Source organism: Methylomagnum ishizawai (genome assembly GCF_019670005.1).
GTDB lineage: Bacteria > Pseudomonadota > Gammaproteobacteria > Methylococcales > Methylococcaceae > Methylomagnum > Methylomagnum ishizawai.
This window is the reverse complement of the sequence record NZ_AP019783.1, coordinates 4,171,628-4,607,412: the sequence shown is the minus strand read 5'-3', so window position 1 is coordinate 4,607,412 and position 435,785 is coordinate 4,171,628. Positions and strand designations below refer to the sequence as shown.

At 64.4% G+C, this 435,785-nt stretch carries 400 protein-coding genes, 2 tRNA genes and 6 pseudogenes (1 of these 408 cut by a window edge); 196 read left to right on the top strand and 212 right to left on the bottom strand.

Annotated elements, in window-relative coordinates; genetic code table 11:
• The first annotated feature begins 186 nt into the window (after window positions 1–186).
• The 5 genes from rpmH to mnmE are packed head-to-tail and all read left to right on the top strand — an operon-like array spanning window position 187 to window position 3,926.
• Window positions 187–321, top strand: coding sequence for a 50S ribosomal protein L34 (rpmH, locus tag K5658_RS20825; protein WP_085210500.1), 135 nt, complete (start codon window positions 187–189; stop codon window positions 319–321).
• Between the two features lie 3 nt (window positions 322–324).
• Window positions 325–720: a ribonuclease P protein component gene (gene rnpA, locus K5658_RS20820; RefSeq protein WP_221064954.1), complete on the top strand. Its 396-nt coding sequence runs from the start codon at window positions 325–327 to the stop codon at window positions 718–720.
• On the top strand, window positions 675–899 hold the full coding sequence (yidD, locus tag K5658_RS20815; protein WP_085210503.1) for a membrane protein insertion efficiency factor YidD: 225 nt from the start codon (window positions 675–677) through the stop codon (window positions 897–899). The genes rnpA and yidD overlap by 46 nt, the downstream gene beginning before the upstream one ends.
• A gap of 2 nt (window positions 900–901) precedes the next feature.
• On the top strand, window positions 902–2,542 hold the full coding sequence (yidC, locus tag K5658_RS20810; RefSeq protein ID WP_221064953.1) for a membrane protein insertase YidC: 1,641 nt from the start codon (window positions 902–904) through the stop codon (window positions 2,540–2,542).
• A 37-nt stretch (window positions 2,543–2,579) separates the two neighbouring features.
• Entirely contained in the window at window positions 2,580–3,926 is a 1,347-nt protein-coding gene (mnmE, locus tag K5658_RS20805) for a tRNA uridine-5-carboxymethylaminomethyl(34) synthesis GTPase MnmE (protein WP_221064952.1), read from the top strand.
• Between the two features lie 172 nt (window positions 3,927–4,098).
• On the opposite strand, the gene K5658_RS20800 is transcribed toward mnmE, so the two are convergent.
• Window positions 4,099–4,407, bottom strand: a complete 309-nt coding sequence (locus K5658_RS20800; RefSeq protein ID WP_221064951.1) for a hypothetical protein — start codon at window positions 4,405–4,407, stop codon at window positions 4,099–4,101.
• A 621-nt stretch (window positions 4,408–5,028) separates the two neighbouring features.
• Between K5658_RS20800 and K5658_RS20795 the strand changes: the two genes are divergently transcribed.
• Window positions 5,029–5,802, top strand: coding sequence for a dienelactone hydrolase family protein (locus K5658_RS20795; RefSeq protein WP_221064950.1), 774 nt, complete (start codon window positions 5,029–5,031; stop codon window positions 5,800–5,802).
• 101 nt (window positions 5,803–5,903) lie between these two features.
• Here the strand turns inward: K5658_RS20795 and K5658_RS20790 are convergent, their stop codons facing one another.
• From K5658_RS20790 to K5658_RS20780, 3 genes are all read right to left on the bottom strand, one after another.
• Window positions 5,904–6,248, bottom strand: coding sequence for a zinc ribbon domain-containing protein YjdM (locus tag K5658_RS20790; protein WP_221064949.1), 345 nt, complete (start codon window positions 6,246–6,248; stop codon window positions 5,904–5,906).
• Between the two features lie 75 nt (window positions 6,249–6,323).
• The gene (locus K5658_RS20785; protein WP_221064948.1) at window positions 6,324–8,648 is read right to left on the bottom strand and encodes a hybrid sensor histidine kinase/response regulator; all 2,325 of its coding nucleotides are present in this window, start codon (window positions 8,646–8,648) and stop codon (window positions 6,324–6,326) included.
• A 77-nt stretch (window positions 8,649–8,725) separates the two neighbouring features.
• Window positions 8,726–10,501, bottom strand: coding sequence for an SLC13 family permease (locus tag K5658_RS20780; RefSeq protein WP_221064947.1), 1,776 nt, complete (start codon window positions 10,499–10,501; stop codon window positions 8,726–8,728).
• 159 nt (window positions 10,502–10,660) lie between these two features.
• On the opposite strand from K5658_RS20780, the gene K5658_RS20775 reads away from it, so the two are divergent.
• Window positions 10,661–11,569: a DNA/RNA non-specific endonuclease gene (locus K5658_RS20775; protein WP_221064946.1), complete on the top strand. Its 909-nt coding sequence runs from the start codon at window positions 10,661–10,663 to the stop codon at window positions 11,567–11,569.
• Between the two features lie 34 nt (window positions 11,570–11,603).
• Here the strand turns inward: K5658_RS20775 and smbP (K5658_RS20770) are convergent, their stop codons facing one another.
• The 4 genes from smbP (K5658_RS20770) to K5658_RS20755 form a co-directional block, all read right to left on the bottom strand.
• Entirely contained in the window at window positions 11,604–11,942 is a 339-nt protein-coding gene (gene smbP, locus K5658_RS20770) for a small metal-binding protein SmbP (protein WP_221064945.1), read from the bottom strand.
• Between the two features lie 192 nt (window positions 11,943–12,134).
• Window positions 12,135–12,518 carry a small metal-binding protein SmbP gene (gene smbP, locus K5658_RS20765; protein ID WP_221064944.1) on the bottom strand — a complete coding sequence of 128 codons (384 nt, stop codon included), beginning with the start codon at window positions 12,516–12,518 and terminating at the stop codon, window positions 12,135–12,137.
• Between the two features lie 80 nt (window positions 12,519–12,598).
• Complete coding sequence (locus tag K5658_RS20760) at window positions 12,599–12,976, bottom strand: CoA-binding protein (protein WP_221064943.1); 378 nt, start codon at window positions 12,974–12,976, stop codon at window positions 12,599–12,601.
• 17 nt (window positions 12,977–12,993) lie between these two features.
• On the bottom strand, window positions 12,994–13,605 hold the full coding sequence (locus K5658_RS20755; protein ID WP_246628527.1) for an IMPACT family protein: 612 nt from the start codon (window positions 13,603–13,605) through the stop codon (window positions 12,994–12,996).
• 71 nt (window positions 13,606–13,676) lie between these two features.
• Here K5658_RS20755 and K5658_RS20750 point away from each other — a divergent pair, with 71 nt between their 5' ends.
• Window positions 13,677–14,432 (top strand): sensor domain-containing diguanylate cyclase, encoded by a 756-nt coding sequence (locus tag K5658_RS20750; RefSeq protein ID WP_221064942.1) that lies wholly within the window; start codon window positions 13,677–13,679, stop codon window positions 14,430–14,432.
• Between the two features lie 9 nt (window positions 14,433–14,441).
• A complete protein-coding gene (locus K5658_RS20745; protein WP_221064941.1) occupies window positions 14,442–17,255 on the top strand; it encodes a class I adenylate cyclase in 2,814 nt (937 codons plus the stop codon).
• Window positions 17,256–17,313: 58 nt separating this feature from the next.
• Here K5658_RS20745 and K5658_RS20740 read toward each other — a convergent pair whose 3' ends face one another.
• From K5658_RS20740 to K5658_RS20730, 3 genes are all read right to left on the bottom strand, one after another.
• On the bottom strand, window positions 17,314–19,176 hold the full coding sequence (locus tag K5658_RS20740) for a Kelch repeat-containing protein (RefSeq protein ID WP_221064940.1): 1,863 nt from the start codon (window positions 19,174–19,176) through the stop codon (window positions 17,314–17,316).
• A 264-nt stretch (window positions 19,177–19,440) separates the two neighbouring features.
• Complete coding sequence (locus K5658_RS20735; protein ID WP_221064939.1) at window positions 19,441–20,097, bottom strand: hypothetical protein; 657 nt, start codon at window positions 20,095–20,097, stop codon at window positions 19,441–19,443.
• A gap of 327 nt (window positions 20,098–20,424) precedes the next feature.
• Window positions 20,425–21,639, bottom strand: a complete 1,215-nt coding sequence (locus tag K5658_RS20730) for an NAD(P)/FAD-dependent oxidoreductase (RefSeq protein WP_221064938.1) — start codon at window positions 21,637–21,639, stop codon at window positions 20,425–20,427.
• Between the two features lie 277 nt (window positions 21,640–21,916).
• Between K5658_RS20730 and K5658_RS20725 the strand changes: the two genes are divergently transcribed.
• The 6 genes from K5658_RS20725 (at window position 21,917) to K5658_RS20700 (ending at window position 25,911) form a co-directional block, all read left to right on the top strand.
• Window positions 21,917–22,552, top strand: a complete 636-nt coding sequence (locus K5658_RS20725; RefSeq protein WP_221064937.1) for a flagellar basal body-associated FliL family protein — start codon at window positions 21,917–21,919, stop codon at window positions 22,550–22,552.
• 8 nt (window positions 22,553–22,560) lie between these two features.
• Window positions 22,561–23,568: a flagellar motor switch protein FliM gene (gene fliM / locus K5658_RS20720; RefSeq protein ID WP_221064936.1), complete on the top strand. Its 1,008-nt coding sequence runs from the start codon at window positions 22,561–22,563 to the stop codon at window positions 23,566–23,568.
• 189 nt (window positions 23,569–23,757) lie between these two features.
• The gene (fliN, locus tag K5658_RS20715; protein ID WP_246628668.1) at window positions 23,758–24,075 is read left to right on the top strand and encodes a flagellar motor switch protein FliN; all 318 of its coding nucleotides are present in this window, start codon (window positions 23,758–23,760) and stop codon (window positions 24,073–24,075) included.
• Window positions 24,072–24,488 carry a flagellar biosynthetic protein FliO gene (gene fliO / locus K5658_RS20710; RefSeq protein ID WP_221064935.1) on the top strand — a complete coding sequence of 139 codons (417 nt, stop codon included), beginning with the start codon at window positions 24,072–24,074 and terminating at the stop codon, window positions 24,486–24,488. The genes fliN and fliO overlap by 4 nt, the downstream gene beginning before the upstream one ends.
• Window positions 24,485–25,249 (top strand): flagellar type III secretion system pore protein FliP, encoded by a 765-nt coding sequence (fliP, locus tag K5658_RS20705; RefSeq protein WP_425515890.1) that lies wholly within the window; start codon window positions 24,485–24,487, stop codon window positions 25,247–25,249. Before fliO ends, fliP begins: the two co-directional genes overlap by 4 nt.
• A 23-nt stretch (window positions 25,250–25,272) precedes the next feature.
• Window positions 25,273–25,911, top strand: coding sequence for a DUF4241 domain-containing protein (locus K5658_RS20700; RefSeq protein WP_221064934.1), 639 nt, complete (start codon window positions 25,273–25,275; stop codon window positions 25,909–25,911).
• A gap of 4 nt (window positions 25,912–25,915) precedes the next feature.
• On the opposite strand, the gene K5658_RS20695 is transcribed toward K5658_RS20700, so the two are convergent.
• The 5 genes from K5658_RS20695 to pcnB all read right to left on the bottom strand — a co-directional run bounded on the left by K5658_RS20695 (window position 25,916) and on the right by pcnB (window position 31,539).
• Window positions 25,916–27,316 (bottom strand): efflux RND transporter periplasmic adaptor subunit, encoded by a 1,401-nt coding sequence (locus K5658_RS20695; protein ID WP_221064933.1) that lies wholly within the window; start codon window positions 27,314–27,316, stop codon window positions 25,916–25,918.
• Complete coding sequence (locus tag K5658_RS20690; protein WP_221064932.1) at window positions 27,313–28,608, bottom strand: TolC family protein; 1,296 nt, start codon at window positions 28,606–28,608, stop codon at window positions 27,313–27,315. Before K5658_RS20690 ends, K5658_RS20695 begins: the two co-directional genes overlap by 4 nt.
• 199 nt (window positions 28,609–28,807) lie before the next feature.
• Window positions 28,808–29,605: a 3-methyl-2-oxobutanoate hydroxymethyltransferase gene (gene panB / locus K5658_RS20685; protein ID WP_221064931.1), complete on the bottom strand. Its 798-nt coding sequence runs from the start codon at window positions 29,603–29,605 to the stop codon at window positions 28,808–28,810.
• Window positions 29,598–30,122, bottom strand: a complete 525-nt coding sequence (folK, locus tag K5658_RS20680) for a 2-amino-4-hydroxy-6-hydroxymethyldihydropteridine diphosphokinase (protein WP_221064930.1) — start codon at window positions 30,120–30,122, stop codon at window positions 29,598–29,600. Before folK (K5658_RS20680) ends, panB begins: the two co-directional genes overlap by 8 nt.
• Window positions 30,100–31,539 (bottom strand): polynucleotide adenylyltransferase PcnB, encoded by a 1,440-nt coding sequence (pcnB, locus tag K5658_RS20675; RefSeq protein ID WP_221064929.1) that lies wholly within the window; start codon window positions 31,537–31,539, stop codon window positions 30,100–30,102. Before pcnB ends, folK (K5658_RS20680) begins: the two co-directional genes overlap by 23 nt.
• Before the next feature lie 126 nt (window positions 31,540–31,665).
• Between pcnB and K5658_RS20670 the strand changes: the two genes are divergently transcribed.
• Together K5658_RS20670 and K5658_RS20665 are read left to right on the top strand one after the other, a co-directional pair.
• On the top strand, window positions 31,666–31,866 hold the full coding sequence (locus K5658_RS20670; RefSeq protein WP_221064928.1) for a hypothetical protein: 201 nt from the start codon (window positions 31,666–31,668) through the stop codon (window positions 31,864–31,866).
• Between the two features lie 88 nt (window positions 31,867–31,954).
• Window positions 31,955–32,437: an FKBP-type peptidyl-prolyl cis-trans isomerase gene (locus K5658_RS20665; protein ID WP_221064927.1), complete on the top strand. Its 483-nt coding sequence runs from the start codon at window positions 31,955–31,957 to the stop codon at window positions 32,435–32,437.
• A gap of 41 nt (window positions 32,438–32,478) precedes the next feature.
• Here the strand turns inward: K5658_RS20665 and rimO are convergent, their stop codons facing one another.
• Together rimO and msrP are read right to left on the bottom strand one after the other, a co-directional pair.
• Window positions 32,479–33,792 (bottom strand): 30S ribosomal protein S12 methylthiotransferase RimO, encoded by a 1,314-nt coding sequence (gene rimO, locus K5658_RS20660; protein WP_221064926.1) that lies wholly within the window; start codon window positions 33,790–33,792, stop codon window positions 32,479–32,481.
• A gap of 146 nt (window positions 33,793–33,938) precedes the next feature.
• The gene (gene msrP, locus K5658_RS20655; protein ID WP_221064925.1) at window positions 33,939–34,871 is read right to left on the bottom strand and encodes a protein-methionine-sulfoxide reductase catalytic subunit MsrP; all 933 of its coding nucleotides are present in this window, start codon (window positions 34,869–34,871) and stop codon (window positions 33,939–33,941) included.
• 231 nt (window positions 34,872–35,102) lie between these two features.
• On the opposite strand from msrP, the gene K5658_RS20650 reads away from it, so the two are divergent.
• The 4 genes from K5658_RS20650 (at window position 35,103) to K5658_RS20635 (ending at window position 40,166) form a co-directional block, all read left to right on the top strand.
• A complete protein-coding gene (locus tag K5658_RS20650) occupies window positions 35,103–36,260 on the top strand; it encodes a lytic transglycosylase domain-containing protein (RefSeq protein WP_246628525.1) in 1,158 nt (385 codons plus the stop codon).
• A gap of 294 nt (window positions 36,261–36,554) precedes the next feature.
• Window positions 36,555–38,852, top strand: coding sequence for a glycoside hydrolase family 15 protein (locus K5658_RS20645; RefSeq protein WP_221064924.1), 2,298 nt, complete (start codon window positions 36,555–36,557; stop codon window positions 38,850–38,852).
• 133 nt (window positions 38,853–38,985) lie between these two features.
• The gene (locus tag K5658_RS20640) at window positions 38,986–39,564 is read left to right on the top strand and encodes a sigma-70 family RNA polymerase sigma factor (protein WP_221064923.1); all 579 of its coding nucleotides are present in this window, start codon (window positions 38,986–38,988) and stop codon (window positions 39,562–39,564) included.
• Window positions 39,561–40,166 (top strand): cupin domain-containing protein, encoded by a 606-nt coding sequence (locus K5658_RS20635; protein WP_221064922.1) that lies wholly within the window; start codon window positions 39,561–39,563, stop codon window positions 40,164–40,166. The genes K5658_RS20640 and K5658_RS20635 overlap by 4 nt, the downstream gene beginning before the upstream one ends.
• Before the next feature lie 75 nt (window positions 40,167–40,241).
• Here K5658_RS20635 and K5658_RS20630 read toward each other — a convergent pair whose 3' ends face one another.
• The 4 genes from K5658_RS20630 to K5658_RS20615 form a co-directional block, all read right to left on the bottom strand.
• Complete coding sequence (locus tag K5658_RS20630) at window positions 40,242–41,372, bottom strand: HupE/UreJ family protein (protein WP_221064921.1); 1,131 nt, start codon at window positions 41,370–41,372, stop codon at window positions 40,242–40,244.
• Entirely contained in the window at window positions 41,369–42,538 is a 1,170-nt protein-coding gene (locus K5658_RS20625; RefSeq protein WP_221064920.1) for a hypothetical protein, read from the bottom strand. Before K5658_RS20625 ends, K5658_RS20630 begins: the two co-directional genes overlap by 4 nt.
• A 62-nt stretch (window positions 42,539–42,600) precedes the next feature.
• Window positions 42,601–44,040 (bottom strand): DUF4331 domain-containing protein, encoded by a 1,440-nt coding sequence (locus tag K5658_RS20620; protein ID WP_221064919.1) that lies wholly within the window; start codon window positions 44,038–44,040, stop codon window positions 42,601–42,603.
• Between the two features lie 111 nt (window positions 44,041–44,151).
• Window positions 44,152–44,877 (bottom strand): class II aldolase/adducin family protein, encoded by a 726-nt coding sequence (locus tag K5658_RS20615; protein ID WP_246628524.1) that lies wholly within the window; start codon window positions 44,875–44,877, stop codon window positions 44,152–44,154.
• 101 nt (window positions 44,878–44,978) lie between these two features.
• Here K5658_RS20615 and alaC point away from each other — a divergent pair, with 101 nt between their 5' ends.
• Window positions 44,979–46,163: an alanine transaminase gene (gene alaC / locus K5658_RS20610; RefSeq protein WP_221064918.1), complete on the top strand. Its 1,185-nt coding sequence runs from the start codon at window positions 44,979–44,981 to the stop codon at window positions 46,161–46,163.
• Window positions 46,164–46,200: 37 nt separating this feature from the next.
• Window positions 46,201–47,511, top strand: coding sequence for a homoserine dehydrogenase (locus tag K5658_RS20605; RefSeq protein WP_221064917.1), 1,311 nt, complete (start codon window positions 46,201–46,203; stop codon window positions 47,509–47,511).
• A gap of 172 nt (window positions 47,512–47,683) precedes the next feature.
• Here K5658_RS20605 and K5658_RS20600 read toward each other — a convergent pair whose 3' ends face one another.
• On the bottom strand, window positions 47,684–48,865 hold the full coding sequence (locus tag K5658_RS20600) for a VWA domain-containing protein (protein WP_221064916.1): 1,182 nt from the start codon (window positions 48,863–48,865) through the stop codon (window positions 47,684–47,686).
• Window positions 48,862–51,156 carry a DUF5682 family protein gene (locus K5658_RS20595; RefSeq protein WP_221064915.1) on the bottom strand — a complete coding sequence of 765 codons (2,295 nt, stop codon included), beginning with the start codon at window positions 51,154–51,156 and terminating at the stop codon, window positions 48,862–48,864. The genes K5658_RS20600 and K5658_RS20595 overlap by 4 nt, the downstream gene beginning before the upstream one ends.
• 406 nt (window positions 51,157–51,562) lie before the next feature.
• On the opposite strand from K5658_RS20595, the gene gcvPB reads away from it, so the two are divergent.
• The 4 genes from gcvPB (at window position 51,563) to K5658_RS20575 (ending at window position 55,329) form a co-directional block, all read left to right on the top strand.
• Window positions 51,563–53,020 (top strand): aminomethyl-transferring glycine dehydrogenase subunit GcvPB, encoded by a 1,458-nt coding sequence (gcvPB, locus tag K5658_RS20590; protein ID WP_221064914.1) that lies wholly within the window; start codon window positions 51,563–51,565, stop codon window positions 53,018–53,020.
• 126 nt (window positions 53,021–53,146) lie between these two features.
• Window positions 53,147–53,839 (top strand): methyltransferase, encoded by a 693-nt coding sequence (locus tag K5658_RS20585; protein WP_221064913.1) that lies wholly within the window; start codon window positions 53,147–53,149, stop codon window positions 53,837–53,839.
• 128 nt (window positions 53,840–53,967) lie between these two features.
• The gene (locus K5658_RS20580) at window positions 53,968–54,330 is read left to right on the top strand and encodes a diacylglycerol kinase (protein ID WP_221064912.1); all 363 of its coding nucleotides are present in this window, start codon (window positions 53,968–53,970) and stop codon (window positions 54,328–54,330) included.
• 66 nt (window positions 54,331–54,396) lie between these two features.
• The gene (locus K5658_RS20575) at window positions 54,397–55,329 is read left to right on the top strand and encodes a carbohydrate kinase family protein (RefSeq protein WP_221064911.1); all 933 of its coding nucleotides are present in this window, start codon (window positions 54,397–54,399) and stop codon (window positions 55,327–55,329) included.
• Here the strand turns inward: K5658_RS20575 and K5658_RS20570 are convergent.
• From K5658_RS20570 to K5658_RS20505, 14 genes are all read right to left on the bottom strand, one after another.
• On the bottom strand, window positions 55,289–56,269 hold the full coding sequence (locus K5658_RS20570; protein ID WP_343223280.1) for a DMT family transporter: 981 nt from the start codon (window positions 56,267–56,269) through the stop codon (window positions 55,289–55,291). The genes K5658_RS20575 and K5658_RS20570 overlap by 41 nt on opposite strands.
• 1 nt (window position 56,270) lies before the next feature.
• Window positions 56,271–56,729 (bottom strand): hypothetical protein, encoded by a 459-nt coding sequence (locus K5658_RS20565; protein ID WP_221064910.1) that lies wholly within the window; start codon window positions 56,727–56,729, stop codon window positions 56,271–56,273.
• Between the two features lie 82 nt (window positions 56,730–56,811).
• A complete protein-coding gene (locus tag K5658_RS20560; RefSeq protein ID WP_221064909.1) occupies window positions 56,812–57,894 on the bottom strand; it encodes an ATP-binding protein in 1,083 nt (360 codons plus the stop codon).
• Window positions 57,891–59,441, bottom strand: coding sequence for a DUF5691 domain-containing protein (locus K5658_RS20555; protein WP_221064908.1), 1,551 nt, complete (start codon window positions 59,439–59,441; stop codon window positions 57,891–57,893). The genes K5658_RS20560 and K5658_RS20555 overlap by 4 nt, the downstream gene beginning before the upstream one ends.
• Entirely contained in the window at window positions 59,441–60,769 is a 1,329-nt protein-coding gene (locus tag K5658_RS20550; protein WP_221064907.1) for an SWIM zinc finger family protein, read from the bottom strand. Before K5658_RS20550 ends, K5658_RS20555 begins: the two co-directional genes overlap by 1 nt.
• Window positions 60,770–60,879: 110 nt before the next feature.
• Window positions 60,880–62,094, bottom strand: a complete 1,215-nt coding sequence (gene ccmI / locus K5658_RS20545; protein WP_221064906.1) for a c-type cytochrome biogenesis protein CcmI — start codon at window positions 62,092–62,094, stop codon at window positions 60,880–60,882.
• 40 nt (window positions 62,095–62,134) lie between these two features.
• Complete coding sequence (locus tag K5658_RS20540) at window positions 62,135–62,644, bottom strand: cytochrome c-type biogenesis protein (RefSeq protein WP_246628523.1); 510 nt, start codon at window positions 62,642–62,644, stop codon at window positions 62,135–62,137.
• Entirely contained in the window at window positions 62,641–63,171 is a 531-nt protein-coding gene (locus K5658_RS20535) for a DsbE family thiol:disulfide interchange protein (RefSeq protein WP_221064905.1), read from the bottom strand. Before K5658_RS20535 ends, K5658_RS20540 begins: the two co-directional genes overlap by 4 nt.
• Window positions 63,172–63,242: 71 nt before the next feature.
• Window positions 63,243–63,686 (bottom strand): flagellar assembly protein FliW, encoded by a 444-nt coding sequence (gene fliW, locus K5658_RS20530; protein WP_221064904.1) that lies wholly within the window; start codon window positions 63,684–63,686, stop codon window positions 63,243–63,245.
• A gap of 436 nt (window positions 63,687–64,122) precedes the next feature.
• Window positions 64,123–64,428, bottom strand: coding sequence for a heme-degrading protein HmuQ (hmuQ, locus tag K5658_RS20525; protein WP_221064903.1), 306 nt, complete (start codon window positions 64,426–64,428; stop codon window positions 64,123–64,125).
• Between the two features lie 17 nt (window positions 64,429–64,445).
• On the bottom strand, window positions 64,446–64,907 hold the full coding sequence (locus tag K5658_RS20520) for a type II toxin-antitoxin system RatA family toxin (RefSeq protein ID WP_221064902.1): 462 nt from the start codon (window positions 64,905–64,907) through the stop codon (window positions 64,446–64,448).
• A gap of 118 nt (window positions 64,908–65,025) precedes the next feature.
• The gene (locus K5658_RS20515; RefSeq protein WP_221064901.1) at window positions 65,026–65,484 is read right to left on the bottom strand and encodes a PAS domain-containing protein; all 459 of its coding nucleotides are present in this window, start codon (window positions 65,482–65,484) and stop codon (window positions 65,026–65,028) included.
• A 58-nt stretch (window positions 65,485–65,542) separates the two neighbouring features.
• Window positions 65,543–66,010: an SRPBCC family protein gene (locus K5658_RS20510; protein WP_221064900.1), complete on the bottom strand. Its 468-nt coding sequence runs from the start codon at window positions 66,008–66,010 to the stop codon at window positions 65,543–65,545.
• A gap of 138 nt (window positions 66,011–66,148) precedes the next feature.
• Entirely contained in the window at window positions 66,149–67,303 is a 1,155-nt protein-coding gene (locus K5658_RS20505) for an NAD(P)/FAD-dependent oxidoreductase (RefSeq protein ID WP_221064899.1), read from the bottom strand.
• A gap of 145 nt (window positions 67,304–67,448) precedes the next feature.
• Here K5658_RS20505 and ccmA point away from each other — a divergent pair, with 145 nt between their 5' ends.
• From ccmA to K5658_RS20490, 3 genes are read left to right on the top strand one after another with little or no spacing between them, the layout of a single operon-like run.
• A complete protein-coding gene (ccmA, locus tag K5658_RS20500; RefSeq protein WP_221064898.1) occupies window positions 67,449–68,078 on the top strand; it encodes a cytochrome c biogenesis heme-transporting ATPase CcmA in 630 nt (209 codons plus the stop codon).
• On the top strand, window positions 68,075–68,752 hold the full coding sequence (gene ccmB / locus K5658_RS20495; protein WP_221064897.1) for a heme exporter protein CcmB: 678 nt from the start codon (window positions 68,075–68,077) through the stop codon (window positions 68,750–68,752). Before ccmA ends, ccmB begins: the two co-directional genes overlap by 4 nt.
• A gap of 4 nt (window positions 68,753–68,756) precedes the next feature.
• Complete coding sequence (locus K5658_RS20490; protein WP_281425918.1) at window positions 68,757–69,506, top strand: heme ABC transporter permease; 750 nt, start codon at window positions 68,757–68,759, stop codon at window positions 69,504–69,506.
• Window positions 69,507–69,566: 60 nt separating this feature from the next.
• On the opposite strand, the gene K5658_RS20485 is transcribed toward K5658_RS20490, so the two are convergent.
• Window positions 69,567–69,836, bottom strand: coding sequence for an Lpp/OprI family alanine-zipper lipoprotein (locus K5658_RS20485; RefSeq protein ID WP_085216086.1), 270 nt, complete (start codon window positions 69,834–69,836; stop codon window positions 69,567–69,569).
• A 474-nt stretch (window positions 69,837–70,310) separates the two neighbouring features.
• Between K5658_RS20485 and K5658_RS20480 the strand changes: the two genes are divergently transcribed.
• A complete protein-coding gene (locus K5658_RS20480) occupies window positions 70,311–71,945 on the top strand; it encodes an alpha-D-glucose phosphate-specific phosphoglucomutase (protein ID WP_221064896.1) in 1,635 nt (544 codons plus the stop codon).
• Between the two features lie 77 nt (window positions 71,946–72,022).
• Here K5658_RS20480 and rsmA read toward each other — a convergent pair whose 3' ends face one another.
• The 4 genes from rsmA to K5658_RS20460 are packed head-to-tail and all read right to left on the bottom strand — an operon-like array spanning window position 72,023 to window position 78,263.
• Complete coding sequence (gene rsmA, locus K5658_RS20475; protein WP_221064895.1) at window positions 72,023–72,808, bottom strand: 16S rRNA (adenine(1518)-N(6)/adenine(1519)-N(6))-dimethyltransferase RsmA; 786 nt, start codon at window positions 72,806–72,808, stop codon at window positions 72,023–72,025.
• A gap of 31 nt (window positions 72,809–72,839) precedes the next feature.
• Complete coding sequence (gene pdxA, locus K5658_RS20470; RefSeq protein ID WP_221064894.1) at window positions 72,840–73,820, bottom strand: 4-hydroxythreonine-4-phosphate dehydrogenase PdxA; 981 nt, start codon at window positions 73,818–73,820, stop codon at window positions 72,840–72,842.
• Entirely contained in the window at window positions 73,817–75,172 is a 1,356-nt protein-coding gene (locus tag K5658_RS20465) for a peptidylprolyl isomerase (protein WP_221064893.1), read from the bottom strand. The genes pdxA and K5658_RS20465 overlap by 4 nt, the downstream gene beginning before the upstream one ends.
• 28 nt (window positions 75,173–75,200) lie before the next feature.
• Window positions 75,201–78,263: an LPS assembly protein LptD gene (locus K5658_RS20460; RefSeq protein ID WP_221064892.1), complete on the bottom strand. Its 3,063-nt coding sequence runs from the start codon at window positions 78,261–78,263 to the stop codon at window positions 75,201–75,203.
• Between the two features lie 238 nt (window positions 78,264–78,501).
• Between K5658_RS20460 and K5658_RS20455 the strand changes: the two genes are divergently transcribed.
• Complete coding sequence (locus tag K5658_RS20455) at window positions 78,502–79,515, top strand: aminoglycoside phosphotransferase family protein (RefSeq protein ID WP_221064891.1); 1,014 nt, start codon at window positions 78,502–78,504, stop codon at window positions 79,513–79,515.
• Window positions 79,512–80,189 carry an N-acetylmuramate alpha-1-phosphate uridylyltransferase MurU gene (gene murU / locus K5658_RS20450; protein WP_221064890.1) on the top strand — a complete coding sequence of 226 codons (678 nt, stop codon included), beginning with the start codon at window positions 79,512–79,514 and terminating at the stop codon, window positions 80,187–80,189. The genes K5658_RS20455 and murU overlap by 4 nt, the downstream gene beginning before the upstream one ends.
• 129 nt (window positions 80,190–80,318) lie before the next feature.
• On the opposite strand, the gene fusA (K5658_RS20445) is transcribed toward murU, so the two are convergent.
• Entirely contained in the window at window positions 80,319–82,412 is a 2,094-nt protein-coding gene (gene fusA, locus K5658_RS20445; protein ID WP_221064889.1) for an elongation factor G, read from the bottom strand.
• A 388-nt stretch (window positions 82,413–82,800) separates the two neighbouring features.
• Between fusA (K5658_RS20445) and K5658_RS20440 the strand changes: the two genes are divergently transcribed.
• Entirely contained in the window at window positions 82,801–83,415 is a 615-nt protein-coding gene (locus K5658_RS20440; RefSeq protein ID WP_246628522.1) for a YqgE/AlgH family protein, read from the top strand.
• 17 nt (window positions 83,416–83,432) lie between these two features.
• Here K5658_RS20440 and K5658_RS20435 read toward each other — a convergent pair whose 3' ends face one another.
• Both K5658_RS20435 and K5658_RS20430 read right to left on the bottom strand, forming a co-directional pair.
• Window positions 83,433–84,443 (bottom strand): FAD:protein FMN transferase, encoded by a 1,011-nt coding sequence (locus K5658_RS20435; RefSeq protein ID WP_221064888.1) that lies wholly within the window; start codon window positions 84,441–84,443, stop codon window positions 83,433–83,435.
• Window positions 84,444–84,478: 35 nt separating this feature from the next.
• Window positions 84,479–85,267, bottom strand: a complete 789-nt coding sequence (locus K5658_RS20430) for a TylF/MycF family methyltransferase (protein ID WP_221064887.1) — start codon at window positions 85,265–85,267, stop codon at window positions 84,479–84,481.
• Between the two features lie 161 nt (window positions 85,268–85,428).
• On the opposite strand from K5658_RS20430, the gene K5658_RS20425 reads away from it, so the two are divergent.
• Entirely contained in the window at window positions 85,429–85,836 is a 408-nt protein-coding gene (locus K5658_RS20425; protein WP_221064886.1) for a bacteriohemerythrin, read from the top strand.
• Between the two features lie 18 nt (window positions 85,837–85,854).
• A complete protein-coding gene (locus K5658_RS20420) occupies window positions 85,855–86,640 on the top strand; it encodes a response regulator (protein WP_246628521.1) in 786 nt (261 codons plus the stop codon).
• A gap of 23 nt (window positions 86,641–86,663) precedes the next feature.
• Here the strand turns inward: K5658_RS20420 and K5658_RS20415 are convergent, their stop codons facing one another.
• On the bottom strand, window positions 86,664–87,224 hold the full coding sequence (locus K5658_RS20415; RefSeq protein WP_221064884.1) for a DUF2058 domain-containing protein: 561 nt from the start codon (window positions 87,222–87,224) through the stop codon (window positions 86,664–86,666).
• A 74-nt stretch (window positions 87,225–87,298) separates the two neighbouring features.
• Window positions 87,299–87,724: a DUF4389 domain-containing protein gene (locus tag K5658_RS20410; protein ID WP_221064883.1), complete on the bottom strand. Its 426-nt coding sequence runs from the start codon at window positions 87,722–87,724 to the stop codon at window positions 87,299–87,301.
• Between the two features lie 232 nt (window positions 87,725–87,956).
• Between K5658_RS20410 and amoC the strand changes: the two genes are divergently transcribed.
• From amoC to amoB, 3 genes are all read left to right on the top strand, one after another.
• Entirely contained in the window at window positions 87,957–88,736 is a 780-nt protein-coding gene (gene amoC / locus K5658_RS20405) for a bacterial ammonia monooxygenase, subunit AmoC (protein ID WP_085214207.1), read from the top strand.
• 135 nt (window positions 88,737–88,871) lie between these two features.
• Window positions 88,872–89,615: a bacterial ammonia monooxygenase, subunit AmoA gene (amoA, locus tag K5658_RS20400; RefSeq protein ID WP_221063106.1), complete on the top strand. Its 744-nt coding sequence runs from the start codon at window positions 88,872–88,874 to the stop codon at window positions 89,613–89,615.
• Between the two features lie 119 nt (window positions 89,616–89,734).
• Window positions 89,735–90,979 carry a bacterial ammonia monooxygenase, subunit AmoB gene (amoB, locus tag K5658_RS20395; protein ID WP_221063107.1) on the top strand — a complete coding sequence of 415 codons (1,245 nt, stop codon included), beginning with the start codon at window positions 89,735–89,737 and terminating at the stop codon, window positions 90,977–90,979.
• A gap of 187 nt (window positions 90,980–91,166) precedes the next feature.
• Here amoB and K5658_RS20390 read toward each other — a convergent pair whose 3' ends face one another.
• The 5 genes from K5658_RS20390 to hemW form a co-directional block, all read right to left on the bottom strand.
• Window positions 91,167–92,063, bottom strand: a complete 897-nt coding sequence (locus K5658_RS20390) for a transposase (protein WP_221064882.1) — start codon at window positions 92,061–92,063, stop codon at window positions 91,167–91,169.
• A gap of 224 nt (window positions 92,064–92,287) precedes the next feature.
• Complete coding sequence (locus K5658_RS20385) at window positions 92,288–93,277, bottom strand: vWA domain-containing protein (protein ID WP_221064881.1); 990 nt, start codon at window positions 93,275–93,277, stop codon at window positions 92,288–92,290.
• On the bottom strand, window positions 93,274–93,780 hold the full coding sequence (locus K5658_RS20380) for a DUF4381 domain-containing protein (RefSeq protein ID WP_221064880.1): 507 nt from the start codon (window positions 93,778–93,780) through the stop codon (window positions 93,274–93,276). Before K5658_RS20380 ends, K5658_RS20385 begins: the two co-directional genes overlap by 4 nt.
• Before the next feature lie 5 nt (window positions 93,781–93,785).
• Window positions 93,786–94,700 (bottom strand): DUF58 domain-containing protein, encoded by a 915-nt coding sequence (locus tag K5658_RS20375; RefSeq protein WP_221064879.1) that lies wholly within the window; start codon window positions 94,698–94,700, stop codon window positions 93,786–93,788.
• On the bottom strand, window positions 94,693–95,844 hold the full coding sequence (hemW, locus tag K5658_RS20370) for a radical SAM family heme chaperone HemW (RefSeq protein ID WP_221064878.1): 1,152 nt from the start codon (window positions 95,842–95,844) through the stop codon (window positions 94,693–94,695). Before hemW ends, K5658_RS20375 begins: the two co-directional genes overlap by 8 nt.
• 343 nt (window positions 95,845–96,187) lie before the next feature.
• On the opposite strand from hemW, the gene hemC reads away from it, so the two are divergent.
• The 5 genes from hemC to K5658_RS20345 all read left to right on the top strand — a co-directional run bounded on the left by hemC (window position 96,188) and on the right by K5658_RS20345 (window position 101,801).
• Window positions 96,188–97,111: a hydroxymethylbilane synthase gene (gene hemC / locus K5658_RS20365; protein WP_221064877.1), complete on the top strand. Its 924-nt coding sequence runs from the start codon at window positions 96,188–96,190 to the stop codon at window positions 97,109–97,111.
• A gap of 3 nt (window positions 97,112–97,114) precedes the next feature.
• Window positions 97,115–97,921, top strand: a complete 807-nt coding sequence (locus K5658_RS20360) for a uroporphyrinogen-III synthase (RefSeq protein WP_221064876.1) — start codon at window positions 97,115–97,117, stop codon at window positions 97,919–97,921.
• 69 nt (window positions 97,922–97,990) lie between these two features.
• Window positions 97,991–99,226 carry a uroporphyrinogen-III C-methyltransferase gene (locus K5658_RS20355; protein ID WP_221064875.1) on the top strand — a complete coding sequence of 412 codons (1,236 nt, stop codon included), beginning with the start codon at window positions 97,991–97,993 and terminating at the stop codon, window positions 99,224–99,226.
• Window positions 99,223–100,509 carry a heme biosynthesis HemY N-terminal domain-containing protein gene (locus K5658_RS20350; protein WP_246628520.1) on the top strand — a complete coding sequence of 429 codons (1,287 nt, stop codon included), beginning with the start codon at window positions 99,223–99,225 and terminating at the stop codon, window positions 100,507–100,509. Before K5658_RS20355 ends, K5658_RS20350 begins: the two co-directional genes overlap by 4 nt.
• A gap of 71 nt (window positions 100,510–100,580) precedes the next feature.
• Window positions 100,581–101,801 (top strand): ABC transporter ATP-binding protein, encoded by a 1,221-nt coding sequence (locus tag K5658_RS20345; RefSeq protein ID WP_221064874.1) that lies wholly within the window; start codon window positions 100,581–100,583, stop codon window positions 101,799–101,801.
• Here the strand turns inward: K5658_RS20345 and K5658_RS20340 are convergent.
• From K5658_RS20340 to tkt, 3 genes are all read right to left on the bottom strand, one after another.
• Window positions 101,798–102,685, bottom strand: coding sequence for a phosphoribulokinase (locus K5658_RS20340; protein ID WP_221064873.1), 888 nt, complete (start codon window positions 102,683–102,685; stop codon window positions 101,798–101,800). The genes K5658_RS20345 and K5658_RS20340 overlap by 4 nt on opposite strands.
• A 249-nt stretch (window positions 102,686–102,934) precedes the next feature.
• Window positions 102,935–103,972, bottom strand: coding sequence for a class II fructose-bisphosphate aldolase (fba, locus tag K5658_RS20335; protein WP_221064872.1), 1,038 nt, complete (start codon window positions 103,970–103,972; stop codon window positions 102,935–102,937).
• 81 nt (window positions 103,973–104,053) lie between these two features.
• A complete protein-coding gene (tkt, locus tag K5658_RS20330; protein ID WP_221064871.1) occupies window positions 104,054–106,069 on the bottom strand; it encodes a transketolase in 2,016 nt (671 codons plus the stop codon).
• A gap of 282 nt (window positions 106,070–106,351) precedes the next feature.
• On the opposite strand from tkt, the gene K5658_RS20325 reads away from it, so the two are divergent.
• Window positions 106,352–107,308, top strand: coding sequence for a LysR family transcriptional regulator (locus K5658_RS20325; protein WP_221064870.1), 957 nt, complete (start codon window positions 106,352–106,354; stop codon window positions 107,306–107,308).
• Here K5658_RS20325 and hemN read toward each other — a convergent pair.
• The 15 genes from hemN to K5658_RS20250 all read right to left on the bottom strand — a co-directional run bounded on the left by hemN (window position 107,305) and on the right by K5658_RS20250 (window position 120,559).
• On the bottom strand, window positions 107,305–108,672 hold the full coding sequence (gene hemN, locus K5658_RS20320; protein ID WP_221064869.1) for an oxygen-independent coproporphyrinogen III oxidase: 1,368 nt from the start codon (window positions 108,670–108,672) through the stop codon (window positions 107,305–107,307). The two genes, K5658_RS20325 and hemN, sit on opposite strands and share 4 nt — an antisense overlap.
• A 30-nt stretch (window positions 108,673–108,702) precedes the next feature.
• Window positions 108,703–109,242, bottom strand: coding sequence for a 1,6-anhydro-N-acetylmuramyl-L-alanine amidase AmpD (gene ampD / locus K5658_RS20315; RefSeq protein ID WP_221064868.1), 540 nt, complete (start codon window positions 109,240–109,242; stop codon window positions 108,703–108,705).
• A gap of 5 nt (window positions 109,243–109,247) precedes the next feature.
• Window positions 109,248–110,087 carry a carboxylating nicotinate-nucleotide diphosphorylase gene (gene nadC / locus K5658_RS20310; protein ID WP_221064867.1) on the bottom strand — a complete coding sequence of 280 codons (840 nt, stop codon included), beginning with the start codon at window positions 110,085–110,087 and terminating at the stop codon, window positions 109,248–109,250.
• Window positions 110,088–110,148: 61 nt separating this feature from the next.
• Window positions 110,149–111,321, bottom strand: coding sequence for a substrate-binding domain-containing protein (locus K5658_RS20305; protein WP_221064866.1), 1,173 nt, complete (start codon window positions 111,319–111,321; stop codon window positions 110,149–110,151).
• Window positions 111,322–111,516: 195 nt separating this feature from the next.
• Window positions 111,517–112,671, bottom strand: coding sequence for an OmpA family protein (locus tag K5658_RS20300; RefSeq protein WP_221064865.1), 1,155 nt, complete (start codon window positions 112,669–112,671; stop codon window positions 111,517–111,519).
• A gap of 172 nt (window positions 112,672–112,843) precedes the next feature.
• On the bottom strand, window positions 112,844–114,154 hold the full coding sequence (gene phoR / locus K5658_RS20295; RefSeq protein WP_221064864.1) for a phosphate regulon sensor histidine kinase PhoR: 1,311 nt from the start codon (window positions 114,152–114,154) through the stop codon (window positions 112,844–112,846).
• 10 nt (window positions 114,155–114,164) lie between these two features.
• Window positions 114,165–114,857, bottom strand: coding sequence for a phosphate regulon transcriptional regulator PhoB (phoB, locus tag K5658_RS20290; RefSeq protein ID WP_085215966.1), 693 nt, complete (start codon window positions 114,855–114,857; stop codon window positions 114,165–114,167).
• 158 nt (window positions 114,858–115,015) lie between these two features.
• Window positions 115,016–115,555: a disulfide bond formation protein B gene (locus tag K5658_RS20285; RefSeq protein WP_221064863.1), complete on the bottom strand. Its 540-nt coding sequence runs from the start codon at window positions 115,553–115,555 to the stop codon at window positions 115,016–115,018.
• A 3-nt stretch (window positions 115,556–115,558) separates the two neighbouring features.
• Window positions 115,559–115,768 carry a dodecin gene (locus K5658_RS20280; protein ID WP_221064862.1) on the bottom strand — a complete coding sequence of 70 codons (210 nt, stop codon included), beginning with the start codon at window positions 115,766–115,768 and terminating at the stop codon, window positions 115,559–115,561.
• A gap of 43 nt (window positions 115,769–115,811) precedes the next feature.
• On the bottom strand, window positions 115,812–116,249 hold the full coding sequence (locus K5658_RS20275) for a molybdenum cofactor biosynthesis protein MoaE (protein WP_221064861.1): 438 nt from the start codon (window positions 116,247–116,249) through the stop codon (window positions 115,812–115,814).
• Window position 116,250: 1 nt separating this feature from the next.
• Window positions 116,251–116,484 carry a MoaD/ThiS family protein gene (locus tag K5658_RS20270; RefSeq protein WP_221064860.1) on the bottom strand — a complete coding sequence of 78 codons (234 nt, stop codon included), beginning with the start codon at window positions 116,482–116,484 and terminating at the stop codon, window positions 116,251–116,253.
• On the bottom strand, window positions 116,447–117,127 hold the full coding sequence (locus K5658_RS20265; protein ID WP_221064859.1) for an amino acid kinase family protein: 681 nt from the start codon (window positions 117,125–117,127) through the stop codon (window positions 116,447–116,449). Before K5658_RS20265 ends, K5658_RS20270 begins: the two co-directional genes overlap by 38 nt.
• On the bottom strand, window positions 117,105–118,511 hold the full coding sequence (gene pabB, locus K5658_RS20260; RefSeq protein ID WP_221064858.1) for an aminodeoxychorismate synthase component I: 1,407 nt from the start codon (window positions 118,509–118,511) through the stop codon (window positions 117,105–117,107). The genes K5658_RS20265 and pabB overlap by 23 nt, the downstream gene beginning before the upstream one ends.
• Window positions 118,495–119,559 carry a hydantoinase/oxoprolinase family protein gene (locus K5658_RS20255; RefSeq protein WP_221064857.1) on the bottom strand — a complete coding sequence of 355 codons (1,065 nt, stop codon included), beginning with the start codon at window positions 119,557–119,559 and terminating at the stop codon, window positions 118,495–118,497. The genes pabB and K5658_RS20255 overlap by 17 nt, the downstream gene beginning before the upstream one ends.
• Window positions 119,549–120,559 (bottom strand): ATP-grasp domain-containing protein, encoded by a 1,011-nt coding sequence (locus tag K5658_RS20250; RefSeq protein ID WP_221064856.1) that lies wholly within the window; start codon window positions 120,557–120,559, stop codon window positions 119,549–119,551. Before K5658_RS20250 ends, K5658_RS20255 begins: the two co-directional genes overlap by 11 nt.
• A gap of 12 nt (window positions 120,560–120,571) precedes the next feature.
• Here K5658_RS20250 and K5658_RS20245 point away from each other — a divergent pair, with 12 nt between their 5' ends.
• Window positions 120,572–121,258 carry a HisA/HisF-related TIM barrel protein gene (locus K5658_RS20245; protein ID WP_221064855.1) on the top strand — a complete coding sequence of 229 codons (687 nt, stop codon included), beginning with the start codon at window positions 120,572–120,574 and terminating at the stop codon, window positions 121,256–121,258.
• Between the two features lie 66 nt (window positions 121,259–121,324).
• Here the strand turns inward: K5658_RS20245 and fae are convergent, their stop codons facing one another.
• From fae to K5658_RS24240, 8 genes and pseudogenes are all read right to left on the bottom strand, one after another.
• Window positions 121,325–121,846 (bottom strand): formaldehyde-activating enzyme, encoded by a 522-nt coding sequence (gene fae / locus K5658_RS20240; protein WP_085215957.1) that lies wholly within the window; start codon window positions 121,844–121,846, stop codon window positions 121,325–121,327.
• Window positions 121,847–122,010: 164 nt separating this feature from the next.
• On the bottom strand, window positions 122,011–122,868 hold the full coding sequence (locus K5658_RS20235; RefSeq protein ID WP_221064854.1) for a triphosphoribosyl-dephospho-CoA synthase: 858 nt from the start codon (window positions 122,866–122,868) through the stop codon (window positions 122,011–122,013).
• The gene (locus tag K5658_RS20230; protein ID WP_221064853.1) at window positions 122,865–123,800 is read right to left on the bottom strand and encodes an ATP-grasp domain-containing protein; all 936 of its coding nucleotides are present in this window, start codon (window positions 123,798–123,800) and stop codon (window positions 122,865–122,867) included. Before K5658_RS20230 ends, K5658_RS20235 begins: the two co-directional genes overlap by 4 nt.
• A gap of 31 nt (window positions 123,801–123,831) precedes the next feature.
• Window positions 123,832–124,248, bottom strand: coding sequence for a type II toxin-antitoxin system VapC family toxin (locus tag K5658_RS20225; RefSeq protein WP_221064852.1), 417 nt, complete (start codon window positions 124,246–124,248; stop codon window positions 123,832–123,834).
• Window positions 124,248–124,487: an antitoxin gene (locus K5658_RS20220; RefSeq protein ID WP_221064851.1), complete on the bottom strand. Its 240-nt coding sequence runs from the start codon at window positions 124,485–124,487 to the stop codon at window positions 124,248–124,250. The genes K5658_RS20225 and K5658_RS20220 overlap by 1 nt, the downstream gene beginning before the upstream one ends.
• A gap of 210 nt (window positions 124,488–124,697) precedes the next feature.
• Window positions 124,698–125,210, bottom strand: coding sequence for a GNAT family N-acetyltransferase (locus tag K5658_RS20215; protein ID WP_221064850.1), 513 nt, complete (start codon window positions 125,208–125,210; stop codon window positions 124,698–124,700).
• Window positions 125,203–125,490, bottom strand: coding sequence for a type II toxin -antitoxin system TacA 1-like antitoxin (locus K5658_RS20210; protein ID WP_221064849.1), 288 nt, complete (start codon window positions 125,488–125,490; stop codon window positions 125,203–125,205). The genes K5658_RS20215 and K5658_RS20210 overlap by 8 nt, the downstream gene beginning before the upstream one ends.
• 154 nt (window positions 125,491–125,644) lie before the next feature.
• A pseudogene (locus K5658_RS24240) lies at window positions 125,645–125,911 on the bottom strand (Lcl C-terminal domain-containing protein); the annotation flags it as partial.
• Between the two features lie 73 nt (window positions 125,912–125,984).
• Here K5658_RS24240 and K5658_RS20200 point away from each other — a divergent pair.
• Window positions 125,985–126,533: a helix-turn-helix domain-containing protein gene (locus tag K5658_RS20200; protein WP_221064013.1), complete on the top strand. Its 549-nt coding sequence runs from the start codon at window positions 125,985–125,987 to the stop codon at window positions 126,531–126,533.
• A gap of 17 nt (window positions 126,534–126,550) precedes the next feature.
• Window positions 126,551–127,099: a transposase gene (locus K5658_RS20195; protein ID WP_246628667.1), complete on the top strand. Its 549-nt coding sequence runs from the start codon at window positions 126,551–126,553 to the stop codon at window positions 127,097–127,099.
• A 27-nt stretch (window positions 127,100–127,126) separates the two neighbouring features.
• Here the strand turns inward: K5658_RS20195 and K5658_RS20190 are convergent, their stop codons facing one another.
• From K5658_RS20190 to K5658_RS20175, 4 genes are all read right to left on the bottom strand, one after another.
• A complete protein-coding gene (locus tag K5658_RS20190) occupies window positions 127,127–127,822 on the bottom strand; it encodes a hypothetical protein (RefSeq protein ID WP_221064848.1) in 696 nt (231 codons plus the stop codon).
• Between the two features lie 57 nt (window positions 127,823–127,879).
• On the bottom strand, window positions 127,880–128,875 hold the full coding sequence (mch, locus tag K5658_RS20185; protein WP_221064847.1) for a methenyltetrahydromethanopterin cyclohydrolase: 996 nt from the start codon (window positions 128,873–128,875) through the stop codon (window positions 127,880–127,882).
• 142 nt (window positions 128,876–129,017) lie between these two features.
• Complete coding sequence (locus K5658_RS20180) at window positions 129,018–130,151, bottom strand: ATP-grasp domain-containing protein (protein WP_221064846.1); 1,134 nt, start codon at window positions 130,149–130,151, stop codon at window positions 129,018–129,020.
• A gap of 9 nt (window positions 130,152–130,160) precedes the next feature.
• Window positions 130,161–131,153, bottom strand: coding sequence for a beta-ribofuranosylaminobenzene 5'-phosphate synthase family protein (locus K5658_RS20175; RefSeq protein ID WP_221064845.1), 993 nt, complete (start codon window positions 131,151–131,153; stop codon window positions 130,161–130,163).
• Window positions 131,154–131,406: 253 nt separating this feature from the next.
• Here K5658_RS20175 and K5658_RS20170 point away from each other — a divergent pair, with 253 nt between their 5' ends.
• The 4 genes and pseudogenes from K5658_RS20170 (at window position 131,407) to K5658_RS20160 (ending at window position 135,878) form a co-directional block, all read left to right on the top strand.
• Window positions 131,407–132,684: a formylmethanofuran dehydrogenase subunit B gene (locus K5658_RS20170; protein ID WP_221064844.1), complete on the top strand. Its 1,278-nt coding sequence runs from the start codon at window positions 131,407–131,409 to the stop codon at window positions 132,682–132,684.
• A 51-nt stretch (window positions 132,685–132,735) separates the two neighbouring features.
• Window positions 132,736–133,029: pseudogene (locus K5658_RS24090) on the top strand (Uma2 family endonuclease); the annotation flags it as partial.
• 43 nt (window positions 133,030–133,072) lie between these two features.
• The gene (locus tag K5658_RS24085; protein WP_343223323.1) at window positions 133,073–133,306 is read left to right on the top strand and encodes a hypothetical protein; all 234 of its coding nucleotides are present in this window, start codon (window positions 133,073–133,075) and stop codon (window positions 133,304–133,306) included.
• Between the two features lie 22 nt (window positions 133,307–133,328).
• Window positions 133,329–135,878, top strand: coding sequence for an arylsulfatase (locus K5658_RS20160; RefSeq protein ID WP_221064843.1), 2,550 nt, complete (start codon window positions 133,329–133,331; stop codon window positions 135,876–135,878).
• Here the strand turns inward: K5658_RS20160 and lipA are convergent.
• The 7 genes from lipA to mltB form a co-directional block, all read right to left on the bottom strand.
• Complete coding sequence (lipA, locus tag K5658_RS20155) at window positions 135,868–136,863, bottom strand: lipoyl synthase (protein WP_246628519.1); 996 nt, start codon at window positions 136,861–136,863, stop codon at window positions 135,868–135,870. The genes K5658_RS20160 and lipA overlap by 11 nt on opposite strands.
• Before the next feature lie 86 nt (window positions 136,864–136,949).
• Window positions 136,950–137,564, bottom strand: coding sequence for a lipoyl(octanoyl) transferase LipB (gene lipB, locus K5658_RS20150; protein ID WP_221064841.1), 615 nt, complete (start codon window positions 137,562–137,564; stop codon window positions 136,950–136,952).
• Window positions 137,561–139,003, bottom strand: a complete 1,443-nt coding sequence (mgtE, locus tag K5658_RS20145) for a magnesium transporter (protein ID WP_221064840.1) — start codon at window positions 139,001–139,003, stop codon at window positions 137,561–137,563. The genes lipB and mgtE overlap by 4 nt, the downstream gene beginning before the upstream one ends.
• Window positions 139,004–139,069: 66 nt before the next feature.
• Window positions 139,070–139,333 (bottom strand): YbeD family protein, encoded by a 264-nt coding sequence (locus tag K5658_RS20140; protein WP_221064839.1) that lies wholly within the window; start codon window positions 139,331–139,333, stop codon window positions 139,070–139,072.
• 143 nt (window positions 139,334–139,476) lie between these two features.
• On the bottom strand, window positions 139,477–140,325 hold the full coding sequence (locus tag K5658_RS20135; RefSeq protein WP_221064838.1) for a D-amino acid aminotransferase: 849 nt from the start codon (window positions 140,323–140,325) through the stop codon (window positions 139,477–139,479).
• Window positions 140,326–140,336: 11 nt separating this feature from the next.
• Window positions 140,337–141,503, bottom strand: coding sequence for a D-alanyl-D-alanine carboxypeptidase family protein (locus K5658_RS20130; protein ID WP_221064837.1), 1,167 nt, complete (start codon window positions 141,501–141,503; stop codon window positions 140,337–140,339).
• Window positions 141,504–141,713: 210 nt separating this feature from the next.
• A complete protein-coding gene (mltB, locus tag K5658_RS20125; RefSeq protein WP_221064836.1) occupies window positions 141,714–142,931 on the bottom strand; it encodes a lytic murein transglycosylase B in 1,218 nt (405 codons plus the stop codon).
• 201 nt (window positions 142,932–143,132) lie between these two features.
• On the opposite strand from mltB, the gene mmoX reads away from it, so the two are divergent.
• The 15 genes from mmoX to K5658_RS20050 all read left to right on the top strand — a co-directional run bounded on the left by mmoX (window position 143,133) and on the right by K5658_RS20050 (window position 157,895).
• Window positions 143,133–144,719, top strand: a complete 1,587-nt coding sequence (gene mmoX / locus K5658_RS20120) for an aromatic/alkene monooxygenase hydroxylase subunit alpha (RefSeq protein ID WP_221064835.1) — start codon at window positions 143,133–143,135, stop codon at window positions 144,717–144,719.
• Between the two features lie 172 nt (window positions 144,720–144,891).
• Window positions 144,892–146,061 carry an aromatic/alkene monooxygenase hydroxylase subunit beta gene (gene mmoY, locus K5658_RS20115; protein WP_221064834.1) on the top strand — a complete coding sequence of 390 codons (1,170 nt, stop codon included), beginning with the start codon at window positions 144,892–144,894 and terminating at the stop codon, window positions 146,059–146,061.
• 25 nt (window positions 146,062–146,086) lie between these two features.
• Entirely contained in the window at window positions 146,087–146,512 is a 426-nt protein-coding gene (gene mmoB / locus K5658_RS20110) for a methane monooxygenase regulator MmoB (RefSeq protein ID WP_221064833.1), read from the top strand.
• 11 nt (window positions 146,513–146,523) lie between these two features.
• Window positions 146,524–147,030 carry an aromatic/alkene monooxygenase hydroxylase subunit gamma gene (mmoZ, locus tag K5658_RS20105; RefSeq protein WP_221064832.1) on the top strand — a complete coding sequence of 169 codons (507 nt, stop codon included), beginning with the start codon at window positions 146,524–146,526 and terminating at the stop codon, window positions 147,028–147,030.
• Between the two features lie 207 nt (window positions 147,031–147,237).
• Window positions 147,238–147,519, top strand: coding sequence for a hypothetical protein (locus K5658_RS20100; protein ID WP_221064831.1), 282 nt, complete (start codon window positions 147,238–147,240; stop codon window positions 147,517–147,519).
• Between the two features lie 47 nt (window positions 147,520–147,566).
• Complete coding sequence (gene mmoC / locus K5658_RS20095) at window positions 147,567–148,670, top strand: aromatic/alkene monooxygenase hydroxylase FAD-binding subunit MmoC (RefSeq protein WP_221064830.1); 1,104 nt, start codon at window positions 147,567–147,569, stop codon at window positions 148,668–148,670.
• 14 nt (window positions 148,671–148,684) lie between these two features.
• Window positions 148,685–148,993 carry a hypothetical protein gene (locus tag K5658_RS20090; RefSeq protein ID WP_085215937.1) on the top strand — a complete coding sequence of 103 codons (309 nt, stop codon included), beginning with the start codon at window positions 148,685–148,687 and terminating at the stop codon, window positions 148,991–148,993.
• A gap of 96 nt (window positions 148,994–149,089) precedes the next feature.
• The gene (gene groEL, locus K5658_RS20085) at window positions 149,090–150,772 is read left to right on the top strand and encodes a chaperonin GroEL (RefSeq protein WP_221064829.1); all 1,683 of its coding nucleotides are present in this window, start codon (window positions 149,090–149,092) and stop codon (window positions 150,770–150,772) included.
• A gap of 364 nt (window positions 150,773–151,136) precedes the next feature.
• Window positions 151,137–152,933 (top strand): sigma-54-dependent Fis family transcriptional regulator, encoded by a 1,797-nt coding sequence (locus K5658_RS20080; protein ID WP_221064828.1) that lies wholly within the window; start codon window positions 151,137–151,139, stop codon window positions 152,931–152,933.
• On the top strand, window positions 152,930–153,325 hold the full coding sequence (locus K5658_RS20075; RefSeq protein ID WP_221064827.1) for a hypothetical protein: 396 nt from the start codon (window positions 152,930–152,932) through the stop codon (window positions 153,323–153,325). The genes K5658_RS20080 and K5658_RS20075 overlap by 4 nt, the downstream gene beginning before the upstream one ends.
• Window positions 153,326–153,896: 571 nt before the next feature.
• Window positions 153,897–155,162: an ATP-dependent Clp protease ATP-binding subunit ClpX gene (clpX, locus tag K5658_RS20070; RefSeq protein ID WP_221064826.1), complete on the top strand. Its 1,266-nt coding sequence runs from the start codon at window positions 153,897–153,899 to the stop codon at window positions 155,160–155,162.
• Between the two features lie 9 nt (window positions 155,163–155,171).
• The gene (locus K5658_RS20065) at window positions 155,172–155,498 is read left to right on the top strand and encodes a hypothetical protein (RefSeq protein WP_221064825.1); all 327 of its coding nucleotides are present in this window, start codon (window positions 155,172–155,174) and stop codon (window positions 155,496–155,498) included.
• Window positions 155,495–155,929 (top strand): FixH family protein, encoded by a 435-nt coding sequence (locus K5658_RS20060; protein WP_221064824.1) that lies wholly within the window; start codon window positions 155,495–155,497, stop codon window positions 155,927–155,929. Before K5658_RS20065 ends, K5658_RS20060 begins: the two co-directional genes overlap by 4 nt.
• A 4-nt stretch (window positions 155,930–155,933) precedes the next feature.
• Entirely contained in the window at window positions 155,934–157,274 is a 1,341-nt protein-coding gene (locus tag K5658_RS20055) for a multiheme c-type cytochrome (protein WP_221064823.1), read from the top strand.
• A gap of 3 nt (window positions 157,275–157,277) precedes the next feature.
• Window positions 157,278–157,895 carry an SCO family protein gene (locus K5658_RS20050; RefSeq protein WP_221064822.1) on the top strand — a complete coding sequence of 206 codons (618 nt, stop codon included), beginning with the start codon at window positions 157,278–157,280 and terminating at the stop codon, window positions 157,893–157,895.
• Between the two features lie 72 nt (window positions 157,896–157,967).
• Here the strand turns inward: K5658_RS20050 and tig are convergent, their stop codons facing one another.
• Genes tig through K5658_RS20025 form a run of 5 tightly spaced genes read right to left on the bottom strand, consistent with a single transcriptional unit; the run spans window position 157,968 to window position 162,271 of the window.
• A complete protein-coding gene (gene tig / locus K5658_RS20045; RefSeq protein WP_221064821.1) occupies window positions 157,968–159,323 on the bottom strand; it encodes a trigger factor in 1,356 nt (451 codons plus the stop codon).
• A gap of 24 nt (window positions 159,324–159,347) precedes the next feature.
• Window positions 159,348–159,944, bottom strand: coding sequence for a CBS domain-containing protein (locus K5658_RS20040; protein WP_221064820.1), 597 nt, complete (start codon window positions 159,942–159,944; stop codon window positions 159,348–159,350).
• A 28-nt stretch (window positions 159,945–159,972) separates the two neighbouring features.
• Window positions 159,973–160,605 (bottom strand): c-type cytochrome, encoded by a 633-nt coding sequence (locus K5658_RS20035; RefSeq protein WP_246628665.1) that lies wholly within the window; start codon window positions 160,603–160,605, stop codon window positions 159,973–159,975.
• A 9-nt stretch (window positions 160,606–160,614) separates the two neighbouring features.
• Window positions 160,615–161,331, bottom strand: a complete 717-nt coding sequence (locus K5658_RS20030) for a hypothetical protein (RefSeq protein ID WP_221064818.1) — start codon at window positions 161,329–161,331, stop codon at window positions 160,615–160,617.
• Entirely contained in the window at window positions 161,309–162,271 is a 963-nt protein-coding gene (locus K5658_RS20025) for a hypothetical protein (protein ID WP_246628517.1), read from the bottom strand. The genes K5658_RS20030 and K5658_RS20025 overlap by 23 nt, the downstream gene beginning before the upstream one ends.
• A 509-nt stretch (window positions 162,272–162,780) precedes the next feature.
• On the opposite strand from K5658_RS20025, the gene K5658_RS20020 reads away from it, so the two are divergent.
• The 3 genes and pseudogenes from K5658_RS20020 to K5658_RS24235 all read left to right on the top strand — a co-directional run.
• The gene (locus K5658_RS20020; protein ID WP_221064817.1) at window positions 162,781–163,035 is read left to right on the top strand and encodes a hypothetical protein; all 255 of its coding nucleotides are present in this window, start codon (window positions 162,781–162,783) and stop codon (window positions 163,033–163,035) included.
• Between the two features lie 48 nt (window positions 163,036–163,083).
• On the top strand, window positions 163,084–163,746 hold the full coding sequence (locus K5658_RS20015; protein ID WP_221064816.1) for a sodium/proton-translocating pyrophosphatase: 663 nt from the start codon (window positions 163,084–163,086) through the stop codon (window positions 163,744–163,746).
• A pseudogene (locus K5658_RS24235) lies at window positions 163,719–164,279 on the top strand (sodium/proton-translocating pyrophosphatase); the annotation flags it as partial. The gene K5658_RS20015 and the pseudogene K5658_RS24235, both read left to right, overlap by 28 nt.
• Window positions 164,280–164,374: 95 nt before the next feature.
• On the opposite strand, the pseudogene K5658_RS24230 reads toward K5658_RS24235, so the two are convergent.
• The 8 genes and pseudogenes from K5658_RS24230 to K5658_RS19975 form a co-directional block, all read right to left on the bottom strand.
• A pseudogene (locus tag K5658_RS24230) lies at window positions 164,375–165,016 on the bottom strand (dynamin family protein); the annotation flags it as partial.
• Between the two features lie 389 nt (window positions 165,017–165,405).
• A complete protein-coding gene (locus K5658_RS20005; protein WP_221064814.1) occupies window positions 165,406–166,860 on the bottom strand; it encodes an efflux transporter outer membrane subunit in 1,455 nt (484 codons plus the stop codon).
• Complete coding sequence (locus K5658_RS20000) at window positions 166,857–167,828, bottom strand: efflux RND transporter periplasmic adaptor subunit (RefSeq protein WP_221064813.1); 972 nt, start codon at window positions 167,826–167,828, stop codon at window positions 166,857–166,859. Before K5658_RS20000 ends, K5658_RS20005 begins: the two co-directional genes overlap by 4 nt.
• A gap of 31 nt (window positions 167,829–167,859) precedes the next feature.
• Entirely contained in the window at window positions 167,860–168,588 is a 729-nt protein-coding gene (locus K5658_RS19995) for an ABC transporter ATP-binding protein (protein WP_221064812.1), read from the bottom strand.
• Window positions 168,589–168,592: 4 nt separating this feature from the next.
• Entirely contained in the window at window positions 168,593–169,753 is a 1,161-nt protein-coding gene (locus K5658_RS19990; RefSeq protein ID WP_221064811.1) for an ABC transporter permease, read from the bottom strand.
• Window positions 169,750–170,394 carry a DUF1956 domain-containing protein gene (locus tag K5658_RS19985; protein WP_221064810.1) on the bottom strand — a complete coding sequence of 215 codons (645 nt, stop codon included), beginning with the start codon at window positions 170,392–170,394 and terminating at the stop codon, window positions 169,750–169,752. The genes K5658_RS19990 and K5658_RS19985 overlap by 4 nt, the downstream gene beginning before the upstream one ends.
• Window positions 170,395–170,501: 107 nt before the next feature.
• Window positions 170,502–173,300, bottom strand: a complete 2,799-nt coding sequence (locus K5658_RS19980; RefSeq protein ID WP_221064809.1) for an alkaline phosphatase family protein — start codon at window positions 173,298–173,300, stop codon at window positions 170,502–170,504.
• Window positions 173,301–173,349: 49 nt separating this feature from the next.
• Window positions 173,350–174,075: a PEP-CTERM sorting domain-containing protein gene (locus K5658_RS19975; RefSeq protein WP_221064808.1), complete on the bottom strand. Its 726-nt coding sequence runs from the start codon at window positions 174,073–174,075 to the stop codon at window positions 173,350–173,352.
• Window positions 174,076–174,316: 241 nt separating this feature from the next.
• Here K5658_RS19975 and K5658_RS19970 point away from each other — a divergent pair, with 241 nt between their 5' ends.
• The 4 genes from K5658_RS19970 (at window position 174,317) to K5658_RS19955 (ending at window position 179,511) form a co-directional block, all read left to right on the top strand.
• Window positions 174,317–175,036, top strand: coding sequence for a 4'-phosphopantetheinyl transferase family protein (locus K5658_RS19970; RefSeq protein WP_221064807.1), 720 nt, complete (start codon window positions 174,317–174,319; stop codon window positions 175,034–175,036).
• A 63-nt stretch (window positions 175,037–175,099) separates the two neighbouring features.
• The gene (locus K5658_RS19965; protein ID WP_221064806.1) at window positions 175,100–177,058 is read left to right on the top strand and encodes a GumC family protein; all 1,959 of its coding nucleotides are present in this window, start codon (window positions 175,100–175,102) and stop codon (window positions 177,056–177,058) included.
• Window positions 177,059–177,163: 105 nt separating this feature from the next.
• Complete coding sequence (locus tag K5658_RS19960; RefSeq protein WP_221064805.1) at window positions 177,164–178,975, top strand: ABC transporter ATP-binding protein; 1,812 nt, start codon at window positions 177,164–177,166, stop codon at window positions 178,973–178,975.
• A gap of 248 nt (window positions 178,976–179,223) precedes the next feature.
• Window positions 179,224–179,511, top strand: coding sequence for a hypothetical protein (locus K5658_RS19955; protein ID WP_221064804.1), 288 nt, complete (start codon window positions 179,224–179,226; stop codon window positions 179,509–179,511).
• 88 nt (window positions 179,512–179,599) lie between these two features.
• Here the strand turns inward: K5658_RS19955 and K5658_RS19950 are convergent, their stop codons facing one another.
• The 6 genes from K5658_RS19950 to K5658_RS19925 all read right to left on the bottom strand — a co-directional run bounded on the left by K5658_RS19950 (window position 179,600) and on the right by K5658_RS19925 (window position 184,388).
• On the bottom strand, window positions 179,600–180,124 hold the full coding sequence (locus K5658_RS19950; RefSeq protein ID WP_085215911.1) for a LabA-like NYN domain-containing protein: 525 nt from the start codon (window positions 180,122–180,124) through the stop codon (window positions 179,600–179,602).
• 6 nt (window positions 180,125–180,130) lie between these two features.
• Complete coding sequence (locus tag K5658_RS19945) at window positions 180,131–182,602, bottom strand: heavy metal translocating P-type ATPase (protein WP_221064803.1); 2,472 nt, start codon at window positions 182,600–182,602, stop codon at window positions 180,131–180,133.
• Window positions 182,603–182,620: 18 nt separating this feature from the next.
• Window positions 182,621–183,226: a cation transporter gene (locus K5658_RS19940; protein WP_221064802.1), complete on the bottom strand. Its 606-nt coding sequence runs from the start codon at window positions 183,224–183,226 to the stop codon at window positions 182,621–182,623.
• A 46-nt stretch (window positions 183,227–183,272) separates the two neighbouring features.
• Window positions 183,273–183,719, bottom strand: a complete 447-nt coding sequence (locus tag K5658_RS23710; protein ID WP_246628516.1) for a hypothetical protein — start codon at window positions 183,717–183,719, stop codon at window positions 183,273–183,275.
• A 107-nt stretch (window positions 183,720–183,826) separates the two neighbouring features.
• On the bottom strand, window positions 183,827–184,003 hold the full coding sequence (locus K5658_RS19930) for a heavy metal translocating P-type ATPase metal-binding domain-containing protein (RefSeq protein WP_085215908.1): 177 nt from the start codon (window positions 184,001–184,003) through the stop codon (window positions 183,827–183,829).
• Between the two features lie 151 nt (window positions 184,004–184,154).
• Entirely contained in the window at window positions 184,155–184,388 is a 234-nt protein-coding gene (locus K5658_RS19925) for a hypothetical protein (RefSeq protein ID WP_221064801.1), read from the bottom strand.
• 436 nt (window positions 184,389–184,824) lie between these two features.
• Between K5658_RS19925 and K5658_RS19920 the strand changes: the two genes are divergently transcribed.
• On the top strand, window positions 184,825–186,240 hold the full coding sequence (locus tag K5658_RS19920; RefSeq protein WP_221064800.1) for a sulfite exporter TauE/SafE family protein: 1,416 nt from the start codon (window positions 184,825–184,827) through the stop codon (window positions 186,238–186,240).
• Between the two features lie 11 nt (window positions 186,241–186,251).
• Here the strand turns inward: K5658_RS19920 and K5658_RS19915 are convergent, their stop codons facing one another.
• Genes K5658_RS19915 through K5658_RS19895 form a run of 5 tightly spaced genes read right to left on the bottom strand, consistent with a single transcriptional unit; the run spans window position 186,252 to window position 190,574 of the window.
• On the bottom strand, window positions 186,252–187,490 hold the full coding sequence (locus K5658_RS19915; protein WP_221064799.1) for a tetratricopeptide repeat protein: 1,239 nt from the start codon (window positions 187,488–187,490) through the stop codon (window positions 186,252–186,254).
• 1 nt (window position 187,491) lies between these two features.
• Window positions 187,492–188,196 carry an energy transducer TonB gene (locus K5658_RS19910; RefSeq protein WP_221064798.1) on the bottom strand — a complete coding sequence of 235 codons (705 nt, stop codon included), beginning with the start codon at window positions 188,194–188,196 and terminating at the stop codon, window positions 187,492–187,494.
• Window positions 188,193–188,585, bottom strand: coding sequence for a biopolymer transporter ExbD (locus K5658_RS19905; protein WP_221064797.1), 393 nt, complete (start codon window positions 188,583–188,585; stop codon window positions 188,193–188,195). The genes K5658_RS19910 and K5658_RS19905 overlap by 4 nt, the downstream gene beginning before the upstream one ends.
• Window positions 188,578–189,804, bottom strand: a complete 1,227-nt coding sequence (gene exbB / locus K5658_RS19900; RefSeq protein ID WP_221064796.1) for a TonB-system energizer ExbB — start codon at window positions 189,802–189,804, stop codon at window positions 188,578–188,580. Before exbB ends, K5658_RS19905 begins: the two co-directional genes overlap by 8 nt.
• The gene (locus K5658_RS19895) at window positions 189,801–190,574 is read right to left on the bottom strand and encodes a DUF3450 domain-containing protein (RefSeq protein WP_221064795.1); all 774 of its coding nucleotides are present in this window, start codon (window positions 190,572–190,574) and stop codon (window positions 189,801–189,803) included. The genes exbB and K5658_RS19895 overlap by 4 nt, the downstream gene beginning before the upstream one ends.
• Before the next feature lie 344 nt (window positions 190,575–190,918).
• On the opposite strand from K5658_RS19895, the gene K5658_RS19890 reads away from it, so the two are divergent.
• Together K5658_RS19890 and K5658_RS19885 are read left to right on the top strand one after the other, a co-directional pair.
• Window positions 190,919–193,132 (top strand): TonB-dependent receptor, encoded by a 2,214-nt coding sequence (locus K5658_RS19890; RefSeq protein ID WP_221064794.1) that lies wholly within the window; start codon window positions 190,919–190,921, stop codon window positions 193,130–193,132.
• 214 nt (window positions 193,133–193,346) lie between these two features.
• The gene (locus K5658_RS19885) at window positions 193,347–194,357 is read left to right on the top strand and encodes a hypothetical protein (RefSeq protein ID WP_221064793.1); all 1,011 of its coding nucleotides are present in this window, start codon (window positions 193,347–193,349) and stop codon (window positions 194,355–194,357) included.
• 55 nt (window positions 194,358–194,412) lie between these two features.
• Here the strand turns inward: K5658_RS19885 and K5658_RS19880 are convergent, their stop codons facing one another.
• Both K5658_RS19880 and K5658_RS19875 read right to left on the bottom strand, forming a co-directional pair.
• Window positions 194,413–195,789, bottom strand: a complete 1,377-nt coding sequence (locus K5658_RS19880; RefSeq protein WP_221064792.1) for a L,D-transpeptidase family protein — start codon at window positions 195,787–195,789, stop codon at window positions 194,413–194,415.
• 88 nt (window positions 195,790–195,877) lie between these two features.
• Window positions 195,878–196,651 (bottom strand): hypothetical protein, encoded by a 774-nt coding sequence (locus K5658_RS19875; protein ID WP_221064791.1) that lies wholly within the window; start codon window positions 196,649–196,651, stop codon window positions 195,878–195,880.
• Window positions 196,652–196,710: 59 nt separating this feature from the next.
• On the opposite strand from K5658_RS19875, the gene K5658_RS19870 reads away from it, so the two are divergent.
• The 4 genes from K5658_RS19870 to K5658_RS24025 all read left to right on the top strand — a co-directional run bounded on the left by K5658_RS19870 (window position 196,711) and on the right by K5658_RS24025 (window position 198,189).
• Window positions 196,711–196,786, top strand: a tRNA-Lys gene (locus K5658_RS19870).
• A 289-nt stretch (window positions 196,787–197,075) separates the two neighbouring features.
• Window positions 197,076–197,624: a helix-turn-helix domain-containing protein gene (locus K5658_RS19865; RefSeq protein WP_221063835.1), complete on the top strand. Its 549-nt coding sequence runs from the start codon at window positions 197,076–197,078 to the stop codon at window positions 197,622–197,624.
• Window positions 197,625–197,641: 17 nt separating this feature from the next.
• Entirely contained in the window at window positions 197,642–198,067 is a 426-nt protein-coding gene (locus K5658_RS19860; protein ID WP_246628664.1) for a hypothetical protein, read from the top strand.
• Window positions 198,064–198,189, top strand: coding sequence for a hypothetical protein (locus K5658_RS24025; RefSeq protein ID WP_281425917.1), 126 nt, complete (start codon window positions 198,064–198,066; stop codon window positions 198,187–198,189). The genes K5658_RS19860 and K5658_RS24025 overlap by 4 nt, the downstream gene beginning before the upstream one ends.
• A gap of 164 nt (window positions 198,190–198,353) precedes the next feature.
• On the opposite strand, the gene K5658_RS19855 is transcribed toward K5658_RS24025, so the two are convergent.
• Window positions 198,354–199,571 (bottom strand): ISAzo13 family transposase, encoded by a 1,218-nt coding sequence (locus tag K5658_RS19855; protein ID WP_246628515.1) that lies wholly within the window; start codon window positions 199,569–199,571, stop codon window positions 198,354–198,356.
• A gap of 370 nt (window positions 199,572–199,941) precedes the next feature.
• Here K5658_RS19855 and K5658_RS19850 point away from each other — a divergent pair, with 370 nt between their 5' ends.
• From K5658_RS19850 to K5658_RS19805, 10 genes are all read left to right on the top strand, one after another.
• The gene (locus tag K5658_RS19850) at window positions 199,942–203,682 is read left to right on the top strand and encodes a WGR and DUF4132 domain-containing protein (RefSeq protein ID WP_221064790.1); all 3,741 of its coding nucleotides are present in this window, start codon (window positions 199,942–199,944) and stop codon (window positions 203,680–203,682) included.
• A gap of 80 nt (window positions 203,683–203,762) precedes the next feature.
• Window positions 203,763–207,236, top strand: a complete 3,474-nt coding sequence (locus K5658_RS19845) for a DUF4132 domain-containing protein (protein ID WP_221064789.1) — start codon at window positions 203,763–203,765, stop codon at window positions 207,234–207,236.
• Window positions 207,237–207,278: 42 nt separating this feature from the next.
• A complete protein-coding gene (locus K5658_RS19840; RefSeq protein WP_221064788.1) occupies window positions 207,279–210,659 on the top strand; it encodes a DUF4132 domain-containing protein in 3,381 nt (1,126 codons plus the stop codon).
• A gap of 108 nt (window positions 210,660–210,767) precedes the next feature.
• Window positions 210,768–211,913, top strand: coding sequence for an AAA family ATPase (locus K5658_RS19835; protein WP_221064787.1), 1,146 nt, complete (start codon window positions 210,768–210,770; stop codon window positions 211,911–211,913).
• A gap of 6 nt (window positions 211,914–211,919) precedes the next feature.
• Entirely contained in the window at window positions 211,920–212,711 is a 792-nt protein-coding gene (locus tag K5658_RS19830) for a DUF3226 domain-containing protein (protein ID WP_221064786.1), read from the top strand.
• Entirely contained in the window at window positions 212,708–213,793 is a 1,086-nt protein-coding gene (locus K5658_RS19825) for an ATP-binding protein (RefSeq protein WP_221064785.1), read from the top strand. Before K5658_RS19830 ends, K5658_RS19825 begins: the two co-directional genes overlap by 4 nt.
• Window positions 213,790–216,102 (top strand): DUF5682 family protein, encoded by a 2,313-nt coding sequence (locus tag K5658_RS19820; protein ID WP_221064784.1) that lies wholly within the window; start codon window positions 213,790–213,792, stop codon window positions 216,100–216,102. Before K5658_RS19825 ends, K5658_RS19820 begins: the two co-directional genes overlap by 4 nt.
• Before the next feature lie 173 nt (window positions 216,103–216,275).
• On the top strand, window positions 216,276–218,465 hold the full coding sequence (gene dnaK, locus K5658_RS19815; RefSeq protein ID WP_221064783.1) for a molecular chaperone DnaK: 2,190 nt from the start codon (window positions 216,276–216,278) through the stop codon (window positions 218,463–218,465).
• Window positions 218,466–218,854: 389 nt separating this feature from the next.
• Entirely contained in the window at window positions 218,855–219,982 is a 1,128-nt protein-coding gene (locus K5658_RS19810) for a VWA domain-containing protein (protein ID WP_221064782.1), read from the top strand.
• On the top strand, window positions 219,979–221,940 hold the full coding sequence (locus tag K5658_RS19805) for a hypothetical protein (RefSeq protein ID WP_221064781.1): 1,962 nt from the start codon (window positions 219,979–219,981) through the stop codon (window positions 221,938–221,940). The genes K5658_RS19810 and K5658_RS19805 overlap by 4 nt, the downstream gene beginning before the upstream one ends.
• 410 nt (window positions 221,941–222,350) lie before the next feature.
• Here K5658_RS19805 and K5658_RS19800 read toward each other — a convergent pair whose 3' ends face one another.
• Complete coding sequence (locus K5658_RS19800) at window positions 222,351–222,656, bottom strand: hypothetical protein (RefSeq protein ID WP_221064780.1); 306 nt, start codon at window positions 222,654–222,656, stop codon at window positions 222,351–222,353.
• 264 nt (window positions 222,657–222,920) lie between these two features.
• Between K5658_RS19800 and K5658_RS19795 the strand changes: the two genes are divergently transcribed.
• Window positions 222,921–224,165, top strand: a complete 1,245-nt coding sequence (locus tag K5658_RS19795) for an anion transporter (protein WP_221064779.1) — start codon at window positions 222,921–222,923, stop codon at window positions 224,163–224,165.
• Between the two features lie 11 nt (window positions 224,166–224,176).
• On the opposite strand, the gene K5658_RS19790 is transcribed toward K5658_RS19795, so the two are convergent.
• The 4 genes from K5658_RS19790 to fusA (K5658_RS19775) all read right to left on the bottom strand — a co-directional run bounded on the left by K5658_RS19790 (window position 224,177) and on the right by fusA (K5658_RS19775) (window position 229,896).
• Window positions 224,177–225,889, bottom strand: coding sequence for a hypothetical protein (locus K5658_RS19790; protein WP_221064778.1), 1,713 nt, complete (start codon window positions 225,887–225,889; stop codon window positions 224,177–224,179).
• Between the two features lie 2 nt (window positions 225,890–225,891).
• Entirely contained in the window at window positions 225,892–226,143 is a 252-nt protein-coding gene (locus tag K5658_RS19785) for an acyl carrier protein (protein ID WP_221064777.1), read from the bottom strand.
• A gap of 114 nt (window positions 226,144–226,257) precedes the next feature.
• On the bottom strand, window positions 226,258–227,763 hold the full coding sequence (locus K5658_RS19780) for an amino acid adenylation domain-containing protein (RefSeq protein WP_221064776.1): 1,506 nt from the start codon (window positions 227,761–227,763) through the stop codon (window positions 226,258–226,260).
• 69 nt (window positions 227,764–227,832) lie between these two features.
• Window positions 227,833–229,896, bottom strand: a complete 2,064-nt coding sequence (fusA, locus tag K5658_RS19775) for an elongation factor G (RefSeq protein WP_221064775.1) — start codon at window positions 229,894–229,896, stop codon at window positions 227,833–227,835.
• A gap of 302 nt (window positions 229,897–230,198) precedes the next feature.
• Here fusA (K5658_RS19775) and K5658_RS19770 point away from each other — a divergent pair, with 302 nt between their 5' ends.
• The 3 genes from K5658_RS19770 to yjgA all read left to right on the top strand — a co-directional run bounded on the left by K5658_RS19770 (window position 230,199) and on the right by yjgA (window position 236,449).
• Complete coding sequence (locus tag K5658_RS19770; protein ID WP_221064774.1) at window positions 230,199–230,873, top strand: PEP-CTERM sorting domain-containing protein; 675 nt, start codon at window positions 230,199–230,201, stop codon at window positions 230,871–230,873.
• Between the two features lie 588 nt (window positions 230,874–231,461).
• Window positions 231,462–235,736 carry an SdrD B-like domain-containing protein gene (locus K5658_RS19765; RefSeq protein ID WP_221064773.1) on the top strand — a complete coding sequence of 1,425 codons (4,275 nt, stop codon included), beginning with the start codon at window positions 231,462–231,464 and terminating at the stop codon, window positions 235,734–235,736.
• Window positions 235,737–235,891: 155 nt separating this feature from the next.
• Window positions 235,892–236,449, top strand: a complete 558-nt coding sequence (yjgA, locus tag K5658_RS19760) for a ribosome biogenesis factor YjgA (protein ID WP_221064772.1) — start codon at window positions 235,892–235,894, stop codon at window positions 236,447–236,449.
• Between the two features lie 11 nt (window positions 236,450–236,460).
• Here yjgA and K5658_RS19755 read toward each other — a convergent pair whose 3' ends face one another.
• Window positions 236,461–237,270: a class II glutamine amidotransferase gene (locus K5658_RS19755; RefSeq protein ID WP_246628514.1), complete on the bottom strand. Its 810-nt coding sequence runs from the start codon at window positions 237,268–237,270 to the stop codon at window positions 236,461–236,463.
• Window positions 237,271–237,403: 133 nt separating this feature from the next.
• Between K5658_RS19755 and K5658_RS19750 the strand changes: the two genes are divergently transcribed.
• Window positions 237,404–237,754, top strand: coding sequence for a cyclic nucleotide-binding domain-containing protein (locus K5658_RS19750; RefSeq protein WP_221064771.1), 351 nt, complete (start codon window positions 237,404–237,406; stop codon window positions 237,752–237,754).
• Here K5658_RS19750 and K5658_RS19745 read toward each other — a convergent pair.
• From K5658_RS19745 to K5658_RS19730, 4 genes are all read right to left on the bottom strand, one after another.
• Window positions 237,751–240,882, bottom strand: a complete 3,132-nt coding sequence (locus K5658_RS19745) for an efflux RND transporter permease subunit (RefSeq protein WP_221064770.1) — start codon at window positions 240,880–240,882, stop codon at window positions 237,751–237,753. The two genes, K5658_RS19750 and K5658_RS19745, sit on opposite strands and share 4 nt — an antisense overlap.
• A gap of 143 nt (window positions 240,883–241,025) precedes the next feature.
• Window positions 241,026–242,585 carry a CARDB domain-containing protein gene (locus tag K5658_RS19740; protein WP_221064769.1) on the bottom strand — a complete coding sequence of 520 codons (1,560 nt, stop codon included), beginning with the start codon at window positions 242,583–242,585 and terminating at the stop codon, window positions 241,026–241,028.
• A gap of 27 nt (window positions 242,586–242,612) precedes the next feature.
• The gene (locus K5658_RS19735; RefSeq protein ID WP_221064768.1) at window positions 242,613–243,635 is read right to left on the bottom strand and encodes a DUF5123 domain-containing protein; all 1,023 of its coding nucleotides are present in this window, start codon (window positions 243,633–243,635) and stop codon (window positions 242,613–242,615) included.
• A gap of 294 nt (window positions 243,636–243,929) precedes the next feature.
• Entirely contained in the window at window positions 243,930–244,154 is a 225-nt protein-coding gene (locus K5658_RS19730) for a hypothetical protein (RefSeq protein WP_221064767.1), read from the bottom strand.
• A 220-nt stretch (window positions 244,155–244,374) separates the two neighbouring features.
• Between K5658_RS19730 and K5658_RS19725 the strand changes: the two genes are divergently transcribed.
• On the top strand, window positions 244,375–245,121 hold the full coding sequence (locus K5658_RS19725) for an SHOCT domain-containing protein (protein WP_221064766.1): 747 nt from the start codon (window positions 244,375–244,377) through the stop codon (window positions 245,119–245,121).
• Window positions 245,122–246,052: 931 nt separating this feature from the next.
• Here K5658_RS19725 and K5658_RS19720 read toward each other — a convergent pair.
• From K5658_RS19720 to K5658_RS19710, 3 genes are all read right to left on the bottom strand, one after another.
• Complete coding sequence (locus K5658_RS19720) at window positions 246,053–247,012, bottom strand: TrmH family RNA methyltransferase (protein WP_246628513.1); 960 nt, start codon at window positions 247,010–247,012, stop codon at window positions 246,053–246,055.
• Between the two features lie 86 nt (window positions 247,013–247,098).
• Complete coding sequence (locus K5658_RS24295) at window positions 247,099–247,473, bottom strand: hypothetical protein (protein ID WP_221064765.1); 375 nt, start codon at window positions 247,471–247,473, stop codon at window positions 247,099–247,101.
• 115 nt (window positions 247,474–247,588) lie between these two features.
• Entirely contained in the window at window positions 247,589–247,825 is a 237-nt protein-coding gene (locus K5658_RS19710) for a DUF3568 domain-containing protein (RefSeq protein ID WP_221064764.1), read from the bottom strand.
• Between the two features lie 137 nt (window positions 247,826–247,962).
• Between K5658_RS19710 and K5658_RS23705 the strand changes: the two are divergent.
• Window positions 247,963–248,115 (top strand): annotated as a pseudogene (locus K5658_RS23705) (transposase); the annotation flags it as partial.
• A 50-nt stretch (window positions 248,116–248,165) separates the two neighbouring features.
• Window positions 248,166–248,648: a transposase gene (locus K5658_RS19705; protein WP_246628512.1), complete on the top strand. Its 483-nt coding sequence runs from the start codon at window positions 248,166–248,168 to the stop codon at window positions 248,646–248,648.
• A 327-nt stretch (window positions 248,649–248,975) separates the two neighbouring features.
• On the opposite strand, the gene K5658_RS19700 is transcribed toward K5658_RS19705, so the two are convergent.
• The 5 genes from K5658_RS19700 to K5658_RS19680 form a co-directional block, all read right to left on the bottom strand.
• The gene (locus K5658_RS19700) at window positions 248,976–250,223 is read right to left on the bottom strand and encodes an SBBP repeat-containing protein (RefSeq protein ID WP_221064763.1); all 1,248 of its coding nucleotides are present in this window, start codon (window positions 250,221–250,223) and stop codon (window positions 248,976–248,978) included.
• Window positions 250,224–250,355: 132 nt separating this feature from the next.
• Window positions 250,356–251,219 (bottom strand): transglutaminase family protein, encoded by an 864-nt coding sequence (locus K5658_RS19695; protein ID WP_221064762.1) that lies wholly within the window; start codon window positions 251,217–251,219, stop codon window positions 250,356–250,358.
• Window positions 251,220–251,379: 160 nt separating this feature from the next.
• The gene (locus K5658_RS19690; protein ID WP_221064761.1) at window positions 251,380–251,682 is read right to left on the bottom strand and encodes an RNA-binding regulator; all 303 of its coding nucleotides are present in this window, start codon (window positions 251,680–251,682) and stop codon (window positions 251,380–251,382) included.
• Between the two features lie 75 nt (window positions 251,683–251,757).
• Window positions 251,758–252,027, bottom strand: coding sequence for an RNA recognition motif domain-containing protein (locus K5658_RS19685; protein WP_221064760.1), 270 nt, complete (start codon window positions 252,025–252,027; stop codon window positions 251,758–251,760).
• Between the two features lie 31 nt (window positions 252,028–252,058).
• Window positions 252,059–253,309: a DEAD/DEAH box helicase gene (locus tag K5658_RS19680; protein WP_221064759.1), complete on the bottom strand. Its 1,251-nt coding sequence runs from the start codon at window positions 253,307–253,309 to the stop codon at window positions 252,059–252,061.
• A gap of 382 nt (window positions 253,310–253,691) precedes the next feature.
• On the opposite strand from K5658_RS19680, the gene K5658_RS19675 reads away from it, so the two are divergent.
• From K5658_RS19675 to K5658_RS19655, 6 genes are all read left to right on the top strand, one after another.
• Window positions 253,692–253,955 carry a hypothetical protein gene (locus tag K5658_RS19675; protein ID WP_221064758.1) on the top strand — a complete coding sequence of 88 codons (264 nt, stop codon included), beginning with the start codon at window positions 253,692–253,694 and terminating at the stop codon, window positions 253,953–253,955.
• Window positions 253,956–254,030: 75 nt separating this feature from the next.
• On the top strand, window positions 254,031–255,401 hold the full coding sequence (locus K5658_RS19670) for an O-linked N-acetylglucosamine transferase, SPINDLY family protein (RefSeq protein ID WP_221064757.1): 1,371 nt from the start codon (window positions 254,031–254,033) through the stop codon (window positions 255,399–255,401).
• 78 nt (window positions 255,402–255,479) lie between these two features.
• Window positions 255,480–255,641: a hypothetical protein gene (locus tag K5658_RS19665; protein WP_221064756.1), complete on the top strand. Its 162-nt coding sequence runs from the start codon at window positions 255,480–255,482 to the stop codon at window positions 255,639–255,641.
• A gap of 50 nt (window positions 255,642–255,691) precedes the next feature.
• Window positions 255,692–255,826 (top strand): hypothetical protein, encoded by a 135-nt coding sequence (locus K5658_RS24020; RefSeq protein WP_281425914.1) that lies wholly within the window; start codon window positions 255,692–255,694, stop codon window positions 255,824–255,826.
• 11 nt (window positions 255,827–255,837) lie between these two features.
• Window positions 255,838–256,095 (top strand): hypothetical protein, encoded by a 258-nt coding sequence (locus tag K5658_RS19660; RefSeq protein WP_221064755.1) that lies wholly within the window; start codon window positions 255,838–255,840, stop codon window positions 256,093–256,095.
• Window positions 256,096–256,298: 203 nt separating this feature from the next.
• Window positions 256,299–256,505 (top strand): Arm DNA-binding domain-containing protein, encoded by a 207-nt coding sequence (locus K5658_RS19655; RefSeq protein ID WP_221064754.1) that lies wholly within the window; start codon window positions 256,299–256,301, stop codon window positions 256,503–256,505.
• 24 nt (window positions 256,506–256,529) lie between these two features.
• Here K5658_RS19655 and K5658_RS19650 read toward each other — a convergent pair whose 3' ends face one another.
• Complete coding sequence (locus tag K5658_RS19650) at window positions 256,530–257,900, bottom strand: transposase (RefSeq protein ID WP_221064753.1); 1,371 nt, start codon at window positions 257,898–257,900, stop codon at window positions 256,530–256,532.
• A 219-nt stretch (window positions 257,901–258,119) separates the two neighbouring features.
• Between K5658_RS19650 and xth the strand changes: the two genes are divergently transcribed.
• A complete protein-coding gene (gene xth / locus K5658_RS19645; protein ID WP_221064752.1) occupies window positions 258,120–258,884 on the top strand; it encodes an exodeoxyribonuclease III in 765 nt (254 codons plus the stop codon).
• A gap of 45 nt (window positions 258,885–258,929) precedes the next feature.
• Here the strand turns inward: xth and lpxD are convergent, their stop codons facing one another.
• Window positions 258,930–259,991, bottom strand: a complete 1,062-nt coding sequence (gene lpxD, locus K5658_RS19640) for a UDP-3-O-(3-hydroxymyristoyl)glucosamine N-acyltransferase (RefSeq protein WP_221064751.1) — start codon at window positions 259,989–259,991, stop codon at window positions 258,930–258,932.
• A 297-nt stretch (window positions 259,992–260,288) separates the two neighbouring features.
• Between lpxD and gspE the strand changes: the two genes are divergently transcribed.
• The 14 genes from gspE (at window position 260,289) to K5658_RS19570 (ending at window position 274,271) form a co-directional block, all read left to right on the top strand.
• Window positions 260,289–262,022 (top strand): type II secretion system ATPase GspE, encoded by a 1,734-nt coding sequence (gene gspE / locus K5658_RS19635; RefSeq protein WP_221067050.1) that lies wholly within the window; start codon window positions 260,289–260,291, stop codon window positions 262,020–262,022.
• 16 nt (window positions 262,023–262,038) lie between these two features.
• A complete protein-coding gene (locus K5658_RS19630; RefSeq protein ID WP_221064750.1) occupies window positions 262,039–263,220 on the top strand; it encodes an AAA family ATPase in 1,182 nt (393 codons plus the stop codon).
• Window positions 263,195–263,734: a hypothetical protein gene (locus K5658_RS19625; protein ID WP_221064749.1), complete on the top strand. Its 540-nt coding sequence runs from the start codon at window positions 263,195–263,197 to the stop codon at window positions 263,732–263,734. The genes K5658_RS19630 and K5658_RS19625 overlap by 26 nt, the downstream gene beginning before the upstream one ends.
• A 27-nt stretch (window positions 263,735–263,761) precedes the next feature.
• Complete coding sequence (locus tag K5658_RS19620) at window positions 263,762–264,979, top strand: type II secretion system F family protein (RefSeq protein WP_221064748.1); 1,218 nt, start codon at window positions 263,762–263,764, stop codon at window positions 264,977–264,979.
• 181 nt (window positions 264,980–265,160) lie between these two features.
• Window positions 265,161–265,595: a type II secretion system major pseudopilin GspG gene (gene gspG / locus K5658_RS19615; RefSeq protein ID WP_281425913.1), complete on the top strand. Its 435-nt coding sequence runs from the start codon at window positions 265,161–265,163 to the stop codon at window positions 265,593–265,595.
• Window positions 265,596–265,678: 83 nt separating this feature from the next.
• Window positions 265,679–266,158, top strand: a complete 480-nt coding sequence (locus K5658_RS19610; RefSeq protein WP_246628511.1) for a GspH/FimT family pseudopilin — start codon at window positions 265,679–265,681, stop codon at window positions 266,156–266,158.
• Window positions 266,148–266,558 carry a type IV pilus modification PilV family protein gene (locus tag K5658_RS19605; RefSeq protein WP_221064747.1) on the top strand — a complete coding sequence of 137 codons (411 nt, stop codon included), beginning with the start codon at window positions 266,148–266,150 and terminating at the stop codon, window positions 266,556–266,558. Before K5658_RS19610 ends, K5658_RS19605 begins: the two co-directional genes overlap by 11 nt.
• Window positions 266,555–267,196: a prepilin-type N-terminal cleavage/methylation domain-containing protein gene (locus tag K5658_RS19600; RefSeq protein ID WP_221064746.1), complete on the top strand. Its 642-nt coding sequence runs from the start codon at window positions 266,555–266,557 to the stop codon at window positions 267,194–267,196. The genes K5658_RS19605 and K5658_RS19600 overlap by 4 nt, the downstream gene beginning before the upstream one ends.
• A 4-nt stretch (window positions 267,197–267,200) precedes the next feature.
• Entirely contained in the window at window positions 267,201–268,139 is a 939-nt protein-coding gene (locus K5658_RS19595; RefSeq protein ID WP_221064745.1) for a type II secretion system minor pseudopilin, read from the top strand.
• Window positions 268,140–268,230: 91 nt separating this feature from the next.
• Window positions 268,231–269,397: a PilN domain-containing protein gene (locus tag K5658_RS19590; protein WP_221064744.1), complete on the top strand. Its 1,167-nt coding sequence runs from the start codon at window positions 268,231–268,233 to the stop codon at window positions 269,395–269,397.
• Window positions 269,300–269,956 carry a type II secretion system protein GspM gene (gspM, locus tag K5658_RS19585; RefSeq protein ID WP_221064743.1) on the top strand — a complete coding sequence of 219 codons (657 nt, stop codon included), beginning with the start codon at window positions 269,300–269,302 and terminating at the stop codon, window positions 269,954–269,956. The genes K5658_RS19590 and gspM overlap by 98 nt, the downstream gene beginning before the upstream one ends.
• A gap of 2 nt (window positions 269,957–269,958) precedes the next feature.
• Window positions 269,959–270,651 carry a hypothetical protein gene (locus tag K5658_RS19580; protein WP_221064742.1) on the top strand — a complete coding sequence of 231 codons (693 nt, stop codon included), beginning with the start codon at window positions 269,959–269,961 and terminating at the stop codon, window positions 270,649–270,651.
• 46 nt (window positions 270,652–270,697) lie between these two features.
• Window positions 270,698–273,202, top strand: a complete 2,505-nt coding sequence (gene gspD, locus K5658_RS19575; RefSeq protein ID WP_221064741.1) for a type II secretion system secretin GspD — start codon at window positions 270,698–270,700, stop codon at window positions 273,200–273,202.
• A 298-nt stretch (window positions 273,203–273,500) separates the two neighbouring features.
• Window positions 273,501–274,271: an elongation factor-1 alpha gene (locus K5658_RS19570; protein WP_221064740.1), complete on the top strand. Its 771-nt coding sequence runs from the start codon at window positions 273,501–273,503 to the stop codon at window positions 274,269–274,271.
• Here K5658_RS19570 and K5658_RS19565 read toward each other — a convergent pair.
• On the bottom strand, window positions 274,268–275,581 hold the full coding sequence (locus tag K5658_RS19565) for a YhjD/YihY/BrkB family envelope integrity protein (RefSeq protein WP_221064739.1): 1,314 nt from the start codon (window positions 275,579–275,581) through the stop codon (window positions 274,268–274,270). The two genes, K5658_RS19570 and K5658_RS19565, sit on opposite strands and share 4 nt — an antisense overlap.
• Before the next feature lie 235 nt (window positions 275,582–275,816).
• Between K5658_RS19565 and K5658_RS19560 the strand changes: the two genes are divergently transcribed.
• Entirely contained in the window at window positions 275,817–276,758 is a 942-nt protein-coding gene (locus tag K5658_RS19560; protein ID WP_221064738.1) for a hypothetical protein, read from the top strand.
• 34 nt (window positions 276,759–276,792) lie between these two features.
• Here K5658_RS19560 and K5658_RS19555 read toward each other — a convergent pair whose 3' ends face one another.
• The 3 genes from K5658_RS19555 to K5658_RS19545 are packed head-to-tail and all read right to left on the bottom strand — an operon-like array spanning window position 276,793 to window position 281,402.
• Window positions 276,793–278,157 carry a TldD/PmbA family protein gene (locus tag K5658_RS19555; RefSeq protein WP_221064737.1) on the bottom strand — a complete coding sequence of 455 codons (1,365 nt, stop codon included), beginning with the start codon at window positions 278,155–278,157 and terminating at the stop codon, window positions 276,793–276,795.
• A complete protein-coding gene (locus K5658_RS19550; RefSeq protein WP_221064736.1) occupies window positions 278,154–279,626 on the bottom strand; it encodes a TldD/PmbA family protein in 1,473 nt (490 codons plus the stop codon). Before K5658_RS19550 ends, K5658_RS19555 begins: the two co-directional genes overlap by 4 nt.
• A 60-nt stretch (window positions 279,627–279,686) precedes the next feature.
• Window positions 279,687–281,402 carry an ABC transporter ATP-binding protein/permease gene (locus tag K5658_RS19545; protein ID WP_221064735.1) on the bottom strand — a complete coding sequence of 572 codons (1,716 nt, stop codon included), beginning with the start codon at window positions 281,400–281,402 and terminating at the stop codon, window positions 279,687–279,689.
• 353 nt (window positions 281,403–281,755) lie between these two features.
• Here K5658_RS19545 and K5658_RS19540 point away from each other — a divergent pair, with 353 nt between their 5' ends.
• Complete coding sequence (locus tag K5658_RS19540; protein WP_221064734.1) at window positions 281,756–281,983, top strand: hypothetical protein; 228 nt, start codon at window positions 281,756–281,758, stop codon at window positions 281,981–281,983.
• 74 nt (window positions 281,984–282,057) lie between these two features.
• Here K5658_RS19540 and K5658_RS19535 read toward each other — a convergent pair whose 3' ends face one another.
• Entirely contained in the window at window positions 282,058–282,939 is an 882-nt protein-coding gene (locus K5658_RS19535) for a L,D-transpeptidase family protein (protein ID WP_246628510.1), read from the bottom strand.
• 377 nt (window positions 282,940–283,316) lie between these two features.
• On the opposite strand from K5658_RS19535, the gene K5658_RS19530 reads away from it, so the two are divergent.
• The 4 genes from K5658_RS19530 to K5658_RS19515 all read left to right on the top strand — a co-directional run bounded on the left by K5658_RS19530 (window position 283,317) and on the right by K5658_RS19515 (window position 286,001).
• Window positions 283,317–283,661, top strand: a complete 345-nt coding sequence (locus K5658_RS19530; RefSeq protein WP_246628509.1) for a c-type cytochrome — start codon at window positions 283,317–283,319, stop codon at window positions 283,659–283,661.
• Window positions 283,662–283,787: 126 nt separating this feature from the next.
• A complete protein-coding gene (locus K5658_RS19525; RefSeq protein WP_221064733.1) occupies window positions 283,788–285,224 on the top strand; it encodes a transglycosylase SLT domain-containing protein in 1,437 nt (478 codons plus the stop codon).
• A 121-nt stretch (window positions 285,225–285,345) separates the two neighbouring features.
• Window positions 285,346–285,618: a hypothetical protein gene (locus K5658_RS19520; RefSeq protein WP_221064732.1), complete on the top strand. Its 273-nt coding sequence runs from the start codon at window positions 285,346–285,348 to the stop codon at window positions 285,616–285,618.
• Window positions 285,615–286,001, top strand: a complete 387-nt coding sequence (locus K5658_RS19515; RefSeq protein WP_221064731.1) for a type II toxin-antitoxin system VapC family toxin — start codon at window positions 285,615–285,617, stop codon at window positions 285,999–286,001. The genes K5658_RS19520 and K5658_RS19515 overlap by 4 nt, the downstream gene beginning before the upstream one ends.
• 312 nt (window positions 286,002–286,313) lie before the next feature.
• Here K5658_RS19515 and K5658_RS19510 read toward each other — a convergent pair whose 3' ends face one another.
• A complete protein-coding gene (locus tag K5658_RS19510; protein WP_425515886.1) occupies window positions 286,314–287,357 on the bottom strand; it encodes an IS1595 family transposase in 1,044 nt (347 codons plus the stop codon).
• A gap of 540 nt (window positions 287,358–287,897) precedes the next feature.
• Here K5658_RS19510 and K5658_RS19500 point away from each other — a divergent pair.
• Entirely contained in the window at window positions 287,898–288,941 is a 1,044-nt protein-coding gene (locus K5658_RS19500) for an IS1595 family transposase (RefSeq protein WP_425515886.1), read from the top strand.
• Window positions 288,942–289,319: 378 nt separating this feature from the next.
• Here K5658_RS19500 and K5658_RS19495 read toward each other — a convergent pair whose 3' ends face one another.
• Entirely contained in the window at window positions 289,320–290,378 is a 1,059-nt protein-coding gene (locus K5658_RS19495) for an IS630 family transposase (RefSeq protein ID WP_221064729.1), read from the bottom strand.
• 140 nt (window positions 290,379–290,518) lie between these two features.
• On the opposite strand from K5658_RS19495, the gene K5658_RS19490 reads away from it, so the two are divergent.
• From K5658_RS19490 to K5658_RS19475, 4 genes are all read left to right on the top strand, one after another.
• Window positions 290,519–291,004, top strand: coding sequence for a helix-turn-helix domain-containing protein (locus K5658_RS19490; RefSeq protein ID WP_221064728.1), 486 nt, complete (start codon window positions 290,519–290,521; stop codon window positions 291,002–291,004).
• A 29-nt stretch (window positions 291,005–291,033) separates the two neighbouring features.
• The gene (locus K5658_RS19485) at window positions 291,034–291,414 is read left to right on the top strand and encodes a transposase family protein (RefSeq protein ID WP_221063574.1); all 381 of its coding nucleotides are present in this window, start codon (window positions 291,034–291,036) and stop codon (window positions 291,412–291,414) included.
• Between the two features lie 212 nt (window positions 291,415–291,626).
• Window positions 291,627–292,157, top strand: a complete 531-nt coding sequence (locus tag K5658_RS19480; RefSeq protein ID WP_221064727.1) for an REP-associated tyrosine transposase — start codon at window positions 291,627–291,629, stop codon at window positions 292,155–292,157.
• A 46-nt stretch (window positions 292,158–292,203) separates the two neighbouring features.
• Entirely contained in the window at window positions 292,204–292,497 is a 294-nt protein-coding gene (locus K5658_RS19475) for a hypothetical protein (protein ID WP_221064726.1), read from the top strand.
• A gap of 110 nt (window positions 292,498–292,607) precedes the next feature.
• On the opposite strand, the gene K5658_RS19470 is transcribed toward K5658_RS19475, so the two are convergent.
• The 12 genes from K5658_RS19470 to K5658_RS19415 form a co-directional block, all read right to left on the bottom strand.
• Window positions 292,608–292,883: a cupin domain-containing protein gene (locus K5658_RS19470; RefSeq protein WP_221064725.1), complete on the bottom strand. Its 276-nt coding sequence runs from the start codon at window positions 292,881–292,883 to the stop codon at window positions 292,608–292,610.
• 59 nt (window positions 292,884–292,942) lie between these two features.
• Entirely contained in the window at window positions 292,943–294,031 is a 1,089-nt protein-coding gene (locus K5658_RS19465) for a sulfate/molybdate ABC transporter ATP-binding protein (RefSeq protein WP_221064724.1), read from the bottom strand.
• A 35-nt stretch (window positions 294,032–294,066) separates the two neighbouring features.
• Window positions 294,067–294,936, bottom strand: a complete 870-nt coding sequence (gene cysW / locus K5658_RS19460; RefSeq protein ID WP_221064723.1) for a sulfate ABC transporter permease subunit CysW — start codon at window positions 294,934–294,936, stop codon at window positions 294,067–294,069.
• 26 nt (window positions 294,937–294,962) lie between these two features.
• Entirely contained in the window at window positions 294,963–295,781 is an 819-nt protein-coding gene (gene cysT / locus K5658_RS19455; protein ID WP_221067045.1) for a sulfate ABC transporter permease subunit CysT, read from the bottom strand.
• A 232-nt stretch (window positions 295,782–296,013) separates the two neighbouring features.
• Entirely contained in the window at window positions 296,014–296,391 is a 378-nt protein-coding gene (locus tag K5658_RS19450) for a roadblock/LC7 domain-containing protein (protein WP_221064722.1), read from the bottom strand.
• A gap of 303 nt (window positions 296,392–296,694) precedes the next feature.
• Window positions 296,695–297,252, bottom strand: a complete 558-nt coding sequence (locus K5658_RS19445) for an RBBP9/YdeN family alpha/beta hydrolase (RefSeq protein ID WP_221064721.1) — start codon at window positions 297,250–297,252, stop codon at window positions 296,695–296,697.
• Between the two features lie 9 nt (window positions 297,253–297,261).
• A complete protein-coding gene (locus tag K5658_RS19440; protein ID WP_221064720.1) occupies window positions 297,262–298,269 on the bottom strand; it encodes a sulfate ABC transporter substrate-binding protein in 1,008 nt (335 codons plus the stop codon).
• A gap of 33 nt (window positions 298,270–298,302) precedes the next feature.
• Window positions 298,303–300,177, bottom strand: coding sequence for an OprO/OprP family phosphate-selective porin (locus K5658_RS19435; protein WP_221064719.1), 1,875 nt, complete (start codon window positions 300,175–300,177; stop codon window positions 298,303–298,305).
• Window positions 300,178–300,285: 108 nt separating this feature from the next.
• Window positions 300,286–300,561 (bottom strand): YezD family protein, encoded by a 276-nt coding sequence (locus K5658_RS19430; RefSeq protein WP_425515884.1) that lies wholly within the window; start codon window positions 300,559–300,561, stop codon window positions 300,286–300,288.
• A gap of 279 nt (window positions 300,562–300,840) precedes the next feature.
• Entirely contained in the window at window positions 300,841–301,827 is a 987-nt protein-coding gene (locus tag K5658_RS19425; RefSeq protein ID WP_221064718.1) for a hypothetical protein, read from the bottom strand.
• The gene (locus K5658_RS19420) at window positions 301,824–302,471 is read right to left on the bottom strand and encodes a hypothetical protein (RefSeq protein ID WP_221064717.1); all 648 of its coding nucleotides are present in this window, start codon (window positions 302,469–302,471) and stop codon (window positions 301,824–301,826) included. Before K5658_RS19420 ends, K5658_RS19425 begins: the two co-directional genes overlap by 4 nt.
• 28 nt (window positions 302,472–302,499) lie before the next feature.
• Entirely contained in the window at window positions 302,500–304,419 is a 1,920-nt protein-coding gene (locus K5658_RS19415; protein ID WP_221064716.1) for a VWA domain-containing protein, read from the bottom strand.
• Window positions 304,420–304,628: 209 nt separating this feature from the next.
• On the opposite strand from K5658_RS19415, the gene folP reads away from it, so the two are divergent.
• On the top strand, window positions 304,629–305,423 hold the full coding sequence (folP, locus tag K5658_RS19410; protein ID WP_221064715.1) for a dihydropteroate synthase: 795 nt from the start codon (window positions 304,629–304,631) through the stop codon (window positions 305,421–305,423).
• A 28-nt stretch (window positions 305,424–305,451) separates the two neighbouring features.
• Here the strand turns inward: folP and panD are convergent, their stop codons facing one another.
• Window positions 305,452–305,832 carry an aspartate 1-decarboxylase gene (panD, locus tag K5658_RS19405; RefSeq protein ID WP_221064714.1) on the bottom strand — a complete coding sequence of 127 codons (381 nt, stop codon included), beginning with the start codon at window positions 305,830–305,832 and terminating at the stop codon, window positions 305,452–305,454.
• Between the two features lie 430 nt (window positions 305,833–306,262).
• Between panD and tatA the strand changes: the two genes are divergently transcribed.
• Genes tatA through K5658_RS19385 form a run of 4 tightly spaced genes read left to right on the top strand, consistent with a single transcriptional unit; the run spans window position 306,263 to window position 308,309 of the window.
• Entirely contained in the window at window positions 306,263–306,463 is a 201-nt protein-coding gene (gene tatA, locus K5658_RS19400) for a twin-arginine translocase TatA/TatE family subunit (protein WP_085215767.1), read from the top strand.
• 13 nt (window positions 306,464–306,476) lie between these two features.
• The gene (gene tatB, locus K5658_RS19395; protein WP_221064713.1) at window positions 306,477–306,815 is read left to right on the top strand and encodes a Sec-independent protein translocase protein TatB; all 339 of its coding nucleotides are present in this window, start codon (window positions 306,477–306,479) and stop codon (window positions 306,813–306,815) included.
• Window positions 306,802–307,584: a twin-arginine translocase subunit TatC gene (gene tatC / locus K5658_RS19390; RefSeq protein WP_221064712.1), complete on the top strand. Its 783-nt coding sequence runs from the start codon at window positions 306,802–306,804 to the stop codon at window positions 307,582–307,584. The genes tatB and tatC overlap by 14 nt, the downstream gene beginning before the upstream one ends.
• Window positions 307,581–308,309, top strand: coding sequence for an SAM hydrolase/SAM-dependent halogenase family protein (locus K5658_RS19385; protein ID WP_221064711.1), 729 nt, complete (start codon window positions 307,581–307,583; stop codon window positions 308,307–308,309). Before tatC ends, K5658_RS19385 begins: the two co-directional genes overlap by 4 nt.
• A 45-nt stretch (window positions 308,310–308,354) precedes the next feature.
• Here the strand turns inward: K5658_RS19385 and K5658_RS19380 are convergent, their stop codons facing one another.
• The 5 genes from K5658_RS19380 to dapC all read right to left on the bottom strand — a co-directional run bounded on the left by K5658_RS19380 (window position 308,355) and on the right by dapC (window position 312,699).
• Window positions 308,355–308,756, bottom strand: coding sequence for a hypothetical protein (locus K5658_RS19380; protein ID WP_221064710.1), 402 nt, complete (start codon window positions 308,754–308,756; stop codon window positions 308,355–308,357).
• Window positions 308,757–308,818: 62 nt separating this feature from the next.
• On the bottom strand, window positions 308,819–309,637 hold the full coding sequence (gene dapD, locus K5658_RS19375) for a 2,3,4,5-tetrahydropyridine-2,6-dicarboxylate N-succinyltransferase (protein ID WP_221064709.1): 819 nt from the start codon (window positions 309,635–309,637) through the stop codon (window positions 308,819–308,821).
• 14 nt (window positions 309,638–309,651) lie between these two features.
• Entirely contained in the window at window positions 309,652–310,305 is a 654-nt protein-coding gene (locus K5658_RS19370) for a DUF3226 domain-containing protein (protein ID WP_221064708.1), read from the bottom strand.
• Window positions 310,305–311,489: an AAA family ATPase gene (locus K5658_RS19365; protein ID WP_221064707.1), complete on the bottom strand. Its 1,185-nt coding sequence runs from the start codon at window positions 311,487–311,489 to the stop codon at window positions 310,305–310,307. Before K5658_RS19365 ends, K5658_RS19370 begins: the two co-directional genes overlap by 1 nt.
• Window positions 311,490–311,499: 10 nt before the next feature.
• A complete protein-coding gene (gene dapC / locus K5658_RS19360) occupies window positions 311,500–312,699 on the bottom strand; it encodes a succinyldiaminopimelate transaminase (protein WP_221064706.1) in 1,200 nt (399 codons plus the stop codon).
• 355 nt (window positions 312,700–313,054) lie between these two features.
• On the opposite strand from dapC, the gene K5658_RS19355 reads away from it, so the two are divergent.
• Window positions 313,055–313,417 carry a hypothetical protein gene (locus K5658_RS19355; RefSeq protein WP_221064705.1) on the top strand — a complete coding sequence of 121 codons (363 nt, stop codon included), beginning with the start codon at window positions 313,055–313,057 and terminating at the stop codon, window positions 313,415–313,417.
• Between the two features lie 60 nt (window positions 313,418–313,477).
• Here K5658_RS19355 and K5658_RS19350 read toward each other — a convergent pair whose 3' ends face one another.
• On the bottom strand, window positions 313,478–315,184 hold the full coding sequence (locus tag K5658_RS19350; RefSeq protein WP_221064704.1) for a proline--tRNA ligase: 1,707 nt from the start codon (window positions 315,182–315,184) through the stop codon (window positions 313,478–313,480).
• Between the two features lie 204 nt (window positions 315,185–315,388).
• Here K5658_RS19350 and K5658_RS19345 point away from each other — a divergent pair, with 204 nt between their 5' ends.
• The 3 genes from K5658_RS19345 (at window position 315,389) to glk (ending at window position 317,360) form a co-directional block, all read left to right on the top strand.
• Entirely contained in the window at window positions 315,389–315,814 is a 426-nt protein-coding gene (locus K5658_RS19345) for a secondary thiamine-phosphate synthase enzyme YjbQ (protein WP_221064703.1), read from the top strand.
• A 13-nt stretch (window positions 315,815–315,827) separates the two neighbouring features.
• The gene (locus K5658_RS19340) at window positions 315,828–316,283 is read left to right on the top strand and encodes a DUF411 domain-containing protein (RefSeq protein WP_221064702.1); all 456 of its coding nucleotides are present in this window, start codon (window positions 315,828–315,830) and stop codon (window positions 316,281–316,283) included.
• 90 nt (window positions 316,284–316,373) lie between these two features.
• The gene (glk, locus tag K5658_RS19335) at window positions 316,374–317,360 is read left to right on the top strand and encodes a glucokinase (protein WP_221064701.1); all 987 of its coding nucleotides are present in this window, start codon (window positions 316,374–316,376) and stop codon (window positions 317,358–317,360) included.
• 76 nt (window positions 317,361–317,436) lie between these two features.
• Here the strand turns inward: glk and K5658_RS19330 are convergent, their stop codons facing one another.
• The 3 genes from K5658_RS19330 to map form a co-directional block, all read right to left on the bottom strand.
• Window positions 317,437–317,745: a DUF6763 family protein gene (locus tag K5658_RS19330; RefSeq protein ID WP_221064700.1), complete on the bottom strand. Its 309-nt coding sequence runs from the start codon at window positions 317,743–317,745 to the stop codon at window positions 317,437–317,439.
• A 92-nt stretch (window positions 317,746–317,837) separates the two neighbouring features.
• Window positions 317,838–320,441, bottom strand: coding sequence for a [protein-PII] uridylyltransferase (glnD, locus tag K5658_RS19325; RefSeq protein WP_221067043.1), 2,604 nt, complete (start codon window positions 320,439–320,441; stop codon window positions 317,838–317,840).
• Between the two features lie 10 nt (window positions 320,442–320,451).
• Complete coding sequence (map, locus tag K5658_RS19320; RefSeq protein ID WP_221064699.1) at window positions 320,452–321,255, bottom strand: type I methionyl aminopeptidase; 804 nt, start codon at window positions 321,253–321,255, stop codon at window positions 320,452–320,454.
• A gap of 235 nt (window positions 321,256–321,490) precedes the next feature.
• Between map and rpsB the strand changes: the two genes are divergently transcribed.
• From rpsB to K5658_RS19275, 9 genes are all read left to right on the top strand, one after another.
• Window positions 321,491–322,261, top strand: coding sequence for a 30S ribosomal protein S2 (gene rpsB, locus K5658_RS19315; RefSeq protein WP_221064698.1), 771 nt, complete (start codon window positions 321,491–321,493; stop codon window positions 322,259–322,261).
• Window positions 322,262–322,376: 115 nt separating this feature from the next.
• A complete protein-coding gene (tsf, locus tag K5658_RS19310; protein WP_221064697.1) occupies window positions 322,377–323,264 on the top strand; it encodes a translation elongation factor Ts in 888 nt (295 codons plus the stop codon).
• Between the two features lie 90 nt (window positions 323,265–323,354).
• Window positions 323,355–324,083 carry a UMP kinase gene (gene pyrH / locus K5658_RS19305; protein WP_221064696.1) on the top strand — a complete coding sequence of 243 codons (729 nt, stop codon included), beginning with the start codon at window positions 323,355–323,357 and terminating at the stop codon, window positions 324,081–324,083.
• Entirely contained in the window at window positions 324,080–324,637 is a 558-nt protein-coding gene (gene frr, locus K5658_RS19300) for a ribosome recycling factor (RefSeq protein WP_221064695.1), read from the top strand. The genes pyrH and frr overlap by 4 nt, the downstream gene beginning before the upstream one ends.
• Before the next feature lie 165 nt (window positions 324,638–324,802).
• Window positions 324,803–325,561 (top strand): polyprenyl diphosphate synthase, encoded by a 759-nt coding sequence (gene uppS, locus K5658_RS19295; RefSeq protein WP_221064694.1) that lies wholly within the window; start codon window positions 324,803–324,805, stop codon window positions 325,559–325,561.
• Between the two features lie 55 nt (window positions 325,562–325,616).
• Window positions 325,617–326,666: a phosphatidate cytidylyltransferase gene (locus K5658_RS19290; RefSeq protein ID WP_221064693.1), complete on the top strand. Its 1,050-nt coding sequence runs from the start codon at window positions 325,617–325,619 to the stop codon at window positions 326,664–326,666.
• A 12-nt stretch (window positions 326,667–326,678) separates the two neighbouring features.
• Window positions 326,679–327,857: a 1-deoxy-D-xylulose-5-phosphate reductoisomerase gene (gene ispC / locus K5658_RS19285; RefSeq protein WP_221064692.1), complete on the top strand. Its 1,179-nt coding sequence runs from the start codon at window positions 326,679–326,681 to the stop codon at window positions 327,855–327,857.
• 11 nt (window positions 327,858–327,868) lie between these two features.
• Window positions 327,869–329,230, top strand: coding sequence for an RIP metalloprotease RseP (gene rseP, locus K5658_RS19280; protein WP_221064691.1), 1,362 nt, complete (start codon window positions 327,869–327,871; stop codon window positions 329,228–329,230).
• Window positions 329,231–329,259: 29 nt separating this feature from the next.
• Complete coding sequence (locus K5658_RS19275) at window positions 329,260–330,009, top strand: DsbC family protein (RefSeq protein WP_221064690.1); 750 nt, start codon at window positions 329,260–329,262, stop codon at window positions 330,007–330,009.
• A gap of 80 nt (window positions 330,010–330,089) precedes the next feature.
• Here the strand turns inward: K5658_RS19275 and mutS are convergent, their stop codons facing one another.
• On the bottom strand, window positions 330,090–332,669 hold the full coding sequence (gene mutS / locus K5658_RS19270) for a DNA mismatch repair protein MutS (RefSeq protein WP_246628508.1): 2,580 nt from the start codon (window positions 332,667–332,669) through the stop codon (window positions 330,090–330,092).
• A 142-nt stretch (window positions 332,670–332,811) separates the two neighbouring features.
• On the opposite strand from mutS, the gene K5658_RS19265 reads away from it, so the two are divergent.
• Together K5658_RS19265 and K5658_RS19260 are read left to right on the top strand one after the other, a co-directional pair.
• Window positions 332,812–333,063 carry a hypothetical protein gene (locus K5658_RS19265; protein ID WP_221064689.1) on the top strand — a complete coding sequence of 84 codons (252 nt, stop codon included), beginning with the start codon at window positions 332,812–332,814 and terminating at the stop codon, window positions 333,061–333,063.
• Window positions 333,060–333,293 (top strand): PIN domain-containing protein, encoded by a 234-nt coding sequence (locus K5658_RS19260; RefSeq protein WP_221064688.1) that lies wholly within the window; start codon window positions 333,060–333,062, stop codon window positions 333,291–333,293. The genes K5658_RS19265 and K5658_RS19260 overlap by 4 nt, the downstream gene beginning before the upstream one ends.
• A gap of 41 nt (window positions 333,294–333,334) precedes the next feature.
• Here the strand turns inward: K5658_RS19260 and K5658_RS19255 are convergent, their stop codons facing one another.
• The 13 genes and pseudogenes from K5658_RS19255 to K5658_RS19195 form a co-directional block, all read right to left on the bottom strand.
• A complete protein-coding gene (locus tag K5658_RS19255; RefSeq protein WP_221064687.1) occupies window positions 333,335–334,534 on the bottom strand; it encodes an HNH endonuclease in 1,200 nt (399 codons plus the stop codon).
• Window positions 334,535–334,539: 5 nt separating this feature from the next.
• Window positions 334,540–335,481 (bottom strand): DNA cytosine methyltransferase, encoded by a 942-nt coding sequence (locus tag K5658_RS19250; RefSeq protein WP_221064686.1) that lies wholly within the window; start codon window positions 335,479–335,481, stop codon window positions 334,540–334,542.
• Between the two features lie 296 nt (window positions 335,482–335,777).
• Entirely contained in the window at window positions 335,778–336,980 is a 1,203-nt protein-coding gene (locus K5658_RS19245) for an autotransporter outer membrane beta-barrel domain-containing protein (RefSeq protein WP_221064685.1), read from the bottom strand.
• Window positions 336,981–337,117: 137 nt separating this feature from the next.
• The gene (gene recJ / locus K5658_RS19240) at window positions 337,118–338,860 is read right to left on the bottom strand and encodes a single-stranded-DNA-specific exonuclease RecJ (RefSeq protein ID WP_221064684.1); all 1,743 of its coding nucleotides are present in this window, start codon (window positions 338,858–338,860) and stop codon (window positions 337,118–337,120) included.
• Window positions 338,861–338,928: 68 nt separating this feature from the next.
• Window positions 338,929–339,573, bottom strand: a complete 645-nt coding sequence (locus K5658_RS19235; RefSeq protein ID WP_221064683.1) for a hypothetical protein — start codon at window positions 339,571–339,573, stop codon at window positions 338,929–338,931.
• A gap of 131 nt (window positions 339,574–339,704) precedes the next feature.
• Window positions 339,705–339,965: pseudogene (locus K5658_RS19230) on the bottom strand (Txe/YoeB family addiction module toxin).
• Window positions 339,962–340,216, bottom strand: a complete 255-nt coding sequence (locus tag K5658_RS19225; protein WP_221064682.1) for a type II toxin-antitoxin system Phd/YefM family antitoxin — start codon at window positions 340,214–340,216, stop codon at window positions 339,962–339,964. The pseudogene K5658_RS19230 and the gene K5658_RS19225 overlap by 4 nt, the downstream one beginning before the upstream one ends.
• A 42-nt stretch (window positions 340,217–340,258) precedes the next feature.
• Window positions 340,259–340,495: a CopG family transcriptional regulator gene (locus K5658_RS19220; protein WP_085215732.1), complete on the bottom strand. Its 237-nt coding sequence runs from the start codon at window positions 340,493–340,495 to the stop codon at window positions 340,259–340,261.
• 105 nt (window positions 340,496–340,600) lie between these two features.
• On the bottom strand, window positions 340,601–340,849 hold the full coding sequence (locus K5658_RS19215; protein ID WP_221064681.1) for a DUF433 domain-containing protein: 249 nt from the start codon (window positions 340,847–340,849) through the stop codon (window positions 340,601–340,603).
• A gap of 5 nt (window positions 340,850–340,854) precedes the next feature.
• Entirely contained in the window at window positions 340,855–341,073 is a 219-nt protein-coding gene (locus K5658_RS19210) for a hypothetical protein (RefSeq protein WP_221064680.1), read from the bottom strand.
• Between the two features lie 83 nt (window positions 341,074–341,156).
• A complete protein-coding gene (locus K5658_RS19205) occupies window positions 341,157–341,906 on the bottom strand; it encodes a hypothetical protein (RefSeq protein WP_221064679.1) in 750 nt (249 codons plus the stop codon).
• 180 nt (window positions 341,907–342,086) lie between these two features.
• On the bottom strand, window positions 342,087–343,484 hold the full coding sequence (gene pntB, locus K5658_RS19200) for a Re/Si-specific NAD(P)(+) transhydrogenase subunit beta (RefSeq protein ID WP_221064678.1): 1,398 nt from the start codon (window positions 343,482–343,484) through the stop codon (window positions 342,087–342,089).
• A gap of 15 nt (window positions 343,485–343,499) precedes the next feature.
• A complete protein-coding gene (locus K5658_RS19195) occupies window positions 343,500–345,047 on the bottom strand; it encodes a Re/Si-specific NAD(P)(+) transhydrogenase subunit alpha (RefSeq protein ID WP_221064677.1) in 1,548 nt (515 codons plus the stop codon).
• A gap of 310 nt (window positions 345,048–345,357) precedes the next feature.
• On the opposite strand from K5658_RS19195, the gene K5658_RS19190 reads away from it, so the two are divergent.
• From K5658_RS19190 to K5658_RS19150, 9 genes are all read left to right on the top strand, one after another.
• On the top strand, window positions 345,358–346,107 hold the full coding sequence (locus tag K5658_RS19190) for an MgtC/SapB family protein (protein WP_246628507.1): 750 nt from the start codon (window positions 345,358–345,360) through the stop codon (window positions 346,105–346,107).
• A 133-nt stretch (window positions 346,108–346,240) separates the two neighbouring features.
• Window positions 346,241–347,197, top strand: coding sequence for an ABC transporter ATP-binding protein (locus K5658_RS19185; RefSeq protein WP_221064676.1), 957 nt, complete (start codon window positions 346,241–346,243; stop codon window positions 347,195–347,197).
• The gene (locus K5658_RS19180; protein ID WP_221064675.1) at window positions 347,194–347,940 is read left to right on the top strand and encodes an ABC transporter permease; all 747 of its coding nucleotides are present in this window, start codon (window positions 347,194–347,196) and stop codon (window positions 347,938–347,940) included. Before K5658_RS19185 ends, K5658_RS19180 begins: the two co-directional genes overlap by 4 nt.
• Window positions 347,937–349,478 (top strand): DUF4350 domain-containing protein, encoded by a 1,542-nt coding sequence (locus tag K5658_RS19175; protein WP_246628506.1) that lies wholly within the window; start codon window positions 347,937–347,939, stop codon window positions 349,476–349,478. The genes K5658_RS19180 and K5658_RS19175 overlap by 4 nt, the downstream gene beginning before the upstream one ends.
• 1 nt (window position 349,479) lies before the next feature.
• Window positions 349,480–350,478, top strand: a complete 999-nt coding sequence (locus K5658_RS19170) for a DUF4340 domain-containing protein (protein WP_221064674.1) — start codon at window positions 349,480–349,482, stop codon at window positions 350,476–350,478.
• Between the two features lie 2 nt (window positions 350,479–350,480).
• Window positions 350,481–351,296 (top strand): bifunctional DNA-formamidopyrimidine glycosylase/DNA-(apurinic or apyrimidinic site) lyase, encoded by an 816-nt coding sequence (gene mutM / locus K5658_RS19165; protein ID WP_221064673.1) that lies wholly within the window; start codon window positions 350,481–350,483, stop codon window positions 351,294–351,296.
• Between the two features lie 37 nt (window positions 351,297–351,333).
• Window positions 351,334–351,783, top strand: coding sequence for a hypothetical protein (locus K5658_RS19160; protein ID WP_221064672.1), 450 nt, complete (start codon window positions 351,334–351,336; stop codon window positions 351,781–351,783).
• 27 nt (window positions 351,784–351,810) lie between these two features.
• Window positions 351,811–352,965, top strand: a complete 1,155-nt coding sequence (locus K5658_RS19155) for a transporter (protein WP_221064671.1) — start codon at window positions 351,811–351,813, stop codon at window positions 352,963–352,965.
• A gap of 69 nt (window positions 352,966–353,034) precedes the next feature.
• A complete protein-coding gene (locus K5658_RS19150; protein ID WP_221064670.1) occupies window positions 353,035–354,090 on the top strand; it encodes an NAD(P)-dependent alcohol dehydrogenase in 1,056 nt (351 codons plus the stop codon).
• On the opposite strand, the gene K5658_RS19145 is transcribed toward K5658_RS19150, so the two are convergent.
• Both K5658_RS19145 and K5658_RS19140 read right to left on the bottom strand, forming a co-directional pair.
• Entirely contained in the window at window positions 354,087–354,395 is a 309-nt protein-coding gene (locus K5658_RS19145; RefSeq protein ID WP_221064669.1) for a hypothetical protein, read from the bottom strand. The genes K5658_RS19150 and K5658_RS19145 overlap by 4 nt on opposite strands.
• 88 nt (window positions 354,396–354,483) lie before the next feature.
• The gene (locus tag K5658_RS19140; RefSeq protein ID WP_221064668.1) at window positions 354,484–356,082 is read right to left on the bottom strand and encodes a hybrid sensor histidine kinase/response regulator; all 1,599 of its coding nucleotides are present in this window, start codon (window positions 356,080–356,082) and stop codon (window positions 354,484–354,486) included.
• Between the two features lie 321 nt (window positions 356,083–356,403).
• Between K5658_RS19140 and smbP (K5658_RS19135) the strand changes: the two genes are divergently transcribed.
• From smbP (K5658_RS19135) to K5658_RS19125, 3 genes are all read left to right on the top strand, one after another.
• Complete coding sequence (gene smbP, locus K5658_RS19135; RefSeq protein WP_221064667.1) at window positions 356,404–356,754, top strand: small metal-binding protein SmbP; 351 nt, start codon at window positions 356,404–356,406, stop codon at window positions 356,752–356,754.
• A 333-nt stretch (window positions 356,755–357,087) separates the two neighbouring features.
• Window positions 357,088–359,385 carry a tetratricopeptide repeat protein gene (locus K5658_RS19130; RefSeq protein WP_221064666.1) on the top strand — a complete coding sequence of 766 codons (2,298 nt, stop codon included), beginning with the start codon at window positions 357,088–357,090 and terminating at the stop codon, window positions 359,383–359,385.
• A gap of 20 nt (window positions 359,386–359,405) precedes the next feature.
• Window positions 359,406–360,377, top strand: coding sequence for a radical SAM/SPASM domain-containing protein (locus K5658_RS19125; protein ID WP_343223274.1), 972 nt, complete (start codon window positions 359,406–359,408; stop codon window positions 360,375–360,377).
• Window positions 360,378–360,465: 88 nt separating this feature from the next.
• On the opposite strand, the gene K5658_RS19120 is transcribed toward K5658_RS19125, so the two are convergent.
• From K5658_RS19120 to K5658_RS19080, 9 genes are all read right to left on the bottom strand, one after another.
• Window positions 360,466–361,929 (bottom strand): CmcI family methyltransferase, encoded by a 1,464-nt coding sequence (locus tag K5658_RS19120; RefSeq protein WP_221064664.1) that lies wholly within the window; start codon window positions 361,927–361,929, stop codon window positions 360,466–360,468.
• 24 nt (window positions 361,930–361,953) lie between these two features.
• A complete protein-coding gene (locus tag K5658_RS19115; protein WP_221064663.1) occupies window positions 361,954–363,732 on the bottom strand; it encodes a TylF/MycF/NovP-related O-methyltransferase in 1,779 nt (592 codons plus the stop codon).
• Window positions 363,733–363,810: 78 nt separating this feature from the next.
• Window positions 363,811–364,059 carry an acyl carrier protein gene (locus K5658_RS19110; RefSeq protein ID WP_221064662.1) on the bottom strand — a complete coding sequence of 83 codons (249 nt, stop codon included), beginning with the start codon at window positions 364,057–364,059 and terminating at the stop codon, window positions 363,811–363,813.
• A 39-nt stretch (window positions 364,060–364,098) separates the two neighbouring features.
• Window positions 364,099–365,313 carry a cytochrome P450 gene (locus K5658_RS19105; protein WP_221064661.1) on the bottom strand — a complete coding sequence of 405 codons (1,215 nt, stop codon included), beginning with the start codon at window positions 365,311–365,313 and terminating at the stop codon, window positions 364,099–364,101.
• 64 nt (window positions 365,314–365,377) lie between these two features.
• The gene (locus tag K5658_RS19100) at window positions 365,378–367,123 is read right to left on the bottom strand and encodes a fatty acyl-AMP ligase (protein WP_221064660.1); all 1,746 of its coding nucleotides are present in this window, start codon (window positions 367,121–367,123) and stop codon (window positions 365,378–365,380) included.
• A gap of 397 nt (window positions 367,124–367,520) precedes the next feature.
• The gene (locus tag K5658_RS19095; protein WP_221067040.1) at window positions 367,521–368,069 is read right to left on the bottom strand and encodes a uracil-DNA glycosylase family protein; all 549 of its coding nucleotides are present in this window, start codon (window positions 368,067–368,069) and stop codon (window positions 367,521–367,523) included.
• Between the two features lie 77 nt (window positions 368,070–368,146).
• Window positions 368,147–370,216 carry a glucans biosynthesis glucosyltransferase MdoH gene (mdoH, locus tag K5658_RS19090; protein WP_221064659.1) on the bottom strand — a complete coding sequence of 690 codons (2,070 nt, stop codon included), beginning with the start codon at window positions 370,214–370,216 and terminating at the stop codon, window positions 368,147–368,149.
• Between the two features lie 34 nt (window positions 370,217–370,250).
• On the bottom strand, window positions 370,251–370,727 hold the full coding sequence (locus K5658_RS19085) for a hypothetical protein (protein WP_221064658.1): 477 nt from the start codon (window positions 370,725–370,727) through the stop codon (window positions 370,251–370,253).
• Window positions 370,724–372,319 (bottom strand): OpgD/OpgG family glucan biosynthesis protein, encoded by a 1,596-nt coding sequence (locus tag K5658_RS19080; RefSeq protein WP_246628504.1) that lies wholly within the window; start codon window positions 372,317–372,319, stop codon window positions 370,724–370,726. Before K5658_RS19080 ends, K5658_RS19085 begins: the two co-directional genes overlap by 4 nt.
• 301 nt (window positions 372,320–372,620) lie before the next feature.
• On the opposite strand from K5658_RS19080, the gene K5658_RS19075 reads away from it, so the two are divergent.
• Entirely contained in the window at window positions 372,621–373,115 is a 495-nt protein-coding gene (locus tag K5658_RS19075) for a SixA phosphatase family protein (protein WP_221064657.1), read from the top strand.
• A 264-nt stretch (window positions 373,116–373,379) separates the two neighbouring features.
• Window positions 373,380–374,834 carry an alkaline phosphatase PhoX gene (locus tag K5658_RS19070; RefSeq protein ID WP_221064656.1) on the top strand — a complete coding sequence of 485 codons (1,455 nt, stop codon included), beginning with the start codon at window positions 373,380–373,382 and terminating at the stop codon, window positions 374,832–374,834.
• An 82-nt stretch (window positions 374,835–374,916) separates the two neighbouring features.
• Here the strand turns inward: K5658_RS19070 and K5658_RS23700 are convergent, their stop codons facing one another.
• Entirely contained in the window at window positions 374,917–376,848 is a 1,932-nt protein-coding gene (locus tag K5658_RS23700; RefSeq protein WP_246628503.1) for a serine/threonine-protein kinase, read from the bottom strand.
• Window positions 376,849–377,213: 365 nt separating this feature from the next.
• On the opposite strand from K5658_RS23700, the gene K5658_RS19060 reads away from it, so the two are divergent.
• From K5658_RS19060 to K5658_RS19040, 5 genes are all read left to right on the top strand, one after another.
• Complete coding sequence (locus K5658_RS19060) at window positions 377,214–377,543, top strand: hypothetical protein (RefSeq protein WP_221064655.1); 330 nt, start codon at window positions 377,214–377,216, stop codon at window positions 377,541–377,543.
• Between the two features lie 102 nt (window positions 377,544–377,645).
• Window positions 377,646–378,698, top strand: coding sequence for an AAA family ATPase (locus K5658_RS19055; RefSeq protein ID WP_221064654.1), 1,053 nt, complete (start codon window positions 377,646–377,648; stop codon window positions 378,696–378,698).
• Window positions 378,695–379,543: a DUF58 domain-containing protein gene (locus tag K5658_RS24015; protein WP_221064653.1), complete on the top strand. Its 849-nt coding sequence runs from the start codon at window positions 378,695–378,697 to the stop codon at window positions 379,541–379,543. The genes K5658_RS19055 and K5658_RS24015 overlap by 4 nt, the downstream gene beginning before the upstream one ends.
• Before the next feature lie 100 nt (window positions 379,544–379,643).
• Window positions 379,644–382,346, top strand: a complete 2,703-nt coding sequence (locus tag K5658_RS19045; protein ID WP_221064652.1) for a CARDB domain-containing protein — start codon at window positions 379,644–379,646, stop codon at window positions 382,344–382,346.
• Between the two features lie 24 nt (window positions 382,347–382,370).
• Window positions 382,371–382,667, top strand: a complete 297-nt coding sequence (locus K5658_RS19040) for a putative hemolysin (protein WP_221064651.1) — start codon at window positions 382,371–382,373, stop codon at window positions 382,665–382,667.
• A gap of 9 nt (window positions 382,668–382,676) precedes the next feature.
• Here K5658_RS19040 and K5658_RS19035 read toward each other — a convergent pair whose 3' ends face one another.
• The gene (locus tag K5658_RS19035; RefSeq protein ID WP_221064650.1) at window positions 382,677–383,891 is read right to left on the bottom strand and encodes an MBL fold metallo-hydrolase; all 1,215 of its coding nucleotides are present in this window, start codon (window positions 383,889–383,891) and stop codon (window positions 382,677–382,679) included.
• Window positions 383,892–384,096: 205 nt separating this feature from the next.
• On the opposite strand from K5658_RS19035, the gene K5658_RS19030 reads away from it, so the two are divergent.
• Window positions 384,097–384,939 (top strand): RibD family protein, encoded by an 843-nt coding sequence (locus K5658_RS19030; RefSeq protein ID WP_221064649.1) that lies wholly within the window; start codon window positions 384,097–384,099, stop codon window positions 384,937–384,939.
• A gap of 6 nt (window positions 384,940–384,945) precedes the next feature.
• On the opposite strand, the gene folK (K5658_RS19025) is transcribed toward K5658_RS19030, so the two are convergent.
• Both folK (K5658_RS19025) and folB read right to left on the bottom strand, forming a co-directional pair.
• Window positions 384,946–385,446: a 2-amino-4-hydroxy-6-hydroxymethyldihydropteridine diphosphokinase gene (gene folK / locus K5658_RS19025; RefSeq protein ID WP_221064648.1), complete on the bottom strand. Its 501-nt coding sequence runs from the start codon at window positions 385,444–385,446 to the stop codon at window positions 384,946–384,948.
• Window positions 385,439–385,801, bottom strand: coding sequence for a dihydroneopterin aldolase (gene folB / locus K5658_RS19020; protein WP_221064647.1), 363 nt, complete (start codon window positions 385,799–385,801; stop codon window positions 385,439–385,441). The genes folK (K5658_RS19025) and folB overlap by 8 nt, the downstream gene beginning before the upstream one ends.
• Window positions 385,802–385,878: 77 nt before the next feature.
• Between folB and plsY the strand changes: the two genes are divergently transcribed.
• Complete coding sequence (gene plsY, locus K5658_RS19015; protein WP_221064646.1) at window positions 385,879–386,472, top strand: glycerol-3-phosphate 1-O-acyltransferase PlsY; 594 nt, start codon at window positions 385,879–385,881, stop codon at window positions 386,470–386,472.
• 540 nt (window positions 386,473–387,012) lie between these two features.
• Here the strand turns inward: plsY and tsaD are convergent.
• A complete protein-coding gene (tsaD, locus tag K5658_RS19010) occupies window positions 387,013–388,026 on the bottom strand; it encodes a tRNA (adenosine(37)-N6)-threonylcarbamoyltransferase complex transferase subunit TsaD (RefSeq protein WP_221064645.1) in 1,014 nt (337 codons plus the stop codon).
• 102 nt (window positions 388,027–388,128) lie between these two features.
• Here tsaD and rpsU point away from each other — a divergent pair, with 102 nt between their 5' ends.
• From rpsU to K5658_RS18965, 9 genes are all read left to right on the top strand, one after another.
• Window positions 388,129–388,362 (top strand): 30S ribosomal protein S21, encoded by a 234-nt coding sequence (rpsU, locus tag K5658_RS19005; protein WP_085215695.1) that lies wholly within the window; start codon window positions 388,129–388,131, stop codon window positions 388,360–388,362.
• A 16-nt stretch (window positions 388,363–388,378) separates the two neighbouring features.
• Complete coding sequence (locus K5658_RS19000) at window positions 388,379–388,828, top strand: GatB/YqeY domain-containing protein (protein ID WP_221064644.1); 450 nt, start codon at window positions 388,379–388,381, stop codon at window positions 388,826–388,828.
• A gap of 39 nt (window positions 388,829–388,867) precedes the next feature.
• On the top strand, window positions 388,868–390,604 hold the full coding sequence (gene dnaG / locus K5658_RS18995; protein ID WP_221064643.1) for a DNA primase: 1,737 nt from the start codon (window positions 388,868–388,870) through the stop codon (window positions 390,602–390,604).
• 94 nt (window positions 390,605–390,698) lie between these two features.
• Window positions 390,699–392,513 (top strand): RNA polymerase sigma factor RpoD, encoded by a 1,815-nt coding sequence (gene rpoD / locus K5658_RS18990; RefSeq protein ID WP_221064642.1) that lies wholly within the window; start codon window positions 390,699–390,701, stop codon window positions 392,511–392,513.
• 17 nt (window positions 392,514–392,530) lie between these two features.
• Window positions 392,531–392,607 (top strand) — tRNA-Ile (locus tag K5658_RS18985).
• A gap of 117 nt (window positions 392,608–392,724) precedes the next feature.
• Window positions 392,725–392,880, top strand: a complete 156-nt coding sequence (locus K5658_RS18980; RefSeq protein WP_221064641.1) for a hypothetical protein — start codon at window positions 392,725–392,727, stop codon at window positions 392,878–392,880.
• A gap of 296 nt (window positions 392,881–393,176) precedes the next feature.
• Window positions 393,177–393,593: a hypothetical protein gene (locus tag K5658_RS18975; RefSeq protein ID WP_221064640.1), complete on the top strand. Its 417-nt coding sequence runs from the start codon at window positions 393,177–393,179 to the stop codon at window positions 393,591–393,593.
• Window positions 393,594–393,717: 124 nt separating this feature from the next.
• Window positions 393,718–395,607, top strand: coding sequence for a HAMP domain-containing methyl-accepting chemotaxis protein (locus tag K5658_RS18970; protein WP_221064639.1), 1,890 nt, complete (start codon window positions 393,718–393,720; stop codon window positions 395,605–395,607).
• Window positions 395,608–395,691: 84 nt separating this feature from the next.
• Window positions 395,692–396,465: a DUF3313 family protein gene (locus K5658_RS18965; RefSeq protein ID WP_221064638.1), complete on the top strand. Its 774-nt coding sequence runs from the start codon at window positions 395,692–395,694 to the stop codon at window positions 396,463–396,465.
• A 17-nt stretch (window positions 396,466–396,482) separates the two neighbouring features.
• Here K5658_RS18965 and K5658_RS18960 read toward each other — a convergent pair whose 3' ends face one another.
• Complete coding sequence (locus K5658_RS18960) at window positions 396,483–397,793, bottom strand: diguanylate cyclase (protein WP_221064637.1); 1,311 nt, start codon at window positions 397,791–397,793, stop codon at window positions 396,483–396,485.
• A 285-nt stretch (window positions 397,794–398,078) separates the two neighbouring features.
• Between K5658_RS18960 and K5658_RS18955 the strand changes: the two genes are divergently transcribed.
• Window positions 398,079–399,722: an ABC transporter ATP-binding protein gene (locus K5658_RS18955; RefSeq protein ID WP_221064636.1), complete on the top strand. Its 1,644-nt coding sequence runs from the start codon at window positions 398,079–398,081 to the stop codon at window positions 399,720–399,722.
• Between the two features lie 8 nt (window positions 399,723–399,730).
• Here the strand turns inward: K5658_RS18955 and K5658_RS18950 are convergent, their stop codons facing one another.
• Entirely contained in the window at window positions 399,731–400,228 is a 498-nt protein-coding gene (locus tag K5658_RS18950; RefSeq protein WP_221064635.1) for a HEAT repeat domain-containing protein, read from the bottom strand.
• 397 nt (window positions 400,229–400,625) lie between these two features.
• On the opposite strand from K5658_RS18950, the gene K5658_RS18945 reads away from it, so the two are divergent.
• Entirely contained in the window at window positions 400,626–401,453 is an 828-nt protein-coding gene (locus K5658_RS18945; RefSeq protein ID WP_221064634.1) for a GlcG/HbpS family heme-binding protein, read from the top strand.
• Window positions 401,454–401,544: 91 nt separating this feature from the next.
• Window positions 401,545–402,138 (top strand): hypothetical protein, encoded by a 594-nt coding sequence (locus K5658_RS18940; RefSeq protein WP_221064633.1) that lies wholly within the window; start codon window positions 401,545–401,547, stop codon window positions 402,136–402,138.
• 15 nt (window positions 402,139–402,153) lie between these two features.
• Here K5658_RS18940 and K5658_RS18935 read toward each other — a convergent pair whose 3' ends face one another.
• Together K5658_RS18935 and K5658_RS18930 are read right to left on the bottom strand one after the other, a co-directional pair.
• Entirely contained in the window at window positions 402,154–402,840 is a 687-nt protein-coding gene (locus K5658_RS18935; RefSeq protein ID WP_221064632.1) for a HEAT repeat domain-containing protein, read from the bottom strand.
• Between the two features lie 97 nt (window positions 402,841–402,937).
• The gene (locus K5658_RS18930; RefSeq protein WP_221064631.1) at window positions 402,938–403,921 is read right to left on the bottom strand and encodes an ABC transporter substrate-binding protein; all 984 of its coding nucleotides are present in this window, start codon (window positions 403,919–403,921) and stop codon (window positions 402,938–402,940) included.
• Window positions 403,922–404,204: 283 nt separating this feature from the next.
• Here K5658_RS18930 and K5658_RS18925 point away from each other — a divergent pair, with 283 nt between their 5' ends.
• The 12 genes from K5658_RS18925 (at window position 404,205) to K5658_RS18870 (ending at window position 421,398) form a co-directional block, all read left to right on the top strand.
• Complete coding sequence (locus K5658_RS18925; protein WP_221064630.1) at window positions 404,205–408,440, top strand: PAS domain S-box protein; 4,236 nt, start codon at window positions 404,205–404,207, stop codon at window positions 408,438–408,440.
• A gap of 126 nt (window positions 408,441–408,566) precedes the next feature.
• Window positions 408,567–409,958 (top strand): O-antigen ligase family protein, encoded by a 1,392-nt coding sequence (locus tag K5658_RS18920; protein ID WP_221064629.1) that lies wholly within the window; start codon window positions 408,567–408,569, stop codon window positions 409,956–409,958.
• 2 nt (window positions 409,959–409,960) lie between these two features.
• The gene (locus K5658_RS18915; protein ID WP_246628502.1) at window positions 409,961–410,788 is read left to right on the top strand and encodes an ABC transporter permease; all 828 of its coding nucleotides are present in this window, start codon (window positions 409,961–409,963) and stop codon (window positions 410,786–410,788) included.
• Window positions 410,785–412,032, top strand: a complete 1,248-nt coding sequence (locus K5658_RS18910; protein WP_221064628.1) for an ABC transporter ATP-binding protein — start codon at window positions 410,785–410,787, stop codon at window positions 412,030–412,032. Before K5658_RS18915 ends, K5658_RS18910 begins: the two co-directional genes overlap by 4 nt.
• Window positions 412,033–412,058: 26 nt before the next feature.
• Window positions 412,059–412,907, top strand: a complete 849-nt coding sequence (locus tag K5658_RS18905; RefSeq protein ID WP_221064627.1) for a sulfotransferase family protein — start codon at window positions 412,059–412,061, stop codon at window positions 412,905–412,907.
• 53 nt (window positions 412,908–412,960) lie between these two features.
• Window positions 412,961–413,992: a glycosyltransferase family 2 protein gene (locus K5658_RS18900; RefSeq protein ID WP_281425910.1), complete on the top strand. Its 1,032-nt coding sequence runs from the start codon at window positions 412,961–412,963 to the stop codon at window positions 413,990–413,992.
• Entirely contained in the window at window positions 413,989–415,104 is a 1,116-nt protein-coding gene (locus K5658_RS18895) for a glycosyltransferase family 4 protein (protein WP_221064625.1), read from the top strand. The genes K5658_RS18900 and K5658_RS18895 overlap by 4 nt, the downstream gene beginning before the upstream one ends.
• Window positions 415,105–415,114: 10 nt before the next feature.
• Window positions 415,115–415,855, top strand: a complete 741-nt coding sequence (locus K5658_RS18890) for a sulfotransferase (RefSeq protein ID WP_221064624.1) — start codon at window positions 415,115–415,117, stop codon at window positions 415,853–415,855.
• Window positions 415,852–416,976 carry a glycosyltransferase gene (locus K5658_RS18885; protein WP_221064623.1) on the top strand — a complete coding sequence of 375 codons (1,125 nt, stop codon included), beginning with the start codon at window positions 415,852–415,854 and terminating at the stop codon, window positions 416,974–416,976. Before K5658_RS18890 ends, K5658_RS18885 begins: the two co-directional genes overlap by 4 nt.
• Window positions 416,973–418,112 (top strand): glycosyltransferase, encoded by a 1,140-nt coding sequence (locus K5658_RS18880; protein ID WP_221064622.1) that lies wholly within the window; start codon window positions 416,973–416,975, stop codon window positions 418,110–418,112. The genes K5658_RS18885 and K5658_RS18880 overlap by 4 nt, the downstream gene beginning before the upstream one ends.
• 164 nt (window positions 418,113–418,276) lie before the next feature.
• Window positions 418,277–420,286 (top strand): asparagine synthase (glutamine-hydrolyzing), encoded by a 2,010-nt coding sequence (gene asnB / locus K5658_RS18875; RefSeq protein ID WP_221064621.1) that lies wholly within the window; start codon window positions 418,277–418,279, stop codon window positions 420,284–420,286.
• Complete coding sequence (locus tag K5658_RS18870; protein WP_221064620.1) at window positions 420,283–421,398, top strand: glycosyltransferase family 4 protein; 1,116 nt, start codon at window positions 420,283–420,285, stop codon at window positions 421,396–421,398. The genes asnB and K5658_RS18870 overlap by 4 nt, the downstream gene beginning before the upstream one ends.
• Here K5658_RS18870 and K5658_RS18865 read toward each other — a convergent pair.
• From K5658_RS18865 to glcE, 12 genes are all read right to left on the bottom strand, one after another.
• Window positions 421,377–422,399: an ELM1/GtrOC1 family putative glycosyltransferase gene (locus K5658_RS18865; RefSeq protein WP_246628501.1), complete on the bottom strand. Its 1,023-nt coding sequence runs from the start codon at window positions 422,397–422,399 to the stop codon at window positions 421,377–421,379. The two genes, K5658_RS18870 and K5658_RS18865, sit on opposite strands and share 22 nt — an antisense overlap.
• A complete protein-coding gene (locus K5658_RS18860) occupies window positions 422,396–423,403 on the bottom strand; it encodes an NAD(P)/FAD-dependent oxidoreductase (protein WP_221064619.1) in 1,008 nt (335 codons plus the stop codon). Before K5658_RS18860 ends, K5658_RS18865 begins: the two co-directional genes overlap by 4 nt.
• A 10-nt stretch (window positions 423,404–423,413) precedes the next feature.
• Window positions 423,414–423,698 carry a hypothetical protein gene (locus tag K5658_RS18855; RefSeq protein WP_221064618.1) on the bottom strand — a complete coding sequence of 95 codons (285 nt, stop codon included), beginning with the start codon at window positions 423,696–423,698 and terminating at the stop codon, window positions 423,414–423,416.
• 112 nt (window positions 423,699–423,810) lie between these two features.
• On the bottom strand, window positions 423,811–425,175 hold the full coding sequence (gene pmbA / locus K5658_RS18850; RefSeq protein WP_221064617.1) for a metalloprotease PmbA: 1,365 nt from the start codon (window positions 425,173–425,175) through the stop codon (window positions 423,811–423,813).
• A 94-nt stretch (window positions 425,176–425,269) separates the two neighbouring features.
• A complete protein-coding gene (gene tldD / locus K5658_RS18845; protein ID WP_221064616.1) occupies window positions 425,270–426,712 on the bottom strand; it encodes a metalloprotease TldD in 1,443 nt (480 codons plus the stop codon).
• 89 nt (window positions 426,713–426,801) lie between these two features.
• On the bottom strand, window positions 426,802–427,626 hold the full coding sequence (locus tag K5658_RS18840) for a carbon-nitrogen hydrolase family protein (protein WP_246628500.1): 825 nt from the start codon (window positions 427,624–427,626) through the stop codon (window positions 426,802–426,804).
• The gene (locus K5658_RS18835; protein ID WP_221064615.1) at window positions 427,623–431,534 is read right to left on the bottom strand and encodes a YhdP family protein; all 3,912 of its coding nucleotides are present in this window, start codon (window positions 431,532–431,534) and stop codon (window positions 427,623–427,625) included. The genes K5658_RS18840 and K5658_RS18835 overlap by 4 nt, the downstream gene beginning before the upstream one ends.
• Before the next feature lie 10 nt (window positions 431,535–431,544).
• Window positions 431,545–432,999 (bottom strand): ribonuclease G, encoded by a 1,455-nt coding sequence (rng, locus tag K5658_RS18830; RefSeq protein WP_221064614.1) that lies wholly within the window; start codon window positions 432,997–432,999, stop codon window positions 431,545–431,547.
• 121 nt (window positions 433,000–433,120) lie between these two features.
• The gene (locus K5658_RS18825) at window positions 433,121–433,699 is read right to left on the bottom strand and encodes a Maf family protein (RefSeq protein ID WP_221064613.1); all 579 of its coding nucleotides are present in this window, start codon (window positions 433,697–433,699) and stop codon (window positions 433,121–433,123) included.
• Between the two features lie 6 nt (window positions 433,700–433,705).
• On the bottom strand, window positions 433,706–434,173 hold the full coding sequence (gene rlmH / locus K5658_RS18820; protein ID WP_221064612.1) for a 23S rRNA (pseudouridine(1915)-N(3))-methyltransferase RlmH: 468 nt from the start codon (window positions 434,171–434,173) through the stop codon (window positions 433,706–433,708).
• 29 nt (window positions 434,174–434,202) lie between these two features.
• A complete protein-coding gene (glcF, locus tag K5658_RS18815; RefSeq protein ID WP_221064611.1) occupies window positions 434,203–435,432 on the bottom strand; it encodes a glycolate oxidase subunit GlcF in 1,230 nt (409 codons plus the stop codon).
• Window positions 435,432–435,785, bottom strand: the 3' portion of a protein-coding gene (gene glcE / locus K5658_RS18810; RefSeq protein ID WP_221064610.1) for a glycolate oxidase subunit GlcE. Its footprint extends 723 nt past the window's final position; only the last 354 of its 1,077 coding nucleotides appear in the window; its start codon lies off the right edge, out of view; it ends in the stop codon at window positions 435,432–435,434. Before glcE ends, glcF begins: the two co-directional genes overlap by 1 nt.

Sequence of the window (435,785 nt, the reverse complement as noted above, 5' to 3'; positions counted from 1 at the left end):
AACGCGGCATTCCTGTCGGAGACAGGCCGGTGTGGGGTCGGGGGCATAGGGGGATCGGGGTCGTGGTCTCGGGGGGGGCGGATACTATACCGCGGCCCGGACTTATCCACAGCATTGACAGAGGCTTGGAGGGTGCTTTAGGATTCCGCGTCTTTTTACCCCCGTATCGCAAGAGGCTCGAGTCCCATGAAAAGAACCTGGCAACCCAGCAAAATCAAGCGCGTCCGCACCCATGGCTTCCGCGCCCGTATGAAAACCCGTGGTGGCCGCAACGTGCTGAACGCCCGCCGCGCCAAGGGCCGCAAGCAGCTGACCGTCTGACGCTTGGAACCTTCCGGCCAGGGTTTCCCCAAAACCCACCGCCTGAACACGGCAGCCGAGTTCCAGCGGGTTTTCGATCAGCCCTTGAAGTCAGCGGATAGCCGGTTGACCGTACTCGCCCGGACCAACGGTAAAACCCATCCGCGCCTGGGGTTGGCGATTTCCAAACGGCAGGTCCGCAAAGCCACCGACCGCAACCGTATCAAGCGCCTCGTCCGGGAAAGTTTCCGCTCACGGCAGCACCTCCTAGGCGGGCTCGATTTCGTCGTCATGGCGCGTAGCGCCGCACTCCAGGCCGACCATGAAACACTCCGCCGCTCATTGCAGAAACACTGGGACCGCCTGGTGACGCAATGCAAGCCCTCCTGGTCTTCCTCGTCCAATCCTACCGCTACCTGATTAGTCCCTGGGTGGGGCACCATTGCCGTTTCCACCCGACCTGCTCCGCCTATGCGCTTGAGGCACTGGAACGGTTCGGGGCAGTCAAAGGCTCGTATCTCGCCGCCCGGCGCCTCCTGCGTTGCCATCCCTGGCATCCCGGCGGCCTCGATCCCGTCCCAGAAAAATTCGGAAAATAACAATGGATAACTTAAGGTTCGTCCTGTTCGCTTTACTGTTCTTCCTAGGCTTCACGATATGGCAGCAATGGCAGGTCGATTACGGCCCCAAGCCCGATCTCGCGGCCTTGCAGCAGCAACAACAATCCCCCGCCGCCCCGGATGTGCCGGACTCGGCCCGCGGCGTCGACGATATCGTCAAGCAGGGCGAACCCGCCGCCAGCGTCGCGCCGCACCGCCGCGTCGTGGTCACCAGCGATCTGTTCCGCCTGGAGATCGATACCCAGGGCGGCGATATCCGCAAGCTCGACCTCCTGGGCTATCCCATCAGCAAGGACCATCCCGACCAGCCGGTCGAACTGTTCTCCGACGGCGATCTGATGTTCGTCGCGCAGAGCGGCTTCCTGGGCAACGAAGCCTCCACCCCCACCCACCACAGCCCGTGGGAAGCCCAGGCCGATCAATATCGGATGGCCCCCGGCCAGGATACCCTGCGGGTGCCCTTGACCTGGACCAACGATCAGGGCGTGAAGGTGGTCAAGACCTATGTCTTGAAGCGCGGCAGCTATGAAATCGCGCTGGAACAGGAAGTCACCAACGGCGGCGCGGCGGGCTGGAAAGGCCGCCAGTATGTGCAATTGCAGCGCAAAGACCCCGGCAACAAGGACCAGTTGGTCCGCACCTACACCGGCGGCGTGCTATATACCCCCGAGGAGAAATACCGCAAGATCAGCTTCAAGGACATGGCCAACGAGAACCTGGACAAGAAGTCCAAGGACGGCTGGATCGCCATGATCCAGCATTATTTCGTGGCCGCCTGGATTCCCGCCAAGGACGACGAGGAGACCTATTACACCAAGGCGCTGGCGGACAACCATTTCGTGATCGGTGCCTATTCGCCCGCGCTGGAAGTCGCGCCCGGCCAGTCCAAGGTATTCACCGCCCAGTTGTACGCCGGTCCCAAGCTGCTCCGCGTGCTGGAAGCGACCGCGCCCGGCCTGGACCTGACCGTGGACTATGGCGCCCTGACCTTCATCGCCAAGCCGGTGTTCTGGCTGCTGGAACAATTCCACAAGATTTTCGACAACTGGGGCTGGGCGATCATCTTCGTCACCCTCACCTTGAAAGCCTTGTTCTTCCGGCTGTCGGCGTCGAGCTACCGCTCCATGGCCAATATGCGCAAGCTCCAGCCCAAACTGGCCGAACTCAAGGAAAAGTACGGTGCCGACAAGCAGAAGTTGAACATGGCGATGATGGAAATGTACCGCAAGGAAAAGGTGAACCCGCTGGGCGGTTGCTTGCCGATCCTGGTGCAGATTCCGGTGTTCATCTCGCTGTATTGGGTGTTGGTGGAGTCGGTCGAGATGCGGCAAGCCCCGTTCATGCTGTGGCTGAACGACCTGTCCGACAAAGACCCCTACTTCGTGCTGCCCTTGATCATGGGCGTGTCCATGTTCATCCAGCAGAAGCTCAGCCCGCCGCCCTCCGATCCGGTACAGGCCAAGGTGATGCTGTATATGCCGGTGATGTTCACGGGCTTCTTCGCCTTCTTCCCCTCGGGGCTGGTGGTGTACTGGGTGGTCAATAACCTGCTGTCCATCGTGCAGCAGTGGTATATCAACAAGACCATCATCGTCGATAAGCCCGCGCCCGCAGGCTCTTGATCTTGGAGAGGCCGGGCGAACCCCGGCCTTTTCTTTTATGGCCGTTTCCAACCCCGACACCATCGCCGCCATCGCCACCCCGCCAGGGCGGGGCGGCGTCGGCATCCTCCGCGTTTCCGGCGACCTCGCGCCGGAGATCGCCCAGGCCGTCCTGGGCCGGACGATTCCCGCCCGCCACGCCCATTTCGGCCCGTTCCGCGACCACGACGGCTCGGTACTGGATAGCGGCCTCGCCCTGTATTTCCCCGCGCCCCGTTCCTTCACCGGCGAACATGTCCTCGAACTCCACGCCCATGGCGGGCCGGTGTTGCTGGATTTGCTGTTGCGGCGGGTATTGGGTTTGGGGGCGCGGCTGGCCCGGCCTGGGGAATTCAGCGAGCGGGCTTTCCTCAACGACAAGATCGATCTGGCCCAGGCCGAGGCCATCGCCGATTTGATCGACGCCACCACCGCGCAAGCCGCCCGTTCCGCCCAGCGCTCCTTGCAAGGGGAGTTTTCCCGGCGCGTGCGGGGCCTGGTCGAAGCCTTGATCCAACTCCGGCTCTATGTCGAAGCGTCCATCGATTTCACCGACGAGGACATCGATTTCCTGGCGGAAGGCCAGATCGCCGCGCAGGTCGCCGAACTCCTGGCCGCGCTCGACGCCATCCGCCGCACCGCCCGTCAAGGCTGCCTATTGCGCGACGGCATGACCGTGGTGATCGCGGGCCGGCCCAACGCGGGCAAATCCAGCCTGTTGAACCGCCTGGCCGGGCGGGAAGCCGCCATCGTCACCGATATCGCCGGCACCACCCGCGACACCTTGCGCGAATACATCCAGATCGACGGGATGCCCCTGCATGTGGTCGATACGGCGGGATTACGGGACAGCGAGGATATCGTCGAGCGGGAAGGCATCCGCCGCGCCCGCGCCGAGATCGAGCGGGCCGACCGGGTGTTGCTGTTGATCGACGACCGCGAGCCGGAGCAGGCCGGGGCATTGCTGGCGAGCCTGCCGCAAAACCTCCCCGTCACCCGCATCCACAACAAGATCGACCTCACCGGCAAACCCGCCGGGCTGGTCGGGACGCCGGAAGGCCCGGTGGTTTATCTCTCGGCCAAGCGGGGCGAGGGGGTGGAGGATTTGCTGCGCCACCTCAAGGCCGCGATGGGCTACGAGGCCGGTACCGAAGGCGTGTTCATCGCCCGCCGCCGCCATCTGGATGCCATCGCCCGCGCCCAGGGTTCGCTGGAAAACGCCGCCCGGCAGGTGAATTCGCGGGCGTTGGAGCTATTGGCCGAGGAGTTGCGGGAGGCGCAGCACGCGCTTTCCGAGATTACCGGGGCTTTTACCAGCGACGACTTATTGGGGCGGATATTTGGGAGTTTTTGTATTGGCAAGTGATCTTGTTGCCCTGTCTTCGGCCTTATAACGCCTGTCTTGAAGTTTTTAGCCGCTCGTGAGCGGTTCCATAGCGCCTTGCGAGCCATCAAGGATGGCGGCGAGTGACCGAGAAGATGCCCGCCATCGTCGCCGCGCTGGCGGGCTGGCTGGGGTAGCCGGGCCGGAACCCCCCTCAGGCGGCTTTCGGCCTGAGCGGCACCATCTGCGCGACGAGTTGGGACACCGTGAAAGCATGGGTGGCGATATCGACGGCCAGCAGGAGGACTTCGGGGTTTTGGGTGCTGCCGGCCAGTTGATCCACCTCGGGCAGCATCTCTTCCACGATGCGGCCCTCGGCCAGCATCCGCTTGAAACATTGCACGTCGGGACTGTCATCACCGAGCTGGGCGACCAGGGCTTCGGTCCGGGTCTTGAACCAGTCGGGAATCGAGGCTTCGACCCCGGCCGGGCCGCTGTAAAAGGTTCTGATGTTATAGGCCATTGCATATGCTCCGCTTGGAGGGTTGTCGGCGCTGGAAAGCCCACCGCCGTTGGGGATGGATCGGGACCGGAAGCCTGGGACCGTCCAGGACAAGCCCGCGCGGCCCGCCATGAAGACACCCCCCCGGTTTCCGGCCCCGGCATCCAAGCAATTAGCCTGCCGCCCGTCCAGGTCGATCCGGCACCCGCCGCGCCAAGCTTCCGCCCGGATATCACCCGCCGCCTCCCGTTCCCCTTGTCGCGTTTCATCCGACGGGACCGGACAAAATGTTGAGTAAATTACACGGTATTTAGTGGAGTTAATCCCGGCGGCCCCGTCCCGGACCCCGGTGCTTCACCCTGGGCGGCACCCGCCAGCAAGCCTGGGCTTGTCGGCCCCAATCCATTGATCGCCATGGAATTCGACAAGGTGGTTCGGCCCCCGGCCAGCGTGGTCCTGGGTGGCGGTGGCCCTCCGCCCGGCCCCCTGGCCCGGAATCTGCGTAGTGGAGCGGGGCCGGAAGCGACGCGCTTGGAACGCGCAACCCCAGGGGATTCCGGCAGGTGATGACCCCTCGACCGGACGGGACCGACCCGTCCGGCGGCGGGTCGCGGGCGGATCCCAGTTTGGAGGTATGCGACGATGATCGATATTACGGCAAGCGACGGTTTTGTTTTCTCCGCCTACCGGGCGGACCCGGCGGACGCGCCGAAAGGCGCGGTGGTGGTACTCCAGGAATTATCCGGCGTCACCCGCCACATCCGGGATGTGGTGGACGCCCACGCGGCGCGGGGTTATGTCGCGGTCGCGCCCTGTTTGTTCGACCGCGCCAAGAAGGGCGTGGAACTGGGCGAGGACGAGGCCGGAGCCACCGAGGGCTTGGCCCTGGTCCGGGCGGTGGGGTTCGGGAAGGCCATGGCCGATATCCAGGCCACGGTCGAATCCGTCGCCCCCCATGGCAAGGTGGTTTTGATCGGCTACGACTGGGGTGGGTATCTGGCCTACCATGCGGCGAACCTGGTGAAGGGCCTGGCCTGCGCCATCGGTTATTACGGCTGCGGCATCGCCGAAGACCCCGGCCCCAAGCGGCGGATACCGACCCAACTCCATTTCGGCCTGGCCGATCCCTACATCCCGGCGGCGCGGATCATAGGGTTCCGCTCGACCCGGCCCGATGTCCGGGTGTACGAATATCCGGCCGGCCATGGTTTCGCCGCCGCGGACCGGGCGGGCTATAGCGCCGAGGCGACCGGCCTGGCCATGGAGCGGATGACGACTTTTATCACCCACACCGTCGAAGGCCCGCCCGCCGTCACCCTCAAGAACGCCGGGGCCTACGCCGCGTCCGCGACCGCCAAGGCCGACAAGAAAAAGAAGAAGCCGGCCGGGGAGGACGACCTGGGGCCACCGCTGTAGGGCTTCCGCTTTGCCTGGGCGTAGCCCGTGGAGGGGCCGCCGAAATCCATCGCCGGCCAGCCCTCCCAACCGAACCCGGATGGGTCGCGACAAGCCACCCGCTAGACCTTCTTCAGATAGCAGGCTTTCAGCATGAAATTGCCGCCCTCCATCCGGCAATCGACTTCGTGGTCGCCATCGGCCAGACGGATGCTTTTGACCTTGGTGCCCATCTTCAGGACGGTGGACGAACCCTTGACCTTCAAATCCTTGATGAGGACCACGGCATCGCCGTCGGCCAGCACATTGCCATTGGCGTCGCGGACGATCCGGGTATCGGCGGCGTCGGCGTCCTCCGGGGCGGTGGCGGACCATTCGTGGCCGCAATCGGCGCAGACATAGCGGTCGCCGTCGGGATAGGTATTCTCAAGGGCGCATTGGGGACAGGGCGGGAAAACATTGGGCATGGCGGTTGGTACAGCTTGAATGAAACCGCGCATTATACCCGCGGGCGGACGGGCATCCCCACGGCGGAGGCCACGCTACGGCCCGTGGCCCACCGCGCCCAGCAGCCGGTTCAAAGCGTCGAGATCGACCGGTTTGACCAGATGCGCGTCGAAGCCCGCGGCCCTGGATTTCTCCCGGTCCTCGGGTTGGCCGTAGCCGGTCAGGGCGATGATCGTAGGCCGGTCCGCGCCCGCGAACCCGTGCATGGCCCGCGCCACCGCATAGCCATCCATCCCCGGCAAGCCGATGTCCAGCAGCACCACCTCGGGCGGGTCGGCCCGGGCCTGGGCCAGGGCGTCCGGCCCGTCGTGGGCGATCCCGACCCGGTGCCCGTCGAGTCCCAGCAACAACCCCAGGCTTTCGGCGGCGTCTTGGTTATCGTCCACGATCAGGATTTTTTTGAATTCCGCTGGGGCCGGGCCGGGGGGCGGTCCCGCCACCGGAACCGGGACGCCGCATAGCCGCCGCAGGGACACCACGAATTCGCTGCCCCGTCCCCGCCCGGCGCTGAACGCCCGCACTTCGCCGCCGTGCATCTCTACCAAGCGCCGCACCAAGGACAGGCCGATGCCCAGGCCGCCCTGGGCGCGGTCCAGGCTGCTGTCGGCCTGATAGAACAGCTCGAACAAATTGGACAGGCTCGCCGGGTCGATGCCGCAGCCGGTGTCGCGGACCCGGATGTCCACATGGCCGGGCCGGGCTTCCAGGGCCAGGGCGATGCGCCCGCCCTCGCCGGTGTATTTGGCGGCGTTGTTGAGCAGGTTGGCGATCACTTGGGCCAGCCGCACCCGGTCGCCTTCGACCCAGATCGGCTCGCGGGGCGCGGCCAGGGAGAAGCGCTGGTGGCGGGATTCGAACAGTGGGCGGCTGGTTTCCACGGCCTGCCGCGCCACCTCTTGGAGTGTCAGGGGTTCCCGCTTGAATTCGATGCGGTCATGGTTGATGCGGGACACGTCCAGGAGGTCGTCGATCAAGCGGGTCAGATGCTCGACCTGGCGCTCGACCACCCCCCGGCACCAAGCGGCCCGCGCGGGCAGGTCGTCCGTGTGGCCCATGATCTTGAGCGCGTTGCCGATGGGGGCCAGGGGATTGCGGAGTTCATGGGCCAGCATGGCGATGAATTCATCCTTGCGACGGTCGACCTCGCGTAGTTGCCGGGCCTGTTCGGCCAGCTTGGCCTCGATCCGCTTGTATTCGGTGATGCGGCTATGGGCCACCACCACGCCCCGGATATCCGGCCCCAGGGGAGTGACTTTCATGCTGTACCACTCCTCTTGTTCCGGGACATGGCAGGGATATTCCAGTTGGAAACAGGGCAGCGCCCCGTCCAGTACCGCCCGGATGCCGTCGTGGGCTTCCAGGACGTGGTCGGAGGACGGACCCTGGCAGGCGCGGCAGACTTCGAGATAGTTGGTGCCGATCCCGGTGCGGGGGGTGGGCCTGCCGGGTTCGGGGCTGCGGGCCAGGGCCAAGCCACGCCAAGGCTCGTTGATTTCGACGATGACGCCGTCGCGGTCCAGCACGGCGATCTGCGCCGCCATGGAATCCAGCACCGCCCGCTTGAAGTCCCGGCTTTCGCGCAGCAGCGCCTCGGTCCGCTTGAACTGGGAGATTTCCAGGACCGCCGCGCCCAGGCCGACCAGGGCCGTGTCCACCCGCAGCGGAAAATAGCCGGCCAGCCAGTGCCGGGTGATGCCGGGTTCCGCCGCCGTCTCGCCGCTGAGTTCGAGACCGGCCAGCGCTTCCCCGCTCTCCAGGACCCGTTGGAGGATCGGCGCCAACCGCGGCCAGAGTTCCGGGAGGACCTCCGCGACGCTCCGGCCCAGATGGGCGCCGACCGGCAGGCCGTTCATATCGGCCAGGGCGGAATTGATCTGGACGTAGCGGAGTTCCAGGTCGAGGCAGGCCAGGCCGACGGGGGCGGTGGCCAGCAAGGCGCTGTTCGAGGCCAGGGCGTGTTCGGCCTGCTTGTATTCATGGATATCGTCGCAGGTGCCCAACCAATGCGCGATCCCGCCCCCGGTATCGAGCAGCGGCTTGCCCACGATCCTGAACCAGCGGTAAACACCGTCGCGCCGCCGCAGCCGGGCCTCGACGGCATAGGGCCGGGACCCGGCCCGCACCGCCCCGAGGGCCGGACCGTCCTCGGGGTGGACCCAGGCCGACCAGTCCGCGCCGTCCGGGCCGGCATCGACATAGTCCCGCCCGGCGCGGTTGAAATGGACGGGACCGCCGTCTGGGTCCGCAACCCAAGCGATATGGGGGAGTTCGTCCAGCCAGGGGTTGCCGGTGAAGTTTGATGGCGGTGGGTGGGGCTGGCTGGAACGGTGGGAGGAGTCTTGGGATTCCGGCTGCTTCAATGTGCGCTCCGTGTCCGCCGGGTGCGAGGGTGGGGGAGGATGAGAATACTATTCCGCTCCGCCGCCCACCACCCTATTCAAGGATGGAACGGCCACACCCAGGGAATCACGATCAAGGCCACGATCCCCATCAGGAGATTCAACGGCACGCCGAACAGCACGAAATCGCGGAACTGATAACCGCCGGGACCGTAGACCATCAGGTTGGTCTGGTAGCCGATGGGCGTGGAGAAGCCCATGGAGGCGGCGATCATCACCGCGACCACGAACGGCCAGAAGCTCACGCCCAGCTTGTCGGCGATGGCGAGGGCCAGGGGGAACATCAGGACCGCCACCGAATTGTTGCTGAGGAGTTCGGTCAGCACCACGGTGAGGAAATAGAACAGGGCCAGCGCCAGCCAGGGTTCGTCGCCCACCAGGGCCAGGAAGCCATGCGCCACCCCCGACGCCGCCCCGCTGAGTTCCAGTGCCTTGCCGAGGCCGAACGAGGCGGCGATGGCGAGCAAGACCTGTCCGTCCAGGCTCTTGCGGGCTTCCGACACCGAACAGCAGCCGGTCAGCAACATGGCGCTCGCGCCCAGCATGGCGGCCTTTAGCATCGATAGCCATTCCAGGCTGGCGCTCGCCACCACCGCCGTCAGGATCAACCACGCCAGCGTGGCGCGTTCGTGCCGCACCGGGATGTAGTCCGACACCTGGCTGATCAACAGGAAATCGTTGGAATTGCGGTGGCGTTCCAGGAACGGCGGGCGGGCGTCCAGCAGCAAGGTGTCGGAGGCTTCCAGGCGGATTTGGCCGAGCTTGCCTTCTAGGCGCTGGCCGTTGCGGGCGATGGCGATGACCGAGCCGCCATAGGCCATGCGGAAGCGGCCTTCCTTCAAGGTCTTGCCGATCAGGGCGCAATGCGGCGAGACCACGGCCTCGACCAGGACGCGCTCGCGGTGGGTCCGGTCTTCCAGGGTGAAGGCGTGGTCCATGCTGGGCCGGAGGCCCTTGATGCGCTGCAATTCCACCACCGAATCGCCCACCCCGGCGAACACCAGCCGGTCCCCGGCCTGCAAGCGTTCATAAGGCCCGACCGCCGCCAGGACTTCCTCGCCGCGCCCGATCTCGACCAGGTACAAACCCTGCAAATGGCGCAACCCGGCTTCCTCGATGGTTTTGCCGACCAAGGGGCCATTATCCTCCACCGCCATTTCGACGGTGTATTCCTTGGGATTCTCGAACACGGCGCTGGCGGGTTTGCGTTCCGGCAGGCAGCGCGGGGCCAGCAACCAGATATACAAAATGCCCAGCACCGAACAGGGAATCCCCACCCAGGCGATATCGAACAAGCCCAGATGGCCCTTGTTGCCGCTGACCAGGAGGCCGTTGACGATCAGGTTGGTGCTGGTGCCGATCAAGGTGATGGTGCCGCCGAACACCGCGGCATAGCTCAGGGGGATCAGGAGCTTGGACGGCGAAACTTGCAGGCGCTTGGCCCAGGTCAACACCGCCGGCAGGAAAATCGCCACCAGGGGCGTGTTGTTCATGAAGGCGCTGACCGTGGCCACCGGCACCGTCAGCCGCAGCAAGGCACCGCGCAGGGTCTTGGGCCGCCCCAGGACGTATTGCACCAACAGGTCCACGCCGCCGGTCTCGCGGATGCCCGCCACCACCACATACATCAGGGCCACGGTGATCATGCCCTCGTTGGCGAAGCCGCCCAGGGCTTGCTCGGGCGTCAACACCCCGGACATGAGCAAGGCCACCACCCCGCCCATCAGGATCAACTCCGGCGCCACCGCCGTGGACAGCAGGAAAACCAAACACCCCGATACCACACCCACCGCGATCCAGGCTTGAGTACCCATCGAATTGCCCCTCCCTATTTGAACGATGATCTTGGATGGTTTGAATAAGATGACGGATTTTAGGGGGATAGGCGGCAGGGTAGAAGCCGGGGCGGAGGGTTTCCGAACCCTCCGCCGCCGGTAAAATCCCCGGCTTTGCCATGTTTGGGGTGCGATACCGTGAATCTACGCAAGCTGTTGGCGCTATGGGCGCTGTTCGCAGGGGTGTGGCGCTGGGGCCGCGGCAATCCCGCGGCCTTGTTGTTGGCGCTGGCCGGGCTGGGCGGCTGGTATGGCTACGAAGCGCTATATGTCCGGCCACAGATGGCCTATCTGGGCCTGCCGCAAGCCACCCGTTGGGCCGATCCCATGACCTGGACGCGGGTGTTCCGCAACCATGGCTATCTGGCGGGTTATTCGGAACTGCGCGGCGATCCTTTGTGGGTGATCTATGCCCTTTCGGCCCCGCCCGCCGACGCCCCGCACCTCAAGCGCCTCAACCGCTTCGTCACCGACGGGCGCAGCCTGACCCGCATCGGCCACGACGATTACGACAAGAGCGGCTACGACCGCGGCCACCTGGCCCCGAACCACGCCATCAGCGTGCTGTATGGCCGCGCGGGCCAGCGCGATACCTTCCTGATGACCAATATCGTGCCGCAGACGGCGGCGCTGAACGAACGGGTGTGGGAACGGCTGGAAGAAGTGGAACTGGACCGGCTGGCCCCGCGCCTCGGCAAGCTGTGGGTCGTCACCGGGCCGGTGTTCGAGGGCGGCACCGAACGGCTCAAATCGGCGTTCCGGGTCGAGGTGCCGGATGCCTGCTACAAGATTTACGCCGCCCAAGGCCCGGACGGCGCGCCCCGGTTCCTGGCCGTGGTGGTGCCGCAGACGGTGCGGGGCAACGAGCCGCTGGACCGCTTCGTGGTGACGGTGGACGAGGTGGAACGCCGCACCGGCTTCGATTTCTTCCCAGGGCTCGATCCCAAGCTCGAACCCACGGTGGAAGGGGAGGTCGATCCGGTGTTCTGGCAGGTGGGGGAATGGGCGGCGGTGGCCGGGCGCTACGGCGACAGGAAGGGCAAATGAAGCGCCGGGCGGGGTCCGTCCGGCGCGGGGACGTTCAGGGGGCCGCGTTCAGATGGGTGACCGCTTCCTCGGCGGACTTGCCCGCGATATCGGCATGGCCCATCTTGCTATGCTCGATGGCGCCGTCCAGGCTCTTGAGGGCGGCCTCGAAATGCGCATTGGGATGTTCTTTCTCCGCCGCTTCGGTATGGACCTTGGCCATCGCGGCGTGTTCGCCCACGGCCTTGGCGTCGCCCGTCTTGCTGCTGGCGACAGCGGCTTCGGCGTGTTTCAGGGCTTCGGCCTTGTGGTTCTCGGCGGCGAAGGCCGGGTTCAGGGCCAGGAGCGCGGCCAGGACGCCGACCTTCAGGCTCAACAGGTTTATTCCACGCATAGCATCCTCCATTGGGATTATTGGTATTGCCCCGTGGTGCGGGGTGGTGTGCGGTCCCGGATCAGGGCCGGACCGACTTGCCGGGAAGCGGATCGGCCTGGGCCGGTCCCGGTCGCCCGGTAAGTGAGCCTTAGACCGGCGTCCAGCCCACTTGCTGCATCCCGCCCCTAAAAACAGGGGCGCGGCCTCCGGTCATTGGACGGCTTTGAGGTGGGTCACGGCTTCGTGGGCGGCGGCCCTGGCTTCCTCGCCCCCGCCGTATTCGCCCTGGCGGATGGCTTGGTTCAGGCTGTCCAGCGCGGCTTTGAGATGGGCATTGTCGGGACTTTGGCCCAGCGCCGCCTCGACTTCGGTTTTCGCCAGTTGCGCGTGCTGGACGATCACGCTGACATCGCCTTTCTTGCCGCTCTTGGCGGCTTGCTTGGCGTGCTTGAGGGCTTCCTGGGTGTGCTGCTGCTTCCCGGCCTCGGGCGTGGCTTCGGCCTGGGCGGGCGAGGCTTGGAGGCCGGGCGGGATGCCGGCCAAGGTGGTGGCGGCGAGCGCCGCCCATAATCCGGCTGCGGTCCTTCTGGGCATGATGGTGGCTCCTTGTTGAAAATGCCGGGAACGGTCGCCCGGATTATGGGCGGGCGGGTAGTGGGCGTCTCTACGCAAGATTACTGCGCCCGGCTCTCCACCATGATGCAGCGCCGGGCCACATATTCGAAGCCGTGCGCGTCCAAGAATTCCAGGAGCGCCGCGTCCTCGGCCCCCGGTTGCAGCCACACCCGCCGCAACCCGAGCCCCAGGCATTCGCCCAGCACCGCGAGGCCGGCCGCGGGCGGAACCACCAGGGTGACGAGGTCCGGCACCTCGGGCAAATCCGCCAATTGGGCATAGGCCGGGTCGCCGTCCACCGTGGCGCGGCGCGGGTTGACGGGATAGACCCGGTAGCCCTTGCGCTTGAGGTCGCGGTAGATGGCCGCGCCGAATTTGCCGGGATCGTCGGTCGCGCCGACCAGGGCGATGCGGAGGCCGGGGTTGTTCAAGTCCATGGAAAATCTCCTCGGGTTCAGACGGGGCCGCCGAAACGGGCCAGGAAGGCCGGGGCTTCCGGCGCGGGCAGCTTCACGGTCAAATCCACCCGCGCCCCGAAATCCTTGGCCAGGATTTCCCCGCCCGCCTTGCCCAGGGCGTAGGTCAGCGGTTGGAGGTCGGGATAGGCGATGCTCAGGCGGATGTGGGTGTATTCGACATAGGGGATGAGCCGGGCGGCTTCCAAGGCCAGTTTCGCGGTGCCGCCATAGGCCCGGACCAAGCCGCCCGCCCCCAGCTTGATCCCGCCGAAATAGCGGATCACCGCCACCACGGCGTTCACCACGGCGAAGCCTTCCAGATGGGCCAGGATTGGCCGTCCCGCCGTGCCGCCGGGTTCGCCCGCGTCGTTGCAATAGGTCGCGAGGCCCTGCCCGGTCTGGATGCGGTAGGCGAAGGCCAGATGATGGGCGTCGGCGTGTTGGCGGGCGACCTGGGACAGCCGCGCCCGTAGTTCGCGCTCGTCGGCGCAGGGCAGGGCGAAGCCGATGAAGCGGGAATGGTTGACGGTGTGATGGACTTCGGAGCTTTGTTCGATCAGCAGCATGGCGGGCCGGGGCGCGGGGCGTGGAATGGGGACCGCCATCATAGGGCAAGGCCCGCGCTTCCGGTAAACTGTCGGATAGAGCGCGTCGGCGTTCGGACACGAGGTAAGTATGCATGGGGAATTCGGTGGCGGCGCTGGCCTTGCGCGAGGTATTGGACGCGGCTCCCTGCGGGGCCGTGATCGTCGAAGCCGGGCGGATCGCCTGGGCGAACCGGCGCTGGGCGGCTTGGTGCGGCGTTGAACCCGAAGCGCTGATCGGACTGGATTGGACGGCGACTCCGGTCGCGGCCTGGTTCGGCCCGGCCACCGAAGACAAGACCGGGGACATCCATTGGCGGCGTACGCAAGCGCCCCTGGCGGCGGGCGGAACCGCCTATTTCTTCGAGGACATGGGCGTGGAGGCGCGGCTGGCCCAGGAACGCGACCAGTACCGCGCGCTGGCCCAGAGCCTCGAAACCCGCGATCCCGCAACCGGCGTCCTCAACCTCCGGGCCATCCTACAGGCGCTGGAAAACCAAATAGGCCGCAGCCGCCGCTACGGCAATCCGCTGGCGGCGATCCTCTTGCGCGTCCTGCCGCCGGACGGCGAACCCGATCCCGAGGCGCTCAAGCGCGTCGCCCAGGAATTGAACGCCGAACTGCGCTGGGCCGACCAGATCGGCCGCTTCGACGCCAACTCGTTCCTGGTGGTGCTGCCGGAAACCCGGCTGGCCGCCGCCGAGGCGCTGGCCGCCAAGCTCGGGGCGGAACGGGCGGCGCGGGTCCGGGCCGGGGGCGGGGCCATCACGGTGTCCGCCACCGATTGGCGTACCGGCGACGACGCCCGCAAGCTCCTGCGGCGGCTGCTCCCCGCCCCGCCCCAGCGTTGAGGCCGGGGCATGTCCGGCCCAAACGCCCATCCCATCCATCTCGGCGTTCCCGGCGAGGACATCGACCGCCGCGACCTCGCCACCGTGGTGCGCCGCTTCAAGAACCTGCACCGCCTGCAAGCCCAGCATATCCAGGAATGCCAGACCCTCCGCCAGCGCGAATTCCTCGACCTCCTGCCCTTGCTGTTCCATTGCAACCATCCCAACCTGCCGGGTTTCGTCAGCCTCGACACCCCGGCCGGACTCCCGGATTACCAGCCGGGCCGCGCCACCTTGCGCTGCGCCGCCAAGCTGTCCAAGAGTTTCGAGAGCCGTAGCCGCGGCCTGCGCCCGGAATATCCCATCGACGCCCTCTACCTCATGGGCAGCGTCGGCAGCATCGCCTATTCCCGCAAAAGCGACCTCGATATCTGGCTCTGCCACCGGCCCGGCCTGGCCACGGCCCGCTTGGCGGAGCTACACCGCAAGGCGGCGGGGATCGAGCAATGGGCCGCGTCCCTGGGTTTGGAAGCCCATATCTTCTTCATCGACAGCGAGATGTTCAGGCAAGGCCAGGGCACGCCGGTCTCCACCGAAAGCTGCGGCAGTGTGCAGCATCATTTGTTGTTGGAGGAGTTCTACCGCACCAGCGTATGGCTGGCGGGCCGGATTCCGGGGTGGTGGTTGGTGCCGCCGGAACAGGAGGAGCGCTATGGCGAATATCTCCGCCATTTGATCGACAACCGCTTCGTCAACGCCGACGACCTGATCGATTTCGGCGGGCTGGAACGGGTGCGGCCCGAGGAGTTCCTGGGCGGGGCGCTGTGGCATTTGAACAAGGCCATCGCCTCCCCGCACAAATCCCTGCTTAAACTGCTGCTGATGGAGAGCTATAGCGCCGAATATCCGCGCATCGAATGGCTTTGCACCCGCTTGAAAGCGGCCTTGTACCAGGACCAAACCGATAGCGAGGAACTCGATTCCTATCTCCTGATGTACCGCAAGGTCGAGCGCTATCTGCTGGCGCGCGGCGAAACCGCCCGGCTGGAACTGGCCCGCCAAAGCTTCTACCTCAAGATCAACGGGCTGATGGCGGCGGTGACGGCGGCCCCCGCCGAGAAGGCGCGGCGGCGCGAAATCCTGGCCCGCAAGGTCCGGGACTGGGGCTGGCCCCCCGCCCGGCTCAAAGCCATCGAACAGCGCCGCCGTTGGCGCGTCGTGGCGGCCTTGGAAGAACAGAAAGCCATCGTCGGCGAACTGCGCCTGAGCTATGAAGGAATGCGCCGGTTCGCCTTGCTGCACTCGGGCGGACGGGCCTTGGTGGGCGAGGAGATCATCCGGCTGGGGCGGCGCATGTCCGCCGCGCTGGAACGCAAGCCGGGCAAGATCGACTCGCTCTGCCTGGACGGCGGCGACCATATCGAGCCGGAGGACTACGCCCTGCAAGAAATCCGGCTGGCCGATGGCGAACCGGGCTGGGCGCTGTCGCTGCGGCGCGAGGGCGGTGCCAGCGCCGCGCCCATCCTCCGCAAAACCCGGAGCCTCCTGGAGGGCCTCACCTGGCTGGTGCATAACAACTTGTACCGCCCGTCCATGAACCCGTACCTGGAAACCCAGCACAGCGTGTTCGGCCCCTCGGAACTACGGCAGGCGTGCGACGCCCTGGCCGGGGTCCTCAAGACGCAGCGGGCGGAATCGGAAACCCTGGACGAATACAGCCGTCCACCCCGCGCCGTGGCCGTGGCCTTGTTCATCAATCTGGGCGCGGATGCCGAAGCCCAGCGCCGCGCCAACCTGCGCCTGGCCAGCAACCGCTACGACGCCCTGAGCTATGGCTACGAACGGGCCAACCTGATCGAGCGGGTCGATGCCTTGATCCTGACTTCCTGGCGGGAAATCCTGGTCCATCAATACCAGGGCCTGACCGGGCTGTTCGCCTGCCTGGCCGAACTGGTCAACGAATCCGGCGGGGAAGCCCCGCGCTTCCATAGCTTTTGCTTTGCCACCACCCGCGCCCGCACCATCGCGGGCCGGGTCGAAGCCGTGTACCGCGCCCTGCGGGCGGCGTTCGGGGCGGGCGCGGCGCGTTATGTGGTGCGGGGCGGGCGTTCCTATTTCCTGTTCGAGCGCCTGCCCCTGGGGGTGGAGTTCCGGGAACTGCCCGACGAGGAGCGGCTCTATGCGGAACTGGCCGCGACCAGGGCGTCTTTCGCCTCCTTGAGTTTCGATCCGGCCCTGGCGGGCGCTGGGCTGGACCCTTTGCCCGCGCTCTACCGTTGCAATAAACCGGGGGCGGTCCAGGTGTTCTGCCTGGCGGAGGCGGCGCAGGTGCGGGTGTTCATCCTGGACGAGCGCGGCTCCTTGTTCCACCGGGTCCACGAACCCCTGGGGCCGTCGGTGGTGCTGGGGCCGTATGCGGTGTTCCTGGGGGCGGTGTTGCAGCGTTATGTGCTGGCGGCGGCGGGGATCGAGTATTACCTGGTCGAGCGCGATGGCGCGGGGGAATACGCCGCGCGGCCCGCCGGGCTCCCGCCGGGGGCGGTGGGCAAGAAGATCGAGGTGCGGGTGTTCGCCCAGGAGATCGGGCCGGGACGGGCGGCGTACACCATCGCCTGCGACGACTGGGAATGCTCCTCCATGGAGAGCGGACAGGATGTATTCGCGGCGGCGGCGGAGCGCATCCTGGCCTTGCGCCGGAGCGGGCTGCGCTATCCGATCCATATCAGCGATATCGACTTGCCCTTGTCGATCCTGGGGGTCGAGACGCCGGAACAGCTCCAGACCATGCATTTCCTGCTGTACAAGCGCAAGATCGAGCAGCGCCTGAACCAACCCAGGCCGTAGCGCGGGCAATAAAAAACGGCGGTGGGCCGTTCCCACCGCCGTTTTCCATGGCCGCGGCCTATTGCGCGGTATAGCCCTGGGCCGTCTGGTTGTTGTTTTCGTTGGCTTCGGCGGTGCCGCACCAGCTATCGACGAAGGCCCGGAAGGTCTTCGCGCCGGGGGCTCCGGGGATCAAGTTGAGCTTGACCGTCCTGGACGCGCCCGCCGCGAGTTTGCCGATATCGGCCCAGGCATCGCCTTGGGCACCGCAGGTTTGGGCGGCGGGCTGGTTGGCCCAGACATCGAGATAACCCGCGTCGCCCGCCCCCGCGCCTTGGTTCTTGACCGTCACCGTGGCGGCGATCTTGCCGTCCTTGGGGTTGACCGGGCCGAGCGCGACGGCGCTGACCACGAAATCGGGCTGGGCACCGAGGACGCGGTAGGCCAGGGTGGTTTGGTTGTTGCGCTCGTTGCTTTCCAGGATGGCGCAGGTGCCGTCGGCGAAGGCGCGGAAAACCAGCGCCCCGGCCTTGGCCGCATGGAGGTTGGCGAGGGTCAGCGTCACGCTGGCCCCCGGAGCCAGGACGCCGATGCTGGCGGACAGGTCGGCGGTCGCGCCGCAGACCGGGGCGCTGCGCTGGTCGGTCCAGGCCAGCAATTGTCCGGCGTCGCCCGCGGTTTGGCCTTGGTTCTTGACCGTGACCTTGGCGGTGAAGGCGGCGTTGACAGTGGGCACCGCGGGCGTCAAATCGACCGCCGTGACCACGAAATCGGGAGCGCCCTGCCCGCCGTTGGCGGCGGTGTAGATTTCGGCCTCGGCGAGGTATTGGTTGGTGCCGGTGTCGTATCCCCCCGCGACCAGGAGCTTGCCGTTGCGCAGCAGGGTCGCCGAATGGCCGCTCCGCGCTTGGATCATCGAACTGGTGGCGCTCCAGGTGCCGTTGGCCGGATCGTACAGCGCCGCCTTGGCGGAGTAGTCATCATGGCCATCGTAGTAATACCCACCCCCCGCGACCAGTACCTTGCCGTTGGGCAGCAGGGTGGCGGTGTGGCCGAAATCCACCGTTTGCGGCAACGCGCCGGTCGCGCTCCAGGTGCCGGTGGCCGGATCGTATAGTTCCGCGCCGGAGGTTTGGTGGACGGGGTCGCCGGGATGATCGCCCCCCGCGACCAAGACCTTGCCATTGGGCAGCAAGGTGGCGGTATGGTTATAGCGTACCTGGGACATGGAACCGGTGGCGGTCCAGGTGCCGCTGGCCGGATCGTACAAGGCCGCGCTGGCGAGGGACTGGCTATCGTTATAGCCCCCCGCGACCAGCACCTTGCCGTTGGTCAGCAGGGTGGCGGTGTGGAAGATCCGCGCCTCGGGCAGTGGGTTGGTGGGGGTCCAGGTGCCGCTGGCCGGGTTGTACAGCACCGCGCTGGCGAGCGACTGGTTGTTGCCATAGCCCCCTGCGACCAGCACCTTGCCGTTGGTCAGCAGGGTGGCGGTGTGGGCATCCCGTGGCGTGGGCAGGGCGGTGGCGGCGGTCCAGGTGCCGGTGGCGGGGTCGTATAGCGCCGCGCTGATGGCGTCGGGGCCGGTATCGGGGACGCCGTTCCAGTATTCGTCCCCGCCGACGGCCAGGACTTTACCGTTGGGGAGCAGGGTGGCGGTATGGTAATAGTTGATCTGGGGCAGCGAGCCGGTGGCGGTCCAAAGGCCGGTGGCCGGATCGTACAGCGCCGCGTCGGCGAGGTAGGGCGGGGTCTCGGGGTCGATGTTGTAGATGCCGCCCGCGGCCAGTACCTTGCCGTCGCGCAGTAGGGTGGCGGTGTGCTGGTAGCGTGCCTGGGGCAGGGCGCCGGTCGCCGTCCAACCCGCCGCCTGCGCGGTCCCCCAGGAGAGCGCGGACCAAGCCGCAGCCCACCCAACCCAAAAACATAAACGGACGTTGTTCATGATATGGCCTCAAACGTTGTAGTCAGTAAGGGATGGCAACAGGCGGGGCGGGAGATTGGGAACGGAACGGGCTGATTGGGATCGTGCCGCGCCGGTGCCGTCCAATGGTACGGGGCGGGGGTACCCTAGCCTAGGTTTTCCGACACTTCCAGCGCCTTGGCCGGACGGGACGCGACGGAAATTCGCCGCGGATGACGGGACCATAAAAAAACGGCGGTGGGTCGTCCCCACCGCCGTTTTTTATCGGGAAGCCGCAGTCCTGGCTCAGTGCTGCATCCCCTCCATGGAGGAATCGCCGCCGCTGGAACCGGAGCCACCGCCCATGCCCGACATATCGTGTCCGCCATGGCCGCCCCGGCTGACGCCGCCGGCGCTCTGGCCGGCCCCACTGCCGCCGCCGCCCGCGCCCGCGCTCACGCCTTCGCGCTGCCTGAGGCCGATGGCCGCGCCGGACGCCTTGGCGATATTTTCGGCGGTCAGCCCGCCCAGGGTCAGGGCGGAATCCACCACGATGGTGGTCACATCGGTGATGTCCATGCGGTCGGCCAGGGGACTGGTCACCACGGCCTTGACCGGGCCGACCACGTCATTCGCGGGCGGGGTCGCGGTCAGCACGATGGGATACAGGGTGCCGGCCGGCACGGTGAGGTTGTAATGGTTGGAATTGCCGGACAGCGGGGTGCTGACGATGAGCTTGCCGTTCTTGTCGTGGACTTCGACCTTGCCGTCCATGATCGGGCCGTGCTGGTCCTGGACATTGCCGGCGATATGGGCCTCCTCGCTGGCGGGGGCCGAGACGCCGCCGCCGCCGCCCTGGTCGCTGCCGCAGCCCGCCGCGAACAACGCGCTCAACGCGATGGACAGGGCGCACAGGCCGCTTTTCAGGAGGGGGAAGGACTGTGTGGAGTATTGTTGGGTCATGGTTCTGAGGCCAATGTTGGAGGTGGGGCGATCCGGTCCGGGGTGCGGAACCACCGGCGTTTTTTGGTTTTTTCCAGGCGGGAAATGACGGTGGAAAGCGGTGTTGACCGGCGTTGCAAGGCGCGGGGTTTATAGCATATCGCCCGTTGTTTTGTAATATTCGGGCCGGGGCGGTGGTCCAGGGTTCGCGTCAGGGCTGGAGTCCAAAGCTTGCTTTGGCAAGCCGGTCCAAAGCAAACTTTGGACTCCAGTTTGGGCCATCGAACCGCGAGGCCACCGCCGGGACCGGGCACCGGGGGGGTCAGCCCGCCCGCCGCCAGAACGCCATCAGGACATGCCGGGCCGCGGCCATTGATAGCCTTTCAGCAAGCCTTCCCAATAGATCATCGGGATCGCGTAGCGCTTGAGCAGGTACATGCTCAGGCGTTCCTTGCCTTGGTCGAAAGGGAAGGTTTCCTTGGGTTTCAGATCGTAGTCGAATTCGGCCAGGATCAGCCTGCCGTAACCCGTGACCAGCGGGCAGGAGGTATAGCCGTCATAGGCCAGGGCCGGTTGCCCGCCGTTGATGACCGCGAGCAGGTTGGCTTCCAGCACCGGGGCCTGGGCGCGGATGGCGGCGGCGGTCTTCGAGGTCGGCAGGCTGCTGGCATCGCCCAGGCTGAACACATTGGGATAGCGGGTGTGCTGCAAGCTGGCCTTGTCCACGTCCACCCAGCCGCCCGCGTTGGCCAAGGGGCTTTGCTTGATGAAATCGGGCGAACTCATCGGCGGCACCACATGGATCATGTCGTAGGGCTGCACGACTTCTTCGCCCGAATCGGCGTTCTGGAACACGGCCTCCTTCGACCCGGCGCGGATTTCCACCAGGTTGTGTTTGAAGAACACCTCGATGCCGCGCGGTCCCACGGCCTGTTCCATCAGGGCCTTGGCGTATTTGGGCACGCTGAAGATGCTGGGCGTGGCGCAGTAATACAGGACGCGGGTCTTGTCGCGCAGCCCGTGCTTGCGGAAATAATCCTCGGCCAGATACATGATCTTCTGCGGGGCCCCCGCGCATTTGATCGGCGGCGGCGGGAAGGTGAACACGGCGTTGCCGCCCTGGAAATTCTTGATGTTGTCCCAGGTGATGGGGGCGAGGTCGTAACCGTAGTTGCTGCATACGCCGTTCTTGCCCAGGGCTTCCGGCAAGCCTTTGATCTTGCCCCAATCGATCTGCAAGCCGGGGCAGACCACCAGGTAGTCGTAATTGAGGGTCTTGCCGCCTTGGGTGGCGAGGCTGTTGTTGGCGGGATCGAAAGTCGCGGCGGCGTCCTTGATCCAGGTCGCGCCCTTGGGGATCAGGCCCGCCATGGGCCGCACCGATTGCTCGCGGCCTACGACCCCGCCGCCAACGAAGGTCCAGAACGGTTGGTAATAATGGTGTTCGGAAGGCTCGACGATGGCGACATCCTTGATGCCCGCGCGCAGCAGGCGGGCGGCGACGCCGAGTCCGGCGGCACCGCCGCCGACCACGACGACGCGGTGATGGATTGCGTTCTCCATGGAATAGTCTCTCCGGGATAATGGATGATGGAAGGTTATGGTTTTGCGGTGGATACCGCGCTCTAGGGCGCGGAACCCCCGCCATTCTGCATCCCGGCCCGGCGTGTTGACAATCCACATGCGCTCCCGGTAGCGCGTTGCGCGTCCGGTTTTTGGCGCGGCCCGGCGCGTCCAGGCCCGCCGGAATCCCGCCGCCGCTTACCAATTGCGGGGAATGGGGCTATGTTTTATGGCACTGGGTGGACTCCCACCCCGGCGAACTTCCAAGGAATCCACCATGGCGGAAAAAGACAAACTGGACTTGGGCGAGGAACGCAAAACCTCGTCCGTCAAGAAGCTCGCCTTCATCGTGCTGGGCGCGGTGTTGGGCACCTTGATCGCGGTGTTCGCGGCCTTGTATTTCCTCGGCATCTTCCCGCCCAAGGCGGCGGACGGCGCGGCCCCGGCGGGCCAGGAAGCCACGGCGGCCGGGCATGACGAACACGGCGCGGAAAAGGCCGAAAAGACCGAAACCGCCGAGGCCGAACACGAAGACGAACCAGAGGATCATGGCAAGCACAAAAAGGGCAAACATGGCGAACACGACGAAGCGCCCACGCTCTACCAGGAGTTGGAGCCGGCCTTTGTGGTCAATTTCCAGGGCAGCCCGGACGCCCGCGTCCTGCAAGTCAGCCTCAGCGTCGCGACCGACGATCCGGGCGCGGTCGAGGCGGTGAAGAAGCACTCGCCCATGATCCGCAACAACCTCCTGATGCTGATGAGCGCCGAAGACCCCGGCGTCCTCAAGACCACCGAGGGCAAGGAAGCCTTGCGGGCCAAGCTGTTGGAGGAGATCAACGCCATCATCAAAAAGCAGGCCCGCAAGCGCGATGCCATCCAGGAAGTCTATTTCACCGCTTTCGTCATGCAGTAGTCCCCGCCATGGCCGTCCATGATTTATTGACCCAGGAAGAAATCGACGCGCTCTTGCATGGCGTGGACGATGGCGAGATCAAGACCGAGTCGGATACCGGCTACACCCGCGGCGAGGTGCGGCCTTTCGATTTCACCAGCCAGGACCGCATCGTCCGGGGCCGGATGCCGACCCTGGAAATGGTCAACGACCGCTTCGTGCGCCATTTCCGGGTCAGCCTGTTCAATATGTTGCGGCGCTCCTCCGAGATTTCGGTGTCGGGGGTGCAGGTGTTGAAGTTCTCGGAATACGTCCACAGCCTGTTCGTGCCCAGCAACCTCAACGTGGTCCGCATGAACCCCCTGCGCGGACGGGCCTTGCTGGTGATCGAGCCGACCTTGGTGTTCACCGCCGTGGACAACTTCTTCGGCGGCACCGGGCAGTTCTACAACAAGATCGAGGGCCGCGAATTCACCCCCACCGAGATGCGGATCATCCGCATCATCCTGGATTTGATCTTCAAGGACATGAAGGAAGCCTGGGCCCCGGTCATGCCCATCGATTTCGAATACCTGGGCTCCGAGGTCAACCCGCAATTCGCCAATATCGTCAGCCCGACCGAGGTGGTGGTGGTTTCGACCATCCATATCGAACTCGAAGGCGGCGGCGGCGATTTGCATATGACCATGCCGTACTCCATGATCGAGCCGATCCGGGAATTATTGGACGCCGGCATCCAGGGCGACCGCGGCGAGGATGTCGATGGCCGTTGGCGCTCGGCCCTGCACGCCGAAATCCTGGGGGCCGAACTCGAGATGCACAGCCTCCTGGTGGAAAAGGAACTGGTGCTGGAAGACCTGTTGCATTTCAAGCCCGGCGATGTGATCCCGGTGGAACTGCCAGAGACCGTCACCGTCATCATCGAGGATATCCCGGTGTTCCGGGCCAAGCTGGGCGTCTCCAAGGGCTATTACGCGGTGCAGATATTGGAGAAGGTGGCCCGGCAGCCGGAGGCGGACCGGGGCGTGTTGATCTAGGGTGTGCCGGGCCATGCCCGGTGGTGAGGAAAGCGAACGATGAGCGAGAACGATCTGGGATTCGACGATCCCCTCGACGGCGCGGGCGACGGGGCGGGCGATAATTTCGCCGACGATTGGGCGGCGGCGATGCAGGAACAGCAGGCCTTGGCCGACCGCATCGCGAGCGCCCCCAAGATCGCCCAACCCATGCGGGCCGAGTTCGACGACTTGGTGCCGCCGCCCACGGTCGAGGCGAAGTCGGAGGATGTCAACCTCGACGTGCTATTGGACGTGCCCGTGACCATCGCCATGGAAATAGGCCGTACCCGCATCAATATCCGCAATCTGCTGCAACTGACCCAAGGCTCGGTGGTGGAACTGGACCGGCTGGCGGGCGAACCCATGGACGTGATGGTGAACGGCACCTTGATCGCCCATGGCGAGGTGGTGGTGGTGAACGACAAGTTCGGCATCCGCCTGACCGATGTGGTCAGTCCCGCCGAACGGGTGAAGAAGCTGCGATGAAAAGACGGGCGGCGCTGGGCTGGACGCTGTGGCCGCTGGCGGCATGGGCCGAAACCCCGGCCCCCGCCGTGCCCGCCGTGAACCTCGGGCAATGGCTGTCCGCCTTGGTCCTGGTGCTGGGATTGATTTTCCTCGGCGCTTGGCTGCTGCGGCGCTTGGGCAGTTTTTCGCGGCTGGCGCCGGGGCGGTTCCGGGTGCTGGCGGCGGTGTCGCTGGGGGCGCGGGAGCGGGCGGTGTTGTTGCAGGCGGGCGGCAAGCAATTGGTGTTGGGCGTCGCGCCGGGCCGGGTGGAAACCCTGTGCGTGCTGGAAGGGACCGACTCGATCCCGGTCGAAGAAGCCCCGCCGCCACCGGAGGCCGCCGGCCTGTTCGCCCAGCGGCTGGCGGAATTGTTGAACCGGAAGCGACCTTGAAAGCGCGGCATCCGCTCCGGGGACTCGGCTGGGGCTGGCTGCTGGCCGGCGGGGTGTTCTTCGCCGTCGCCGCGCAGGCCGCGCCCGGCATCGACGCCGTGACCGTGACCAATAACCCACAGGGCGGGCAATCCTACACGGTCAGCCTGCAAATCCTGGTGCTGATGACGGCCTTGAGCTTGTTGCCATCGTTGCTGCTGGGCATGACCTCGTTCACCCGCATCATGGTGGTCATGGCGATCCTGCGCCAAGCCCTGGGCACCGGCCAGACCCCGAGCAACCAAGTCCTGCTGGGGATTTCGCTGTTCCTGACGCTGTTCACCATGCTGCCGGTGTTCGAGCAGGTCCACGACCAAGCCTACCAGCCCTATATCCAAGAAAAGATCACGCCCGAGCAGGCGGTGGAGCGGGCCGGGGTGCCGTTCCGCCAGTTCATGCTGCGCCAGACGCGGGAAACCGACCTCGAAATGTTCGTCCGCGTTTCCGGCAAGACCATCGACACGCCGGAGGAAACCCCGTTCTCGCTGTTGATCCCGGCCTTCATGATCAGCGAGTTGAAGACCGCCTTCCAGATCGGATTCTTGTTGTTCCTGCCCTTCCTCATCATCGATCTGGTGGTGGCGACGGTGTTGATGTCCATGGGCATGATGATGCTCTCGCCCATGGTGATTTCGCTGCCGTTCAAGCTGATGCTGTTCGTGTTGGTGGATGGCTGGTCCTTGGTGGTGGAGACCTTGGCGGCGAGTTTCTATGTGACGTAGGCGGTTCAACGGAGCGTGGGTTTATGAGCTACCAATTATCGGATTCCCAGGTCGGCGCGGCGTTCGCGGAGCGTCCGTTGAACGTCGATGGCAAGGAATACGGCTTCGAAGTCGTCGGCATCGGGTTGTTGACGGTGGCCTCGGGCCGGGTCGCCGCGTCGGACCCGTTCGTCGATCCCGCGCCCCCGGCGTTCACCCGCGCGGTGCCGCCGGGCAACTACCCGGTCCAATTGGCCATCGCGCGGCTCCCCGACGGCGACGAACGGGTCGCGTTCGCCCGGCTGGTGTTCCAAGCCGATGGGCATATCGAGCGTTGGGAAATGGCGGTGGTCGCCGGGCAGGAGGTGGCGATGCTGCAAGAGGAAGGCTATTTCGGCTACGGCGTGGATGCCGGGACGGGCTGCTTCATGGATGTGGAAGCGGGCCGCCACCTATCGTCCAGCATGGATATCGATCCCGATTATTTCGAAGAACTCCTCGATATGATGGACGCGACCTATAAGCACACCCGGTCGTGGCTGGTGTTCACGCCCAGCTCCGCTTCCCCCTGCAATATCGCCTGCTTTTCCAGCGGCTGGGGCGATGGGCTCTATCCCTCGTTCTTCGGGCTCGACCGGGACGGCCAAGCGGTGGCCTTGGTGACGGATTTCCTGGTTTTCTAGCCGCCTAAGGCGCTTCCCGCGGCGCGGCGAAGCCCTCCAAGGCCGATTTCAGATTGCTCTCGGCATCGATCAGGAAGTTCGCGCCCACCACCACCGATTCGCCCTCGCGCAAGCCTTCCAACACTTCGACCGCGTCCTCGCCGCGCAGGCCCAGCCGCACGGGGCGCGGCTCGAACCGTCCTTCCCCCAGGTCCACCAGGACCACCCGGCGCTTGCCGCTTTCCAGCACCGCCGAGTGCGGCACCACCAGCGCCTTGTGCGCCCGCGTGGCGATTTCGAGGTGGGCGAACATCATGGGTTTCAGCCAGCCTTGCGGGTTGGGGAATTCCACCCGGACCCGCGCCGTGCGGGTGGCGGAATCGAGCATGGGATAGATGAAACCCACCCGCCCCCGGAATTCCCGCTCGGGATAGGCGTCGAGCCGGGCCGTCACCGCCTGTCCCAGCGCGACCCGGCCAATGTCCTGCTCGTAGACCTGGGCGATCACCCAGACTTCCGAGAGGTCGGCGATCTTGAACAAGGTTTCCCCGGCCATGGCCCTGGCCCCGGCGACCGCCGTTTTTTCCATCACCACGCCGGTGGCGGGCGAACGCACCACCAGGGTACGCCGGACTTGGCCGCGCTGGGCGAGTTCGGCCAGTTCGGCCTCGGAAATACCCCAGTTGCGTAGGCGGTCCAGGCTGTTCTCCGCCATGTCGCGCATCCCGGAGCGGATCCAGTCCTGGCTTCGATCCAGCGCGGCCTGGGCGTTGCGGGCGGTCAGATATTCGCGCTGGGCCGAGACCAGCTCCGGGCTGTAAAGCTCGAACAAGGGCTGGCCGCGGGTTACGGCCTGGCCGGTGGTATTGACATGGAGCTGTTCGATATAGCCCTCGAAGCGCAGGGCGACGGCGTATAAGCGGCGCTCGTCGGCCTCGACCGTGCCGACGCTGTGGACCACCTGGGCCAGTTCCGCCCCAACGGCCCGCGCCGTTTTCACGCCGAGCCTCTGGATTTTTTCCGGGGCGATGCGGAGGACGGCGGAGTCCGCGCCGGGCCGGGCCGCGTCCCCGTCGGCATAGACCGGGAGGTAATCCATGCCCATGGCGTCTTTCTTGGGCACGGGCGAGGTGTCCGGCTGGCCCATGGGATGGCGGTAATGCAGGATTGTGCGCGGTTGCTCCGCGGACGGCGGGGCGGGGGCTTCGGCATAGACCGGCACATAATCCATGCCCATCTCGTCCTTGGCGGGCACGGGCGAGGTCGCCGCCGGATTCATGGGATGGCGGTAGAACAAGGGTTTCCGCTCCGCCTGCGCGGCGACCGGCGTGGGTTGCGGGACTTGCCGCCGCGCCCACCAGCCACCACCCACCGCGCCCAGCGTCCCGGCCAGCACAGCCGTCCACAACAAAGCCGCCCGGCTCATGGCTCCGCCTCGTCGCCGGCCACGGCCATCAGCTTGGCGAGGGATTGCCGGGCTTCGGCCAAGGCTTGCCAATAGCGCAGCCGGGTCTCGAACCAGGCGTTCTCGGCCCGGATCACGGCCTGGAAATCGGTTTTGCCCACCTGATAGGCGTTCAGCGCGGCGATCACGGTTTGTTCGGCCAGGGGCAGGATATCGCGCTGGTACAGGCCGAATTGCTCGCGGTTGCCCCGGTATTCGGCCAGCCCGGCGGCGAGTTCGGCTTCGATCTTGCGCTCGGCCTCCTCCAGGGCATAGCGTTCCTTCAACAGTTCGCTATTGCGTTGATCGACCATCGAAGCTTGCTTGCTGCCCGCGTAGATCGGGAGGTTCAGGCTCAGGCGGAAACTGGCGAAGTCGCTGCGGCTTTGGCCCGTGGGCGTGCTTTGGCGGAAGGCGTAGCCCGCGCCCAGGGTGAAATCCGGGTAGAACTCGCGCTCCGCCAATGCCACCCGGCTGCGGGCGGCATCGACGCGCTTGCGGCCCTGGTCCAGCACGGGCCGGTTATGCTCGGCCAGGGCCGCCAGATCGGCCCCGGTGTGGAGGTCAGGCAGTTGGGTGTCGATCTCCTCGGGCAGGCGGATAGCGGTGTCGGCGGGCCGGTTGAGCAAGGCGTTGAGGCGGGCGATTTCGCTCCGGTGCATCCCGATATGCTGGGCGCGTTCCTGGCCGAGCTTGGCGAGTTCCAGGCGGGCTTCCAGCACATCCTGCTGCAAGCCTTCGCCGACCCGATAGCGGGTATCGGCGATGTCCACCACCTGCTTCAGGAGTTGCTCGGTGTCGGCGATGATGAGCAAGGCATGGTGCATATAGGCCAATCGCCACCAACGGCTACGCACCTCGCGGGCCAGCCGTAAACGGGCTTCCGCCACCGTGTGCGCCGCCGCTTCGGCCTCGAAGGCGGCGGCTTGTTCCCTGAGCGCCAGCTTGCCGGGAAACGGCAGGGTCTGGCTGATGCCGACCTCCAGCATGGTCATATCCTCCTGATGGAGGTTGAAACCGGAGGCGGTGGGCAGGTTCAGCGCCTCGAAGCTCAGCGTGGGATCGGGCAGGCTGCCTTCCTGGGCCGGGACGGCGGCCAGGGCGGCGGCGCGGGCCTTGATCTGGGCCAGGTTGGGATTGCCGTCCAGGGCGATGCCTACGGCGCGTTCGGCGGTGAGGACGGGTTCCTCGGCCTGGACGGCGAGCGCCGCTAGGCACAAGGCCAGCGCCGGGGCCAAGCGGGTTCTGCGGGATAGGTGCGGTTGGGCTGGCACGCGGGGTCCGGGGCTGAGGGGGGCTTGGACCTTAGCACAGGCGCGGGCGGCTGGCGATGGGCTGGGCCACGCAGTACCGGAACGGATGTGCCCGTTCCCAAGCCCGGCTTGGGAACGCGGGTTTGGAAACCCTGCTTCCAGGCCGCGGCAAGCGGAACTTGCGGGATGGGATTCAGGAATCAGCGGTGTGGTCGCGCCGTTAGAAACTATGCTCCGGGCCGGGAAACCGCCCCTCCCGCACCTCGGCCACATAGCGCCGCACCGCCCCGGCGACGCCGTCCGCGCCCGCGAGGAAGTCCTTGGAGAACTTGGGGCGGTTGCCCGGCGTGATGCCCAGCATGTCGTAGCAGACCAGGATTTGGCCGTCGCAAGCGGGACCGGCCCCGATGCCGATGGTGGGGATCGACAACGCGGCGGTGATTTCCCCGGCCAGCGCCGCCGGGATGCATTCCAGCACCAGCATGCCGGCACCGGCCTCTTGCAGCAGGATGGCGTCTTCGAGCATGGTCTGGGCGGCACGCTCGTCGCGCCCTTGCACCAGATAGCCGCCCAGCTTATGCACCGATTGCGGCAGCAACCCGAGATGGGCGCAGACCGGAATATCCTGCTCGGCCAGGGCGCGGATGACTTCCAGGCGCTTGCGCCCGCCTTCCAGCTTCACCATCTGCACGCCCGCCTCGCGCACCAACCGGGCTGCGCTGTCCAGCGCCTGCCCCACGCTGGAATAAGACATGAACGGCAAGTCCGCCGCCAACACCGCCCGCCGCGTGCCCCGCGCCGCGCAGGCCGCGTGGTATACCATCTGGTCCAGGGTCACGGGCAGGGTGCCGGGATGGCCCTGCACCACCATTCCCAGGGAATCGCCGACCAGGATCAAATCCACCCCTGCCGCGTCCATCACGGCGGCGAAGGCGGCGTCGTAGGCGGTGAGGGTGGCGATTTTTTGCCCACGCGCCTTCATGGCGAGCAGGGCGGGCAGGGTCAGTGGTTTATCCATGGCGTTCCTCCTCGATCCGGGTCAAGCCGCGCAAAGGACAATGCCGCGCCAATTCGGACAGCGGACCCAAACCCGGAATTTCCAAACCGGGGGCGATTTCCAGCAAGGGATAGAGTACGAATTCGCGTTCGGCCAAGCCCGGATGGGGCACGGCGAGGCGGTCGCACGCCAAGGCTTGCTGACCATAGAGTAACAGGTCCAAATCCAGGGTCCGCGGCCCCCAACGCTCGCCGACACCGCGCACCCGTCCGAACCGGGCCTCCACTGCCTGCAATTCGCGCAGCAACTCCAAGGGGGCCAGGCTCGTGGTGATCGCCATCACGGCGTTCACGTACTCGGGTTGATCCTGCGGACCCATCGGGGCGCTCTGGTATAGGCTGGAAAACGCCGTCTCGCGGACGCCGGGTATGGCCGCGACCTCGCGCCGCGCCGCCCTCAGGCGTTCGACGGGGTCGCCCAGGTTGCCGCCGAAGCCGATATAGGCGAGGACGGGTTCAAGGGGTTGGGGTTGAGGCATCCTGTTTACGCGATTTGGCGCGGTTCCGTCGCTTGCGGGGTTTGGAACGGGCCGAAGCCTGACGGCGACCGGTGCGGGTCATGGCTTTTTGCTCGGCTTCGGAGGCGGTTTGGAAGCGGGTCCACCAATCGGCGAGGTCGGGGTCGGCCTCGCCGGTCGCGGCCCGCAACACCAGGAAATCGTAGGCGGCGCGGAACCGCGGATGGCCGAGCATACGGAAGGCGCGGCCCGTGGTGTTTTCCAGCCGCGGCTGCAAGGACCACAGTTCGCGGATGGGCAGGGTGAGGGTGCGTGGGATGGCGACGCGCTGGACCTGGCGGGCGATGACCTCGCCGGCGGCGTCCTGGTAGGCCAGCAGCGGGTTCTGGCCGCCCGCGACCAGGGATTCGGCCCGCGCCCGCGTCGGTTCCCACAGCAGGGCCGCGAACAGGAAATAGGGCGTGACCGGCTTGCCCGCGCCGATGCGCTGGTCGGTGTTCTCCAGGGATTTCGCCAGGAAGGTCAAAGGGAAGCCTTCCGGCTCCCGCCCCAGGCAGCGCTCGGTGTCGGGGAACAGGGCGGCGAATAGACCGTGCTGGCGCAATTGTTCGAAGGTCTGCACGGCGTAGCCGCCCAGGAACAGCTTGAGCATTTCGTCGTAGAGCCGGGCGGGCGGGATTTCGCCGAGCAAGCGGGCCAGCCGGGGGATGGGTTCGGCGCAATCGGGATGGATGCTGAAGCCCAGCTTGACCGCGAAGCGCACGGCCCTGAGCATCCGCACCGGGTCTTCGCGGTAGCGTTGTTCGGGGTCGTCGCCGATCAAGCGCAGGATGGCGGCCTTGTGGTCGTCCATGCCGCCGACATAATCGACCACCGAGAAATCCTCGATGTTGTAATACAGGGCGTTGACGGTGAAATCGCGGCGGAAGGCGTCGTCCTCGATGTTGCCGTAGGCGTTGTCGCGGAGGATGCGGCCATTGGCGTGGACATGGGCGCCTTGGGAATCCTCGCCGCTCCTGCTGCGGAAGGTCGCCACCTCGACGATCTCGTCGCCGAAATAGACATGGGCCAGCCGGAACCTACGCCCCACCAAGCGGCAATTGCGGAACACCTCGCGCACTTCCTCGGGCCGGGCGTCGGTCACCACGTCGAAATCCTTGGGTTCGCGCCCCAGCAGCAAGTCGCGCACGCAACCGCCCACCAGATAGGCTTGATAGCCGGATTGGCGCAAACGGCCCAAGACCTTGAGCGCGTTGTCGCTGATATGGCTGCGCGAGATGATATGCTCGGGACGCGGATAGACCCTGGGCCAGGTCGGCGCCACGGGCTGGGGTTCCGGCTCGGGTCGCGGCGGTGGCGGGGGGCTGAACAGCTTTTTGACGAAGTCGATGATTGCCAGAGGAGTAACGCGCTGGTGGGAACGGCAGGAAGGGGGCATATTACCCTAGCCCGCCGACCCGCTCAACGCATCTTTGGAACCAACGGTGGCCGCCCCCCCGGATAATCCCGGCCCAGGGGAGGCGCCAAGCCTGGACAGACCGCCTCATCTTGGGAGGATAGCGCCATGATCGAAAACGGGTTCGAGTCGATCAACCATTTCCTGCACACCCATCCGCATTGGATCGCGTATTTGGGCCTCTTATTGCGCCTGAAATGCGGGTTGCTCACCGTGCTGATGGGTTATTTCCTCTATCGGGTCTATACCGAACCCGCCCCGGCCCCGCCCCGGCGCGAATCCCGGTCCGATACCCATTTCCTGGCCTGAAAACCGCTTCCCGTCACGGGAAAACGCTGTTTAGCCGGGGGAAAACCCGTTATGATGAAATTTTAACTTTCAAATCAAGGAATTTCCCATGCGGATCGCGACCCAAAAGGTGGTGCATATCCACTACACCCTGACCAACGACGAGGGCGAAGTCCTCGATTCCTCCCGCGACCACGGCCCCTTGGCCTATCTGCATGGCGCGGGGAACATCATTCCGGGCCTGGAAGACGCCCTGACCGACCGTGTGGTCGGCGACACCTTCAAGATCACCATCGCGCCCGAGAATGCCTATGGCCTCCGCGACGACGACCTGGTGCAATCGGTGCCGAAGAGCGCGTTCCAGGGCGTCGATGAAATCCTGCCGGGGATGCAGTTCCAGGCCCAATCCCCGGAAGGACTGCAACTCCTGACCGTCCTCGGCGTGGACGAGGACGAGGTCATCCTGGATGGCAACCATCCCATGGCCGGCATCGCCCTCACCTTCGATGTGGAAGTCACCGACATCCGCGACGCCACCGCCGAAGAACTCGACCATGGCCATGTCCATGGTGCCGGTGGCCATCACCACTGAGCCCGCCCGCATGGACGGCCCCCGGGCCGTCCGCCGCCGCCCTAGCCGTCGAGATGCGCCCACATATCGTGTTCGTCGGCCTCCTCGATCACCACCTCGACGAATTCGCCGACCTTGAGCTGGGTCGCGCCATCGATGAACACCTGCCCATCGATTTCCGGCGCGTCGGCCCGGCTGCGGGCGACCGCGCCTTCTTCCACCACCTCGTCGATCAACACGGTTTCCCGGCCCCCGACCCTTTGCTGTAGGCGCTCGGCGCTGATGCGCTCCTGCACTTCCATGAAGCGGGCCAGCCGGTCCTGCTTGACCGCTTCCGGCACCGGGTCGGGCAAGGTGTTGGCGGCGGCCCCCTCCACCGGCGAATAGGCGAAGCCGCCCACCCGGTCGAGTTGGGCTTCCTCCAGGAAATCCAGCAATTCCTCGAATTCCTCCTCGGTCTCGCCGGGAAAGCCGACGATGAAAGTGCTACGCAAGCTCAGGTCCGGGCACAGGCCGCGCCAGCGCTCGATCCGCATCAGCACATCTTCCGCCGCCGCCGGGCGTTTCATCAGCCTGAGGATACGCGGGTTGGCGTGCTGGAACGGGATATCCAGATAGGGCAGGATTTTCCCCTCGGCCATCAGCGGAATCACCTCGTCCACATGCGGGTAAGGGTAGACATAATGCAGCCGCACCCACACGCCCAATCCACCCAGCGCCTGGGCGAGATCGTGGAAGCGGGTCTTGAGCGGCTTGCCGCCCCAGAAGTCGGTGCGGTATTTCAGATCGACGCCATAGGCGCTGGTGTCCTGCGACACCACCAGCAATTCCTTCACCCCGGCGGCGACCAGGCGTTCGGCCTCGCCCATCACCTCGCCGATGGGGCGGCTGGCCAGATCGCCGCGCAATGACGGGATGATGCAGAACGAGCAGCGGTGGTTGCAGCCTTCGGAAATCTTGAGATAGGCGTAATGGCGCGGGGTGAGCTTGATGCCCTCCGGCGGCACCAGATCGACGAAGGGAGGGTGCGGCGGCGGCAGATGCTCATGCACGGTCCCGACCACGGCCTCGTAGGCATGGGCTCCGGTGATGCCGAGGACTTGCGGATGGCGGGCGCGGATTTCGTCGGCCCGCTCGCCCAGGCAGCCGGTGACGATGACCTTGCCGTTCTCGGCCAGGGCTTCGCCGATGGCGTCCAAGGATTCCTCGACGGCGGCGTCGATGAAACCGCAGGTATTGACCACCACCAGGTCGGCGTCTTGATAGGTGGGCGAAAGCTCGTAGCCCTCGGCGCGGAGCTGGGTGAGGATGCGTTCGCTATCGACCAGGGCTTTGGGGCAACCGAGGCTGACGAATCCGATGCGGGGTGTTTTCATGGGCGTGGGATACGGAGGGAAAAGGGCGGCTATTCTAGCCCGCCGCCCGGACGGAACGCAGTGCAATCCGGGGCTATCCGCCCTGGGGCGGGTTTCCAAGCCCCGCTTGGGAACCCGTGCCGAAGACAGCCCCGACGCCGAACGGATCAGAAATATTTCTTCAAGTCCATCCCGCCATACAGCGGGGCGACCTGTTCGGCATAGCCATTGAACGGCAAGCTGGGGCGCTTCAAGAACTCGCCGATGCGGCGTTCCTTGGCCTGGCTCCAGCGCGGATGGTCCACCGCCGGGTTGACGTTGGCGTAGAACCCATATTCGCCCGGCGCGGCGTCGTTCCAGGTGGTGCGGGGCTGCTGCTCGACCAGCCTGATCCTGACGATGGACTTGGCGCTCTTGAAGCCATATTTCCACGGCACCACGATCCGCACCGGGGCGCCGTTCTGATTGGGCAGGATTTCGCCGTAGAGTCCCACCGTCAGCAAGGTCAAGGGATGCATGGCCTCGTCCATGCGCAAGCCTTCCCGGTAGGGCCAATCCAGGACGCGGGTGCGTTGCCCCGGCATTTGGGCGGCGTCTTGCAGCGTGGTGAATTCCACGAACTTGGCATTGCCGGTCGGTTCCACCCGCTTGAGCAATTCCGCCAAGGGAAACCCCACCCAAGGCACGACCATCGACCACGCCTCCACGCAGCGCAGCCGGTAGATGCGTTCCTCCAAGGGCGCCATTTTCAGGATATCCTCGATATCGAAGGCTTGGGCCTTGTGGACCTCGCCCTCCACGGCGATGGTCCAAGGCCGGGTTTTCAGGCCGCCGGCGTATTTGGCCGGGTCTTCCTTGGCCGTGCCGAATTCGTAGAAATTGTTATAGGTGGTGACGGATTCGTAGGGGGTGGGCGGGTCGTCCACGGTGTACTGGCTCTTCCTGATCCCGGCGAGGGGAAGGCCCGCCGCGAAAGCCGGAGGCAGTGCCGCCAGCGCCGTGGCACCCAGCGCCATTTGCAGGAAGCGCCTGCGGTCGTGGAACAGTTCCGGGGGAGTGATTTCCGAAGATCGGATGTCGGGGGGGCGTTGGATCAACATGGGGGTCGGGCCTCGGGGCTGGAGGGGAATGGGGCGCTTTAGGACGATTGGGACAACAACCGGGTGGCGTGAGTTTCCCATGGCCGTGGCGGCTCCACCAAAAGGGCGCGACAAGCCCCGCCCCGGCGGTCGGCGCTGGCATCCACCCGCGGATTCCCGCCGGGCCACCGGCCCCTTCCGTAATTTACCGCCCGCCGGGCAAGCACTAGAATTATCCCGACGAGTCACCGGTTGATCGGCGTTTCCACGCGGGGCATCCGGTTCGACCGGGATCGCCTCCGGGCGCTACGCATCATCAGCCCCGCCTGGGTCTTCCAGGACGGGGATACACCGGGAACCCCCATGCTTTCCGCTTATCTACGCCACGGCCTCCTGCCGACGCTGCTGCTGTTGCTGGCCGCTTGCGGCCATCAAACCCCCGCGCCCAAACCCAGCCCGGTCGGCATCCTCCACCCCCCCAATCCCTACCGCGCCCTGCCCGACCACACCCGCCATTCCGGCGTCTTCCCCAGGCCCGCCGCGCTGGAAGCCCAGGTGGCGTTCTGGCGCAATGTCTATGCGACCTGGGGGCGTGCGGTGGTGGTCATCCACGACGACCGCTATCTCGACACCGTCTACGAAGTGCTGGAATTCCCCACCGTCGGGGAAAGCCTCACCGCCGACCAGAAAGCCTGGGTCGCCAACCGCCGGAGCTATTGGCAGGACCGCCTGTATACCCTGGAAAGCAAGCTCGACACCGGCGCGGCCCTGGACGCGGAAGACCGCGCCACCGCCGCCCTGCTGACCGGCGGCCAGCGCCGCGACCTCCGCGCCGTGGCCCACAACGCCGCCAAGCGCGTCCGCTCCCAACGCGGGATGCGCGAGCGCTTCCTGCGCGGCCTGGAAATCGGTACCCGCTACGAGGCGCGGTTCCGCAAGATTTTCCGCGACAACGGCCTGCCCGAGGAACTGGCCTACCTGCCCCATGTGGAATCCTCGTTCCAGGCGGCGGCGCGGTCCTCGGCGGGGGCGGTCGGCATCTGGCAGTTCACCAAGGGCGCGGCGGAGAAATTCATGCCCATGAACGGTGCCGCCGACCCCCGGCTCGATCCCATCGCCTCCACCCAGGGCGCGGCGCGTTACCTGAAATACGCCTATGCCAATATCGGCAATTGGCCGATGGCGATCACCTCCTACAACCACGGCATCAACGGCATGAAACGCGCCCGTGGCCGCTACGGCCATGATTTCATGCGCATGGTGGAGGAATACGACAGCCCCTTGTTCGGTTTCGCTTCGCGCAATTATTACGCCGAATTCCTGGCCGCCCGCGAAATCGCCAGCCAGCCCGAGCGTTATTTCTCGGAACTGGCACCGGGTATCCAGTCCCCGGACGCAAACCAACCCTAGGATGGGTCCATGGGTTGACGAATCCCGTCCTGGATCGAGCCCCCCTCTATCGTGGTGGATTGTATCGGCGATACAAGCCGATACAGAGTGGGTTTGACCGGACCCGGATTAATACAGGATTATCTTGGCCCTGCCGTCGTCTGCACCTACGGTGGGTTTAGGCCGGTTCCAGCCCCCCCTTTGGAACCGGCTTTTTCATGCCCGTAGCCCCCTGGCGGTTTACCGCCACGCCCTGGTCAAATCCCGCCCATCTTCCCTATCCTTGCCCTACCCGCGGCTTCCCCAACGATCACCATGTCTGCATCCTCCCTCCGTTGTTTCCTGGTTTTGGCGGCGCTTTCGCTCGATACCGCCACTGGAGCCACCCCGTCCAACGCCGCCGCCGAAGCCGCCGCCCGGTTGGCTCCACGCGGCCACTACCCCAAATATTTCCTGGGCGAGCAAAGCTATTTCACCGTGGTCGGTGCCGCCGCGGGCGACCGGGAAGGCTTGCTGAACGAGGAGGGGGCTTTGGAAGTGGACCGGACGGCGTTTTCCATCGAGCCGTTTTTGTACACCCAAGACGGATTGACGACCTGGAACGAGGCCGCGCCCAGCCCCTCCCTGGCGCTGGGCTATCTGCCGGTGCCCTCGGTGGCTTGGCGGGGGCGGAATATCGCCCTGGATATCACCGCCTACGCGACAGACGGCCCGCAAGCCGCGCTCTATGCCCGCTACCGGGTCGAAAACACCGGCCCGGACGCCCGACGGGTGAAGCTCTGGTTGGCGCTGCGGCCTTTCCAGGTCAATCCGCCCTGGCAATCCTTGAACCTGACCGGCGGCGTGGCCCCGATCCACGCGATCCGGCGGGAAGGGCCGTTGATCCGGGTCGATGCGCGGACCGTGGTGGCGCTGACGCCGCCCGATCAGTTCGGGACCCTGGCCGGGGATGCGCTGGTCCGTACCTTGGCGCAAGGCAAGCTTCCCCGTGGTGGAAAGGTCCACGACCCCAAGGGCCAAGCCTCCGCCGTCCTCGAATACGATCTCGACCTACCGCCCGGCGCGGCGCGGGACATCTATCTCGCCGTGCCGGACCTAAATCCGGACGCCTTCGCCAATGCGGCCCAGGTCCGGTCGGGCCGGGGCGGGGATTTCGCCCGTGCCGCCCTGCAAGCCAGCCTGGACGGTTGGCAAGCCCAGTTGTCCCGCGTCGAATTGCTCGGCCCGCCCGCGGCCCGCGGCCTGCTCGACGCCGTGCGCAGCAACCTCGCCTATCTCTTCGTCAACCGCGACGGCCCGGCGCTATTCCCCGGTAGCCGCACCTATGCCCGCGGTTGGATCCGGGATTCCACCGTGATGGCCTCGGCCCTGCTGGGCATGGGCTACCCGGACACCGTGCGGCGTTTCCTGGCATGGTATGCCGGGTTCCAATACCCGGACGGCAAGATTCCCTGTTGCGTGGACAGCCATGGCGCGGACCCCACTCCGGAGAACGACAGCCCCGGCGAATTCATCCACGCGGTCTACGAATACCAGCACTACACCCACGACCTGGGTTTGGTGCGCGGCCTGTGGCCCCAACTGGTCAAGACCGTGGCGTATATCGAAGCCTTGCGGGCCCAGCGCCTGACCCCGGAATATCGGACGCCCGACCGGCAAGCCTTTTACGGCCTGTTGCCGGAATCCATCAGCCACGAGGGCTATTCGGCCCGTCCGGTGCATTCGTTCTGGGATGATTTCTGGGCCTTGCGCGGGCTGGACGACGCCGCCGAACTGGCGCGGCGCTTGGACGCCCCGGAAGCCGCCCATTTCGCCGCCTTGCGCGATGCTTTCCGGGCCGACGTCTACGCGGCGCTGAAACTCACGATGGCCCGGCGCAATATCGGCTATTTGCCGGGTTCGGTGGAACTCGGGGATTTCGATTCCAACGCCACGGCCATGATCGTGAACCTGGGCCGGGAACTCCCGAACCTGCCGCAAGACGCCTTGCGCCAGACCTTCGACGAATACTGGGCCTATTTCCAGAAGCGCCGGGCCGGTCAATTGGACTGGGACGCCTATACCCCCTACGAGGTGCGGACGGTCGAGGCGCTGGTGCGGTTGGGCCGCCGGAGGCAGGCGTTGGCCGTGCTGGGTTTCCTCATGGCCGGCCAGCGCCCCAAGGCGTGGAACCATTGGGCCGAAGTGGTCTGGCGCGACCCCACAGCGCCCAAGTTCATCGGCGACATGCCCCATGCCTGGATCGGCGCGGAATTCGTGAAGGCGGTGCGTAGCCTTTACGTTTACGAGCGCGACAGTGACCAAGCGCTGGTGCTGGCAGCGGGCATCCCCAAGGACTGGCTGGAAAGCGAAAGCGGCGTGGGCGTGCGGCGCTTGCCGACCGGGTTCGGCGTCCTCGACTACACCCTCAAGCGCGGCGGCGATGGGACATTGCGCCTCACGCTCGGCGGCGATCTGACCGTGCCGCCCGGCAAGATCGTGGTCCGGCCACCGCTGGACCGGCCCGTGCGGGCGGTATGGATCAATGGCCGGCCCAGTCCGGCCTTCACGGCGGACGCGGTGACGGTCGGGGAATGGCCGGCGGAGGTGCGGATCGAAACCGGCGGACCGTGAAGCGCCGGGATAGCGTCGCGGCGTCGCATTCCGGCCTCCCGCCTTGACTTACACTAGGCCGACCGCATCGGCCCGCCGGATTCCACATCCAACCGGCCACCGCGTCCGTAACCTTTATCCAAGGAGAACGCACTTGCCGGAACCACGCCCCGACGCCGAACTCCACGCTTGGCTGGCGGCCATCGCCCAGGGCGACGAGGCCGCGTTCACCGCGTTCTACGACGCCACCAGCGGCAAGGTCCACGGTTTGATCCAATATATCCTGAAAGACGAAGCCCTCGCGGAGGAAACCACCCTGGACACCTACCTGCAAGTCTGGCGCGACGCCGGCAGTTATAGCGCATCGCGGGGTTCGCCCTGGGCCTGGCTCATCCTGCTCGCCCGCAGCCGGGCCATCGACCGCCTGCGTTCGCACCGGGCCAACACCGCGCCCCTGGACGACGAGCCTTCGGAGTCGCTGCCCGACCCCCACCAGGTCCCGCCCGAGGAGCAAGCCGCCGCCGACCAGCGCCAAGCCCTGGTGCGGAATTGTCTGGAACAATTGCCGCCGGTCCAACGCCAATTACTGGCGCTGGCCTTCTTCCAGGGCTTGAGCCATAGCGAGATCGCCGAATATAGCCGCTTGCCGCTGGGCACGGTCAAAACCCATATCCGCCAAGGGCTGGGCCGGCTGGGCGAACTGCTTGGCGGGCGGGAGGACGGGCTGTTATGAGCGATATCACCGACGATTGGGTCGGTCTGGCCGCGCTGCACGCGCTGGGTTTATTGGACGGGGAGGAGCGCTCGCGCTTCGAGTCCCGCTTGCAAGACGACGCCGCCGCCCGCGACGAACTGGTCCGGTTGGCCGAAGCCGCCGCCGCGCTGGGCGGACTCGCGCCCGAGTCGTCGCCGCCGCCGCGCCTGAAACAACGGCTGTTGTCGGCCATCCGCGCCGAAGCGGCCCCGCCGCCCGCCCAGGTGGCACTGAGTCCCGGCATCGCCGTCGTCTTCGCCGGGCGCATGGATTGGCAAGAGACCGGATTGCCCGGCATCCGGGTGAAAACCTTGCACTTCGACGCGGCCCGCAACTACGCCAGCAATCTGGTGAGCATGGCGGCGGGCAGTGTCTACCCTAGCCATTGGCACGCCCAGACCGAGGAGCTTTTGATGCTGTCCGGCAATATCACCCTGTCCGGGCACCGGCTCGGCCCCGGCGATTATTGCCGCGCCGACCCCGGCACCTTGCACGAGGAAGTCCATGCCGAGACCGATTGCACCTTCTTGGCCCTGGTCGGGTTGGACAATCAGTTCCGGCCCGCGCCCGCGCCAAGCTGAAGCCTCCCGCGGGGGTTCCCAAGTGGAACTTGGAAACCCCCGCGGGAGGCTATGCATTGCCAAAACCGAAATGCTCTAACTTTGGAAGGATAAAAGCTTGAGATCGAAGCCGCGCTCCACCAGCCACACACCGGCCAATAGCGCGATGGCGGCGGACCCCCAGCGCAAAGCCGCAGGCGGATACCAGGGCGAGCGGCTCAGGCCATAGGCCAGGGGCAGGAACCCGGCCACCAAGACCAATTGCCCTGCCTCCACCCCCAGGTTGAACCCCGCCAAACCCACCAAGCGCAACGCCGGGGACAGGCCCAGGTCCAGCAGCACACTGGCGAAACCCAGCCCATGCACCAAGCCGAACAAGAACGCCAACCGCGCCCGCCGCCCATGGAGCAGCGGGAAGATATTGTTCAAGGCGGCGGCGACCACCGAGGCGGCGATGGCCGCTTCCACCCAACGCGCAGGCAGGGCCAGATACCCCAGCGCCGCAAGGCTCAAGGTCAGGGAATGGGCCAGGGTGAAGGCGGTGACGATCCGCACCGCGTCCCACAGCGCGTCGCGGAACCTTGGCGCGGGCCGCCACGCCCCCGCCTCGCGCACCAGCACGGCGGGCAGCAACAGGCTCAACAAAAACAGGAGATGGTCGTAGCCGGTCCAGATATGCCAAATCCCTTCCTCCACATACTGGACGAAGCCCCGCCAGGGCGCGGACCCGGCCTCGAATACCTGCCGCGCCGCCGTGGGCGCGAACACCGCCGTCTGCGTGGTTCCATCCGCCGTCAGCCGCAGCAAGCCCCGGTGTTGCGGGTCCAGGTCGAACAACAGCCGGTATTCCACCGTCAGTCGCTCCGGTCCGGCGGCGCAACGGGCGGCGAAACCCAGCACGGCATAAGCCCCGTCGCTATGGTGGTCCACCCGCATTTCTCCCGGTGCCAAGGGGCAAGGCCCGCCGCCGGATTCCAGCTTGAGCCGGGCCAGGGCATAGGACTGGACCGCCGCCGCCCGGCTGCGCAGCTCGCCCCAGGTGATCGCGCCATCGTCGTCGCCATCCAAGCCCACGGCCTCGTCCAGATCGCGCAAAGCGATATCCCAGCGCCCGGCGACACCCGCCGCCGTGGTTTCCAAGCTCAGATAGCTATCGCTGGCCTTATGGGCCAGGGCGGCGGCGGCGACCAGCCAGAGCGCCAATACCCAAGCCATAAGCCGGATCATCGGGTACCTCCCGCCAGGGCGGCGACCAGGGGCGCGAGCCGGACATCCTGGAGTCCGCTACGCGCCAGGAAATCCAACACGGGCCGGGCCGCTTCCGGTTGTCCCGCCGCCTGGGCCGCTTCCAGCAAGGCCCGCGCATCGCGGGGTTCGCGCTGGGCCGACCAATTGGCCTGGGCCAGCCGCAGCGCCGCCGCCGGATCGTGGCCGATCCGCAGGGCATAGCGCGATTCCTCGCCCAGATGGCTGGCATCGCCCCGCGCCTGGTTGGCGGCGTAGCGGGCCGCGAGGTCCGCCGCATGGCCCGCGAAACCGGGACGCCCTAGGCGCTGTTCGGCCAAGACCAGCCGTAATAGCAAGCCATCGGCGCGGACCTGATCCTCCAGCAATCCGACCACTTCGGCGGGCCGGTCGTGGTCCAGCAGGAAATCGGCATAGGCCGCCCATAGATAAGGACTGCGCCGCCCCAGGCCCAAAGCGGCGCGGTAATCCGCCTCGGCCTCGTCGGCATGGCCCAGGCGCTCGGCCATTTCGGCCAAGGTGGTCCGTGCCCACAATAATTCGTCCCGATCCTCCGCGCCGCTATCCGCTACCGCCGCCCGCAGCTGTCGATAGGCGGCTTCCCCGCGCCCGGCGAGGCTGGACACCGAACCCAGGCACACCGCCGCGCCCAGGGATGCGTCCAAGCCCGCCAAGGCCCAGCAACTCCGCAGCGCCGCCGGATAATCGCCTTGCACCTCCTGGATCGCGGCGCGGGTCAGCCAAGCCTGGGCCGAGTGGGGATCGCGCCGTAGCGCCGCGTCCAGGTCGCGCAGCGCCGCCGCGAAATCATGGCGGTTTTGCAGCAAGGTCGCCCGCAATACCCACGCCTCGGGCGGCGGGTCGGGCCGTTCCAGCCAAGGCGTCAATACCGCCTCGGCATGGCCGTAATAACGCGGGTCGGCCTCGGCCCGGCCCAGGGCGATATAACGCCGCGCCAAGGCCAAGGCCGGTCCAGGCCCGCCCGGCTGCGCGGCCAGTTCCGCCCGCGCCCGGCGCAATTCGCGGCGCTCGGTCCCGGCCACCGGCAGGCGTTCCAGCACCACGGCATCCTCCACGGGGATATAAGGCTCCGCCGCCGCGCCCAGGCCGTGCAGCGCCAAGACTAGGCACACACTCCTCCATCGCATCGCGCTTCCTCCTTTGGGAAAACGGGTCCGCGCCGCGCTGGCGCGGACCCCGCCCGCTCAACTCAGCACGGATTGGCCTTGGCCTCGCCGCAATCGATATGGCGGCGGTCGCGGCCATCGTAGGGCGTGGGCAGATAGGGGAACTCGGTGTAGATGCCGTTGGCGGTCAGGTGGGAACCTTTCGCGCCGATGTTGAAATTGACCCCATCGCCCAGGGCCGGCACCGGCCCCAGCAAGGCACCGGCCACCACCCGCAGCGCGATATCGGTCACGTCGTCGTTGGGACGGCGGCCATTGGGGAAACCGGCCCCATCACCCGCCAAACCGCCTAAACGCTGTTGCTTGCCGGGCGGGGTCGGCATCGCCCCGAGGTTCAAGCGCAGCAATTCGGAACAAGGATTGGCCTTGGTGCAAGCACCGGGCTTCTGGCCGGGATAGCGCAGCAACGCCTGGACCAAATCGGTGCGGTTGGTGGTCTGGAAATTGGTCCCGAACGCCAGATTGAGCAAGCCCGCCAGCCTGGGATTCAAATAGAAATCCAGGAATTTGGCCTCCTTGCTGGGGTCGGTCATGTTCCAGACGTCCTTCATGCCGGTGCCGATCACCAATTCGTTGATGAGGGGATTGCCCATCCGCGCCAATGGCCGGAGATCGCCGTTGGCCGCGACCCGGCTGGTCGAGGCGTAGAAACCGACCACCGCCTTGGGATCGCCGCCGAGTTGGCCGATGGGCACTTCCAGCGCGATGCTGCTGACATTGAAGCCGGAGAACATATCGTTGCCGAAGGGATTCCTGGTCCGCTCGGCGTCCTGGTCCGGGCTGAGGATGGGGGCTTGGCGGAAGTTCAGGGTATCGAAGGTCGCGCCCAGGTCGATGTAGAAGGTTTCCTCGCGCTGCCCGGCGAAGGCCATGCCCCCGCCCGCCAGCGGCACGATGCCCTCGGCGGCCAGGGCTTCGTAATCGGGCATGGTGCGCGGCCCGGTGTTGGAAGGCACGGCGAACCCATGCCCCACCTCGCTGGCAACGCCATTGGCGATGCGGGTCACGGTGTAGCTCTGCCGCAGGCCCAGCCCTTCCGAGCCGGGACCGTCCAGATGGCGGATGGCGGGCGGCAAGCCCGGCACCGTGTCCACCCCGGCGAAGGACAGCGGCAGATCGTCGAACGGCGACCTTAGCTCGGTGGCGAACCTGACTTGATAGACGATATCGTCGGCCATCCCATCCTGGTTGGTATCCAGGTGGAATTCATAGACCAGGCCGGGATCGAAAAAGAAATAATTGGGAGCGGCGCTGGGTTCCTGGGACGGGATCACATTCATGATGAACACCGCGTTGGCGGGGTTCTTCCAGCTACGGAAGGCGTAGACATCGGTGATATCCGCCGCCGGTTGCTGGGCGATCAAGGGGGCTTCGCGGTGGCTGGCGGCCTGGGCCGGTGTGGAAACGATCCCGGCCAGCAGCGCGGTCGCCAGGCAGGACGGTAATAAACGCGCATGGAACATAAAGACCTCCATATTTCGATAGGTGAAGCAGTGGACTGCGTCCACATCCCCCTATACGGAGGCCGGGGCCGGATTGGATTTAACCGGCCCGCGAAAAAATGCCGATAACGCCTAATTATTTTGCGCCGCCGCCTCCGCCAGCTTACGGATCAAGGGGATGGCGGCGGCGTCCACCGTTTCCCCCACGGCGATCAAGCCGTCCTCGTGCCCGCCCATGGCGATGACCCGCGTTCCCGGTTGTCGCAGCAAGGCTCCGACCGCCAGCGCCATCGCGGGCGTACCGTAGGCGATGGCCGGATCGGTGACGGGCAGGCCCAAGCCCGCCGCCCGCCGCCACAATTCCGGCGCATGCACATGCAGCACGCAGCCTATTCCTGGAGCCGCCCGGTACACGGCGGCATGGGTCAGCGCTTCCGACGAGGGCCGGATCGGTCCCGTCGCCGTCAAGGCGTTCCGCTCCACCGCGAAATCCGTGACCCAGCAGTAATGCGCCGCCGTCAACCGCTCGATGCCGCCGGTCTGGGTGCCGCTGACCAGGAAACGGTCGCCCCCGGTCCGCAGGCTGACATTGCCATAGGCCAAGCCGCCGTAGCGGGCGGGGTCCAATCCCGTCAGCCCCAGCTTGAACAACAAGCCGCGCCAAGCGTCCAGTTCGGCCAGAAGCGACCAGTCCGGCGCGGGCGCGGGCGTGAAATCGATGTGGTATTTGACCACCCCTTCGGTGGCGGCGGACGGGTCGGGGCTGTACATGGCGGGATCGGGGCTCCGGGAAAGCCCGCAACGGTAGCCGATACCTGCCGCCAAGGAAACCTCGCGCACCCTCCCCAAACTTGCCATGCCATCCCGCCCGTTGACAGCCCATGGCCGCGTCGGTAGCTTTACCCGCTTGGCTTCAAGCCAGCGTTTTTCCTAGAAATCCCACCTCTAAAGAGTCCCGCATGGAAGAATTCCAACGCATCAAACGCCTGCCGCCCTACGTCTTCAACATCGTCAACGACCTCAAGGCCAAGGAGCGGGCGGCCGGGGTCGATATCATCGATTTCGGCATGGGCAATCCCGACCGCGCCACGCCCCAGCATATCGTCGATAAGCTGGTCGAAGTCGCCCAGAAAGGCACGGCCCATCGCTATTCCGTGTCGAAAGGCATCATCCGCCTGCGGAAGGCCATTTGCGGCTGGTATCAACGCCGCTTCAACGTCGATCTCGACCCCGATTCCCAAGCCATCGTCACCATCGGTTCCAAGGAGGGCTTGGCCCATCTGATGTTCGCCACCCTGGGGCCGGGCGACGCGGTGCTGGTGCCGAATCCGGCCTATCCCATCCATCCCTATGGCTGCGTGCTGGCCGGGGCCGATGTGCGCCATGTGCCCTTGCTGCCGGGCGTGGATTTCTTCGCGGAACTGGAAAAGGCCATCAAGACCTCGTGGCCGAAACCGAAGATGCTGATCCTCAACTTTCCCGGCAATCCCACCACCCAATGCGTGGAACTGGATTTCTTCGAGAAGGTGGTGGAACTGGCGCGGGAATACAAAATCTGGGTGGTCCACGATATCGCCTATGCCGACATCGTGTTCGACGGCTATGTCGCGCCGTCCATCCTGCAAGTGCCGGGCGCGACCGATGTGGCGGTGGAATTCTTCACGCTCTCCAAGAGCTATAACATGCCGGGTTGGCGCGTCGGCTTCATGGTCGGCAACCGCGAACTGGTCGCGGCGCTGGGCCGGATCAAATCCTACCTCGACTACGGCACCTTCACCCCGATCCAGGTCGCGGCCATCACCGCGCTGGAAGGCCCGCAGGATTGCGTCGCGGAAATCTGCGAACTCTACCGTTCCCGCCGCGATGTGCTGTGCAACAGCTTGAACAACATCGGCTGGGCGGTGGAAAAACCCAAGGCCACCATGTTCCTGTGGGCGCCGATTCCCGAGCAATATAAGCATCTCGGCTCCCTGGAATTCGCCAAGAAGATGCTGCTGGAAGCCCAGGTGGCGGTGTCGCCCGGCATCGGCTTCGGCGAATACGGCGACGACCATGTCAGGTTCAGCCTGATCGAGAACGAACACCGCACCCGCCAGGCCATCCGCGGCATCAAGAACATGATGCGCAAGGACAGCGCGGCATAACCACGCCCCTTTTCGCCAAAGCTCAGGAGAATCAAGCTTGAAACCCGTAACCATCGGCCTGCTCGGCCTCGGCACCGTCGGCGGCGGCACCGTCCGCGTCCTCAAACGCAATGCCTCCGAAATCACCCGCCGGGCGGGCCGGGACATCCAGATCGTCGCCGCCTCGGCCCGTTCGTTGGATAAGGCCCGCATCTGCGATACCGCTGGCATCCGCCTCACCACCGATCCCTATGAAATCGTCAACGATCCCGCCATCGACATCGTGGTCGAACTCATCGGCGGCCTGGACCCCGCCAAGGATTTGGTGCTGCAAGCCCTGGACGCCGGCAAGCACGTCGTCACCGCCAACAAGATGCTGATCGCCCTGCACGGCAACGAAGTCTTCGCCAAGGCCCGCGAAAAAGGCCTGATGGTGGCGTTCGAGGCGGCGGTGGCGGGCGGCATCCCCATCATCAAGGCGCTGCGCGAAGGCTTGTCCGGCAATACGGTGGAATGGCTGGCCGGCATCATCAACGGCACCTGCAATTTCATCCTGACCGAGATGTGGGAGAAGGGCCGCGATTTCGGCGATGTGCTGAAGGAAGCCCAGGCGCTGGGCTATGCCGAGGCCGATCCGACCTTCGACGTGGAGGGCGTGGACGCCGCCCATAAGCTCACCATCTTGGCCTCCATCGCCTTCGGTATCCCGCTGCAATTCGCCAAGGTCTATATCGAAGGCATCAGCGGCATCACCTCGCTGGATGTGTCCTATGCCGAGGCTTTGGGCTATCGCATCAAACTGTTGGGGATCGCCCGCCGGGCGGCGGAAGGGATCGAATTGCGGGTGCATCCGACCCTGATTCCGGCCCGCCGCTTGATCGCCAATGTGAATGGCGTGATGAACGCGGTCTTGGTCAAGGGCGACGCGGTGGGGCCGACCTTGTATTACGGCGCGGGGGCCGGGGCCGAGCCGACCGCGTCCGCCGTGGTGGCCGATATCGTCGATGTGGTGCGGACCCTGACTTCCGACCCCGACAACCGGGTGCCGCATCTGGCGTTCCAGCCGGGGGCCATCGCCGATATTCCGGTGTTGCCCATCGAGGCGGTGGAGACGGCGTATTACCTGCGCCTGAGCGCCGAGGACAAGCCGGGCGTACTGGCCGATGTGACCCGCATCCTGGCGAACCACAACATCAGCATCGAGGCCATCATCCAGAAGGAGCCGCCCCAGGGTGGAAGCCAGTTGCCGGTGATCCTGCTGATCCACAAGGTGCGCGAGCGCGAGCTGAATGAAGCCGTGGCGCGGATCGAGGCTTTGCCAACGATTGGGGGAAGTGTGAAACGGATTCGGTTGGAGACGCTGGGGTAGCCTGGGTTATCGCCCGCCGCTATCGAGCCATGCAATCCATGTGTGCCTGATCTCGACCAAACCGGCGATGCGCGCCTTGGTCGGCACCCTGGCCCCGTAATCCGGGCCGGACTTCCCGCCTTGGCCCCGGTACCGCGCCTTGTGGTACCGGGGCGGTTTCCCGCCAATTTTCCTACCGCGCCTCCCGCGCCGCCGCGATGCCCCGCCGCCCCGCCCATAACCCAATATCCTCGCGCCGGATCGCCGCCGCCATCAATTCCGGGAACAGGTCCGGCGTACAGGCGAAGGACGGCACGCCCAGCGCGGCCAATTGGGCGGCGAGGCGATGGTCGTAGACCGGCGCGCCCTCGTCGCTCAGCGCCAACAGCGTGATGAACTGCACGCCCGAATCCACCAATTCCGCCGCCCGCCGCAACAACTGCTGGGCCACGCCGCCTTCGATCAAATCCGAGATCAACACCAGGATGGTGTTGTGCGGCTCGCGCACCAAGCCCTGGCAATAACCGATGGCGCGGTTGATATCGGTGCCGCCGCCCAATTGCACCCCGAACAGCAGTTCCACCGGATCGTCGAGTTGGTCGCTCAAATCCACCACCGAGGTATCGAACACCACCAGCCGGGTCTGCACGGCGGGCAAGGAAGCCAGCACCGCGCCGAAGATGCTGGAATACACCACCGAAGCCGCCATCGAGCCGCTCTGGTCGATGCACAGGATCACCTCGCGCTGGGTGCGGCGCGATTTGCGGCCATAGCCGATCAAGGTCTCGGGGATGACCGTGCGGTATTCTTCCTGCCAATGCCGCAGATTGGCGCGGATGGTGCGGTGCCAATCGATTTCGGCCAGCCGCGGTCGGCGGTTGCGCTCGGCGCGGTTGAGGGCACCGGTGACGGCGCTGCGCATGGGTTCTTCCAGCCGTTTCGTCAGGGCTTCGACCACTTTGCGCACCACCAACCGCGCCGTCTCGCGGGTCTTGGCCGGAATCACCCGGTTGAGCGAAATCAGGCTGGCGACCAGATGCACATCGGGCTGCACCGCTTCCAGCATTTCCGGTTGGAACAGCATGTCGCGCAGTTTCAGGCGTTCCAGTGCGTCCTTCTGCATCACCTGCACCACGGAGGCCGGGAAATATTTGCGGATATCGCCCAGCCAGCGGGCGACCCTGGGCGCGGAGGATTCGCTGCCGCCGCGGCGCTCGCCGCGCAAACCGCCCGGCCCGTCGGGGTCGTACAACGCCGCGAGGGCTTGGTCGATGGCGGCATCGTCGCCGGCGAGGCCGACGCCACAGCTTTCCTGGGCGGGGCCGCCGAGTATCAAGCGCCAGCGGCGCAAACGCGGATCGTCGTATTGGCTCATGCGGAAAGTCCCAATAAAGTTCGCAACAAGGGCAGGGGCAATTCGGCCCGCCGCCCGTCCCATTCGGCCGCCACCACCGGCGCGGCGCGGCGCGCGCCTCCCGCGGCCTTTTCGCCCAGTTGCCGCCGTTCGGCGGGATTGAATTCGGCGAAGGTGCGCCGCACCAAGGGCAGCACCCGCTGGAACTGGGTTTCGTCCAACTCCGCCACCCAGGCATCCACCAAGCGCCACAGCGTGTCGTCGTGCAAGAGGACCAGGGCGCTTTGGTTGAGGAAACCGTCCAGCCACGCGGCGGCGGCGGCGGGTTCCGGGCCGATGGACAGCGCTTGGCTGAGATGCTTGGCCGTGGTGTCCAGGTCGTCGGCCCGCTCGTCGAAGCGCAGCCGCGCCGCCAGTCCGCGCACCAAACCATGCCCGCTGTCCTGCCGCGCCAGTCCGGCCAGGGCCGAGAGCCACGCCGCCTGCGGTTCCTCCCCGGCGGCGAGGCGGATCGCCGGATGGGCCTGGGCGATCCGCGCCTGCATGTTTTCCGCCGCCTCGTCGTCCAGCGCGGCGCACGCCCCGGACAGGCCGATGGCGGCGCGTAAGGCCATGCCGTCCAGCACGGGCCGCACCAAACCGGCCCCGGTGCCGCGCACATCGCCATAGCGCACGATATTCGCCAAGGGCGGCAAGGCGTCCAGCAATTGGGCGGCGTCGGCGGCGATGGCGGCCTGGGCTTCCAGCGCGGCGACCACGGCGTCCACGGCGGCGGGCAAATCGGCCAGCAGCACCTCGTCCACCAACAGCGCCAGTTCCGCCAAGGCGGGATTGTCCCCGGTACGGGCCATGGCCTTGGCGGTGGCGGCTTCCAGCACGGTATTGCCGAAACGGCCCGCCGCGACCACATCCAGGGCCAGTTCCGGCTTCCATTGCAGGGTCCAGATTTCATGGAAAGTGCCCTTGGCCCCGTAGCCCTGGTTTTGCCGCCGACCCCAGCCGATCCCTAACAGGTTGAGCCGGTGCAGCAAGCGGCTCCGCGCCAAGTCGTTGGGCTGGCGCAAATCCAGGTCCAGGGTTTTCTGCAAGGCTTCGGGCTTGAGCCGCAAGCGGGTTTGCTCGCGTTCCAAATCGCGCTGCAAGGGCGGGGCCGGGGCGTCGGCGGGTACCCGGCCCAGGCGCTCGCCGACGATCAAGCGCCGCTGGATCAAGCGCATCGGCGTATCGTCGCCCAGGCAGACCACGGTGCGGAGGGCTTCGGCCAGTTCGTCCAAGCCGGGCGAGGGCCGGTCGCGCAAGGCGGCCAGGGTTTCGGACAGCCGCGCCGCCTCCACCAAATGGGCGGAGGAACAATCCAAATCCTCGGCCCGGAACAGGCCCGCCGCCTTGGCGAACCACGCCACCATGCCCCGGTGGCGGTCGGGATAGCGCCACAGGTGTTCGTACCAACCTGGGGCTTCGATCCCCGCACCGTAGCCGCTGGCATAGCTCAACTGGCCGTTGCTCCACGGCACCCAGGCGGCGGCGGTCTTGACCTTGGGTAGGGCTTTGAGCAGGGCGTTGTCGTCCTTGAGCGGCGGCATGGTTTCCAGCGCCGGGACGTGCCACGCGCCGCAAACCACGGCGATGCGCTCGAAACCGTCCTTCCGCGCTTGCCGCAAGCTTTTCCGCATATGGGCCTCGCGCAGGCGTTCGCGGCGTCCCTGCGGGGACGCGGGATCGGGTTCCGGCAGTTCGCCGCGCAGTGCCGTCATGGCCTCGCGGATGGCGGCGAACAAACCCTCGCCATCGCCGCGCTCCTCCACCATATGGTTCCACCAGGATTCGCCGTCGCCATAACCGGCGGCGCGGCCCAGCCAGTCCAAAGGATCGTGGCGCTGGGCTGGGAGGGGTTCCGGGGCGGGTTCGACGGCCAGTTCCGGTATGGCGCCGTCCACGTCCGAGGCCGTGGGCGGCGCGGATTCGGGGGCGGACCCGGCCACGCCCTTGCCCAGGGCGAAATCCACGGCGCAAGCCAGGTCGATGAAGCGCACCGGAATCCCCTGGGCCAGCCCATGGCGCAGGGCTTGCCATTCCGGGGAGAACTCGGCGTAGGGGTAGAACGCGGCCAAACCCGGATCGTCCGGGCAATGCACCAGCAAGGCCACCGGCGGTTCCATCCCGGAGTCGGCGACGAAGCGGAGCAGGTCTTCGCCCTCGGGCGGACCTTCGATCAAGAGGCAATCGGGGCGCAGTTCTTCCAAGGCGCGGACCAGGCTGCGGGCGCAGCCGGGACCGTGGTGGCGGATGCCGAAGAAATGGGGTTCGGTCATGGGGTTGGGTTCCTCTGCTGTTCGGATATACGGCCCAAATCCGTGGCGGCGGAATCATCCGCGCCATATAGTCGGCCCTGGCGTATGAATCCGCCAGCGCCCGCGGCAATATTTTGGCCCGCGCCCACCCGTCGGCGATACGGCGTCGCACCGGAAAGCGCGCGATAACCGCGAAGTCCGGCCGTCGCCCCCGGTACTTGGCGGACAGCGCCGATTTGCCGGAAGATACGTTATACCCGGCGGCGATGGCGGAATCGGCGGATCGCGATAGGCGGCGTGGAATATCCCTGTGTTAAACCCTGGGCCGATACCGCCCGGACAGCACGCCACAGCGGTAATCGGCCAGGGCATCCGCTCGCTGGCGGCCCAAAGCAAGCAGCCCAAGCCCACCCATGGAGGCGCGGCAATGTTGATCTTCGACCTATCCCAGAAGGGCCGGACCGCCCAGGCCCAAAGCCCAACGGCATCCACCACGCCGCCCGCTATCCCCGCGAGCTTCCTGCGGACCCGTCCACCGCCCTTGCCGGAAGTCTCCGAACTCGACGCCGTGCGCCACTATACCCGGCTGTCGCAGCGCAATTTCTCCATCGACACCCAGTTCTATCCGCTGGGTTCCTGCACCATGAAATACAACCCCAAGGGTTGCCACACGCTCGCCAGCCTGCCGGAATTCCAGGAGGTCCATCCGCACGGGCTGGAATGGGCCGGGCAGGGCACCTTGGCCTGTTTGTACGAGCTACAGGATATCCTCGCCGCCGCGACCGGCATGGCGGCGGTGTCCCTGGCCCCGGCGGCGGGGGCGCAGGGCGAATTTGCCGGGGTGGCGATGATCCGGGCCTATCACCGCCAGCGCGGCGATTGGGCGCGGGATGAGATGCTGGTGCCGGACGCGGCCCATGGCACCAATCCGGCCTCGGCGGCGATGGGCGGTTTCAAGCTCAGGGAAATTCCCACCGACGGCGCGGGCAATATGGACCTGGACGCGCTAAGGGCGGCGGTGGGGCCGCGCACGGCGGGCATCATGCTCACCAACCCTTCGACCCTGGGCGTGTTCGAGCGCAATATCGGGCCGATCGCCGCTATCGTCCATGACGCGGGCGGCTTGCTCTATTACGACGGGGCCAATCTGAACGCCATTCTGGGCAAGGTCCGGCCCGGCGATATGGGGTTCGATGTCATCCACCTCAACCTGCACAAGACCTTCGCTACGCCCCACGGCGGCGGCGGTCCCGGTGCCGGGCCGGTCGGCGTGGGGGAACGCTTGCTGCCCTTCCTGCCCTTGCCGCTGGTGGCGCGGGAAGGGGAGCGTTATCGCCTGTTGGGCGAAGCCGACCGGCCCCAGAGCATCGGGCGCTTGATGGCGTTCGCGGGCAATATCGGTGTGTTGCTGCGGGCCTATGTCTATGCCCGGATGTTGGGCGGGGCCGGGATGCGGCGGGTGGCGGAAATCGCCACGCTGAACGCCAATTACTTGATGAGGAAGCTGGTTGAGGCCGGGTTCGAGCCGGCGTTCCCCGGTCGCCGCGCCGTCCACGAATTCATCCTGACGCTCAAAACCCTGGCGAAGCAACGCCATGTCTCGGCCTACGATGTCGCCAAGCGCCTGCTGGATTATGGTTTCCACGCGCCGACGGTGTATTTCCCGCTGTTGATCCCGGAATGCCTGTTGATCGAACCCACCGAGACCGAGAGCCGGGAAACCCTCGACGCCTTCGCCGCCGCCCTGGCCGCGATCCTCAAGGAAGCCGAAACCACCCCGGAAACCCTCAAGGGCGCACCCTACAGCCTGCCGGTGCGGCGGCTGGACGAGGTGAATGCGGCCCGCCATCCCGATTTGGCCTATGGTCCCGGCCCGGCGCGATAAGGGCGGCTGGCCCCGCTGCTTTTGGAGGCTCGACAAGGACCGTCGTTTGAAATGGTTTATGATGATAGGGGTACCGGCTTGATGCGCGGGTACTGATTACAAATCGGTTGTCAATTGGAGTTGATTATGGCAGATGATATGGGTATGGGTTTAAGTCCGGGCGGGGCGCATTATCGTGCCTATGTGGGCGCGCCTGAAAATTATGATTTGATCTCCGCCATGACCTTCGGGTTGTTGACTTCCCTGGGCCTGAGGCAACAGCATTCGCTGCTCGATATTGGGTGCGGTTCCCTGCGGATAGGCCGTTTATTGATTCCATATCTGAACGCCGATAGATATTTCGGCGTGGAACCCAACCGTTGGCTGGTCGAGGAAGGCATCGCCAAAGAAGTGGGGGAATCCCTGATCGCCATTAAGCGGCCGTCCTTCCATTTCTCGGATGGGATCGCGGATTGGCGGAAGGGCGAGTTCGATTTCGCCGTCGCCCAATCCATTTTCAGCCATACCGGGCGCGACTTGTTGGAGCGCTGGCTCGCCGAGGTTTCCGTGGCGCTCAAACCGGGCGGCGCCTTGGTCGCCACTTTCGTGCATGGGGAGGATAACGATAAAACCGGATGGATCTATCCGCATTGCGTTTCCTATACCCCGGAAACCATAGCCTCCATGGCGGAGAAACATGGGTTCAAGGCCAAATATCTGGATTGGCGCCATCCCTGGCAGAAATGGTATTTATTGGCGAAACCGGACTTCGATCTGTCTTGGTTTGAAAAGCGCCCGCTGCATTGGAATACCTTCATGGACCATGCGCCCAAAAAATGATTTGCCCCCTTAGGGAAAGGGCGGGGCGGGAATGGCGCGACACCCTGGCGTGGACCATTGCCGCCTTGTCCTGGCCCGGTCGCTAATAACTAATAATCAGCCTTTTTTGCATCCAAGTTTCAACCACCATGGCAGGACAATCCTTCTCCGGCATCCGCCGGATTTACGCGGCTTTCTTCAATTCGCTGGCGGGCTTCCGCGCCGCTTGGGATCACGAGGAGGCGTTCCGCCAGGAATGCCTCTTGTGCCTGGTGGGCGTGCCCTTGGGGCTGTGGCTGGGCCAGACCGGAATAGAACGCGCCCTCCTGGCCGGCGTGCTGCTGAACGTGCTGGTGGTGGAATTGCTGAATTCCGCCCTGGAAGCCACCGTGGACCGCATCGGCTACGAGCGCCATACCCTGTCGGGCCGGGCCAAGGACATCGGTTCCGCGGCGGTGTTCCTGGCGCTGGCGCTGGCGGCGATGGTCTGGTTGCTGGTTTTGATCCGCTAGGGCATAGTCCCCGCATCCGCCCCCAGGGCGCGACCGTTCCCATTTCAACCCAAGGAAAAAACCACAATGACGGCATTAATCTGCGGTTCCATGGCCTACGACACCATCATGGTGTTCCAAGACAAATTCAAGCACCACATCCTGCCGGAGCAGGTGCATATCCTCAACGTGTCCTTCCTGGTGCCGGAATTGCGGCGCGAGTATGGCGGTTGCGCGGGCAATATCGCCTATAACCTCAAGCTGCTGGGGGCCGACCCGCTCATCATGGCGACCGTGGGCAAGGATTTCACCCCGTATGCGCAATGGCTGGCCTACTGCGGCATCGGCCAGGATTTCATCAAGGTGCTGGGCGACAACTACACCGCCCAGGCCTATATCACCACCGACCTGGACGACAACCAGATCACCGCCTTCCATCCCGGCGCGATGAACCATGCCCACCTCAACGCGGTGCCCACCGACCGGGGCATCCGCCTGGGGATCGTGTCGCCGGATGGCCGCAACGGCATGATCCAGCACGCCCGGCAATTCGCCGAGGCCGGGATTCCCTTCATCTTCGATCCGGGCCAGGGCATGCCGATGTTCGATGGCCAGGAGCTATTGGATTTCGTGGAATTGGCGACCTGGGTCGCGCTCAACGATTACGAGGCCCAGCTCATGCGCGAGCGCACCGGCCTGTCTCCCGAGGAACTGGCGCAAAAGGTCGAAGCGCTCATCATCACCAAGGGGGCGAGTGGCTCCTTGATCTACACCGGCGGGGAATGCCTGGAAATCCCCTCGGCCAAGCCCAACGCCGCTTTCGATCCCACCGGCTGCGGCGACGCCTACCGGGCCGGCTTGATCTACGGGCTGTTGGAAGGCTTGGATTGGCCGACCACGGGCCGCATCGCCTCGCTGATGGGGGCCGTCAAGGTGGAAACCTATGGCACCCAGAACCACTCCTTCACCCTGGCGGGCTTCAAGGAGCGTTACCACGAGAATTTCGGCCACGCTTTCTAGGCCGGTTGCGCCGCCGCCGGGCGCGGGCGGGCATGGGCGGCGGGGCTTTGCGGCTCCGGCCCGTGGCTTCGTGCAAGAGCAGGGCGCAGAGGATCAACCCCGTGCCCTGCGCCACCCGCCAGCCCACCGGCTCGCCATCGATGGCATGGCCCACCCACAGCGACAGGACCGGCGTCATCAGGGTGATCAAGGCCACGCGGGTGGCGGGCAGATGCTTGAGGATGTAGAAATACAGGGCGAAGCCGATAGTCGTCGCCACCGTGCCCAGATATAGGATGGCGAGCAGGCTGGGCCAGGGCAGGCTGTCCGGCCAGCGGCCATCGGCCAAGGCCCAGGTCAGGAGATAGGCGGGCACGGCCAGCGCGAGGCTGCCGCCCAGCAAGGACAAGGTGGGAATCCGCGCATCGATGCGCTTGAGCCACACCGAACACAGCGCTTGCAGGAAGGACGCCAGCAACACCCCGGCGATCCCCAGTTCCGCCTCCGGCCCGAAAGCCAGCGCCGAATCGAACATCACCGCCAAGCCCCCGAGTCCCAGGCCGTAGGCCAGCAATTGCCCCGGCGTCAGCCCATGGTCTTTCAGCCACAGCGCCGCCAGCAACGCGGTCATCAAGGGCGTCAGCCCGAACACCACCGAAATCCAGCCCGAGGGGATGAACCGCGAGGCCCAATAGGTCGCCAGCATCGCGCCGTAGATTTGCGTGGCTCCGGCGGCATAGGCCCACAGCGCCTTGCGGTGCGCGGGCAGGCGGTGGCGCAGGACCAGCAGCGCCAGCAGCACGCACAGGAAACCGATGCCCATCCGGGCCGTGACGCCGAACAGATAGCCCGGCCCTTGCCCGCTCCATTTGATGGCGAGCGGCGTGGTGGACCAGAGCAGGATGACGCCGATGTAGGCGGTGGCGAGGCGCAGGCGGGCTGGGGGAGAGGCTGTTTCCACCCTAACGATCCACCGCCGCCGCCAAGGCCGCGAGCGATTCCGCGTCGGCCAAGCGGTGTTCATGGCCGACCGTAATCAAGGCGGTTTCCGGGGAAAGGCCGCTGTTCGCGAGCAATTCCAGGCTGTCGGCATAGGGGATGACTTCGTCGGCCACGGCGTGCAGGATCACCGTGCCGGGCTTCGCCGTGCGGGCCGCGCCCCAGCGTTTCCAGGCCGGGCATAGCAGGACCAACGGGATTGCCCCGGCCCGGAGGTTCAGCGCCAGCGCCCCGCCCCGGCTGGAACCCACGACGAGGGCGGGCCGGTGCCGTTCCAGTTCGGCTTGGGCAATACCCAGGGCGGCCTCAAAATCGTCGTGGGGCAGGGCCGGTTCGATGAGTTCGTGGCCCAGCGCCTTGAGATGGCTGGGCTTGACGCCGCCGGGCACCGATTGCCAGCCGTGCAAATAGAGGATTTTCATCGGGACAGCCTCGCTGGGGGCAAAGGCCGGGATTATCGGTGGTGCCGCCGCGTTCGGCCAGGATGTTTTCGATGCCGTGAGGCTAACCCTCGACCTCCCGGCAAGCCCGGTACAAATCCTTCCATTCCGACCGCTCCTTGACCACGGTTTCCAGATATTCCTTCCACACCACGGCGTCCTGCACCGGGTCTTTGATGATGGCTCCGATCAGGCCCGCCGCCACATCCCCCGACCGCAGCACGCCGTCGCCGAAATGCCCGGCCAGGGCCATGCCGCTGTTGATGACCGAAATCGCCTCCGCCGTGCTGAGGGTGGCGCTGGGGGATTTCAGCTTGGTTTTGCCGTCTTCGGTCTGGCCGTTCCTGAGTTCGCGGAAGATTTGCACCACGCGGCGCACTTCCTTGAGCGCGGGCGGTTCGGTCGGTAGTTCCAGGGCGCGGCCCAGTTCCGCCACCCGCTTGGTGACGATGGCGACTTCCTCGTCCTCGCTGGCCGGGGGTGGCAGGATCACGGTGTTGAAGCGGCGCTTCAGGGCGCTGGAGAGTTCGTTCACGCCCTTGTCGCGGTTGTTGGCGGTGGCGATGACATTGAAGCCGCGCACCGCCTGCACTTCGCCGCCGAGTTCGGGGATGGGCAGGGTCTTCTCGGACAGGATGGTGATCAGCGTGTCCTGCACATCGGCGGGGATGCGGGTCAGTTCCTCGATACGGGCGATGCGTCCGGTTTCCATGGCCCGCATCAAGGGGCTTTGCACCAGGGCTTGCGGCGACGGGCCTTCGGCCAGCAGGCGGGCGTAGTTCCAGCCGTAGCGCATTTGTTCCTCGCTGGTGCCCGCCGTGCCCTGGATCAACAGGGTGGAATTGCCGGCGATGGCGGCGGCGAGATGCTCCGATACCCAGGACTTGGCCGTGCCCGGCACCCCGAACAACAACAGGGCGCGGTCGGTGGCGAGGGTCGAGACCGCGATTTCGATGATGCGGCGCTGGCCGATGTATTTGGGCGTGATTTCGAAGCCGTTGTCGAGCTTGCCGCCCAGCAGGTAGGTCGAAACCGCCCAGGGCGAGAGTTCCCAGTTGGGCGGACGCTGGCGCGTATCGACGCGGCGCAGTTGGTCCAGTTCCTCGGCGTATTGGTGTTCGGCGTGCTGGCGCAGGATTTCGCTCATGGATCGGCACTCGCTAGTGGGGGATGTTGGTGCAGGAAGGCGCGGTGTTCCAGGACGGCATGGAACCGCGCCACGGCTTCGTTCAGGGATGGATGGGCGTCCTTGCGTTCCAGGGGCCGGGTGGCTTCGATGTCCTCGAAGAGTCCGGGCGGGATCAGGCAGGCGAATTGCGGCAGGGTCTCGCGCAGCCGGTAATCCCAGGTGGCTTCGCGCCGTCCCAGATAATCCGCCACCCGCCCCAGCGCGGCCTGGGCGAAACTGGCGGACACCGTCCCGCCGTCCAGCGGCAGGGATTCGCAGGCCAAGGCCAGGCCGGCCCCCGCGTTCTCGCGGGCCATGATATCCAGCCAGAGGGTTTCGCAGGCGTGCGGCGGCAGGTGGCGCAGGAAGCGGCGGTAGTCGTAGTGGACCCCCTTGGGCGGCTTGCGGGCGAGGAAGGCTTCCAGCCAGGGCGCGGCGGCGCTGGTTTCCGCCGCATCCAACCAGCCGCGCCACAGGGCGTTGCGCCATTCGCTTTTCAGTCCCCATTCCAGCACGTCCGCCGCCGCGAGTTCCAGGCGGGTTTCCCACCACGCCAACGGGGTGTTCCGGGTCAATTGGTACAGCCACCAAGCCCGCTGGCCCAGGGCTTCGCCTTTGGGCGGGGTTTCCTCCAGGGCGTCGGCTTTCCAGTCGGGGCCGAAGGCTTCCGGGGGTTCCAGCGTCCAGAGTTGCCGCAGCGATTTCCGCTCTTGGCCCAGGCAGGATTCCAGCCGCTCCGCCATGCGCCGGGCGTAGGCGCTGTCGGGTAATCGCACCAGCAAGGCGGCGGCGGCGATGCGGACTTCTTTCGCGCGGTCCTTCAAGGCGGCTTCCAAGGCGGCTTCGTCGTCCGGGCCGAGTCCTATCGCCAGTTCCATGAGCAGGGCGGCGCGTTCCTTGGCCCCCAGTTCCGGCAGGGCTTGGAGATAAAGGTCGCGGCCCTGGGCCGGATCGGTTGCCCGGCATCGTCCAAGATAGGCGGCGCGTTGTTCGGTGGTGCCGGTTTCCCAGGCGGAGATGTCCAACTCCAGGCCGCCCGAACCCACGGCATAGGCCCATTCGGGATTCCGGCCCGCCAGCCACAGGCCACGCTGGCCCAGCACGGGGCGCAACCCAGGACGCAGGGCGCGGCTGCGACGGCCCAGGTCCAGCGCCTCCGGCAACAGCCGCTCGGGCCAACGGACACCGGCCTTGGCCAAGCGGCGCAAGGCCTCGGCCTGCAAGCGCTCTGGGCCTTGGGCGAGGAGGATGGCGAGCGTGGCCGCCAATGCCGGGTCCGCGGCGGAGCCTAGGCTTTCGGGAGGACAAACCGCGGGCGGGTTTCCACCCGCGGGTGGGCGATAACCGGCGGCCCCGCAAACCGCGAACACCCCCGCCACGCCCAGCAAGGCGGAAGCCGGTTCCGTCCGTTGTTGGATCAATTGCTTGAGGGTGTCGCCGACCGCGCCCCCGGTGTCCGGCCATACCGGCGCTTGCCGCGCCACGCCGACCACGGCTTGCGCCGCCAAGGTTTCCAAGCCAGACATCAGCGTTGTCCTCCGGTCCAAACCAATTCCGGTGCCCAGGCGCTCAGGGGTAGCAGTTTTTCGCCATCCCATTCGCCGAACACCCCCATGGGCATCCCCCCGGACAAGGCCATTAAGCGCCAGCCCTCGCCCTCCGCCAGTACCAGGGGCAGGCGTCCGCCCTCCGCCGTATATAAAGCCCAACCGCCGTCATCGTATCCCGGCACGGCGGCGGGCACCGCCAAGGGCCAGGGGTTTTGCCAAGGGTTGGCGGCGATGCCTTGCGCCAGCGCGGTCCATTCGTCGTCGAGGGTTTGCGCCGGGAAATGGGCGGAACCCCCGGCTTCCGGCCCCGCCACCAGCAGGGCGCGGCTGGGACGGGTACCGGGATAATAGGCCAGGGTCAGGCGCAAGGCGGAGCCCACCAGGAAGGGCTGGGCGAACACCGGATTGCCATGGGCGAAATCCAGCAGCAAGGCGTGGCGTCCCGATTCCCGTCCGCGCAGCCAGACCCGCCGCTCCCATAGCCGCTCGTTCTCCTCGATCTGGCAGCCCAAGACTTCCCACAGGTCGGTCCAGCGCTCGCCCTGGGCCAGCACTTCATCCTTGTCCAAGGGCCAGCCCAGCGCGGCGCGGACATCGGCCTGGACCGGGGAGGGCAAGTCGGCGAAGCGGTCGAAGGCGTCCAGCAACAGGGCGAGCCGACCCATCGCGGCCAGGAGCCGTGCGGGCCAATCGCCGCCGGACCCGGCGATTTCGCCGAGCTTGCGGACCCGGAACGCCAGGCCGGGGGCTTGGGCATCGACCATCCGCGCCGCCAAGGCCCGCCAATCGGTCTTGGGATCGGCCAGGTTGCCGATACCCTGCCGGACTTGATCCTCCAGCCAGCGCCGCAATTCCGCGGCCCCCGCCGCCATGCGTTCCAGGCGCTTGGCTTCGCGCTTGGCGGCGGTGCCGGGATCGGCGGTGGTGGCGGGGGGTTCCGCTTGGGTTTTCTTTTCTTCCTGCCGCGCCGCCCGTTGTTGGCGCGAGGCCAGCCATTCCGCCACCCAGGCCGGTGGCTCGGTGGTGGCGATGGCGTCGGGTTTGCGGACTTGCAGTAGCAGCAAGGCCAAGCCGTGCTTACAGGGGAATTTGCGGCTGGGGCAGGTGCAACGGAAGGCGGGTCCGCCGCCCAGGTCGATTTGCACTTGATAAGGTTTGGAACCGCTGCCCTGGCATTCGCCCCACAGGGCGCTGTCGGATTGGCCCAGCGTAGGCCATTTGGCGGGTACGGCCAACCCTTGTCCGGCTTTGGCCGAGGCGGCGTCGGGGGCGAGTTGCAGGACTTGTTCGGGGGTCAACGACATGTTCCGCGCTCATGGGGTTGAGGGTTATCGCCGGTTTCCAAGCGGAACTTGGAAGCCGGCGATAGGCAAGCGTACCGGGCCTGTGGCTTTCTTGCCAGCGCGGTTAGACGCTATGGCGCCACCTGGTCCACCGTCACCGCGTAATGGCCGTCGTCCTCCGGCGCGAGTGGCGCGGTCTGGCCCTGGAGATCGCCGGGGCTGGGCGTGGGCTTGCCGCTTTTGGATATCCGCGCCCCGATCACCACCTGTTCGAACGACGACAGGTTCATGCCTTGCATCATGGCCATGGAATCGTCCAGCACCACCTCCAGCGGCAAATCCCCGGCCCGCTTCTTGACCACGGCCAGCGGCATGGGCGGGCCTTGGGCGGCGCGGGCGAAGATGAACAAGGCATCGTCCGGCGCGGCCCGGTCCTTGAAACCTTCGGCTAGCTTGACCTGGACATGGATGCGCTTGCCGGGCGCTGGGGCCTGGGCGGGCGGGGCGGTTGCGGCGGGGACGGGCAAGCCCTGGACCTCGGCCAGATAGCGGTCGATTTGGCGGGCTTCCTCGCTTTGCGGCGGGAATTGGGCCTTGAGCCGGGTCCAGTAGTCCACGGCCTGGGCGGTATCCTTGCGCTGGGCGGCGGCGATGCCCGCCATCCATAACGCGCCCTTGTGCTGGGGGTCTTGCTTCAGCACCGCCTCGACCAATTCGGTGGGCTTGCCTTCCAATACGCCTTGGTTGGCCCCGGCCAGGGCTTCGGCGTAATAGGCTTTGAGGTCGAGGTTGTCCGGGGCCAGCTTCATGGCGTACTCGAAGGCCGTGACCGCCTTGTCGGGCTGGTTCACGATCAACAGCGAGCGGCCCAACATGGTCCAGCCTTCCAGGTCGTTGGGATTCTGCTTGAGGCGCTCGGCTAGGCGCTGGATGCTTTCTTCCAGGCCGGACGGGGTATTGGGCTGGGCCTGGGCTTGGATTTGGGCCGGGGCCAGTCCCAGCAAATCGGGCCGTCCCAGCGAGAAATACGCCAGCAAGCCGACCAAGGGCAGGGCGACGAGCGTCACCGCCAGCGCGATGCGTCCGCCTGGGTCCGCTTCCGGGGCTTGGGGGGAGCCCGCCATTTCCAAATCGTCCAGCAGGCCGCGTTCCGATTCGGCGTCCAGCTTGCCCAAATCCCCGGCATCGGCGGTTTCCCGCGCCAGTTCTTCCTGCCGGTGCCGGTGCAATAGCAGGTTGAGTTTGGCCCGGTCGGCCCCGCCGCCGGTCTTGCCGGTCAGGGCGGGCAGGAAGCAGGTATAGCCCAACAGCAGCAGCAAGGCCGCCGCGATCCAAAATTCGATCATCTTCGATTCCACGGGGGTTCGGCATAGCCCGGTCGGGGCGCTAGCCTTCGAGGTTCTTCTTGAGCCGTTCCAGGCGCTGGCGTTCTTCGTCGGTCAGTTCCAGCCGGGCCAGGGTGGGGCGTTGGCGTTGATGCTTCCACAGGAACAGCGCCACCGCCAATAGGATCAGGACCGGCCCGGTCCAGAGCAATACGGTGATGGGCTTGACCGGCGGGCGGTACAGGACGAAATCGCCATAGCGGTCGGTGAGGAAGCGCACCGCCTCCTGTTCGCTCTGGCCGCTTTGGATGATGCCGTAGACCTCGTCGCGCAAATCCTTGGCGAGATCGGCGTCGGAATCGGCCAGCGATTGGTTTTGGCACACGAGGCAGCGCAGTTCCTCGATCAGGTTCTCGTAACGGCGCTGCTTGGCGGGGTCGTCGAATTGGCGGACTTCGACCGCCAGGGCGGAACCGGCGAAAAGGCCCGCGAGGAACAATAGGATGAAGCGGATCGTGAAGGGGGAGCCTTGCAACTGGCGAACAGAGGATAGCCGGGTTGAACACATCATGAGGGGGAGCCTTGCAACTGGCGGATCAGGGGGAGCAGGGTATTTTCCAGGATTTCCGGGGTGATGGGCCCGGTGAATTTGTGGCGGATGATCCCGGCCCGGTCGATGACGAAGGTTTCCGGCACGCCGTACACGCCCCAGTCGATGCCGGTCTTGCCGTCGGCGTCGAAGGCGCTGGCGGTGTAGGGGTTGCCATAGCGGTCGAGCCAGGCCAGGGCATCCTCGCGCTGGTCCTTGTAGTTGAGCCCGTAGATCGGCACCAGCTTGCGCTTGGCGAGTTCCACCAACACCGGATGTTCCTGGCGGCAGGACACGCACCAGGAGGCCCAGACATTGACCAAGGCCACTTGTCCCTTGAAGTCGGCGGGGGCCAGGGTTTTCTGGGCGTCGGCGACCTGGGGCAGGGCGAAGGCCGGGGCGGGTTTGCCGATGAAGGGCGAGGGCACTTCCCTGGGGTCGAGGGTCAGGCCGATGGCGAGGAAGATCACCATCACGAGGAAGACGGCGAGGGGGATGAGGAAGCGCATGGTGGGGAATTCCAGGGCGAAAAAAGCATCGGCGGGACCGCCCCGCCGATGCCTGCCATTATCGCATGGGCTCAATGGGTTTGAGCGTGGACCAGGGCATTCAACAGGGCGCCGGATTCGATATTGTCCAGCACTTTCTGTAAGGCCTTGCGGTTTTTGACATTCACCACCAAGGGCGCGCCGATAGCGCCGTGGATGCCGGGCTGGTCGGCTTTTTTGTAGAGGATGAGCAAAACCTGGGCGTCCTCGGGGCGTTCCAGGCCGATCAAGGCGGCTTCGCGGTCGTCCAGGGCGAAGTCGTAATGGATGCCGAAGCGGACGGGGTCGGCCACGGAGAGGCTGAGGTCGGGGCGGTCCGCCGATTGCAACCAATGCACCAGTTCGTCGCCGCCTTCTTGGTGGAAGAGCTTGAAGTGCGTGCAATCCTCGAAGCCGACGATGCCTTCGGGGAAATGGAGGAGGGTGTCGGGGTCGATGGGTTGCTCGCCGAAAGCCAGGGTGGGTAGGGCTTGCATGGGGGGCTCCTGGGTTTGGGGGGGGGAAAGGCGCGATGGGCCGAATGGCCCTGGGGAAAGTTTATACCGGGATGGGGAAAGGCTTGTTCCCAAGCGGGTTGGGGAACAAGTTGTCCCGTATATGGGGTGTCGAATCCATTGTGGGAGGCGGCAAGTTCCTCTGGTCGGCGTAATCCAGGGATAGGAGGTTTTGGCTCATGGAGAAGGCTCCTGCACAAAGGGTGGATGGGAGGTTGCGCGGAGTTTCGTGTGTGGGCAAGCCGGGCGGGGCTTGGGGGCGGACGCTGGAAATTTTAAAGCTGGCTTTGGTCTTGATCCACAAGCGTCCAAAGCCAGCTTTGGATTCCGGCCCGGGTCGTGAAGGGCTGTCGAGCGGGGGAAATATAAAGACGGGAACTGGATTCCCAAGCCCGAACCTGGGAACCCGGCGAAAACCTCAAATCACCGCGTCGAACAACTCCAACTGCGGTGATCCCAAATAAATACCCTTGGCCGCGCCCGCCCCCGAATGCGCCTTGCGGAACGCCTCGGAATGGGTCCAAGCCTCGAACGCTTCCCGCGACTCCCACACCGAATGCGAGGCGAACACGCTGTATTCCTCGGTGGCCGGGCCTTGCAACAGATGGAATTCCTTGAACCCCGGCACTTCGTCGAGATAAGACTCGCGCTTCCGCCAAATCTCGATGAACTCCTCCTCCTTGCCGGGCGCGATCCTGAAACGATTCATGGCGATGAACAACATAATAAGCTCCTAAGGGATTAACGGCGTTGGGCCGGGATTTTGGGCCGCTCGCCATATTTGCGGGCGGCTTGGTCGCAGAAAGCCTGGACCATGGACCCGGCGACCTCCTTCAGGAAGCCGCCGAAAGCCACGCCCAGCAAGGCATTGGCGAACTCGTAATCGAGCCGGAACGTGGTCTCGCAACCGCCCGAGGCCAAAGGCTCGAACCGCCACACCCCGCGCAATTGCTTGAACGGCCCCTCGACCAGTGTCATCTGGATGCCCCGGCCCGCCTCCATGGTGTTCTCGGTGGTGAAGGACAGCTTGATCTTGCCCTTGGCCAGGGTCAGCGCGGCCTTGAGGCGGGTGGGCGTCTTGGAAATCAGCTTCACCGCCGAACACATGGGGACGTAGCTGGGATAAGCCTCGATATCGTTGACCAGTTCGTACATTTCCGTGGCCGTGTAATTCACGCACACGCTCGTAGATATGTTCGCCATACCCGAATAACCTGCTGTTGCTTTGGAAGAAAATCCGCCATGGCGGGCCGCCACGGCGCGGACTCTAGCCCGAATCCCACGGCGACTCAACCTCCCCGCCGCCCAGCGGCCCCCTTGCCTAGGCCAGCCTGCCGACCTGTTCCAGGGTTTCGCTGAGGCGCTGGATTTCCTCCTCCGCCTCCACCTGCCGGGTCACGTCGTATTGCACCCCGAGGTAGTAGATCAAGCCGCCCTCGCGGTCGAACAAGGGCGTCAGGGCCAGATGGTTATAGAACAGTTCGCCGTTCTTGCGGTAGTTCCTCAGGGTGATTTCGATGGGCTGGCATTGGCCGATGGCTTCCTTGATCCGGTGGCGGATGGCCGGGTCGGGGTCCGGGCCTTGCAGGAACCGGCAATTGCGGCCCAGGATTTCTGGCTGGGTGTAGCCGGTGATGGTCTCGAACGCCTTGTTGGCGTAGACGATGGGCATGTCGTCCAAATCCGGGTCGGCCAGGGTGACGCCGTTCACGCATGCATCCAGGATCGTCGATAACACCTGGGGAATCAGGCCGGGGTCTTTTTCTGCCACGAAGAACATGGGTCTCCTCCCGCGTGGATGGTGTTGTTATGGGCCGGGCTTGCCCGGCGGGGGGCGTTCAGGGCCGGCCTTCGATCAAGCCCTTGAGATTCTGGACGGTGCGCTCGGCCCCTTCCTGCACGGCGAGCCGGATCAATTTCTCGAAGGGCCGCATATAGAGTTCCAATTCCGGCAGTTCGAAGGTGAACGCGACCTGGGTGGCCGCATCCGGGTCGGCCCGCCGCAATTCGTAGGCGCAATGATAGGCGTTGGAGACGCCGCTGAAGGCGATGCGCCGGTTGGGTTGGAGATCGGTGACGGCGAAGGTGGATTCGCTGCGGTGGCCGCGGTCAACCCGGACCTGCCAAGCCATGGAACCGACCTGCACCGGACCGTTGGACAGCGGTTTCAATTCGACCACCTCGGGCGACCACTTGGGGTAGTTGCTGAAAAATTCCTCGCCGATGAAATGGAACACGTCCTCCACGGGCTTCTTGATGACCGTGCTGGCCTTCGCCACGACCGGCTGTTTAGCGCCAAACAACATCGCTGTGCCTCCTTTGGGTTGATGCCTAACGAAACCGTCTCTTCCTTTTTATCCCGCTGGCCGCGGGTCTGCGGGTTCCCGAGCGCGGCTTGGGAATCGGCGATAGCGGAAAATATCGAATGCCGCCGACCGGGCCGTTCACGGCATATAGGTATCGACCCCCGCCAGCAGTAGATCGTATTGGGCCTCGACGATATCCTTCGCCACCTTGGCGGGCGCGCCGCCCACCACGTTGCGTTCGAGGCCGATCCAGCCCACCGCATCCTCCGGTCCCAGGCTGACGACATAGCCCAGGTCGCGGTAGAGATAAGGTTCCAACAGCCGCACCGGACTGGCGTGGCGCAGGATGTTGCGGGCCGCGAGCCGGCCCTTGCGCAGGGCGGTCTGGGCGCTCAGGGCGTTGGAGCCCGGCGGGCGGTAGCGCGAGCAATCCCCGGCGGTATAGATGCGTTCCAGCGCCGCGCCGCCGCTCACGACCTGGCCGAACCAGTTGGCCTCCCAGCGCTGGGCCGGGTTGTTGCCCAGGAACAATAGCGTCAGGTCCGAGGCCAAGGCCAGCGGCTGGCCGGAAGCGCGGGCTTGGAGCTGGAGGACGCCATCGGCCTGGGCCTGGAACCTTTGGTCGGGGTGGTAATCGATGCCGAGATCGGCCAGACGGACCTGCGCATAACGGCCCAGGCCGGGCCGGAATTGGCCGAGCGGGGCGGGGTCGGCGTCCACCAGCCGCAAACGGCAGGCGCTGCGCTGCCGCTGGAGGTAATGGGCGATCTCGAACAGGAATTGGATGCCGGTCGCGCCGCCGCCCACCACGGTCAGATAGCGCCCACGGGACTCGATGGCGTCGCGGTAGAGGTCGATCAAGCCGGAGCCGGTTTCGGTGCTGAAATCGTCCAGGTCCAGGGTTTCCGGGCTTTTTTCCGGCTTGCGGTAGCTGCCGCCGGTGGCGATCAAGAGGTAATCGAACTCCAGCGCCGCGCCATCGACCGTCAGGGCGCGTCCGGTATTCCATTGCGACAAGGCCGGTTCGTCGATGGGCAGCGCGGCTTGGACATGGCGGAAACCGAAGCGCCGGCCCAAGGCGCTGAACGGCACCTGGAACTCGGCCAGCGGGCGGCGGAAACTTTCGTGGAGACGGGTGATTTTGAGATGGTGGGGACGGGGGTCGATCAGGACCAGATCGGCATCCGGGCGCTGTGTCCTGAGGGCCGATAAAGCCGCCAAGCCCGCATAGCCGCCACCCGCGACCACGACCCGCAAGCGCCGTCTGCCGGGCATATAAAATGGCATGAACATGATGACCCCTTCCTGTTTCGGCGTGGATTGTAGAATTCCATTGCCGGGATAGACCGCCCATGATGGGGGAAAATTCAGCGTAAGCCCGGTCGGGTTTCTGCGATAATGCGCCCCCATGTCCGTCACCCGTCCATCGCATCCCCCCATGACCGGGACTCCCCCCGCCCTCGAAGCCCACCGACTCGAATGCCTGCGCGGCGATATCCCGCTGTTTTCGGGGCTGGGTTTCGGCGTCGCGCCCGGCCAGATCATGCAGATCGAAGGAGCCAATGGCAGCGGTAAAACCAGCCTGCTCCGCATCCTGGCCGGGCTGAGTCCCCCGAACGAAGGCGAAGTGCGCTGGCGCGGCACCAACATCGCCCACCGGCGCGCGGCCTTCTTCGCGGAAATCGGCTATCTCGGCCACCACCTGGGACTCAAGGCCGAACTCTCGGTGGGCGAAAACCTGCGTTTCGCCTTCGCCCTGAACGGCGCGGCCCTGGGCCAGGACAAACTGGAGCAAGCTCTGGACCAAGTGGGCCTCCTGGACCGGATGGATTTGCCGGTCCGCGCCCTCTCCGCCGGGCAGCGGCAGCGGGTGGCGTTGGCCCGGCTGGTGTCGTCCCCGGTGGCGTTGTGGATACTCGACGAACCCTTCACCGCGCTGGATGTGGGCGGCATCGCCCTGGTCCAACGCCTGCTCGAAGACCACGCCACCCGCGGCGGCCTCGCGGTGCTGACTTCGCACCAAGCGGTCGAGCTACGCGGCGGCTTGGTCAAACTGACCCTGGCATGAACGAACTTCTCCGCGCCTTCCTGGCCTTGCTACAGCGGGATTTGCTCTTGGCGTTCCGGCACCGGGGCGAATTGGTCAATCCCTTGCTGTTCTTCATGATCGTGGTGACGCTGTTCCCCCTGGGCGTCAGCCCGGAGGAAGCCTTGCTGCGCAAGATCGCGCCGGGCGTGATCTGGATCGCGGCCTTGTTGGCGGCGCTGTTCTCGCTGGAGAACATGTTCCGCTCCGATTTCGACGATGGCGCTTTGGAGCAAATCGCCCTCAGTCCGCATCCCTTGGCGGTGCTGGTGCTGGCCAAGGTGTTGGCGCATTGGCTGGTGAGCGGCCTGCCCATGCTGCTGATGGCCCCGGTCTTGGCGCTGTTCCTGGCCCTGCCCGGTCCAGCGGTCTATGCCCTGGAAATCACCCTCCTGGTCGGCACACCCTTGTTGAGCCTGATCGGGGCCATCGGCGTGGCTTTGACGGTGGGCCTGAGGCGCGGCGGGGTGTTGCTGACCCTGTTGGTTTTGCCCTTGTATATCCCGGTCCTGATCTTCGCCACCAATGCCGTCGCCGCCGCCGCCGCCGGGATGCCGGTGGAGGGGCAGCTTTATTTCCTGGGCGCTTTGCTGGTCTTGGCGCTCACCCTCGCGCCGCTGGCGACCGCCGCCGCGCTGCGCATCAGCCTGAGTTGACACCATGTGGAACGCTATCTGGTTGTTTTTCCATAAACTGGCCTCGCCCAAGCATTTCTACCGGATCGCCGGGAAGCTCATCCCCTGGCTGGGCGGCGTCACCTTGATCTTCATGGTCGCGGGGCTTTACCTCGGCCTGTTCGTGGCCCCGCCCGATTACCAGCAGGGGCAGAGCTATCGCATCATGTTCGTGCATGTGCCGAGCGCCTGGATGTCGATGTTCATCTATACCTTCATGGCGGTCCTGAGCGCCATCCACCTGATTTGGAACATCAAGCTGGCCGATGTGATGGTGCGCGGCTCGGCGGCCCTGGGGGCGTCGTTCACCTTCCTGGCCTTGGTGACGGGTTCCCTATGGGGCAAGCCGATGTGGGGGGCGTGGTGGGTGTGGGATGCGCGGCTGACCTCGGAATTGATCCTGTTGTTCCTGTACCTGGGCTATATCGCCCTGGTCTCGGCCATCGAAGAGCCGCGTTCGGCGGCGCGGGCCGGGGGCGTGTTGATCCTGGTCGGCGTGGTGAACATTCCGATCATCCATTACTCGGTGGAATGGTGGAACACCTTGCACCAAGGCCCGACCGTGACCAAGTTCGACAAGCCCTCCATCCATTTCAGTATGTTGCTACCCCTGCTGCTGATGGCGCTGGCGTTCCAGTTCTACTATTTCACCGTGGCGCTGATGCGGGCCAGGGCCGAGGTGCTGGACCGGGAGCGGCGCAGCGCCTGGGCGCAGGACGTGGTGGAAGGCGCATAAAAAAAACCCGGTGGGGGCGACCCCGCCGGGTTTTTTTAATCTTTCGCGCAGGGCGAACGATTACTTCATGGCGCCTTTACGGAAGCCGCGATCCAGCTTGTCGTTGATCGCCTGTTCAGCGCGTTGAGCGGCGGCAGCGGCCTTGTTGGCGGCGGCTTCAGCAGCCTGGGCGGAGGACAGCGCTTCGTCGGCGGTGCTCTTCACGGAGGAAATTTCAGCCTTCAAGCCATCAACCTGGGTTTGCAGGTTGGTGATGTCGGACTTGCTCGCGCAGCCCACGGTCAGGCCGGCAGACAACAAAACTGCGGTCAACTTGATTGCTTTCATCATTGCTTCTTTCCTTTTTATTGGATTGGAAAATTTTACGGGACATCGCCGCCCGATAGGGCGACGAATGCCACTCAAGTTTTAGTTTGCCGGGAATCCGGCGCTCTTGCCACCATTATTTTTGCACAACTTAGCCAATTTTCACCAGCATGGTCCCGGTCCGGCCCGGTGCCTTGGCGTGACTTCACTGGCATGTCTTGGGAGGCGGCGGTGTGGCGGCTCGCCGGAAAGGCCGATAGGCCAAAGATTTCGGGCGGATAAGGCCCTATTGGAGGGGAATTCCGGCTCCGTGGCGTGAAATCCGGCTTGAAGTTAGACGGCCCATCGTCGCGGGTTGGGTAGCAGTTTATTTCTTGACATTCCCAGGAGATTGCGCCCTTCCGCGTGACATCCTCCCACCGGCCAGCCCGGATTGCCCGGCCCGTTTCCGCGGTAAACTATTCCGGTCGCTTCAGCCAGCTCATCAGGATTACCTCCATGCAGATCGAAACCCGCAAAACCACACCTTATTCGGATCAAAAGCCCGGTACTTCGGGCTTGCGCAAAAAGGTCAAAGTCTTTACGCAGGAGAACTACCTAGAGAACTTCGTGCAATCGGTGTTCGACACCCTGGGCGATGTCGCCGGCCAGACCCTGGTGCTGGGCGGCGACGGACGCTATTTCAACCGCCAAGCCGCACAGACCATCATCAAGATGGCGGCGGCCAACGGCGTCGGGCGGCTGTTGGTGGGGCAGGGCGGCCTGCTCTCGACCCCGGCGGCGTCCTGCCTGATCCGCAAATACAAGGCCTACGGCGGCTTCGTGCTGTCGGCCAGCCACAACCCCGGCGGTCCCGACGAGGATTTCGGCATCAAATACAACGGCATCAACGGCGGCCCGGCCCCGGAAAGCCTCACCAATGCCGTCTACGCCCGCAGCCAGGCCATCACCGAATACAAGATCGCCGCGATCCCCGACCTGGACCTCGATACCCTGGGCGAAACCGCGCTCGATGGTATGACCGTGGCCGTGGTCGATCCGGTCGGCGACTATGCCCAGTTGATGGAACACTTGTTCGATTTCAGCCTGATCAAATCGGCCCTGACCACCGGGGCCATCAGCCTGTGCTTCGACGCCATGCACGCGGTCACGGGCCCTTATGCCAAGCGCATTTTGGAAGACCGCCTGGGCGCGACGCCGGGTTCGGTGATGAACGGCGTGCCCTTGGAGGATTTCGGCGGCGGCCATCCCGATCCCAACCTGGTCTATGCCCACGATCTGGCGGCGCTCATGTACGCCCCCGGCGCCCCGACCCTGGGCGCGGCCTCGGACGGCGACGGCGACCGCAACATGATCATGGGCAGCAAGTTCTTCGTGACGCCCAGCGACAGCGTGGCGGTGATGGCGGCCAACGCCCATCTGCTGCCGGGGTATAAATCCGGCCTGCGCGGCGTGGCCCGTTCCATGCCGACCAGCCAAGCCGTGGACCGGGTGGCGGCGGCGATGGGTATCGATTGCTACGAAACCCCGACCGGCTGGAAATTCTTCGGCAACCTCCTGGATGCCCGCAAGATCACCTTGTGCGGCGAGGAAAGCTTCGGCACCGGCTCCGACCATGTGCGCGAGAAGGACGGGCTGTGGGCGGTGCTGTTCTGGCTGAATTTGGTGGCGGTGCGCAAGCAATCGGTGGCCGATATCGTGCGGGAACATTGGAAGAAGTTCGGGCGCGATTATTACTCCCGTCACGACTATGAAGGCATGGCGCTACCGGCGGGCGAAGGCATCATGGCCCATCTGCGCGAACAACTGCCCAGCCTGCCGGGCCGGAGTTTCGGGGCGTATACCGTGAGCTTCGCCGACGATTTCAGTTACACCGATCCGGTGGACGGCAGCGTCAGCGCCCAGCAGGGCATCCGCATCGGCTTCGACAACGGTTCGCGCATGGTCTTCCGCCTGTCCGGCACCGGCACCGAAGGCGCGACCTTGCGTATCTACCTGGAACGCTACGAGCGCGACCCGGCGCTGCACAACCAGGATACCCAGGTGTTCCTGGCGGATTTGATCGCCCTGGCCGAGCAATTGGGCGGGGTGAGGCAGCGTTCGGGGATGGAAGCGCCCACGGTCATCACCTGAGGCGCGTTGGGTTGGAATTAAAAAAGCCCGGCGGGGGGTGGCCTGCCGGGCTTTTTCGCATCTGCCGCCGGTCCGCCCTATCGCGATTTCTCCACCCACCGCCGCGCCATCCGCGCATACTCCTCCAAGCCCAAAGTCTCCGCCCGCGCATTGGGATCGATCCCCATGGCTTCGATCTCGCGTTCCTCGAACAAGGTCTTGACCGAATTCCGCAAGGTCTTGCGGCGCTGGGAAAACGCCGTGGCGACCACCTTGCCCAGCACCACGGGGTCCACCTCGACCGGCGGCGTCGCGTGGGGCACCAGCCGCACGATGGCCGACACCACCTTGGGCCGGGGATGGAAGCTTTCCGGGGGGACTTCGAACAGCTTCTCGGCCCGGCAGTGATAACCGGCCATGATACTCAAGCGGCCATAGTCGGAAGAGCCGGGCCCGGCGGCCAGCCGGTCCACCACCTCGTTTTGCAGCATGAAGTGCATATCGTGGATGCCGTCCACCTGCCCGAACAGGTGGAACATCAAGGGCGTCGAGATGTTGTAGGGCAGGTTGCCGACCACGCGCAGTTTTTCGTTCCCTTCCCGCAGGCCGCGGAAATCGAAGCGCAGGGCGTCGGCGCTGTGGAGTTGGAACCTGGGGTCGGCGGCGAATTTGCGGCGCAGCCCCTCGGCCAGGTCGCGGTCGATTTCCACGGCGTCCAGGCGGCGGCAATTCGGCAGCAGGGTTTGGGTCATCGCGCCTTCGCCCGGCCCGATTTCGACCAGATGCTCGTCCAGGCCCGGCGCAATCGCCATGAGGATGCGGTGGACCACGGCGGTGTCGCGGAGGAAGTTCTGGCCGAAGCGCTTGCGGGGGATATGGCTCATCGAAGTCGGATAGCGTGGATGGAAGGACGATTCAGCGGCGGGTGGCTTGCATGGCGATGGCGGTGTCGAGGGCGGCTTCCAGGCTCCCGGCATCGGCCTGCCCGCTCCCGGCCAGATCGAGCGCCGTGCCATGATCGACCGAGGTGCGGACGATGGGCAGGCCCAAGGTGATGTTCACGGCGCGGCCAAAGCCCAGGTGTTTCAGCACCGGCAAGCCTTGGTCGTGGTACATCGCCAGCACGGCGTCGGCCTCCGCCAAATATTTCGGCAGGAACAAGGTATCGGCGGGCAGGGGGCCGGACAGGTCCATGCCCGTTTCCCGTAGCTGCGCCAACACCGGCTCGATGATGTCGATTTCCTCGCGGCCCAGGTGTCCGCCCTCGCCCGCGTGGGGATTGAGGCCGCAGACCAGGATGCGCGGCGCGGCGATGCCGAAGCGGGTGCGCAAATCCCCGTGCAGCACCCGCAGCACGGTTTCCAGGCGGTCGCGGGTGATGGCGCGGCTGACCTCGCCCAGGGGTAGATGGGTGGTCGCCAAGGCCACGCGCAGCCCCGGCGCGGCCAGCATCATGACCGGCTCGCCGCCGGTGATGGCGGCGATGAATTCGGTATGGCCGGTGAAGGGTATCCCGGCCTGGTTGATGACGCCCTTGTGGACCGGGCAAGTCACCAGGGCGTCGAAGCGCCCGGCCAGACAGGCGCGGGTGCCCTGGGCGATGGTGTCCAGCACGTAGCGGGCGTTGGCGGGATCGAGCCGGCCGGGCACGACCGGGACGGCGGTGGGGAGCGGCCAGACCTTCAGCGTGCCGGGCCGGTGCGCGTCCAATCCCGTGTCGGGGCCGATGGTTTCCAGGCGCAAGGGCATCCCGAGTCGCGCCGCCCGCGCCGCCAGCACGGCGGGGTCGCCGAGGGCCGCGAGGGCGCAGGGCCATGTTTTCTGCGCCACGGCCACGCAGAGGTCGGGACCGATCCCGGCGGGCTCCCCGGTGCCGAGCAACAGCCGCGGCGTCATCGCAGCGTCTCGGGGACGTAGGAACTGGGCGAAGTCTGATCGTCGAGCCGGATTTCGACATAGGCCTCGTCGCGGATGCGGCGCATCCACAATTCGGTTTCCTCCTCCACCTTGCGCTTGAAGATTTCGTCGCGGGCCTGTTTCTTGAGCAATTCGCCGGTGTCCTGGGATTCCTCGCGTCCCAGGACCTGGATCAAATGCCAGCCGAATTGGCTTTGCACCGGCTCGCTGATCTGGTTCACCGCAAGATGGTTCATGGATTCTTCGAATTCCGCCACCAAAGCCCCCGGTTGCACCCAGCCCAGGTCGCCGCCCTTGACCGCCGAACCCTTGTCGTCGGAATGGCCGCGGGCCAGCACGGCGAAATCGTCCCCGGCCTCGATGCGGGCCCGGAGCGCCAGCAGCTTGTTGCTGGCGTCCTCGTCGGTCAGCACCTCGTTGGTCCGGATGAGGATATGGCGTACATGGGTCTTGGTGATGTGTTCGCCGCCCGCGCCCTTGACACCCAACAGCTTGATGATATGGAAACCACTGGGGCTGCGGATCGGGTCGGCGATTTCGCCCTCGTGCATCTTGGGCACCTGCTCGGTGAACAGGCTGGGAATCTGCCCCAGCTTGCGCCAGCCCAGTTCGCCGCCGTTCAGGGCTTCGCTGGAATCGGAGGCGGTCATCGAGGCTTGCTTGAAATCCAGGCCGCCGCGCAGGTCCTGGACCAGTTTCTCCGCCCGTTCCCGCGCCTTCTGCACCTCGGCGGGGGAGGCGGCCTGCGGGGTGGCGACGAGGATATGCCCCAGGAGGTATTCGCTGTCCTGCCCGGCGCTGGATTCGCCCCGCGCCGCCAGCCATTGCTCCACCTCGCGGTCGCTGATCTTGATCTGGCTGTTGACCTGGCTGGCCCTGAGGCGCTGGACCGTGATCTCGCCCCGGATTTGCTCGATGAAATCGGCGTATTCCACGCCTTCCTGGCGCAGCGAGCTACGCAGTTCGTCCGGGGTCATCTTGTTGCGCTGGGCGATTTGCTGCACGGCTTGGCGCAGGGTTTCGTCGTCCACCCGGATGCCTATCTTCTCGGCCAGATGGAGCTGGATTTTCTCGATGATGAGGCGTTCCAGCACCTGCCGGGCCAGGACCGAATCCGGCGGCAGCCGGGTATCGCTACGGCTGGCCAGGCTGTGCTTGATCTCGGCGAGTTTCCTATCCAACTCGCTTTCCAGCACCACATCGTCCTCCACCACCGCCACGATGCGGTCCAGGGAGGTATCGGCCCAGGCCGGGCCGGACAGCCACCCCGACCACAGGGCGAATCCTAAACCGCAGAGATATAGGATTATCGATCCGCGCTTGCATTGCATAAAGGGAGATACCGGAAAGCTTGGGGGATTAATAATTCTGGAGGATTTCATCGGGCATGCGGTAGCCGCTGATCTGGTAGCGCATGAATTCGTCGATGGAATCGCCCAACGAGGCCAGCCCTTTCAATTCCAGCTGGACATAGACGCCATTATTGGCCTGGGTTTGCCCGGAGGAGGATTGGAAATTGTTGATATTGCGGTAGGCGATGACGCTGAAGCGCCAGCAGCAGGTTTCACGCTGGAAGCCCGCGAAGGTTTGCAGGGTCAAATTGTCCACCAGCGAATATTGCCAGCGTCCCAGCACATGCCAACCTTGGGCGACGGGCAGCCGCAGGGAAATATCGGTCAGGTCGATACAGGGATTGGGGTTGACATATTGGTTATCGCCGGTGCCTAAAAGACTGGGTTCGCAGGTCAGCGTACTCTGGTTCCTGCGATAGCGGTAGGCGATATTGAGCAGGGTATTCTGCCGGTCGTTATATTGCAGGGCCGCGATGCCCCGGTCGATCTGGTTTTCGTAGGGATTCCACTGCCCGCCGGTATGCACGCTCCAGTTTTCCGTCAGCATGGCGGAGACATCGGCGATCAGGTTGGAGCTTTTCTGCGATTGGTAGGCCGAGGGCTCCCCCTGCAAAGTCACCCGCCGGTTCGAGAGGTAATAGGCGCTGCCCACGCTGGCCGCCAGCCGGTCCCGGCCCGTGGCCTGGTCGATGAACCGGGTGGTCAGGGCCAGGCTGAACTGGTTGGTGTCGCCGACCCGGTCGCCGCCGGTGAAGCGGTTTTCGCGGAACAGCTGGTAGAAGGTGAAGTCGTAGGCCGAGGAATCGAAGGCCGGGGCGTCGGCCTGATCGACATAGGGGATATAGTTGTAGAACAGCCGTGGCTCGAAGGACTGGGTCAAGGCTTTCCCTCCCAGGTCGAATTCCCGCTCGAAATACATCCCGCTATCGATGGAGGTGATCGGCACCGTGAAGTTCACGGAATCCTTGGCCTGGGTATTGTTCGATTCCGCCCAATACTCCGGGCTTTGCAACCAATATTGGTTGTTCTGCAAGGTGAAGCTGGGGGTGATATAACCCGCGGCGCTCTGGAAAGGATAGGATAGCTTGGGTTGCAGCCGGAGCCTTTGGCCGGTGGTGCGGTCGATCCCGGAGTTTTGGAAGCTATCGAACTGGACCAGGCTTTGGAATTGCAGTCCGGTGTTGGCGATCCCAGTGCCGTAGTTGAACGCCAATTGCGGCAGGTGGAAATAGGGCCGGGCGTTCTTGGCGACGGTGGGGTCGATGGTCTCGAAATAATCGATCTGGGTCCGCAGCGAATAGGAGTCCCCCTGGTAGAGCATATAGCCGATGCTGGGGATATTACTGCGGTTGTTGATATTGAAGGTGGAACCCAGTTGCCCGAGATAGGAATAATCCGAGACGTAGTTGGCGCTGACGTGGCTGCTGAGGTTCTGGCTGAACCGGGTGTCGTTCAATACCGTGGCCTGGCCGCGGGTGGTGCCGGTCAGGTCGTCGTGGGGCACGATATCGAGTTCCACCATGCCCCGCGTGGCTTCGGTGAGATAGCGGAACTGGTTCTTCAACTGGATGCCGCGGTTGGAGAAATAGCGGGGGATGAAGGTGTAATCGTAATTGGGCGCCAGGTTGAAATAGTAGGGGACCGAGAAGTTGAAGCCGGAATAACGGCTATATCCCAGCGAAGGGATCAGCAGGCCGGATTGGCGGCGGCTGTCGGTGGGGAAGGTCATGTAGGGCGTGTAGAACACCGGCACGTCCTTGAATTCGAACCAGGCGTTCTGGGCCCGGCCCACGCCGGTTTCCTTGTTGATCTTGAGGTCCGAGGCGTGCATCAACCAATCTTGGTTGCCGTTCGGGCAGGTGGTGTAGGTGACGGTTTCGTAGCGCGACAAGGTATCGCTGTCGAGGTGGGTCAGGCGGGCCGCGCCGCGGGCCGGTACCTGGGGCAGCACGAATTGCGAGTTGCGGAACACGCCGCGGTCGCTGTCGCTGTCCATGAAGCCGGTGTCGCTGGACAGCGCCAGCCCCTTTTGCATGATCAGCACATTGCCATGGGCGTTGAAGGCGTTGGTCTTCACGTCGCGGGTGGCGAAATCGGCCCAGAGCTTCTGATCGGCCTGGACCATCTCGACGCCGCCGGCGAAATTGGCGATCTCGCCGTCCAGCATCTCGAAATAATTGGACTGGATTTCCAGCGGAGCCTTGTCCCGCGCCAGTTTTTCCTCGGGGGTGAGCAGGAATTCGCTCATGGGCATCAGCCGCGCCCGGTTGGCGCACATGTTCTGCCACGGGTTGACCGGGAACTGGCTGACGATGCGTTCGAGCCGCCGTTCGTCCTCGCGGGTGAGGGTGGTGGCTTCGGCCCAGTTCTCGACCTGTCCGCTGGCGGCGTCGACCACGCGGGCCGCGCCGCGGGGGTCCGGGCCTTCCAGCGAGCAATCCCAGCCTTTGTCGGCGGCTTCCTCAGCCTGGGACGGCAAACAGGTCCAGCCGGGCTGGCGGGGTTTGCTGGCGGCTTGCTCGGCGGGCGTGGCGTTGGCCGGGGCCGCGGCCCGCAGGGCCAGGGGAATCCGTTTCAGGGCGGAAGGGACCGCTTGGGTTGGGACCGGCGCGGGCGCGGTGGCGGGAACCGGGATGGCCGCACGGGATGGCGCTGGGACCGGGGCTTCGGGCGAATTCGGGGTTGTCGCGGCCACGGCGGCTGGTTCGGACCGGGCGGGTGGTGCCGTCGGGGCGGTGGGCGCGGGGCGGGGCGGCGTTTCCGCTTGGAGCGGGGCGGGTTCGGGCCGGTCCGGGGCCGTGGCGGGCGGCTCGGGTTGGACGGGCGCGGCCGGGGCCACGGGTTCGTAGCGGAGCGGTTGTTGTCGGGCCTGGGCCGGGGGTTCGGGCTGGACCGGGGCGGGGGGCGATACGCTGGGCGGGGCTGTGGATGCAGCGCCGGTTGCGCCTTGCGGGCTGGGCGTTTTCTGCTTGGCCCCGCACACCCACTGGTTATCCGGGCCGGGGGCGCAATTCCAGTCCGTCGCCGCAGCCCCGGCGGACGGCGGTACCACGCCTAAACAAAGGGCCATCGCCAAGCGGCTGCGCGTGAGGTGAATCGGAAAAACCATGCTCTGCGGGAATGATGATCGCCGACGGGTTCGCCGTGAGTAGTGGGCCACCCTGGCCGATCCGGGTCGGAGCGCGTGGGGTTCCTGGTGCGGAATTATCGCCGGGACAGTCTTTATGGTGAAATATCCCGCTTGTTCCCGACAATTCTACCGTATCGTCGGTCCCCGTTAAGCTTTTTTCATTCGCACACCATCGCCCATGCCCGCACCGGACACACGCCTCGCCCATTTGCTCGCCTGGCTGGGGGACGACCTCGGCCATACCGTCGCCGGGATCGAACCCGCTTCCCAGGACGCCAGTTTCCGCCGTTATTTCCGCGCCAGGATCGGCGCGGACAGCTATATCGCCATGGACGCGCCGCCGCCCCGCGAGAATGTGCGGCCCTTCCTCAAGGTGGCCGAACTGCTGCGCGGGGCCGGGGTACGAACCCCCGTGGTCCATGCCGCCGACCCCGAACGGGGTTTTGTGCTGCTGGGGGATTTCGGCAGCCAGTGCTACCTCGACCGGCTCGACGCCGCCAGCGCCGACGCGCTCTACGCCGACGCCCTCGCCAGCCTGGCGCGGTTGCAAACCGGGGTGGACCCGGCCCGCGCCGGTTTGCCCGCCTACGATGAAAAGCTCCTGCGCACCGAGCTGGGCATCTTCCGCGAGTGGTTCCTGGACCGGCTGCTGCATCTGGAGCCCGACGCCGCCGAGACCGCCGCCTTGGACCGGGCGGGCGATGCCCTGGTCGCTTCGGCGTTGGAACAACCCCAGGTCTGCGTCCACCGCGATTACCATTCGCGCAATCTGATGGTCGTTGAAACGGCCAATCCGGGCGTTTTGGATTTCCAGGACGCCGTGATCGGGCCCATCACCTACGATCTGGTCTCGCTGCTGCGCGATTGCTATATCGCCTGGCCGACGGCGCGGGTGGAAGTCTGGATGGAGGGCTACCGCGAGACGCTGTGCGGATTGGGCTTGCTCCAAAGGAACGACCCCGCCCGTTTCCGCCGCTGGTTCGACTTGATGGGGATGCAGCGCCATTTGAAAGCCGCCGGGATTTTCGCCCGGCTGTGGCTCAGGGACGGCAGGCCCGGCTATCTCAAGGATATCCCGCGCACCTTGGGCTATGTGGTCGAGGCGGGCGCGGCCTATCCCGAGTTCCGCGATTTCCTGGCTTTCCTGAACGGGCGGGCCTTGCCCCGGTTCGCGGCGGAGGTCCGTTTATGAAGGCGATGATCCTGGCGGCGGGCCGGGGCGAGCGCCTGCGCCCTTGGACCGACCACACCCCCAAGCCCTTGCTCCAGGCCGGTGGGCGGCCTTTGATCGAGCATTTGATCCTGGCCCTGGTGGCGGGGGGCTATACCGATATCGTGGTGAACACCGCCCATCTCGGTGCGATGATCGAACAGCATCTCGGCGATGGCGGACGCCTGGGGGCGCAACTGGCCTATTCGCGGGAGACCGAAGCCCTGGAAACCGGCGGCGGTATCCGTCAAGCCCTGCCGCTCCTGGGCGACGCGCCCTTCCTGGTGGTGAACGGCGATATCGCCACCGATTTCCCGTTCCGGCGCTTGCGGGAACCGCCGGAAGGGCTGGCCCATCTGGTGCTGGTGCCGAATCCCCCGCACCATCCGCGGGGCGATTTCGCCCTGGACGGTGGGCGGGTCGCCGATGTGGGGACGGAACGCCATACTTTCAGCGGCATCGGGGTCTACCGCCCGGAACTGTTCGCCGACCGCGCGCCGGGGCGGTTCCCGCTGGCCCCCTTGCTGCGGGCGGCGATGGCCGATGGGCGGGTGGGCGGGGAATTTTACGCGGGCTTTTGGATGGATATCGGCACGCCGGAGCGGCTGGAAGCTTATGGCCGCTGGTTGGACGGCGGGAGCGCCGGGCCGGTCTGATGGTCCGAGCCTCCCGGCCCGCCGGGACCGGGCCATAAAAAAGGCGGTCCACCCCAGGGCGGACCGCCTTTTTTCATGCTTTCCCGTGGGTGGCGGGACCGTGCGCCCCGCCGCCTGGGACAGCGCGCCTCAGCCCTTGGCTTTGGCGGCGTTGCGTTCGTTGACTTCCTTGATGACTTCGTCCGCCACGTTCTTGGGGCAGGGCATGTAGTGCGAGAACTCCATGGAGAACTGGCCGCGGCCCGAGGTCATGGTGCGGAGGTCGCCGATGTAGCCGAACATTTCGCTGAGCGGCACTTCCGACTTGATGCGGACGCCGGAGACGCCGGCTTCCTGCGACTTGATCATGCCGCGGCGGCGGTTGAGGTCGCCGATCACGTCGCCGACATGGGCGTCCGGGGTGAAGGTGTCCACCTTCATGATCGGTTCCATCAACTGCGGGGCGCACTTGGGCACGGTCTGGCGGAACGCCGCCTTGGCCGCGATTTCGAAGGCGATGGACGAGGAGTCCACGGCGTGGAAGCCGCCGTCGGTCAGGTTGACCTTCATGTCCACCACCGGGAAGCCGGCCAGGGTGCCCTTGTCGATCATGCTCTTGAAGCCCTTTTCCACCGCCGGCCAGTATTCGCGGGGCACGTTGCCGCCGGTCACGCTGGACTCGAACACGAAGCCGGTGCCCGGTTCGCCCGGTTCGATGATGTAATCGATCTTGGCGTATTGGCCGGAACCGCCGGTCTGCTTCTTGTGGGTGTAGCCGTCCTCGACCCGCTTGGTGATGGTTTCGCGGTAGGCCACCTGGGGCTTGCCGACGACCACTTCGACGCCGTGGGTACGCTTCAGGATGTCGATCTTGATGTCGAGGTGCAGTTCGCCCATGCCCTTGAGGATGGTTTCGCCGCTCTCTTCGTCGGTGCCGACGTGGAAGGACGGGTCTTCCGCGACCATCTTGCCGAGGGCGATGCCCATCTTTTCATTGCCGGCCTTGTCCTTCGGGGCGATGGCGAGGGAGATGACGGGATCGGGGAACACCATCGGTTCCAGGGTGGCGGGCTTGTCGGGATCGCACAGGGTGTGGCCGGTCTGCACGTTCTTCATGCCCAGCACGGCCACGATATCGCCGGCCTGGGCGGAATCGACTTCCTCGCGGTTATCGGCGTGCATCTCGACGATACGGCCTATGCGCTCGGTTTTGCCGGTGTAGGTGTTGAGGACGGTGGTGCCCTTTTCCAGCTTGCCGGAATAGATGCGCAGGAAGGTCAGGGCGCCGTAGCGGTCGTCCATGATCTTGAAGGCCAGGGCGCGCAAGGGGCGGCCGGGATCGACCAGGGCGTATTCGCCGGTTTCGTTGCCTTCGAGGTCCACTTCCGGCTGCGGCTTGACTTCGGTCGGGTTCGGCAGGTAATCGACCACGGCGTCCAGCACCAATTGCACGCCCTTGTTCTTGAAGGACGAGCCGCAATAGGTGGGGAAGAATTCCATGGCGATGGTGCCCTTGCGGATCAGGCGCTTGAGGGTGTCGACATCCGGTTCCTCGCCTTCCAGGTATTTCTCCATCACGTCGTCGTCTTGCTCGACGGCTTTTTCGACCAGGTCGGAGCGCCAGGTTTCGACCTCGTCGACCATGTCGGCGGGCACGTCCTCGATCTTGTATTTCATGGGATCGCCGGAGTCGTCCCAAATCCAGGCTTTGCGGGTCAGCAGTTCGACCATGCCGACGAAGCCGTCTTCGCTGCCGATGGGCAGGGTCATGACCAGGGGGTAGGCGCCCAGCACGTCCTTGATCTGCTTGACCACGCGGTAGAAATCCGCGCCGATGCGGTCGAGCTTGTTGACATAGATGACGCGGGCGACCTTGGAATCGTTGGCGTAGCGCCAGTTGGTCTCGGACTGGGGTTCGACGCCGCCGGAGCCGCAGAACACGCCGATGCCGCCGTCGAGGACTTTCAGCGAGCGGTACACCTCGATGGTGAAATCGACGTGGCCGGGGGTGTCGATGATGTTGAAGCGGTGGTCCTTCCAGAAACAGGTGGTGGCCGCCGACTGGATGGTGATGCCGCGTTCTTGTTCCTGCACCATGAAGTCGGTGGTGGCCGCGCCGTCGTGAACTTCGCCGATCTTGTGGATTTTGCCGGTGAGTTTCAGGATGCGCTCGGTGGTGGTGGTCTTGCCCGCGTCGACGTGGGCGAAGATGCCGATGTTTCTGTAGTGCGATAAATCTGTCATGACTGTCTTCTGAAGGTTGAAAAAAACTGGCTATGGCCCTGCGCCGGGCGGAGGGTCCATGGCTCCGCGTATCCGCTCCGTTGCCCGTGGCGATCCTGCCCACACGCCGCGTACCCCTCCCGGCGGGTGGCACGCGCCCAGGATGCGCCGCAAATACGGAAAGAGCCGCATAGCCTATTGAAACTCTTTGACGTTTGCTAGTTCCTCAAGCATTTTTAGCGGACCCGAACGAGGAAACGGCGCGCCGCCCGGGGGCGGCGCGATGCTGGGGGCGTTTGGAAGCGGGCAATGATACGGCAAATGCCGGGCCAAAGTATGGCGAAACGACAGGCCGGGCCGGCCACGCCATGAAAGTCTATCCTTTCCAGCCGGAACCGGGGGCCGCGCCATGAAATTCCAGCGATCCGTATGGCCGTTGCTGTGCTGGCTGGTCGTGGTCGGCACGATCCCGGCGCAGGGGCGTCCGCGCCCGGCCCAACTCCAAATGTCCAGCCTGGATGGCCAGTTCTTGGTCGCCACCCGCAAGCTCGACGATCCCCATTTCGCCGCGACCGTGATCTTCGTCGTCGCCCATACCGGCGAGGGGGCCATGGGTTTGGTGGTGAACCGGGTGTTCGGGTCGATCGCGCTCCAGGATTTGTTCAGCGAGCCCGTGGGGAAGGGCGGCGGAACCCAGGTCGAACTGCGCTATGGCGGGCCGGTGGAGGCGAATCTGGGTTTCGTGCTGCATTCGGCGGATTATGCCGGGACCAGCACCCAGTTATTCCGCCATGGCATCGCGCTATCCACCGGGCTCGATGTGGTGCGGGCGGTGGCGGAAGGGCGCGGTCCCAAGCATAGCCTATTCCTGGCAGGCTATGCCGGTTGGGGCGCGGGGCAGTTGGAGCATGAAATCGCGCGCGGCGATTGGTTGGTCGCGCCCGCCGCCGTGGAGCTTTTGTTCGATGCCGATCCCGGTTCGATGTGGGAGCGGGCCTTGCGGCGGGCGGGCCTCGCGCTTTAGCCCATCCGGGAGGGGGGTCACTGCGGGGCGCTGGTGAAGGCGGGACTCATCCATTCCTTGAGTTGGTCGCCTTCCTTGTAGATGAACAGCGCCTTGAGTTGGGCCGCTTCCGCCAGTTTCCGGCCTTCGATTTCGCCCATGCATAGCAACGCGGTATCCCAGGCGTCGGCGATGGTGGGGTCGTCGTGGAGGATGGTGACCGACAGCAGGTTGTGCGTCACCGGGCGGCCCGTGCGCGGGTCGAGGATATGCGAATAGGTTTTCCCTTGGTCCTCGAAGAAATTGCGGTAGGTGCCCGCCGTCATGACCGCCGTGCCGTTCTCTTCGTGGATATCCAAAATCCGCTGGACTGCACGGGCCAACGGCGTGGGCTTTTCCACCGCCACCCGCCAGTGGTTGCCATTGGCCTTGCGGCCTTTCACCTTCATTTCGCCGCCGACTTCGGCCAAATAGTTCTGGATGCCGCGCTGTTCCAAGCCCGCCGCCACCACGGCCACGGTATAGCCCTGGGCGATGGAATCCAGGCTGATTTGGAGTTCGGGGTCTTGTTTGCGCAGGCGGTGGTGTTCGCGGTCGAGTTCCAGCTTGTCCATGCCGACGTGCCGCAGGACGCGGTCGATATCGGCTTGCTCGGGAACCTTCTGTTCATGCTTGGAAAAGCCCCACAGGTCGAAGATCGGCTTGACGGTCAGGTCGTAGCAGCCTTGGGTGTGGCGGTATACATCCATCGCCACGCCGACCACGGTGGCGATTTCCGGCGAGACCTCCAACCATTCGGTGGTTTTCTGCTGGTTGATCCGGGAGATTTCGGAGTCTTCCCGCCAGTTGGACAGCTTCTCGTCCACCCGCCGGAACGCGGCTTCGACATCGGCTTTCACCTGTTCGGGGGTGGCGGGGAGGCCGTCCAGCACCACTTTGATGTGGTAGGTCGTGCCTTGGATCGTGCCGGCCAGTTCGGTTTCGGTGGGGGGTTGGCAGGCGGCGAGCGCGAGGGCGGCGAGGAGGAGGGGGGCGCGGTGGATGTTCATCGGGGACTCGTGGGGGTGGTGGGAGATGGCCAGGTTCAGCGTTTAAGTATCAGGCCCTGCCCGGTCGGCAGGGGGATGATCCGGTAATTCCGGGCTGCAAACCATACGTCTTCCTTGATCTTCTGGCTGCGGTAGACACCGGACCATTCGTAGTCGTCCAGGATCACGATGCCGCCCGGTACCACCCGGTCGAACAGGGTTTCCAGCACCGCGATTTCGTACTCGGCCTTGTTCAGGTCGATATGCAGATAGGCGATCCGGCAGGGCGAATTGCCGAACAGGGAATTCGGCAGCAGGCCGGGTATCAGGTTGACCTGGTCATAGCCGGCGAAGCGTTGTTGGACCCGTAGGAACAGTCCTTCCCCTTGTCCTTCGAAATGGTGGTCCTCGACCGGATTGGTATCGAAGGTGTCATAGGCCCAGAAGTTTTTGGCGAAGTGGTCCTTGCCGAAATAATCGATGACGGTTTTCACACCGGTGCCGCTAAGCGTGCCGCATTCCACGAAGTCGCCCTCCAGATGTACACAATGGTAGGCGGCGCAGCACAGCACATAGCGCCGCCAGACGATGGCTTGGTCAGAAGCGGTGATGGCGTTCGCTTCCCAAGCGGTTCGGAACGCGGCGTCGTCGAGCATGGAAAGGTTGCGCGTCCATACGAACTGGTTGTCGCCGAGGTGGTAGCCGGGAAGGACCAGGGTGGTGGCTTCTTCCATCAGTTCGGCGAAACGCTTGGGGTCTTTCACCCCCCAGTAGCGATGGGATTTGAAGTTGTGGATGCCGTTGGGGTCGGCGATGCTGAGTTCGGGGAGGCGGGTTTGTTTCATGGCTGGGACTCGGTGTTGTGGAGTGGCCGTGTGCTACGGCTTAATTTTACTGCTGAAAGATGCTGGCTACCGGCCCCGCGTCGTAGCGGCCCGGTATACGCTACATTTAGGAACAAAGCCCCGGTGTTTCCGGGGCGAGTCCAAATACGGGGAGGCCCGCCATGTCATTGATTGTTTGGAACGAGAAGCTTGCGGTCGGAGTGAAGGAAATCGACGACCAACATATGAAACTGGTGGCGATCATCAACGAATTGCATGACGCCATGACCGTGGGCCATGGCAAGGATGTGCTGGCCAAGGTGCTGGATGAATTGGTCCGGTATACCGTCTATCACTTTGCCACCGAGGAGCGCTTGATGCGGCTCCATGGTTATGTGGACCACGTCAACCACGAGAAGGAACACAAGGATTTGGTGAATACCGCGGCCGAATTGCAAAAGGCCGTCCATGCGGGCACCGCCAGCCTGACCCTCACCACCATGCATTTCCTCAAGGATTGGTTGAACCACCATATCCTGGGGTCGGATATGAAGCTCGGGCATTATCTCCGCGGCAAGGGGCAACATTGAGCGACGGTGGGGATGTTTATGAAGGTGGAAGAATTATCGATCCTGCTGGTGGAGCCTTCGCCCACGCAGATCAAGCTGATACAGCGGCATTTGACCGAGGCGGGTGTGGGCCATGTGGAAGGCGTGCATTCCGGGGAGGAAGCCTTGGCGTCGATGACGGACTACGTGCCCGATTTGGTCGTCAGCGCGATGTATTTGCCGGATATGACCGCGCCCGAATTGGTGGCGGCGTTGCGGCGCAATCCCGGCTGGGCCGGGGTCGGGTTCATGCTGGTGTCCAGCGAGACCGATATCCATACCCTGGAACCCTTGCGCCAAGCGGGCATCCTGGCGATTTTGCCCAAGCCGTTCGACCATGAACACCTGCGCCGCGCCTTGCGCTCGACGGCGGATTATCTCGATCCCGCGGCGGCGGTGCCGGTGGCTTTCCAAGACCTCAGGGTGCTGGTGGTGGACGATAGCACCACCTCGCGTAAGCACATGGCGCGGACGTTGAACGCGCTGGGCATCGATCACGTCCTGACCGCTGAGGATGGTATGGAAGCGGTGGATTTGGTCGAGCGGCATTTGTTCGACCTGGTGGTGACCGATTTGCACATGCCGGAACTGGACGGGCAGGGTTTGGTGGAGCATATCCGCAGGCGGATGGGCAACGCCTCGATGCCGATTCTGATGGTGACCAGCGAGCAGAGCCAAGCCCGGCTCGCCAGCGTGGAACAGGCCGGGGTGTCGGCAATCTGCGATAAGCCATTCGACTTGCACCATTTGCGGGAAATCCTCTGCCGGGTGTTGGATGAACGCTAGGGGTGGGTATCCGCCCCCGCGGTTCACCACATCAGGTCGTCCGGGATTTGATAGGCCGCGTAGGGATCGTCCTGTGGGCTGGCGGTGGCCGGGGCCGGGGTGTTATATACGATGAGCGCCGTGGCGTCCCGCTGGCGGATTTTATCGGCGGTTTCGGCGGGGACGAGTTCGTATTGCCGATCCAGCTTCGCGATGGCGCATATCCCCTTGATGAGCTTCCCGCGCATGGCCTCGGTGACGAATAACCGCTTCACCACGCCGCCGTCTTGGAAGTTGTAAGGCGTTTCGCTATGTGGGTTTTCCCATTCGGCCTTGGGTAGGCGATGGGTTTCGATCAACTGCCGGACCTGGGCGGCCAGTGCTTTGCGGTCGGCCTCCTCTTTGCGTTGCAGGTTGAGTTGGCGGTCCCGCTCGGCTTTTTCCGCCTGGGCTTGCTGCCTGCGCGCCTGCTCGGCCTGGGCCTCGGCGGTTTTCTGGGGGGCCGTTTTCTGCTGGGTTTCCTTGCGCTTTTCCTGCTGCGCCTTCTTGACTTGCTTCTCGTTGACCAAGCCCGCCTTGAGCAATTGATCTTTTAGCCCGCCCATGGTGGTTCGCTCTCCTTTGGGGTTTCGGCAATGCCGCGCCGGGGCGTGGCGTGGTCGTGTGCTTCCGTTAAGCGTCAATCCTCGTCCGCGGCGACACCGAAGGCCGCGAACGGGAAGGGCATTTGCTCGGTGTTGTAGGACATGAAGAGCAACATTTTGTGAATCCAGTTCGAGAGCGCTTTGCCCCACCGCACCCCCACCGCCGTGACCCTGCCGGTGAGCATATGGGCCAGCAGTTGGAAGACCACCAACACCCATAGCAATAGGCGTGCAATCCCGAAGAGTCCGAAGAATAAGGCCATGAAAATCAAGCGTTTAAATGGGTTTGTGTCGATGGTGTTCTCGATGGCTGGGTCTTTCATGGTGGATGGGTTGTTGGCTCGGCTGGTGTGTGAGGGCGTGGCGAAGTAGGGTTCCGATATCTTGAGCGATGTCAGGAACGTCAGGGCCACGCTTGGGTAAAACGCCGAAAAGTTTAGGGCTTGACGGATATTTTCCACAAGCCTCCTAGAGGGTGGCGTATGACAATTAGGGGTGTGGACGGCGCTCGGAAGCGCTGCGACAAAATGTCGCGATAATTTCTTGACAAGGGTTTGGCGGGTGATAGACTGCACCGCACCCGGGGGACCGGGGGTTCCGGGGGCGTTCAAGGGCCTGCCGGGGCGAGGCGGAGGGGAGGCCGGAATCTGGTCGAACCGCCGTTATAGAAGCAATTTTCAAGAGGTAAAAGAAATGGCTGCAACAACCGCTGGCGGCGTCGCCGCGCAGGACAAGCCGCTGCTCGATACGAAGTGGCTGGCGTTCGCGTTCACGATCTACACCGTGTTCTACATGTGGGTGCGCTGGTACGAAGGCGTGTACGGCTGGGCCGCGGGCCTGGACTCCTTCGCGCCTGAGTTCGAGACCTACTGGATGAACTTCCTGTACACCGAGATCGTGCTGGAAGTGACCACCGCGTCGATCCTGTGGGGCTACATCTGGAAGAGCCGCGACCGCAACCTGGCCGCGATCACCCCGCGCGAAGAGCTGCGCCGCAACATGACCCACCTGATCTGGGTGTTCGCCTATGCGTGGGCGATCTACTGGGGCGCTTCCTACTTCACCGAGCAGGACGGCACCTGGCACCAGACCATCGTGCGCGACACCGACTTCACCCCGTCGCACATCATCGAGTTCTACCTGAGCTACCCGATCTACATCATCACCGGCTTCGGCGCGTTCCTGTACGCCAAGACCCGCCTGCCGTACTTCGCGCAGGGCCTGTCCCTGCCGTACCTGGTGACCGTTGTGGGTCCGTTCATGATCCTGCCGAACGTGGGCCTGAACGAATGGGGCCACACCTTCTGGTTCATGGAAGAGCTGTTCGTGGCTCCCCTGCACTACGGCTTCGTGATCTTCGGCTGGCTGGCGCTGGCCATCGCCGGCGTGCTGCTGCAGATCTTCGCGAGCTTCGCGACCGTGATCGGCAAGGACGTCTGCGAAGCGGTCGACCAGGGCCTGATCGCCAAGTAAGGCGGACGGAAGCGGTGCCGGTCCCCGATGCCCTGTGGGCGTGGGGGGTTCCGGTGCCGGACACAGGGAGTGATGGGCGCGGCCGGTTGTGGCCGCGCCCGAGAAGACTATAAAACGAAACTTTGGAGGTAACTCATGAGCGCACTTCAATCTGCGGTCCGGTCCCACGCCGAGGCCGTGCAGGTTTCCCGGACCATCGACTATCTGGGCCTGTTCATCTTCTTCTTCGTCATCTGCGGTTCGTACCACATCCACGCGATGCTGACCATGGGCGACTGGGACTTCTGGTCCGACTGGAAGGACCGCCGCCTGTGGGTCACCGTGACCCCGATCGTGCTGGTGACCTTCCCGGCCGCCGCGCAGGTGTTCCTGTGGGAACGTTTCCGCCAGCCGTGGGCCGCGACCGTGTGCGTGTTGGCGCTGCTGTTCGGTGAATGGGTCAACCGCTACTTCAACTTCTGGGGCTGGACCTACTTCCCCGTGAACTTCGTGTTCCCGGCCATCCTGGTCCCGGGCGCGATCATCCTCGACGTCTGCCTGATGCTGTCCGGCAGCTACCTGTTCACCGCCATCATCGGTGGCCTGGCCTGGGGTTTGATCTTCTACCCCGGCAACTGGCCGATCATCGCCCCGATCCACGTGCCGGTTGAATACAACGGCATGCTGATGTCCATCGCCGACATCCAGGGCTACAACTATGTGCGTACCGGCACCCCCGAGTACATCCGCATGGTCGAGAAGGGCACCCTGCGTACCTTCGGTAAGGACGTGGCCCCGGTGTCCGCGTTCTTCTCCGGCTTCATGTCCATCCTGATCTACTTCATGTGGCACTTCGTCGGCCGCTGGTTCTCCAACGTCCGCTTCCTGAAGAACACCTGATAGGGATCGGCCGGGTCCGCCCGGCCGGGAACGCACCCATCCGCACCGGAGCCCCGGAGCGTGCCCGAGGGCGCGCGGGGGCGGCCACAACAGAACAGACTCGAGAGAGAGGAAGAACTATGAAACTACTCAAAGACAGGATCGCCAAGTGGTCCATGGTCGGCTTGCTGACCGCGTTCGCGGCGACCAGCTTCTACGCGCCGAACGCCTCCGCGCACGGCGAAAAGTCCCAGGCCGCGTTCATGCGTATGCGTACCATCCACTGGTACGACCTGAAGTGGAGCAAGGAAAAGGTCAAGGTCAACGAACAGGTCGAGATCACCGGCAAGTTCCACGTGTTCGAGGGCTGGCCGGAAACCGTGGACGAGCCGGATGTATCGTTCCTGAACATCGGTATTCCCGGCCCGGTCTTCATCCGCAAGGAATCCTACATCGGCGGCCAGCTGGTGCCGCGTTCCGTGCGCCTCGAGATCGGCAAGACCTATGAGTTCAAAGTGGTGCTGAAGGCCCGCCGCCCCGGCGACTGGCACGTCCACACCATGATGAACGTCCAGGGCGGCGGTCCGATCATCGGGCCCGGCAAGTGGATCACCATCGAAGGCTCGATGGGCGACTTCAAGAACCCGGTCACCACCCTGACCGGCCAGACCGTGGACCTCGAGAGCTACAACCTGGAGAACACCTACTTCTGGCACGCCCTGTGGTACGCGATCGGCCTGGCCTGGATCGTCTACTGGGTCCGCCGTCCGGTGTTCCTGCCGCGCATGCTGCTGGCCGACGCCGGCCGCGCCGACGAGCTGGTTTCCGGGACCGACCGCAAGGTCGCCATGGGCTTCGCGGCCGGCACCCTGTTGCTGGTGATCTTCGCGATGTCCGGTGCCAACGGCAAGTACCCGATCACCATCCCGCTGCAGGCCGGTACCCTGCGCGGCATCAAGCCGATCGAGATGACCAAGCCGACCGTCTCCGTCAAGGTGGAGGACGCCAGCTACCGCGTGCCGGGCCGCGCCATGCGCATGAAGCTGACCATCACCAACAGCGGCAACAGCGCCGTGCGTTTGGGCGAGTTCTACACCGCGTCCGTGCGGTTCCTGGACTCCGACGTGTACAAGGACACCACCGGCTATCCCGAGGACCTGCTGGCCGAGGACGGCCTGGAAGTCAGCGACAACAGCCCGCTGGCTCCCGGCGAGACCCGCACCGTGGAAGTGACCGCTTCCGACGCGGCGTGGGAAGTCTACCGCCTGTCCGACATCATCTACGATCCGGACAGCCGCTTCGCCGGCCTCCTGTTCTTCTTCGACGCCGCTGGCAACCGTCAGGTGACCCAGATCGACGCGCCGTTGATCCCGTCCTTCATGTAAGCGGCCGGGGCGCTTGACGCGCCCCCATCCGCCGTGATCGGCTCGGCCCCCCCGCCTCAGGCGGGGGGGCTTTTTTATTGCCAGAATGGTTTTATTGAGGTTATCGGGTGGCAATAGAATTTGCCATCAAAGACTGGCTATCACATGTCTTTGGCGATCATGAAACCGCAATTACTCCCTTCCCGCCCTAAGACCCCCCACTTTTTGGCAGGCGGTAGATATGGCTGAGAATGTTCTTGACCTGCTGGGGTGTTTGGGGAGGGGCCTGGGCCAAGTGCCGATGGACGCGCTCGGCCCGCTGCTGGACCGTCATGGCATGGGGCAGGTGGTAGAGGGAGTTCTTCCTGACGAGGCGGATGAGGTATTCGGCCGGGTTGAACTTGGGGGAGTAGGCCGGGGTGTGGAGGAAGTGCACGGCGATGCCCTGGGCCAGGGGGATTTCCGCCAGCAACTCGGCCAGAGCGGCCTTCATGGAGTCGTTGTGGATGGAGCAGTTGTCGAGGATGCACAGGATCTGGCGGAAGCCCAGGCTGGCGTAGCGCAGGACGATCAGGGCGATGACGTGGACGGCGTTCCGGGTTTTGGCCTGGGGCTGGAAGTCCACGGTGGTCTTGCCGCTGTTCAGGTCCAGGGCCAGGAAGCCGTTCAGTTTCTCCCGCCGCTTCTCGTTGCTCGGCGGCGCCGGGGCGGTGTTCTTCTCCGCCCAGGCGTAGTGGGTGCAGGTCGTGGACAGCAGCGCGAACTCGTCGAGGGCTACGAGGGCGGTGCCGGGGTCGGCCTCGGCGGTTTTTTTTCGAGCGCCTCCACGAAGCCGGCCCGCTCGGCGGGGCCGTAGTCGCGGTGGGCGCGCTGGGGGGAGCAGGGCGTCGAAGCCACCATGCAGGTAGCTGTCCAGCCACTTCTCCAGCGTCTTGCGCTGGACTCCCTGGCTGCGGCAGACCCCGGCCATGCTCTCGCCGTCCCACAGGGCCTTCAAGGCCAGCAGCCTACGCCGTCGGCTTTGCTGCTGGTGGCGGTAGAACAGCGCCTGCCACCGTTCACGGTCCTGCGGGGCCAGCCGTTGGATGCGGATACAGCGGTTCATCGTGCCTTTCCCAGTCCAGTTCGATTGCCTATAAGCTTAGTCGTTCTTTAGACGGGAAGGGAGTATTGGGGGCAAGCGTTAGCTGGATGGCGAATGGCGAATTCGTATTATCCTTACCGATAAATGCTTGTTTGAAGGCGGAAGTGAGTGGGTCAAAAAAGCAAGTGGGTTCTGCTGAACCGGCACGTAATTCGAGCGTTCCAAACGATGAGGTGTTCCCGCGCCTAAGGCCGTCCCCGGCTCATCCACATCCCCAATCCGGTGGTCACCAGCAAGGCCGCCCCCAAAGGCCAAGGATATAATTCGGTATGGGGCCGGTAATAACGCTTATCCCGCTCCACGGGTTCCAATTGATCCAGCAGCCGGTAAATCTCTTCGAACTCCGCCATGTCCCGCGCCCGGAAATAGCGTCCGCCAGTTTTCTCGGCGATGCCGCGCATGGTGGGTTCATCCAAATCCTTGGAGGGATTCACCCGTCGGTTGCCGAAGAAGGGGTCCCGCAACACCATTTCATCGGCCCCGATGCCGATGGTGTATATTTTCAGCCCGGCCCTCGCGGCCAGATCGGCGGCTTGCAAGGGCGCGACCGTCCCGGCGGTGTTGGCTCCGTCGCTGAGCAGGATCAACACCCTTTGCCCGGCTGGATTGTCCCGCAGGCGCTTGACCGCGAGGCCGATGGCGTCGCCGATGGCGGTCTTATCGCCCGCGAGGCCGATGGCGGCTTCGTCCAGCAGGGTTTCCACCGTCTTGCGGTCGAAGGTCAGCGGCGCTTGCAAGTAGGCCCGCTCGCCGAACAGGATGAGTCCCAACCGGTCGCCCACCCGCCGTTCGATGAATTGGCCGGCCACCGCCTGGGTCGCGGTCAGCCGGTCCACCGGCTTGCCTTCGAGGATGAAATCCTGCATTTCCATGCTGCCGGACAGGTCCACCGCCAGTAGCAAATCCCGTCCGCTCACCGCCTGCTCGATAGGTTCGCCCAACCACACGGGCCGCGCCGCGGCGACCACCAGAAGGGTCCATGCCAGCGCCGCCGTCCAGAGCCGGGCGGTGGGCGTACCCGTGTTGCGCCGCGCGTTGGGCAAGCCATCCAATTCATCGAGGAATGGTGTCCGCAAAGCCGCGCCCGCCGCGTCCTCCACCGGGGGCAGCAACCTATGGACCAGCCAGGGCAAGGGCAGGGCGAGCAGCATCCAGAACCAAGCGAAATCGATCATGGGCGGGGAGTCTTGCGGACGGGGGCGAGGGCACGATGGGCGGCTTTGGTTTTGGCGAGCGCCCGTAGCCAATCGCGGGATAAGGCGAGCAAAGGCTCGATATCGGTGCCGGTCCGTGGGCGGTAGGGCGCTTCCGTCAATGAGCGCCCCGGACCCTGGCTGAAGCGGGGTTCGCCCAGGGTCGCATCCAGCCAGTCCAGCCATGCCGCCCCGGTCAAACCCGCGACCTGCTGGCGGGGATATAGGCTCAGGGCGGTCCGGCGCAGGAGGATGGAGAGGCGGCGCAGTTTTTCATCCGGGGCGAGTTCCTGGGCGTTCGCCAGGGCGTCGAGTTCCCGCCGTGCCAGCTTGATCGGCGTGACCCGCCGCCAACGTAGCACCAGCCAGGCCGAGAGCGCGACGAGGCCGGTGGCGGCTAGCAACACCAGCCACCAGCCCGGCGCCGGGGGCCACCAACCAATGGCGGCGGGGAGGTGTATATCGCGTAAAGGCAAGGGTTCCATGGGATTCAGGCAGGGTGGCGGCGGATGCCTTGTTGCAGGACCAGCAGGGGATCGTCGAGGGTACGGCAGGCCACGAAGCGCAATCCGTGGCCCAGGGCCAGTGAACGCACCCGTTGCTGGCGCTCCAGGAAGCGCCGTTCGTGTTCGGCGGCGGTGTCGCGGTTGGCATCGACCAGCAACTCGCGTCCCGCCATGGCATAGCGATGCCGCCCCAAGGGCAGGGCCTGTTCCATCGGATCGGACACCATCACCAGCACGCCATCGCAATGCCGGGCCAAACGGCTGAGCGCGGCCTCGCCCTGGGCGTTGAGATGGCGGAAATCGCTGAACACGAACACCAAGCTGCCGGGCCGGGCATGGCGCGGCAGGCGCGACAAAGCGTCTTCCAAGGCCGCTTCCGCGCTACCTCCGGCGGCGGGATCGGCCTGGTCCACCAAGGCTTTGAGCAGGCGCAGCACGGCGCGGTGGCCATGGTCCGGTTTGAATTCGACCCGACCCGCTTCGGAAAAGATTTGCCCGCCCACGCGGTCGCCATGGGCGCGGGCGCTCCAGGCGATCAGCGCCGCCAAGCGCGCCGCCATGGCCGATTTGAACATGCCGCGCGTGGCGAAGAACATCGCGGCGCGGTAATCCACCGACAGGAACACCGGGCGTTCCCGCTCCTCGCGGAACAGCTTGGTATGCGGCTTGCCGGTGCGGGCGGTGACTTTCCAGTCCAATTGGCGCACATCGTCGCCCTGGGCATAGGGGCGGGTTTCGTCGAATTCCATGCCGCGGCCTTTGAACGCGGTCAGGTATTGGCCGCTTTGCAAGGCGCGGACGGTGGCGCGGGCCAGGCTCAGCCCGGCGGCGGGTTGGCTCAGGCGGATCAATTCGTCGAGGCCGGGGCGGACGGCGGCGGGGAGCGGGGCGCTAGGCATGTAAAAACCGTTGCAAGATATTGTCGAGGAAGTTGAAGCCGAGGTCGGTGCAACGGATATAGCCGCCCTGCCGTTCCAGCAGGCCCTCGTCCAGGCAGTGGCAGAGTTCCGGGGCCAGGGCGTCGAGCGGGAGTCCGGTGCGTTCGGCGAACAGGGGTTCGGGGAAGCCTTCTTTCAGCCGCAGGGCGTTCATCAAAAACTCGAAGGGCAGGGCTTCTGTCGCGACCGTTGCGCGTCCACCTTGCAGGCCGGGCTGGCCGCCGGCGTCCAGGTAATGCTGGGGGTGCTTGATTTTCCAGGTGCGGGTCACGGTGCCGGTCGCCGGGTCGGTGATTTTGCCGTGGGCACCGGCCCCTATCCCCAGGTAATCGCCGAAGCGCCAGTAGTTCAGGTTGTGCCGGCAGCGCCAACCTTCCCGCGCATAGGCCGAGACCTCGTATTGCCGATAACCGCGCCCGGCCAGCGCGGACTGGCAGGCGCGTTGGATAGTCCAGATATCATCGTCCTCCGGCAGGCGCGGCGGATATTTGTGGAACACGGTATTGGGTTCCAGGGTGAGTTGGTAGAACGACAGGTGGGTGGGCGCGAGGGCCAGGGCGGTGTGGATATCGGCCAGGGCCTCGGCTTCGGTTTGCTCCGGCAGGCCGAACATCAGGTCCAGGTTGAAGTTGCTGAAACCGGCGGCCCGCGCCAGTTCCGCCGCCGCCAGGGCTTCCTCGCGGCCATGGATGCGGCCCAGCGCCCGCAGGTGGTTTGGGTCGAAACTTTGGATGCCGAGGGAGAGGCGGTTCACGCCCGCCTGCCGGAAGCCCCGGAATTTGCCGCTTTCCGCCGTGCCGGGATTGGCTTCCAGGGTGATTTCGGCGTCTGGGGCGAGGACGACGCGCACGCGGACGCCGTCGAGCAAGCGGGCGATGCCCTCGGCGCTGAACAGGCTCGGGGTGCCGCCGCCGATGAAAATGGTGGCTACGGCGCGGCCCGTCACGGCGGGCAGTTCAGCCTCCAGGTCCAGCAACAGCGCGTCGATGTAGGCGCGTTCAGGCCGGTCGTCCGCCGCCGCGTGCGAATTGAAGTCGCAATACGGGCATTTGCGGACGCACCAGGGGATATGGATGTAGAGGCTCAAAGGCGGTGGATTCGGCATGGCGGGGATTGTAACCCGGCATTGGGCCGGGCGTTGCATTCGATCCCCTGGGCTAAACTTCGGGCTAACCCCGCCGGGTTGCCGCCGTCCGCGATACCAGGAGTCCATCCATGTCCGAACCCGATCCTATTGCGCCCGCCGCGGACCCGATGTCCGGGGAACGTATCCGGCAGTTGGAGGCGCTGTTGGAATCCCGTACCGCCGAACTGCGCCGCCAAGGCCGTTTTTTGCAAGCCCTGCTCGACCAACTGCTGCGCTCGGTCCGGTCTGGTGCCTTGCGGCCCCCATCCCGCGGTTCCGCGCCTCTGGTACAATGCGCCACTTTCCATAGGGTATCCCGCGCGTGCCAAACCCGATCCGCATCGCCACCCGTAAAAGTCCGCTCGCCCTCTGGCAGGCCGAGCATGTCGCCACGCGCTTGAAAGCGGCCCATCCCGGCCTCGAAATCGAGCTGGTGAAGCTGGTCACCCGTGGCGATAAGATTCTCGACGCCCCGCTCGCCAAGGTCGGCGGCAAGGGCTTGTTCGTCAAGGAATTGGAGCAGGGCATTTTCGAGGGGACCGCCGACCTGGCGGTGCATTCCATGAAGGACGTGCCCGCCGAATTGCCGGAAGGGCTCCACCTCGCCGCCATCTTGGAGCGCGAAGACCCCCGCGACGCCTTCGTCTCGCTATGCCACGCCTCCCTTGCCGCATTACCGTCCGAGGCACGGATCGGCACTTCCAGCCTGCGCCGCCAATGCCAGCTCAAGCTGCTGTTGCCCCACTGCCGGACCGAAGTCCTGCGCGGCAATGTCGAAACCCGGCTCGCCAAACTGGAAAGCGAGGGCTACGACGCCATCATCCTCGCCGCCGCCGGTTTGAAGCGGCTGGGCCTCGCGGGGCGCATCACCGAATTCCTCGAACCCGAAACCAGCCTGCCCGCCGTCGGCCAGGGCGCTATCGGCATCGAATGCCGGCGCGACGATGCGCGGATCAACGCGCTGTTGAGCGTCCTCCACCATCCGGCCACGGCGATCCGCGTCGCCGCCGAGCGGGCTTTCAACACCCGGCTGAACGGCGGCTGCCAGGTGCCTATCGCGGGCTATGCCGAATTGTCCGGCGACGATCTGCGCCTGCGCGGCTTGGTGGGCGATCCCGAGGGCGGTGCCGTGGTCCGGGGCGAAATCGCCGGGAACAGCGCCGCGGCGGAACAACTGGGCATCGCGCTGGCGGATGATTTATTGGCGCGGGGTGCCGACCGCATCCTCCGGGATTTGTACGGCTGAGCCATGGCGGCGACCGGGCCACTCGCGGGCCGCACCCTCCTGGTGACCCGCCCGGCGGACCAAGCCGAGGGTTTGTGCGCGTCGATCGAAGCCGCCGGGGGCAGGGCGTGGCGCTGGCCGTTGCTGGAAATCGTGCCGGTCGGGGACGCCGCCCCGGCGCTCGCCCTCTTGAACCGCGACGACTGGGATTGGCTGGTTTTCGTCAGCGCCAACGCCGTGCGTTGCGCGGCTGGCTTGCGGGCCTGGACCCGGCGCGGCTCGGGTTCCACGCGGATCGCGGCGGTCGGCGCAGCCACCGCCCAGGCGCTGGCCGAAACCGGGATGCGGGTAGACCTGATTCCCAAACCGCAGTTTAATAGCGAGTCGCTGTTGGCCGCCCCCGAATTCGCCCAGGTTTTGGGCAAGCGCATCCTTATCGTGCGCGGTGCCGGGGGACGCGAATGGCTGGCCCGGACCTTGGCGGAACGCGGTGCCGAAACGGCCTATGCCGAAGTCTACCAGCGGTGCCGCTCCCAAGCCGACCCTGCCTGCTTGGTCGAAGCTTGGAACGAGGGCGGTGTCGATATGGCGCTGGCGACCAGCGGCGAAGCCCTGGCCCATCTCATGGACTTGCTGGGCGAGGCCGGACCCGCGCTCGCCGATCAAACACCCTTGGCCGTGATCGGCGGGCGCATCGCGCAACAAGCCCGCGAGCGGGGATGGCGGCGGGTGGTCGTGGCGGAACCGGCCAGCGACGATGGCATCATGGCGGCGATCATCGGCTTTTATCGGGAAGGGGGAATCCGGCGCGATCCGCCCGGTCTTCCATAACAATACAGCACGGACCCATAGAACCAACTAGACGGGGATACAGCATTGGTTGACGAGGAAAAACTAGACATGTCGGCCACCGAACCCTCCGCCGGCACCACGGGGCCGGAGGCCGTGGCTAAACCCGCCGCGCCCGAAGCCCGGCCCCCCAAAACCCGCAGCATGGCGTGGGTGGGCTATATCATCTTGTTGGCCGTGCTGGTGATCGCGGCGGGCGGTTGGTATCTGCTCAAGGAGTTGCGTTCCAGGCAGGAGGGCTTGGGCGGGCAATTGAGCAACAAGGACCAGCAACTCCAGAACGTGGTCCAGCAATTGGGCGCCCTGCAAGCGGAAATGGCCGCGCTCCATGCCCAAATTACCACCGCCCAGACCCAGGTCACCACCGAGGATTCCAAGGTCGAACGCGAACTCGGCGAACAGGCCGCCCGCCTGAACGACCGCATCGATATGACCCGCAACGAAATCGGCGGGGCCGTGCAGGCCATCCAGCGCCAGTTGAACCGCAGCCGGGGCGATTTGATGGTGGCCGATGCCGAATATCTCCTGAGCATCGCCAATCAAAAGCTGCATCTGGTCGGCGATGTGAAGGCGGTGCTGGCCGCGTTGGAGGCGGCGGACCAACGCTTGCACGATAGCGGCGATCCGGCGGTGTTCAAGGTGCGCGAGGCGCTGGCCGAGGAAATCGGCCTCCTGAAGAAGATGGACGCGCCCGATGTGGTCGGCCTGTCCGCGCAACTGCTGGCCTTGGAGAACAAGGCCAAGAAGTTGCCCTTGTTCCTGCCCCACGCGGGCACGATCAAGGAACATGGCGGGAACGCGCCCGGAACCGCGGGCGAACACGGATCGGCCTTGGAGGATATCAAGGGCTTGGTCACGGTACGCCATGCCAACCGCCCGATAGAGGAAATCCTCGAACCGGCCCAGGCCGAAGCCCTGCGCCAAATCCTCCTGCTCAAGCTGGAAACCACCCGCGCCGCCTTGCTGCGGGGTGACGAAACCCTCTACAAGACCAGCCTCGCCTCGGCCAGCGATTGGCTCAAGGAGCATTTCGATACCGGCGTCCCGGCGACCCAGGAAGTCGCGGACGAGTTGAACGGCTTGGCCGCGCACGATCTCAGCGTACCGCTGCCGGACATCAGCCAGTCCCTGACCCTGCTGCGGAATATCGAACGGCTACGGCTGGAAGCCGAGGAAAACCTGGGCAAGCCCAAACCGCAAGCGGCTCCCGAGCCGAAGCCCGCCGAACCGTCTAAGCCCGCCGAAGACGAGGACGAGGACACCGACGAACCGGGAGCGCAGCCGTGAAAAGAAAACTGATCTTTTCCTCGGTCGCGCTCCTGCTCGCCATCGTCCTGATCGTGGTCGCCTATCGTTGGTTGGTGGCGCATGGCAACGCGGGCTATGTGATCATCGGGATCAACCAATGGGTGTTGGAAACCTCGTTGTACGTGATGGTGGTCACCACGGCGCTCGGCTTCGTCACCTTCTATATCGCGCTGCGCTTGATTTCCAAAGCCCTGAGCCTCCCGCAAGCCCTCAAGCAGCGTAGCCATGAGCAGCGGGGCCGCCGTTCGCAGGAAGCCTTGATTACCGGCTTGCTGGAAACCACCGAGGGCCAGTGGGAAAAAGCCGAGCGCAACCTGATCCGCCATGCCGCCGATAGCGGCCTCCCGCTCATCAATTATCTGACGGCGGCACGGGCGGCCCATTCCCGCGGCGCCCACGAGCAGCGCGACGAATACCTGAACCTCGCCCGCCAAGCCGTGCCCAAGGCCGAATTGGCCGTCGCCATCACCCGCGCCGAACTGCAATTGTCCACCAAGCAGTTCGACCAAGCCCTGGAATCCCTGACCCATCTCAACCAGATCGCGCCCAGCCATGCGGCGGTGTTGCGGCTCACTCATCAGTTGTACGCGCAGATGGAGGATTGGGAGGCGCTGCACCGGTTGATTCCGGCCCTGCACAAGAACAAGGTCTTGATGGAGGCGGAAATCCGCCGCTTGGAAGCCGATACCTATGCCGCCCTGCTGCGCCGCCGCGCCGAAACCCGCGATGCCATGCAGTTGCGCGAACTGTGGGCGCATATCCCCCAGCACATCCGCGAACTGACCAGCCTCGAATCCCTGTATTGCGCCGCCATGATCGAGGCCGGGGCCGGGGCGGAGGTCGAGGAGTTGTTGCGGCTGGCCTTGGGCCGGGATTGGAACGAGACCTTGTTGGTGTTGTATGGCTGCATCCAGATGGCCGATACCGAAGGCCAGTTGCACCACGCCGAAACCTGGCTGGAACTGCATCCCCGCGACCCCGTGTTGCTGCGGGTGCTGGGCAAGCTGGCCCTGCGGATCAAGCAAAGGGACAAGGCCCGCGACTATATCCGCGGCAGCCTGGATATCGAACCCAGCCTCGAAGCCTACCAACTCATGGGCGATTTGCTGTTCGCCCAGAAGGACTATGTCGCCGCCAGCCATTATTACCGCAACGGACTGATGTTCGCGTCCAACGAGGCCGTGGCCGCCATCGAGGAAGAGCAACAGGAGGCCGCGGTGGCCGAGTCCGCCGAAGCGTCCGCGACACCCGCCGGAACCTGAGTCCGGCCCGCGCCGTTTTCCCCTTCCGTGGCTTGGGAGGGGGATTTCCCCCGCCAATCACCGAGTTCCCCGTGTCCCAGCCCGTCATCTTGTTCGAGGGGGTCGGCAAGAAATTCCGCCGTTCCCTTGCCGCCGCCGCCTGGTACGGCCTGGAGGATTGTGCCCGTGCCTTGGCGGGCCGGAAACCGCCGGAACGGCTGCGCGAACAGGAGTTCTGGGCCTTGCGCGATGTCTCGTTCGCCGCCGGGCGCGGGGAATGCGTCGGTATCATCGGCCCGAACGGCGCGGGCAAAAGCACCTTGCTCAAGCTGGTGGACCGCGAATACCGCCCGGATACGGGCCGCATCGCCACCCAAGGCGCGGTCAAATCCCTGGTCCGGCTGGGCGCGGGGCTGCAACCCTTGCTGACCGGGCGTGAAAACACCTATCTGAAATGCGCCGAACTGGGCCTCGACAAGCGCGAAACCGATGCCCTGTTGGACCGGATCGTGGCTTTCTCGGGCCTTGAAAAATCCCTCGACGCCCAGGTCAAGCATTATTCCGACGGCATGTACGCCCGCTTGGAATTCTCCATCGCCACCTGCGTGCCCATGGATATCCTGCTCATCGACGAGGTGCTGGCGGTGGGCGATATCGCTTTCCAGATGCGTTGCCTGGAACGGTTGGACCAGCTCAAGCGCCTGGGCACCACCATCCTGTTCGTCTCCCACTCCGAGATGAACGTGCGGCAGGTCGCCGACCGCTGCCTGCTCCTGTTCGATGGCGAAGCCCTGGCGTTCGGGGCCACCGATGCCCTGTTCCTCAAATATTACGAATCCCTGGGCTTCGTCCAGCGGGCGCTCAAGCCCTTGGGATTGGCACCGGAACCGCCCACCGTCCCGACCGATGCGGTGTCCATCACCCGCTTGGCGATGGAGGGCGGGATGGCCGGATCGTCCAAGGCGCGGACCGGCGGGGCTTTGATCCTGATGGTGGATTACGCGGCGAAGCTCCCAGTGGACCGGGCCGCGCTGGTGCTGGAATTCCGGGGCGCGGCGGATTTGCTGATGGCGACCCTCGACTCCGAACTGAACGGCGCGGCGGTGGCTTTGGCCGGACGGGGGCGTTTACGGGTGGATGTGCCGTTCCTGGGGCTCGCGGCGGGAATTTACCGGGTCGCGGGCGGTTTCCGGCGGGATGGCGCGTGGCTGGGCTATGCCCCGGACCTGCTGCGCTTGACGGTGGAACAGGGCGGCGATGTGGAAACTTCCGGGCTGTTCGCCCTCCGCGCCGGGATCGAGGCGCTGGACTAATCCCGGCTGCGGGCTTTTTCCTCCATCATCCGTTCCAGGATGGGCAGGAAGATGATTTCCATCGCCAGTTCCAGTTTCCTGCCCGGTATCACGATGGAGTTGTGCCGCGACATGAAGGAATTGCGCAGCTTCGACAGCAGATAGCCGAAATCCACCGCGAATTTCCTGGGTTCGTTGATACGGATGATGACGAAGCTTTCCTCGGCGGTGGGAATGTCCCGCGCGGCGAAGGGGTTCGAGGTATCGACCGTCGGCACCCGCTGGAAATTGATATCGGTCTCGGAGAATTGCGGGGTGATGACGTGGACGTAATCGTGCATGCGGCGCAGGATGGTCGCGGTCACGTCCTCGGGTTTGTAGCCGCGCTCGGCGGTGTCGCGGTGGATTTTCTGGATCCATTCCAGGTTGACGATGGGCACGATCCCCACCGAAAGGTCGGCGTAGCGGCGGATATCGATATTTCCGTGCCGCACGGCCCCGTGCAGGCCTTCGTAGAACAACAGGTCGGTGTTGGCCGGCAGTTCTTCCCAGGGTGTGAAGGTGCCCGGCTTGGTGCCGCCGTGTTTGCGGCTTTCCTCCTCGTCGTGGATATAGTGGCGGCGGCGGCCCGTGCCGTTCTCGCCGTATTCGCGGAACAGGGCTTCGAGTTCCTCCAGCAGGTTGGCCTCGAGGGCGAAATGGCTGAAATATTCGCCCCGGCTTTGCGCGGCGGCGACGCGGCGGCGCATCTCCACCCGGTCGTAGCGGTGGAAGCTGTCGCCCTCTACGATGGCCGGGCGTTGGATATTCAGGCGGCGGAACAGGCGCTCGAAAGCCCGCTTGGCATTGGTCGTGCCCGCTCCCGACGATCCGGTGATCGAGATGATGGGGTGCTGCTTGGACATGCTGAGCGGTCTCGCTGGTCTCTCGGTGGGGGGATTCCCGCCGTGGCGTGGGAATCGGGGGCGGCGGTGCGGTTGGGGTGGGGTCGGGACCGGGTTCATCCGAGGGCGGATGGTATCAAACCGGATTGGGCACCGGAAGCGAGGGATGGGAATATTGAGCATCTCCGCCGGAATAAGCCGCGGCGGCGGGCAAAAAAATAGGGTGGGACCCGGCCCACCCTATCCTGATCCGGGGAAAACGCGGATCGCTTAGTTCACGACCGGGTCGAGTTCGCCCTTGGCGTAGCGCTTGCTCATTTCTTCCAGGTTGTAGACCTTCTTGAGCTTCGAGGCTTGGCCGGCGGAGTTGAAGGCTTGGTAACGGGCCTTGCAGATGCCGGTCATGCCCTTGGTGGCTTCCTTCAGGAACTTGCGCGGGTCGAAGTTCTTTTTGTCTTCCGCCAGGTGCTTGCGGATGGCGCCGGTGGAGGCCATGCGCAGGTCGGTGTCGATGTTGACCTTGCGGACGCCGTTCTTGATGCCTTCGACGATTTCCTCGACCGGCACGCCGTAGGTCTGGCCCATGTCGCCGCCATAGCTGTTGATGATCGCCAGCCAATCTTCCGGCACGGAGGAGGAACCGTGCATCACGAGGTGGACGCTGGGGATGCGGGCGTGGATTTCACGGACGCGGTCGATGCGCAGCACCTTGCCGGAGGGCTTCTGGCTGAACTTGTACGCGCCGTGGCTGGTGCCGATGGCGATGGCCAGCGCGTCCACGTGGGTCTTCTGGACGAAATCGGCGGCTTCGTTCGGGTCGGTCAGCAGCAGGGAATGATCCAGGCTGGCCTTGCCTTCCTCCAGGGAACCCAGGCAGCCCAGTTCGCCTTCCACGGACACGCCGCAGGCATGGGCCATGTCGGCCACCAGGCGGGTCACCTGGACATTGTATTCATAGCTGGAAGGGGTCTTGGCGTCTTCTTGCAGGGAGCCGTCCATCATGACCGAGCTGAAGCCGGATTGGATGGAGCGCATGCACACGCCGGGAGCCGCGCCGTGGTCCTGGTGCATACAGATGGGGATGTGCGGGTACTGCTCCAGCGCGGCCAGGATCAGGTGGCGCAGGAAGGGTTCGCCGGCGTAGGAGCGCGCACCGGCGGAGCCTTGCAGGATCACCGGGGAATCCACGGCGGAAGCCGCTTCCATGATCGCCTGCACCTGTTCCATGTTATTGACGTTGAAAGCCGGCAAACCGTAGTCGTTCTCGGCGGCGTGGTCGAGCAACTGCCTGAGGGTAATGAGTGCCATATGTAGTCCTCGCTTGTGTGTGTCGTCTCCCCGGTCCCGTGGGCGACGGGGCCGGGGAAGGGCCTTGTTGTCGTTATGGATTTAGAGCAGTTCTTCGACCGCTTTCACGACGTTGTCGACGGTGAAGCCGAACTCCTTGAACAGCTGACCCGCCGGGGCGGATTCGCCGAAGCGGTCGAGGCCGATGATCTTGCCTTCAAAGCCGACATACTTGTACCAGCCGTCGGTGGAACCGGCTTCGACCACCACACGCTTGGTGATGGAAGGCGGCAGCACGGCGTCGCGGTAGGCCTTGTCCTGGGCCTCGAACACATTGGTCGAGGGCACGGACACCACGCGGACCTTCTTGCCGCTCGCGGCCAGGGCTTCCTGGGCCTTCACCGCCAGTTCGACTTCGGAGCCGGTGGCGATGAGGATGGCTTCGGGCGTGCCTTCGCAGTCGCGCAGCACATAGCCACCCTTGCGGATCGCGGCGATCTGTTCCGGGGTGCGGGCGACGTGCATCAGGTTCTGGCGCGAGAAGATCAAGGTGCTGGGACCGTCCTTGCGCTCGATGGCGGCGGCCCAGGACACGGCGGATTCCACCGCGTCGGAGGGGCGCCAAACCTGCATGTTGGGAATCATGCGCAGGGTGGCGGTCTGCTCGACCGGCTGGTGGGTCGGGCCGTCTTCGCCCAGGCCGATGGAGTCGTGGGTGTACACGAACAAGGTCGGCGCCTTCATCAGCGCGGCCATGCGCAGCGCGTTGCGGGCGTATTCGGAGAACATCAGGAAGGTCGCGCCATAGGGCTTGAAGCCGCCGTGCAGGGCGATACCGTTCATGATGGCGGACATGCCGAATTCACGCACGCCGTAATAGACGTAGTTGCCGTCGAAACCGGCGGCGTTCACGTCCTTGCAGCCCTTCCACAGGGTCAGGTTGGAACCCGCGAGGTCGGCGGAACCGCCCAGCAGTTCCGGCAGCAAGGGACCGAAGCCGTTGAGGGCGTTTTGGGACGCTTTGCGGCTGGCGATGGTTTCGCCCTTCTCGGCCACGGCGTTGATGAAGGCGGCGGATTTCTCGGCCCAGTCGGCGGGCAGTTCGCCCGCGACGCGGCGCTCGAATTCGGCGGCCAGTTCCGGGAATTCGCGGCGATAGTTCTCGAAGCGGTCGTTCCAGTCGTTCTCGGCTTTGGCACCGGTTTCGACGGCGCTCCAGCCTTCGTAGATGTCCGCCGGGATTTCGAACGGGGCGTGCGGCCAGCCCAGGTTTTCGCGGGTCAGGGCGATTTCGTCGTTGCCCAGGGCGGCGCCGTGGCATTCTTCCTTGCCCTGCTTGTTGGGGGAGCCGAAGCCGATGATGGTCTGGCAGCAGATCAAGGAAGGCTTGTCGGTGACGGCGCGGGCGGCTTCGACGGCGGCCTTGATGGCGTCGGCGTCGTGGCCATCGACCTTCGGGATGACGTGCCAGCCGTAGGCTTCGAAGCGGGCCGGGGTGTTGTCCTGGAACCAGCCGGGGGTGTGGCCTTCGTGGCCGCGGACTTCGCCGTCGATGGAGATGTTGTTGTCGTCGTAGAACGCGATCAGCTTGCCGAGGCCCATGGTGCCGGCCAGGGAGCAGGCTTCGTGGGAGATGCCTTCCATCATGCAGCCATCGCCCAGGAACACGTAGGTGTTATGGTCGACGATGGTGTGGCCGGGGCGGTTGAACTGGCCGGCCAGGGTGCGCTCGGCGATGGCGAAACCGACGGCGTTGGTGATGCCCTGGCCCAGGGGGCCGGTGGTGGTTTCGATGCCCGGTGCATAGCCGTATTCGGGATGGCCGGGGGTTTTGGAATGCAGTTGGCGGAACTGTTTCAGTTCTTCGATGGGCAGATCGTACCCCGTCAAGTGCAGCAGGGAGTAGATCAGCATGGAGCCATGGCCGTTGGACAGCACGAAGCGGTCGCGATCCGGCCATTTGGGATTGTTCGGATTATGGCGCAGGTAATCGTTCCACAGGACTTCGGCAATGTCCGCCATTCCCATCGGCGCTCCGGGATGGCCGGAGTTGGCTTTCTGTACGGCATCCATGCTCAGGGCGCGTATGGCGTTGGCTAGTTCTCGGCGCGAAGGCATGTTCTTCTCCTAAAAGGTTGTCGGGGTTAACTGGTTGTTATCGGGCTAAGGATTGCGAATTATCTATCAACAAAGCTGGCTTTGTCATCTAACCTTCCCATCATTCCACGGGCTTGCAGAACTCCGAAAAGATAGGGGGGTGCGGGAGGGATGGCGGGGAGACAGCTTTTATGCCGGCCTGGCATAAGCTGGTTAATTTACGCGGAATATTGTATAAGAAAAACTAAGAGATTTTTACTCATCGGATAAAATTTCCCTTATAAAAAAGCCTGGAAGCCAGCCATGAACATCACCCTCCGGCAGTTGAAGGTTTTCGAGCGGGTCGCCCGCCGCCTGAGTTTCACCCGCGCGGCGGAGGAGCTTTACCTGACCCAGCCCGCCGTTTCCATGCAGATCAAGCAGTTCGAGGAGAATATCGGCCTGCCTTTGTTCGAGCGCCTGGGCAAGAAAATCTACCTGACCCGTGCCGGCGAGGAGTTGTACCAGCTCAGCCGCACCATCTCCGAACAATTGGACGCCGCCGAGTTGCTAATCGAGGAATTGAAGGGCACCGACGGCGGGCGTTTGGTGGTCGCGGTCGCCAGCACGGTGCATTATTTCGGCATCCGCTTGCTGGCCGAATTCTGCCGCCGCTATCCCAAGGTCAAGGTCAGTTTCAAGGTCACCAACCGCAAGGGCTTGTTGCAGCAGTTGGAGGACAACGAGGCCGATGTGGTGCTGATGGGCCAGCCGCCGGAGGACCAGGATTTGCAATACGAGGCCTTCCTGGAAAACCCCTTGGTGTTGATCGCCCCGGCCGGCCATCCCCTGGCGGGCAAGCGGGGGATTCCGTTGAGCGAGCTTCAGGACGAGAACTTCATCATGCGGGAGCAGGGTTCGGGCACCCGCAGCGCGGCGGAGCGCTATTTCGGCGAACGCGGGGTGCATCTCACCGCCAGCATGGAAATGAACACCAACGGGGCCATCAAGCAGGGCGTGGAGGAAGGCTTGGGGCTGGCCATCGTGTCCATCCATACCTTGGAGCGCGAGTTGGAAAGCGGCCGGGTGGTGGTGCTGGACGTGGAGCATTTCCCGATCCGGCGGCAATGGTTCATCGTCCATCGTTCGGGCAAGCGCTTGTCGGCGGTGGCGCGGGAATTCGCCGATTTCGTGCGGAGCGAGGCCCGCTCGTTCGTGCGTACCGAGATTATCGAGGCGGCGCTGGGCAAGGCGTCCGCCGCGCCGGGACCGGAAGCCTAAACCGTCTTGGAATACCTCGGCCCCGCGTCCGCCGCCGGGGCTTGCAAATGGCCATCGAACAGCATGGCGATATTGCGCAGGAACAGCCGCCCGGTGTCGGCAACCCGGATCAAGCCGCCTTCCAGCGTCAATAAGCCATCCGCCGCCAAGCTTTCCAAGCCCGCCCGGCAGTCGAAATAGCCCTCGAAATCGATTTGCCATTCCCGCCCGAACGCCGCCGTATCCAATTCCAAATCGCACATGATGCGGGTGATGGCTTCCCGCCGCAGCCGGTCGTCGCGGGTGGTGCGGATGCCGCGCTCGGTGGGCAGGCGTCCGGCCAATACCCGGTCGCGGTAGTCCGGCAGCTTCTTGAGGTTCTGGGCGTAGACCTCGCCGGTTTGGCTGATGGCCGACGCCCCGAACGCCAGGATGTCGCAATCGCGGTGGGTGGTATAGCCCTGGAAATTGCGGTACAGGGTCTTGCTCTTCTGGGCCATCACCAGTTCGTCGTCGGGCAGGGCGTAATGGTCCATGCCGATGTAGACATAGCCCGCCCCGGCCAGCCGGTCGAGGATGAGTTCCTGCAAGGCGATCCGGGTCGGGAAATCCGGCAAATCGGCCTCGGGGATCAGCTTTTGATGGCGTTTCATCCACGGTACATGGGCATAGGTGAACACCGCCAGCCGGTCGGGCCGTAGCTCGATCACCGTGTCCAAGGTGCGGGAGAAACTTGCCACCGTCTGGTGCGGCAATCCGGTCATCAGGTCCAGGTTGATCGACTCGAACCCTGCCTCGCGCATCCAGCCATAGACTTCCCGGATCAAGCTTTCCGGCTGCACCCGGTTCACGGCCTTTTGCACGCGCTCGTCCAAATCCTGCACGCCCAGGCTGATGCGGTTGAACCCCAGGCGCTTGAGGGTCTCGACATGGGCGCGGGTCAGTTCGCGCGGGTCGGCCTCGCAGCCGATTTCGGCTTGGGGGTCGAGGGTGAAGCCCGCCAGCAAGTGCCCGAACAGCCGCTCGATATCCTCCGGGCGTAAAAAGGTCGGCGTGCCGCCGCCCCAATGCAGTTGCTTGACCACCCGTTCCGGGGCCACCCACTCGGTGACGAGGTCGATTTCCCGGAACAGCCAATCCAGATAACGCTCGGCCCGGCCATAGTCGCGGGTCGCCACCATGTTGCAGCCGCAATACCAGCACAGGGTGTCGCAGAACGGGATATGGGTATAGAGCGACAGGCCGCGCGGGCTGTGGCGGGTCGCGTCCAGTTCCGCCCGCCAATCGGCGTCGGTGAAGCCGGTATGGAAATAGGGCGCGGTGGGATAGGAGGTATAGCGCGGTCCCGGTTGGCAATATTTTTCGAGCAGGGCGGCGGTCTTCATGGCGGGAGTCCTGGGAATATGGGCCGGGGTTCAGACGGTGGGCCGCAGCCGCGACCACTCGAAGCGGCGGCCCGGATCGGTCTTGCGGGCCGGGGCGATATCGCTGTGCCCCGCCACCCGTTCCGGCGAGAGCGTCGGATAAGTATCGTACAGCAGGGCCAACACCGCGTTCAGCCGTGCGTATTGGGCCTCGGTATAGGGGCCGTGGTCGGTGCCTTCCAGTTCGATGCCGATGGAGAAATCGTTGCACACCGTCCGGCCTTGATAGCTCGATACCCCCGCGTGCCACGCCCTGAGGTTGAACGGCACGTATTGCACGGTTTCGCCATCGCGCCGGATCAACAGATGGGCCGAGACCCTGAGATGGGCGATCCCGGCGAAATAGGGATGGGCCGCGGGGTCCAGTTGGTTGGTGAACAACCGGTCGATCCAGGGACCGCCGAACTCGTCCGGCGGGAGGCTGATGCAATGGATGACGATCAAGGCGATATCGGCGGGATCGGGCCGGGCGTCGTGGTTGGGGCTGGGCAGCCGCCGGGCCTCGCTCAGCCAGTGGTCGATGATTTCCATGGGCTTCAAGCGCCCAGCGCGATCCGCATGGACAGATCGACGGCGCGGACGTTCTTGGTCAGGGCGCCGACCGAAACATAATCGACGCCGGTTTCCGCGATGGCGCGGAGTCCTGCGAGGGTGACATTGCCGGAGACTTCCAACTCGGCCCGGCCCTGGGCCATCGCCACCGCCTCCCGCATCGCTTCCAGGGTGAAATTGTCCAGCAGGATGCGCGGAGCGCCCGCGTCCAGGGCTTGGCGCAGTTCGTCCAGGTCTTCCACCTCGACCTCGATCATGACTCCGGCGTCCAGGGCTTTCGCGGCGGCGACGGCCTGCGCGATGGAGCCCGCCGCCAGGATATGGTTTTCCTTGATGAGGATGCCGTCGTACAGGCCGATGCGGTGGTTGTGGCAGCCGCCCACCCGCACCGCGTATTTCTGGGCTTCCCGCAGGCCGGGCAGGGTTTTGCGGGTGTCCAGGACTTTGGTTTTGGTGCCCGCGACGGCCTGGGCGTAGCTGCGGGCCAGGGTGGCGGTGGCCGATAGGGTTTGCAGCAGGTTGAGCGCGGTGCGTTCGCCGGTGAGCAAGGCGCGGGCCGGGCCGCGCAGGGCGCAGAGTTCGGTGCCCGCCGTCGCCGCTTCGCCTTCCGCGACCCGCCAGTCGATCACCACCCCGGCATCCAGTTGCGCGAACACGGCGGCGAACCAGTCCCGGCCACATAGCACCAGGGGTTCCCGCGTCACCACGCTGGCGGCGGCCTGGGTCCGGGCCGGGACGATGGCGGCGGTCAGGTCGCCGCTGCCGATATCCTCGGCCAGGAAACGGGCGATGTCCGCCGGGGCGGGTAGGGTGGTGTGCGGCATGGGCGGGTGGTCTCCTCGCGAAGAGGCGCGGCGGGGATCGCGCCGCCGCGCTGGGCCGGGCTTACTTGTGGCTTTTGGCGACGGGTTCCGCGGCGTGGGGCGCGGTCTTGGCCGTGTCCTTGGATGCCGTTTTGGTGGATTTGCCCGCGCGCTCCCAGGACTTGGCCGGGGGCGCGTCCGCGATGGAGGCCAGGGACGGCGCGATGCCCTGGGCTTTCACCGCATCCACATAGGTGGTGCGCTCTTCGGTGGGCAGCGGGATCAGCCCCAGGGATTTGAGATAGCCTTTTTCGCCCCAGGTATGCTCGCTGGTGAATTCGCCGACATACTCCTTCAGGCCGGGGGTCTGGCCGAGATGGGCCGCCTTGACATAGAGGTACAGGGGGCGCGAACCGGCATAGCTGTGCGAGGCGATGCTGTCGTGGGTGGGTTCCAGGCCGTCGATGGGGACGGCGCGGATATGGGCCATGTTATCGATATAGGTTTTGTAGTCGATGATGGCGACCGCGCCCGGCGCGTGGTTCAAGCGGGAAAGCTGGTCCTCGTCATGCTCGCGGCCTTCGACATAGACGCCGTCGTCGCGCAGGGTGCGGCATTTGCGCAGCAGGTCCGGGCTGGGTTCGGTCTTGCCCGCCGCGACCCAGGGCGCGCCTTTGCATTCCATATCGGAAACCAGGTCCACGAAGGCGTCGTAGGTGCCGGAGGCGGCGGGCGGACCCAAGACCTCGATGGGGCTGTCGGGCAGGGCGGGATTGATCTGCTTCCAGGTATGGTTGGGGTTGGCGACCAATTTGCCATCGGGACTGGCCACCCACTTGGCCAGGGCCATGCGGGCTTCCTTGCGGGTCAGGGCGATGGGCGGGGCTTTCTTGGCCTGGGCCATGACCAACCCGTCGTAGCCGATCTTGACCTCGAGGATATCGCCGACGCCGTTGGTCTGGCATTCCTCGCGCTCCTTGGGCTTCATGGCGCGGGAGGCGTTGACGATGTCGGGGGTTTCGCCCTGGGCACCTTCGCAGAACAGCTTGATGCCGCCGCCGGTGCCGGTGGATTGCAGCAGCGGCAATTGTTTCTTATGGGCCTTGGAGAAGTGTTCGCCGACCGTTTTGGCGAATGGGAACAGGGTGGTCGAACCCACCGTGTAGATATAGCCCCTTTGGAATTCCGCCGAGGCCGAAGCGCCGAGCAAAGCGGTGGAAACAAGCGCCGCGCGGGCGAGGATATGTTTTCGCATGTGACTATCTCTGGGGTGGAATCAGGATATCGGGGTGGAAGCGGGCTGCGCCGGGTCCGGCGCGAAGGGCGGAATTGTACGCGATGTTCCGGGCCGCCGCGTAAAACAAAGCGTCTCCCCGGAAACGGCGAACCCGCCACGGGGGCGGGTTCACACGGGCGGGGACGGCGCGGAGTCCGTCCTTGGCGCGGAGGCTTAGTCGCCCATCCAGCGCAGTTCGACGCGGCGGTTCTTCTCGCGGCCCGCTTCGGTGCGGTTGTCGGCGATGGGGTATTCCACGCCGTAGCCCTTGGCGTACAGCTTGTTGGCGACGCCCTTGGCCTTCAGGTAGCGCACCACGGACTCGGAACGGCGCTGCGACAGGTTCAGGTTGTACTGGCGCTTGTCGGGACGGCCTTCGTCGCTGGCGTAGCCGGCCACTTCGATGTCGCGTTTTTCCGGGAAGGCGACCAATTGGTCGGCGGCACCGTCCAGGATGCGCTTGGCACCGGGGGTCAACTCGTCGGAGTCGAACTGGAAGTTGACGCCGCGCAGTTCCATCACGATGGGGCAGCCCTGGTCGTCGATCTTGCTGCCCTTCATGGTGCCGGGGCATTTGTCGTCGCAATCGTTGACGCCATCGTGGTCGGTGTCGCGGTTGGCGCATTCATCGACCGGCGCGGCGGCGGCGGGGGCTTCGGCCACGGTGCCCGGCTTTTCGCCCAAGGGAATGACGAAGCCCAGGTTGATGACCATGTCGCTCAGCAGGTCGGTGTTCTGGGACATGGCATCGCCGTTCACCGGGTTGATGCCGCTCAGGGCGTTGGCGGTATTGCCCCGGTAGCGCACATCGCCGCGCAGCAGGAAGTTGTCGGACAGTTCGTAGGTCGCGCCCACGCCCAGTTCGAAGATGAAGGAGCTTTGCTGCTTGCCCTTCCCATGGTAGGGGGAATTGTCGCCGGTGCGGGCGCTAGTGTTCATGCCGCCCAGGGCCAATACGGCATAGGGGGAGAAGGCGTCGCGCATGAAATAGTATTGGAGGTCGATGGTGCCGCCAGCCAGGTCGGTTTGCCCGCCGGGATAGTTCTGGTTGGAACCATGGTTCCATCCAAGGCTATTTCCGTAGCTCTGCCAGAAACCGCGCAGTTCGACGTTGAAGTATTCGTTGATGATTTTGCCGACCGCGCCGCCCGCGCCCCAGCCATCGGTGCCTTTGGTATCGCCGCCGGTGTGCAGGTAGCTGCCGAACGGCGCGATATAGAAACGGTCGTCTGTGAAGGTGCTGGTATTGCCGTAGTCGTCGTCCGCCTGGGCGGACAGGCCGGTCATCGCGCTGGCGAGACCCATGGCCAATAAAATCTTTTTCGTCATGTTCATCTCCTTGTAGCCCAAACAACAACAATTTTCGAGGAATCCGCAACAAGGGGAATGTTAGCGGCTGGACTGTGACCGCGCAACCGCGGCGCATGGTTTTTTCGGGCCGGGCGTATAGGGATAAATGCTAAGTCCGGGGGCGGACCGGAACGGTGGGCGGCCGGGCAGCTCAGGCCGCCGTGGCCCGGACCGCTGGGGGGAGGGCGCGGATCACCCGTTGTTCGCCGAAGCAACAGCTAAAGCAACTCCCCTTGCCCGGCGTGCTGGCGATCTTGAGTTCGGCCCCGTGGCGGGCCATGACGTGCTTGGCGATGGCGAGTCCCAGGCCGGAGCCGCTCTTGCCGCCCTCGACATCCACCCGGTAGAAGCGCTCGGTCAGGCGCGGCAGGTGTTCCTGGGCGATGCCGGGGCCGGTGTCCTCGACATCCAGCCGCGCCCCCTGGCCCTCGTCGCGCCAACGCATGGTGACGCGGCCTGCGGGCGGGGTGTATTTCACGGCGTTGACCACGAGGTTGGAAAAGGCGCTGCGGAGTTCCGATTCCGCGCCCATCAGGCCGGCCTGGGTTTCCAGCCGCAGTTCGATCTCGGGACCGCGCTCGGACAGGAGCCCGGCTTCCTCGCGGATCAGCCTGAGCAGGGCGGGCACGTCCACCGGTTTGGGCACCAGCGCGTGCGCCCCGGATTCCAGCCGGGTCAGGGACAGGAGGCCGTCGATCAGGCTTTGCATCCGCGTGGTTTGTTCCTCCATGCGGCGGAACACCTTGAGATAGGCGGGCGGGGTGGCGTCGGCATCGCTCAGGGTTTCCAGATAGCCCTTCAGCACCGTGAGCGGGGTGCGGAGTTCGTGGGAGACGTTGGCGATGAAGTCGGTGCGGACCCGTTCCATGAACCGGAGTTGGGTGACATCCTGGGCCACCAATAGCCGCAGGTCGTCGCCATAGGGCACGACCCGGATTTCCAGTTGCACGTTTTCCGCCGCCGGGGAGGGAATGCCGACGGTGGCTTGGTGGTAGTCCTTGCGCTTGAGGTAGTCGGTGAATTTCGGATAGCGCAGCAGGTTGCCGATCTGCTGGCCGATATCGCCCCGGCGCAGGCCCAGCAACTGGCCGGCCGCTTCGTTGAACCAATCGATCTCGTCCCGAGGACCCAAGACCACGGTGGCATCCGGCAGGGCGGCGGTCGCGGTGCGGAAGCGTTCCAGCATCTGGATCAGTTGCTTCTTGCGGCGCTTGTTGCGGCGGCGCAAACGGAAGATGAGGTAATAAATCTCTTCCCACACCCCGTCGCCCTGCGGCATTTGGCTGGCCCGTCCGCCCTGCAACCAGGCCAGCAGGCGGTTGACGAAGAACAAATGCCGCGCCAGATAGGACACGAGGCACAGCCACAGGACCAGGGAGGCTTGGTTGAACAGCTTGGCGAAGAAAGCGCCGAACAGCAGCGACAATAAAACGAACGAGAGTTCGGAGCGCCAAGGGCTCATCGGGGCGGGATCAGGGTTGCTCGGAGAAACGGTAGCCGAAGCCGCGCACGGTCTGGATCATTTCCTCCCGGCCATGCTCGGACAGGATTTTGCGCAGGCGGCGGATATGCACATCGACGGTGCGCTCCTCGATGAACGAGCCGCGGCCCCACACCTGGTCCAACAACTGGCCCCGGCTGTAGACCTTGTCGGGATGGGTCAGGAAGAATTCCAGCAGGCGGTATTCGGTGGGGCTCAGCACCACCGACTGTTCGGCGATGGTGACGCGGTGTTCGTCGTTGTAGAGGGCGATGCCGCCCAGTTCGATATGGCCGGACTTGCCGAACTTGCTGCTGCGGCGCAGGACGGCCTTGATCCGGGCCACCAGTTCGCGCGGCGAGAACGGCTTGGTGATGTAGTCGTCGGCCCCGAATTCCAGGCCGCGGATCTTGTCCTCCTCCTCGCCGCGGGCGGTGAGCATGATGATGGGGATTTCGCCCAGGCTCTTGTCCTTCTTCAGGCGCCGCGCCCATTCGACCCCGCTGACGCCGGGCAGCATCCAGTCCAGCAGGATCAGGTCGGGCGTGATTTCCCCCAACACGGCCTGGGCGTGTTGGGTGTCGGCCACGGCTTGGTAGGTGAATTCGGCCTGCTCCAGGATCATGCCCAGCATTTCCCGGATAGCATCCTCATCTTCGACTACGAGTACGTTCAACGCGGTCATCCTCGAAATCCTATTAGTACAATCAACCGCTTACTGTACGTGCCGATTGTGAAGCTTTTGTTAAGGCCCGCGCCGGTGGGATACGCCTGCGGCCCGTGCCGGAGGGAGGGCGATGGAATGCGGGAACGGCGGCGCTCCGCCCAAGCCCCCGGATGCCGCTACGCGGCTGTCCGGTCGGCGCGGTTCCAGAACTGGGCGAGGCTGAGCGCCGCGAGGAACAGGAAGCAGATCAAGACCCAGGCCGGCATGCTCAGGCCCAACAGGGTCCAATCCACCTTGGCGCAATCGCCGGTGCCGGTCACCATGGCCTTGAGGGTGTCGGTCAGCGGGAAGTAATGGAACATGTATTCCAGGCCGGGGGTGCAGGCGGGCACCTTGTCGGCGGGCAGGTGCTGTATCCAGATGTGGCGGGCGGAAATGGCGGCCCCGCCCAGCGCGGTGGCGAAACCCAGCCAGGCATAGCGCCCCACCCCGGCCGGGCCCGGATTGTGCAGCGCCGCCGCCAGCATGACCAAGCCCACCGCCACCACCATGATCCGCTGCGAGATGCACAGGGGGCAGGGTTCCAGGCCGCCTTGGAATTGGAAGTACAGCGCCATCAGGATCAGCCCCAGGCAATACAGGGCGCCCAGCGCGAAATAGGCGCGGGCGTTCAGGCCGCGGGCGAATTTGAGGGCGGTTTCTAGGGATGCGCTCATGGTTCAATCGTCCAGGCGGAAGCCGACCTTCAACACGACCTGGAAATGGGCGACCTGGCCGTCCACGATCTGGCCGCGGGTTTCCACGACCTGGAACCAATCGAGGTGGGCCAGGGTTTTGGCGGCTTTGGCGATGGCGTTGCGGATGGCGTCGTCGGTGCTGACGGGCGAGGTGCCGACGATTTCGACGAGTTTGTAGACGCGGTTGGACATGGTTGGGATTCCTGGTGGTGGAAGGCTGCGGGGGATTATAGCCTTAGCCTTCCGTGTTGCGCTCCACCCAGCGCGCGCCCTCGGCCAGGGTTTCCTTTTTCCAGAACGGGGCGCGATGCTTGAGTTCTTCCATGAGGTACCGGCAGGCCTCGAAGGCGGCGTTGCGGTGGGCGGACCAGACCGCCACCAGCACGATGGGCTGGCCGGGCAGGATATCGCCGACCCGGTGGATGACCAGGGCGTCGAGGAAGGTCCAGCGCCGCCGGGCCTCGTCCAGGATGTGCCCGAGCTGGTTCTCGGTCATGCCGGGATAATGTTCGAGGGTCATGGCGCGTACCGTGTCGCCCTCGTTGAAATCGCGCATCGTGCCGACGAAGGCGCAGGTCGCGCCGTATTGGCCGGAGAGCCGGGGCTGTCCGGCTTGGTATTCCAGCAGTTCGGCATAGGGCTCGAAGGGATCGGGACGCAGGGCGATGGGCATTTCAGCCTCCCGTGACCGGCGGGAAGAACGCCACTTCGTCGCCGTCGCGCACCGGGGCGCCGGGTTCGGCGTATTCCAGGTTGATGGCGCAGAGCAGTCCTTGCGGCAGTGGCCGGCCCGCGGCCACGGCTTGCCAAACTTCGATGACGCTGTGGATGCCGTCCGGGGCCAGGGTTTCCTCGGCCCGGCCCAGGGTTTCACGCAGGCTGGCGAAATAGCGGACTGTGATCGACATAAGACGTGTTCTCGCGGGTGACGGGGCCGATATCCGGCACGATATGGGTGAAGACGGCTTGCGGCTCGCGCAGCCCTGCGCCGAGGCGGGCGTGTTGGTCCGGCCGCGACAGCCAAGCCCCGAATCCGCCCCCGGCCAGGAATCCCGGGAAGGCGGCGTCGATCCAGCCACGCGCCGCCGCTTCTTGGACACCGAATTCGCCCGCCGGAATCCCCGCCGACTTCACCAGGAGCAGGTGCGCCGCGCCGAGCTTCCGCGCCAGCCAGGCCGCGAGGCTGTCCGAGGTGATGGCCCACGAGGCCGGGACTTCCGGTTCGGGCAGGGTGTCGGGATCGGGGAGCCAGATCGCGGCGCGGCCCACGGCCAGGGCCGCGGCCAAACCGGCAATATCACAGGAGACCGCGAATCCGGGATAAAGATCGCCGAGCATCAGGCCATATTGGCGCATGGCGAGGATCGCCATGGCATGGGCGGCGCGGTCGCCGAAATCCCAGCGGGCCTGGGCCACCCGCACCGCGTCGGCGAACGGCCCGCCGCCCGGCACCAGGACCGCGCCGCTATCGGCCAGGGCATGGAGCCAGCGCGGCAGGTGTTCCGAGGCGTGGAGGCTGCCGCCCAGCTTAATAACCCAAGGGGTAGGCACCGGTTTTCTGGAGGCGGAATTGGTCCAGCAGGTTCAGCAGGGCGGCGGCTTTGTGGTAGCACTCCTGGTATTCCAACTCCGGGTCGGAATCGGCCACGATGCCGCCGCCGGCCCAGAAGCGGATGGTGTGGTCGGAATGCGCGAAGGTGCGGATGGCGATATTGGTGTCCATGTCGCCGTCGAAGCCGATATAGCCGATGGAACCGCAATAGACGCCGCGCCGGTGCGGTTCCAGTTCCTCGATGATTTCCATGGAACGGATTTTGGGCGCGCCGGTGATGGAACCGCCGGGGAAGCAGCCCCGTAGCAAATCCAGGGCGTCCTGCCCTTCCGCCAAGTGTCCGCGCACCGTGCTGACCAGATGATGCACGGTGGCATAGCTCTCGATCTCGAACAGCTTGGGGACGTGGACCGAACCCGGCGCACAGCATTTGCCGATATCGTTGCGGAGGAGATCGACGATCATCAGGTTTTCGGCGCGGTCCTTCAGGCTGTCGCGGAGTTCCTGGGCGTGGGCGGCGTCGATTTGGGGATGGGGGGAGCGGGGGCGGGTGCCCTTGATCGGCTTGGTTTCGACCCGGCCATGCTCGACCTTGAGGAAGCGTTCCGGCGAGGAACTCAAGACCTGGACCTGTGGGTAATTGAGATAGGCGCTGAACGGGGCGGGATTGTAGGGCCGAAGCAATTGGTAGGCCGACCAGGGATTGCCCGAGCAATAGGCCGAGAAGCGCTGGGTCAGGTTGACTTGGTAGCAATCGCCTTCGCGGATGTAGTGCTGGATGCGGTCGAAGGCCCGGCCATAGCGGGCGCGGTCCAGGTTCGACACCACGTCGCTGTGCAGGGCGAAATCGTCGAGTTGCCAACCGATGGTCTGGATTTGGCTGAAGGCTTGCACCAGGTGCGGCCAGCGTTGTTCCAACGCGGGACCGCGGCCTTGTCCGACCAGCCAGGTGCGGCGTTCCTGGTGATCGACCACCACCGCCCAGTCGTAGATGCCGATGACCATTTCGGGGATGTTGTCGGCGTCGAGGGCCGTTTCCGGCAGGCGTTCCAAGCGCCGGGCCAGATCGTAGCCGAAATAGCCGATGGCTCCGCCCTGGAACGGCAGGCCGGGGATCGCCGCCACAGGTTCGCCCAAGGCGCGCCGCACCAGCGAGAACGGGTCTTCCGGCGAGAGGGAGATGGAGCCGCCGCCGCGGATTTCGGTCAAGGCTCCCCGCGTGACCAGGGTTTGGATGGGGTCGGCGGCGATGATGTCGTAGCGGCCTTGGCGGCTGTGTGGGAAGCCGCTGTCCAGGAACACGGCCCAGCGCCGTTCCGCCCAGGGCAGGAACAGGGCGGCGCTATCCTCGAAATACGGGAGCTCTTCAATCCTGGGGGTCATCGGACCCTACCTCCCGCGCCGCCAGCAAGGCCACGGCGACCGCCGGGGCGCAATCCGCGATCCTGGGAACACGGGCCGGGACGGCAAACAAATCGCTGAAATCCACATAGGCAAGTTTCAATCGTTGGGCGAGTTCTTGGGCCAGGAACCGGCCCACGCCGGCCCCGACCACGGGCGCGGAATCGTCGAGGAGGCCCCGCGACCCTAATCGGTCCACCCCGGAGCGCAGTTTGGCGAGTTGCTGTTCGCGGAAATAGCGGGCGGCATCGCGCCAGCGCTGTGGCGGGGCCGAATCCGCGTCCCTGCCGAACAGCCGGGCGAGGCGGCGGGCGCTGTCCGTCCAGGTCTTCCCGCCACCATCGGCGGCCGGGAGCGGGTCGGCGTCCTCGGGCAATTCGCCGGTCAGCCGATAGACATCGGCCATGGTGGCGAAATGCTCGGCCATGAGCCCGACCCATTCGCCCTCGAACGGTGCCCGCTCCGCCACGGCCATGACCGGGGTCCGGGCGATTCCGGTATATATGAGTTCATCGTAGCGCATTCGTTCGTAATCGGTATAGCCCCGGACGGTAACCCGGTGTCCATGGATTGGAAATATATCCGTGGTCGTGCTGCCGATATCGAGCCAGAGGGCGGTTTCGAGCCGGGTCGCCACCCAGGCACCGCTCGCCAGCCAATTGGCCGAGGCGATGAGTCCCGCGTCGCCGGGCCGGACCGCGTCCGCCGCGATGAAGCCTTGATGCCCGGCATAAATCCAGAGCGTGTCTTTTCCGCAACGCGCGGCCATGGCGTCCACCAACGCGGCCACGCCCGCCGCCCGGTCGGGGAAGAGATCGACCAATTCGCCGGTCATGGTGGCGGCGTGGCGGCAACCGGGCGCGGGGGCGAAGCGCTGGAATATCCGGTCCAGCGCCGTATGCAGCCGGTCCAGTCCTTGCCACAGCGGGCAGGGTTCCAAGGCCACGGCCAGGACGTGGCCCGACGCGTCCAGGGCGGCGGCTTTCAGATGGGCGCCGCCGATGTCCCAGCCTATCAGTTCAATGCTCATGCTCGGGTTCCAGGGTGATTTCGACCGGGACGCGGTCCAGGCGGGCCGGGTCTGGCAAGCGGCCATGCCGCCAGAGGTCCAGGATCAAACCGGCGGGATTGACGCCGATGGCGCGGGCGAGGCCGGTATAGGAGGTGGTCAGGCGCGGATTGATTTCCAGGACTCGCGGCCCTTGCGGGGTGAGGATGAAATCGACGCCCGCGTAACCCCACAGTTCCGGGAGGGCGGCGGCGATGGCCGGGGCCAGCGTCCCGCAGGCGGCGGCGGTGGCGGCGTCCACGGTGTTGACGCCGCAGCCGGTGAGGACGAAGCCGCCGTCGCGGCGGGCGATGCGCTGGTGGTTGAGGCTCAACGGCGTGGCTTGGCCGTGGGCGAATAGGGCGGATAGGCTCAGCGCCTCGCCCGCGATCAAGGGCTGTGCCACGTAGCCTTGGCCCGCGAACCGCTCCAGGCAGTGTCGCCAAGCTTCCGGGGTTTCGACGATGCGCGAGCCTTCGCAGCCGACGCCGTCGTCGGGCTTGACGACCCGCGGGAACGGCGGATCCGCCCAAGCGTCCAGCGGCAGGGTTTCCACCACCGGGATGCCATGGGCTTCCAGGCGGCGGGCGGTGGCGAGCTTGCTGGCCGCGATCGCCACCGCCGCCGCCGGGCTGGTCAACAGCGGTTTGCCGAGGGTTTCCACGGTCCGGCACAGCCGTTCCAGGATGCCGGAGGTTTCCGGGGCGATGGGCCAAACGGCATCGCTCCCGGCGGCGAGCTCGCCGAAACGGCGTTCGGCCTCGCCGCCATCGTCGAGCGCGACCCATTCGGTCCGGGGGAAATCGCCCATGGGCATGGGCAAACGGGCATCCCGCAAGGCCACGATATCCACGCCGGGCAAGGCGGATAAATCCCGCAGCAAAGCCGCCAGCATGAATCCACCTTCCACCACCAGCGAAGCGGGCGGGAGTTCCGGGGCCAGGCCGCCGCCGGTAACATACTCGAATACCAGGATTCTCAAGGTTCATCTCCCATGGAAATCATTCCCGTCATCGACCTGATGGGCGGTCTCGCCGTACACGCCGTCCGGGGCCGCCGCGAAAACTACCGCCCCTTGAACAGCCCCTTGTGCCTTAGCGCCGAACCCCGCGCCGTGCTGGAAGGCTTGTTGGGACTCCATGCCTTCAAAACCGTCTATCTGGCCGACCTCGACGCCCTGATGGGCAAGCCGCGGCAAACCGCCATGGTGTCCGGGCTGATGCGGGCCTTTCCCGATGTGTGTTTTTGGATCGACGCCGGGCTGCCGGAACCCGGATGGGCTGGGCCGGGAGGGCGGGGCAAGGGGGTGGTCGGCAGCGAATCGCTGGGCGGGGATCTGTCGGCTTTGCCCGACAGGCGGACCACGCCGTTCATCCTGTCCTTGGATTTCCGGGACGGTGGTTTGTTGGGGCCATCGGCTTTGCTGGACCGGCCCGACCTCTGGCCGGAACGGGTGATCGTGATGAGCTTGGCGCGGGTGGGTAGCGGCGCGGGGCCGGATCGCGCCCGGCTCGGGGCGTTCATACGGAACCATCCGGGTCACCGCTGGGTGGCGGCGGGCGGGGTGCGCGACGCCAGGGACTTGGCGGAACTCGAAACCCTGGGTGTGTCCCAGGTGTTGATGGCCAGCGCTTTGCATTCCGGCACGGTGGATGGGGCGGTGCTGGGGCGGTTCGCTTGAGGAATCCAAGGCGAAAAAAAACGCTGCCCCGGATCGGGGCAACGTTTTGTCCGGGATCGGCGCCGATTAATGGGCGGCGAACGGATGGGCGGCTTCGCCCTTCTGCTTCACCACGTCGGCGGCCTTCGGCTCGCCGGCCACGGCGCGCTTGATGGCTTGCTTGGTGGCTTCGTAGTTGTAGTCCTGGATCTTGGTGTCGTCTTCGGCCAGCCAGTGGATGAACACACCCACGCAGATGAACAGGTCGTCGGCTTCGTCGGCCGGGATGGTGCCGTCCTCGACGCAATCGGCCACGGCCATGGCCACGCCGCGCTGGGCCGGTCCGAACATCTGGGTGGCTTGCTTGCCGTTCTTGATGGTGACCTTGTTGAACATGACGGTGGCCGGCTTGCACAGCAGGTTCGGCGCGACCACGGCCAGGAGGCTGGTGAAGCCGTCCTTATTGTTGGTCAGGCAGTTCGCGAAGGCGGTTTCGGCGGCGCTGCCACGCGGACCCATGATCAGGTCGATGTGGGCCACTTCGTTCGGAACGGAGTCGCCGGTGAACACCAAGGACTCGCCCACCAACAATTTATCGATCTTTGCCATTGCAATCTCCTCTTTGGTAAATAAAGGAAAAAATTTCTTAAGTAGCGACATTATTATGCCTCCCCCCAAGCGGAAGCATCGGCAGCGGCTGGGTCGAAACGCCGCGCCGAACCTTGCCTCTCAGGTCTCCGACCGGGATATCCTGGGGTTTTCCACCGTATCCCTCATTTCATCAACAGGGTTTCCAGACGCACGGCCAATAAACACGCGACCGTGAGATCGGCGGTGGTGCCTGGGTTGATTCCATGGGATTTGAACTCGGCGTCCGCTTCCCGCAGCAGCCGCATGGCTTGTTCCGGCTGGTCGGAGTCGAGCAAGGCCCGCTCGATGCGGTCCATCCATCCGGCCACCCGGCGGTGATGACGGGTACCGGATTTGCGCTCGATGTGGCTATCGGGATGGCGTCTCAGCAATCCGGTGAAGACAGCCACCGCTGCCCATTCTTCATGGCCCCATTGGGACAGCGAACTATGATAGCGTGGAATGGAGTCTGCAAGAATATCGGCATAGGAATTGGTGTATTGAAAAGCGATACGGTCGCGGGTTTCGGCCAAACGCATCGCTTCCAATAGCGTGACTCCGGGTTCGGCGTGGACGTCCTGTTCGGGGGCCGCGCCCAGGCCGCCGGGTTTGGCGATGCGGATGGCGCGGTAGACCCAAGCGGCGTCGCCGCGGGTGGTCCCGGCCAGGACCCGGTCCAGGGCCGTCCGCAAGGTTTCGCCGTCCCGCCGCGCCTCGTAGGCCAGGATCAAGGGCGCGGCCAGCAGCACGATGCCGAGATTGGTGTTGCAGCCCACGGCGGCGTGGGTGGCTTCGATGGCGCGATAAATCCGTTCCCCCAACGACAGCGACCCGTCGCACAGGAAAGGGGCGCTCGCCGCCGCGCTACGCCGGAAATCCTCCACCGTCATGCCATGGCCTTCCGAATGGACGCTGACATTGCCCGGCTTGAAGGCCCGCAGTTCCATTTCGCAGGCTTCGAGGTAGGCGGTACGCAAAGCCGCTTGGCGGTCGGCATTCATGGCAACGCTCCGGCCCCGGTGTCGCGGGCGGGCAGGCGGCGCAGGAAATCCTCGACCAACAGATCGGCGATGGACACCTCGCTGACGCTTTGCAAACCCTTCCAGGCCGGGATGCTGTTGACTTCCAGCACGCTATAGCGCCCATGCTCGTCGCGGATGATATCGACCCCGGCGTAGCCCATGTCCAGCGCCTTCACCGCGTCCTCGGCCAAGCGGCACAGCAGGCGGTTGTCGAGCCGCACCGGCTCGCAGCGGGCGCCCTGGTGGACATTGTTCAGCCAGGTCACGCCGCAACGCCGCATGGCCGCCACCGCCTTGTCGCCGATCACGAACACCCGGAAATCATGCGGCTGTTCCCCGCAATGCACGAAGCGCTGTAGATAAAAGAGGCCGTTGTCGGGCGAGAATTCCGCAAGATCGTCCAGGGTTTGGTAGCGGCGCAAGCCTTGGCCTTGCGAACCGAACAGGGGTTTGCTCACCACGCCATGGCCCGCGCTCAGTTCGCGCTCGGCGATATGGCGGGCGGCGTCCGGGTCGGCCAGCGCCCAGGCGGGTGGGGTGGGGATGCCGGCCCGGTGCAGCAGGAAGCTGGTCATGGCCTTGTCCACGGTGCGTTCGACCGCCCGGCCCTCGTTGTAGACCGGGATGCCCAGCAAGCTGAGGGCGTGCAGGATATCCAGGTAGAACACCACCTGTTCCAGGCTGCCACCCGGCACGCCGCGCACGAACACGCCGTCCGGTAATCGGTCGTCGAAGCCGGGCAGGCCGACCGGGAAATTCTCGGTTTCGAGATCGAGCCTGCACGCGGTCAGGGAGATATAGCGGTAGTCGTAGCCGTGCGTGGCCAAGGCTTCGCGTAGGCGTTTGCCGTGCCAGCCGGGGTCGTCGGTGACGATGGCGATGCGGGGGGGTGGGGGAGTATTTAAGTTCAAAGCTAGGGGATAAATGAGTGGCTGTTTTTGGTTAATCGTCCACAGACTCACTGGTGAGCCAATTTTCAAGCATCAAGTTTTGTACCCTTTCAAACTCGCGCAGGTTATTAGTGATTAGCGTGGCATCCAAACTTAAAGCATGAGCGGCAATCAGCATATCCATATTGCCTATAGGCGTTCCTTTCATTTTTAAGTCGGCTCTGATTTGGGCGTAGCAAACAGCAGCTTGCTCATCCCATTCGTGCAGTGTGGTCAGCGCAGCAAATTCTTGCAGTTGATGTTGCCGGGCGGGCTGTAAATGTGTGGGACTTAAGGTGACACCGGAACAAAGTTCAGCATAAACAATCACAGAAAGATGGATTTCCCCGGCTTGATTGAATTTTTCCAATAGATAAAGCGGATGCTTTTTTAGTACATAAACACAGATATTTGTGTCCAGCATTATCATTAGGAAAGCTCTCGCTCTTGCGGTGTTGTATTGTCTCTTTCGGCAAGAAAATCATCGTCGAAAACACTTTCGGTCGCGAAAAATTTATCCCATTTTTGGGAAGATGGGCTGGCTTCGCTACAGGTGTTATTCTCATACATAACGATGATTTTAGCCTGAGAAGCTTTGACGCTGGCAGGCAGTTTTAAGTGAATTTCGTGATTTTGGGTAATGGTTGCGCTTAATTCTATGGCTTGCATACAGGCACCTCGTTTGGTGGAGGCAAATAGAGTTTGAATCACTAGAAATACTGTTCCGCTGCCGTGTCTTGTGCCGAGTCCGACAGGGATTCCAGCATTTTTACAACGGTGGCTATGGTTTCGGATAACATGGCTAAACCTCAGTATGGCGGCGGTTTGGTTGGCAAGTTAAGCCGGATTTCCGCTAACGCCTCAATCCCGCCTACGGCTTTAAATGGTTTGGTTGGATAGTACTTCAGACAAGCTGCCAAACGGTATGTAAAGCTGCAAAGGATGGGATCGCAAAGGGATAAAACCATGCCTCTGATAAAACAACGCGGCGTTATCATCTTTTGCATCGACAAATAAGGCGACCGCTCCGACAATGTCATATACCAAGTGGGCACGGGTAAAAGCTTCGATCAATAAGACTTTTCCAACCCCCTTGTTTTGATGGGATTTTGCGACGGCTAGCCGAGCCAGCTTAACGGCTGGCAGGCCATGGATGGGCATTTTCTTGGCGATTTCTTCTGGGAGTAGGTTGCGATTAATCTCGCACGAAGCGAGCGTGAAGAAGCCGATGATAGATTCCGGTATCGCTTCGTCCACCATGGCAAAGGTTTTCGATAAACCCTTTTGATTGTGTTGCTGCGCGATTTTTGCCAAATATTCGTTTAACGCGGGCACACCGCAGTCAAAATCACCGCGACGATGGTGCCGGTCCAATACTTCGATTTTACGCATCGCCGAGCATTTGCCTGTGCAGCCTGGCAGCTTCTTTCAACGCCGCATTCGGTTTGGGTGGATGCTCCAAAGCATCGAGGAATTCTTGCATATCGCCCGGTTGCAAATGGATGGCCCGCTCTTGCGCTAGTATGGCCTGTTCCTGAATATCGGCCATATCCTGCGGTGTGTTGGATATTTTGAGTAGGGTCGTTAGGCGCAACAGCGTTTCCACGGCTTCAAATGACAAGCCATGGATTTCTTGCATTAGCTGGTTTTCGAGTTCGGCTTTGGTCATCATCGTATCTCCTGATGAGGATGAACTATGCAGGCCGGTCACGCAAATGAGGTTTACGCCGGGTCCGGCAGGGATTCCAGCATGTGGCAGCGGTTCGGTTAGCAAACGCTGGGTTTCTGCTAGCACAGCAAATTAGCTTACGCGATAGCTTAATTATTTATTGTTTGCCCCGCACGAGGCGTACATGTCCAGGCCATTCCCTTTTCATATACTCAATCCTGCCTTTTTCAAAGTTCACAATATAAGCATTAGAATTGTTTCTAGGTGTAGAAGACCAAAAATTTCCATGATTATTGATAAATACTTTATTGTTTATGAAGTTGTTCATGTTTTCATTAGTTGCGTCAAGTATCGTTGCTAGTTCGTCAATGGTTGGTATTCTCCAATCAGCAAAGCCATCGTATCCTTCAGCGTTAAATTCTTCATAATACTTACTCCCTTCCCGTCTAAAGAACGACTAAGCTTATAGGCAATCGAACTGGACTGGGAAAGGCACGATGAACCGCTGTATCCGCATCCAACGGCTGGCCCCGCAGGACCGCGAACGGTGGCAGGCGCTGTTCTACCGCCACCAGCAGCAAAGCCGACGGCGAAGGCTGCTGGCCTTGAAGGCCCTGTGGGACGGCGAGAGCATGGCCGGGGTCTGCCGCAGCCAGGGAGTCCAGCGCAAGACGCTGGAGAAGTGGCTGGACAGCTACCTGGATGGTGGCTTCGACGCCCTGCTGGCCCCGCAAAGGCGGCCCCGCCCGCAAGCCCTGAACCCGCAGCGGCGCAAGGTCCTGCGCTACATCCTGCTCCACAAGACGCCGGCGGACTATGGCATCGACAGTTACCAATGGACGGCGGCCCACGTCCAGGGTTTGCTCGTTAAGAAGTGGGGCCTGCCGCTGAGCGCCAACCGGCTTTACGAAATCTTCGACGAACTGGGCCTCTCCCACCAGCGCGCCCACCGCGACTACGGCCCCGCCCAGCCCGCCGAGCGGGCCGGCTTCGTGGAGGCGCTCGAAAAAAAACCGCCGAGGCCGACCCCGGCACCGCCCTCGTAGCCCTCGACGAGTTCGCGCTGCTGTCCACGACCTGCACCCACTACGCCTGGGCGGAGAAGAACACCGCCCCGGCGCCGCCGAGCAACGAGAAGCGGCGGGAGAAGCTGAACGGTTTCCTGGCCCTGGACCTGGGCAGCGGCCAGACCACCGTGGACTTCCAACCCCAGGCCAAAACCCCGAACGCCGTTTACGTCATCGCCCTGATCGTCCTGCGCTACGCCAGCCTGGGCTACCAAAGGATTCTGTTCATCCTCGACAACTGCTCCATCCACAACGACTCCATGAAGGCCGCTCTGGCCGAGTTGCTGGCGGAAATCCCCCTGGCCCAGGGCATCGCCGTGCACTTCCTCCACACCCCGGCCTACTCCCCCAAGTTCAACCCGGCCGAATACCTCATCCGCCTCGTCAGGAAGAACTCCCTCTACCACCTGCCCCATGCCATGACCGTCCAGCAGCGGGCCGAGCGCGTCCATCGGCACTTGGCCCAGGCCCCTCCCCAAACACCCCAGCAGGTCAAGAACATTCTCAGCCATATCTACCGCCTGCCAAAAAGTGGGTGGTCTTAGGGCGGGAAGGGAGTAAAGCCGGTGGTTTCAACCTTGTGATGGACAATGAAACATCATTTCCTTGCGGGTTACGTCGCTAACAATGGTCGCCAGATGTAGCGGGGCCAGCACATTCTCAAGCTGTTTTACTTCGGTATCGAATACCTCAGACTTGAAGAACTTGCCATAAAACTCCACCGCATAATCCGACTGTGCGGGATAATGCCTTTCTAGGAAGCCCTTGAGTTTGCCGTGTATCTCTTTGCCCAAATCATGCCGGAACGACGCCGGGCAAGATTCGCTGACATCCGGGGGAGAAACCACCATCAACAAGCGGGCTTGGGCTTTTGATTCCGCTGTTTGGGATAACATGGTAAGGGTTTCCTGACGGCTTAAAACCCCCGGCCAATGCTGATTGTCATAATTCGCCTGGATTTCTTGAATCCGCAATTCGACTTCCTGCTGTTGCGCGGTACGCAAATGCGCCAGATATTCCCACCTTAACTCGGTTTTCACGGCAAGCGCTTGCTTTTCCAAAGCCAAGCGCTGCTCTTGAATGGCGAGATTGTCTTCGTGCTGTCTGGAGAGTTGAGTTAATTGGCCGCGCACGGCGAGATACTGATTTTCGGCGGGCGTGGTTGGACCGCTTTCCATCCGCTTCATGGCCTTGTGGCCTAGCACATGACCCGCAACACGGGTGGCAACGTCTTTCAGCATTTCGATAGCAACGCCAAGTAAGCTCATGGGAGGCTCTCCAGATGGGTGTCGATGGTTACAAAAACAGTAGTCGCAGCGACAAACTTATTCCCCGAACGACCTTTCCAGCAACTCCTCGTCCAACTTCCCGGCATGGAAGCTCCGCCCCGATTCCACGGCGGTGACGATCACCTGGGCCGGGCTGAACAACATCGGATCGACCTTGAAGAAATCGTATTTGTATTCCTTGAACACCTCGGCGAAGGGCTTGCCGTAGTCGCGGGAAGTGGAACTCGGCAGTTCGTGGGCCAAACTCTCGGCGGCCTCGTCGCCGCCCTTGACGAACAGATGCGCCGTGCCGCCGAACAGGATGGCGTCGTTGGTGCGGCCCATGGCCTTCACGAAATTGGGATGCGGCGGCGGCACCGGCGCGGAGGCGCTGCCGTCGATGATATGCCCCAAGGGGAAATGCAGCGAATGGGCCTTGTGCAGCGCCACTTCCAACACCCGCCCGACCACTTGCATCGACCCGGCCAGGCTGGAAGTCGGGGTCAGGATCACATGCACGCTGTCGGTTTCGACCTTGCAGGCGCGGGCGATCTTCTGGATCAGCTCGACCGGCGGCACCTTGTCCACTTCCATGACGATGGCGGTTTCGCCATGTACGTCGCGGTAGCCCAGTTCCTCGAACAATTCCTCGACCGGCTTTTCCACGCCGTCCTTGAGCTTGGTCGCCATGGCGCGGGCCGGGCCGGAACCCAGGGCGTAGAACGCGCCCTTGCCCTCGCCGTGGGACAGGCTCCAGCCGGCGTATTGGCTGCCGAGGCAGGCCATGACCGGGTTGGAACTATGCACGTTGACGCTGACCGGCCAGCGCGGGAAGGCCGGGTTGTGGGTCAGGGTCACGGTGCCGAGGCCGCCCATGCAGACTTCCGCGATCAAGCGCCCGGCTTCCAGGCCGCCCACGGCGTCGATGCCGGCGTCGATGACGGTGCAGCCGTTGCCGAGCCGCTCGACTTTCAGCCTGAGCTTGCCGGCGTTGGCGATCATGTGTTTGACGATGGGCAATGCGAGCGCGTTGACGCTGACCTTGGTCTGCATGGTTTTCTCCTGGCTATGCATGGATGGGTGGGGCGATCGACCGCTTCCGGTGGTTGGGCTCCCGGAAGGCGGTGCTGGGAAATCGGGGTCGGGGTGGGTGGCGGAACGCTGGGGTTTGTGTCGGTGGCATCGGGGTCGGGGTCTAGCGTGCGCGGTCCAGCCATTGGATCAATCCGGCCTCGCGCTGCCGGATCGTCTCTTCCACTTGTTCGGGGTCGGAACCCGCGGCTTCGACCGTGCAGAGGGGTTCGCCGGTTTTGACGAAGGTGCCCGGCATGGGGCGGTCGGCGCACCACCCGGGCCAAATCCACTCATCGGGCGCGGTCCAGTCGCGGGGGGCGAACACCGCTTTGCTGGCCCGCACGGTGTCGCCGGCCTGCCAGGGTTCGCCCAATATGCCCCGGCAGGCCCGGATATGGCGGGCCAACAGCCCTTCCGGGAAATCCGCGTCGTAGAGTCCCAAGGTGGCGCTGGGTCTTGGGTTGATTTCCAGCACCCGGCACACCGGGCCGTCCGCGATGAAATCCAGGCTGTTCAGACCCCGCAGTCCCGTGGCCCGCACCAAACGGGCGATGATCGCGGCGACCTGCGCCCGCTGCGCCCGGTCCAGTCCGGCCCGGTTCATGGCCCCGGCAAATAAAAACGGCTGGCCGGGAAGGCGAGCCGTCCATAGGGTGTTGAAGCCGACGATGCGGGCGTTCGCGCCATCGGCCAGGAACAGGGCGGACAGCGGCGGGCCGTCCACATACCGCTGATAATACCGATCCGGGTCGTCCCCTTGCGCTTGGGCGCAGAAGACTACACCCTTGCCCCCCTCGCCGCAACCGGGCTTGGCGAGCCAGCCCTGTGGCGGCTCGGGCGGCTCGAAGCGGGTTGCGGGATGGGGAATATCGAGCTGGCGCAGTAGCGCGAAAAAGCGCCGGGGCGATTTGATGAGCCGCAAGCTGTCCGGGGCGTTGCCGTAGACCGTGCGGCCCGAAGACAAGCGTTCCAATAGCTCCGGGGCGAGGTCCAGCCCGCTGCCATAGACCAGGGCGTAGCCGGACTCCGCCGGCGCGAGCCGGGCGGCGTTATCCAGCAGGGCGGCGGGGTCCAGCCCGATGGGGGCGGGCGGGATGGCGGCGGCGGTTTGGGCCTGGGCGCGGGTGTCCTGGTCGGCGTAGAGGTCGAGGACCACCGGGCGGATTCCGGCGCGGGCGGCGGAGCGCGCCAACATCCGCCCGCCACAGGCCGCGATCAGCAGGCGCTCGGGCAAATCGGGCGGGACGGCGGACACGGGATCGGATTAGCGGGCGGTGGAATCCAGGGGTTCCACGCTGATTTCCGCGCCGCGGCCCCGGGCGGTGCCCAGCAGGAATTGCAGTTCGCCACGGTGGGCGAAGCGGGCTTGGACTTCGGCCAATAACGCTTCCGCCGTCGCACCGCCCTCCACCAAGCAAAAGCCGGTCGGTCCCCAGGAGCTTTGGCCGATGCCCACCGCGCCCCGCGCCGCCAGGAACTCCAGCGCCGCGCTCACTTCCGGGCTGGTGAAGCGGCCTCCCTGGGCGGGCGCGAAATAATCGCCGACCGCCCGCTGCAATTCGGCCACCACCGCGCCGAAACCCGCGATATCGCGTTCGGCCAGGGCGGGCAAACCCTTCATCAGCAGCCAATGGCACAGCCGGGCGGCTTCCTCGGCGGGGAAGGGCGGCAAGGCCCTGAAGGCTTCGATCTCCGCCGCGCCGTGCAAGCCCTGGGCGCGGTCGTCCAGGATCAGCACGAACCGCCAGTCGGCGGGGATTTCCATCCGGGCCAGGACCGGCGGGATGCTCGTGTGTTCGCCCCGGCCGCCATCGACCACCAAGCCGCCCTGCTCGAATACCGCGATGCCGATGCCGGAACGGGCGCCGCGTTCGATCAAGGGCGCGATATCGCGGACGCCCAAGCCCAGGCCGTACAACTGGCTCAAGCCCATGCCCACGGCCAAAGCCAATTGCGTGCCCGAGCCCAAGCCCGCATGGCCGGGGATGGCTTGCTCGATGCGGATGGCAGCGGGGCAGGGCCGTCCCACGGCGCGGGCGAATTTCTGGGCGGCGGCGACGGCGCGTTCCGCGCCCGGACCCGTGGCGGTCGGCTGCGGGGCGGGTTCCAGGCTCAGGCGGGTGGCGATCTCGTTGACGCCGACGCCGATGCTGCCGAAGCGCCGCCCCAAGGAGCCGCCGATATCGAGGAAACCCATGTGCAAGCGGGCGGGGGCCATCACGCGGACGCGGCGGTTGGGGGCGGTGGGAAAGTCCATGGTCATCGGCGGGCGTGTCTATCGGGCGGCCTTGGGGCCGGTGGTTACGGGGGCGGAATCAAGGGCGGGAATGCTATGGCATGGCATCCGGTTTGTCGATCCATCGCCCGTGCCCGGCCTGTTTCCCCGGCTTGGCCCTTGGTTGAAAACCCGCCCTGGAATCCCTATTCTGTGGCGCTTCCAAGGCTCCCGGATACCCCATGGCCACCGGGTTCGCCATACCGAACAACCCCTATTCAGAGCGAGCAAGGGCATGGTCGAAAATTCCCCGTCCCAAATCTTTGAAAACGTTCCCAGCCCCTTTTGCGGCATCGCTTCGGACGACCTCAAGATCGAAGTCAGCGGCCAGCGCCTCAAGGTGCTGGAACGCGGCGACGCCGTCACCTTGGCGGGTTTCGAGTCGCCCATCGCCGATACCGTCCCCCGTGTCGATGGCGAACCCGCCACCTTGGAACAAGCCGTGGCCCGCGCCGCCGCGATCCTGGGCGCGGCCCATCTGCCGGTGTTCAGCGGTTTCGGCACCGATGTCAACGAGACCCGCGCCGCCTTGTCCTTGATCGAGCGCAGCGGCGGCGTGTTCGACCAGATGCGGGCCGAGGGCGGTTTGCGTAATTTGCTGGTGCTGGCCGATTCCGGCTGGATGGCGACCACCTTGGGCGAACTCAAGAACCGGGTGGAAGTGTTGGTGTCGTTCGGCACCGATATCGAGGCCAATTTCCCGCGTTTCTTCGAGCGCTTCATCTGGACGGAGGAAACCCTGTTCGGCGCGGAGACCTCGAAGCGCGAAATCATCTATATCGGGGCCACGCCCGGCGGCGCGGCGGCGACCGCCCCGGATGGCCGGACCCCCCAGGTGATTCCCTGCGACCGCGCCCAATTGCCCCAGGTGGCGGCGGTGTTGTCGGCCCTGGCCCAGGGCGTGGAAGTGAAGGCGGAGACGGCGGGCGGCGTGCCCGTGGACACCTTGCGCGGCGTGGTCGCCCGCTTGCGCGAAGCCGGCTACGGCGTCGTCACCTGGGCGGCGGGCCAGCTCGATTTCCCCCATGCCGAACTGGCCGTGCAGCAATTGTGCAAGGCGGTGGTCGCCCTCAACCGCCACACCCGCTGCGCCGCCCTGCCCCTGGGCGGACAGGACGGCGACCGCACCGCCAGCCAGGTCGCGGCCTGGATCAGCGGCTATCCGACGCGGGTTAGCTATGCGCGGGGCTATCCCGAATACGATCCCTACCACAACGGCGCGGCGCGGCTTTTGGCTGGAGGCGAGGCCGATGCCTTGGTGTGGGTGTCCAGCCTGGGCCTCGCGCCGCCGCCGGTCGCCGCTGTGCCGACCGTGGTGATCGGGCGCTCGGGGATGCGGTTCGGGCGGGAACCCGAGGTGTTCATCCCGGTGGGCGTGCCCGGCATCGATTTCGCGGGCCATATGTACCGCTGCGATAACGTGGTCGCCATGCCGCTCTACCAACTCCGCCAGTCCGATCTGCCCAAGGCCGCCGAGGTGTTGAAGGCCATCGAACGCGGTTTGGGCCGCTAGGCCGGGCCGGGTTTCCTTCCGGCCCTTCCTCCATTGCCGCGAGGTATTGCCATGAACGCCTACTTCCAGCCCAACCCGCCCTGGATCAGCGAGGAGGACTATCTCCAAGGCGAACTCCTCGGCGAGATCAAGCACGAGTATATCGACGGCCAGGTCTACGCTCTGGCCGGGGCCAACAAGAACCACGAGCGCATCGCGGGCAATGTGTTCGGGGAAATTAGGGCGTATCTAAAAGGCAAGCTCTGCGAACCCTTCGCTTCCGATATTAAGGTGAAGGTCGGCACCCGGTTCTTCTATCCCGATGTGAGGGCGGTCTGCGACGATCCGGGCCAGCAGGAGTATTACCCCCAGTCACCGGTGCTGATCGTCGAAGTCCTGTCCCCACAGGATGGACGAGACCATCAAGCGCCACGCCTATTTCGAGATTCCCACCCTGCGGGAATACGTCTTCATCGAACAGGATATTGTCGATGTCGAGGCCTGCCGCCCCGACGAGGGCTGGGTGTCGAACCACTATTTCATGGGCGATGTCGCGCCCTTCCAGTCCATCGGCTTGACCCTGCCGGTCGAGGAAATCTATGCGCGGGTGGTCAACGAGGATGTGCGTTTGTTCCTGGTGTAAGAGCGGCCCGGCGTTTAGGCGAATGAACGCGGAGCCTGCGGTGCGGTGGTGCTGGGTGTTGCTGCTGGTGCTGGGGGGCTGGCTGCCCGTTCCCGGCCGGGCCGAGGAGCCGGTGGGCGTGGACCTCGGGGGCAAGATCGCCGTGCGGGCCACGGACCCGGTGTTCAACCGGAAGACAGGTTATTTCGAAACCCGGCTGACCCTCATCAACCGGACCAAGCGGCGGGCTTTCTATGGTCCTTTCGGCGTGGTGTTGCGCGCCGGGGGTGCCCGGTTTGAATTCGTCCATCCCGACGGGGAATCCGCCCAGGGTTCCTATGTGTGGGTCCATCCGGCGGGCGGTGGGTTGAAGCCCGGACGCCGCCTCAAGCCGGTATGGCTAAGCTACACCGGCCCACGGCGGGCCAAGTCCAAGCCCCGTTATCTCGTGTATGGCCTGACCGCGCCCAACCGCGCCCCTGTCGCCGATGCCGGGCCGGATTTCAAGGCCGCCGTCGGCGAACGGATCGGCCTGAACGGGGCGGCGTCCCACGATCCCGACGGGCAGGCGCTCCGCTACCGCTGGCAATGGCTGGGTAAACCCGACGGCAGCCGGGCGGCGCTGGCGGACGCGCAGACCCCGGCGCCGTACTTCGTCCCCGACCTGGCCGGAACCTACCGGGCGCAACTCGTCGTGGACGACCGCATCGCCGATAGCGCCCCGGCGGCGGTGGCGGTGGCCGTTCAAAGTATGCGGCCCGCGGCCAGGGCGGCGGGGCCGGGTTCGGCCCGCTTGATCGGCACGGCGGTGGCTTTGGACGGTACCGCGTCTTCGGGGCCGCCGGGCGCTTCCCTGTCCTACCATTGGCGCTTGGACCGGCCCGAAGGTAGCCGGGCGGCGCTGGACGACCCCGCCGCCCGCGCGCCGCGCTTCACCGCCGACCTGCCGGGCACCTATACCGCGCATCTGGTGGTCAACGATGGCGTCTTGGACAGTCGGGAGGCGCGGGTCGAGAGTACGGCGGTCTGCGCCAGCGCCCTGCCCCCGGCCCCGGTCGGCGGCACGCGCACCCAGGCCGGCGGGAAGCGTCCCAACTTCGTCGTCATCCTGGCCGACGACCTGGGCTATTCCGATATCGGCAGCTTCGGCGGCGAGATCGGGACGCCCAATATCGACCGCCTGGCCCAGCAGGGCTTACGCTTCAACCAGTTCTACAACACCGCGCGCTGCTGGCCCACCCGCAGCGCCTTGCTGAGTGGATACTATCCGCAGCAAATCAGGATGGACCCGCCGAGCGGGCCGCTGCCCGCCTGGGCGCGGTTATTGCCCAGGCACCTCAAGCCTTTGGGCTACCGCTCCTACCATGCCGGCAAGTGGCATATCTTCGGTGCCCCCAAGGTCGTCGCCGACGGCGGTTTCGATCATTCCTACCAATTGCTCGATACCGACCGTTATTTTTCGCCCCTCACCCATACCCTGGACGACAAGGCCCTGCCCAAGGTCCAGGCCGGGTCTGGCTATTACGCCACCACCGCGATAGCCGACTACGGCATCCGCTGGCTGCGCGAACACGCCGCCCAAACCCCGGATCGACCTTTCTTCCTCTATCTGGCCTTCACTTCCCCGCATTTCCCCTTGCAGGCGTTGCCCGAGGATATCGCCGCCCAGAAGGATCGCTACACGCGGGGCTGGGATGCGCTGCGGGCCGAGCGCTGGGAGCGCCAACGCGCCGCTGGACTGGCCTGCGGTCTGCCGCCGCCCCGCGAACCCGGACTGGCACCACGTTACTGGAATAGCCAATGGCAAGCGGTGTTGGGGGACGGGGAGGTCGAGCGAGCGCTGGATTGGGACGGCTTGACCGATATCCAGCGGGAATTCCAGGCCACCAAGATGACTTTGCACGCGGCCATGGTGTCGCGCATGGACCGGGAGGTCGGGCGGGTGCTGGACCAGATCGAGGCCATGGGGGCCGGGGACGACACCGTGGTTTTCTTCCTGTCCGACAACGGCGCGGACGCCAGCATCCTGGTGCGCGGCGACGGCCACGACCCCGCCGCCGCGCCGGGTTCTGCCGCGAGCTTCCTCGCGTTGGGACCGGGTTGGTCCACGATGAGCAATTCGCCGTTCCGGCGGCACAAGGTCTGGGTCCACGAGGGCGGCATCTCGACGCCGCTCATCGTCCGGTGGCCCGCCGGTATCGCGGAACCGGGCGGCGTCCGCCACACCCTCGGCCATGTGGTCGATCTCGTGCCCACCCTCCTCGAACTCGCGGGCGGCAAACCGCTGGCCCCGCCCGCCGACACCGTGGCGCCGCCCATGGCGGGCACCAGCTTGGCGGCGGCGCTGGGACGGGATGTGGGCGTGGCGCATCCCTATGTCTATTTCAGCCACGAGGGCAACCGGGCGCTACGCCTAGACCATTGGAAGCTGGTTTCGGCGCGGGAGGACGGCGGCGCTTGGCAGCTTTACGACCTGGATTACGACCGCTCCGAGTTGAACGATCTGGCGGCGCAATATCCCGACCGGGTCAAGCAAATGGCGGATTTCTGGCAGGCGCGGGACGCCGAGTTCAAGGCCCAGGCTAACCAGTAGGCCCGGCCCGGTCCCGCGCCAAGGCTTCGGCCTGTTGATCGGCATGGTAGGACGAACGCACCAGCGGGGCGCTCGCCACCGCCGAGAATCCCATCCCCCGTGCCAGTTCCCCCAAGCCCGCGAATTCCTCCGGGGTCGCGTACCGCGCCACCGGCAGGTGTTCGGCGCTGGGTTGCAGGTATTGTCCCAGGGTCAGCATATCGCAGCCGTGTCCGCGCAAATCCCGCAAAACCTCCTCGATTTCCTCCAAAGTTTCCCCTAAGCCCAGCATCAGGCCGGATTTGGTCGGCACGCCCGGATGCTTTTGCTTGAACCGCGCCAGCAAGGCCAGCGAACCCCGGTAATCGGCACCGGGCCGGGCGGCTTTGTAGAGGCGCGGCACGGTTTCCAGGTTGTGGTTGAACACGTCCGGCGGTTCTTGGGCGAGGATGTCGAGCGCGGGTTCGATCCGGCCCCGGAAATCGGGTACCAGGATTTCGATCCGGGTGGCGGGCGAGCGCCCGCGGACGGCGCGGATGCAGGCGGCGAAATGGGCCGCGCCGCCGTCCAAGAGGTCGTCGCGGTCCACCGAGGTGACGACCACGTATTTGAGGCCCAATTCGGCGATGGTGTCGGCGAGATGGGCGGGTTCGGCGGGGTCGGGGGCGAGCGGGCGGCCATGGGCCACGTCGCAGAACGGGCAGCGCCGGGTGCAGATATCGCCCAGGATCATGAAGGTGGCGGTGCCGTGGCCGAAGCATTCCGACAAGTTGGGGCAGGCGGCTTCTTCGCAGACGCTGTGGAGGTTGCGTTCGCGCAGGGTGCGCTTGATGCGCTGGACGTTCTCGCCGCTCCCGAGGCGGACCCGGATCCAGTCGGGTTTCCTGAGCGGGGTTTCCGCCGGGACGACCTGGATGGGGATGCGCTTGAGCTTGTCGGCGTTGCGCTGGTGGTTGTCGGGGTCGAGGCGGGAGGGGGCGCGGTAGGGGTCTCGGGAGGTGGTCATGGTCGGTCGCATGAAAAAGGGTTGAGGGAGGATTGTAGGCGTTTCCATAAGGAGCGGAACTATCAGACCATGAAGCGCTTGTCGGCCTATGGCGTGAGCCGCCGTATGATCTCCCCCGCCAACGGAGCCATCACATCGGCCACCCGCGCCCCGATCCCCAGTCCCGCCAAGCTGGTGACTTCCAACCCCGCATAGCCGCAAGGATTGATGGCCGAGAACGGCGCGGGGTCCAGGTCCACGTTCAGGCTCAGGCCGTGATAACTGCATCCCCGCCGTATCCGCAGCCCCACCGAGGCGATTTTCCTGCCCTCGACATAGACGCCGGGCGCGTCGGGCCGGGCCATCGCCTTGAGCCCGTATTGCGCCAACAGGCCGATGGCGGCGTTTTCCATCAGGCTGACCAGGGAGCGCACGCCCAGGTGGTTGCGCTTGAGGTCGGCCAGCAGATAGGCGACCAACTGGCCGGGGCCGTGATAGGTGATTTGTCCGCCGCGGTCGGTCTTGACCACGGGAATCGGGCTGGCGCGGAGCAGGTGGGCCGGGTCGCCGTTCATCCCCAGCGTATAGACCGGCGGATGTTCCAGCAGCCAGAGTTCGTCCGGCGTGTCCGCGCCGCGGGTTTCGGTGAAGTCGCGCATGGCCCGCCAAGTGTCTTCGTAGTCCTTGAGTCCGAGCGGACGGATGAGCAAGCCTCCGCTCATGGCAAAAACACCGTCGCTAGCCCCAGGAAGATGAAGAAGCCCATGCCGTCGGTCATCGCCGTCAACAGGACGCTGGTGCCGACCGCCGGGTCGAGTCCCAGGCGGTGGCGGCCCAAGGGCACGGCCAGCCCCATGATGGCGGCGACCAGCAGGTTCAACAGCGTCGCCCCCGCCATCACGATTCCCAGATTGATATCGTGGTACAGCCCATAGGCCAGCAAGCCCAGCACCGAACCCCATACCGTGCCGTTGAGGAGGCCGATGCCGAGTTCCTTGAGCGTCAACCGCCAGACATTGCCGGGATTGATGAGTCCCAGGGCCAGCGAACGCACGATCAGCATGCTGGTCTGGTTGCCGGTGTTGCCGCCGATGCCGGCCACGATGGGCATCAGCGACGCCAGCGCCACCGTCCGCACGATGGTGTCCTCGAACATACCGATCACGCGGGTGCTGAGGAAGGCCGTGACCAGGTTGATCGCCAGCCAGAACCAGCGGTTGCGGGCGCTTTTCCATACCCCGGAGAAGATATCCTCCTCCTCCATCAACCCGGCCTCGGCCAGCCGTTCCTCGTCCGAGGCTTGGCGGATGTAATCGACGATGGCGTCCACGCCGATCCGGCCTTGCAACTTGTGGTCCCGGTCCACCACCGGCGCGGACAACAGGTCGTAGCGCTCGAAGGCGCGGGCGGCTTGGTCGGCGGCGTCGTCGAGGTGGAAATAGACCACGTCCTTGGCCATGACCTCGGCCACCGGCTTGTCCGGGCTGTGGGTCACGAGGCGCTTGAGCGACAGCACGCCCTTGAGCGCGTTGTTCTCATCGACCACGAACAGCTTGTCGGTATGCTCGGGCAATTCGCCGCGGCGGCGCAGATAGCGCAGCACCACGCCCAGGGTGACATCCTCGCGGATGGTTACCATGCCGAAATCCATCAGCGCCGCGACCGTATCCTCCTCGTGCGACAGCAGCGATTGCAGGCGCTGGCGGCCCTGGTCGTTGAGCGATTCCAGGAGTTCCTGCATCACCTCTTCCGGCAGGTCCGGGGCGAGGTCGGCGATTTCGTCGGTGTCGAGCTGCTCGGTGGCGGACAGCAGTTCCTTGGCGTCCATGTCCGAGATCAAGGTCTCGCGCACGGCGTCGGAGACATCGAGCAGGATTTGCCCGTCCTGGTCCGAGCCGACCAGGTTCCACACCGCCAGCCGGTCGTGCAGCGGCAGGGCTTCGAGGATGTAGGCGATATCCGCCGAGTGCAGCCCGTCCAGCTTGTGCTTGAGGGCGACTTGATGTTGTTTGTGCAGCAGGGTTTCCACCAGGTCGTGATGGGGCATGGCCTGCTGTTGCAGGATGGCTTCTTCCAGTTTTTGCTTGCCCAGGAGTTCGCTGATCTCGCCGAGCAGATGGCGCAGGTGTTCGTCGGGGGGCGTCGTGGTCGGTTCGGCCATGTGGAAATCCAGCCATCGGGTTGCCGTGAGGGGAAAGGGCCGCTGGCCCGGCGCGGGGGTCGCCCGTCAGAGCGCCATGACCACCTCGGGGCAGGCGCTGAGGTCGCGGTAGATGGCGTCCAGTTGGTCCTGGCTCTCGGCCTGGACCAGGAGCGTGACCGAGAGGTATTTGCCGCCCTTGCTGGGGCGGCTGGTCACGGCGGTTTCGTCCAGGTCGGGGGCGTGGCGGCGGGCGATTCCGGCCACGAGTTGCGTGAAGCCGCCGCTGTCCAGGCCGAAGGCTTTGATGGGGAATTCGCAGGGGAATTGCAGGGGGGATGCGTGGCTCATAGGGACACCTGGCTTGGGAGCGTCTTGGGAAGCGGCGGGCAAGCGCCGGTTGCGTTCGCGGTGTGGGAGCGGGACCGCCGCGTAGCGGCCCGGTGGTGCCCATGCGGGGGCGGCTGGAGACGCGGGATCCGATCCCGCCGGGCCTAGGCGGAGCGGGTGCCTTCGCGCAAGCCCTGCTTATATGCCTGATAGATTTCCTGTATCCGCCGCCACACCGGGCCGGGTTGGCCGTCGCCGACCTTCGCGCCGTCGAGTTCGGTCACGGCCAGCACTTCGCGGGTGGAACTGGTCAGCCAGATTTCCGCCGCCGCCTTGAGTTCTTCCAGGCGGATGCGGCGTTCCTGGGTCGCCAGGCCGTGTTGCCGGGCCAGTTCCAGCACCAGGTCGCGGGTGATGCCCGGCAGGATATCATGGCCCTTGGGCGGGGTGACGACACTGCCATCCTGGACGATGAACAGGTTGCTGGCCGCGCCCTCGGTGGCGAAACCGTCGCGGACCAGGATGGCCTCGGCGGCGCCCCGGTCCACCGCGTCCTGGCGCAGCAGCACGTTGGCGAGCAGGGTGGTGGCCTTGATGTGGCAGCACTGCCAGCGGATATCGTCCAGGGTCACGGCCTTGATGCCGTCCAAGGGGATCGGCGCGATGGGCGAAACCATCGCGAACACGGTCGGGCGGATCCGGGCCGGGATGGCGTGGTCGCGCTTGTCCGCCACGCCGCGGGTCACTTGCAGATAGATGTACTGGTCGCCGGGGCCGTCGATGAGCCGCTCGAAGATCGCCGCCCATTCGCCGTCGGACAGCGGCTGCGCCATGCGGATGCCCGCGAGGCTCTGGCCCAGGCGGCGCAGGTGTTCTTCCAAGCGGAACGGCCGGCCACCATAGACCGGGATCACTTCGTACACGCCATCGCCGAACAGGAAACCACGGTCCAGCACCGGGACCTTGGCTTGGTCGAGGGGCAGGTATTCGCCGTTGAGGTAAACGAGGGCCATGCCGGGGCTCCTTACTTCTTGTTGAACATGAGGAGGACTTGGTCGAACAAGCGGCGGAAGATGCCGCCTTCCTCGACCGCCTTGAGCGCCACCAAATCCTGTTGGCCCACGATCTCGTTGTTGTAGGCGACCTTGACCGAGCCCAGCTTGTCGCCCTGTTTGACCGGGGCGGCGGCGTCGGTGCCGATCTCCATCGAGGCTTTGAGGTTGTTGTACTGGCCGCGCGGGAAGGTCACGGCGAAATCGTGGCTGAGGCCGACACCGACCTTGGATTCCGCGCCTTTCCACACCCGCGCCTCGCCCAGGGGTTCGTTGGCCTTGTATAGCGCACGGGTTTCGAAGAAGCGGAAGCCGTAGTTGAGCAGGGATTGGTTGGCGTTGGCGCGGTCGTTGTCGCTCTTGGTGCCCATCACCACCGCGATCAGGCGCATATTGTCGCGCACCGCCGAAGTCACCAAACAATAGCCCGCGCCCTGGGTGTGGCCGGTCTTGACGCCGTCCACGCTGGGATCGCGCCACAACAGGCGGTTGCGGTTGGTCTGCTTGATGTTGTTGAACATGAATTCCTTGATCGAGTGCCATTTATAGTACTCGGGGAATTCCGCGATCATGGCGCGGGTCAGGATCGCCAGATCGCGGGCCGAGGCGTAATGGTCGGGGTCGGGGAGGCCCATGCTGTTCTTGTAATGGGTGTTCTTCATCCCGAGGCGCTCGGCGTTCTGGTTCATCATCTGGGCGAACACCGCTTCGTCCCCCGCCACATGCTCGGCCAGGGCCACGCTGGCGTCGTTGCCCGATTGCACGATCATCCCCTTCAAGAGGTTTTCCACCGCGATGCTGGCCCCGACCTGGGCGAACATGCGGGAGCCTTCGGTGCGCCAGGCCTTCTCGCTGACCGTGACCATGTCGTCGAGGTGCAGGTTGCCCTTGGCGAGTTCGCGGAACACCACATAGGCGGTCATGATCTTGGTCAGGCTGGCCGGTTCCAGCTTTTGGTCGGCGTTGCTCTCGGCCAGCACCCGGCCACTGTTGTAGTCGATCAGGACGAAAGCCTTGGCCCCGATATCGGGTGGCGGCGGAATGACGGGCGGGGCGGGCGGTAGGTCGGCGGCACGGGCGAGGCCGATGAATCCGAGCAGGGCGAGGAGGAGCAGCAGGCTGAACGGTGTTGATTTCACGGCTTTTTGCCTTCGTGCGGGGGGATCGGGGGAAAATGCCCGGCATTGTAGCACGCGGGGCTTTGGGGCGTGGTCGCGGGGCCGTGGGCGATTGTTGCGCGGAGGTGAATGCTGCGGCTTGCCGGTGGCGACGATCCGCCTACCGGGTTGATGATCGGCGGCGGGGGTCCGCGCCGTGGCCGGCCCGGATACCGCCGCGTTCCCTCCGGGCTACCGGCGGATGGCCCGGCTCAGTTCATAGGCCGCCATGGCGTACAGCGGGCTGTGGTTGTAGCGCATGATCGTGTCGAAATTATGGAAGGCCAGCCAATACTCCGGCCCGGTTTCCCCCGGTAAAGTCACCAAACCCGCCTTGTAATTGCCGGGGACCGGGTCCACCGGCTCCGCGCCCAGCGACACCCATTCGTTCAGGTTGTGCGAGAACTTGGGGTTCTTGCTGGCGAGTCCCGCCGCGCCGCCGTTGACCCTGGCCGGGGTGGCGATGGGTTCGCCGGTATGCCAGCCATTGGCCGAGAAATACCGCGCCACGCTGGCGATGGCGTCGGCGGGGTTGTTCCAGATATCGCGCTTGCCATCGCCGTCGCCATCGGCGGCCAGTTTGCGGTAGCTGGACGGCATGAATTGCGGCATCCCCATCGCCCCAGCGTAGGAACCGACCGGCTCCAGATAATCCATGCCCTCCTCGCGGCACAGCAGCAGGAATTGCTCCAGTTCGCCGCGGAAGAACCCCGCCCGCTTGGGATAGGCGAAGGCCAGGGTGGAAAGCGCGTCGATGACCTTGTACTTGCCGGGTTTCGCGCCATAGCTGCTCTCGACGCCGATGATGGCGGTGACGATATCCCTGGACACCCCGTAGCGGCTTTCGGCGCGGGCCAGCGCCGCCGCGTTCTGGGCCTTGAAGTCCAGACCGCCCTGGATGCGCTTGTCGGTGAGGAACAGCTTGCGGTAGTCGTACCAGGGCTTGGCCTCGTAGGGCTTGGCCATGGCGTCGAGGATGGCGGGTTGGAGGGCGGTGCGCTCGAAGGCGTTGGCCAGTGCCGCCGTGGCGAAGCCATGCTTGCGGGCCATCTCGGCGATGAAGGCGCGGACCTCGGCGCGGTTGGTGATGCCGGGTTGGGCGGGCGGCGGGGGCTCCGGGAGGGCGATGGTGGGTTCGGGGATGGGCGCGGCCGTGGTGGCGGGCGGCGGCGTGGGTTGGGGCCGGGCCGGGCTGGGTGGGCTGGGCGGCGGCGCGGTGCAGGCGTGGAGCAGCAGCGCGGTGATGGGAACGAGGGTGCGGCGGTAGGGCATGGCGGCGGGTCCGGGGCTGGCTTGGGATGGGATGCAAGGATAGCCGAGCGAGGGGGAGGGCGTCAGCACGGCGGGGAAGGCCGGGGTGGATTTGCGGTCCGGGACGACGCCCGTGCGGTTTCCAGACGGTCCGGTCAACCCGCCCCGGCGCGGCTGTCCTGATAACGGACGAATAGCCGTACACAATTCCGGGTTTAAAGATAATGCTATGATTTGAATAAGCTTTTTTTATAAAAAAAGCTGGCACGCCATTTGTTATAGATGGTGCGCGACCGGAAAGGGCGGAAGGGTCCGCCGCAGCCGGTCCGCATTCATCCATCTCATTCAGGAGAGCAACAAATGGCTATTAGCGCTGCAACCAAAGCCGCTACCGATGCCCTGGCGGCCAACCGTGCGCCCACTAGCGTCAACGCCCAAGAAGTCCACCGCTGGCTGCAAAGCTTCAACTGGGATTTCAAGAATAATAGGACCAAGTACGCCACCAAGTACAAGATGGCGAACGAGACCAAGGAACAGTTCAAGCTGATCGCCAAGGAATATGCGCGCATGGAGTCCGTCAAGGACGAGCGCCAATTCGGCAGCTTGCAGGACGCCCTGACCCGCCTGCAATCGGCGGTCCGCGTCCACCCCAAGTGGAACGAGACCATGAAGGTGGTCTCCAACTTCCTGGAAGTGGGTGAATACAACGCCATCGCCGCCACCGGCATGCTCTGGGACTCGGCCCAGGCCGCCGAGCAGAAGAACGGCTACCTGGCCCAGGTGCTGGACGAAATCCGCCACACCCACCAGTGCGCCTACGTCAACTACTACTTCGCCAAGAACGGCCAAGACCCGGCTGGCCATAACGACGCCCGCCGCACCCGGACCCTCGGCCCGCTGTGGAAAGGCATGAAGCGCGTGTTCTCCGACGGCTTCATCTCCGGCGACGCGGTGGAATGCTCCCTCAACCTGCAATTGGTCGGCGAAGCCTGCTTCACCAATCCCTTGATCGTGGCCGTGACCGAATGGGCCGCCGCCAACGGCGACGAGATCACCCCGACGGTGTTCCTCTCCATCGAGACCGACGAACTGCGCCACATGGCCAACGGCTACCAGACCGTGGTGTCCATCGCCAACGATCCGGCCTCCGCCAAGTACATGAACACCGACCTGAACAATGCGTTCTGGACCCAGCAGAAGTACTTCACCCCGGTGCTGGGCATGTTGTTCGAGTACGGCTCCAAGTTCAAGGTCGAGCCCTGGGTCAAGACCTGGAACCGCTGGGTGTACGAAGACTGGGGCGGCATCTGGATCGGCCGCCTGGGCAAGTACGGCGTGGAATCCCCGCGCAGCCTGAAGGACGCCAAGCAGGACGCTTATTGGGCGCACCACGACCTGTACCTCCTGGCCTACGCGCTGTGGCCGACCGGCTTCTTCCGCCTGGCCCTGCCGGACCAGGAGGAAATGGAATGGTACGAAGCCAACTACCCCGGCTGGTACGACCACTACGGCAAGATCTACGAGGAATGGCGCGCCCGCGGCTGCGAAGACCCGTCCTCCGGCTTCATCCCGCTGCAATGGTTCATCGAGAACAACCATCCCATCTACATCGACCGCACTTCGCAAGTGCCGTTCTGCCCGTCCCTGGCCAAGCACGCCACCAGTCTGCGCGTCCACGAGTACAACGGCCAGCTCCACACCCACGCCGACCAATGGGGCGAGCGCATGTGGCTGGCCGAGCCGGAGCGCTATGAGTGCCAGAACATCTTCGAGCAGTACGAAGGCCGCGAGCTGTCCGAGGTCATCGCCGAGCTGTGGGGCGTCCGCAGCGACGGCAAGACCCTGATCGCCCAGCCCCATGTGCGCGGCGACAAGCTGTGGACCCTGGACGACATCAAGCGGGTCGGCTGCGTGTTCTCCAACCCGGCCAAAGCCCTGAAGGCTTGAGGCGGGGCGCGGGGCTTCGGCTTGCCGAAGCCCTGCCAATCAAGGGCGCGGTCTTGCGTTCCCTGGCCACGCCCTTGTTTGGAGGGCTTTTGTTCTGCGGAACCCTTCAGGAGGGGACTGGGTGTCCACCCAGGCTCTATAACAACGATCACCTCAACCAAGAGGATTCAACATGCCATTGCTCGATGAAAAGCGCCGCGGCCTGACCGACCCGGAATGGGCCTCCGTGATTCTGAACGCCTTGCCGGCGGAGCCCCTCGACAAGCAAAACAAGATGGGCTACTTCGTCACCCCCCGCTGGAAGCGCCTGACCGAGTATGAAGCCCTGACCGTCTACGCCCAACCGAACGCCGACTGGATCGCCGGCGGTCTCGATTGGGGTGATTGGACCCAGAAATTCCACGGAGGCCGTCCCTCCTGGGGCAACGAAACCACCGAGCTCCGCACCGTGGATTGGTTCAAGCACCGCGACCCGCTGCGCCGCTGGCATGCCCCCTACGTCAAGGACAAGGCCGAGGAATGGCGCTACACCGACCGCTTCCTGCAAGGCTATTCCGCCGACGGCCAGATCCGCACCATGGATCCGTTCTGGCGCGACGAGTTCATCAACAAGTACTGGGGCGCGTTCCTGTTCAACGAGTACGGCCAGTTCAACGCCCACTCCGGCGGCGCCCGCGAGGCCCTTTCCGACACCATCCGCGTCAGCCTGACCTTCTGGGGCTTCGACAAGATCGACCTGGCCCAGATGATCCAGCTGGAACGCGGCTTCCTGGCCAAGATCGTCCCCGGCTTCGACGAATCCACCGCCGTGCCCAAGGCCGAATGGACCCAGGGCAGCGTCTACAAGAGCGCCCGCGGCACCATCGAGGCGCTATGGCAGGACGTGTTCGACTGGAACGAGAACGCCTTCTCGGTCCATGCCGTCTACGACTCGCTGTTCGGCCAGTTCGTGCGCCGCGAATTCTTCCAGCGCCTGGCCCCGAAGTTCGGCGACAACCTGACCCCGTTCTTCATCAACCAGTCCCAGACCTACTACGGCATCGCCAAGCAAGGCGTGCAGGACCTTTATTACACCTGCCTGGCCAACGATCCCGAGTTCGGCGATTACAACCGCACCGTGCTGCGCAACTGGACCGCCAAATGGCTGGAAGGCACCGTGAACGCCCTCAAGGATTTCATGGGCATCTTCGCCAAGCTGCCGGCCGGCACCACCAACAAGGAAGAAATCCAGGCGTCCCTGGAGCGGGTGATCGACGATTGGACCGCCGACCACGCCAGCCGGATCGACTTCAAGGTCGACCGCGACGCCATCGTCCGCCATGTCATGTCTGGCCTGATTTAACCGCTTGGATTTTCAGAGAGTCATTATGAGCGTTTCTAGCAATGCGTATTACGCCGGCACCACCGGCCTGAATGGCAAGGAATTCGCCGAGGCCTTCTTCGCCGACGAGAACCAGGTCGTCCATGAGAGCGACACCGTGGTGCTGGTCCTCAAGAAGTCCGACGAGATCAACACCTTCATCGAGGAAATCCTGCTCGAGGACTACAAGAAGCACGTCAACCCGACCGTCAACGTCGAGGACCGCGCCGGCTACTGGTGGATCAAGGCCAACGGCAAGATCGAGGTGGACTGCGACGAGTTGAGCGAACTGCTGGGCCGGTCCTTCAACGTCTACGACTTCCTGGTGGACGTGTCCTCCACCATCGGCCGCGCCTACACCCTGGGCAACAAGTTCACGATCACCTCGGAACTGATGGGCCTGGACCGCAAGCTCGAAGACTACCACGCCTAAGGAGACCCACCATGGCAAAGAACGGTGTACATGACAACGCAACCCGCGATGCGTGGGTCGTCAAGATCGGCCAGTTGAACACCTTGGAAAAGGCGGCGGCGGCGCTCAAGCAGTTCCGCCTCGACCATACCACCCCGTTCCGCAAGACCTACGAGCTGGACAACGATTACCTGTGGATCGAAGCCAAGCTCGAGGAGAAGGTCGCGGTGTTGAAGGCCCGCGCCTTCAACGACGAGGACTTCCGCCACAAGACCGCCTTCGGCGAATGCGCCAAGACCCTGTTGGCCGAGGCCGTCGCCAAGATGGCGGCGACCGGCGACAAATGGGAGGCGGAACGCATCCACATCAGCTTCCGGCAGGCCAACAAGCCGCCGATCATGCCGGTGAACTACTTCCTGGAGGCGGAACGGGTCCTGGGCACCAAGTTGATGGAATTGCGCAACCTCAACTATTACGACACCCCGCTGGAAGAGCTGCGCAAGCAGCGCGGCGTCAAGGTGTTGGTCGCCCCGCACTGAGCATCGCGCACCCGGCCTCCACAAGGGGGGCCGGGTTTTCCGGGACGGGTTCCGGCCCGCCCCCCACCCCGCACCAGGAGGCCACCATGCTGTCCGAACTCAAGAACATCCGTCAAATCGTCGTCGCCGCCGCCGTGTTGCTGATCGGCTCCTCGCTGGCGGTCGTGGTCACCAAGCTGCTGTGACCTTGCGGAGGAACCCCCAGCCATGACCATCGACTTCGACAATCTGGACCCGGAAGCGCTGGATTTCCTGTCGGCGCGTTCCCTCAGCCAGGTCCCGGCGGGCACGCCCCGCACCGAGCTGTTCCAGGAGGGGCGCTACGCCGCCTACGCCCAAGACCTCGGTTTCGCTTGGCGCTGGGCCATCGCCCGCGATGGCCGCGATATCCAGGAAGGCCCGGCCCTGAGCCTGGAATCCGCCCGTTTGTCCGCCCGCCGCGTGCTGGCGTTCTTCGCCCGGCTGGACAGCCCGCCGACCCCGGCCTGAGTCCGCGCCACCCTTGTTTCATCCCATGCATCCGGAGCTGAGCGCCCATGGCGGCCACCCATAGCATCAAAGTCATCACCGAGGACGGCGAGGCCGTCTATTTCGATTGCCGTCCCGACGAGGACGTCATCACGGCGGCGATCCGCCAGGATATCTACCTGATGTCGTCCTGCCGCGCGGGCGGCTGCGCCACCTGCAAGGCGTTCTGCCCGGAAGGCGATTACCGCCTGGTCGGGTGCAGCGTCCAAGCCCTGCCGCCCGAGGAGGAGGAGGACGGCCAGGTCTTGCTGTGCCGCTGCTATCCCGACAGCGATTTGGAACTGGAAGTCCCCTACACCTACAGCCGTATTTCCTTCGAGCCCGAGGCCAACGAGTTCCCCGCCGAGGTGGTCTCGGTCGGCAGGGTGTCGAGCAACGCCGTGCGCCTGCACCTGCGCCGTCCCGGCACCGGCAACGAATGCAAGGTGCGTTTCGACGCCGGCCAGTTCATGGAGCTCCAGGTGCCGGGCGGCACCGTCACCCGCGCCTATTCCCCGGCCAATATCAGCAACGACGCGGGCGACCTGGAATTCCTGATCCGGCTCCTGCCCGACGGCCTGATGTCCAACGCCCTGCGCGGCGGAGCCATCCAGCCCGGCCAGACCTTGCAGGTCAAGGGGCCGCAGGGCATCTTCGGGCTCAAGGAGAACGGCTTCCGGCCCCGTTATTTCATCGCGGGCGGCACCGGCCTGGCCCCGGTCCTGTCCATGGTCCGCCATATGAAGGAATGGGGGGCGCCGCAGCAAACCCGGCTGTACTTCGGCGTCAACACCGAGGAGGAGGTGTTCCTCCGCGCCGAACTGGAAGCGCTGGCGGCCTCGATGCCCAACCTCACGGTCAAGGTCTGCGTCTGGCGTCCGACCGACAGTTGGGACGGCGAGCGCGGCAACGCCATCGAGGTGCTGCGCCGCGACCTCGAAGCCCAACCGGCCCAGCCGGATGTCTATCTGTGCGGCCCGCCCGGCATGGTCGATGCCGCCCACGCGGTCTGCGCCGAGTTCGGCATCCCCGCCGACCAGATCTACCTGGAGAAATTCCTGCCCTCCGGGCCGTGCGGCGAAGCCTGCGATCCTACCCAGGTCCACGGCCACCACCAGCACGCCACGGCCTGAGTCCCGGAGTCCCCATGCGCCTGAGTCCCGACGACACCGAATTCCTGACCCGGATGGTGCGCCAGTTGGAGGAGAGCATCGGCCAGTTGGGCGAGCGCGATGGCCAATTGCGGCTCACCTTGCACCCGGACCGGGTCGAGCAACTCAGGGAGCTTTGGGACGGCGAATTGAGCCGGGCGGAGGAGATCGAACTCCGCGCCGGACTGGACTGGCGGGAAAGGGAGTTGCTGTGGGTCTGGGCGCGTTTGAAGCGCGCCCGCTCCGCCAGGGCCGAGGCCGGGCAGGCCATGATGCGGCGGTTCGCGCCGGAAGGCTCCGCCTGAACGGTCCCGGTCCCCACGTTCATGGTTCAAACCACAACAATCCACCGATTGAGGGAAAAATATGTTTCCGATGATCCGATTCCGGGAGTGCCCGGCATGAGCAAGCGCCTGGTGTTCGACGGCGAGGCCCGCGCCGGTATCCTCAAGGGCATCGATATCCTGGGCCGGGCGGTGGAAACCACCTATGGCTACCAAGGGCCGTGCGTCATGGTCCAGCACCGGACCCAGGGCCTGCCGCCGTTCTTCACCCGCGACGGGGTGACGGTGGCCAATTCCGTGGTGCTGGGGGACCGGCTCGCCGACCTCGGGGCCAGGATGCTGCGCGATGTGGCCAACGCCGTGTCGCGGGAGGCGGGCGACGGCACCACCACCGCCGTGGTGCTGGCCCGCGCCATCGCCCGCGGCCTCTTGCGCAGCCTCGCCGCCGGGGCCGATCCCCACCGCCTGCGCGAAGGCATGGACGCCGCCGTGAAAGTGGTCGAGGAAGACCTGCGCCGCCGCGCCCTGCCGCTGCAAGGCGATATGGCGGCCCAGGTGGCCGAGGTATCCATGCGCAAGGAAGGCCGGGTGGGCCGCCTGCTGCAACAAGCCTATGCCGAGGTCGGCCCGGATGGGGCCGTCACGGTTGCACCGGGCTGGACCCGCGAGGACACGCTGGATATCGGCGAAGGCTTCCGCTACGAACTGGGCTTCCTGTCGCCGGGTTTCGAGACCGACCCGGTGCGGCGGGCGGCGGACATCGAAGGGGCGCGGGTGCTGCTATACCACGGCACCGTGACCGATTTCATGGATTTGGTCCCGCTGCTGGAGGCGGTCAACGAGGCGGGCCAAGCCCTGGTCATCGCCTGCGACGGCATCGACGAGCGCCCGCTGCAAGGCTTGGTGATGAACGTCAAGCGCGGGGTGTTCCGCGCCCTGGCGGTCAAGGCGCCGGGCCATGGCGACCGCCGCCGCGATTGGCTGGACGATCTCGCCACCGCGACCGGGGCGCGGGTGCTGGTGCCGGAACGCGGCGACAACCTGGAGCGCGCTGCCCCGGAGGTTCTCGGCCATGCCGCCAAGGTGGTGGCCGACGCCGACAGCGCCAGCTTCATCGGCTGCGGCGGCGACCCGGACGCCGTGGCCCGGCGGGTCGCGGGTTTGGGGAAGGAGGCGGACGCGATCCGCGCCCGCAAGCCGGGCGAGGGTTCCCCCACCGGTAATCTGCACGACCTGGAAGACTTGGAAGCCCGCATCTCGGCCTTGGTCGGGCGCATCGCCACCGTGCGGGTGGGCGGCACCACCGAACCCGAGATCAAGGAACGTCTGCAACGGGCCGAGAACGCCCGCCGCTCGGTGCGGGCGGCCTTGGAAGAAGGCGTGGTGCCGGGCGGCGGCGTGGGTTTGCTCCAGGCGCGGGAAGCCTTGGGCCGTTTATTGCTGACCGATCTGGATTGGCAACGCGGCGTCGCCATCGTCTCGGAGGCATTGGAGCAGCCGTTCCGCGCCCTGGTCGGCAATGCCGGGATCAACCCGATGGCGGCCCTGGCCCGGATCGAAACCGCCGGGGACGCCCGCTTCGGCTACGACGCTTCCAGCGGCGCGTTCGGCGATTTGGTGGCGGCGGGCGTCCTGGACCCGGTCAAGGTCTTGCGCCTGGCCCTGGCCCAGGCGGCGGGCATCGCCGCCACCGTGCTGTCCAGCGGCGCGGTGGTTTTGAACGAGCAATCGGGCTTGCCGCATTTGCCGGGGTTCAGCGCGGAATGGGCCGCAGCCACCCGCGAAGACCCCAGGGCGTGATTCCGGCGGCGGGGCGGATAATTCTGCCCCGCCATTTTCAAACCAGACCGATAGCGGGAATTCCCCGAGGCCGGTATCGGTTAAGGCCCTGTGAAAACCCACGGTATCCGCCCGATTTGGCGCATACCCGGCTTCGATTTTTAACCTACCTCACTTGGTGGATGTATCCGGGGGGTAATCTTGTTCCTCCCCTAAGATCACTCCATTCCGGCGGCAGCCGCGGCAATACGCCGCATTGCCGCCTTTTTTTTTGGACAGTATCATGCCGCCCAAACTGGAATCGCCGTGATTCCCAATAAAGATAATAATTAAAGAAGCTATGCATGGGCTTTAATCGTAACCACGATCTATTTCCTGTGCGCCTATGTTCACCCAGCTCAACACCTGCCTCTCGGTTCCGGTCGATCACCTGCCGGAATCCCACCCCCACCCCAATGCGCCGCCGACCGGCGACGACCGCGCCCGCCGCGCCTGGGAAACCCTGAGCGCGACCGGAAAGCTCCCGGACGACGGCGAACTGCTCCGTCCCGAGATCGGCCATGCCTGGCGGCGTTGCCTCGTCGAACACCGGCTCCCCCCCGGCGGCGACCAGGCCAAGGGCGAACCCCGGCCCGTCCCCGGCATGATTACCGGATTCGGCGGGGCCGATTTCGTCGATCTGCTGGGCCGCGTCAGCCCTTTGCTCAAGGGTACGCGCCTGTCGTTGCTGGTGGCGACCCCCGACGCCCGCTTGCTGCACATCGCCGAGAACCAGCTCGAAACCTCCCCGCTCATGCGCGACCTGGCCCGCCGCGGCTCCGATTGGCGCGAAGCCGCGCTGGGCAACAACGGCGTGGGCACCGCCGCCCTGCTGGGCATCCCCGCCGCCTTCAGCGGGCGGGAGCATTTTTCCAAGCGCCTGCATGCCTTCTGCACCGTGGGCTATCCGCTGGAAGGCCCGGATGGCCGGGTGGCCGGGGTGATCGGGCTGGTGGGCGATTGCGAGGTGGCGGCCTCGGTGTTGTTGGGCGTGATGGGACTCATCATGCGCTTGTTGCAGGCGGAAACCCCGCTGCGTTCCCCCAGCGGTTTCGACACCGCGTTCCGTTTCGTGGAGCGCGGCTACGGTGGAGAGTCCGATATGGCTGCCGGCACGATCTACCGCGATACCCTGGCCGACGATCTGGTGCGGCAGGCGGCGCGTTTGCAGGCCCGCAACATCCCCATCCTCATCACCGGGGAATCCGGGGTCGGCAAGGAGCATCTGGTGCGCCTGATCCACGCGGCGGGCTGCCGCCGCGACGGTCCCATGGTCGCCATCAATTGCGCCTCCATCCCCCGCGACCTGATCGAGAGCGAGTTGTTCGGCTACGAGGGCGGCAGCTTCACCGGGGCCAGGAGCCAGGGCAAGCCGGGCAAATTCCTCCTGGCCTCCAAGGGCGTCTTGTTCCTGGACGAGATCGGCGATATGAGCTTCGATCTCCAGGCCACCTTGCTGCGGGTGTTGGAGAACGGCGAATTCGTGCCGGTGGGCGGCACCAAGCCGATCAAGGCCGATGTGCATGTGATCGCCGCCACCAATATCAAGCTGCTGGACGCGGTGGAACAGGGCCGGTTCCGGCGCGACCTCTACTACCGGCTCAACGGCGCCCAGTTCCGCCTGCCGCCGCTGCGCGAGCGCCCGGACAAGCGCCAACTCATCGAGTACCTGCTGGTCCGCGAATGCGCCCAGGCCGAGGTCGAACCCAAGCGGCTCGATCCCAACCTGATGGACCTGTTCCTGGGCCATCCCTGGCCGGGCAATATCCGCGAACTCCGCAACCTGCTGCGCAACCTGGTGTCGGTGGTGAACCGCGCAACCCTGGAAGTGGGCGACCTGCCCATCGATTTCCTGGAGGAAATGGGCTTCGTGCCGCGCCCGGACCCCGCGCCCCAAGCGCCCGCGACCCCCGCCCCGATAACCGGACCGGCCGCCTTGCCATCCCATCCGGGGACGCCCTCGCTGGAGGATTGGGAATGCCTCGCCATCGAATCCGCCCTGCGCCAAGCCGATGGCAACGTGGCCGAGACCGCCCGCATCCTGGGGATTTCCCGCAGCACCCTGTACGTCAAGCTGCAACGCTACAACCTGACGCCGCCCCGGCGGCACCGTCCCGCCCCGGCCGGAGGACAGCCCGCATGACCGTCGTCGAAGCCATCCGAATCGCCAAGGAGCGCGGCTTTACCCCGGAATTGCAGGCCGTGGCCCTGGACTCGGGCGACCCCGAACTGGCCTACCGTTTCGCCTACGCGGTGGAGGAAGCCGACCTCGACGCGCTGGAAACCGTGGTGCTGCGCTCGCCGCACCCGCGCTTGGTGTTCGATTTCGCCTTGGTCAAGGCCGAGCGCGGCGGCGATGTGGCGCGGCTACAAGAGGCCGTCGTCGCGTCCGGCGACGCCGGGCTGATGATCCTGTTCGCCGCCGATGTCGAAGGAGCCGATATCGAGCGTCTGGAAGACGCCGTGCGCGCCCATCCCGACGCCAAGTACAGCCTTTTGTTCGAGGCGGAGATGCGGCAGAAGGGCCATTATTGAGGCGAAAAAAAGCCCGCGCCGCCTGGAGCATTTTCGGCTTGGGTGTACGTCCGGCGTAGGGTGGGCATGGATTCATGCCCACCCTTTGCGGGGCACCCTACAAATAACATGAAAATGCCCTGGGGCGGAGCGGGCGTAGTCAGAGAGGCTATGCGGGAGTTTTAAGAGCAGTTATCGGGCCAACCCCCGTAATCCCCGGCCCGGCCTACCGATTCCCACCACCCCGGCCCGCCATGCCGGCCGATTCCCGTGTGAAATGCCGGGAAAATCATGGTTTTCACCCAGCACCGCGAAAAACCCGGCCATCCGGTATCGACCCACTACGGATAATTCCGCCAAGCCCCGGTCGGGATAAGCCGCCCATCCCGGTGATAGGCCCAGGCTTCAAAATGCCGTGGAATCCTGGTATATAATCCATGAGCGCGATGGTTATACCTGGAAAAATAACTATCCGTCCGAATATAGGGCGGTATGGGGATAGCCACGGTGGAACGTCCTGAAATCGGACAAGATAATTATCCAAACCATGGACGCCCCGTGGGCCGGGGCGCGATTTCCGGAGGATCGGGCGATGAGCCAGGAAAGAAACGGCGGAACCGAGGGGCGCAAAACGCTCTATTGTTCCTTCTGCGGCAAAACCCAGCACGAGGTGCGGAAGATGATCGCCGGTCCCACGGTGTTCATCTGCGACGAGTGCGTCGATTCCTGCAATGGCGTCCTGGACGGCCAAGCCAGGGAGGCGCTGGTGGCGGCGGTGGCGGACCTGCCCAAGCCCATGGAGATCAAGGCGGTCCTCGACCAGTACGTGGTGGGCCAGGACCACGCCAAGCGGGTGCTGGCGGTGGCGGTCTATTCCCACTACAAGCGCCAGCGGGCCATGGCCCTGGGACGGCGGGGCGGGGTGGAACTGGCCAAGAGCAACATCCTCCTGATCGGCCCCACCGGCTCCGGCAAAACCCTCCTGGCCGAGACCCTGGCCCGGCTCTTGGACGTGCCGTTCGCCATCGCCGATGCCACCGGGCTGACCGAGGCCGGCTATATCGGCGAGGATGTCGAGGGCATCGTCGGCAAGTTGCTGCAAAGGTGCGACTACGACGTGGCGGCGGCCCAGTCGGGCATCGTCTATATCGACGAGGTCGACAAGATCGCCCGCCGCGCCGGGGACAACGCCGCCCGCGACGTGTCGGGCGAGGGCGTGCAGCAAGCCCTGCTCAAGCTGATCGAGGGCACGGTGGTGCGGGTGCCCGCGCCCGGCGGCAGGAAGCACGCCCCGCAGGACCCTATCGAGGTCGATACCACCCATATCCTGTTCATCTGTGGCGGGGCCTTCGCCGGCCTGGAACGGGTGGTGGGGTTCCGCGTCGAACCCGGCGGCATCGGTTTCGCCGCCGAGGTCCAGGGCGCGGCGGGGCGGCGTCCGGTTTCCGAATGGCTCCGGGAGGCCGGGGCCGAGGATTTGATCCGCTTCGGCCTGATCCCCGAGTTCGTGGGGCGCTTGCCGGTGGTCGCCATCCTCGAAGAATTGGACGAGGACGCCTTGCTGGCCATCCTCACCCAGCCCCGCAACGCCTTGGTCAAGCAATACCGGCACCTGTTCGAACTGGACGGCGGCGAATTGGAAATCCACGAGGACGCCTTGCGCCATATCGCCCGGCGGGCCTTGGAGCGGAAGACCGGGGCCAGGGGGCTGCGGGCCTTGCTGGAAGCCTTGCTGCTGGATGCCATGTACGAACTGCCTTCGCTGGACGGCGCGGCCACGGTGCGGGTCGATGGCGCGTCCGCCCGCAACGGTACCCCGCCGCGCCTGGTCGTGGGCGGACAACAACGCTACGCCTGAGGGGGAAGCATGTCCAAGAAGATCGATAAGGGCTCGGACGACAAGACGGCGGGCATCCGCTTCCACATCAGCTCGGCGCGGATGGCGATAGGCAAGCTCAGCTATGTGGCTTTCCAGCGCTATCTCGACGAGATGGAGCGCTCGATGTACCTGTGCCCGGAATGCGGCTGGCGCGGGCGCGGCAAGGAACTGGTGCCGATGGAGCGCGACGACGGGGACGCCTATTCCATCGAACACGAAGGCGATTGTTGGTACGCCTGCCCCAAATGCGAGGCCGAGGTGCCGGTGGAACGGCCCGTGATGCGGGCCGCGCCGGGCGGGAATCCTGGCGGATGAGGCGGGATTTCCCGCTGGGCGTGCCGGTGCTATGCCTCTGGGCGGCTTTGTCGATACCGGCCCCGGCGGCGGCATCGCCCAAACCATGCGCCGATCCGGGGACGGAACAACGGGTCGGCGGGCTGCGGGTGGTCCTGGTCGGTGGGTCGCCCACCCCCGCCGCGACCGGCCCCAACCTCTGGACGGTGCGGATCGAGGGGCGGAACGGCAAACCGCTGGCCGGGGCGGCGGTGGCGCTGCGCCCCTTCATGGAAGCCCACGGCCACGGTACGGTGCCCGACCACTTCCAGGGCGAGGAGGAAGCGCCGGGCCGCTACCGGCTCGGTCCCTTCGACCTGTTCATGCCGGGCGATTGGCGGATGGAAATCCGGGTCGCGCCGCGCCGGGGCCGGCCCGCCGCCGCCGTGTTCCATGCCTGTATCCAGGAGTAGGGCGATGCGGAGAGCTTGGCTGGCGGCTTGCGCGCCGCTCTTGGCCGGGACGGTCCTGGCCGCGCCGACCCTGCCGGACGATCCGGCCTCCTGCGGGCGTTGCCATCCCGGGCATTACCGGGAATGGGCCGGCAGCATGCACGCCTACGCGGTGAAGGACCCGGTGTTCCGGGCCATGAACCGGCTGGGCCAGGACGCCACCGGCGGCAAGCTGGGCGATTTCTGCGTCGCTTGCCACGCGCCCCTGGCGGTGCGCCGCGGCCTGACCCGCGACGGCTTGAACCTCGACCAGGTGCCGGAAACCCTGCACGGCGTCACCTGCCAGTTTTGCCATACGGTCGAGGCGGTCGAGGGCGGGCACAACCATCCCCTGCGCCTCGCCGGGGATGGCGCGGTCCGGGGTGGCATCGCCGATCCCGTCGCCAACGCCGTCCATGCCTCGCGCTATTCCGCCTTGCACGACCACGCCCGGCCCGAGTCGGCGGCGCTGTGCGGGAGTTGCCACGATATCGATACCCCGCCGCCGACCCCGGTGGCCTTGGAGCGCACCTTCCGGGAGTGGCGGACTTCCGTGTATGCCCGTCCCAGGGACCGGGGCGGCCTGACCTGCGGCGGCTGCCATATGCCGGGTCGCGACGGTCCCGCCGCCGATGTGCCGGATGCGCCGCCGCGGCGGGTCCATTCCCACCGCTGGCCGGGGGTGGATGTGGCCCTGGAGGATTTCCCCGACAAGGAGGCGCAACGGGCCGCGATCCAGCGCCTGTTGGATAGCGCGGTGGCGGGCCGGTTGTGCGTGGGGATGGGCAAGCGGGGCGTGGAGTTGCGCGTGACCTTGGAGAACCTCGCCGCCGGGCACGCCTTCCCCAGCGGCGCGGCCCAGGATCGGCGTTTGTGGGTGGAGGTGTCGGCGCGGCGCGGCGGCAAACAGGTGTTCGCCAGCGGCTTGGAAGGGCCGGAACCACCCGCCCAGGGCGCGGGCGATCCCCGGCCCTGGGTGTTCCGGGATATCCTGCGCGACGTCCACGGCGCGGAAACCCACCGCTTTTGGGAGGCCGCCCGCATCGAATCCAAGCTGCTGCCGGTGCCGGTGGCGGACGCCCAGGGCCGCGCCGCCCACCATGTCTCGCGGACCTACCGCTATCCCGACCGGCGCTTGCCGGATACGGTCGAGGTCGCGGTGCGGCTGCGGCCCATAGGCCGCGACGTGCTGGACGAACTGGTGCGGCTCGGCTATCTGGAGGCGGAGGACCGCGAGCAGGTGCCCACCTTCGGTTTGGGCGGGGCGCGTCTGTCCTGGCGGGCCGCCGCGGGGCGGACCTGCGTCGAACCGGCGGCGCGGCGCTGAGCCATGGCGTCCCGGTCCAATTCCAGGCCGTCGCGGGGGTGGCTGGCGCTGTGCGCCTGCCTCGCCATCGCGGCGGGCCTGTCCCGTTGCCAGCCGCCCCAGGGTGCCTTGCCGGAATTGCGCTCGGGGGTGTTGCTGCCCCGGCCCCGTCCGCTGGATCCGGCGGGTTTGGTCCTGGACGATGGTGCGCCCTTGGCAGATTTCCTGGGACGGGGGCGGTGGACCGTGGTTTTCACCGGCTATACCCATTGTCCCGACGCCTGTCCCACCACCCTGGCCCAGTTGGCGCGGGCGCGGTCCCTGCCGGGGGCCGGAGGGGTCCGGGTCTTGTTCCTCTCGGTCGATCCGGGGCGCGACACGCCCGAGCGCCTGGGTCTTTATGTCCGCCATTTCGATCCCGGTTTCCGCGCCGCCACCGGCCCCGCCGGGCGGGTGGCGGCGTTCGTGGCCGGGCTGGGCGCGGCCTTCCAACAGGACGGGGACGGCGGGAACTACCGGGTCGATCATTCCACGGCGCTGGTTCTGGTCGATCCCTTGGGCAGGTTGGCGGGTTATCTGACGCCGCCGTTCACGCCGGAGACCCTCGCCGCCGACCTCGGCGCGGTGGCGGCGGTGCCGTAGCCGGGGAAGGGCGAAAAAAAACGGCGAAGCAAGCTTCGCCGCGAGTGGGGAGCATCATACCAACGATTTTTTCTAGGCCGGGCTTGCCTCCGGCCGCCAGGCGCGCATGAATTCGCCGAAGCTCACCGGCATGTCCACCACCTGGGCGCGCTCCAACACCCAATCGACCACCCGGTCCTCCAGCAGGGCCGATTCCAATTCCGCCATCATCCCCGCGTTGCCGCGCAGCCGGGCCGCGGCCTCGGCGGGATCGGCGCATTCGGCGGCGATGGTCGCCACCAAGCCGTCCAGCGCTTCCGGTTCCGCCTTGAGTCCATGTTCGGCCACGATGCGGGCCAGGACCAGGCCCAGGGCCACATGGTGGCGGGCGCGGTCCCCGACCAGCAGCGCGACCAATTCCCCGTCCTCTTCTTCCTGGCGACCCTCGGCGCGGAGTTGGGCGCGGGCCTCCTCCAACAGGCGCTGGGTCTCGGCCTCGACCCTGGATTTGGGCAGGGGGATGGGGTGGGCCTCGCGCAGGGTTTCCAGCACCCGTTGCTTGAACAGGGCGTGGCAGTTCGCCAGGGCCTCGGCCTCCATGGTGGCGCGGGTTTCCGCCCGCAGCGCGGCGAGGCCCCCAGCGTGACCGAGCTTTTGGGCGAGGGCGTCGTTCAGTTCGGGCAGATGGGGTTCCTCCACCGAGCAGATATGCAAAGTGAAGCGTACTTCCCGCCCGGCCAGATGATCTTTCTCATAGTCGTTGGGGAAGCCGATCAGCAGGTCCACGAATTCCCCGGCGCGGGCGCCTTCGATCTGGCGGGCGAATTCGTCCTGCACCCCCGCGCCGAACGCCCCGCCCTGGACCTTGGCCCCCAGCACCAACGGGATGCGGCGGATTTCGCGCAGGGGTTCGTGGTCCATATGGCCTTGCAGGTCGAACAGCACCCGGTCGCCGCGTTGGGCCGGGCGGTCGGTGGGCAGCCATTCCAGATGCAAGCGGCGCAGCGCCTCCAGCATCGCATCGACATCGGTTTCGGCGATATCCACCACCTGCCGTTCGATTTTGAGGGTTTCCGGCGGCACCAGGGCGAAGTCGGGGTAGACCTCGAAGGTGGCGACGAAGGTCGGTTCCGGGGCGTCCGCCGGGGCGGCCAGCACCGTTTCGCGCAATTCGATGACCGGCACGCCGACCGGCTGGACGCGGGCCTCGCGGGCGGCTTCGCGGAAGGCTTCGGTCAGCAGGTCGTCGATGACCTCCTGCCGGAGCCGGGGACCGAACTGGCGTTCCACCACGGCCAGCGGGGCGCGGCCCGGACGGAAGCCGTCGAGCTGGGCCCGGCCCGCGCAGTCCCGCAGCCGCCGCTTCACCTCGGCGTAGATGCGTTGGGCGGGGATGGCGAAGCTCATGCGGCGTTCGAGGCCGTCTAATTCTTCGAGCGTGATGTTCAAGGGTTTGTCTCCGGGGTTGGGGGTTCAGGCGGGAGGGGCGGTTTCCAGGGCCGCGATGGCCGCGAACAGCCGGTCGATATCGAAGGTCCGCAGCGGCAGGCCCAGTTGGCGGGCGATCTGAGTGATGGAGAACACCCCGCACACCGAGCGCCCGGTGGTTTCGGCGACCAGGGCGTGATGGCGGCGGGCCTGGCGCAGGCTGGCGACGATGTGGCCGACCTGGGCCGCGCGGACTTCCGCCAAGTTCAGGGTCTCCACCTCGGCCAGCCCGGTCATGATGTCGCCGACCCGGATATCGGCATGGGTGCCGCCCATGCGCCGCAGGTGGCGCAGGGGTTTCTCGCCCAGGATATCGTTGGCGGTGAGCAACCCGGCCAGGCGGTCCTGGTCGTCCAGGACCAACAGCAGGCGCACCCCGTGGCGGATCATCTTGGCGTTGGCTTGTTCCATCGGGGTGTTGATCCAGGCCGTGATGGCCGGCACCTGGCGCAGGTCGGTCATCGCCGATAGCGCCGGGCTGTCGAAGCCGAGGCGTTCGGGCAATTCCTGGCTCGGGCGGGCGATGGCGGACCCTGGGTCCAGGATGCGGGCGCGCAAGGGCGGGAACTTGCTGTTCGTCATGGCGGGGCTCCTGTGTTCGGGAACGGGTTCAGCGGCTGAAATAACCGGCCAGCGCCTGGATTTCGGCGGCGGTGAGTTCGCGGGCGATCATGCCCATGCCGTGGTTGATGTCGTTGGCGCGGCCGCCCTCCTTGAAGCGGGTCAGGGCGGCGACGAAGTAGGCGCGGTTCTGGCCGGTGATGGCGGGCAGCGCTTCCCAGCCCTGGCCGTCCGCGCCGTGGCAGGCTTCGCAGGGCGGGATCAGCCGGGTCCGGTCGCCGCGCAGCAGGGCGGGCGGGGCGGTGGACTCGTGGGCCGGGGCGGGCCGGGGCAGGCCGCCCAGCCAGGCCGCGATATCGGCCATGTCCGCCGCGTCCAGGGTGGAGGCCATGGCCGCCATGGTCGCGGCCTCGCCGCCGCCGACCCGGCCTGCCTTGAAGTCCAGCAGCATCTTGTAGAGGTACAACGGCCTTTGTCCGGCCAGCACCGGCCATTCGCGGCGCTCGGCGACCCCGGCCTCGCCATGGCAGCCGCCGCAGCCGCCGTCGGCGTAGCGTTGGCGGCCCCGGCCGGGGTCGCCCTGGGGCTTGGCGGCGAGGGCGGCGTCCCAGGCGGGGACGCCGAGCCTCGGCGGCGGCGGGTGGCGCGGCGAAGGCCAGCCAGCCCCACAGCGGGGCGGTATAGAGCAGTTTCATGGGTTCATCCTTGGCGCAGCAGGGTGAGGAATCCGAACAGGAAATATTGGGCGACCCAGGCCCCCAGCGCCGCCACCGCCCAGGCGGGCCACCCTGGGCGAGGCGGTATAGGGCGTGGCCGCTTTCCCCGCCTCCCAGGACAAGGCCACGGAGAACGCCACCGCCGGTCCCCCCAGGGCGGCGAAGGTGAGGAAGAACAAGCCCGCCCCGTAGCCATCGACATGCACGGCATAGGTGGCGAGGTCGTAGCCATGGGCACCGCCCAGGATGGCGAGGCGCAAGGCTTCCCGTCCGCAGGCGATGGCGAGCAGGGCGGCGGTGGCGATGGCGAAGGGCCGGTAATCCCCGCCTCCGGCCTTGAACAGCAGCGGACAGACCGCCAGGGCCAGGGTCGCGACCAGGGCCAGCACCGACCATAACGAGGCCGCGAAGCCCTGGGCGGTGCCGGGCAGGGAGGACATCCAGGCGCTATAGCACAGCAGGGCCAACAATCCGCCGCCGCTCATCAGCCGCGAGCCCAGCTGGCCCAGCCAGCGGGTGTAGTCGCGGTCTTCGCCGGGACGCTGGTTCAGATAGCGTTCGCAGCCCCACAGCCAAGCCCCCGTCACCGGCACGGCCAGCACCACGAAATACAGGAAGCGGACGGCGCTCCAGGCGTGCAGCCCGGAGACCAGTACGCCACGATCAAGATCACGATGAAGCCCATCGCCCACCGCGCCGATAGCACGTTCGAGACGTACCAGAACGGATCGTAGAGGGTTTGCACGAACAGCAGGGGGGCCACGCCCAGTACGATGGTGATGGAAATCGCCACCTTGGCGGTGTCCAGCATGGCCGAGGACAGGCGCCGCCAGCGCGGTGCCTTGTCGGCACGAAATAACCCGGCAGGCGGGTTTTGAGCAGGATATGGGCGCTTTCCGGCAGGGTCGCCAAGCCCCATTGGAAACAGACCGAACCCAGGATCGCCGCCGGGATGCCGAGCCGGGACAGCTTGCCGGTCATCTCGGCGCGGAAGGCCGTGTCCTCGATGCGGGAGGCGATCAAGCCCCCGGCCAGGGCCGCCGCCATCAGCATGAAACAGGTGCGGCTGGCGATCTGGGCGAAGGTGTAGGGACCATAGAAGCCGTCGAGGCTCGATCCGGTCTCGAACCAGGCGGATTGTCCCGGCCATAGCATGAACGACAGGATGCCGACGATCACCAGCAGGGTGGCCCAGGACGCCAGCCCGAAAATCCAGGCGACGCGGAGGTAGCTCCGCCGGTCCACCCTCCCCGCCAGATAGACCATCAAGTAGATGCCCACCACCTCCACCACGAAGAACACCCATTCCGTGGCCCAGTACCACACATAGGCGTGGATCAGGGCGCCCAGCCCGCGCGGGCTCGCCACCGTGGCCGAGAACCAGATGCCCGGCCCGGTGATGGAACCCAGCACATAGGAAAACACCAGCAGGAACACGCCGTAGCGCCGCACATATTCCAAAAGCTCCGGGCGGTCGCGGCGTACGGCCACGGTCGCCAGCCAAGTGGTCACCAGCGCCGCCCCCACCGAGGTGTGCGAGGCCAGCACATGGATGACGGCGATCACGCCCAGCACCCAGCCACTGCCCAAGGTGGGTTCGTACCAAGTGGGATAAAGCCCGAGCATCTCCATCCAGGGGACTCCTTCAAGGGTTTGTTGCCGACCAGCGCGACCGGGCGGATATACCCCGGAATCGGCCATCAATCTTGTTGTGAAAACCATGCCGGGCATCGTTAATAGGGTATATATACCCCCGTCTGGCCGAGCCGGATTATCCTGTCACGGTTGCCCGCCGGAGGTAAATGCGGCAAAAGGACGCAGGACAATTTGCCGCGCCGCCCCCGGTTGAAAACAGTGCTTTCATTCTGCGGAAATTTTTTATTTTTCCTTTATAAACAAAGATTTATATTGATTAAGCGGTGGCTGGTCCGGGGCTTGATCCGGTTTATTATAATCTGTCTTAATATGCCAAATCCTGGTCGGATAAAGGCAATATGTCCGGTTTCAGGTCTATATTTAAAGAATATTATAAAAACGCCCGGAAACCGGACGCCCCATGGCGGGGTCGACCGGAAACCGGACGTGGTGCCGGGGCTATGTCTTCCCTTTTCGATTTACTCCGAATGACCCGAGGCAACTTGATGAACAGTTTGCAATTCAACGCCGGGGACGATCCCCATACCCGTATCAACGGCAAGGGCCGCGAGGAACCCCTGCACTGGCCGTCCAGCCGCTACTTCCAAATCCATTTCGAGCAGATCCATCTGGCGATGGCCGAGATGCGCCAGGAGTTGGAACTGCTACGGCGGGAACTGGCGGATACCCGGCGGCGCTCCGGTGCCTGCCCGCGTTGCGGCCGCGGCGGCACGACCTACACCAGCCGCAACCTGAGTTGATCCATTGGGAGCATTAAAGTACTGGCATTCGCCCTCGCCTCCGGGCCATTGGCGGCGAGCTATGGCTGGGGGCGGGGTTGGACCCTGGGCCGCCGTCGGGGGAACACCCCGGAACTGGAACGGGCGGCCGCCGCGGTGGGTTCCGCCGCCGCGGCCCTGGTCGGGCGCGGTTATCTCGCCACCGGGCTGGTCTTGCTGACGGTGCTGGGATTGACCTTCACCAAGGCGGCGGTCCTGGGCGATAGCTATGTGGTCGGCTGGATCGCCAACGGCGTGTTGGTCGGCGGGCTGGGTTCGGCGCTGGCGGGTTGGGTGGGTTTGAGGATCGCCCTGGGGGCCGGTCGGCACGCCGCCGGGACGGCGGGGCTGGGACGGGCGCAGGCCCTGGCCCCGGTCGCCATCGGCGGCGCGGCGGTGGGGGCCTGGGTGGCCGGGTTGGCCCTGGCCGGGGTCGCGGGTTATTACTGGGTGGCGCAAGCGGCCTTGCCGGTCGATATCGCCCTGCGCGGCTTGTTGGGCGGGTCGCTGGGCGGGTCGCTGGGCGGGTCGCTGTCGAGTTTGGCGGCGCGGGTCGGCATGGGCACGGGAGCCGCCGGGGCCGGTCTCGCGGACCAGGGGGGCGATCCGCCCCGCGACGGAGCCTTGCTGCCGGTTTGGCCGGGAATTGCGTCGGGGTGGCGGGCATGGCCGCCGATTTGTACGAAAGCCTGACCGTGATCCTGGTCGCGGCCATGTGGCTGGGCCGGGCCTTGTTCGGGGCGGATAGCGCCTGGGTCGAGTTCCCCTTGCTGGTGGCGGGGGCGATCCTGCCCGCCACCCTGGCCGGGGGGTGGTTCGTGCGCTTGGTGCGCGGACGGGGGCGGGTGATGGGGGCCGTATACCGCGGCGTCCTGGTTTCCGTGCTGCTGGGGGGCGGCGCGGTGTTCTACGCCGTCGATTGGTTCCTGGGGCGGTCGGGGGCGGTGCCGGTGTTGGACCGGGCGGGTGCCTGCGGCGCGGTCGCCGTGGGCCTGGCCCTGGCCCTGGCCCTGGTCCTGCTGCTGGTGGCGCTGGTCGAACACCGGGTGGCCCTGGGTTCGGCCCAGGTCAGGCGGGTCGCGGCGGCCTCCGCCGAAGGACCGGCGGGCAACCTGGTCACGGGCCTGGGCTCGGTCTGGATGCCCTTGTTGGCGGTGGGCGCGGCGCTGGCGGCGGCGTATCGCTTGGGCGGGGACGTGCCCGGTGGCGGCTTGTACGCGGTCGCCTTGTTGGCGGTGGGCGCGCCCGGAACCGCCCTGGCGAACTCGGCCACCGGCCCGATATCGCCGTCTTCCAGGCGGTCGATCTTGTTCAGCGCGAAGAAAATCCGCTGGGCGTGGACGCCGACCGTTTCCAGGAAATCCAGTTCGGCCTGGCCGACCGGCTGGTCCGCCGCCAGCACGAACAGGGCGGCATCGCAGCGCGGCAGGGCCGCGTGGGTGGTCAAGGTGTTATGGCGATGGGCCGAACCCACGCCCGGCGTATCCACCAGGCGCAGCCCGCGCTCCAATAGGGGGGCCGGGAAGGCGATGCGGATCGCCGCCACGCCCTTGGCGTTGCCGGGATTGGCGGCCTCGGTGGCGTAGTCGGCGAGTTGGTCGCGGCCGATGGCGAGCCGTTCCCCGTCGTCGAACCGGACCTCGATGGCCAGCGCCCCGCCATGGCCGATTTCGACCGGCACCGAGGTCAATGGCAACACGCCGGTGGGCAGCAGGTTTTCCCCCAGCAGGGCATTCACCAGGCAGCTTTTGCCGCGCTTGAATTCGCCCACCACCGCCAGGTCGAAGCGCTCCGCCGCCAGCTTGGCGGCCAGCGCCCGGCAGGGCGCGGCCACGGGGGGATGGAGGCGGGCGAGCCGGTCCAGGAGTCCCAGCGCCTCGGATTGGGCCGCGGCATAGGCGGCCAGCCGCGCCGGAGGGGCGGGGGAATCCGGGAGGAGGTTATGGGCGGGCTCGGAAAACATATCGATACCTTCGATAAATCCCGGATAATCTCATGCCGCACAACCCGCGTAAATAAGGCAAAATGTCACACCGAAACCCGGTTTGACGGTCGGCCCATGGGGGTTTTAACTGGCGGGGCTCTCGGCGTTTTGCGGGTTGGGGCGGGGTGCCCGTGCCGGTCCGGGTGCCCGGTCCATGCGGCTTGTAGGGCATGGCGGCGGGAGGGGCAAGCTTCGGGCGCGGGGTTATAAAAAAGGGGGATCAGTCGATCCCGTCCGGTATTTGTGCGGTGCGAACATAATTCCGGGAAAAGCGTCCTGGAATCGGACGGATACTCTTATCCAAACGCCGTGGGGTGCAGCCTTCCGCGGCGTTTGGCCTGCCGAAGCCGGCGGGCGCGGGGTCGCCGCTATTCCGCCGCGGCGGTGTCCATCTGGGCGCGGTCGGGTTCCACCACCTGCCAGCCCCCGCCCAGGGCCTTGTACAAAGCCACCAAGTCGGTTGAAACCAGGGACTCGCTGGCGACCAGGTTGCTCTCCGCCGCATACAGCGCCCGCTGGGTTTCCAGCACGTCCAGGAAGGTCGTCAAACCCCGGGCGTAGCGCTCTTCCGCCAGGGCCATCGCCAAGCGGCTGGCTTCGACCGCCTCGGCCAAATCGGTCCGGCGGCGCTGTTCCTCCGCATAGGCGGCGAGGGCGTCCTCCACTTCCTTGAAGGCGTTCAGCACCGTGCTTTGATAGGTCAGGAAAGCCTGCTGGTGCTGGGCTTGTTTGCTGTCGATATTGGCCTGGATGCGGCCCCAGTTGAAGATGGGCAGGCTCACCGAGGAGGCCATGGACCAGGATTTGCCGATGGGCGTGAAATCGGTGATGTGAGTGTTCTGGATGCCGATGAAGGCCGAGAGGTTGATTTTGGGATAGAGTTCGGCGATGGCGACCCCGACCTGGGCGTTGGCCGCCGCCAACAGCCGCTCGCTCTTGCGGATATCCGGACGGCGGCGCAAGAGTTCCGACGGCAGGTCGGCCACCAGGCCGGGCGCGGCGCTGGGGACCCGCGCCGTTTCGCCCGGCAGTTCGGCCAGTTGGGCAGGGGCCTGGCCCAGCAGCACGGCCAGGGCGTGCAGGGCTTGTTGGAGTCCGGTGGTGTACACCGGCAATTGGGCGCGGGTGGTGGCGACCTGGGCTTCTTGCTGCGAAACCTCCAGTCCCGTGGCGAGCCCGGCCCGTTCGCGGGCGCGGGTCAGTTCGAGGGTGTCGGCCTGGGCGCGGAGGTTGTCCTGGGTGATGGCGATTTGGCGCTGGTTGGCGCGGACCCCGATGTATTGCCGGGCCACTTCGCCCAACAGGGACACCACCACGGCGCGGCGGTTTTCCTCCTCGGCGTCGAGCGAGGCTTCGGCGGCCTCGAAGGCGCGTTGCACCCCGCCGAAGAAATCCAATTCCCATTGGGCGTCGAAGCCGGTCTGGAAGATGTTGACGATCTGCTTGCCCACGCCCAGGCCGCTGCCCGCCGCGCTGCCCGAGTTGCCGCTGCTGGCGAAGTTGTTGAGCCTGCGGCTGGTGCTGTTGTGGGCATCCAGGCTGGGCAGGGCGCTGGCGATGATGCTGTGGCCCTGGGCGCGGGCGTCGGCGATGCGGGCGGCGGTTTGCTTGAGGTCGAGGTTCGCGGCCAGGGCTTGCCGGACCAGCCGGTCCAGCACCGGGTCGTTGAACGCCTTCCACCATTCGGCGGCGGGCGCGGTGGCCTGGGCGGGGGCTTCGCGCCAGCGCGGCGGCGTGGGCAGTTTGGGCCGTTCGTAATCGGGACCGACCGTGCAGCCGGCCAGCAGCCCCGCCAGCAACCAGGGCAGGAGGCGCGGCTTCATGGCCGGGCTCCCGGCGCCGCGGAGGCCGCCGCGTCTTCGGCCGGCGCTTCGATGAACACATCCAACTGCTGGCCGACATAGGCCGGCAATCGGTCGCGGTCGAAGCTGTAGAGCGCTTGCAGCACGCGGGTATCCACCCGCTCGGTGCTGTCCCCGGTGAGGGAGCGCTTGGGCACCACATAGGGCTCGACATAGGACAGGGTCAGGGGGGCGCTGAAGCGGCGGTTGCCGCGCAGGAAGGCCACCGCCTTGCCGCCGGGCCGGAAGCGCCAGGCATCGTTCTCGTCGATATCGACCCGGACATGGGGATGGTCCAGGTTGCCCATCACCAACAATGGCGTGCTGTTTACCCCGGCCTGGGCGAATTCGCCGGGCCGCACATTGATTTGCAACACCTCGCCCGCCATCGGCGCCCGGATGACGAGGCGGTCCAGCGTGGTCTTGATGGCTTCCAATTGCGCCTCGGCCTGGGTCACCTGGGCCTTGGCGCTGTCGAGCCGGGCTTTGGCGATGAGCAAGGCGTTGCGGCGGCGGTCGAGTTCCTCGGTGCTGATGGCGCGGCGGTCGGTGACGGCTTCGGCCAGGGTCAGCAGGGTTTTGGCATCGGTGACGGAGGCGGCGGCTTCGGCCACCCCGGCCTGGGCGCGGATCAGGTCGGCGCGGCGGATGGCGAGTTCGGCCTGGGGCTCGCGGTCGTCCAGGACGAACAGCACCGCGCCCGCCTCGATCCTATCGCCGACCTTCACGGCCAGGGTTTTGACGATGCCGGGCAGGGGCGTGCCGATTTCCAGGTTGTGGCTGCGGGCCTCGACGATGCCGGAACCGGCGATGAAGTTGGGGAAGGGGGCTTGGGCCGGTTCCGACACGGGTTGGGCGATGGCCTGGGGCTGGTTGCCGTGGACCGCCGAATACACCCCGAACAGGAAGCCGGCCAGGGCGAGGGTGGGGAGGATGGGTTTAGGGAGCATACTGCCTCCGGGGCAGGGGTTTTTGTTCGGTTCAGGGGGAGGGTTGTCCGCGCTTGGGCGTTTCGATTTGGATAATCCGCCCATCGTCCATGTGCGCCATGCGGTCGGCGAACTCGAAGATGCGGGCGTCGTGGGTCACGATCACCAACACCTTGTGGGCGTCCAGGGCCACTTCCCGCAGTAGTTCCATCACCGTGTGGCCGGTTTGATGGTCGAGGGCGCTGGTGGGTTCGTCGCAGACGATGAGGCGCGGGTTGTGGACCAGGGCGCGGGCGATGGCGACCCGCTGCTGTTGTCCGCCCGATAACTGCGAGGGCAGGGAGCGCAGGCGCTCGCCCAGGCCCACCCGCTCCAGCACCGCCGCGGCCCGGCGCTCGGCTTCCTGGCGCGGCACGCCGTTGATGATGAGGGGCACGGCGGCGTTCTCGGTGGTGGTCAGGGACGGCAGCAGGTTGTAGGCCTGGAATACGAAGCCGATGTTCTCGGCCCGGAATTTCAACTTGCGTTTCTGCGGCAGATGGGCCAAATCCTGGCCGAACACCTCGCACATGCCTGCGCTCTGGTCGAGTATCCCGGCGATGATGGAAATCAAGGTGGTCTTGCCGCAGCCGGACGGACCCACCAGCATCATCAATTCGCCTTGGCGGATGTCGAGATCGATCCCGCGCAGGGCGGTGAGCTTCTGCCCGCCGGTGTCGTAGGTTTTGACCACGCCTTGGCAGCGCACGGCCAGCGGGGCGGTTTGGGTGTTTGGAGCCATGGTTTCACCCTTTGAACACGGTCGCCGGTTCCAGCTTGATCACCTTGCGGATACTGATGAGGGCGGCGAATATGCAGATCAACGTCACCCCCACCCCGCTGAACACCAGCAATTGCCAGGGGAATTTGAAGGCCAGGATGGTGTTGCGCATCGACCAGCCGAACAGCGAGGTCAGCCCCACGCCCAGGCCGTAGCCGGTGCAGCCCACCAAGGCCGCCTGTAACAGGATCATCGACAGCAAGGTGCCATTGCTGGCCCCCATGGCTTTCAGCACGCCGAACTGGCGCAGGTTTTCCAGGGTGAAGCTGTAGAAGGTCTGGCCCGCGATGGCCGCGCCCACGATGAAACCCAGGGCCACCGACATGCCGAAATTGATGGGGATGCCGGTGTTCTGCATGAAGTAGTCCACGGTGAGCTGTTTGAAGCCTTGCTGGGAGTACGCGGCGAGGCCGGTGTTGCCCTGGATGCGCTGGATCAGGGCCGGAATATCGATGCCGGGCTTGGCCTTGACCAAGACGAAGGATAGGAGCTTGCGTTCCCTGGGGGCGTAGGTGGTGGCTCGCGTATAGGTGGTGTAGATCACCGGTTGCGATTGGAAGGTGCGCGTCACCTTGGCCAGTCCCACCACGATGGCGCGGCGGTCGTTGAGTTCCAGGGTATCGCCGAGCTTGAGCGGCGTGGGTTGGCCGCCGGGGGTGGCGGGCGGTTTCGCCAGTTTTTCCCTGGCCCCGTCGATGTCCACGATCACGCCGTCGCTGCGGCGCAGGTCTTCGAGCCGGCCTTCCAGCATCTGGGGCGGGCCACCGATCAGGGTGGCGTCGTCCAGGCCCACCACGATGCAGGTCTGGAAATTGCCGTTCGACAGCCGCGCCTTGATCAAGCCCTTGTACAAGGGCATGGCCCATTCCACCCCGGAAATCCCCCGCACCCGGTAGAGTTCGGTGTCCTGTAGGGGTTTGATGTCGTCCACGAACTGCACCTTGGCATCCATGACCCAGATATCGGGCAGGCCCAGGTCGGTGATGAAGCTGTAGGTCCGCGCCATCAGCCCGACGAAGATGGCCGGTTGCTGGGTCATGATGAGGGAGGCGAAGGTCAGGCCCATCACGATGCCGAGGTATTTGCCGCGGTCGCCCATCAGCATTTTCAGCGCGATGTAGTTCATGCTTGGCTCCCGGCGGCGAGTTGCTTGAGCGCCGCCAATGTGTAGCGGGTGATGAAGTCGGCGGTTTCGGCGATGGCTTCGGGGCTGCCGATGACTTCCGGACAGAGGCGGTCCACCAGGGGCCGGGAATGCTGGTAGACCAGGCAAAGTCCCAGGATGGCGAAGATGCAGCGGGCAATATCGGGGTCCCGCCAGCCGGGACCGAGCAAGTCCGGCAGGATTTCGCGGAGGTTTTGGATGCGGGGGCGCAGGATCGTCTCGACGATATAGTCCAGGGCCGGGGTGGGGTCGGCGATTTCGCGGGCGATCAAGCGGCCATAGCTGCCGAACAAGCTGTTGTCGGTGAGCCGGAGCAACAGGGCGCGGATGAAGGATCCGAGCCGCTCTTCCGGGGACAGGCTGGCATCGAAGGCCGGGTTCTGTGGATAGCGGCGGTCGCCTTCCTGGAAGGCCAGGGCCAGGGCGGCGTGGTAGAGGGCTTCCTTGCCGCCGAAGTAATAATTGACCGAGGCGGGATTGACGCTCGCCTTGGCGCAGATGTCCCGCACCGTGGCATCGCGGAAGCCGCGTTCGCCGAAGACTTCCACGGCGGCTTGCAAAAGGCGGTCGCGGGCTTGTTCGTTGTCTTGGGGTTCGTTCATCGGGGTGTTTAAACAGTTGTTTGAATCTAGCGTATTAAACAGCTGTTTAAACGTCAAGCGGAATTTTTCCTGGTTTTCCCCAGGCCGTGGACGGCCCGCGTCGCGGGTCAGGCGAGCCGCTGTCGGCGCAGGCCGGGATCGACCGCCCCGGCCATGGCCGCTTCGTCCAGCGTCCCGCCCAGGAAGCGGTTGACCAGGGCGGCGGTGGCGGCGGGCTCGGCCAGGACGGTCCGGTAATCCACCGCCAACACCCGGACCCGCTCCGGGCGCGCCGCCAGCACCGCCCGCACGGAGTCCATCTGTTTGAGATAGGCCGCCGCCAAGGCCCGTTCCGAAAGCTTGCCGCCGGTTTTGCCCAGGTCCGCCAGCATCGCCGCCTGCGAGGCCACGATTTCCTTGAGGGGCCGCTCCATGAACACGATGCGGTAGCTGTGGCCCAGGGGCAGGCTGGGCAGCAGGGGCGCGACGATCTTCACCGCTTGGCCGCCGGCCCCGTCCAGCCAGGAGGTATCGGCGTCCCGGCCCAGCCGTTTCACCGCTGCCAATTCCAGGTAGCCGCGCGGGTTGTTCGCATCGGCGGCGCGTTCGCCGTCGGTGAGGAGGCGGAGCCCGCCCGCCGCCAACATCTGCATCATCATCGAGGTGCCCGAGCGCGGCAGTCCCGACACCACCACGATTTCGCCGTCCAGCGCGGGCAGGGGGCCGGGGGTGGAGAGCGTCGCCACCGAGGCGGATTTCAAGAGGTCCAGGTCCAGCTTCACATCGGCGTCTTCCGGCAAGCCCTGCCCGGTCCGGAAGGCGGCGATGCGCTGCCTTGAGGCGCGGGCCAGCGCCCGGTGTTCCGAGGCCCGGTCCAGTTGTCCGCGGTGCCGGTAGAGCCCGGCCAGCAGGCGGTGGGCGGCGGGGAAGACCGGATTTTGGGCCAGGGCGGTGTTGAGTGCCGCGATGGCTTCGTCCGGGCGGCCCAGGCGGCGCAGCGCGATGGCGCACAAGCAGTGGGCCAGGGGGTTGTGGTAGATCAGCCCGATGGCGGCCAGGGCCGAATCCAGCGCCGCTTGCGGGCGCTTCAGTGCCAGATGGACCCGACAGAGTCCCAGTGGGGCCTGGGCGTCGGTGGGGTCGATGGCGAGGACCTCCCGCAGCTTGGCCTCGGCCTCGCCCCAGCGCCGCAGGGCCATCAAGGCTTCGGCCTGGTGCTGGAACAGGCTGGGGCGGTGGTGGACCTGCACCGCCATCGCCTGGGCGAAGGCCGCCAGGGCTTGTTCGGGCCGGCCTTCCGCCGCCAGCACCCGCCCGTGCAGGAAGGCGAAGGTGTGGCGGTTCACCCCGGCTTTTTTGCGGAGTTGGTTCAACTTGCGCTGTTCGTGTTCGGTGAGGTCTTCCGGCCGCTTGTCTTGCCATTCTTCGTTGAGCTGCTGCAATTCCGCCGCCGCCGCCTGGGCATAGCGTTCCTTCTCCCGTTGCAGGCGTTCCAGGGTCTCGCGGGCCGCGGCGGGCCGGTCCAGCCGTAGCTGGCATTCCAGCATATGCACGCCGAACCGGCCCTCGTCCGGCCATTGCGCCCACAATTCGGCGTAGAGGGCCATGGCCTCGGGCAGGTGTTGGCTGTCCTGGTAGTCCCGCGCCAGGTTGTAGCGCAACTCCTTCACCGTGTGGGCGGCGGCTTGTTCCAGGTCCGCGGCGGGTGGGTCGATATAACCCAATTCCACCAGTTGCTTGAGCGCCTCGGCCTGGTCTACCGGATCGGCTTGCATCCCGGCGGGGTGCAGCCCGGCCTCGCCCGGCACTTCGTCCCAACTGGGGAGGTAATCGACCGCGGGCGGTTCCGCGAAGGCGTTCAAAAGCGGCTTGCCGTCCATATCGCGGCCCAGCGGCAGGCCGTACAAGGCCAGGATGGTCGGGGTCACGTCCAACAGACTGGCCCCGAACAGCAGTTCGTCCCGCTTCAAATCCGGCCCCCGCATGGCGATGACGCCGAAATGGCGGTGTTCGTCGGCGGGTCCGGCCGGTTCGTTGGGGAGTTCCTGGGGGCGCAGGTGGTCGGGGTGGAAACCGTGGTCGGAGACGATGATGACGGTGGTATCGTCCCCGGCCAGTTGCAGATAGGTGCCCAGCATCAGGTCGTGGAAGCGGTAGCCGCTGTTCACCACGTCCTGGTATAGCTCGAAATCCTCCTCGGAAATCCAGTGCGGCCGGGGCGGGTGGTATTTCATGAAGCCGTGGCAGAAATGGTCGATGCCGTCGAAATACACCGCCATGAAATCCCAAGGCTCCAATTGCATGAGGGCGGTGGCGGCGGCGTGGATGCCGGCGTTCTCGGCGATGATCTTGGCGATGGCGTAGAGCCGCTGGTCCTGGCGCTGGTCGATCCCGGCGGCCTTGGGCACGAACAGCCGCAGCATGTCGCCGTCCAGTTCCTGTGGATGGATGCGGAATTCGGCCAGGGCCTCGGCGAGGCGCGGCGGATGGACGGTGCCGGGCCGCAGCGGCCAGGCTTGGCCCAGGGGCGCGGTGGCCTGTTGGAAGTGGTTGGAGACCATGGCGCCCGAGATCGGCTCCGCCGGATGCGAGGGCCACCAGCCCACCACGTTGGAGCGCAGGCCGTTCTGTTGGAGGATGTTCCACAGCGCCTTGGTTTTCCGTCCCAGGTTGGTGATGGGGCGCACGCCGCCGGTTTGGGGGTCCGGCTCGGAAAAGCCGTGGATGCCGTGTTTGTGGGCGCGTTTGCCGGTGGCGATGGAAGTCCACAGCATGGGCGAGAGGACCGGGTACAGGGTGGAGAGGTTGCCCATCACGCCCTGGCCGACGATTTTTTCCAGGTTGGGCATCTGGCCCGTGTCCAGCAGGGGGGTGATGACTTTCCAATCGGCGGCGTCCCAGCCGAGGAGGAGGATTTTCTTGGCCATGGGGGGAACCCGGTGGAAAGGACCGGCCCGGTCCGCGCCGAGCCGGGGATTAGGCCGCCTGCCTGCGCCTGCGCCAAGCCCGGAGCCCGCCCGCGCCCGCGCCCAGCAAGGCCAGCGATGGCGTGCCGGGTTCGGGGACGGCGGCGGCGCAACCGACACCGCCCGGCCCGCTGGTTTCGCCCACGCAGATGGCGGCGTAGGGGGTGTCGTTGTAGGCCCACTGGCTGATGGTGAACTCTTGGCTGGATAGGGAGATGGTCATTTCGGCCCAGCCATAGAAATAATCGATCCCATCGGTGAAGCTGAAGCCGAAATAGCCCGGCACGTCCGCGGCGAAGCCTTGGGGAGCGCTCCCCAGGTTCCCGGAACTCGTTATAAAGCGATAGGTGGCCCCAAAGCCGCCCGCATAACCCGATGCCAAGCTGTTGCCGACCTTGAAACCTAGCGGCAGGTTCGCGATCCCGAATGGGTTGCCCGGTCCCGTTTGCGCCACGAAGCCGCTGCCGTTCAGTCCCGAGCTGAAGATGACGAGCCCGGATCGTAAGCAACCACAACCACTGGAAAACGAAAGCCCGAATTCATCGCCGTTGCCGCTCGCGCTATCCACATCCCAGAAGACGGGGGTTGATGCAGAGGGCCCGGGCGAACTGATGGGGGTGTTGGAATAAATGACGCCGGCTTCCGCCCCGGCGGGGAGCAGGGCGAGGGAGCCGGCGGCGAGGGCGATCTTGTCGCCGTAGCGGGGGCTGGGTATGGGTTTGGTGGATTGCGGCATCGCTATAATCCTTGGTGCGTGTTGTTGGGGCGGGGGGAAGGGGTTCGCATCATCAAGCAGAAACCATTCCAGCGTATATGAATCAACTGGTTATCCCAATGCCGCCCTGGGTTGTAAGAAATACCAGAATATGGCGGGCTTTGGCGTCCGGGGCTTGGCCTGGTCGCGCATGAGCTTCAAGGCAAACTTTGGACCCCCAGAGACTAACAAAAACGGTTTTGCGGCGACACTTGGAATTTCCATGCCCATATCGGACTGTACCAGCCTCCATATCTGGCGGCACGATTTCACCACCGCTTCCCGCCTGGCTGCCGAGCCCGAAGCCTGCCTCGCCCCCGACGAGCGCGACCGCGCCGCCCGGCTGCGCTCGCCCGGGGGCCGCGCCGCCTTCGTCTGGACCCGCGCCCATCTGCGGGTGTTGCTGGGGGCTTATCTGGGGTGTGGGCCGTTGGATATCGAATTCGAGCAGGGTTCCCACGGCAAGCCCCGCTTGGCCGGGAGCGCGGAGGATCGGGGCTTGGTGTTCAATGTCTCGCATACCCATGGGGCCGCCGTGCTGGCCTTCGCCCGCGACCTGGCCTTGGGCGTGGATATCGAGGCCGAGCGCCCGCACCGCGATTTGGAGCGCTTGGCGGCGGCTTGTCTGGCCCCCGCCGAATTGGCGGTGTGGCAGGGCCTCGCCCCGGAAATCCGGCTTGCCGCCTTCACCCGGCTGTGGGTGTGCAAGGAGGCGTTCGTCAAGGCCACGGGCCGCGGCCTGGCCTTGGGGCTGGCCCAGGTGGCGGTCGATCCGGCCTTGGACCGCTACGGGGCCGTCCCGGCGGAATACGGCCCGGCCTGGGATTGGCGGCTTAAAACCTGGGAAGCCACCGGCTACCGCATGGCCCTGGCCTATCGCGGGCCGGAGCGGACTATCGGGTTTTTCGACTGCGCGGTGGATGGGCCGGGGTTCGGCTTGTAAGCTGCGTTCCAGGCCGGGTAAGGTAATCCCGGAATCCCACCCCATCGCTGCCCAGGAATCTCCATGCCAGCCTCACCCCCCAATATCGAATTCTTCCCCAACCCGCCTTTGATCGAACCGTCCCCGCCACCCAATCGCCGCCGCCCCTGGCTGTTCGGCGGCGTGTTCGTGGTTTCGCTCGCGGCCAGCCTGGGCTATGTCTGGTCGCGGGAGCCGGTGTACCAAAGCACCGCCTCGGTGCTGACCGTCGCGCCCACCGCCATCGACGAAACCTCCAAGATCGATGTCCAGCAAATCGCCGTGCAGCGCCAAACCTTGCTGGATGTTTCCCTGTTGCAGGCGGCGTTGGAGCGCCTGCGCCAAGCCGCGCCCGATCTCAAACCCACCCTGGACGAAGCGCGCGGGATGCTGGAGGTCGATCCGGTGGCCGATACCAACGTGCTGCGGCTCAGCGCCCAGGGGCCGCGGGCCGAGGTGCTGGCGCCCCTTGTCAACGCTTGGATCGAGGCCTATGGCGAGTTCCGCGAGCGGGCCGTGCGCGAACAGAAGACCCAGACCTCCTCGGTGCTGGACGAGGAGGCCCGGCGCCTCGCCGACCAGATCGCGGCCAAGCACCGCCAACTGGACCAGTTCCGCGCCAAGCACGGCATCCTGTCCAAGAACGACGCCGAGAACCAAGCCATCGCCCGCCTCAACGGCCTGACCGCCGCCCTCAACAAAGCCAGCGACGAGGAAGTCCAGACCCAGGCCAAGCTCGACGCCGTGCAGGCCGCCATCGCCAAGGGCGACCCGGTGGTGCCGCCGCGCGACGAGGCCGGGCTGGCGCAATTGCAGTTCAGCGCCCACCTCCTGCGCGAACAGGTCAAGGACTTGGAGCGCAAATACACCCCGCAATACATCAAGATGCAGGCCAACCTCAAGGTCATCCCGGAGCAGTTGGCCCAGGCCGAGGCCGATATCCGCAAGATGATCGACAAGGGCCGCGACGAGGCTTTGAGCGAGGCCAAGCAAGCCTACGCCTCGGCGGCGCAGTCGGTGCGGGCCATCCGCAAGCAGATCGAGGAGCATAAGGCGGACGTGAGCGAATTCACCGCCCGCTTCGCCGAGCAGGCGGCCTTGGAAGAGGAGGTCAAGCGCCTGGAGGAAGTCTATCGCGACACCCAGGCCCGGCTGGCCCAGGTCGAGGCCAAGCCCACCGACCGGCTGCCGCGCTATCAGGTGGTGGAGCGGGCCTATACGCCGGTCAAACCCTTGTGGCCGGATTATGCGCGGGACAGCGCCATCGCCCTGGGCGGGAGTTTGGGGACGGCGTTGCTGGTGCTGTTGATCTACGACTTTTTGACCCGCCGCGAGAAACCCGCCGCCGCCGCCCCGCTGACGATGCCGAATATCAACGTGTATTCGGTGCCCGAGAATCTGATGCTGCAACGCCAAGGCCCGCCGCCCGCGCCGGCCTTGGGCCGGGCCGAGGCCGAGCGCACTCTGGCGCTGGAAAGCCCGTTCCCGCGGGAGTTGGAACTGGCCGAGGTGGCTTTGTTGTTCGAGGCCGCCGATACCGGGGCGCGGCAATTGTTGGGGCTGTTGCTCTCGGGCGTGGGCTTGGAAGAAGCCGCCGCGCTGGGACCGGACGCCGTGGACCTGGCGGGTGGGCGGCTCAAGCTCGGCGGGGCCGCGCCGCGTGAACTGCCCCTGGCCCCGTGCCTCGGGGCCGCGTTCCTGGAAACCCAGGGCCGTCCGGCGTGGTTTGCCGAGACGCCGCCCGACCCGGAGGATTTGGCGGCGCATATCGCCTTCGCGGCGGCGGACGCGGGATTGCCTTCGCCCGAGACCGTGGACGCCCAGGTGTTGCGGCATACCTATATCGTGTACTTGGTGCGGCAGGGCATCCGCTTGGCCGACCTGGAAAAGGTGGTGGGCAAGCTGCCGCTGAAATCGGCGGCGGCCTATGCCCGTTATTCGCCGCCGGGGCAGGGGCTGCGGGCCGATGCCGTGCCCCTGGTCTATCCCGCCTTGTTGGATTGAGATGCCGGGACCGCCCACGTCCATGGGATTCCGCGGGTTAGCCCGGTTTGGGTACTCGCGGGTTCCGGCCTGCGGGTCACGTTTTGCACAGGAGCATGAATAGCGATGACAGCCCGGCGCGGCGATGCCGAACCCCTGGATTGGGCCTATATCCGGGGCGTGGTCAAGGAGCATAGGCGCGGTTTGATCTTCGCCAATGGGGTCGCCATCGGCGCGGCCTCGGCGGCGGTGCCGGTGCCCTTGCTCATGCCCTTGCTGGTGGACGAGGTCTTGCTCGGCAAGCCCGGCCCCTGCGTCTATTGGATGGACCGGCTGTTCCCGGAGGAATGGCACGGCCCGGTCCTCTATATCACCGTCCTCCTGGTCGCGACCTTGCTGCTGCGGCTGGTCGCGACCCTGTTCAACGTGGTGCAATCGCGCCAATTCAGCCTCATCGGCAAGGACATCGTGTTCCGCATCCGCTATCGCCTGATAGGCCGGTTGCGGCGCATCTCCATGGCCGAATACGAGACCCTCGGCAGCGGCGCGGTGGTCACCCATCTCGTCACCGACCTCGACACCCTCGACAACTTCGTCGGCGGGGTGATTTCGCGCTTCGTGGTGGCGGTACTGGCCTTGTGCGGCACCGCCACCGTGCTGGTGTGGATGCATTGGCAACTGGCCTTGTTCATCCTGCTGTTGAATCCGGTGGTGATCTTCTTCGCCCAGGCCATGGGCAAGCGGGTCAAGCGCCTCAAGCGCGAGGAGAACGAGGCCATCGGCGTGTTCCAATCGGCCCTCACCGAAACCCTCGACGCCATCCACCAAATCCGCGCCAGCAACCGCGAACATCACTACCTGGAACGCTTGATCGCCGCCGCCCGCACGGTGCGGGAAACCTCCGCCGCCTATGTCTGGAAGAGCGATGTCGCCAGCCGTTTGAGCTTCCTGGTGTTCCAGGCCGGATTCGACCTGTTCCGGGGGTTGGCCTTGTTCATGGTGGTGTATTCGGACCTGACGGTCGGGCAGATGATGGCGGTGTCGGGGTATCTCTGGTTCATGATGTCGCCGGTGCAGGAGATTCTGGGCTTGCAATACGCGCTGTTCGGGGCCAAGGCCGCGCTGGAACGGCTGGACCGCCTGCAAGGCTTGCAGCACGAACCGGAATATCCCCGCCTCGCCGATCCCTTCGCGGGCAAGGACACGGTGGGCCTGCGTATCCGCGGCTTGCGTTTCGCCTATCCCAACGGCGCGGAGGTGTTGAAGGGCATCGACATGGACATCGCGCCGGGGCAGAAGATCGCCCTGATCGGGGCCAGCGGCGGCGGCAAATCGACCTTGGTGCAGGTCTTGATCGGGCTGTATCCGGCGACCGCCGGGCGGATTTTCTACGACGGCGAGCCTATCGAGCGCATCGGCATGGACGTGGTGCGCGAGCATGTGGTGACGGTGTTGCAGCACCCGGTGCTGTTCAACGACACGGTGCGGGCCAATCTCACCCTGGGGCGCGATACCGACGAGGCGGCGCTGTGGCGGGCCTTGGAAATCGCCCAGTTGCGGGACACCATCGAGGCCGCGCCGGCCGGCTTGGATACCGTGGTGGGGCGGGCCGGGATGCGCTTGTCGGGCGGGCAACGCCAGCGCCTCGCCATCGCCCGGATGGTGCTGGCCGAGCCCAAGGTGGTGATCCTGGACGAGGCGACCTCGGCGGTGGACAACGTGACCGAGGCCCGCTTGTACGATGCCCTGGACGAATTCCTGGCCCACCGCACCACCTTGATCGTGGCCCACCGGCTCAGCGCCATCCGCCATGCCGATAGGCTGTTCGTATTCGAGGAGGGCAAGATCGCGGAGGAGGGGAGCCATGAGGCGCTGATGGCCCGGAATGGGGTCTATGCGCGGTTGTATGGGGCGCGGCGGAAGGCGGTGGGAGAGTAATGCCGTTCTGAAGCCCGGTAGGCCGGTATCCTGGTCGTCCGGGCGCGGTGGCTCCCGGCGGGCTATCCGTCCGCGAAGCCTATTTCTCCCATCGACGATTAGGCGCATGATAGGTGGAGGCGGATTTTCGCCTATTCGAACAGGAAGCGAACCATGAACGCGCAGATGAAGGGCAACAGTCCGAGAAAGGAAAGCAAAGGTAAACCCAAACGCAAACCCAAGCCCACCAAGATCGCGGAGTGAATCCAATGAAGCTCAGGAATACGCTGACCGCGCTTGGGTTGTTCTTGGCGTTGGCGGTGCCGGCCTCTTGCTTCGCGGGCGCCGATCCCTTGGCGGGATTCGACCCGCGCCTGCTGTTGGCCAAGGACGAAGCCAAGTGTGAAACCTGCCTGAAAAAGCTATCGGCGGGTTGCGACAGGGAAAACAAGGTATGCGTCGACAATAACGGTGCCGCGGCTTGCCAAGCCTATTATGAAAAATGCAAGGAAAGCGTGCCCAATCGTTGCGGTGGACCCACCCTGTGCGGTGAATGATCGTCCGCCAGCGATGCAAGCCCCAAGGCCATCCTAGGATCAAGGGCGGAATAGCCGGTCATCCGGCGTATTCCGCCCTTGGATCGGATCAAGAAAAAAACCGCTGGCAATCCAACCCTTCCCCATCGATCAGCACCACCTTGTCCGCCTTCCGCCGCAGCTGGTCGCTCAGCATCACCGACGACGACACCACGGTCACGATCTTCCCCTTCTGCTGCACGATCTCGATGGCCGGGACGTAGTCCTCGTCGCCGCTGACGATGATGGCGATGTCGTAGGCGTTCTCGTAGGCCAGGGCCACCACCTGGCAGGCCAGGTACACATCCACCTGCTTTTCCCGGTGTTCGCCCTGGTCGTTGGCCCGGCGCTCGAACTGCTTCACATAGAAATATTCCTGCCCGTCCAGCCAATCGTAGAAGCGCTGTAGCCCGCCGCCGGTGCTGCTGGAACTGGAACAGACGAAATAGACCTTGATGAGGTCCATCCCAGCGGTGATGGCCTGCACGAAGCCGCTGAAATCGAAGCGCTTGCGGTCGGGGAATTCGCCGCCGCTGAAATTGCAGAGCGACAGATGGAAATTGCTGTAGTCGAGGAAGACGATGACGCGCTTCATGGGAGGTTATTTGCTCTGCAAGCGCAAGGAATTCATCACCACCGACACCGAACTCAGCGCCATCGCCAGCGAGGCCACCATGGGGTTGAGCCGGCCGAAGGCCGCGACCGGGATCGACAAGGTGTTGTAGCCGAAGGCCCAGAACAGGTTCTGCTTGATGACCTTGATGGTGAAGCCGCTCAGTTCCATGGCGTCGGCCACCTTGGTGATATCGCCGTTGACCAGGGTCAGGTCGGCGGTCTCGATGGCGACATCGGTGCCGGTGCCGATGGCGAAACCGACATCGGCGGCGGCGAGGGCGGGGGCGTCGTTGATGCCGTCGCCGATCATGCCGACCTTCGCGCCCTGGAGCTTGAGTTCGTTGACGATTTCCAACTTGCGCTCGGGGCGGGCGTGGGCGATGACGGCGTCGATGCCCACTTGCCCGGCCACATAGCGGGCCGTGGCTTCGGTGTCGCCCGTCACCATCAGGGTCTTGACGCCCAACCGGTGCAGGCGGGCGATGGCCTCCCCGGCATCGGCGCGTGGCCGGTCGGCGATGCCGAACAGCGCCGCCGCTTGGCCGTCCAGGGCGACGAACACCGGGGTTTTGCCTTGCTCGGCCAGGGTCGAGGCGCGGCCTTGCAGTTCGTCGAGGTCGATGCCGGATTCTTCCATCCAGGCGCGGTTGCCGACGAGCAAATCCCGGCCCGCGACCCGCGCCTCCACGCCCCGGCCTGGAATGGCGGCGAAGCTTTCGGTTTGGTACACGGCCCCGCCCAATTCCTTGGCATAGGCCACCACGGCCTTGGCCAGGAAATGCTCGGATTGCGATTCCGCCGCCGCGATCAGCCCCAGCAGTTCGCCTTCGTCCAGTTCCGAGCTATTGCGGAAATCGGTGACGTAGGGCTTGCCTTCGGTGATGGTGCCGGTCTTGTCGAAGATGATGGTGGTGAGGTGGGTGGCGGTTTCCAGGCTCTCGCCGTTGCGGATGTAGATGCCGCGCTTGGCCGCCTGCCCGGTGCCGACCATGATGGCGGCGGGGGTCGCGAGCCCCAGGGCGCAGGGGCAGGCGATCAGCAGCACGGTGATGGCGTTGGCGAAGGCCGTGGTGAAACCCGCGCCCGCCAGCAGCCAACCGGCGAAGGTCAACGCGCCGATGCCCATCACGCCCGGCACGAACACCCCGGAAATCTGGTCCACCAGCTTCTGTATCGGCAGCTTGGACGATTGCGCCTGTTCCACCATGTGGATGATGCCGGCCAGGACGGTATCCGCGCCGACCGCGTCCACCCGCACTTTCAGCGCCCCGTTGCCGTTGACGCAGCCGCCGGTGACGGGATGGCCCGCCTCCTTCACCACCGGCAGGCTTTCGCCGGTCAGCATCGCTTCGTCCACGGTGGACAGCCCCTCGATCACCAGGCCGTCGGTGGGAATCTTCTCGCCGGGGCGGATCAGGATGATAGCGCCGGGTTGGAGAGCATCGACCGGGACGGTGACGATTTCGCCGTCCTCGCGGACCAGGTTGGCGGTGGCGGGTTGCAGGTCGAGCAAGCGGCGGATGGCTTCGTGGGCGCGGCCCTTGGCTTTTTCCTCCAGATAGCGCCCGATCAACACGAAACAGATGATGCCCGCCGCCGCGTCGAAATAAAGATAGGGCCGCTGGAAGAAGATCGAGGCCATGCTGTAGGCGTAGGCCGCGCCCACGCCCAAGACGATCAGGCTGTCCATATTGGCCTTGCGCTGCTTGGCGAGCTTCAAGGCTTTGGTGAAGAAGGCTTTCCCGGCCCAGAACACCACCGGCGTGCTGAGGAGGAACTGCGCCCAGCGCCAGAACGCGCCCATGGGTTCCAGCATGGCGATGGCGGTGACGGGGGCGCTCAAGACCGCCGCCCACACGGCTTTGCGCTTGGCTTCGGCCAGATGTTGGCGCTCCCGTTCCATCAGCAGCTTGCGCTGGGACACGGTGTCCATCGGCAAGGGGCGGTAGCCCAGGCGTTCGACCGAGGCGTAGACCTCCTCCTTGGGCAAGGCACCGCGCACCATGGCGGATTGCGAAGCCAGATTGACGCGGGCGTCCTGGATGCGCGGGTCGCGCCGCAGCGAAATCTCGATCAACAAGGCGCAGGAAGCGCAGGTCATGCCTTCCACGGCGAAGCTGACTTCCTTCACCTCGCCAGAGGCTTCGGTGCCGCCGCCGTCGGGCCGGGGCGCGGTTTGGCCTTGGCCCAGGTTCGGGATCACCGCGTCCAGCAGGGTCAGGAGGTTGGCCCTGGGCAAGCGGGCCGGGTCGAAATGCACCACCACCGAGCCGATTTCCGGCACGGCGCGGACTTCCCTCACGCCGGGGCGCTTGCGCAGCAGGATGTCGAGGATATAGCTGCGCTCGAAATCCTTGCGGAGCGCGGGAACCAGGATACGCACCCGCCGCCGTAAGGCGTGTTCGATGCGGTAATGCCGGGGTTGGAAACCGACCGGCTCGGGGCTGGCGACGGCCATGGGAAATCCCCTCGTGGGTTAGGTGGGCTTGGGCAGCTTGGCTTGGACCGAGAGATAGATCAGGTAGAAGGTCGCCATCCATTCATAGCGGTGGCGCCAGGGGTTCGGCAGCCACAGGTAGAGGATGTGGTGCCAATGGATTTTGATGAGGTAGAGCATCAGGAGGTCGTTCATGAACTCCGTCACCCAGCGCGGGCGGCGGTTCATCGCCTTCAATCCGGCCTGGGCCAGGATGCCCAGGGCTTGGGTGGTTTCCTGGGCCTCCTGGGCTTTTTGCCGGAACCAGCGCTTGAGCGCGGAACCTTCGGCGGGCCGGGCTTGCACGGCGCGTTCGGCGGTGGCGCGGGCCGCGCAGCAGGCGGGTTCGGCGGGTTTCCCGGCCAGTTCGCCGATCAGGGCGTGGAGCTTCCGCACCACGGCGGCGAAGTCGCAGACCGTGGCGAGGTAGCGGATCGATAGCTTCCTCTGGCGCTCGCGCAGTTCGACCCGGTAGATCCCCTCGATGGCTGTAAGGCCAGCGACGATATGCCCGCCGGCCTCGGGGGCGCGGAGGGATTCGGGGAGATCGAAGCGCAGATGGCCTTCCGAACGGTGGCGGAGTACGACGTGTTGTTGGATCGACATGGCGGGCGGGGCGGCTAGGGATCGATGGGAGGAAGGTCGGGCGGGTTTAGTCCGCCGCCGGTCCGGCGGCGTCGTCCTGGTGTTCGTGGCATTCGGCCACCAGGTCTTCCAGGTTTTCCTTCTGGTGCAGGACGAAATCCTTGCTCTTTTCGCTGGCCTGGAGGGCGGTGGCGATGATTTCCTTGCGGTACTTGTGCGCGAAATAGCCCGCGGCCACGCCCAGGCCGAAAACCACCAAAGGATGCTTGGCCAAAATGCTCATGAAACTGCTCCCGGATTGTGTTGTCGTCGCGGCCACGGCACCGCCGGCCATGGCGGCTCCCGTGGCGATAGTGGCGGTCGCTTTGGGCATACTCGCCATCATGTGTCCGGCATGATCCATCATGTGTCCGGCGTGCTCCATCGTCGCGGCCATGCGCTGGGTGCCATGACCCATCGCGGCGTGATCGACGGCGGTTTTGGCGGCCTTGGCCGCTCCATGTACATGTGCCATGGTGTCCCTCTGTATAAGCTTAGGGGTGGAGGGTCGGAACCGGCCACCACCTGGATGGCCGGATGCATTGGCGGGCGATTATAGGAGTCCGCGAGCGTGGGCGGCAATCAGGCGGCGGGGGCCGCGGGCGGCTCGTCCACGATTTCGGACTCGTGCAGCATCCGGTAGATACCCAGGCAGCCTTCGCAGCAGAAGCGTTTCCTGCCCTGGACGGTGAAGACTTCGTAGCCTTGGGTTTCCACGGGCAATTGGCAGAGGTCGCAGGCGTAGGGAGTATCGCTCATGGTTCCGGTCTCGTTGGGGTAAGGTGTGTGCAAGCATAGCCGCTGCGGGGCCGTGGGAGAAAATCCGGGCCATAAAAAACACGCCTCCCGAGGGAGGCGTGTCTTCGCGGCGGCGATGGGGGGAACCGCCGCAGAACCTTGGGTCCGGGGGTCAGTGGCAATCGAAACTGGCCGGCACGGTGTCGCCCTGGTTCTTATTGCTGACCACCCGGCTGGAAGCCCGCATCAGGGCGATACGCACGGCCCCGGTCAGGACCGCGTCCAGCCCTAGGCGGGTGGCGAAGGCCGGCAACAGGATGAGGGAAGCGAACGCCAAGCCCGTGCCCAACAGGAGCGTGGCGGAATTGGTTTGCTGGGCGATGGCCAGGGCTTTGGTGGTTGCCATATCGATAACCTCATCGAACTGTTGAAATGGGGGAAATAAAGCATTGCGCCCTATCTACAAGCTTCGTGCCATGCCGGAAAGCACTTATTTCCCAGGGGTTCGGTCCGCGCCGCATGGAATCCCGCGCGGACGGGACGGGGCAAAGCCCATAGCCCCTGCGTGATATGCCGCACACCGTCCCATCGCCCACTGTCGGCGGCGGTGGGCATGGCGATCCACGAACCCAGGCATATATCATGCTCCGCCCATAGGCCCGCCGGACCGGGCCGTTCGCGTCGAGGTTCCCGCCGGACCGGGCCGTTCAGATCGAGGTTCCCGCCGGACCGGGCCGCTTGTATACAATAAAAAAGACAACCCACCGCTATGGCGTCGCGTCCCTGGCCCGGTCCTGACAGGCGGCTGCGGCGCGGTCCCATCCCGACTCCCTTGAGGTTCCATGAGTACGAGCCCCGACACCCAGATTTCCCCGAGCCGCCCCAAGGCCCCGCGCTGGACCGCCTTCCGCGCCGCGCTCTACCGCGCCGTTTCGATCCTGTCGATCCTGGTCGGCATCGTGGCGCTGCTCAACCTCGACGCCCTGCTCGGCGGCCATCCCGACCTGCCCATGGCCGGGGAGCAATTGAGCTACGCCTTGCTGTTCGTCGCGGGGATTTTCACCGGCTTCCATTGCGTCGGGATGTGCGGCGCCCTGGTGGTGGGCTATACGGTCAAGGCGGCGGCGGGGAGCGGCGGTTCCAAATACCTCACCCATCTCTACTACGGCCTGGGCAAGACCCTGTCCTATACCGTGATCGGCGGGTTGTTCGGAGCCTTGGGGGCGGTGGTGACCTTCACGCCGTTCATGCGCGGGGTGGCGGGGATCGCGGCGGGGATTTTCCTGCTGGTTTTCGGGCTGGCGACCTTGAACCTGTTTCCTTCGCTCAGCCGCTTCCGCATCAAGGTGCCGGGCTTCGTGATGCGCCACCTGGGACAGGCCTACCGGCAGAACAGCAACCCCTTCGTCATCGGGCTCCTGAACGGACTCATGATCATCTGCGGTCCCTTGCAGGCCATGTATATCATGGCGGCGGGGACCGGCAGCCCCTTGGACGGGGCCAAGATGCTGTTCGTGTTCGGCCTCGGTACCCTGCCGATGATGATGGGCTTCGGCCTGCTCGCCAGCGCCCTGTCCAAGCAGTTCGCGCCCAAGATCGTCAAGGCTTCCGGGGTGATCGTGATCGGGCTGGGGGCCATCATGCTCAACCGCGGCCTCGCCATGACGGGACAGGGCCATGATTTCCATGCCCTGGCGGCCCGCTGGTGGCCGGGCGAACGGAGCGTCGCCGAGGCCCCGGCGATGGCGGAGGAGGCGCAGGTGATCCATATGGCGGTGAACCGGGAGGGCTTCGTGCCCAGCCAATTCACCCTGCGCAAGGGCGTGCCGGTGCGCTGGATCATCCAGGGCGAGGCCTTGGACTATTGCAACCACCGCATCGTGGTGCCGGGCCTGGGGCTGGAGTTCGACGTGCATCCCGGCGAGAACGTCATCGAGTTCACCCCCAGCCAAACCGGGATGGTGCCTTGGGGTTGCTGGATGGGAATGCGGCAGGGGGCGTTCCTGGTCCACGAACAACCCGCCGCCCCGCCGGTGCTGAATCCCCTGGCCGCGCTCCACGACCATGGTCCCGGCGGGCATCAATCCCATGCCCAGATGGCCGGGCACGCGGGCCACGCGGGACATGGGGCGGCCCATGAAGACCAAGGCCACGGCGGACACGACCACGCCGCCGACGCGCCGCCGGAATGGATGCGGGCCTTGTTGGAGAAAAGCGCGGCGGCCATCGACGCCCTGAGGCGCAATCTCAAGCCCTGAAAATGCCGCGCTCAGTGGCTGTCGTGTGGGGCGTCCCGGTCGAGGTGTTTCAGCCATTGTTCCGCCGTGGCGCGGAAGCCGGGTTCGGCCCGCGCCTCCGCGAAGGCGGCGCGGGCCAAATCCTTGCGGTCGAGCCGGTAGTAGGCCATGCCCAGCAACAACCGGGCACCGCCCGGATGCTTGAGTCCGCCACGGGCCACGGCGAGTTCCAGGGCTTGCCGCGCCTTGGGCCAGTCGCGCAGTTCGCTGTAGGTCTGGCCCAGCCGGTAGCGGACCTCGCCACCATCGGCCAGGACCGCGGCCCGTTCCAGGACCGCGGCGGCTTTGCGCAATTCGTGGGCCTGGGTCCAGCTCTCGGCCAGGAGTCCCAGGTGGGCGGCATCGGCCTCCACCCCGCCCCGCCCGATTTCCTCCTGCAATAGCTCCGCGGCCCGGCTGTGCAACCCCCGGTGGCGCAACGCCTGGGCCAGTTGCACGATGTCGGTGGACGATTTCAGCATCCCGAGCTTGTACATCAATTGCCGCACGGCCAGGGCCTCGCCTTCCTGCCCGGCTTCCTGGTAGACGCCGATCAACTGGTTCCAGTACCGGGGATCGCCGGGTTCATGGTCGATCAGGGCGGATAGGGCCCTGGCGCAAGCGCCGAGATCGTGGGCGGCATGGTAGAGGGCCGCCCGGAATTGATACCACTCCGGCTTGGGCTGGGGCGAGCGGGCGATGGCCAGTTCGGCCAAGCGGGCCGCTTCGGCGTATCGCCCGAGCTTGGCCTGGGTTTCGGCGAGCAGGAGGCAAGGTTCGGGGGCCGGGGCGGGCGTCCGTTCCAGCCAGGCCGAGAGCGCCTGGGCGGCCGGGCCGTAGCGTTCCGCCGCGAATTCGTACTGCCCCAGTTCCAGCCAGGCCTGGGTGGTTTCGGCGGGGGCCAGGGCTTGGGTATCCAGGGCGCGGCGCAGGGCTTCCGCCGCGGGCGCGTAGTGCTGTTGCATCCCGTGGAGGTTGGCGAGGTTGCGCAGCAGCAAGGCCAGGGCGGCGGGATTGTCCTTGAGTCCGGGCAGGAGCGCCTGGATTCTGCGTTCCGCCTCGGCGTAGGCGGATTGGGCGACCAGGGACTCGATGGCCTGGAATTCCCGGTAGGTTTCCGGGGGAACCGTGGGCGCGGCGGCGGGTTCGGCGTGGTGGTGGGCGTGGGGGTCTCCGGGTTCGGTCCAGGCCAGACCCGGAACCAGCGCGAGCAGCAGCAAGGCGCGTCTCATATTATTGGTTCAGCTCGAATTTCAAGGTCTGCCCCGCCCGGCGGCGCACCGCCTTGCCGTTCTCCGTGGCGGGCCGGAACCGCCATTGCGCCACCGCCGCCAGGGCGGCTGCCTCGAAGACGCCGACCGGGTCGGCCTTTTTCACCTGGGCGTCCACCACCGTGCCATCTTCCAGTACGGTCAGTTCCACCCGCACCCAGCCCTCGATTTTTTTGCGCCGCGCTTCCAGCGGATAGGTGGGCGGCACCCGCACGATGGGGGTGGGCGGGCTGTCCCCGGCGTCGAAACCGGGCACCGTCCGCGTGCCGGGCGCGGTGGGCAGTGCGGTCCCGCCCGCGGACCCCTGGGTTCCCGCCGGGTTCGGCATGGCGGGTCCCTGATGGCCCATGGCCGGACCTAGTTTGGGGATGTCGAAGCGGGGTGCGCCGCTCCCGCCGGGCAGCGCCATGGGGGGCGTGGCCTGGGGTTCGGGCGGCATGGCCGGGGCGGGTTCGGCGGCGAACTCCGGCGGCGGGGGCGGGCTTGCCTTGGCGGGCGGCGGCGCTTCCTCGGCGGGGGGCATCAGGCTGACTTCCCAGCGTGGCGGCTCCGGTTCGGGTTCCGGGGGCGGACGGTGCCAGAACCACCACAGCGCCAATCCCGCCAATAGGCCATGCGCCAGCAGCGATAGGGCGAATCCCCGCAGATATCTTTGGCCGTCGGTCATGCCCCCGGCCCGGTGTGTTCGACTTGCAGGCTGACGCGGGGGAAGCCGTTGCGCTTGACCTCGTCCACCACCCGCACGAATTTTTCCAGGACGATGGCGCTGTCGGCGCTGATGACGACCTGTTTGCTTTTGGGATAGGGGGCCAAGGTCTCGCCCAGGCCGTCCAGGAAGATTTGGGTCTTGCCCAGGTAGAGCGTGCCGTCGGCCTTGAGACTGAGGATCAGGGGCGTTTCCGGGCTGGGTTGCTCGACCTGCCGGGCCTCGGCCAAGTCCACCGGCACCTCCCCGGTGGCGATGAAGGTGGCCGTGGTCAGCACGATCACCAGCAGCACCAGCATGACATCCACCAGCGGGATGACGTTGATCTGGTCGAAATCGCGGTCATCCATGGCGCACCTCGTGGGCGGCCATCAATTCGCGGATGCGGCGGCGCAGCGCGTTGTTCAGCACCACGCAGGGGATGGCCACCAACAGGCCGATGGCGGTGGCCTTCAAGGCGGTGCTGAGGCCGAGCATGATGCTATGCACGTCCATGCTGCTTTTCTCCGTGCCCATGCGGTGGAAGGTCATCATGATGCCCAGCACGGTGCCGAGCAGCCCGACATAGGGGGCGTTGGCGGCGACGGTGCCGATCACGGTCATGTGGCGGGTGAGTTCGGTTTGCAGGACCGAAGCCTTGGGATAGGCGGCCACATCGACCCGTTTGAAGAATAGCCAGCGCTCGACCGCCACCGCCAGCGCCCACACGCTCGCCAGCAGCAGGACACCGAAGATGGCCAGATCGACCTCGTTGCTCAACAGGCCGCGCAGGCTCTTGGGGAGCCAGCCCAGTCCTTGGGGCACCTGGGCGGCGAGGTCCAGCAGCGTCCCCCTGGAAGGATCGACCGCCGCCAAGACCGGGCCAGCGCCCGCGTGTTCCAGGTTTGCCGCCAAGGCCAGAGAGTCGCGTTCCGGCTGGCGCGGGGGTTCGACCAGTTTGCCGTAGTCGGGAACGTAGCGCAGGTATTTGCCCCCGGCCACCGCCGTGAAGGGACCGATCCGGCGGATGGTGCCCGTCCGTTCGCTGCCCGCCGCGTCGGTGAAGAGGCCGGTATAGGCGACCACCTTGCCGGATTCGTTCATTTCCTGGAGGACGCCGAGCCATAGCCCTTCCAGTTGGGTCAGGCCGGGAATCTCCTTGCCCAGCACCAGGGGTTCCAGGGCGGCGGCGCGGCCTGGATATTGGGCCGAGACCAGGGATTCGGCGAGGTCGGATTTGAACTTGCCGGAGAACTCGCGGACGGTGCCGAACAATTGGTTCAGCTCGCCGCCCTTGGTTTTGAGTTCCAAGCCCATCGCCTTGATCCGCGCCTCGTTGGCGGCGAAGGCTTCGCGCAGGGCCTTGCCCTCGGCTTCGGCCTGGGCCAGCGCCGCCTGGGTGTCCCTCAGCAGTTTTTGCTGTTGGTTCTTATCGGCCAGGAACCGGGCTTTGCGGTCCTGGTCGGCCTGGGCTTCGCGGGCCTGGGATGCTTGGACCTGGCGCACCAGGTCGTCCAACCCGCCCGCCGGGGCCGGGACGGTCCAGCCGCCGAGCAGCGCCATCAGCGCCAAGGTGCGTAGCGGCTTCATCGGGCGGCCTCCGGGGCTTCGACGGCAATGGGCAGGAGTTCCGGGGCGCTTTCCTTGCGGGCGACGGCCAGGGCCAGCCCCACGGGTTTGTTGTATTCCCTGGGCAGGACTTGCCAGCGCCGGGCGCGCGCGTCCCAGACGCCGGTCTCGCCGCCGTCCAGGCTTTGGTAGAGCAGGGCCACCCGCCCGACCCGCAAGAAATCCACCATGCGGGCCGGGGCGGCACCCGGCTTGAACTCGGCCCGGTAGGCTTCGGTGGTCTTGCCGTATTGGTTTTCGAGTTGGTAGGCGTCCAGCACCCGGCGGAATTTCTCGGCGTCGTCCACATCGGCCCGGTCCATCAGGCTTTTCAATTCGGCCATCCGCCGCGCCCGCTCCCCGGCCAGGAAGGGCCGGTCCAGTTGGACGAAGCGGTCCAGCGCTTCCACCATCCGCAACATCAGGGGCACGAGGTCGCGGCGGATGCCTTCGATGCCGTCCAGCTGTTTTTGCAGCGAGCGCTTTTCTTCTTCCTGGGATTCGACCAGCCGCCGCAGATGGGCGTTGTAGGCGGTGATCGCCTCGGTTTTGCGCAGGGCTTCCCGGTATTCGTCGAGCATTTTCCGGGTCTGCTCGCCGAGCTGGTCGATGGCGGCTTGGGCGGCGGCGGCGGCTTGGTTGGCTTTCAGCTGTTGTTCCAGGGCTTGTTCCAGCGCCTCTTCGGCCTGGGCCGGGACCAGGGCGGTCGCCAGCAGCAGGGCGGGGAATGGGGATAGCGGTATGCGGATCATGGGGCGATGTTTGTCTCGGACCGGGAGTGCCGCCAGTGTGGCGAAGGGTGACAGGGCCGAGCAAATATTGAGCCACGGACCCGGACCGCCCTGGGCCGGATTCCGGGGCCAGGAGTTCCGGGCCGCGCGGAGGGTCCGCCGCCGGACCGCCCAGCGCCGGCGGAGGTGTGTGATATCGCGTAGGCTTGGGTCCGCGTCCATGGGGTTCGCGGGCCTACTGGGCGGGACATGCCGTGTTTAGCACGATTATTGCCCTATCCGGGGGTTCTTCGGGCAATCGCGCCCGGCGGGTTCCCGCATTACCAGCACGGGGTGGCAGCGTGTGTAACGCCTACGAAAGCAAAATGATCTTGGGGTTGAGGGCGCTGGGTGGTTTGGCGTTCTTGGCCGGGTCCGCCGGGGTCCTCGCGGCGGACGACGTGGTGGAGTTGGACGAAATCACGGTATCGGGCCGGGCGGAGGCGGAAATCCTCGGGGCCAGCACCCTGGACGCCGCCGGCCTCGCCAGCGGGCAGGCCACCGGCAACGACACCGCCGGGCTGTTCAAGGATATCCCCGGCGTCAGCCTCGCCACCGGGGGCGGGGTGTCCAGCCTGCCCACCGTGCATGGCTTGGCCGACGACCGGGTCAAGGTGGTGGTCAACGGCATGAACATCAGTTCGGCGTGCAGCAACCACATGAATCCGGCCCTGTCCTATGTGGCCCCCGCGGCGGTGGGCAAGGCCACGGTGATGGCGGGCATCACCCCGGTCAGCCAGGGCGGGGATTCGGTGGGCGGCACCATCAGCGTCGATCCCCTGGCCCCCGAATTCGCCTCGGCGGAACAGGGCACGCTGACTTCCTCCAAATTCGGCAGCTTCTACCGCAGCATCAACGACAACGTGGGCGTGAACGCCAGCACGGCCTACGCCACCCCCGACGCCAGTTTGGAATACAACGGTTCCTGGAACCGGGCGCGGAGCTACAACACCGGCGACGACGGCCCGCAGGTCGTCCCCTCGCAGTTCGAGACCACCAACCACAGCCTGCGCGGCGCCCTCAAGACCACCAGTGGACTATGGACCGCCGATCTCTCGGGACAGCACCTGCCCTACCAGGGCTTTCCCAACCAGCGCATGGACATGGTCAGGAACGACGCCATCCTGGGGGGGCTCAACTACGAGAACGACTTCGCCTGGGGCCGCTTGGACGGCAAGTTCTATTACCACCAGACCTGGCACACCATGGACGCCCTGCCCAACCGCAAGGGGGCCACCATGCCCATGGAATCCGACGGCACCGACCTGGGCTACCGGCTGCGCGCCCATATCGACCTCGCCGCCCGGCACACCCTGCATGTCGGCAACGAATTCTTCCGCCAGACCCTCGACGATTGGTGGCCCGGCGACGATTTCTATCCCCAGGATTTCATCAGCGTCAACGGCGGCCAGCGCAACCGCATGGGCCTGTTCGCCGAATGGGAGGCCGATTGGGACGAACGCTGGACCAGCATCCTGGGGCTGCGCAACGACACGGTATGGATGGACACGGGGTCGGTACATGGCTACGACAACAGCTTCGTCAACGCCTTCTGGGCCGACCAGTTCAACGCCGCCGACCACGCCAAGACCAACGTCAATTTCGACGTGACGGCCCTGACCAGCTTCGCGCCCGACGCCACCAGCCGCTACGAACTGGGCTTCGCCCGCAAGATGCGCGCGCCCAACCTCTATGAACTTTACGCCTGGACCGGCGGCTCGCAGAAATCCATGATCAACTGGTTCGGGGACGGCAATGGCTACCAGGGCAACCTGCAACTCGGCTCCGAGACCGCCTACAACTTTTCGTTCACGGGCGCTTGGCACGACGCGGAGCAAAAGGTCTGGTCGGCCAGCGTCTCGCCCTATTACACCCATATCGCCAATTACATCTGGGGGCAGGTGGACAGCATCGGCCGCGACGGTTTCCGGGGCATGCACTTCGTCAACATCCCCTACGCCGACCTGTACGGCGTCGATGCCTCGGGCCGCTACAACTTCCTGCCCGAATCCCCGGCGGGGGGCTTTGCCCTGCGCTTGTCGCTGGCCTATGTACGGGGCGTGGGCAAGGATGGCGGGCGGGGCCGTCCCTGTCCCTACGCCAACGCCACGCCCGGCGGGAAATACCTGTGCGAGGCGGAAGGCTGGTCGTTGGAAGGCTACCAAGCCCCAGACAAGGTCAACCTCTACCACATGATGCCGCTGCACGGGACCCTCGCCCTGGAACACACGCTCGACAGCGAATGGGGCCGTTTTTCCAACTCCCTGGGCGTGGAACTGGTGGACCGCAAGACCACCGTCGCCAAGACCTACAACGAGCCGGTGACGCCGGGCTATGTCCTGTTGAACCTCAAGGCGGGCTACCAGTACAAGCAGGTGAAGCTGGAACTGGGCGTCGATAACCTGCTCGACAAGGCCTATTTCCATCCCCTGGGCGGCGTGTACATCTACGCCACCCGCTTCCCCTATTCGCCCAACCAATTGCCCGCCGTGCCCGCCATGGGTCGGTCGGTGTTCGTGTCGGTGGGGGTGGAATTCTAGGGCGGCGGGGCTGTTGCGGCGGCGATGGATCGTTCATGCGCCATATCCCGCGATTTTGCGGGATCGGACACATAACCATGCCATCCATACGGTTGTTGGGATGGAAGACGCCGCGTGCGATGCCTGAGGATGCGGTCCGGTGGCATATAGTTTGAGTGATTTAGTGCGAACTAATATGCCTATGCGGGGATTCCCGCGAATCGGGAGAACGACAATGAAACTCGGAAAACTGGCCTGCGCCTTCTTGGCCTGCCTCGCACCGGCCGCGGCGGGGGCCGCCGAAATCTACGGCGGCAACGGCATCGGCTTCAGCAACAACACCGTCAATCCCGGCACCGGTGCCTCGCCCACCGGGCCATGGGTGGCCAACATCGTCTTCAGCAAGTTGGATGCGAAAAAAGGCACCGCGGCCACCCTCAAGACCGGCGACAACATCACCCATCCCGACCAGGCGGCGGACGCCGCGAAGAACAGCCTCACGCAGATCGTGCCGACCCTGAAATCGATGTCCTGGTGCGACACCGACAATGTCAAGACCTTGATGGCGGATGCCGGCGGGGTCGATGCCGGCAAATGCTACGGCTGGAGCATGCATTCGCGCTGGGTGGTGCTGGACCTGAACGCCTTACAGAAAGGCGGCATGGGCAATGTCTGGGTCTCCATCACCGCCAAGCGCTACGACGATGGCGATGGCGTCGCCACCGAGGACGATCTGGTCCCCGCCCTCTCGGTGTTCGAGGGGCGGCAGGATGCGGGGATACACCTGCACTGGTATCCCAGCCAGTTGCAAACCTCCCCCAAGTTCTGGGCCTGGAAGCTCGCGCCCTTCAACGGCAAGGCCAGCCAGAGCAATGGCTGGGCCACGGCGTATCTGGCCCAGGGCAGCCTGGATTCCGCGAACGTGACCGGCAAGTTCAAACTCCGGCCCGGCGGGCAGAATTATTTGAGCGTGGCGGTCGGCGGCGACGCCAAGGACCCGGACAACAAGCACGATGTCAATTTCCTCCTGGAAGTGGCCGTCAGCAAGAAAAAGCCCGCCTCGGCCTCGAACAGCGGCAGCAACGGGGGGGCGGGCGGCATCGACAAATGCGGATGCGAGATCGGCGTCACCCAATGGCATCCTTCGATGAACCATTGCATGGCGATAGCCCAATGCACCCCGCTCGCGGGCACCGCCGACCAGTGCAAGACCCCCGAAATGTGCGAAAAGGACGGCGGCAGGTAGCGGCCTTCCCATCCGCCCTCCCCGGCACCGGACGGGCCGGGCAGGGCGGTGCGGTTTACTTCGAGGTCAAGCGCTGCGGTTGGGGCGGCATGATCTTCCCCTTGATGTCCAGGTCCAGCAGCATCTGCCGCGCCGCCGCCTGGGCGCGCTTGGCGTCCTCGAACGGTCCCGCCAACACCCGTTGGTTGCCATCCGGCAAGGCCACGGCCCGCGCCGGAATCTGCGGTCCCATATGGTTCAGCACCGCCGCCGTGCGCTGGGCGGTGAGCGCGTCGCCGCTTTCCAGCGCCTCGACATACCAGCCGTCGTGGGTCGGGTTCCGCGGCACCGGCGGCTGGCCGTAGAGCTGTTCCGGCAGTGTCAGCGGCACGGCTTGGCGGGCCAATTGCTCCACGCCGGGCGTATGCGCGAACACCGGCACCGGAATCCCCCGCGCCTCCGCCACCGTGGCCTCGATCTTGGGCCAATCCAGCGCGTGGCCCTTCTTCTCTATTTCCTTCAGCTTGGCCTGTAGCGTGGCCTGGAGCGCCTTGGCGTTCAATTCCTCGTGCGGTTCGTGGGCTTCGAGATAAAGCTGGCCCTTGTGCCAACCCAACAGATAGGGCTGGTTGACGATCCGCACCGGGGTTTTCACCGGGGTCTGCCGGTACAAGAGGTCGATGTTCTCGGGGTAGAGCCGCAAACAGCCGTTGCTGGCCCTAAGGCCGATGGCGTAGGGCTTGTTGGTGCCGTGGATGAGATAGCTGGGCTTGCTCAGGTACATCGCATACGCGCCCAGCGGATTGTCGGGACCGGGCGACACCGCCGCCGGCAGTGGGTCGCCGCGCTTTTCGTGGTCGCGGCGGATGGATTCTGGCACGTACCAGACCGGCTTCTCGGCCTTGCGGGCCACGTACATGTCGCCGGTGGGAGTCGAGCGGCCTTCCTTGCCGATGCCCACCGGATAGGTGACGACCTCGCCGCCCTTGCCGCCGTACAGGAACAAGCGCATCGCCGCCAGGTTGACCACGATGCCCTTGCGCGGCGCGTCCGGCAGGACGAAGCGCAGGGGCAACACGGCGCGGCTTCCCGCCCTGGGCACCCACATGTCGAGGCCGGGATTGGCGGTGCCGATTTCCTCGTAGCCCAGGCCGAAATGGCGGGCGATATCGGGCAGGGTGTCGCCGTCCCGGACCTCGACCACGCCGAGCTGGCCGACGATATTGTCGTCCTTGGGCAGCGCGAACCGATGGCGGGATAGGTCGTGGACGGCGGGATTGGCTTCGGCTTCCTGTTCCAGGGGTTCCGGCGGGGAGTATTCGCCGAACGGCAGGAGCCAGGAGGCGCAGCCGTTCATCAAGGCGGCGAAGCCGAACAACAAGGTCCAGCGTAACCAGGGGGCGGCCACGGGCCGGTGGTCCGGTCCGGGGTGGGCAAAGGCGGTATTCGGCATGGTTCGCGGGGCTCCTGACCAGAATGCGGGATGGGAACGGCGGTATGAGCAAGCGCCGCGCCAAGAGGGTCCGCCGGGGCGGGCGGATTCAGTCCTGCCGGGCGGCGGTTTTTTCATCTTCGGGACGGCGCAGTTTGCGGTAGTCGATGGCGATCTTGAGCCCGACGAAGCGGCCCGACAACCGCACCAGTTCGTCCTTGGCCGGATCGAAAAACAGCTTGGCCTCGGCCAGGCGGCGCTTTTCGTAATCGGGATCGACCGGGGTGGTTTGGGCCTTGAAGCGGTACAGCAGGACTTGGAGTCCGTCCTGGGTGGCGCGCTCGGTCGGTGGTCCCAGCGCGTCGAGGATGGCTTTCTGGCTGGGCAGCTTCCCGGTCAGTTTGGGCAAATCCTCGGGGTCGACCTTCAATTGCTGCTTGCCCTGATCGACCTTGCCCAGCCCCAGCGAGCGGATCGAGGCTTCCAGGAATGCCACCGGGGCCATTTGCAGGAACAGGGGCGGAAAATCGAAGGCGCTCAACTTGCCGTCCTGGGTGAAACTCATGGCGAAGATCAAGCGCTGGTCTTTTTGAGGCTGCGCCGCCGGGTCGTGGGCGAAGTCGAGGAACCAGCGGTAGCCCTGGGGCAGGATGCCGACCCGGCTGGGCTTGAGTTTGGTCAGGTCGGTGAAGTCCTCGCTGAGCAGCACGGGGTCGCGCAGGTGCAGGATGAAATGCTGGTCGGCGACTTCCACCCGGAAATGGCGGTCGAACTGGGTCAGTTGGTTTTTGAGCTCCAATAGCCGCAGCCAGACGCAGCCGCTGAGGGAGAAGGCGAGGAGCAGGGCGAGCCAAGGCAGGGGGCGGAGTCGGAGCGATGACATGGTGGATGGCAAAGGCTTGAACAATGGGGAGGGCGTCATTATAATGCGCGGCCTTCGAGGGGTCGTTAGCTCAGTCGGTAGAGCATTGCACTTTTAATGCAGTGGTCGCTGGTTCGAATCCAGCACGACCCACCATGAATATCAAAGCCTTGCGGGAAACCGCAAGGCTTTTTTCATTATGCGGGTTTCACGCCGCGTGAAACCCCGTTTACTTCACGGCCAACAACCTCGGCGCGTCCCGTAGCGCCGCACGATCTTTGGCACAGAGTGGCAAAACCTTTGGCACAGCCACAACAACGGATCAAAGCCCAAAAGCAGGTTATTCACCAATCCCCTTTGTTTATCCGTTAAAACCCACCTACTCCCTTCCCGTCTAAAGAACGACTAAGCTTATAGGCAATCGAACTGGACTGGGAAAGGCACGATGAACCGCTGTATCCGCATCCAACGGCTGGCCCCGCAGGACCGCGAACGGTGGCAGGCGCTGTTCTACCGCCACCAGCAGCAAAGCCGACGGCGTAGGCTGCTGGCCTTGAAGGCCCTGTGGGACGGCGAGAGCATGGCCGGGGTCTGCCGCAGCCAGGGAGTCCAGCGCAAGACGCTGGAGGAGTGGCTGGACAGCTACCTGCATGGTGGCTTCGACGCCCTGCTGGCCCCGCAAAGGCGGCCCCGCCCGCAAGCCCTGAACCCGCAGCGGCGCAAGGTCCTGCGCTACATCCTGCTCCACAAGACGCCGGCGGACTATGGCATCGACAGTTACCAATGGACGGCGGCCCACGTCCAGGGTTTGCTCGTTAAGAAGTGGGGCCTGCCGCTGAGCGCCAACCGGCTTTACGAAATCTTCGACGAACTGGGCCTCTCCCACCAGCGCGCCCACCGCGACTACGGCCCCGCCCAGCCCGCCGAGCGGGCCGGCTTCGTGGAGGCGCTCGAAAAAAAACCGCCGAGGCCGACCCCGGCACCGCCCTCGTAGCCCTCGACGAGTTCGCGCTGCTGTCCACGACCTGCACCCACTACGCCTGGGCGGAGAAGAACACCGCCCCGGCGCCGCCGAGCAACGAGAAGCGGCGGGAGAAACTGAACGGTTTCCTGGCCCTGGACCTGGGCAGCGGCCAGACCACCGTGGACTTCCAACCCCAGGCCAAAACCCCGAACGCCGTTTACGTCATCGCCCTGATCGTCCTGCGCTACGCCAGCCTGGACTACCAAAGGATTCTGTTCATCCTCGACAACTGCTCCATCCACAACGACTCCATGAAGGCCGCTCTGGCCGAGTTGCTGGCGGAAATCCCCCTGGCCCAGGGCATCGCCGTGCACTTCCTCCACACCCCGGCTACTCCCCCAAGTTCAACCCGGCCGAATACCTCATCCGCCTCGTCAGGAAGAACTCCCTCTACCACCTGCCCCATGCCATGACGGTCCAGCAGCGGGCCGAGCGCGTCCATCGGCACTTGGCCCAGGCCACTCCCCAAACACCCCAGCAGGTCAAGAACATTCTCAGCCATATCTACCGCCTGCCAAAAAGTGGGTGGTCTTAGGGCGGGAAGGGAGTAGCTCGTAATTCGCATTCAACGGGGGGCTTGACTCTACAGGAATTCCTTTTTGCCAGACAGCTTCTAACGGGTGCGATTCAAAGTGATGCGCGGTATAGAATTCCCACCCGATATTCGCTAAGGATTTGGCCAGGAATAACTTCCCGGAATCAGATAGCCATGGGAATGGCGCGGTAGTTCCATCGGGGAAGGAAGTCGTCGAAGACGATCCTCATGGTTTCGAGGAAGTCGGCGGAGCACTTCTTCCCCGTGGCGTAGGTCCCGGCCAGGATATCCACCGTCACCCTCAATCCCTTGGAGGTCTTGGCCCGCGCCATGAATTGCCGGGCGATGGCGACGGAATGGAACACCACGCCCTGGCAGGCGCGGGTGATGTGCGGGAACAGCCGGTGCTCGATGGGGTTGTGCTTCGAGCAATACGGCGGGTAATGCGCGACGCGGATTTCGATTCCCAGCCGGTCGGCGAGCCATTGCAGGGCGTCCTTGAACACATGCCGGTTGGAGGCGTTGCTGCCGCCCCCATCGCACAGCAGCAGCAACCGGCGGCGGCCGGGATAGTTCCGGCGGCCATGCCGCTCCCACCAATGGGCGATGCTGTCGCAACAGAACTCGCTGGTGTCGTGGCGGGTGTCGGGGTAGATATGGCCCTCGTTCCGCGCCAAATCATAGATGCCGTGCGGGATCAGCTTGCCTTCGCCCGCGCTGGGGAAATCATGGTCCAGAACGTCGACGGGCACCTGGGTATGGGTATGGCCCTCCCGGGCGAAGTTGCCGATCAATTCCTTCTTCTTGGTGTCGATGCTGAGCACCGGATCGCCCGCCGCCAAGTATCCCGCCTTGAGCTTGGCGATGTTGCGGAACTGCGCGTCGCGGTCGGGATGGGCCCCCAGCGACTTCTTCTTGCGCGCCTTGCGCTGCCCCAGGCCGTGCCGCCTCATCAGCTTGCGGACCGTGTGGCGGCTCGCCGGGCTTCCCATCTCCGCCAGGCGGCGGCTGATCTCACGCCGCGATAGGTTCGTCCACAGCACCACCTTCCCGCATCGGATCGCCCGCCGTGAACTCCGCCAGCAGCTTGAGGAAGTTCCCTTCCAGCCTCGGACGCCGTTCAACCGCCTCTTTCCGGCCCCCGCCTTTTTTTCCTGACCCGCCCGGCTTCCGGGTCGTCCTCCGTTTCCAGTTCCGCCAGGCCCCGCCGCACCGTCTTCGGGTCCAGCCCGAACAGCCCCGCGATGTACTCCGTGCCGCCGTGCCCCAGCTTGGCCGCCTCGATCCCCGCGTATCTCCGCCGGTCCTTCTCCGACAGCCTCTCGAACAACCGCCGCATCTTCGTCTCGATGGCTTCGTCGTAACCCATCAGCCCCACTCATCTCCACGATTCGCCAATCCCTACGTTATCCGACGGCTCGGCCTGCTTCGCAGCGAAGTCGGGAAGTTAATTTCGGCCATATCCTTATTTGAGCCAAACGGCCGGGCTGCGCCCGAAACTGCAGCGAACACCACCGTGGACGAACCGAGGGAGCCGGTCGGTCGATTGCGGTCGTCTGCCGCGTCACCGAATCGACCAAGGCAGAAACCCGCTTTCGGCTGACAACCCTCCTCTATAACCGTTCTTTTAAGGTGCAGGGTGCGGAGGCTTCTTGTATCGGGTTTCCATAAAGCACAGTGGGACAGCGGACACCGTTTATATCGGTATTACAATCTCCCCAGCCGTTTGCAATCCAAAAGCAGGAGACATCCATGCGCCGTTTCGAGCTGATAGAAGGAACATCCCGCAAATTCTGGCAAATCCAAGTCGAGGATGTGGAATTGACCGTGACGTTTGGCCGCATCGGCACGAATGGTCAAACCAAAACCAAGCGTTTCCCATCGAACGCGGCGGCATCGGCGGAGGCGGCCAAGCTCGTCAAAGAAAAGACCGGCAAGGGCTATCGGGAAATCGCCGCCATCGGCATGGCAGCCCCGGTGCCCACGCCCAAGCCTATCCAAAAGCCAGAACCCGCCACGGTCGATCCCCAACCCACGCCACCCACACCGGAAGCGGTCCAGCCCGAACCCCCCGTCGCCACATCCCCCATTTCCGCCATCCAATGGCCCGGCGGCGGCTTCCTCTGGGACAACGGCCTGCGCAAGCAATTGCCGGTGATCCGCGGCATCCACGTCCCCGAATTCGATCAGCCCGGCGACCCGCTGCGGGAAATACCCAGCTTTGCCGACACGGCAAACAGCCCCCATACGCTCAATTGGGTGCAACAACAATGGATCAGTTTCACCCAAGCCATCGTAGCCACGGGCATGGCCCGCTGGACGGAAGCCGACGCCCTGGCGCGGTTGCAGCCCGCGTTGCTGCGGGGCGATGATCCCGAGTATTGGCACGAATTGATCGTTCAATGCGCGGGCCGGGCCGACTATAACCAACAACAGCATCTACTGTGGGCGGCAAAGACCGCCTGCGCGCTGCATTCCCCGGCGTTTGCCACCGAGCTTTTGCTGTGGTTGGCGCAAACCGCCAGCGGCAAGAATAATGGGTATGTCAGGCGCTCCACCTATGAATTCCTGCGCCACGCCTTGGCCGCCGCCCCGGAGGCACTCTATCTCGCCGCCCGCCAAATCGCCGCGGGTTTCCGGGGCCGCGCCCTCGAACTGGACTGCGTGGTGAGCTACGTTTTCCCGGAAATGCGCCAGTGGGCCGAGGATTGCGTGGCGCAACCGGGCAGCCATGAAATGGGTTGGTGGCTGGATGACTGCGTGATGTCGGTCGAAATGGCCTGCCGCCATCACCGGGGCCAATACGTGAACGCCTACCGCACGCCCCCCGTTGCCTTGCTGCAAGTCCATCTGCATGGCGAGGCCGCGTTTCCCTTCCTGGAAATGCTGGTCGATAAGGCGGGTACCCAGGACCACACGGCCAAGTTCGTGAAGCTGTTGCTGAGGATGCGGATTCCGGCCCTGATTCCGGCCCTGGTGAGCCGCTTCGATCACAAGGAAGTCCGGTTGGCGCTAGACGATGTGGCCGGGGAATGGCCCGCCGCCACCCTGAAAACCGCCATCGAACACGCCGTGGCCCGCCATGATCGCGGCTTGGAAGGCTGGGCGGCGCGGTTGGCGCTGCGTTTTCCCGACTGTGTGGAACCCGCCCTGGCCGTTTGCGGCGCTGTCGAGCGGGAGCGGTTCCAAGGCTTGCTGACCGGATTGGCCCAGCCGGAGGAAGCCCCGCCGGAAGCCTTGCCGGAATTGCTGAGGAATCCGCCGTGGACATGGAAGCAGCGGCCCGAACCTCTGCCCACCTTGGCGCTCGTGACGCCGGAGCAACCGGATGAGATGCTCTGGCCAGAAGGTTTGCAGCAAAAATGGCAAGTGGCCAAATCGTCAGACGAACACTTGCAGCCACTCCTCAACCAATTGCAACGGACGGAACCGGGGCTGACCGTGGAAAGGTTTTGCTTACGCGAATTCCATATTAAGGACTCCGCCCACAAGCGTGTACTCGCAGGGATTCCACCTACTTCCGATGACCTAGAACAAAGGGATTACCATTACCCAAACCTCGGAATGTTGCTGTGGTTGCCCGATCCGGTCGCATTAGCCGTTTGGAATAACCTGCCGGCCAACCTGTGGCATGATTGGCAAAAGAATGCGCTGTCGGCCATAGTCGAGCGTTATCAACTCAATTGTTTGCCTGGCCTGCTCGCCTATGTCTCGACCAATCCCGAATATGGCTTGCGCCACACCTTACCGTTCCGCTCGCTCCGCGTGGCACCCCTCGCCGCCCACGCCCTGAAGAACCTCAAGAAAGCCCGTCCCCACGCCATCGCTTGGCTGTGCGCCCACCGCGAAACCGCCATCACCGCCCTGATTCCCCCCGCCTTCGGCGCGGACCGCCAGCCCCGCGACAACGCCCAATACGCCCTGCGCTGGCTGGCCCAAAACGGCTGCGAGGCCGAAGTCCGCCGCATCGCAGCCACTTACGGCGATGCCGCCACCGCTGCGGTCGAGCGCTTGCTGGGGGCCGATCCGGCCCTGATCGTCCCGGCCAAAATGCCCAAGCTACCCGGCTTCTTCGTGCCCGCCGCCTTCCGCCGCCCGATCCTGGTGGATGGGGGCGCTTTGCCGCTCGTCGCCGTGGAGCATGTGGCCCGGATGCTCACCCTGGGCAAGCTCGACGAACCCTATGCCGGATTGGACACCGTGCTGGGTGCCTGCGTCCGGGCCTCCCTGGCCGAGTTCGCCTGGGATGTGTTCGAGGCTTGGCTGGCCGCCGCCGCGCCGAGCAAGGAAGCTTGGGCCTTCACCGCGCTGGGTCTCTTGGGCGACGACGAAACCGCCCGCCGCCTCGCCCCGAAAATCCGCGAATGGCCCGGCGAAGCCGCCCACGCCCGCGCCGTCGCCGGGCTCGACATCCTCGCCGCCATCGGCACCGACGTGGCCTTGATGCACCTCAATGGCATCGCCCAGAAAGTGAAGTTCAAGGGTTTGCAGGAGCGGGCCAGGGAAAAAATCGCCCAGGTGGCCGCGGCACGGGGCTTCACCGCCGAGGAACTGGCCGACCGCTTGGTGCCCGATTTGGGGCTAGACGACACCGGCACGGCGGTGTTGGATTTCGGCCCGCGCCGGTTCTCCGTGGGTTTCGACGAGGCGCTGAAACCCTTCGTCAAGGACGGGGCGGGCACCCGCCTCAAAGATTTGCCCAAGCCCAACAAGGGCGACGACCCCGAGCGGGCGGGGGCGGCGGTTGAACATTACAAAACCATCAAGAAAGACGCCAAAGCCATCGCCAGCCTGCAAGTCACCCGCCTGGAACTCGCCATGTGCGGTCGCCGCCGCTGGACCGATGCGGAATTCCGGCGCTTGTTCCTGGATCATCCGCTGATGCGGCATCTGGCGCGGCGCTTGGTGTGGGGCGTGTACCGCGACGGCCAATTCGCCGGGGCGTTCCGGGTGGCGGAAGACCTGAGCTTGGCCGACCGCCACGACGACGCCTACCCGCTGCCGGAGGGGGTAGAGGTGGGTCTGGCCCATGTTTTGGAAATGCCGGAGGACGACCGCCGCGACTTCGGCCAAGTTTTCGGCGATTACGAAATCATCCAGCCGTTCAAGCAACTGGGCCGGGAAACCTACGCCCCCACCGACGAGGAATGCCGCGCCGGTCTTATCGAGCGTTTCAAGGATAAAAAGGTCGCCACCGGCAGCGTGATGGGTTTGGTGAACAAGGGCTGGGAGCGCGGCCAGGCGCAGGACGCAGGCTGGGTGGGCGAGTTCATCAAGCGCCTGCCCGGCGGATTGGAAGCCGAATTGCGGATAGAGCCGGGCACCATCGTCGGCGAGATGAGTTACGAGCCGGAACAAACCATCCCCGGCATTTTGGTCCGCCGCCAAGGCACTTGGGATAAGAACGGCCTGATCGACCTTGCCAGCCTCGATCCGATCCTGATCAGCGAGATCATCCGCGATACGGATTTGCTGGCACCGCTCAAACCCTGATTTATAGGATGGGTTACGCTGCGCTCCACCCATCCTATGACTGGCTTTTTCAGAAGAATCAACAACAAAGGAAAACCTCCATGACCGCTTCCCAACCCATCGACTGGCCCACCGGTGGTTTTCAATGGACCGACGACCTGCGTGCCAAACTGCCCATCGTCCGGGGCGTCCATGTGCCGGAATTCATCGCGGCATCGCCCGCTCCCGCCTATCCCTTCGTCCGGGAATTACCGTATGGATTCACCGAACCGACGTGGGAGGCGCGGCAAGGAACGGTGTGGAGCGCGCTCGCCCGGCATCTGGACATCGACGATAGCGGTCCTTGGACCGAAGCGCGGATCACGGACCTGTTGGCCCCCGACCGGCTCAGGGCGGCGTCACCGGAATTCTGGCGGGAATTGGTGTGTCAGTGCGCCGCCCTCTATCCCCATTATTCATCGCAACAGGAACAATTGCTCTGGGCGGCCCGGACCAGTTTGGCCCTGCATTCCCTGCCGTTCACGACCGAAGTCTTTCTGAATATCTGGCGGGAATTCATCGCCTCGACCAAAACCAATTACATCGACCACGACCAAAGAGAATGGAATAACGCCCGGCTCGAACAGCGTTTCCCCCTGCTCAAAGAATACCGCCGCCTGCGGCACGCCCTGGCGGCGGCACCGGAAGCCGACTACCGCGCCGCCCGCCAAGTGGCGGAAAGCCACCGGGGCCAGGCCGTCCGGGAATTGGATGGGACCATCAGCTTCCTGTTTCCCGAAGTGGCGGAATGGGCCGAAGCCGCCGCGGCCCAGACCCCCTGGGCATGGCGGTTGGACGAAGCCGCCTTGTCGGTGGCGACGGCCTGTCGGCATTACCGGGAACGCACGGTCCTGCGCGGCCAGAGCGCCATTCCGGGCGTGCTGCTGCAAATCCACCTGCACGGGGATCAGGCGCTGCCGGTGCTGGAAACCCTGCTGGATATCACGGCCACCAAGAAGGACAAGCGCCCCGTGCTGGACTGTCTCGGCCGGCTCGGAATCCCCGCCATGATCGCCGCGCTGGTGGCCCGCTTCGATGACGCCGAGTCCCGCGCCACCCTGGACAAACTGGCCAAGCGCTGGCCCGCCGCCTGCCTGGCCTCCGCCCTGGAACGCGCCGCCTTGGGCCGTTCCGATGGGCTGGAAGCCTGGATGGCGCATCTCGCGCTACGCCAGCCGGACGCGGTCGAACCCGCCCTGGCCGCTTGCCCTCCCGAAGCGCGGGCACGTTACGCCGGTTTGGCGAAACCCCAAGCCGCGCCGGAGGAAGCCGCCGCCGCAGCCCTGCCCGAAGTGCTGCGCGATCCCCCCTGGAACCGCAAGGACCGGCCCAAGCCCTTGCCGGTGTTGGACCTCGCCGCGCCCCGCCAAGTGGAAGCGCTGGTTTGGCCGGAGGGACTGCGGGAGCAGTGGCTAAGCGCCGTGGACGAGAAGATTGCGCGATACTGGCGGGACAAATCCGAAGCCGCCCGCATTGAGTGGGGATTGGCGAAACTCCCGCTCACCGATGCGGCCCAAGCGCGGGCGCGGGCGGGATTGCCGCTCAATCCGAGCGATTTCGACCGGGCTTATTCGTTGGAATACACGGCTTATTTGCTCAAATTACACTCTGACGCCTTGACCATCCTGCCGCCCAAAGTAGCCGACGCCATTTGGGCGGGCATTCCCGCCAAGTTGTGGCATGGCTGGGAACCCGAGGTGTTGCGGGCGCTGTTCGCCCAACGTGGCTTTGCAGCCCTGCCCAAACTGCTGGAATACATCCAGGCCAGGCCGGGCCGGGGGCTGGACATGGCCTTGCCCTTCCGCACTCCACGGGTCGCACCGCTGGCGGCGCATGCCTTCCGCAACCTCAAGCAGGCCAAGGCCCCCGCCCTGGCTTGGTTGCGCCTGCATCCCGAAACCGCGCTGGCCGCCCTGATCCCGTCCGCCCTGGGCAAACCCGGTGCCGCCCGCGAGGATGCCTGGACCACGTTGCGGGGAATGGCGGCGGAGGGCTTCGAGGCGCAAATCCGCCGCATCGCCGCCGACTATGGCACCGACGCCGCGTCCGCCGTGGACGCCCTGCTCGCAACCGACCCGCTGTGGAGCGTCCCGGCCAAGATGCCCAAGCCGCCCGCCTTCTTCGTGCCGACCGCGTTCCGACGGCCCCGGCTGAGCAGCGGCGGTGCCCTGCCCCTCTCCGCCGTCGGGCACCTGGGCGCGATGCTCGCCATCAGCCGCTTGGATGATCCCTATCCCGGACTGGCACAGGTCAAGGCCGCGTGCGAGCCCGACTCCCTCGCCGGGTTCGCTTGGGATGTGTTCGAGGCCTGGCGGGTGGCCGGAACACCCAGCAAGGAGGGTTGGGTTTTGACCGCCCTGGCCCTGCTGGGCGATGACGAGACCGCCCGGCGTCTGACGCCCCGCTTGGTGGAATGGTCGAAGCACGGTGCCCATGCCCGCGCCGTGGCGGGATTGGATATGCTGGTCGCCATCGGCACCGACGTGGCGATGCAGCGGCTCAGCGCCCTCGCCGACGACAAGGCGGCCTCGGAGCGGTTGCGGACCCAGGCGCGGCAAAAGCTGGCCGACATCGCGGCGGCGCGGGGGTTGTCGGAAGAGGAACTGGCCGATTGGTTGGTGCCCGATTTGGGACTGGGCGCGGACGGCACCTTGATTTTGGATTTCGGCCCGCGCCGGTTCAGCGTCGGTTTCGACGAAGCTTTGCGGCCTTGGGTGCGGGATGAATCCGGGGCGCGGCTCAAAACCCTGCCCAAACCCGTGCAAAGCGACATTGCGGAAGCCGCCCGCGACGCCACCCAGCGTTTCAACGCGCTCAAGAAGGACGCCAAGGCCATCGCCAAACAGCAAATCGAACGCCTAACCAAAGCCATGACCCGCCGCCGCCGCTGGACCCCCGCGACCTTCCGAATGCTGTTCATGGAGCATCCGGTTCCGGTGATGTGCCATCTGGCGCGGAGGCTGGTATGGGGCGTGTACCGGGAGGGCGAATGGGTGGAAGCCTTCCGGGTGGCGGAGGATTCCAGCCTCGCCGACCACCGCGACGAGGCTTGTGAGTTGCCCGCCGAGGGCGAAATCGGCCTGGCGATGGCGGCGGAACTGCCCGAAGACCTGTTCCGGAATTTCGGCCAAATCTTCACCGATTACGAAATCATCCAGCCGTTCAAGCAGCTGGGCCGGGAGTTGTATCGGCCCAACAAGGCCGAGCGAAAAAGCGGTGAAGTCACCCGCTTCGTGGGCAAGAAGGTCAATGGTGGCACCCTCAACGCCTTGGCCAACCGAGGTTGGCGGCGGGAACGGCGGGCGCATGGCCCGGTATTCTGCAAGTCCGTGACTGGCGGTTTGACCGTGATCTTGGAGGCCAACTCGTTGAATAGCTACAGCGGCTCCGAGTGGGGCGAACCGGACCATGAATTCGGGAAGCTGTTCGCTTGGCGCGATGCCAGCGACGAGCGGGCTTCCGTCACCGAATTAAGCCCGCTGGCGTTCAGCGAGGCCATGCGCGATGTGGATTTGCTGCCAAAACTCAAACCGTAGTCCGTAGGGCGTCAACACAATCAACCATAAAGGAAAACCACGATGACCACCGCTCCGCAACTCGATTGGCCCACCGGGGGCATGGTATGGACCGACCAACGCCGTGGGAAACTGCCCATCATCCGGGGCATCCGGGTGCCCGCGCCCTATGTGCCCGACGATTGTCTGACCCATCCGCCCGCGTTTCACGATTTGCAACCCTACGAATTGCAGAAGGTGCAAAACTGCTGGGCGAGGCTGGCCGCGGCCTTGGATATCCAGGGTGCCCCTTGGACTCAGGCCGAGGCGGCTGACCGGCTCGCCGCCGAACGGCTGCGCAACCCGGACCCCGCCTATTGGCGGGAGGTTTTCGCCCAATGCGCCGCCCGCCAGCCGGAAAGTTGGCAAGCACGCCCCGAACTGGTATGGGCCATCCAGGCCGCCAGCGTCGCCCACTCCCTAGCCTTCGCCACCCGGATGACGCTGGAGACCGGCGCAGACCTATTCCATGACCGGGGCTGCACCGAGCATAGCTATCACGGGCTGCGCCACGCGCTGGTCGCCGCGCCGGAAGCGGATTATCAGGCCGCCCTGGAAACGGCGGCGGAATTCCGCGGACGTTCGCGCCTGCTGGACCGCATGGTGAGCTTCCTGTTCCCGGAGCAGCGGGCTTGGGCCGAGGAATGCGTGGAGCCGGGGGCGTCGATCAACCAATCCTGGTGGCTGGATGAAACGGCGATGTCGGTGGCGGCCGCTTGCCGACACTTCCGCGACCGTTATCTGGGTTCCTCCCAGGCCTATGAAATCTGCTTGTTATACCTATACATCTATGGCGAGGAAGCCGCCCTGCCTGTGATCGGGATCGCGCTGGACAGCCAGGACACCAAGCAGGAGCGCGAATGGTTCATCGATTTCGTCCTGCGGATCAGGGTGCCGGGCGTGCTGCCCCTGCTGATGGCGCGGCTGGACAACCGGGAGGTCCACGCCAAGCTGGACCAACTCACCGGGCAATGGCCCGCCGCCCTGCTCAAGTGCGCCATCGAACGCGCCGCCGCCACCGGCAATAGCTTGGTGGAAAGCTGGGCGCTGGCGCTGGCCCTGCGCTTGCCGGACATCGTGGAACCGGCCCTCTCGGCTTGTTCGGAGGCCGGGCGGGACTATTTCGCCGGGCTGCTGGCGACGCGCACCCATGCCGCCGAAGCCCCGGCGGAAGCGTTGCCCGAATTGCTCCGCGATCCGCCCTGGGTCAAACGCATCCAGGCCATTCCGACCCTGGCGCTGATGCCCATCGAGCAGCCCGACATCATGGTTTGGCAAGACGGGCAGCGTGATGAATGGGCAAAACCGCCCATCGACAGGACGCATTGGCTGATCCGCAACCAACCGTCCGGCGAACCCGACCACCTCTATGCCCTGCGCCTGATGGGCATCAAAAAAACCGCCTTCGATCTGGCCTTGGCGGGCGGGCCGTTGGGTGCCGAAGACCTCCTTGACCCCAGCTGGCAATTGCATCGCTATCCCGCCCTCCTCTCGCTACTGCCCGACCCCGCCGCGCTGGGGCTTTGGAACACCCTCCCGGCTGCCTTCTGGCGGGGTGCCTGGGGGATGCGGACACTCATCGCCCGCTTCCAACTGGACTGTGTGCCGGGCCTGCTCGCTTTCATCCCTACCGCTACCGAGGTGGGCTTGGAAATGGCGTTTGTGGTCCGTTCCGCACGGCTGGTTCCCATCGCCGCCGATGCCTGGAAGCGCCTCAAGAAAGCCCGCCCCCACGCCGAGGCTTGGCTGCTCGCCCATGCCGAAACCGCCATCGCCGCGCTGATTCCGCCCGCTTTCGGCAAGGACCGCGTCCCCCGCGAGACCGCCCAAGCCGCCTTGCGCTGGCTGGCGGAGCGAGGCTTCGAGGCGGACCTCCGCCGGATCGCGGCCAGCTATGGCGATGCCGCCGCCCAGGCCATGGAGGTGCTGCTGCGGGCCGATCCCGCCCTGATGGTCCCGGCCAGGATGCCCAAGCTGCCTGCGCTCTTCACCCCCACCGCGTTCCGCCGTCCCCTCCTGGCCTCGGGCGGTGCCCTGCCGCTGACCGCCGTGGAGCATGTGGCGCGGATGCTGACCATCAGCAAATTGGACGCGCCCTACGTGGGTTTGAACGCCGTCAAGGCCGCTTGCACCCGCGACTCGCTGGCCGCGTTCGCCTGGGATGTGTTCGAGGCTTGGCTGGTGGCGGGGGCTCCGCCCAAGGAGAACTGGGCCTATCACGTCCTCGGCTGGTTCGGCGACGACGCGACCGCCCGGCGCTTGACCGAAAAAATCCGCGTCTGGCCCACCCATGCCGCCCTGGCCCGCGCCATCGTGGGCTTGGACCTGTTGGCCACCATCGGCACCGATGGCGCGTTGCGGGAATTGCACGGCATCGCCCAGAAGGTGAAATCCAAGCCTTTGCAAGAAAAGGCCCGGCAGAAAATCACCCAGGTGGCCGAAATCCTCGACCTGACGGCGGAGGAACTGGCCGACCGGCTGGTTCCCGATTTGGGACTGGATGGGCAGGGCAAGGCGGTGTTGGACTTCGGGCCGCGCCGGTTCGTGATGGAGTTCGACGAAGCCCTGAAACCGCTGGTCAAGGACGAGGCGGGGCTGAGCCTCAAGGACTTGCCCAAGCCCAACCAGAAAGACGACGCGGCCCTGGCGACAGCGGCGGTGGCGCGTTTCAAGGCCATCAAGAAAGAAGCCAAGGCCATCGCCAGCCTGCAAACCGCCCGGCTGGAACAGGCCATGGTGGGGCGGCGGCGTTGGGGCTTGGAATTGTTCCGGCAGCTATTCGTGGAGCATCCCCTGATGCGCCATTTGGCGAAGCGGCTGGTGTGGGGCGTGTACCGGGATGGGTTATTGGTGGACGCCTTCCGGGTAGCGGAAGACCTGACCCTGGCCGACCGTCGCGATGCAGCCTATTCACTCCCGGCGGAGGCGTTGGTGGGCTTGGTCCACGCCCTGGAACTGCCGGACGACCTGGGCCGCGATTTCTGCCAAATCTTCGCCGATTACGAAATCGCCCAGCCCTTCAAGCAACTGGGGCGGGAGACCTACGCCCTCGGCGAGGCCGAGCGCGGGGCGGATATGATCGACCGCTTCCGGGACAAGGCCGTCGCCACCGGCAGTATCTTGGGGCTCGCCAAACAGGGTTGGGAGCAAGGGGAGGCGGACGGTGGCTATGTATTCTCCGTGGTGAAGCGCTTGCCGGGCGGTTTGGAAGCCGAATTAAGCTTGGGGCCGGGTTACCATCTGGGCGAAGTCGCCGCAACCCCGGCGCAGGCGCTCTCCGAAATCAGGGTGCATCGCCTGGGGGATCGCTGCACGGAGCGCAGGCTGAAGATGGCGGAATTGGACGCCATCCTGGTTAGCGAATTGCTGCGCGACATGGATTTGTTGGCGGTGTTCAAAGCGTAGCTTTATCGCCCGACGAACTTGGCTGATGCGACGCGAACGTATTCACAAAAACTGATGTACCCTGTGGTCACTTTTGGTTCTTTTTTCGGAGCATCGCGGAGTTTGCTTATGACCACACTTCCTTTTTCCAAGGTTGGAATCGATGGGTTTCGTGGCTTGCGTCACCTCGAATTGGATGGGCTGGGCCGGATTAATATTTTGGTGGGTGGTAATAACTCCGGTAAAACCAGCGTTTTGGAAGCGTTATCTATCTTATGCCAGCCGTATAATCCAGATGAATGGCTGGCTATGATTCGTCGCAGGGATTTTGGAGGTCTTGATGAAACTCGTGTTCAATCTTTACGTTGGTGTTTTACGGAAATAACAGGCTTAGAACAAGATGAATTAGCTAGTTCTTGGTGTGAACTTAAATGCGAAGGAAGTTTCCCGCTACGCAAATTGGTGGTTACATATACTGAATTTACCGGAGAGCCTTCTCCTGACGAGATGCGACGCGCCATAGGATCTCAGCGTGCAGATAACTTGATATTCCCAGAAACGATACGTGGAGCTGAGTTAGTACACATTCCAGATTGGCTGCAAACGACAGGTTCTACCTTTCACGGACAGACAACATTCCTCGATAGCATCGAGCAGCCGACTTTGAGATTATGGGAAAGAATTACTCCAACCAGGATCGGAAAATCAAAAAGTAGACCAAAACTCGATGTAGCCACTTTGACCCCTTACTCTTACCAAATGGGACCATTGCAAGCTCAATTTCAATCAAAGCTTATTTTTCAGAAGGACTCTAGCACACTTGAGTTGCTTCGAGATTTCGATGCTGATATTGAAGGTATTGACTTGGCGTCATTTCGAGGGCATCGCCCAACTATATATATAAAACATCGTCGTCTTGGTATTGCACCATTATCAATATTTGGCGATGCAATGCGCCGCTCAGTGCTATTGGCAGGCACATTACTGGCCCTTCAAAACGGTGGCGTTTTATTAATCGACGAAGTCGAGGCTGGTATCCATGTCGGCGCGTTGGGCCGGGTATTCGAGTGGCTGGTGAAAGCGGCCCGGACGTTGAATGTCCAGGTATTCGTCACCACCCATAGCCTGGAAGCGCTGGATGCGCTCATCGCTGCGGACAAGGGTGACGATATTGTGACCTTCCATTTACGCCAAACCGAGGAAAGAACCGTGGGTAAGCGGCTCGATGAAAATTTGGTGCGGCAACTCCGCGAACAAGGCTATGATCCGAGGTAATCCAAAATGCGTAAATATGGATTTCTCGCAGTCGAAGGCCCGCACGATGTCGAGCTGGTATATCGTTTATTAAGATGTTTTGGTTTGGCGCGTGTCCAGCATGAAAGCAATCTGGATAGTTCATTTTTAAAGCTTATCCCGAAAAAATACCCGCCGGATGGCGACCTACAAAAACGGGTGCCAATCCCCTTGTTTTTACAAAGCGATACCCATGTCATCGCTATCCGTAACGCGGGAGGGGATAGTCAACTAATTAAAGCCACCGAGAATGCTATAAATATTCTCGATTTGGACGGTATTATTTTGACGGGACTAGGCATATTACTCGACTCTGACAAAGAAATTGACGCTGCCAAGCGTTATCGCGAATTGAAACAAAACTTGGCCGCAAAGGGACTTAACCTTCCCGAACAGCCGGGCATAGTGACGTCCGGCCCACCCAAACTAGGCGCTTTCGTCCTACCAGATAATCAAACCGCCGGAACCTTGGAAGATTTACTGCTCGACAGCGCCCTAACGGTATATCCCAACCTGTTGGCATCGGCGACAAGCTATATCGATACCGCCATAACAAGTACCGAGCTTATCCCAGAAGAACGCGAGGATTTTGATAAACCCGCTGGACGCAACAAGGCTATCGTCGGTGCTATGGCTGGCATTATGCGCCCCGGAAAATCTATTCAAGTATCGATTCAGGATAATCGCTGGTTCCGCGACGAAGCCTTGAGACTTCCCCGTATCAAAGCGGTACAGGATTTCCTGAAAACCCTTTTCGAGCTAGATCAGCCCAAGCCATGACCCCAACTCCCCAACTCCAACGCCCCCCCGCCGAAACCCTCTACGCCGAAGAACTCGCCGCCCTCCGCGCAAAGGATAAAAACCCCAAGCCCCCCGGCTGGCAACTCTCCATGCCCGCCGTGCGCGACTTCATCCTGGGCGGGAACGGACTGCGCCGCAAGATTGTCTGTGCCCCCAGCCTCATCGAGCGGGCGCTGGTGACGCTGGCCGGGAACCGCGCCCTGCTGCTGGTGGGCGAGCCGGGCACGGCCAAATCGCTGCTGTCGGAACTGCTGGCGGCGGCGGTTTCCGGGGCCAGCACCCTGACCATCCAGGGCAGCGCCGCCACCACCGAGGACCAGATCAAATACGGCTGGAACTACGCCCTGTTGCTCAACGAAGGCCCATCGCCCCGCGCCCTGGTGCCCTCGCCCCTTTACCGGGCCATGGCCGGGGGGCGCATCGTCCGCTTCGAGGAAATCACCCGCTGCCCGCCGGAGGTGCAGGACGCGCTGCTGTCCATCCTCTCGGAGCGGCTGCTGATGGTGCCGGAACTGGAGGGCGAGGGCGGCACGGTGTTCGCGGTGCCCGGCTTCAACCTCATCGCCACCGCCAACACCCGCGACCGGGGCGTCAACGAGATGTCCGCCGCCTTGAAACGCCGCTTCGCCTTCGAGACCGTGTTCCCCATCCGCGATTACGACGAGGAACTGGCCCTGGTGAAAACCGAAGTGGCGCGGCTGTTGGCGCAAGAAGGCGTGCCGGTGCTACCGCCCGACGAGGTGCTGGAAGTCCTGGTGACGGCGTTCCGGGAACTGCGGGAAGGCATCGGCCAGGACGGCGCGGCGGGCGACAAGCTCAGCACCGTGGTCAGCACCGCCGAAGCGGTCGGCGTGGCCCATAGCGTGGCGTTGCGGGGCTATTACCTGCGCGGCGACGGCGGCGAACCGGGCGACATCGTGGAAGCCCTGGCGGGCGCGGCGGCCAAGGACAACGCCGAGGATTTGAAGAAGCTGCGCCGCTATCTGGAACACCGGGCCGGGAAGCGCAAGGGGGCGCATTGGCAGGCATTCCACGCGGCGCGGGACCGGCTGCCGGAATGAAGGTCCGCATCTTCGGTATCCGCCACCACAGCCCCGCCTGCGCCCGCCGGGTGGGCGAAATCATCCGCCACGAGCGTCCCAAGGCCGTCTTGATCGAAGGCCCGAGCGACTTCAACCCGCGCCTCGCCGAACTGTTCCTGCCCCATCGGCTACCCATCGCCCTCTACAGCTACGCCCATACCGAAACCGGCCCGGCCCAATGCTGGTATCCCTTCCTGGACTACTCGCCGGAATGGGTGGCCTTGCATGCCGGGCGGGAAGTCGGCGCGGAACTGGGCTTCATCGACCTGCCCCATTGGCGCTACCGGGCATTGGAAGAAACCCGCCGCCGCGCCGACCCGGCCCGCCCTTATTCCCGTGACCGCTACGCCCAGGTGGTCGGGACGTTGTGCGGCCAATTCCATTGCGATGGGGCCGACGCGCTGTGGGACCACCTGTTCGAGGCCGCGCCCGATGAAGAACTCGACGCCCGCCTCGACCTCTATTTCGCCGAACTGCGTGGCGATGATCCCGGCACCCCCGACGACGCGGCGCGGGAAGACTTCATGGCCCGCCACATCGCCGCCACCGCCCAACGCTACCGGGACGAGCCGGAAGCACTGGTTTTGGTGGTCTGTGGCGGCTGGCACCGGAACGCCCTGGAGCGGCTGTGGGCGGAGCATTTCGCGGCGGGCGCGGTGGATTTCCCGGAAACCCCCGTCCCGCCCAGCAGCGGCCCCGCCGGTTGCTATCTGGTGCCCTACGAATTCCGCCAGGTGGAAGCCTTGGCCGGTTATGGGGCGGGGATGCAATCTCCGTTGTTCTATCAATGGTGTTGGGAAGAAGGCCGCGCCGCCGCCGTCGAGCACGCCATCGCCGCCGTGGTCCGGCGCTTCCGGGATAAGCGGGTGCCCTTCGCCACGGCGGATTTCGTGGCCTTGCAACGGGCCATCGCCGGACTCGCCCAACTGCGCGGCCATGCCCCGCCCACCCGCACCGACGTGCTGGATGGCTTCCTGGCGACGGCGGTGCGCGAAGCCCTGGACCGCCGCCCGCCCTGGTCGGAACGGGGCTTGCTCACCGCCAGCGATCATCCGGTGTTGCGGGAGGCCATGTTGGCCCTGACCGGTGCGGGGCGCGGGCAGTTGGACGGTGCCACGCCCCAGCCGCCCTTGCTGCGGGATGTGGAGCGGATTCTGGCTGAACTGGACTTGCTGCCCGGCACCGTGGCCCGTCAGGTCGCGCTGGACCGCCGCGATCCACAGGGCCGCCGCCGCGCCGAAACCCTGTGGCGGCTCAAGCTGTTGCGGGTCGGTGGCGTCGCGGCGCGGGAGGCCAAGGCGACGCGGGCCACCCGCCACCTGCCGGAACATCTGCGCTATGAAGAGCTGTGGACCCTGGTCCGGGACGAGCGTTGGGAGCCGGACTTGATCGAAGCCAGCATCCACGGCGCGACCTTGGCCCAGGCGGCGGAGAACGCCTTGCTGGCGGAATTGCGGGTGGGGTCCGCGCCGGGCCTGGCGGCGGGGCTGGTCCGGGCGGTGAAGGCGGGATTCGGGGATTTGGGGGAACGGTTGGCCCAGGAATTGGCCGGATGCCTGCCCGCTTGCCACGACCCCGGCGAATTGGCCGGGGCCGGGATGCCGCTGTTGGAACTGGCCCGCGATGGCTTCTGGGGCGAAGCGCTACGGGACGTGTTGGGACCGTCGCTGGCGGGGATAGGCGAGCGGGTGTTGTGGTTGCTGGACGGCCATCAAGCCGGAAATCCAGCCGGGCTGGCGGGGGATGTGGACGCGGTGCGGTTCTTGATGGGCTTGGTGGATTTGGCCCCGGCGGAATTCGATGGCGCTTTCGCGGTGGCGACCCTGGCGCGGCTGGCCCGCCGCCGGGAAGCCCCGCCCGCCCTGCGCGGCGCGGCCTTGGGCGCGGCCCATGGCTGGGAAACCATCGCCGATGCCGAAGTGTTGGCCTTGGTCCGGGCCGTGCCGCCCCGCGATGAACTGGGGGATTTCCTGTATGGCCTGTTCGCCACGGCGCGGGAGTTGGCGACCCAGGACGCGGTGATCGTGGCGGCGATCCATGGCGCGGTGGAGGCGCTGGCGGTCGAGGATTTCCTGGTGGCGCTACCGTCGTTGCGGGGCGCGTTCGGCTGGTTTCCGCCCCGCGAGCGCGGGGCCATCGCGGGGCGGGTGGCGGAGTTGTTGGGCCTTGCGCGGGGGGAGGCGATGGGTTTGCTACGGTTGCCGGTGGCGGCGGGGGAAATGGTGGACGCCAAGCGGGTGGAGCGAAAAGCGCTGGGATGGGCGAAGGAGATTGGTTTGTTGGGGTGAGTTCCTTGCATTTCCCTACAGTCAGCACATGCAACATCGTAGTTCCTCTTCAGACTGCAAGTCTGGTAAACGCTGGGCATACTGCACACCACCCTTAAAAATATTTTACAATTGCTAGGACATAAATTTCACACTTTAAGTAGTTTTAGTTAAAAAATATCTGGTTTTTATTTATGACTTTTATTATCGGAATTGACTTCGGAACCACGAATTCATCAGTCGCCATTCTCAAAGAGGGCAGGCCACAAATTTTGGAAAATAGTGAAGGTGCCCGCATCACTCCTTCCGTCATCGCTTTTACTGGTAAAAACGAGGTGTTAGTGGGCCAATCTGCTAAGCGTCAAGCAGTACTTAATCCGCATAACACCCTATTCGGTATCAAGCGCTTGATGGGGCGTCGTTATAATGATGTCATTATACAAAAATTAATTAAGACCTCGCCCTTTAGGATTATACAAGCTGACAACGGCGATGCTTGGGTAAGTGTAGATGATAGGGAGTTAGCTCCGCCAGAGATTTCTGCTCGACTTTTAATAACGCTAAAGAAAGATGCCGAGATGTTGCTAGGTGAGGAAATTAAAAAAGCAGTTATTACTGTCCCAGCTTATTTTAGTGAACCCCAGCGCCAAGCTATCAAAGATACAGGTCGCATCGCAGGTTTTGAGGTAATATATATTATTAACGAGTCAACGGCGGCAGCTCTGGCCTATGGAATGGATAAAAAGCGTGGTGACCAAAAAATTGCTGTGTACGATTTAGGTGGCGGTACCTTCGACATCTCAATTGTTGAGGTTGCAGAAGTCGATGGCGAACATCAATTTGAAGTGCTATCCACCAATGGTGATGCTTTTCTCGGTGGTGAAGACTTTGATTTACGCATCGTTGAATTTTTAGTTGAAATATTTAAAACAAATACCAACATTGATCTTCACAATGACCTGCTGGCTTTACAGCGAATGAAGGAAGAGGCCGAGAAAGCCAAGATCGCTTTATCTTTCAGTGAATATTATGATATTAATTTACCCTATATTGTAGTCGATGCATCAGGACCAAAACACCTGAATTTTAAGTTGACTCGCGCCAAATTAGAATCTTTAATTCAAGATTTGATTGAAAGAACTAGAATACCCTGTTTAACTGCGTTGAAAGATGCGGGTTTGAAACCATTAGAAATTGATGCAGTTATTCTCGCTGGTGGCCAGACCCGTACACCTAAAGTGCAAGAAGTTGTAAAAAATATTTTTGGCAAAGATCCATGCAGAAATGTTAACCCTGATGAAGCAATAGCTTATGGAGCTGCTATTTTAGCAGGCGTATATAATAGGCAAATTAACGATTTATTGTTGTTAGACGTTATCCCAATGTCACTGGGTATTGAAACCCTAGGTGGTGTAATGACCCAGCTAATTGAAAAAAATACTACGATCCCTACCAGGGTATGCCAAGTCTTTTCGACAGCGGAGGACAATCAAAGCGCTGTGACTATCCATGTGCTTCAAGGTGAAAACAAAATGGCCCGCGATAACAAATCTCTTGGTCGTTTTGACCTCGCTGATATTCCACCAGCCCCACGAGGGGTTCCGCAGATTGAAGTCACCTTTGATATTGATGGTAATGGTATTCTACGTGTATCTGCAAAGGATAAAGTTACTGGTAAACAAAGCAAAATTAATGTTAATAATATTGGTGGCCTTTCAGAAAAGGATATTCAACGTATGTCACGCATGGCTATTGGTGATTTTACTCAAAAAACCACGGAAGCTAAAACGCCTATAAATGCGACACAGCCACTATATTCAAACCTTACTGCTGAAAAGAGCAATTCAAAATCTAAAACTTCGCATCTTCAGGCTTCAGTAAATACAAACTCCGAGCTATCGAACGCTAAATCTGGACTATCATGTAAACCCGTGCGCTTATTCATCAGTTATTCACATGCAGATGAAATACTGCGGGATGAGCTAGATGATCATCTATCAATATTATTGAGGAATGGACTAATCGAACCTTGGCACGACCGCAAAATCATGCCAGGTGATGATTGGAAAGAAAAAATTGATAGCAATCTTAGGGATGCTGATATAATATTGCTTCTAATTAGCGCGAGATTTTTAAAATCAGACTATTGTTATAATGAAGAAATGAAGGCCGCATTAACTCGACATGATAAGGGTGAGGCACGCGTAGTACCAATAATTGTTCGATCATGTGCATGGAAAGAGTCGCCACTAGCATATTTACAGGTTTTGCCGAAAGATGGTATTCCTATAGCACAAGCCCAAGATCACGACTTAGTTTGGACTGAAGTGGTCTATGCTCTACGGACCATTATTCTGAACATTCAAGGCCATAAAGCGTATTAATTACAATCTTTGACCTCGTTGAGTTCGCCATGATGCTACCCAAGCACTCCATCGCTCTATATTCATGAGAGCCCAAATGGTTGTACTGAATAAGATTATACATGGGCTCCACCTATACTTATAACTACTGTAATAGCACTAGGTACACACAGGCATGGAAATTTATGCCTCGTTAATAAACTGATTCATTTCCCCAAAAGTCCCCACCAACCGCCGCCCCATCGCCCACACCTGCCCGGCGATCAACCGATAAAACCCCTCTTTCTCCCCAGACAAATTACCCAGTTCCAAAGCGTCATAATACGCCCGGCGGCTATCGGTATCGCCGGGAATATTAGTGGTGAGATACCCCCGCAACAATCGCACCCGGACTTTAGCAATTACCCGCCATGCCCGAAACCATCACCCTCACCCCCGCCGAACGCTGGCGCTTGCTGCTCGGCGAAGCCGCCGAAACCGGGCTGGCCCGCCTTGATGGCGAAGCCGCCGCCATGGACCGCGCCCTGTCCTGGCTCTATGGCCGCGATGGCGGCGACCCACGCGACACCCTGGACCGGCAAGGCGGCAACGAACCGTCGGCCTTATCGGTGCCGGACTGGATCAACGACATCCACACCCTGTTCCCCCAGGAAACCATCGAGCGCCTGGAACGGGACGCCATCGAGCGTTACGGGATCGACGAAATCGTCACCAACCCCGAAGTGCTGGCGCGGGCCACCCCCAATCCCGCCCTGCTGGAAGCCGTGCTGCGCACCAAGCATTTGATGAACCCGGAAGTGCTGGCCCTGGCCCGTGCCCTGGTGGCGCAGGTGGTGAAGGACATCATGGAAAAACTGGCGAAGCAGATCGAGCGCTCCTTCAGCGGCGTGAAGCACAGGCAACGGGTGGTGCCGACGGGGGCCGCCAGCCAATTCGCCGCCGGGGAGACCCTGCGCCGCAACCTCCGCCATTTCGACCCCGCTTCCCGCCGCCTGATCCTGGCCCGGCCCTGGTTCCACCACAACACCCGCCGCCGCCTGGAGCGCTGGCAAATCATCCTGCTGGTGGACCAGAGCGGCAGCATGGTGTCGTCGGTCATCCATTCGGCGGTGACGGCCTCCTGCCTATGGGGCTTGCCCGGCGTCAAAACCCACCTCATCGCCTTCGACACCGAAATCGTCGACCTCACCGACCACGCCGACGACCCGGTGGAAACCCTGATGAAGGTGCAACTGGGCGGCGGCACCCACATCGGCAAGGCGCTGGCCTACGCGGCGGAACAAATCGAGGTACCGACCCGCGCCATCATCGTGCTGGTGACGGATTTCTACGAGGGCATGGCCGAATATCAACTCGTTACCCTGACCGCCGCCCTGGTGGCGCAGGGCACCAAGGTACTGGGACTGGCGGCGCTCAATGACCGGGCCGAGGCCGATTTCGACCGGCGGCTGGCGGAGAAGCTGGCCGACGCGGGCGCGCACATCGCCGCCATGACGCCGGGCCAGTTGGCGAACTGGCTGGCGGAGAAGTTGGGATGAGCCGCGCCGACCTCCTGCGCCTGTCGCCGGAAGCCCTGGCCCAAGCCACCAACTTAGGGCTGGTGAAACGGGCGCTGCGGGAATTGGAGGGCGGCAACCGGCCCAGCTTGGTCCTGGACGCCGCCAACACCCTCACCGCCACCTTCGGCGATGGCGTCGCCACCGTCTGGGAGGCGGAGCAGCCCATCCAGCACAGCCGATGCAGCTGCGGCGCACAGGGCGTGTGCCGACACCGCCTCATCGCGGCCCTGGCCTACCGGGCCGATGCCGAGCAAGCCCCGCCGCCGCTCGAATCCCCGGCCAAGGTGGATGACGCCACCCTGGCTCGACTGATTCCCGCCCGCGCCCTGAACGCGGCGGAAGTCCTCAAAGCCGCCGGAATGGAAGTGGAACTCCGCCACCCCGGCAGCGGCGAACCCTGCCCCACCGCCCGGCTACCCATGGCGACCGTGCGTTTCTGGGGAGGTGCGGCCATCGAAGCCGCCCGTTGCGATTGCGTGGCGGCGGCGTGCTGCGAGCATGTGGCCTTGGCGGTGTGGGCATTCCGGGAAGCGGCGGAGTCCGAACCGGAAGCTCCGGCGGCGCGGGTGCGCTGGGCGGGCGCGGCGGCGCAAGGCGGCATCGATCCCGCACTATTCCACGATTTGGTGGATAGCCTACTGCGCCACGGGGTCCGGCTAGGCTTGGCCCCGCACCGGGAAGCGCTGACCAACGCCCTGGAAGCGGCGGAAACCGGCGGCGCGGTTTGGCTGGGCCTGTTGCTGGGCGAATTGGAAGCCTGGATCGCCGCCTATGCCCAGCGCAACGCCCGCTACGACCGGGCCGAGGGCGTCCGGCTGGTGGCCGAATTGGCGCTGCGGCTGGCGGCGGGCGGGCAACCGGATCGGGCGCGGTCGGCGCTGGGCATCGGCGAACCGGCGGAAACGGAACTCGACCGGCTGCGCCTCGTGTCCCTGGGCGCACGCATCGACCGCGACGGCGACCTCCGGCGGGTGCGGCTGGTGATGGCCGATGGCGACACCGGCACCCACTTCGTGCTGGTCCATGCATGGCAAGCTGCGGGCGACGAAGCCGGGGCGCTCGCGGCGCAACGCCTCGCGCCAGGGGTGAAACTGCTGCCGCTGGCGGGCGGGCAATTATTGTCCCGGCAAGCCAAGCGCCGCGCCGACGGCACCCTAACCCTCGCCAAGTCGCGCAGTTCGCAAAACAGCCTGCTGCCCCAGGCCGGGGATTGGTCGGGGCTGGGCCGTCCCCTGTGCTTCGAGCGGGTGGCGGATTTGCGCGAAGAGAAGGCGCTGCGCCCGGTTCCGCACCTCCTGCCGCGCCATGCCGCCGCTGGGTTCGCCGTGCTGCGGGTGGCGGGCGTCGAAGCGCTGTTCTATGCCCCGCATCAGCAAGCCTTGCTGGCGGTGGTCCGCGACGCCGACGGAGAAAGCGTGATCCTCCGCCGCGAACATGCCGCCCATACTCCCCATGCCCTGGATGCCATGGCCGGGGCGCTCACCGGGCGGTTCGGCGCACCGACCCATGTGGCGGGCGCAGTGTCCTGGCGACAGGGGCGGGCATGGTTCGAGCCGTGGGCCTTCGCCTGTGGCCGGATGTTGGCGCTGGATTTGGAACCGGCCTGCGGGGCTTTGGCCGCGGTGCCCACGGCGACGGCGGGCGAGCCTGAAACCGGTGAACTGGACCGATTCCTGGGGGAACTGGAAGCCCATCTGGCGACCTTGCTGCACCATGGGCTTGCCGAACTGGGTGGCGATTGGGTCGGGCGCTCGCGGGGGCTGGCCGAAGCACTGCGAGGCCGGTCGCTGACGGCCCTGGCCATTCAATGGGAGACGGTCATCGACGCTGTGCGGAGCGGGAGGGTGCGCCCGGGGGATGGCGGACCGGCTGCGCATTGGCTGCGCCTGTCGGGACTCTTGGCGCTGCATCGGGAAGCTGCCGGGCTGGGTTCATGAAACTCCGCGCCCAGGTGGATTGACCGGCCAAACCTCCGCCGTGGCCCTTCCCGCCCATCCGCCAGCGGGACAGCCCTTGGGCAGGGCGGGCCCCAGGACGTAGCGGGCTGCCTTTGTCGATCGGAAACTTCCCCGGCCGGGTTCGACAGCGCCACGGCCAGCCTGCCGGGCATGGGGGAACGTTCGCCCCGCGTCGGCCGTAGGATGATCGGCCCCGGGTTTCACTGCGGGTCGGTCTAAGACCGGTCTGGGTCCGCCCTGGAATCATTTCCACCCCGGCGGCGGACCCGCTTTCTGGGCGGGAAGAACGTCATGGACCACCTGCCCACCCAGCCCGCCCGGCGCATCGGGGAACTGCTCCCGCATCGTTGGCAGTCCCAGTCGATCATCGCCTGAATCCTCGGCTTCCTCTATCGGGCCGCCTTGGCTTTGGCCAAGGGGTTCGCCATACGCTTACCTTCCAGCTGCGTCCTCGCCGCGCGCCGGTCCAGCCATGCCCGGACCTTGTCGCGCTCTTCGGGCTCCAGCTTTTCCTCAATCTCCGGCGGCAAGGATTCAGATGCTGCGGGGAACTTGCCGTGCCATTTCCGGTTGGACCGCCCTGTGCCGACCTTATAAGCCCGTGTGCCGTCTTGCAATTCGACTACCTTCACCTGCTCGTACTTCGTGCGCACGAGTTCGACCCACTTGCCGCGTTCGGTGATCTGCACGGCCATGGTGTTGTACATCCTCCTGGGTCGCCTATCGGTCATCCCCCTGGAACTTCGAGGCGTTTTCCCGGCCGCAGGTTCCGCGCCGTGGGGGCGGCTTGGAAGTCGTTGAGAGCGCCGTCGCCAGGATTTTCTGCCATATTGGTGTTGACCTGCTTGGACTGCATGCAAAGATTTTTCACTCAATGGAGGCTGAGGGGTGGCCTTTTTCGTTTGCGGCGGATTCCCATCCAAGCCGGTCCTCATCGCACTCCACGCGAGGCTTTTCCCTTGACCACCATCGTCGTGATTTTCGCCTTGGTCTACCTCGGTATGTTGCTGGGGGGCTTGCCGTTCTTGCAGTTGGACCGGACCGGCATCGCCCTGCTGGGCACCATCGCCCTGCTGGTCAGCGACTCGATCACCCTGGAGGACGCCGGGCGGGCGATCCATATGCCGACCTTGATCCTGCTGTTTTCCTTCATGGTGGTGGCGGCCCAATTGCGGCTGGGCGGCTTTTACGGCTGGATCACCGAGCGCTTCGGGACGCTGCGGGCCAACCCACCCGGCCTGCTCGCCGTGTTGATCGCGGTGGTCGCGGGGCTTTCCGCCGTCTTCAGCAACGATGTGGTCTGCCTTTCCATCGCCCCCGTCTTGATCGATATCTGCCTATACCGCCGCCTCGACCCGGTTCCGTTCCTGCTGGGACTGGCTTGCGCGGCGAATATCGGCTCGGCGGCCACCTTGATCGGCAATCCGCAAAACATGCTGATCGGCGGCAGGTTGGACCTCCCGTTCACCGGCTACCTGCGGGACGCCGCCATTCCGGTGCTGCTTGGCCTGGTCGTGACTTGGCTGGTGATCGCCGGTCTCTGGCGGGGGCGGTGGGCCGGGCAAAGCCGCCCCGGTTTAACCCTGAGCGAAACCCAGCTGGCAAACCACCCTCCCACCCAACTCGATGGGTGGCAAGCCGCCAAAGGACTGATGGTGGCGGGAACCCTGTTCGTGTTGTTCCTATTTTCCGGGTGGTCGCGGGAGTTATTGGCCTTGGGCGGGGCCGGCTTGTTGTTGTTGTCCCGCAAGCTGCATTCGCGCCATATGCTGGGCTTGGTGGATTGGCAAGTTCTGTTGCTCTTCATCGGCCTCTTCATCGTCAACGACGCCCTGGAGCGCACCGGCCTGCCGCAACGGGCGGTCGCCGACTTGGAGGCCGCCGGGATCGATTTGCACCGCCCGGCGGTGCTGTACGGCGTCACGTTCCTGCTGAGCAACTTGGTTTCCAACGTCCCGGCGATCATGCTGCTGCTGCCGGTCGCCTCCCCCAAGGATGGGGCGCTGCTCGCCCTGTCGAGTACCTTCGCCGGGAATTTGCTGGTCGTCGGCAGTATCGCCAACATCATCGTGATGGATGCCGCCGCCCGCCGCGATATCCACATCGGTTGGAAACGACATGCTTGGGTGGGGGTGCCGGTGACTTTGCTCACCCTGGGGATTTCCGCCGTGTATCTGTGGGTCTGGCCGGGAACGATGCGCTAATACAGCACCCATCACCCAGAAAGCCCCAGCCCGATCAAGAACAAGCGCCCATAATCCGCCACCGTCCCGCCCTGGCAAGGCCGGGCGAAGACATGGATCAAGGCATAAAATTGCAGGGTGCCATACACCGCCAGGATATCCAGCGGCAAGCGCCTGTCCCAGGTCCAAGGCTTGCGCTTGCTCCGCTTGCCCAATAGATAAAGTTCGGTCAGCGCAATCCCCAAGCCCAACAACGCGAAATAAGGCCAGGTCTGCAATACGCCCCAGAAATTCTCGAAGCGCAAACCCTTATAGAAAAACTCCTCCGGCACATGTCCCCAGAACAGATTGCCGAAACCCGCCGCCGCCATCGTCGCCACGAAAATCCGCAGCCGGGTATGCGCCTTGAAAAACCGGAAAAACACCGGATAAAAGAACGCCCGCACCAGGAATTCCCGGTAATGGAAAGTGAAGCGGGTCCAAAACGCCACCAGATTGGTCGCCAACCAAGGCCGGTCGAAATAAGGGTCCATCCGATAGCCGAATACCCGCCATACCCCGGTTTTGAAATGCAATACCGCCGCCCATACCAGGAACCAGCGCACTTGATCCAACAGCGTGGTGAACAACACCGAAAGCGTGGTCGCCGTATGGGTCGCGACATAATCGCATACCAATTGCTTGGTATGGGCCTGATGGACATCGAGGCCCATCGCCGCGAATCCCGCCACCAAGCGCAGGCGCAAGTATTCGCCGAACACCAGATACAGCAAAGCCACGCCCCAGATTTTCACGCCTTCCCAAGCCAGCTTGTTCTTATCCTCGGCCAGATAGGTTTCATCGAGATAGCGATACCCCTGGCCGATGGCCACGCCCCAATGCCAATTGGGCAGGGCGGCAGGGGTTAGGAACACGGCGAGATATTCCCGGAAAGCAAGGTCTTGCGGTACTTGCCGCTGGTTATAATCGATGTGGTATAGCATCAGCCGTTCCCACTGCCAGAAGAACAGCAAAATACCCAGCGGCAACTTCCAGGCATGGCCGCTCAACCCCTCGGCCAAAGCGCCCAGCAAGACCACGATCAAGGCCGATTGGATGGCGATGGTCCGCGCCGCCGCCAAGGCACGGGGCTGGCGTTCCAAGCGCGGCAGGCCATGGCGGTAGAGTTCCATGAGCGCCCAGCCGGCCAGCAAGGCCGGGGCGGCACCGGCATCGCCCCCGGCCAAGGCCCAATAGCCCAGGCCGCCGCTCGCGGCGGCGATGGCAAGCCCGAACCGCGGCGGGCAAGCATGGAACAACAGGTAAACCACCCCATGCGCCGCCAGCAAGCCCGCCAAGGCCGCGCCGCCATACACCACCCACCCCGCCAGCAAGAACCACAGCACCAGCGCCGTCCGCTTATGCCGCAGCGGCAGGAAGTACGCGCCGAGGAACGCCCCGGCCACCGCGCCGAACAGCACGAGGCGTTGGTCGTCGGTATCGAGCGCATCGGTATCGGCTCGATATATCCACAGCTTGCTATCGACATTGTGGTCGGCGTCGAACACCCCTTGGGGCAGCCAGCCCAGCCAATCGGCCAAATCTTCCGGGGCGGGCAAACCCAGTGCCGTGGCGGCGTGGGTGAACAGGTAGCCATAGACGGCCAGCATCGCCAGCACGGCGGCGACGGTTTTGGGGTCGTGGCGGGCGGCGTTCTCGGCGCGGCGGGACGCGCTGGCGGGACGGTTGCGGAACAGGCCGGCCATGCCTAGCCCGCGAGCTTGGCGAGTACGAAATCGGACAGGGCGTCCAGGGTATCGAAATTATCGGCGCTAATATCGGCGTCGCCCAGCTTGATACCGAAGCGCTGTTCCAGGAATAACACCATTTGGATCACGTCCACGGAATGGGCGAACCAGTCGTCGAGCAAAGGGGTATCCGGGTGCAATTCCCCGATGCCATCCGGGGCGTTTTGTTGGAGTTGGGCGGCGAGTTGGGCGATGACCGTATTTTTATCCATGATGTGGGTATTTGGGAGTTTTTAGGAAAAGGGTAGTCGCATGGAGCGGTGCGTCATATGGGGCACGCGGCGCGGGAACCGAATCCCCCGGATTGCGCTATCGCTCCATCCGGGCTACGCGGGGGAGGTGAATCCGGCCAAAAGGGTTTCCCGGTCGATCTTGCCATTGGGCGTGACCGGGAAACAGTCCAGGTATTGGCAGGTTTGGGGCATCATATAGGCGGGCAGGCAGGCTGCGAGTTGTTTCCGCAAGTCGGGCAGCGGTTGGCCGCCGGCGGCGGTATAGCACGCCAGTATTCTTTGCCCGGCGCGGTCGTAGAGGGCGCAACATTGTTGGATTCCGTCGATCCGGCCCAGGGCGGTTTCGATTTCGCCGAGTTCGATCCGGTGGCCCAAGTGCTTGATTTGATGGTCGCGGCGGCCCACGAAATAAATCAAGCCATCCCGGCCCGAGCGATAACCATAATCCCCGGTTCTATACAGGATTTCCCGGCAATGGGGATTGCCGGGGTGTTGGATGAAAGCGGCCTGGGTTTGCTCCGGGTTGTTCCAATAACCCAAAGCCACGCCGATACCGCCCACGCAGATTTCCGCCACGGTATCGGGTTCGGCGACGACTCGGCCCGCGTCGTCCAGGAAGATGATTTTGCTATTGGCGCAGGGCAGGCCCAGGGGTACGGCGTCGAGTCCGGCCAAGTCTTCCCCGAAGATATGGAAAATGGCATCGACCGTGATTTCGGTCGGGCCGTAGAGGTTGGATAACAGGGCGTTGGGGAGTTTTTCGCGCAGGTATTTCAGGGTATTGAGCGGCATGGCCTCGCCCGCGAACAGGACTTTCCGCAAGCTTGCGAGATTCCGCCCGGAAAATAGATCGAAGGCGGCGATATTCGCCAATAACGAAGGCACGAAGAAAATCAGGCTGATGCGCCGGGTTTCGAGATAGGCCACCAAATCCGACAGGAAACGGAAATCGCGCTTGGGGATGAGATGCAGGGTGGCCCCGGTGGCGAAACTGGCATAGAGGTCCAGCACCGAGTTGTCGAAATATAAGGGGGCTTGGCTGCCGATGATTTCGTCGGCGTGGATTTGGTAGGTCGCCACCACCCAATCGATGTAGTCGATCACGGCGGCGTTGGCGATGGTCACGCCCTTGGGTTCGCCGGTGGTGCCGGAGGTGAAGATGATATAGAGCGGGTCCAGCCCGGTGAGCGGGGCGAGGCCCCTAAGCAAGGCCGCCGCCTGCGCGGGATCGTAATCCAGCGCGACGGTTCGGCCCGCCACCCGGAAATCCGCGCCGTCCCATTCCACCACGGGCGGATCGTCCAGCAAGCGCCACACCGCCGCCCGCCGCGCCGCGGGACTCGCGACATCGAAGGGCACGTAGATATGCCCGGCGAGTTGCACGGCCAGGATCGCCGCCACCGCCGCGCTGGATTTGTCGATGGCGACCACCACCGGGCGGCGCGGTCCCGGCACGGCTTGTTTGATGTGCCAGCCCAGGGCCACGGCTGCGCGCCAGAGTCCGGCATAGGTGATGGCGCCGCTTGCATCGACCAGGGCGGTGCGGTCGGGGTGGCGGTCCTTCGTGCTTAGGAAATAGTCGAGGGCGAGTCTTTGCATGGCGGGAACGGGGATGGGCGGCCGGGCGGGTTGCGACAGCGTAACCCGCCCCGGCCCGGAATCCCAGGCTCAATCCTCCGGCCTGGGCTTGAACTGCGCCGCCAATTGCGCCTGCACATTCGGCGGCACCGGTTCGTAATGGCTGAGTTCCAGGGTGTAGGAACCTTGGCCGGCGGTGAGCGCCTTGAGCCGGGAATGGTAGCCTTCCAGTTCGGCCAGGGGGGCGCGGGCCTTGACCTGGGCCATGCCGCCCCGCGCCGGATGATGGCCCGTCACCTGGCCGCGCCGGGCCGACAAATCGCCGCTGACATCACCGATGGCGGATTCGGGGATGTTGAGCTCGATGGCGACGATGGGTTCCAGCAGGATGGGCTTGGCCTTGGCGATGGCGTCGAGGAAGGCTTTCTTGCCCGCCGCCACGAAGGCGACTTCCTTGCTGTCCACCGAATGGCTCTTGCCATCGTAGACCGCCACCTTCACGTCTTGCAGCGGATAGCCGGCGATGGCCCCGAGTTCCAACACCTGATGCACGCCCTTTTCCACCGCCGGGATGAATTGGCCGGGGATGGTGCCGCCCTTGACCTCGTCCACGAACTCGAAACCCGCCCCGCGCGGCAAGGGTTCGACCCGCAGGAACACCTCGCCGAACTGGCCCGCGCCGCCGGTTTGTTTCTTGTGGCGGTGATGGCCTTCGGCGGGGGCGGTGATGGTTTCGCGGTAGGGGACTTTGGGGGTGTGGGCGTCCACGTCGAGCTTGTATTGCTCGTGCATCTTTTCCAACACTCGCTTCAAATGCAGTTCGCCCAGGCCGTGCATGACTTCCTCGTGGGTCGAGGCATCGTAGTCCACATGGAAGCTGGGGTCTTCGGCCTCCATTTTATGCAGCACTTCCGACAGCTTGTGTTCGTCGCCCCGGCGCTTGGGCTTGATGGCGAGGCCGAACACCGAGTGCGGGAAATCCAAGGGCTTGAGGTGGATATGGTCGTCCTCGGGCGCGTCGTGCAGGACCGAGTCGAACACCACTTCCTCGACCTTGGCCACGGCACAGATATCGCCCGGCCCGGCGCGGTTGATCGGCACATGCTGCTTGCCTTGCAGCATGAACAACTGGTTCACCTTGAACGGCTTGCGCGATTCGCCGACGAAGAGCTGGGTGTCCGGGGTGATGGTGCCCTGGTGGACCCGGAACACCGTCATCTTGCCGACATAGGGGTCGATCTCCACCTTGAACACATGGGCCAGGACGTGCCGGGCGGGATCGGGCACCGAGCGGAACGGCGTGGCGTCCTTGCGCCCGGTATTCGAGGGCCAGCGCTCGAACAAGGGCGGATTGCCCTCGCCGGGATGGGGCAGGAGTTTCACCATAATATCGGCCAGTTCCGCCACCCCCGCCCCGGTGCGGGCCGAGACGAAGCACACCGGCACCAGGTGCCCCTCCCGCAACGCCGCCTCGAACGGCGCGTGCAATTCTTCCGGGGCGACTTCGCCCTGTTCCAGGTAGCGGGTCATCAAAGCCTCGTCCACCTCCACCACTTGATCGACCAAGGCCCGGTGCGCCGCCGCCACCGAGGAGAAATCGGCCTCGCCCGCCGGATTGAAGAAGCAATCCACCACGCGGGCACCGTTTTCGGCGGGCAGGTTGATGGGCAGGCATTCCTTGCCGAAGGCGTCCTGGATTTCCTGCAAGAGTCCGGGCAGGTTGCCGTTCTCGCCGTCAATTTTATTGACAACGATCATCCGGCACAGGCCACGGGCCTCGGCCCAGTGCATCATGCGCTGGGTGGTGAACTCGACACCGTTCTGGGCGTTGACCACCACGGCCACGGTCTCCACCGCGTCCAGGGCGCACAGCGCCTGCCCCAGGAAGTCGGGGAAGCCGGGGGTGTCCAACAAATGAATACGGGTGTCCTGGTGGACGAGGTGGGCGACGGCGAGTTTGAGCGAATGTTGGTGGGATTTTTCGAGGGGTTCGTAATCGCAGACGGTGTTGCCTTTTTCGACGCTGCCGGGTGTGTTGATCATGCCGGTCTTATGCAACAAGGCTTCGGCCAGGGTGGTCTTGCCCGCCCCGCTCTGCCCCACCAGGGCAAGGGTGCGGAGGTTTTCCGTGGAATAGGCCAGGGCATTCATCATGTCTCCCTCCGGTACTTGTTTGTTGTCTCTACATACGCCCGCGAGTGTAGGCGAGGGGGTGGGAAGGTTCAAGCGGCCCCACGGCCCCGCGGGAACCCGGTTCCACCGGGGCCGGATTTGTATGGATTTTCTTACGGCGGCCCCGGATGCCGGTTCCAAACCCCGCCAAAATGGGGAAAAATATCGCGTCCAGACAAAGGTTTGTCCAGCATGGTGCGATTCGTGCTAGGCCGGAGGCAGCGCTTGCTTGACGGCACCACCGCAACCCAGCCGGAAAATTTTCGACTCCCCGAGGAACCATGATGAACAAGAACCTATCTTTCCGCAGCCTGATCGGCGTGGCGGCGGGACTCGCGCTATGGGGGTTCGCCACCCTGGGCCAGGCCGCTTCCCTGGTCACCAAAACGCCCGGCCTGCCCGATATCGACAGCAGCGGCCAAGACCCCCTGCCCCTCGAAATCCATTACAACGCCGGCAGCCAGGCCTTCTCGGCCAGCAGCGGCGGATATTTCTTCTTCGACCCCGCGCCCCCCACTTATTTTTCCGACGGGAGCTATTCGGTGTCGGCCCGGATCGACACCGGCGGCAACCTGATCGCCGATCCCGGCAACCTCGTCAGCCTGCACGGCAATATCGAAGGCGGCACCGGCGACCTCAACCTCTTCACCGGGCATATTTCCCAGTTCGCCTATACCTTCGACGCCTCCGCCAACACCAGCGAATTCCAATTCGTGGTCGATGTGACCAGCACCGACGCCAGCCTGGGCTTCAATCCGGGCACGCAGGTCGGCATCATCATGCTCAGCCGCACCAACTGGGGCAGCTTCGGCGGCGGTTTCGACGACACCGCCGGCACGGCGACCGTCGATAACTTCCTCCTCGCCACCGCCGTCCCCGAACCGTCCATCCTGGCCCTGTTGGGCATCGGCGTCCTGGCGGCCGGCCGCGTTTCCCGGCGCGGCGCGGCGACGGCTTAAACCGGCCCAAGCCCCGCAAGCCCGGCCCATGGCCGGGCTTCGCAGCCCATCCCCTTGCCACCGCGGCGGCACCGGAGCGAAACTCCACCGACGCGGGATGTCTGGAATTTTTTACTCCCTCCCATCCCCCCGGCACTTCCCAGGAATATCCAGCCACCTCTTGCCAACCCCGGCAGGACGGAGGCGTCCCGCGGTCGTCAACACGCCCATGGGCCACTTGTCGACACGGGACGGCAGCGCCAGGATGGAGTGTCCGTATGCGATTTTTTACGATTTAGCCGACCTTCCTTTACAAAGCCCTGCAACAAAACAAAAGGGCAATCGGAATCAAAGACTTGTCTTATAAAAGCATGGCTGGCCCGGTTTATGCTTACGCCAAACATCCGGGTTGATTACCATAAAACACCTGAAAAACAAAGTGATTTAAGTCTCATTTTGGACAATAAAACCGCGAACCCGCGCTCAGGTTTGGGAATGTCCCCGGCCTAGGTTCACGGCAATACACGGCCCATGGATACGCAATATTTCGATGTCGCTTCCCCGTCATTGGCTCATCGATAAATACAATCAATCAAAAGTGGCAATAAAATGAGTCCATCCATCCGACCATTCGCACTAGTCGCCCTGTTGTTCTACTGGGTCGGCAGCTCCGCGGCCATACCGACACCTGGCTATCCCAAAATACAGCTCACCAACCCCGGCAGCCTCAGTTATAACGCCGCTTCCGGGCAGGTCACCATCAGTTCCACCCTCAGCACCGCGACCCTGGTGTCCGGTGGCAGCGCGGCCTTGGTCCAGCCCATCGCCACCGCCGCCTCCCGGAACCTCAGCGTCAAGCTGATGCTGAACCCGGCCAACGGCGGCTTCGTGGGCGGCGTGGCCGGCAACGACCTTACGGTGACCGGCAACATCGGCAGCAGCTACGCCTCCCCCCTGCTGACCGGCGAGGTCTTGAGCTTTCAATACAGCGACACCGCCAGCGCCACCGACACCGCCGAACTGCGGGTCAGGGTCACCGGCGGCAGCCTCGCCAACGATCCCGGCTACCAAGGCCAGGACATCGGCATCCTGCTGACCCTGGAATCGGTCACGATCAACCCGGTGAACTATGGCCAGAACTTCACCAGCGCCTCGGCCAAGGGCAACTTCGGCCCGATCCCGCCCGTCGCCGCCCCGCCTTGCACCGTCGAAATCGGCGACTACATCTGGCAGGACAGCAGCCGCGACGGCATCCAGGACAGCGGCGAACCCGGACTCAACAACGTCAGGGTCAACCTGCTGGACGCCACCAACGCCGTGGTCCAATCGATCCTGACCGCCCAGGGTGGCCCGACCAGCCAGGACGGCTACTATGTGTTCTACGCCAAGTGCGGTACCTACACCGTCTCGGTCGATGCCACCACCCTCCCGGCCGGCTTCTCCCCGACCCCCCCGAACGCGGGCGCCAATCCCACCGCCGACAGCAACGGCAGCCCCTACACGGTGAGCCTCGGCACCGACGGCAGCGCCGACGATAGCATCGACTTCGGCTACACCCCGCCCTGCACCGGCAGCATCGGCGATTTCGTCTGGCAGGACACCAACCTCAACGGCAAGCAGGACGGCGGCGAACCCGGCCTCGACGGCATCACCGTCTACCTGAAGGACAGCACCGGCACCACCGTCCTGGCCACCGCCACCACCGGCACCGGCGGTCCCAACAACCAATCCGGCTACTACCAGTTCTCCGGACGTTGCGCGGGCAGCTACCTGGTCGAAGTGGACGCCACCACGGTCCCGGCCAACTTCACCGCCACCACCGCCAATGTCGGCGGCGACGCCAGCCTGGACAGCAACAGCCACCCCGCCCCGGTGACGCTGGCGAGCGACAGCGGCAGCGACCAAAGCGTCGATTTCGGCTACAAGCCGCCCTGCACCGGCACGCTCGGCAACTTCGTCTGGAACGACCTCGACCGCGACGGCATCCAGGACGCCAATGAACCCGGCATCAACGGCGTCAAGGTCTTGCTGCTCGACGCCAACCAGAACCAGATCGCCACCGCCACCACCAATCCGGGCGGCTCCGGCAACCCGGACGGCCTTTACCAATTCACCGGCCTGTGCGCGGGCACCTACTACGTCAAGGTCGACGAAACCACCCTCAACCCCGATCTGGTGGCGAGTCCGGTCAGTGTCGGCGGCAACCGCACGGTCGATAGCAACCCGCAGCCGGCCCAGGTGGTGTTCACCCTCAACAACGGCAGCGACCAAACCCTGGACTTCGGCTACAACTCCCCCTGCAAGGGCAGCATCGGCGACTACGTCTGGCACGACCTCGACCGCGACGGCATCCAGGACGCGGGCGAACCCGGCATGAACGGGATCACCATCAACCTCAAGGATTCCACCGGCACCATCGTCGCCACCACCGTGACCGGCGTCGGCGGCCCCGGCAGCCAGGACGGCTACTACCAGTTCAACGGCCTGTGCGCCGACAACTACACGGTGGAAGTGGACACCGCCAGCCTCCCGACCGACTACACCCCGTCGCCGTCGGCCCAGGGCAACAACACCGACAAGGACAGCAACGGCAGCCCCGCCACGGTCAGCCTGGGAACCGACACCAGCACGGCCCAGGATATCGACTTCGGCTTCCTGTCGCCCTGCTCCGGCGTCATCGGCGACTATCTCTGGGAAGACGACAACCAGAACGGCCTCCAGGACTCGACCGAACCGGCCCTGGACGGCATCACCGTGCAGTTGAAGGACGGCCTGGGCAATATCGTCGCGACCGATATCACCGGCACCGGCGGTTCCACCGGCAAACCCGGCTACTACGAGTTCCGGGGCTTCTGCGCGGGCACCTACACCGTGGTGGTCGATCCCACCGGCCTGCCGCCCGGCTTCGTCCCCACGCTGAACAACGTGGGCGGCAACCGGGGCGTGGATAGCAACGGCAGCCCGGCCAGCGTCACCCTGGCCTCCGACAACGCCAGCGACCTCAGCATCGACTTCGGCTACAAACCGCCCTGCCTCGCCAAGATCGGCAACTACGTCTGGGCCGACAAGAACCAGAACGGCCTCCAGGATGCCAGCGAAACCGGCATCAACGGCGTCACCGTCAACCTGAAGGACAGCAGCGGCACCCTCATCTACACGGAGCAGACCTACACCAACACCAACCCCGGCTATTACCAGTTCAGCGGCCTTTGCACGGGCAGCTACAGCGTCGAGGTGGACGGCTCCACCCTGCCGCTGGGCTACATCCCGACCACCGCCCTGGTGGGTGGCGACCGCGGCACCGATAGCAACGGCATCCCGAGCGCCGTCACCCTGGCGACCAACAGCACCTACGACAGCACGGTGGACTTCGGCTACGTGCCGCCCGCCAACCTGGGCGATAGGGTCTGGAACGACGCCAACGGCAACGGCATCCAGGACGGCGGCGAAACCGGCATCGTCGGCCTCAAGGTGGAGCTGTACCAATGCACCAGCAACACCCTCAAGGGAACCACCTACACCGGCACCGACGGCCTCTATGGCTTCCCGAATATCGCGCCGGGCAGCTATTACATCCGTGTCTACACCGACGCCACCTACCCGGTCTTCACCACCGCCAACCTGGGCGGCAACGAAGCCCTGGACAGCGATGCCAACGCCAGCGGCGTCACCAACTGCGTCACCTTGACCTCGGGCCAGACCTACAACGACCTGGATGCCGGGTTGCAACCGGCCACCGCCAGCCTGGGCGACTTCGTGTGGAACGACGCCAACCAGAACGGCTTGCAGGAGAGCGGCGAGGCGGGCATCGGGGGCGTCTTGGTCAGCCTCTATAACTGCGGCTCGACCACCGCGCTGCGCACCACCAACACCGGCTCCGATGGCAAATACGCCTTCACCGGACTGGTGGCGGGCTGCTACGAAGTCGGCTTCCAAACCCCGGGCGGCTACACCCTCACCGTGGCGAACGTGGGCGCGGACGACGGCATCGACAGCGATCTGATCCAGACTACGGGCCGCACCACCTCCTACACCCTGGCGATAGGGCAGGCGTTGACGACCGTAGATGCCGGGTTCTACACCAAGGGCTCCAATGGCTGTGACGAGGACGACGACGATAAGGACGGTGACAAGTCCGGCGATAAATCGGGCGACAAGGACGATGACAAATCCGGCTGGGGCGATAAGTCCGGCGACAAGGACGACGACAAATCCGGCTGGGGCGATAAGTCCGGCGACAAGGACGACGACAAGTCCGGCTGGGGCGATAAGTCCGGCGACAAGGACGACGACAAGTCCGGCTGGGGCGATAAGTCCGGCGACAAGGACGACGACAAGTCCGGCTGGGGCGATAAGTCCGGTGACAAGGACGACGACAAATCCGGCTGGGGCGATAAATCCGGCGACAAGGACGGCGACAAGTCTGGCGGTGGCTCCAGCAGCGACTGCGAACACGACCACGATCCGTGTTCCAGTGGCAACACGGGTTCCGGCGATAAGTACGGCGACGACAAGTCCGGCGATAAATCCTGGGATAAGTCCGACGACAAGGACAGCGACAAATCCGGTTGGGGTGACAAATCCGGCTGGGGCGATAAGTCCGGCGACAAATCCAGTTGGGACGACAAGGATGGCGATAAATCTTGGGACAAGTCCGATGACAAATCCGGCGACAAATCGGATGACAAGGACGGGGACAAATCGGGCGCGGGCAGTTGCGGCGACAAGTCGGATGACAAATCCGGCGACAAGGACGGCGATAAATCCGGCTGGGACGACAAGGACGACGACAAATCCGGTTGGGGGGATAAGGACGATGACAAGTCCGGTTGGGGGGATAAGTCGGGCGACAAGTCGGATGATAAATCCGGCTGGGGGCACTAAGCCCTAGCCTGCGCCAGCGGGGCGGGCCCGGAGCCCGCCCCAATTTGGTGGCACCCAAGCCCTTTCCCCCGGCGGGGAAAGGGCTTTTTCATGGCCGCCACAAAGCGCGAGCTTTGCTATAGTGGCCCCCCGCTTACCGAACCCGGATGAAACCCATGTGGACGGACGATCCCGACGATTACGAACCCGAACTCCCCCCCAGCAAATCCCAACTCAAACGCGACAGCGCGGCGCTACACGACCTGGGCCAGGAACTGATCGAACTCGCCCCCGAGCAACTCGCCCGGCTGGACCTACCCCCCGGACTCCTGGACGCGGTGCGGCTGGGCCGGACCATCACCGCCCACGGCGGACTGCGCCGCCAGCGCAAATACATCGGGAAACTGCTGCGCGACCTCGACCCCGAACCCATCCGCCAGGCCCTGGCCGATTTGAAAGTGGTCAGCGCCGACGCCGTCCGCCTGCAACACACCTGCGAGCGTTGGCGTGAACGGATGCTGGCCGGGGGCGACGCCGCCGTGAACGAATTCCTGGCCGAATACCCGGAAGCCGACCGCCAGAAACTCAGGCAACTGGTCCGCGACGGCCAGCGCGAGCGCCAAGCGGGCCAAGCGCCACGGGCGGCGCGGGCGCTGTTCCGCCATGTCCGGGAAACCCTATCGGCGGACGTGGACGGGACGGGGGATTTCGAGGAGGCGCCGGAAGCCGATTGACGCGGCCCGGCCTACAAACCCTCGACCGGAGCGCCATCCCGGAACAACACCAATTGGCGGGGCCGCAGCGCCGTCCAGGCTTCGTTGTCGGTGAGCGGCAAGGTGGCGATCACCGCGACCCGGTCCTCGGGCGTGGTGAGTTGGCTGAAATCGACGGTCACGTCCTGGTCCACCAAATGGGCGCAGCTGAACGGGGCTTGGCGCACCAGATAATGCAACTGGGTCGAGCAATGGGCGTAGAGGACGTCGCCGTTCGACAGCAGGCAATTGAAAGTGCCATGGGCGGCGATATCCTGGCAGAGCCGCTTCAACACCCCGAACAAGGCGATCTCGTCGGGCGGGCCGTTGGGGAATTCGCGGCGGAAGGTGTCGAGGATGTGGCAGAAGGCCCGCTCGCTGTCGGTATCGCCCACCGGGCGGTAATCGCCGGACAGCGCGGGCGCGTAGTTTTCCAGGTTGCCGTTATGGGCGAACAGCCAATAGCGGCCCCATAGCTCGCGCTGGAACGGATGGCTGTTCTCCAGGGCGATGCGGCCCTGGGTGGCTTTGCGGATATGGGCGATGACATTGGTGGAATGGATGGGGTAGCGCCGCACCAATTCGGCGACCGGCGATTCGATGGTGGCCTTGGAATCGAGGAAAACCCGGCAGCCCCGGCCCTCGAAAAAGGCGATGCCCCAACCGTCGCGGTGATGGTCGGTCAGCCCGCCGCGCAGTTGGAAACCCTCGAAGGAAAAACAAATATCCGTGGGGACGTTGCAATTCATGCCTAGCAATTGGCACATGGCGGTGTCGGTCGGGAGGTTGTGGAAAACGCCCATCAGTATGCCACGAAGCGGCCCCGGCCCCGCCCGGATTCCACCCCGCGCCGTCCATCGTTCCCGCATGGCGGGCCGGGAATGGGGCTGGTACACTCCGGCCCACCGCAACCCAGGCCTCCAGAACGGGACCGCCATGCATATCGATTTATTCAAGAATACCGACAGCGTCGAAACCTTCCCGGCCGGGGCGGCGATCTTCTCGGAAGGCGAGGATTCCGACGGCCTCATGTACGTCCTGCTGGAAGGCGAGGTGGAAGTCTTCGTCGGCGGCAAGCCGGTCAACCTGATCGGGCCGGGCGAATTCCTGGGCGAGATCGGCCTGATCGACCGCGGCCCGCGCAGCGCCACGGCCGTCGCCACGGTGGAGTCCAAGCTGGCCCCGATCAACGAAAAGCGCTTCCAGTTCCTGGTGCGGCAAACTCCGAACTTCGCCCTGGCGGTGATGCGCTCCATGGCCGAACGCCTGCGCCTGCCCCGCGACTAAGCGCCTCGATCCGGGCGGACGGGCAACCCCCGCCCCTTCACCCAGGCATACAAGGCCGGAATCACCACCAAGGTCAGCACGGTGGAGGACAGCATCCCGCCCACCATCGGCGCGGCGATGCGGCGCATGACCTCCGAACCCGTCCCCGTCCCCCACATGATCGGCAGCAAGCCCGCCATGATGGCGACCACGGTCATCATCTTGGGCCGTACCCGCTCCACCGCGCCTTCGCGGATGGCGGCATAGAGGTCGGCGGCCCGCAGCGCCCGTCCTTCCCGCCCGCAGCGCTCCCGCGCCGCCGCCAGCGCCTGGTCCAGGTAAATCAGCATCACCACGCCGGTTTCCGCCGCCACCCCGGCCAGGGCGATGAACCCCACCGCCACCGCCACGCTCAGGTGGTAGCCCAGGCCATACAACAGCCACACCCCGCCGATCAGGGCGAAGGGCAAGGACAGCATCACGATCAGGGTTTCGGTCAGCCTGCGGAAGTTCAGGTACAGCAACAGGAAGATGATGGACACGGTCAGCGGCACCGCCAGCGCCAGCTTGGCCTTGGCCCGCTCCATATACTCGAACTGCCCGCTCCAGGTGGCGTAATAGCCGGGCGGGAACCGCACCCGTTCCAGCACCGCCCGCTGCGCCTCCGCCACATAGCCGCCGATATCGCGGTCGCGGATATCCACGAACACATAGGCCGACAACAGCGCGTTCTCGGTGCGGATGACCGGGACGCCACGGTCCAGGCCGATCCGCGCCAATTGCCCCAAGGGCACCATGGCCCCCGCGGGCGTCGGCACCAGCACTTCCGAGGCGATGCGCTGCGGCGAATCGCGGAGTTCCCTGGGATAGCGCACGATCACATCGAAGCGTTCCCGGCCCTCGACCGTGGTGGTCACGGTCTCGCCGCCCAGGGCCGTGGCGATCACCTCCAGGAAATCGCCGACCCCGAGGCCATGCCGCGCCAATTGCAGCCGGTCCGGCTCGATATTGAGGTAATAGCCGCCGGTGATGCGCTCGGCATAGGCGCTGCCGGTGCCGGGCACGGTCTTGACCACGGCCTCGATCTGGGTGGCGAGCCGGGCCATTTCCGCCAAATCCTTGCCGAACACCTTGATGCCGATGGGCGTGCGGATGCCGGTGGACAGCATATCGATGCGGTTCTTGATCGGCATGGTCCAGGCGCTGGTGACGCCCGGTAGCTGGGTCGCCCGGTCCATCTCGGCGACCAGTTGGTCCAGGGTCAGGCCGGGCCGCCAGTGTTCCTCCGGCTTGAGGTTGACCACGGTCTCGAACATTTCCAAGGGCGCGGGATCGGTGGCGGTGGCGGCGCGACCCGCCTTGCCGAACACCGATTCGACCTCGGGGAAGGCTTTCAGGATACGGTTCTGGGTCTGCATGATCGCCGCCGCCTGGGTCACCGACAGCCCCGGCAGGCTCATGGGCATGAATAGCAAAGTACCCTCGTTCAAGCTCGGCATGAATTCGCTGCCCAACTTGGACGCGGGATACACGCTCGCCGCCAGCGCCAGCGCCGCCACGGCCAGGGTGGATTTCTTCCAACGCAGCACGGTCTCGATGACCGGGCGGTACAGCCAGATCAGCAGCCGGTTGATGGGATTTTCATGTTCCGGGACGATGCGGCCCCGGATGAACAAAACCATCAGCACCGGCACCAGGGTCACCGACAGCAAGGCGGCCCCCGCCATGGCGAAGGTCTTGGTGAAGGCCAAGGGCTTGAACAAGCGGCCCTCTTGCTCCTCCAGCACGAACACCGGCAGGAACGACACGGTAATCACACAGAGGCTGAGGAACAGCGCCGGGCCGACCTCCCGGGCCGCCGCGATCATGAGTTCCAGGCGGTCGGCACCGGGTTCGGCGCGTTCGAGGTGCTTATGGGCGTTCTCGATCATCACGATGGCGGCGTCGACCATGGCCCCGATGGCGATGGCGATGCCGCCCAGGCTCATCAGGTTGGAACTGATGTCCAACCAGCGCATCACGATGAAGGCGATCAGCACCCCCACCGGCAGCATGACGATGGCGACCAGGGCGCTGCGGATGTGGTAAAGGAACACCACGCAGACCAAGGCCACCACCAGGCTTTCCTCGAGCAGCTTGTCGCGGAGGTTGGCGATGGCCTTGAGGATCAACACCGAGCGGTCGTACACCGGTTGGATCGACACCCCGGCGGGCAGGCCGGGCGCGAGTTGGGCCAGCTTGGCCTTGACGTGGTCGATCACGTCAAGGGCGTTCTGGCCGTAGCGGGCGATGGCGATGCCGGACACCACCTCGCCCTCGCCGTTCAATTCGGCGATGCCGCGGCGTTCGTCCGGGCCGAGTTCGACCCGCGCCACGTCGCGGATCAGGACCGGCGTGCCGCCCTCGGCCTTCACCACCAAATCCTCGATATCGCGGATACCGCGCAGATAGCCCTGGCCGCGCACCATGTACTCGGTCTCGGCCATTTCCACCACCCGTCCACCCACGTCGCGGTTGCTGGCGGCGATCACCCGGCCCACCTCGCCCAAGGCGATGCCATAGGCTTGCAGCTTGCGCGGATCGACCACCACTTGGTATTGCCGCACGAAGCCGCCGACGCTGGCGACCTCGGCCACGCCCTGGGCCTTGGTGAGTTGGTAGCGCAAGAACCAGTCTTGCAGGGCGCGGAGTTCCGCCAACGAGTGTTGCACGCCCAGCACGGCATATTGGTAGACCCAGCCCACCCCGGTGGCGTCCGGCCCCAGGATGGGCACGGCGCTTTTGGGCAAACGCCCCGCGAGCATGGCGAGATGCTCCAACACCCGCGAACGCGCCCAGTACAAATCGGTCCCGTCCTCGAAAATCACGTAGACGAAGGACGCGCCGAAGAACGAGAAACCGCGCACCACCTTGGAATGCGGCACGCTGAGCATGGCCGTGGCCAGGGGATAGGTCACTTGGTCCTCGACCACCTGCGGGGCTTGCCCGGAATACTCGGTGTAGACGATCACCTGGGCGTCGGACAGGTCCGGCAGGGCGTCCAGCGGGGTTTTCAGCACGGCGTACACGCCATAGGCCACGACCAAGGCCGTCGCCAGCAGGATGAGGAAGGCGTTGCGGGCCGAGCCGTCGATGATGCGCCCGAGCATGGGGGTTCCTTACGGGGATGGATGGAACCCGTGTTATGGCGGATGGGCGGGGGGTTGGCAAGGGCGGGATTCGATGCCCGGCAGGCGGTCCCGCTGGAAGATTGGGTGGGGCGGAAGTGCTTGTGCGTTCCGCCCACGCCAGATTATTTGACCGTATAGGACTGGGACGTTTGATTGTTGCCCTCGTTGGCTTCGTTGGTTTGACACCAGCTATCGACAAAGGCACGCAGGCTTTTGATGCCCGCGGTTCCCGCAACCAGGTTAAGCGTCACGGTTTTGGAAGCACCTGCCGCCAGGGTTCCTAAGCTGGCGTAAGCGTCGCCTTCCGCGCCACAGGTTTGGGCGGTGGTTTGATTGGCCCACACATCCATATATCCGGCATTCCCGTTGGCTGTGCCTTGGTTTTTGACCGTGATCGTCGCCGTGAAGCTGCCCTGAGCGGTCGGCAGGCTGGGTGACAAGATGACTTTAGTGACCACGAAATCCGGTTGCGGCGCGGAACCGACCCGATACGAGAGCGTGGCTTGGTTGTTGGCTTCGTTGAGTTCGGCGCTGGCGCAGTTGCCATCGGCGAACACGCGCAGGGTCTTGGCCCCTGCCACACCAGCGGCTAACCCATTGACGTTGAGCGTCTTGCTGGCACCGGGTGCCAGCGTGCCGACGTCCACCGATTTGTCGGGCGTGGCGTTGCAGCTTTGCGCGGTGGGTTGGTGGGTCCAGACCGCGAGTTTCCCACCGTTGGCGCTGCCCTTACCTTGGTTGGTGATGGTGACGCGCAGATTGAAGCTGCTGTCGGGCGTGGGGGAGGCGGGATAAAGCAACAGGCCGCTGGCGACGAAATCCGGCAAAGTGGCGGTGGGCGTGGCGCTGACTTCGTTCGAGAGCGGGCTGGTTTCGGCGGAATTCACCGCCGCCATCTTGAAGAAATACTTGGTGCCGTTGACAAGGCCGGTGAGGGTGGCGCTGGTGCCGGTGAGGCCGGTTTTGACCGGGGTCGAGGATTCGCCACCGGCCGTGGTGCCCCGGTAAATGTTGTAGCTGGCCGCGCCCGCGACCGCGGCCCAATTCAAGGTGGCTTGTCCGTCGCCCGGCGTGGCGCTGGCGACGACCGGGGCGGGCAGGTGGATGAGGTTCAGGGTGGTGGTCAGGGTTTCGCCCCAGCGGCCCCATTCGTCGCGGCAGCGGCTGCCCACGGTGTGGCTGCCCAGCGCCAAGCCGGTGACGGGGAGAGTGGCGGTTTTCAAAGCCTCCTGGGTCGCGTTGAACACGCCATCCTGGGCGGGGAACGGCTGGCCTTTGCCCGGACCCGGATCGGTGTCGATGAAGTATTCGCAAGCGGCCAAGCCCCGGCCCGAGGTGAAATGGGTGAACCGGGCCGGTCCCCATTGGCCCTTGCTGTCGACGAAGCGCACGCACAGGTCGTGGACGCCCGGCGTTAGTTTGGAGACATCGACGCCGGTCTGTTTGACCGCTTCGGTGATGGCGTTCCAACTGCCATCGGTGGGTGGGAGCGGGATGCCCTTGCCCTCGCCGGGGTCGTTGTCGCAGGGGCTGGTGCCGGCGGCGTGGGGTTCCAGCCAGGGCGTGGGGTCGATGAAGTATTCGGCCCCGGTCAGGGTGTTGGCGGCGTGGGCGGAACCCGTGGCGCAAAGCCCCAGGAGCAGCGCGGCGCGGCGGTATAGGAGGGGTGTGATGGATCGCATGGGGGTGTCCTCTTCGCGGGCCGGGGCTTATTGGGCTTTGCCGGTGCCGGTGATGGTGAACGTACCGCCCACGGCGACATCGTGCGGCGAGGAGGCGAGGCCGGTGACGACGGGCAAGCCGCCCGCCGCCTTGGGCCAGAAGGTGGTGGCACCTGGGCCGCCGTAGACGCCTTGGTCGTTGCGGGTGCCGTCGGGGTCTTTGTCGGTCGCGCCGGGGCGACCGGCATCGACGGCGGGCGAACCGGGCAGGAGGGTGTAATCGCCGTTGTTGGCGTCTACGAATTTGGGGTCGCTGTTGTCGGTGTCGTTGGTACTGTTAACAAATGCGCCACCACTACAGTTATTGCTATAATCTCTATTCTTTGAGTTATTATTGTATCTATTATAAGAGGAATAAATTTGTGCATATTCACCACAAAAATAACTGTTCGCATAAATTCCAGTCCCGTTATTTAATAAAATATTATTATAGGCATTTATTGTGGAGCTTTTTCTTGTTGAATTATTGTATGTAAATGCCCCAATCGCCTGATAAACCGAGCCGTAAATAACGTTATTTGTTACCTTTACATTGGCGCCGTGAACGTAGATGCCAGTTGGGTTGTTTGAAATAATACAATTATGCACCCAGCCAGTTAAATTATCAGAGTCAAAATCAATGCCTATGCTTGAGCTGCTAGTAATTGTTAAGCCAGCAATTTCCACCGATCCTGCCAAAGTAAATCCATAAATATTAAATGGTATAGAAATCCCTTGAACCGTCGTCGTAGCCGGATCAGCCCCAAAAACTTTTAGCGACTTATTGGTGATACCCACATCCTCGTAATAAATCCCCGCCGCCACCTGCACCGTATCCCCACTCACCGCCTTTGTCACCGCCGCCTGGATCGTGCAAAACGGCTTGGCCGCAGTGCCATCCGCACCCGCGCAGTTGGCCCCCGCCGCATTGACATTCAGCGTGGCGGCCTCCGCCGACAGCGCAGCGCCCAGCGTACCCACGGCCAGCAAGGCGTGATGGGTGAATCGAAGAGTACCTCTGTTCATGTTCATTATGTTTTCCCCTGTTTTGTAAAAAATCCGATAAAAACAAGTTAACGGATAGGCTGTGTGTCATCTTGGTGAATTGCACAACCAAAAGCATGAACAAACTAACAAAATCCGGCGGGGCTTGCCCTAAAAAAGTTGCGTGATTTTCCGGTTTTCCGGCCATTTACCAGAAAAACGCGCAATTTTTTTGTATGGATGGATTTGACAGCGGGGCGTTGATATAAATCGATGCCGTAGCCCGGATGGAACGTAGTGGAATCCAGTTACGGCTGGAAATTGGACGGTCGGCCTACCTGCTTAGCGCAGCTTGGCCAACTGTTCCGACAAAGGGCTGGAAAAACGGTCGAGCCGGTTCGCTCCCGGCGGTTCGGCGGGCGGGTAGAACCCGAAATAGGCATAGGTCTTGAACACATCGGCGAAATGCGACAGGCCGAACTCCTTATAAAGCGCCCGGTATTCCTCGGTCTCCGGGTCGAAATCCTTGAGCACGACCTTCCTGATGCGCTTGATTGAATCGTCCACGTTGTTCTCGGTCCGCCCCAACAGCGCGGCGGCCGGGGTCCATCGGACACAGCCTGGAGACCAATATCCACCAGGGGCGCGCCCCCGGCGGCGGTTCCGGCGCAACCGCGAGGCCCGTATCGCCCGCCGCCGGAACGCGGCTTGCATCGCGCGGCCCTTTGGCCCATGCTGCCCTTTATTCCCACAGCTTATCCATCCACGCCAGGCCCGGAGGCCCGCCATGAACCTCAGCTACCAAGGATCACAGATCATCGAGGAACTCGCCCAACGCTACCAAGTCAGCGTGGATGCGGTCACGACCTTGCTACAAGCGGTCGTCAACGGCGGTGGGACCATGGCGCAATTCAGCCACCCCGAACTGGGCGGCAGCGGGCAATGGATGCAAGGCGGCATGGTGATGGTGGGCGATATGTTCAACCAAGCGCTCAAATCCAGGGTCGATGGGCTGTGCTACGAACTCGCCCAGGTCGCGGCCAATCCCGCGTGTTTCGTCCAGGCCGAACGGCCCGCCGCGCCCGGCGCGGCCAGCTTCACCCTGTCCAACACGGGCGGCGGCCACTGGTGGCCCGGCGACCTGGGGATGCCCGCGTCGTCGGGTGCCCAGAACCACGTCCGCTATGCCGTGTTCCCGCAGACACACCGGCTGGCGTTGGACATCGACGGGCGGGTCACGGTCTACGACACCCTGAACCACGAGATTTGGGGCGTGGGCCAGCAGCAGGGTTCCGATGCGTCCCTGACCTTCACCAGCCAGTGGGGCACGGTCAAGATCGCCGACCTGCCGGTCGTTTCCGGCCTGGGCACGGACCTATCGCCACCCGCCCCGTCCTACGCCCCGCCTTTCCCGCCCCAAAACGAAGGCGATATCTTCGCCCAAATCGAGCGATTGGCCGAACTCAAGGCCAAAGGCATCCTCTCGGAGGAAGAATTCGCCGCCAAGAAAGCGGAATTGCTGAACCGGATTTGAAGTTCCGCGCCGGCACCGGCTTATCGGGAATATCCGGTGCCGGATATTCCATCGCCCGCGACGGCGGATTCTTCGCCATACCCGCGATAAAAATACCTGGAACCGGCCCGGCACCGGAACCAAGCCGGAGGGCCTATCCTAATGGATCAATGGGTTGGATGCGGTTTACGGCTACCGTCCCTAGCCACGGGCATAAAAAAACGGGACGCCATCGCATGGGTCCCGCCGGAATGAGGAGGTATGTTAACGCACTCACAACGGCTCCTAAACCAATCGATTACTAGAAAACCGGAGAGTGGTTACAGATTAATTTAAAACCCCCTTTGCCGCAATGCGACAGATTGACGCATTTTCGGAGAGGGTTATCAGGATAGTTTATGCAGGTTATCACAGGGTTTTATGAGGCATTTGCCGCATCCCGGCCCGCGCCCCGCCGCCACCGCCCCGCCCCGACCGCCGCCTAGCGCCACAAAATCCGGCGATCCTTCCCAGTGCCGCTGCTCCAATCTGACGATCCCAGCGCCGATGCCCCAGGGCGGTACGCAATACCGGCCTTCCGTCCGCCACCGTGGCGTCGCAGGCCGCCCCACCGGATGCCCCGCAGCCAAACAGCGGCCCAGGCTTGCCACCTTCCCATCCTAGTCCCGGCCCCGCCTCGATGGCCGACCGGGCCGTTGTTTCATAAAAATCAACAGATATGCGATTAAGACTGGGATTGTGATTGATTTGGAAAGGATTAGACTGTGATCCAACTCAACAGCTTCACGGGTTTCCCCCATGACCACCCTTGAACTGATCTTGATCCTGGCTTTCGTCGGCACGATAGGCGGAACGATCCGGTTCCTGCGCAACAACTATCCGGGCAAGCCCTCGTCCGACTCCTGATGTCCCGTGTGTTCGCTCTCATTCCTCCTCGCTTGACGACCCACCCTCAAAGTGGGTCTTTTTTTGTCCGGCGGATGGCGGGCCGGGATGGACGGCCCGTTGGCGGGGCTTTGCGCGGGGCGCGGTCGGCGGGGACCGGTCCCGTGGCCGGGGGCTTGGGCGCGGCCCGCAGGGCGTAGGCCAGGATCGCGGCGGTCGCGGCGACATTCAACGATTGCACCGCGCCGGAACCGCGCAGGGTGACGATGGCTTCGCAGGCTTCCAAGGTCGCGGGCGGAAGGCCGTCCTCCTCGTTGCCCAGCACCAGGGCCACCGGGCGCGGATCGTTCCCGCGCAGGGCTTCGACCGGCACGCCACCCCGCGCCAAGGCCGTGCCCACCACCCGGTAATCCCGCCCGATGCGCTTCAACCACAATGGCAGGCGCGGGACGCGATGCACGCTCAGATATTCCAACCCGCCCTCGGCCACCCGGTAGGCCGCTTCCGATAAACCCGCCTGGGCCGGATGATCGGAAATCAGCAGGTGCCGGAAACCCAGGAAAGCCAGGCTGCGGGCGATGGCCCCCAGGTTATGGGGATTGCCGACGCCGTCCAGGATGAACAAGGATTCCCCGGCCCCGGCCCAGGTCCGCACCGCCTCGGGATCGGGTTCCGCCAACGGGCGCGGCTCGGCCACGGCCACGATGCCGCCGTGCAGCACGGTCCCGGCCACACGGGCCAGTTCCTCGCCATCCACCAAGCGGTAGGGCCGGTGCGAACGGGCGAGATAGGCGCAGAAATCGCCGACCTTGGGCACCATGCGGTCCTCGTAGAACAAGCGCAGCACCCGCTCCGGCTCGCGCTTGAACAAGGCCGCGACGGCGGGGAAACCGGCGATCTTGAGGGTGCGTTCCTGGGCGGGGCCGTCCGGGGGGGCTTCCAGCCGGGGGTTGGCCGGAGATGAGGAACGGTTCGGGCGGGAGGCGGGTTTGTGGCGGGCGTGGGGGGGGTGGGTCGGTTTGGACACGGGATTGCACGGATCGGAAGTCAAAGGGCGCTTATTCTAATCCAAGCCGCCCGCCAACCGGAGTCCGAACCCCAGCGCCGCCCCGCCTAGCCCCGCAGGGCCATGACTTCCGCGAGGAGCTTCATCTGGTGTGCGTATTGGGGTATTTCCGGGATTTTCCAGGCTTTCCCGGCGAGGCGCGACAACAGGTTGTTCAGCCACAGCCGGTTGGAGCGGGCCTGTTCGACCACAACCCGATAGGCTGTTTGTTCATACGCCATATAAAATCCTTCCAGGAAAACCTCTATCGTCTCCGATTCGCCCAGTAGCTGTATTTCGACATAGAGTTTCCGCGCATCGATATCGAAGTGGAAGTATTTCAACTCGGCGATATCCTTCAACACCTTGTTGGCGACCCATAGGATCATCGGGGTCGGGGTCAGTTTTATCGCCAGTTTGACCACGCTGGATTGATAGCTCATGCGGGTATTTCCGAGGGTTTTGGCCGAACCCAGCGCGCGCGGGGCTCGATCGAGGGGCCAGGCGTAGCGGGTCCGGGTTTGAAAAATCGGTATGCGGAATGGAGCGTTCGGCTTATCAACCGCTTTCCTCCATCTCGTTCCATTCCTGTTGCTGCAATAACTGGTCTTTTTCCGGCTTGCACTTGGCTTCGTCGTTGCCGGTACGTTTGAGGCAGGCGTCGTAAGCCTTTTGCAACTCCGCCTCCCGCTTCAAATAATAATCTTCCGATAAATATTCCTTGCCACCTTTGACAAAGGTGGCGCATCCGGAAACCAGGACGGTCGAAACCGCCAGGATCATGAGGTTTTTCATGGCCTGTTATCAACACCGCTTTCTTAAAAACTGTGATTACGGCACCGGCGCGGGCGCGGCGCGGATTCAGAAGCTGTCTGGCAAAAAGGAATTCATGTAGAGCCAAGCCCCCCGTTGACTTCCAAGGTTCCCCGATAATGAGCTATCCAAGCGACCTCAGCGAGGCCGAATGGTCGTTGATCGAACACCACTTCCGCCCGAAGGACCGGCGGGGCAACGCCAGCAAGCATCCGCGCAAGCGGGTGGTGGAGGGAGGCATCAAATGGCGGATGCTGCCGAAGGACTTCCCACCCTGGCAGACCGTCTACGACCACTTCAGCCGTTGGAACAAGGCCGGGGTGTGGGAGGCCACCCTGGACGAGATCAACGCGCGGCATCGAAAAAAAAGGGCCGGGCATGCTCCCCCAGCTACGCCCTCATCGACTCGCAGAGCGTCAAGACCCAGTACGCCAGCGAGGAGCGCGGGATCGACGGGGGCAAGGGGGTGAAGGGGCACAAGCGCCACATCGTGGTGGACACCCTGGGCCGCCTGCTGCCTGCGCAGGTCCATGCCGCCAACCTGCACGACACGGTGGGGGCGTGCGAGGTGCTGCGCCGGGCGGCGGTCCGGTTCGTCAACGAGAAACTGGGCTGGGTCCTGCACATCTCTCAAAGGATCGTGGACGGGTTCGCCGCCCTGCCGAAGCGCTGGATCGTTGAGCAGACATTCGCCTGGTTCGGCTCGTTCCGCCAGGTGAGCAAGGATTTCGAAACCCTTACCGGCACCGCCGAGAACGTCATCCGCATCGCCATGCCAAGGACCACCCTTGCCAAATGCGTCTGATTTTACCAAGCAGCTTCTGAGGGGGACGGTGGATATCCTGGCCGGGGTCTACGCCACGGGGAAGAAGTGTTCCGCAGACTTCCTCGAAATCATACGGAACTACCGCACCATTCCCGCCATGACTTGATTTCGGGAAGTTATTCGCGGCCAAATCCTTATTGTAGGGCGGCGCGATCTTTGACACAGACCTGTTATATCTTTACCACTCACCCGGAAGACTTGATCCATGAACTGGACCTGGGTCCAGTCGCCGAGGCCGTCGATGTGCTTGTTGGCGGCCCCCACTGTCAAGCATTCGCCCGCGTCAGACGCCCCAAAATGCCTCTTTCATTGAAACAACCCGTATTTTCGGAGATAGATATCTAATTTGCCCTTGGCTGCTCCGCCAAGATTGCCGTTAGTATTCCCACCGACATAAACCGCGTTGTTGTCATCAACACAGACGGCATTGGCGATATCGAAGTCGCTCGTGCCGAACTGCCGGCCTTTCAATAGTTGGCCGTCGGTATTGTATTTGCGGACGAAGGCGTCGTAGGAGCCCTGGTTGATGCTGTTTAGTTTTCCCATGCTCGATCCCACGACATATATATTCCCCACCGGATCGACTGTTAGGTCGTTTCCGTAATCATCGCTGTCGGTACCGAATTGCCTAGTCCACAGGATGGTTCCGTCTGAGCCATATTTACGCAAAAAGACATCATCGTAGCCTTGGTTTTGGTCAACGAGGTTGCCCCTGGTAATCCCCGTAAGGTACACATTGCCCCCCTTATCTGCCGCTAGGGCATGCACATAGGTAAGCTGGGTCGAACTTGTCGGAAAGAAGGGAACGGTCCAGGCGGCGATCCCTTGGGCATCCAGCCGGGTAAGGCTGGTATTCCATTTTTGGAAAGAAACACTGTTGGCCGCGACATAGATATTGCCATTGGGGTCGATGGCCAAGCTCGGGCGGGCTGCGTAGGGCGACGAGATATCATTGACCTGTTTTTCCCATAGCAGCCCCCCCGAGACATTATATTTTCTAATGAAAACCTGCCGATTTTGATACGGGTAGTATGCCTTTTCGAAAAGGATGACGATGGCGTTCTTGCCTCGGGGGTCGGTGGCGATAGCATTGGCGGTTAAACGGGTGCGGTCACTGACCACGGGAACCGTGAATTGTTTTGTCCATAACGTGGTCCCCGTTGAATCTAGGCTCTGGACGTAAATATAGTCGCGCTCGTTAGGCCAGGTTCCGGCAATATAGGAGCCCACGGTATACGCATGGCCGTTTTTGTCCATGGTGATTCCATCTATCGAGGCGGAATCCTTGCCTTGGTGCCAGAGGAGGGTTCCAAGCCCATCGTATTTGCGAACAAATCCATTGGTACCGCCGGAACTGGGGTCCACGCTGTTCCCTGCGACAAGGGCGTTGCCTAAAGAGTCGTGCGCGATACCCGTCAACTGTTCATCCAGGGGAGACCCGTAATGTTTGGTGTAGTCGATGGTGATCAGAGGCGGGGCCGCTGCGCAGGTGTCAGCGAAGGCGAGGGCAAAAAACGCGGCGCAGAGGAATTTATAGACGTTGTGATTGTTCATGGCCTGTACCTGGTTGCGTCTCGACACGTCGAATCGATACTAACAGAAAGTAATGTTCACTCCCAATCTCATCGACAGACTACGGTTGTGCGGGCGGCGAGTCCGTAAAAAAGGCGCGAAATCGATGCCGGTTTAGCCGGCGATCTCGGCCACTCTAACCGCCACCTGCATGGTCGGCGACTCCGGGGATACCGTGGTGAACGCCCCCGTCACCGGCGACACCGCCTCGGGATGCCGGTGTACGGCGACGGCGATGTGCCGGTCGCCGACCACCTGCCCCGAGGTGGCGTCGAAGCCCCGCCAACCGGCACCGGGCAGATAGACCTCCGCCCAAGCATGGGTGGCCCCCGCCGCCGGGATGGGCGTCGGCTCGTACAGGTAGCCGCTGACGAAACGCGCCGCCAATCCCAGCCAATGGCAGGCATCGATCAACAGGGTCGCGAAATCGCGGCAGGAACCGGCGCGCCGCGCCAAGGTGGTCGCCGGGGATTGGACCCCCGGCTCCTCGCGGGGCTGGTACACGAACCCGGCCGCGATGGCCTTGTTGATCCGATCGAGCAAGAGATAGGTTTCGACCACCTGCCCGACGCGCCAGAACTGTTCCAGCCAAGCCCCCACCGCCGCCGAGTCCTGGCCGAAAACCGGCGGGAGGTAGGGTCCGAGGTCGATCCGCTCCCATGCCGGGTATTGGAATGGGAAATGAACGGCGTACTCCGCCACCACGAAATCCAAGGGCCGGTCCTGATAGTGGCGGAGGCCGACGCGGCTTTCGATGGAAAGCCGCCGGGCCGGTTCGAGGAAATCCACCACCGCCAAGGCGTTGTCGTAGGCGTCCCGCTGCCAGCGCAGCCGGTGGGCCGGGGCGATCCGCAGTTCCGCCGTCTCGACATGGATATCCCGCCCTTCCCTGGGGCGCAGCAGCAGCCTGTGCTGCAACAGGGTCACGGGATTGCCGTAGTCATAGACCGTGTCGTGTTCGATCAACAGATAGCGCATGGCATCTCCTCCTGGCTGGGCTGGAAGAATCCGCCTGGGCCGGGCCGATGCCCGATCCAGGCGGGGAAGTGGCCATAAAAAAGCCGCCCCGCGCCTTTTGGGCTCGGGACGGCCTTGGATTATGCCGGAACGCCGACGTTCCGGGCAGCTTCCGAACCGCTTAGAAGCGGCGGCCTCCGCCGAAGCCGCCACCGCCGAAACCACCGCTCCGCTCCTCGCGGGGACGGGCTTCGTTGACGGTCAGGCTGCGGCCATCGATATCCTTGCCGTGCAGGGCGGAAATGGCCATCTTGGCCTCCTGGTCGTTGCCCATCTCCACGAAGCCGAAGCCCTTGGAACGGCCCGTGTCGCGGTCGGTGATGACATTGGCGGAAGCCACCGAACCATGGGCGGCGAACAGGGATTCGAGCTCGCGGTTGTCCACGGAATAGCTCAGGTTGCCGACATATAATTTCTTGCTCATAAAAACTCCAAAACTGGAAAAAAGGTCAGGTCAGGGGTGGAAAAATGGCGGCCGGTGGGTCCGGCGCCGGGGTTATTAGCGGTGCCTTCTGCCGCCGTTGCGTCCGCGCGGACGTTCCTCGTTGACGCGGAGGCTGTTGCCGCGCAGGGTGGACCCGTTCAGGGCGCTGATCGCGGCCCTGGCTTCGTGGCCCTCCATTTCGACGAAACCGAAGCCACGGCAACGGCCACTGAAGATGTCGCGCGCCAAATCCATCGAGCGCACGCGCCCGTGCTGGGCGAACAATTCGGTGAATTCCTTTTCGGTGAGATCGGCGGGCAGGTTGCCCGCGTAGACCCTCAGCATCTCTGTATCTCCTTTGGGTTGGGCCGCGCGCTCAGCGGGTACGGCGGGCGGGGGATTGGGCACCGGGCCGCGCGGTCGTCCCGCGGGGGCGTGGCCTGGGCTGGGATGGGGCGGCGTCCGGTAGGGCGTCCGCCGGGAACAAGGATTCGATGGCCTCCGGCAAGGGCTGGGCGGCCAAGCGCCGGCCCAGGAGGCGTTCGATGTCCCGCAATTGCGGGGTTTCCTCCCGGCACACCAGCGACACCGCCGCGCCGTCCGCGCCCGCCCGGCCCGTGCGGCCGATGCGGTGCACATAGTCCTCGGGCACATGGGGAAGCTCGTAGTTCACCACGTGCGGCAATTGCTGGATATCGAGCCCGCGGGCGGCGATATCGGTCGCCACCAGGATGCGCACCCGGTCGGCCTTGAAGGCGGCGAGCGCCTGGGTCCTCGCGGTCTGGCTCTTGTTGCCATGGATCACCGCGACCTGGAAGCCGCCTTGTTCCAACCGTTCCGCCAGCTTGTTGGCCCCGCGCTTGGTGCGGGTGAAGACCAAGGTCTGGCCCCAACCGCCCTCGCTCATCAGGTGGGCGAGCAGGTCCGGTTTGCCCTTCTGCGGGACGTGGTAGACGGTTTGGCTGACCCGCTGGGCCGGGGCGTTGCGGGGCGCCACGTCGATGCTCAGGGGACGGTTCAACAGTCCCGCCGCCAGCGCCCGGATATCGTCCGAGAACGTGGCCGAGAACAGCAGGTTCTGGCGGGCGCGGGGCAGCAGGGCCAGGATGCGCTTGAGATCGTGGATGAAGCCCATGTCGAGCATCCGGTCGGCCTCGTCCAGCACCAGGAACCCGATGCCGGACAGGTCGGCCTGGCCCTGGCCGACCAGGTCGAGCAGCCGTCCGGGCGTGGCGATCAGGATATCGACGCCCCGGCGCAGGGCGGCCACCTGGGGATTGAGTCCGACCCCGCCGAACACCGTGGCGGCGCGGAGGCCGGTATGGCGGCCATAGGCGCGTACGCTGTCGCCGACCTGGGCGGCGAGTTCGCGGGTGGGGACCAGCACCAAGGCCCGGGGCGGGCGTCTGCGCGGATCGCGGGAAGGGGTATCGGCCAGCAGGCGTTGCAGTAGGGGCAAGGTGAAGGCGGCGGTCTTGCCGGTGCCGGTCTGGGCGGCGGCCAAAAGGTCGCGGCCCTCCAGCACGGCGGGAATGGCCCGGGTCTGGATGGGGGTGGGCGCGCCATAGCCTTGCTCGGTGACGGCGCGCAGCAGGGCTTCGGAAAGCCCCAGGGAAGTGAAAGCCATATTCGGTTCCTGGCCCGGCCTATACCGGTGGAGGCGGGCATTGGGTGGAGTGACCACAGGACACGGGTTCCGGGGGAGGGAATCCGCCGAGTGTGGTTTGCGGGAGGAGGCGGGCTAGCAGAAGGTGCCGGGAGGCAATGACTGGAAGAGGATTCCGTATCCTCGGGTCCAAGACCGGGCTTGGACCGCGACAAACTGGAGCCAGCATACGCTAGTTTTCCCGGATCGCCTAATTTTTATGCCGCCCATGCGCCGCGCCGGTTTTTTCGCGCGGTTCCATGGACATTTCCTGGGCAAAGGCGCATTGTGCCGGGCAAGTGAAGCATCGCCCGGGGGCGGCGCCCATCCCGCCCCTTGCCGCACGTGAAGACCGGAGGTCGAAATGTCCACCACGAGCCCGATGCCCATCCAACCCTTGCACGTACCCAGCCACTTCCTGCACACCTGCGGATTCTGCGGCTGTGTGTTCCGCGTGGAACTCACCTGGTGCGCCAGCTATTCCTACAAGCTCAACCAAAACACCCTGCCTTACGCTTGCCCGGAATGCCAGCGCCATTCCCGGATCAAAACCTCCTCCGAACCCCAGGTGGTCCTGGTCTCGAAGCGCACCGACGGACGCACCTCCCAGTGCCCGGCCATTGAATAAGCCCCGGACGGCGGCCATTCCCGGCGTTCCCCCGGTGCCGGAATATCGCCGGAACCGCGGCGGATCCGGCGCTCCATGAAGTTCTACGACCTGAGCCGGAGCCTGTGCGAATGGGAGCGCCTCCCGGAATGGCGCGGCAAGGTGAAAGACGCCCTCTCCCGGAACGAGGCGGGCAAGATTCCGCCGTTCCATCTGCTGTCCCTGCCCGGCATGAGCGCCGCCGAGCAACGCGCCTGCGCCGAACTCTGGATGCGGGCCCGCCTCGAAGCCTCCCAAGCGGAACGCGACGGCCTGGCGTTCGCCTTCCTGCCGCCCGCCGGGCCGAGGATCCGCCTCGGCTATTTGTCCTGCGACTTCCACGAACACGCCACCGCGCACCTGATGGCGGAACTGTTCGAGTCCCACGACCGGGAGCGCTTCGAGGTCTGCGCCTATTCCTATGGCCCGGACGATGGCAAGGGCATGCGGGAACGGTTGGAGCGGGGTTTCGAGCGCTTCGTCGATATCGAGCATTTGTCCATCGCCGACGCCGCCCGCGCCATCCACGCCGACCGGGTGGACATTCTGATCGACCTCAAGGGCTATACCCGGGCGACCCGCACCGCCATCCTCACCTTCCGGCCCGCGCCCATCCAGGTGAACTACCTCGGCTATCCGGGCACGTTGGGCGGGGATATCTGCGACTACATCGTCACCGATGGCTTCCTGACGCCGCCGGGCAGCGAGGCCGATTACAGCGAAGCTTTCGCCTATCTGCCCGGCACTTACCAGCCCCATGGCCGTCGGGCACCCATCGGCGCCCGCCCCACCCGCAAGGAAGCGGGGTTGCCGGAAACGGGCTTCGTGTTTTGCTGCTTCAACCAAGCGTACAAGATCACGCCGGAGGTTTTCGACATCTGGTGCGGCCTGCTCGGCACGGTTCCCGGCAGCGTCCTGTGGCTGCTCGGCAATCCCAAGGCGGAGGACGCCCTCAAGAACGCGGCCTATCGACGCGGCGTCGTGCCGGACCGGCTGGTGTTCGCGGCGGAACGACCCCAGATCGAACACCTGGGCCGCCTGGGCTTGGCGGATTTGGTGCTGGACACCTCGCCCTATAACGCCCACACCACCGCCAGCGATGCCTTGTGGGCGGGCGTGCCGGTGGTGACCTGCCCCGGCGGAACCTTCGCCTCGCGGGTCGCGGGGAGCCTGTTGCACGCCATCGGCTTGCCGGAGTTGATTGCCGCCGACCCCGCCGCCTACCATGACCTCGCCCTCGGACTCGCCACCCATCCCGGACGTTTGTCCCGGATCAAGGCCAAGCTCGGGGCGAACCGGCTCGATACCCCGCTGTTCAACATCCAAGCTTATACCGGCCACCTGGAGCGCCTGTACGAGACCATGTGGCAACGGCACCGCGATGGCCTGCCGCCGGGGACCATAGGCCGGGCCGACCGTGGCCCATGAACCGTATCCAATAACCGGGGTTGCCGGGAACCCACCGGGACCGGGGATTCCCCCCTTTCCCAAATCTATGCCGTACCCATGAAAAAACAGGAAAAGCTTCCCAATCCGAGCAAGTATCGTTGTCCCTTGTGCAAGCAATGGGTGGCCTCGGTGGATTACCTCTATACCCGCCGCCGTACCGCCAAGGGGGCCTGGGTCATCGTCGAGTCTTGCCGCAAGTGCCGGGATGCGGGTTTCTGAGCCCACCGCGCCCGCCGCTTGTCCGGCACCGCCCGCTTTGCGCGGGGAGCATGGATGACGGGGCGCGGTTGCGCGAACAAGGGCGGTTGATCCTGGCGATGGACGGCTTGCAGCCGGATAAGGGTCATGAAGTGCTGTGGGTGCTGGAAGGGATTCAGGTGCTGGGCGTGGTCTTCATGTTTTGACGTGGTGAGTTGTGGCGGTGGCGAAGCTGGCCGATGAATATTTCGAGCGCATGATCCTGGGGCGCTGGAAACATCCCAGCATCGTGCGGAGCCGGATCGAGAAGGACATCAAGCCCAGCATCGGCAAAGGGAAGGCCAAGGACGTGAATCCTTCCCATATGGAAATTCACCGCTGTCAGAATGGGCTTCGCCATTCCGTTTTTGTGCAGTTCTACAAGTGTGGCCAGAAACCGATTTTTAAAATAAATTTATTAAAATCAATAATTTAGGTGATGGATGAAAATTGCGACCTGGAATGTTAATTGGGGTTTCAGGGGCTTTCATGGGGTTCCTAATTGCATCCTAACCAATTGTATTTAATGGATTTATTCTTTCATACCATTTCAGCCCATTGCATCCCATCCCCTATAATTTGTGTAGCTACGTGCGTAGCTAGAAACGTAGCCACAGAATTAACGTAGGGGCGGGGACCATGGGCAAGCTGACGGACGTTCAAATTCGGAACTGGGTGAAGGCCGGGAAGTCCATCGCACGGGCAGACGGTGGGGGCTTGACGTTCACCCTGTCGGCGAAGGGCACGGCGGCATGGGTGCTGCGCTATCGGTTCGGCGGCGGGGTCCGGGAATTGACCTTGGGGCGCTATCCCGACATTCCTTTAACTCGATCTTCAAGTTTTTAGCGGTTGACACCGGGCAAGCCGGGTTTATCCGGCGGTGGCCATCTGCGCTGCCCGGTATTTCAGCGACGGCGAGGGTTGTTGGCGGCCCAGGTCGCGTCCGCTCATGTGCTTGCCCGAGGGTGCCAAGGGAAACCATGTCTTGACCTTTTCCGCCAATTGCTCCAGGCGCTCGGCGATATTCTCGGCGGCGAGCACGCTTCGGACGAATTCCAGCAATGCTTCCCCTTGGCAGAACTGCCGCAGGCTGCCCACGGTACACGCGGGCAGATGGTTTTCCAGGCGGGCGCGTTGCTCGGGGTGAAGGAGGAGGGCGTGGTCTAGCAGCAGGCTCAGGGCCAGGCTTCGGCTTGACCCCTCCTCGCCGGGCTGTTTGGCCATCTGCCCCCATCCTTCATAGAGCTTCCAGTCCTCGAAGAAAACCTCCGCAAGCCACCTCAGCGTATAGGCTGCGACGATGTCCAGGGTGCGCCAACTCAGGTCCGTGGCGACCAGGAAGCGGTATTCCGTTTCGCCCGGATACTTCAGGGCGACGACGAAGCGCTTGCGGGCGTGCGCGTTGACGTGGAGCCGGGCGCTGCCGACGACGACCTCGACCTCCTTTCCGCCGCGCACCGCCACCCGCTGGGGCACGCCGGGATAGGCCCGGAAATAATCGGTCAAGGACCCGTCCCGCCCCCGGAACCGGACGTTCTGGTTGTTCCGCAACTGGCTGACCGCCTGGACGTGGCCGCAGAGCCGGGACGCCTCGTCCAAAAACCCCTGGGTGCCGAACCAAGCGTCGGCGACCACCGCCTTCACCCGGATTCCCGGATGGTGCCGCCGGAACTCCCCGATCAGGTCCAGCGCCTGCTCGGCCTTGCCGGGATAGGCCGGGTTGGGCGCGGGCGCCGCCGGACGGTCCGCCTTCCGCACGCCAGCCCGCTTGAGCCGACGATCCTCGCGCCGCCACGCGCTGAGTTCCGGGTCGGGTTCATGGAAGCGGAAGCCCACCGGCACCGTGAGCTTCGGCGTGACCAGCACCAGGAACACCAGGCATTGCCCATTGAAATAGCCCCCGGTCTTCTTGTCGAAGAGCTTGTGCGCCTTCCAGATGCGCCCCGTCCGCTTGGCCCGCCGGTGGTCGCTGTCGTCCGCCACCAGCACGCCTTCCGTGATCCCGTGCTGGCGCAGCACCAGGACCACACTGGCCCGCAACAGCCCGTCCCACGCCACTTTCGAATGCCTGAACATCCACGACAGCGCCCCCGCCCGGTAGCCGCCCAGTCCCGCCCGCTCGAAGGCTTTCCAACACACCGTGTTGGTCAGCAACACGCCCATCAGGCAGAACTTCAGCCAAGCCCGCTGCGCCCCGCTCAGCTTCCGGCCGGGCGTCCCCGCCCTGACCGCCTGATCCAATGCTTCTACGTAAACCTCGATGAATGGCAGGGGCGTGGTGAAAATGGCGGCGGCTCCTCTGGGCGCAAACGCTCATTTTCACCGATGCCGTCAAGCCGGAAAAACTTGATCATCGAGTGTCAGAATGGGTTCCACCGTTCCGTTTCTGTGTAGCCACATGCGTAGCCAGAAAATAGATTTTTGAAATAAATTTATAATAATCAATTGTTTGGGTGAAAAATGAAAATAGCGACCTGGAATGTGAATTCCCTCCGCGTGCGCCTGCCCCACGTTCTCGACTGGCTGGAGCGGGAACGGCCCGATGTACTGGCCCTACAGGAAACCAAGACCGAAGACGCCACATTCCCCGCCGCCGAACTGGCCGGAGCCGGCTACCGCTCGGTTTACAGCGGCCAAAAGACCTACAACGGCGTGGCGGTACTGGCCCGTTCCGAACTATCGGACCCGGTGACCGATATCGCGGGCTTGGACGATCCGCAGCGGCGCATCCTGGCCGTGACCGTGGCGGATGTCAGGGTCGTCGATTTGTACGTGCCGAATGGCAGCGAAGTGGGCAGCGACAAATACGCCTACAAGCTGGATTGGCTGGCGAGGGTCGGGGAGTGGTTAGGGTCCGAGTTGGCGCGGTATCCGCGCTTGGTGGTGCTGGGCGATTTCAATATCGCCCCGGAGGACCGCGACGTCTACGACCCCGAGGCGTGGCGCGACAAAATCCTGTGCAGCGTGCCGGAGCGGGCGGCGTTCCGGGCTTGGCTGGATTTGGGGCTGCGCGATGCCTTCCGCCAATTCGAGCAGCCGGAGCGAAGCTTTTCCTGGTGGGATTACCGGATGAACGGCTTCAAGCGCAACCTGGGACTGCGGATCGACCATATCCTGGCGAGCGGAGGCATGGAATGCCTCTCGTGCCGGGTGGATACCGCCCCGCGCGGCTGGGAGCGGCCTTCGGACCATGCGCCGGTGGTGGCGGAATTCCGGGTGGGGTAGGGCGGGTCGAGACCCGCCGGAGGACGCGGTGCGGCGTGGCCTGTCCTACGGCTTGGCCAATTCGGCCAATTTCTTCTCCACCGCCTTCAAGCGCGACCACACCTCGTGCAGCCTGGCCGCCACCGCCATGTTTTTCAAATACTGCTGTAGCGGCTGGGCCGGGCCGCCCGCGTACATGCCGGGCTGCTTGATGCTGCTGTTGAGGCCCGCCCGGTGCAGCAACACCACGTCGTCGGCCACGGTGATATGGTCCAGCGTCCCGGTCTGGCCGGAGGCGATGACCCGCTTCCCGAACTTGGTGGAACCGGAGATCCCGGTATGGGCGCAGAGGATGCAGTCCTCGCCGATCTCGACGTTATGGCCGATATGGCACATGGCGTCGATCACCGCCCCGGCGCGGATGATCGTGGCCCCGTAGGTGGCGCGGTCGATATTGGTGTTGGCCCCGATGACCACCCGGTCTTCGACGATCACCTTGCCGGTATGGGGGATGCGGTAATTGCGGCGCTTTTCGTCCTGGGCGAAGCCGAAGCCTTCCGAGCCGATCACGCAGCCCGCTTTGAGGATCACATCGCCGCCGATTTCGCAGTTGTAGCCCACGGTGCAACCGGGATGCAGCACGGTGTTGGCCCCGATCCTGGCGCCGCGTTCGATGACCACGTTCGCCATCAAGACCACCCGGCCGCCCAGTTCCACATCCTTGCCCACCACCACGCCGGGGCCGATCAAGGCGTCCTCGGGCACGGCCACGCTGTCATGGATGACCGCGTTCGGGTGGATGCGCGGCCATTCGCTGTCGCGCACATCGCGGTCGGCGTAGGCTTGTTTCAGGAGGGCGATGGCGAGCCGGACATTGGGCGCGACCAGGACGGCGAGCCCCTCGATATCCCCCAATTCATCGGCGATGGCGGCGGGCGCGACCACGGCGGAGGGCGGTTGCTGGCGCACCCTGGGCAGGTATTTGGCATGGTCCACGAACACCAGATCGCCCGCTCCGCATTCCTCGATGGGGGCGATGCGGTGGATGGGCCGGTCCCCGCCCCGGTGTTCGGCGATGAGTCCGCGCGCCTGGAATTCCTGGAAGATGGCCGAAGGCAGTATGTTCATGATGACCTGGGTTGGGTTCGTTGGCGACGTCCGCAATGATAAGTAGCCCCAAGAGGCATGGGCAACCGTTTTCGTCCGGCGGCCCCCGCGGCATGGCGTCGCCGGGCGGGTTTCCGGGGCGGGATGTGGTTTAATAATCGCCCGCTACCATGCCCCGGCGTTTTGGTGCTTTAAGTCCGCTTTAAATCGCCATCCCGGAAAATACCGACCCCGTTCCCATGCCCGCCCCGAGCGTCGGCACCAACCGAAGAGATTCCCGTGGCCACCGCGACCCCGCTCCCAGAACCCGTCGAAACCTTGCCGGAACTCCCGGTCGAACTCCCTCCCGAAACCGGACAGGCCCACCCCTACGACCGCTTCGCCCGCGAACTGGTGGGCCGCGGCAAGGTGCGCGAGGCCGAGATCGTCCGCGCCAAGCGCCTCGCGGCCCAGACAGATGAGCAGCGCATCCCGGCCTTGTTGGTCAAGCTGGGCGTGGTGTCGGAGCGCGACGCGGCGGAAGCGCTGGCCGAGGTCGGCGGCTGTCCCTTGGTGGCCCCGGTCGATTTCCCCGAGGCTTCGCCGATGCCGGAGACGGTCTCGATCCGCTTCCTCAAGGAAAACCATGTGGCCGGCATCGCCGCCCGCGACGAAGGCTTGGCGGTGGCCGTGACCGATCCCTTCGACCAGGAATTGCTGGACGCCCTGGCCCTGGCCTGCGACCGCCCGATCCTGCCCCATGTCGGCCTGCAATCGGAGATCGACCGCGCCCTCGAAACCCAGCACGGACCCGGCAAGACCCTGATGGGCGAGATCGTCGAGCATTTCGGCAGCGACGAGGATATCGACGAGGCCGATGTCGAGCATCTCAAGGACTTGGCCTCGGAAGCGCCGGTGATCCGCATGGTGAACCTCATCATGCAGCGGGCGGTGGAATCGCGGGCTTCTGATATCCATGTCGAGCCGTTCGAGGAGCGGCTGAAGGTCCGGTTCCGTATCGATGGGGTGTTGCGCGAGGAGCAAGCCCCGCCGGTGCGCTCGACCGCCGCCGTGATTTCGCGCATCAAGATCATGGCCAAGCTCAATATCGCCGAGCGCCGCCTGCCGCAGGATGGCCGGATCAAGCTGCAAGTGGTGGGCAAGGAGCTGGACCTGCGTATTTCCACCGTGCCCACCATGTACGGCGAAAGCGTGGTGATCCGCTTGCTGCACAAGGAAAGCATCAAGTTCGATTTCGGCGCGCTGGGCTTCGAGGGCGAATCGCTCAAGCGTTTCATCGATGTGTTGGAAATGCCGCATGGCATCCTGTTGATTACCGGACCCACCGGCAGCGGCAAAAGCACCACGCTCTACACCGCCCTGCATAAGATCAACACCCCCGAACGCAAGATCATCACCGTGGAAGACCCGGTGGAATACCAGTTGGAGGGTATCAACCAAATCCAGGTCAAGCCGCAGATCGGCCTGACCTTCGCCAGTGCCCTGCGCTCGATCATGCGCCAAGACCCCGATGTCATCATGATCGGCGAAATGCGCGACCTGGAAACCGCCCGTATCGCGGTGCAGTCGGCCCTGACCGGCCATTTGGTGCTGTCCACCCTGCACACCAACGACGCCGCTGGTGGCGTGACCCGCTTGATGGATATGGGCTTGGAGGATTATCTGATTTCCTCCACCGTGAATGGGATTTTGGGCCAGCGCTTGGTGCGGCGGCTGTGCCAGCATTGCAAGGAGAGCTATCCGGCCCTGCCGGAGATGGTGCAGGAAATGCGTTTGCAGCGGTTTTCGTCCGGGGGGCGGGTGATGCTGTATCGCGGCAAGGGTTGCGAGGCGTGCGATGGTTCGGGCTACCGGGGCCGTTTGGCGATCCAGGAGTTCCTGGTGATGACCGACGCCCTGCGCCGTTTGGTGATGAACCACGCCCAGGCCCGCCAGATCGAGGAACAAGCGCTGACCGAGGGGATGCATACCATCTACGAGGATGGTTTGCGTAAGGCGGTCATGGGCTTGACCACGGTGGAAGAGGTGTTGCGGGTGACTTCGGATAGCTGATTAGGGAGAAGCGGCCATGCTCAAAACCTTGACCCTTGAGAATTTCACGGTCTTCGCTAAGGCGGAGCTTGAGTTTTCGCCCGGTATCAATGTCATCATCGGCGAGAATGGAACGGGGAAGACCCATTTGCTGAAGGCGGGGTATTGTTTTAGTCGGGCTTGGCCGGATTTAGTGTTGGGAGACTTAAAAAAAACAATAAAGCTCAATATTGCTGAAGCTTATTTTGAAAAGCGCCTGATGGGGTTGTTTCAGTCAGAGCATATGGCGAATCTCATCCGTCGAGGAAAAAAGGAAGGACATTTATCGGCAAAAGTTGCTGCGTTAATTCCTGGTTGGCACATTAATAATGATGTACAAATAGAAAAATTAAATCTTGGTAGCCAATCTCTGGATGGCTTAACTAAGGATTTATTGTGGGAGCTATCCATTCGCGATAGCGAAGAATTGAATATAGCTATTCCGGTGGCGGCAGACCCTGAGAGCGAAGTGGCCAAATCAATATTTGTCCCGAGCAAGGAAATCGTGTCGTTTTATGAAGGATTGGGCGGGCTTTTAGATGAATATAAAATTAGATTGGATATTACTTACCGCGATATGGCCTCGAACTTTGATTTCCCCGAGTTGAGGAATCCTCTGGAATTATCGATAGTGGAAGAGTTCGATAGCATCCTAGGTGGTAGGTTGGAGTTGGAAGGAAGGCGATTGATATTCGTTGATAAGAATGGTTATAAGATGGAGACGCCTTTGTTAGCCGAAGGCTTTAGAAAGCTTGCAATGTTGCCATATTTTATCCGCCACGGCCTGATTAGAGGGTATCGAGAAATCCTGTTTTGGGACGAGCCGGAAGCCAACTTGAATTCAAGGCTAATCATCAAGTTGGCCGAGGCGCTAGTAGTTTTAGCCCGCCATAATGTGCAGGTTATTCTAGCAACCCATAGCTTACTTCTGCTTAAAGAAATCGACCTACAACTACAACTCGCCGCCGAAGCAAATAATCCAGTGCCCGCACGCTTCTTCGCTCTCTCGCTGGACGGGGAAAACGGTGTGAAAATCAATGCCGGGGATGAATTGGATGCCGTCGATCCTATCGCTGCTTTGGATATGGCGGTCGAGCAAGCAGAGCGTTACAGGGAATGGTATTACCGCGCTTCTCTTGCGGAGGAGATAGGCCATGCTGGAGCCAATAAGAGAAGATAAGCTTTTATTCACTTTCCCAGATGGTTGGTTCGCTCTTAAATACGACAAAACTTCATTCCATAAAGAGCATTTCCAAAAGTTAGCGGATAGTAAAGGTATTGATATTGTCGCTTTCGACCAGAGGAAGGATATTTTGTGGCTAATCGAGATCAATGACTATCGTTGCTATAAAGGCGAGAAGCCAAAAAACGTAAAAAGCTTGAATTCGCATTTTCTTGAAGAATTAGGGGAAAAGGTGCGAGATACATTAGCAAGTTTATATTTAGCTGAGAGACGCCCCCATGTTGGAATATATGATTTTGCAAAAAAGGCGTCAAAGAAATCGACAATCAAAGTGGTGTGGCATTTTGAGCAGACTAATAAGCCATCAAAAATAAAACCAGAGGCTATTGATTGGCAAGATGCCCATCTTTTGCTTAGAAAGGCTGTCGGCATAGTTGATCCTCACCCTTTGCTCTGTAGCATGGATGAAATGCGCGGTTGTCCCTGGCAGGTCCGGGAAATTACCGACTGATCCTGACGCAATACTTTACGAATCGCCATGCCCCTCTATATCTACAAAGCCGTCAACCGCGAAGGCGAAACCATCGAAATGGAGCGCGAGGCCGCCGACGAAACCGCGCTGCTCCTCTCGCTGCAAAGCGAAGGCTTGTTGCCCATCCGCATTTCCCCGGCCAAATCGCGGCCCCTGGCCTGGCTCAAGCTCGGGCGCAACCGCTCGCGCATCTCGCAGAAGCAAATCGGCCTGATGACCCGTGAATTGCTGACACTGCTGCAAGCCGGCCTTCCGCTCGACCGCGCCCTGGTGGTCCTGCTCGAACTCACGTCCAGCGAACCCGACCTCAACGCCATGCTCGGCAAGGTGCTGGACGCGGTCAAGGGCGGCAAGCAGTTGTCGGACGCGCTGGAAGCCCAGAGCGGCGTGTTCTCGCGGTTCTATCTCAACCTGATCCGGGCGGGCGAGGCGGGCGGTGCCTTGGAAGTGGTGTTGGAGCGCTTGACCGAATATCTGGACCGCTCCAAGGAACTGCGCGACACCGTGACCACGGCCATGATCTATCCCGCGATCCTGGTGCTGATGGCGATGGGTTCCCTGTTATTGCTGCTGGCCTTCGTGGTGCCGCAGTTCACCGAGATGTTCGAGAGCGCGGGCAAGGAATTGCCGGTCCCGACCCAGATCGTGGTGGGGGCGGCGGATTTCATCCGGGGCTATTGGTGGACCTTGGTGCCGCTGGGTTTTGGCATCACCAGTTTTGTGCGCTATCAAAAGGCCGACCCGGTGCGGCGCTTGGTCTGGGATGGCTGGATGTTGCGCCTGCCGCTGTTCGGCGATTTGATCTTGAAGTTCCAGGTCGCGAGTTTCAGCCGTACGCTCTCGACCCTGCTCACCAACGGCGTGCCCTTGCTGGGGGCGCTGGCCATCGTCCGCGATACCCTGGATAACCGGCTGGTCGCGGAAAAGCTCGGCCTCGCCGCCGAAAGCCTGAAACGCGGCGGCGGACTCACCGCGCCCTTGATGGAGGCCGAATTATTCCCCTCGCTGGCGATGCAGATGATCAAGCTCGGCGAGGAATCCGGCCATCTGGCCGAGATGCTGGAGCGGGTGGCGACTACCTACGACAAGGAAATCAAGATTTCCATCCAGCGGCTCTTGGCCTTGTTGGAGCCGGTGTTGATCGTGGGCCTCGGGATTATGATCGGCGGAATTATCGTCTCGATCCTGATGGCGATCTTGAGCGTCAACGATCTAGCTTTTTAAATGGGCGCTGACCGACAATAGCGGGTCTGTTTAAGTGTCCTTTAAGATTGTCCGGCTTTTAATCCCCCGGTATAGGTGCCCAGTTGCGTTCGATGAGGCCCGCCGGTCGAGCTTCCCACCCCGCGGTTTTTGCGCGGACTGTTTCCATCGTTCCGTCTTCTTCAGTTCATCCATGATTCCTATGCACAAGCCTTCGCTACAAAAGCGCTTTCAGCGCGGTTTCACCCTGATCGAACTCTTGGTGGTGCTGGCCATCATCGGTTTGTTGGCCGGTTTGGTGGGTCCACAGGTTATCAAGCACCTGGGCGAATCCAAAACCAAGACCGCCCGTTTGCAGATCGAGGAATTGTCTTCGGCCCTGGATATGTACCGCCTGGACGTGGGCCGCTATCCGCCCACCGACGAAGGACTCGCGGCCCTGGTCGAACAGCCCGCCAGCGCCAAGTTCTGGAACGGCCCTTATCTCCGCAAGAAGAAAGTCCCGCTCGATCCCTGGAACAATCCCTTCCACTATGTGGCTCCCGGCCAGCATGGCAAGTTCGATGTGTTCAGCCTGGGTTCGGATGGGGCCGAAGGTGGCGACGGCGAAGATCAAGACATCCTGAGCTGGGAATAAAGCTCCAGTTCCGGCGATGATCCCGATGCATTCCCGCCTTCCCATCGCGACAGCGGCCCGGTGTTCCCGGCGGGTACCCGCGTGTGGCTAGGCGGCGCGGCCCCGGCCCGGTGGCGTGGGGCTTCACCCTGCTGGAGATGCTGCTGGCCCTGGTCATCGCCGGTTTGCTGATGGCCGTGGTCCTGCCCAATTTCGCGCCGCTGCTGGGGCGGGCGCAGCTTTATTCCGCCACCCGCGACGTGGCCTCGGCCCTGCGCCATGCGCGGGGGCAAGCCTTGATCCGGGGGAAGGAATCCACGTTCGAGTTGGAAATCGATCATCACCGCTACCGGGTCGCGGGGCGCAGCAAGTCCTATAGCCTGCCCAGCGCGGTCGATCTCAGTCTCTATACCACCGCGAGCGAAACCCTGGACGAGGGCACCGGGCGCATCCGTTTCTTCCCGGATGGCTCGGCCACCGGCGGGCGTGTCACCCTGGAAGGCGGCGGGCAGAAGCGTTATGTCGATGTCAGTTGGCTGACCGGCGAGGTGAAAATCCGCGAGGACGCCGAAGATGAGGATTGAGCGGGGCCAACGCGGCTTTTCCCTGATCGAGATTTTGGTGGCATTCTCGATCATGGCGTTGACCTTGGGCGTCTTGCTGCGCATCTTCGGCGGGGCCGGGCGCATCGCCGCCACGGCGGATGAATATTCGCGGGCCATCGTGGTGGCGGAATCGATGTTCGCCGGCCTCGGGATCGAGACGCCCTTGGAACCGGGCGAAACCAACGGCCAGATTGGCGAAGCCTACCGCTGGACCTTGAAGGTCGAGCCCTATCCCTTCGAGGGCGAGAACGTCAACATCGGCTTCAAGCCCTATTGGGTGACGCTGAGCATCGAATGGGGCGACGAGGACGATCCCCGCGCCTTCGATCTCACCACCTTGCGCTTGTTGCAGGACAAGCCCGCCGGGAGTGTGCGATGAACGCGCGGCGGCAGGCCGGATTCACCCTGCTCGAAGTCATCATCGGCGCGACCTTGCTGTCGATCATGATGCTGCTCCTGACCGGGAGCCTCAGGATCAGCGCGGAAAGCTGGGACGCGGGCGAGGAGCGCATGGCCAAGGCCAGCCGCATGTTCGTGGTGCTGAATTTCCTGCGCGGCCATATGGGCGGTTTGTTGCCGGTGGCGGGCACCCGCAAGGATGGCGAGATCGATTTCGCCTTCAAGGGCGGGCCAGATTCCTTGGAATATGTGGCGGCCTTGCCCGAGCAGGTCAAGGCGGGCGGGCTGTACCGCTTCCGCCTGTATGTGTCCAACGCGGGCGGGCATAAAGACCTCCGGGTCGCCATCATCCCGCACAAGGTCGGCGGCGAGCAGGACAGCAAGGCCGAGCCGCTGGACGATCTGCCCTTGGTGGAGAAGATCGAGGAGGTCAAGCTGTCCTACCTGCCCCTGGTGGTCCAGAACAACAATCCCTTGGGGGAACGGATCGCCGTGAAATGGAACTTCGAATGGCAGGAGCCGCAATTGCCCGCGCTGGTCCGGCTGGAAATCACGCCCGAGAACGAAGACCCCTGGCCGGCCTTGGTCATCGCCCCCAAAATCCAGATGTTGAGGTAGCCGGGTGCCGCATGTTCCTCCCCTCCGCCAGCGGGGTCTGGCCCTGATCTTGGTGCTATGGGTCGTCACCTTGATGACCATCATGGCCGGGAGCTACGCCCTCAGCACCCGGCGCGAGGCGGCTTTGCTGACCCACGCCCACGAACGCGCCAAGGCCGTGGCCCTGGCCGATGGCGGCGTCCATTACGCCATGCTGATGCTGATGTTGCCCAATCCCAAGCTGCGCTGGCGGGCCGATGGCACCGAGTATGTGTGGGGTTCGGAGCAGGCCAGGGTGCGGATCCGCGTCTACGACGAGGGCGGCAAGGTCGATCTCAACGCCGCGACCCCGACCACTTTGCGCGGCCTGTTCAACCTGCTGCTGCACGACGACGACAAGGCCATGGCCCTGGCCGACGCCATCCAGGATTGGCGCGACCCGGACGATTTGAAAGGGATGCACGGGGCCGAAGCCCCCGAATACGAGGCGGCGGGTTTGAAGGCCTTGCCGCAGAACCGCAATTTCCTGGTGCTGGAGGAGTTGCGCGGAGTGCTGGGGATGACGCCGGAACTGTACCGCAAACTGCAACCCTGGCTGACCCTGTATTCGAGCCAGGATGGTTTGAATCCGGCCAAGGCCTCGCGGGAGGTGCTGTCGGCCTTGCTGAACGGCGACCAGGGGGCGCTGGAAACCTATCTCATGCAGCGCTCCCAGGCCCAGGCCGGCGCGCCGCCGCCCCCCCCACCGCCGCCGCCGCCCGGCCTGAAGTTCCATCAGGTCGGGGATATGTCCTACACGGTCGAGGCGGCGTCGGAATTCGCCGACCAACCGGGGTCCGGGGTGCGGGCCACGATCAAACGGGGGCGGGGTATGGACGGCTCGCCATTCACCTATCTGACTTGGCGGGCCAGGACCACGCCGCCGCCCAAGCTGGGCGAAGCAACCAACCCGGCCGGGGAGTAGGGCGGGCATGTACTCATGCCCACCGTCCGCCGGTTCCCAAGCGCCGCTCGGGAGCCGGCGCAATCTGGAAACAGCCTGCTAGCGCGATACCATGCTGAAACTCGACACCGCCATAGATTGGGATTTCCATAAGTTCATCCGCTGGTGGACCGGCGAACTGGCGTTCCTGGTACCCACCCCGGTGCAAAAGCTGCTGGGGGCCGCCACCGAGTACGTGGTGCTGCGGCGGGGCGACGACGGCTTGTCCATCGCCCATCTCGGTCCCGAGGGCGAGCGGCCCCTGGGCCATTACGCCCTGGACGAGGACGGGTCGCGGTCGCGGGAGCGCTTGTTGGAAGCCCGGCCCGAACTGGCCGAGACCCAGGTGCTGCTGCGCTTGGCGCCGGGGCAGGCGCTGTGCAAGACCCTGAAATTCCCCTTCGCGGTCGAGGAAAACCTGGGGCAGGTCTTGGCTTTCGAGATGGACCGCCTGACGCCGTTCAAAAGCGACCAGGTTTATTACGGCTACCGCATCGTGTCGCGCTGGCAGGCCACCCGCCAAATCGGCGTGGAATTGATCCTGACCCCCAAGGCCAAGCTCGACGCCGCGCTGGACGATCTGGCGGTGTGGGGTTGGCGGCCCGATCTGGTGGATTTGGCGGGCCACGCGCCGCCGGGCACTTATAATCTCCTGCCGGAAAAATACCGGACCTCCGGCAGCCGCTGGCCGCGCATCGCCAATATCGCCCTGGGAACCCTCATTTTATTGCTGGTCGGGGCGCTGTTGGTCCAGCCCATCCTGAGCGCCGGTTCGGTCGCCGAGGACTTGGAGGAGCGGGTCAGGAAGGCCAACAAGACCGCCAAGGAAGTCGAGGCGCTGCGCCAGGAAACCGACAAGCTCCTGCACCAGACCCGCTTCCTCCAGGACAAGAAGCGCAGCGAGCCGGTCTTGATCGACATGCTGGAGGAACTCAGCCGGGTGATCCCCGACAATACCTGGCTCAACGGCTTGCAGTACAAGGACCGGCATATCGTGATCCAGGGGCAATCGCCCTCCGCCTCCAGCCTCATCGAGGTGCTCGAGGCTTCCGGTCATTTCAAGAACACCAGCTTCGTTTCCCCGGTGACCAAGGACACCGGCAGCGGGCTGGAACGCTTTCAAATCGCCAGCGACGTGGTCAATGGGAGGTTCTCTGAAAACCCCGCTCCTGAAAAATCAGCGCCCGAGCCTCAAGTTCAACCTGAACCTGAATCTGAACCAGCCGATCAGGATCAATAAATCCCGCCTCGCGGCGCTGGGTTTGTTGTTCGGCGTGCTGGCCGTGCTGTATTTCGCCTGTCTGGCCCCCTTGCTCGGCATGGCCCGCGAATACGGCGAGAGCATCGAGGAATTGCAATTCCGCCTGACGCGGCTGTCCAAGATCGCGGCGGAAAAGGAAGGCCTGGTCAAGCGCCTGGAAGTCATCCGGGCCGAGGGCGAGCAGGACGACAGTTTCCTGGCGCGTTCCACCGCCGCCCTGGCCTCCGCCGAATTGCAGACCCAGATCAAGAGCGCGGTGAGCGAGGCCGGCGGCGAATTGACCAGCACCCAGGTGATCCCCGAACACATCGAGGAGAACTTCACCCGCGTCGCGGTCAAGGTGCGGATGAACGGCGGCACCAATGTGCTGCGGCAGGTCCTGCACAATTTCGAGTCGGCCAAGCCCTCGCTGTTCATCGAGAACCTCAACATCAGGCCGATCCGGGTGCCGCGCAACCCCATGGCCAAAGGCCCGCAAACCCTCCCCGACAAGCTGAGCGTCGATTTCGACGTGGTCGGTTATATGCGGACACAATAGACATGCCGAAACTGCCACGCGAATACGTATTACCCGCGGTCCTGGCCGGGATCGCCCTGGTCCTGGGCTTTATCGTGGCTTTGGAGGCGCTGGTGCTGGACCGCAAGCGCCAGGCCGCCCTGGTCCAGCCCCAATCCCAGGCCGCGCCCCCGATGGAAACCGGCAGCGGCGGCCCCGAAAGCCTGGAACTGCCGCCGCTGGACGATTACCGGCAGATCGCCGACCGGCCCTTGTTCATGGAAAGCCGCCGTCCCGGCAGCGATATGAACGAACCGCCGCCCCCGCCGGAGGTTCGCAAGATGCCCATGACCCTCAAACTCATGGGCATCGTGCATACGCCCGAGGGCAGGAAGGCGCTGCTGGTCGACGCCAAGGGCAAGTACAAGCGGCTCAAGGCGCAGGATACCCTCGACAGTTGGACCCTGGTCGATGTGGGCGTGGACCGGGTGGTCATGCAGCAGGGCCAGGATAACCAGGAACTGCCCCTGCTCAAGAAAAAACCCAAGGCGGCGGTGCCGCCGGGCCAGCCCGGCCAGCCCCAGGCCCAGCCCGCGCCGCCGGGCCAGCCGCCCCGGCCGGGACGGCCCCCCATGCCCGTTCCCCAACCCGTGGAAGAGCCGGAGGAAGAACCCATGCCTCCCGAGGAGGAGGATACGGGCGTCGAGGAAGAGTACAACGGCGGCCCTGGGGATTAGCGGCGGCGCAGGCAGTTTCGATCATCGCACTTTTAAGAACACATCCATGCATAACAAGAGAAACCGATTCGTGGTCGTCTCGGTGTTGGCCACGCTGGGAATGTCCGGTTGCCAGCAATTGGGGTCCAAGGCGGCGCAAAAAGTCCGGCTACCGGCCAATCTCGTTCTCGAGAACCCCAATGCTCCCGACTCGCGCCCGATGCAGAGCGAACCCTTGGCCGCCACGCCCACCCGGCCTCCCGAAATCTATCCCGCCACCGGCAGCACACTGGGGCCGGTGGCGGGTGCCTACGCCGCTCCCGAGCGCTACACTCCGGTCGGCCCGGCCCCCACCGGGAAGCGCGCCCCCAGCCGTAAAGAGGGCAAATACACCCTCAATTTCGATGATGCCGACCTCAACGAGGTCGCCAAGACCATCCTCGACGAGACCTTGAAGATCAATTACGTGTTGAGTCCCAAGGTGACGGGCAAGGTGACGCTGCAAACCACCCGCCCCCTGGCCGAGGACGAACTCATTCCCACCCTGGAAATGCTGCTCAGGATGAACGGCGCGGTCCTCATCAAGGACCACGACATGTACCGCATCGAACCCGACGCCAATGCCTTGATCGACGCGCCGGGACCGAAGCTCGGCCTGTCGGGGCAGGCCATGCCGCCGGGTTATCAACTGCGGGTGGTGCCCCTGCGCTATGTCGGTGTCGGGGAAATGCAGAAGGTGCTGGAACCCCTGATGCCGCCCAAGGCCGTGGTCCGTGCCGACCTGCCGCGCAATATGCTGATGCTGGCGGGCACGGCGGAGGAACTGGAAGCCGTGCTGGAAACCATCCGGCTGTTCGATGTGGATTTCATGCGCGGCATGTCGGTGGGCGTGTTCCCCTTGAAGAATGTCGAGCCCGCCATCGTGGCCGAGGAACTCGACAAGGTGCTGGGCGATACCAGCAAGGGACCCTTGGCCGGGGTGGTGCGGATGATGCCCATCGAGCGGCTCAACGCCATCCTGGTGGTCACGCCCCAACCGCGTTATCTGGACGAAGTGGAAACCTGGATCGAGCGCCTCGACCGCTACACCACCAACCGGGCCGGCGGCATCCATGTCTACCGGGTGCAGAACGTGGACGCGATGGAACTGGCCAACACCCTGGGCAATATCTTCGGCCAGGGCGGGCGTGGCGGGAACCGGCCTTCGTTGACGCCGGGTTCGCAGGGCAGCCAGCTTGGCGGCGGCGGTTCCTTCGGTGGGAACTACGGCAGCGGCGGCGGTGGCGCGTTCGGCGGTTCTTCCGGGAGCGGCGGCGGCTTGACCAGCAGTTCCGGCGATTTGGGCAGTTCATCGTCCGGGAGCGGAAGTTCATCCTCGTTCGGGTCCAGCGGCTCGATGGGCAGCCTGGGTTCGAGCGGCGGTTCCAGCGGCAGTAGCGGCTTGGGCGGCAGTTCCAGCGGCGGGCTGGGCGGAAGCGGTAGTAGCGGCAGTGGCGGCCTGGGCGGCGGCGGTAGCTTCGGCGGAGGTGGCGGTGGTTTCGGCGGCGGCATAGGCCGGGGTGGTTCCGGCGGTGGGCAACGCGGGCGCGGCAGCATGGCCGCCGATCTCGGCAATATCCGCATCGTGGCCGACCCCGCCAACAACGCCCTCATCATCACCGCCCGCGCCCAGGATTACAAAGAGATCGAGTCGGTCATCAAGGAATTGGACGTGCTGCCCTTGCAGGTCTTGATCGACGCCACCATCGCCGAGATCACCCTGACCGACAACCTGAAATATGGCGTCAAATGGTATTTCCAACAGGGTTCGAATGCAGAAGGTTTGTTCGGTAGCCTGAGCCGCAGCACCGAAACCAATGCGATTGGAACCGGCTTCCAATATTCCTTGGTGATGGCGGGCAAGGATGTCCGGCTGCTGTTGAGCGCCCAGGCCGACAAGAACAAAGTCAATATCCTGTCCTCGCCGTCGCTGATGGTGCTGAACAACCAGGAAGCCAGCATCAAGGTGGGCGACCAGGTGCCGATCTTGACCGGCCAGTACGGCAATTTCAGCGGCAGTACCAGCAGCGGCATCATCAACAACAACCCGGTATATTCGTCCTATAACTCGGTGCAGTACCGCGACACCGGCGTCTTGCTCAATATCCGGCCCAGGGTCAACGCCGGCGGCTTGGTCATCATGGACATCGCCCAGGCGGTGGACGATGTGAAGGAACAGACTTCCGGCAACATCAACTCCCCGACCATCACCCAGCGCCAGATCAAAAGTTCGGTCGCGGTCGCCAATGGCGAAACCTTGGTGTTGGGCGGCCTGATCAAGGAGAACATCACCAACAACCGCAGCGGCGTTCCGCTGTTGTTCGAACTGCCGATCATCGGCGATTTGTTCGGCCAGACCACCAAGAACTTGAGCCGCCAGGAATTGGTGATCCTGCTCACCCCCAGGGTGGTGGAAAGCCGTCCCAAGGCGCGGGAAATCACCAACGAATTCCGCCGCAAGCTGACGGGGCTGTATGAAAGCAGGCCGATCCGGGTGGATGGGGAAACCGCCATCATCAACCCGCCGCAGTGAGCCACAGGCGGGCCGGAACCCCGAAATAGCCCATCCGCCACCAGCCCCTTGACTTCCGGCACCAGGCCGGAAGCCATCGCCCCGGAACGCCGGAAACCATGGATTGCCGGAGGTTCCGGCGGTTTTCCGGTCGCCCCGTCCGCGCAACCCCGCCCGGCGGACGGGGGATTTTTTCCCATCGAGCGACATTCCATGCATCCCCGCCGCGGTTGAATGGTCCTGGCGGGCGGGGTCTAATCGACCGCAAACTTTTCCATACATAGCCTTGCCACGACGGGGACCGCCCCGGAGGAACCACATGATCCAAATCACCACCCTCGCCCGCTTGCCCTTGGCCTACAAGGTGCTTTACACCGGGTTCCTGCTGGTCATCGGCGTCGGTCTGATGATGGCCGGGGCGCAAATCATGCTCACCCACGGCCTGGCCGACGGCAAGCCGGGCCTTTCCATCAACGACATCGTCTACAGCTACTACGGCAACCGTTCCGGCTCCAAGCTGGAAGCCATGCTGAACGGCCAGATGGAACCCATGGCCCCGGACGAGGTGCGTTTCGAGCTGATCCAGTGGGCGCGGGATGGCGGCCACATCACCCAATGGTCGTCCCAGATCGAGCCGATCATGCAGAAATATTGCGTGTCCTGCCATAACGCCGGTTCGACCCTGCCCGATTTCTCCAAATTCGAGAATGTGAAGAAGGAGTCCGAGGTGGACGAGGGCCAGAGCATTGCCCAGTTGACCCGCGTTTCCCATATCCATTTGTTTGGTATCGCCTTCATCTTCCTGTTCGTGGGCTGGATTTTCGGGCTGGCGCAGCATCCCCTGCGCACCAAGCTAATCTTGATCGCCACGCCCTTCGTGTTCCTGTTGCTGGATATCCTGTCGTGGTGGCTGACCAAATACATGCCGGTGTTCGCTTGGCTGACCATGATCGGCGGTATCGGCTATAGCCTGGCCTCGACGGCGATGATCTTCACCGCCCTGGCCCAGATGTGGCTGCCCCAGGAGCAATGGCCGGCCTACTGGACTTCCGAGGAAGCCACCGCCACGCCCGACACCCAGGGCGGTTAACCCCGCTCCGCCGTGGTTTGGGTCCGCCGGTCGCCATCGGCGGTCCCGAGCCAATCCCGCAAGTTCATCCCACTCACCGCGCCGCCGCGGGCTTCCCTTAGGCGGCGCATCACCTCCTCGACCACGGGCGGCTTCAGGGCCGGATCGTGTGGCGCGTCGGCGGAACCGGATTCGGCGTCCAGGGCGTCCAGGATGTCCAGCAGGGTCACGCCGCCCAGCTCGCGGGCGGGCAGGTAGGCGGTGTTGTCCGGGTCCACCGCGATGATGAGCCCGCGCCGCCGCAAGGCTTCCAGCACCTCCTCCACGCAGCGGCAAGGCAGGCCCAGGGCGGTCGCCAGCGCGTCCAAGGTCCAGGGCGGCGCGCCGCGCTGGAAGCGTTCCGCCAAGAGATACATCACCGTCAGCCCCACCCGCCGCGACGCGGCATAGCCCAGCCGGAAGCCGCGCCGTTCCAGCCGGGGATGCGCCGGATGCTGGACGTAGAAGGAAATATCCACCCCCACCAGCAGGATCAGCCAGTTCACGTAGAGCCAGATCATGAACACGATCAGGATGGCGAAACTGGAATAGATCGCCTGATACTGCGCCGAGCCCGCCACGAACAGCCCGAACAACCAGCCCGCCAAGCGCCAGCCCAGCCCGGCGGCGATCCCGCCCGTCAAGGCCGCCGTGAACCGTACGCGGGTGTTGGGGATGAACAGATAGAGGAAGGTGAAGGCCGCGATCATCAGCAGGTTGGGCAGCAGGCGGACCAGGAGGTAGTACAGCGTCCCGAACGGTTCCAGCGAGATGATGGCCTTCACGATTTCGTGGCTGCTCAGCGAGGCCATCAGGCCCAGCGCCGAGAACACCAAAACCGGCCCGACCAGGAGGACGCTGAGGTATTCGCTGAACCTACGGCGGAAGCCCCGCGATTGGCCCACCCGCCAAATCTGGTTGAAGCAGTCCTCGATCTTCTGCAACAGCGACAGCACCGTGTAGAACAATAGGGCGAAGCCGGTGAAGCCCAATACCCCCACGTCGAGGTTATTGACGAAGCCGATGATGCGGTCGGCGATTTCCACCGCCTGGGATTCGCCCAGGGGATCGAGGACTTCCAGCAGCAAGGGCCGCATCTGGTTGTGGGCACCGAAGGCTTGCAACACCGAAAAGCTGACCGCCAGCAGCGGGGCCAGCGATAGCAGGGTGGTGTAGACCAGGCTGGTGGCGCGGAGGTCCAGGCCGCCTTCGGTGATATCGCGGAACAGGATTTCCAGGCAGTTGCGGGCGGTGTGGGCGTGGCGCTTGAGCCAGTCGGGCAGGTCGGCCATGGCGGGATTTCCTGTGTGTGTCTGGGGTTCGTCCCGCCGGAGGATGCCTTAGGGCTGTCCGGTGGAATTTGCGTACTGGGCTTGAACGAACAAGCCAGATACCGCAGCATCTTTCCATCGCCAAGCCTGGGATGGTCCTGGGCCTAGGCGTAAAGGCCGTTTTCCGCGGCCAGTCGCGGGCCGAGGCCCGCTCCACATCCATATCGAGACCGAACACTCTTCCGGCGGAAGGATCATGATGCCATCGACCAAAAACATCGCCCGGTACGCGGCCCTTTGGCCCGTCCTGTTGCTCGCGGGCTGCCTGTCGGCGCAAACCGTTGCCCGGCCCCGGTTCCCCGAGTTGCCCACCCGTTATTATGCCGGTGGGGTGCAAGGGGTCGCCGATCTGGCGGATCCCGTCCGTTCCAAGCGCTACCGGGCGGAGGGCGGTGGTTTGTACCTGCATAGCTGGGCTTGGTACTTCAAGCTCAACGATGCCCAGCGCCGCCAAATCCTGGAAGCTTTCCGAGGCGCTCCGGTGGGCATCGAGATCGGGTTCAAGGGGGACGGTGACGCCGCCGCCGAGGTGGCCCGGCAAATCAAGAAGTATTACCTCGACCTCGGGGTCCGTCCGGCCTTCATGGCCTCGAACGTATTCAACAAGCGCGACCGCGAGAATTTCACATTGGAAGAATGGCGGAATTTCCAAGCCACTTTGCGGAGGCTGGGGGTACCCGAATCGACGCCGATCATGCCGACCTTCGAGTATCAGAATGGCAAAAAGTTGGACATCCTACAGCGGAACAAGGTGAGCGAATCAGCGCTTTTCCAGGAGTTGGTGAAGATCGGGGGTGGCATTGTGCTGGATACCCCACCCGGCTTTGCCTTACAACAGGATGAGATCTACCGGCTATGGGTGGTGGACGCCATCCGCTGGACCCAAAGCCAGGGATTGCCCGCTATCTTGATCGTCTCGCCCCATCATTCGGGGACCCGGTGGGTCCAGGATACCCGGCAATATCTCGATTACCTCGACCAGCATCGCGCCATGCCCACGGCCTTCGTGTGCGAGAACTACAACCCGAAACCCCCGGCGGGCTATCCCAACGGCGTGGGCGAGGAGGGCGACCCCAACACCGATCTGGGCATGTGCTGGAATTTGATGAAAAACCGGACAGCGCCGGGCCGGCCCTAAAGCATCGCCAACAAAGCCGGCGGCGGCGGGAGACTCACAAAGTGAAACGGAAGTCGCCCACCAAGGCCCCCGGTACCCGGCTCCCGCCCAAGGCCCGCCGTCCATAGGTGTCGGTGTTCACCTGGGTCTCGGCCTCGCGGGTCAGGGCCAGGAGTTCCGGGCCGAATACCCGGTACAGGCTTTCGTCGAAGCGCAAATCCCGGATCGGCGCGACAATTTCGCCGCCTTCCACCCAGAAGCAGGCGTAGCGGGTCATGCCGGTGACGCGGGCGTTCTGGGTGTCGCTCCAATTGAGATAGTGCAGGTTGCCGATATAAAGGCCGGTGTCCAGGGCTTTCAGCGCTTCGGCTTCCGGCAAATCGCCCGCCGCGACTTCCGGCGAACGCAGGAATTCGCCGGTCCAGCCCTCCGGCTCGGCGGCGTTGGACACCGCGCCGTATTCCTGGGCGGAACGGGCGCTGACCAGGAGGTTCTTCAACTGGCCGCGCTCGATCACCGGGAGCCGGGCCGGGGCCACTTCGCCCAGGCTGTTGAAGCGCGGACTCAGGCCCAGGTCGAAGTTCTCCGCCAGGTTGAACAGCGGCGACAGTTCCGCTTCGCCCTCCACCAGCTTGCGCAGGGCCGAATCGCCCTTTTTCCACGCGCCGTAGCTGACCGCGCCCCAGGAAAACATCCCCACCAATTCGGCCACGGCGGCGGGCGCGAAATAAACCCGGTAGCCGCCGGGCGGCAAGGCGCGGCTATCGCGGCGCAACAGTTCCAGCCGGGCGCGGCTCCCGGCCACGCTGGCGGCGCAGCGTTCCGCCCGCCAGGCGCGGTCGGCGTACAAGCCTTTCACCGCCTTGTTTTCCCCGGCGGCGTTCACGGTGTAGAGCGAATAATCCAGGAAGAACGATTCGGTCGCGAACCAATGGTTCTGCCCCAGGGAATTGCGGGTGGCGCGGATTTGCGGCCCCATCGCGAAGAAGCCGGTGAAATCGGTGCCCGCCGTGAGTCCGGCGATCTGGTCGATGGCGGCGGCGGGGTCCGGCAAGTCGCCGGGATGCTGGTTGGCGCTGCCGCCGTTGTTCGCCATCGGTACCAGGAACGGGTCTTCCGGCAGGGCGCGGGTTTCGGCGCGGGCGCGGGCGACGAGGGAACCCAGGGTGGCCGCGTCTTGTTCCGCTTGGCCCGATAGGTCGAAGCCCAGCACCAGCCGACGGCCATGGGCCTGGAAGCTCAGCGAGAGATGGCGCTGCGCCACGTCGGTGGCCTGCCTTACCTTGGAATCGTTGAAGCGCAGATAGGTCTGCGCCTCCGCGCCCAGGTTGAGGTTGAGTTCCTCGCCGGCCTGGAGTCCCGCGAAAGCGCCCTCGGCCAGCCGGTCGAAGAGCGCGTGGGTTTGTTCGATAAAGTTCATGCGCCACCTCCGAAGACTTCCACCTGGGCGAATAAACAGGGCGGCGAGGCATGGCCGACCCGGATGACTTGGTTGGGTTCGCCCTTGCCGCAATAGGGCGTGCCATAGGCGCGGAATTCCTCCGGGTTCCCTACCGCCTTGAGCGAGCGCCAGAACGGGACGCTGATGCCGCGGTAGTTCGGGTTCTTGACGACCTGGGTCAAGCGCCCATCCTCGATCAAGCGGGCGTATTCGCAGCCGAACTGGAATTTGTTGCGGTAATCGTCGATGGACCAGGAACGGTTGGCTTCCATATAGATGCCGCGTTCGACCGAGGCGATCATGGCCTCCAGCGAGGACGCGCCCGGTTCCAGGTTGATATTGGCCATGCGGTCGATGGGGGCGCGGTTCCAACTGGCCGAGCGGAAATTGGCGACGCCGGGCAGGCCGGAACGGGCCTGGCTTTCCAGCCCGCCCAGGCCGCGCAGCAGCAGCCCATCCTGGATGAGATATTCGCGCCGGGCCGGATGGCCGCCGTCGTCGTAGGCGTAGGCGGCGAATTGGCCGGCCAGGGTGGGATCGAAAACGATGTTCATCAGCTCCGAGCCATAGCGCAGCGTGCCGAAATCCTCCGGCTTGACGAAGCTCCAGCCCGCGTAATTGCGCTCGTCGCCGAGGATGCGGTCGAGTTCCAGGGGGTGGCCCACCGATTCGTGGATTTGCAGCAGCATTTGGTCCGGGGCCAGGATCAGGTCCAGGCTTGCGTTGGGGCAATCCTGGGCGTCCAGCAGTTCCAGGGCTTCCCGGCCCACCCGTTCGCATTCGCCGTAGAGCCGGTCCCAATCGTAGGCTTCCGCCCCGGCCTGCCAGCAGCGGGCGGTGGGGCCGTTGAGCGAGCGTTGCTGGGTTTCGCCGCCGTCCTGGGCGATGGCGACGAAGTTCTGGCCGGTCATCAGGAAGCTCTGGCTGATATCGCTGCCGTTGGAGGACACATAGCGCAGCTCGGTCTCGACCAGATTGGCCTCGGCGGCCGCGGTGACGATGCGGTCGGAAACCCGCAAGCGCCGGGTGGCTTCGATCAAACCGGCGGTGAATCCGGCGAGGTCGGCGGCGGCGAGGTCGATCCGGCGCGGGCTGTGGTAGCGGCCCTGGGCCTTCGGGCGCTGGGCTTCGGAATAGCCGAACAGCTTGTGGCGGGCCGAGGCGCGGGCCAAGGCGGCGGCGCGGCGGGCGGCGTCGGCGATGCCGGCCGCGGAGAGATCGCTGGTGCCCGCATAGGCGATTTGGCCATCGACCAGGGCTTCGATCATCACGCCGCGCTCGATGGACACCGAGTTCTGTTCGGGACGGCCATTGCGGGCGGTGCGGCGGTGGCTGGTTTCCTGGGAATAGCGCAGCCCGATCCAATCGGCTTCGGCGCGGATCGGGTTGAGGGCGGCGAGGGGGTCGAACTCGGGAAGTTCGGCTTGCAAGGCGAGTACGGTGGACATAGGCGGTTCAAGCGGTCGGGGGGTTGTAGGGAAAGGGGGGCGGCGCGGACACCCTACGGGTTAAGACGGTTCGGGCCGGAGCAAGGTCCAGGTCCATGGTCCCGTGCCCGAGAGTTCCAGCACGGCATCGTAGGCTTGCCGGGGTTCGCCGGGCGGGGCGAAATGGAGATAGGTGATGCCGCGCTCGTCCAGCATCGCCAGGAGCCGGGCGATCTGCTCGGCGTCCAGGGCCGAGCCTAGCCGGTCCAGCAGGGCGAACCGGGGCGCGGCGATGAACAGCCGGGCGAAGGCCACCCATTGCTGTTCCGCCAGCGACAACAGGCTGCCCCATTGTTGTTCGACATCCAGCCCGCCCGCCCGCTCGACCAGGGCTTCCAGGCGCAGCGCTTCCAATACGGCCATGATCTGGCGGTCGTCGACCGCGTGTTCCTGGCCGGTGCGCAGCAGCGATTCGCGCAGGGTTCCGGGCGGTAGATAAGGCCGCTCCGGCAGGAGCATCACTTGGTCCAGCCCCGGACGCGCCACGCAGCCCGCCCCCAAATCCCATAAGCCCCCGGTGGCGCGGAACAAGGCCACGCTGGCGCCGTGGTCCGGTCCCGTGACCAAGACCCGCCGCCCTTCCGGGATGTCGATGGACAAATCCTCGACCAAGACATGGCCGTGGTTGTTCTGGGCGCGCAAGGTCAGGTGTTCGTAGCCCAGATGGCCGCCGTCGGCGTGGGTTTCGATGGCGCAGAGCCGGGGCGTCCGCGCCTGCTCCATGGCCTCGGCCAGCGCGCCCAGGCGGGCGATGACCGCCGCGAACGAGGAGATCGACTGGAACTGGGTCACCACCAGCGAGAACGCGCCCAGCAGGTGGGCGAAGGCCATCGCCGCCTGGGTGATGACGCCGAACTCGGCCTCGCCGCGCATGAACATCGGGGCCACCACCAGGGCCGGGATGATCTGCACCATGGAGTTGTAGCCGGTGGTGAAGAAGCCCAGGTTGCGGTTGATGGCGATGATCTTGCGGAAATTGGCGACCACTTCGTCGAAATGGCGCAGGATACGGCCCTTGATCCGGCCCTCGCGGCGCAGGATGGCGATGGATTCGGCGTTCTCGCGCACATGGATGAGGTCGGCGCGGAAGGTGGCTTCCTTGTCGAACTGGGCATAGTTGAAGCCGACCAAGGGCCGCCCCAGCACCAAGGTCATATAGGAGCCGAACAGCGAATACAACACCGTCACCGCGAACAGCAGCGGGCTGATGCTCCACATCACCCCGGAGAACGCCAGCACGGTGAAGGCGCTGTTGAGCAGCATCAGGGCGAAGGACAGGGTGGTGGTGGTGAAGGCTTTCACGTCCTCGGCGATGCGTTGGTCGGGGTTGTGGATTTCGCCGTTTTCCGCCAGCCGGTCGTTGAGGCGGTAATAGGTGGGATGTTCCAGGTAGAAGCCGACCAGCCGCCGGGTCAGCCATTCGCGCCAGAGGAGGCCCAACCGTTCCTCGGTATAGCGGTAGAGCACCGCCACCGCCGTGGCCAGGGCGAACACGCCGACATAGACGAAGGCCTGGGCGATGAAATCCTGGGTGTCGCGGTGTTCGATGGCGGTCATGAAGTCGCGGCCCACGTAGCTGCTCAGCACGTTCAGGCCGTTGACGCCCAGGAGCAACAGGAACAATAGGCCGAACATCAGGGCGGCTTGGCGGCCGATCCCGGAGGATTTGAGGTTCTTGACGACCGTGACGAACCGATCCCAGGTGCGCCGGTCGAGGATGACTTCGTTATCGTTCATAGTAGGGTCGGGGGTAGGGAGTGGAGAGAGCGCCAAGGGTCGTGGCGGGCCGGGGGATGGCGGTGTCGGGGCCGGGGGCATTCTAGCAGGAGTCGCCGCCGCCGCTCGCGGGCGGGCGCGTCCGGGCCGGGCTTAGGAAAGCGATAGTCCCGCCGATAATACAGTTATGGATGGGCGGGCGATAACCGCCCCGGCCGCAAAAAAGCCCGAGCGCTTTTGCGCCCGGCTTGGATGGCGGGGGAATGGCTATCGGCCCGGTCCCGAGCGGATCGGAGCCAGGGCGGAAGCTGTGGCGAAGGCGCTAACGGATGGTTTAAGCTGCCGCCGCGTCAAACACCCGTGGAGCGGCACCGATGATCCATAGCCAGCAGCAACTTTTCGAGCCACGATCCGTCCGATCCATCGGCCACGCTCCCATGGGGCCGGGCCGGGTGGCGGAACCCAGAGAGGGCGGTGTCATGCGCGACGCGATGATCGAACGTGAATTGAATGAACACACGATGGCCGCGGTATGGAAATACCTGAAAACCATCGCCTGGATCCATCTACAAGGCTTGTTGGCCGAGGTGCCGGCCGAATGAGGCGCTTGGGCGGCCTCCGGGCCGGGCGGGTTTGGACAAGCCCCCGGCCCGAAGGCCGCTCCCGGAGCGCGGGATCAGCGGACCTTGTGGTTGGCGGCGGGATCGGGCCGGTTGCTGGAGACCTTGACCGGATTGTGCTTGGCGGCCTTGGCCGGTCCGCTGTGGGAGAGCGCCAGGATTTCCCCGGTGATTTCCTCGTACAGCTCGTCGGTCCAGCCGGGCAGGCCGGGTTGGTCCGGGTCCAACGGCGCGACCCTGGGATCGTGCGGGGCGATCACCACCTTGATGTTGTCGGTGCCCACATGGGCCGCCAGCACGAACAATTCCTCGATGGCCGCGTCGCCCATGGCGAGGCAGCCCGCCGACACCGCCTTGCCGTGGATGAAAATATCCGAACCCGGCTCCTCCCGGCCCTCCTCGTTGGCGTGGAACAAGTCGTACTCGTTGGGATAATTCAGCTTCATCGACAGGTGGTAGTTGCTGTTGGGGTTCAGCCGGGTGATGCGGTAGACCCCCTCGGGCACCTGCCGGTCGCCCTTCCTGAGCTTGGGTCCGGTCACGCCGCTCGCCGCCTGGATGTCGTAGGCGCGGATGAAGCGGAACCCGGGATGGTTCCAATCCTTGGCCCAGACCTCCAGTTTCCTTTCCCGCTTCAGCCCGACCAAGGCCAGCTCGCTGGGCGGATAGGCCACCCCGGCTTCCTGGAAATAGGGCCGGAGCTGGCTCACCGCGTAGGGCGCGAAGCTCTCCAACACCTCGTCCACGCTATGCTCGCCCGGCGGCAAGGGTTCGCGGGGGGCGATCAAGCCGGGATGGCGCGGGGCGTGGGCCAGGCGCTCGCGCTCGATCTTGATCGAGGCCGTGCCTTTGCCGGGGGGCGGGGAATTGCTGGCGCAGGCGGCCAGCAACAGGGTGGCGGTGAACAAGCCCAGGAATCTGCTGTTGTTGTCCATCATGGTGTTTGGAATCGGTGGCTCGGAATAAACAAAAACACGGTGCAAGCTGAAGCGGGTTCCGCCGGTTCCGGGCGGAGGATCGGTGCTTTACATAGGGGGATATTTGGGGTTATCGGCGGGTCCCGGCGGGGGAAGCCGGGGTTCCGGTCGGCGGGCCGGGAAAACGCTGTCATGGTCCGGGAACTCCCTTGGCCGCATCCATCGTCAAGGACAGCCACCGATGATGCCAAAAACCGGCGAAATCCTCAATTCGGCCTTGTTGCACTCCCACTTGTTTGAAATAATTTTTGCCCGGCTTGCCATGCCTCGGGGCCAATCCTTGGGAGGCGGGGGTCGAATAATGAATTCTTTCTTTAAATAACAAATGGAATGAGACCATGAAGATCAATCAATCCTTGAAGGGCATGCTGCTGGTGGCCGGTGTGGTGTTCGCGGGTTCCGCGTTCGCCGAGGAGCCCGCCGAAATCGGCAAGAAGATCTACGAGCGTGCCTTTGGCCGGGGTTGCGGCACCTGCCACGACGTTCAACCTAACCCGAACCTGTTCGAGAGCGTCAACAAGCTGAGCAAGGAAGAATTCACCGGCGTGCTGGTCAATGGCCGCAACGCCATGCCCAAGGCCATGGACCAGATCATGGCCATGGGTCCGGTCAAGAGCGCCGGCCTGACCCAGGATCAAGCGGTGGACGCCTTGATCGCCTTCCTGAAGGCGGGCAAGAAATAAGCCATTCATTCGGAATGCCGTCGAACGCCGGGTTTTTCCCGGCGTTTTGCGTTGTGGGATGGCAAAATCCGGGGGCTTGGCCAGTATCCATTCCCCAGGGGGTTCCGCGATCAGCGAGGTGTCTTGATGAAAAAAACGACCGGCAAATTATTCGACCCGCGGCGGGGCTGGCGCAAGCCCAGGTTCCTGCCCCAAACGATTCGGCATATGGTGTTTTCCCTGGCGGTGCCGGCCTTGTTCGGCGGCTGCGCCCATCAGGGGCGGGTCGATCCCCCGATCAGGGACGCGGCCAAGCTCGGCGAGATCAAGCGGGTGTTCCATATCGGACCCTCCCGCCGCGGCGGCCCCGTCACCGACACCTACGCCGCCACCCTGCCCGAACTTTCCTCCGCCTTCTCGACCGCCGCCATCATCGAAAACATCCTGTCGCGCAAACGGCAGGCCGCCCATTCCGGGACCGGGCCGCTCAGGTTCCCGAAACCCTCCGCCCCGCCGTCTTCCCAGCCCCCTGTTCCCGCCGCCAACGCCGCGGCGAAAGCGCCGGGCGGCATCAAGATCATCGCCAGCGCGGCCGCCACCCGCAAGGGCCACAAAGCCACGTCCCGCGATGCTTGGGACAGCGTGCGCGGCAACCTGGTCCTGGCCGGCGTCGAACACGAGACCGTCGCCGCCCAGCTCGAAGCCCTGCGCGGCCATCCGGGGGCCGTCGATTTCCTGATGAAGCGTGCCGAACCCTATCTCCAGTACCTTCTTGAGGAAATCGACCGGCTAGGCCTCCCCCACGACATGATCCTGGTGCCCATGGTCGAGAGCGCGTTCGAGACCGCGGCGCTCTCGCCCAAGCAGGCGGCGGGCATCTGGCAGTTCATCCCCAGCACCGGGGCGCAATACGGGCTCACCATCACCGAGGGCTACGATGGCCGCTACGACATCCACGCCGCGACCCGCGCCGCGCTGAAATACCTGAAACACCTCAACGGCCTGTTCGGCGGCGATTGGCTGCTGGCGCTCGCGGCCTACAACGCCGGCGAAGGCGCGGTGGGGCGGGCCATCGACACCAACCGCAAGGCGGGCGGCACCGGCACGTTCTGGGAGTTGGACCTGCCCGCCGAGACCGAAGCCTATGTGCTGAAAATCCTGACCCTGGCCCACGCGGTCGGCAACCCCGAGGCCCATGGGTTCAAGGCGCGGAAGGCCGGGCCGCAAGCCTATCTGGCGCGGGTCGAGATCGGTCCCGAGGTGAAGATCGCCGAGGTGGCGGCGGCGGCGGGCATGGCCCCGGAGGAGTTCTACCGCCTCAACCCGGCGTTCAAGCCGGAAGCGCCGCCGCCCGCCCAGACCTACCATTTGCTGATGCCCAGGGAGAGGGCCGAGGCTTTGGCCGGGAACCTGGCGGGGGCCAAGGTGTTCGCCATGCGCACGGTGGTGGTGAAGAAGGGCGAGACCTTGTCGATCCTGGCCAAGCGCCATGGCGTGCCGGAGCTCAAGCTGGCCGAATGGAACGGGCTGAATCCCAAGACCCCGCTCAAGGCCGGGCAGGAGTTGGTGGTGTTCCCGGTTTGAGTGGGGTTTATTGGCGGCTATGGAAAAAGGCGTCCCAGGGGACGCCTTTTTTATTGGGGCCATGGTCCGGGTTCGATGTGCTAGGATCGGCGTACATCCATAAACGACAGGAGCGTACATCATGGCGATTAGCGCAACCCAACTGCGCAAGCAGCTTTTCGAGGTGCTGCATGGGATCGAGGCCACGGGCGAGCCGGTGGAAATCGAGCTGAAGAGCACCCGTTTCGTGATCAGCCGGGCCGAACCCGCGCCGCGCTTGGCGCGTTTCCAGCCGCAACGTGATGCCGTCGTTGGCCCGTCCGCTGATTTGGCCGGGTTTTCGCCTTGGGACGAAGCGGCGTGGCGGGACGATTGGGAGGCCCGTTTGCGGGAACCGCCGGGGGGATCGCCGTGACGCCATGGGTTCACCTCGACACGCATATTGTGCTGTGGTTGTTCCAAGATACGGATCGGGCATGGCCGCCACGGGTGCGCGGATTGCTGGACGGGGCCGTGTTGCGCTATTCGCCGATGGTGGAATTGGAATTGGGCTATTTGCACGAGATTGGCCGGGTACGGGTGCCGCCGGCGCGGTTATTGGGAGCGCTGGAGCCGGTGTTTTCCTTGAAGCCCGCCGACGAGGCATTCCACGATGTGGCCCGGATCGCCTTGACCCTGATCTGGGCCCGCGATCCGTTCGACCGATTGATCGTGGCCCAGGCGATTGCCGGTGGTGCGGGGTTGATTACCTATGACGAGACGATCCGCAAGAGTTTCGCGGGGGCGATATGGGAATGATGGCGGAATTGGGATGGGGCTGAGAAAGTGGGGTGGGTCGATATTCACGACCTGCCGCGCCTTCAAGGCCGGACAGGAGTTGGTGGCGTTCCCGGTTTGAATGGCGGAGGAATCCGCCGGATTTCTAAAAGGCGTCCTGGGGGACGCCTTTTTTATGCTTGGCCGGATCGGGCCTCAGCAGACGTATGCTTTATGAGTCGGATATCTTCGCCTCGTAGGGAAAATCCTACAAAAAAATCAGCCAATGCCTACAGACAGGTTAGCGCAAAAAAACATAGGCTATGGTTGTAATCAACCTTCCGGGCTCTCCACTTAACCGGAGTTTCTCCATGGGCGGTTTGCGGATGGGCGCTCGAGGCTCGGTGGATGTCCGTTTGCCCTCGGCGGGGTGGGCGCAACTTTACGTGGCCTCTGCGCGGCCATGATGTCCTTGTAGCGCACGGGGTCGTGGGCGACGGCGAGTTCAAGCACCCGGTAGAACACCATACCGCGACTCCGGGAACGGCGGCGGTTGAAGCGGAACACGAACTCGTTCAGGTAGCTTTCCAGGTGCGCCGGATCCACGGCGCCCTGGTGGGTGCCCAACAGCCAGCGCTTGACCAGCGAAGCGACCCGGTGCACTCCGGGCAGCAACTTGTCGGAGTCCCCGCCGCAGGCCCGGGTCGCCCGCTGGCTGCGGGGTTGATGGATGTAGCCGGATAGGTTCAGCCCGCAGTAGCCTTGCCAGCCGTCGGTGATGACCGTCGCCCCCGGCTCGACGGCCCCCCTGACGAAGGGGTGCAGGGAAGCCGCCGAGGCATCGGCCAACGGCTGCATCCGGCATCGACCGAACCCCTTCGGTTCCAGGACTTCCACGGCAATGCCGGTCAGTATCTTCTTGCCATGGGCGCGGCCGCCGGGCAGTCCCGCCTCCTGCCCGCCGATGTAGGTCTCATCCACCTCGACCCTGCCCCCGAGCCGATCCCGGCCCGGCCTCACGAGCGCGGACCGCAGTCGATGCAGCATGGCCCACGCAGTCTGGTAGGAGCCGATCGCCAGCGTCCGCTTCAGGCTCAATGCCATCCCATCCTTGCCGGTGGCGAACAGCCAACAAGCCGTGAACCAGACCGTCAATGGCGTGCGCGTGCGGTCGAAGATCGTGCCCGCAGTGACCGAGGTGCGGTCGGCGCAGCCGCCGCACATGAATCGACCATCGCCCAACCGCCAGCCACCCGGGAGGCCGCAGGCCGGACAGACAAAGCCCGTCGGCCATCGAAGCCATTCCAGGTAGTCCAAACAGTCGGCATCGGTTTGGAACCAAGCCTGGAACTCGCCCACGGACCGAGGGTAATGAACGCCCGCACGAGGATGATCCATCCCCTCATTTTACTCCGGTTAAGTGGAGAGCCCGGTCAACCTTAATGAGACAGAAATCGGCTGATTTACACGGATCATGCTGTGGAGTCGGGCGAAATTTGGGGTATTTAAGCCGGGTGTGGAATACCGACCATGCGGCGGAATACGCCGGAGTACCGGCTATTCCGCCCTACGCGGCCTAGCTCAAACCCGTGTGCGTAAGTCCTATATAAATTAAAATATTGATGGGTAAAAATATGAGTGAATTCTATTTTATATTTCTTCAATTAATAGGTCGATGTTCATTTTTAATTTTATGTATGCTAATTTTTAGCGTATCACCAGTTATTCTAGCAGCAGAGATGGTGCCGGTGATAATATTGGAAACAGAAGGTCCATGCGATTGTTGTGTAATTTATAAAATAGAAATATTTAAAAATGGCAAAGTGCATTGGCATGGAAAAGCTTATGTTAATGCAAAATGTGATCGTTACAAATGGATTGGTAAGGACTCTATAAGCAGGCTCCGGGCTCTCCACTTAACCGGAGTAAAATGAGGGGATGGATCATCCTCGTGCGGGCGTTCATTACCCTCGGTCCGTGGGCGAGTTCCAGGCTTGGTTCCAAACCGATGCCGACTGTTTGGACTACCTGGAATGGCTTCGATGGCCGACGGGCTTTGTCTGTCCGGCCTGCGGCCTCCCGGGTGGCTGGCGGTTGGGCGATGGTCGATTCATGTGCGGCGGCTGCGCCGACCGCACCTCGGTCACTGCGGGCACGATCTTCGACCGCACGCGCACGCCATTGACGGTCTGGTTCACGGCTTGTTGGCTGTTCGCCACCGGCAAGGATGGGATGGCATTGAGCCTGAAGCGGACGCTGGCGATCGGCTCCTACCAGACTGCGTGGGCCATGCTGCATCGACTGCGGTCCGCGCTCGTGAGGCCGGGCCGGGATCGGCTCGGGGGCAGGGTCGAGGTGGATGAGACCTACATCGGCGGGCAGGAGGCGGGACTGCCCGGCGGCCGCGCCCATGGCAAGAAGATACTGACCGGCATTGCCGTGGAAGTCCTGGAACCGAAGGGGTTCGGTCGATGCCGGATGCAGCCGTTGGCCGATGCCTCGGCGGCTTCCCTGCACCCCTTCGTCAGGGGGGCCGTCGAGCCGGGGGCGACGGTCATCACCGACGGCTGGCAAGGCTACTGCGGGCTGAACCTATCCGGCTACATCCATCAACCCCGCAGCCAGCGGGCGACCCGGGCCTGCGGCGGGGACTCCGACAAGTTGCTGCCCGGAGTGCACCGGGTCGCTTCGCTGGTCAAGCGCTGGCTGTTGGGCACCCACCAGGGCGCCGTGGATCCGGCGCACCTGGAAAGCTACCTGAACGAGTTCGTGTTCCGCTTCAACCGCCGCCGTTCCCGGAGTCGCGGTATGGTGTTCTACCGGGTGCTTGAACTCGCCGTCGCCCACGACCCCGTGCGCTACAAGGACATCATGGCCGCGCAGAGGCCACGTAAAGTTGCGCCCACCCCGCCGAGGGCAAACGGACATCCACCGAGCCTCGAGCGCCCATCCGCAAACCGCCCATGGAGAAACTCCGGTTAAGTGGAGAGCCCAGAGCAGGCTTTTGGTAAAGTTTAATAATGTGGATTTTTTTAATCTCAGAGAAGATTATGTAAAAAATCCAAAGACAGGCTCATTTGTGACAGATGCTCAGTCTATGGTGATTACGCTTGATTATGAAAGCAAAAAAAAATCAATCCGATATGTGGTGGAATATTGGACCCACAACCTCTCGGCACTTGATAAGGCTATTAGGGACGCTGTGAATCCAGATGCATGGTTATATCCAGCTCCAGACCCTTGGGAATCTGGTTGTATAGAAGATCAACGGTAAGCAACACTCAAAGCCCGCGTAGGTCCGATTAGCGCAGCGTAATCGGACGTATGAATTGAAGAATAAGATATAGATGCCGGAATTGATTAAGATTCGCATGGAACAACCTGGGCCGCGTATCTTGTATCCGTCAATTGGAAAAATGAAATTATCCTTTTGGTGTTTTTCTGCAAAGACTTTAGAACGGAATGAAGCCGTTTTTTTAAATGCTTTTTATCTTTTATGGGTTGCTTTCCAATATGGTTGACCTTAACTTCTCCCCAAACCTGCTCGTCCGGGTTGAATTCTGGCGCATGTTTTGGCAAGAAGAATATTCGCAGTTCAGTCCTGTGCGCGCGTACAAAATCGCGAACCAATTGGGAACCATGAAAAGTTGCGTGATCCACCAATAGGATCAAAGGCTTCTTGCGGCCGCGGATAACCTGCTTGAGGAAATCGATGAACACGGCACCATCAATGCTACCCTCCTTGAGGGAATACTGTAGGGTTCCCTTCGCGGTCACTATCGACATGACATTATAGCCGTCCCTTTTCATGCAAACTTTTACGGTGGGCGTTTGTCCCCGCTCCCCCCAGGTCCGTCCGTAGCGTGTTCTAATGCCTACCCCGGCCTCATCCTGAAACCCGATGTCGGCCCCAAGTTTTTCGGCAAGCCTTTGAATTTTAGGGAATTTTGTATCAAGGAAGCATTCTATTTCCCGGTTATCCCGTTCGGAATCCTGGTATTCTGGTCTTTGCGGAGTGAACCCGAGTTTCTTAAGATGAAGCCTGACCGTGGACTCGCTGACCGTGACGGCAAATTCCCTTTTTAGCAGTTCGGCCAGTATGCCGCAGGTCCAGAGATTCGTATCGTATTCGAAGTCAATAGGGGTATGGCTAAGAACGACATGTTTGAGCCATTCGTCCATCTCGTTACTGACCAAAGGGGTTGCTCCTGGGGGCATATCGCTTTTCAGAGCCTCGAAACCGCCTGCGTCGTATTGGTTAAGCCAGCGGTATATGCAGTGACGATTGAAATTGTAGGCCTTGGCGATTTCCTCTGGGCCATGGCCTAAGACTCGAATAGCGTTAACGGCCATCACACGGATATAGTACATAACATCATCCGGGATTTTCCTACCATCCTTCAACCAATCTAGGTTCATGACGCGCCTCGCGGTTTTTTATATTATATAAAAACTATTTAGACAAATAGTTTCGATGGAAGTTTATATGTCTCTTAGACATTATTAAAAACCACTAACTTAGTTGGTATCATAAAAATAAATATTTTTAATTACGTGATATGTTTTCATACGAAACTGCAAAACAAGATGAAAGGACGTTTCTCAGCTTGACGAGTTTGACGGTCCAAGAGTTTTCTGAGCTATGCGTCTTATTCGGAAGGCATTGGAACGAGTTCACCAAGCAAAGCGAGAGGAATCCCGGCAAGGGAGGACGACCCCATGCGCTGAAAACCATGGAGGATCGCCTGCTTTTCATCCTTTTCTACCTGAAAACCTACCCGCTCCAGGAAGTCATTGCCTATTCCTTTGGTATTAGCCAGGGGGCCGCCAATATTCTGATCCATCAGTTCAGCCATATACTCAAACTTGCCTTGCAGGAAGGCGGTTTTGTCCCGCCAAGGTTAACCGATGAAATGTTGGAAAGACTCAACCAGGAACATCCTCAAGACTACGGCATAGACGGCACCGAAAGGCGTATTGTCCGGCCCTCCAACGCGGATGCGGAAAGGGGAGTTTATAGCGGTAAAAAAAAGCCCACACCCTGAAGAACAACCTGGTTGCCGGTCTGGAAGATATGCAAATCAAGGGGTTGAGCGGAACCCACGAAGGGAAGAAGCATGATAAGAAAATCTGCGACGAGGAGGGTATCCTCTTGCCGGAAGGCAGCGATCTTTACCGGGACACCGGGTTTCAAGGCCACGAAATGGAAGGGGTGAATATCCATCAACCCAAGAAGAAACCGCGCGGCGGGGAACTCACGGATGAAGAAAAGGAAAACAACCGCCTGATTTCCAGTATCAGAGTCGTTGTTGAGCATGTGATCGCCGGGGTGAAACGTTGCCGGATTGTGAAGGACGTGTTCCGTAATACCTTGTCAGGATACGACGACGATGTGATGGAACTGGCCTGTGCGCTACATAACTTCAGGAGTTATCAGCGCCGCGTTTCCTACTGAGCGCCAGGAAACGGAATAATAGTCATATCGGCCTTTAGTCCGGTCATTCTTCGGCCATAGATAACCAGAATCTATGGGTTCACATCCTGATTCACAGATAGGCCATCTGATGATGGTTGAGACGTTTGCCATGCCGGATTTCAGCATGAGTTTGTGAATCTACGTAACAATTGGGTTTTTAATAATGTCTCTTGATTAATTCTGGCACCTATATGTCCAATTATCGACGTGCGTTCATCCCTGGCGGCACTTGGTTTTTCACCGTGAACTTGTTGCAGAGGCGTGGTAATAACTTGCTAGTGAGCGAAATCGATTTGTTACGTGCCACGGTGAAGAATGTGAGGAACCACCACCCTTTCCAAATAAATGCCTGGGTTGTCTTGCCTGAACACCTGCATTGCATTTGGACCCTGCCGCCGGGGGACAGCGATTTCAGCACCCGTTGGCGGTTGATCAAAAGCGGGTTTTCGAGGGCACTCCCGAAAACCGAACGCCGTTCCGAAGTCCGCCAAGCGGCGGGGGAGCGCGGCGTATGGCAGCGGCATTATTGGGAACATGCGATCCGCGACGACGCCGATTATGAACGCCATGTGGATTACGTGCATATGAACCCGCTCAAGCACGGTTGGGTGCGGCGGGTTTCGGAATGGCCTTATTCGATATTCCATCGGTATGTGGAGAAGGATATTTATCCCATGGATTGGTGCGGCGATGGGAGTATCTCGGTGGCGGGCGATGATTGAAAACCGTCCGATTACGCTGTCGCTAATCGGACCTACGCGGGCTAAGTTGACGACTAGCCCCGGAGGGTTCGCGCCCAGCAATGAACTGGTCGTCGTCACCGGCAATATCGTAGGAACCATCACGGCGACCAGCGCGGCGGCGGTGATCGGTTCCGCGACCAGCGCCTACGCCAAGAGCTACGCCGGATTGTTCGTCGTCGATAACGGGGTGGACAGCGCCCTTTTCAAGTTCGTCTCGTCTGCTTCCGACGCCACGGTCAGCGCCACGGAACTTACCCTGGTTGGAACCTTGCAAGGCACCGCGTCGACCGCGTTATCGGACTACGCCTTCGGAACCTGATTCCGGGAGCGTGCGGGCTCGGCGGAACGGTTCCGCCCAACAACCTCCCCAGAAACAAAAAAGGCGTCCCCCAGGACGCCTTTTTGATTGCCAAGCCGGAAGCGGCGGGATCAGCCGTGGCGGTAGTGCTTGCGCAAGGGCTTGACCACCTGCCAATCGGTTTCCAGCCCTTCCGGGAACACCACCAAGTCGCCCGGCACGATCCGTACCGGCTCGCCGCCCACCGGCGTCACGATGATCTCGCCTTCCAGCACATAGGCGGTTTCGGTTTCGTCGAAATCCAGCGGGAATTCCGAGACTTCCTTTTCCCAGATCGGCCAGTGGGAAACGCCCAGTTCCTTCAAACGGGCTTCGCTGAGATTTTGTTCGATGCTGATTGCGCTCATGGATGATCCGAGGTGTGGTTGAGGAACGCGGATTGTAGCCGTTTTGTTTGAACGGAGCTTTACGCCGCCTTGTCGGTGGGGACGGTCCCGTCCCGGTCGGCGAACAGCCGCAGGCGGCGGGGTTGTAGATAAACCCGGCTGCCCCGGCCCAATTCCTCGCGGTTGTAGCGGTCCCTGGCGAGCTCCACCTCCACGATGCCGTGGCCGTCGTCGCGTTCCAGTTCGACGCGGACGGTCGCGCCCAGGGGCCGGATATCCAGCACGGTGGCGGGGATGGCGCTCTGGCCGGGGTTGTCCCGGAGGATGTCGATTTCGTGCGGGCGGGCGTAGAACACCGCCGAATCCCGGTGTTCCGGGTCGCCCGGCAAGGCGAGCTGGGCCTCGCCGATCTTGGCGTGGCCGTCGTGGACCCGGCCATGGAACAGGTTCACATCGCCCAGGAATTGGTAGACGAAGGGCGTGGCGGGATGGTCGTAGACCTCCTCGGGCGTGCCGATCTGTTCGATCCGGCCCTCGTTCAGCACCACCACCCGGTCGGCCACTTCCAGCGCCTCCTCCTGGTCGTGGGTCACGAACACGCTGGTGACGTGCAATTCGTCGTGCAGGCGGCGCAGCCAGCGCCGGAGTTCCTTGCGGACCTTGGCGTCCAGGGCGCCGAAGGGTTCGTCCAGCAGCAGCACCTTGGGTTCCACCGCCAGGGCGCGGGCCAGGGCGATGCGTTGGCGCTGGCCGCCCGACAACTGGGCCGGATAGCGTCCGGCCAGCCAATCGAGTTGCACCAGTTCCAGCAAGCGATGTACCTTGGCGCGGATTTCTTCTTCGGAAGGCCGCGTCTCCTTGGGCCGCACCCTAAGGCCGAAGGCGATGTTCTCGAACACGGTCATGTGCCGGAACAGCGCGTAGTGCTGGAACACGAAGCCGACTTCCCGGTCCCGCACATGGCGGTCGGTGGCATCCTCGCCGTGGAACAGGATGGCGCCGGCATCCGGGGTTTCCAGCCCGGCGATGATGCGCAGCAAGGTGGTCTTGCCGCAACCGGAGGGACCGAGCAGGGCGACCAGTTCGCCGCCCTCGATGTGCAGGTTGACGTTCTTCAGCGCCTTGAACCGGCCAAAGGCTTTTTGGATGTCGCGGATTTCGATGCTCATGGGCGGTGGCTTTCCGTGGGAGGGGATGGAGTGGTTCAGGTGCGGTGGATTTCGTGGCGCAGATGCCATTCCAGGAAGGTCTTCGCGGCCAGCGTCACCAAGGCCAGCAGCGCCAGCAGCGAGGCCACGGCGAAGGCGGCGGCGGTGTTGTATTCGTTGTAGAGGATTTCGACGTGCAGCGGGATGGTGTTGGTCAAGCCGCGGATATGGCCCGACACCACCGACACCGCGCCGAATTCGCCCATCGCGCGGGCGTTGCAGAGGATCACGCCATACAGCAAGCCCCATTTGATATTGGGCAGGGTGACATGCCAGAAGGTCTGCCAGCCGGAAGCGCCCAGCACGATGGCGGCTTCCTCCTCCTCGCTGCCCTGGGATTGCATCAAGGGGATCAACTCGCGGGCCACGAAGGGGAAGGTCACGAAGATCGTCGCCAACACGATGCCGGGCACGGCGAAGATCAGCTTGATATCGTGGTCCTGCAACCACGGCCCCATCCAACCCTGCAAGCCGAACAACAGCACATAGATCAAACCCGACACCACCGGCGACACCGAGAACGGCAGGTCGATCAGGGTGATGAGGAGGCTTTTGCCGGTGAACTCGAATTTGGCGACGCACCAGGCGGCGGCGATGCCGAACACCAGGTTCAAGGGCACGGAGATGAAGGCGGCGATCAGGGTCAGGCGGACGGCGGCGAGGGCGTTGCGGTCGCCGAGCGCGTGCCAATAGGTGGACCAACCCTTGGCCAGGGCTTGGCTGAACACCACGGCCAGCGGCATGAACAAAAAGCCGACCAGGAACAGCAAGGCGGTCGCGGTCAGGAGCCAGCGGACCCAGGCGGGTTCGCCCCGGGTGCGGTGGGCGGCGGGGTTGGCGGAAGCGGGCAGGGCGAGCGCGGACATGGGGGAATCCTCGGGAAACGGGCGGATCAGGTGCGGCGCAGTTGGCTCCAGCGCTGCAAGGCGTTGATGCCGAGCAGCAGCGTGAAGGAAACCACCAGCATGGACACGGCCAGCGCGGTGGCCCCGGCGTAGTCGTATTGCTCCAGCTTGGTGATGATGAGCAGGGGGGTGATTTCCGACACCATGGGGATATTGCCCGCGATGAAGATGACCGAGCCGTATTCGCCCACCGCCCGGGCGAAGGCCAGGGCGAAGCCGGTCAGCAGGGCCGGCAGCAGGGCCGGGAAGATCACCAGCCGGAAGGTCTGCCAGCGGCTCGCGCCCAGGCTGGCGGCGGCTTCTTCCAGTTCGGCCTCGAAATCCTCCAGGATCGGCTGCACCGTGCGCACCACGAAGGGCAGGCCGATGAAGGTCAGGGCGAGGACCACGCCCAGCGGGGTGTAGGCGATCTTGAGGCCCAGGGGTTGGGTCAGGCTCCCGATCCAGCCCTTGTTGGAATACAGCGTCGCCAGCGAAATACCGGCCACGGCGGTGGGCAGGGCGAAGGGCAGGTCCACCAGGGCGTCGATGAGCTTCTTGCCGTAGAAGTCGTAGCGCACCAGCACCCAGGCCACCAACAGCCCGAACACGGCGTTGATGAGCGCCCCGGCCAGGGAAGCGCCGAAGGTCAGCTTATAGGAAGCCAAGACCCTGGGTTCGGTGATGACCGACCAGAAGCCGGACCAGCCCAGCGTTCCGGCCTTGAGGAAGGTGGCGGACAGGGGGATCAGCACGATGAGGCTCAGGTATAGCACCGTGAATCCCAGGGTGATGGAAAAACCGGGCAGGACGCCGCGTTGCTTCAGCATGGTGGTATCGGGGACGGTGGCGGTAGATGCGGCGAACTGTAGCAGGCGGTTTTTATGCGATGAAAGAATAAGTGGCGATACCTTGATGCTTTTTGGTTATAACAATGCCGGTTATAGCGGAGGGACGGCCAATAAAATGGCCCGCGCCGCGGGCCTAACAGGGATGTCTGGTGTCACCGGCGTCGCGGGGCCGGGATGGCGCTGGGGCATGCGCCGGTTGGGGCGGGGATCAGGTGCCGCCGGCCGAGACCAGGGCTTCGATATCGTTGGCCGCCCGCTGCATATGGCCGAGGATGGTGCCCGACTCGGCTTCCGGCTTGCAGACCACGGTCAGGATGGCTTCGGGACCGGCCTGGGTCATCAGCACGGAACCGGCCTTGCCCGCGACCAGGACTTGGCCGAGCCGGTCGCCCACCAGTTCCACCGCGGTTTTGTGGCCCAGGGCCATGAGGGCCGAACTCATCGCGCCCAGGTTGTCCTCGTCGATGGCGGGGGAAGACGCGCCCGAGGCGACGCTGGCCAGCGCCAGTCCGTCGTTCGACAGTACGCTGGAAACCAGGATGGCTTCCGAGCGATGGTTCAGTTCGCTAAGAATCGTGGCGAGCATGGGAATATCCTCCGAAGTTCCAAGTGAACAAGGGTCGATCCAGGCCGGGGATAAAAGGTGGGGTAGGGGTGCCGATCCTTTGGGCCCGGCGGATACCCTAACAGTTGTCGGCTGACGGCTTGATGTCGGGCCGGTTACGGGTAGGTGTCCTCGCGGTGGGCGGTGGCCGCCGCCGCGCGGGTGCGGAAATTTACAATATGCAAGTTCCGTGCGAATCGATGGCCGGGTTTGGCGCAGGTCGGCAAGGCTTGAAAACCGGGCTGGTCGGGCGGCATCCCACCCGCCGCGCCGCACCGGCCCGGCTCAGATTTGGGCGATCCGGTGTTGCGCCGGGCGATGCTGGTGCGTATCCGCTGCTTGCAAGGAAGCAAACAACCCGAGTCCCGCGGGCCAGGGACCGTAGCCCGCTTCGACATTGATATGCCCGGCCCGGCCCAGGCTGAAGCAGGCACAGCCCCAACGCCCGGCCCACTCGTGGGCGCGGGGGAGGCTCATCCAGGGGTCGTCCTCGCTGGCGATCAACAGGGCGGGGAAGGGCAGGGCCGTCGCGGGCAGGACGGTGTCCAGGCCGAACCGCGCCGGATCGGCGGGCGCGACCAAGAAAGCGCCCGCCACCCGTCCGGGCCGGGCCAGCGCGGCGTGGACCGCGGCCAGGCAGCCGAAGCTATGCGCCACCAACCACGCCGGTTCCCCGGTTTGCTCCAAGGCCGCGCCGACCCGCCGCGCCCAGCGCTCCAGGTCCGGGGTGTGCCAATCGGCCTGCTCGACGCGCACGGCGTCCGGGACTTGGGTTTGCCACCAAGTCTGCCAATGCTCGGGGCCGCTACCGCCGAGGCCGGGCACGATGAGCGAGGCCGCCACGTCCATTCCTCAATGTCCGTAGATTTGGTCGAACACCCCGCCATCGGCGAAATGGGTGGCCTGGGCCTTATTCCAGTCGCCGAACACCTCGGCGATGGTGAACAGCTCGACCTTGGGGAACACGCTGGCGTGCTGGGCGAGGATGGCCGGATCGCGCGGGCGGTAGAAATGCTTGGCGGCGAGTTCCTGGCCCTCCTTGCTATAGAGGTATTCCAGATAGGCTTTGGCGACTTCCGCCGTGCCCTTCTTCGCCGCCACCTTGTCCACCACGGTCACGGGCGGCTCGGCCAGGATGCTGAGCGAGGGCGTGACGATCTGGTATTTGTCCTTGCCATATTCCTTGAGCGCCAGGAACGCCTCGTTCTCCCAGGTGATCAGCACATCGCCGATTTCGCGCTCGGCGAAGGTCACGGTCGCGCCACGGGCACCGCTGTCGAGGACGGCGGTGTTCTTGTAGATCTTGGTGATCAAATCCTTGGCCGCCGCTTCGCCGCCCAGTTTCTTCATGCCATAGCCCCAGGCCGCCAGGTAGTTCCAGCGGGCGCCGCCCGAGGTCTTGGGGTTGGGCGTGACCACGGCCACGCCGGGTTTGGCGAGGTCGGGCCAATCCTTGATCCCCAGGGGATTGCCCGCCCGCACCAGGAACACCATGGTCGAGGTGTAGGGGGCGCTGTTATTGGGCAGGCGCGATTGCCAGTTTTCCGGGATCAGCTTGCCTTTCTGGTAGAGCTGGTCCACGTCGTAGGCCAGGGCCAGGGTGACCACGTCGGCGTCCAGGCCGTCGATCACGGCGCGGGCCTGCTTGCCGGAGCCGCCGTGGGATTGGTTGACGGACACGTCCTCGTGCTGCTTGCCTTTCCAATACTTGGCGAAGGCCGCGTTGTAGTCCTCGTAGAATTCGCGGGTCGGGTCGTAGGACACGTTAAGGAGGGTCAATTCCCCGGCGGCGGCCTGCTGGGCCAGGGCGAGGGTGGAGGCGAACAACAGCGCTTTCAGCGCCTGGGCGATGGTTTTCATGGTGGGGATGCCTGTGCTGTGGGTCGGGGCTTTCTAATAGGTGAATTGGAAACGGGTGAAGAAGACTTTCTCGGTGGGGCGGTCCACGACTTGTTTTTCGGTGTTCACCGCGCCGCCCTCGAAATGGGTCTGCTCGTAATCGGCCATGAATTTGAGGTTCTGGTTCAGCCACCAGTTGAAGCCCACGGCCCAGGAGGTCGCGTGCTGCACCGAGCTGCGGGGGTCGGAGAACAGGTACACCGGCTTGGAGGCCGTGCCGAAATTCTTGAAGGTGTCCTTGTCGATATCGAGTTCGCTCCAACGCGCCGCCAATTGCCAAGCGCCCCATTGGCCCTCGAAGGGGTTGAACGGATGGCGCGGCTTGACGCCCTGGAAGGTGTTGTCCTCGCCGGTCAGCACGTAGGAGGCGGCGATCTGCCAGGCTTGGTTGTCCTGGCGGGTTGGATTCACGTTGCGGGGACCGCTGGCGCTGGCGCTGGTCGTGGTCTTGGACGTGGTGGAGGTGGTGTTGGAGGCCACGGTCGAGCGGACATCGGTCTTGACGGCGGTGGTGGTGGTGTCGGTCTGTTGCACCGCCAAGTCCTGCGAGGAATAGGCGTATTCCCCGAACAACCCGAACGGTCCCCAGTACCAATACGCCTGCGGGTAGATGCGGTAGCGTTCGCCATCCGCCAGGGCCGCCGAGAAACTGGTGGTCGTGGTGGTGGTCGTGGTGGTGATGGTTTGCTTGCCGGTCGCGGGGGTATTGGCCTGGGTCACGGCGACGGCGGTGCTGGAACCGGCCTGGGTGGTGCCGGTGGCATAGGTCAGGATGTTGTTCTGGCCGGGGGAGACCAGGGCGGGCAGGTTGTTCTGGTTGGTCGGGGTGCCGTAGCTACCCGCGACGCCCAGGCCCAGCCCTTCCAAGGAATCCACGCCGGAATGCTGGAACGGATGCGAGAAGATGCGGCCATCGAAGGCTTTGTCGTCGAAGGTGGCGGTGTCGGAATTCTGCACGGCCTGGTTGTCGGCGGTGCCGTTGAACACGCCGAACTGGTAGCTGAGGAACTCGGTCGATTGGTTGACGAAGGTGTATTTCGGCTCGTAGCCGGGCTTGCCGAATTCGCCGTGCAGCATCACGCCGATATCGCGGTTCGGGGCCAATTCGGTGGGATAGGCGCGTTCCACGAACAGGAGGTGGGGCGCGGCCTGGATGCGTTCCAGGCTGACCGGGGCTTTCTGCTTGCCCACGGCGAGGCTGGCGAAGCGGAAATAATGCAGGTCGAGGGTGGCGTCGAACAAACGCGCCTGCCCGCCCCCGAAATCCGGCGCGACCAGGAAGTCGGCATATTTGAACAAGGTGCCCGCGAATTGCAGGCGGGCGCGGCGGATGGTGAATTTATCGACCCCGAGCCCGGTGCCGGCCTGGATGGGATTGGGCTGGCCCGCCGCATTGAGGCCGACGCCCTCGCCATTGTGGGGATTGTCGTCCAGGAAGAAATCGCCGTCGGCCTGCACGAAACCGCGCAGCCGGAGCTGGTTTTCGCCGTCGGCGGAAGTGATGCGGAAACCCGTATCCGGGCCGGCCTCGATCTTGGCCTGGGTTTTCTTGGCGTTGTCCGCCGCTTCCTTGTCCACTTCCAGCTTGCGTTCCAGCACCTTGACCTTTTGGTCCAGCGCCTTCACCTGGGGATCGACGGCGGTGGTCCTGGCCGGGGCTTCCGCGCTGGCGGCGGACGGGGAAAGCTTGGCGCGGAGCTTGGCGTTCTCGGTCTCGGAATGTTCCAGCCGTTTTTCCAGTTCCAGGATATGGCGTTCCAGGCGCTCGAAACGCTGTTCGTCGGTGAGGGCCGGAGCGGTGGGCGCGAAACCCACCAACCAAGCCGCGCCCGCGCCGGTCGCCAGGCGTTGGGTCCATCGGTTATTCATGGTTTTGCCTTTGTCGCAATGCTCGGGGCTTCCGGTGTTCCGGTCGGTCCGCCAAGTTTCTTAGGGTTGCCGCCGGGGGTCCGGTAGGCCGGGTATGGGGCGGGGCGGTCAGGACCGGCGGGCTTCCAGGACTTCCGGTTCGCTGGCTTCGGGGCAGGCGAGGTTCAGACGGAATTTCTCCTTGCGCTCGATCTGGACGATGCGGCCCTCGTGGACGGTGATTTCCACCGAGCCGAAGCGGAGGCCGCGCAGGGCTTCCAGGATTTTTTTCGCGCCGGGTTCGGGGTCGGCGTGGGGGGGGCGGTGGTCGAAGGCCATGGGTGTGGGTCCGGGCGGCACGCTGATGGAATGGATGGGACCGGCCCATCCGCTATTGCGGAGCATGGTAGCAACGCCCGGATTGAACAAAAAAGAATAAAACAAAAAATGGTTATAGCGGATCGTTCTTAGGATGTGGCCCGATGCCTATCGATGCGGCGGGGAGATGGGGCGCCGCCGCCTTGGTCTCCATGCCCGTCCGCCGATAAAGCCGAGGCCGGGAAGGCTGCGGCGTCTACGGGTGGGCGGACTTGGCCCGGCCCGGCGTCCCGCCATCCAGCAAGCCTTGGAACAAGCCTGCCGCGCCAAATACGGCCCCGGTTCGTAGGGCGGATTCATCCGCGCTTACTTGTGGGGGGGATCGGGCCGGGTGCTGGGTTCCGGTGGGGCCGTGGGCGAGTCGTCCGCCATCATGCTTTGCCAAGCGGCCATCAAGAGGGCGGTTTCGTCCGGGGTCGGGGTGTCGGGCTCTTGGGAGGGCGCGTCTTCCCCAGGGGGCGGCTCGGCTTCTTCCTTTGGCGTCTCCGCCGTGCCGTCGTCGGTGAATTCCAGGGGGGCGGGTGGGTCTTCCGGCCAGGGCGTATTTTCCCCGGACATGAATCCGGCTTCTGCTTGAGGCGTGTTCGTCGCCGCGTCGGGGGTGTCCCAGGTTTCCAAGGTTGTCGCGTCTTCGGCGGATTCGAGCGGGGCTTCGGGCCAAGGCGCATCTTCCCCGCTCGCCGGTCCGGTTTCTTCCTGTGGCAGGGCTGTCGCGGTGCCGTCGTCGGCGGGGGTGTCCCAGCCTGCCGGGGGCGTCGGGTCGGCGGATTCCGGCGCTGTGTCGTCCCAGGTATCCAGGGAAGCCGCGTCGGCGGCGGCTTGGGGGAATGCCTCGGTGGAGTCTTCTAGCACTGGCGGGTCGATCCCGGCCGGATCGTCTTCCCAAGGGGGCTCCGGGCTTTCACCAAGCCGGTGCGCGGTGGCGTGGGCCTCGCCCAGCACGGCGAGTTGGCGGTCCATGAGCGTGGTCAGCGCGGGGCGCAACGCGGTGAGCTGGGCGGGATCGCCGCCCGCCAGCAGGGGGACCAGTTCCCGAAGGAATGCCTTTTCTTCCGCATACAAGGCCGCGCCGACCCGTTCCGCGGTCTCGGTGTCCAGGCCATGGTGGGATTCCAGTCCGTCCTGTAATTCCAGCCGCCGCCGTTTCTCGCCCTTGGCCACGCCGTCCAGCAGTGTTTCCAGCGCCGCCCATCGCCGTTGGGAGCGCCGCCGCCCGGCCAGCGCCAAACCCAAGGCCAGCGCCGCCATCGCCACCACCAGTTCGCCCAACAAGACCCAGGCCAGCGCGTTCATGCGGGAGGCTCGGGTGGGCCGTCCGTGCCGGTCGTGGCTCCGCCCGGCTCGGTGATCCGCCCGAACGCGGCCAGCACCCGGTCCAGGCTGGCGCTAAGCTCCTGTGCCGTATGGGGGTTGCCGAACATGCGGGCGTATTCCTGCGAGACATCCTCCAAGGCTTGTAGGGTCGTCCCGAGCCGGTGTTGCAACTCGGCGTTTTCGGCCTGGACTTGTTCCAGTTCGGCTTCGAGTCCGGCGTTGGATTCCGGGTGCGGGGTTTGGCGCAGCAACTCCGCGATCAAGCGGCAGTAAGGTTCGGAAATGCCCCGGACGTGGCGGTCGATCTCGGCCAGCTTGGCGGGGTCGCGGCTGAGGAAGGCTTGTATGGCCTGCCGGTACAGGGCTTTTTCCTTGTTCAGGACTTCGGTGAGGACGCTGTCGCGCAGGGAAGGGGCGAGGCCGCCGCCGTCCGAAAGGGCCTGGGCGAGCCGTTGTTCGTGGGCTTCGTCTTCGCTGTTGATGCGCTCCACCAGGGCGGCGGCTTCGCCCCGTTCGGCGCGGGTTTTCCTCGCGCCCAGGTACCATAGCAAGACCAGGGCGCACAGGAGGGCGACGATGGCCTCGGTGGCCAGGACGGCGGCCAGTTGGGGGATTTCGATCATGACGGCGGTTTCCTCCATGGGCGCGGCCTCAGGGCGAGAGTTTGCCCAGCAGTTTGGCGAGGGCGGCCGCTTTGCGTTGCTTGAACTGGCGGTGGGCGAAGAAGCCGGCGGCGATGAGCGCGACATTGATGCCCAGGGCTTCCGCCGCGGTGACCGGCCAGTTTTCGGCATGGGCGGCGGTGGGTTCTGGTTCCGTCGCTACGGGTTCATGGTGTTCCGGCGCGGAATCGTGTTCATGCGGATCGGCGGGCGGTTCGTGCGCGGCGGGTTCGTGGTCGTGCGGATCGGCGGGCGGTTGGTGGTCTTGGGCGCTGGCCGGTGTGTGCTGGACGGGTTCGTGCCGGGGTTCGGCGGGTTCGTGCGCGGCGGGTTCATGGCCCTGGGCGCTGGCCGGTGTATGTGGGATCGGTTCGTGACCATGGGCGGGTTCCGCTGGTGCCGTTTCCCCCAGGACCAGCGGCTTGATCGGCACGGCCACGCTCTTGCCGTCCAGGGTTTTGGCCTGGGCCGAGAAATTCACGGTGCCGTGGGCGGCCAACGGCAGGGTGTAGCGCCAAGCCGTGCCTTCGCGCTCCGCCGCCAGTTCGGCGGATTGCCCGGCCAGCTTGGCCTTCACCACCAGGCTGTCGGGCTGGATGGCCTGGGGATTCGGGGTGACGGTCAGGCCCAGGGTATGCGGTTCGGCCTGGGTGTCGCGGTGGACGGCGACCCGGACCAGGTCTTCCAATATCTGGAAATTTTGTTTGGCGACGCGCTGGAAGGTCTGGCCGTCGGCGGTGATGGTCAGGGTATAGGTGCCGGGCGGGGGCGCGGCTTCCAGGTCCAGGGTGAAGCGCTCCGGATGCTGGGCGTCCTGGGGCATCGGGAAATCTTGGTGTTCCGCGCCGTTCGCCAACGTGGCCCCGACCTTCAGCAAGCCCAGGAAATCCTGCCGCGCCACGGCTTGGCCGTGTTCGCTGAAGCCGGCGGCGATGGCGGGCCATTCCGCGGGGGCCACGAAATTCGGGATCGGCGTGACCTCGAGCTTGAGGTCGGTCACCACCAGCACGCGGTTGTCGGGGTCTTCGTCGGCGACCAACTTCCATTCGCCCGCCGCCGGATGGCCGACGGTGATGAGGTCGTAGCCCGGCTCGTGGACCCAACGGGTTTGCGGCGGGGTGTGGGCCTGGGTCGATTCCGCGCCGCCCGGCGCCACCAACCGAGTCGGCTGGGCGTCCGGCTTCAGGAGGACCAACACGGTGAATTCCTGGATGCCGGCGTCCACCTTGAAGCGGTTGTCGCGCAGGGGCAGGCCGTCCTGCGGCGCGACCTGGCTGAACATCCGCACGAAGCTGCGTTGCAGGGCGTCGGCGCTGTCGGCGGTTTCGTTCCAGCCGTCGGTGGCGAGCGAGAGTTGGCGCAGCAGTTCGCGGTCGGATTGTTCGGACAGGGCGATGGTATCGACATGGACGCCCGCCGCCTGGAGTTTGGGCAGCAATTCGGCGACGATGCGCGAGCGCGAGGCGGCGCTGGCCTCGGCTTGCTTGGAGACATCGACCATGCCGTCGGTCAGCAGCAGGACGCCCCGGTTGGGACCGGTCCCGCCCGCGGCGAACCAGTCCTTCGCGGCGGCGTCCAGGGCCGCCTCGATATGGGTGAACTGGCCGCGGGAGTGGATTTTATTGGCCGATTGCAGCGCCCTGGCTTTCCAGGCCGCATCCACGGTGCCGGTGGGCACCAACACCTGGGGTGTGGCGTCGAACAGCCAGAGACCGGCCCGGCTGCCCATGGGCAGGAGTTCGATCAGTAGCTTCAGCGCGGGGATGCGCAAATTGCGGGGATCGTTCTGTTTCATGCTGCCGGAGGTGTCGATCAGCACCCGGATATCGCTGGGCGGTTCCTGGGCGCCGGCGGTGGACGAGGCCAGCCACAAGAGCAGGGCGAAACTGTGTAGGATTCGGAGCGCCATGGTTTCGGGGTGTTGGCTAGCGGCGGGATCGGCCCGCCGGTTCCTGGTGTTTGCGACCGCATGTTGTCCGAAAGCTTAGTCCAAGCCGGCCAAGGTGATGTATGGGGCGTCCGATCCGGGTGGTGTGGATATAACTGGCTGTTTTTGATGATTTTATTTGGGAGGCGAGCTTGAAGCGTTGGCAGGCGGGGGCCGGAAGGCCATTGATTATGGGCATATTGAACGCGACCCCGGACAGTTTCTCCGATGGCGGGCAATTCCTGGAGGTGGGGCGGGCCTTGGCCCAGGCCGCGAGGATGGCGGACGAGGGCGCGGATATCGTCGATATCGGCGGCGAATCCACCCGGCCCGGTGCTGATCCGGTGCCGGTGGCCGTGCAAATCGAACGGGTGGTGCCGATTATCCGGGCCATCCGCAAAAAACTATCCCCGGAGCTTGCCATCAGTATCGATACCACTTGGAGCGCCGTGGCCGAAGCGGCTTTGGACGCCGGGGCCGATATGATTAACGATGTCTCGGCGGGCCGGGATGATCCTGGGATATTGGCGCTCGCGGCCCATAGGAATGTCCCCATCGCCTTGATGCATATGCAGGGCACGCCCAAAACCATGCAGGAGAATCCCGGCTATGGCGATGTGGTGGCGGAGGTGCTGGGGTTTCTGGAAACGCGGGTCGAGGCGGCGCTGACCGCGGGGATTCCCCCGGAAAATATTATCCTCGATCCCGGTATCGGCTTCGGCAAGCGGCGGGAAGATAATCTGAAACTACTGGCGGGATTGGGGCGGTTGGTGGCGACCGGCCATACCGTATTGTTGGGGACCAGCCGCAAGCGCTTCATGGGGGCGGTTTGCGGGGAAACCCAGCCGGACCGGTTGCTCGGGGCCACGGTGGCGACCACGGCCTGGGGCGTGGCGCAGGGGGTGGGGATGTTCCGGGTCCACGATGTCAGGGAGAACCGCCAAGCCGCCGATGTCGCCGCGGCCATCCTGGCGGCGGGAATATGAAGCTTCCCGCCGGGCTTCCAAGCGGGGCCTAGGCGGCTTGTACAGGGATGGCGTTGCTGGTGCGGGCGATGCGGTTATCCGGGTCCACATAGACCAGGGTGGGTTGATAATCCGATAATTCGTGCTGCGCGAGTATCGCGTAGGCGCAGATAATCAGAATATCGCCGGGGGCCGCCAACCGCGCCGCCGCGCCATTGACCGAAATGATGCCGGAACCGTTTTCCGCCCGGATGGCATAGGTGGTGAAGCGTTCCCCGTTGTTCACATTGTAAATCTGGATCTGCTCGTATTCGCGGATGCCCGAGGTTTCCAGCAACAAGCCATCGATGGCGCAGGAACCTTCGTATTCGAGTTCCGAATGGGTTACGCGGGCGCGATGTATTTTGGCTTTCAGCATCGTCGATTGCATGGGGTAACTCTTCTGTGCGATGGCAAATCGGATATTTTCCAGAAATCCGCCGTCCATCACAACCGCTCTGGAGCGACACTGATATTTCCCGCGGCGGGTCCGGGGCGGACGGAAAATACCGTCGCTTCGGCGGGGATGCCGAAATCCAAGGGCCAGGGAGGACGAATTCCGGGCACCATCGCGGCTGGATCCGGGCGGTTGTATCGATGGGAGCCGCGCGTCCATGGCCTGGATTCCGGCGCTCCCTGCCGGAATGACGCTAGGTGCGGTCGCTTTGGGTCCAAATCGGGAATGGCCGGCGCTGTACGTCCGTGGCTGTGGGCGCAACCAGATTCCGGTAAGCTTAGGCCGGAGGGGCACCGCCCCCGCCCGTCCCCGCCCGCGCGGGGCGTTGTTTTTTTGGAAAATGTCCATTCGGGAGATTCGAGCTATGGGTATCGGTATTCAGGAACTGTTGGTCGTGTTGGTCATCGTGCTGCTGCTGTTCGGCACCAAGAAGCTGCGGAACCTCGGCGGCGATCTGGGATCGGCGATCAAGAGCTTCCGCAACGCCATGAGCGAGGGCGAGGACGACAAGCCCGCCGCGCACGCCGCCGCCGAGAAGAAGGACGCGGACAAGGACGCGGGCTGACGGAATCAAGGCCATGTTCGATATCGGTTTTTCGGAATTGGTGTTGGTGGGCGTGGTGGCGCTGTTGGTGTTCGGGCCGGAGCGCCTGCCACGGGTGGCGCGGGAGGCGGGGCTGTGGATCAGGAAGGCCCGCTCCATGGTGGCCTCGGTGAAATCGGAAATCGACCACGAATTGCAGTTGCAGGAATTGCAGCAGACTTTGCGCGAGCAGAAGCAAAAGTTGCAACAGGAAGGCCGCGCCTATGTGGAGGGCGTGACCGCCACGGGCAAGGAGGCGGCTGCCAAGCCGTTGCCCGACAAGTCCCCGGCCACCGACGCCGACCATGGAGGGCGCGGCGATGGCCCAGCCTGATTTCGACGACGGCGGCGGTCTCGAACAGCCGTTCATTTCCCATCTGGTCGAACTCCGCAACCGGCTGATCCGCTGCATCGCGGTGGTGTTGCTGGTGTTTTCCGGGCTGTCGTTCAAGGCCAACGAGATTTACGCCTTCGTGGCGGGGCCGTTGGTCGAGCATATGCCCGCCGGGTCGCAGATGATCGCCACCGGGGTGGCTTCGCCGTTCTTCGCGCCGTTCAAGCTGGCCTTGGTGGTGTCGGTGTTCGCGAGCATGCCGTTCATCCTCTACCAAGCCTGGGCCTTCATCGCGCCGGGGCTATACCGGCATGAAAAGCGCTTCGCCCTGCCCTTGCTGGTCGCCAGCATTCTGTTGTTCTATGGGGGGATGGCGTTCGCCTATTTCCTGGTGTTCCCGGTCATTTTCCAGTTCATGATCATGACCACGCCGCCGGGCGTGACCATGATGACCGATATCACCCAGTATCTGGATTTTGTGCTGGCCTTGTTCTTCGCCTTCGGGATATCGTTCGAGGTGCCCATCGCCACCATCTTGCTGGTCGCGACCGGCATCATGACCCGTGAAAGCATCGCCGATAAGCGGCCCTACGCCATCGTGCTGGCCTTCGTGATCGGCATGGTGTTGACGCCGCCGGACGTGGTGTCGCAGACCATGCTGGCGGTGCCGATTTGGATGCTGTTCGAGTTGGGGCTGGTGTTCTCGCGCTTGTTCGTGCCCAAGCCGGTACCGGCCATCGAGGACCATACCGAAGCCGACGCCCCATGATCCTGCTGTTCACCGATTTCGGGGCGGAAGGGCCGTATCTGGGCCAGATGGAGGCCGTGTTGCGGCGGGAGGCGCCGGGCGTCCCCGTCATCAATCTGTTGAGCGACGCGCCCACCGGCGACCCGCGCCGCGGTGCCTATCTGCTGGCCGCGTTGAGCCGCTATTTTCCCGAGGGCAGCGTGTTCCTGGGCGTGGTCGATCCGGGCGTGGGTGGCGAGCGTGCGCCGGTGGTGTTGCAGGCGGACGGGCGCTGGTTCGTGGGGCCGGACAATGGCCTTTTCAATACGGTCGCGCTCCAGGCGGGCGACGGCGAATGGCGGCGCATCGATTGGCGGCCCGAACGGCTGTCGATGAGTTTCCATGGCCGTGACCTGTTCGCGCCCATCGCCGCCCGCATCGCGCGGGGCGATTGGGCTTGGGAGAATACGCCGTATCCGGGGCCGGATGGGGCCGGGTGGCCGCTGGACTTGCCCGAGATCGTCTATTTCGACCACTACGGCAACGCCATCACCGGCCTCCGCCACCGCGCCGACCTGGACGGGCTGGATTTGTGGGTGGATGGGAAACGCATCCCCCAGGCGGGCACCTTCTGCGAAGTGCCGCAAGGCGCGGCGCTGTGGTACCGCAATTCCATGGACCTGGTCGAAATCGCGGTCAACCGGGGCCGGGCCGACCGAGTCTTGGGGCTGGCCGTGGGCGCGGGCGTCGCGTTCTCCAAGGCATAAAAAAGCCCCGCGCGAGGCGGGGCTTTGGGGCGTACCGCGCCGGTCTTACTTGACCCGCACCAGTTCCTTCCCATCGCTATCGAAGTGGCAGATGCCCGCCGCGAAATAGCCGCATTCCTCGGATTGGTCGATCTTGGCACCGTCCGCGCTCAGGTGGATGCTCAGCGTGCAGTAATGGGCCTCGCTGGGAATCTGCTTCTTCACCACCAGTTCGTTGGCACCGACTTGCTTGGCGTCGTCGGAGATCGAGGCGGAGCAGGCTTTGCTGCCCTGTTCGCCGCTGTTCGGCTCGAAGTCGATGTCGGTGGTGACGGAAACGTCCTCGCCGATCTTGGTGACTTTCAGGTGATGGACGTGGTTGCCATCGCGCAGCACGTAGTGCTCGGTGGAAGCGAACGCGCCGCCGGAGACCAGCATGGCCACGGCCAGGAACAAGCTTTTCTTCATGGTGTTACCCCTTCTTGGTGAATGGATTATTGTGGAAGCGGCGGGCCGGCCCGCCGCCGGTATTAGTCGCGCAGCAATTCGTTGATGCCTACTTTGCCGCGTGTTTTTTCGTCCACCTGCTTGATGATGACCGCGCAGTAGAGGCTGTGGCTGCCATCCTTCGCCGGTAGGTTGCCGGACACTACCACAGAGCCTGCGGGGATTCGACCGTAAGTAACCTCGCCGGTCATGCGGTTGTAGATTTTGGTGCTTTGGCCGATGTAGACGCCCATGGAAATCACCGAGCCCGCCTCGACCACCACGCCCTCGACCACTTCCGAACGCGCCCCGATGAAGCAATCGTCCTCGATGATGGTGGGACCGGCCTGCAAGGGTTCCAGCACGCCGCCGATGCCGACGCCGCCCGAGAGGTGGACGTTCTTGCCGATCTGGGCGCAGGAACCGACCGTGGCCCAGGTATCGACCATGGTGCCCGCATCGACGAACGCGCCGATGTTGACGAAGGAGGGCATCAGCACCACGTTGGGGCCGATGTAGGAACCCCGGCGTACCACCGCGCCCGGCACGGCGCGCGCTCCCTGGGCCTTGAATTCGGCCTCGCCGAACTGGGCGAATTTGGGCTCGACCTTGTCGTAGTAGCGCATATCGCCTTCACCGATCACGCGGTTGTCGTTGATGCGGAAGGACAGCAGCACGGCTTTCTTGAGCCATTGGTTGACGACCCATTGGCCGTCGATCTTCTCGGCGACGCGGCGCTGGCCGCTATCGAGGAGGTTGAGGGATTCTTGGATGGCCTCGCGGATTTCGGCGCTGACCGAGGTGGGGGAGATTTCGGCGCGGTTTTCGAAGGCTTGGTCGATGGTGGTTTCTAGGTTGGACATGGCTCTGTGCTTACTCAGGTGGATAATGCTTGTGGTGATTGAATAAAAAGGTTTTTCAGCCATGCGATGAGGCGCTGAGCGTCGGGCGCATTGGCGTCGAGATAACGGGCGGTAATCGCTTGGCCCAAGGGTTTTCCTGGCTCGTATTGCCAAGCTAGCCAAGTGTGGATGTGGGCTTTGCTGCGGTCTTGGTCGGGAAATCTTCCGGGGGAATTGGGCAATAGCGCTAAAGCATGGGCGGCATGATTCCATAGGGAATCGCTCTCTGGCACAAGGAAGGCGATGAAGTCTTCGAGTTCTCCCGGTAGCCGGTTATCGGGCATGAGCCAAACACCGATGGTCGGTTTGCGGTCGTGAAGTAAAATCGTGCCATTTTGATCAGGAATTTCGGGAGGAAGATAACCCCATTTCGATAGGATCGAAGAGATTGCGGCCCAACGTGCTTTTAGATCGGTATCCGCATCGACAATGATGCCGATTCTTTGTCTGGATTGTCCGGCGATTTCGGCTTCCAGGGTTTCCAGGACGTTTTCGACGCCTTCCTTGTCGAGTATTTCAAAGGTTTCGGGCAGGTTGTGGTGTGCACACAGGCTTAGCATTACGTGAAGGTCGTTTTTGCCTTCCACCAATAAGATTTGTGGCAAGCTGGGTTTGGTTTTCCGCGCCATCAGCGTACCTCGACCCCTTGGCGTGTCGCCATCCCTAATAATCGCTCGTTATAGCTTTCGGCTTCGATGCCCGAGCCATCCCTTTTCCGCTGTAGGCGAATCAACATCGCTTCTTCGTTTTGGTCTTCGGCGGCGGCTTTTTGGAAGGCTTCCACGCAGTCCCAGCTATGGGTGGTGGCGAAGACTTGGATGTTTAGCCGTTTTGCTGTCTCGAAAATCATTCGCCAGAGATCGGTTTGTACCGAGTGATGTAAACCTATCTCGAATTCATCAATAAGTAAAAAGCCATTGCTTGTATTGGTTAGGGCTAATGCAATTCCTAATGCGCGGTTAACGCCTTCGCCTAATTGACCAAGTGGGACTGGCTCCGCTTCTTCTTGTATTTTTGCCATTGGATAGCGCTCTGTGCCATCAAAGTCGCTATCTCCTATGAAACTCATGCGTTCAATAGCGATACTTACTTTTTTGACAGCATTGATAACTTGATTTTCTGCATCAGTCAGAGAAATCCGATTCCACAGGCTTTCCATTTCTTGCATAGAAAGCCCTCCATACGGAATTAATAGAGTGTGAGCTTCTCGGAGTTTGTTCGATACGACGGTCCCCAGCTGGTTCTTTGGAAATAAACCGATATAAGGTTCGTGGGTATGAACGTTAGAACCAGGTTCGGTGCGGTACCAACTGAAAGTTATGTCGTACTGGATAATATCTTCAAGCAATGATGGCGATTCAACATCAATTGAATCCAAGGGTTTTCCTTGTGCTTGAGCTTTTATGCTATTGGCTTCTAGTTTAAAATTTATGCCTGAGCTTTTTGATTGAATGTATGACTCGGATTTATTGGTAAGCAGTTTGCGGTTAAAGAAAATATGACGCAGGGCTTTTGCCAGTTGTTGAGCTATGATTGGATTGGCGAATTCACTCCCATATGGAATGGTATCGCTAAAAAATATTGGGTTGTCTCTGGCGAAATGTAAATTTAATTCTCCTCGGTCAGTTAATAGTTTTTGAATTACTGAAAAATTAGCTTTTGTAATCAAAACTAATAGCGCTTCCAGCAAGCACGTCTTCCCCACACTATTCCTCCCCACAATCAAATTCACCCGCCCCAGCTTCTCGATCACCAGATGCTCGAAACAACGGAAGTTCTTGATTTCCAGGGAATCCAAGTGCAGGTCGCTCATGGCGGTGTCCTCATCCTAAAGTGCGGACGAACTCGGCGATGCGGTGCGCCGCTTCCACGCAATTTTCCAACGGCGCGACCAGTGCCATGCGCACATGCCCCCGGCCCGGATTGATCCCGTGCGCTTCCCGCGACAAATAACTGCCCGGCAACACCGTCACGTTCTGCTGGGCGAACAAGCCTTGCGCGAACGCCTGTTCGTCGCCCGGTGTGCTAGGCCAGAGATAGAACCCGGCGGGCGGCACCGCAACATCCAGCACAGTCTTGAGGATGTCATACACGGCGGCGAACTTGCGCCGGTAGAGATCGCGGTTGTCCACCACATGGGTTTCGTCGCGCCAGGCCGCGAGGCTGGCGTGCTGGACCGGCAGCGACAAGGCGCAGCCGTGATAGGTGCGGTAGAGCAGGTATTGCTTGAGGATGGCCGCATCCCCCGCCACGAAACCGGAACGCAAGCCGGGCGCGTTCGAGCGCTTCGATAGGCTATGGAACACCACGCAGCGCTCGAAACTGGTATTGCCCATGGCGTAAGCCGCGCCCAATAAACCGGGCGGCGGCGCGGATTCATCGGCGTAAAGCTCGGAATAGCATTCGTCCGAAGCGATGATGAAGCCGTAGCGGCTCGATAGCTCGATCAGCGTGCGCAGGGTGGCGGTATCGATCACCGCGCCGGTGGGATTGCCCGGCGAGCAGAGATAGAGCAATTGGCACCGCGCCCAAACCGCCTCCGGCACCGCGTCGAAATCGGGCCGATAGCCGTTCTCCCGCGTGGTGTTCAGGAAATACGGCTCGGCCCCGGCCAGCAGCGCCGCGCCTTCGTAGATTTGATAGAACGGGTTCGGCATCAGCACCAAGGGCCGTTCACGCGGATCGACCACGCATTGCGCGAAGGAAAACAGCGCCTCGCGGGTGCCCGCGCAGGGCAGCACATGGCGTTCGGGATCGACCGCGCCCGCGGGTAGGGCGAAACGCCGCGCCAGCCAAGCGGCGATGCCTTGCCGCAATTCGGGAATGCCCTTGCTGGCCGGATAATTCGTCAGGCCACCCAAATGGGCGATCAAGGTTTCGGTAATCAGGGCCGGGGTGGGGTGTTGCGGTTCGCCGATGGACCAGGCGATATGGGCTTTGTCGGCGGGCGGCGCGATGCCGTGTTTGAGTTGCGCCAGTTTCTCGAAAGGATAGGGCTGTAGGGCTTGCAGGTGCGGATTCATGCCGATGATTTCTGGGTTTTCCAAGGGCTCGGATATAAGCGGGGCATAGTATAGGGGATGCGGGGTGGGGTTCCAATGGCAAGGGCCGGTGCCTGGATTATGTGGGGGGATGCCCGGTATGTCTGCCGGGGTTTGGAATCCGTGCGCTCCTTGGATTTTTCGGGCTCGGTGGGACAAGCCTTCCCGGCGGTGCGGCGGTTGTTGTCGGATCGTGGCAAGTCGGACGCCCAAATTGTGTTATGGTGGGCGCGGCGGATCTGAGGCGGGAGATATGGAGCCGGGACAATCTTGCCGGACTCCTAGTGTCCCGCGCCGTCCGCGCGGTATATTCATAACGCCAGATATGGGAGTCGATATGTATAGTGTTGATTTGAAGAATAACTATAGCCTCGCGGTATTCATGGACGATGGCAACCGCCTCATCGGCCCGCATGAGATATTTCCGGGCTGGGGAACCCATCGCTTGAATATCAGGGGAATGGGGGATTTGGCGTTTTTCGACCTGGGGGATTATAAGATAGCCAGGTTTACCAATAAGGATATTCCCTGGACCCTTTATACCTGGGGTGGGTTGATCCGCTATCGGGGACAGGAAGCGTATTTCCGCTATGAAGGCAACGGCGTCGTCAATGTCGAACTGGACCGCTGGGGCGGGGTCAAGCTGAACTTCCCGCAGGGCGGCATGATGGTCCGCTTGGAGGATTTGGTCGTGGTCTGAGCCGGGCCGCGGGCGGAAGGGTACGCGGCGCGTACCCTTCCTGGGTTTTGGGCGGAGGGATTAGAGGCCCAGTTTGGACAACAGGAACGGCAATACCTCGTCCAGCGCGATTTCGATGGCTTCGGCGTCGCGGCGGCCCTTGTACTCGGCGCGGCCCTTTTCCAACAGGCGGTCGCTCAGCACCACCCGGTGCGGGACGCCGATCAATTCCAGGTCGGCGAACATGACGCCGGGCCGGGCCTTGCGGTCGTCCAGCAGCACGTCGAAGCCCTTCTTGCGTAGCACGCCGTAGAGATGCTCGGCGGCTTCTTGTAGCTTGGGCGAGGTGTGCATGTTGATGGGCGCGATGGCGATCTGGAACGGGGCCAGGGCTTCCGGCCAGAGGATGCCGCGCTCGTCGTGGTTTTGTTCGATGGCGGCGGCGACCACGCGGGACACGCCGATGCCGTAGCAACCCATGATGAGGACTTGGCTGGACCCTTTCTCGTTCAGCACCGTGGCTTGCAGCGCCTCGCTGTAGCGGGTGCCGAGTTGGAAGATATGGCCGACTTCGATGCCGCGGGCGATCCGCAAATGGCCCTGGCCGTCCGGGCTAGGGTCGCCCTCGGCCACGAGGCGCAAATCGGCGACCGGGGGCAGGGCGGCGTCGCGGTCCCAGTTGGCCCCGGTGTAATGCTTGCCGTCCTGGTTCGCGCCGCAGACGAAGTTCACCAGATTGGCCGCGCTACGGTCCGCGAACACAGGGATCGAAAGGCCGATGGGGCCGAGCGAACCGGGGGCGCAACCGGCGGCTTCCCGGACTTCGGCGTCGCTGGCGAATTGCAGCGGATAAGCCACGCCTTCCAGTTTGGTGGCCTTGACCGGGTTCAATTCGTGGTCGCCGCGCAGCAGCAAGGCCACGACCCCGCCTTCGGCCCCCTTGACCAGCAGGGTCTTGAGGCAACGGCCGGGCGGGACCTTCAGGAAGGCGCTGATTTCCTCGATGCTGTGCTGGCCGGGCGTGTCCACCAGGGCCAGGGTTTGCGGCTCCTCGGCGGGCCGCGGCAGGGCCAGGGCTTCGGCCATTTCCACATTGGCGGCGTAATCGCTGGCGTCGGAGAAGGCGATGGCGTCCTCGCCCGAATCGGCCAGCACATGGAATTCATGCGACATGCTGCCGCCGATGGCCCCGGTGTCGGCCAGCACCGGACGGAATTGGAGGCCCAGCCGCTGGAAAATGCGCGTATAGGCCGCGTGCATCTGGTCGTAGGTGGCTTGCAGCGATTCCTTGTCGAGGTGGAAGGAATAGGCGTCCTTCATCAGGAATTCGCGGGCGCGCATCACGCCGAAACGGGGCCGCACTTCGTCGCGGAATTTGGTCTGGATTTGGTAATAGTTGACCGGAACCTGCTTATAGCTCTTGAGTTCGTGGCGCACCAAGTCGGTGATGATTTCCTCGTGGGTCGGACCCAGGCAGAACTCCCGTTCGTGGCGGTCCTTGAGGCGGCACAGTTCCGGGCCGAATTTCTGCCAGCGGCCCGATTCCTGCCACAATTCCGCCGGCTGCACGGCGGGCATCAGGACTTCCAGGGCGCCGGCCCGGTCCATTTCCTCGCGGACCACGGTTTCGACCTTGCGCAGTACTTTCAGCCCCAGGGGCAGCCAGTTGTAAAGCCCCGCCGCCAGTTTGCGGATCAGCCCGGCCCGGAGCATCAGCTGGTGGCTGACGATTTCGGCGTCGGCGGGGGTTTCTTTGAGGGTGTTGAGCGGGAATTGACTGGTACGCATGGTGCAACGGCTTGGTTTGGGGCGGAATGGATCGGCTATTGTAGCCGTTGGCGTCGCGGCGCGTCAGCTAGGCCACCGCCGGAACGGCCCGCGACGCGGCCCGGAGGCCGCGCCCACCGGCGGAAGCCGGGGCCGGGCTTGCATTCCGGGCGGCGATGTGGTCTTTTCCGCGTGGAACCTCAAGCATCCAGTGTCGAAGCGATTATGTGGCTGCAAAAAACCATCGTCCTGAAATCCCGGCCCCGTGGATTCCACCTCGTCACCGAGGAACTGCTGGCCCAAACCCCTGAAATCCGGCGGCTCCGGGTCGGCCTGGCCCATTTCTTCATCCAGCACACCTCGGCCTCCCTCACCCTCAACGAAAACGCCGACCCCAGCGTGCGCCGCGATCTGGAAACCCATCTGCGCCAGCTGGTCCCGGACGGCGCCTCCCATTATGTCCACCGCCTGGAAGGCCCGGACGATATGCCCGCCCATATCAAGGCCAGCCTGTTGGGCGCGGCGGTGTCCATCCCCATCGGCGAGGGCGGTTTGCAACTCGGGACTTGGCAGGGCATCTATCTGGGGGAACACCGCGACCACGGCGGGCCGCGCTCGGTGGTCGTCACCCTGAACGGGGAAACCTTTTAACTCGGAACCGGCTATGAAACCCTATCGATCATTGTTGTGGGCTTCGGCCCTGATGGCTTCCGCCGCGCTGGCGGGCGAACCGGCCCCGCCGGTGGAGATGACCGTCTACCGCAGCCCGACCTGTGGTTGCTGCGGCAAATGGGTGGCGCAGATGCAAACCCAGGGTTACGCCATCAAGGACGTGGTGACCGACGCCGTGGATAAGATCAAGGACGGGCGCGGCGTGCCCGATAATCTGCGCTCCTGCCATACCGCCTTGGTCGGCGGTTATGTGGTCGAGGGCCATGTGCCCGCCGCCGATATCCGGGATTTGCTCGAGCGCAAGCCCAGTACGGCGGGGCTGGCGGTGCCGGGCATGGTGGTGGGCAGTCCCGGCATGGAGATGGGCGATAGGAAAGCGCCCTACGATGTCGTGGAGTTCGATCAGAAAGGCGGGGTACGGGTCGCGCATGAGTACCGCCCGGATTGATTCCCGCGCCCAGGCGGCGGGCATCTTAACAGGACGGGGCGGTCCGAGACCCCGCCATTCCATAACCATTCTCGAGAGGGGAGCGCAATCATGCTGTTAGCCGGCGATGTGGGCGGGACCAAGACGGTCCTGGCCCAGTACGAAAAAAGCACCGAGGGCTTGGAGCGGGTCCGCGAGCGGCTCTATCCCAGCGCGGACTATGCCTCCTTGGACGAGATCGTGGCCGATTTCCTCAGCGACCAGAGCGTGCCCTTGGAGGCCGCGTGCTTCGGGGTGGCGGGGCCGGTGATCGATGGCCGCTGCTACACCACCAACCTGCCCTGGACCATCGACGAACGCTCACTGGCGGCCACCACCGGCGTGGGCCGGGTCAAGCTGCTGAACGATTTGCAGGCCATGGCCCTGGGGCTGTTGCGCCTGGGACCGGAGGAATGGGCCGACCTCAATCCCGATGCCGAACCCGCCACCGGCAACCGCGCCGTGCTGGCCGCCGGTACCGGCCTGGGCGAGGCCATCCTGTACTGGGATGGGATGAACTACCACCCGGTGGCGACCGAGGGCGGCCATACCGATTTCGCGCCCAACGATGCTTTGGAAGATGGCCTCTTGGCCTATCTCCGCGAAAAACTGGGCGGGCATGTCAGCTATGAGCGCATCCTGTCGGGTCCGGGCATCGCCAATATCTACGCCTATCTGCGCGATAGCGGCCATGCCCCGGAGTCGCCGGAACTGGCGGCGGCGCTGGCCGACACCGACGACCCGGCCCGCGAAATCAGCCGTTGCGCCATGGAGCGGGGCGACGCCCTGGCGCGGGCCAGCTTGCGCGTGTTCGCCCGCATCTACGGGGCCGAGGCGGGCAATCTGGTGTTGAAGTGCTTGGCGCGGGGCGGGGTGCTGATCGGCGGCGGTATCGCCCCCAAGATCCTGGCCGCGCTGACCGATGGCGAATTCATGGAAGGTTTCTGCGCCAAGGGGCGGTTCGCGGGCTTCATGCGGACGGTGCCGGTGCGGGTGGCGCTCAATCCCAGCACGGGGCTGTTGGGGGCGGCGGACTACGCGGCGCGGTGTTTGCTGTAGGCGCGGAGGGCGCGGCTATCGACACCCAGGGCGTCCATGGACGCCCTTTTGTTTTGCTTGCGATTGCGGCGGAAGCTCAGTCGTCGTCCCGGCCGTCCAGCCAATCGTCCAAGGTCAAGCCTTCGGGCTGGTGGCGGTCGGTGTCGGAATAGCCCAAGTCGTCGATCTCCATATCGTCGAAAGCCGCCGTCGCGTCCTCGGGGGCTTCGACCGGGACCAGGGTGGATTCGCGCCAGGACGCGAAATCGAAGCTATCGATATCGCCGCCGTCGAGTTGGATATCGATGGATTCGTTCTCGTCGTCCACCGCGACCACGCGGAAGGTCCGGCCGGTCTCGGTGTCTTGGAACCACTGTTCGGGGGTGGGGAGGAATTCGGTGGGCATGGTTTACACCTCCGGTAGGGTGGACTGGAGGCCGTCCCCGGTCGGGCGCGGGGAGGGCTGGTCCGCATCTTTGGCGCTAGTCACCGCGCTTGTCAATGGGAGCCGACCAGGGCCACGATGCAATCCCTGAGGATTTGGCGCTGGGATTCCTGGCGCAAGGGACGGTCCCCGGCGTCGGTGATGTAGAAGATGTCCTCGGCCCGGCTGCCGATGGTGGAAATCTTGGCGTTGTAGAGCCGGATGCCGCAGCGGGTGAAGGCCCGGCCCACCTTGGACAGCAGGCCGGGCCGGTCGGTGGCGACCAGTTCCAGGATGGTGTAGCGGTCCTGCGGGTCTTCGTGGAAATACAGCTGGGTGGCCACGGTGAAGTGCTTGATCTGGCGCGATTCGCGGCGCTGGACCTGGATCGGCGCGTCCCCCGGACGCCCCAGGCATTCCCGCAGCTTGGCGCAAATCTGCACCTGCCGGAATTGGTCGCGGATCGGCTCGCCGGTTTGTTCCAGGATGTGGTAGCTGTTCATCACCCGTCCGCCGCCCGCCGTGATGATCTTGGCGTCGAAGATGGTGAGGCCGAGTTGTTCCAGGACCGCCGTGCTGTGGGCGAAGATGAAGTCCTGGTCCTGGGCGTAGATGAAGATTTCGGCGCTGCCCCGTTGGCTCACGGGGCGCAGCAGCACCAAGGGCAGGTCTTCGGGTCCGCAGAAGCTGATGGCGACCGTGTGCCAGGCGGCTTCCTCCGGCAGGTAGCGCAGGAAATATTCGTCGTTCAGGGTGTTCCACACCCGCTCGACGATGGGCTCGGGGATGCCCAGCTTATGGAGCAGGGCGCGGCTCTCGGCCTTGACCTGGGCGATTTTCTCGGCTTGTTCCAAGGGCTTGGTCAGGCCGCGCCGGAACACCCAGCGGGTGGTGAGGTAAAGCTCCTTGAGCAGGGCGTCCTTCCAGGAATTCCATAGGTTCGGGTTGGTGGCCCTAATATCCGCCACGGTCAGGAGGTAGAGATGGTCCAGCGTGGCTTGGCCGCGCACGGCGGTGGCGAACTGGTGGATGATCTCGGGATCGTTGATGTCCTTGCGCTGGGCGGTCATCGACATGATCAGGTGGTGTTGGACCAGCCATTTGATGAGTTCGGTGTCGCGGGCGGAAATGCCGTGGCGCAGGCAGAATTCCTGGGCGATGGTCGCGCCCAGGGTCGAATGGTCCTCGCCGCTGCCCTTGGCTATATCGTGCATCAGGGCGGCGATGTAGAGGATTTCCGGTTTGGGGATCAACTCGAACAGCTCGGTGCAGAGCGGATGGTCGGCGCGGTATTGCGGCAGGGAGAACCGGCGCAGGTTGCGGATCACGAACAGCGTGTGCTCGTCCACCGTGTAGACGTGGAACAAATCGTATTGCATCCGCCCGACCACCCGCCCGAAGGGCGGTAGGTAGGCGGCCAGGACGCCATAGCGGTTCATGCGCCGCAATTGGCGGGTGATGCCGGTCTTCTGCCGCAGGATGGACATGAACAAACGGCAGGCTTCCGGGTTGCGGCGGAAATCCTCGTCGATCAGATAAAGGTGCTGGCGGATCAGGCGGATGGTGGAGGCGCGGATGCCTTGCAGGCTGGTGTTCTGTTGCAGCAACAGGAAAATCTGGAGCAGCGCGAGCGGTCGCTTGCGGAACACGCCGGGGTCCAGCACCTCGACATAGTTGTTGACCGCCTGGAAATTCTCGTTGATCGGCAGGATGATGAAATCCTCGTCGCGATGCAGGCCCACTTCCTTGAACAATTGCAGCAGCATTTCGTTGAGCCGCTCCAGGCCCATCACGGTGCGGAAATAGCGCTGCATGAAGCGCTCCACCGCCACGTTGATATCGGGGTCCATATAGCCGAATTGGCGGGCCAGTTCCTTCTGGTACTCGAACAGCAGCCGGTCTTCGCAGCGTTTGGTGAGGACGTGCAGGGCGAAGCGCACCTGCCAGAGGAAATCCTGGGCCTGGGCCAGTTCGGCGTATTCCGCCTCGGTCAGCCAGCCTTGGCGTAGCAAGTCCTGCAAATTGCGGCTGTTGTAATGGCGCTTGATGATCCAGCCGATGATCTGGATATCGCGGAGCCCACCCGGACCTTCCTTGATATTGGGTTCGAGGTTGTAGGCGGTGTCGTGGTATTTGGCATAGCGGCCCGCCTGCTCGGCCATCTTGGCTTCGAAGAATTCCTTCGAGGGCCAGATATGCTCGGGACCGAGCCGCGAGGCCAGCGCTTCGAACAGCGCTTCCCGTCCGAACAATAGCCGGGCTTCGGTCAGGTTGGTGATGATGGTTTGGTCGCGCTCGGCGGCTTCCAGGCATTCCTCCACCGTGCGGACGCTTTGGGCCGGTTTCAGCCCGATATCCCATAGGAAATTGAGGAAGCCGGTCAGCGGTTGCTGGTAATCGCGGTGGGTGATGGGGTCGGGCGGTTCCGGCGTGTCCAACAGGACCAGGATATCGATGTCGGAATGGGGATGCAGTTCGCGGCGGCCATAGCCCCCGACCGCGACCAGGGCCAGGCGCCCGGCCAGGGGGCCGAGGAAGCGGTGCCAGCAATCGATCAGGATTTCGTCCAGGAAGTCCGAGCGGAGGCGGATCAACTCGGCGGCGGGGGTGCCGGCCCGGAACCAATCGACGAGTTCCGCGTGTTTGCGGCCTAGGCGGTCTTTGTAGGTTTTAATCAGGCCGGGGAGGTCAGGTGCCGGTTGATTTGAGACGGTCTTGCTTAAACGATTCAGCCTCTTCGCGGCGTAGGGTCAGGATTTCGTGGCCTTGGGCTGTCACCAGGAGGGTGTGTTCCCATTGGGCGGATAGGCTGTGGTCCTTGGTCACGGCGGTCCAGCCGTCGGGCAGGATTTTCACATAGCGTTTGCCCAGGTTGATCATCGGTTCGATGGTGAAGATCATGCCCGGTTCCAGTTGGGGGCCGGTGCCCGGCTTGCCGTAATGTAGGACTTGGGGGTCTTCGTGGAATTCCTTGCCGATGCCGTGCCCGCAGAATTCCTGCACCACCGAATAACCATGGGATTCGGCATGGCGCTGGATGGCATGGCCGATATCGCCCAGATGGCCGCCGGGCCGAACCTGCTGGATGCCCAGGTACAAGGCTTCCTGGCACACGCGCATCAAGCGCTTGGCCCGGAGCGGCACCTCGCCCACCCCGAACATCTTGCTGGTGTCGCCATGGTAGCCGCTTTTGATGACGGTGATATCGATATTGACGATATCGCCGCTCTTCAGTTTCTTGGGGCCGGGGATGCCGTGGCAGACCGTGTGGTTGACCGAGGTGCAGATCGATTTGGGGAAGCCCCGGTAGTTCAAGGGGGCCGGGATCACATGCTGCACATTGACCATGTAGTCATGGCAGATTTGATCCAACTCCTCCGTGGTGACGCCGGGGACGACGAAGGGTTCGATCATGTCCAGCACTTCGGCGGCCAAGCGTCCGGCGTCGCGCATTTTTTCGATTTCAAGCGGGGATTTTAGGCTGATGCTCATGGGGTGGTGTGGGGGATATTTAATGTCGCACGCCCGCCGGGGTTGGGGGCCGGGGAAGGGGGCGCGGATTGTTGAAGAAAGACGAGTATGGTATAAAGCGCTGCTATTTTTGGCAATAACACACACATATCGTCACGTCCGGCAGGGTGCCCGCCTCGCGGTTTTAGACGCGGGAACGGGTTGCCGGTTCGGGATATGTGGAGGCTCAACCCACGCGAGAACTTAGGAGAACTCGATGTCGAACGTTACCATGCGTCAAATGCTGGAGGCCGGTGTCCACTTCGGCCATCAGACGCGCTATTGGAATCCCAAAATGGCCCCGTACATCTTCGGTGCGCGGAGCAATATCCATATCATCAACCTGGAAAAGACCCTGCCCCTGTTCAACGACGCCATGCGTTATTTGGAACAGGTGGCCGCCAACCGTGGCAAGATTTTGTTCGTGGGCACCAAGCGCACCACCCGCAAAGTGGTCGAGGAAGAAGCTTCCCGTTGCGCCATGCCCTATGTCAACGCCCGCTGGCTGGGCGGTATGCTCACCAACTTCAAGACCATCAAGCAATCCGTGTCCCGCATGAAGGACCTGGAAGCCATGCGCGACGATGGCCGCTTGCAGCGCTTCAGCAAGAAGGAAGGTCTGGGCATGATGCGCGAACTGGAAAAGCTGGTGCATAACCTGGGCGGCATCCGCGATATGGACCGCCTGCCGGAGGTGCTGTTCGTGCTGGATGTCGGCTACGAGAAAAACGCCATCGCCGAAGCCCAGAAATTGGGAATCCCGGTGGTCGGCGTGGTCGATACCAATAACAGCCCCCTGGGGATCGATTACATCATCCCCGGCAACGACGATTCCATCCGGGCCGTACAGTTGTATGTGCAGGCCGCCGCCACGGCGATCCTGCAAGGCAAGGTCAACACCCCGGACATCGGCACCGAAGACGAATTCGTCGAGATGGCGGCGGAAAGCGAAACCCGCGTAGAGGCCGAAGTCGAGGAAGCCGACTGAGCCGAAGCCGGGCTTGCCTAGCTCCGATTCAAACGCCTCCATCAGGGGGCGTTTTCATTAAGTGAATATGAATGCGCCGACTATCGCGCAATCAACCAAGAGAGGTTCGGTTTAAATGGCCAATATCACTGCCGCAATGGTTAAGGAACTCCGCGAGCGCACCGGCTCCGGGATGATGGAATGCAAAAAAGCCCTGACGGAAGCCGACGGCGATATGGAAGCCGCCATCGAAGCGATGCGCAAATCCGGGCTCGCCAAGGCGGACAAGAAATCCGGCCGCACCGCGGCGGAAGGCTGCATCTGCGTCAAGCTGGGCGCGGACCAAAAGAGCGCCGCCATCGTCGAAGTCAACTGCGAAACCGACTTCGTCGCCAAGGGCGATGATTTCATCGCCTTCGCCAACAACATCGCCCAGTGCGCCCTGGATTCTTCCGCCACCACGTCGGAAGAACTGCTGGCCGTGGCGATTCCCGCCACCGGCGTCAGCATCGACGACACCCGCCGCGAACTGGTCGCCAAGATCGGCGAGAACCTGGCCTTCCGCCGCTTCGAGCGCTATGTCTCCGACAATGGCATCGTGGTCAGCTACCTGCACGGCACCCGCATCGGCGTCCTGGTCGAGCTGGTCGGCGGCACGGTGGAACTGGGCCGCGACATCGCCATGCACATCGCCGCCAGCAAGCCGCTGAGCCTAGACGAATCCGGCATCCCCGCCGAAACCATCGCCAAGGAGCGCGAAATCGCCAAGGCCCAGGCCGAGGCCGAAGGCAAGCCCGCCAACATCATCGAGAAGATGGTCGAGGGCCGGGTCCGCAAGTTCCTGGGCGAAGTGACCCTGTTGGGCCAGCCTTTCGTCAAGGACGACAAGCAGAGCGTGGGCAAGCTGCTGGCCGACAACAAGGCCAGCGTGGTCCGCTACGTCCGCTTCGAGGTCGGCGAGGGCATCGAGAAGGTCGAAAGCGATTTCGCCGCCGAAGTGATGGCCCAGGCCGGCCTGGCTTAAGCGGGTTGGGGACGGGGCGCGTTGCGGCCGGGCCGCACGCGCCCTTTCTTGCATGGGTACTTGAGTAGCACTGGAAACGGGACCAATCCGATGAGCGAGCCAAAATACAAGCGCATCTTGCTCAAGCTGAGCGGGGAAGCGCTGATGGGAAGCCAGGGTGGCGGCATCGACTCCCAGACCCTCCGCCGACTGGCGCGGGAGGTGGTCGATCTGTGCGAGTTCGGCGTGGAGGTCGGGCTGGTGATCGGTGGCGGTAATTTCGTGCGCGGCGCGGAAACGGCCTCCGAAGCTTTGGACCGCGTGACCGGCGACCATATGGGGATGCTGGCCACCGTGCTGAACGCCCTGGCGATGCAGGACGCGGTGGAGCATTTGGGGCGGCCCGTCCGGGTCATGTCCGCCCTCAAGATCAACCAGGTCTGCGAGGACTACATCCGCCGCCGGGCCATCCGGCACCTTGAAAAAGGCCGGGTGGCGATCTTCGCGGCGGGCACCGGCAATCCCTTCTTCACCACCGATTCGGCGGCCAGCCTCCGCGCCATCGAAATCAACGCCGACCTGCTCATCAAGGCCACCAAGGTCGATGGCGTCTATTCCGCCGATCCCATCAAGCATCCCGGCGCCCAATTTTATCCCCGGCTGACCTACGACCAAGCGCTGGACCAGCGCTTGAACGTGATGGACGCCACCGCCCTGGTGTTATGCCGCGACCACCGGATGCCGCTGCGGGTGATGAACATCTTCGAACCCGGCGCGGTGATGCGGCTGATGCAGGGCGAAGAAATCGGCTCCTTGATTGAAACGGGTGAACCCACATGATCGAAGACATCCAAAAACGCGCCGCCGAGCGCATGGGCAAGAGCATCGAAGCGCTCAAACACGAATTGGCGAAAATCAGGACGGGCCGCGCCCATCCCAGCCTGCTCGACCATATCACGGTCTCCTATTACGGCAACGACGTGCCGCTGAGCCAGACCGCCAATATCACCGCCGAGGACGCCCGCACCCTGACCGTGACCCCCTGGGAGCGGACCATGGTACAGGCCATCGAGAAGGCCATCCTTTCCTCCGATCTGGGGCTGAACCCGTCCAGCATGGGTACCGTGATCCGCGTGCCCATGCCGCCCTTGACCGAACAGCGCCGCAAGGATTTGGTGAAGGTGGTGCGCCACGAGGCCGAGAACGCCCGCGTCGCCATCCGCAACATCCGCCGCGACGCCAACAACGAACTCAAGGCCGCGCTCAAGGACAAGCAAATCTCCGAGGACCAGGAGCGCCGCAGCCAGGACCAAATCCAGAAGCTGACCGACCAGTACATCAAGGACGCGGAAAAAGTGCTGCAAGAGAAGGAAACCGATTTGATGTCCATGTGAACCGCCGGACCTGCAAGGTCCGGGTGGGTTCCGACATGCACGCCCCTAGCCTAGGGCGCTCCCCGGATGCCAAGGTGGGTTCGATCCGGGTCGGGTCCGGCTGGCGGGTTCCGGTTCCGGCCCCGCTGGCCGGGGCAATCCCAACCAAGGGTTCGTAAGATCGAGATGGATGTGTCCGCCGTTCCAAGCATTGACAACCGGCTGCCCCGGCATGTGGCGATCATCATGGATGGTAATGGCCGCTGGGCCAAACAACGTTTCCTGCCCCGCACCGCCGGCCACCGCGCCGGGGTCGGGGCCGTCCGCAAGACCGTGGAATATTGCTTGGCCAAGGGCATCGGGGCGCTGACCCTGTTCGCCTTCAGCAGCGAGAATTGGCGGCGTCCGGTCCAGGAAGTGTCGCTGTTGATGGAACTGTTCATCGCGACCTTGGAGCGCGAAACCCAGAAGCTCCACGAAAGCGGCGTCCGGTTGCGGGTGATCGGCGAGCGCGAGGCTTTCGCCCCGGTCTTGCAGGACAAGATCGCCGCCTCCGAAGCGCTGACCCAGGGCAACCGGCGCCTGGACCTCAACATCGCCGCCAATTACGGCGGACGCTGGGACATCGTCCAGGCCGCCCGCCGGATGGCGGAAGCGGTCGGGCGCGGCGAGATGCGGGCGGCGGAGATCGGCGAGGCCGCGTTCGCCTCCCATCTGGCCTTGGCGGAATTGCCGGAGCCCGATCTGTTCATCCGCACCGGCGGCGAGCGGCGCATCAGCAATTTCCTGCTCTGGCAATTGGCCTACACCGAACTGTATTTCACCCCGGTGCTGTGGCCGGATTTCGACGAGAAAGTCCTCGACCTCGCCTTGGAAGATTACGCCGGGCGCCAGCGCCGTTTCGGCTATACCGGCGAGCAGGTCGAGCAGTTCTCCCAGGCTTGAACGGGCGGCGTACCGCCAGCCCCAACGCCCCTAGCAACCTTCACACAAAACTCCCATGCTCAAGAATCGCATCCTCACGGCCTTGGCATTGACCCCCTTGGCGGTCCTGGCCATTTTGTACCTGCCCCCGGACGGCTTCGCCGTGTTCTGGGGAAGCTTCATGTTGGTTTCGGCCTGGGAATGGGCCGGTTTGGCCGGGCTGCCCAGTAATGCCCACCGCATCGGCTACAGTCTCGTGGTGCTGGCCTTCATGGTGATATTGCGCCTGACCGCCGCCGATTGGGCGCCCATCGAACTGCCGGGTTGGTTCTACTGGCCGGTGGTGGCCTGGTGGTTCGTGTGCGGCATGGCTTTCCGCAAGATTCCCGAACGGCTGCTCCAGATCGAATATCCCCTGGGCCTCAAACTGGGCCTGGGCATTTTCATCCTGCTGACGGCCTGGGCCTCGCTGACCTGGCTGCGGGTCAATTTCAGCCAATATCAAGTGCTGTACGTGTCGGCCCTGATCTGGGTCGCCGATATCGGTGCTTACTTCGTCGGCAAGCGCTGGGGCAACACCAAGCTATGCGAGGCCATCAGCCCCGGCAAGACCGTGGAGGGCGTCTATGGCGCTTTGCTGGCGACGGTGCCGTTCGCGGTGGCGGTGGGTTTCTGGAGCGATTTGTCCAGCGTGACCCTGACCGATTTCGTGGCCTTGTCCTTGGCCACGGTGATCGTGTCGGTGATCGGCGATTTGTTCGAGAGCCTGGTCAAGCGCATCCGTGGCGTGAAGGACAGCAGCAACATCCTCCCCGGCCATGGCGGCGTGCTGGACCGGGTCGATAGCCTGATCGCGGCGACCTCGGTGTTCTACGCCGGCTCGATGATGCTCAACATCTTCATCCAGCCTCCCGACAGCAATGTCGTGTTGGAATCGCCCATCCACATCGAGCAGGAAGTCCCCAGCCAATCCGAAGAAGGCGAAGGTCCGGCCGAACGGCCCGTGCCCATGGACCAAGGCGGTTTCGAGTCGCCCGGCCCGGAAGCCGCCGAACCGCCCGCCACCGAATCCGCGCCGGAACAGCCCCCGGCCCCGGCCAAACCCGCCGAATCCACCCATCCCTAGCGAGACCCCAACATGAAAGGCATCTGCGTACTCGGTTCGACCGGCTCCATCGGCGTCAGCACCCTCGACGTGGTCGGGCGGCATCCCGGCAGCTACCGGGTGGTGGCGCTCACCGCCAACCACAATGTGGAACGCTTGTTGGAGCAATGCCTGCGTTTCGAGCCGGATTACGCGGTGATGATCGACGAGCGGCCCGCCGCCGAATTGCGCGAGCGGCTGGCCAGGGCCGGGCAGAACAGCACCCAGGTGTTGAGCGGCAAAAAAGCCCTGGAAGACGTGGCGGTCTTGCCCGAGGTCGATTCGGTGATGGCCGCCATCGTCGGGGCCGCCGGTTTGCCGCCGACCCTGGCCGCCGCCAAGGCGGGCAAGACCGTGTTGCTGGCGAACAAAGAGGCGCTGGTGATGTCCGGTCCCTTGTTCATGGCCGAGGTGGTCAAATCGGGCGCGGACCTGTTGCCCATCGACAGCGAGCATAACGCCATCTTCCAGTGCATGCCCGCCCATTACCACGCCGGCCGCCCGGCCCCCGAGGTGCGGCGCATCCTCCTGACCGCCTCGGGCGGGCCGTTCCTGCGCAAGCCTTTGGAAGAACTCCATGGAGTCACCCCGGAACAGGCGGTCGCCCATCCCAATTGGGTGATGGGCCGCAAGATTTCGGTGGATTCCGCTACCATGATGAACAAGGGCTTGGAAGTGATCGAAGCCTGCCTGTTGTTCGGGATGCCGCCCGAGAAGGTGCAGGTGGTGGTGCATCGCCAGAGCGTGATCCACTCCATGGTCGATTATGTGGACGGCACGGTGTTGGCGCAGATGGGCAATCCCGATATGCGCATCCCCATCGCCCACGCCCTGGCCTGGCCGGGGCGTTTCGATTCGGGGGCCGAACCTTTGGATTTGTTCGGGGTCAGACAGCTTGATTTCGAACCGCCGGATTTCGAGCGCTTCCCCTGTTTGCGGCTGGCCTACGAGGCCGTGCGCGGTGGTGGCACCGAACCGGCCATCCTCAACGCCGCCAACGAGATCGCCGTTGCTTCCTTCCTGGAGGGAAGCATCCGCTTCCCGGCCATCCCCGACACCATCGCGTATTGCATGGACACCCTCCCGGCGGGCGCGGCGGACTCCATCGAGGCCGTCCTGGAAGCGGATGGCGCGGCCCGCGCGGCGGCCCACGATTACATAGCCCGGCTGTAGCCCCCAATCCCATGTTTTCGCTGCTCCATACGCTGTTCTTCTTCGTCGTGGCCTTGGCGGTCCTGATCGCCTTCCATGAATTCGGCCATTTCTGGGCAGCCCGCCGCCTCGGCGTCAAGGTCACCCGGTTTTCGTTGGGCTTCGGCAAGCCGCTGTGGGCCTACCAAAAATCCCCGGACGACACCGAATTCGTGGTCTGCGCCCTGCCTTTGGGCGGATATGTCAAGATGATCGACGAACGCGAGGGCGCGGTCGCTCCCGAAGACCTGCCCTTCGCCTTCAACCGCCAACCCCTATGGAAGCGGGCGGGCATCGTGGTGGCGGGGCCGGTGTTCAACCTGCTGTTGGCGGTCCTGATCTACTGGGGCGTGTTCATGCTGGGCGAGACCGGCCTCAGGCCGGTGCTGGGTCCGGTGGCGGCGGAAACCCTGGCCGGACAGGCCGGGTTCCGCGAAGGCGATGAAATCGTCGCGGTGAAGGGCGATCCCACCCCGACCTGGAATGTCGCCCTCGCCGCCGTGGTCGAAACCGCCGTCGAGGAGGAGCCGATCCAGGTCGAGGTCAAGGGCGCGGACGGGGCCGCCCGCGTCCTGGTGTTGAGGATTCCCCAGGAGGTGGCGCAGGAACCCGAGCAGCTTTATCAGAAACTCGGCTTCCGCCCCCACGAACCCGCCTTGCCGCCGGTCATCGACCGGGTCGAACCCGGCAGCGCCGCCGAAGCCGGCCAACTCAAGCCCGGCGACTTGATCGTCAGCGCCGACGGCACGGCGATCAAGACCTGGAAGGAATGGGTCGAATTCGTCCGCACCCACCCGGATGTGGCGATCCGCACCGTCGTCGAGCGCGGCGGCGTCCGCCTCGATCTCGGCATCAAACCCAAAGGCGTGGATTCCCCCGAAGGCCGGGTGGGCCGGATCGGCGCGGCGGTCAGGATGCCGGAGGACATGGAACAGTCGTTGCGGGCCGAATACCGGCTCGGCTTGTTCCCGGCCCTGGGCGCGGCCATCGACAAGACCTATGGCTACGCCGCCTTGACCTTGAAGATGATCGGACGCATGGTGGTCGGCAAGGCCAAGGTCGACAACCTCAGCGGTCCCATCAGCATCGCCCAGTACGCCGGGCAATCGGCCAGCGTCGGCTTCGGCCAATTCCTGAAATTCCTCGCCATCGTCAGCATCAGCCTCGGGGTGTTGAACCTGTTGCCGATCCCGGTGCTGGACGGCGGGCATCTCCTGTTCTATTTGATCGAAGGGGTCAAGGGCAGCCCGGTATCCGACCGGACCTTGGCGTATTGCCAGCAGGTCGGGATGTTCATCTTGCTGTGCTTGATGGTATTGGCGTTCTTCCTCGATATTGAGCGCCTGTTTAACTGACCGGGTTTTCCTAATTGTTTGGAGTTGCCATGAAGAGAATCATAAGCGCCGCCTTGCTGGGGTTGGGATGGATGTTGTCCGGCGCGGCCCAGGCCGATGCCAAGGCGGTCGAGGAGGCATTGAAACAGAACCTGCCCACGCTCAAGCCGGATTCGGTCCAGCCTTCGCCGATACCGGGCCTGTACGAAGTGATGATGGGGGCGAAGCTGTTCTATGTGTCGGAGGATGGGCGCTATCTGATCCAAGGCTCGATGGTCGATGTCAAGGACCGCAAGGATTTGACCGAGGCCAAGCTGGCCGGGGCGCGGCTCAGTTCGCTGGACAAGATGGGCGTGGGCCAGATGATCGTGTTCAAGCCCAAGACCACCAAGCATGTGGCCTATGTCTTCACCGATATCGACTGCGGCTATTGCCGGAAGCTGCATTCCGAGATCGACCAATACCTCGCCCAGGGCATCGAAATCCGCTACCTGTTCTTCCCGCGCAGCGGCCCCAACACCGATTCCTATTTCAAGGCGGTATCGGTGTGGTGCGCCAAGGACCGCAACGCCGCCTTCACCAAGGCCAAGAAGGGCGACACCCCCGAGCGTAAGGACTGCGACAACCCGGTGGATGAGCAGCTGGCCCTGGGCAATGCCTTCGGAGCCAACGGCACGCCGATGATCGTGACCGAGAAGGGCGATATCCTGCCGGGGTATGTACCGGCGGCGCAGTTGGCCAAGATCATGGAGCAGCAGGCGGCGGACCCGCCAGAACCGCAGGCCGCCGCCAAGAAATAACCGGCGGCGGTTTCCCGGATAACGGACGGGGCGGATAGGCTTGGCCTATCCGCCCCGTTCGCGTTTGTGGGCGACGGGTGTTATCCCTCCGCCAGCTGCTTCAACGCGAACAACACCTCCAAAGCCTGCTTGGGGCTGAGTTCGTCCGGTTCGATCTCCTTCAGCCTTTCCAGCGCCGGATGCGGCGCGGCTTCGGCGAACAGGTCCATTTGCCGGGAGTCGCGGCCCTTGGCCTTGGGCTTCTCGGCCTGGGCGTGCTGTTCCAGCGCGGCCAGTTTCTCCCGCGCCTTCTTCACCACCGTCTTCGGCACCCCGGCCAGCGCCGCCACTTGCAGCCCATAGCTCTGGTTGGCGGGGCCGTCCTTGACCGCGTGCAGGAACACCACGCCGTCCTTATGCTCCACCGCGTCGAGGTGGATGTTATAGACCGCCGGGCATTCGTCGGGCAGGGCGATCAGCTCGAAATAATGGGTGGCGAACAGGGTGAACGCCTTGATTTCCCGCGCCAGATGCTCGGCGGCGGCCCAGGCCAGCGACAGCCCGTCGAAGGTGCTGGTGCCGCGGCCGATTTCGTCCATCAGTACCAAACTGGCGGGCGTGGCGTGGTGCAGGATATGGGCGGTTTCGGTCATCTCCACCATGAAGGTCGAGCGCCCGCTGGCGAGGTCGTCGGAGGCGCCGATGCGGGTGAAGATGCGGTCGAAGGGGCCGATGATGGCGCTTTCGGCGGGGACGTAGCTGCCGATGTGGGCCATCAGCACGATCAGCGCGGCTTGCCGCATGGCCGTGCTTTTGCCTCCCATATTGGGCCCGGTGATGATGAGCATCCGACGCTCGGGTGATAACTCCAGATCGTTCGGCACGAACGGCGCGTCCAGCACGCTTTCCACCACCGGATGACGTCCGGCCACCACCCGCAGCCCCGGTTCCGCGCTCATCGTTGGTTTGCAAAAGCCCAAGGCGTCGGCCCGTTCCGCCAGATTCGCCAGCACGTCCAATTCCGCCAGGCCCGCCGCGCATTCCCGCAGCGCCTCCAAGCGGGTGCCGAGTTGCTCCAACAATTCGTCGTACAGGGCTTTCTCGAAGGCCAGGGCGCGTTCGCGGGCGCTCAACACCTTGTCCTCGAACGCCTTCAATTCCGGGGTGATGTAGCGCTCCACGCCCTTCAAGGTCTGCCGCCGCACATATTCGACCGGCACCTTGTCGGCCTGGGCGCGGGTCAGCTCGATGAAGAAGCCCTGCACCCGGTTATAGCCGACCTTGAGGTTCGCCAGCCCGGTGCGTTGGCGTTCGCGTTGTTCCAGTTCGGCCAGGAAGCGCTCGGAGTTCTGGCTAAGATCGCGCAAGGCGTCCAATTCCTCGTGATAGCCCTCGGCGATGACGCCGCCGTCGCGGATCAGCATCGGCGGATTCTCGACGATGGCGCGGACCAGCAGGGCGTGGATTTCCGGCTGTTCCCGGAGCGCCGCCCGCAGCCGGACCAGCAAGGGGCTGTCGAGATAGAGCAGCGCGTCCCGGAGTTCCGGCAACACGGCCAGGGCGAGGCGCAGCACGGTCAAATCGCGGGGCCGGGCCGATTTCAGGGCGATGCGCGAGACGATGCGCTCGACATCGCCCACCGCCCGCAGGATTTCGCGGATGGGCCGGAAATCCCCGGCGTCCGACAGGGCTTCGATGGCGGCGTGGCGTTCGGCCAAGGTATCGCGGTCGCGCAGGGGCCAATGCAGCCAGCGCCGCAACAGCCGCCCGCCCATCGCGGTCACGGTGCGGTCCAGCACGCCGTACAGGGTCAATTCGGCCCGGCCCGAGGGGTGGAAATCGATTTCCAGGTTGCGGCGGCTGGCGGCGTCCAACACGATGGTTTCGGCGCTGGTTTCGACCCGGAGGCTTTGGATATGGGGCAGGGCGCTGTTTTGGGTATCGCGGACATATTGCAACAAGCCACCGGCGGCGGCGATGGCGGCGGGCAGGCGTTCGCAGCCGAAGGCCGCGAGGTCGTGGGTGCCGAATTGGCGCAGCAGCAGATGGCGGGCGCTTTCGGTGTCGAAATGCCAGGGCGGGCGCTTGGCGAGGCCGCGCCGGGAAGCCAGCGCCGGGGGCGGGGTCCAATCCTCGCCGATGAGGATTTCGGCGGGGTTGAGGCGTTCCACTTCGCCGAGCAGGGCGGCGCTGTCCTCGATCTCCTGCACCACGAAGCGCCCGCCCGCGAGGTCGAGCGCGGCCAGTCCCAGGCGCGGGCCGATTTGGGCAATGGCGACCAGCAGGTTGTCGCGGCGTTCTTCGAGCAGGGCTTCCTCGGTGACGGTGCCGGGCGTGACCACCCGCACCACTTTGCGTTCGACCGGACCCTTGGCCAGGGCGGGGTCGCCGATTTGTTCGCAGATGGCGACCGATTCGCCCAGCTTAATGAGCTTGGCCAGATAGCCATCGACGGCGTGGTGGGGGATGCCCGCCATGGGGATGCGCTCGCCCGCCGATTCGCCGCGGGTGGTGAGGGTGATGTTGAGCAGCCGGGCGGCTTTGCGGGCGTCGTCGTAGAACAGTTCGTAGAAGTCGCCCATGCGGAAGAACAGCAGGCGTTCGGGGTGTTCGGCCTTGATGCGGAAGTATTGCTGCATCAGGGGGGTGTGGCGGGAGAGGTCGTTGGGGTCGCGGCTCATGGATATTCGGGGTGGGGGTGGGGCGCTGGAGTTTGGGAGGCGGGGATTTTAATGCAGATCGGGGCGGGGCGCGTTCCATCCGGGGGATTGGCTGGGCTACAGTATCCCGCGCCATGTTTTCTTGCCACGGAGCTTTCCAGCCATGAATACCCTTGATTTGATCGCCGCCGCCGCCCTGCCGCCCGGCCAGCAGGCCGAGATTCTCCGCTACGTCCTGGCGCTGGCGGGCGAACCTTCCCCTGTGGAAGCGCAAGGCCCGGAGCGGACACAAACGATTTTGCGCAGGGCTTGGGGTGCCTGGGGGCGGGCCGACCGCGATGAAATCGACCGGACCCTGGCGGCGCTGCGCGATGAATGGGAGCGTGATTTCTCTGGATCGGACCTCTGCCCATGAACGCTTGCGTGGTCGATACCAACGCCATCATTTACTACCTGAACCGGGTCGGTGGCGACGATTATCGCCGCAGGTTCGAGCAAATGGTCGAGGATGGCGCGGTGATTTCGGTCATCAGCCGTTTGGAGGTGTTGGGGTGGCCGGGTTATTCGGGCGATGCCGCGTTGAGGGAGCTTTTATTATCGGAGGTGGGTCCGGTTGATTGGGTGGTTCCGCCGCGTGGGCATTGACATTATCACGGTGTTCGATGTTGGGTTAAACGAAATTTTTATCATATTTTCATTAACCTGTTGAGTTCATCTAAGAAATCTGGTTTAGGCCACAGCGATTGGTTTTTTGGCAGTCTCGACTCCGGGATTACGCCAATATGCGGGATGAACAAATCCAAATCGCATCCTTCCTTGCGTAACAAAGCCTCTACTTCTTTATCTAACACCACTACGTAACAATTTTCTTGCCGGTCGAATGTAACCGTCAGGATTCCGGCATCAAACGCCCAATGATAGGTTTTGGCCAAACATAGACCATTGCTTACCTCGTCCATATCATATTTGGCCCATGGCAAAATATGGGCGGCATCCACGCCCGGTACATTGTTCGCACTGGTCTTGGGTAAACGGCTACCACTGATCAAGCAGCGCGAGTCATAGGCATCGATGACGCTTTTGCTGAACTTCCTGCCTTTATATCCCCTTTCCGCCACTTGACGCCATGCCCTTACATAGTCTGAGCGTACCTGGATTTCAGAGCGTTGATCGTCCTCCCAATCCTTGGTTTCTAATAAAGAAGTTGCAATTTCTTTATCTTTATCAAATTCTTCTATTGTATTTATATCTAATAAACTTTCCAAAAATGACAAGGCATCGGGTGGCCCCTTCTTATTTCCACTAAATTCGCCAATGGACTTGTATACGCCGTCCCTCAATCCTTCCAAATGCTCATGAGGAACAGCCTGCCTAAAAGCCATACTATAACTTTCTACCGCAGCAGCAATTTTGTCAGGTAATTTCGTGGTCCCATCTAAAACCGACTGAATGCGGTCTATACGCTCCGGTATAGATACAATCTCGCAAATATCTCCTTGCCTCAAATCCAACATAAATGGCCTTAAACGGCAATATGATCCCTTTTTCTCAACAATATCAATCTGGATGTTCGCCATTTGATATTTTTTAAGGAAATTTATGTTTTTATCTTCTGATTGAGAAAATGTCTGCATACGCACAGGTTTTCTCAATAACAAAAATGCGCTAAGCCACCGATAAGCATGAGTAGCATTGTTATCGAGCCTTATCCTTGGTTTGCCTTGGGTTTTAGTGCGCCGCAACCAGCATCCACCTGGAATACAAACATAAGGCGAAATTTGGAAATCAATATCGCAATCTATAATATCGTTCACTGAAATCGTGCCTTGCCTCCCAGCAAATTCATATTCTCCACGCCCGCCTCCCCGCCTGAATGATATCTTCATATCGATTACCCCATGTTCAAAAAATTCAAATAAGATTTTATCCGCCCGGCCAGCCACGCGATCACGGGCGGCGTCACCGCGTTCCCCAACGCATGATAACGCACTGAATCCACTTCATCCTGTTCCATCGATACCGGAATATCGGTCCAGCCCAAGGGAAAACCCATGATACCTTCGCATTCCTTGGGCAATAACCGCCTGACCCTGCCTGCCTTGGGATAGGTCACATAGGTCCGGCTCCAATCGGTGCCGGTATGGCGGGCGGAAGTCGCATATAAACAATAGGCGAGCCCCTGGACTACTGGTCCGCCTTCGCCAGGATTTCCAAGCACTCTCTTAAAGGCGGAAATAGATTTCTCCCCATTCGATCCGCCCGGCGCAACATGCCCCGCGCCGCGCTCGGGCTCAAAAAGTATTTGTCCTGGACCGCTCCTTTCTCGATAACATCCCACAATGTAGACTCGCTGGCGTGACTGGGGGACTCCGAAGTTTTTGCTGTTAAGCACACGCCATCCAACCACATACCCGAGTTCGGCCAGCGTCCTGATAACAAGCTCGAAATCTCGCCCTCCGTGTGAACTGAGTAGGCCATGAACGTTTTCGAGGAGAATAACTCGGGGCAATCTGTGCTCAAGGAGTCGAGCAAACTCGTGAAAGAGTCCAGTTCGCGCCCCTTTAAGCCCAGCTCTAGGCCCCATTCTCGCCAGGGATACGTCTTGGCAGGGGAATCCTGCGGTCCAGACATCGGAAACAGGGATAATTGCCGGGTCGAGTCGTTTGATATCGTTTGCTCTCGGGATTTTCGGCCAATGCTTTTCAAGGACTTTTTGACAGAACTCATCTTTTTCACACTGGAAAACGGTGGTAAAACCCTGGGATTCAAATCCCAATTCAAATCCCCCGATGCCGGAGAATAGGCTGGTAAGGGTGTAGTGGTTTTTTTGCATAGGGTTGTGGAAAAGTAACGCGAATGCTGGGAAAGGCTTTCGCGTCTATGAATGGGCGGGGGATTATGCCCTAATGACCGGGGGCTGGGAAAGTTGTGCCGCTGTCGTCGATGGAGCCGTAGATATCGCCGAAGCAATGACCACGGGGCTTCGTCGAGTTCATCGCAGGGCGTGGGGATGCGGCGTCGATGGTTGATGGCTAACAGAGCGCAATATGTCTTACGGATCGTAACAATAGAGGAATGGGTTGTGTTTTCCGCAGTAATATGGTGGACGACTGTATCTTGCCGCGCCGTTCAAAACGTCCCCCTAATCCCCACCTCCACAATATCATTGGAAATATGCGCCTGCCCCAACCGCGCCTCATAGCGCAGGAACGCCACGTTCCCGCCGGGCAGGATGGCGGCGAGGCTGCCGCCGAGGTTGAAATAATCGCGGTCGGGATCGCCGGTATGCAGGGTGAAATACCCCGTGCCCGGCGCGGCCTCGGCGAGGCGCAGCGCAATCGCCCGGTTGTCGTTCTCGAACTGGTGCTCGTACTCGAAGCGCAAGGCCGGGGTCAGCACGCCCCAGGAAAATCCCAGCGCATGGCTCAATTGCAAACCCGGCGTCACGGTCAAGGATTGGTCCGATTGCCCACCGACTTGGTAGGCCAAACCCTGACCGCCCCGCTCCGAATACGGCCCGATATGCAGGTTCATAGATTCGGTGCGGACATAGCTGGCGAGCGACCACGCCCCCCAGTCCCAATCCCGCCCCACAGTCAGGGCGAAAGTATAAAGATCGTTCCCCGGAGCGCTTTCCGCCTTGCCCGCGAAACCCGGAAAGCTATAGTTCCGGCTGATTTGATTGTCGTGGCGGCTATAGGTCGCCAGCCAATCCAGATAAAAGGCTGCCGGCAGGTAATAATTCCCGAACCAAGCCGCCCGGTAGGCGTCGGTTTGCATATGGCCGGGATTCTGTTGCATCGGGGTTTCCTGGCGGGTATAGATGAAGGCCAGCCCGGACACCAGATTCCCGGAAAAACGGTAATCCCCGCCCAAGGTCAGGCTATAGGCATCGGCCTTGAATTGGGCCGGCGCTTGATGGTAAGCCCCGCCCTGGTATTTGGCCTGGGCGAACCAACCCCAAGCTTCGTCGCCGCCCGCCGCGTCCCCCGCCCCCGAACCTTTCCGCCGCGACGACCACTCGCCTTGCGCGGCCCCGTCCAAACCCGGCGGCTGGCGGATCGACACCTGCTTGGGCCAGATTTTCAGCGGCACGGCGATTTGCGGCAGGAATTGGTAGGGCGAGAGCGCGACCAGGGCTTGCGGGAGCGCCTGTGGACCCAGCGCGCCCAGTTCGGCGCAGCGGGCGGCCAAAGCACCGCCGGCGGACGGGCAGGCTTGGGCCAGGGCGGTGGCGAGGCTTTGCGGGTCGGATTGGGCCAGGGCGGACGGCGGGACCAAGGCCGCGGCCAGGAACCAAAGGGCCGGAGGCATCCGGTGGGGAGGGCGCATGATAGGAGCCTGCTTGGGAAAGGGAGGAATGCGGACGGCTTGTAGAAGCCCTCCAACAAAATAGCCAAACCTCCGGGCACGCCGCAAATCGGTTTGGACACGCGCCCTTTCCCGGTGACGCGGCCCGGCGCGGGGCGTCAGTCGTCCCCGCTTTCCATATATTCGATCCGCAATTGCGCGATGCGGTGATCGCGGAACTCGTTCACGTCCAGCCGGTAGGCGGCGCGGAGGGTCCGGCAATCCAGCCAAGCGCCGGGGTCGGCCAGCCCGAAGGCGATGGCGTCGATTTCCCGCCCGCCGCCTACGGGCCGCAGCACCAGTTTCAGGTGTTTGTCGCCCAAGACCCGCCGTTGCGCGACCTCGAATTCCCCATCGAACAGCGGTTCCGGGAAACCATGGCCCCACGGGCCCGCCTGCCGCAATTGCTCGGCCATGGCGAGGTCGAGTTCATACGGTTCCAGGCCGCCGTCGCTGTGGACGGCGTGTTCCAGGTCGGCGCGGTCCAGGCGCAGCCCGGCCTCTTGCTCGAACAGCGCCATGAAGCGCGGCAAATCCTCAAGCCCCAGGCTCAAGCCCGCCGCCATGGCATGGCCCCCGAATTGGCGGATCAAGCCCGGATGTTGGGTGTTGATATCGCTCAGCAGGTCGCGGATATGGATGCCGGGGATCGAGCGCACCGAACCCTTCGCCAGATCGTCCCCGGCGGCGGCGAACACCACCACCGGGCGGTTCGCCAAATCCTTGACCCGCGACGCCACCAAGCCGATGACGCCCTGATGCCAAGCCGCGTCGTACAGGCAAATCGCCGCCTTGTCGCCGAGGGGCACATCGAGCGCGTCGAGATAGGCCAGGGCTTCCTGTTTCATCTGGTCTTCGAGTTCGCGCCGCTCCTTGTTCATCCGGTCCAGCCGCGCCGCCATGCCCAGCGCGGTGCTGGGGTGGTCGGCCAGGAGGCATTCGATTCCCAGGCTCATATCGTCCAAGCGTCCCGCCGCGTTCAGCCGTGGCCCCACCGAAAAACCCAGGTCGGCGGCGCTGATTTGCTTGGGTTTGCGCCCGGCGACTTCCAACAAGGCCAGGATGCCGGGGCTGGCCTGTCCCGAGCCGATGCGGCGCAAACCCTGATGGACCAGGATGCGGTTCACATGGTCCAGCGGCACCACGTCGGCCACCGTGCCCAGCGCCACCAGATCGAGCCACTGGGCGAGATTGGGTTCCGGCCGCCCGCCGCGGGTGAAATGGCCGTTTTCGCGCAGGCGTTGGCGCAAGGCCATCAATACATAGAACATCACCCCCACCCCGGCCAGGCAGCGGCTGGGAAAGGCATCGCCCGGCAGGTTGGGATTGACGATGGCGGCGGCGGCGGGCAGTTCCGCGCCGGGGGTGTGGTGGTCGGTGATGAGCAATTCCATCCCATGGGCCTGGGCCGCTTCCGCCCCTTCCAGCGCGGAAATGCCGTTATCGACGGTGAGGAGGATATCCGGGCGGCGCGGCGCGGCCAGGGCGACGATTTCGGGCGTGAGGCCATAGCCGTACTCGAAACGGTTGGGTACCAAGTACGACACTCGTTCCAGGCCCAGCGCCTTGAGTCCGCGCACCGCCACGGCGCAGGCGGTCGCGCCGTCGGCGTCGTAGTCGGCGACCACCAGCAGGCTTTCCTGCCGGGCGATGGCGCGGGCCAGGCGCTCGGCCATGGCGTCCATGCCGGTCAGCAGCCAGGGCGGGGGGAGTTGGCTGAGGGAGCGGTCGAGTTGCTGGGGGTCGTCGAGCTTGCGGGCGGCGTAGATGCGCCCGAGCAAGGGCGGCAGGTCGGCGAGCGGCGTGGAGGTATGCGCGGCGGGACGGCGGATGATTTTCTTTTTGACGGGATGGTGGGGCATGGTGGCTTCAAACTTGGAGCGGGGAAAGCGGGGCCGGGTTTTCCGGCCTACGGATTGGGTACGGGGTCTCAGGGTTTTTTCATGGGGTCGAATCGATAGGCTTTGAGGAAAACCACGAGTCCCACGATACCCAGGCCGACGAGCAAGAGGAATCGCGGGGACAGAAACCTGGGTAATAATCCCGTGGCGGCGCTCAAGCCAACATTGAGCGGGATGATTAACCGATCCCTGTCCCCACCCGTATTGGCATCTTGCCGGATCAAGTGGATGGCGTAGGGGCCGGGTTTGTCGAGGGTGAAGCTCGCTTCGAGGGTGCCTTTTCCGAAACTCCGGGCGGGGGCGTCGAACAGCGTGCGCGGATTGCCGGGATTGTCCGTGGCGTCCACTGCCACCACTTGGATCGCAATCGGGGTTTTCCTGATTTCGGGGTCGATGATGTCGGCGGTGAAAAACACCTCGCCCGGCTGCGGCAAATCCCCGCAATAGGGACGGAACCGGGTCCGGGTGATATTGGAGCCGGGGGTTTCCCCGGCGGGTTTCAGATGCGTGCTGAAATAGACCGAGAAGAATTCGGCGCTGGCCAAACAGCCGACCCGGCCCGTGGTGATTTGCTGGGAGGGGTTGTCGTTGTGGCCCGGACTGCCGCAGCCCGCGATCAATAATAAAGACAGGGATAAGGCTGGCCGTAGGGTTTTCCGGTGGAAATAGCGCATGGCGGGCCTCGCGATGGGGGTGGTTTTCAGAGCCGTAGGTCGCAATAGCGTACCAGCGTATCGCGCCGGATGTGGAGATTCCATCCATGCGGCGGAATACGCCGGAGTACCGGCTATTTCGCCCTACGGTCCTATTTCCGGTAATGGAATCGACAGGAAACGATAAGTATCGCGCCTTCGGAAACTTCGTAAACCAAGCGATGTTCCGAATTGATCCGCCGCGACCACTAACCGGATAGGTTGGCTTTCAAAGGTTCCGGTTTGCCGATGCCCTCGAATGGGCTTCGCAAGACATCTTTGATGAGCGCGTTGGTCCGTTTGAGTAAATCCTTGTCGTGTTCTTGTAGCCAGAGATAGTCGGACCATGCACTTTCCGTGAATGTCAGTTTCATGGCTCGATCAATGATCTTTCGGCAACCCGCCCGGCCTGGGCTTCCGCAATGGATTTGCGTAAATGTTCGGCATTGGCGGGATTGGAAAGCAGATATAGGGTTTCCTGCCAGGAGTTGAATTCGTCCAGCGACATCAGCACGGCTTTCTGGCCGTTGTCGCCGCAAACGATGGTGGGTTCGATATCGGCGATGACCTTCGTGATCAGGCCGTCGAGGTTTTGGCTGGCTTGGCGGGTGGTGATGGCGTCCATGGGATTTTTTGAGCTGTCGAAGTGGAATGGGATAGGTTGCGGTTATAGCCTGTCGAACTCCTCCGGTTCGGTATTAGGCACTTTGGATAACGCCTGTAAGAACTTTTCCTTGCTACCGCGCTTGGCCCGTTCTTCCAGGTAAGACTGGGTGGTTAAGGCCGAGATTTTCTCCGCGATGGCGGTGGCGGCGAATTGATGCATTGATATTCCATCGCTGTGGGCAAGTTCCAGCATTTTCCGGTGTAGGGATTCTGGCAGTTCCAAGCTGAGTGTGGTCATGGGATTAATCCATATTGCTGTAAAAAATCTTTGGGCGTTATTAATCTGGTCCATGCCACAGTGAAAAGCGATAAGGCAGGTTCGCATCGATCAGGAATTTCGCCATCATGCGACCTTGGATAGCGAATAGTGTTGGCTCATCAATAAAGCGGCGAAACGCAGGCACGCTTGTATATCATCGTGTTCTAGGCTGGGATATTGCTCCAGTATCTCCTGCTCGGAGTCGCCCGCCGCGAGGAAATCCAAAATGGTTTGCACGCTGATCCGCTTGCCGCGTAGGGTGGGTTTGCCGTTGCAAAGCGCGGGGTCGATGGTGATGCGGCCTTCGAGGAAGGTTAGGGGGGATTGGGGCATGGGCTTTACCTACGATAGGTTAGGACGGTCGCGATGGGGCTACGCGCTTCGTCACGGCGCAATCCCTCGCTAATATACGATTTCAACAGGGTTTTGTAATCCGAAAACCCATGCAGCGGGGCGATGGCCTGCATGGATTTCACCACGTCGGCGGGGAGTTGCAGGCTCACGGCCACCATGGGCCGTTCCCGCATCAGCCGGTTTTTCAAGCGATCACTGAGCATAAAGTTTCTCCTCCGTGAAAGTGGCCATACGGGCGGAAACAATATGGCGGGTTACGCTGTGCTAACCCGCCCTACGAGCTGGCTTATTTTGAAAAAAAGCTTTTTCCTAAGTTATACCATCTAAAGCTAAGATTGGCTTTTTCTATGAAATATTGGATAACAGAAAAGGCTTCTCGATAGGGTGGCTCTGCTTTTACTAATTCTCCCCAGAGAGTTTTTTGATCTGGGTTAGTATGACGTCGATCTTCACTTTTCATGTGGATTAATCGATCTCTTATATTTTTAAGCTTTTGAAGTTCATTCCACGATTTATGTTTTCCTTTTGGTGATGCCACATTTAAAGCGGTGGGAAGGACTTCACCAATTTTTTCATCTATTGATAGATATCTTTCTATTTCGGATTTAGTGTATGGTTTTGGTCCGTTTTTTGTTTGTTTTATATATTGATGGCTGTCTGGAATTAACTCATTGACAAACGACTCTATAGCGGTGAAAGAAAACACTATGGACTGCATTATTAACTCAATATAATTTATTGCTTCTTCATCTGTTGGAAAGTATAGTTGTTTTTTTAGGCTGGAGTCTATGTTTGCAGATAGCCTTAAATCTTTGGCTTCATCCCAGCATTTTTTTGATATATTTAAACAGCTTGCAGAAGCATTAGGGATTGGTATATTAAGGTGCTTGTCTTTTCTTAACTTTATGGGGGCGGTTAGTACTACAGGAGAACCCTTTCCAAAAACTTCACCAGTCCAAGGGGAAACCCAATCTTCCGCTAGTTCACTATAAGCTTGTAGTCTCCAGTCATTTATATCTTTTGTTGGTTTTTTCACTTTGCAGTCTCATACTTGGCGTGAAGGTTATATAAAAGCCGAAGAGGTGAGATAGTATCTCTAAATGCGCCAAACCTTGCGAAATGCACCATTAAACAACCACCGGCTTCAGCCGGTGGTTGTTTGGTTCCCTGTGGAACGGTCCCACGCAGGGCATCCGGCCCCGCGTGGGTTTTAGTTTCAACCCTGAAGATGCTTCAAAACCTCATCCAACATCTTCTTGGCATCCCCGAACAACATCCTATTGTTCTCCTTATAGAACAGCGGGTTGTCCACCCCCGCATAACCCGAAGCCATCGACCGCTTCATCACGATGGAAGTCTTGGCCTTCCACACCTCCAACACCGGCATCCCGGCGATGGGGCTGTTCGGGTCTTCCTGGGCACCGGGGTTCACGATGTCGTTGGCACCGATCACCATCGCCACGTCCGTTTCCGGGAAATCCTCGTTGATCTCGTCCATTTCCAGCACGATGTCATAGGGCACCCGCGCCTCAGCCAGCAGCACGTTCATATGCCCCGGCATCCGCCCCGCCACCGGATGGATGGCGAACCGCACGTTCACGCCCTTCTCGCGCAGCAGCTTGGTGATTTCGTACACCGTGTGCTGGGCCTGCGCCACCGCCATGCCGTAGCCCGGCACCAACACCACGTTGGACGCATTCCGCAGCAATTCGGCGGTTTCCTCCGAGTTGATCGGCTGCACTTCGCCTTGCGGCTGTGCGCCCGCCGCCGGAGCCGTGCCGCCGCCGGTGCCGAAGCCGCCCGCGATAACCGCGATGAAATGCCGGTTCATGGCGCGGCACATGATGTAGGACAGGATCGCGCCCGAAGAACCCACCAAGGCACCCGTCACGATCAGGAGGTCGTTCGACAGCATGAAGCCCGTGGCCGAAGCCGCCCAGCCCGAATAGCTGTTCAGCATCGACACCACCACCGGCATATCCGCGCCGCCAATCGCCATCACCATATGCACGCCGAAAGCCAGCGCAACCACGGTCATCAGCAACAGCGGCACGAGGCCCGCATGGTTCTCGAAGCCCAGGAACCACTTGCCCAGCAGGATCGCCAGCACCAGCAGTCCCAAGTTGAGGAAATGGCGGGCCGGGAGCAACACCGGCTTGCCGCCGATCTTGCCCGAGAGCTTGCCGAAGGCGATGACGGACCCGGAGAAGGTCACGGCACCGATCAGGACGCCGACATAGATTTCCACCTCGTGGATGGTCTTCTCCGCGCCGGAGAGGGCGGCGGTCGGGTCGATGTAGTTGGCATAACCCACCAGCACGGCGGCGAGGCCCACCAAGCTGTGCATGAGCGCCACCAGTTCCGGCATTTCGGTCATCTTGACCTTCTTGGCGGCGTAGATGCCGATGCCGCCGCCGATGGCCATGGCGATGACAATGGGCACGTAGCTGGTGACCTTCGGCCCCGTGACCGTCGCCAGGATGGCGATGGCCATGCCGAGGATGCCGTAGAGGTTGCCGCGCCTTGCGGTTTCCGGGTTGGAAAGACCGCCCAGGCTCAGGATGAACAGGATGGTCGCGGCGATATAGGAGACTGTTACCAAACCTTCAGACATTGTGGGGGACTCCGCTTATTTTCTGAACATGCTGAGCATGCGCTGGGTAACCCAGAAGCCGCCCGCCATATTGATCGAGGTCAGCACGATGGCCAGCCCCGCCAGGATCAGGATGAACGCGCCGGGCGAGGAAACCTGGATCAAGGCACCGATGGCGATGATGCTGGAAATGGCGTTGGTGACGCTCATCAGCGGAGTGTGCAGGGCCGGGGTGACGTTCCAAATCACCATGTAGCCGACGAAGCAGGCCAGGGCGAACACGGTGAAATGGGACAGGAAGCTGGCCGGGGCGTTGGCTCCGACCCACCAGAACACCAGCGCGGCCAGCCCGACATTGAGCGTGGTCGAGGCCCAGGCCGGGAGTAGCGGTTTCTTTTCCTCCTTCTTGGCGACGGGCGGGGCGGCGGTGGCCCCGACCTTGGGCGCGGCGGACACGGAGATCGGCGGTGGCGGCCAGGTGATGGAGCCGTCCTTGACCACAGTCGCGCCCCGGATCATCTCGTCGTCCATGTTGACGCTGACGTTGCCGTCCTTCTCCTTGCAGAGTTCTTCCAGGAGCCGCAGCAGGTTGGTGGCGTAGAGGGTGGAGGATTGGCGGGCCAGGCGGCTGGGAAGGTCGGTGTAGCCGATGATGCTGACGCCGTGCTTGACCGCGATCTGGCCCGGTTCGCACAGCTCGCAGTTGCCGCCCTGTTCCGCCGCGAGGTCCACGATGACGCTGCCGGGCTTCATCGATTCGACCATTCCGGCGGTGATCAGCTTGGGCGCGGGCTTGCCCGGAATCAGCGCGGTGGTGATGACGATGTCCACGTCCATGCATTGGCGGGCGATCATTTCGCGCTGGGCCTTTTGGTAGGCTTCGCTCATGATCTTGGCGTAGCCGGTGGCCGACGCGCCTTCGTCTTCCTTGTAGTCCGGCTCCACCCATTCCGCGCCCATGGATTTCACTTGATCCTTCACTTCCGGGCGGGTGTCGCAGGCGCGGACGATAGCGCCCAGGCCATTGGCGGCACCGATGGCGGCGAGTCCCGCCACACCCACGCCGATCACGAACACCTTGGCCGGCGGCACCTTGCCCGCGGCGGTGATCTGGCCGGTGAAGAAGCGCCCGAACTGGTGGGCGGCCTCGACCACGGCGCGGTAGCCCGCGATGTTCGCCATGGAACTCAGGGCGTCCAGCTTCTGGGCGCGGGAGATGCGCGGTACCGCGTCCATCGCCAGCACGGTGGCCTGCTTGGCGGCGAGGCTTTCCAAGAGTTCCGGGTTCTGGGCGGGCCAGAGGAAGCTGACGAGGTGCCCGCCTGCCTTGAGTTTTTCGACTTCCGCGGGCTGCGGGCCGCGCACCTTCAATACCACATCCGATTCGCCCCACACCGCGTCGGCGCTGTCGGCGATTTCGCACCCGGCTTCCCGGTAGCACTCGTCGGAGAAATTGGCCCCGACACCCGCCCCCGATTCCACCGTGATGGAAAACCCGAGCTTGATGAGTTTCTCGGCCACTTCCGGCACGGTCGCCACACGCTTTTCCCCGGCGTGTATTTCTTTGGGTACCCCAATTCGCATGAAAACTCTCCTCCTTATCGATTATTGATTTGGATGCACGGAAACCGTGCGTGAATAGAGTCAGGCTGGGAATGGGCCGGGGCCGGGCCGGGCTGTCTCGACCCATACACCGGGTCCGTCGCCAATCCCCCGGCTTATGTACAGTCATTGTGGGAGGCGGTCAAATTTATAATTGCTGCGGGGTGGGCCAACCGGAGGGGAGGCGGTCGGGCTATCCCGTGGTTATGCGAATACTCCCCGTTCTGGTGTGGGCCGTCCGCGCCGGGGCATACGCATTGGTTTTGTTTCAACATAGGAGGCGATCCCGGCCATGGGTTTCATCCGCGACTTCGATTGGCGTTCCTTGGAAGCCATCCATAACATCAACCTGAATTCCTTGCTCGATACCCTTATCAGCCTGGCCGCGGCCTTCGTGCTGGGCGCTTTGATCGGCCTGGAACGCCAATACCGCCAGCGTACCGCCGGGCTCAGGACCAATGTGCTGGTGGCGGTCGGGGCCGCGGCCTTCGTCGATATGGCGAACCGCCTGACCGGGCACGAGGGGGCGGTGCATATCACCGCCTATGTGGTGTCGGGGGTGGGGTTCCTCGGGGCCGGGGCCATCATGAAGGGGGACGCCAATATCCGGGGCTTGAACACGGCGGCGACCCTGTGGGGTTCGGCGGCGGTCGGGGCCTGCGCCGGGGCCGATCTCTTGCTGGAAGCGGCGTGCGCCACCTTGTTCGTGCTGGGCGGGAATACTTGGCTACGGCCCCTGGTCAACCGCATCGACCGCGCCCCCATCGACGGGAAAACCGGCGAGGCCAGCTATTCCGTCTGCGTCATCTGCAACCGCCAGGACCAGCGCCGCGTCCGCCAGCATTTGGAAGCCTTGTTGGAAGCGGCCCGGTATCCGGCGGGCGATTTCGAGGTCCGTCCCTTCGCGGGGAACGACGTGCAAATCTTCGCCACCCTGTTGCCGCTTTCGGTGGATGCCGATGAATTGGAACGGGTGGTCGAGCAACTCGCGGCCGGCGAGGGCGTGAACCAAGCCTTTTGGAGTTCCAGCGTGACGGAATGAAAAAACGCCGGGCGGTGCGGGCAACCCCACCCCGCCCCGCCATTTGTACCTCCCGGAAGAATTTTTGTATCTTACCCGGCGCTACGTCGGTGCCTGGGCCCCTCCATTTTCTTCTGACCGCGAACCCGCCACGATGACCCACCTCATCCAAGTCGAACAGCTTTACCGCTATTACGGCGAGCATTGCGCCGTGAACAATGTCAGCTTCACCCTGGAAAAGGGCGAAATCCTGGGTTTCCTCGGGCCGAACGGCGCGGGCAAGTCCTCCACCATGCAGATGATCTGCGGCAACCTCGCCCCGACTTCCGGCCAAATCCTCATCAATGGCGTCGATATCCTCGACAACCCCAAGGAAGCCAAGCGCGAACTGGGATATTTGCCGGAAGTGCCGCCGGTCTACCGCGACCTCACCGTCGACGAATTCCTGGAATACTGCGGCAGGCTCCACAGCCTCGCGGGGGTCAAGCTCAAAACGGCGGTGGCCCAGGCCAAGGAGCGCTGCGGCCTGATCGATGTGGGCGGGCGCTTGATCGGCAACCTGTCCAAGGGCTACCAGCAGCGGGTGGGCATCGCCCAGGCGATTTTGCACAATCCCGCCGTCATCATCCTCGACGAACCCACGGTCGGCCTCGACCCGATCCAAATCCGCGAAATCCGGGGACTCATCCGCGAACTCGGCCAGGACCATGGCATCATCCTTTCCACCCACATCCTGCCCGAGGTGCAGGAATCCTGTACCCGGGTGCAGATCATCCATCAAGGCCAGTTGGTGATGAACGACAGCATCGACGGCCTGACCCAAAGGATGCGGGCGTCCAGCCTCATCATGGAAACCCGCGGCGCGCCCGACTTGGAACGCCTGCGCTTCGTCGATGGCGTGCAGCGCATCGACGACCTGGGCGGCGGGCGCTACCGCATCTATCACGACAAGGATAAGAACCCCGCCGAGCGGGTCACGGAGATCGTGGTCGGACAGGGCGCGGGTTTGATTTCCATCAGCCCCGAACGTTTGAGCATGGAAGAAATCTTCATCGATATCACCCAACACGCCGTCCTGACCGAGCCGCACCCGGAGGAATCCGACCTATGATGGCCTTCACCATCGCGGAGCGCGAGTTCCGCAGCTTATTCCTATCGCCCCTGGCCTGGTCGATCCTGGGCGTGATCCAGATCATCCTGGCCTTCATGTTCCTGGTCCAATTGGATTACTACCTCGACCTCCAGGCCCGTATCGCCGGGATGCCCGACGCGCCCGGTGTCACCGACCTGGTGGTCGCGCCTTTGTTCGGCAACGCCGGGGTGATCCTGTTGTTCGTGACCCCGCTCCTCACCATGCGCCTCATCAGCGAGGAGCGCCGCAACCGCACCTTGAGCCTGCTGTTCACCGCGCCGGTGTCCATCACCGAGATCGTGTTGGGCAAATACCTGGGCGTGTTGGGATTGTTGTTCAGCGTGGTGGGTTTGCTGGTGCTGATGCCTTTGTCCTTGTTCCTGGGCGGCACCTTGGACCCCGGCAAACTGGCGGCTTGCGTCCTGGCCTTGTTGTTATTGCTGGCGTCCTTGGCGGCGGTGGGGCTGTATATCTCGGCCCTCGCCAGCCAGCCGACCGTGGCCGGCGTCGTCACCTTCGGCGTATCGCTGTTGCTGTGGATCATCAATTGGACCGAGCGCGGCGCGGGCGGGGTGTTGGAATATCTGTCGCTGCTGCGCCATTACGAAGCCTTGTTGAAAGGCTTGGTTTCGACCACCGACCTCGTGTATTTCCTGCTGTTCATCCTCACCTTCCTGGTGTTGAGCGTCCACACCCTGGATAACGACCGCCTGCAAAAATGAAGATCAACCGCAAAACCCATCTCGAACTGCGCCTACAGAACCTGTTGTTCACCTTGTTGTTCCTGGCCGTGGTGGGCTTGGTGGGCTGGTTGAGCACCCGCTATACGGCCCAGTTCGATTGGACCGCCAGCCATCGCCACACCTTGTCGGAAGGCAGCCGCAAGGTGCTGGACCTGCTGCCGGGCCCGGTCACGGTGACCGCCTACGCCCGCGAGAATCCCCAACTCCGCGAGCGCATCGCCGACCAGGTGGGGCGCTACCGCCGCTTCAAGCCGGATTTGAACCTGGATTTCGTCAACCCCGACACCCAGCCCGACAAGGTGCGAGCACTCGGCATCAGCGTGGATGGCGAGTTGATCGTCGAATACCAGGGCCGCACCGAGAAAATCCAGGAGCCCGCCGAAACCAGCCTGACCAACGCCTTGCAACGCTTGGCGACGCCCGAGGAGCGCCATGTGGTGTTCCTGGAAGGCCATGGCGAGCGCTCGCCCCAGGGCGAGGCCAACCACGACCTGGGTCAGTTCGGCGACGAACTGCGGCGCAAGGGCTTGGTGGTGTCCCTGCTGAATCTGGCGGTCACGCCGGATATTCCCGACAACACCGATGTGTTGGTGCTGGCCGGTCCCCGTGTCGATTTGTTGCCCGGCGAACTCAAGCAACTCGACGCCTATGTCAAAAAAGGCGGCAATCTGTTGTGGTTGGTCGATCCCGGCGAGCAGCACGGTTTGCAGGCGTTGGCCGCGCAACTGGGGGTGTCGTTCCTGCCCGGTGTCGTGGTCGATGCCTCCACCCAGGTCTTGGGGATCGACGATCCCACCTTCGCCCTGGTGGCCGAATATCCGCCCAACCCCATCACCCAGGGCTTCGAGGAAATGACGGTGTTCCCCGTCGCCACCGCCCTCGAAGCCAAGGAAGACGGCGAATTCGAGAAGGAAGCCTTCCTCAGCACCTTGCCGCGTTCCTGGACCGAAACCGGCGAGGTCAAGGGCAAGGTGTTGTTCGAGCCGGCCAAGGGCGAGCGTTCCGGTCCCTTGGATATCGGCTATACCCTGACCCGGCAAGTCCAGCCACCCGCGCCGCCCAAGCCGGAAACCCCGGCCCAGCCCGAACCTCCGGCCAAGGTCGAAGCGCCGGCCCCGTCCACCGGCAAAAAACCCGGCCCGGAAAAACCGGCCAAATCCACGCCCAAGACCCAAGCCAAACCCGAAGCCCAGCCGGAAGCTGAAAAAACCGCCGAAACCCCCAAGGAACCGCCCGCGCCGCCCATCAACCAGCGCATCGTGGTGGTAGGCGACGGCGATTTCCTGTCCAATGCCTATCTGGGCAATGGCGGCAACCTCGATTTGGGTTTGAATATCCTGCAATGGCTGGGCCGTAGCGATAGCCTCATCAACATCCCGGCCAAGGTCGCCCCCGATAGCAAACTGGACCTCGCCCCCCTCGCGTCCGGTGCCATCGCCGTGGGTTTCCTGTTCATCCTGCCGCTGATCCTGATCGGGACGGGGGCGACCATCTGGTTCAAGCGCCGGAGACGCTGACATGAAATCGAGAATGTTCTTGAACCTGGCGTTGTTGGTGATCGTCGCCATCCTGGGCGTGTTGGCGATCCTCGAACCCGGCAAGGAAGCGGCGGAAAGCCAGGCGCTGGCCCCGGTGGACGAGGCCGCCCTGGACAAGATCACGCTCCAGAACAAGGAAACCATCGTCTTCGAGAAGAAGGACGGCCATTGGCGTTTGACCGCGCCCATCCAAGCCCCGGCCAACGAAATCCGGGTGCGCCAGCTCATCGATATCGCCCGGTCCAACAGCGAGGCGGCCTATCCCGTCAAACCGGAGGAACTCCAGAAGTTCGAACTGGACAAGCCCAAGGCCAGCTTGATCCTGGGCGGGACCACCCTGGTTTTCGGCGGTTCCGATCCCATCGATATGCGGCGCTATGTGCGGGTGGGCGAGACTTTGCACTTGGTCAACGATAATTTCTTCCACCATTTGCAGGCCGCCGCCACCGATTACGTGGATAAGAAACTGCTGCCCGAGAACGCCAAGGTCCGCGAGATCCTGGTGCCGGGACTCAAGGCCGCGCTGGGGCCGGACGGCAAATGGACCAAGGAATCCGCGCCCAACAACCGCTCGGACCTCCCGGAACTGGCGACCCTCTGGGCCACGGCGCGGGCCATCGATGTGCGCCGCCTGGAACAACCCGCCCAGGGCGATCCGGTGCGGATCGGCTTGGCGGAGGGCAATCCGGTCGAGTTCGTCATTGTCCGCCGCGAACCCGATCCGGTCCTGGCCCGGCCCGACCTGGGCCTGCAATACGAACTGACCGGCGAGACCGCCCGCCAATTGCTGAACCTGCCGAAACCGGCCCCGGTGGCGGGCCAGCCCGATGCCAAGGGGGGCGGCGGGGACGAGGAGTCCGACCCCGGCTATCCCGACATGGACGAGGAAGGCGCGGCGGGCGAGGACGATGGCGGGGCCGAAGGCCATGGTCATGGCGAGGCCGACGATGATTCCACGGATTCATCGGGCGAAGAATAGCCATGCCCGAATTGCCCGAAGTCGAAACCACCCGCCGCGGCATCGAACCCCATGCGCTGGGGCAGGGCATCGTGGCCCTGGTGGTCAGGGAATCCCGGCTGCGCTGGCCGATCCCGCCGGATTTGCCGGACAAGCTACCCGGCTTGGCGGTGGCGGCGGTCAGGCGGCGCGGCAAATACCTCCTGCTGGACACGGCGGCGGGGTATTTGATCCTGCATCTTGGCATGTCCGGCAGCCTCAGGGTCTGCGATCCCGCCCTACCGCCCCGCAAGCACGATCATTTCGATCTGGTCCTCGGCAACGGCCTGTGCCTGCGCTTCCACGATCCGCGCCGCTTCGGTTGCCTGTTGTGGACCGAGGCCGATCCCCACGCCCATCCCTTGCTGGCCGCGCTGGGACCGGAACCCTTGGAGGCGGATTTCAGCGGGGCCTACCTCCACCGGCGGGCGGCAGGGCGCAATACGGCGGTCAAGGCTTTCCTGATGGACAGCCATGTGGTGGTCGGGGTCGGGAACATCTATGCCAACGAAGCCTTGTTCATGGCCGGTCTCCTGCCCACCCGCGCCGCCGGGCGGGTATCCTTGGCGGATTATGAGCGGCTGGCCGCCACCGTCCGCGAGGTGCTGGCGGCTTCGATAGCGCAGGGCGGTACGACTTTGCGCGATTTCGTCAACGAGGCCGGCCATCCCGGTTATTTCCAACAGACCTTGCGGGTCTATGGCCGGGCGGGCGAACCCTGCCGGGCCTGCGCCACCCCGGTCCGGCTGGAACGGCTGGGGCAGCGGGCGACCTATTGGTGTCCCACTTGCCAACATTGAGAGGGTAGTGCCGATGAAACATGCCGGGCGTATTATCTTGACCGCGGGTTGCTTGGCCCTGGCCATGTCCACCGGGGCGGAAGAAGGCGCGGTCGATCCAGAATTGGCCCAGGCCGCCGTCCGCTTCAACCAGGAGCGCCGCGATCTGATCGAAGCCAATCTCCAGCTCACCCCGGACGAGGCGGCGCGGTTCTGGCCGCTGTACGAACGCTACCAACGGGCGACGGGGGTTTTGATCGAGCGCCGCCGGGCCAGCATCGCCGAGTTCGGCGAGAATTACGACGATATGTCCGAGGCCGAGGCGAAGAAGTTCATGCGCGACCGTATCGAACTGACCGAGCAGCGTTTCCACCTGATGAAGCAATATTACCCGGAGTTCGAGCGCGCCCTGCCGGCCAAGAAGCTGGCCCGTTATTATCAGATCGAGAGCAAAATCTATTTTTCCGTCGAGGCCGGTATCGCGGAAGAAATACCCCTGGTCAAATAGCCCAACCCCACCCGCGAGGCCGCCGCCATGCGCCATCCGCCCCCCGCCGCCATTCCGGTCGCCGCCCCCGTGCGCTGGGCGCTGCTGGCGTCCGTGTTGGCCGCCTTGCCGGGATGCGCTCCTTTGCAACCCCAGGCCGCGAATCCCGCTCCAACGGCGGAAGCTCCACAACCGGCCCTCCCGCCCTTGCCCCAGGCCAACCTGCCCTACGAGAAATTCCGCGAATATGGCCGGTTCCTGGCGCGGCACCTGTTCTGGAAAAAAACCAAGGATGGTTCGACTCCCCGTGCCGGCTTCGATGGCTACCGGCGGTTCGACGCCTATGCCGACCGCCGCGCCGACCAGGCCAAGGAGGAGTTCTTCAAGGGGCGCTATAACCGTTCCCGCGCCCGTTTGCCCGAGAACATCGAGCGCTGGCGCTCGGAGCCGGATATCGCCAACCCCGGCCCGGACCTCGCTAATTTCCCCAACAGCGCCTTCACCTTGCCGCAAGGGCGGGCCTATGTGGAATTCTCGCCCTTCACCTACTATGGCTCGGCGGGCAAGTTCAGCCCGGCCCAGTACAACGCGGAGTTCCTGCTGCGCTATGGCGCGACCGACGATATCGAACTGCGCCTGTTCGGCAACGGCGTGAGTTGGATCGGGGGTTCCGCGTCCAGCTGGGGTTTCTCGCCCCTCGCCTTCGATACCAAAATCCAAATGTGGACGGAGAAGCAGGATTATTTCCTGCCCGCCGCCGGTTTCGAAGCCTATATCCAGACCCAGTGGCTCGGCAGCGCCGAGTTCAATGGCGGCACCCAGCCTTCGTTCACCTTCAATTTCGACCAATCCCTGCCCTGGGAGATCGACCTGGAATACAACCTGGGCGCGACCCGCGTGCAGGACGCCGCCGGCAACAACGATTGGGAATTCAGCTTCCAATGGGGCTTGCAGCGCGATTTGTTCAACAAGGATTTCGCCGTGTTCGTGCATGGGTTCTACAACGCCATGACCCTGCCGCGCCTGCCCAATGCCCAGGTCGTGTTCGGCACCGGCAACAGCCAGCTCCACCAGAACGCCGTGGGCGGCGGGTTCGTCTGGACGGTGAACCGGCGGCTTTCGGTCTACGGCCAGGCCAGCGGCGGCACCACGCGGTTCACGCCCTCGGTGCTGGGGATGCTGGGCTTGGCGCTGGCGTTTTGAGTCCGGGGCGCGGGCCTGGGGCCGCGCCGTCCGTGTCCTTGAGTTTTCCAACCTGTCGAGGTCGCCATCATGCTGAAAACACCCGCCTATGCCGCCGCCCACGCCAAAGCCCCCTTGGCGCCGTTCGCCATCGAGCGCCGCGAGCCGGGGCCGCGCGATGTCTTGATCGATATCCTCTATTGCGGGGTCTGCCACTCTGATATCCACCAGGCCCGCGACGAATGGGGCGGGGCCGTCTTCCCCATGGTGCCGGGGCATGAGATCGTCGGGCGGGTCGCCGCCGTCGGGTCCGGGGTCCAGGAATGGCGGGTCGGCGACAACGTCGGCGTCGGTTGTTTCGTCGATTCCTGCCGCGTCTGCGAAGCCTGTGTGGCGGGCGAGGAGCAATTCTGCGACGGCGGCATCGCCTTCACCTATAACGGCCAGGAGCGCGACGGTAAGCCGACCTATGGCGGCTATTCCACCCGCATCACCGTGGACCAGGATTATGTGCTGCGCATCCCCGACGGGATTCCCTTGGCGCGGGCCGCGCCCTTGCTGTGCGCGGGGATCACCACCTATTCGCCGCTGCGGCGGTTCGGGGTGGTGGCGGGGTCCAGGCTGGCGGTGCTGGGCCTGGGCGGCCTCGGCCATATGGGCGTGAAATTCGGCAAGGCCCTGGGGGCGCATGTGACCGTCTTGAGCCATTCGCCGGATAAGCGCGGCGATGCCGAGCGGCTGGGGGCCGACGCTTTCGTCGCGACCCACGACCCGGAAGCCTTCGTCCAGAACGCCGGGCGCTTCGATTTCATCCTCGACACGGTGTCGGCGGCGCACGATTACAACGCCTATCTCAACCTCCTGCGCCGCGATGGCACCATGGTCCTGGTCGGCGTGCCCGAACCGACCCTGCTGGCCGCCCCGGCCTTGATCATGAAGCGCAAGCGCCTGGCCGGTTCCTTGATCGGCGGTATCCGCGAAACCCAGGAAATGCTGGATTTCTGCGCCGGGACGGGCGTGGCGGCGGATGTCGAACTGATCGATATTCAGGATATCAACGCGGCCTACGAGCGCATGTTGCGTAGCGATGTGCGCTATCGCTTCGTGATCGATATCGCCAGCCTGGGGCGGGAAGCGGCGGTTTAGTACCAGTCCTGCCCGAAAATATCGACCTGTTCGTTGGGATTGTTGGGATTGTCCGTCAGGTGGGTCCCGTCGCATTCGCGCAGGCCGTTCTGCCAGCCGCTGGCGTAATCGGGTTCCGAGTTGTAGCGGTTTTTGTTCAGGACGGTGGTTTGGGGCGGCGCTTTGGGGTCGAGCCGGGCGCTGCCGGTGGCGCAGCCATCGTTATAGCCGGCCAGGAAGGCGGGGGAGGAATCCGCCCGCAGGGGATTCTCGGCACAGGCGGCGAGGAACAGCGCGAGCAGGGCGGGGAGGGCGGATTTCGGCATGGGGGGTTTGTCCTATGGCGGGCCGGGAAGCGGGCGGCCCGATTTTACACCAAGCCGGGTTCCGCCCCGCGCCCGGTCGCGCAACGGGCTAGCCCACGGCTCCCCTGGCCGCGAGCAAGGGTTGGATCGCCGCCTGGTCGACCGGCTTGACCAAGTGCGCGTCGAAGCCCGCCTCCCGCGAACGGCGGCGGTCCTCTTCCTGGCCGTAGCCGGTGACCGCGACGATCAGCGTGTCCTTGAGCCCGCCCGCCCGCATCCGTCGGCAGGCTTCGTAGCCGTCGAGTCCGGGCAGGCCGATATCGAGCAGCACGGCTTCGGGATTTTCGGCCAGGGCCAGGGGCACGGCCTGCGCCCCGTCGTGGGCGAGCAGCACTTCGTGTCCATCGAGCCGTAGCAGCAAGGCCAGGCTTTCCGCCGCGTCGTGGTTGTCGTCCACCACCAGCAGGCGCAGGTGGCGTGGCGTTGCTTCGGGCCGGGGCGGCGCGCCGGACGGGATCGCCGGGGCCGCCCGCCGGGGCAGGCTGATGACGAATTCGCTGCCCCGGCCCGGACCCGCGCTGAAAGCCCGCAGCTTGCCGCCATGCATTTCCACCAAGCGCCGGGCCAGCGACAGGCCCAGGCCCAGCCCGCCCTCGGTGCGGTCCAGGCCGCGTCCGGCCTGGAAGAACAGCTCGAACAATTCCGGCAGGAGGGTGGGGTCGATGCCGCGCCCGCTATCGCGCACCCGGATGGAAACCTGGTCGCCCAGGGCTTCGACGCCCAGCCCGAGATGCCCGCCCGCGTCGGTGTATCTGGCGGCGTTGTCCAGCAGGTTCGCGACCGCCTGGGCCAGGCGCAGGGGATCGCCCTCGACCCACAGCGGTTCGGCGGGCAGTTCCACCGACAGGGTATGGTGCCGGGCTTCGATCAGCGGGGCGCTGGTTTCCATGGCCCGCGCCACGATGTCCGCCACCGCCACCCGCGCCTTGCGCAGTCCGATCTTGCCCAGGTCGAGCCGCGACATCTCCAGCAAATCATCCACCAGCCGCGCCAGATGCTCGACTTGGTGGCCGATCACCTCCCGGTAGCGCGCCGCCAGGGCCGGGTCGGCCTCCGTCCGCCTGAGGATATCGACGGCGTGGCGGATCGGGGCCAGCGGATTCCTGAGTTCGTGGGCCAGCATCGCCAGGAATTCATGCTTGCGGCGGTCGGCGGTGTGCAATTGCCCGGCTTGCTCGTTCAGGCGGGTTTCGATCCGCCGGCGCTCGGTCACGTCCTGGACGCAGTTCAGGACGCCGGCGATCCGGCCCTGTCCGTCGCGCAGCGGCACCGACCAGCCCGCCACCCAGGTTTCCCGGTCCTGGGCGATGGGAACGAACCGGGTGTCGGGTTGGCGGATCCATTGGCCGGCCAGGCAGCGTTCCAGCCCGGCGACGATGCCCGCGTCGCGCATCCATGGGAACACCTCGCCCGGATGGCGGCCCAGCACCGCGCTGGCGGGCAGGCCGCTCAGGGTTTCCATATAGCGGTTCCATACCCGGTAGCGCAGGCCAAGGTCGAGGACGGCCACGCCGGCCTGGAGGTGGGCGATGATCTGCGGGCCGAGGGTTTCCCCGTCGAACGGCATGGCCTGTGCGGACCCGCCGCCCTCGGGACCGGGGGGAGGGTGCCCTTTGACGAGGGGCGTATTGTCTGTGAAGTGCTGCATGATGTGTATTTCGTGTAGGGGCCGGGGGACAGCGCTTTGGCTGCGTCTTGATTATATCGGGTATGCGCGGGGGGTGGCGGGATGCGGGCCGGGCGTGAGGGGGCCGAAAGGACTGGCGATGGAGCGGAATCGCTTGAAGCCACGGTCTAGAAAACATAGCACGGGATGGGCTGGGGATTTGGGAACGGGGTTACACGCCCGTGCGCGGGGAGCTAGACTAGCCATTGACAAGCGCCCGCCGCCTTGGTTCGGAGCGTCCTGGATCGCCACCGCCCAAGCCCCCGGTACGCGGGTTTTTTCATTCGCCCATGGAGAAGCACCATGCGGACCCGAACAACGCGATACATCGCCAGCTTTTGCGCCGCCGCCATAGGGTTGGGTACCCAGCCGGCCTGGGCGGGTGGACACATGGACGCGGCCCTTGAGCATACCGAAGCGGCCGCCGACGCGCAGGATTCCGACACCGTGGCCCAACATACGGAAAACGCCCTCCGCGAAATCAAGGCCGCCGTGGCGGAAAAGGAAATCCCCAAGGAAAAAGCCCAGGCGGTCATCGACGCGCTGGAAAACCTGCAAGCCGCCGAGAAGAGCGCCCATTCCCACAATACCCAATCCGCCATCGAGCAGGCCAACGACGCCAAGGCGGATTTGGAGAAGGTGATCGGGAAATAGGGCGCGTACCGGTTCCTGGCACGGTCGCTGGGCCTGGCGCGCCCGGTCCGAAGGCACCCGCCGATGGCCATCCATGCGATTGTCCGGGTCGCGGCCGCGGACCCGGTTGCAGGGTTTGCCTTCTAGGCTACGCTATCTAGACCGGGTCGCCCGGCCCAGGCCCGGCCCGGAAGTATACGGACCGCCCGGCATCTTCCAGGCCCATCCTCCAGCGGTCATCCCGAAGCCATGGTTCCATCCGCAACCCAGCTTGAAATACGCCAAAGATTGGCTTCGGTCGTCGCGCCCTGGTGGCGGGGGGAGCAGATCAGCCCGGGCGGGTTGGTATTCGGTTTGAACACCGAAGGTCGCCGCCATGCCTTGCTGTGGTGTTTCCAGGGCTACCGGGAGTTCAGCCAACTGGCCGCCCGCCTCGGGCCGGACCAGCCGCTCTATGGGATGCGCTCCGGGCATATGGTGTTCCAATACTCGCAGGCCAATATCCGCCATATCGCCGACTGCTACACCGAGGAAATCCTGGCGCTGGACCTGCCCGGGCCTTACCTCGTCGCCGGCAACTGCCAAGCCAGCTATATCGCGCAGCGCATCGCCGAGAACCTCATGCGGCTGGACCTGCGGGTGGCGGCGCTGATCCTGTTGAACCCGCTGCCGCCCCTGCCTTACGCGGGCCGGGTCGCGCTCATCGTCAGCCAACACGACGAGGCGCAAAATCCCTACAAGCGTTTCCACGACCCCGCGGCGGCATGGGAGGATTGCTACCTGGACTACACTGTCGATTCCATCCCCGGTGGCCACGGCAAGGCGTTCGAGGAACCCGCCGTGTCGGGCTTGGTGGAACGGCTCGAAACAATCTTGCCGGACGCCCTGCGCCGCTCCGGCGATTGCGCGGCACCCACCTGCCGGATCGACATCGGTGTGCCCGGATATCTGGAAGCGCGTCCGGGGACACGCTTGCGGCTCCCGGTCACACTGGGCAACCGGGGTTCCATTCCCTACCCAGCCACCCGGTTCAGCCAAATCTGGGTGGCCAATCATTGGCGCGACCCGCAGGGCGGCTTGTTGCGCTGGCTGGATGGGCGCACGGCCCTGGACGGGGATATTCCGGCCGCCGCCGCCGTCGAACTGGAACTCGTGGTCCAAGTCCCGGAAGAACCGGGGCGGTATCGCCTGGAAGTCGATTTGGTGAAGGAAGGGTCGTTCTGGTTCGGCGACTTGGGGAGGGAGACCGGCCAATGCACGGTTTCCGTCCAGTCCGGTGCGGGGCTGGACGAACCCGCCTTGGTGGCGCCGGTTCCCGGCCGGGCCGACCCGCCCTCGCTCCCGGCGCGGCCCGCCATCGCCGAACCGAGGCTTCCCGACGCGCTGGTGCTGGCTCATCGCGCCTTTCACGAGGGCGATTTCGAGCAGGCTATTTCCGGCTATTACAAAGCCCTGGATGGAATCCCCAGCGTATATCAATGCCTGGGGGAGGCTTTGCTGCGTCAGCAGCGCTGGGACGAGGCCAAGGCCCAATACCTCAATGCCCTGGCCCTCAGCCCTGGGAATCCGGATATCAACACCGCCCTGGGTGAATTGGCCAAGCAAAGCGGCGATTGGCATACGGCGATCCATTATTTCGATCAAGCCCTGGCCCGCCAACCATCGGCCCTGGCTTATGCGAACCTCGGCGGACTGTGGGAAAAAACCGGGGACTTCGAGCGCGCCAAAGCGGCTTACGACCAAGCCTTGGCGTTGTCGCCCGCCCTGCTCGACGCGCTACGCGGCGCGATCCGGGCCAGCCGCGCCCTCAAAGCCTATGAAGAGGCTTTGGGCTATGCGCGGAGGGGTTCCGAGATGGCGCCCGACGACGGTGGTTTCCTGGTGCTGGAAGTGGACATCCACGTCGATAAAGGCGATTTGGACACCGCCCACGCGCTGTGCCGCAAATACCGGCGGTGCTTCCCGGACCATCCCGGCGCCCTGGTCAAGCTCGGCGATGTGCTGGCCCGGCAAGGCCACCTACAGGACGCCGAAGGCTGCCTGCGCCGGGCCATCGAACTGGACCCCGGTTTCGCCAACGCCCACCACAACCTGGGCCGGGTGCTGGTCCGCCAGGGCCGGCTGGCCGAGGCGGTCGCCTCCGCCCGGCGGGCCGTCGAACTGGACCCCCGGAAGCCCGGCTATCATGTCCATCTGGGCAACCTGTCGGCGCGGGAGGACCGCTGGGCGGACGCCGAAGGCTGCCTGCGCCGGGCCGTCGAACTCGATCCGGGCTTGGCCAACGCCCACCACGACCTGAGCCGGGTGCTGGCCCGCCAAGGCAAGCTGGCCGGGGCGGTCGCTTCCGCCCGGCGGGCCATCGAACTCGACCCCTGGAAGCCCGGCTACCCTGCCCATCTGGGCAACCTGTCGGTGCGGCAGGATCGCTGGGCGGACGCCGAAAGCCACCTGCGCCGGGCCATCGAACTCGATCCGGGCCTCGCCAGCGCCCACCACGACCTGAGCCGGGCACTGGCCCGCCAGGGCCGCTTGGCGGAGGCGGTCGCCTCCGCCAAGCGGGCCACCGAACTGGACCCCGCCCAACCCGGCTACCGCGCCCATCTGGACGCCCTGCTGCTCCAGACGGGGGAGCCCGGTGAGGCATCGCGCTAGCGGGGCCGCACCCCGCCCCGATGCGGCCTGGGTGGCCAACCCTATCGCCGAAACCGGATATCGCTATGATGACTCCAGCCGTTCCCCTGAGCATTCCAGTTATTTCTTTCGATGTCGTCCATGGTTGCCAATTGCGGTGCGTGGGTTGTCCGAATTCCCTTTTGAAACCGAAGGTGGACAGGATATCGATAGCCGATTTCGACCGCTGCCTGCGCAACCTGGATGTGAAGAAGATCGGCCTGTTCCGCCTTTTCAAGTTTGGCGAGCCGTTGCTGCATCCCGACTTGGCGGGCTTGTTGGCGCGGATACCGGAACAGTCCTGGCAGGCGCGGCAGGTCGAAATATCGACCAACGCCCAGACCGTGGATTGGGACGCCTTCGAGGCCGCGATCCGCGCCGGGGTGTTGACGCGGCTGGTGGTGAGCTGCGACGGCGATGGCACGGCGGAGGACTATGAACGCCTGAGGCCGCCGGGCCGTTGGTCCAGGCTCATGGATTTCCTGTCCAGGGCGCGGGAGGTCCGTGACCGGCTCGACCCCGGCGTGGCGCTCATCACGCGCACGATCTGTACGGACCCGGCCGGGCAGGCGCGGTGGCGGGATATTCTCGGCCCCTTGGGCTGGACCCCGCAGTTCCGCCCCTGGCTGCCCCTCCCCGATGCGGTGCGCCTAGAAGCGAATCCCCCGCGATCGGGGCAAGGCCTGTGTTTCTTCCTCGAGAACCGTGCCTTCCTCGGGGTCGATTGGGATGGCAGCGTGGTTCCCTGCTGCATGCACCCCGACGCTCCCGTGATCGGCAATCTCAAGGAACAGCGCTACAGCCAAATCGTCATGGGAGCCGCCCGCCGGAAGCTGATGGACGATTTGGTGACGGACCGTGGCCGGATACCTGTCTGCTCCGCCTGTCCCCTGGACCGGGAATTCATGGTGGATTTTTTCGGCGAGGATGGCCAGAACACCCGCCCGGGCGGTGTTTTCCCGATCCGTCTTTGACCGGGAGGTTTTCCATCCGGTCCCGGTTGCGGCCGGCGTGGGCGGGGAACATGCCCGCCCTACGGATGAGTCCCCAACCGGAAATGCGTTAGCGCCGCCGCAACCAGCCATTGGGCTGGAAGGTCGCGTTGAACCCGAACCGGTCGCAGCTTTCCGTATCGATGGCGTAGTCGGAGCCATGGGTTTCCAGGAAACCCGCGACCGCCAGCGAAGGCGGCGCCAGTGCCGGCTCGGCGGCATCCGGTTCCATCAAGCTGTGCAGGATGCCATCCTCCACCACGATGTAATCCCCGGATCGAAGGTATCCGTGGAAGAAGTCCAGCACCTGGGCGCAGGTTTCCAAATCGTGCGCCGAATCCTCGATCACCAGGAAGGGATGAGGCAAGGCTTCCAGTTCCGCCGCCGTCAGTACATCGGCCAGGTGCCTGGCGTTGCCGGTCAAGCAGCGGACCCGGTCGTTCCCGAGATCGGCGGGCGGTGCCAGATCGACCGCGATGATTTGGGCATCGATCCCCAGGGCGGCCAGATTATCGGCCAGCCAAAGGCTCCGGCCCCCTTCGTATACGCCGATCTCGAATATCGTCGCGGGTCTGAGCTTGTCCAGCAAGGCCAAATAATTCGCCAGATCGAAGGGGTTCAGCACCATCTTCAACCCCTTATAGCGATATTCCAGTGTGCCCTGCTGGATCGTCTTCACCAACCCGTCCGGCAAGCTGGTCGTGAACGGCCGCCCGGCTGTGTTATCGCCGGTGGGCTGGGCATCGCTCCGCAAACCCTGGAGGAACAAGCGGTCGATGTTGCCCAGGCAGCGCTCGTATTCCGCGCGCTGGTACAGGCCCCGCAAGGCCGGGCCGGGTTCCAGGCGGTCCAGCCATGCGCCGAGTTCCCGATGGCGCTCCAACCAGGGCTTGGGCACCAGGATCGCCAATCCATGGAAAATCGGAATCCACACGGTCCTGAACGCTTCGGTCCGGCCTTGCAGGGCGTCTTCGATGGCGGTGCGGACCCCGTTGCGCGGACCGCCTTCCTGTTCCGCGTGGCAAAAGCCGGGGTTCAGTCCCAGCCTGGCGATTCCGGTGGCATCCGGCCTGACCGCCCCGACCCGGCAAGGTTGGCGGTGGGCTTCGGGAATGCTGGCGGGATCGTAATACAAATCGCGGCGGCCATAGGGCCAGCCCACGTCATGGCACAGCACGACCGGGGCCTGCTCCGGCAAGGACGCCGCATCGCCATAGATCGTCATCAGCTCGTGGTAGACCGTGTACCAGTTGTGGTCGCCGTCGATCAGGACCACATCGGCCGGAAGCAGCCGGTCCAGGACGTCTAGGCTGCGGCGGCGATGGGCCACGACCCGCCCTGGGTGGCGCGCGGCCAAGCCTTCCAGGTCGAAGGACGGGGCTGGATCGACCAAGTCGCAATGGGCTTGGCAGCTGGAAGCCCAGCGGGCGATTTGGCGGCTGTTCCGGCCATCGCCCGCGCCGATTTCGATCAGGCGGCGGGGGCTGAGGAGGTCCAACAGCGGCTTGATGAGGGTCGGCCAAAAATGATGCATGGTGCCGCGTTCCTGTGGTGGGGGTTATCGGGTTTTGCGCCAGAACGCGCCGTAGCAGTCGATCATGCGCAGCGGTTCGTCGATGCCGAGTCCGGCCCGGAATTCATCGACGGCCCTGGCGCATTGGGGTAAGGCACCGTAGTCGTCGACGATGACGAACCCGCCGGGGGCGACGCGCCCATACAGATGGCTCAACGCATCCAGGGTCGAACTATACAAATCCCCGTCGATGCGCAACAGGGCCAGCCGTTCGACCGGGGCCGTCGGCAGGCTGTCCTCGAACCAGCCGGGCAGGAAGCGGACGCCGCTGTCCAGCAGCCCGAAGGTCTCGAAATTGGCCCGCACCCGGTCCAGGGACACCGCGAGCAGGGGATAGCGGGCCTTGGAGAGGTCGAGCGCGTCGTCCACGCCGGGGCGGGGCGGGGGCAGGCCGTCGAAGGAATCGGCCAGCCACACCAAACGGTTCGTGATGCCCCGTTCGGCCAGCATGCCCTTGATGAGGATGCAGGCCCCGCCCCGCCAAACCCCGCATTCCATGAAATCGCCCGGCACTTCCTCGTCGAGCACGGTGCCGACGCAGGCTTCCAAATGATCCAAGCGCCTGCGGCCGATCATGGTGTAGGCGAGCGGGACCACCGCTTTGAAGGCATCGGTATCCTGCCCTTGCATCCGCTTGTTTTTGATGTCGTCCAGGGGAAGCCTGAGTTTTCCGGGCGGGTCGCATAGCACCTCACGCCAAAAGTCCGGCGGGATTTGCCGCATCTCCTGCGCGACGCGCAGCGCGGCCTCCATTTCGATCCCGGTTTCGTTCAGCAGGGTTTTTTTAAGCAAATCCACGTAGCGGCTGCTGGTTTGGACCGGACCGGCAGCGGTCGAAGGGTAGGGCGTCGCCGAGACCATGCCGCCGCCGCCCAACGCCCGCCGATAGGCCGCCGTCGCCGCTTTCGACACCGGCCCGAAATAGGTCCGCTCGCCATCCGGCACCTTGATGGGCTTGCGGCGGAGGCGGTAGTAGGTCCGGCTCATTTCCTTCAGGCGGCGTTGGCCTTCGCCGCCCGAATTGGTGGCGATGCCGCCGTGGTATTGATGGAAGGTGCCCTCGCCCAGCACCACCACCTGGCGGGTGTCCGGCAAGTCCAAAGCCCGCCACAGGAGGTCGGGATTGGCATAGCCGCCGCCGGGGTCGGTGAAGGCCGGATCGTATCCTCCGAGTTCTTGCCAGAGGCTGGGCGGCATGAACAAGGCGTTGGTTTCGTTGAGCGGCCCGAACCAGCCTTTGGGGGCGTTTTCCGAGGCCGGGGCGATTTCGAACAGCCGGTAGCCGTCATCGGGCCAGTCGATGCTGGCGAGCAAGCGATCCTCCCAGGTCGGGTCGTATCCGCTTTGCATGGTGATCCATTGCAGACCCGGCCCGAGATGGAAGGACAGGGTCGCCACCACCGGCCTGGGATGGAGCCGGGCCGCTTGTCGGCAAGCCGCCAACAGCCCTGGGGACGCCAGCCGGGCACCGTCGATCATCACGCCGACCAGGGGGGCCGAACACAGCGAGAGGCCGTAGTTGATGGCGTTGACCGGCGACGGGGTGGGTTCGGCATGGCTCAACACCTTCAGGTTCATCCCGAGGCCGGCGAAATCCTGGGCGGATGGAGGCTCGCGGGAGCCGTTGTCGATGACGATGACCTCGTAGTCTTCGGCCCGGATGTCCCGCTGGTAGCGCGGGCTGAGGGAATGCAGCGTCCGTGGCAGTTCGCGGGCCATGTTGAAACTGATGACCACGAGGCTGATATCGTAGGAGGCGTTCATATCCGAAACTCCGCGGGTTGGGCTGGGGGGAGGGAGAAGGGCTGGGCCTGCCCGGCCCATGCGGGGATGCGCCCGTGCCTAGCCGACGATACCGCTGCTCTTGAGGTCGTTCACGATGTCCTGGACCGTCGCGTTGCGGAGGAAGAAGATGGGGTCCACCTCCAAGCCGAATTGTTCTTCCAACGCGCCCGCGATCACCATGACATCGGTGGAATCCAGTCCGTAATTGGCGAGATGCGCTGCGGGATCGATGTCCGCTTCCGGCAGGTCCAGCAGTTCGCCAAGATAGCCGATCATCCATTGATGGACTTGGGACGCTTGCGTCATAAATAACTCCTGGGGCAAAGGGTGGGTGAAACAAGGCGCCTAGGCCAGCGCCACGGGGAGGCTTTTCAAGCGGCGCTGGCTCTGGCAAGGCCACCATTCCGGCGGCCCGCCCCGGACGCGGAGGCCGGGGCGGTCGAGTATCCCGGCGTAGGCCAGCTTGGCTTCGAGCTTGGCGATTTGGGTTCCGAGGCAGGCATGGCGGCCACTGCCGAAGGTCAGGTTGGGCGGCCCTTGCCGGTCCAGCCGGAAGCGGTCGGGTTCGGGATAGGCCGCGGGGTCCCGGTTGGCCGCGCCGATCAGCAACAGCACCCGTTGTCCCGCTTCGATTTCGTGCCCGGCCAGGGGGCAGGCCTCGGACGCATAGCGGGAGGTCTGCTGGATGGGCGGTTCGAGGCGCGCGGTTTCTTCCACCGCCGCGTCGAGCAGGGTGGGCGCGGCGGCGATCTGCCGGCGTTGTCCGGGATGCGCCAACAGCAAGTTCAAGCCGTTGCCGATCAGGGCCGCCGTGGTCTCGAATCCGACCAGGAACAGGGCCACCGCATGGGCGGCGAGTTGGTTTTCCCCCAGGGCGTATTCGGCCTCGCCGAGGGCGAGCATCAAAGATAGGCCATCGTCCCGTGGCACCCGCCGCCGCTGGGCGAATTCTTCCCGCAATAGTTCGTAGGCTTCCATGAGCCGCAGGTTCAGTTGCCGATAAACCCGCATGGGTTGGCCCCGGTCGAGCGTGGCGGCGACCCCGCTCAGCGTGCGCGCCAGGAACAGGGATTCGCTTTCGCCCAGGCCGAACAATCCGCCCATGAACAAAGGCGGCAGGCGTTCGGCGTAGTCGATGGCGAGGTCCATGCCGCCATCGCGGTCCAGCGGCGCGAGTAGCCGCTGGACGATGGCGGCGATCTCCTGTTCGTAGGCGGCCAATGGCCGCAAAGCCAGCACCCGCGCCAGGAAATGACGGCCGGGCTTGTGGGCGGGTGGGTTGCGCAAGAATGGCAGGGCGTCGAACAAGGCGAACAACCCGGGCAAATCCTGGCCCAAGGCATCCGCCATCCGCCCGACGATCTGCCCTAGTTCCGCGTTGAGGAAGCGGGGGTTGCCGAACACCGCCAGCGCATCGGCATGGCGCGTCAGCACCCAGGCGTTTTCGGCCTCGCTCCAGAAGATCGGAAACCGCTCCCGCGTCTGCCGATACAGCGGATAGGGATCGGCGCGGAATTCCGGCAGCAGGGTGTTGAACTGGCGAAGGTCCGGGGTCGGCATGGGCGGGGCTACAAGAGGATTGGGGATACTAAAAGGTAGCAGAATCGCCCGGTCGCGATGGTGGTTAGGGCCCGCCCAAAGCATCGGTGCGGCGCTGGCCGGACAGCGTCCATAAAGTCTGGAGCCTGTCCGCCTGGTATTCGATCCGGCACAAGTGCCTCTGGACTTTATGGCTAGGCGTCCTGGGCAAGGCACCGGGGCGCAACAGCCTCAGCTCGTAAGGCCGCACCCCATGCGCTTCGCAGACGGCCTTGAAAGCCGCTTGGGCCAAGGCCGCCAAATCCGCGTGGGCCGGGACGGGACGGGTCACTTCCTGCAATACCACCACCTGCTCGCCCTCGCCAGTGGCCACCGCGAAAGCGGCCCCACCCCCGCAGGCCAGGGCGGGGTGGCTCCGGGCCACCGTCGTTTCGATATCTTCGGGATGGTGCTTGATCCCCCGCACGATCATGACATCCTTGAGCCGCCCGGCGATGAACAATTCGCCGTCGGCGATGAAACCCAGATCGCCCGTGCGGAGATAAGGCCCGTCCACGCCCGCGATCCGGGCGTTGAATACCGCCTGGGTTTCCTCGGGCCTGCCCCAATAACCGCGCCCCACATGCGGCCCGGCCACCCAGATTTCGCCGGTTTGTCCCGGCGGCACCAAGATTCCGGTTCCGGGATCGACAATCGCGATGCGCTGGCCCGGCCCGCCACCCAGGCCGCAACCCACCGCGCTGCGGGGTGCGCCCGTGGTGGTGTCCGTCGATACATCGATGGTGCGTACCCCGCGGTCCTTGGGGCCGCCGCTCACGAACAGGGTCGCTTCCGCCAAACCGTAGCAGGGAAACAAGGCCCGGGCTTGGAACCCGGCCGGGGCGAACTTCGCGGCGAAGCGGGCCAGGGTATCGGCGCGGACCGGCTCCGCCCCGCAAAAAGCCACGCGCCAACCGCTCAGGTCGAATGCCCCGGCTGGGTCCGGGCGTATCCGGTTCGCGCTCAATTCATAGGCGAAATTCGGCCCGCCGCTGCTGGTGGCGCGATAGCGGGAGATCGCCGACAGCCAGCGGGCCGGTTTCTGCATGAAGTCGAGCGGCGACATCAGCACGGTCCGCCCGCCCACGAACAAGGGTTGCAATACGCCCCCGACCAGCCCCATGTCATGGGACAGCGGGAGCCAGTTCACCACGCGGGTTTCGGCGTCGTGGCCGAAGGCCGCGCGGATCATGTCCAGGTTGGCGAGCAGGTTGGCATGGCCGATGGCGACGCCCTTGGGCGCTTGGATCGATCCCGAGGTGAATTGGACGAAAGCCAAGGACTGGCCATCGAGGACCGGGGGCGACCAGTGTTCCGCCCCGTGGACGGGGAGGACGTCGGTCGCGAGCCAAGCGGCCTCGGCCAGTCCGGGCGGAAGGCCTGGCCACGACGCCGGGTTGTCCAGCAACGGCGAGGCGGTCAATACCCATCGCGGTCGGACCTCGGCCGCGATGGCCGCCGTCCTGGGGGATATCCGGCCCGGCAGGGGCGACGGTACCGGTACCGCGATGGCTCCGGCATAGAGGCAGGCGCAGAACGCGGCGACGAATTCCAAGCCCGGCGGATAGGCCAGCAAGACCGGTTGGCCTGCCGCCCCCAGGGCTTGCAAGCGGGCGGCCAACGCCCGCGCCCGCTGGTCCAACTCGGCATAGCTCCATTCCGCAGCTTCCCGTTCGCCATGCTCCAAAAAGGTCAGCGCGGGCTGGTCCGGGCGTTCCAGCGTGTGCCCCCGCAAGACCTCGACGAAGGTTTCGGGCCGGGACGGGCGGTGGGAATCATGGGTGGGATGCATAGGCGGAGGGTTGGGATGGATCGTTGGTTTGCGCGGTCTGGGTCGTGCGGCGGTCGGGTCGCCATTATCTCCTCCCTATCCGGGGTCGCCAAGCTCGATCCAGAAGCCCGTGACAACCCGCTTTGGAACGTCCCTCCCGATGAAGCCGGAGGCGGATGAATCCCCTGGCGGCACCCGCCCCCAGTCATCCACAGAACCTGTGGATAAGTCTGTGGAATAAATCCGTGGAACCCGCCCAAGTGCTTGTCCCGCTTGGCTTTCCCTTGGATTGGCGAGATTTTCGCCAACCTGGATTCCCTATATAAATCAAATAGATGCGTTTGAGCCGTATTTTTACGGGCCTGTCAAGCGGCATGGCGGGCTTGACAGGCCCGATTGTGTACAACTTTGGGGGGATTCAGGCGGAATGGCGTATTTCCAGCCAGGCCGGATGCTCCGCGATCAGCCCCAGGGCGGCTTCGAGCAAGGTTTTGCCGGGGTCGCGGCGGTGCCAGGTGGACGCGCCGGAAGGGTGGGGCAGGGAGATGATATCGGCCTCCAAGCCGGGCCGTTCCAGCCGATGGACCAGGCCCACGACTTGGTCGAGCTTGTCGGCTTCGAGGAGTTGCCGGATCGCCAGCTTGCCGACCGGGATGACGAGGCGGGGCCGCAGCAGTTCCAATTCGGCGTCCAGCCAAGCCGAGCAACGGGCGATTTCGGCGGGGGCGGGCACGCGGTCGCCGCCCTTGGGGTTCTTGCCGGGGAAGCAGCGGCAGACCGCCGCCATGTAGACGCGCCGCCGGAAGTCTTCCTCTTCCACGCCGATCCCGGCGAACCAGCGGAACAAGGTCTTGCCCGCCGTCCAGGCGAAGGGCTTGCCGAGGACGCCTTCCTTGCCGCCCGGCGCTTGGCCGATCAGCAAGACCGGCGATAACACCGGCTGGCCCACGATCACCGGCCCGATCATCTCGGGACAGCGGGCACAGGCGCGGAGCGCCGCCTGATGGCGCTCCAGCGAAATTTGGCGTTGCTCCATGGGGGAACTCAGGCGGAGGGCGCGGTTTCCCCCGCCTTCCCGGCCCAGGCCAGGGTATGCAGGCGGGCCAGGGTTTCGGGGTCGGCGATGAGGCTGCGCTTGTCGGCCCCGGACAGCTTGTCCGGTCCTTCCTCGACCAAGCGGTAGACCAGCGCCTTGAGCTCGTGGCGTTGGCGCTTCTTCACCGGGCGCTGGGGCAGCAAGGCCAGATGCAGGGCATAGGCACCGGGTTCGGCCACGTTGCGGGTTTCGCCTTCGGCGGCGTGGGCGGCGGCTTCGGCCTCGCCACGGGCGAGGTTTTCGTGCAGCAATTGGAGGACGCGGGGCGTTTGATATTCCTCGGGGATCAGGAAGATGCCGAGCTTCCGCGCCCAGCGGCCCACCGCGGCGCTGCTCGACAGCATCGACACCGGAATCGCCAGCACCAGCCCGGCCAGCACCGGGATCAGCCACAGGAAGAAATCCGGCACATATTCATAGCTGACCCAGCCCGCCGCCAGCCCGACCAGGGTTTGCCCGCCGTGGGCGGCGGTGGCTTCCTTGAGGCTCAAACGATGCTCGTCGCGGTTCTGCGCGGGCCAGCCCACGCTGCGCCGCATCAGGATGGCGAACACGAATTTGCTCTGGTACAGCATCAACACCGGCGCGGTCAGCATGGAGAACACGCTTTCCAGGAACACGCTGAGCGTGGCCCTGAGGAAACCGCCGAAACTCTTGGAATCCTTGGGATGGGTGAGCAGGAGCAGGAGGCTCCACAGCTTGGGCAGGAACAGCATGGCCAGGGTGACCAGCAGGACCGTGGTCATTTCCACCGCGTAGGACTCGGGCCAGACCGGGAAGATGTTGTCGCCGAAGAAATAGACCGGCATGGTCTGGCTTTTGATGTAGGCCTCCAGCCCGGTCAGGATCAGGAACATCAGCCACAGGGGCGATGATAGATAGGACATGATGCCCATCAGGAAGTAGAGGCGGCTCAGCCCGGAAAAGCCGCGTGCGAACACCATGCGCAGATGTTGCAGATTGCCCTGGCACCAGCGGCGGTCGCGCTTGGCGTAATCGATCAAGGTGGGCGGCAGTTCCTCGTAGCTGCCCTTGAGTTCGGGGTCGAGCCAGACTTCCCAGCCCGCTTCCCGCAGCAAGGCCGCTTCCACGAAGTCGTGGCTGAAGATTTCGCCGCCGAAGGGCTCGCGGCCCGGCAATTTGGGCAGGCCGCAATGTTGCGTGAACGGGGCCAGCCGGATGATGGCGTTATGGCCCCAATAACCGCTGCCGGACAATTGCCAGTAGTTGATGCCGGCGATGAACACATCGCTGTAGAAACTGCTGGCGAATTGCAGAATGCGGGCGAACAGGGAAGTCTGGTTGACCGGGATCGGCGGCGATTGGATCAAGGCCACGCGGGGATGGGCCTCCATGCGCTCCACCATCTGCACCAGGGTCTCGCCGGCCATGATGCTGTCGGCGTCCAGCACGATCATATAGCGGTAGCGCCCGCCCCAGCGGTGGCAGAAATCCTCCAGGTTGCCGCTCTTGCGGGCGATGTTCTTTTCGCGGTTGCGGTAGAAAATCTTGCCGTGGGCGTCGAAGTCGTGGCACATGCGGTACCAGTTCACTTCCTCGCGCATCCAGGTGTCGGGATCGCGGGTATCGCTGAGGATGAAGAGTTCGAATTCGCCGGAACGCCCGGTCTCGACCAGGGATTGATAGATGGACCGGAGGCCCGCGAACACCCGCGTCGGGTCTTCGTTGTAGATCGGCATCACCAGGGCGGTGCGCTTGGGGCTGGGGTCGGGCTGGCCGGTGGCGGTGGGCGGCACCCGCCCGATGCCGCGCTTGTCCCCGCCCCAGAGCAGGCACCAGAATCCCAAGGTCGCGGTCCAGAACGAGGTGCTGATCCACAGGATCAACAAGGTATAGAGGAACAACAGCACCAGTTCCTGCGGGGTGATGCCATTGGGCTGGAAGGCGCTGGTGATCATGGCGAGCGCCACGATGGTGGTGACCGCCACCAGGATCAGGAACAGGGTGCGCCGGATCACGATGACGTAGCGGGGCAGCACGGGAGGGAACGGGACCATGGGGAATTCCGGGGAACCTTGGGGTTGGAAGGGGCTAGGGCGATTTGAACAACCAGAAGCGTAAAGGTGCCGGGGGCATGGAAAGCGGGGCTTCCGGCGGCGTGGAACGGGGCAGGAGGGCTTGCAACCGGGCTTGGAATTCCGGCGCGGGCTCGCCCGGCCGGAACAAGGCGTCGCCCTCGCCCGGTGCGCCGCTCAACAGGAAAGCCGCGCGGGCGGCGGCGAGGACGTGGCCATCGACCGTGGGCGGCCAGCGCAGGGCGCGGGCCAAGGCGTGGTCGAAGCGGCGCTGGACTTCTTCCAGCGTGCGCATCAACCATTCCTGCTCCGAACCTTGCTGTCCCATGCGTTTACGCGCCCGGTGTAGGCATTCCTCCGACAGGTGCGCGATCAAAGCCGGGTCCGACAGCCACAGCCGCCGCCAATACTCCCCGGCCTGGGCTTGGACCCGCACCGAAGCCTCGTGCGGCAAAAAACCGGGGGCCGGTTCGGTTGGGTGGGCGTGGCTCATCGGGCGTTCCACTGGTAAACCCAAGTTTCGGTCAGGACATCCTGCCCCGATTTCAGCATGGCCCGCAATTCCACCGGCACCTTGTCCTTGTCCTTCTCGGCGGGCACGGGTTCCAGGTCGAAGCTCAGGCGCCAGGTGCCGTTCTCCTCGTTCTTGTGGACCACCAGATTGCCGATCTTGCCGGACGAGGCGCTGACCTCGGCGCCGACCTTGGCCTTGGGGCTGAGCATCTTGAGGCTGGGGCTGCCGAAATCGACCACGATCTTGCGGTTCTGGCCGTCGCCGGGTTCGGCGGCACCGATGCGGGTGGCGACCACCTTGCCGCCGCTGACCGCTGTGTATTCTTCCTGGGCGAAATGCAGGCGGTAGTCGAAGCGGAATTCCTTGCCCTCGGTGGCGGGCTGGTCCGGTACCCAGAAGGCGACGATGTTGTCGTATTTCTCGGCGTCGCTGGGAATCTCGATCAAATACACCGCGCCCGGCCCCCAGTCGCCCAAGGCTTCGACCCAGGCACCGGGACGGCGGTGGTATTGGGCTTCCAGGTCTTGGTAATGGTCGAATTCGCGGTCGCGCTGCATCAGGCCGAAACCGGAGGGTTTCGAGTCCTTGAACACGCTGATGCGGAGCTGGCGCGGATTGTTGAGCGGACGCCAGACCCATTCGCCGGTGCTGCGGCCCAGCAAGAGCCCATCGGAATCGTGGACCTCGGGCCGGAAATCGTCCATGAAGCGGTCGGTGTCCTCGCCATGGAAGAACATGCTGGTCAAGGGCGCGATGCCGACCCGTTCCACGGCTTTGCGGAAATAGAGGCGGCTGGCCACGTCCAGGGTGAGGTCGAGGCCGGGCCGTAGGGTGAAGCGGTAAGCCCCGGTCACGCTCGGGCTGTCCAGCAAGGCATAGACCACCAATTCGCCCGCGTTCTGTGTGGGTTTTTGGACCCAGAATTCGCGGAAGATCGGGAATTCCTCGGCCTTGGCGAGGCCGGTGTCCAGTGCCAGCCCACGGGCCGACAGCCCATAGGTTTGTCCCAAGCCCACGGCGCGGAAATAGCTCGCGCCCAGGAACACCGCCACCTCGTCGTAGACCTCGTCGCGGCGCAAGGGGTAATGGAAGCGCAGCCCGGCGAATCCCAGATCGGGCGGTAGCGGGGCGGGGAATTGGTTCTTGCCGTAATCGAACAACTCCGGCGAATAGGCCAGCCGGGTCGCGGAACCATGATCGACGATATTGATGCTCACCCGGTCCTTGAAGATGAAGCCGCGGTGGAAGGCTTGGATTTGGAACGGCAAGCCCTCGTCCTTCCACAGCGCCTTGTCGGCCTTGTAGCGGATATCGCGGTATTGATCGTAATCGAGTTGCCCCAGGAATTCCGGCATCCCGGCATCCTCCCGCGCATAGGGTTTACCGGCCAAATCGCGGGCTTTCAGCTCGACATCGGCGAACTCGAAGGGCTTGGCGGGCGGCTTGGAGTCGGGGGCCGGGGCGGCCGGGACCGCGTTGGGCGGGGGCGTGGGCTTGCCGGGATCGGCGTGGACCGCAACCGGTATTAGCAAGGCGCATAACAAGGCAATCCGGTTTCTTCGTGCTTTCACTGTTGTTCTGTCCTTCGGGAACTCGATCACTGTTTCGGGGGGAGGCGGGTCGAAACGACGACTTCCGGCGTGGCCTTCGGTCGTTACCACGAGTCTGGCGCTGGCCCGCGCCGCCGGGGACGGGGATTTGCCCGGCGGGCGGCGCTCGCTACACAAATAAACATTATAACCCTATGGGGCATGGCGCAGTATCCGCGCCGGTTTGGGGCGTCGCCGCGGGTTGGGTCCGGCCCTGTCCCATGCGGTCGCCGCCGGGGCGGTTACAATGCCGGGCATCCCCAGACCGCCGGAGGCCCGCGCCATGAAAAACCTCATTGTCATCCGCCATGCCAAATCCAGTTGGGACCACCCAGGACTGGCCGATTTCGACCGTCCCTTGAACAAGCGCGGCCTGCGCGACGCGCCGTTCATGGGTGGCGTCTTGAAATTCCGCGACGCCTTGCCCGACCGTATCGTCAGCAGCCCCGCCGTCCGCGCCGCCGAAACCGCCCGGTTGATCGCCGCCCAGGTGGGCTACGATCCCGGAGCCATCGATTTCCGGCCCGGCCTGTATTTGCCGGAACCTGCGGTGGTGATGGAACTCATCCGAGGCTTGGACGATGCCTGGGGATGCGTCTACCTGATCGGCCACAACCCAGGATTCACCCGGCTGGTGGACAAACTCGCGCAGGGCGCTATCGGCGACCTGCCCACTTGCGGGATGGCGGCGATGGAATTCGGAGTGGAGTCCTGGGCGCATGTGATGGCGGGTGCGGGGCGGTTGGCTTGGCTGGATTATCCCAAGCGGCATTTGTGAGGTCTGGGGCGGCATTGTCGCCGGTCGGGATGAATGGGGGCTGAATCGGGGGGCTGGGCTGGGCGCACCCGATTAAGCCGGTTCCCGGTCTCCATGGCTGGGCGGGGTCGAAGTCACAAAGGCATCCCGGCGCGCACCGCCGCTGCCGATTCTTAACGAAACCGCCGCCCGCCTGTAAAGACAGGGCAATAGCATAGGCCGGACCTTCCCTACGGAGGGCGCTCCTTCTAGTCCGTTAATTTTTGAAAGAATAAAGGCTGCCTCATGAAAGCTATCACCATTCGCGTGGCCATCGCCGCCGCGCTGGCCTCGGGCGTCGCGTTCCCCAACCTGGCCTCCGCCTTCGACTTCGGCAAATACGTCGAGACCCAGATGGCCAACCGTGCGCCGGCCCTGTTCGGCGTCAACGCGCCGCTGGCGTCCACCGCTCCGGTCACACCTGGCACGGGCTACCGCAATCCAGGCCAGTCCGCCGCCGACCAGATCGCCGCGGCCGATGGCCTGACCGTCGAATACGTCACCCGCAACGCCGCCAACCACACCGATATGATGGCGTTCTGGCCGAACGACAAAGCCCCGAGCCATCTCATCACCTGTGTCGAGAGCGATGCCGAAACCCTGCCCAATGGCAAGATGAATCCGTCCGTGCAACGCATCAACCTGATCACCGGCCAGGTCGATACCCTGCTGCGCGGCATGGATGGCTGCGACGGTATCCGCCGCACCCCGTGGGGCACCATCCTCGCCACCGAGGAAACCGACGATGGCGGCGCCTACGAAATCATCAAGCCGCTGGCCACGACCGAAAACACCGTGACCAACCGCGCCGCCGGCACCATCTCCGGCCCGACCGCCGGCAATATCGTCAAACGCACCGCCCTGCCGACCATGGCCTGGGAAGGCCTGGCCGTGCTGCCGACCGGCGTGATCATCGCGGGCGACGAACTGCGTCCGGGCACCGCCGCTCCCGATGTCGATGGCGGCGCGATCTTCAAGTTCATCCCCACCGCCCCGCGTGGCGTGGCCGGCAACATCGCCGACCTGAACGATTCCCCGCTGGTCGATGGCAAGGTCTACGCCATGCAGATTTCCTGCACCACCGGGACGCAGTTCGGCCAGGGCTGCGAAATCGGCAACGCCGGCTGGATCGAGGTCGCCGCCGCCAATGCCCGCGGCGAAGCCGATACCAAGGGGGCCACCGGCTATTACCGTCCCGAAGACCTGCACCAGGACATCCGTTACAGCAATCCCAGCGTGCCCACCGCGGTCCGGGTTTGTTGGACCGATACCGGCAACGAAGGCGGCAAGAACTACGCCGAGGTCGTTTGCGCCGTGGACAGCAACCCGCTCAACACCGCGGGCCGCACCACCGTCGTCAACCGCTTCGTCGAGGGCGACACCGATTTCAATTCCTTCGACAATCTGGACTTCCAGCCGCGCACCGGCAACCTATACGTGGTGGAAGACCATGACAACGGCGATATCTTCGCCTGTTTGCCGGACGGTGCCGACCGCGACATCAAGACCGATGGTTGCGCTAGAATCCTGTCCGTGAAGGACACCAAGGCCGAACCCACCGGTTTCATCTTCATCGGCGACGGCTCCACCGCGTTCGTGTCCATCCAGCACTCGGACGACACCAATATGCCGGCATACGATGGTTTCGGGACCGACGACCTGATCAAAATCACCGGCTTCAAGGTTCCGGGCTTGAAGTAAACCAAAAGCCGCGTCCGGCCTGTCCCGCCCCCCATCCGGGCGGGGGCCGGAACGCCGCCCGGTACGGTCTCCAAGCGGACCCTCACCGCTCCAATTTCTTCCGCAAAGCCACCAACCCCGGATGGTCCGGCACCGCTTCCAAACCATCCACCACCTTCTTCAAGCTCTCGGCGCTATTGCCCTGCTCGAACGCCTGCCACGCCGCTTGTTCCTGGGCGTCGGCGATCTTCCGCAAGCCCTTGATGGCGTCGCCGTTGTAGGGGTCGATCTTCAACACCTCCTGATAGGCCCAGAGGGCATTGCTCCCGGTCGGCGCGGTCAGATAGCCGACCTCGTAATGGATGGCGGCCAATTCCAGCAGGTCGGCGATTTGCTTGCGCTGGTCCTCGCTGAGCTGGACCGCCACCTTGGGCGCTTCCTTGGGCGCGAACAGGCCGAAATAAACACTGGCCCCGCTGCTGCCCGCCGCCACCAAGGCCAGCGCCCACAGGGCGTAGAACGCGGGTGTATGCACCTGCAAATCCTTGGCGAACTCGGCGGCGGAAGCCACCCGGTCTTCCCGCTTCAAGGCGATGGCCCGCTGCAAGCCGCGCCATTGCTTGCGGTTCAGCCCCGGCACCGGCTTGGCCTGTATGTTCAATTCCAAGGCCTTGTCGGCGGCCAGCTTCCCATACGGGTGCTTGCCGGTCAGCAGTTCGTAGGCCACGCAGCCCAGGGCATATAGATCGTCGCGGGGGTCGGGGTCTTGGCGCTGGATCATCTCCAGGCTGGCGTAGGCCGGGGTCAGCGCCCCCAGGTCGCGGGCGTTGAAGATGGTGGCGTCCGCGCCCGCCTTCTCCGCCCGGCCCGCCGCGCAGGCGATGCCGAAATCCAACACCCGCACCTCGCCATGGCTGTCCAGGAACACATTGCCCGGTTTGAAATCGGAATGCACCACGTCCTTGCTATGGGCGTATCCCAGGGCGTCGGCCATGGCCCGGATCAGCGGCCAAGCCTTTTTGAACGGCATCCCGCCGGGCGCTTCCCGGATTATCTGGTTGAGCGGACGGCCCGCGAGGTATTCCATCGACATGAAGACATGGCTGCCGTCGCGGTCGAAGTCGAACACATTGATGATGTTGGGATGGGATAGCGTCTGCGCCCGCTTGGTCTCGCGCTGCAAGGCGATCAAGGCGATGGGGTTGTCGCGGAATTCGGGGTTCAGCACCTTGAGCGCCACATAGGGTTCGCGGTCGCGGGCTTCGCTCTTGCGCATATCCAGCGCCTTGAACACCGTGCCCATGCCGCCGCCGCCGATCACTTCTTCCAACACGAAGCGCTCTTTCAGCATCATGCCGATTTGCAGGGGGCGGTCGGCGCGGGGCGTGGGGTGGGGTTGGGCGCGGGTGGCGGCCTGGGTGCCGTAGGTGGCTTCGGTGCGGTGCTTGGGGGGTTCCGGCGGCGGGGTGGGACTGGTGGGGTTGCCCGCCACCGCCGTGGCGTCGTCGGGACGCCCCACCGCCAGCGTGGCCTCGGCCAGGGGCAGCGCCCAGGTCGGATCGTCGCCCGCGGGGCCGGGCGCGATCCGGGTGCCGTCCGCCTCGACGCAGGCCAGGGTGGGCGCGTCGTCCAGGCGGGGGCCGACCACCACGGTCGCTTCGGCGGCGGCGACCCGCAGGGTCGCATCGGCGTTCCCCGGAGCGCCGCCGACCAGGGTCGGTGCATCGCCCGCCGGACCACCGACCACCAGGGTGGCTTCGGCCAAGCCCAGCGCGAAAGTGCGGTCCGCGTCCAGCGCATCGCCCACCACCACCGTCGGTGCCGCCGGGTCCGCGCCGCCGCGCACCCAGGGCTCCAAGGCGAAATAGGCGGATGCCGCCAAGCGCCCCGCCGAATATTCGGCATGCAGCCGGTCGGCCAGCGCGCTCCGGGCTTCCGCCCCGCGCTCCGCGTAAAGGCCCAAGGCCCGCCGCAAACCGTCGAGATCGAGCGTGCCCTGTCGGTATTGTTCGAGTATGTGTTGAAGGTCGGTCATGGGAGGAGGGGGTGTTGGGTGTTGGGCGACACGGCGGACCCAGGCCGGTTGGGGTCCGGGGAGACGGCCATTTTAGGTCAAAATCCCCAGGGTTCCGCCGTCCCGGCCCAGGGTCGGCGTCCAGGTCCGGCAACACCCCGGCTCCCGCATCGCTCATCGCGGGAAACGGTCTTTTCCCAAGGGCCTCCGGGCATCCGGGGACATGCCTTGTGCTAGAATGCCCCGGTTTTGAATAGCCCCAATCCAGGAAGCCGGGAACGCCACGGCTTTTTGTTTTTCCGGGGGACAGGTTTCCGCCCGCCGCTGGCCGCTATTCCAGAATTCCCGATTCCATCGCATTGAACCCATAAGAGGAAAATCTATCCATGAAAACAGAAGCGATTCTGGCGAAGGTCTTCAAGTTCATCGTTTTCGTGATGTTCACCTTCATGATGCTGGTCTATTTCGGCGTGTTGCTGGTCCTGCCCTTGGATGTCATGTTCCAGATCATCCACCTGTTCCAGGGGCTGGGCCTGCCGGTGGGGGTCGCCGGGGGGATCGGCATCGCGGCCCTGGGCTATCTGGTGTACAGCATCTATAAGTTCACCAAGCTGCACCAATTGCTGCTCGATATCGGCTTGCAATTGATCTACTTCGGCCAGGACCAAGTCAAGCGCTTCGACGATCTGATTCCCAGCCCGGCCTCCAAAGCCTGAAGCCCGCCTTCCGGCCCGGACCCCGCGAAACCCCGCTGATGCGGGGTTTTTGTTGTTGGGCGCTAAACTATCCGCTCCGACCGCCACCCGCCGATAGCCTCCATGCCAGCCGCCGAACCGAATCCGAACCACGCTTTCGACAAAGACCGCCTGCTCGCCGAATGGCGCGACCGCGCCCTGGAGTTCGAGCGCGAAATCCATAAGGCCGTGGTGGGACTCGACCACGCCGTGCGCCAGATCACCGTCGCGGTCTTCGCCCGCGGCCATGTGATGCTGGAGGGCGATGTCGGGGTGGGGAAGACCACCTTGCTGCGGGCGGTGGCGCGGGGCTTGGGCGGGGCTTACGAGCGCATCGAGGGCACCATCGACCTGATGCCCGGCGATCTGGTCTACCACACCTATATCGACGAGCAGGGCAAGCCCAGGGTCGATCCCGGACCCATCCTCAAGCACGGCGAAAACCTGTCCGTGTTCTTCTTCAACGAGGTCAACCGCGCCCGGCCCCAGGTGCATTCGCTGTTGCTCAGGGTGATGGCGGAGCGCAGCGTCACCGCCTTCAACCGCGAGCAGGTGTTTCCCTATCTCCAGGTGTTCGCCGACCGCAACCGGGTGGAGAAGGAGGAAACCTTCGAGATGCCCTCGGCGGCCCGCGACCGCTTCATGATGGAGCTGCATATCGAGACGCCGGACGATCCCGATCTGCGGCTGGCCCTGATGTTCGAGCCGCGGTTCCACGATGTGGACCGGCTGATCGAGAACGTCCGGCCCGGCGTCCTGGCTCACCGCGAGATTCCCGATATCGCCCGCGCCATCCAGAACGGCATCCAGGCCAGCCCGACCTTGCAACGCTACGCGCTCGATCTCTGGCAGGCCACCCGCAAGCCCCAGGATTACGGGGTGAAACTGGACGGCGTGCATATGGAGCAGTTGATCCTGGCTGGGGCCAGTCCCCGCGGCATGAGTATGATGATGCGGGCGGCGCGGGTGGCGGCTTGGCTGGACGGGCGCGATTATCTGCTGCCGGAGGATATACAGCGGGTGTTCGTCGAGACCACGGCGCACCGGGTGTTCCTCACCCCGGTCTACGAATTGCGCCGCGAAGCCGTGATCGGCGCGTTGATGGCGGGCATCCTGGGGCGGGTGGCCGCGCCGTGATCCCGGAATTCCATTATGCCGTCGGTTGGCGCACGGCAGGCTTGCATCCGGGCGGCCATGTCGGCGCCCGTTTCGGCGGCGGCCACGAATTCGCGGGCCATGCGCCGTTCCTGGCCCATCCCGATCCGCGCCATCTCGATTTCCGCGCCAGCCTGCACGATCCGTTCGGGCAATTATTGACCCGTACCTTCCGCCAGCGCTGTTCCATTCCGGTTTATGTGCTGGCCGATCTTTCCGCCTCGATGGGCTTCCGGGGCAGCGCCGCCAAGCTCGACCTGCTCGCCCGGTTCGCCGCCGCCTGCGCCTATTCCGCCTACCGGAGCGGCGATGGGTTCGGGTTTATCGGCTGCGACGAGCATATCCGCTGGGAACTGTGCCTGCCTTGCCGTTTCCACAAGGGCGCGGGACCGGAACTCGAAGCCCGGCTGAAGGATTTCACGCCGACGGGCCGTTCCGCCGGGGGATTGTTGGAAGCCGCGCCACATCTGGGCCGGCGGCGGGCGCTGGTGTTCCTGGTGTCGGATTTCCATTTCCCGCTGGCTTGGGCCGAAGGGCTGCTGGATGCGCTGGTGCGGCACGATGTGGTGCCGGTGGTGGTGTGGGATAGCGCCGAATACCAGCGGCTGCCACAATTCGGGTTGGTGGCTATCGGAGACCCGGAAACCGGGGCGCGGCGGCGTTTGTTCATGCGTCCGGCGCTCCGGGAGCGGTTCCGGGCCGCGTTCGCCGCCCGCCGCGAGGCTTTGATCCGCTTGTGCGCCCACCGGGGGCGCGAGCCGTTTTTCCTGGCCGACCGCTTCGACGCCGACGCCATGACGCGCTATTTTGTTTCCGGGGCCGCTTGAGTTTCCATCGCCGCTGTGTTCCGGGCTACGGGTTCCGTTGCCAAGCCCCGCCACCAGCCTGGGTCCCCCAGGCCCGGCCTTCACCGCCAAGGAGGATAGGATGAACCGACCGATGAATCCACGCTTGCTGCTGGCCCTGTTGACCCTGCCCTGGCTGCCCGGCGGGGCCGGGGCCGCGGGCACCGACCTCGCCTTGACCCTGGACGCCATCCCCAATCCGGTCGCGGTGGGCGAGAACCTGACCTATGCGCTGACCGTCGCCAATCCCGGTCCCAAGGCCGCGCTGGGCGTGGTGCTGACCGATACCCTGCCCGCCGGGGCGGTGTTCAAATCGGCTTCGCCCGGTTGCCGTTTCGCCAGCCCCAAGGCCCGCCGCCAAAACCGCATCACTTGCAAGCTCAAGCGGCTGCGGCCCGGTGCCAGCGCGTCCTGGTCGATCCTGGTGACGCCGCGGGCCGAGGGCGGGCTGGACAGTAGCGCCAGCGTGAAATCGGCCAAGCGCGATCCCAACCCCGCCAACAACAGCGCCAATGCCAGCGTCGTCGTGGCCACCGCCAACCGCGCCCCCACCGCCCACGCCCTGGGCCAGACCGCCGACCCGGCGCTGCCCTATCTGCAAGTGCAACTCTCGGGCAGCGATCCCGACAACGACACCCTGAGCTATGAACTGACCGCCCCCGCCCAGGGCACCGGCTATACCAGCGCCTATGTCGATTCCAAGAGCGGGCTGCTCTATGTCGCCTTCGCCGCCGGGTTCCAGGGTACCCTCGCACTGTCCTACCGGGTCAGCGATGGCCGGTTGTTCAGCCCCGAGGCCGAGGTGCAAATCCAGGTCCAGCCCGACAACGGCGACAAGGGCACCGGCGGGCAGACCATCGACGGCAAGACCTATTCCGGCTACGGCCGTTCCCAGCTTTCGGGCGACCTGCTGGGTTCCGCCGGGGCCGCGCCCACCGAACCGCCTTCGGTGGACCTCAGCCCCAGCTTCCCGGTGCCCGGCGACCAGGGCCAGCAGGGCAGTTGCGTGGCCTGGGCCGTGGCCTATGCCTTGAAGAGCTATCAGGAAGAGGTGGAATTGGGCTGGTCGCTCGATACGGTCGCGCATTTGTTCAGCCCGGCCTATCTCTACAACCAGATCAACGGTGGCGAGGACAACGGCTCGCAGATTTACGATGCGCTGGATGTGGTGATCGGCCAGGGACCGGCGGCGGGCAAGGGCGCGGCCACGCTGGCCACCATGCCTTATTCGGACCGGGATTATTGGACTCAGCCCGATCTGGCGGCCATCGAGGAAGGGGCCAAATTCAAAGGGCTGGACTACAAGCGGGTGGAAGACCTGCAAGGCTTGAAAGCCGCGCTGGCCCAGCGCCGCCCGGTGGTGTTGGGGATCAAGGTCTACGACCAGTTCTACCACCTGCAAGGGACGGATTCGGTCTACAACTCCGACGCCGGCAGCAACAACGGGCCGCATGGCCTGCACGCCGTGACCGCCGTGGGTTACGACAACAACCGCTATGGCGGGGCCATCAAGGTCATCAATTCCTGGGGCACGGGCTGGGGTGATAAAGGCTTTTTCTGGATGCCCTACGACTTCATCCGCGACAAGGGCATCATCTTCCAGATGTGGGTGATGGACGACGCGCCCGACGGCGATATTACCCCGACGCCCGATCCGGTGCCGCCCCCGCCCGCCAGCGAACTGGCCGATTTGCAGATCAATAGCTGGGATGTGCGGGTGACGGGCTATACCCTGGGCGGCAGCGGGGAGTTGGAATGGGAAGTCTCGAACGGCGGCCAGGCCACGGTGGCGGAAGGCGCGGCCAATGTCAGCCTGATGTTGTCCAAGGACCGCGTCATCAACGCCAGCGATCTTTATCTGGTCTACGAGCCCATCCCCTTCGACCTCAAAACCGGCGAAAGCGCCTATCGCAATATCGCCGAGGGCAATGGCATCGAATTCCAGTTCCCCACCGGTATCGAGCCCGGCGATTATTACCTGGCCCTGCTGTTGGACGATCTCAACGATATCCCGGAGTCGAACGAGTCCAATAATGTGTCCATCAGCGAACAATCCATCCCCCTGACCAATAGCCTGTCCGATCTTTATATCGGTAATTGGTATACCTATTGGGATAGCACCGGGGAGGGCTATTTGAGCTACGATATCTATAACTACGGTGCCCAGGCCGCGCCGGGCGGTTGGACGGTCAAGCTGGAGTTGATCGATTTTTCCGGGAATTATTGGGTGGTGGCGAACGATACGATTAGCCAGGGCTTGGCCCCGAACCAGGCTGTTTCCCGCGATGATTTTTCCAATCCGCCGCCCTTGCCGTTCAATGTGAACTACGACGAGGATTCCAACAAGATTCCGGTGGGGATTTATTACGTGGCCTTGTCAGTGGACGAGGAAAACATGGTACAGGAATCGGACGAGGATAATTTTTCCTATTATTGGGATTATGCCTATCTGCCCACCGATTGGTTCGCCAGCGCGAAACCGGCAACCCAGGCGCAGGCCGCCAGCGGTGCCCTGTCCGCCACTGCGTCCACGGGGACGGCCACCCAGGCTTTCCAGAATGGGCAAGCCGCCTATAACGGCAAGCGGCTACCGGGCCAGGTCGCGCAGCTACGCAAGGTGCGTATCGGCCAGACCTTGGGCGGGCAGCGGACCATGGAATTCATCGACGAGGGCTTGAACGTCGGCACCGCGTCCGCTTCCAAGGCCGAACACACCTACACCAAACGGATACGGGGCGCCAACGCGGCCATTTTCCCGATCACCCAAGCCAAACCCATGCCCTAGGCGTGGGCCATCGAGGAGGTTCCTATGCGACGGGGAATAAGATGGGGCGCGATGCTGGCCTTGCTGCTGAGCGCCTGTGGTCCGGCGGTTTCCCAGGAGCCGCCCGCGATGGCGCGGCTGCCCAATCCCGCCGATGTCAAATGCGCCGCCGACGGCTGGCGTACCGAGCCTGTCCTGACCAATGGCGTCCCGACCGGCACGATTTGCATCGAACCGGACAGCGGACGGCGTTGCGAGGCCTGGGCTTATTTCCGGGGCGAGTGTCCGGCGGCGGCGGAGCGGTCCCCGCCCGCGACGCCGGAGCCGGTCCGCGGGCATTAGCGCCAAGCTTCAGGCCAAGCGGTCGATCCGCAGGCTATCGCCTTCGCCCGCGATGCGGCAGCGGGTTGCGGAACCCAGGCCGTGTAGATGCCCCTCGGCCAGCGCCAGTTTCCGCTCGATATCGGCGTCGCTGTGGTCGGGGTCGTGGTGGAACAGGTAGAAATAGCGGGCATCGGCCTCGTGGGCCAAGCGGCTGGCCTGCCCGATGCTGGAATGGCCCCAGTTCACCCGCTTGGGATATTCGTCGTCGAAATAGGTGCAATCGTGGATCAGCACATCGACGCCCTCCAGGAAGCCGATCAATTCCCGTAGCGAGGCGTCGTCCGGGCCGCGCGTGCCCAATTCGTTATCGGTCACATAGGCGACCGAACGGCCTTGGTAATCGACCCGGTAGGCGAGGCAATACCCCGGATGGCATAGGCGCTTGGCCTCGACCCGCACCCCGTCGAAGCGATGCACGCCTTCCCACAGGTCCAGGTATTCCACCTCGGCCTGGAACGCCCCGACCGTGATCGGGAAGAAAATCCCGTCCATCTGGTCGTCGATCAAATTCCGCAGCTTGCGCTCGCCCTGGGGCGGCCCGTGCAGGACGATATGGTTGCCGGGGAAATACAGCGGTTGGAAAAACGGCAGGCTGTTGAAATGGTCCCAATGCGGGTGGGAAATGAAAATCCGCCCATCGAAGCGGCCCCCGCCGGTCTGCATCAGGTGGTTGGACAGCAGGCGTAATCCCGTGCCGGCGTCGAATACGAAGCGGCGGTGCCCGCCGATGCGGAGTCCGACGCAGGAGGTGTTGCCGCCATATTTCAGGGTCTTGGGGCCGGGGATGGGCAGGGTGCCGCGCACCCCCCAGAAGGTCAGCTCGAAACGCCCGTGTTGGTGGAATGCCTCGGCCAGTTGCTCAGGCGTACAGGGCTTCGGCAGGCATTCGTCGGCCCCGAGGGCGTAGGCCGCGGCGCGGGTCGCGGGGGAGCGCGACAGCAGGAACAAGCGGGTCGCGTCGAGTTCCGGGCAGCGCCGGATCGCGGCCAGCAACTCCAGCCCTTCGGATTCCGGCGCGTCGCCGTCCAAGGCCAAACCGGCGGGGTGGGCGGCGAGTATCGATTCCAGGAGAGGGGTGCCGGGGGTCCGGTCCAGCAATGTGAAGCCGGGGGGATGGGGTGGGTTCCAGTCCGGGCAGGCTGCGAGCAGGTGCAAGGGTTCGGGCGGGTCCGCCAATGACATGGGCTAATCCGGGGCGTTCGTGGGAAGATTGGGATTCCATGCCCGCTGGTGCCTGTCCGCTCGGCGGTTTCCCCGGACCGAAGCCGTCCGGGGGCGGTAGAATGATAGCCTCAAGATGAGCATCGAGTTTTGCGAGAAGTCCGGTTTTATCAAGCGGCCCTTGAAGAAAAGGGATATCGGACCGCGCCGGCCCGGAGATTTCCCCATGCCCCCGTTTCCCCAACTGCTAGGCCTTTTCCCGCCGCGTTCCGCCACCGTCGGCTTGGAAGGGCTTTATCTCGGTCTCGGCCTGCACCGGCTGGGCAGCCCGGCGGCTCCTTTCGTCTACGCCAATTTCGTCAGCAGCCTGGATGGCCGCATCGCCCTGGAGGACGCCGGGGGCAAGACCTATCTGCCCAAACGCCTGACCTCGCCCAACGATTTCCGGCTGTTCCTGGAATTGCACGCCCAGGCCGATTGCCTCGTCACCCATGGCGGCTATCTGCGGGCGCTGGCGGCGGGGAGGCTCGGGAATATCCTGCAAGTCGGGGCGCACGAAGCCGGGCACGATCTGCCCGCTTGGCGCGAGGCCCAGGGCTTGCCGCCGCAGCCCGCCGTGGTGGTCGCCAGCGCCAGCCTGGATTTCCCGCTGCCGCCATCGCTCCGCGCCCACGGCCAGACTTGTTATATCGCCACCGGCGCCAAGGCCGACCCGGCCAAGGTCGCGTACTGGCGGGACCAAGGCTACGAAGTGCTGGTCGCGGGTCCGGGGAAGGCGGTGGCAGGCGGTGCCCTGACCCGCCAATTGGGCGGTCTGGGCTATCGCACCCCGTATCTCGTCGCCGGGCCGCGGATGCTGGAAACCATGGTGCGGGATGGTTGCCTGTCGCGCCTGTTCCTCACCACCACCCATCAACTGCTGGGCGGGCTGGGTTTCCATGGCTTGTTGCCGGGGCCGGAATTGGGGGAGGCTGGGCGGCTCAGGCTGATATCTTTGTACTACGACGCCGAAATGCCCGCTGACGCGGGCCAGTGTTTCGCGCAGTTCGCGCCCGGCGCGATCCTATAAAACCCGCTATTCCCCCCGTCCCCATGGGGTCGGCAACCGCGTCCGGGCCAGCCCGGCCTTGTCGAACGCCGCCCACAACTCGGCATAGCGGCGGCCATCGACCGGATGCCGGTGGTCCGGGGCGATTTCCGCCAAGGGTTCCAGCACGAAGGCATGGCGCAGGATATCCCCGCGGGGCAGCTTCAACTTGCCTTCTTCCATCACCACATCGCCGTAGAGCAGCAAATCGATATCCAGGGTCGGCGGCACGGGCGGGTCGGTTTGTCGGACCCGGCCCTGCCGGTCTTCGATGGTTTTGAGCAAGGGGAGGAGCGCGGCGGGGGGCAGCGCGGTCTCGCAAGCGACCACGAGGTTATGGAAGGCCGGTCCCGCGAAACCGACCGCCGCCGTTTCGTAGAGGCTGGACACCTTCAAGGGACCGAATAGCCGCGCCAATTCGGCCAGCGCGGCGGGGAGGTGGCGTTCCCGGTCGCGGGCGCTGCCCAGCCCTAGGAAAACCTCAGGCATGTCCCGGCTTGCGTCCGCGCTCGATCACGAGGCCCACGTCGCAGCCCTGGATCGCGCCTTGCTTATTCAAGGTCAGCCGCAGCCAGGGCACGCCGAATTCCTCGATCACGATCCCGGCGATGCGCTCGGCCAGGGTTTCGACCAGGAGGAAGCCGCTCGTTTCGACGAAGCTTATCAGCCGCCGCGACACCGCCTTGTAATCGACGGTATGGGCGATATCGTCGGACGCGGCGGCGGGCCGGATATCCGTGGCCATTTCCAGGTCCAGGATCACGGCCTGCTTGGTTTTGCGCTCCCAATCGTAGAGGCCGATCACCGTCTCGATCCGCAAACCCCGGAGAAATATAATGTCCATCGCCAATCCGTCCTGTGTTGAGTGTGCGGAATTGGTAGCATAAAAAGATCGAATTTTACAACCGGGGTGGTGCTGCGATGTTGGAATGGCTTTTGATTCCTTTGGCCTATGGGTTGGGTTCCTTGTCCAGCGCGGTGCTGGTCAGCCGCCTGTTCGATCTGCCCGACCCCCGCGAGGAGGGCTCCAAGAATCCCGGCGCGACCAATGTGCTGCGCCTCGGCGGCAAGAAGGCCGCCATCATCACCCTGCTGGGCGATGCGCTGAAAGGCTTGATCCCGGTGTTGATCGCCAAGGCTGTGGGCGTGGAACCCATGGTTTTGGGCTGCGTGGGCTTGGCCGCGTTCATCGGCCATTTGTTCCCGGTGTTCTTCGGCTTCAAGGGCGGGAAGGGCGTCGCCACGGCCTTGGGGATTCTGAGCGGGTTCGCTTGGGGGGTCGGCGCGGCGGCGCTGGCGACCTGGATCGGCGTGGCCTTCGCCTTCCGCTATTCCTCGCTGTCGGCCTTGGTGGCGGCGGCTTTGGCCCCGGTCTATGTCTGGCTGTGGGCGGGGCAGTCGCCCGCGCTGACCGCCGTCGCCGTGGTGATGAGCGCCCTGCTGTTCTGGCGGCATAAAGGCAATATCGAACGCTTGCTCAAGGGCGAGGAGAGCAAGATCGGCAAGAAAGGGTAGAAGCAGTGAATACCCACGGTCCTTGGTCCACGGAAGACTTTGACCATATGTCGTGGCACGATGTCCATATCCATGGGTTTAGGTTCGAATTATTCGACCAAGGGAATGGCGTTGCCGATCTGGTTTTGGATATCGATTACATGCTTGAGTGGCACCAATCGAGCAACGAGTGTTTATTCACAGTCTCTCAAGCGGTGCTGCGCTTTCACCAAGTCTTTGGATTTCAATTCAATCTCGATTACAAATCGCCAACGGCTGGCATGTGCCCGTTTTCTATAAATGGCATCCAGAGGGAAGCGCTGCATTCTTCCACGGGTTTCGAGTCCTATCGGTGGAGCCTTCCAATCAATTGGCCGCAGGGCTGCCTGCAATTCGAGTCCCCCGGCTTCACGCAAACACTGGTAGGTGTTCCCCGCGTACAACGACAGCAAGCGCTGGACCCTAAATCGCGTCAGAGTCCACCAATTACCAAACGATAAGGGGTTCAAAGTCACGGCCCTATTGGGCCTTTCCGTCCAACCCGGATAAAACCTGGATGAACTACGGCGGCGTCAGTTCGGTCAACGGCCAACGCGGCTGAGCCCGGATTTCCGGCGGTTCCACATGGCCCGCCAACAAGCGCTGGCAACCCGCATAGGCGATCATCGCCCCGTTATCCCCACAAAAAGCGAGGCGCGGGAAATACACCCGATAACCTTCCTTCCGCGCCATTTCATCCAGCTTTTCCCGCATCAAACGGTTGGCGCTGACCCCGCCCGCCACCACCAAGCGCTTCAACCCGGTTTCCCGCAAGGCCCGCCGCGATTTGATCAACAAAGTATCCACCACCGCCGCCTGGAACGCCGCCGCGATATCGGCCTTGTCCTGGCGGGTGCCTTCAGTCGTGGCGAGCGTGGTCAAGGTGTGGGTCTTGAGCCCGCTGAAGCTGAAATCCAAGCCGGGCCGGTCGGTCATCGGCCGCGGGAAATCGAAGCGGTCCGCCCGGCCTTCATCGGCCAGCTTGGCGATTTCCGGGCCACCCGGATACCCAAGGCCCAGCATCTTGGCGGTCTTGTCGAAAGCCTCCCCGGCGGCGTCGTCCAACGATTCGCCCAGGATGCGATAGCCGCCTATGCCTTCCACTTCCACCAACTGGGTATGTCCGCCCGACACCAACAGCGCGATGAACGGGAATTCCGGCGCGTCGGTTTCCAATAACGGCGCGAGCAAATGGCCTTCCATGTGGTGGACGCCGACGCAAGGGATATTCAGGGTCCAGGCCAAACTCCGGGCCACGGCGGCCCCCACCAGCAAAGCGCCCACCAACCCCGGCCCCCGCGTATAGGCGATGCCGCCCAAATCCCGCTGAGTCAGCCCCGCCTCGCCCAAGACCCGGCGGATCAAGGGAATCAGCTTCTTGACGTGGTCGCGGGAGGCCAATTCAGGCACCACGCCGCCATATTCCGCATGGGTCTTCACTTGGCTATAGAGCGCGTGGGCGAGCAAGCCCCGTTGCGGGTGGTAGACCGCGACGCCGGTTTCGTCGCAGGAGGTTTCGATGCCGAGTACGAACATTGCTTTTTGCCTTCGTGAGCCGAGAGCGTATAATTATCCCCTTTTAATTCGGGGCCGGGATATCCGGTTGTCAATTTCCAGCTAACACCCTTGGGGAGCTACATGCCTTCGATCAAGATCAGAGAAAACGAACCGTTCGAAATCGCCATCCGCCGTTTCAAACGGGCCTGCGAAAAAGCCGGCGTCCTGTCGGAAGTCCGTCGCCGCGAGTTCTACGAGAAGCCCACCGAAGAGCGTAAGCGCAAAGCCGCCGCCGCCGTCAAGCGCCACCTGAAAAAGCTCTCCCGCGAACGCTTCGCCCTGCAGAACCTCCGCAAAGGCCGTCCGCAAGTCTGATCCTGGATTCCCCGCCATGAGTTCCCTGAAAGAAAGCCTGCAAGCCGACATGAAGGCCGCCATGAAAGGTGGCGACAAGGATCGCCTGGGCGTGATCCGTTTGATCATGGCGGCGATCAAGCAGCGCGAAGTGGACGAGCGCATCAGCCTGGACGATGCCCAGGTCGTCGCCCTGCTCGACAAGATGGTCAAGCAACGGCGCGAATCCATCGCCCAATACCAAGCGGGTGGCCGCGAGGATTTGGCGGCGATTGAAAGCGCCGAGATCGCGGTGATCCAAACCTATCTCCCAGAAGCCCTCACCGAAACCGAGATCGACGCCCTGATCCAGGCCGCGCTGGCCGCAACCGGAGCCACTGGCGTCGGCGGCATGGGCAAGGTGATGGCCGCGCTCAAACCCCAGATGCAGGGCCGGGCCGATATGACCGTGGTCAGCGCCAGGGTCAAAAGCCTGCTCGGTGCCTGACTGCCACGGGGCACCGCGCCTCCCGCCGGATCATGAACGATGGCCGGCAAGATTCCCGAACACTTCATCCAAGAAGTCCTCGCCCGCGTCGATCTGGTCGAACTGATCGACGCTCGGGTTCCCCTCAAGCGCTCGGGCGGCAACTTCATGGCCCGCTGCCCCTTCCACAACGAAAAATCCCCCAGCTTCTCGGTCAGCCGCGACAAGCAGTTCTATCACTGCTTCGGCTGCGGGGCCAGCGGCAACGCCATCGGCTTCCTGATGGAATACGACCGCCTGAGCTTCCGCGAAGCCATGGAAACCCTGGCCGATACGGCCGGACTCAAAATCCCGGAAGAACCGCGCCCCGGTAAACCCGACGCGCCGGGCCCGGAACGGACCACCGATCTATACGCCGTGCTGGACTGGGCCGCCCGCTTCTACCAAACCCAGCTCAAAACCCATCCCGAAGCCGCCCGCGCCGTCGAATACCTGAAAGGCCGCGGCGTCACCGGCGAAATCGCCCAGCGCTACCGCCTCGGCTACGCCCCGCCGGGCTACCGCGTCCTGCCCCAGGATTTCCCGCCGGAAACGCTCAAGGCGGCGGGCCTCGTCACGGTCAAGGAGGGCGGTGCCGCCTACGATTGGTTCCGCGACCGCGTGGTCTTTCCCATCCGCGACCGCCGCGGGCGGGTGGTGGGTTTCGGCGGGCGGGTACTGGGCGACGGGGTGCCCAAATACTTGAATTCCCCCGAAACCGCCACATTTAAGAAAAGCCACGAAGTCTATGGACTCTATGAACTGCTGAACGCGGTCAGGAAGCCGGAATTCATCCTGGTGGTCGAGGGCTATATGGACGTGATCGCGCTGGCCCAATTCGGCATCCCCAACGCCGTCGCCACCCTCGGCACCGCCACTTCCGGCGACCATATCAACCTCTTATTCCGCTACGCCGGCGAACTGGTGTTTTGCTTCGACGGCGACACGGCGGGGCGCAACGCGGCCTGGAAAGCCCTGGAAGCCAGCCTGCCGCATTTGCGCGACGGGCGGCAACTGCGCTTCCTGGCCTTGCCGGAACAACACGACCCCGATTCGCTGGTGCGGGCGGAGGGCACCGAGGCTTTCCTGGCGCGGATCAAGAATGCCAAGCCATTCTCGCATTATTTCTTCGAGCGCTTGACCCAAGGGCTGAACCTCACGGCCATGGCGGGCAATACCGGGGACCAGGCGGGCCTCGTCAACCAGGCCAAGCCCTTGATCAAGCAAATGCCCCCCGGCGAATTGCGCGAAATGATGCGGAAACGGCTGATGGAACTGGTCGGCCAGACGCCGTTAGAATCGCCCCGTAATTCGGCTAAGCTTGTCGGAACCCGGCGCGGCGGCGGCAAGCGCGGCCAACCTTCCTTGTTAAGGCTGTGTTTGGCTTTGCTCCTGCAAAATCCGCGGCTCGCCGCCACCATCGCCGCACCAACCCGCCAGCACCTGATCCAAACCGGGAAAGGAGGCCAGCTCGCCGCCCGGATCCTCGGCCTGCTGGACCAACACCCCGGCCTCACGCCGGGCGCGATCCTGGAGTATTTCCGGGAATCCCAGGAGGCCAAGACCGTCGCGGCGCTGCTGGGACTGGATACCTTGGTGCCGCCCGAAAAAATACAAGAAGTCTTCGCCGATACCCTCGCGGGACTGGAAAGACAATTCAAAGCCCAGCGGCTGGACGAACTGAAAAGCAAGCCCTTGACGGCCCTCGGCCCCAAGGAGCGGGAAGAGTTATTAACCTTGTTGGGGGAAATCAAATAACGGGAGGCCATCGATAGGTTTGTGCGACTTAGTGATTAATGGGGAATTTGGGTATAGGAAAGTCTCACCATAAATAGCCGAGCGGGTTGGGTTGATGAGTCTGGAACAGCAACAATCTCAGATCAAAGAATTGATCGCCAAGGGCAAGATGCAGGGTTATCTCACCTTTTCCGAGGTGAACGACCACTTGCCGGGCGATCTGGTCGATCCCGAGCAGATGGAAGATATCATCTGCATGATCAACGACATGGGCATCGAGGTCCACGAAGACGTGCCCGATGCCGAACTGATCGCCGACAGTGCGGTCATCAGCGAGGACGACGAGGAGGAGGCGGCGGAAGTCGCGGCGACCCTGGCCTCGTCGGTGGACGCCGAACTCGGGCGCACCACCGACCCGGTGCGGATGTACATGCGCGAAATGGGCACGGTCGAACTCCTGACCCGCGAGGGCGAATTGAGCATCGCCAAGCGCATCGAGGAGGGCATCAACCTCGCCGCCCACGAACTGGTGCGGTTCCCGGCGGCGATGGAGCGCTTCCTAGCCGCGTTCGAGACCGTCGAAGCCGGCGAAATCCGCCTGTCCGACCTGATTTCCGATTTCTTCGATCCCGCCGCCGCCGGCGAACCGCCCTTGGAGGAGGACGCCGATACCGAAGCCGATCCCGGCATCCTCGCCGACGACGACGCCGAGACCGGACCCGACCCCGAGTTGGTGAAGCAAAAGCTGGAGCAATTCGCCAAGCGCCATAAAGCCGCCCTCGCCGCCCATCAAAAATACGGCCCGCACCACGACAAGACCCAGAAGGCGTGCGACGCCCTGGCCGAGAGCTTCATGGAGTTCAAGAAGACCCCGCAGTTCTTCAAGGAATTGACCGATGTCCTGCACGGCGCTTTCGACAAGGTCCGGGGGCAGGAACGCATCATCCAGGATTGTTGCGTGCAGAAGGCGCGGATGCCCAGGCCGGAATTCCTCGCCAGCTTCGTCGGCCACGAGACCGACCCCGAATGGGTCCGGCGCTGGCTGGATTCCGGCAAGCCCTATGCAGCCGCCCTGGCCCATTACGCCGGCGACATCGAGGCGGCGCAGGCCCGTCTGGTCGACATCGAGCGGGAATACCGGCTGTCGATCCGCGATATCCGCGAAATCAACCAGCGCGTCGCCGCCGGCGAAACCCAGGCCCGCATCGCCAAGAAGGAAATGATCGAGGCCAATCTGCGGCTGGTGATTTCCATCGCCAAGAAATACACCAACCGCGGCCTGCAATTCCTGGACTTGATCCAGGAGGGCAATATCGGCCTGATGAAGGCGGTGGACAAGTTCGAGTATCGCCGGGGCTATAAATTCTCGACCTACGCCACCTGGTGGATCCGGCAGGCCATCACCCGCTCCATCGCCGACCAGGCCCGCACCATCCGTATCCCGGTCCACATGATCGAGACCATCAACAAGCTGAACCGGATTTCCCGGCAGATGTTGCAGGAGATGGGGCGCGAGCCTTCGCCGGAGGAACTGGCGTCCAAGATGGACATGCCGGAGGACAAGGTCCGCAAGGTGATGAAGATCGCCAAGGAACCGATTTCCATGGAAACCCCCATCGGCGACGACGAGGATTCGCATCTGGGGGATTTCATCGAGGATTCGCGGGTGTTGTCGCCGGTCGATCACGCCACGGTGGCGGGCCTTAGGGAAACCACCCAGCAGGTATTGGCCGGGCTGACCGCCCGCGAGGCCAAGGTGCTCAGGATGCGCTTCGGCATCGATATGAATACCGACCATACCCTGGAGGAGGTCGGCAAGCAGTTCGATGTGACCCGCGAGCGCATCCGCCAGATCGAGGCCAAGGCTTTGCGCAAGCTCAGGCATCCTTCGCGCTCGGAGCAGCTTCGCAGTTTCCTCGATATGGATTAGAATACGCGCTTCATTCAGGGCCCTTAGCTCAGTTGGTTAGAGCAGGGGACTCATAATCCCTTGGTCCAAGGTTCAAGTCCTTGAGGGCCCACCAATAAAATCAAAGGCTTAGGCGCATCGCCTAAGCCTTTTTTATTTGCCTCGCGCCCAAATCGTGCCCAAGACGTTTTCGGACGATGAACAGGGAGTGCCCTATGACGGTATAGGGAAATTGCGAGACCGGATCAAGGCCATCGTGGACCAGATACAAGATGAGCGAAGGTTGCGGGTCATGGTGGCGAATGCCGAAGAAGCCAAGTACGGTGCCGAGATGGAGCGCCGCCTGGAAGAGTTAGAGCTATCGAAACGGGACAATCAGGCCGGTTAAATTTCGGGCGTCTAAGCCCGGTCCATTAGGCGTTCGCCTTGTGCCAAAAACCGCGCATATTCGGCGCGCTCCAAACGCCAATTCCCTAGCCGACTCCTGGGCCAGACGCTTGGAGTCTTGTGGGAAATCCAGGTTTCACGAAGGAGTATCGGGGCACCGCGCGGGCCGGGTTGATCTTTTAGGAAAATCTTCTATACCTCTTCCATGCCCCCTGGAAATACCATGGGGTTTTTTCTCATGGATACATATGTCTATGGGGAATGCCGTATATTTGTATGTGATTGGAGGATAGCGGTATGGAAAATAAAGCAACAAGATTCGCCATGGCGATAGCGTCGGTAGCTGCTTTGATATGGGTATTCGACGCTTCTGCGGAGACCTTGCTAAAACCAAGATACAACTTATCGGGCCAATGGCAGGAGAATGGCGATCCCAGTCAATCGATCAATTATTTCCAAGAAGGGACGCAACTCACCTTTATCAACATCGCCCATGGCTTTGCCCATTACTTCGTGGGCAGATATATCGCCCCCACCAAAATCGAAGGGGTCCAGCACCGGGTGAATATGGGAAGCGGATGTTCCACGGAAATACTGACGATCATCACCGCCACCAGCGCCTCCACCGTCGAGGTATCGATGAAAGGTTTGGATTCGAACTGCGACTTGGCGAAAGGTTGGTCCGCCGTGGGTGGCAGCGTCAGGGTCCAGTGATTCGATGGGTTTGGCCCCAATGGTTTTTTATACGCTTTCGCCTCGAATCCATCCGCAACGGCGATAAGCGCCAGCGCGGCCCATTGCGTCGGCTGAGGGTTGCCGTTTTTCCAGGATATTGAACATGACGATCCATAAGAAAATGTTGTTGCTGATCATCTTCAACTTGTTGGGTTTGATCGGCCTGGCGGCCTTGTCGAACTACCAAATCCAACAGGTATTCGCTGCGGCCAATTATGCCAATGTCAATAGCGTGCCTTCCTTGGTCGCGGTGAATTCGATCATCAAAAGATTTGGCGTGGTTAGGATTCGCCTGTTCCGGCACGTACTCAACGAGGACCGCAGCAAGCAGGAGCGGTTGGATCAGGAGTTGAAGAGCGCCAAGAGCGACTTGGCGGCGGCCTTCAGGGCGTACGAACCGCTGGTCTCGGACGACGAGGACCGCCGCCTGTACAAGGCCAACTTGGCGCAATGGAACCAATACGAGGCCGGGCTTGCCACGGTGCTGGCGCTCTCCCAGGGCATGGACAAAAAGCAGGCGCGGGAAGCCCTGGATCGCTTGACCGATCCTGCCCGGAGCCTGCAAAACAGTATTGAGGACCATGCCAAGTACAATGCCGACCTGGCGGGAAAAGCCGCCGCCGACGCCGTGCAAATCCAAGCGGCCGCCGTGTGGCAAAGTTGGGGCGGGACGCTGTTCACGGCGTTCCTGGTCGCCGGGGTCGGCTATTACATCGTCCTGACCATCGTGCGCCAATTGGGCGGCGAGCCAGCAACGGCCACCGCCATCGCCAACCGCATCGCCGATGGCGACCTGTCCATGCCCATTACCTTGAAGACCGGCGATACCGGCAGCCTGATGGCCGCCATGGCGCATATGTCCACCAATATCAAGGCCCTGGTCGATGACGCGCTGATGTTGTCCCAGGCCGGCATGGAGGGCCAGCTCGCCATCCGTGCGGACGCCTCCAGGCACCGTGGCGACTATCGCGGGATCGTCGAGGGCGTGAACGCCACCCTCGACGCCGTGGTCGGGCCGGTGGAGCGCATCCGCGAGGCCATGGGCCGCGTGGCCGGGGGCGACCTGACCGCCACCGTCGACGGGGATTGCCGGGGCACTTTCCTGGATTTGCAGGAGACGATCAACGCCAGCCTGCGCAAGCTGGCGGAAACCCTATCCGAAGTCGGCAACCTGGTGGGCACCTTGTCCTGCGCGTCCGAGCAATTGCGGGATACCTCCCAATCCCTGTCCCAGGCCGCTTCCCAGCAGGCCACCAGCGTCGAGGAGACCTCCTCCTCCACCGAGCAGATGGCGGCCTCCATTAACCAGAACAAGGACAATGCCAAGATCACCGACAACATCGCCGAGAAATCCTCCCGCGAGGCGGTGGAAGGCGGCGAAGCCGTCGCCCGGACCGTCCAGGCCATGAAGCAGATCGCCGGCAAGATCGGCATCGTCGACGATATCGCCTATCAGACCAACCTGCTCGCCCTGAACGCCGCCATCGAGGCGGCGCGGGCCGGCGAGCATGGCAAGGGGTTCGCGGTGGTGGCCGCCGAGGTGCGGAAGCTGGCCGAGCGTTCCCAGATCGCCGCCCAGGAGATCGGCGAACTGGCCGCATCCAGTGTCGGCATGGCGGAGCGGGCCGGGACGCTGTTGGGCGAGATCGTGCCCTCGATCAAGAGGACCGCCGGCCTGGTGCAGGAAATCGCGGCCGCCTCCGAGGAACAGGCGTCCGGTGCCAAGCAGATCGCGGAAGCCATGAACCAACTGAGCCGGACCACCCAGCAGAATGCCTCGGCCTCCGAGGAACTGTCCGCCACGGCGGAGGAGATGAGCGGGCAGGCCATGGAATTGCAGCGGACCCTGGGCTTCTTCAAAACCTCGGCAGCCGAGGACAAGCACCCCGCGGTTCCGCGCCACACGGCAAGGCTGGAGCCTTTCCATCCCCAGGTCCGGCTTCGGGACGGCGCGGACAGGGAGTGCAACGAACGGGGCTTCTCCCGCTTTTGAGCCGGGACCGGTGGGGACGAGGCCGGGGGATCGCGTAAGCTATGGGATTCATCCATCCACCCGTCCCGCGAGGAATCCCCATCCATGAAGAATCCCGTCCGCTTCCCCGGCCTGTCCGTCCTGTGCATCGCCCTCGCCGCCTGTTCCAGCGTCCGCGACGGGGCCAACGCGGTCAAGGCCCAGGCCGTCGCGCCCGCTCCCGACCAGGGCTTCATCTGGCAGCCGGAGCAAGCCTCCCATCGTAACGATTTGCCGTTCCAGAAGGTTTGGATCAAGCCCGGCTTCGACAAGGGCGGCTATGGCGAACTGGTGGTCGCGCCGGTCAACACCCAGTACATGATGGAGATGGATTGGTTGCACAAGGCTAGTTCGGCCAGTTGGATCGGCGATGTGAAGAAGGATATCGCCGAACTCGCCGTGTATTTCCATGACCGCTTGGTGAAGGCGTTCAAGGACGACCCCAACCACCGTTTCATGGTCCTGGAAAATCCCGCCGACCATCGGCGCCCGGCCCTGCGGCTGGAGTTGGCCCTGATCGAGATCGACCCCTCGACCCCCGTCCTGCACGCGCTGTCCTGGGCCGGGCCGATCGGCACGGGTTCGGCCATGGGCGCGGTGAACCAGCGCCGGGCGGCGTTCGAGGGCCGCCTGCGCGATTTGCAGACCGGCGAGGTGGTCGCGACCTTCGCCGACCGCGACATGGCCGATGTCGGGCCCTTGGACCTGACCCGGCTCACTTGGTACGGCCCGGCCAAGGGCATCATGGACCGCTGGGCGCGGCAGTTCGTGCAGATCGCCAACAAGAAGCCCGGCGAGGCCGTCACCGATCCCGTCCCGTATACCTTGAGGCCGTTCTAGGCGGGCGGCGGGCTTGCTCAGTCCCCCAGCATCGCCCGGTTCCGTCCCGCGTGCTTGGCCTCGTAGAGCGCGGCGTCGGCGCGTTCCAGGAGGGTGCCGACGCCCGTATCCCCCGCGGAGAGGCTCGCCACCCCGATGGAGGCCGTGACGTTGATCGGGGGCTTGTTGTCCAGCGCCACCTGCGTGCCGGCGATCACCCGGCATACCCGCTTCGCGATTTGGAGCGCCCTCGGGCCAGCGGTTTCCGGGAGCAGGGCGGCGAATTCCTCCCCCCCGAGCCGGCCCAGCGTGTCCACGTTGCGCAGGCTCTCGCGGCAGGCCTGCGCCGCCTTCCGCAGGACGGCGTCGCCCGCGGGGTGTCCATGGGTGTCGTTGATTTGCTTGAAGTGGTCCAGGTCGAGCATCAGCATCGACAAGTTTTTCCCCTGGTAGCGCCGGGCGCGCTCGAATTCCAGCTCCGCCAATTCCAGGAAGCGCCGCCGGTTGTTCATCCCCGTCAGCGGATCGACATGCGCCATGTGTTCCAGCCGCCATTCGAGCGCCTTGCGATCGGTGATATCGCGGCCTTCGGGGATCAGCAGGCTGATCTTGCCATCCCCGTCCAGGATCGGCTTGAGGGAGAAGTCCACATAATGGATCCGCCCCTCGGCGCTCATGTGGGTGGCCTCGAAACGGACGAACTCGCCGGCCCCCGCTTTCGCCACCGCCTCCCGCAGCTTCGCCTGGAGTTCCTTCGAATGCGTCCACCAGGGCGTTTCCCAGAAGGGCTTGCCGATGACGTCGGATTCCCAAAGCCCCGCGAATTCGAGCGCCGTGCGGTTGGCGTCGACCAGCGTCCCGTCCGGCGTCATCAGGCCGATGAACTGGAAGGTCTGGTCGAATATGGCGCGGAATTTCCGCTCGCTTTCCAGGAGCGCCTGCTCGGTGCGCTTGCGTTCGGAGATATCCTGGATTTGCGAGATGAAATAGAGGGGCGCGCCGTTGGCATCGCGCAGCAGGGAGGCGGTGAGCAAGACCCAGAGGGTCCAGCCGCCCTTGTGGATGTACCGCTTCTCCATCTGGTAGACATCGGTCTCGTTATCCAGGAGGCGCTGGATATTGGCGAGGTCGGAGGAGAGGTCGTCGGGGTGGGTGATGTCCTGGAAGGTGGTTTCCGCCAATTCTTCCGGGGTGTAGCCGACAAGCTTGCACAGGGCCAGGTTGACTTCGAGCCAACGCCCGTCCAAGGCCACGATGGCCATGCCGATGGGGGCGTGTTCGATGATTTTGCGGAAGCGTTCGGCGCTTTCGTAGGACTCGTCGTTGCTCAGGGATTTCAGAAAGGGCATGGCACGGAACAGCGTCGTCTAGGGATAAGCAGGGAAAGCCCCCCTGATTATGGCAGCCATCCACGGACCCGCACCCGCCAAAAGGGATGAGGGCCGCGGCGCGCGTCCCTTGAGCCAGGGCGGAGGCCCGGATCGGCAAGTCCTGGCCCAAGGACCGGGCCGGGTGTTCCGGTACCCGGCCATGCCGGGGATCGGTTCCGTCCTGGCGGGGCGGGCGCGGTCGATAGGCGGTCCCGCGCCGCCCCTGTATCATGGCCCCGCCCACCACCACGCCCCGGTATTACCATGGATACCCGTCCGCCCGCGCCCCCGCTGCTCACCGTCACCGACCTCCGCGTCGGCTTCCAACAAGGCCCGGACCACACCCCCGCCGTTGATGGCGTGTCCTTCGGGATAGGCCGGGGCGAAAGCTTCGCCCTGGTCGGTGAATCCGGCTCGGGGAAATCGGTCACGGCCTTGTCGGTGCTGCGCCTGCTGCCGCACAACGGGCGCGTCCGGGGCGGTTCGGTGCGGCTGGGGGGGACCGAGGTGTTCGCCCTGCCCGAATACGCCATGGGCGGGATACGCGGGCGGCGCATCGGCATCGTGTTCCAGGACCCCATGAGTTCGCTCAACCCGGTCATGGCCATCGGGCGGCAACTCGGCGAAACCCTGCGCCTGCACCTGGGCTTGAAGGGCGCGGCCCTGCGCCGCCGCGCCCTGGAGCTTTTGGACCACGTCGGCCTGCCCGATCCGGCCCGCCATCTGGACGAATACCCGCACCAGCTCTCCGGCGGGATGCGCCAGCGCGTCATGATCGCCCTGGCCCTGGCCGGGGAACCCGAACTCCTGATCGCCGACGAACCCACCACCGCCCTGGACGTGACCCTGCAAGCGCAAATCCTGGAATTGCTCAAGCGCCTGCGCCGGGAGCGCGGCATGGCCCTCTGGCTCATCACCCACGATTTCGGCATCGTCGCCGAACTGGCCGACCGGGTGGCGGTGATGCGTTCGGGCCGGATCGTGGAGCAGGGCGGTCCCGAATTCTTCCAGCGCCAGAACCATGCTTACAGCCGCGAGTTGCTGGCCGCCATGCCCCGGCTCGACGCCTGCCTGGACCGGCCCGCCCGCGCCGAAACCGGCCCGGCCTTGCTGGAGGTCGAGGATTTCCGCGTGCATTACCCGATCAAGCGCGGGCTGTTGCAGCGCACGGTGGACCAGGTGCGGGCGGTGGACGGGGTATCGTTCCGCCTGGGCCAGGGCGAGACCTTGGCCCTGGTGGGCGAATCGGGTTGCGGCAAGACCACGCTGGGCAAAGGCATCCTGAACCTGATCGAAACCTCCGGCGGGCGGGTGCGGTTCGAGGGCGCGGAAATCGCGGGACTGGCGGGCGCGGCGCGGCGCAAGCGCTGCGCCGAGATGCAGATCGTGTTCCAAGACCCTTATTCGTCCATGAACCCGCGCATGGTGGTGGGCGATATCATCGAGGAAGGTTTACGCGCCCAGCGTCCCGGACTCGGGGCCGGGGAACGGCGCGAGCGCTGCGGGGATTTGCTGCGGGCGGTGGGTTTGCCGGTGGCGGCGCGGCTGCGCTATCCGCACGAGTTCTCCGGGGGCCAGCGCCAGCGCATCTGCATCGCCCGCGCCCTGGCGGTCGAACCCAAGCTCATCGTCTGCGACGAACCGACCAGCGCCTTGGATGTCTCGGTGCAGGCGCAAATCCTCAAGCTGCTCAAGGAACTACGGGAACGGCGGGCCTTGAGCTATCTCTTCATCACCCACGATTTGGCGGTGGTGGCGGAACTGGCCGACCGGGTGGCGGTGATGCACCGGGGCCGCATCGTCGAACTCGGGGAAACCCGCCAGGTGTTGTACGAACCGGCCCACGACTACACCCGCAAGCTATTGGCCGCCGTGCCCAGGTTGCGCCTGGGCCGGCCCACGCGGTAGCCGGGCCGTCAAGGCCCGTCCCGTCCCGCCACGGCGTCGCGCAGGATTTCCCGGATCGCGGCGGGAACGTCCGCCGCCGCCGCCCTGGCCTGGAATCCGGCCCGTAGCGCCCGGTCGCGTTTGGTCCCTGTTTCGCTATGGGCGAGGAACCCGCCGAGGCTGCCCACCGCCGCCATCCCCACCGCGATATCCGGGTCGCGCAGCGCCGCGAACAGCGCGTCCAAGGTGGCTGGATTGGGTTTGCGGACATGGCCCAGGCCGCGGGCGGCGGCGACGCGGACCTCGGCCACGGGATCGCCGGCCAGCGCTTGGACCAGGGCGGTTTCCGCCGCCCGGTCGGCGTAGGCGGCGAGTTGCTCGGCGGCGTCGGCGCGGCGTTCGGGGTCGATGTCACCGAGCCGGGCCAGGGCCGAATCGCGTTGCCGTACGGCGGGGGTTTCGTCTTCCCTGGCGGGGGATGCGGGGCGCGGCGCTATGGAGGATGGGCCGGGCGCCTGGGGAACCACGGACCGGGGAGATACCTGGGGGGGTGGGGTATCGGCAGGTCCCTGTGGTGTTTCCGGGACGGGGTGATTCCCAGGTGGCGCGATGGTTTCCTGGTAGGTAAATACCATTATGGACAAACCGGTAATCCAGGCGGCGGCGATAATTTTGTTGCGGTGATTGGACATGGCGGCGATTCGTCGTGGATTCGGAGGGGTGGGGTTTGGGAGGCCGCCCGGTGGCGATCCACCGGAACCCTGGGGTTGGATGGCATGGGCGCGGGGCGGCGGGGTTTTGTGGGCTTGTTCAAAAAACTGGGCGGATTCCCTTGTAATCCGAATCGCCGCTTGGATAATTGCCCGGTCGATTCTGCGGGATCGACCCGCGTCTTAATAGGCTTAGAAGAATTGGAGTGGACAAATGCATAAGAAGATACTCGGCGGCGTTATCGCCGCGCTATTGGCCGTTTCGGCTTCCGGGGTTTGGGCCAAGTGCAGCGATGTTTCCGACACCGACCTGGAAAATGCTATCGCGGCGGCGGCTAAGGCCAAAACCGGCGGCTATGGCTTGAAAATGTGGGTCACTTTGGTCGATGAGACCGGCTTGGTTTGCCGGGTCGAAACCAACGGCAGGGAAGGCCCCTTCGCGGGCAACCGGGAATGGTTGGGCAGCCGGGTGATCTCGGCCCAGAAGGCCTTCACCGCCAACGCCTTCAGCCTGGACGGCTACGCCATTTCCACCGCCAACCTCTACACCCCGGTGCAGCCGGGCGGCAGCCTCTACGGCCTGCAAGCGAGCAACCCGGTCGATGCCAGCCAAGCCTATCTGGGTTCCCCCAAGCTGTACGGCACCGAGACCGACCCCCTGGTCGGCAAGCGTATCGGCGGCATCAACGTCTTCGGCGGTGGCTTGGCGCTGTACAAGGACGGCAAGAAGATCGGGGCCATCGGCGTGTCCGGCGATACCTCCTGCCGCGACCACGCTTTCGCATGGCAGGTGCGCGGGGCCTTGAACGCGCATCCGGGCGCGGGCACCGTGGGCATCACCACGTTCAACTACGGCGCGGACGGCACCGTGTACAGCGCGGCCCAGGGCAACCTGCTGCCCAACGCCGCGGTGGGCGACGAACTGGTCATGGGGAGCAGCACGGGCGGGCTCGGCGCCTACTGGAACGCCTGGGCGCACCCGATGTGCCCGAACTCCTTGCCCTTCGCCAACGCGGGCAACGGCACCCTGATGGCTCCCTGATACGGGACGGTCCGGGTTGGTCAATGGACCGGAAGCGGGCGGTCGCGCCCGCTTTTTTAATGCCTCCGACATGCTTATGCCGAACAAGTCCTTGCCTATCCTGCTCTTGGCGGGCCTGCTCGCGGCCTGCGCCACGGACCGCCGGAACCCGCCCCCCGCCGCCGGTCCGCCCGCGCCGCCCGACCTCGCGGCCCTGGCCGCCGGACTGGGCGCGGGCCTTGCGCCCACGCCCGACCAAGCCGCCGAACAGCGGCGCTTGGTGGATAGGCAGGTGGCCGCGGCTTCCCATATGCTGGACAGCCCGGAGGCCGAGGCGCAGATCGCCGGGGCGGAGCAATTGGCGGCCTACCCCACGCCGGAAGCCGAGCGGGCGCTGCTGCGGTTCCTGGACGCGCCGCGCCGGGCCGAGGCCCAGGTCGCGGCGCTGCGGGCGCTGATGGCGTTCAAGGAGCCGGAAGCGGCCACGGTCGCCCTGCTGCTGAAGGCGGTGGAATGGCCCGGGGAGGGGGTTCAGGCGGCGGCGCTGGCCAGCCTGTCGGCCTACCTCGACCACCTCGACCCCGGCTCGGCGCGGTTCCGGGAGGTGTACCGGGGACTCGAGGGCGCGGCGCGGTCAAAACGGGTGGAACCGGCGGTCCGGCAGGGGATCAGGGACATGCTGGCCGGGTTCCCGCCCCTGGGGTGAGGGACGGGCCGGGGCTCAGTGGGTGGCCTGTTCCGCCTGGTCTTGCAGGATATCGTGGATGGCTTCCCGGATATCCTTGGGCGTGCCCTGGTTGGACATCTTGGCCCGGAGTCCGGCGTCGAGTTGGCGGTAGCGCTTGGAGCCTTCGTCGGTGGCGGCGAGGTAATCCTCCAGGGAAGACAGGGCGCTGGCCCGGACCTCCTCGTTTTGATCCTCCAGCGCGGCCATCAGGGCGGCGACGGTGTCGTCCGAGGGCTGTTCCACATAGCCGAGGCTCTGCGCCGCCGCGTTGCGGACATCGGCCTCCGGGTCGCTGTTCAGCACCTGGGCCAGGGCCAGTTCGGTTTCCTCGCTGGGATAGGCGCCCAGGATCTCGGCCCCTTCCAGGCGTTGCGTCGGATCGGGGCTGCCGAGCTGGGCCAGGGCGGCATCCATCTCCTCTTGTTCGGTCCGGTCTTCTTCCTCTTCCGTGGTGGGCGCGGCCTGGGGCGGCGGCGGTACCGGACGCGCCGCGGACGGCGGCGATACCGGGCGCGGCGTTGGCTGCGCCGCGGCGCGGGGGGGCGGGGGGGTGGCCGGCGCGGCTTCCGGGGGCGGGACGGGTTCCGGCATGGGCGGGAACAGCGTGTCCACGAGGTACCACGAGGCGGCGGCGAAGGACAGTATCACCAGGATAAGCAGGCTGATTCTTTGGAACGACATGGGCGGTCGGCGGGTGCTGGGGGATAGGGAGGGGGCGGCTCCGCGCCCGTTGCCATAGTCTAGCAACTTATGGGGCGCGGCTATCGGTAGGGTTGCGCTATGGGCCGGGCGGGGTCCAGAACACGCCCGCCGGTAGCGTGCCGCCCACCGCCGGGGTCGCGCCGCCCGCGACCTCGCCGAGCCGCCGGTAAATTTCCCCGGCGGCCCGGATTTCCTGGGGACCGAAGCCCACGACCCGGCCCGCGCAATAATCCCGCCGCAGGGCGTCCTGGACCTTGGGGTCGCTTTCCTGGGTCAGCGGGACGATCCTGCGCCACGCGGCGTCGGATTCGCACAGGTGGCGCTGGGCCTCCGCGGCCATCTTCAGGAAGGCGTCCAAGGTGGCGGGGTGGGCCTTGGCCCAGCGCTCGTGGAAGATATAGCCCAAGGCCGGCACCGGCACCTCCACCCCCAAGCCCTTCAATAGCCCGTGCCCGTCCAACACCCGCCGGTAGCCCTGGGCTTCCAGCTTGGCGGCCGGGTTCCAATAGTTCAGCACGGCGTCGAGCTTGCCCTGTTCCAATTGCTGGTTCAGCAGCGGCGGGGCGCCGAAGGTTTTTTCGACCGCCCGGTCCAGGTCCAGCCCGTCCCGCTGCCGGGCCAGGGCGCGTAACAGCAGCCAGTTCTTATCCAAACCGCCGCCGGCGATGCCGAGCTTCTTGCCCTTGAGGTCGGCGATGCCCTGGATCGGCGAGCCGGCCGGAACCATCAGGGCGCCATGGTTGGTGGAGTAGGGCGCGAAGCTGAAATCGGCCCCTTGCCCGCGCTGCTGGGCGACCCAAATCCAATCCCCCACGATCATGTCCACGCTGCCGCCTTGCAGGGCGATCCTGCCCGCCTCGGCGCTGGCGAGCGGGGTGGGTTCGAGCCGGACGCCCCGGCCCTGGTCCAGTCCTTCGCTTTGGATCGTGGCGAGTTCCCAGTTCAAGGTGCCGAAGGCCAGCACGCCGATGCGGAGGGTCTCGGGCGGGGTCGCGGCCAGGACGGGGCGGGCCAGTCCGAGCAGCAGGAACAGGGCGGGGAGGATGCGGGGGCGGTGCATGGTCGGGGGAGCCGGAAGTGGATGGAATCCTTATTGTAAGCCGGGGTGGGGGATAAGCCACTAGGGCATGATACGGCGTGCGTCCGGCACGGTTTTTTTTGGCCAAATTCCTGGAATATTTGATAGAATTTGATAATCACCGGTCCGGCCATCCGCGTGGGACACGAGAGGGGTGCCCAAGCGGATGCGGGTATGCTCCTTGGTGTCCGTGGTCATGCCGGAATCCATCCGCCATGGGCCGGGCCGGGCGCGCGGAACATCCACGCCATCTTCCTGGTTTTCAATGCCTATTTTGCCTAGCGAGGGGACTATGCACACGGCGGGGCCATTCAAGGGCCGGCTGCCCGCGAACAGCCACGGGCCGTTGTTGGCGGGGTTTTTGGTCTTGCTCTTGGTGCTGGGCTTGGGTGGCGTGGCCGGGGTGGCGTTCTACCATGACCAGGTCGGGCAACTGCGGCAAAAGGTCGAGACCGAACTCAACACGCTCGGAACCTTGAAGGTGGAGGCGCTGAGCGCTTGGCGGGCACAGCAACTGGGCAACGCGGGCACGCTGATGGACGATCCGTTCTTGATCACGGCCCTGACCCGTTGGCGCGCCACGCCCAAGCCGGAACTGGGGCGGCAAGTCCTCGCCAAGTTCCAGAGCCTCGGGCGGCACCATGGCTACCGGGATGTGTTGTTCGTGGCCCCGGATGGGCGTATCGGCCCGAGCCTCACCGGCGTCACCGACGCCGAGGGGGACAGGGACCGCAGCTTTGTCGAACTGGCCTTGCGCGAACACCGTCCCATCCTCACCGAGCTGCACTACGATCCCAACCATGGCTTCCCGCATTTGGGACTCATCGCGCCGCTGTTCGACCAGGGCCGGCCGGTCGGGGCGCTCGAACTGATCATCGATGCCCGCCAGTCGCTCTATCCCTTGCTGCTGTCCGCGCCCATCGCCAGCGCCACCCTGGAGAGCTTCCTGGTCCGGCGCGACCGGGGCGGGGCTTTGGTGCTGAGTCCGCTCCGCCACCGCGCCGAGGCCGAATTGGATTTCCATATGCCCCCCCAGCAAAGCTGGCTGCCCTCGGTGCGGGCGGTGCGGGGGCAGGTCGGCGTGGTCTATACGCGGGACTACCGGAACCGGGAGGTGGTGGCCCTGTTGTCGCCGGTGCCGGAGTCCTCCTGGTTCCTGATCACCAAGATCGACACCGCCGAGGCCCTGGCGGAAGGGCGTCAGCGCGTCGCCGCCAGCCTGGGGATGCCGGTGCTGGGCGCGGGCTTGCTGGCCGTCTCGCTATGGGGGCTGTGGTCGCGGCAAAAACGGGCCGAATACCAATCCCTGTACGAGGCCGAGGCCGCCCGCCGCGCCAGCGAGGAACGCTATGCCCTGGTGGTCCGTGGCATCAACGACGGGATTTGGGATTGGAACCTCGAAACCCACGCGGCCTATATTTCCCCGCGTTGGAAGGCCATCCTGGGGTTCGCCCCGGACGAAATGCCGGACGCCGAGGCCAGCTTCTTCGAGCGGCTGCACCCGGACGACCGGGACACCGTCCAGGAAGCCGTCCGCCGCCATCTGGAGGCGGGCGAACCCTACAAGGCCGAATTCCGCCTCCGGCACAAGGATGGCGAATACCGTTGGGTGTTGTCGCGGGGCGAGGCCCTGCGCGACGCCGGGGGACGGCCCATGCGCCTGTTGGGGGCGATCACCGATATCACCGAGCGCAAGCGCACCGAGCGGCAATTGCGCGAGGAAGTGGAAGCCCGCCGCAAGCGCGAGAGCGAGGTCGAATCGCTCAACCGCCTGTACGCGGCGCTGGGCCAGCTCAACCAGGCGCTATTGCTCAGCCGGACCCGGGACGAGATTTTCGGGGAGGTCTGCCGCATCCTGGTGGACACCGGCCAGATCGCCATGGCCTGGGTGGGCTGGCTCGACCTCCCGACCCGGACCGTGGTGCCGGTGGCCGCCGTGGGCGACGACACCGGCTATCTGGACAGCGTCGCGATCCGGGTCGGGGACGCCTGCCCGGAAAGCCGGGGTCCGACCGGCACCGCGATCCGGGAAGACCGCATCCAGATTTGCCAGGAGTTTTTCCAGGACGAGAGTACCCGGCCCTGGCGGGCGGCGGCGGCGCGGGCCGGTTGGGTGGCCTCGGCCAGCCTGCCCATCCACTGGGACGGGCGGGTCGGCGGGGCTTTGACCTTGTACGCCCGCCAGCCGGGGGTGTTCGACGGCGGGGTGGCGGCCCTGCTGGAACGGGCGGCGGCCAATATTTCCTTCGCCCTGGAAACCTTGGACCGGGAGGAGCGGCGGCGGCGGGCCGAGGCCGGTTTGGCGCGGGCGGCGGACCGCTACGCCCGGATGCTGGCCACCACCAACGACGGCTTCTGGGTGGTCGATGCCGGCACCGGGCTGCTGCTGGACGTGAACGAAGCCGCCGTCAGGATGAGCGGCTATGCGCGGGAGGAGCTGCTGTCGATGCGGGTGGTCGATTTGGATATCGAATACGACGAGGCGGGCCGGGGCGCCCGCACCCACACGGGAGGCTGGGAGGTGTTCGAAACCCGGCACCGCACCAAATCGGGCCAGATCGTCGATGTGGAAATGAGCGTGATGCCGGAGGCCGATTCCCAGACCCTGCTCGCCTTCCTGCGCGATATCACCGGGCGCAAGCGCGCCGAGCGCGAAATCCTGGCGCTGAACGCCGACCTGGAGGCGCGGGTCGCGGCGCGGACCGCCGAACTGGCCAAGGCCAGCCAGGAGGCCGAGGCCGCCAGCCGGGCCAAGAGCATGTTCCTCGCCAACATGAGCCACGAAATCCGCACGCCCATGAACGCCATCCTGGGCTTCACCTATCTGTTGCAGCGCGAACTGCCCGACACCGCCCACCTGGACAAGCTCGGCAAGATCGATAGCTCGGCCAAGCACCTCCTGGGGATCATCAACGATATCCTCGACCTCTCCAAGATCGAGGCCGAGCATCTGGTGCTGGAGGAAATCCCCATCAACGTGTTCTCCATCGCCGAACACGCCTACGCCATGGTGGCCGAACGCGCCAGGCAGAAACACCTGCTGCTCGTCAAGGAGATCGATCCGTGCCTGTTGGACCTGCCCTTGCTGGGCGATCCGCTACGCCTGGGCCAAATCCTGCTGAACTACCTGAGCAACGCCGTCAAGTTCACCGAGCAGGGCGGCATCACCCTCCGGGCCGGGGTGATCGAGGAGGATGCGGATTCGGCCCTGTTGATCTTCGAGGTGCAGGACACCGGCATCGGTATTTCCGAGGAACAGCAGGCGCGGGTGTTCGGGGCGTTCGAGCAGGCCGAGAACTCCACCACCCGGCTCTATGGCGGCACCGGCCTGGGGCTGGCCATCAACCGGCATCTGGTGCGGATGATGGGCGGCGAGGTCGGCGTGGTCAGCGCGCCGGGGCAGGGCAGCCTGTTCTGGTTCACCGCGCGTTTGAAACACGGGCTGGCCTTGCCGGCGGCGGACGCGGGGGGCGAGCGACCCCGGCTGCGGGCCGGGGCGCGGGTCTTGCTAGCCGAGGACAACCCGATCAACCAGGAAGTGACCCTGGCCTTGCTGGACGAGGCCGGGCTTAGCGTGGAGGTGGCCGGGAACGGGGCCGAGGCCGTGGAACAGGCGCGGACCGGCGGTTACGACCTGATCCTGATGGACATGCGGATGCCGGTCATGGACGGCTTGGAGGCCACCCGCCGCATCCGGGCGCTGGACGCGGGCCGGAGCGTGCCCATCCTCGCCATGACCGCCAACGCCTTCGAGGAGGACCGCCAGCTCTGCCTGGATGCCGGGATGAACGGCCATGTCGCCAAGCCGGTCGATCCCGAGAACCTCTACGCCACCCTGGCCTGCTGGATACCCGCCGATCCGGCCCAGCTGCCGACGGCGTTCGCGGCCATGGAATGCCAACGCGCCGCCCGGTCCGGGGCTCCGTGCTTGATCGACCAGGAAGACGGGTTGCGGCGCTTCGGCGGCAGGCTCGACCATTACCACCAGGTGTTGGGCGGTTTCGCCAGGTTGCACGGTGATGACGCCGGCGCGCTCCGGGCCGCGCTGGCCGGGGACGACCGCGAGACGGCGGAGCGCATGGCCCATTCGCTCAAGAGCGCCGCCGCCACCTTGGGCGCGGAGCGCGTGTGGCGCTCGGCCCAAGATTTGGAGGTCCATATCCGCGAGGGCCGGGACGCCGTTGGCCTGGAGGAAGAATTGGACGGGCTGGCCGAGAGCCTGGCCGCGACCTGCGCCGAGGTCCAAACGCTTAGGGTCGCCCGGCCGGCCTCGCAACCGCCCGACCCGGAGCGCCTCGAAGGTTTGCTGGCAGAGTTGGAGTTCCTGCTGGACCAGGACGATATCCGGGCCATGAACGTGTGGCGGGAATTGCGGCCGCTCTTGGTCCTCGTCCAGGGCGAGGTGCCGGTCATGCCCCTGGAGCGCCGCATCGACGGCTTCGATTTCCCGGTCGCCCTGGACCTCTTGCGCGGCTTGCGTTTGCGTAGCCGGTCGAGTTAAATGGGCCGCTTTGCCGGTATCGCCGGGGTCGGCGGACGGGCGTGATCGATCATCGACAGGGTGGCTTATGGCGGGAATGGCGTTGCTGACGGGGATGGACGGCGGAACCGGCTCCGGTCCGCGTCCATGCCATGGACCTCCCGCCGTCCTGGAGCCGGGCAAGGAACCCCGGCTTTGAAGGGGGGGCGTTCCAGCGCGGGGCCGGACGCCGTTGCGCATCCCGCCGACGTGTTCGCCCAATTGGGCCTGATGGTCTTCGCCCTGTTGGCGTTTTGCGCCCCTTTGGCCAGCGCGTCCGGCCTGGGACTCGTCTTCCTGGCCGCGCTGTTTTCCCCTGGGGCCCGCCAATCCTTCCGCCGCGACCCCCTCCTGCGCTGTTCCCTGGCGTTGTGCGCCTATCTGGCGGTGGAAGCCGCCTGGGCCGCCATCCGTTTCCCGGAAACCTGGCTGGTCCAACTCCGGTTCCTCGGCCAATGGACCTTGTGCCTGGGGTTCCCGGCGCTGGCCTGGGTTTTGCAAGGCCGGCCCGGGCGGGTCGGCTTGGTGTTGGTGGCGGCGTTCGCCGGTTTGGTGTTCGGGGCGGCCTTGCACCTGCGGGGGAGCGACTTCTGGGCCTTCCGGGTCGGCCAGCAGACCGGCTTCCAGATGCGGGCGGGCTGCGCCGGGCTGGTGTGGGCCACGGCCTTGCTGGGGTTGCTCCTATACGCGGAGCCGGCGCTGCGGGCCGTGTGGGGCACGCCCAGGCTGTGGCCACGGCTGTTGTTTTTCGGGGGTGGCCTTTATCTGGCGGTCTACGCCTTGGTGGCGAGCCAGTCCCGGATTTCCTGGATCGCCCTGGCGCTGGCGGTGGCGGCCAGCGTCGCCCACCGCGTCCGCAGATCATGGGGCCAGGAAGGGGCCGGGGCCAAGCGGCCCTACATCCTGGTGTTGGCCCTGGTCCTGGTCGGCGCGGGCATCGCCCTCAACACGGATAGGATCGGGGAGCGCATCGCCGCCGACCGCGTGGTGGTGGCGAAAATCCTGGGCGGCGATACCGCCGACCTGCCGCTGTCCTCCTTCAAATACCGATATTATGTGCAGCGTTTCGGCCTGGAAAAATGGTGGGAAAGTCCGTGGTTCGGTTGGGGACCGGGTTCCACCGCGTATTTGATCAAACTGGCCGACCGCGAGGAACTCGTCAACCAGACCGACAACGGGCGGATGATGGGGCAGTTGCATAATACCTACCTGGAAATACTGATGCAGGGCGGTATCGTGGGCCTGGGCTTGTTCCTGGCCTGGGCGGCGATATTCGCCAAGCCACTGTGCCAGCCCGGATATCGCGACCCTTTGCCGGAACCCCTCGGGCTATTCGTCCTGGGTGGACTCTCGATACTCGCCATCTGGGGGTTCGCCGCCTATGGGATGATCGTCGAGAATTGGCCTTATTGGCGCTGCTATTGGCTGTTATTGGCGGGCATCGCCCATACCTTCGTCGTCTACCCGCCCGCTGTGCGGGCGGGTGTTTTACATATCTGATTATGAGCGCAACTCGGGAAATCGTCATTACCCCAGGCCGGGCCATGAGCAATTATTGGCTGGACCTGTGGCGGTATCGGGAATTGTTTTATTTCATGGCGTGGCGCGATATTTTGCTGCGCTACAAGCGGATGAGTATCGGTTTCGCCTGGGCGGTGATCCGGCCCGTGCTGACCATGCTGATATTCACCCTGGTTTTCAGCCGTATCGCCAAACTGCCTTCCGGGGGGATGCCTTATCCCCTCCTGGTATATACCGCCATGCTGCCCTGGCAGTTTTTCGCCACGGCTTTCGCCGACGCGGGCAATAGCCTGACCAACAAGGAATCGATCATCGCCAAGGTGTATTTTCCCCGGTTGATCGTACCGGCCAGCGCGGTCATCGTGAGCTTCGCCGATTTCGTGGTGGCCTTGGTGATTTTGGCCGGGCTGATGGTGTGGTATGGCATCGTTCCCGACCTGCGGTTCTGTGCCTTGCCCGCGTTCGCCCTGCTGGTGGTCTTGGTCGCCCTGGGCGCGGGGTTGTGGATTTCCGCCCTCAGCGTCAAATACAAGGATTTCCGTTATATCATTCCGTTCGCGGTGCAACTGGGTTTATATATTTCCCCGGTGGGTTTCAATAGCACGGTGGTGCCGGAAGCTTGGCGCTGGGCTTTCGCCTTGAATCCCATGGTGGGGGTGATCGATGGTTTCCGCTGGTCGGTGCTGGGGATGGAGCCGCCCGACTTGGGCTATAGCCTGGGGGTTTCCCTGGCGCTCGCCCTGTTTTTGCTGGTTAGCGGTACCGCCTATTTCCGTAGGTTGGAACGTTCCATAGCGGAGCTACTATGACAGTCGCCATCGCCATCGAAGGTTTGGGCAAGAAATTCGCCCTGCGCCATCAAGCCGGGCGCAAACCCTATTCCACGTTCCGCGATGCCTTGACCGACGGGGTGAAATACCTGGGTAAAAAGCTCGTGGGCCGGGGGGGCGGCAAGGATTCCATGGAGGAGTTCTGGGCGCTCGACGATATCAGCCTGGATATCCGCGAGGGCGAGAAAGTGGGTGTGATTGGGCGCAATGGGGCCGGGAAATCCACCTTGCTGAAAATATTGTCCAGGATCATCGAGCCGAGCCGTGGCCGTATCCGTATCCGTGGCCGCGTGGCCAGCCTATTGGAGGTGGGTACGGGGTTCCATCCGGAATTGACGGGCCGGGAGAATATCTTTTTCAATGGCTCGATCCTGGGAATGACCAAGGCCGAGATCGTCCACAAATTCGACGAGATCGTCGCCTTCGCCGAGGTGGAGAAATTCCTCGATACCCCGGTCAAGCATTATTCGTCGGGGATGTATGTGCGCCTGGGATTCGCGGTGGCCGCCCATTTGGAACCGGAAATCCTGGTGGTGGACGAGGTCTTGGCGGTGGGGGATGCGCGGTTCCAGAAAAAATGCCTGGGTAAACTCGAAGAGGTCGGGCGACAGGGCCGTACTGTTATGTTTGTCAGCCATAATATGAGTTCCATATTGCAATTCACCGACCGTACCATCCTGCTGGGGGGTGGTCGCGTCCTGTTCGACGGCGATAGCGAGGCCGGGGTGATGCAATATATCCGGGTCAACGAGGAAGCCGGCAAAGCCACCGATCTCGATACCCATTTGCCTTGGTTCAAAATCGATAGCCTGACTTTCGACCAAAGCGATATGGCGATTGGTTTCAACCGGCCTTTGCGTTTCCGCCTGGATGTATCGGTGGGACGGGAGGTGAAGGAATTCATGATGACCTTCGGCATTTTCAATAGTATTGGTGCCCGCATTATCACCGCCAGGGGAATGATACCGTTCTTGCCTTCCGGTACCCACGGCATTGCGTTGGACATCCCCGATCACCGCTTGATTCCGGGTGATTATTCTATTTCGGTGGTGCTGCGGTCCGCGGAGGATTTGATTTTCTCCAAGGAGCAGGTGATCGCTTTTGAATTATTGGCCGATGATATCGACGATCCCTTGCTGCTTCCCATCGTGGCGCGGGCCAAGGATCGCTGGGGTTCTTATTGCGCGATGAGCGCCAGGCTCAATGGCTTCCAAGCGGACTGAATCCGCGGTAACGGATGGGAATTTCAATGCAAAGCAGTTATCCGGTACATTCGGAAAACCCGGTGCGGACCCTGGCCCGTTCCGTCCGGGATTTCCTGGTATGGGAATACTATCGATGGCGTTGCCCGCTGGTGAGGGCGGCTTTGCAATATAAGCCCGCGCAGGATTTGTTGTTCAGCACCAATGTATCACCACGTTATCGTTATGTGTACTTGGGGAATCCAAAAACCGGGACTTCGAGCTTGAAGTCGGCTTTGGCGGACGTGGAAGCGCGTGGTCCCGATACCGACATGGATAGGTATGATATGGAAGTGATCCATAATACCGAAGCTTCTCCTTTGCAAAGGATAACTTGTTTCGGGGCACCAAACCCGTTGTCGTATTTGGTGGATCATGGGTTCCGTTTCTTCACCTTCGTGAGGAATCCTTATCATAGGCTATTATCTTGTTATCGCGATAAGATTTTGAATTATCAAGCACACCAGATGCAAAAACCCAGGCTGTTGCGGGCCATGGGGCGTTCCGAAAAAGATTTGGCGATGCCGATCACCTTCGAGCAATTCATCAGGGCTATCGTGCCGCAGAGCGATTACCAGATGGACCCCCATTGGCGTCCCCAGACCTCCAATACCTTGTACGAGGTGCTGGATATTGCCTTTATCGGCAGGTTCGAGAGATATTCGGAGGATTTCGCGGCGGTGTTCGAGTGGATCGGCGTGGAGCCGGACCGGATACCGCGATGCCGCCATTTGAACCGGTCGGGCGCGGCGACCGGTTGCGCTGAATTTTATACCCAAGAATTGCGGGATTTGGTTTATCAGAGATATGAAAAAGATTTCATCAACTTTTCCTATGACTACGATCTCCCGGATTGAGGCTGGATAAATCGGGTTGAAGGGGTATCTGGCTGAAGTTTCGGGTGGAAGATATGCCTAGGGTTACAGTTTTGATGCCGGTCTATAATGGTGGGGAATTCCTGCGACCGGCCATCGAAAGCGTTATCGGACAGACTTATACCGATTTCGAGTTTTTGATTATCGACGATGGCTCCACGGATTCCAGTTTCGCGGTGTGCCAGGAATACCGGGACCGGCGCATCCGCTTGGTCAGGAATGAAGCCAACCTGGGTTTGATCGCGACCTTGAACAAGGGTTTGGAGTTATGCGAGGGCGAGTTCATCGCCCGCATGGACTGCGACGATATTTGTCTGCCCTGGCGTTTGGAAAAGCAATTGGCCTTTTTGGACGCGCATCCCGATATCGGTATCTGCGGGACGTGGTTCGAGAAATTCTATGGGAATTGTTCCCAGATCATGCGGGTGCCGGTGGAGGATGCCCATATCCGGTTTTCCCTGGTGATGGACAACGCCTTTGGCCATAACACCATCCTCATGCGGCGGGAAGTTTTGGAACGGCATGGCCTGCGCTACGACCCGGATTACCGCTACGCCGAGGATTATGAATTCTGGGTGCGCTGTTCGGCCCATACCCGCCTCGCCAACCTGCCCGAGGTGATGGTGCGCTACCGCTACCATCCCGGCAACACCAGCAACCGCTTCCGGCGCGAACAGGGCGCGACCGCCGACCGGGTCCGGCGGCGGCAGTTCGAGCGCCTGGGGCTGGCCTTGGACGAGGACACGCTGGCCCTGTTCAACAGCTTGGTCAAATTCGAGTTCCGGGGCGATTTGCGGCGCCTGGCCCAGGCCGGTTCGGGGTTGGTGGCGCTGGCCGACCGGGTCGCGGACCGGCTGGGGATTCCGAGGGCCTTCGCCTACCGCAAGCTCGGCCCGCATTGGTACGGGGCTTGCGGCAGCTTGGCGGACGAAGGCTTGCGGGTGTGGAGTTTGTTCCTCTCGACGCCGATAGGCCGGAGGGCGCTGTGGACCTGGGGCTGGAAGCTGTTGGCCCGCTGCGCGGCGCACCGGCCCATCACCGGGCCGGGCCTGGGGGAAGGGCTATGAGGCTGGTCCTGCTGATCCCCGCGCTGGGCGCGGGCGGCGCGGAGCGGGTGATGTCGCTGATGGCGAACCACTGGGCCGGGCGGGGTTGGGATATCCGCCTCCTGACCCTGGACGACGGGGCGCGGCCGCCGTTCTTCCCCTTGCACGAAGAGGTCCGGCACCGGCCCTTGGGCTTGTTGCGGGATTCCGCCAACCCGGTCCAGGCCGTTTGGAACAACGCGCGGCGGCTCCTGGGGCTGCGGGCGGCGATCCGCGCCGAGCGGCCCGAGGCCGTCATCAGCTTCCTCGACACCACCAACGTCCTGTGCTTGCTGGCGACCCTGGGCCTGGGCCTGCCGGTGGTGGTGTCCGAACACACCAATCCCGAGCGCTATTGGCTGAAGCCGATATGGCACCGGCTGCGGCGCTGGGTCTATCCCCTGGCCCACCGGGTGGTGGTGCTGACGCCCCGCACGATGGAGTTTTTCCCGGTTTCGCTGCGCCCGAAATTACGGGTGGTCCCCAATCCCGTGGTTCCGTCCGCGGTCGGGGGCCGGGTCGATATTCCCCTGCCCGCGGGCCGTTTGATCGTCGCCTTGGGGCGCTTGGTGGAGTCGAAGGGCTTCGACCTCTTGCTTGAGGCGTTCGCCCGCTTGGGTCCGCGCTATCCTGACTGGTCCTTGCTCATCCTGGGCGAGGGTCCGGCCCGGGCCGGGCTGGAAGCCTTGCGCGGACGCTTGGGGCTCGACGGGCGGGTGGGTTTGCCGGGATGGGTGTCCCGTCCCGAGACGGTGCTGGGCCGGGCCGATTTGTTCGTGCTGTCCTCGCGTTTCGAGGGCTTCCCGATGGCGCTATGCGAGGCCATGGCGGCGGGGGTGGCGGTGGTCGCGGCGGATTGCCCGACCGGCCCGCGCGAAATCGTCCGCGACGGCGTCGATGGGCTGTTGGTGCCCGCCGAGGACGCCGCCGCCCTGGCGGTGGCGATGGAGCGGCTGATGGCCGATGGGGAGGAACGGCGGCGGTGCGCGGCGCGGGCGGTCGAGGTGGTCGAACGGTTCGGCATGGACCGGATCATGGCGCTGTGGGAGGCGGCGCTCGAAGGGTGTGGCGGTTTGCCCCGAACGGGGTTATGAGGGTATGGGAATGAAGTATAAAAGTGTACTCGTCGTGACTTATGGGCGGAGCGGATCCACGCTGTTGCAGGGGGTTTTGAATGGCATTCCCGGCTGTTTGGTCCGGGGCGAGAATTATAATTTCATCTTCGACCTGTATTCCGCCCATGCCAAGCTGGTCGCGGCCAGAGTGAAAAAAGGCGAAAAACCCTCGAATTCCTGGTACGGGGCTGGATTGCTGGACGATGAATTATTCCTCCGCGACACCACCGACCTGATCCGGCGGCTATTGCTGGCCGACCGCGCCGGGGACGCCTCGGTCCGGGCCTATGGCTTCAAGGAAATCCGCTATTTCCAGGTCGTGGACCGGTTGGAGGGGTATTTGGATTTCCTGGGCCGGGTTTTCCCGGAGGTGGCTTTCGTTTTCCTCACCCGTGATTTGGACGAGGTATTGCAATCGGGATGGTGGGTATTCGCCAATCCTTGGAAAACCAAGCGATCCTTGCTGCGCTTCGAGCAAAAATGCGCCGATTACCGCGCCGGGAAAGCCAATTGCTTCCATGTGGATTACCGGGACATGGTGGAGAAAACCCCCAGGTTCCGGGAAATGTTCGCCTTCCTGGGCGTGGACTACGATCCCGCCGTGGTCGATGGGATACTGGCCGTGCGCCATAGTTATCCGGGCGGGCGGGAAGTGCCGCGTTGGCGGCGGCTACTCCATTATTACCGGGAGAAATGGCGGGGCGTGAACACCGACGGGTCGGCCCCATGAAAATCATCCTGTTCATCCGGGCCTTGACCGTCGGCGGGGCCGAGCGGCGGGCTGCCTTGCTGGCCAGGGAACTGCGCGGGCGCGGCCATGATGCCAAGGTCGTGGTGTATTACGGCGGCGGTGCCTTGGAGGACGACTTGCACGCGGCGGGCGTGCCCTTGATCGTGGTCGGTAAAAGCGGGCGTTGGGATGTGTTCGGTTTCCTGTGGCGGCTGGTCCGCGTCCTGCGGCGGGAACGGCCCGATGTGGTGTATTCCTGGCTGCCGTCCTCGAACCTCCTGGCCTTGGCGCTCAAACCTTTCGTGCCGGGGACCGCGCTGGCCTGGGCGATCTGCGCCTCGAACCTGGACTTGAGCCACTACGATGGCTTGTCGCGCTGGGCCGTGCGGGCGGAGGCGTGGGCCTCGCGCTTCGTGGCGTGCAGCATCGCCAATTCCCAGGCGGGCCGGAATCACGCCATCGGCTCGGGTTTCCCGGCGGATCGCCTCAAGGTGGTGCCGAACGGCATCGACACCGCCCGCTTCCATCCCGACCGGGCCTTGGGCCTGCCGCTACGCGCCGGATGGGGCGTGGACCCGGCGCAGACCTTGATCGGCTTGGTCGGGCGGCTCGATCCCATGAAGGGCCATCCGGTGTTCCTGCGGGCGGCGGCGCGGTTGGCCGCGGGCCATCCCGAAGCGCGGTTCGTCTGCGTCGGCGATGGCGCGGCGGATTACCGCCTCGGCCTCCACGCCCTGGCGACGGAACTGGGCCTCGATGGCAAACTGGTCTGGGCCGGTACCCGCGTCGATATGCCGGAGGTCTACAACGCCCTGGATATCGCCGTGTCCGCCTCGTCCTATGGCGAGGGTTTGTCGAATATGCTGGGCGAGGCGATGGCCTGCGGCCTGCCTTGCGTGGCGACGGCGGTGGGCGATTCGGCCTGGGTGGTGGGCGACACCGGCATCGTGGTCCCTCCCGAGGCACCGGAAGCCCTGGCCGAAGCCCTGGCGGCGCTGCTGCGGTTGCGGACGGAGCAAGGCCCGGCACTGGCGCGGGCGGCGCGGCGACGCATCGTGGACCGGCTCAGCGTCGAGGCCATGGTGGGCGGCACCCTGGCCGAATTGGAGGCGCTGTCTTGACCCGCGTTTGCCATATCATCAGCGGGTTGGGCACCGGCGGGGCCGAGATGATGCTTTATAACCTCGTCGGGCGGATGGACCGCTCGCGCTTCGATGTGGCGGTGATTTCGCTGCTGGACCGGGGCGATCTGGGCGGGCGGATCGAGCGGACCGGGACGCAGGTGCGGGTATTGGGCATGAAGCGCGGAATCCCCACGCCCACCGCGCTGTGGCGGCTGCGCAAGCAACTCAAGGCGCTGCGCCCGGAGGTGATCCAGGGCTGGATGTATCACGGCAATCTGGCGGCGACGCTGGGTGCCGCCCTGGTCGGCGGCGATATCCCGGTGGTGTGGGGCATCCATCATTCGCTGTACGACCTCGGCCAGGAGCGTTTTTTAACCCGGCAGGTGGTCCGGCTCGGTGTCCGGCTGTCCCGGAGTCCGGCGGCGACGGTCTATGTCAGTCGCCTGGGGGCCGGACAGCACGCGGCTTTCGGTTTCGATAATACGAGGGCGCGGGTGATCCCGAACGGCTTCGATGGCGAGCGGTTCCAACCCGACCCGGCGACCCGCAGGGCGGTGCGCGCCGAACTGGGTCTGGACCGGGACGCGGTCCTGGTCGGCCTGTTCGCCCGCTATCATCCGATGAAGGACCATGGCAATTTGCTCCGCGCCGCCGCCCGCTTGATCGGCAGCCAGCCCCAGGCCCGTTTTCTCTTGGCCGGTACCCAGGTGGACGCGGCCAATCCCGAACTCCGCGGCCAGATCGACCGGCTCGGCCTGCAAGACAAGGTGATCCTCTTGGGCGAGCGCCGCGATATTCCGCGCTGGATGGCCGGGCTGGATATCCTGTGCATGAGTTCCTCGCATGGCGAAGCCTTCCCCATGGTGGTGGGCGAGGCCATGGCGTCCGGGGTGCCCTGTGTCGTGACCGATGTGGGCGATGCCGGGGGGTTGGTGGGCGACACGGGCCGGGTGGTGCCGCCCAGGGACGCCGAAGCCTTGGCCGCCGCGCTGGCCGCCCTGGTCGCGCTGAGGCCGGAACAGCGGCTGGCGTTGGGCTTGGCGGCGCGGCGGCGGGTGCTGGACCATTTTTCGCTGGACGGCGTGGTCGGCGAATACCAAGCCCTTTATCAAGCCCTGGCCCGGCCCCGCTAAAGCATTTCCGGGGTGGGTGTGCGGTCGTGGCGCATCGGTTGGAGTCCAACGCTTGCTTTGGAATACGCCCAGCCGCCCCCCAATCCACAGCCAGCTTTGAACGCCCAAACACCGACAGCCCCATCGCTTTCCCCTCCTCAACCATCTAACGAGAGCAACCTTCCATGTGCGGATTCGCCGGCTTCCTGGACCGTTCCGAAAACACCTCCGCCGAGGACTTGGCCGCCATCGCGGGCCGCATGGCCGCTACCCTGGTCCATCGCGGTCCCGACGATGGCGGGGTGTGGACCGACGCCTTTTCCGGTTTGGCGCTGGGCCACCGGCGTTTGTCCATCCTCGATTTGTCGGCGGCGGGGCACCAGCCCATGCTGTCGCGGGGAGGGCGCTACGTGGTGGCGTTCAACGGGGAAATCTACAACCACCTGGACTTGCGCCGGGAACTGGAGGGCGGGGGGATGGTACCGGACCATCCCTTGTTCGACGCGCCCGCCGAGGCGTTCGCCATCCCGGCCAAGGCGGGTTGGCGCGGCCATTCCGATACCGAAACCCTGTTGGCGGCGGTGGAAGCCTGGGGCGTGGGCGAGGCGCTGAAGCGATGCGTGGGTATGTTCGCCTTCGCGTTGTGGGACCGGCATGACCGGGTGTTGTACCTGGCCCGCGACCGGCTGGGCGAAAAACCGCTGTATTACGGTTGGCAGGACGGGATGTTGCTGTTCGGCTCGGAACTCAAGGCGTTCAAGCCGCATCCCGCCTTCAAGGCCGAAATCGACCGTTCCGCCCTGAGCTTGCTGCTGCGGTATGGCTATATCCCGGCCCCCTACACCATCTACCAAGGCATCAAGAAACTCCCGCCCGGCACCTTCATCGCCCTGAGCGCCCGCCGCCAGGAGGGCGTGCCGGTGTCGTATTGGAGCGCCCGCGATGTGGCTTTGCGCGGCCAGATGCAGCCCTTCGCCGGGACCGGGGCCGAGGCGGTCGAAACCCTGGATGGCCTGCTGCGGCAAGCGGTGGCCGGGCAGATGCTGGCCGATGTGCCCTTGGGCGCGTTCTTGTCGGGCGGTTTCGATTCCTCGACCGTGGTGGCCCTGATGCAGGCGCAATCATCCCGGCCGGTGCGGACCTTCAGCATCGGTTTCCACGAAACCGGCTACAACGAGGCCGGACACGCCAAGGCCGTGGCCGCGCACCTGGGCACCGACCATACCGAACTCTATGTCACCCCCGAACAAGCCATGGCGGTGATTCCCAATCTGCCGACCCTGTACGACGAGCCGTTCGCCGATTCTTCGCAGATTCCCACCTTCCTGGTATCGCAACTGGCCCGTGGGCAGGTCACGGTGAGCCTGTCGGGCGATGGTGGCGACGAGGTGTTCTGTGGCTATGCCCGCTATCCCTCGGCGGTGAATGTGTGGCGGCGGATCGGCTATGTGCCATCGCCTGTCCGGGCCGCGGTCGCCGCCGCCGCGACCGTGGTGCCGCCGCATTGGTGGGATGCCTTGTTCCGGGGGGTGGGGTTCGCGCTGCCGGGGGGGCTGCGGGCCGCGACGCCCGGCGACAAGCTCCGCAAGCTGGCCCTGCTGTTCCGGGCGCGGCAGCCGGAGGAGGTTTACCGGGAACTGGTTTCGCAATGGAAGGAACCGGCCCGCGTGGTGCGCGGCGCGGCAGAGCCGGGGACGGTGCTGGACGATCCGGCGCAATGGCCGCGCTTGCGCGAGTTCGAGCATCGCATGATGTTCCTCGATACCGTGAGTTACCTGCCGGACGATATTTTGGTGAAGGTGGACCGCGCCGCCATGGGCGTGAGCCTGGAGACGCGGGTGCCCTTGCTCGATCACCGGGTGGTGGAATTCGCCTGGAGCCTGCCGGCGTCGATGAAACTGCGCGATGGCGTGGGCAAATGGCCCTTGCGGCAGGTCTTGTACCGCTACGTCCCCAAGGAGTTGATGGACCGGCCCAAGATGGGCTTCGGCGTGCCCATCGATCAGTGGTTGCGCGGCCCGCTCAAGGACTGGGCCGGGGCGCTGCTCGACCGCAAGCGCCTGAAACAGGAAGGTTATTTCAATGCCGCGCTGGTCCACGAGAAGTGGACGCAGCATCTCGCGGGGCGGCGCGATTGGTCTTATTACCTGTGGGATGTGCTGATGTTCCAGGCGTGGCGGGAGGCCAATCCTTGAACCGGCGGCTGTTGTTCTTCTGCACGGAAGATTGGTTCGTCTGTTCGCACTGGCTGCCGCAGATCGCCGCCGCGCAGCGGGCGGGCTACGAAGTGCATGTCGCGACCCGTGTGCGCGGGCATGGCGCGATGATCGAGGCCACCGGGGCGAAGCTGGTGCCGCTCGACCTGTCGCGGCGTGGTATGAATCCGCTGGCGGAATTCAAATTGCTGTTCGGCCTGGTCCGGCTGTATCGCCGCCTGCGCCCCGACCTGGCCCACCATGTCGCCATGAAGCCGATGGTCTACGGCACGCTCGCCGCCCGCATCGCCAATACCCCCGCCATCGTCAACTACATGGCCGGGCTGGGCTGGCTGTTCACCGCCGACAGCGCCCAGGCCCGGCTGTTGCGGCCTGGGGTGCGCTGGACCTTGGGGCGGTTGTTGGCGGCGGGGCGGGTGATCGTCGAGAACCCGGACGACGCGGCCCAGGTGTTGGCCTTGGGCGTGGAATCCGGGCGTTTGCACCGGATACGCGGGGCCGGGGTGGATTTGGCCGTGTTCAGCCCCAGGCCGGAAGCGGAGGGCGTGCCCTTGGTGGTGTTGCCGGCCCGGATGCTATGGACCAAGGGCGTGGGCGAATTCGTGGCGGCGGCGCGGCAATTGAAGGCCGCGGGCGTGGCGGCGCGGTTCGCCCTGGTCGGCGACCCCGACCCCGAGAATCCCGCCAGCGTGCCACAGGAACAACTCGAAGCCTGGGCCGAGGAAGGCGCGGTGGAGTGCTGGGGGCGGCGCGGGGATATGCCGGAGGTGTTGGCCGAGGCCCATATCGTCTGCCTGCCGTCCTACCGCGAGGGCTTGCCCAAGGCTTTGATCGAGGCCGCCGCCGCCGGGCGGGCCATCGTCACCACCGACACCCCCGGTTGCCGGGAAGTGGTGGCGGCGGGCGATAACGGGTTGTTGGTCCCGGCCCGGGACGGGGCGGCCTTGGCGGAAGCCTTGCGGGCACTCATCGCCGATCCCGGCTCGCGGCGGCGGATGGGACGGCGCGGGCGGGAAATCGCCGAAGCGGAGTTCGCGGTGGAGCGGATCGTGGCGGAGACCTTGGCGGTCTATCGGGCCTTCTCCGCCTGAAGCACGCGGGGCGCCTTCCGGTCCAACAATTCCTGGATCGCCGCCGCCACCGCCCCCGCCGGGTCGGGCGGCGTATAGGTCCAGGGCTCGAAACCGCCGTCCAGATGCCGGGCCGCGCCATATTCGAGCAACTTGCCGACGATGGCGCGGTGGAAACTTTCGGTGGCGCTCTCGGCCAGGTCCACCAACAAGGGTTTGCCGGTATGGCTGGCCTCGGAACACATCGAGATCGAATCCCCGGTGGCGATGAACACATCGCCCTCCGCCAGCAGGGCCGGATACAGTCCGGGGTCCTGCCGCCAGTCGAAGCAACGGCGATCCAGGCCGTCGAATTCCGCCAACAGCGCCGCCCAGGCGTCCGCCGGGGTGCGGCGGCTGTTGGTCGCCACCAGGCTTCCGCCCAGGGATTCCACCACCCGCCGCGTCTTGCGGCCCAGCGCCTGGGCGTGCGCCACGTCGAAGCCCGCGCAATAACGGGTGTTCCCGCCCACCAGCAAGCCCACCAGGGGCCGTTCCAGTCCCGCGAACCTGTCGGCGTGCGCCCGCCGCGCCGCTTCCAACCGCGCCGGGTTGAGCTTATGGGCGACGCCCAAGGTGGTCACGACCTTGTCGCCCTGGATTTGTGGCGAGGCGATCAGGTCGTATTCGTGGAGCCGCGGATCGGGCGGGTCCGGTAGGATCGAAGCCAGGAAGACGTTCAGCAGGCGGCCATCGAAGTCGTGCCGGAGGTCGGCGACGGGGCCGAGGGTATCTTCGCCGGTGCCGCTCAACAGCACCAGGGACCGTTCGCCCCCCGCCCCGCAGGCGAGTTGGTAGCGCGCCCTGAGCATCCGGGCGTATGCCGCCGCGTCGGTGCCGGGGAGCGGGATGGTGTCATAGCCGTAGCCCAGGCGTTCGGCCACGCCGACGCGGGCACCGAGTTCGCCGGTATAGGCGCTGTCCAAGACCCAGACCAGCGGTTCGGCGGCGGGCGGGGCGGGGGGCTGGATGGGTTTGCTCATGGGGAGGTCGGGGGGCTAGGGGCCGTGAGGTCCAGCGCGAGGGTCCGCGCCGCCATCGCGCCGTCGGCGATGGCGGCGACCACGGCGGGCAGGGCCGGATTGGCGACATCGCCGATGGCGTAGACGCCGGGCTGGGAGGCGCGGCGTTGCGCATCCACCCGCACATAGCCTTCGGCGTCCAGGTCCAGCCGGGCCAAGGGACCGAGCGCGGCGGGGAAATCGGTGTTGGGGACCAGCCCCGCCCGCACGAATATGCGGTCCACTTCGATGTGGTGCTGTCGGCCTTCCCGGTGGAAATCGATGGCGATGCCGTCGGTGGTGATTTGGAAGGCGTCGAGGGTGGCGCCGGGATGTTCGGCTAACCCGCCCCGCCCGGCCAACGCCCGGACTTCGGCCTGGAAGCGGGCTTGCGCCCTGGGCTGGCCGCGCAGCAGCAAATGGACCTGGGCGGCGCGACCGGCCAGGTCCAGGGCGGTGCAATAGGCGTTGTCGCCGCCGCCCAGCACCGCCGCCCGCAGGCCGGGCTGCGCCAAGGCCGGGTCCAGATGGTCCAGCGGGAAATAGGACACCCGTCCGCTTTCGTGTGCCGCGCCGCCGCCGGGGATGGGGTCCAGCACTTCGCGGCTCCTGGGCCTGAGGCCGGTGGCGACAACCAGGGCGCGGACCGACAGGTTTTCCCGTCCCGCCGGGCCGTCCAGGTCCAGCCGGAACCCGCCGCCCGCCGCCGCGACCGCCACCACGCGGCGGCCCAGCCAGGGTTCGATGCCTTCGTCCCGGACATGCCCGGCATAGCGCGCGGCCAGTTCCGGCCCGGTCTGCCCCGGCAAGCCCAGCACCCAGCGATTCACCCGGTCGAGGCGCAACAATTGCCCGCCGGGTGCCGCGCCGGGATCGATCAATACGGGCCGGAATCCCAGGTGTTTCAGCCACAGGGCGCAGGACAGCCCCGCCGCGCCGCAGCCCAGGATGGCGACGCTATCCGCCGGAGGCCGGGTAGGTTCCATGGAGCGCGGTTTAGGCGGGATATTCGGAAAGCGGCGGCGGTTCGGCGGATTCCATATCGAACACGAAATACAGCCGCTCCGATAGTTCCTCCACGAACAGTAGTCCCACCCGTTTTCGCGCCAGATCGACATGGTGATAAGGCTGGCGGCGGAACACCGTCCCCGGATATCGCGCTTGCAAGAATGGAATGGCCCGGAACAACCCGTCCCAGCCGCCCGCGGTGGATTCGGGCGAGAAGGGCATCAGTTGCCGGAACAGGGTGGCGGGAATCGGATCGTAGATTTCGGCGTTCACGGCAGGGGCTCCCCCAAAAACCATACAGGATTATTTTGATACCGCCCCGAATATAACGGTGGCGGGTAACAGGCCGGTGAAACCGCCGACGGCGAGTCTCCGGGTCCGGGCGTTATTCGGCGGAGCTATCCTGGCCGCCGGCCACCGTCATTTTATCGATCAGGATCGAGCCGGTCCGGGTATTGCCGCGCAAATCCACGTCGCTCCCCACCGCTTGTATCCCGAGGAACATGTCGCGCAGGTTCCCGGCGATGGTGATTTCCTCGACCGGGTATTGGATGACGCCGTTCTCGACCCAGAATCCCGCCGCCCCGCGCGAATAATCCCCCGTCACCAGGTTCACGCCCTGGCCCATCAGATCGGTGACGAGCAGTCCCGTGCCCATCCGCGCCAAGAGTGCCGCGAGGTCCAGTTCGCCCGGCTGTATGACGAGGTTATGCACGCCGCCCGCGTTGCCGGTGGTTTTCATGCCGAGCTTGCGGGCCGAGTAGGTGCTGAGGACGTAGGATTCCAGGATGCCCGCGCTCACCAGGTCGTGCGGCACGGTGCGGACGCCCTCGGCGTCGTAGGGGATGCTGCCCAAAGCCTTGATGAGATGCGGCTCTTCGCGGATGCACACGAAGTCCGGGAAGACCCGCTTGCCCAGATGGTCCAGCAGGAACGAGGATTTGCGGTACAGGTTGCCGCCGCGGATGGCCCCGATGAAATGCCCGAGCAGGGTGGAGGCGATATCCGCCGCGTAGATCACGGGACATTGCCGGGTGGTCAGCGTGCGCGAGCCGAGTTTGCGGATGGCGCGTTCCGCCGCCTTGCGGCCCACGGCCTCGGGGGCTTCGAGGTCGCGGGCGTCGCGGGCCACGGTCCACCAGTCGTCGCGTTGCATTTCCTCGCCGCGCTCGCCGATGACCGAGCAACTCAGGCTGTGGCGGCTGGAAGCGTAGCCGTGCAGGAACCCGAGGCTGTTGCCCATCACCCGCACCCCTTGGAAGGTGTTGAGGCTCGCGCCCTCGGAGTTGGCGATATCGGGATGGTAGCCGCGGGCGGCGTCCTCGCAGGCGACGGCGATGCCGATGGCGGTTTCGGCGTCGGGTTCCCAAGGGTGGTAGACATCGAGGTCGGGGAATTCGGTCGCCAACATGTCCTGGTCGGGAAGCCCCGAGTATGCGTCCTCGGCGGCGTAGCGGGCGATGCGGACGGCGGCTTCGACCGTCTCGCGCATGGCCTCGCGGCTGAGGTCGGTGGTGCTGGCCGAGCCTTTGCGCTGGCCGATGTAGACCGTCAGCCCCAGGCCGCGGCTGCGGTGGTGTTCGACGGTTTCCACCTCGCCCATGCGGGCGGTGACGGAGAGGCCCAGTTCGATGCTGACCCCGGCCTCGGTGCCGGTCGCGCCTTGCTTGGCGGCTTCTTCCAGGCAGTCGGCGACCAGGGATTCGAGGTGGGCGAGTTGGGCTTGGGTGGATGCGGGTAGGTTGGACACGGGGACTCCTGGTGAAATTGATCTTCGTGCGTGCGTGCTTGCTTGGCTGGGTCGAAAAGCGGGGGGTTATTCCTGGGTTATACGCTTTGGAGGCTCAAACCCTGGTCCCGCCCACCGTCAACCCATCCACCCGCAAGGTTGGCTGGCCTACGCCCACCGGCACGCTCTGCCCATCCTTGCCGCAGGTGCCGACGCCGAAATCGAGTTCCAGGTCGTTGCCCACCATGCTGACGCGGGTCAGCACATCGGGACCGTTGCCGATCAGGGTCGCGCCCTTCACCGGGCGGGTGATCTTGCCATCCTCGATCAAATACGCCTCGCTGGCCGAGAACACGAATTTGCCGGAAGTGATATCCACCTGCCCGCCGCCGAAATTCTTGGCGTACAGGCCGTGCTTGACCGAACGCAGGATTTCCTCGGGGTCGTGCTGCCCTGGGAGCATGTAGGTGTTGGTCATGCGCGGCATGGGCAGATGGGCGTAGGACTCGCGGCGGCCATTGCCGGTGGGCGCGACCCCCATCAGCCGGGCGTTGAGCCGGTCCTGCATATAGCCCTTGAGGATGCCGTTCTCGATCAGGGTGGTGCAGTGGGACGGTGTGCCCTCGTCGTCGATAGTGAGGGAACCGCGCCGCTGGGGCAGGGTGCCGTCGTCCACCACGGTGCAGAGCGGCGAGGCCACCCGTTCGCCCACCCGGCCCGAGAAGGCCGAAGTGCCCTTGCGGTTGAAATCGCCTTCGAGGCCGTGGCCGATGGCTTCGTGCAGCAGGATGCCCGGCCAGCCGGAACCCAGCACCACGGTCATGGTGCCCGCCGGGGCTTCCTCGGCTTCGAGGTTGACCAGGGCTTGGCGCACGGCTTCGCGGGCGTAGCCGGACGCCCGGTCGCCTTCCAGGAATTCGCGGTAATCGGTGCGGCCGCCGCCGCCGCAACTGCCTTGTTCGCGCCGGCCGTCCTGCTCCACGATCACGCTGACATTGAGCCGCACCAAGGGCCGCACATCGCCGTGCATCGCGCCGTCCTGACCGATCACCATCACCACGTCGTGGCAGCCGGTGAGGCTCACGAACACCTGTTCGACCCTGGGGTCGAGCTGGCGGCATTCCTGGTCCAGCCGCTTGAGGAGGGCGATCTTTTCCTCTTCCGGCAGGGATTGCAGCGGATCGATGGGAAGATAAAGCGCGGGCGGGCGTTCCACCGTGGTGATGGCGCGTTGGCCTTCGTTGCCCAGCCGGGCGATGGCGCGGGCGTTCTTGGCGGCTTCGACCAGGGTCGGGAGGGCGATCTCGTCGCTGTAGGCGAAGCCGGTCTTTTCGCCCGACACGGCGCGGACCCCGGCTCCTTGTTCGATGCTGTGGCTGCCTTCCTTGACGATGCCGTCCTCCAGCGCCCAGGATTCATAGCGGGTGCTTTGCAGGTAGACATCGGCGGCGTCCACGTTCGCGCCGAGCAGGTGGCCCATGACCCGGTCGAGGTCGCCCTCGGCGAGACCGGCGGGTTCGAGGAGGGTGTATTGGGCGATGGCGATGGGGTCTTGCATGAGAGTGGCGATTGGTTGGTGGTTAGCGATGGGTGGCGGGCGGAGGGGAGGGCTTTGCTCGCCGCTCGTCGCCACGCGCCACTTTGAATTCAGCGGCAAAAGAGCTTGATGTGTTCCAGGGCCGGGAAGGCGCTGCGGACCTTGTCCAAGCGGTCGCGGTCGTATTCGGCCAGGACCACGCCCGCGCCCTGGGCTTGGCGGGCCAGGACCACGCCCCAGGGGTCCACGATCATGCTGTTGCCGTAGGTTTCGCGGCCATTCAGGTGGAAACCGCCCTGGTTGGCCGCGATGGTGTAGCACAGGTTCTCGACCGAGCGGGCGCGGACCAGGATTTCCCAATGGGCCGCGCCGGTGCGGGCGGTGAAGGCCGAGGGCACGGCCAGGATGTCCATGCCGACGGCGGACATCTGCCGGTATAGTTCCGGGAAACGGAGGTCGTAGCACACCGTGAGGCCCAGCCGCCCGAACGGCGTGTCCATCACCAGGGCGTTCTCGCCGGCCTCGATGGTGGCGGATTCCTTGTAATGCTCCTCGGTGCCGGGCACGCTGACATCGAACAGGTGGATCTTGTCGTAGCGGCCCACGCGCTGGCCCTTGTCGTCGTGGACCACGCAGGCGGCGCGGACCTTGCCCGGCGCTTGGCCCCGGATCGGAAGGGTGCCGCCGACCAGCCAGATTTTATGGCGCTCGGCGGTCCTGGCCAGGAAATCCTGGATCGGTCCCTTGCCATCGTCCTCGCCCGCTTCCAGCTTGTCGCTATCCTGCTTGCCCATCAGGGCGAAATTCTCCGGCAGCACCACCAAGCGCGCGCCCTGTTGGGCGGCTTTTTCGATCAGCCGTCCGGCCTCGATCAGGTTGGAACCCACGTTGGGGCCGGAAGCCATTTGGATGGCGGCGAAGAGCGCTTTTCTCATCGGGATTGTTCCTCTTGCTGGGGGCCGAAACCGGATAGGTCCTTGATGCCGCCCCAAGCCCGGTCTAGCACATCGAGCGGCATATAATCATGGTTGACGCGGGTGATCGTGGGATGTTCCCAGGGGCCGCGCAGGGCGTAGTGGGTGGCGGCGATGTGTTCGACCTGTTCGCCGATCAGCCGTTGGGCCACCAGCATCGCCGCGCCGACCGCCGGCCCGCCCGCCAGCGCGCCCGCGATGGGCAGGGCCACCGCGGTATGCGGGATGACCGTCACGGTTTGGTCCATATCCTTGGAGGCCAAACCGATGCGGCCATTGACCAGTATCTTGGCCGAGACGGCGTCGATCAACAGACCTTCCGTGATCGCCTGGCCCCCACCGAGTTTAAAGGTTCCGGCGCTGCCGTCATAGGCCAGCCCCTCGCCGAACAAATCGCTGAAATCGAGGCTGAGCCGCCGCCATAGGGTGTTCAAGTTTAACATACCGATCATCCGTCCCAGGCCCGGCTCGACCTTGAGCAAACTGCCCTTGCCGAGGCTCAGCTTGAGGCTTCCGGCCATCGCCGCCGCCGCGTAGTGCTGGGGCGAACCGGGCCAATCCAGCGTGAATTGGGCGTCGGTCTGGGTTTCCCGCACATGGCCGCCCTGGCCGACGCGGGCCAGGAAATCGCCCAGGTTGTCGATGTGGAGCTTGCCTTCCAGATGGGTGCTGGCGGGGCGGGCCGGGGTGCGGGTCCAATCGCCCCGCAGTTCCAGCGCGTGGCCTTCGGTCTTGAGCGAGAGTTTCCTGATGACCATGCCGTGGGCGTGGCGCTCGGTGGCGAAGTCGAGCGGGCCGAGTTCGGCATTGCGCCAATAGAGCTTGTCGGCATGCAGCTTGAGGCTGGGCAGGGTGGCGGGATCGATTTCCGGGGGGTCGGCGGCGGGGCGGGCGGCGGGCGGCGGCTTGGGGGCGTCGGCGGGCTTGGGGATTTTCAAGGATTCCAGCTTGAAATCCACGAGGTCCGGCGTCGCGCTGATGTCGCCCTTGGCATAGGCGCTGTAGAGATGGCCTTGCCAGCGCCCGCCTTCTTGCTTCAGCCGCAGCGAGGCGGGACCGAGCGGGGTGTCCTTCCACAGCAATTGGCCGCAATGCAGGTTCAGTTCCCGCAGTGGGAAGGCGGGGTCGCCACCCGCGTCGCCGCCGTCGGCAAGCGTCCGCTCCCACCAGTCGTGCCAGGCGCTGGCGTCCCATTCGTCCAGATGCAGATAAAGGCCCAGACCCGCCGCGCCGCCCGTGGCGGGCAAGGGCTGGCCGAGGGCGAGGTCGGCGCTGTCCAGCTTGAAGCCGCGCCCCAGGCGGTCCGCCGCCAGTTGCGCCTGGGCTTTGACCTCCGCGCCATAGGCCAGCTTGACCGGGATCGGCATCCCGGTTTGGAGGCGGGTTTCCAGCGTGAGCGGGCGTTCGGCCTGTGCCGGCTTGCCCAGGGGCGCGGGCAAATCCAGGGCCACGCCCTTGAGGTCGGATTGGAGCGCGAGCCGGAGCGGGGCGCTCTTGGCGTCCAGGCTTGCCGGGAAACGCAGGTCCAGCCGGTAGCCCAGCGTGCCTTGGGCGGGGTTCCAGGCGGGCGAGGGGAATTGCTTTTGTAGTTCGGCGATGGGGGCGCTGCCGTTGACCGCGAGCGCGATATCCTGGTGTTCGTCGGCCACGGCGACCGTGGCGGGACCGTCCAGGATGCGGGCCTGGAGGCGGTCGGCGTGGATGCCCCCGGCGTTGAAGTGCAGCAGGCCCTCGATGGACTCCACCCCGAGCTTGGGATCGCGCAGGCGGAACCCGGCCCGGTGCAAATCCGCCGTGCCGGTGACGACGGTGGGTTCGGTGGGCGAATCCAGCGGGGCGAACAGGTCCAGGCTGATATCGGCCTCGCCCGAGACCTCGGCGATGCGGCGGAGCCGTTCGGGTATCCGCCGCAGCGGCGAATGGGCCAGGAACTCCAGGCTGTCGGCCACTCCGGCGCGGGCCTTGCCGGTCAGGGTGAGCCGGGTATCGCGCAGCAGGTCGGGGATGTCGGCGTGGACCTCGACGATGCGGCCGGCGCCGATCTGCCCGCCCTGGGCCGTGCCGACCACGCCGGGGCCGCGGAAGGCGACATGGGCGCTGGCCTCGGTCACGGGTGGCCAATCCGGGCTGAAACGCAGCTTGACGTGGTCGGCGTCGAACTCGGTCTGGAACACGCCCTCGCCATGGTAGAACGGGAAGTCGTCGACGAAGCCGCTGAACAACATATCGGCCTGGGGGATGCGCCCGCCTTCCAGGGCTTGTTCCAACCAGCGGCAGGTGGCGGACATCATGGCGCAGGGCAGGTAGCCCGCGAGCCGGGCCGCGTCCACCTCGCTCAGGCGGGCCAGGAGTTCGAGGAAGGGCGCTTGGTCCGGGCGTTTATAGAGCGCGGCCCGCAGCCGCAGCGCCAGGGCCAAATCCGGGGTCCGGGCCGAGAACCTGGGTAGGTCCAGCCACCAGGCATCGGCGGTTTGTTCCCAGTACAGCCGCGCCTGGGCGGCCAGGAATCCGACCGGATGTTTGAGTTTGAGCCGGGCCAGGGTCAGGCCGTCCAGGGCGAAATCCACCCGGCCCACCGTGTCGGTGCCCCGGAAATCGCCGCTCAAGCCCGCCACGCCGGGGATGTCGTCCCAAGGCTCGAAACCCACATGGTGGAACCGTCCATACACGCCCAGCCGTTCCCCCACCGCCGCGTCCGGGGCGTAGAACAGCCCGGCGTCTTCCAACTGGCCGCGTGGGGCTAGGCCCGCCAGCGCCGCTGTGATTTCCGGGGCCGGTAGCTCCAAGGTCTGTAGCGCCATCGCGATATCGCCCAGGTCCAGATAGGAGGCGGCGGCGGCGACATGGCCCAGCCCGCCGTCGCCGCGCCGGGTGAATGCCAGGGCCAGCCGGGTGGCGGGCCAGGGTTCGCGCAGGGCGGGCCGGAACTGGGCGAGATCCAAGCGCCAGCCGTCCGCTTGGGCCTGCCAATGGAAATGCCCGGCCAGGGAGGCCAGGGACAAGGCCCGTTCGTCCCGCGGGCCGGTATGGCGGACCAAGGTCGGCGCGGCCAGCTTGAGTTCCCCGCTCGCCGCGCCGAGCCCGTCGGCCCAATGCAGCCAAATCCGCGCATCGGCGGTCCCGCTCCGTAGGCCGAGGGCGCTGTCCGGCAACAGGGTTCGCAGCCGGGCGATATCGAGGCCCTGGGTTTCCAGATAGGCCGTGCCGTGCCAGTCCGCGCCGGATTCGCCACAACGGGCATCCAAGACCACGCGCAAGCGTCGGCCCAGGGTTTCCGGCAAATGGATTTCGGCACCGAGGCGGTGGCGGCCTTGCCGGTTATCCAGGCTGAGGTCGGTGCGGCCCAGCTTGAGCGGCGGGGTGGCGGCGCGTTCGTCCTGCCAATCCACCTCCGCGTCGAGGATTTCGATCCGGCCATCGGCCAGCAGCCACGCGGGCGGCGGACCGTCCCCGGTGGGGGCCAGCCCCAGGATGGCGATGCCGCCATCGGCCTTGCGCCGGAGCGAGAGCTTGGGACCGATGATTTCGGCCCGGTCGAAACGCGGCCCGTGGCTGGCGAAGCTGCGGAAGGGGTCGATGTACAGCCGGACCTGGGCGAAGCGCAGCGCCGGCCGGCCTTGCGGGTCGAGGATGTCCAGGCCGGCGATGGCGAGTTCCGGCTTGAGTCCGCGCAGCCGGGCGGAGAGGGTTTCGATATGGACGGGCGCGCCCACCACGGCGGCGAGCTGGGTTTCCAAATGGGACCGATGCGCCGCCACCCGTGGCAGCAGCCAGAACCGCAGATAGCTCAGGCCCAGCGCGATGGCGACGAGTCCGGCCAATCCCAGATGGAAGGCCGTGCGTAGGGCGTGGCGGAACAGCGGTTTCAAGGGGGCGGCTTCACAGCAGGACTACATCGTATTGTTCCTGGGTGTACTGGGATTCGGCGCGGAATTTGATCCTGACGCCCAGGAAGGTTTCCAGTTCCGACAGGGGATCGGCTTCCTCGTCCAATAGGCGCTCGACCACTTCGTTCGAGGCCAGGACCAGCAATTCCTGCACATTGTACTGGCGCACCTCGCGGATGATTTCGCGGAAGATTTCCAGGCACACGGTTTCCGCCGTCTTGAGGACGCCGCGCCCGCCGCAGGTGGGGCAGGGTTCGCACAGGATGTGTTCCAGGCTCTCGCGGGTGCGCTTGCGGGTCATCTCGACCAAGCCCAGGGCCGAGACTTCGCAGATGGTGTTCTTGGCGTGGTCTTTCTCCAGGCTTTTTTGCAGGCTGTGGAGGACTTGGAAGCGGTGTTCCTCGTCGCGCATATCGATGAAGTCGATGATGATGATGCCGCCGAGGTTCCTGAGCCGGAGTTGGCGGGCGATGGCCTGGGCCGCTTCCAGGTTGGTCTTGAAGATGGTTTCTTCCAGGTTGCGTCCGCCGACGAAGCCGCCGGTGTTCACGTCGATGGTGGTCATGGCCTCGGTCTGGTCGAGGATCAGGTAGCCGCCGGATTTGAGCGCCACCCGGCGCTCCAGGGCTTTCTGGATTTCGTCCTCGACGCCGTAGAGGTCGAACAAGGGCCGCTCGCCCGAGTAATGTTCCAGCAGGGGGGCCAGCTCGGGCACGAATTCCTTGGCGAACTTGACGATGCGGCCATAGGTTTCCCTGGAATCGACCCGGACCTTCTCCACCTTGGCGCGGTGCATGTCGCGGAGGACGCGCATGCTCAGGGGCAGGTCTTCGTGCAGCAGGGTCTTGGGCTTGGCGGTCTTGCTGCGCTGGGAAATGGAGTTCCACAGCTTGAGCAGGAACAGCATGTCGGCCCGGATCGCCGCTTCGTCGCTGCCTTCGGCGGCGGTGCGGGCGATGAAGCCGCCGGTGCTGTGTTCCTTCTGGAACGCCTCCACGCAATGGCGCAGCCGCGCCCGCTCGCGGTCGCATTCGATGCGCTGGGACACGCCGCAATTCTTGGCGTAGGGCATGTAGACCTCGTACACCGAGGGGATGGAGATTTCGGTGGTGAGCCGCGCGCCCTTGGCCCCGAGCGGGTCCTTCACCACCTGCACGATCAATTCCTGGCCGTCGCGGAAGGCCAGTTCGATCTGGTCGTGGACGGCGCGCTCCTTGTCCTGGCTGTTGAGGTCGGAGATATGCAGGAAGGCGGCGCGTTCCAGCCCGATATCGACAAAGGCCGCTTGCATCCCCGGCAGGATGCGGCAAATCTTGCCCTTGTAGATATTGCCGACCAGGCCGCGGCGGCGCTGGCGTTCGATCAGGACTTCCTGGAGGACGCCGTTCTCGACGATGGCGACGCGGGTTTCCGGGGGGGTGACGTTGATGAGGATTTCGTCGCTCATGGGCGCTGGGAGTCCGTGGCCTCTGGGTGGGGGCGGACATGGTAACGTAATGGGGACGGGTTGGGCATGGCCGGTAAAGCGGGGCCGGTCATCGCCCGGCTTGGCGTCCGGGTATGATCGTTTAGCCGAAGCCGGTTTTCTCCAACAATTCCGCCGTCTCGAACAAGGGCAAGCCCATCACCCCCGAATAACTGCCCGCGATATGGCGGATGAACCGCGCCCCCCGGCCCTGGATGGCATAGGCGCCGGCCTTGCCCTGGGGTTCGCCGCTGGCCCAGTAGGCCGCGATTTCGGCGGGCATCAAAATACGGAAAGCCACGGTGCTGATGCTCAAGGCTTCCCAGTGTTGGCCCGCCGCCCGCAACGACACCGCGCTCAAGACCCGGTGTTCCCGCCCCGACAGCCGGGCCAGCATCCAGGCGGCATGGTCGGAATCCTGGGGCTTGCCGAAAATCTCCCCGTCCAGCACCACTTCGGTATCCGCCGCCAGCACGGCGAGGCCGGAGTCTTGCGCTTCCCATACCGCCAGCGATTTCTCCGCCGCGATGCGCCGCACATAGGCTTCCGGGGGTTCGCCAGGACGCGGGATTTCGGGAATGGCGGCGGGCAGGATGGTGTGGGCGACGCCGATCTGGTCCAGGAGTTCGCGGCGGCGCGGCGAGGCCGAGGCGAGGATGAGGCGGGGCGTGGTGGGATCCATAAGGCTTCAGCGGTGATAGGGATGGTTCTGCGACAGGCTCCAGGCCCGGTAAATCTGCTCGGCCACCACCACCCGCACGATGGGATGCGGGAAAGTCAGCCGCGATAGGCACCACACCTGCTGCGCCCGTTGCAAACAGGCCGGGGCCAGGCCATCCGGTCCGCCCACCAGCAGCGCCACGTCGCGGCCATTCCCCAGCCAGCGCTGTAATTGCTGCGAGAGGTCGGGCGTGGACCAATCCTTGCCGCCGAGGTCCAGGGCCACCACGTGGCTATCGCGGGGCAGGGCGGCCAGCATCCGCCCGCCTTCGTCCTCGCGCAGCTTGCCGATATCGGCATTCTTGCCGCGCTTGGCCGGGGCGATTTCCTTGAGGACCAGGGCGCATTCGCGGGGCAGGCGCTTGGCGTATTCTTCGTAGCCGGCCACGACCCAATCGGGCATGCGGTGGCCGACGGCCAGCAGATGGATTTGCATGGGGGTTGGGCTGGATAGGAAAGCGGCGATTATAAGTCCGGGCCGGGTGCGATGGGCTCGTCCAGCAGTTCGATCCAATGCCGCACCGGCACGCCCGCTTGGGTTTGGAGATGGCTCAGACAGCCGATATTGGCGGTGGCGATGCAATCGGGTCCGCCCGCTTGCAAGGCCCGCAGCTTGTCCGCCAACAGCCGTTGCGAAAGTTCCGGTTGCAGCAGCGAATACGTCCCCGCCGAACCGCAACAGAGGTGCCCATCGGCCACCGGTACCCACTCGAAACCCAGCTTGACCAGCAGGCTTTCCACCAGTCCGCCCAGCTTCTGCCCATGTTGCAGGGTGCAGGGCGATTGGAAGGCGATCTTGCGTGGCGTGGTGGTTTTGAAGCCGCTCAAATCCTCGCGGGCCAGGATTTCGCCGATATCCAGGGCCAGCGCCGCCACCCGCGCCGCCTTGTCGGCATAGGCCGGATCGTGCCGCAGGGCATGGCCGTATTCTTTTACCATGGCCCCGCAGCCGCTGGCGGTCAGCACGATGGCTTCGGCCCCGCGCTGGAGATGCGGCCACCAGGCGTCAATATTGCGCCGTATGAAATCGCGGGCTTCTTCTTGCGCCGCGAGATGGTGGCTCAGCGCACCGCAACAGCCGCCCGCGACCGGAATCAAGCCGATGCCGAGCCGGTCCAGCACCCGCGCCGTGGCGGCGTTGATCGAAGGGGCCAGGACGGGCTGCACGCAGCCTTCGAGGATCAGCATCTTGCGGGGATGCGGTTTTGCGGGGCGGGGCGCGGGCGGTGGGGCGGGCGCGGGCAGTTTGGCTTTGAGCTGCTGCGGCAGGAAGGGACGCGCCAGCCGCGCCGCCCATAGCAACAGGCCGAACCTCCGGGGATGGGCCAGGAACTTCCGCAGCGCCAGCCGTTGCAGCCGTTCGCGCCAGGGGCGCCGGGCCTTGGATTCGATCAGGGGGCGGCCCAGGTCCAGCAGCTTGCCGTATTCCACGCCGGAAGGGCAGGCGGTTTCGCAGGCGCGGCAGGTGAGGCAGCGGTCCAGGTGTTGGCGGGTGCGGGCGCTGGTGTCCTGGCCTTCCAGCATCATCTTCAACAGGTAAATCCGTCCGCGGGGTCCGTCGCGTTCGTCGCCCAGCACTTGGTAGGTTGGACAGACGGCGTTGCAGAAGCCGCAATGCACGCACGTGCCCAGGATGGCGTCGGCTTCCCGGCCTGCCGGGGTGTCCTTAATGAAGTCGGCGAGTTGGGTTTGCATCAATAATCCGGGTGGAGCCGTCCGGGATTCAAGAGGCCGTCCGGGTCGAATGTGCGCTTCAGGTCCAGGTGTAGCCGGTGCAGGGCGGGCGCAAGCGGTTGGAATACCCGGTCCCCGGCGTTTCCGCCCCGGAACCGGGTCGCGTGCCCACCCGCCTGGGCGGCGGCGGCGAAGACGGCCTCGGGATCGGCCCCGGACCGGAGCCAGCGCAAGGCACCGCCCCAGTCGTAGAACCAATGGCCGGGCAGGTCCAAGGGTGGCGTGGCGGGTGGCAGCGACAAGCGCCATAGCGTCCCGCCCAAGGCCGGATATTGGAAGAAGCGCGAGCGCTGTTCCCGCAAATCTTCCCAGAA

Bases quoted from the DNA above. Each gene is read 5' to 3' on its own strand.
- rpmH (WP_085210500.1), top strand. From the start codon at position 187: ATGAAAAGAACCTGGCAACCCAGCAAAATCAAGCGCGTCCGCACCCAT.
- yidD (WP_085210503.1), top strand. From the start codon at position 675: ATGCAAGCCCTCCTGGTCTTCCTCGTCCAATCCTACCGCTACCTGATT.
- yidC (WP_221064953.1), top strand. From the start codon at position 902: ATGGATAACTTAAGGTTCGTCCTGTTCGCTTTACTGTTCTTCCTAGGC.
- mnmE (WP_221064952.1), top strand. From the start codon at position 2,580: ATGGCCGTTTCCAACCCCGACACCATCGCCGCCATCGCCACCCCGCCA.
- K5658_RS20800 (WP_221064951.1), bottom strand. From the start codon at position 4,407: ATGGCCTATAACATCAGAACCTTTTACAGCGGCCCGGCCGGGGTCGAA.
- K5658_RS20795 (WP_221064950.1), top strand. From the start codon at position 5,029: ATGATCGATATTACGGCAAGCGACGGTTTTGTTTTCTCCGCCTACCGG.
- K5658_RS20790 (WP_221064949.1), bottom strand. From the start codon at position 6,248: ATGCCCAATGTTTTCCCGCCCTGTCCCCAATGCGCCCTTGAGAATACC.
- K5658_RS20780 (WP_221064947.1), bottom strand. From the start codon at position 10,501: ATGGGTACTCAAGCCTGGATCGCGGTGGGTGTGGTATCGGGGTGTTTG.
- smbP (WP_221064945.1), bottom strand. From the start codon at position 11,942: ATGCGTGGAATAAACCTGTTGAGCCTGAAGGTCGGCGTCCTGGCCGCG.
- smbP (WP_221064944.1), bottom strand. From the start codon at position 12,518: ATGCCCAGAAGGACCGCAGCCGGATTATGGGCGGCGCTCGCCGCCACC.
- K5658_RS20760 (WP_221064943.1), bottom strand. From the start codon at position 12,976: ATGGACTTGAACAACCCCGGCCTCCGCATCGCCCTGGTCGGCGCGACC.
- K5658_RS20755 (WP_246628527.1), bottom strand. From the start codon at position 13,605: ATGATGGCGGTCCCCATTCCACGCCCCGCGCCCCGGCCCGCCATGCTG.
- K5658_RS20750 (WP_221064942.1), top strand. From the start codon at position 13,677: ATGGGGAATTCGGTGGCGGCGCTGGCCTTGCGCGAGGTATTGGACGCG.
- K5658_RS20745 (WP_221064941.1), top strand. From the start codon at position 14,442: ATGTCCGGCCCAAACGCCCATCCCATCCATCTCGGCGTTCCCGGCGAG.
- K5658_RS20740 (WP_221064940.1), bottom strand. From the start codon at position 19,176: ATGAACAACGTCCGTTTATGTTTTTGGGTTGGGTGGGCTGCGGCTTGG.
- K5658_RS20735 (WP_221064939.1), bottom strand. From the start codon at position 20,097: ATGACCCAACAATACTCCACACAGTCCTTCCCCCTCCTGAAAAGCGGC.
- K5658_RS20730 (WP_221064938.1), bottom strand. From the start codon at position 21,639: ATGGAGAACGCAATCCATCACCGCGTCGTCGTGGTCGGCGGCGGTGCC.
- K5658_RS20725 (WP_221064937.1), top strand. From the start codon at position 21,917: ATGGCGGAAAAAGACAAACTGGACTTGGGCGAGGAACGCAAAACCTCG.
- fliM (WP_221064936.1), top strand. From the start codon at position 22,561: ATGGCCGTCCATGATTTATTGACCCAGGAAGAAATCGACGCGCTCTTG.
- fliN (WP_246628668.1), top strand. From the start codon at position 23,758: ATGCGGGCCGAGTTCGACGACTTGGTGCCGCCGCCCACGGTCGAGGCG.
- fliO (WP_221064935.1), top strand. From the start codon at position 24,072: ATGAAAAGACGGGCGGCGCTGGGCTGGACGCTGTGGCCGCTGGCGGCA.
- K5658_RS20700 (WP_221064934.1), top strand. From the start codon at position 25,273: ATGAGCTACCAATTATCGGATTCCCAGGTCGGCGCGGCGTTCGCGGAG.
- K5658_RS20695 (WP_221064933.1), bottom strand. From the start codon at position 27,316: ATGAGCCGGGCGGCTTTGTTGTGGACGGCTGTGCTGGCCGGGACGCTG.
- panB (WP_221064931.1), bottom strand. From the start codon at position 29,605: ATGGATAAACCACTGACCCTGCCCGCCCTGCTCGCCATGAAGGCGCGT.
- folK (WP_221064930.1), bottom strand. From the start codon at position 30,122: ATGCCTCAACCCCAACCCCTTGAACCCGTCCTCGCCTATATCGGCTTC.
- pcnB (WP_221064929.1), bottom strand. From the start codon at position 31,539: ATGCCCCCTTCCTGCCGTTCCCACCAGCGCGTTACTCCTCTGGCAATC.
- K5658_RS20670 (WP_221064928.1), top strand. From the start codon at position 31,666: ATGATCGAAAACGGGTTCGAGTCGATCAACCATTTCCTGCACACCCAT.
- K5658_RS20665 (WP_221064927.1), top strand. From the start codon at position 31,955: ATGCGGATCGCGACCCAAAAGGTGGTGCATATCCACTACACCCTGACC.
- rimO (WP_221064926.1), bottom strand. From the start codon at position 33,792: ATGAAAACACCCCGCATCGGATTCGTCAGCCTCGGTTGCCCCAAAGCC.
- msrP (WP_221064925.1), bottom strand. From the start codon at position 34,871: ATGTTGATCCAACGCCCCCCCGACATCCGATCTTCGGAAATCACTCCC.
- K5658_RS20645 (WP_221064924.1), top strand. From the start codon at position 36,555: ATGTCTGCATCCTCCCTCCGTTGTTTCCTGGTTTTGGCGGCGCTTTCG.
- K5658_RS20635 (WP_221064922.1), top strand. From the start codon at position 39,561: ATGAGCGATATCACCGACGATTGGGTCGGTCTGGCCGCGCTGCACGCG.
- K5658_RS20630 (WP_221064921.1), bottom strand. From the start codon at position 41,372: ATGATCCGGCTTATGGCTTGGGTATTGGCGCTCTGGCTGGTCGCCGCC.
- K5658_RS20625 (WP_221064920.1), bottom strand. From the start codon at position 42,538: ATGCGATGGAGGAGTGTGTGCCTAGTCTTGGCGCTGCACGGCCTGGGC.
- K5658_RS20620 (WP_221064919.1), bottom strand. From the start codon at position 44,040: ATGTTCCATGCGCGTTTATTACCGTCCTGCCTGGCGACCGCGCTGCTG.
- K5658_RS20615 (WP_246628524.1), bottom strand. From the start codon at position 44,877: ATGGCAAGTTTGGGGAGGGTGCGCGAGGTTTCCTTGGCGGCAGGTATC.
- alaC (WP_221064918.1), top strand. From the start codon at position 44,979: ATGGAAGAATTCCAACGCATCAAACGCCTGCCGCCCTACGTCTTCAAC.
- K5658_RS20600 (WP_221064916.1), bottom strand. From the start codon at position 48,865: ATGAGCCAATACGACGATCCGCGTTTGCGCCGCTGGCGCTTGATACTC.
- K5658_RS20595 (WP_221064915.1), bottom strand. From the start codon at position 51,156: ATGACCGAACCCCATTTCTTCGGCATCCGCCACCACGGTCCCGGCTGC.
- gcvPB (WP_221064914.1), top strand. From the start codon at position 51,563: ATGTTGATCTTCGACCTATCCCAGAAGGGCCGGACCGCCCAGGCCCAA.
- K5658_RS20585 (WP_221064913.1), top strand. From the start codon at position 53,147: ATGGCAGATGATATGGGTATGGGTTTAAGTCCGGGCGGGGCGCATTAT.
- K5658_RS20580 (WP_221064912.1), top strand. From the start codon at position 53,968: ATGGCAGGACAATCCTTCTCCGGCATCCGCCGGATTTACGCGGCTTTC.
- K5658_RS20575 (WP_221064911.1), top strand. From the start codon at position 54,397: ATGACGGCATTAATCTGCGGTTCCATGGCCTACGACACCATCATGGTG.
- K5658_RS20565 (WP_221064910.1), bottom strand. From the start codon at position 56,729: ATGAAAATCCTCTATTTGCACGGCTGGCAATCGGTGCCCGGCGGCGTC.
- K5658_RS20560 (WP_221064909.1), bottom strand. From the start codon at position 57,894: ATGAGCGAAATCCTGCGCCAGCACGCCGAACACCAATACGCCGAGGAA.
- K5658_RS20555 (WP_221064908.1), bottom strand. From the start codon at position 59,441: ATGTCTGGCTTGGAAACCTTGGCGGCGCAAGCCGTGGTCGGCGTGGCG.
- K5658_RS20550 (WP_221064907.1), bottom strand. From the start codon at position 60,769: ATGTCGTTGACCCCCGAACAAGTCCTGCAACTCGCCCCCGACGCCGCC.
- ccmI (WP_221064906.1), bottom strand. From the start codon at position 62,094: ATGATCGAATTTTGGATCGCGGCGGCCTTGCTGCTGCTGTTGGGCTAT.
- K5658_RS20540 (WP_246628523.1), bottom strand. From the start codon at position 62,644: ATGATGTGTTCAACCCGGCTATCCTCTGTTCGCCAGTTGCAAGGCTCC.
- K5658_RS20535 (WP_221064905.1), bottom strand. From the start codon at position 63,171: ATGCGCTTCCTCATCCCCCTCGCCGTCTTCCTCGTGATGGTGATCTTC.
- fliW (WP_221064904.1), bottom strand. From the start codon at position 63,686: ATGCAAGCCCTACCCACCCTGGCTTTCGGCGAGCAACCCATCGACCCC.
- hmuQ (WP_221064903.1), bottom strand. From the start codon at position 64,428: ATGTTGTTCATCGCCATGAATCGTTTCAGGATCGCGCCCGGCAAGGAG.
- K5658_RS20520 (WP_221064902.1), bottom strand. From the start codon at position 64,907: ATGGCGAACATATCTACGAGCGTGTGCGTGAATTACACGGCCACGGAA.
- K5658_RS20515 (WP_221064901.1), bottom strand. From the start codon at position 65,484: ATGTTCTTCGTGGCAGAAAAAGACCCCGGCCTGATTCCCCAGGTGTTA.
- K5658_RS20510 (WP_221064900.1), bottom strand. From the start codon at position 66,010: ATGTTGTTTGGCGCTAAACAGCCGGTCGTGGCGAAGGCCAGCACGGTC.
- K5658_RS20505 (WP_221064899.1), bottom strand. From the start codon at position 67,303: ATGTTCATGCCATTTTATATGCCCGGCAGACGGCGCTTGCGGGTCGTG.
- ccmA (WP_221064898.1), top strand. From the start codon at position 67,449: ATGACCGGGACTCCCCCCGCCCTCGAAGCCCACCGACTCGAATGCCTG.
- ccmB (WP_221064897.1), top strand. From the start codon at position 68,075: ATGAACGAACTTCTCCGCGCCTTCCTGGCCTTGCTACAGCGGGATTTG.
- K5658_RS20490 (WP_281425918.1), top strand. From the start codon at position 68,757: ATGTGGAACGCTATCTGGTTGTTTTTCCATAAACTGGCCTCGCCCAAG.
- K5658_RS20485 (WP_085216086.1), bottom strand. From the start codon at position 69,836: ATGATGAAAGCAATCAAGTTGACCGCAGTTTTGTTGTCTGCCGGCCTG.
- K5658_RS20480 (WP_221064896.1), top strand. From the start codon at position 70,311: ATGCAGATCGAAACCCGCAAAACCACACCTTATTCGGATCAAAAGCCC.
- rsmA (WP_221064895.1), bottom strand. From the start codon at position 72,808: ATGAGCCATATCCCCCGCAAGCGCTTCGGCCAGAACTTCCTCCGCGAC.
- pdxA (WP_221064894.1), bottom strand. From the start codon at position 73,820: ATGACGCCGCGGCTGTTGCTCGGCACCGGGGAGCCCGCCGGGATCGGT.
- K5658_RS20465 (WP_221064893.1), bottom strand. From the start codon at position 75,172: ATGCAATGCAAGCGCGGATCGATAATCCTATATCTCTGCGGTTTAGGA.
- K5658_RS20460 (WP_221064892.1), bottom strand. From the start codon at position 78,263: ATGGCCCTTTGTTTAGGCGTGGTACCGCCGTCCGCCGGGGCTGCGGCG.
- K5658_RS20455 (WP_221064891.1), top strand. From the start codon at position 78,502: ATGCCCGCACCGGACACACGCCTCGCCCATTTGCTCGCCTGGCTGGGG.
- murU (WP_221064890.1), top strand. From the start codon at position 79,512: ATGAAGGCGATGATCCTGGCGGCGGGCCGGGGCGAGCGCCTGCGCCCT.
- fusA (WP_221064889.1), bottom strand. From the start codon at position 82,412: ATGACAGATTTATCGCACTACAGAAACATCGGCATCTTCGCCCACGTC.
- K5658_RS20440 (WP_246628522.1), top strand. From the start codon at position 82,801: ATGAAATTCCAGCGATCCGTATGGCCGTTGCTGTGCTGGCTGGTCGTG.
- K5658_RS20435 (WP_221064888.1), bottom strand. From the start codon at position 84,443: ATGAACATCCACCGCGCCCCCCTCCTCCTCGCCGCCCTCGCGCTCGCC.
- K5658_RS20430 (WP_221064887.1), bottom strand. From the start codon at position 85,267: ATGAAACAAACCCGCCTCCCCGAACTCAGCATCGCCGACCCCAACGGC.
- K5658_RS20425 (WP_221064886.1), top strand. From the start codon at position 85,429: ATGTCATTGATTGTTTGGAACGAGAAGCTTGCGGTCGGAGTGAAGGAA.
- K5658_RS20420 (WP_246628521.1), top strand. From the start codon at position 85,855: ATGAAGGTGGAAGAATTATCGATCCTGCTGGTGGAGCCTTCGCCCACG.
- K5658_RS20415 (WP_221064884.1), bottom strand. From the start codon at position 87,224: ATGGGCGGGCTAAAAGATCAATTGCTCAAGGCGGGCTTGGTCAACGAG.
- amoC (WP_085214207.1), top strand. From the start codon at position 87,957: ATGGCTGCAACAACCGCTGGCGGCGTCGCCGCGCAGGACAAGCCGCTG.
- amoA (WP_221063106.1), top strand. From the start codon at position 88,872: ATGAGCGCACTTCAATCTGCGGTCCGGTCCCACGCCGAGGCCGTGCAG.
- amoB (WP_221063107.1), top strand. From the start codon at position 89,735: ATGAAACTACTCAAAGACAGGATCGCCAAGTGGTCCATGGTCGGCTTG.
- K5658_RS20390 (WP_221064882.1), bottom strand. From the start codon at position 92,063: ATGAACCGCTGTATCCGCATCCAACGGCTGGCCCCGCAGGACCGTGAA.
- K5658_RS20385 (WP_221064881.1), bottom strand. From the start codon at position 93,277: ATGATCGATTTCGCTTGGTTCTGGATGCTGCTCGCCCTGCCCTTGCCC.
- K5658_RS20380 (WP_221064880.1), bottom strand. From the start codon at position 93,780: ATGGAACCCTTGCCTTTACGCGATATACACCTCCCCGCCGCCATTGGT.
- K5658_RS20375 (WP_221064879.1), bottom strand. From the start codon at position 94,700: ATGCCTAGCGCCCCGCTCCCCGCCGCCGTCCGCCCCGGCCTCGACGAA.
- hemW (WP_221064878.1), bottom strand. From the start codon at position 95,844: ATGCCGAATCCACCGCCTTTGAGCCTCTACATCCATATCCCCTGGTGC.
- K5658_RS20360 (WP_221064876.1), top strand. From the start codon at position 97,115: ATGGCGGCGACCGGGCCACTCGCGGGCCGCACCCTCCTGGTGACCCGC.
- K5658_RS20355 (WP_221064875.1), top strand. From the start codon at position 97,991: ATGTCGGCCACCGAACCCTCCGCCGGCACCACGGGGCCGGAGGCCGTG.
- K5658_RS20340 (WP_221064873.1), bottom strand. From the start codon at position 102,685: ATGTCCAAGCAGCACCCCATCATCTCGATCACCGGATCGTCGGGAGCG.
- fba (WP_221064872.1), bottom strand. From the start codon at position 103,972: ATGGCACTCATTACCCTCAGGCAGTTGCTCGACCACGCCGCCGAGAAC.
- tkt (WP_221064871.1), bottom strand. From the start codon at position 106,069: ATGCCTTCGCGCCGAGAACTAGCCAACGCCATACGCGCCCTGAGCATG.
- K5658_RS20325 (WP_221064870.1), top strand. From the start codon at position 106,352: ATGAACATCACCCTCCGGCAGTTGAAGGTTTTCGAGCGGGTCGCCCGC.
- hemN (WP_221064869.1), bottom strand. From the start codon at position 108,672: ATGAAGACCGCCGCCCTGCTCGAAAAATATTGCCAACCGGGACCGCGC.
- ampD (WP_221064868.1), bottom strand. From the start codon at position 109,242: ATGGAAATCATCGACCACTGGCTGAGCGAGGCCCGGCGGCTGCCCAGC.
- nadC (WP_221064867.1), bottom strand. From the start codon at position 110,087: ATGCCGCACACCACCCTACCCGCCCCGGCGGACATCGCCCGTTTCCTG.
- K5658_RS20305 (WP_221064866.1), bottom strand. From the start codon at position 111,321: ATGCGAAAACATATCCTCGCCCGCGCGGCGCTTGTTTCCACCGCTTTG.
- K5658_RS20300 (WP_221064865.1), bottom strand. From the start codon at position 112,671: ATGACGAAAAAGATTTTATTGGCCATGGGTCTCGCCAGCGCGATGACC.
- phoR (WP_221064864.1), bottom strand. From the start codon at position 114,154: ATGAGCCCTTGGCGCTCCGAACTCTCGTTCGTTTTATTGTCGCTGCTG.
- phoB (WP_085215966.1), bottom strand. From the start codon at position 114,857: ATGACCGCGTTGAACGTACTCGTAGTCGAAGATGAGGATGCTATCCGG.
- K5658_RS20285 (WP_221064863.1), bottom strand. From the start codon at position 115,555: ATGAGCGCATCCCTAGAAACCGCCCTCAAATTCGCCCGCGGCCTGAAC.
- K5658_RS20280 (WP_221064862.1), bottom strand. From the start codon at position 115,768: ATGTCCAACCGCGTCTACAAACTCGTCGAAATCGTCGGCACCTCGCCC.
- K5658_RS20275 (WP_221064861.1), bottom strand. From the start codon at position 116,249: ATGCCCATCGCCCTGCGTCCCGATCCCTTCGAGCCCTATGCCGAACTG.
- K5658_RS20270 (WP_221064860.1), bottom strand. From the start codon at position 116,484: ATGTCGATCACAGTCCGCTATTTCGCCAGCCTGCGTGAAACCCTGGGC.
- pabB (WP_221064858.1), bottom strand. From the start codon at position 118,511: ATGACCCCCAGGATTGAAGAGCTCCCGTATTTCGAGGATAGCGCCGCC.
- K5658_RS20255 (WP_221064857.1), bottom strand. From the start codon at position 119,559: ATGAGCATTGAACTGATAGGCTGGGACATCGGCGGCGCCCATCTGAAA.
- K5658_RS20245 (WP_221064855.1), top strand. From the start codon at position 120,572: ATGGAAATCATTCCCGTCATCGACCTGATGGGCGGTCTCGCCGTACAC.
- fae (WP_085215957.1), bottom strand. From the start codon at position 121,846: ATGGCAAAGATCGATAAATTGTTGGTGGGCGAGTCCTTGGTGTTCACC.
- K5658_RS20235 (WP_221064854.1), bottom strand. From the start codon at position 122,868: ATGAATGCCGACCGCCAAGCGGCTTTGCGTACCGCCTACCTCGAAGCC.
- K5658_RS20225 (WP_221064852.1), bottom strand. From the start codon at position 124,248: ATGATAATGCTGGACACAAATATCTGTGTTTATGTACTAAAAAAGCAT.
- K5658_RS20220 (WP_221064851.1), bottom strand. From the start codon at position 124,487: ATGCAAGCCATAGAATTAAGCGCAACCATTACCCAAAATCACGAAATT.
- K5658_RS20215 (WP_221064850.1), bottom strand. From the start codon at position 125,210: ATGCGTAAAATCGAAGTATTGGACCGGCACCATCGTCGCGGTGATTTT.
- K5658_RS20210 (WP_221064849.1), bottom strand. From the start codon at position 125,490: ATGATGACCAAAGCCGAACTCGAAAACCAGCTAATGCAAGAAATCCAT.
- K5658_RS20200 (WP_221064013.1), top strand. From the start codon at position 125,985: ATGAACCGCTGTATCCGCATCCAACGGCTGGCCCCGCAGGACCGCGAA.
- K5658_RS20190 (WP_221064848.1), bottom strand. From the start codon at position 127,822: ATGAGCTTACTTGGCGTTGCTATCGAAATGCTGAAAGACGTTGCCACC.
- mch (WP_221064847.1), bottom strand. From the start codon at position 128,875: ATGCAGACCAAGGTCAGCGTCAACGCGCTCGCATTGCCCATCGTCAAA.
- K5658_RS20175 (WP_221064845.1), bottom strand. From the start codon at position 131,153: ATGGACTTTCCCACCGCCCCCAACCGCCGCGTCCGCGTGATGGCCCCC.
- K5658_RS20170 (WP_221064844.1), top strand. From the start codon at position 131,407: ATGGTCGAAAATTCCCCGTCCCAAATCTTTGAAAACGTTCCCAGCCCC.
- K5658_RS24085 (WP_343223323.1), top strand. From the start codon at position 133,073: ATGGACGAGACCATCAAGCGCCACGCCTATTTCGAGATTCCCACCCTG.
- K5658_RS20160 (WP_221064843.1), top strand. From the start codon at position 133,329: ATGAACGCGGAGCCTGCGGTGCGGTGGTGCTGGGTGTTGCTGCTGGTG.
- lipA (WP_246628519.1), bottom strand. From the start codon at position 136,863: ATGACCACCTCCCGAGACCCCTACCGCGCCCCCTCCCGCCTCGACCCC.
- lipB (WP_221064841.1), bottom strand. From the start codon at position 137,564: ATGAGCGGAGGCTTGCTCATCCGTCCGCTCGGACTCAAGGACTACGAA.
- mgtE (WP_221064840.1), bottom strand. From the start codon at position 139,003: ATGGCCGAACCGACCACGACGCCCCCCGACGAACACCTGCGCCATCTG.
- K5658_RS20140 (WP_221064839.1), bottom strand. From the start codon at position 139,333: ATGAGCCACGCATCCCCCCTGCAATTCCCCTGCGAATTCCCCATCAAA.
- K5658_RS20135 (WP_221064838.1), bottom strand. From the start codon at position 140,325: ATGGCCCTCGTTTACCTCAACGGCGAATACCTGCCCCTCGACCAAGCC.
- mmoX (WP_221064835.1), top strand. From the start codon at position 143,133: ATGGCTATTAGCGCTGCAACCAAAGCCGCTACCGATGCCCTGGCGGCC.
- mmoY (WP_221064834.1), top strand. From the start codon at position 144,892: ATGCCATTGCTCGATGAAAAGCGCCGCGGCCTGACCGACCCGGAATGG.
- mmoB (WP_221064833.1), top strand. From the start codon at position 146,087: ATGAGCGTTTCTAGCAATGCGTATTACGCCGGCACCACCGGCCTGAAT.
- mmoZ (WP_221064832.1), top strand. From the start codon at position 146,524: ATGGCAAAGAACGGTGTACATGACAACGCAACCCGCGATGCGTGGGTC.
- K5658_RS20100 (WP_221064831.1), top strand. From the start codon at position 147,238: ATGACCATCGACTTCGACAATCTGGACCCGGAAGCGCTGGATTTCCTG.
- mmoC (WP_221064830.1), top strand. From the start codon at position 147,567: ATGGCGGCCACCCATAGCATCAAAGTCATCACCGAGGACGGCGAGGCC.
- K5658_RS20090 (WP_085215937.1), top strand. From the start codon at position 148,685: ATGCGCCTGAGTCCCGACGACACCGAATTCCTGACCCGGATGGTGCGC.
- groEL (WP_221064829.1), top strand. From the start codon at position 149,090: ATGAGCAAGCGCCTGGTGTTCGACGGCGAGGCCCGCGCCGGTATCCTC.
- K5658_RS20080 (WP_221064828.1), top strand. From the start codon at position 151,137: ATGTTCACCCAGCTCAACACCTGCCTCTCGGTTCCGGTCGATCACCTG.
- K5658_RS20075 (WP_221064827.1), top strand. From the start codon at position 152,930: ATGACCGTCGTCGAAGCCATCCGAATCGCCAAGGAGCGCGGCTTTACC.
- clpX (WP_221064826.1), top strand. From the start codon at position 153,897: ATGAGCCAGGAAAGAAACGGCGGAACCGAGGGGCGCAAAACGCTCTAT.
- K5658_RS20065 (WP_221064825.1), top strand. From the start codon at position 155,172: ATGTCCAAGAAGATCGATAAGGGCTCGGACGACAAGACGGCGGGCATC.
- K5658_RS20060 (WP_221064824.1), top strand. From the start codon at position 155,495: ATGAGGCGGGATTTCCCGCTGGGCGTGCCGGTGCTATGCCTCTGGGCG.
- K5658_RS20055 (WP_221064823.1), top strand. From the start codon at position 155,934: ATGCGGAGAGCTTGGCTGGCGGCTTGCGCGCCGCTCTTGGCCGGGACG.
- K5658_RS20050 (WP_221064822.1), top strand. From the start codon at position 157,278: ATGGCGTCCCGGTCCAATTCCAGGCCGTCGCGGGGGTGGCTGGCGCTG.
- K5658_RS20040 (WP_221064820.1), bottom strand. From the start codon at position 159,944: ATGACGAACAGCAAGTTCCCGCCCTTGCGCGCCCGCATCCTGGACCCA.
- K5658_RS20025 (WP_246628517.1), bottom strand. From the start codon at position 162,271: ATGGAGATGCTCGGGCTTTATCCCACTTGGTACGAACCCACCTTGGGC.
- K5658_RS20020 (WP_221064817.1), top strand. From the start codon at position 162,781: ATGAACAGTTTGCAATTCAACGCCGGGGACGATCCCCATACCCGTATC.
- K5658_RS20005 (WP_221064814.1), bottom strand. From the start codon at position 166,860: ATGAAGCCGCGCCTCCTGCCCTGGTTGCTGGCGGGGCTGCTGGCCGGC.
- K5658_RS20000 (WP_221064813.1), bottom strand. From the start codon at position 167,828: ATGCTCCCTAAACCCATCCTCCCCACCCTCGCCCTGGCCGGCTTCCTG.
- K5658_RS19995 (WP_221064812.1), bottom strand. From the start codon at position 168,588: ATGGCTCCAAACACCCAAACCGCCCCGCTGGCCGTGCGCTGCCAAGGC.
- K5658_RS19990 (WP_221064811.1), bottom strand. From the start codon at position 169,753: ATGAACTACATCGCGCTGAAAATGCTGATGGGCGACCGCGGCAAATAC.
- K5658_RS19985 (WP_221064810.1), bottom strand. From the start codon at position 170,394: ATGAACGAACCCCAAGACAACGAACAAGCCCGCGACCGCCTTTTGCAA.
- K5658_RS19980 (WP_221064809.1), bottom strand. From the start codon at position 173,300: ATGGCCAAGAAAATCCTCCTCCTCGGCTGGGACGCCGCCGATTGGAAA.
- K5658_RS19975 (WP_221064808.1), bottom strand. From the start codon at position 174,075: ATGCCGCAATCCACCAAACCCATACCCAGCCCCCGCTACGGCGACAAG.
- K5658_RS19970 (WP_221064807.1), top strand. From the start codon at position 174,317: ATGCCCATATCGGACTGTACCAGCCTCCATATCTGGCGGCACGATTTC.
- K5658_RS19965 (WP_221064806.1), top strand. From the start codon at position 175,100: ATGCCAGCCTCACCCCCCAATATCGAATTCTTCCCCAACCCGCCTTTG.
- K5658_RS19960 (WP_221064805.1), top strand. From the start codon at position 177,164: ATGACAGCCCGGCGCGGCGATGCCGAACCCCTGGATTGGGCCTATATC.
- K5658_RS19955 (WP_221064804.1), top strand. From the start codon at position 179,224: ATGAAGCTCAGGAATACGCTGACCGCGCTTGGGTTGTTCTTGGCGTTG.
- K5658_RS19950 (WP_085215911.1), bottom strand. From the start codon at position 180,124: ATGAAGCGCGTCATCGTCTTCCTCGACTACAGCAATTTCCATCTGTCG.
- K5658_RS19945 (WP_221064803.1), bottom strand. From the start codon at position 182,602: ATGGCCGTCGCCAGCCCCGAGCCGGTCGGTTTCCAACCCCGGCATTAC.
- K5658_RS19940 (WP_221064802.1), bottom strand. From the start codon at position 183,226: ATGTCGATCCAACAACACGTCGTACTCCGCCACCGTTCGGAAGGCCAT.
- K5658_RS23710 (WP_246628516.1), bottom strand. From the start codon at position 183,719: ATGGCACATGTACATGGAGCGGCCAAGGCCGCCAAAACCGCCGTCGAT.
- K5658_RS19930 (WP_085215908.1), bottom strand. From the start codon at position 184,003: ATGAGCGATACTCCCTACGCCTGCGACCTCTGCCAATTGCCCGTGGAA.
- K5658_RS19925 (WP_221064801.1), bottom strand. From the start codon at position 184,388: ATGGCAACCACCAAAGCCCTGGCCATCGCCCAGCAAACCAATTCCGCC.
- K5658_RS19920 (WP_221064800.1), top strand. From the start codon at position 184,825: ATGAGTACGAGCCCCGACACCCAGATTTCCCCGAGCCGCCCCAAGGCC.
- K5658_RS19915 (WP_221064799.1), bottom strand. From the start codon at position 187,490: ATGAGACGCGCCTTGCTGCTGCTCGCGCTGGTTCCGGGTCTGGCCTGG.
- K5658_RS19910 (WP_221064798.1), bottom strand. From the start codon at position 188,196: ATGACCGACGGCCAAAGATATCTGCGGGGATTCGCCCTATCGCTGCTG.
- K5658_RS19905 (WP_221064797.1), bottom strand. From the start codon at position 188,585: ATGGATGACCGCGATTTCGACCAGATCAACGTCATCCCGCTGGTGGAT.
- exbB (WP_221064796.1), bottom strand. From the start codon at position 189,804: ATGAAGCCGCTACGCACCTTGGCGCTGATGGCGCTGCTCGGCGGCTGG.
- K5658_RS19895 (WP_221064795.1), bottom strand. From the start codon at position 190,574: ATGATCCGCATACCGCTATCCCCATTCCCCGCCCTGCTGCTGGCGACC.
- K5658_RS19890 (WP_221064794.1), top strand. From the start codon at position 190,919: ATGATCTTGGGGTTGAGGGCGCTGGGTGGTTTGGCGTTCTTGGCCGGG.
- K5658_RS19885 (WP_221064793.1), top strand. From the start codon at position 193,347: ATGAAACTCGGAAAACTGGCCTGCGCCTTCTTGGCCTGCCTCGCACCG.
- K5658_RS19880 (WP_221064792.1), bottom strand. From the start codon at position 195,789: ATGCCGAATACCGCCTTTGCCCACCCCGGACCGGACCACCGGCCCGTG.
- K5658_RS19875 (WP_221064791.1), bottom strand. From the start codon at position 196,651: ATGTCATCGCTCCGACTCCGCCCCCTGCCTTGGCTCGCCCTGCTCCTC.
- K5658_RS19865 (WP_221063835.1), top strand. From the start codon at position 197,076: ATGAACCGCTGTATCCGCATCCAACGGCTGGCCCCGCAGGACCGCGAA.
- K5658_RS24025 (WP_281425917.1), top strand. From the start codon at position 198,064: ATGACGGTCCAGCAGCGGGCCGAGCGCGTCCATCGGCACTTGGCCCAG.
- K5658_RS19855 (WP_246628515.1), bottom strand. From the start codon at position 199,571: ATGAGTGGGGCTGATGGGTTACGACGAAGCCATCGAGACGAAGATGCG.
- K5658_RS19850 (WP_221064790.1), top strand. From the start codon at position 199,942: ATGCGCCGTTTCGAGCTGATAGAAGGAACATCCCGCAAATTCTGGCAA.
- K5658_RS19845 (WP_221064789.1), top strand. From the start codon at position 203,763: ATGACCGCTTCCCAACCCATCGACTGGCCCACCGGTGGTTTTCAATGG.
- K5658_RS19840 (WP_221064788.1), top strand. From the start codon at position 207,279: ATGACCACCGCTCCGCAACTCGATTGGCCCACCGGGGGCATGGTATGG.
- K5658_RS19835 (WP_221064787.1), top strand. From the start codon at position 210,768: ATGACCACACTTCCTTTTTCCAAGGTTGGAATCGATGGGTTTCGTGGC.
- K5658_RS19830 (WP_221064786.1), top strand. From the start codon at position 211,920: ATGCGTAAATATGGATTTCTCGCAGTCGAAGGCCCGCACGATGTCGAG.
- K5658_RS19825 (WP_221064785.1), top strand. From the start codon at position 212,708: ATGACCCCAACTCCCCAACTCCAACGCCCCCCCGCCGAAACCCTCTAC.
- K5658_RS19820 (WP_221064784.1), top strand. From the start codon at position 213,790: ATGAAGGTCCGCATCTTCGGTATCCGCCACCACAGCCCCGCCTGCGCC.
- dnaK (WP_221064783.1), top strand. From the start codon at position 216,276: ATGACTTTTATTATCGGAATTGACTTCGGAACCACGAATTCATCAGTC.
- K5658_RS19810 (WP_221064782.1), top strand. From the start codon at position 218,855: ATGCCCGAAACCATCACCCTCACCCCCGCCGAACGCTGGCGCTTGCTG.
- K5658_RS19805 (WP_221064781.1), top strand. From the start codon at position 219,979: ATGAGCCGCGCCGACCTCCTGCGCCTGTCGCCGGAAGCCCTGGCCCAA.
- K5658_RS19800 (WP_221064780.1), bottom strand. From the start codon at position 222,656: ATGGCCGTGCAGATCACCGAACGCGGCAAGTGGGTCGAACTCGTGCGC.
- K5658_RS19790 (WP_221064778.1), bottom strand. From the start codon at position 225,889: ATGGCCGGCCTGTTCCGCAACCGTCCCGCCAGCGCGTCCCGCCGCGCC.
- K5658_RS19785 (WP_221064777.1), bottom strand. From the start codon at position 226,143: ATGGATAAAAATACGGTCATCGCCCAACTCGCCGCCCAACTCCAACAA.
- K5658_RS19780 (WP_221064776.1), bottom strand. From the start codon at position 227,763: ATGCAAAGACTCGCCCTCGACTATTTCCTAAGCACGAAGGACCGCCAC.
- fusA (WP_221064775.1), bottom strand. From the start codon at position 229,896: ATGATGAATGCCCTGGCCTATTCCACGGAAAACCTCCGCACCCTTGCC.
- K5658_RS19770 (WP_221064774.1), top strand. From the start codon at position 230,199: ATGAACAAGAACCTATCTTTCCGCAGCCTGATCGGCGTGGCGGCGGGA.
- K5658_RS19765 (WP_221064773.1), top strand. From the start codon at position 231,462: ATGAGTCCATCCATCCGACCATTCGCACTAGTCGCCCTGTTGTTCTAC.
- yjgA (WP_221064772.1), top strand. From the start codon at position 235,892: ATGTGGACGGACGATCCCGACGATTACGAACCCGAACTCCCCCCCAGC.
- K5658_RS19755 (WP_246628514.1), bottom strand. From the start codon at position 237,270: ATGGGCGTTTTCCACAACCTCCCGACCGACACCGCCATGTGCCAATTG.
- K5658_RS19750 (WP_221064771.1), top strand. From the start codon at position 237,404: ATGCATATCGATTTATTCAAGAATACCGACAGCGTCGAAACCTTCCCG.
- K5658_RS19745 (WP_221064770.1), bottom strand. From the start codon at position 240,882: ATGCTCGGGCGCATCATCGACGGCTCGGCCCGCAACGCCTTCCTCATC.
- K5658_RS19740 (WP_221064769.1), bottom strand. From the start codon at position 242,585: ATGCGATCCATCACACCCCTCCTATACCGCCGCGCCGCGCTGCTCCTG.
- K5658_RS19735 (WP_221064768.1), bottom strand. From the start codon at position 243,635: ATGAACATGAACAGAGGTACTCTTCGATTCACCCATCACGCCTTGCTG.
- K5658_RS19725 (WP_221064766.1), top strand. From the start codon at position 244,375: ATGAACCTCAGCTACCAAGGATCACAGATCATCGAGGAACTCGCCCAA.
- K5658_RS24295 (WP_221064765.1), bottom strand. From the start codon at position 247,473: ATGAGCTATCAATCCAGCGTGGTCAAACTGGCGATAAAACTGACCCCG.
- K5658_RS19710 (WP_221064764.1), bottom strand. From the start codon at position 247,825: ATGAAAAACCTCATGATCCTGGCGGTTTCGACCGTCCTGGTTTCCGGA.
- K5658_RS19700 (WP_221064763.1), bottom strand. From the start codon at position 250,223: ATGAACAATCACAACGTCTATAAATTCCTCTGCGCCGCGTTTTTTGCC.
- K5658_RS19695 (WP_221064762.1), bottom strand. From the start codon at position 251,219: ATGCGCTATCTGTTGATCGAACACGACACGGTCTATGACTACGGCAAT.
- K5658_RS19690 (WP_221064761.1), bottom strand. From the start codon at position 251,682: ATGAGCAAGAAATTATATGTCGGCAACCTGAGCTATTCCGTGGACAAC.
- K5658_RS19685 (WP_221064760.1), bottom strand. From the start codon at position 252,027: ATGCTGAGGGTCTACGCGGGCAACCTGCCCGCCGATCTCACCGAAAAG.
- K5658_RS19680 (WP_221064759.1), bottom strand. From the start codon at position 253,309: ATGGCTTTCACTTCCCTGGGGCTTTCCGAAGCCCTGCTGCGCGCCGTC.
- K5658_RS19675 (WP_221064758.1), top strand. From the start codon at position 253,692: ATGTCCACCACGAGCCCGATGCCCATCCAACCCTTGCACGTACCCAGC.
- K5658_RS19670 (WP_221064757.1), top strand. From the start codon at position 254,031: ATGAAGTTCTACGACCTGAGCCGGAGCCTGTGCGAATGGGAGCGCCTC.
- K5658_RS19665 (WP_221064756.1), top strand. From the start codon at position 255,480: ATGAAAAAACAGGAAAAGCTTCCCAATCCGAGCAAGTATCGTTGTCCC.
- K5658_RS24020 (WP_281425914.1), top strand. From the start codon at position 255,692: ATGGATGACGGGGCGCGGTTGCGCGAACAAGGGCGGTTGATCCTGGCG.
- K5658_RS19655 (WP_221064754.1), top strand. From the start codon at position 256,299: ATGGGCAAGCTGACGGACGTTCAAATTCGGAACTGGGTGAAGGCCGGG.
- xth (WP_221064752.1), top strand. From the start codon at position 258,120: ATGAAAATAGCGACCTGGAATGTGAATTCCCTCCGCGTGCGCCTGCCC.
- lpxD (WP_221064751.1), bottom strand. From the start codon at position 259,991: ATGAACATACTGCCTTCGGCCATCTTCCAGGAATTCCAGGCGCGCGGA.
- K5658_RS19630 (WP_221064750.1), top strand. From the start codon at position 262,039: ATGCTCAAAACCTTGACCCTTGAGAATTTCACGGTCTTCGCTAAGGCG.
- K5658_RS19625 (WP_221064749.1), top strand. From the start codon at position 263,195: ATGCTGGAGCCAATAAGAGAAGATAAGCTTTTATTCACTTTCCCAGAT.
- K5658_RS19620 (WP_221064748.1), top strand. From the start codon at position 263,762: ATGCCCCTCTATATCTACAAAGCCGTCAACCGCGAAGGCGAAACCATC.
- gspG (WP_281425913.1), top strand. From the start codon at position 265,161: ATGCACAAGCCTTCGCTACAAAAGCGCTTTCAGCGCGGTTTCACCCTG.
- K5658_RS19605 (WP_221064747.1), top strand. From the start codon at position 266,148: ATGAGGATTGAGCGGGGCCAACGCGGCTTTTCCCTGATCGAGATTTTG.
- K5658_RS19600 (WP_221064746.1), top strand. From the start codon at position 266,555: ATGAACGCGCGGCGGCAGGCCGGATTCACCCTGCTCGAAGTCATCATC.
- K5658_RS19590 (WP_221064744.1), top strand. From the start codon at position 268,231: ATGCTGAAACTCGACACCGCCATAGATTGGGATTTCCATAAGTTCATC.
- gspM (WP_221064743.1), top strand. From the start codon at position 269,300: ATGGGAGGTTCTCTGAAAACCCCGCTCCTGAAAAATCAGCGCCCGAGC.
- K5658_RS19580 (WP_221064742.1), top strand. From the start codon at position 269,959: ATGCCGAAACTGCCACGCGAATACGTATTACCCGCGGTCCTGGCCGGG.
- gspD (WP_221064741.1), top strand. From the start codon at position 270,698: ATGCATAACAAGAGAAACCGATTCGTGGTCGTCTCGGTGTTGGCCACG.
- K5658_RS19570 (WP_221064740.1), top strand. From the start codon at position 273,501: ATGATCCAAATCACCACCCTCGCCCGCTTGCCCTTGGCCTACAAGGTG.
- K5658_RS19565 (WP_221064739.1), bottom strand. From the start codon at position 275,581: ATGGCCGACCTGCCCGACTGGCTCAAGCGCCACGCCCACACCGCCCGC.
- K5658_RS19560 (WP_221064738.1), top strand. From the start codon at position 275,817: ATGATGCCATCGACCAAAAACATCGCCCGGTACGCGGCCCTTTGGCCC.
- K5658_RS19555 (WP_221064737.1), bottom strand. From the start codon at position 278,157: ATGAACTTTATCGAACAAACCCACGCGCTCTTCGACCGGCTGGCCGAG.
- K5658_RS19550 (WP_221064736.1), bottom strand. From the start codon at position 279,626: ATGTCCACCGTACTCGCCTTGCAAGCCGAACTTCCCGAGTTCGACCCC.
- K5658_RS19545 (WP_221064735.1), bottom strand. From the start codon at position 281,402: ATGAACGATAACGAAGTCATCCTCGACCGGCGCACCTGGGATCGGTTC.
- K5658_RS19540 (WP_221064734.1), top strand. From the start codon at position 281,756: ATGATCCATAGCCAGCAGCAACTTTTCGAGCCACGATCCGTCCGATCC.
- K5658_RS19535 (WP_246628510.1), bottom strand. From the start codon at position 282,939: ATGATGGACAACAACAGCAGATTCCTGGGCTTGTTCACCGCCACCCTG.
- K5658_RS19530 (WP_246628509.1), top strand. From the start codon at position 283,317: ATGAAGATCAATCAATCCTTGAAGGGCATGCTGCTGGTGGCCGGTGTG.
- K5658_RS19525 (WP_221064733.1), top strand. From the start codon at position 283,788: ATGAAAAAAACGACCGGCAAATTATTCGACCCGCGGCGGGGCTGGCGC.
- K5658_RS19520 (WP_221064732.1), top strand. From the start codon at position 285,346: ATGGCGATTAGCGCAACCCAACTGCGCAAGCAGCTTTTCGAGGTGCTG.
- K5658_RS19510 (WP_425515886.1), bottom strand. From the start codon at position 287,357: ATGGATCATCCTCGTGCGGGCGTTCATTACCCTCGGTCCGTGGGCGAG.
- K5658_RS19500 (WP_425515886.1), top strand. From the start codon at position 287,898: ATGGATCATCCTCGTGCGGGCGTTCATTACCCTCGGTCCGTGGGCGAG.
- K5658_RS19495 (WP_221064729.1), bottom strand. From the start codon at position 290,378: ATGAACCTAGATTGGTTGAAGGATGGTAGGAAAATCCCGGATGATGTT.
- K5658_RS19490 (WP_221064728.1), top strand. From the start codon at position 290,519: ATGTTTTCATACGAAACTGCAAAACAAGATGAAAGGACGTTTCTCAGC.
- K5658_RS19485 (WP_221063574.1), top strand. From the start codon at position 291,034: ATGCAAATCAAGGGGTTGAGCGGAACCCACGAAGGGAAGAAGCATGAT.
- K5658_RS19480 (WP_221064727.1), top strand. From the start codon at position 291,627: ATGTCCAATTATCGACGTGCGTTCATCCCTGGCGGCACTTGGTTTTTC.
- K5658_RS19470 (WP_221064725.1), bottom strand. From the start codon at position 292,883: ATGAGCGCAATCAGCATCGAACAAAATCTCAGCGAAGCCCGTTTGAAG.
- K5658_RS19465 (WP_221064724.1), bottom strand. From the start codon at position 294,031: ATGAGCATCGAAATCCGCGACATCCAAAAAGCCTTTGGCCGGTTCAAG.
- cysW (WP_221064723.1), bottom strand. From the start codon at position 294,936: ATGTCCGCGCTCGCCCTGCCCGCTTCCGCCAACCCCGCCGCCCACCGC.
- K5658_RS19450 (WP_221064722.1), bottom strand. From the start codon at position 296,391: ATGCTCGCCACGATTCTTAGCGAACTGAACCATCGCTCGGAAGCCATC.
- K5658_RS19440 (WP_221064720.1), bottom strand. From the start codon at position 298,269: ATGAAAACCATCGCCCAGGCGCTGAAAGCGCTGTTGTTCGCCTCCACC.
- K5658_RS19435 (WP_221064719.1), bottom strand. From the start codon at position 300,177: ATGAATAACCGATGGACCCAACGCCTGGCGACCGGCGCGGGCGCGGCT.
- K5658_RS19430 (WP_425515884.1), bottom strand. From the start codon at position 300,561: ATGCTCCGCAATAGCGGATGGGCCGGTCCCATCCATTCCATCAGCGTG.
- K5658_RS19425 (WP_221064718.1), bottom strand. From the start codon at position 301,827: ATGAACGCGCTGGCCTGGGTCTTGTTGGGCGAACTGGTGGTGGCGATG.
- K5658_RS19420 (WP_221064717.1), bottom strand. From the start codon at position 302,471: ATGATCGAAATCCCCCAACTGGCCGCCGTCCTGGCCACCGAGGCCATC.
- K5658_RS19415 (WP_221064716.1), bottom strand. From the start codon at position 304,419: ATGGCGCTCCGAATCCTACACAGTTTCGCCCTGCTCTTGTGGCTGGCC.
- folP (WP_221064715.1), top strand. From the start codon at position 304,629: ATGGGCATATTGAACGCGACCCCGGACAGTTTCTCCGATGGCGGGCAA.
- panD (WP_221064714.1), bottom strand. From the start codon at position 305,832: ATGCAATCGACGATGCTGAAAGCCAAAATACATCGCGCCCGCGTAACC.
- tatA (WP_085215767.1), top strand. From the start codon at position 306,263: ATGGGTATCGGTATTCAGGAACTGTTGGTCGTGTTGGTCATCGTGCTG.
- tatB (WP_221064713.1), top strand. From the start codon at position 306,477: ATGTTCGATATCGGTTTTTCGGAATTGGTGTTGGTGGGCGTGGTGGCG.
- tatC (WP_221064712.1), top strand. From the start codon at position 306,802: ATGGCCCAGCCTGATTTCGACGACGGCGGCGGTCTCGAACAGCCGTTC.
- K5658_RS19385 (WP_221064711.1), top strand. From the start codon at position 307,581: ATGATCCTGCTGTTCACCGATTTCGGGGCGGAAGGGCCGTATCTGGGC.
- K5658_RS19380 (WP_221064710.1), bottom strand. From the start codon at position 308,756: ATGAAGAAAAGCTTGTTCCTGGCCGTGGCCATGCTGGTCTCCGGCGGC.
- dapD (WP_221064709.1), bottom strand. From the start codon at position 309,637: ATGTCCAACCTAGAAACCACCATCGACCAAGCCTTCGAAAACCGCGCC.
- K5658_RS19370 (WP_221064708.1), bottom strand. From the start codon at position 310,305: ATGGCGCGGAAAACCAAACCCAGCTTGCCACAAATCTTATTGGTGGAA.
- K5658_RS19365 (WP_221064707.1), bottom strand. From the start codon at position 311,489: ATGAGCGACCTGCACTTGGATTCCCTGGAAATCAAGAACTTCCGTTGT.
- dapC (WP_221064706.1), bottom strand. From the start codon at position 312,699: ATGAATCCGCACCTGCAAGCCCTACAGCCCTATCCTTTCGAGAAACTG.
- K5658_RS19355 (WP_221064705.1), top strand. From the start codon at position 313,055: ATGTATAGTGTTGATTTGAAGAATAACTATAGCCTCGCGGTATTCATG.
- K5658_RS19350 (WP_221064704.1), bottom strand. From the start codon at position 315,184: ATGCGTACCAGTCAATTCCCGCTCAACACCCTCAAAGAAACCCCCGCC.
- K5658_RS19345 (WP_221064703.1), top strand. From the start codon at position 315,389: ATGTGGCTGCAAAAAACCATCGTCCTGAAATCCCGGCCCCGTGGATTC.
- K5658_RS19340 (WP_221064702.1), top strand. From the start codon at position 315,828: ATGAAACCCTATCGATCATTGTTGTGGGCTTCGGCCCTGATGGCTTCC.
- glk (WP_221064701.1), top strand. From the start codon at position 316,374: ATGCTGTTAGCCGGCGATGTGGGCGGGACCAAGACGGTCCTGGCCCAG.
- K5658_RS19330 (WP_221064700.1), bottom strand. From the start codon at position 317,745: ATGCCCACCGAATTCCTCCCCACCCCCGAACAGTGGTTCCAAGACACC.
- map (WP_221064699.1), bottom strand. From the start codon at position 321,255: ATGAGCATCAGCCTAAAATCCCCGCTTGAAATCGAAAAAATGCGCGAC.
- rpsB (WP_221064698.1), top strand. From the start codon at position 321,491: ATGTCGAACGTTACCATGCGTCAAATGCTGGAGGCCGGTGTCCACTTC.
- tsf (WP_221064697.1), top strand. From the start codon at position 322,377: ATGGCCAATATCACTGCCGCAATGGTTAAGGAACTCCGCGAGCGCACC.
- pyrH (WP_221064696.1), top strand. From the start codon at position 323,355: ATGAGCGAGCCAAAATACAAGCGCATCTTGCTCAAGCTGAGCGGGGAA.
- frr (WP_221064695.1), top strand. From the start codon at position 324,080: ATGATCGAAGACATCCAAAAACGCGCCGCCGAGCGCATGGGCAAGAGC.
- uppS (WP_221064694.1), top strand. From the start codon at position 324,803: ATGGATGTGTCCGCCGTTCCAAGCATTGACAACCGGCTGCCCCGGCAT.
- K5658_RS19290 (WP_221064693.1), top strand. From the start codon at position 325,617: ATGCTCAAGAATCGCATCCTCACGGCCTTGGCATTGACCCCCTTGGCG.
- ispC (WP_221064692.1), top strand. From the start codon at position 326,679: ATGAAAGGCATCTGCGTACTCGGTTCGACCGGCTCCATCGGCGTCAGC.
- rseP (WP_221064691.1), top strand. From the start codon at position 327,869: ATGTTTTCGCTGCTCCATACGCTGTTCTTCTTCGTCGTGGCCTTGGCG.
- K5658_RS19275 (WP_221064690.1), top strand. From the start codon at position 329,260: ATGAAGAGAATCATAAGCGCCGCCTTGCTGGGGTTGGGATGGATGTTG.
- mutS (WP_246628508.1), bottom strand. From the start codon at position 332,669: ATGAGCCGCGACCCCAACGACCTCTCCCGCCACACCCCCCTGATGCAG.
- K5658_RS19265 (WP_221064689.1), top strand. From the start codon at position 332,812: ATGAATACCCTTGATTTGATCGCCGCCGCCGCCCTGCCGCCCGGCCAG.
- K5658_RS19260 (WP_221064688.1), top strand. From the start codon at position 333,060: ATGAACGCTTGCGTGGTCGATACCAACGCCATCATTTACTACCTGAAC.
- K5658_RS19255 (WP_221064687.1), bottom strand. From the start codon at position 334,534: ATGAAGATATCATTCAGGCGGGGAGGCGGGCGTGGAGAATATGAATTT.
- K5658_RS19250 (WP_221064686.1), bottom strand. From the start codon at position 335,481: ATGCAAAAAAACCACTACACCCTTACCAGCCTATTCTCCGGCATCGGG.
- K5658_RS19245 (WP_221064685.1), bottom strand. From the start codon at position 336,980: ATGCGCCCTCCCCACCGGATGCCTCCGGCCCTTTGGTTCCTGGCCGCG.
- recJ (WP_221064684.1), bottom strand. From the start codon at position 338,860: ATGCCCCACCATCCCGTCAAAAAGAAAATCATCCGCCGTCCCGCCGCG.
- K5658_RS19235 (WP_221064683.1), bottom strand. From the start codon at position 339,573: ATGCGCTATTTCCACCGGAAAACCCTACGGCCAGCCTTATCCCTGTCT.
- K5658_RS19225 (WP_221064682.1), bottom strand. From the start codon at position 340,216: ATGGACGCCATCACCACCCGCCAAGCCAGCCAAAACCTCGACGGCCTG.
- K5658_RS19220 (WP_085215732.1), bottom strand. From the start codon at position 340,495: ATGACCACACTCAGCTTGGAACTGCCAGAATCCCTACACCGGAAAATG.
- K5658_RS19215 (WP_221064681.1), bottom strand. From the start codon at position 340,849: ATGCCCCAATCCCCCCTAACCTTCCTCGAAGGCCGCATCACCATCGAC.
- K5658_RS19210 (WP_221064680.1), bottom strand. From the start codon at position 341,073: ATGCTCAGTGATCGCTTGAAAAACCGGCTGATGCGGGAACGGCCCATG.
- pntB (WP_221064678.1), bottom strand. From the start codon at position 343,484: ATGTCTGAAGGTTTGGTAACAGTCTCCTATATCGCCGCGACCATCCTG.
- K5658_RS19195 (WP_221064677.1), bottom strand. From the start codon at position 345,047: ATGCGAATTGGGGTACCCAAAGAAATACACGCCGGGGAAAAGCGTGTG.
- K5658_RS19190 (WP_246628507.1), top strand. From the start codon at position 345,358: ATGGGTTTCATCCGCGACTTCGATTGGCGTTCCTTGGAAGCCATCCAT.
- K5658_RS19185 (WP_221064676.1), top strand. From the start codon at position 346,241: ATGACCCACCTCATCCAAGTCGAACAGCTTTACCGCTATTACGGCGAG.
- K5658_RS19180 (WP_221064675.1), top strand. From the start codon at position 347,194: ATGATGGCCTTCACCATCGCGGAGCGCGAGTTCCGCAGCTTATTCCTA.
- K5658_RS19175 (WP_246628506.1), top strand. From the start codon at position 347,937: ATGAAGATCAACCGCAAAACCCATCTCGAACTGCGCCTACAGAACCTG.
- K5658_RS19170 (WP_221064674.1), top strand. From the start codon at position 349,480: ATGAAATCGAGAATGTTCTTGAACCTGGCGTTGTTGGTGATCGTCGCC.
- mutM (WP_221064673.1), top strand. From the start codon at position 350,481: ATGCCCGAATTGCCCGAAGTCGAAACCACCCGCCGCGGCATCGAACCC.
- K5658_RS19155 (WP_221064671.1), top strand. From the start codon at position 351,811: ATGCGCCATCCGCCCCCCGCCGCCATTCCGGTCGCCGCCCCCGTGCGC.
- K5658_RS19150 (WP_221064670.1), top strand. From the start codon at position 353,035: ATGCTGAAAACACCCGCCTATGCCGCCGCCCACGCCAAAGCCCCCTTG.
- K5658_RS19145 (WP_221064669.1), bottom strand. From the start codon at position 354,395: ATGCCGAAATCCGCCCTCCCCGCCCTGCTCGCGCTGTTCCTCGCCGCC.
- K5658_RS19140 (WP_221064668.1), bottom strand. From the start codon at position 356,082: ATGCAGCACTTCACAGACAATACGCCCCTCGTCAAAGGGCACCCTCCC.
- smbP (WP_221064667.1), top strand. From the start codon at position 356,404: ATGCGGACCCGAACAACGCGATACATCGCCAGCTTTTGCGCCGCCGCC.
- K5658_RS19125 (WP_343223274.1), top strand. From the start codon at position 359,406: ATGCGGCCTGGGTGGCCAACCCTATCGCCGAAACCGGATATCGCTATG.
- K5658_RS19120 (WP_221064664.1), bottom strand. From the start codon at position 361,929: ATGCATCATTTTTGGCCGACCCTCATCAAGCCGCTGTTGGACCTCCTC.
- K5658_RS19115 (WP_221064663.1), bottom strand. From the start codon at position 363,732: ATGAACGCCTCCTACGATATCAGCCTCGTGGTCATCAGTTTCAACATG.
- K5658_RS19110 (WP_221064662.1), bottom strand. From the start codon at position 364,059: ATGACGCAAGCGTCCCAAGTCCATCAATGGATGATCGGCTATCTTGGC.
- K5658_RS19105 (WP_221064661.1), bottom strand. From the start codon at position 365,313: ATGCCGACCCCGGACCTTCGCCAGTTCAACACCCTGCTGCCGGAATTC.
- K5658_RS19100 (WP_221064660.1), bottom strand. From the start codon at position 367,123: ATGCATCCCACCCATGATTCCCACCGCCCGTCCCGGCCCGAAACCTTC.
- K5658_RS19095 (WP_221067040.1), bottom strand. From the start codon at position 368,069: ATGATCGGGCCGGTGATCGTGGGCCAGCCGGTGTTATCGCCGGTCTTG.
- mdoH (WP_221064659.1), bottom strand. From the start codon at position 370,216: ATGGTCCCGTTCCCTCCCGTGCTGCCCCGCTACGTCATCGTGATCCGG.
- K5658_RS19085 (WP_221064658.1), bottom strand. From the start codon at position 370,727: ATGAGCCACGCCCACCCAACCGAACCGGCCCCCGGTTTTTTGCCGCAC.
- K5658_RS19075 (WP_221064657.1), top strand. From the start codon at position 372,621: ATGAAAAACCTCATTGTCATCCGCCATGCCAAATCCAGTTGGGACCAC.
- K5658_RS19070 (WP_221064656.1), top strand. From the start codon at position 373,380: ATGAAAGCTATCACCATTCGCGTGGCCATCGCCGCCGCGCTGGCCTCG.
- K5658_RS23700 (WP_246628503.1), bottom strand. From the start codon at position 376,848: ATGACCGACCTTCAACACATACTCGAACAATACCGACAGGGCACGCTC.
- K5658_RS19060 (WP_221064655.1), top strand. From the start codon at position 377,214: ATGAAAACAGAAGCGATTCTGGCGAAGGTCTTCAAGTTCATCGTTTTC.
- K5658_RS19055 (WP_221064654.1), top strand. From the start codon at position 377,646: ATGCCAGCCGCCGAACCGAATCCGAACCACGCTTTCGACAAAGACCGC.
- K5658_RS19045 (WP_221064652.1), top strand. From the start codon at position 379,644: ATGAACCGACCGATGAATCCACGCTTGCTGCTGGCCCTGTTGACCCTG.
- K5658_RS19040 (WP_221064651.1), top strand. From the start codon at position 382,371: ATGCGACGGGGAATAAGATGGGGCGCGATGCTGGCCTTGCTGCTGAGC.
- K5658_RS19035 (WP_221064650.1), bottom strand. From the start codon at position 383,891: ATGTCATTGGCGGACCCGCCCGAACCCTTGCACCTGCTCGCAGCCTGC.
- K5658_RS19030 (WP_221064649.1), top strand. From the start codon at position 384,097: ATGCCCCCGTTTCCCCAACTGCTAGGCCTTTTCCCGCCGCGTTCCGCC.
- folK (WP_221064648.1), bottom strand. From the start codon at position 385,446: ATGCCTGAGGTTTTCCTAGGGCTGGGCAGCGCCCGCGACCGGGAACGC.
- folB (WP_221064647.1), bottom strand. From the start codon at position 385,801: ATGGACATTATATTTCTCCGGGGTTTGCGGATCGAGACGGTGATCGGC.
- plsY (WP_221064646.1), top strand. From the start codon at position 385,879: ATGTTGGAATGGCTTTTGATTCCTTTGGCCTATGGGTTGGGTTCCTTG.
- tsaD (WP_221064645.1), bottom strand. From the start codon at position 388,026: ATGTTCGTACTCGGCATCGAAACCTCCTGCGACGAAACCGGCGTCGCG.
- rpsU (WP_085215695.1), top strand. From the start codon at position 388,129: ATGCCTTCGATCAAGATCAGAGAAAACGAACCGTTCGAAATCGCCATC.
- K5658_RS19000 (WP_221064644.1), top strand. From the start codon at position 388,379: ATGAGTTCCCTGAAAGAAAGCCTGCAAGCCGACATGAAGGCCGCCATG.
- dnaG (WP_221064643.1), top strand. From the start codon at position 388,868: ATGGCCGGCAAGATTCCCGAACACTTCATCCAAGAAGTCCTCGCCCGC.
- rpoD (WP_221064642.1), top strand. From the start codon at position 390,699: ATGAGTCTGGAACAGCAACAATCTCAGATCAAAGAATTGATCGCCAAG.
- K5658_RS18975 (WP_221064640.1), top strand. From the start codon at position 393,177: ATGGAAAATAAAGCAACAAGATTCGCCATGGCGATAGCGTCGGTAGCT.
- K5658_RS18970 (WP_221064639.1), top strand. From the start codon at position 393,718: ATGACGATCCATAAGAAAATGTTGTTGCTGATCATCTTCAACTTGTTG.
- K5658_RS18965 (WP_221064638.1), top strand. From the start codon at position 395,692: ATGAAGAATCCCGTCCGCTTCCCCGGCCTGTCCGTCCTGTGCATCGCC.
- K5658_RS18960 (WP_221064637.1), bottom strand. From the start codon at position 397,793: ATGCCCTTTCTGAAATCCCTGAGCAACGACGAGTCCTACGAAAGCGCC.
- K5658_RS18955 (WP_221064636.1), top strand. From the start codon at position 398,079: ATGGATACCCGTCCGCCCGCGCCCCCGCTGCTCACCGTCACCGACCTC.
- K5658_RS18945 (WP_221064634.1), top strand. From the start codon at position 400,626: ATGCATAAGAAGATACTCGGCGGCGTTATCGCCGCGCTATTGGCCGTT.
- K5658_RS18935 (WP_221064632.1), bottom strand. From the start codon at position 402,840: ATGTCGTTCCAAAGAATCAGCCTGCTTATCCTGGTGATACTGTCCTTC.
- K5658_RS18930 (WP_221064631.1), bottom strand. From the start codon at position 403,921: ATGCACCGCCCCCGCATCCTCCCCGCCCTGTTCCTGCTGCTCGGACTG.
- K5658_RS18925 (WP_221064630.1), top strand. From the start codon at position 404,205: ATGCCTATTTTGCCTAGCGAGGGGACTATGCACACGGCGGGGCCATTC.
- K5658_RS18920 (WP_221064629.1), top strand. From the start codon at position 408,567: ATGCCATGGACCTCCCGCCGTCCTGGAGCCGGGCAAGGAACCCCGGCT.
- K5658_RS18915 (WP_246628502.1), top strand. From the start codon at position 409,961: ATGAGCGCAACTCGGGAAATCGTCATTACCCCAGGCCGGGCCATGAGC.
- K5658_RS18910 (WP_221064628.1), top strand. From the start codon at position 410,785: ATGACAGTCGCCATCGCCATCGAAGGTTTGGGCAAGAAATTCGCCCTG.
- K5658_RS18905 (WP_221064627.1), top strand. From the start codon at position 412,059: ATGCAAAGCAGTTATCCGGTACATTCGGAAAACCCGGTGCGGACCCTG.
- K5658_RS18900 (WP_281425910.1), top strand. From the start codon at position 412,961: ATGCCTAGGGTTACAGTTTTGATGCCGGTCTATAATGGTGGGGAATTC.
- K5658_RS18895 (WP_221064625.1), top strand. From the start codon at position 413,989: ATGAGGCTGGTCCTGCTGATCCCCGCGCTGGGCGCGGGCGGCGCGGAG.
- K5658_RS18890 (WP_221064624.1), top strand. From the start codon at position 415,115: ATGAAGTATAAAAGTGTACTCGTCGTGACTTATGGGCGGAGCGGATCC.
- K5658_RS18885 (WP_221064623.1), top strand. From the start codon at position 415,852: ATGAAAATCATCCTGTTCATCCGGGCCTTGACCGTCGGCGGGGCCGAG.
- asnB (WP_221064621.1), top strand. From the start codon at position 418,277: ATGTGCGGATTCGCCGGCTTCCTGGACCGTTCCGAAAACACCTCCGCC.
- K5658_RS18865 (WP_246628501.1), bottom strand. From the start codon at position 422,399: ATGAGCAAACCCATCCAGCCCCCCGCCCCGCCCGCCGCCGAACCGCTG.
- K5658_RS18860 (WP_221064619.1), bottom strand. From the start codon at position 423,403: ATGGAACCTACCCGGCCTCCGGCGGATAGCGTCGCCATCCTGGGCTGC.
- tldD (WP_221064616.1), bottom strand. From the start codon at position 426,712: ATGCAAGACCCCATCGCCATCGCCCAATACACCCTCCTCGAACCCGCC.
- K5658_RS18840 (WP_246628500.1), bottom strand. From the start codon at position 427,626: ATGAGAAAAGCGCTCTTCGCCGCCATCCAAATGGCTTCCGGCCCCAAC.
- rng (WP_221064614.1), bottom strand. From the start codon at position 432,999: ATGAGCGACGAAATCCTCATCAACGTCACCCCCCCGGAAACCCGCGTC.
- K5658_RS18825 (WP_221064613.1), bottom strand. From the start codon at position 433,699: ATGGATCCCACCACGCCCCGCCTCATCCTCGCCTCGGCCTCGCCGCGC.
- rlmH (WP_221064612.1), bottom strand. From the start codon at position 434,173: ATGCAAATCCATCTGCTGGCCGTCGGCCACCGCATGCCCGATTGGGTC.
- glcF (WP_221064611.1), bottom strand. From the start codon at position 435,432: ATGCAAACCCAACTCGCCGACTTCATTAAGGACACCCCGGCAGGCCGG.